Genomic DNA, 336,770 nt, shown 5'->3' with positions numbered 1-336,770 from the left:
ACGCCCGGTTACATTCCGAACCCGGAAGCTAAGCCTCACAGCGCCGATGGTACTGCAGGGGGGACCCTGTGGGAGAGTAGGACGCCGCCGAACAAATTTTGAAAGGGTTGGACCCCGAACTTCGGTTCGGGGTCCAACCCTTTTTTGGTATGCGTAACTTCAAGTTCACGTTGCGCACCCAGCATCGCTGGCATGGGTACTGCTGCAATGCTCAGGGCCGCCGGCGTCGGAGTCGGTGACGAGGTCGTCGTACCGGCCTTCGGGAACGTCGAAGTGGCCGAGGCCGTGAGCCTGGCCGGTGCGCTCCCGGTGTTCGCCGACATAGATCCGGTCACGTACTGCCTGGCCGCGTCCGCTGTGGACGCGGCCATAACTGCTCGTACGGCGGCCGTCGTTGTCGTGCACCGCTTCGGACGGCGCGCCGACATCGCGCGGTTGCACGAGGTGGGCCGGCGGCACGAGCTGCTCGTCCTGGAACAGGGCGAGTCCGAGGCGCCGTACGACGAGATGGCGCAGCGCAGGGAGCGGGCCGCCTACCTCGACGCCAAGCTGAAGGGCGTACGCACTCCGGACGGGGGCGACGGGCACACCTACCAGCAGTACGTGGTGCGGGTGCCGGGCAATGGCCGGCCGGACCGCGACGCCTTCGCGCGGGCTCTGCGGGCCAAGGGAGTTGAGTGCCGGGTGCCCGTGAAGACGCCCGTGCACCGGCTGCCCGAGTTCCGGCGCTGTGTGGCGCTGCCGGAGACCGAGCGGGCCGCGGACGAGACGCTCGCGCTGCCCGTGGACGCCTCGCTGACGAAGCGGGAGATGCAGCGGATCGTGTCCGCCTGCAACGCTCTCGGGGGACTGCTCCAGCCTGCTTTCTGAACGGCGACCGAACGCGTTTGGGGAAACGGGCCTGTTCAGGGTATGGTTTTCTTGTTGCCGCGAGGGAAACCTCGAAAGTGACAGGCCCCTATAGCTCAGTCGGCAGAGCGTCTCCATGGTAAGGAGAAGGTCAACGGTTCGATTCCGTTTGGGGGCTCGGGAAAAGAGGCCTCGCCCTACAGGGCGAGGCCTTCTTCGTGTGCCCGGACGGGCCCGAGAGCCTCAGTCGTTCTGAAGTCCCGGGACCCGCATCGCCAGAATGGCCATGTCGTCGGATGGGGCGTCGGACGCGAAGCGCTCCACGGCCCGCATGATGCGTGCCGCGACCGCGCCCGCCGTGAGACCGGTGCAGGTGGTGAGGACGTCGGCGAGGCCGTCGTCGCCCAGCATGCGGGTGCCCTCACGGCGTTCGGTGACGCCGTCCGTGACGCACAGCAGGACGTCACCCGGGTCGAGGGTGACCGTCTCCTCGTACAGCTCCAGGTCCTCGATCACGCCCAGCAGCGGCTGGGGCTCGGCCGCGGCCACCACCGTGCCGTCCTGCCGGAGGCGCAGGGGGAGTGGGTGGCCGGCGCAGACCACCTTCAGCGCGGCGCTGCCGTCCTCCTGTGGCCGCAACTCGCCGTAGAGCAGCGTCAGGAAGCGGCTGCGGTCGCCCTCGTCGAGGATCGCGGAGTTCAGGCGCTCCAGGACCGCCGGGCCGGACAGGCCCTCGCGGGCCAGCAGGCGCAGCGCGTGCCGGGCCAGGCCCGTGACGGCCGCCGCGTTCGGGCCCGTACCGCAGACGTCGCCGATGGCGAAGCCGTAGGCGCCGTTGCCGATGGGGAAGAGGTCGTAGAAGTCGCCGCCGACCTCGTTGCCCTCACCGGCCGCGCGGTAGATGACCTCCACCTCGACGCCGCCGATCTGAGGCAGGCCGGGCGGGAGCAGGCTGCGCTGCAGGGACTGGCTGATCGCCGTGCGTTCCGAGTACAGGCGGGCGTTGTCCAGGGCGAGGGCGGCCCGGCGGGACAGGTCCTCGGCCAGTTCCAGGATCTCCTGCCGGAAGTGCTCGTCCGTCGGCTTGCCGAGAGTCAGCATGCCGATGACGCGGTTGCGGGCGACGAGCGGCAGGACGACCGTCTCGCCGCCGACCGCGGAGGCCGTGGCGAGCGTCGGGCCGATGCTGGAGGCGACCCGGTGGGTGGGGCCGCCGGACAGGCCGAGGCTGCGCATCGAGGTGCGCAGGGCCGCCTGGTGGGCGACCTCGCCGGGGGCGGTCCAGACGCGGGCGCCCGGCGTCGGTACCGGATCGGGCGGTGCGACCTTCGACAGCAACGACTTGATGCCGTCGATGAGTTCCTCGTCCTCGTGCAGGACGTACGAGAGGTAGGGCTCCGAGGCCTGGTCGGCGATGGTGTAGACGGCGCACCAGGTGGCCAGGGTGGGGACCGTCATCTGGGCCATCAGGGCCAGGGTCTGGTCGCGGTCCAGGGTGCCGGCCAGCAGGTCGGAGGCCTCGACCAGGAAGCTCAGGGAGCCGCGGCGCAGCCGCTCCAGCTCGCCCAGGCGGGCCGACTCGACGGCCAGGGCGATGCGGTCGGCGGCGAACTGCAGGCGCAGCGCCTCCTCGTTGGAGTACCGGCCGGGTGCCTCGGCCGCGACGCCGAGGGAGCCCGTGAGGCGGCCCTCGACCTTCAGCGGGACCGTGACGACCGAGCGCATGCCGGTGCCGGACAGCAGCGGTACGGCGCCGGGGACGGCGTTGAGGTCGTCGTGGACGGCCGGCATGCGGGCGGAGCCGTAGCGGCCGGGGCCCGCCTCCACGGGGACGCGGGCGAAGCGCTGGCGGGCGGAGGGCAGGCCGGTCGAGGCGCGGACCTCCAACTCGGTCTCGTCGTCGGTCGCGAGAAGGAGGAACGCGGAGTCGGCGTCGAGCATGTCGCGGGCCCGCTCCACCGTGCGCTGGAGCAGACCGTCGAGGTCGTCCGGGGCGGGGGAGCCGATGAACACCTCGAAGGGGTCGGTGCTCTGGCCGTCGGAGGTGGCTGCCTGGTCGGTGGCGGGGACGCGCAGCGGTGTCTGCAGGACGGCGCGTTCGTGGTCCCGTACCAGCAGGCACACGGTGGAGGGTTCGCCGCCGGTGTCGCGGACCCTGAGGTGGGAGGCGTAGACCGGGGCGACCCGGCCGTCGGCGCGGCGGATGCCGTAGCTGCCCTCCCAGCGTGAGAGCTGGAGTGCCTCGGCGATGCCGGTGCCGGTGCCGGGGGTGTGCGGCCAGGCGGCGAGGTCGGTGAGGGGTCTGCCGATGACCTCGTTCGCCGGGTAGCCGAAGAGTTCCTCCGCGTCCTCGTTCCAGGCGTTGACGGACCCCTTCCGGTCGATCTGCAGGACCGCGACGCGGACCCGGCCGTCGGCGAGCGGGAGCAGGTCGGCGGGCAGGGAGGGGCCGGCGGCGCGGGTGCCGACCGGACGTTCGGGCAGGTCGAGCTGGAACCAGACGTTCTTGTGCGTGGGGGTGTAGTCCACGCCCCAGCGGGCGGCCAGGGCCGCGCACAGCTGCAGGCCGCGGCCGCCCTCGCGGTCGGGGCTGCCCATGGCGGCAGGCGAGCCCTGGACGGGGACCTCGCGCTCCGGATAGCGGTCCGAGACCTCGATGCGGAGGCCGTCCTCGGCGCGCAGGCACAGCACGTCGGCGTGTGTGCCCGCGTGCACCACCGCGTTGGTCACCAGTTCGCTGGTGAGGACCACCGCGTCGTCGACGATGTCTGCGAAGCCCCAGCCCTGCAGGGTGTCGCGGACGAAGGACCGGGCGGTCGCGACCGATCGCCCGACGGGCTCGAAGCTGGCGGCCGCGCGCGCGGTGATCACAGAACTCCTTGACCGGTTGTCGACGTGCATGGCTGCGTGGCCGGCCGGCTCGCGCCGCTGCTGCGGCATCCGCTCGCCCGTCGGCCGTGGCTCCGGGGGAAGTCCCCCGGGGATCACTCCGGTGGTCATGGTCTGCGGCCGCCCCTCCGATGCCCGCTCGTTCTCGTGCCACCGCCCAGGCCGGTGGGACCGGTGCGGCTGGACAGCCGCATGCAAGGTTACTTACCTTCGCCGTCCGAGCGGATGCCGGTCGCCGGTGATTACGCCCCCAGGGTGTGCGGACGATGTGCGAAGCTGCCGAACTGTTATGGCCTGGTTCGGCCGGGGTGAAACACTGGGCAAGCTTCTGATGAAGGTCCGGTCATGCTGCGTGTGTTCCGTGTACGGAGGGCAGTAGCCCCTGGTGTGGCCGGATCTCGTCTGGCAGAAATACCCAGCAGTAACGAGTACGCGGAAGTAACCGGTATGCCGGGGGACCGGGCATCGGTTCGACGCGGACGAGCACAGCAGCAACGGTCTACCCCTTCGGGAGGGACACAGTGGAGTCTGGCGGAGCGACGCGGGGCACGAAGACGCGCGCGAAGGGCGGACCTTCCCTGGGCAGGAACGGCGGTACCACCGCCGTGGACACGGCTGCCCTGAACCGGCTGCTGACGGCCCTCGTGGCGATGCGTGACGGCAACTTCCGCAAGCGGCTCACGGTGTCCGGGGACGGCGTGATGTCGGAGATCGCGGCGGTCTTCAACGAGGTGGCCGACCGCAATCTGCATCTGACCGGTGAGCTGTCCCGGGTGCGACGCATGGTGGGGCGTGAGGGCAAACTCACGGAACGGCTGGAAACGGGCGCCTGTGAGGGGTCCTGGGCGACGGCCGTCGACAACTCCAACGCGCTGGTCGACGATCTCGTATGGCCCGTCTCGGAGGTCAGCCGGGTCCTGACGGCGGTCGCCGAGGGCGATCTCTCGCCACGCATGGACCTGCGCACCCAGGCGCCCGACGGGACCGGGCATCCGCTGCGGGGCGAGTTCCTGAAGGTCGGCCGTACCGTCAACAACCTGGTCGACCAGCTGTCGACCTTCACCGACGAGGTCACCCGGGTGGCCAGCGAGGTCGGTACCGAGGGCAAGCTCGGCGGGCAGGCCCGGGTGCGCGGGCTCTCCGGTTCGTGGAAGGACCTCACGGACTCCGTCAACACGATGGCGTCCCGGCTGACGGCCCAGGTGCGCGACATCGCCCTGGTGACCACGGCCGTCGCCAAGGGTGACCTGTCACGGAAGGTCACCGTACATGTCGCCGGCGAGATGCTGGAGCTGAAGAACACCGTCAACACGATGGTCGACCAGCTCTCCGCCTTCTCCTCGGAGGTGACGCGGGTCGCGCGCGAGGTCGGCACGGACGGCATCCTCGGCGGCCAGGCGCACGTTCCGGGTGTCGACGGCACCTGGAAGGAACTCACCGATTCGGTGAACCTGATGGCCGGCAACTTGACGGCGCAGGTGCGCGGCATCGCCCAGGTCACCACCGCGGTGGCCAACGGTGACCTGTCGCAGAAGGTGACCGTTCCGGCGCGCGGTGAGGTCGCGCAGCTCGCCGAGACGATCAACCAGATGACCGAGACGCTGCGGATCTTCGCGGACGAGGTCACGCGCGTGGCCAACGAGGTCGGCGCCGAGGGCCGGCTGGGCGGTCAGGCGACGGTGCCGGGTGTCGCGGGGACCTGGAAGGACCTGACGGACTCCGTCAACACGGTGTTCCGGAACCTGACCACGCAGGTGCGGGACATCGCCGCCGTGACGACCGCGGTGGCCAGCGGTGACCTGTCGCAGAAGGTCACCGTGGACGTGGCCGGCGAGATGCTGGAGCTGAAGAACACCGTCAACGGCATGGTGGACCAGCTGTCCGCGTTCGGTGCCGAGGTGACCCGGGTCGCGCGTGAGGTCGGTGTCGAGGGTGAGCTGGGCGGCCAGGCGCAGGTGCCGGGTGCGGCCGGTACGTGGAAGGACCTGACCGACTCCGTCAACACCGCGTTCCGCAACCTCACCGGGCAGGTGCGCAACATCGCCCAGGTGACGACGGCGGTGGCCAACGGCGACCTCTCCCAGAAGGTCACCGTCGACGTCTCCGGCGAGATGCTCCAGCTGAAGAACACCGTGAACACGATGGTGGACCAGCTGTCCTCGTTCGCCGACCAGGTCACGCGGATGGCCCGGGACGTGGGTACCGAGGGCCGGCTCGGCGGCCAGGCCAGGGTGGACGGCGTTTCGGGCACCTGGAAGGAGCTGACGGACTCCGTCAACTTCATGGCGGGCAACCTCACCTCCCAGGTGCGGCAGATCGCCCAGGTGACGACGGCCGTGGCGCGCGGTGACCTGTCCCAGAAGATCGACGTCGACGCGCGCGGGGAGATCCTCGAGCTGAAGAACACCATCAACACGATGGTGGACCAGCTCTCCGCCTTCGCCGACCAGGTGACCCGGGTCGCCCGGGACGTGGGCACCGAGGGCCGGCTCGGGGGCCAGGCGCAGGTGCCGGGCGTGGCCGGTGTGTGGCGGGACCTCACCGACTCGGTGAACGGCATGGCCGGCAACCTCACCGCCCAGGTGCGCAACATCGCCCAGGTCGCCACCGCGGTGGCCCGCGGTGACCTGTCCCAGAAGATCACCGTGGACGCGCGCGGGGAGATCCTGGAGCTGAAGAACACCCTGAACACGATGGTGGACCAGCTGTCGTCGTTCGCCCAGGAGGTCACGCGCGTGGCCCGCGAGGTGGGCACCGAGGGCATGCTGGGCGGCCAGGCGGAGGTGCAGGGAGTCTCCGGCACCTGGAAGGACCTCACGCAGTCCGTGAACTTCATGGCGAACAACCTGACGATCCAGGTACGCAACATCGCCGAGGTCACGACCGCGGTCGCCAAGGGTGACCTGTCCAAGAAGATCACCGTCGACGCGAAGGGCGAGATCCTCGAACTCGTCACGACGGTCAACACGATGGTCGACCAGCTGTCCAGCTTCGCCGAGCAGGTGACCCGGGTGGCCCGTGAGGTGGGCACCGAGGGCATCCTGGGCGGCCAGGCGCACGTTCCGGGTGTCACGGGCATCTGGAAGGACCTCAGCAACAACGTGAACCTGATGGCCAACAACCTGACCATGCAGGTGCGGAACATCTCCCAGGTGGCCGCGGCCGTGGCCAACGGTGACCTGACGCGGCAGGTCACCATCGAGGCGAGCGGTGAGGTGGCGCAGCTCGCCGACACCATCAACACGATGGTGAAGACGCTGAGTTCGTTCGCCGACCAGGTCACCAAGGTGGCCCGTGAGGTGGGCACGGACGGCATCCTGGGCGGTCAGGCGCACGTTCCGGGTGTGGCCGGTACGTGGAAGGACCTCACCGAGTCCGTGAACCAGATGGCGTCCAACCTGACCGGTCAGGTGCGCAACATCGCCATGGTCACCACGGCCATCGCCAAGGGTGACCTGACCAAGAAGATCGACATCGACGCCCGCGGCGAGATCCTCGAGCTGAAGACGACGATCAACACGATGGTCGACCAGCTGTCCAGCTTCGCCGAGGAGGTCACCCGCGTGGCCCGCGAGGTGGGTACCGAGGGGCAGCTCGGCGGTCAGGCACGCGTGCGTGACGTCGACGGCACCTGGCGGGACCTCACCGAGTCGGTGAACGAGATGGCCGGGAACCTGACCCGCCAGGTGCGCGCCATCGCGCGCGTGGCGACCGCGGTGACCCGGGGCGACCTGAACCTGAAGATCGACGTCGACGCGTCCGGCGAGATCCAGGAACTGCAGGACTACATCAACAAGATGATCGCCAACCTGCGCGACACCACGATCGCCAACAAGGAGCAGGACTGGCTCAAGGGCAACCTCGCGCGTATCTCCGCGCTGATGCAGGGGCGCCGGGACCTCGAGGACGTGGCCTCGCTGATCATGAGCGAGCTGACGCCGGTGGTCTCCGCGCAGCACGGGGCGTTCTTCGTGGCGATGCCGCTCATGGAGGGCCAGGACCGCGGCGGCGACGGCGAGGAACAGTACGAACTGCGGATGCTCGGCTCGTACGGCTACTCGATGGGCTCCATGCCGACGTCGTTCCGGCCGGGTGAGGCGCTCATCGGCACGGCCGCCGAGGAGCGGCGCGCGATCCTGGTGGAGAACGCGCCCAGCGGCTATCTGAAGATCTCCTCCGGGCTCGGGGAGGCGCCGCCCGCGCAGGTGATCGTGCTGCCGGTGCTCTTCGAGGGCACGGTGCTCGGGGTGATCGAGCTGGCATCGTTCACGCCGTTCACGCAGATCCAGAAGGACTTCCTCAACCAGATCGCCGAGATGATCGCGACCAGCGTCAACACCATCTCGGTCAACACCAAGACCGAGCTGCTGCTGAAGCAGTCGCAGGAGCTGACCGAGCAACTGCGTGAGCGGTCCGCGGAGTTGGAGAACCGGCAGAAGGCGCTGCAGGCCTCCAACGCCGAACTGGAGGAGAAGGCCGAGCTGCTGGCCCGGCAGAACCGGGACATCGAGGTGAAGAACACCGAGATCGAGGAGGCCCGGCAGGTCCTGGAGGAGCGCGCCGAGCAGCTCGCGGTGTCGATGCGCTACAAGAGCGAGTTCCTCGCGAACATGTCGCACGAGCTGCGCACACCGCTCAACTCCCTGCTGATCCTGGCCAAGCTGCTGGCCGACAACGCCGAGGGCAACCTGTCCCCGAAGCAGGTCGAGTTCGCCGAGACCATCCACGGCGCGGGCTCCGACCTGCTCCAGCTGATCAACGACATCCTCGACCTGTCGAAGGTCGAGGCGGGCAAGATGGACGTCTCCCCGACGCGTATCGCGCTCGTCCAGCTCGTGGACTACGTGGAGGCCACCTTCCGCCCGCTGACCGCGGAGAAGGGCCTCGATCTGTCCGTACGGGTCTCCCCGGAGCTGCCTGCGACCCTGCACACCGACGAGCAGCGGCTGCTGCAGGTGCTGCGCAACCTGCTGTCCAACGCGGTGAAGTTCACCGATTCCGGGTCGGTGGAGCTGGTGATCCGACCGGCCGGCGCGGATGTGCCGCAGAAGATCCGGGAGCAGTTGCTGGAGGCCGGTGCGCTCACCGACCCGACGGCCGACCTGATCGCGTTCTCGGTGACCGACACGGGCATCGGTATCGCGGCCAGCAAGATGCGGGTGATCTTCGAGGCGTTCAAGCAGGCGGACGGCACGACCAGCCGCAAGTACGGCGGCACCGGCCTGGGCCTGTCGATCTCGCGGGAGATCGCGCAGCTGCTCGGCGGTGAGATCCACGCGCAGAGCGAGCCGGGCCGCGGCTCGACGTTCACGCTGTACCTGCCGCTGCACCCGAGCGAACTCCCGCCGCAGGGCTACCAGCAGTCCGTGCCCCCGCTGGAGGCCGGTGAGCTGGTCGCCTCCGAGGCCCGGCTGTCCTCGGAGCTGTCCGCCGCGGAGATCGAGACGCCGGCCGAGGTGAAGTCGTACCAGGAGACGCAGAGCGGTGCCGCCGCGCTCTTCCGGCGCCGCCGGCGGAGCAGTCTGCCGCCGGCGGAGCAGCGGCCCGAGCAGTGGACGACGGTCGCCGAGCAGGACAGCACACCGCAGCTGTCCCACGCGGAGCGGTTCGGCGGTGAGAAGGTGCTGATCGTGGACGACGACATCCGCAACGTGTTCGCGCTCACCAGCGTCCTGGAGCAGCACGGGCTGTCGGTGCTGTACGCCGAGAACGGCCGCGAGGGCATCGAGGTGCTCGAGCAGCACGACGACGTGGCGGTCGTGCTGATGGACATCATGATGCCCGAGATGGATGGGTATGCGACGACGACGGCGATTCGCAGGATGCCGCAGTTCGCGGGACTGCCGATCATCGCGCTGACCGCGAAGGCCATGAAGGGCGACCGGGAGAAGGCGATCGAGTCGGGCGCCTCCGACTATGTGACGAAGCCGGTCGACCCCGACCATCTGCTGGCGGTGATGCGGCAGTGGATGCGGGCGGGGTGACGAGGTGACCTGGGCGGACGTGAACGCCGTGGGAACCTCGGGTGTGCACAGGGAGTTGCCGACTCGGGGTGGCCGGGGACGTGTGGGAATCCCGGATTCCGGGAACCTTCCCGTCGCCTGCGGCGTTTCCGTTACGTGCACAGTGACATCGCGGTGACAGGGTGTGGCGACGGGCGGGGTGCGGCTACGATGACCGGCACAAGGACGGGCGGCGAAAGGGAGTCGTCCCCTGGGGCGGCGCCCGGTGTACCGCCGGGGCGAGGAGGGCGGGCCATGGTGCAGAAGGCCAAGATCCTCCTGGTCGATGACCGGCCGGAGAATCTGCTGGCGCTGGAGGCCATCCTCTCGGCGCTCGATCAGACGCTGGTGCGGGCATCGTCCGGGGAGGAAGCGCTCAAGGCACTGCTCACGGACGATTTCGCGGTCATTCTGCTGGATGTCCAGATGCCGGGCATGGACGGATTCGAGACCGCCGCGCACATCAAGCGGCGCGAGCGGACCCGGGACATCCCGATCATCTTCCTGACCGCGATCAACCACGGCCCTCATCACACCTTCCGCGGTTACGCGGCGGGTGCGGTCGACTACATCTCCAAGCCGTTCGACCCGTGGGTGCTGCGCGCCAAGGTCTCGGTCTTCGTCGAGCTGTACATGAAGAACTGCCAGCTGCGGGAGCAGGCGGCGCTGCTGCGGCTCCAGTTGGAGGGCGGCGGCAAGAGCGCGGTCGGGGGCAAGGAGTCGGCGGGGCTGCTCGCCGAGCTGTCGGCGCGGCTCGCGGCCGTGGAGGAGCAGGCGGAGGCCCTGTCCAAGCAGCTGGACGACGAGTCGGCGGACGCGGCCGCGGTGGCCACGGCCGCCCATCTCGAACGCAAACTCACGGGGTTGCGCCGCGCCCTCGACGCCCTGGAGCCGGGCACGGGCGGCGGCGCTACGGTCTCGACGCAGAACTGAAGCCCGCCGGGAGGACAGTTGTCCATGAGCGTGCGTCAGTTCAGCGCCTCGACAAAGGCGACACGAACGGGTGAAGCAGTGGGCACACGTGTCCGCTGTCGTCTCCACCGGTAACCTCACACCCATGGCCCCACGTCCCTCCGCAGCCAAGAAGCCCGCGAAGAAGGCGGCCGCTCCCGCGAAGGCTCCGGCGCGGAAGGCCGCCGCGAAGAAGGCGCCCGCCAAGAAGGCTCCGGCGAAGAAGGCCGCGCCGCCCAAGCCGGCACCGAGCCCCACGGGGGGTGTGTACCGGCTGGTGCGCGCCCTCTGGCTCGGCCTGGCGCACGCCGTCGGCGCCGTCTTCCGGGGCATAGGGCAGGGCGCGAAGAACCTCGACCCGGCCCACCGCAAGGACGGCGTCGCCCTGCTGCTGTTCGGCGTCGCGCTGATCGTCGCCGCCGGCACCTGGGCCGATCTGCGCGGTCCGGTCGGCGACCTGGTGGAGATCCTGGTCACCGGCGCCTTCGGCCGGCTCGACCTGCTGGTCCCGATACTGCTCGCGGTGATCGCCGTACGGCTCATCAGGCACCCGGAGCAGCCGGAGGCCAACGGCCGGATCGTGATCGGCCTGTCCGCGCTCGTCATCGGCGTGCTCGGCCAGGTCCACATCGCCTGCGGCGCGCCCGCGCGCAGCGACGGCATGCAGGCCATAAGGGACGCCGGCGGCCTCATCGGCTGGGCGGCGGCGACCCCGCTGACGTACACCATGAGCGAGGTGCTCGCCGTACCGCTGCTGGTGCTGCTGACGATCTTCGGACTGCTGGTGGTGACCGCCACCCCCGTCAACGCCATCCCGCAGCGGCTGCGCGCTCTCGGCGTGCGCCTGGGCCTGCTGCCCGACCCGGAGGAGTACGCGGCCTCCGAGGACGACGAGCGGTACGACGAGCAGTGGCGCGAGGCGCTTCCCGCGCGCCCCCGCAGGCGCCGGAGCGACCCCCAGGCGTACGACCCCGAGAGCGCCGAGGAGGAGGCCCTCTCGCAGCGCCGTGGCCGCCCCAGGCGCTCCGCGGTGCCGCAGCCCGACCTGCAGCGGCAGATGGACGCCGTGGACGTCGCGGCGGCGGCCGCCGCCGCGCTCGACGGTGCCGTCCTGCACGGCATGCCGCCGTCCCCGCTCGTCGCCGACCTCACCCAGGGCGTGAGCGTCGGTGAGCGCGAGGACACCACACCGGTACCGGCACCTGCTCCGGCCCCGACGTCGGCACCGGTTCCGGCGCCGGCCTCCCGCCCCAAGCAGGAGAAGCTGACGGGCGGGAGCGTCCCGGACCTCACGAAGGCGGCCCCCGAGGCGCCTCGCGACCTGCCCGCGCGCGCGGAGCAGCTCCAGCTCTCCGGGGACGTCACCTACGCGCTGCCGTCGCTGGACCTCCTCACGCGCGGGGGGCCGGGGAAGGCGCGCAGCGCCGCCAACGACGCGGTCGTCGCCTCACTCACCCAGGTCTTCACCGAGTTCAAGGTCGACGCGGCCGTCACCGGCTTCACCCGTGGCCCGACGGTCACCCGCTACGAGGTCGAACTCGGCCCCGCCGTGAAGGTCGAGCGGATCACCGCGCTGACGAAGAACATCGCGTACGCGGTCGCCAGCCCCGACGTAAGGATCATCAGCCCCATCCCCGGCAAGTCCGCGGTCGGCATCGAGATCCCGAACACCGACCGGGAGATGGTCAACCTCGGCGACGTGCTGCGCCTCGCGGAGTCCGCCGAGGACGACGACCCGATGCTGGTGGCCTTCGGCAAGGACGTCGAGGGTGGGTACGTGATGCACTCGCTGGCGAAGATGCCGCACATGCTGGTCGCCGGCGCCACCGGCTCCGGCAAGTCGTCCTGCATCAACTGCCTGATCACCTCGGTCATGATGCGGGCGACCCCCGAGGACGTCCGGATGATCCTGGTCGACCCCAAGCGCGTCGAACTGACCGCTTACGAGGGCATTCCGCACCTGATCACGCCGATCATCACCAACCCCAAGCGGGCCGCCGAGGCCCTGCAGTGGGTCGTACGCGAGATGGACCTGCGCTACGACGACCTCGCGGCGTACGGCTACCGGCACATCGACGACTTCAACCGCGCGGTCCGCGAGGGCAAGGTCAAGCCGCCGGAGGGCAGCGAGCGGGAGCTGCAGCCGTACCCGTACCTGCTGGTGATCGTGGACGAGTTGGCCGACCTGATGATGGTCGCCCCGCGGGACGTCGAGGACTCGATCGTGCGCATCACGCAGCTCGCGCGCGCGGCCGGCATCCACCTGGTGCTCGCCACCCAGCGCCCGTCGGTCGACGTGGTCACCGGTCTCATCAAGGCCAACGTGCCCTCGCGGCTGGCGTTCGCCACCTCCTCGCTCGCCGACTCCCGGGTCATCCTCGACCAGCCCGGCGCCGAGAAGCTCATCGGCAAGGGCGACGGCCTGTTCCTGCCGATGGGAGCGAACAAGCCGACCCGTATGCAGGGCGCGTTCGTGACCGAGGAGGAGGTCGCGGTCGTCGTCCAGCACTGCAAGGACCAGATGGCGCCCGTCTTCCGGGACGACGTCACCGTGGGCACCAAGCAGAAGAAGGAGATCGACGAGGACATCGGCGACGACCTCGACCTGCTGTGCCAGGCGGCCGAGCTGGTGGTCTCCACCCAGTTCGGGTCGACGTCCATGCTCCAGCGCAAGCTGCGCGTCGGCTTCGCCAAGGCGGGGCGGCTGATGGACCTCATGGAGTCCCGGAACATCGTCGGCCCCAGTGAGGGTTCGAAGGCACGTGACGTTCTTGTGAAGCCTGACGAGCTGGACGGCGTGCTCGCGGTGATTCGCGGGGAGTCTGACGGGTAGGGAGCGCGCCATCCGGCGTGTCGGCTTACGCCGGGTGGCGGCATCGTCGTGATCCACCCGTTAGAGAGCGGCGAGCAACCGTTTCCCTTTGCCGTACGTCAAGTTGAGCGAAAGGACAGCTACAGACCCCATCCTGGGGTATGTGACTGTCCCGCCGTCGGGATGACCGGACCTTCCGATCGGCGTACAAGTCCCACCGCCCGGTTGCCCCACCCTTTCGCTCCCGCCCTAGACTGAACCTCCAGCACAGGTGGCTCAAACGCTCGAAAGGCGCCCCCGTGTCCATCGGCAACTCCCCTGAAGACGAGCGTCCGTTCCAAGACGTGTCCGAGGAAGCCCGTCCCTCCGTGGGCCGCGCCCTGCAGCAGGCGCGCATCGCGGCCGGGCTCACCGTCGGCGACGTCAGCAGTGCCACTCGTGTCCGTATCGCCATCGTGCACGCCATCGAGGCGGACGACTTCGCCCCCTGTGGCGGTGACGTGTACGCACGCGGGCACATCCGCACGCTGGCCAGGGCCGTACACCTCGACCCCGCACCGCTGATCGCGCAGTACGACGCCGAGCACGGCGGGCGGCCCGCGCCCACCCCCGCCGCGCCCCTGTTCGAGGCGGAACGTATCCGCCCCGAGCGCCGCGGGCCCAACTGGACCGCGGCCATGGTCGCCGCGATCGTCGCCGTCATCGGCTTCGTCGGGTTCACCGCGTTCAAGGGCGGCGACAGCGGAAACGACGCCAAGTCGCAGGTCGCCGAGGGCGCCACCAACACCCCCGCCAAGTCCGCCTCGCCCACCCCCAAGAAGGACAAGCCCGACCAGCCGACCTCGGAGGCGTCCGACAGCGCCATCGCGGCCGCGCCGCAGGACAAGGTCACCGTCCGGGTCAGCGCGGCCAACGGGCGCAGCTGGATCTCCGCCAAGGACCACAACGGCCGGATGCTCTTCGACGGGCTGCTGAAGCAGGGCGAGTCCAAGACCTTCCAGGACGGCTCCAAGATCAACCTGATCCTGGGCGACGCCGGCGCGATCCAGCTGTACGTCAACGGCAAGAAGATCGAGGACAACTTCCAGAAGGGCGCCGTGGAGCGCCTCACGTACACCAAGGGCGACCCCGAGGCCGGATGAGCGGCCCTTGGGGGAGCTGATGTGAAAGGGGTTGGCCAAGATCGGCCAACCCCTTCGACATGGGGTGTCTGACAGACAAAGTAGTCTTGAGCCCATGCCTGAACGCCGTACCGTCGCACTCGTCACTCTCGGCTGCGCCCGTAACGAGGTGGACTCGGAGGAGCTCGCAGGCCGTTTGGAGGCGGACGGCTGGCAGCTCGTCGAGGACGCCGCGGACGCCGATGTCGCCGTGGTCAACACCTGTGGTTTCGTCGAGGCCGCCAAGAAGGACTCCGTCGACGCCCTGCTCGAGGCCAACGACCTCAAGGACCAGGGCAGAACCCAGGCCGTCGTGGCGGTGGGCTGCATGGCCGAGCGGTACGGCAAGGAACTCGCCGAGGCGCTGCCCGAGGCCGACGGGGTGCTCGGCTTCGACGACTACGCTGACATCTCCGACCGTCTGCAGACCATCCTGTCCGGCGGCATCCACGCCTCCCACACCCCGCGCGACCGCCGCAAGCTGCTGCCGATCAGCCCGGCCGAGCGCCAGGACTCCGCCGCGTCCGTCGCGCTGCCCGGCCACGGCCCCGCCGACCTCCCGGAGGGGGTCGCGCCCGCCTCCGGCCCGCGCGCGCCCCTGCGCCGCCGTCTGGACGGCTCCGTGGTCGCCTCGGTCAAGCTCGCCTCCGGCTGCGACCGGCGCTGCTCCTTCTGCGCCATCCCGTCGTTCCGTGGCTCCTTCATCTCCCGCCGCCCGAGCGACGTGCTGAACGAGACCCGCTGGCTGGCCGAGCAGGGTGTGAAGGAGATCATGCTGGTCTCCGAGAACAACACCTCCTACGGCAAGGACCTGGGCGACATCCGCCTGCTGGAGTCCCTGCTGCCCGATCTGGCCGAGGTCGACGGCATCGAGCGGGTGCGCGTGAGCTACCTGCAGCCGGCCGAGATGCGCCCCGGCCTGATCGACGTGCTGACCTCCACCCCGAAGGTCGCCCCCTACTTCGACCTGTCCTTCCAGCACTCCGCGCCCGACGTGCTGCGCGCCATGCGCCGCTTCGGCGACACCGACCGGTTCCTCGAACTGCTGGACACCATCCGCTCCAAGGCCCCCGAGGCCGGCGTGCGCTCCAACTTCATCGTCGGCTTCCCCGGCGAGAGCGAGTCGGACCTGGCCGAACTGGAGCGCTTCCTGAACGGCGCCCGCCTGGACGCCATCGGTGTCTTCGGCTACTCCGACGAGGAGGGCACGGAGGCGGCGACGTACGACCACAAGCTCGACGAGGACGTCGTCGCCGAGCGCCTCGCCCACATCTCCCGGCTCGCCGAGGAACTCGTCTCCCAGCGGGCGGAGGAGCGCGCCGGTCAGAGCGTGCGCGTCCTCGTGGAGTCCGTGGACGAGGACGAGGGCGTGTACGGCCGTGCCGAGCACCAGGCGCCGGAGACGGACGGGCAGGTGCTGCTCACGAGCGGCGCGGGCCTGAGCGTCGGACGTATGGTCGAGGCGAAGGTGGTCGGTACGGAGGGTGTCGACCTGGTTGCCGAGCCGCTGGCGGGCTCGTTCGCGTGTAGTGAGGAGGCGGGCAGATGACCGGAGTCCCGGCATCCGCCGCGGGTGGCTCCTCCGGCGCGCAGAGCGCCCGGGGTTCCGCCGCCGCTGCCGACGGCGCTGCTCCCGAGGTCTCCGGTTCTGTCTCTGGTTCCGTCGGTCCCGCCGCCGACCTGGAGGGTGCGCGTTCCCCGCGCGGCGCGAAGCTGGCGGCCGCGGCCGTCAACCAGGCCAGTGTGTGGAATGTCGCCAATCTGCTGACGATGCTGCGGCTGCTGCTCGTGCCCGGCTTCGTGGCGCTGATGCTGGCGGGCGGGGGCTACGACCCGGCCTGGCGCTCGCTCGCCTGGGCGGCGTTCGCCATCGCCATGATCACCGACCTGTTCGACGGGCATCTGGCGCGCACGTACAACCTGGTCACCGACTTCGGGAAGATCGCCGACCCCATCGCCGACAAGGCGATCATGGGGGCGGCGCTCATCTGTCTGTCGGCCCTCGGCGATCTGCCGTGGTGGGTGACGGCCGTGATCCTCGGCCGGGAACTCGGCATCACGCTGCTGCGTTTTCTGGTCATTCGCTACGGCGTGATCCCCGCGAGCCGTGGCGGCAAGCTCAAGACGCTCACCCAGGGCGTGGCCGTCGGGATGTACGTCCTGGCACTGACGGGATGGCTGGCCACCGCGAGGTTCTGGGTGATGGCCGTCGCGGTCGTCCTGACGGTCGTGACCGGCCTCGACTACGTGAGACAGGCCGTTGTGCTGCGCCGGCGGGGAATCGCCGAGCGCGCGGCGGCGTTGGAGGAGAAGGACGCGTGAGTTCCCCGGCCACCGAACTGGTGCGACTACTGACCGTGAGGGGCGAGAGCCTCGCCGTCGCGGAGTCGCTCACCGGTGGTCTGGTCGCGGCGGAGATCACGGCGGTCCCCGGGGCGTCCAAGGTCTTCCGGGGTTCGGTCACCGCCTACGCCACCGAGCTGAAGCACGGGCTGCTGGCGGTCGACGCCACCCTCCTGGCGGAGCGGGGAGCGGTGGATCCGCAGGTCGCGGGTCAGATGGCGACCGGGGTGCGCAAGGCCCTGGGAGCCGACTGGGGCATCGCGACGACCGGTGTCGCGGGGCCCGATCCGCAGGACGGACAGCCCGTCGGAACGGTCTTCGTGGCCGTCGACGGGCCGCTCGCGCCCGGCTCCGGTTCTGCCAGTGGCGGAAAAGTCGAAGCCCTGCGGTTGAACGGCGACCGTGCGGAAATTCGTATGGAGAGTGTACGGAGCGTACTCGCACTGCTTCTGAGGGAGCTTGCGGGCGAACAGACTGGGAATGAGCGGGCACAGGATACGGAACGGAACGGGGGGTTTTGATGTTTGCAGCCCTGAGTGAACACGACATCGCTCCCCGCACGGCCGCGGCGCGAGGCGGTACGGTGGGGCGAGAAGGATGCGGCTACGCGGTCCGAGGAGGGAGCCACCGATGATTCTGCTCCGTCGCCTGCTTGGTGACGTGCTGCGTCGGCAGCGCCAACGCCAGGGCCGTACTCTGCGCGAAGTCTCCTCGTCCGCCCGAGTCTCACTCGGCTATCTCTCCGAGGTGGAGCGGGGGCAGAAGGAGGCTTCCTCCGAGCTGCTCTCCGCCATCTGCGACGCGCTGGACGTACGGATGTCGGAACTGATGCGAGAAGTGAGCGATGAGCTCGCGCTCGCCGAACTGGCCCAGTCCGCCCGGGCCACCGAGCCCGTGCCCACGCCGGTCCGTCCGATGCTGGGTTCCGTGTCGGTGACCGGTGTGCCACCGGAACGGGTGACCATCAAGGCGCCCGCGGAGGCAGTGGACGTGGTCGCCGCGTGACGTGCGCGTGCGCGGCTTAGCGACCCGATACGTGTGAAGCCCCGGCCGGGCTTGCCCAGGAAGACCTGGGGAAGCCCGGCCGGGGTTTCGCGTTGCCCGGGATTTCCCGTCTCCCACGTTCGAGTGATTCATGTCTCTTTACGTCCATTTGCCGGTATCTGGTGGGGCGGTCATGGTGGAGGGACGTGACGGCGCCGAACCACCGGAGGAACCGGATGTACGTCGTGAAGAGCCCGTTGCCCGACGCCGACCTGAAGACCGTCTCCGAGGCGCTGCAGGGCGCCCTGGTCGACCTGGTGGACCTCTCGCTGGTCGCCAAACAGGTCCACTGGAACGTCGTCGGACCCCGCTTCCGGTCCATCCACCTCCAGCTCGACGAGGTCGTCGACTCCGCGCGCACCCACTCCGACACCGTGGCCGAACGGGCCTCCGCGCTCGGCGTCCCGCCCGACGGACGCGCGGCCACCGTGTCCTCCGGCAGCGGCATCGGGACCACCCCGGCCGGCTGGATCAAGGACACGGACGCGGTCCGTGCGCTGGTGGACGCCCTCGGTGCGGTGATCACCCGGATGCGCGAGCGGGTGAACGCGACCGGCGCGGCGGACCCGGTGTCCCAGGACATCTTCATCGGGATCACGGCGGATCTCGAGAAGCATCACTGGATGTTCCAGGCGGAGAACGCGTAGGAGGCCGGCTCTCGGAACCGGTGCCCCCGGTGCCGGTTCGGGTGGCCTTGCGACAGTGAGCCCTCGGTGCGCCTCCCGCGCGGGTCTCGTGGCGTTCTGGCGTCCGGCTGGAGGTGGCGGCCATGGTGAGGCGGGTGGCGCGCTGGGGGGCTGTGCTCGGGCTGGGGGCGGTGTGGTGGTGGGCGGTGCTGCGGATAGCCCTGGAGGCGGGTTCCGGGGTGATCGAAGAGGCCCTCGTGCTCGGGGGTTGGGGCCTGAGTGTGCTCCCGGTGCACTGTGTGCCCAAGGGGCGGGCGGTCGGCGCCGTGGAAACGGGGCGGTGGACGGCCGCCTGGCGGACGGCGGACGTCACCAGGGCATCGCCACACCCCCGTTCGGGCGGAGAATCTGACCCGTCATGAACCCCGACGCGTCCGACGCCAGATACAGGACGGCGGACGCGACGTCGTCCGGCTCGCCGACCCGCCCCAGCGGGGACATCCGGGCCATCAGGGCCTCGGTGTGGGCCTGCGCGCCCCGGTCGTGGCGTTCGGTCATGGGAGTGCGGATCCAGCCCGGGGCGACCGCGTTGACCCGGATGCCGTGCCGGCCGACCTCGGTGGCCAGTGTCTTCGTCAACTGCACCACGGCCGCCTTGGCCGCGCCGTAGCAGAGCAGCCCCGGACCGCCGGTGTCGACCGCGCCGGAGGCCATGGTGACGATGCTGCCCCGGGTGTCGTGGGCGAGCATCGACCGGGCCGCCTCCTGGCAGGCGTACAGCACGCCCTTGAAGTTGACGTTCAGCACCCGGTCCAGGTCCTCGTCCCTGGTGTCGAGGACGGGACTGCTGTGCATGATCCCGGCGATCGCCGCCATCACGTCCAGGTGCCCGCAGGAGCGGACGGCCTCGGCGAGAGCCGTCCGGTCGGTGACGTCGAGGACGTGGGTACGGGCCGTGCCGCCACGGTCCTCGATCAGCTTGGCCGTGCCGTGCAGGCCGTCCGGATCCCGGTCGGCGCAGTGCACGGTGGCTCCCGCCTCGGCGAGCAGCACGGCGGAGGCCCGCCCGATGCCGCCGGCGGCTCCGGTGACGAACGCGGTGCGTCCGGTGAGGTCGTACGCCTTGAGGGGCATACACGGACCGTACGAGCGAATCTGACGGATCGTCAATTAGTTGGACGGGGACGGCCGGCGGGGATACCGCTCACGCCATCTCTGCGCCTCTCCGGGCGCGGGCGCGGGACCCGGCTGGCAGGCCGGGCACCAGTAGGTGGGCCGCTCCTGCGATCCATCGCCCTGGTCGGCCACGCGGACCCGGGTGCCGCAGCGCAGGCAGGGGCGGGGTGCGCGGCCGTACACGAACAGGTCCTGCCGGGGCAGGCCCGTGGTCTGGCGGACCGGACGGTCGCGGTTGGCCTCCAGGAGCTTCTTGGCGAGGGCGGGCAGCTTGGCGGCGCGGTCCGCGGGCAGGGCTCCGACGGGCAGCCAGGGGGTCACGCCGAGCAGGAAGCACAGCTCGCTCTTGTAGACGTTGCCGATCCCGGCGAGATTGCGCTGGTCCAGCAGGGCCTCGCCGAGGGCGCGGGCGGGGTCCGCGAGCAGGTTGGCGAGGGCGCGCTCGGGGCCCCAGTCCGGGCCGAGCAGATCGGGGCCGAGGTGGCCGACGACGCGCTCCTCCTCGCCGGTGCGCAGGAACTCCAGCACCTGGAGGCGGTAGCCGACGGCCGTGCGATCGGTGGTGCCTAGGATCGCGCGGATCTGGTGGGCCGGGCCGCCCCGCCAGCGCTCGCCCGCGCCGAACACCTTCCAGGAGCCCTCCATGCGCAGATGGGTGTGCAGGGTCAGGTCGCCCTCGAAGCGGGTGAGCAGGTGTTTGCCGCGGGGGATCGTGCTCAGGACCGCACGGCCCGTGAGGTCGACCGTCGCGTACTTCGGCACCCGGAAGTCGCTGCGGGTCAGCACCTTGCCCGCGAGGGCCTCGTGCAGCCGCCGCGCGGCCTGCCAGACCGTGTCACCTTCAGGCATGCGTCAAGGGTGCCACGGTGGGCTGAGCCACGGCGGTCCGCGCCAGAAGGCGCCGTGATCATGCCCTGAGCCGCAGGCCGCGCGGAGTCGCGATGAATCCCGCCGCCTCCAGAAGGGCGCCCATGGGGGAGGTCAGGGACTGGGTGCCGTTGACCCGCTCCACCGTGACCGTGCCGAGGGAACCGGCGCGGGCGGCCGCTGCCAGGGCCTCCGCGGCCATCCGCAGCCGCGGGTCGTCGCCGGCCTCGGCGTCCGGGGCGGAGGGCCAGGCCAGCAGCGTCTTGCCGCCGCGCTCCATGTACAGCGTCAGCTCGCCCTCCACCAGCACGACCAGCGAGCCCGCCTTGCGGCCCGGCTTGTGCCCGGCCCCGGTCGGCGGCTCGGGCCAGGGGAGGGCCGCGCCGTAGGCGTTGGCGGGATCGGCCGCGGCCAGGACCACGGCGCGGGGATCGGGTGACGACGAGCGCGTACGGCGGTCGCCGAAGCCGCGGGCCGCCGGTGAGCCGTACGGAGAGGCGGAGCCGCCGCCCCGGGGGCCGCCGTAGCCGGGGGAGTCGAAGGTGCCGGCGGCCGGAGCCAGGTCTCGGGGCGAGACGTAGTCGCTCGCGTGCTGCTTCGCCGGCCGGCCGAAGTCGCCGGAGGCCGCCGGGTGGTCCTCGGGCGGCCAGGCGAAGTCTCCGTCGAGGCCCGGGTGGCCGAAGCCGCCGTCGGCCTGGTCGAAGACGTTCGGGGTCGCGTGCCCGCCGTCGGGGAAGGGCGGGGGGTTTCCGCCGCCCAAGCCGGAGGCCGGGGCGGGCAGGCCCTCGCCCCGGTCGCGGGCGTTGGACACCGCGCGGAGGCGGTCGACCGCGCCGTCCATCGCGAACTGGGCGGCGCCCAGACCCTCGACCACGTAACCGCGCCGCGCCTGGCCGCTGTCCTCGAAGGCGGACAGCACGCGGTACACCGCGGAGAAGCCGCCCTCGACGCCCTCCGCGGCTACGGCACCCCGGGTGACCACGCCGTGCCGGTCGAGGAGAGTGCGCGCCAGCGCGTGCGCGCGCACGGTGGCGTCCGGTTCGGCCGCGGGCAGCAGGGACCAGCGGCCGGCCACCGTGGGCGGGCCGGTGCGGGAGACGGCGCGTGCCGCGGCGGTCAGGGAGCCGTAACGGCCGCGCGGGACGGTGCGCTTGGCGCGATGGGCCGTCGAACCCGCCGTGCGGCCGGAGCCCAGCAGGGAGCGCATCGGGGCGAGGGTGTCGTTGGTGAGCCGCCCCGACCACGCCAGGTCCCAGAGGGCGTCGGCCAGTTGGGGGTCGGTGGCGTCGGGGTGGGTGGTGGCGCGGACCTGGTCGGCGATCTGCCGGAAGAACAGGCCGTAACCGCCGGAGAGGGTGTCCAGGACGGACTGGTGGAGCGCGGTCAGCTCCAGGGGGTGCGCGGGCGGCAGGAGCAGCGGGGCCGCGTCCGCCAGGTACAGGGAGACCCAGCCGTCCTTGCCGGGCAGGGCGCCCGCTCCGGCCCACACAACGTCGCCGGCTGCGGTGAGTTCGTCGAGCATCGAGGGCGTGTAGTTCGCCACCCGGGAGGGCAGGACCAGCTTCTCCAGCGCCGAGGCGGGTACCGAGGCACCCTGCAACTGCTCGACGGCGCGCACCAGCCCGTCGATGCCGCGCAGTCCGTGCCCCGACCCGATGTGCTGCCACTGCGGCAGGAACTGTGCCAGCGCGGCCGGTGGCACCGGCTCCAGCTCGTGCCGCAGGGCGGCCAGGGAACGGCGGCGCAGCCGGCGCAGCACGGCCGTGTCGCACCACTCCTGGCCGATGCCGGCCGGGTGGAACTCGCCCTGTACGACACGGCCGTTCGCGGCCAGCCGCCGCAGGGCGCCCTCGGTGACCGCCACGCCCAGGCCGAAGCGGGCCGCCGCGGTGGCCGACGTGAAGGGGCCGTGGGTGCGGGCGTGGCGCGCGAGGAGGTCGCCGAGCGGGTCCTTCACCGGCTCGGTGAAGGCCTCGGGGACGCCGACGGGGAGCGCCGTGCCGAGCGCGTCGCGCAGGCGGCCCGCGTCCTCGACGGCCGCCCAGTGGTCGGCACCGGCGATGCGGACCCGGATGGCCCGGCGGGCGCCGGCCAGCTCCCGCGCCCACTGCCGGTCGGCGCCCCGCTCGGTCAGCTCGGCCTCGGTCAGCGGGCCGAGCAGCCGCAGCACGTCGGCCACGCCCTCCACGTCCTTGACCCGGCGGTCCTCCGTCAGCCGCTGGAGTTCGCGCTCCAGCTCGGTCAGCACCTCCGCGTCGAGCAGCTCGCGCAGCTCCGCCTGGCCCAGCAGCTCGGCCAGCAGCCGCGAGTCCAGGGACAGTGCCGCGGCGCGGCGCTCGGCGAGCGGGGAGTCGCCCTCGTACAGGAACTGGGCGACGTACCCGAACAGCAGGGAGCGGGCGAAGGGCGACGGCTCGGGGGTGGTGACCTCGACCAGGCGGACCTTGCGGGCCTCGATGTCGCCCATCAGCTCCACGAGGCCGGGAACGTCGAAGACGTCCTGGAGGCACTCGCGGACCGCCTCCAGGACGATCGGGAACGAGCCGAACTCGCTGGCCACCTGTAGCAGTTGGGCAGCCCGCTGGCGCTGCTGCCACAAAGGGGTGCGCTTCCCGGGGTTGCGGCGCGGCAGCAGCAGCGCGCGGGCGGCGCATTCACGGAACCGGGAGGCGAACAGGGCGGAGCTGCCCACCTGGTCGGTGACGATCTGGTCGACCTCGCCCTTGTCGAAGGTGACGTCCCCCGCGCCCACCGGCGCCTGCTCGCTGTCGTACTCCGTGCCGGCCCTCACGGGCTCCTGGTCGAGCAGGTCCAGGCCCATCAGGTCGGCGTCCGGCAGGCGCAGCACGATGCCGTCGTCGGCGTGCATGACCTGCGCGTCCATGCCGTACCGCTCGGAGAGGCGGGCACCGAGCGCGAGGGCCCAGGGGGCGTGCACCTGGGCGCCGAAGGGGGAGTGGACGACGACCCGCCAGTCGCCCAGCTCGTCGCGGAAGCGCTCGACCACGATCGTGCGGTCGTCCGGGACATGGCCACAGGCCTCACGCTGCTCGTCCAGGTAGGACAGCACGTTGTCCACGGCCCACGCGTCCAGGCCGGCGGCGAGCAGGCGCAGCCGGGCGTCGTCCTTGGGCAGCGAGCCCACCTCGCGCAGGAACGCGCCCACCGCGCGCCCCAGTTCCAGCGGGCGGCCCAGCTGGTCGCCCTTCCAGAAGGGCAGTCGGCCGGGCACGCCGGGCGCGGGGGAGACCAGGACCCGGTCGCGCGTGATGTCCTCGATGCGCCAGGAACTCGTGCCCAGTGTGAAGACGTCCCCGACCCGGGACTCGTACACCATCTCCTCGTCCAGCTCACCGACCCGGCCGCCACCCTTCTTGGGGTCGGAACCGGCGAGGAACACCCCGAAGAGGCCCCGGTCGGGGATCGTGCCGCCGGAGGTGACGGCGAGGCGCTGGGCTCCCGGGCGGCCGGTGATCGCGCCGGTCACGCGGTCCCACACCACGCGAGGGCGCAGCTCGGCGAACGCGTCGGACGGGTAACGGCCCGCGAGCATGTCCAGGGTCGCAGTGAACGCCGACTCGGGCAGTGAGGCGAAGGGAGCCGCGCGGCGAACGGCGGCGAGCAGGTCGTCGAACTGCCAGGTGTCCAGCGCGGTCATGGCCACGAGCTGCTGGGCGAGCACGTCCAGCGGGTTCGCGGGGACCTTCAGGGACTCGATGGCGCCCGAGCGCATCCGCTCGGTGACCACGGCCGCCTGGACCAGGTCGCCCCGGTACTTGGGGAACACCACGCCCGTGGAGACGGCGCCCACCTGGTGTCCCGCGCGGCCGACGCGCTGGAGTCCGGACGCCACCGAGGGCGGGGACTCGACCTGCACGACGAGGTCGACGGCGCCCATGTCGATGCCCAGCTCCAGGCTGGACGTCGCGACCACCGCGGGCAGCCGGCCCGCCTTGAGGTCCTCCTCCACGAGCGCGCGCTGCTCCTTGGAGACCGAGCCGTGATGCGCGCGGGCGATCACCTGGGGCGCGCCCTGGGCCGCGCCCGAGCCGCCCATCAGCTCGGCCGGTGAATGGTGTTCGTCCAGGGTCTCGCCGGTCGCCCGCTCGTAGGCGATCTCGTTGAGCCGGTTGCACAGCCGCTCCGCCAGGCGACGCGAGTTCGCGAACACGATCGTGGAACGGTGGGCCTGGACCAGGTCGGTGATCCGCTCCTCCACATGGGGCCAGATCGACGGCCGCTCCGCCCCCTCGTTGCCGTCGGCCGCGGGGGAGCCGCCCAGCTCGCCCATGTCCTCGACCGGGACGACGACGGAGAGGTCGAACTCCTTGCCGGACTCCGGCTGGACGATCTCCACCTTGCGGCGCGGCGAGAGATACCTGGCCACCTCGTCCACGGGGCGCACGGTCGCCGACAGGCCGATCCTGCGGGCCGGCCGAGGCAGCAGCTCGTCCAGGCGCTCCAGGGACAGCGCCAGGTGCGCGCCGCGCTTCGTGCCCGCGACCGCGTGCACCTCGTCCAGGATCACCGTCTCCACGCCCGTCAGCGCGTCGCGGGTGGCCGACGTCAGCATCAGGAACAGCGACTCGGGGGTGGTGATCAGGATGTCCGGCGGACGCGTGGACAGGGCGCGCCGCTCGGCGGCCGGAGTGTCCCCGGAGCGGATGCCCACCTTGACCTCGGGCTCGGGCAGGCACAGGCGCACGGACTCGTGGCGGATGCCGGTGAGGGGGCTGCGGAGGTTCCGCTCCACGTCGACCGCGAGGGCCTTCAGCGGGGAGACGTACAGCACCCGGCAGCGCTTCTTCGGGTCGGCAGGGGGAGGGGTCGAGGCCAGCTGGTCCAGGGCGGCGAGGAACGCGGCCAGCGTCTTGCCGGACCCGGTGGGGGCGACCACCAGCACGTCCGAGCCCTCCCGGATGGCCTGCCACGCGCCCGCCTGGGCCGCGGTGGGCGCGGAGAACGCCCCCGTGAACCAGCCGCGGGTCGCGGGCGAGAAGCCGTCGAGGGCTCGGTGTGCGGAGCTGACCATGCCTCCAATCCTGCACCCGGCCACTGACAATGGGGGTGACCTGCGGAAACAGGAGGGCGCGGGTGTGTGGGGAGCCGGGACTCGCCGGAGCGGCGTCGCGGAGGTCTCGGTAGCTGGTGGTGCCGGCCGCGGACCGCGGCGGCGGGTGGGACCGGCGGGGAGCCGTGGGCGCGATGGCGGCTGACGCTGCCGGGGACTGCTGGGGACTGGCCGGTGGGGCGGGCGGAGTCCGGGCCTCCGTACCTGTGGCCGTGTGCGGAATGCGCGTCGCGGAGAATGGATGTGTGGCGGGTTCAGTCGAGCGGGCACGGCACTGGCGGTACGAGGAGCTGCCCGGTGTCGACCTGCTGCGTGCCCGGTACATCCACAAGACCTTCGTCCGGCACACCCACCAGAACTTCGTGATTGCGGCCATCGCCGACGGCGTCGAGGTCTTCCAGCACCGTGGCTCGGACGTGTCGGCCGGTGCGGGAGCCCTCGCGCTGGTCAATCCGGACACCCCGCACACCGGCCGGGCGGGCGTGCCCGAGGGCTGGCGCTACGGCGCGGTCTATCCCTCGCCCGAGCTGGTGGCCGAGATCGCGGCCGAGACCACCAGCATCCGCGGAACGCCCGGCTTCGTCAGCCCCGTCCTCGACGACCCGTACACCGTCCGCCTGGTCCACCAGGTGCTCCGCGCCGCCGAGGAGGGCAACGCGCTGGCCGCCGACACCCTGCTGCGCGTGGCAGTGACCAGGCTGCTCAGGCTCAACGGCGGGCCGCTGCCGCAGCGGCCGACGCGGACGGCGGGAGCGCGGATCGCGGCACGCGCGCGTGCCGTGCTGGAGGAGCGGATCGCCGGGCCGCCGACCCTGGAGCGCCTCGCCACGGACCTGGGAACCAGCCCGTTCGCCCTGCTGCGGGCCTTCCGCGACGCGTACGGGATGCCGCCGCACACCTGGCTGACCGACGCCCGGGTCCGGCGCGCGCGGCTGCTGCTGGACACGGGGACGGCACCCGCCGAGGCGGCCCTCGCCGTCGGCTTCACCGACCAGCCGCACCTCAACCGGCACTTCACCCGGATCGTCGGCGTACCTCCGGGCGCCTACCAACGGGAGCGCAAGAACGTACAAGACCCGGACTGACGTCCGCCCGTACCGTCCGGGGCGTGGCACAACAGACAGCACTCGCGGACATGACCGCCGACGGCACGCACAAACCGGACGCCGCGGTCGTACGGGACGCCCTGGGCGTCGGCGTCGCGGTCGGGCTCTCCGGATTCGCCTTCGGGGTCACCTCGGCCGGCAGCGGACTCGGGCTCCTCCAGACCTGCGCGCTCAGCCTCCTGGTGTTCACCGGCGCCTCCCAGTTCGCCCTCGTGGGCGCGCTCGCCGCCGGCGGCAACCCGTTCACGGCCGCCGCCGGCGCCTTCTTCCTGGGCGTGCGCAACGCCTTCTACGGGCTGCGCCTGTCGCAGTTGCTGGCTCTCCCGCGCGCGGTGCGGCCGCTGGCCGCGCAGTGGGTGATCGACGAGACCACGGCGGTGACCCTGGCCCAGCCGACCCGGCGGGCCGCGCGGATCGGCTTCACCGTGACCGGGCTCAGCCTGTACCTGCTGTGGAACCTCACCACGCTGCTCGGCGCGCTGGGCGCGAAGGCCATCGGGGACACGGACGCATGGGGTCTGGACGCGGCCGGTCCCGCCGTCTTCCTGGCCCTGCTCGCCCCGATGCTCAAGACGCCCACCGAACGCGCGGTCGCGGGCCTCGCGATCCTGCTGGGCCTCGGCCTGCTGCCCGTCCTGCCGGCCGGCGTACCGGTCCTCGTGGCGGCACTGGCGGCGCCGGCCGCGCTGTTCGTCGAGGGCCGGCGCGGCCGTCGTACCGGACGGCAGGAAACGGACCTGCCGGGCATACAGGGCGGAGCGGACGGATCGGAGAAGGCTCGATGAACACCTGGATCGCGATCGGCGCGACCGCACTCGGCTGCTACGCCGTCAAGCTCGCCGGACTGCTCGTGCCCGCCGGTGCCGTGGAGCGGCCGCTGGTACGGCGGCTCGCCGCCCTGCTGCCCGTCGCCCTCCTCGCCGCGCTCACCGCCCAGCAGACGTTCGCCGACGGGCACGCGCTCGTGCTGGACGCCAGGGCCGCGGGGCTCGGCGCGGCCGCCGTGGCCCTGGCGCTGCGCGCACCGTTCCTGCTGGTCGTCGCGGCGGCCGTGGTGGTGACGGCGGGAGTGCGGGCGATCGGCGGGTGACCACGGCCGCTCGGCCCGGCGCGGTGGGGCTCAGCCCACGAAGCGGCCGTACGCCCTGAGGGTGTGCAGTGCCTGAATCGTCACCATGGGGCGTGCCTCCGACGCGGGAACCGGCGCCCACTGACGCCAGCGGATCGGCCAGCCGCCGTCCTCCCGCTGCTCGGCGGCGAGGAAGTCCAGGGAGCGCGCCATCTCCTCGTCCGTGAACCACGCGCGCGCGAGCGATTGCGGGTCCTTCGCGAAGTCGTGCGGGAAGTGGTGCTCGCCCGGCGCATAGCCGGGAGCGACGGGGAAGGCGTCGAGGCGCTCCGGGTCCAGTGCCGCCAGCCGCTGCTCGCGCACCAGGCGGCCGAGACGGTCGGCGGCCGCCTCCGCGCGCCGGCGGTCGGGGGCGGAGTCCAGGAAGGCCACGGCGGCCTCCACCTCATAGGGGTGGGACTTCCCCAGGGTCTCCACGGCCTGCCAGCAGAAGTCGGTGGCCCGGAACAGCCAGGCGTGCCACACCTCGTTGCGGTGCAGCAGGCCCACCACGGGTCCCGTGGCGAGCAACTCGCTGGGCGGGTCGTCCACGACCGGTACGAACGGTGCCGCCGGATAGCCGCGCTGGCTGGGATGGATCGCCGGAAGGGCACCGTCCGAGGTCGAGACGGAGGTCAGATAGCGGCACACACGTTCCACCCGCTGCCCACCGCAGCGCCCGACGGCGTCCAGCACCCGCAGCGCGTGTCCGGTATGCAGGGGCTGGCTCACGGGGCCGCGCAGATCGGGTTCCAGCGCGTGCCCGTACCCGCCGTCCTCGTTGCGGTAGGCGTCCAGCGCGGCCTCCACCGGATCGGCGGCGCCGTTCAGAAAGTGGTAGGCGAAGAGCCGCTGCTCCAGCACGCGCGCGGTGAGCCAGACGAACTGTTCGGCGCGGAAGAGCGGGGAGCGCGCCGGGGGCGTAAGGGGGAGTGGGGAAGCTCCTGTTTCGGCCATGCGAAAGACCGTAGGACGGAAAGCGGTCTCGGCATGCGGTCCCCGGCAGGGCCCACCCCAAGGGGCGGGATACTGGTGTCATGCGGTTGACGGTCTTCTGGCAGCGGATGGCGGAACACTTCGGTCCGGGGTACGCCGACACCTTCGCGCGCGATCACGTGATGTCGGAGCTCGGCGAGCGTACGGTGCACGAGGCGCTGGACGCCGGTTGGGAGGCCAAGGACGTCTGGCACGTGGTCTGCTCGGTCATGAACGTGCCCGGGGAGAAGCGCTGACCGGCCCCGAGGATCCCGGGTGGCAGCAGGCTGTCGGTGGCGTGGGCGAGACTTGGCCCGTGGCACCCACTGACGACAACGAGCCGGCCGCCCGGCACGCAGCATCCCCGACCGTTACGACGCCGCCCGCCCGGACCCCGGCCGACGACGCCGCCGCTCCGGCGGGCCGCATGCCGCGCTGGCTGCCGCGCGCCATGGTGCTCGCCCTCGCGCTCATCGCCGCGTTCCAGCTGGGCAGCTGGGCCTTCCACCAGCTGACCGGACTGCTGATCAACATTCTGATCGCGTTCTTCCTGGCCCTGGCCATCGAGCCCGCGGTGAGCCGGATGGCCGCTCGCGGCATGCGCAGGGGGCTCGCCACCTTCCTGGTCTTCCTCGGTCTGACGATCGTCGTCGCCGGCTTCGTCACGCTGCTCGGCTCCATGCTGGCCGGCCAGATCATCAAGATGGTCGAGGGCTTCCCGGACTACCTGGACTCGGTCATCAGCTGGATCAACCAGAGGTTCCACACGGACCTCAGAAGGGTGGACGTCCAGGAAGGCCTCCTGCACTCCGACTGGCTGCGCAAGTACGCGCAGAACAGCGCGGCCGGGGTCCTCGACGTGTCCGCCCAGGTGCTCGGCGGTCTCTTCCAGCTGCTCACCGTCGCGCTGTTCTCGTTCTACTTCGCCGCCGACGGCCCCCGGCTGCGCCGCGCGCTCTGCTCCGTCCTGCCGCCGGCCCGCCAGGCCGAGGTGCTGCGCGCCTGGGAGATCGCCGTCGACAAGACGGGCGGCTATCTCTACTCGCGCGGCCTGATGGCGCTCATCTCCGGGATAGCGCACTACATCCTGCTGCAGGCCCTGGGGGTGCCGTACGCGCCCGTGCTCGGTGTCTGGGTCGGCCTCGTCTCGCAGTTCATCCCGACCATCGGCACCTACCTCGCGGGCGCGCTGCCGATGCTGATCGCGTTCACCGTGAACCCCTGGTACGCGGTGTGGGTGCTGGTCTTCGTCGTGGTCTACCAGCAGTTCGAGAACTACATGCTGCAGCCCAAGCTGACCTCCAAGACCGTCGACATCCACCCGGCGGTCGCCTTCGGCTCGGTGATCGTGGGTACCGCGCTGCTGGGCGCGGTCGGCGCGCTGATCGCCATCCCGGCGGTCGCCACGCTGCAGGCGTTCCTGGGGGCGTACGTGAAGCGGTACGCCGTCACGGACGATCCCCGGGTGCAGGGGCACCGCGTGCGAGGGCGGAGCGGCCCCGGAGCGGCCACGCGCCTACGACGGCTGTGGGAACGGCGGCCCAGCACGGAGGAGTCCTCGTAGGAGGCCGCGCCTGGGTCAGTACGTGAGGGCCGCCCACACCCCGGCGCCCGCGACGGCCGCCGCGTAGCAGCCTGTCGCGGCGGCCACGATCCGCCACCGCGCCCGCTCGCTCCAGGAGCTGCGGGACAGCAGCCAGGCCAGCAGCGGCAGCACCACGACGGCGTGCAGGCTCACCCCGTGCAGCGGCTTGAGCGGGGCCGTCGAGTGAAAGGCGGCCTCCTGGTGGCCGGTCCGCGTCAGTACGACACCGCGCGCGATCATCGCCGCACCCGACGCCAGCGCCACGAGCAGGATCGCGAACCCCGCGCGCACCGCCAGCGGCATGCCGGCGGGGCCCGCCGGCCGGTGCCGGAAGGACGCGACGGCGAAGACGGTGAGCAGCGCCACCAGGACCCCGCCTCCCACCGCGAGCGTCATGGACACCGTCGTGTCGAAGGGCGTCTCCGTGTTCAGGTGCGAGGGCACCCGGCGCCATGCCTGAAGGGTGATGCCGCCGACCTCCACCACGCAGTCCACGGCGAACACGACGAGCAGGACGGTGCGCAGCCGCGGCCCCACCCGCAGGTACGACGTGACCCAGGTGATCGCGATCAGAGTCACCCCGAAGGAGAGCCCGAACGTGACGGGCTTGCGCCAGGAGACGGGGCCGTCCCAGGGGCCGCCGTCGACCGCGAACACCAGCAGGTGCGCGAGGCCGGAGAGAACGAGGAGCAGACCGGTCGCCTGGCACAGGCGCTCGGCGCGGGGTGGATTCTTCATGGCCCCCAGGCTCCCGGGAGCGCCCCGCGCGGTCGTCGTCCGGCCGAAGACACCCGCCCTACGACGGCGGGAGTAGCGGCGTGCCGGGGGAGCGTGGTGCGCTTGACACCAAAATCGAACATCCATTCTTATGGAGGTTCAGGCGAGGCACTCGACGGGGTATTTCGACGCGGTTTGGGCCGAGATGTTCCCTTGTTATCCACAGGCCGGGCCGACGTCGGGGCGCATTGTCAGTGGCAGGCGTTAGCGTCTTTGACGTGAAGCGATCGACTCAAGCAAACCGGGTGGAACCCATGGCAGGTACCGACCGCGAGAAGGCGCTCGACGCCGCGCTCGCACAGATTGAACGGCAATTCGGCAAGGGCGCGGTCATGCGCATGGGCGAGCGGTCGATGGAGCCCATCGAGGTCATCCCGACCGGGTCGACCGCACTCGACGTCGCCCTCGGCGTCGGCGGCCTGCCGCGCGGCCGTGTCGTGGAGATCTACGGGCCGGAGTCCTCCGGTAAGACGACCCTGACCCTGCACGCCGTGGCCAACGCGCAGAAGGCCGGCGGCCAGGTGGCGTTCGTGGACGCCGAGCACGCCCTCGACCCCGAGTACGCGCGCAAGCTGGGCGTCGACATCGACAACCTGATCCTCTCCCAGCCCGACAACGGCGAGCAGGCCCTGGAGATCGTGGACATGCTGGTCCGCTCCGGCGCCCTCGACCTGATCGTCATCGACTCCGTCGCCGCGCTCGTCCCGCGCGCGGAGATCGAGGGCGAGATGGGCGACAGCCACGTGGGTCTGCAGGCCCGTCTGATGAGCCAGGCGCTGCGGAAGATCACCAGCGCGCTCAACCAGTCCAAGACCACCGCGATCTTCATCAACCAGCTCCGCGAGAAGATCGGCGTGATGTTCGGTTCGCCGGAGACCACGACCGGTGGTCGTGCCCTGAAGTTCTACGCCTCGGTGCGTATTGACATCCGCCGCATCGAGACCCTGAAGGACGGCACGGAGGCGGTCGGCAACCGCACCCGTTGCAAGGTCGTCAAGAACAAGGTCGCTCCGCCCTTCAAGCAGGCCGAGTTCGACATCCTCTACGGCCAGGGCATCAGCCGCGAGGGCGGCCTGATCGACATGGGCGTGGAGCACGGCTTCGTCAGGAAGGCCGGCGCCTGGTACACGTACGAGGGCGACCAGCTCGGCCAGGGCAAGGAGAACGCTCGCAACTTCCTCAAGGACAACCCTGACCTGGCCAACGAGATCGAGAAGAAGATCAAGGAGAAGCTGGGTGTGGGTGTCCGGCCGGAGCCCGCGGCCGAGCCGGGCGCGGACGCGGCGGTGACCACCGCGACCGACGACGCCGCCAAGACGGCGGCCGCCCCTGCAGCCGCCAAGGCCACCAAGCCCAAGGCCGCCGCAGCCAAGAGCTGACCCGTGACACGACGAACCGACTGGGCCGAGTACGAGTACGCCACCCCCGGTGCCCCACGGGGGACGGGCGCCGGGGGTGACCCGGGCTCCGCCACGGCCGGTGACGACGGATACGGGGGCGGCGGTCAAGAAGGGCACGACGGACACGGAGACGGCCCGCACCCGGACGGCGAGCCCCACGGGGGAGGCTCGCCCGGCCGCCGCTCCCGCGGTGCCGCCGGATCGCGCGGCGGCCGGGGACGCGGACGTCGGCGGGGCGGCTTCGGGGAGCCGTCCGGTGAGGGCGAAGGCGCCCCTTCCTCGTCGAGGGCCGAGCGGGGGGCGTCTTCAGGGGACCCGGCTGAGCAGGCGCGGGCGATCTGTCTGCGCCTGCTCACCGGGACCCCGCGCACCCGCAAGCAGCTCGCGGACGCCTTGCGCAAGCGGGAGATCCCCGAGGACGTGGCCGAGGAGGTGCTGTCCCGGTTCGAGGAGGTCGGACTCATCGACGACGGCGCGTTCGCGGACGCCTGGGTGGAGTCCCGGCACCACGGCCGGGGGCTCGCCCGGCGCGCGCTCGCCCGGGAACTGCGCACCAAGGGTGTCGACTCCGTGCTGATCGACGAGGCCGTCGCCCAGCTCGACTCCGAGCAGGAGGAGGCGACCGCCCGCGAACTGGTCGCCCGCAAGCTGCGGGCCACCCGTGGCCTCGACCGCGACAAGCGGCTCCGGCGTCTGGCCGGCATGCTCGCCCGCAAGGGCTACCCCGAGGGCCTGGCCCTCCGCGTCGTCCGGCAGGCTCTGGAGGAAGAGGGCGAGGACACTGAGTTCCTCGAGGACGAGGGATTCTGACAGCCGGGCGCCCGGCCGACGGCGACCGCCCGGCCGGCGCTAACCTGTCGCCCGGGGCGGCGGCTCACCGTCATGCGATCGCCGGCTGGCCGGCGCCGCATGGGCTCATTATTGACATGGGCATGGCGGAAATCGGATGGAGGTGGGGTTAACCCCCGCTGAAGACGCCGGGCCACCGCAGTGCTCCCGGACCCCTGTCAGGGCGAGGGTGTACTCACGCTCCGGAACACGGCCCACGCCGAGGCCGGAAGGCGTACGGACTCCGAGACGCGCAACAGAAGAGAGCCCGCCCCCATGATGCTGCGTTACGCCCTTCAGACCCTCCGCGCCCGCAAGGCAGGCTTCCTCGGCGCGTTCCTCGCCCTGATGTGCGCGGCCGCCCTGATCACCGCCTGTGGCAGCCTCCTCGAGACCGGCCTGCGCGGCACGATCCGCACCGAGCGCTACGCCGCCGCTGCCGTCGTGGTCTCCGCCGACCAGAACGTCCACCACACCACGGTGAAGCACAAGCAGGGCAAGACCAAGGTCAAGCACAAGGCGAAGCCCATCGCCGAACGCGCCTGGCTCTCCGCGGACTTGGGGACAACCCTCGCCCGCACCCCCGGCGTTGCCCGGGTCGTCCCCGAACTGACCTTCCTCGCGCAGCCGCTGACCCCGGCCGGCACCGGCGGCCGTACCGCCTACGGGCACGCCTGGGACTCCGCCGCGCTGACGCCCTACCGGCTGACCGAGGGCAGCGCCCCCACGGCGGACGGCGACCTCGTCATCGACCACGACCTCGCCGCCCGCGCCCACCTCCGTCCCGGCGACCGCCTCACGGTGCAGTCGACACGGTCCCCGCGCAGCTACCGCGTCACCGGTGTCGCCGCACCGGCCACGCTCGTACGCCACCAGACGTCCCTGTTCTTCTCCACCGCCGAGGCCCGGCGGCTGGCCGCGCACCCGGGGCAGGTCACCGCGTTCGGTGTGCTCCCCGCCGAGGGAGCCGACCCGGAGACGGTGCGTCAGGGCGTGGCACGGGCGCTGCACGGCACCACCGCGCAGGTCAGCATCGGCGACGCCCGCGGTCCCGTCGAGTTCCTGGACGCGGCCGCCGCGCGCACCCGGCTGGTCAGCATGGGCGGCGCGATGGGCGGTACCTCGCTGCTGGTGGCCGTGCTCGTGGTCGTCGGCACCTTCGCGCTCACCGTCCAGCAGCGCCACCGCGAACTCGCCCTGCTCCGTGCCATCGCCGCCACGCCCGGTCAGATCCGCACCCTGCTGCGCCGCGAGGCACTGATCATCGGCGCGACGGCGGGCACCGCCGGTGCGCTGCTCGGGCTGCCGCTCGGCGGCTGGCTGCACTCCCGGTTCGTCGCCCTGGGCGCCGTACCCGTCACGCTCCAGCACACCACCAGCGTCTTCCCGCCGTTCGCCGCCCTCGCCGCCACCCTGCTGGGTGCCTGGACCGCGGCCCGGATCGCCTCCCGCAGGATCGCCGGCATCCGCCCGGCGGAAGCCCTGGCGGAGGCCGGGACCGAGCGCACCCGGCCCGCTTGGGGCCGTATCGTCGCCGGTCTGCTGCTGCTCGCCGGCGGAGTCGTTCTCGTGGCCGTCCTCACCTCCCTGCGCACGGAGCCCGCCTCGACTCCCGTGACCTTCCTCGCCGTCATCGTCCTGTCCACCGCCGTCGCCCTGCTCGGCCCGCTGCTGGTCAAGGCGGCCGCGCTGCTGCTCGCCCTGCCCCTGCGGCTCACCGGACACGGCGGGCGTCTCGCCACCGCCAACCTGCGCGGCAACGCGACCCGGATGGCCTCCGTCGTCACCCCCCTCACCCTGCTCATCGGCATGACCTGCACCGTGCTGTTCGTTCAGTCGACCCTCGGCGACGCCGCCCGGGCCCAGGCACGCGAGGGCGTCACCGCCGACTGGGTCGTCGCCGCCCAGGGGCCCGGCGTCCCCGGCGAGGCCGCAAGGCGGCTGCGCGAGCAGCACGACACCGTCACCGAGGTGGTCCGCACGAACGTCCGCGTGGGCCTCGACAAGTACTCCGCCCAGGGCGTGACACCGGCCGGCCTGACCCGCACCTGGGACCCGAAGGTCACCGCCGGCTCCCTCGACGGTCTCGCCCCGGGCACCGTCGCCGTCAGTGAACCGGCCGCGGACCAGCACCACCTGAAGCCCGGCAGCACCCTGAAACTCACGCTCGGCGACGGCACGCCCGCCACGCTCACCGTGGCCGCCGTCTATGCCCGGGGTCTCGGCTTCGGCGACCTCACCCTCGCCCACGACCTCGTCGCCCGCCACGTCGACAACCCGCTCGCCTCCTCCGTCCTCGTCGGCACGACCCGTACACAGACACAACTCGCGACTACACTGCGTGAGTTCCCGGGTCTGCGTGTTCTTTCGCCCGCCGCCGCGGACTCCCTCCAGGCCGATCGGCAGCAGGCGAACGCCGAGGTCAACCATCTGGCCATGGGGCTCGTCCTGGCCTTCACCGCGATCGCGGTCGTCAACACCCTCGCCATGTCGGTCGCGGAGCGTGTTCGGGAGTTCGCCCTGCTCCGTCTCGCCGGAGCGACCCGCCGCCAGGTGCTGCGTGTGCTGCGCACCGAGGTGCTGTCCGTGCTGCTGCTCGCCACCGCGCTCGGCAGTGGCATCACCCTCGCCGTACTCACCGCGTTCAGCCTGGGCATGACCGGCCGGGCCGCGCCCACGGTCACACCCCTGCTCCATGTCACGGTGGTGGCGGTCGCCGCCTTCCTCGCGCTCGTGTCCAGTGCCATTTCCGGGCGCGTCGCGCTTCGTGTCCCGGCGGTGACGGTGGCCACGGCGAAGGAGTAGGACCGGGACCGCCGGCGAACGACACCGCCCCGCCGCCGAGTTACCGGCAGTCGTTCACCGGCTCCACCGGCAGCCCCGCTGCCCGCCACGCCTGGAAGCCGCCCACCAGGTCGGTCGCTCGGCGCAGGCCGAGCTGGTGGAGGGAGGCCGCGGCCAGGCTGGAGGCGTAACCCTCGTTGCAGACGACGACGACGCGCAGATCGTGGCCGGTGGCCTCGGGGACCCGGTGGCTGCCCTGCGGGTCGAGGCGCCACTCCAGTTCGTTGCGCTCGATGACGAGGGCGCCCGGGATCAGCCCGTCCCGCTCGCGCAGGGCCGCGTACCGGATGTCGACCAGCAGGGCCTCACCACTGCGCGCCGCCTCGTGCGCCTGCTCCGCCTCGATGCGCCGGTAGCCCGAGCGGACCCGCTCCAGCAGGTCGTCGATGCCGACCGGCCGTGTGCCCGTGCCGCTCACTGCCAGTCCTCCGGACGCTCGACCTGCTCCAGGCGCAGCACCTGGCCCGTGCGACTGTAACGACGGATGCGCGGCAGCGGCGGGTAGTAGGCGTGGACGGAGACTGCGTGACGGTCGGGGGACTCGTTGAGGACCTCGTGCACATGGTGACGGCCGAAGGAGCGGGCCTGTCCGGCGGTCAGCCGGCGCTCGCGGTCCACGTCCTCGGCGAGTTCCAGGGTCTTCCAGCCGTCGGTGGGCAGCCGGGCGGCCAGGGAGTACTCCTTCAGCTCACCCGCCGCGGTGAGGAAGGCGCCGACCGAGTCGGCGTGGTCGTGCCAGCCGGTACCGCTGCCGGGCGGCCAGCCGATCAGCCAGGCCTCGCTGCCGCCGGGGCCCTCCAGCCGCACCCAGGTGCGGCCCTCGAGGTCCAGTGGAAGCGAGGCGATCAGCTCGGTGTCGGCGGCCGTGCGCCGCACGAAGTCGAGGAGGTCCGCCTGGGTCGGCGCCGAGTCGGCGGCACCGGTGGGGGCAGCGGGGGACGCAGGGTGGGAGACAGACACGTGCACCGTCCTGAAGGGTTCGCCGAACGGGCGCACGGCGGCGCCCGGAAGGGGAAAGAAGGGGAGCGAAATTCAGCAGGACGGTCGACACACGCAGCCCGCGTAGCGGACGAGGTCCATATGGACCCTCCGCCACAGGCGCACACAGGTGTCGGTCACGATCCGGAGTACAGCACGCTGCCGCACTCCGGTCAACTCACCGTCACCATGTGGACGGAGGGTGACGGGGCACACGGTCAGCGCGCGCCGGAGCCGGCCTCCGCCTCCTCCTTCACGGCGCCGCCCACGGTCGCCTCCGCCGCCGCGTACAGATCGGCCGGACGCACCCCGCTCAGCGAGGTGACCAGGTGGCCGTCGGGGCGCACGAGCAGCACGCTGTGCGCCGGCGCACCCGGGTACTCCTCGGCGACCAGCAGCTCGGCCGGGTGCGGAAGCGCCGCCACCGCGGCCGCGAGCCGGGGCATGACCCCGGCGGACACCCAGTGCTTGCGGTCCCACACGCCCGTGCCCGGCGCGATCAGTACGACGAGGAGCGCGCCGCGGCCCAGCCGGTCGCGCAGCTGTACGAAGGAACCGTCCTCCGCCGTGACCCGAACATCCGTGACCGGTGCGCCGGGCTGGGTCTCGACCGGGATCTCCCCCTCCAGGTGCCGGGGCGCGAGCGGTGAGTCAGCGTACGCCCCCGGCGCACCCACCGCGCCGCGCCCCAAGTGACCGTCCACCAGCAGCACGTCGTGGCCCCGGGCCGTGCCGGGGACGATGTGGCGCAGCCCGCCCGAGCCGCGGAGCACCGGCAGCACCTGGTCGGCGGCGCGCAGCCGGGCGGCGACCACCGCGCGCCGCTCGGCCTGGTAGCTGTCGAGCAGTGCCTCGTGGTGCCCGTGGTGCCAGGCCGGGGCCAGCTTCCAGGCCAGGTTCTCGGCGTCGCGGAGGCCCTCGTCGAGCCCCTGGGTGCCGAGCGCGCCGAGCAGGTGGGCCGCGTCCCCGGCGAGGAAGACCCGACCGGCGCGCCAGCGCCGGGCCAGCCGGTGGTGCACCATGTGGACACCGGTGTCGAGGAGGTCGTACGCCGGTGTGGAGCCCTCGGTCCAGCCCGTGAGGGTCTCGCGGATCCGGGACACCAGGATCTCGGGCGTGACCAGGTCCTTGCCCGGCGGCAGCAGCCAGTCCAGACGCCACACGCCGTCCGGGAGGGGGCGGGCGGTCACCTCCCCGGCCGAGGGCCCGGACTGGCGCCACGACGGTGTCCGATGGAGCAACGCGCGGCCCTCCCACGGAAGTTCCGTCCGCAGTGTGGCGACCGCGTGTCGCTCCACCGCCGTACGGCCCGGGAAGCGGATGTCCTGCAGTTTGCGCACGGTCGAGCGGGGACCGTCGCAGCCGACCAGGTAACTGCCACGCCACCAGGTGCCCTTGGGGCCTCGGGTGTGCGCGGTGATGCCGGAACGCTCCTGCTCGATCGAGTCCAGGCGGCTGTCCGCCACCAGCCTCACCAGCGGTTCGTCGGCGACGGCGGCGCGCAGGGCGCCCGTGAGGACGTGCTGGGCGATGTGCAGCGGGCCGGGATCGCCCTCGCCGAAGGTGACCTCGCTCATCACCTGCTTGCGCCGCACGGACCGCCATCCGGCCCATCTCAGGCCGTGGTCACCGAGCGCCACTTGGGTCAGCCGCTCCACCAGGGCGGCGGTGTCCTCGCGCAGCACGACGGTGCGTGCCGGGCGTGGCTCGTCCTTGCCGGGACCCTCGTCCAGTACGACGGTCGGCACCTCGTGACGGGCCAGCGCCAGGGCGAGCGTGAGCCCGACGGGCCCCGCTCCGACGATGATCACCGGGTCCATGACGCGGCGCCCCCTGCCCGTGACGATGCCCTGACGGTCACAAGTGAACAGGAAGGCGGAGCGGGGTGCACGATCACAGAACGTATGCAACCCATTGGCAGAGTTTGCGTCAAGCGAACGGAGGCAGTGGCGATCATGCCACTGCCTCCGGGTGGTGCATTCGGGTCTGATCGGGTGTCAGGCCGCGATTCCCGTCCCCGCCGCGCCGGCGATGCCCGCCGTGTCGTCGACGCCGAGCACCGCGCCGGTCGACTTCTTGCGCTGCCGCAGCCGGCGCTCCAGCCAGCTCGCGAACGAGGTCAGCGAGAAGTTGATGATCACGTAGATCAAGGCGATGACGGTGAAGGAGGCGATGGTGTTGGCGCCGTAGTAGCCGCTCATCGGATTGGCCGAGGCGAGCAGTTCCGGGAAGGTCAGGACCGCGCCGCCCAGTGCCGTGTCCTTCACGATCACGACGAGCTGGCTGACGATCGCCGGGAGCATCGCCGTGACCGACTGCGGCAGCAGGATGAGCCGCATCACCTGGTTCTTGCGCAGACCGATCGCCATGGCGGCCTCGGACTGGCCCTTCGGCAGGGCGAGGATGCCCGCGCGGACGATCTCCGCGAGCACCGACGCGTTGTACAGCACCAGGCCGGTGACGACTGCGTACAGCGGACGGTCGTCCGAACTGACGTCGGTGTACTTGGCGAACAGGGCGAGCCCGAAGATCATCAGGACCAGCACGGGGATCGCGCGGAAGAACTCGACGACCGTGGCGACCGGGATGCGTATCCACGCGTGGTCCGAGAGGCGGGCGATGCCGAGCACGGCGCCCAGCGGGAGGGCGATGACCATGGACAGGGCCGCGGCCTTCAGGGTGTTCTGCAGACCGGGCCAGATGTACGTCGTGTACGCCTCGGAGCTGAAGAACGGCTTCCAGAGCACCCACTCCAGCTGGCCCTTGTCATCAAGACCCTTGTACACCCACCACAGGACGGCCGCGAGCACGACGAGGAATCCCGCCGTGTACAGGATGTTGCGCCGCTTGGCCCGGGGGCCCTGGGCGTCGTACAGGACCGAACTCATCGCTTCACCGCCACCTTCTTGCCCACCCAGCCGAGGATCAGGCCGGTCGGGAGCGTCAGACAGCAGAATCCGAAGGCGATGATCGCGGAGATCAGCAGCAGCTGTGCCTCGTTCTCCACCATCTCCTTCATCAGGAGTGCCGCCTCCGCCACGCCGATCGCGGCCGCCACGGTCGTGTTCTTCGTCAACGCGATCAGCACGTTGGTCAGCGGCCCGACGGCCGCGCGGAAAGCCTGCGGCAGTACGACCAGGCCCAGGACCTGCGTGAAGCTCAGGCCGATGGCCCGGGCCGCCTCGGCCTGCCCGACCGGCACCGTGTTGATGCCGGAGCGGATCGCCTCACAGACGAAGGCCGACGTGTAGACGGTCAGACCCAGCACGGCCAGCCGGAAGCTGGTCGTGTCGACCTGGTCCGACCCCAGGGTGATGCGCAGCGTGTCCTTCAGGCCGAGCGAGGCGAACAGGATGATCACCGTGAGCGGGATGTTCCGCACGATGTTCACGTAGGCGGTGCCGAAACCGCGCATCAGCGGCACCGGGCCCACCCGCATGGCGGCCAGCAAGGTGCCCCAGACCAGGGAGCCCACGGCGGACAGCAGTGTCAGCTGCACCGTCGTCCAGAAGGCTCCCAGCACGTCGTACTTGTCAAGAAAGTCGAACACGATCTCCCGCGCTTCCGCGTGTAGGGATGCCCAGGCGCGCCGCCGCCGTCAGGAACGGCGGCGCGCCGGTGGGGCGTTGCCTCAGCTCTTGATGTCGCCGATCTTCGGGGCGGGCTCGTTCTTGTAGTCGGCCGGGCCGAAGTTCTTGGCGACGGCCTTCTGCCACGAACCGTCGGAGACCATCTCCTCAAGGGCCTTGTTGATCTTGGCCTTGAGGTCGCTGCCCTTCTTGACGCCGATGCCGTAGTTCTCGTTGGTCATCTTGAAGCCGCCGAGCTTGAACTTGCCCTTGAACTGGGACTGGGAGGCGTAGCCGGCGAGGATCGAGTCGTCCGTGGTCAGGGCGTCGATCGCCTTGCTCTGCAGACCGGTCAGGCAGGCCGAGTACGCCGGGTACTGCTGGAGCTGCGCCTTGGGGGCCAGCTTGTCCTTGACGTTCTGCGCCGACGTCGAGCCGGTCACCGAGCACAGCTTCTTGCTGTTCAGGTCCGACGGCGACTTGATCGTGTTGTCGTCCGCGCGGATCAGCACGTCCTGGTGGGCAAGCAGGTAGGGGCCGGCGAAGTCGACCTTCTGCTGGCGCTCCGGGGTGATCGAGTAGGAGGCGGCGATGAACTGGACGTCACCGCGCTGCAGCATCGTCTCGCGGTCGGCGCTCTTCGACTCCTTCCACTCGATCTGGTCCGGCTTGTAGCCGAGCTTCCCGGCGACGTAGGTGGCCACGTCGACGTCGAAGCCCGAGTAGCCCTGCGGGGTCTTCTGGCCGATGCCGGGCTGGTCGAACTTGATGCCGATGGTGATCTTCTTGCCGCCACCGGAGGAGCTGTTGTCGTCCTTCTTGTCGCCGCCGCACGCGGTCGCGGACACGGCAAGGGCGAGTACGACTGCCGAGGCGGCGGTGACCTTGCGGAGCTTCATGGTGAACATCCTTTGAGTGGTGAAGGAACGAGGTCCTGAGGGGCGGGTGACCCCGGCCGGTCCGGGCGCCGGGGCTCGGGTGCCGTCAGTGGTGCAGGATCTTCGACAGGAAGTCCTTGGCCCGGTCGCTGCGCGGATTGCTGAAGAACTGGTCGGGCGCAGCCTGTTCGACGATGCGGCCGTCCGCCATGAAGACGACTCGGTTTGCAGCCGAACGTGCGAAGCCCATCTCATGGGTGACGACGATCATCGTCATGCCCTCCCGGGCGAGCTGCTGCATGACCTCGAGGACCTCATTGATCATCTCGGGGTCCAGGGCCGAGGTCGGCTCGTCGAAGAGCATGACCTTCGGGCCCATCGCCAGCGCCCGGGCGATGGCGACACGCTGCTGCTGGCCGCCGGACAGCTGCGCCGGGTACTTGTCGGCCTGGGTGCCCACGCCGACCCGGTCGAGCAGGGCGCGGGCCTTCTCCTCGGCCTGCTTCTTGTCCGTCCTGCGGACCTTGAGCTGGCCCAGCATCACGTTCTCGAGCACGGTCTTGTGCGCGAAGAGGTTGAAGGACTGGAAGACCATCCCGACGTCGGCGCGCAGCCGGGCCAGCTCCTTGCCCTCGTGGGGCAGCGGCTTGCCGTCGATCGTGATGGTGCCCGAGTCGATCGTCTCCAGGCGGTTGATGGTGCGGCACAGGGTCGACTTTCCGGACCCGGAGGGCCCGATGACCACGACGACCTCGCCGCGGGCGATCGTCAGGTCGATGTCCTGGAGCACATGCAACGCGCCGAAGTGCTTGTTGACGCTCTTCAGGACGACCAGTTCGCCGGACGCGGCCACGTCTTCCTTGGCCACCGATACTTCGGTCATCGCTCTCAGGCTCCGTCCTCCTCGGTTTCGGTGGACAGTAGTGATGGCCGGTGACCAGCGTCATCACATCTGAGGGGAATCTGAGCATCACGATCCGATAGCAACCGGACACATGTCGTAGCACTTGGGGCCCGCGCGCGTATCGGCCGGGTAACGACAGGCCGCGGGCAACCGGAAGCCTCTTGACGCCGTCCTTATCCATCGGCGTGACTTCCATGGTGCACGCGCGCGTGCGCATGACCTACTAGCCGAACGAGAACCATGACCGTACGACCGCTGAACCGGAGGGGGCCGGGATGAGACTGCTCCTCGTCGAGGACGACAACCACGTCGCGGCCGCTCTGTCGGCGGTCCTCGCGCGGCACGGCTTCGACGTCACCCACGCGCGCAGCGGCGAGGAGGCCCTCCAGGCGCTCGTCCCCGAGGGCGCCGGTTTCGGGGTGGTCCTGCTCGACCTTGGCCTGCCCGACCAGGACGGCTACGAGGTCTGCGGCAAGATCCGCAAGCGCACCAGCACCCCGGTGATCATGGTCACCGCACGCTCCGACGTCCGCTCCCGCATCCACGGGCTGAACCTGGGCGCCGACGACTACGTCGTGAAGCCCTACGACACCGGGGAACTGCTCGCCCGGATCCACGCCGTCAGCCGGCGCGCCGTCCACGAGGAGGCCGCACCGGACGCCGAGAGCGCGCTGCGACTCGGGCCCGTGCGCATCGAGCTGCCCACGCGCCAGGTCAGCGTGGACGGTTCGGTGATCCAGCTGACCCGCAAGGAATTCGACCTGCTCGCACTGCTCGCCCAGCGCCCGGGAGTCGTCTTCCGCCGCGAGCAGATCATCAGTGAGGTCTGGCGCACCAGTTGGGAGGGCACGGGCCGTACCCTGGAGGTGCACGTGGCCTCCCTGCGCGCCAAGCTGCGCATGCCCGCCCTGATCGAGACCGTACGCGGCGTCGGCTACCGGCTCGTCGCCCCGGCCGCCTAGCGGGGCCGGGTGCGCACACGGCTCCTGCCGCTGCTCATCGTCCTGATGGCGGCCGTCCTGCTCGCCCTCGGGGTCCCGCTCGCCGTCAGCGTGGCCGCCGCCCAGCAGCAGCGGGTCGTCGTCGACCGGATCGACGACACCGCGCGCTTCGCCGCGCTCGCCCAGTACGTCACGGACGCGCCCCGCGGATCCCGGCGCACCACTCCGGACGAGCGCCAGGAGACGCTCCGCCGCGAACTGGACAGCTACTACGGCGTCTACGGCATCCGCGCCGGCGTCTTTTACCACAACGGCTCCGCCATGGCCAACGCCCCGGACGACTGGGTCGTCCCGCAGACGGGGGAGGTCCGGGAGGCGTTCGGCGAGGCGCTGCTGAGCCGCCGCAGCCATGACCCCCGGCAGGTGTGGCCATGGCAGCGCAGCCGGCTGGTCGTCGCCTCGCCGGTTATCCGGGACGGGGACGTGGTGGCGGTCGTGGTCACCGACTCGCCCACCGGGCAGATGCGGTCGCAGATCCTGCGCGGCTGGCTGTTCATCGGGGCGGGTGAGATCGCCGCGATGCTGCTCGCCGTCGGCGCCGCGCTGCGGCTGACCGGCTGGGTGCTCAGGCCGGTGCGGATCCTGGACGCCACCACCCACGACATCGCCACCGGGCGCCTGAAGTCCCGTGTCGCGGTCGGCGGCGGGCCGCCGGAACTCAGACGGCTGGCCCGGTCGTTCAACGAGATGGCGGACAACGTCGAGGACGTGCTGGAGCAGCAGCGGGCCTTCGTCGCGGACGCCTCGCACCAGCTGCGCAACCCGCTCTCGGCGCTGCTGCTGCGCATCGAACTGCTCGCCCTCGAGCTCCCGAAGGGCAACGAGGAGATCGCCTCGGTCCGCACCGAGGGCAAGCGCCTCGCACAGGTACTGGACGACCTGCTCGACCTGGCGCTGGCCGAGCACGCCGCGGCCGACCTCAGGCTGACCGACGTCGGGGCGCTGGCCGAGGAGCGGGTGGCCGCCTGGTCACCGGCCGCCGACGCCAAGGGTGTGCGGCTGGCCGGCGACTGCCCGCCCACGACCGCCTGGGCCGACCCGATCACCCTGTCCAGCGCCCTGGACGCGGTGATCGACAACGCCGTGAAGTTCACCCCGGAGGGTGGCACGGTCGAGGTCACCGTCGCCTCGAACGGCGACAGCTCGACGGTCGTGGTCACCGACACCGGCCCCGGCCTCACGGAGGAGGAACTCACGCGTGTGGGTGACCGCTTCTGGCGCAGCGGCCGACACCAGAACGTCAAGGGCTCGGGGCTCGGCCTGTCCATCACCCGTGCCCTGCTCGCGGCGGGCGGCGGCTCGATCGACTACGCGCACCACGAGCCGCGGGGACTTCAGGTCACCGTGTCGGTGCCGAGGCACTCGGACGACACACCCTAGCCAGGACCTCTCTTCCGGATCTTGCCGGGGTCGCGGGAAGGAAAGACCCTAGGGCTTGACCGATCGGTAGTAGCTGCGGGCGCCCTCCTGCAGGGGCAGCGGGTCGGTGTAGATCGCCGTGCGCAGGTCGACGAGCTGGGCGGAGTGGACATGGGCGCCGATCCCGTCCCGGCTCTTGAGCACCGTGCGGGTCAGCCACTCGGTCAGCCGGGGGTCCATGTCCTTGCGGGTCATCAGCAGGTTGGACACCGCGATCGTCGGCACCGCACTGCCGTGCTGCACCCACGGGTACGCCGACTCGGGCATGTTGGTGGCCCGGTAGTAACGGGCGGCGTCGCCGCCGGCGTGCAGCTTGGTGACGAGGTCGCCGTCGATCGGTACGAACTTGAAGGCGGACTTCTTGGCCAGCCCGACCAGCCCCTTCGTGGGGAGTCCGCCCGACCAGAAGAAGGCGTCGATCTCGCCCCGCCGCAGCCGGTCGGGCCCGGTGTCTATGCCCTCCGAGACCGGCGTGATGTCCTTCCGCGGATCGATGCCGGCGGCCCTGAGCACCCGGTTCGCGATCAGCCGCACCCCGGAGTCGGGCAGCCCCGTGGCCACCCGCTTGTGCCGCAGGTCCGCGACGCTGCTCACCTTCGAGTCGCGCGGCACGATGAGCTGCACGTAGTCGTCGTAGAGCCGGGCCACACCGCGCAGCCGGTCGGCGCCGCTGCGGTGCTGCAGCTCGTACGTCTCCACCGCGTCCGCCGCCGCGATCGTGAAGTCGGCCTGCCCGGTCGCCACCCGCTGGACGTTCTCCTGCGAACCGGCGCTGTTCAGCAGCTTCACCTTCAGCCCGGGCATGTCCCTGCCCAGCTCGGTGCGCAGCCGCTCGCCGTACTCCTGGTAGACCCCGCGCGGTGTACCCGTGCTGAAGACGATCGTCCCGCTCGGCGGCTTCTCGCCCAACGGCAGCAGCCACCACAGCAGCAGCCCGAGGGCCGCGACGCCGACGGCCGCGCTCCGCAGCGCCCGGCGCCTGCTGATACGGGTGAACCACATGGACATGCGGGCGATCCTGCCAGGCCGTGTGCGGGGCTGACCAGGGCCGGGGTCACCACCGGCGGCCGCGGGAACGCGGGGGCGGTGTCAGTGGCGGCCGTTAGAGTCGCCGTATGAGCTCTTCGCCCGCCCGCCTCGTCCGCGAATTTCACAACGCCTTCGGCCTGGACACCCGCACCTCGCCGACGGAGGTGGCGCCCGGGCTGGCCGCGCACCGCGGGGAACTGCTCGCCGAGGAGGCCGCCGAGGTCGCCGAGGTGTCGGTCGAGGGCCCGCTGGACCGGCTCGCGCACGAGCTGGCGGACGTGGTGTACGTGGCCTACGGCACCGCTCTGGTCCACGGGATCGACCTGGACGAGGTGATCGCCGAGATCCACCGCGCCAACATGAGCAAGCTGGGACCCGACGGCGAGGTCGCCCGCCGCGCCGACGGGAAGGTCCTCAAGGGCGAGCACTACCGGGCGCCGGACGTGTCGGCGATCCTGCGCCGCCAGGGCTGGAGACCTGACGGCGCCTGATAGACCGGCGCTCCTACGACGACAGTGAGCCGCCCGCCAGTTTCCACTCGCGGTGCAGGGACCCCAGCGGAACGCTTCGCTGCAGTACCGGTGTGCCGAAGATGGAGAGCTGGAGACGCAGGGTGCCCGACAGGTCGACGCCGCCGTACACGGCCCAGGTGCCCTCGGCCTTCGCGCCGGGTGTGTTGGAGGAGGCGGTGACCGTCCCGGAGGCCTCGCCACGCACGTAGGGCGCGAGATCGGCGGTGACACCGACGGTGCCGTAGAGGCCGACGGACGCCTCGGCGCCGAGGGCCGTCTTGGCGTTCCCGGCCGTGGTCAGGGAGGCCCGTACGGGTGTGCTCGTCATGTCGGCGGAGCTGACCGGCGTCCAGCCCTTGGCCGGGCCGAAGGTGCCGCCCGCCTTGAAGCCGCCCTTGAGGCTCTGCTCGACGTCGACGGTGACATGCCCGTCGCCGCTGATCTGGACGTAACAGGTCAGATCGAGGTTGACGACGACGGGGACCGGGCCGACCTGCAGGACGGGGTCGGCGTGCAGCTTGGCGAACGGGATCCGCAGGGGCGTGCCGGTGGCCGCGGCGGCTCTGCCCTTCACGGCCCACCCGGAGGTCCAGTCGCCGGACACACCGAGGTACGCGGAGCCGGGCGCCGCGTCGGTTCCGGTGCCGCCGTAGCTGAAGTCCACCTGCGGGGCCACCTGGACGAACCCGGACACCGAGGCGGTGGCCGAGGCCGGGGCGCCCTGGGCCGTCGGCACCTCGGCGCCGACGTCGAGCCGAAGGCTGCCGAGTGGCACGGTCGCGCCCTTGGGGCCGACGTGCACGTCACCTGCCTTGGACCAGGAGACCTTGACGTCGGGTAGCAGCTTGTCGACGGCGAAGGAGGACGGGTCGACCGGCACGGTGCCCTTCGCCGTGTCGTCCCCCAACAGAGCGTTCAGCGCCGCCGGTTCGGTCTGCACCTGCGTGCCCCGGTCGGTCTCGCCGAGCACCTTGGTGACCCGGGCGAGCAGGCCGTGCGGGGCACCGGGCGCCGGGGCGCTGGCGATGACGTCACCCACGGCGGCCTCGTGCGGGGCGGCGGAGGCGGAGGGAGAGGGGGATGAGGGGGAGGGGGGCGCCGGGTTGCGTGAAGTCCCGCTCCGCGCCGGCGCCTTGGAGATGACGGCGCGTCGGGTCCCGCTGTCGTACGAACTGACGGCGAGCGTGGTCCTGTGCGCCCGCCGGCCGGAGCCGGACGGTCCGGCGGTGGCGGTCGCGGTGGCGGCCGGGGCCGCGGCGACGGTGAGCGAGTGGTCGGTGCCGCCGGCGGGGGCGTCGGTGGCGCGGGCGCCCTGGCCGTGGCCCGTGGCCGGCCGTTCGGCGTGCGGCGCGGGCGAGGAGCAGCCGGCGGCGAGGAGGAGGGCGGTCACGGCGAAGGCGGGCAGGAGGGCATGCCTGTGCCTCGTGCGTCTGCGCAAGGTCGGTCCTGGGTGAAGTGGGGGGGTGGCGAGAAGGAAGCGCCGAGTGCCGGGCTACCAATGGGTAGAACCAGTCGGTAACTCGGTGGCGAGCCATGAGCATGCCATGGCGCTCGGCACCGACCCCTCACAATCCGGTCACATCTCAACGTGACCTGGCTTACGGCGAGTTCAGGCCTGATGATGGCTGATTCGCACCCGGGAGTCCGGTGCCGCCGAGTCGGGTCAGCAGGGCGGACAGCAGCCCGATCTCGTCCTCGTTCCACCCGGGACCGGTGAAGACCTCGGCGGCGGTCTCGTCGGCCGTGGCCAGCATCTCCTTCAGTCGCCGTCGGCCGGTCCCGGTCAGCGACGCGTAGGCCACGCGCGCGTCACGGGCGTCCGGCTCGCGGGTCACCAGCCCGATCCGCTCCAGGGGAGCCAGCCCCCGGGTCACCCCGGAGGCGGTCAGCCCCAGCGCCTCGGCCAGGTCGACCCGGCGCATCCGGCCGCCGGGCGCCTGTCCCAGCCGCAGCAGCATCGTGAAGTCGGCCAGGCTCACCCCGTGCAGCCCGCTCAGCCGGGCGTCGAACCGCCGTACGAGCGCTGCCTGGGCCCGCACCAGCCGCAGCGACGCGTCCAGGGCGCTGCTCATCACTCACTACCTTCCTGGTTGTTGCTGGATCCTTGACTGCTCAAGTTCATGGGCCGATCGAACGGGCTGCGCGTCGCTGCCGCTTCCCCAAGGGAGCCTGGGAGAGGTCCTCCGCGCCGGACCTGAGGTTCTTGAAGCCGTAGCCGCGTTCCGTCAGCCACGTCTTCGCGGCCTCCTCGGCCCGCTCGGCCGCCTCCAGGATGTCCTCCTCATCCTCCCCGGTGTCCGAGAAGCGGAAGACGAAGGCGGGTCGGGCGGCGATGTCGTAACTGAGGTGCCCCTCGGGCGTGTGGGCGGCGCGCAGTACGTCGTGCCGCTCGGCGTCGGCGAGCAGTTCGGCCCGCTGGGCCTCGCTGAGGCCGTCGAAGACGCCGCGCACGGTGATACGGAAGGTCCGGGTACTCATTGCGCGACCCTAGGCACACCGGGTGGCACGCCTCCACCGGGTTTCCGGCGGCGACCCGGCCGACTCGGACGGGTCGCCGCCACCCCGCGGAGGCCGAGGCCGGCGGACCGGGCGGGACCGTGGCGCGGCGGTCGACGTCCCTCGGATCCGCGCGCGGGTCGCCGGACGGCAGGGCTCGGCCGGCGGCGTTTGCGCCGCAGGTGATGACAGGTGACGACAGGTGTAGAACTGGAGGAAGGGTGGCACGCCCGGACCGAGGTCGACGGCCCGCGTGACCGCCCGTCAGCCCGGCCTCCGGCGGTGTGTCCGATGCGGTAAGGCAGGTGGCGTTCCATGCAGTACGTGGCGGTGACCGCGCTGAGCCATCCCGGGCTGATCCGCGAGCGGAACGAGGACAGCCTGGTCATCGGGCCGTGGACCCTGTGCGCCACGGTGACCGAGAATCCGCAGACGCTGGTCTTCCCGATCGGCACGCCCCTCGTCGTCGCCGTCGCCGACGGGCTCGGCGGGCACCCGGGCGGAGACGTGGCCAGCGCACTCGTCGCCCGCCGGATCGCGTCCCTCGGTCCCGGCCTGACCGACGAGAGCGCCGTCCACGACGCGCTCAACGCCTGCAACCGCGCCGTTTACCAGGCAGCGGGCGACGACCAGGGAAGCGAGCTCGCAGCCATGGGGACGACGGTCGCCGGTGCCGTCGTACAGCCCGGCTCGGTGCTGGTGTTCAACGTGGGCGACAGCCAGGTCTTCGCGGCTCCCCGCACCGGACTGCGCCAGGTGAGCCTCGACGACAGCCCCCCGCCCGAACCGGGGCGACGCACCACGTCCCTCGTCACCCAGTGCCTCGGCGGCACCCGCGCCTACCGCGCCATCCGCCCCCATGTGACGGCCGCGTCCCTGTCGCCGGGCGACCGCTACCTCATCTGCACCGACGGTCTGACCGATCCGGTGCCGCCGGACGTGCTCGACGACGTGATGCGGGCGCACGACGACAGCCGGGCGGCCTTCGAGCTGTGGAAGGCCGCCGTCGCGGCGGGCGGCCCGGACAACATCACGCTGGCGGTCGTACGGGTCTCGGACGAGTAGAGCCGTAGAGCCGTAGAGCCGAAGAGCCGTAGAGCGACGAGGCGACGAGGCGAGCGCCTCGTTCTCGAACGAGGTCCTCATTCCCAGGGCGGTTCTGACGGTCCCGTCGGTTCCGTTTCGTCCAGCGGGAAGCCGTGCCGGCCCCGCAGCCGTACGAAGCAGGCCGAGGTCAGCACCCGCGACCGTGCCAGCCCCGAAGCGGTGCGCTCGAAGCACACCACCCGCTCGTGCCCGCCGGGCCCGATCGGCTGCACCAGACGGCCGCCCGGCCGAACCTGGGCGACCAGCGGCGCGGGCACCTCCGGGAACGCGGCCGACACGAGGACCGCGTCGTACGGAGCGCGGTCGGAAACGCCCCCGCTGCCGTCGCCGACCCGCAGCTCCACGTTCGACACGCCCTGCCGCTCGAGATTCGCGCGCGCCCGCCGGGCGATGTCCGGCCGCATCTCGATGCTGACCACGTCGGCGGCGAGCAGGGCGAGCAGCGCGGTCTGGAATCCGAGACCGGTGCCGACCTCGAGCACGTGCTCGGTCCCGTCCAGACCGAGGCTGTCGATCATCAGGGCGGAGAGCGACGGCTGTGTGGTGACCTGTCCCTGCCCGATCGCAACAGGCACGTCCCGGTAGGCGGCGGCCTTTCCTTCGGCCGGGACGAATCCCGCCCGGGGCGTGGTCCGCACGGCATCGAGCAGGCGCTGGTTCCCGATCCCGGCGGCTCGCAGGGCCCGCACGAGATCCTCGGGCACCTCGGGCACAGGACTCACGGTCAGGTCACCACCACCAGGCTAGGGCCTGTCCTTCGGATCAGGCCGGCTCGGAGCGGCGGCGCCCTGTGCCCGGGCCGCGCGTGCCGGACCCCGCGACCCCGGCAAGATCCGAAAGGGAGGCCCTGGGCGGCCGCGCCCCTCACCGGCCGGGACAGGGCGGAGCGTAGGGGAGTTCCGGTATGTAGTCGGACCATTGAGCGGGCGTGAGAAGGCCGGCGGTGCTCGCGCAGATCCGCCGGATCGCCCGGTCGAGGCCGAGCGGGGTGAGCGAGATCGTGCCGTCCGGTCCCGCCGTGGCCAGCAGACCCCCGTCCGGGCGGTACGCGGCGGTCGCGATCGCGTCGGTGTGCCCGGCGGTGAGCCCCCTGCCCCACGGGACCGGACGAGCCGGGTGGCTCACGTCCCACATCAGGACGCGCCGGTCGTCGCCGGCGGCGGCCAGGGTGCGGCCGCCCCGGCCGAAACCCACCCAGGTCACCGCGCCGGTGTGACCGGTCAGCGCTCTGCCGAGCGCCGTGGGGTGCGCGGGGCGCGAGACGTCCCACACCCGCACGTCGTGGCCGACCCCCGCGGTGGCGAGCAGTCGCCCGTCGGGGCTGAACGCGCCCCACAGGGTGCCACCGGTGTCGCCCGTGCGGATGTCCGGCAGCGCCCGTGGACGTCCCGGATCGCCGATGTCCCACCGCCGGACCTTGTCGTCCTCGCTGGTGCTGGCCAGAACGCGGCCGTCCGGGCTGACGCCCGCCCAGTGGACGAAGCTGATGTGCCCGGTCAGCGGCCTGCCGAGCGAGGGGTGTGCGGGATCGGTGACGCTCCACAGCCGCAGGCTGTGCCGGGGCCCGCCCGTGACCAGTACGCGCCCGTCCGGGGTGAACGCCAGCACGTCCGCCTGGCCGGCGCCGCCGGTGCGGAGGAGACCGGCGGGCCGGGGACGCACGGGGTCGGACACGTTCCACAGCCGCACCGTGCCGTCACGGTCGGCGCTCGCCAGCAGGCGGCCCCGTGGGTGGAAGGCCACGCGCTCGGCGGAGTGCTCGGCCGGCAGCGTGCTCAACCACCTGCCCCGGGTCGGATCGTGGACGTCCCACAGCCGTACGGTCCCGTCGCCCGCGCCGGCCAGGCGGCGGCCGTCCGGGCTGAACGCGACGCTGGTGACGGCCCCGATGTGACCGGCCAGAACCGTGCGCGGGAGGTGCCACAGCCGTACGGTGTGGTCGTCGCTGACACTGGCCAGCGACCGTCCGTCGGGGCTGAACGCCACCCAGTTGACGAACCCGGCATGACCGGTGAGCGGCTGTCCGAGGGCCGCCGGGCGCAGCGGGTCGGAGACGTCCCACAGCCGGATGGTGTGGTCGGCGCCGCCGGTGGCCAGGATCCGGCCGTCCGGCGAGAACGCCACCGCGAGCAGGGTGCCGTCGTGCCCGGTCAGCGGCGTGCCCAGGGCTCTGGCGTGGGCACAGTCCGAGACGTCCCAGAGCCGCACCTTGCGGTCGTCGCCCACGCTGGCCATCAGCCGGCTGTCCCGGCGGAACGCGACCGCGTAGACGACGTCCGGGCCGCCCAACGGCTTCCCGCACAGCTTCGGACGGGTGCGGTCGGCGACGTTCCACAGCCGGATCCGGTGATCGTGGCCGGGGGCCGCGACCGTCCGGCCGTCCGGGCTGAAGGCGGCCGAGGCGACGGAGTCGCGCGCCCCGGTGAGCGGGCGGTCCAGCGCCTTGGCGTGCGCGGGGTCGGAGACGTCCCACAGCCGTACGGTGCGGTCGTGGCTCGCGGTGGCCAGGGTGCGCCCGTCGGGGCTGAAGGAGACGGAGAAGACGTAGTCGCGGTGGCCGGTCAGCGGTCGGCCGAGGGCCCGCGGGCGCAGCGGGTTCCGTACGTCCCACAGCCGTGCCGTACGGTCCCGGCTAGCGCTGGCCAGGGTGTGGCCGTCCGGCGAGAACTGCAGCCAGTACACCCAGTCGGTGTGCCCCTTCAGCGGCCTGCCGAGCGGGGCCGGGTGCGCGGGGTCGGCCAGGCTCCACAGCCGGATCGTGTCGTCTCCGGCACCCGTCGCGAGGGTGCGCCCGTCCGGTGAGAACGCCACGGCGTACACCGCCTGGGTGTGGCCGGACAGGACGGTGGACAGCGCGGTGTTCTGACTGTCCAGCAGGCCGGCGGTGGCCTCGGAGTCCGACCGCAGCCGGTGGGCCGCAACGTACATCCGCGCCGCCAGCGACGGATCGGTCGCGTTCAGCTGGCCCGCCTCGGCCACCACCTGCTCGGCCACCGCCCGGTCGCGGTCGGAGCGGGCCAGCGTGCGCTGCTGGAAGGCGATCCCCGCGGCCGTCGACGCGAGCAGCAGCAGGGCGGACACCGCGGACAGCAGGACCCGGAAGCGCCGGGCGGTGCGGGCGGCCGCGCGCCGCTCCTGCTCGCGGGCGCCGACACTGGCGTCCAGGAACGCGGCCTCGACCGGGGTGAGTTCCTCCCGGTGCCCGGTGAAGCACTCCTCGGCCGTGGCGAGGCGGGTGCCGCGGTACAGCGCCCCCGGGTCCCGGTCGAGCGCGTCCCAGGCGCGGGCGGCCTCGGTGATCTGGCGGTGGACACGGAGCCGGTCGCGGGCGGCGTCGATCCAGGAGCGCAGTCGAGGCCAGGCGGTGATCAGGGCTTCGTGGGCCAGGTGCACGGTGTCGCCGTCGAGCGTGATCAGCCGTGCGCGGGCCAGCCGCTCCAGTACCGGCGCCGCGTAGGTGGGCCGGCCGGTGGCGCTTCGTGCCCGCAACTCGGCGGGCTCGGCGGGACGGCTGGTGTCCTGGGCCCCTTCACCGGGGGTGATCAGTCGCAGCAGGATCCGCCGGGCGGCCTCGGCCTGCTCCGCGGGCAGCCGGGTGTACACCTCCTCGGCGGTACGGGTCAGGGCTCCGCGCACGCCTCCCGCGGCCTCGTACGCGGCGACCGTGAGGGTGCGGCCCTTGCGCCGGCGCCAGGTCTCCAGCAGGGCGTGGGACATCAGCGGCAGTCCGCCCGGCTCCTCCGCGACGTCCTCGACGATCCGTGCGGTCACCGCGCGCTCGACGATCAGGCCGGCGGCGGCCGCCGGCCTGACGATGGCTTCGCGCAGTTCCGCCGGACCCATGGGGCCGAGCAGCAGGGTGGCGTCCCGGAGGGCCGCGGCGAGCGGACGGTGCTCGGCGCAGCGGCCGAAGAAGTCCGCCCGGACCGCGATCACCACCCGCAGCCCGCTCTCCGGTTCCGCCGCGGCCGCCAGCAGCCCGAGGAAGGCGGCCCGCTCGGCCGGCTCCGGGCACAGGGTGAAGAGTTCCTCGAACTGGTCGACCACCACGACGGTGTCACCGGGTTCCCGACTCGGCGTCATGGCGTCGGCGTGGGTGGCCGACGGGTGCGGCCCGGGGGTGAGGATTCGTACGGCCGCCAGACGCGGCTGCGACGAGCCGTGCTCGCGGAGAGCGGGGATGAGCCCCGCGCGCAGCAGGGAGGACTTGCCGCTGCCGGACGCGCCCACCACCGCGACCACACGGCGGTTGCGGACCCGTTCGGCCAGTTCGGCGACGAGCTGGTCGCGCCCGAAGAACAGGTCCCGGTCGCGGGGTTCGAAGCGGGCCAGACCCCGGTAGGGGGCGTGCGCGTCCTCGGTGTCCGTCGGCTCGGCGGTCGCCTCCTGGGCCGCCGCGTGCCAGCGGCGCTCCCACTCCTCGGGGTCCGCACCGCACGCCCGCGCATAGGCCAGCACCACGGCCAGCGACGGCAGCTGTTCGCCCGCGGCCGCTCTCGACAACGTGGCGACCGAATACTCCGTGCGCTGCGCCATGACCCGGTAGGTCGGACCTCCCGCGTCCTGGCGCAGCTTGCGTAACTCGAACGCGAAGCGCTGGACCGGCCCGGCCGCCGGATCCAGCGGACGCTCACGACGCCCCATCCCGTCCCCCCTGGTCGCCCTGGTCGGCTCGACAGTGACGGCCAACCTTCGCACCGCGTGGTCCCCGGTCGCATCTGTGACCAGCGGGTTCCAGCCGACCGACGCCTACGGCCGACGGCCGGGAGTTTTGTTGCACGCCTGGGGCCCTGGGTGCGCAACAACGCGCAGGTCCAGAAGCCTTGTGGCGTGTTCGGCGGCGCAGCGCCCTGCGACGGTGCCGGCCGCGCTGCCGTACGGCGTGACGGACGTTGCGGGGTTCGCGCGCGGAACCGGGCGACGACGGGGCCGGCGGCGACGGGGGTGTCGCCGGCCCGCGTCCCGGGGGGGACGCGGGCGTGCCGTGCACGGGCCGTGATCCGTGCACCGGCCGTGATCCGCGGCGGCCGGACGGTGCCACGAAGCACCGAAACGGGCGGGACCGCCCGAGCGTCACGACCACCACGGAAGCGGGCGGACCACCGAGGCGTCACGACCACCACCACCGAAACGGGCGGACTACCGAAAGGACATGCACGGATGGCGCATGACCCGAGCACCTTCCGATCCCACGACGGGACTTCTTCCCGTGCCCTGCGCGGCCCGCGGGCAGCGCTGTTCGGCGCACTGACCGCGGTCACCACCGCGGCCGCGCTGCTCGCCGCCCCGGCTCAGGCGACGGCGACGGCGACGGCGACGGTGACGTCCGGCACGTCGTCAGCCGGAGCCGCAACGGCACGGCCGCGGCAGCTCACGGATGCCGTACGCGGGCTCGACGTGAGCGCGTACCAGGAGAGCGTGGACTGGAACTCGGTCGCCGCCGACGGAGCCTCCTTCGCCTACGTCAAGGCGACCGAGGGCACCTCCTACATCAGCTCCCGCTTCTCCCAGCAGTACGACGGAGCGGCGAGCGCCGGCCTGATCCGCGGGGCCTACCACTTCGCCAGGCCGGACAAGTCCTCCGGCGGCGCCCAGGCCGACTACTTCGTCGACAACGGAGGCGGCCGGCGGTCCGACGGCAGGACACTGCCCGGCGTCCTGGACGTCGAGCCCACCCCGGGCCTGCCCACCTGTTACGGAGTCGGCCCCGGCGACACGGTCCGCTGGATCGCCGCGTTCGACGACGAGTACCTGCGCCGCACCGGCCTCCACCCGGTGATCAACACCAACGCGACATGGTGGTCGCAGTGCACCGGCAACTCCTCCGCCTTCGCCGCCACCAACCTGCTCTGGATCGGGAGCTACACCGGCACCCCGCACCCGCTGCCCGGCGGCTGGTCCACCTACGCCGTCTGGCAGACCTCCGACTCCGGCACCTTCCCCGGTGACCAGGACGTGTTCAACGGAACGGAACGGGACCTGCGGAACCTCGCCGCCGACGGCACCTACACCCCGCCCACGCCGCCCCCGGCCACCGCATGGCCGGTCGTCCAGGAGGGCTACGGCGGCCGCCAGGTGACCACGGTCCAGTACCTGCTCGACGCCCACGGCGCGACGCTGTCCGTCGACGGCTCCTTCGGCACGGCCACCCGGGCCGCCGTGGTCGCCTTCCAGACCCGGAATCACCTCACCGCCGACGGCATCGTCGGGCCGAAGACCTGGCAGGCGCTGATCACCACCGTCGAGGAGGGCGACCGGGGACCGGCCGTCAGCGCGGTGCAGGCCGAACTGAACGCCCACGGCGCGACGCTGTCCGTCGACGGCTCCTTCGGTGCGGCCACCCGGGCCGCCGTGGTCGCCTTCCAGACCCGGAACCACCTCACCGCCGACGGCATCGTCGGCCCCAACACCTGGCTCGCACTGGCCAACTGAGTCGAGGAAGCGAACGATCTCCATACGCGCCGACCGGCGAGGCCGCATCCCTGAGGGCTGCGGCCAAGACCGGTGGCCTGGCCGGTCCGTCTGCTGACCGGCACGGGCGCCCCCGCCCCCGGAAGCACCTGGACAGGGCACGCCGAAGAGCACCTACCCTTGAGGAATGACCAGCAGCAGCGACCGGAGCCCGGCAGTGAGCGTTCAGAGCACCATGACGTACGAGATCCGGACCTACGGGTGCCAGATGAACGTCCACGACTCCGAGCGGTTGTCCGGGCTGCTCGAGGAGGCCGGCTACGTGCGGGCCCCCGAGGGGTCCGACGGGGACGCCGACGTCGTCGTCTTCAACACCTGTGCCGTGCGTGAGAACGCCGACAACCGGCTCTACGGCAACCTCGGCCGCCTCGCGCCCAGGAAGGCCTCCCGGCCCGGCATGCAGATCGCGGTCGGCGGCTGCCTGGCGCAGAAGGACCGGGACACCATCGTGAAGAAGGCGCCCTGGGTGGACGTCGTCTTCGGTACGCACAACATCGGCAAGCTGCCGGTCCTGCTGGAGCGAGCCCGCGTCCAGGAGGAGGCGCAGGTCGAGATCGCGGAGTCCCTCGAGGCGTTCCCGTCCACGCTGCCGACGCGGCGCGAGAGCGCCTACGCGGCCTGGGTCTCGATCTCCGTCGGCTGCAACAACACCTGCACCTTCTGCATCGTCCCGGCGCTGCGCGGCAAGGAGAAGGACCGCCGCACCGGCGACATCCTCGCCGAGATCGAGGCGCTGGTCGCCGAGGGCGTCTCCGAGATCACGCTGCTCGGACAGAACGTCAACGCGTACGGCTCCGACATCGGCGACCGCGAGGCGTTCAGCAAGCTGCTGCGCGCCTGCGGGACCATCGAGGGGCTGGAGCGCGTCCGCTTCACCTCCCCGCACCCGCGCGACTTCACCGACGACGTCATCGCCGCCATGGCCGAGACGCCGAACGTCATGCCGCAGCTGCACATGCCGCTCCAGTCCGGCTCGGACACCGTCCTGAAGGCGATGCGCCGCTCGTACCGTCGGGAGCGGTACCTGGGGATCATCGAGAAGGTGCGGGCCGCCATCCCGCACGCCGCGATCACCACCGACATCATCGTGGGCTTCCCCGGCGAGACCGAGGAGGACTTCGAGCAGACGCTGCACGTGGTGCGCGAGGCCCGCTTCGCCCAGGCGTTCACCTTCCAGTACTCCAAGCGCCCCGGCACCCCGGCCGCGACCATGGAGAACCAGATCCCCAAGGAGGTCGTCCAGGCGCGGTACGAGCGGCTCGTCGCCCTTCAGGAGGAGATCTCCTGGGAGGAGAACAAGAAGCAGGTCGGCCGCACCCTGGAGCTGATGGTCGCCGAGGGCGAGGGCCGCAAGGACGGCGCCACACACCGCCTCTCCGGCCGCGCCGCCGACAACCGCCTGGTCCACTTCACCAAGCCGGAGCAGGAGGTCCGCCCCGGCGACGTGGTCACCGTCGAGGTGACGTACGCCGCCCCGCACCACCTCCTCGCCGAGGGCGCCGTCCTCGACGTGCGCCGCACGCGCGCGGGCGACGCCTGGGAGAAGCGCAACACGGCGGAGGCCGCCAAGCCGGCGGGCGTGATGCTCGGCCTGCCGAAGGTCGGCGTCCCGGCCCCCCTCCCGGCCGCGACGACCGGCTGCGGCTGCGACTGATCCCGCCGGGGTCCGGCGGGGCAACCGCACCGCGGGCGCCGGCGGGTACGACGCCGCCCCCCGCCCGGCCCCGTTCGGCCCCGCCCGGACTCGATCAGCCGGTACGACCTGCTCGGCGCGGTAACGCTTGCCCGCCGGTCGGCGTTACCCTGCCGATCATGCTGGTCGCCGCCGCCGTCTGCCCCTGTCCGCCGCTGCTCGTGCCCGAGGTCGCCGCGGGTGCGGCGCCCGAGCTGGACTCCGCACGCGCGGCGTGCTCCGACGCGCTCGGTGTGCTCGCCGCCGCCCGGCCCGACACGCTGGTGGTCGTCGGGCCCGCCGCGGAGAGCGGGCGCGGCCGGCACCCGCAGGGCGCCCCCGGCTCCTTCCGCGGCTTCGGCGTCGACCTGGACGTACGGCTGGGCCCCGCCACGGACACCGTCTTCGAGCGCGAGCTGCCGTCGTCGCTGGCCGTCGGGGCCTGGCTGCTGGAGCGCACCGGCTGGGCGGACGCCCCGATCGAGGGGCTCGGCGTCGGGGAGACACTCGCGCCCGAACGGTGCGCCGAGGTCGGCAGGGACATCGGCGCCCGGGCCGGGCGGGTGGCACTGCTGGTGATGGGAGACGCCAGCGCCCGCCGCACCCTCAAGGCTCCGGGTTACCTCGACGAGCGGGCGGCGCCCTTCGACGCCGGGGCCGCGCGTGCGCTGGGCGCGGCGGACCTGGCGGCCATCAGGGCGCTGGACGCCGAGCTGGCGCACGAGCTGAAAGCCTCCGGCCGCGCGCCCTGGCAGATCCTCGCCGGTGCGGCCGAGGGCGCGGACCTGAGCGGGGCACTGCTGTACGACGACGCCCCGTACGGCGTGGGATACCTGGTCGCCACCTGGTCCTAGGCGACCGTGGACACCGTCCCCCGGTGACGCGGCGCCCCGTAGGACGGCACCGCGGGCGGCACGACACGGCGGACGGCCGGGAACCCTCGCGCTCCGCGGCCGTCCGCCGATCCGCGTGCCGTTCAGGAAGCCGGCGGCGGGCCCTCCGGCCGGGTGGGGGGCGTGGCCTCGCCGGCCTGACCGTTCTTGTGCGCGAGCCGGCCCATCGCCCCCTTCGCCTTGTCCGTACCGGTGTGGATCTTGTCGCTGTACTTGTGCTTGGTGTGGTCGTCCACGGCCTTCGCGGCCTTTTCGATGCCGTGCTGGACCTGTTCCTCGTGCCGGCGCGCGAAGTCCGTCATCTTGTCCCTGGCCGGGGCGAGCTTGGCCTTCACCGTGTCCAAAAGACCCATGGTCCACCTTCCCTCACGGGGACAGTCATGTGCGGGCGCCCTCGCCGGCCTCGCTGTCGGCGGCCTCGTCGGCGGACTGCTGCTTGGGGATCTCGGCGGCCTCGGCCGCCGAGGCCTCAGTGGTCTCCGGCTCCGCCGCCGCGCCCTCGCGCCCGTCCTCGGCCGACCCCTTCGCCTCCGCTGCCCGAGCCGCTTCCTCCGCCTCGGTCTCTCCCGGCTCGGCACCGACATGCGCCTCGACCGCCGGTGCCTCCTGTGCCGCCTTCGACCTGCCGAGGATTCGTGCAAAAACGCCCATATCCACTCCATACGGTACTCGTGCGGGCGAAATCCCGCGTCACTCGGTGCGTCCGTTTGCGCCACCCGGGTCACTGCCTCCGGAAGATCGACGGGACAACACCTCGGTGCAACGACCCGGCACACATGCCGTCACGTAACTCGTTCGAGGCGTGGCCGTGAGGTTTGCGAGACTGGTGCGGTGAGCAGCGCACCCCCCGCCCCCCGTGTCATCGCCGTCGTCGGACCCACCGCGGCCGGAAAGTCCGATCTCGGCGTGTTCCTGGCCCAGCGACTCGGTGGCGAGGTCGTCAACGCCGACTCCATGCAGCTCTACCGAGGGATGGACATCGGCACCGCCAAACTGACGCCCGAGGAGCGCGCCGGCATCCCGCACCACCTGCTGGACATCTGGGACGTGACGGTCACCGCCTCGGTCGCCGAGTACCAGAAACTGGCCCGCGCCCGGATCGACGCACTGCTCGCCGAGGGCCGCTGGCCGATCCTGGTCGGCGGCTCCGGTCTGTACGTACGCGGAGCCGTCGACAACCTGGAGTTCCCCGGCACCGACCCCGAGGTCAGGGCCCGCCTGGAGGAGGAGCTGGCGTTGCGCGGCTCCGGCGCCCTGCACGCGCGCCTGGCCGCCGCCGACCCCGAGGCCGCCCGCGCGATCCTGCCCAGCAACGGCCGCCGCATCGTCCGCGCCCTGGAAGTGATCGAGATCACCGGGCAGCCCTTCACCGCCAACCTCCCCGGCCACGACTCCGTCTACGACACCGTCCAGATCGGTGTCGACGTCGCCCGCCCCGAGCTCGACGAGCGCATCGCGCGCCGCGTCGACCTGATGTGGGAGGCGGGGCTCGTGGACGAGGTGCGGGCCCTGGAGGCGCGGGGTCTGCGCGAGGGGCGTACGGCGGCGCGCGCGCTGGGCTACCAGCAGGTACTCGCGGCGATCGCGGGGGAGTGCACGGAAGCGGAAGCGCGGGCCGAGACCGTCCGTGCCACCAAGCGCTTCGCGCGCCGCCAGGATTCGTGGTTCAGGCGCGATCCCCGGGTGCACTGGCTCAGTGGGGCCGCGGCGGACCGCGCGGAACTTCCGCGGCTCGCTCTGGCATTGGTCGAACGACCGGTCACAGCCTGATCACGTCATGGCATCGGGATGCGCCGCCGGTCATCGCGGCGTCTGACACCGTGCCATCATCGAGCTTCGATCGACCAAGTGGAGTCCTAGCTGGGAGGGCGCGTGGCGATGGAGGCCGGCCCTCGCGACACCGCACAAAGTGCCGAGCACGTCACGACCGACGGTGGCGAACCGGAACAGGGCGAGGACCGTCTGACCGACCTGACCGCCGACGGTCCCGACGAGACCCCGGGCGGGGTGACCGCCGACGGGCCGGCGCCGGAGGAGATGTACGCGGGCGGTCCGGAGGTCGAGGTCGAGCTGCGCCCGCAGCGGCGGCTGCGCATCTGGCAGCTCGCGCCCATCGTGGCCCTGGCCGCGGGCGGCTCCCTGATGTTCGCCTTCCCGCTCGCCTTCGACTTCGGCGACAGCGGCGCGGTCATCGCCATGCTGGGCCTGCTGATCTGCTCCTGTGCCGCGGGCTGGGGCATGATGGCCGCCCGCCGTGTGGGCTACACCTGGCCGGGCCTGCCCCCGCGCGGCTCGGGTCGCCGCCCGGACTGGCGGGTGGCCCTCGGGTATGTCCTGCTGGTGGCCGTGGTGGTGACTCTCGCCGTCTGGCGCGTGGCAAGGCTCCGCTGAAACACCCCTGAAAGGGGCGCGGGCCGGTGCTCGACGCGCGGAGCGTACCCTCGAGGAATGAGCACGCTGATCGCCTTCCTCAAGGGTCACGGCACCGAGAACGACTTCGTGATCGTCCCGGACCCGGAGAACGCCCTCGACCTGACGCCGGCCACCGTCGCCGCCCTGTGCGACCGCCGCGCCGGCATCGGTGGCGACGGGGTGCTGCACGTCGTGCTGTCCGCCGCGCATCCGGAGGCCCGGGAGATGGCCGGCGAGGCGGAGTGGTTCATGGACTACCGCAACGGCGACGGTTCGATCGCGGAGATGTGCGGCAACGGGGTGCGTGTGTTCGCGCGCTACCTCCAGCACGCGGGGCAGGTGGGCGAAGGTGACCTCGCGATCGCCACGCGCGGGGGTGTGAAGACGGTCCACATCGCCAAGAACGGTGACATCACCGTCGGCATGGGCCGGGCACGGCTCCCCGAGGGGGACGTCAGGGTGAGCGTCGGCGAGCGCAGCTGGCCCGCGCGGAACGTGAACATGGGCAACCCGCACGCCGTCGCCTTCGTCGACGACCTCGCGGACGCCGGCAACCTGTTCACTCCGCCGCCGTTCAGCCCGGACGCCGCCTACCCCGACGGGGTCAACGTCGAGTTCGTGGTCGACCGCGGACCCCGCCACGTGGCGATGCGCGTGCACGAGCGCGGCTCCGGCGAGACCCGCTCCTGCGGCACGGGCGCGTGCGCGGTCGCCGTGGCCGCCGCCCGGCGCGACGGCGCGGACCCGGCCGTCACCGGCACCCCGGCGACCTACACCGTGGACCTGCCCGGCGGGCGCCTGGTCATCACCGAGCGGCCCGACGGCGAGATCGAGATGACCGGACCCGCCGTGATCGTCGCCGAGGGCGAGATCGACGCCGAGTGGCTGGAAAACGCGCTCCGCTGAACCGGCGGAACGATGGGCCACACGGCTCCGGACGCCGGTACCGGTGGTTTCAGGCGGCCGGGACCGTTCGAAACCGCGGTCGAGCGCAGGGCAGGTGGCGCAAACTCTAAACCTCCTCTTCATCGCTCGATTGGGTGATCCGTTTCACGCTCGGCGAGAGGCGGTCAGTCGCACGTGGTGGGCTCGGTAGCATCAAGCACCGGCACGGACGGGGGAACGTCGCCTTCCCTGAGCCGCGTATGCCCTGGGGCCCCGTCCGCCGGTCCACGAGCCGGAGGTGCCCATGAGTGCGGAGGCCACGAATCCTGCGAGCCCTGGCCCGGTAGCGCCCACGGTGCCCACAGCGGCCCGCAGGAAGTCCCGGGCCCGGATCGACCTGCGCCGGCTCGGCCGGGCGGCGCTGCTCGGCCCCGCTGGCCGCGACAAGCTGCCCGACGCCATCGGCCACGTCGTCGAGGCCCACCGCGCCCACCACCCCGACGCGGACCTCGAACCCCTGCGCCGTGCCTACGTCCTGGCGGAGTCCTCGCACCGCGGCCAGACCCGCAAGAGCGGCGAGCCGTACATCACGCACCCGTTGGCCGTGACCCTGATCCTCGCCGAACTCGGCGGGGAGACGACCACTTTGACGGCCTCTCTGCTCCACGACACCGTCGAGGACACCGACGTGACGCTGGACCAGGTGCGGGAAGAGTTCGGCGAGGAGGTCCGCTACCTGGTCGACGGCGTCACGAAGCTGGAGAAGGTCGACTACGGGGCGGCCGCCGAGCCCGAGACCTTCCGCAAGATGCTCGTCGCCACGGGCAACGACGTGCGCGTGATGTCGATCAAACTCGCCGACCGCCTGCACAACATGCGCACCCTCGGCGTGATGCGCCCCGAGAAACAGGCGCGGATCGCGAAGGTCACCCGGGACGTCCTCATTCCGCTCGCCGAACGCCTCGGCGTGCAGGCCCTGAAGACCGAACTCGAGGACCTGGTCTTCGCCATCCTCCACCCCGAGGAGTATGAACACACCCGGGAACTCATCTCGCGGAACGCGGCCCGCTCCGACGACCCGCTGGCGGAGATCGCCGACGAGGTCCGCGGGGTGCTGCGCGAGGCCGACATCCAGGCCGAAGTCCTCATCCGGCCCCGCCACTTCGTCTCCGTCCACCGCGTCTCGCGCAAGCGAGGGGAACTGCGCGGCGCCGACTTCGGCCGCCTGCTCGTCCTCGTGGGCGAGGACGCGGACTGCTACGGCGTCCTCGGTGAACTCCACACCTGTATGACGCCGGTCGTCTCGGAGTTCAAGGACTTCATCGCCGTACCGAAGTTCAACCTCTACCAGTCACTGCACACCGCCGTGGCCCGCGCGGACGGCCAGGTCGCCGAAGTCCTCATCCGCACCCACCAGATGCACAAGGTCGCCGAGGCCGGCGTCATCGCACTCGGCAACCCGTACGCCCCCGTCTCCGACGCCCCTGCCTCCGACGCCCCCGCCTCCGACGCCCCCGCCGACGGCGAGCGCGCCGACCCCACCCGTCCCGGCTGGCTCTCCCGGCTGCTCGACTGGCAGCGGGCCGCGCCCGATCCCGACACCTTCTGGTCCACCCTGCGCGAGGACCTCGCCCAGGACCGCGAGATCACCGTCTTCCGGCCCGACGGCGGCACCCTGGGCCTGCCCGAGGGCGCCACCTGCGTGGACGCCGCCTACGCCCAGTACGGCGAGGACGCCCACGCCTGCATCGGCGCCCGCGTCAACGGCCGCCTGGCGACCCTCAGCACGGTCCTCAGGGACGGCGACACCGTTCAGCTCCTCATGGGCCAGGACCCGGCCTCCGAGCCCTCCAGAGAGTGGCTCGAGCACGCCCACACCCCGGCCGCCCGCATCGCCATCCAGCGGTGGCTGGCGACGCACCCGGGCGGCGGCGGGGAGAGCGAGGCCGACAACGCGGGCGGAAGCGGCCCGGCCGCGGAGAGCGGCGCGGCAGGCGGGGCGAGCGGCGCGGCCGGCCGGACCGCCGGGACCGACGGCGTCCCCGTCGCCCGCCCGCGCGGCGCCGAGGTCCTGGCGGACCGGCCCGGGGCCGCCGTACGCCTCGCCGGGTGCTGTACGCCCGTACCGCCCGACGAGATCACGGGCTTCCCCGTACGCGGGGGAGTGGTGACCGTGCACCGGGTGCAGTGCGCCGCGGTGGCGCACATGAAGAGCCGGGGGCGCGCCGAGATCGGCGTGCGCTGGGGGGACACCACCGAATGCCGGGTCACGCTGGTCGCTGAATCGTTCGGCCGCCCGCATCTGCTCGCCGACCTGACCGAGGCGATCGCCCTGGAGGGCGCCGAGATCGTCTCGGCGACCGTGGAACCGCCCAGCCAGCAGCGGGTGCGCCACACCTACACCCTCCAGCTCCCCGACGCGACGCACCTCCCGACCCTGATGCGCGCGATGCGCGACGTGCCCGGTGTGTACGACGTGAGCAGGTCCCAGCACCAGGCCCCGGCCTCCTGAGGACGAGCCGGGTTCCTGAAGAAGGCGTCCCCGGACCAACCCGTTCGAGTGGGACGGGCGCGCGTCGCCGCCGTCGCGCACGCACGCGCTGGTAGCGGTGATGCATGCCGCTCACCCCCCACCCGCGCCCGCAGCGCCGGCCCCTCGGCCGCCGCAAGGTGGCCCTGCTCGCCTCCGCCGTCTCCGTCTGCCTCCTCGCCGCCGCCGCGCCCGCCGAGCCGTTGGGCATCGGCGACCGCCTCTACCCGTACCTCGGCAACCCGGGATACGACGTGGCGGCGTACGACCTGTCGTTCACGTACCCCGGCACCAACGACAAGCCGCTACAGGCCGTCACCACCATCGACGCCTGGACCACCGCCGCCCTGGACCGGGTGAATCTCGACTTCGCGCACGGCAAGGTCGAGTCCGTCGAGGTCGACGGCCGGCCCGCCGGCTTCACCAGCGCGGGCGAGGACCTGGTCGTCACGCCGGACAGGCGGCTGCCCAGGGGCAGCTGGATGCGGATCACCGTGAAGCACACCAGCGACCCCGTCACCGCCAAGGACCAGAACGGCGGCTGGGTGCGCACCTCCGACGGCCTCGCCATGGCCAACCAGGCCGACGCCGCCCACCTGGTCTTCCCGTGCAACGACCACCCCTCCGACAAGGCCAGGTTCACCATCCGGATCACCGCCCCGAACGGCTACACAGCCGTCGCCAACGGGGTGCCGGTCGGAGCGGACCGGGTCGGCGGCTCCACCACCTGGACCTACCGCACCCTGCACCCCATGGCCACCGAGCTCGCCCAGGTGTCCATCGGCCGCTCCGCCGTCCTGCACCGCGAGGGGCCGCACGGGCTGCCCGTCCGGGACGTCGTGCCCAGCGCCGACCGCAAGGCGCTCGAACCCTGGCTGGCGAAGACGCCCGACCAGATCGCCTGGATGGAGAGCAAGGTCGGCGCGTTCCCGTTCGAGACGTACGGCGTGCTCATGGCCCAGGCCTCCACCGGGTTCGAACTGGAGACACAGACCCTCTCCCTGTTCGAGAAGAACCTGTTCACCGAGCCCGCGTATCCGCAGTGGTACCTCGAGTCGATCATGGTGCACGAGCTGTCCCACCAGTGGTTCGGCGACAGCGTCAGCCCTCGCACCTGGTCCGACGTGTGGCTGAACGAGGGGCACGCCACCTGGTACGAGGCGCTCTACAGCGAGGAGAAGGCGCACCGGCCCATGGAGGACCGCATGAAGGCCGCCTACAGCGACTCCGACCGCTGGCGCGCCGCCGGCGGCCCGCCGGCCCAGCCGAAGCCGCCCCAGCCGGGCCAGAAGATCGACATCTTCCGTCCCAACATCTACGACGGCGCCGCGCTGGTGCTCTACGCCCTGCGCCAGGAGATCGGCCGGCAGGCCTTCGAACGCCTGGAGAGGGTGTGGGTCGAGGAGCACCGGGACTCCACCGCCGACACCGCCGACTTCGTCCGCCTCGCCTCGGCCGTCGGCGGCCGCGACCTGAGCGGCTTCTTCCAGGCCTGGCTGTACGGCGAGAAGACCCCGCCGATGCCGGGCCACCCGGACTGGAAGAGCCAGGCGCCGGACAAGGCCGCCAAGGTCCCGGCCAGGAAGGTCCCGGCCAGGAACAAGGGGTGAAATAAGGCGGTGACGAGACGGGCCGTGCCGTGCGACCATCTTCAGGTCGGCGCGGCACGGGGCACGGGAATCTCCCGGGGTACTCGTGCGTTGTTCACTCAGACCGCCGATGTCGTCACCGCCGAATCGGCACTCCCATCGACGTAAGGATCCAATGACCTCCTCTTCTTCCCCTTCCCAGGACACCAAGCGCCTCGCGCACACCTATCCCGAAGGTCTTCGGGCCGATGCCCTGATGGAAGAGGACGTCGCCTGGAGCTCCGAGATCGACGGCGAGCGGGACGGCGACCAGTTCGACCGATCCGAGCGCGCGGCCCTGCGCCGTGTGGCGGGCCTCTCCACCGAGCTGGAGGACGTCACCGAGGTCGAGTACCGGCAGCTCCGCCTGGAGCGGGTCGTGCTCGTCGGGGTGTGGACCACGGGGACCGCGCAGGACGCGGACAACTCCCTCGCGGAGCTGGCCGCCCTCGCCGAGACCGCGGGCGCGCTCGTGCTCGACGGCGTGATCCAGCGCCGCGACAAGCCCGACGCGGCCACCTACATCGGCTCCGGCAAGGCCGCCGAGCTGCGAGACATCGTGATCGACACGGGCGCGGACACCGTCATCTGCGACGGTGAGCTGAGCCCCGGCCAGCTGATCCAGCTCGAGGACGTCGTCAAGGTCAAGGTCATCGACCGTACGGCCCTGATCCTCGACATCTTCGCCCAGCACGCCAAGTCCCGAGAGGGCAAGGCGCAGGTCGCCCTCGCCCAGATGCAGTACATGCTGCCGAGGCTGCGAGGCTGGGGTCAGTCGCTGTCCCGTCAGATGGGTGGCGGTCGCGGTGGCCTCGCCACCCGTGGCCCCGGTGAGACCAAGATCGAGACGGACCGGCGGCGGATCCGCGAGAAGATGGCGAAGATGCGCCGGGAGATCGCGGACATGAAGACCGGCCGCGAGATCAAGCGCCAGGAGCGCCGGCGCAACAAGGTGCCGTCCGTCGCCATCGCGGGCTACACCAACGCCGGAAAGTCCTCCCTGCTCAACCGCCTCACGGGCGCCGGTGTCCTGGTCGAGAACGCACTGTTCGCGACCCTGGACCCGACCGTCCGCCGGTCCGAGACCCCGAGCGGCCGCCTGTACACCCTGGCCGACACGGTCGGCTTCGTCCGGCACCTGCCGCACCACCTGGTCGAGGCGTTCCGCTCCACCATGGAGGAGGTCGGCGACTCCGACCTGATCCTGCACGTGGTGGACGGCTCGCACCCGGTACCGGAGGAGCAGCTCGCCGCCGTGCGCGAGGTGATCCGGGACGTCGGCGCCATCGACGTGCCCGAGATCGTCGTGATCAACAAGGCGGACGCGGCGGACCCGCTCGTCCTCCAGCGGCTGCTGCGGGTCGAGAAGCGCTCCATCGCGGTGTCGGCCCGTACCGGCCAGGGCATCGAGGAGCTGCGCGCCCTGATCGACAACGAGCTGCCCCGGCCCTCGGTCGAGATCGAGGCGCTCGTGCCGTACACGCACGGCAAGCTCGTCGCCCGCGCCCACGACGAGGGCGAGGTGCTCTCCGAGGAGCACACCGCGGAGGGCACCCTGATCAAGGTCCGGGTGCACGAGGAACTGGCGGCGGACCTGGCGCCGTACACGCCGGCTTCCGCGGTCTGAGACCTCGCAGCCCTACGGCAACGGCCCCACGACGACGGCGAAGGCCCGCCACCCGCTCGACGGGTGGCGGGCCTTCGCCGTGCGTGCGGCTACCGGCCGCCGTACGTCCTGCTCATGTTCTGGTACAGCGCCTCGGCCTCCTTGCCCAGCTGCGGGCCGGCCAGCCAGGTGTTGGTGACCGGGCCGATCGAGGTGTTCGACACCAGCGCGGTCTTCCCGTTCACCACCCGGAACCAGCCGCCGCCGGAGGAACCGCCGGTCATCGTGCAGCCGATCCGGTACATCGTCGGCAACGACGGGCTCAGCGAGAGCCGGCCGGGCCGGTCGAGGCACTTGAACATCCTCAGCCCGTTGTACGGCGGCGCGGCCGGGTAGCCCCAGGCGCCCATGCTCGCCACCTCCGTCGCGGAGGGCGCCGAGAAGTCGACGTCGAGGGCGGCCCCGACCGTCTCCTCCAGCGACTTCGCGCCGGACTCCGGCTTCACGTGCAGCACCGAGTAGTCGTACGCCGCGCCCGCACCGCCGCTCTCCGAGCCGCCCCGGATCCACTCGTTGGAGGTCGAGGCCCAGTCCGCCCACCAGGTACCGTACGGGGCGACCTGCGAGGTCGTCGCGTTCGCCAGCTCGGACCCGGACTTGCCGAGGTCGTTGTACGACGGCACGAAGGCGATGTTGCGGTACCAACCGCCGTTCTTGCCTGCGTGCACACAGTGGCCCGCCGTCCAGACCAGGTTGGACTTCCCCGGGTGGTTGACGTCCTTGATCACCGTGCCGGAGCAGACCATCGAACCCTCGGGCGAGTCGAAGAAGACCTTGCCCACGGGGGCCGCGTTGCGGTGGTACGGCGTCTTCTCCGCGACGGCCTGGACCGGTCGCGGCTCCGGATCGCTGACGCCCTGGTCCGCCGCGGCGTCCTTGGTGACCGTCTTGTTGGCCTCCTTGGCGGACCGCATCCGCTCGGGCTTCCACAGGCCCTCGATCACCGGGTTGACGAAGTCCTTGGCCTCACTGAGCCACTTGTCCTTGTCCCAGTTCTTCCAGCCGCCGTCCTTCCACTTGTCGACATCGACGCCGTGCTCCTTGAGCCTGCTCGCGATGTCGGCCGGGATGCGGACCCTGCCGCCGTCGTCGGCGGCCCGGGAAGCGTCGGCGCCGGCCCTGCCGTCAGCCTTGTCGTTCTTGTCGTCACCGGAGCCGTTGCACGCCGTGGCGGTGAGCGCCAGTGCGGCCACGAGACCGGTCGCGGCGAGGACGGTACGACGCCGGCGCGGCGAGGACCTACGTGCGGAACGCATGCTGCGATTACCCCCGTTGAGCATTGATGACACCCCACTGTGCCCGTGGAGCCGAGGACGGACGGCGGCGAGACGGTGAAGGTTCCCGTGAGACGCCCGGCCGCCGCCCGTGCCCGGGCTGCGCCGGCCGCTACTGCCCGGCGAACTTCTTGCTGACCGAGCCGTACACGCCCTTGGCCACCTCACCCAGCCGGGGACCCGCCAGCCAGCCCGAGGACACCGGACCGATGGACGTGTTGGAGACCAGCGCCGGCTTGCCGTCCGCGCCCGTCTCCACCCAGCCGCCGCCCGAGGAACCACCGGTCATCGTGCAACCGATCCGGTACATCGTCGGGTCAGACTTCTGGATCGACAGCCGTCCCGGCTTGTCCTGGCACTGGTACAGCGACTGACCGTCGTACGGAGCCGCCGCCGGGTAACCGGAAGCCGTGATGCTGCGCACCTGCGGCACGGCCGGTGCGTTGAAGTTCACCGGGAGCGCGCCACCGACCGTCTCCTCCAGCGACTTGCCGGCGTTGCCCTGCTCCGGTGTCACATGGATGACCGCGAAGTCGTACGACGCCCCGTTGCCGCCGGTCTCCCCGCCCTGGTCGATCCACTGCTGGGAGGTCTTCGCGGCATCGGCCCACCAGACTCCGTACGGTGCGACCTCGTCCCTGGTGGCGTTCTGCAGCTCGTCGGCCGACTTGCCCGCATTGTTGTACGACGGCACGAAGGCGATGTTGCGGTACCAGCCGCCGCTCTTGCCGGCGTGCACGCAGTGGCCCGCCGTCCAGATGAGGTTGGACTTGCCCGGGTGCGCCGGGTCCTCCACGACCGTCGCCGAGCAGACCATGGTGCCCTCGGGGGAGTCGAAGAACACCTTGCCCGAGGTGGCCGCGTTCGCGTGGTACGGCGGCCGGACCGCCTGCGCCCTCACCGGCGCCGGCGTCGGGTCGGTCACCCCCTGGTCACCGGAGATGTCGTTGTCGTCGACACCCTTGTCCGGGTCGTTGGCGTCCCGCATCCGGTCCGGGTCCCACAGGCCCTTGATGATCGGGTTGATGAAGTCGTTGGCCTCGCGCAGCCAGTCGTCCCTGTCCCAGTTCTTCCAGGCGCCGTGCTTCCACTTGTCGAGGTCGATCCCGTGCTCTTTGAGCCTCTGCTTGATGTCGTCAGGGATCTTTATCTTGCCGTCGCCGGTACCGGCGGCGGTCGCGGTGGCCGTCGGCTCGCCGTCGGCGTGGTCGTCACCGTCCCCGTTGCAGGCGGTGGCGGTCAGCGCCAGCGCCGAAACGAGGGCGACCGTCGCCAGCACGGGGGAGGTTCGGCGGGACGCGCCCCTCCCTCGGCGAACGGTGAACGACGGCCGTATGGATCGCATGGTCTTGACTCCCCCTGCTTGAAAGGAACTCGGCGCTCGGGTCCCACACCGGCCATGAACTCATGGGGAGTTCATGACGGCCTCACGGCCCTCTGGGAACGGGACCACACACTATGCGGTCGCTGTGGGGGACTTCCGACGGAAGCGCAACAGTTCCGTCACGGCAAGGATCTTGAGGCAACCCGTAACCCGCAGGCCGGTCCGCGGTTGGTAGCGGTGGGGGGACTGCTGCCTGTGCCCGGTCCCCGTGGATCAACTCGCCTCTGGACAGCGGGGAGGACAGCGAGCCGTGGCCGTGACCGAGTCGGTGGCTGGAGGTGCGTACGGGGGAGCGCGCGCCGTGCACGAGGGGATCCTGCGGCGCCAGTCGGCGCGCGAATCCGCGGCGCGCACCTACGCACGGGCCCTGCCCATCGTGCCCGTGCGGGCACGGGGTCTGACCATCGAGGGCGCCGACGGCCGCCGCTATCTGGACTGCCTCTCCGGCGCCGGAACCCTCGCCCTCGGTCACAACCACCCGGTCGTGCTGGAGGCCATCCGGCGCGTCCTCGACTCCGGCGCCCCGCTCTCCGTCCTCGACCTGGCGACCCCCGTCAAGGACGCCTTCATCACCGAGCTGTTCCGCACTCTGCCGCCGGGGCTCGCCGACCGCGCCCGCGTCCAGTTCTGCGGACCGGCCGGCACCGATGCGGTCGAGGCCGCCTTCAAACTGGTCAGCGCCGCGACCGGGCGCTCCGGCCTGCTCGCCTTCACCGGCGCCTACCACGGTATGACGGCCGCGGCCCTGGCCGCCTCCGGCGGCGCCGGTGACGTACGGGTCGCCCGCCTGCCCTACCCGCAGGACTACCGCTGTCCCTTCGGCGTCGGCGGCCCGCGCGGCGCCGGCCTCGCCGCCCGCTGGACCGAGTCCCTGCTCGACGACCCGAAGTCCGGCGTGCCGCTGCCCGCCGGGATGATCCTCGAACCCGTCCAGGGCGAGGGCGGAGTGATCCCGGCACCGGACGACTGGCTGCGCCGCATGCGGCAGATCACGGCCGACCGGTCCGTTCCGCTGATCGCCGACGAGATCCAGACCGGCGTCGGCCGGACCGGCGCTTTCTGGGGCGTCGGGCACAGCGGAGTCACGCCCGACGTCATGGTCCTGTCCAAGGCCATCGGCGGCAGCCTCCCGCTGGCCGTGGTCGTCTACCGCGACGACCTCGACGTCTGGCAACCCGGCGCCCACGCGGGCACCTTCCGCGGCAACCAGCTCGCCATGGCCGCGGGCACCGCCACCCTGGCCCACGTCCGCGAGAACGGCCTCGCCGAGCGGGCGGCCGCTCTCGGCTCCCGGATGCTGTCCCAACTGCGGCAGCTGCAGGCTCAGTTCCCCTGTGTGGGCGACGTACGCGGACGCGGCCTGATGATCGGGGTCGAACTGGTGGACCCGGAGGCCGAGGGGACCGGGCCGGGGGAATCCCCCGCCATCGGCGAGCCCCGCGTCGCGACGAACGGGGCGGAACCCACGCGCACCGCTCCGCCCGCCGACCCCGACCTCGCCGCCGCCGTCCAACGCGAATGCCTCCACCGCGGCCTCATCGTGGAACTCGGCGGCCGCCACGCCGGTGTCGTACGGCTCCTTCCTCCGCTCACCATCAGCGACGAGCAGGCGGCGGCCGTGCTGGACCGCCTGTCCGACGCGGTGGCAGCGGCGGCCCAGCAGCAGCAGGACCACGGCCGCCGACAGCGACAGCACGACGGCCCTGACCGGCGCACCGGCTAGCGGTCGCACGCAGGCGGCCCGGCCGCCGAAGCCGGAGCACGCACCCCGGTCCGCACCGCGCCGGAAGGGACGGTCGTGCCGCCCTCCCGACGACGGCACGACGACCGAGCGGACGACCGCACGAGAACGACCCCGCAAGACATGAGCCCAGCCCCGAGGAACCGTCATGAACGCCACCCCCGCACCCGACGGCCGTTCCGGAAGTCCCGACGAACAGGGAGACTCCGGCGCCCAGCCCTCTCCCGTGCCGCTCGCCGAGTCGGTTCCCCAGCAGAAGAGACGGACCCCGAACGCCGTACGGCCAGGAGCCCCCGGCACCGACCCGCTGGACGATCCCGATCCCCACATCGCCGCCCAGTCGGCCGCCGTGGAGAACCTCCTGCGCTGCTGGGTCCGGGAGACGAACCTCGCCACCCCCACCGCCGGCACCCTGCGCATCCCGCTGCCCGGCAGTGGCACCGCCCTGATCGCACCGGTCCACCACTGGTCCCCGACGGGCTGGCACCGCTTCGGGCCGCCCCGCCTCGCCGACGCACCCGAAGCGGCCCCACCCGTCGACGCGGTCACCCTCGCGGCACTGCTCGCCCGGGAGACACCCGGCGGCGCCGACGGCACCGGCAACGCCCCGAAACCCGCCTCCGCCCACGACGGCGCCGACCTCGTCGCCAGAGTGGCCGACTCCCAGCGCCGCACCGCGACCTTCATCCGCGACCGGCGTGCACAGCCGGCCGACGGGCCCGACCTCTTCCTCGGCGCCGAGCAGGCCCTGCTCCTCGGACACCCCCTGCACCCGACCCCGAAGAGCCGGGAAGGCCTGACCGAGGCCGAGGCCCGGCTGTACTCACCCGAGATGCGCGGCTCCTTCCCCCTGCACTGGATGGCTGTCGCCCCCTCTCTCCTCGCGACCGACTCGGCCTGGACCGAGCGCGGCCGCCCCGTACCCGCCTCCCACCTCACCCGGCGACTCGCCGGAACCGCCCTGCCGCTGCCCGACGGATACGCCGCCCTGCCCCTGCACCCCTGGCAGGCCCGCGAGGCCCGGCACCGCGAGGCGATCGCCGCCCTGCTCGACTCCGGAGCACTCCGCGACCTGGGCCCCCTCGGCTCTCCCTGGCACCCCACCTCCTCCGTACGCACCGTCCACCGATCCGGCGCCCCCGCGATGCTCAAACTGTCGCTGGGACTGCGCATCACCAACTCCCGGCGCGAGAACCTGCGCAAGGAACTCCATCGCGGAGTCGAGGTGCACCGGCTGCTGCGCAGCGGCCTGTTCAAGCAGTGGCAGGCCGTACACCCCGGCTTCGACATCGTGCGCGACCCGGCCTGGCTCGCCGTCGACGCCCCGGACGGACGGCCCGTGCCCGGCCTCGACGTCGTGATCAGGCACAACCCGTTCACCCCGGCCGACGACGTCAGCTGCGTCGCCGGCCTCGTCTCGCCCCGGCCCCTCGCCGAACCCGGGCCCCACGCCTCGCCGACGCAGGGCACGTGGCCCCACGGGTCCCGTCTCGCGCGACTCGTCGCACGGCTTGTCGCACACACCGGCAGGCCCGTCGGAGCCGTCGCCACGGAGTGGTTCCTGCGCTACCTCGAGCAGGTCGTCCGGCCCGTGCTGTGGCTGGACAGCGAGGCCGGGATCGCCCTCGAGGCCCACCAGCAGAACACCCTGCTCCTGCTCGACCAGCACGGCTGGCCCGTCGGCGGCCGCTACCGCGACAACCAGGGCTACTACTTCCGCGAGTCCCACCGTGCCGAACTCGACGCACGGCTGCCCGGCATCGGAGAGTTCAGCGACACGTTCGTCTCCGACGAGGTCACCGATGAACGCTTCGTGTACTACCTCGCCATCAACAACGTGCTCGGCCTGATCGGCGCCTTCGGCTCCCAGCACCTCGCCGACGAGCGGCTCCTCCTCGCCGCGTTCCGCCGTTTCCTCACCGACGTTGCCTCGGGACCCGTCCCACTGCGCACCCCGATGCCCGGCCTCCTGCTCGACTCACCCGTCCTGCGCTGCAAGGCCAACCTGCTGACCCGGCTGCACGGCCTCGACGAACTCGTCGGCCCGGTCGACACCCAGTCCGTCTACGTCACCATCGCCAACCCCCTTCACTCCTGAACGCACCGCACCGTCTTCCTTCGTCCACGAGGGCCATGACCCCCTTCGTCTCCTGAGAGGAGCGCACCGTGCCTCCCACCGACGCGAGCGCCGGCACCGGCCCCGTCCCCCTTCACCCGGGCCGCCCCCGCCCCGAGGGCACCGGTGGCATGGGGGACACCGGAGACCTCGGGGACGGCGCAGGCACCGCGTCCTTCGGGGACGGCGAGGACACGCTGGACCTGCGCCTGCCCGACGAGTTCGTCGCCCTCTTCGCCACCGGCAGGCTCGGCCGGGACAGGGAACGCCTCGCCGGGATCACGGAGGACCTGCTCGACCACGTCGTCACCTGGGGGCCGATCGTCACCCCCGTGGGCCGTTTCGAGCTGGTCCCGGTACGCGTCGAGCACGACCTGGCGCTCGTCCATCGCTGGATGGACGACCCCGCCGTCGCCGCGTTCTGGGAGCTGGCCGGGTCCCAGAACGCGACGGAGAGCCACCTGCGCGCCCAACTCGACGGCGACGGACGCAGCGTGCCCTGTCTGGGTGTGCTGGACGGCACCCCCATGAGCTACTGGGAGATCTACCGGGCCGACCTGGATCCGCTGGCCCGCCACTACCCGGCCCGTCCGCACGACACCGGGATCCACCTCCTCGTCGGTGATGCCGCCGACCGAGGGCGGGGGCTCGGATCCGCACTACTCAGAGCCGTAGCCGATCTCGTCCTTGATCGTCGCCCCGCCTGTGCCCGTGTCGTCGCGGAGCCCGATCTTCGCAACACCCCCTCCGTGGCCGCCTTCCTGAGCGCCGGCTTCCGGTTCGCGGCAGAGGTCGACCTGCCCGCCAAGCGGGCCGCCCTCATGGTCCGGGACCGGGTCCTGCGCGGTCTGATGTAGCGCTGCGTGATCGGGCACTCGCATGTTGTACGTTCGGCGGCCCGGTCCGGTTCCCGGTCCGCTCGGAAAGATCGAGGCGCGCCCAGAAACCGGCCACGGCCCTGCTCCGCCCCGCCTCCACCGGGTCGGTCGCCCCCGCCCCCCGTCCCAGGTCCCAGGAGCCCCCGCAGTGATCCCACCCCTCGTCCCCGCCTTGATCGCCCGTTTGTCAGTGCCGGGCCGTAGGGTGGTCGGGCTATGACGAAGCCCTCACTCCCCGAACTCCTGCATGCCGCTGTCGCAGCCGTCGGCGGCACGGAGCGCCCCGGCCAGGTGACCATGGCCGAAGCGGTCGCCGACGCGATCGACGACGGATCCCACCTGCTGGTCCAGGCAGGCACCGGCACCGGAAAGTCGCTGGGCTATCTCGTGCCCGCGCTCGCGCACGGGGAGCGTGTGGTCGTCGCGACGGCCACGCTCGCACTGCAACGCCAGCTCGTGGAGCGGGACCTGCCGCGCACCGTCGACGCCCTGCACCCGCTGCTGCGCCGTCGCCCGGAGTTCGCCATGCTCAAGGGCAGGTCGAACTACCTGTGTCTGCACCGCCTGCACGAGGGCATGCCGCAGGACGAGGAGGACGGGCTCTTCGACCAGTTCGAGGCAGCCGCGCCCACGAGCAAGCTGGGCCAGGATCTGCTGCGCCTGCGGGACTGGGCCGACGAGACCGAGACCGGTGACCGCGACGGCCTCACGCCGGGTGTCTCCGACCGCGCCTGGGCCCAGGTGTCGGTGTCCTCGCGGGAGTGCCTGGGGGCCTCGAAGTGCGCCTACGGCGCCGAGTGCTTCGCGGAGATGGCCCGCGAGCGGGCCAAGCTCGCCGAGGTCGTCGTCACGAACCACGCACTGCTCGCCATCGACGCCATCGAGGGCGCCCCGGTGCTGCCGCAGCACGAGGTGCTGATCGTGGACGAGGCGCACGAACTCGTCTCCCGCGTCACCGGTGTCGCCACCGGCGAACTCACGCCCGGCCAGGTCAACCGTGCCGTGCGCCGTGCCGCCAAGCTCGTCAACGAGAAGGCCGCCGACCAGCTCCAGACCGCCGCCGAGGGCTTCGAGCGAGTGATGGAGCTGGCGCTGCCGGGCCGCCTGGAGGAGATCCCGGAAGACCTCGGCTACGCCCTGGCGGCGCTGCGGGACGCCGCTCGTACGGTCATCACCGCGATCGGCTCGACCCGTGACAAGTCCGTGCAGGACGAGGACGCGGTCCGCAAGCAGGCACTGGCCTCGGTGGAATCCGTGCACGACGTGGCCGAGCGGGTCGTGAACGGCTCGGAGTGGGACGTCGTCTGGTACGAGCGCCACGACCGCTTCGGGGCCTCCCTGTGTGTCGCCCCCATGTCGGTCTCCGGGCTGCTCAGAGAGAAGCTCTTCGCGGACCGCAGCGTCGTCCTCACCTCCGCGACCCTCAAGCTGGGCGGTGATTTCAACGGTGTCGGAGCCTCGCTCGGGCTGGGGCCCGAGGGAGCGGAGGGCGAGGACCTGCCGCAGTGGAAGGGCGTCGACGTCGGCTCGCCCTTCGACTACCGCAAGCAGGGCATCCTGTACGTCGCCAAGCACCTCGCGCGCCCCGCTCGGGACGGCGAGCGCACCGACATGCTCGACGAGCTGACGGAGCTGATCCAGGCGGCGGGCGGCCGCACCCTGGGACTGTTCTCCTCCGTGCGGGCCGCCCAGCTCGCCGCCGAGGAGCTGCGCTCGCGGATCCCGGAGTTCCCGATCCTGCTCCAGGGCGAGGAGACCCTCGGTGAGCTGATCAAGAACTTCGCGGCCGACCCCCGGACCTGCCTCTTCGGCACGCTGTCCCTGTGGCAGGGCGTCGACGTCCCGGGTCCCAGCTGCCAGCTGGTCGTCATGGACAAGATCCCGTTCCCGCGCCCCGACGACCCGCTGATGAGTGCCCGCCAGAAGGCGGTGGAGGACGCCGGGGGCAACGGCTTCATGGCGGTGGCCGCGACCCACGCGGCCCTGCTGATGGCCCAGGGTGCCGGCCGTCTGGTGCGGGCCTCCGGCGACCGCGGTGTGGTCGCCGTACTGGACCAGCGGCTCGCGACCGCGCGGTACGGCGGGTACCTCAAGGCGTCGCTGCCCGACTTCTGGTACACCACGGACCGCAACCAGGTGCGCAGGTCGCTCGCGTCGATCGACGCCGCGGCGAAGGACACGGAGGCCCGCTGAGACCGGTCCCACCGGGGCAGACGCCACAGCTCCGGTGGGACGGACGGGCACGGTCGGGCCGGCGCCGAACGCACAGGGCCCCGGAACCGGCGCAGGGGTCCCGGGGCCCGGTCAGGGAGGAGGGCCGCTCGGCCCACCAGCCGCAGCCGTCACACGCGCCGCAGCACTGCGACGACCTTCCCCAGGATGGTCGCGTCGTCGCCCGGGATCGGCTCGTAGGCCGAGTTGTGCGGGAGGAGCCAGACATGGCCGTCCTCGCGCTTGAAGCGCTTGACGGTGGCCTCGCCGTCGAGCATCGCCGCCACGATGTCGCCGTTCTCGGCGACCGGCTGGCGCCGGACCGTGACCCAGTCGCCGTCACAGATCGCGGCCTCGATCATGGAGTCACCGACGACCTTCAGAACGAACAGTTCGCCGTCACCGACGAGCTGCCGGGGGAGCGGGAAGACGTCCTCGACGGACTCCTCCGCGAGGATCGGGCCACCGGCGGCGATACGGCCGACCAGCGGGACGTAGGACGCGGCAGGCTTGCCGGCGGTGTCCGTGGGCTGCACCGTCACGGCCTGGTCGGATCCGCGCACCTCGTACGCGCGTGGGCGGTGCGGGTCACGGCGCAGGAAGCCCTTGCGCTCCAGCGCCATCAGCTGGTGCGCGACCGAGGACGTGCTGGAGAGTCCGACGGCCTGGCCGATCTCGCGCATCGACGGCGGGTAGCCGCGCCGCTGCACGGAGTCCCTGATGACCTCGATCACCCGCCGCTGCCGGTCGGTGAGTCCCGAGCTGTCCGCCCGGATGCCTGGAGGTCGGCCAGGCAGGGAACGCTTGTGCCCCTCGGGATTCGTGGCTTCGTTCATCGCATGTACCGGCTCGACTCGGCCCTGGGAGCGGTCCTGGGCAGTGATGGTGGCACTGTCTGCGGTGGTGGTCACGTCGGCCCCTCTCGATGGTCTCCCTGCTGCACAACGGTAGTTGCTTTCGAAAGGTTGCGCCAAACACACGTTCGAGTGAAAAAGTGCGATTCACCTGACGTGGTCATGTGTCCGGGTGTATGGCTAACGCGACCCCTGGCGGGCAAAAGCGCCCATTGTTGTACTCTTCACCGCCGGGGTGGATCACCTCGTGGGTTGCTTCCCCAGTCTGCCATCCGGAACCCCGTCAATCGGGATGCGGGTCCCTTCTGTGCCGGAGTCCTACGCGTCCTCCGTGCGGCGCCCACGGTATCTCCGCAAGTGCCTCGGCGGTACGTCCTCGCGCGCGTGTTTCCACAGGTGGTGGCGCGATCGGGTCGTGCGGACGTCCGCGCGTGCGACACGCGAGAGCTGTCGATGTATCAGCCAATCCCCACATCTAGTGGTTGGATTGCTGCAGCAGCCCACAAGTTGTGGTCCCCCCGGTTCGAGACGGCTTCGCGATCGCCTATGCTTGGGGCTGCTTCGAGGGGCCCCTGAGGCCTCTGGGGGCCGTTCAGTCTGCTGTGAGGAGGGTTGGAGATCATGCACTGCCCCTTCTGCAGGCACCCCGACAGCCGTGTGGTCGACAGTCGTACGACCGACGACGGCACGTCGATCCGCAGGCGCCGCCAGTGCCCCGACTGCTCCCGTCGATTCACGACCGTGGAGACGTGCTCGCTGATGGTGGTGAAGCGGGCCGGAGTCACCGAGCCTTTCAGCCGTACCAAGGTCATCAACGGCGTGCGCAAGGCATGTCAGGGACGGCCTGTCACCGAGGACGCACTCGCCCAGCTCGGCCAGCGGGTCGAGGAGGCGGTGCGGGCCACCGGAAGCGCCGAGCTGACCACCCACGACGTGGGGCTGGCCATACTCGGCCCGTTGCAGGAGCTCGACCTCGTCGCCTACCTGCGATTCGCCTCCGTCTACCGGGCGTTCGACTCGCTCGAGGACTTCGAGGCCGCCATCGCGGAGCTGAGGGAGCCGACGCGAGGCCCCGCAGTGGACGACGAGGACGCGGGAGCGGGGAGCCAGGAAGACGATCGCGGGCCCGGAGGGACCACTCAGGTCCCCGTGCCCGCCCACGCCGCCGACTGACCGGCGGGCCGGAAACCGGACGGAGACCCGGGTTCCGGCCGGAGGCGGCGACCAGGACCTGTTGCGGGCGGCAGCGTGAGGGTGCCCGCAACACACGACAGAACACCGTGTCACGGGAACATCGTGGCACTTCAGGGCGTTTTTGCCCGTACAGGGAGGCGGCATGACAGAGACGGCGAGCGGTCCGGCACGAGGTTCCCGAGCCAAGGGTGCCAAGGCCAGCAAGGGGCTGCGTATCGAGCGTATCCACACCACCCCCGGCGTACACCCGTACGACGAGGTCGCGTGGGAGCGCCGTGACGTCGTCATGACCAACTGGCGCGACGGCTCGGTCAACTTCGAGCAGCGTGGCGTCGAGTTCCCCGACTTCTGGTCGGTGAACGCGGTCAACATCGTCACCAGCAAGTACTTCCGCGGTGCCGTCGGCACCCCGCAGCGCGAGGTCAGCCTCAAGCAGCTGATCGACCGCATCGTGAAGACGTACCGGAAGGCAGGCGAGGACCACAAGTACTTCGCCTCGCCCGCCGACGCCGAGATCTTCGAGCACGAGCTGGCGTACGCCCTCCTGCACCAGATCTTCAGCTTCAACAGCCCCGTCTGGTTCAACGTCGGAACCCCGCAGCCCCAGCAGGTCTCGGCCTGCTTCATCCTGTCCGTCGACGACTCCATGGAGTCGATCCTCGACTGGTACAAGGAAGAGGGCATGATCTTCAAGGGTGGCTCCGGCGCCGGCCTGAACCTCTCCCGCATCCGCTCCTCCAAGGAGTTGCTCTCCTCCGGCGGCAACGCCTCCGGTCCGGTCTCCTTCATGCGCGGTGCCGACGCCTCCGCCGGCACCATCAAGTCCGGTGGTGCCACCCGCCGCGCCGCCAAGATGGTCGTGCTCGACGTCGACCACCCCGACATCGAGGACTTCATCCAGACGAAGGTCAGCGAGGAGGAGAAGATCCGCGTTCTGCGCGACGCGGGCTTCGACATGGACCTGGGCGGGGACGACATCACCTCCGTCCAGTACCAGAACGCCAACAACTCGGTCCGCGTGAACGACGAGTTCATGAAGGCGGTCGAGAAGGGCGGCCAGTTCGGGCTGCGCGCCCGCATGACCGGTGAGGTCATCGAGGAGGTCGACGCCAAGGCGCTCTTCCGCAAGATCGCCGATGCCGCGTGGGCCTGCGCCGACCCGGGCATCCAGTACGACGACACCATCAACAACTGGCACACCTGCCCCGAGTCCGGCCGGATCACCGCGTCGAACCCGTGCAGCGAGTACATGCACCTGGACAACACGTCCTGCAACCTGGCCTCGCTGAACCTGATGAAGTTCCTCAAGGACAACGGCAAGGGCACCCAGTCCTTCGAGACCGAGCGCTTCCAGAAGGTCGTCGAGCTGGTCATCACCGCGATGGACATCTCGATCTGCTTCGCGGACTTCCCGACCCAGAAGATCGGCGAGAACACGCGCGCGTTCCGTCAGCTGGGCATCGGCTACGCCAACCTCGGCGCCCTGCTGATGGCCACCGGCCACGCGTACGACTCGGACGGCGGCCGCGCCCTGGCCGGCGCCATCACCTCCCTGATGACGGGTACGGCCTACCGCCGCTCCGCCGAGCTGGCCGCGGTCGTCGGCACGTACGACGGCTACGCCCGCAACGCCGACGCCCACAAGCGCGTCATGAAGCAGCACTCCGACGCCAACGGCACGGCCGTCCGCATGGACGACCTGGACACCCCGGTGTGGGCCGCCGCCACGGAGGCCTGGCAGGACGTGCTGCGCCTCGGTGAGCAGAACGGTTTCCGTAACTCCCAGGCGTCCGTCCTCGCCCCGACCGGCACCATCGGCCTGGCGATGTCCTGCGACACGACCGGTGTCGAGCCCGACCTCGCGCTGGTGAAGTTCAAGAAGCTGGTCGGCGGCGGCTCGATGCAGATCGTCAACGGCACCGTCCCGCAGGCCCTGCGCCGCCTGGGCTACCAGGAGGAGCAGATCGAGGCGATCGTCGCCCACATCGCCGAGAACGGCAACGTGATCGACGCCCCCGGTCTCAAGCACGAGCACTACGAGGTCTTCGACTGCGCCATGGGCGAGCGCGCCATCTCCCCGATGGGCCACGTCCGCATGATGGCCGCGATCCAGCCGTGGATCTCGGGCGCCATCTCCAAGACGGTCAACATGCCGGAGACGGCGACCGTCGAGGAGGTCGAGGAGATCTACTACGAGGCCTGGAAGCTCGGCGTCAAGGCGCTCGCGATCTACCGCGACAACTGCAAGGTCGGCCAGCCGCTCTCCGCCAAGAAGAAGGAGGAGGAGAAGGCCGAGATCACCGAGAAGGCCGAGGACACGATTCGTGCCGCGGTCGAGAAGGTGGTCGAGTACCGCCCGGTCCGCAAGCGTCTCCCGAAGGGCCGTCCCGGCATCACCACGTCCTTCACCGTCGGCGGCGCCGAGGGCTACATGACCGCCAACTCCTACCCGGACGACGGTCTCGGCGAGGTCTTCCTGAAGATGTCCAAGCAGGGCTCGACCCTCGCGGGCATGATGGACGCCTTCTCCATCGCGGTCTCCGTCGGCCTCCAGTACGGCGTGCCCCTGGAGACGTACGTCTCGAAGTTCACCAACATGCGCTTCGAGCCGGCCGGTATGACGGACGACCCGGACGTGCGGATGGCGCAGTCGATCGTCGACTACATCTTCCGCCGCCTGGCGCTGGACTTCCTGCCCTTCGAGACCCGTTCCGCCCTCGGCATCCACTCCGCCGAGGAGCGCCAGCGTCACCTGGAGACCGGCTCCTACGAGCAGTCCATCGACGATGACGACGTCGACGTCGAGGGTCTGGCCCAGTCGGCGCCGCGCGCCCAGGAGCTGAAGGCCGTCGCCGCCCCGAAGGCCGAGTCCGAGGTGGCCAAGCCCGCCCCGAAGCAGGCGCACACCAGCGCCGAACTGGTGGAGATGCAGCTGGGCATCCAGGCCGACGCCCCGCTGTGCTTCTCCTGCGGCACGAAGATGCAGCGGGCCGGTTCCTGCTACATCTGCGAGGGCTGCGGCTCGACCAGCGGCTGCAGCTGATGACACGCGGTTCCTGAAGTAAGGGGCGCCGGCCATTGCCGGCGCCCCTTACCCGTCCCCGGGGCGTCCGCGGAAGCGGCCCCGTGGCGCACGTGGTCGCCGTAGCCTCCGCTCATGACCATGACGCAGATCTACGACGCCGACATCCGTGACCTCCCGGAGGCGGACCGGACCGTGCTCCTCGACGCCCTGGCCGAGGACCTTCGCTCACCCGACCCCGTGGTGCGCGACGACGGCGCGTACCTCGCGGCCGTCCGCTGGATACCGGCGCTGCGCCCCGGCGAGCGCGACCGGCTCGGCGACCGCATGACCGTTCATCTCAGGGATCCTGCCGTGCAGGCCCGCAGCTTCGCGCCGCTCGTCCTCGCCCGGATCGTGGAGGCCGGCGACTGGCGGCAGCAGTGGTGGCAAGCCTTCGCCGAGTGGTACCCGGCGGAAACGGATCTGCGCGGCCATGACCCGGCCCTGGGCTGGGTACACGCCGTGGCCCATGGAGCGGACCTGCTGGCGGTGCTCGCCCGGCATCCCGGCCAGCCACCCCGGCCGCTCGCCGAGTTGGCCACGGCCCGGCTGCTGGCGCCCACCGATCACCTCTTCGACGCCCAGGAGGACGACCGCCTCGCCTACGCGCTCGCGCAGATCCTCGGTCACCCGGATGTCTCCGAGGCCGACTCGGTGGGTTGGCTGGCCCCGGTCGCGGCGGCCTTCCGGACCGGCCGGCCGGGTCCGGTGCCGGCCTGGGCCTCCAACGCCATGCGCACCCTGCGGATGCTCTACGTCCTCACCGACCGCGGACTGAGCAGGCGCAACACGGACGAGCCGCCGCGCTCGCCCACCCACCGCGAGGCCGTTCTGGAGGAACTGGCCCGAACCCTCGCGATCGTGGCCCCCTACACGGCCTGAGCGTCAGGACGGGTGCGCCCTGCCCATGACCTGGGTGAAGCCGGCCGGATCGTCGTCGAAGCCGTGGACACCGGCATGGAAGACCCAGCCGCCGGAGCCGTCCCGCGCGAACTCGGCGATCGTGGCCGCCGTCGCGCCGAGGACCGAACCGAATTCGTCCTCGGCGAGCACGGTGTAGCCCTCGCGGATGCGCATGGCCGGATTGAGCACATTGACGAACGTCTTGTGCGCGGGCCGCTGCTGGATGACGACACCGACCACCACGCGCGCGTAGCGGCCGTCGAGCCGGTCGAGTTCGAGCGTCATCACCTCGTCCCATCCGAAGCCCCTGCCGTCCGTGCTGTCCCGGTTGAGGAAGATCGTGCCGTCCGGAGAGCGGCTGTCGAAGTGCACCAGATAGGCCGGAGCCCCGTACGGGTCGCTGGACACGAAGGTCGCGGCGACGATGTCGAGATCGGTGGGTGGCTGACCCGCCGGACTGGGATCCCACTTGAGCGCGACCTCGACCTTGCGGATTCCCTTGCTGAAGCCAGTCACCGGGCTTCCCCTTCCCCCCTCGAAGATCCCTCTTCCCCAACTCCCCAGGAGCCGGGGCTCCTTGTTCATCGTGCCACGCGCGCGGGAGCGCATGCGCGGGTGATCTCCGCCGGAGCGTGACCGACGCCACGCCCGGTGGCCTTACGATGGCGCGGTGCTGGTCAAGTGGATTCGCTGCACCGTGGTGGACCGCCGCGGCTTCGAGCGGGGGCAGCGGAAATGGGCGGGGCTTCTGGGGGAGCCGGGATTTCGGGGACAGGGCGGAGGCTGGAGCCGGCACCGGCCCGGGGTGGCGCACATCTTCGCCTTCTGGGAAAGCCGTGCCTTCTACGACTCCTTCATGGCCCGCTCCCACGACCGTCTGGCGGCCGCCCAGTCCGGCACGTTCAAGGACGCCCAGGTCAAGCTGTTCGAGTACCGCTTCGACGTGAAGACCGGCTTCGAACCGAGGTTCACCGACACGGACCTGATCCGGGTGGCCCTCTGCCGGGTGCGCGAAGACCGCGTCGAGCACTTCACCCTCATGCAGGAGAAGGTCTGGAACCCCGCGATGGCCGGCTCGCCCGGCATGATCCGGGGCATGTTCGCGGAGGCACCCGAGCACGAGTTCCTGATCCTGTCCATGTGGCGGTCGGCCGCCGAGCACGGCAAGTACCGCACCGAGCGGGTCGAGCGCCTCGCCCTGCGCGCACAGACGGAGGCGGACATCGCGGCTCTCTCGGGTGACATCGTGGAGCTGGAGCCGTCCTGGACGGTCTGAGGACGGCACGGAGGGCACGGGCACCCGAGCGGGGACGGGCGCCCGTGTGGGTTGGAAAACCCAACGTTCTCTCGCGACCCTGAGAGCGCTTCACCACGCCGGATTCGTGTGACCTACGCCGTATGAGGCCCGTTGGAGTTGGTCGACCGTCCCCCGATCGAACTAGGGTTTTGGCATGGCACGACCACGGCGCATCGTCCTTGTCCGGCACGGCGAGTCAACGGGCAATGTTGATGACTCCGTGTACGAGCGTGAGCCCGACCATGCTCTCGCGCTGACCGAGCGCGGCTGGAGGCAGGCAGAGGAGACCGGCAAGAGGCTCCGCGAGGTCTTCGGCCGGGAACGCGTCAGCGTGTACGTCTCCCCGTATCGCCGCACGCACGAGACCCTGCGCGCCTTCCACCTCGACCCCGACCTGATACGGGTGCGGGAGGAGCCCAGGCTGCGCGAGCAGGACTGGGGCAACTGGCAGGACCGCGACGACGTGCGTCTGCAGAAGGCGTACCGGGACGCCTACGGCCACTTCTTCTTCCGCTTCCCGCAGGGGGAGTCCGGCGCCGACGTGTACGACCGGGTCGGAGGTTTCCTGGAGAGCCTGTTCCGCAGTTTCGAGGCCCCCGACCATCCGCCGAACGTGCTCCTCGTGACGCACGGGCTCGCGATGCGGCTGTTCTGCATGCGCTGGTTCCACTGGACGGTCGCGGAATTCGAGTCGCTGTCGAACCCCGGGAACGCCGAGATGCGGATGCTCGTTCTGGGGGAGGACGGCAAGTACACCCTCGACCGGCCCTTCGAGCGCTGGCGAGACCCGGTGCCCCACTGGGTCACCGGATAGAGTGGCAGGGCGATGACCGCTGACTCCTCTTCTCTCGGGCGCCTGGAGCGCGCGCTGGCCAGCCTGCGCGGACTGGCGGTGGGTGACGCGCTTGGCTCACAGTTCTTCGTTCCGGTGAACTACCCCCTGCTCAAGCGCCGTGAGCTGCCGACGGGCGCCTGGCAGTGGACGGACGACACGGAGATGGCCGCCTCCGTGGTGGCCGTCCTGGCCGCCCACCAGCGCCTGGACCAGGACGCCCTGGCCCGCTCCTTCGCCGAGCACCACGACTTCGACCGGGGCTACGGCCCCGCGGTCAACCGGCTGCTCCGCCTCGTCCGGGAGGGCGAGGACTGGCGGGAGCTGGCCGCGGCCCTGTTCAACGGGCAGGGCTCCTGGGGCAACGGCGCGGCGATGCGCATCGCGCCCCTCGGCGCCTGGTACGCGGACGATCCGGAGCAGGCGACCCACCAGGCGGAGATCTCGGCCTACCCCACGCACCAGCACCGCGAGGCCGTGGTGGGCGCGATGGCCGTCGCAGCGGCCGCCGCACTGGCCGCCGCGCCGGCCGGCCCGCCCAGCCCGGAGGCGCTGCTCGACGGCGTCATCGCCCTCGTGCCGAAGAGCGCCGTCGGCGCCGGACTGCGCCGTGCCCGGGACATGCTCGACTACGGCGACGCGGGCACGGTCGCGGCCGTCCTGGGCTGCGGACGCCGCACCAGCGCACATGACACCGTTCCCTTCGCCCTCTGGTCGGCGGCGCGCTCCCTCACCGACTTCGAGACGGCGTTCTGGACGACCGCGCAGGTGGGCGGGGACGTGGACACCAACTGCGCGATCGTGGGCGGTGTGCTTGCGTCCGCCAAGGTGGGGTTGCCGCCGACGGAGTGGGCGGAACGGACCGAGGCGCTGCCGGACTGGGTGCCCACAGGTTTCTGAAGACCTCCGGGCCGGGGGTGGTCTGGCATACGGCCGCCGTCGCCCGGTTCAGAACTCTGCGTGCTCGCCGGGAACTCTGCGTGACTGCCGCCCGTTGGCCGGGTGTGCGCTGTCCGTCTCGAGCCGAACCAGGGCCCGGCTGGGGCGGACGGCAGACGAGGTGTGCGGGGGTGTGGACGGTGTCGGTCGTTGTCGTTGCGCTGGTCGTGCTGCTCCTGCCGCTTCTTGCCGTGGTCGTGGCCGCGGCCACGACCGTGACGGCGGTGCGACCGGCCGGACCGCCGCGCGTTTCTTCCCCCTGGCAGCGATCCGGCCGGCCGCGGCTCTTCGCCGCCTCGGCCGGGTCAGCCGAGCCCCGGTCCCGCCGTGCCCGCGAGGGCCTCGAGGTCGCTCTTGCGGACCCGGATCACCAGCCAGGCGGTGAGGAACGCGAGTACGGCCATCGCGGCGGCCGGCACGAAGGCGACCGAGATGCCGTGGGCGAGCACCTCGTGCCCCCAGGGCGCGGGCAGCTGGTGTGTCTTGGCGAACTCCGCCTTCTGCTCCGGCGTGCCGTGCGCGAGGAACTTCGGCAGCTGCTTCTTCGCCTCGTCCGTGCTCGCGGAGCCGAAGACGGTGGTCAGGATGGACAGGCCCAGCGAACCGCCGACCTGCTGCGTGGCGTTGAGCAGCCCGGAGGCCGCACCCGCCTCGTGCTGGGCGACACCCGAGACCGCCGTGACGGTGACCGTCACGAAGTTCAGGCCCATGCCGAAGCCGAACACCAGCATCGGGCCCAGCACGCCGCCGACGTAGGAGCTGTCGGGCCTGATGAACGTCTGCCAGACCAGCCCGATCGCCACGAGCGTCGAGCCGGCCATCATGAACGGCTTGGGGCCGAACCGGGGCAGGAACCGCTGCGACAGACCCGCGCCGACCGCGATCACGACCGTCACCGGGAGGAAGGCCAGACCCGCCTTGATCGGGCTGTAGCCGAGCACGTTCTGCACGAACAGCACGATGTAGAAGAACATGCCGAACATCGCCGCTGCCAGGCTCAGCATGATCACGTACGTGCCGGAGCGGTTGCGGTCGGCGAACATCTTGAGCGGGGTGATCGGTTCCTTCGCCCGCAGCTCGGTGAAGACGAAGGCCAGCAGGAGCACCACCGCCGCGCCGAACGAGCCGAGGGTGAGCCCGTCCCGCCAGCCGTCCTCGGAGGCACGGATGAACCCGTAGACCAGGGAGGCCATGCCCGCCGTCGACGTCAACGCGCCCGCGATGTCGAAGCGCCCCGGGTGCCGCTCGGACTCGCTGATGTACAAGGGTGCGAGCGCGGCGATCAGCAGGCCGATGGGCGCGTTGACGAAGAGCACCCACCGCCAGTCGAGCCAGTCGGTGAGCATGCCGCCCGCGAGCAGTCCGATGGCGCCGCCGCCCGCCGACACCGCGGCGAACACACCGAACGCCCGGTTGCGTTCGGGGCCTTCGGGGAAGGTGGTGGTGATCAACGCGAGCGACGTGGGCGATGCGATCGCGCCTCCCACGCCCTGCAGGGCGCGTGCGGCCAGCAGCTGCCAGGGTTCCTGGGCGAGGCCGCCCAGCAGCGAGGCGAAGGTGAACAGCAGGATGCCGGTGATGAACACCCTGCGCCGGCCGAGGATGTCACCGGCCCGCGCGCCGAGGAGCAGCAGGCCGCCGAAGGTGAGCGTGTAGGCGCTGACCACCCAAGTGAGGTCCGTGGTGCTGAACTTGAGCGCATCTTGAATGTGCGGGAGTGCGATGTTCACAATCGTCGCGTCGAGCACCACCATGAGTTGGCAGGCCGCGATGACGGTGAGAGCGATGCCGGGATGCCCCTCCCGGCGGGCCGCACCCGGCTTTTGTTCGTGAAGCAACTGAGAGGTTGTCACCATGAGTCCCCCACAAAGGCGTTAGTGAACGCTCGCGTTCACTGTCGCGTCAACCGTAGTGAGTCCCCAACAGTGAACGCAAGCGTTCACTTAAACCCGTGCCACGTACCGCGTCCCCCTCTGCTGCGACGTGGCGCGATTCCGCCCCGGAACCCCCGCTTCCCTTGCATGCTGGAGAAACTCAGATGGTTACCTCGCGCTGGACGGCCGCTCCTGCTCGGGCGGCGTCCCCTCGTCGGCGCGGTGCGGTGCTCGAGCGCGCGATCCTGGACGCCGCTCTGGAGCAGCTCAGTACGGTCGGTTGGAAGGGTCTGACGATGGAGGGTGTCGCGGCCGGCGCCCAGACCGGAAAGGCCGCCGTCTATCGCCGCTGGCCCTCCAAGGAGGATCTGGTCGCCGACGCGCTCGAGGCCGGACTGCCGCGCGTCGACGAGGTGCCCGACTTCGGGAGTGTGCGCGAGGACCTGCTGGCTCTGTGCCGTCGCGCACGGGACGCCATGTTCTCGCGCCCCGGCTTCGCCTTGCGTGCCGTGATTCACGAATGCGATCCCGCACAGGCTGAGCGCTTCCATGGCGTGATCTTCGACGGTGTGGTGGAGCCGACCCTCAAACTGCTGCGCGAGGTCATCACTCGTGGAATACGGCGGGGAGAGGTGCGGTCCGACGCGGCCAACGGCTATGTCTTCGACGCCATCCCGGCGATGATGATGTACCGATCGAAGATGTGCGCCAGCGAATGGAGCGATCAGGATCTCGAGGAGATGATCGACCACCTGATGCTTCCGCTGTTGCGGCCGCAGGGGGCCTGATCCCGGCGGTCGGTGAACTCGCCGCCGACCGGGGAGCCGGGGTGTCGCACGAGGAGTCCGGCGGCGTACCCTAAGGGCGCCATGCTGTACGAACCACCCACTCATACCGTCGAGCGCTCCCTGCGCGCCACGACCGGAGCGAAGGTCATTGCCGGTGTCGACGAGGTGGGGCGGGGCGCCTGGGCCGGTCCCGTCACCGTCTGCGCGGCGGTCACCGGACTCCGCCGACCGCCCGAGGGGCTCACCGACTCCAAGCTGCTGACGGTCAAGCGTCGTACGGAACTGTCCGAGATACTGCGGTCGTGGGTGACCGCCTATGCCCTGGGGCATGCTTCTCCCGAGGAGATCGACGAACGGGGGATGACCGCCGCGCTGCGGCTCGCCGCCGTCCGTGCCCTGGACGCCCTGCCGGTGCACCCCGACGCAGTGATCCTCGACGGGAAGCACGACTACCTCGGTGCCCCGTGGCAGGTCCGCACGGTGATCAAGGGCGACCAGTCGTGCGTGGCCGTCGCGGCGGCGTCGGTGATCGCCAAGGTTCAGCGCGACAAAATGATGGCCGAACTGGGTATCGACCATGCAGACTTCGGGTTTGCGGACAACGCCGGGTATCCGTCGCCCGTGCACAAGGCCGCACTGGCGGAGCGGGGACCCACCCCGTTCCACCGCTTGTCGTGGGCGTATCTTGATGCGTTGCCCCAGTGGCGGCACCTCAAGAAGGTCCGCAGCTGGGTGGACGGAAGCGTTCCGGCGATCGAAGGTCAGCTCGGCTTCGATTTCTGACGGTTCCGCTCGCACTGATGTGCCACCCGGTCATCCGCGCCGCACCAACGTTTGATAAATATCAGCTCATGCCTCTCATTCCCGAGGAGCCTCAGATTCACGAGAGTGCCCAGGGTCCCCGCGTCACGCCGGCCAGCGGCCGTACCGCGCCGACCCCCCGCCCCGTACCCGGCCCCCGCCCCGCGGCTCCGTCCCGCCCCGGTCGTCCAGGCCCTCCGCGGCCCACACCGCCGGTGCAGCGCACGCCGCGTGACGTGGCTCCGGCCAAGCCAGGCCCGTCGGGCCCGGCCGCTCCCGCCGCCACGGTGGCGGCCCCGCAGATCCAGCTGATTCCGGCATCGGCCGAGGGTGCCCTCGACGCTGCCGAGGAAGCGGTGGATCTGCTCCTCGACTCGGGCCGAGCCCCCGGAGAAATGCTGGTGATCACCACCGGTGCCCAGCACCCGTGGGCCGAGCACGAGCTCTCCTTCGGCGAAGCCTCCTACTGGGCGCAGCACGACACCGGTGACGACGTCTTCTACGCGGACGCCGCCGTCGCCTCCCGTGCCGCGTCCCGCCCCGTGGTCGTCGTGGCCGTCAACGGAGGCCCCGCCGCCGCTGCCGCCACCGCGCTCCCGCTGGCCCACTCCCGGGCCGGTGCGTTGCTGATCGTCTGCGGTGACCCGCAGCAGATCAACTCGGTGCTGGGCGCGGGCGTCTGAGTCACGCCCGGCGCCTGGCGCCGAGGTGACCGACGAAAGGCGCCGAAGGCTTCCGCACGGTGCGGGTTTCGGCATGCCCGGACGACTGGCAGTGGCCGTTCCTCCGCTTGGGACGGCCGTCTGACCGAAGTCCGGAGCCCACGGCGCCGACGGGCAAGGGCAAGGGCGTCGTAGGCGCCAGGAGCGTTCCTGCGACTGCCTGCGCGGGCGGCGGACGCCGCGCCGGGCGGACGGTGTCAAGAGCCGGGTCCGGTGCCGTACCGGTTGTTCCCTGCCGAGTACGAGCGCTTGTCGCATGACCCGTACGCGGCTCCTGCCGGCAACCGGCGGATCCCCGCACAAGCGTCCCACCGGGTCACGGGCTTGCCGTCCGGCCCGTGCCGGTGGCCGTAGCCGGAGTGCCGGGCCGGCCCTTCAGCGAGCGGCCGCGCGGCGCAGGACCTCCGAGACCGGGCCGCCGGTACGAGGTGCCAGGGGCGGGGCTTCCGACAGGGCGAAGGGTTCCGGCTCCGAGTGGGCGCTCGGCCGGCGTCCCCCGCGGCCCTCGCCGAGCACCTGCCAGCCGTCCCCCGTCAGCGTGATGTACGCCCCGCAGCGCAGCCCGTGCAGGGTGCAGGCGTCCCGCAGTCCCCACATCCAGGCGCCGTCCTCCTCGGTCCAACGCGCGTCGCCCTCGCGGCAGTAGAGCAGCACGGCGGTGCGCACCGGAGTGCGGCGGCGCAGGTCGTGCGGAATGATCCGGCGCAGCTGGGCGAGCAGCGCGTTGCGGAACATCCAGCCGTCGGCGGGTGCCGGACGCCGTATGAACGAGGCGCTGGCGCACAGCCGTTCGTCGGGATCCAGGACAGCGACGACCGCCATGGACGGCCTGGGGCGGTGGCGGGCGTGCAGCCCGCTGACGATCTCGCGGGGGTTGCGCAGCAGGGGGATTCCGGCGGCTGCCCACTCCGCGGGCTCGAGCAGGCGACTGGCGGAAGCGGCGGACGCGGACGTCGACAAGGAGGCCGCCGAGGACGAGGCGAATCCGAAGGTCACGTTCCTCCCTTCGGCTACGCGCCCACACTGCGGGCGAGGTCGGATTCGGGGGACCGCGCACCGCAGCAAAGCCCAACCGGATCACGGCTGAGCCGTGCGGGGAGCGGACTTCAATTCTTCCTGTCGAACTGGGATGCGGCAACGAGCAATTGGGGCCACCGACTGTTATCTGGTGGTGCGTGGCTTATATCCCTACCCACAGGTGCCGCTGACGACGCCTGAGCCGTTCGACCACGGCACGTTTGTGCGCCATGGCTAACGCCCACGCACCGCGCTCGGCGGGCGGTCAGCCCTGGACCGCCAGGACCAGGGGCAGCACCGCCCCTGCGCCGGCCCTTCTGAGCATGCGCCCGGCAACCGCCAGGGTCCAGCCCGTCTCCGTGAAGTCGTCCACGAGCAGGACCGGGCCACGGGCCTCGGCGAGCGCCGAGGCGAGGGCGGGCGGCACCGTCAACGCGCCGTCGAGGGCCTTCAGACGCTGGGCGCTGTTGCTGCGCGGCACCCGTGACGCGTCACCGGCGTATTCCAGAGAGCCGAGCAGGGGCAGCCGGCCGATCTCCGCGATGCGGGCGCCCAGGGAGTGGATCAGCACGGGCCGGCTGCGCGAGGCGACGGTGACCACACCCACGGGCCTGGGCTGGGCGTCGGTCGCACCGGAGGCCCAGCCGCCGGGACCCTTGGCCCAGTCGGCGAGCACGTCCACCACGGCTCGTGCCACGTCGTCCGGTACGGGCGCGTCCGGAGCCTGCGGCGCGAACAGGGGCCGCAGCCGGTTGCCCCAGCCGATGTCCGACAACCGGCCCAGGGCTCGCCCGGGCGAGGCCAGTTCCCCGACCGGAATGCGTCCCTTGAGGTTGATGCCGATGGCCGGGAGGCCGGTCGGCCACATGCGGCGGGGCTCCACCTCGACCCCGGCACGACCCAGGTCGACTCGTGCGGCGTCCAGCGCCGCCGTGGTCGTGTCGGCGGTGAAGCGTGGCCCCGCACAGTTGTCGCAGCGGCCACAGGGCTTGGCGCCCTCGTCGTCCAACTGGCGCTGGAGGAACTCCATCCGGCAGTCCGTGGCGGACGCGTACTCGCGCATCGCCTGTTGCTCGGACTTGCGCTGGCGGGCCACCCAGGCGTAGCGATCGGCGTCGTACGACCATGGCTGTCCGGTCGCGATCCAACCGCCCTTGACGCGTTTGACCGCTCCGTCCACGTCGAGGACCTTCAGCATCGTCTCCAGCCGGGAGCGGCGCAGTTCCACCAGCGGCTCCAGCGCCGGCAGCGACAGCGGGCCGTCCGCCCGGGCGAGGACGTCCAGGGTGCGGCGCACCAGGTCCTCGGAGGGGAAGGCGAGCGAGGCGAAGTACTCCCAGATCGCCTCGTCCTCCTTGCCCGGCAGCAGCAGCACCTCGGCGTGCTCGACGCCACGGCCCGCGCGGCCGACCTGCTGGTAGTAGGCGATGGGCGAGGACGGCGAGCCGAGGTGCACGACGAAGCCGAGGTCCGGCTTGTCGAAGCCCATGCCGAGCGCGGAGGTGGCGACCAGAGCCTTGACCCGGTTGGCGAGCAGGTCGTCCTCGGCCTGCTGCCGGTCGGCGTTCTCCGTCTTGCCCGTGTACGAGGCCACGGCGTGCCCGCGCTGCCGGAGGAAGGCCGTGACCTCCTCGGCGGCGGCCACGGTGAGGGTGTAGATGATGCCGGAGCCCGGCAGATCGTCGAGGTGGTCGGCGAGCCAGGCCATCCGGTGAGCCGCGTCGGACAGCCGCAGCACGCCGAGGCTCAGGCTCTCCCGGTCCAGTGGGCCGCGCAGCACCAGGGCGTCCGAGGTGCCGCCGGTGCCGAGCTGCTCGGCGACATCGGCGGTCACGCGCGCGTTGGCCGTGGCGGTGGTCGCCAGCACCGGGACGCCGGGCGGAAGGTCGCTCAGCATGGTGCGCAGCCGGCGGTAGTCCGGGCGGAAGTCGTGGCCCCAGTCGGAGATGCAGTGCGCCTCGTCCACGACGAGCAGTCCGGTCGCCGCGGAAAGCTTGGGCAGGACCTGGTCGCGGAAGTCGGGGTTGTTCAGGCGCTCCGGACTGACGAGGAGCACGTCGACCTCGCCGGCCGCGATCTCGCTCTGGACGTCCTCCCACTCCTCGGTGTTGGAGGAGTTGATGGTCCGGGCGTGGATGCCGGCGCGGGCCGCGGCCTCCACCTGGTTGCGCATGAGCGCGAGCAGCGGGGAGACGATCACCGTGGGCCCACTGCCTCTGGCCCGCAGCAGCGAGGTCGCCACGAAGTACACCGCGGACTTGCCCCACCCCGTCCGCTGCACGACCAGGGCCCGGCGCCGGTCGGCGACCAGCGCCTCGATCGCCCGCCACTGGTCCTCGCGCAGCCGGGCCGCGCCCGTGGCGTCCCCGACGAGCCGGGCGAGGACGGTGTCGGCCTGCGCCCGGAGGTCCGCGTTGCTCGTGTGCTCCATGGGTCCCATACAACAGGACGGGACTGACAATCGGGTGAGCCGTGGCCGACGGCGGACGCTGGCGACCGTGTCGTGGTGGGCGACGGGCCGACCATGACACCGGCCTTGTCGTGTCCCTGATTCGAGTTGTCCACAGGCTCAAGCGGAATCTCAAGATCCGCGAGATCGTCTGCGCATGACGAATCACAGCGAAACGACCGGACCCTTCGAAAACGGGGACATCGCGGGACAAGAGCCGGTGAACGACCGCTCCGCACACGACACCCAAGTCACTCTGCGCACCCCGGCCGAGCTGGCCGACGCCCTGCCCTACCTGCTCGGCTACCGCCCCGAGGACAGCATCGTGCTGGTCGCCCTGAACGACCGGGAAGGCGGCGGCCGGTTCGGCGGGCGGGCCCGGCTGGGCATTCCCGCGGTCCAGGAGGACTGGGAGGCGGCCGCACGACAGCTCGCCCAGGGGCTGGTGACCGGCAGCGAGCGACGCGGCACCCGGCCCGAGCAGATGGTCGCCTACGTCTGCCAGGAACCCGGCCAGGGCGAGACGGGCCGGGACGTCATGCTCCGGCTCAAACCGCTCATCGGACTGCTGCGCACGGAGTGCGGCACCCTCGACGTGCCGGTGATCGAGGCACTGTGCGTCTCGGACGGCCGTTTCTGGTCCTACTGCTGCCCGATCGAGGGATGCTGCCCCGCCGACGGAACGCCGATGGGCCTGCCCGGCACCTCGGTGCTGGCCGCGGCGGCCACCTACGCGGGTATCCAGGTGCGCGGCACGCTGCGCGAACTGCGGGCCAGGCTGCTGCCTTGGGAGACCGGCGCGGCCCTGGCACAGGAGGTCGCCCTGGACGCGGCCGGCATGGCACTGGTGCCCCGCATCCTGGACGACGCGACCCGCGCGAGCGTGGCGGAGGAGACGCTCGACCTGGCCGAGCGGATCATCCGCCGGTTCGCCGCTGCGACGCCGGTGTCCGGCATGCACCCGGCGGACCTCCGCGACGACGAACTGCTGGGGCACGACGAGGCGGCGACCCTGATCCTCGGGCTCCAGGACCGCACGACCCGTGACCGTGCGGCCGCGTGGATGGAGGGCGACGAGGCCGGTCCGGCGCTGAGGCTCTGGCGCGCCCTGGCCCGCCGCTGCGTCGGTCCGTACGGCGAGCACGCCGCCGCCCCGCTGACCCTGGCGGGCTGGGTGGCCTGGTCCACCGGCGACGATCTCGAAGCGCGAGAGGCGCTGGCGATGGCACTGGGCGCCGACCCCGACTACCTCTTCGCCCGCCTCCTGCACCAGGCCTGCAACGAAGGGCTCGACCCCGAGTCGGTCCGCCGCTGCCTCCGTGCCGAACGCGCGGAGCGCCCGCAGGCGCAGAGCGGGGAGCAGGCGGACTCGGCAGCACAAGCCGCCTCTTGCACGCCGCCGGACGAGGACGTCGCCGACCCCGGAGCAGCCGCCAGGGCGGACGGCCATGGTGCTGAGCGGGCCTCGCGGACCGGTGGTCCTCGGCGCCGTCGCCGGACGCGGGCCGGGGAGGGCGGCGAGGGCGGTCCTCGTGCGCGGCGAGGGGAAACAACGCGGCGGCGGTCGGCCGGCACCCACCCCCAGGCACCGGCGACGGGGCCCGCGCGTCCGGGCAGCGCGAGGCCGAGCGCCACAAGCACACGTGCCGATGACGGCCCGAACCGTGGCACCGCGGCGGCGAGCGGACAGCGGGAGTCCGAGGGGGACGGATGAGCGCCGGGCGAGGAAGCGGCGCTCGACCCACCAGCGGCATCCTTCCGACCGTCCTCGGTCTCCTCAGTCGCCTGTGCCGCCTGAGGGCGCCGTCCCGCTCGAATGGGCCCCGCCACCGGCGTGCCCTGCCGGGCGGGCTGCTTCCGCCACGCCGCCATTCGGTCGGCTTCCGGGGTGCGAGGCGTGACCTGGGCGAGCTCCCCTCCGTTCACCTGAGTGGCGGAACGCCTGGACGGGCGGTGCCGCCGTACGACCCCTGTCCCTCCGGGCGGCCCACCGGGCGCCCAGCGCGTCCGAGGCACACCGAGCGGAGAAGAAACCATCCCATGCAGCAGCACCCGACTCGGCCCTTCCCCACCGACGACAACCACCCACCCCGGACCGGGCGCGAGCCCTTCCAGCAGGCCCGTGCGGGCATGACCGCACCGGACGTCGTCATCGTCCGCAAGCCGCCATCGCCCTCGCCTCGGGACTCCGCAGCCATCGACTGCGGGCCCCAGTCCTCGGCCCACTCCACGAACCGGCCGCGTCACTCCACCCCGGTGCCGCCCCCCGGCGCTCCCCCGCGCACCCAGCCCCCGTCGCCCCGGCCCGCCCCCGACCTGCCGCCCACGCACGCTGCCCTGATCTGTGTCGCCCTGCCGGGCCTGGCCATCTCGGGGGAGCAGGGACAACTGGCCGGCCGGGGCCTCGAGGGGTTCTACCGGGGTGGCCGACGCCTGCTCGCGCGGTGTCAGGTCCGCATCGCCGGGCGCGAACCCCTGGTGGTGCAGGCGAGGATGACAGGGGCCGACCGGGCCCGCTTCGTCGGAACGCTGCGTGCCTCCCCGGGAGCGGGTCCGGATCCCGACGTCGTCGTCGAGTGGATCCGCAACGCCGACGGAACCGAGCGCATCATGCTCCGCAACGCCACCCTGCGCCCGCTGCGCCTCCCGGTCGAGGTGGCGCTCGGCACGGACCTGGCCGACCTCGGCGCCATCGCCTCCGGCAGGGCAGGGCCCGAACTTCCGGCCACCGTCCACGACTCGGGCCTGCGCTGGTCCTCGGCAGCCGGCGGCGCCTGCGTCACCGCACATCCGCCGCCCGCCGACGCCCTGGCCTCCGCCGGACTGCTGCGCTGGGATCTGCAACTGCTGCCCGGCGGAACCGCGAGCGTGGAACTACGCGTCCGCCCGGACGGAGCAGGACCACTGCGCGCCGTGGGCCAAGCCGCCACTAGCCCTCTCGCGCCCGCCCGGGCGGGAGGCGACGACCCACGTGTGGCCGTCCTGCTGCAGAGGGCGATCGACGATCTCCAGGCCCTGCTGCTGCGCGATCCCGAACACCCCTCCGACACCTTCCTGGCAGCGGGAGCCCCCTGGCGTTGTGGAATGGCACCCGCCGAGGCGCTTGCCGCCGCCCGGATGGCTCTGCCCCTCGGTACCCGGCTCGCAGGGGGCACATTGCGCACCCTCGCCCGCACCCAGCTCGCCGGTCAGGGCACACAGGCGGGACTGATCCCTGGTCCACGGCGCGACGCCGGCGCGTTCCTCCCGCCGGCATGCACCGGCACGGAGGCCACGCTCCTCTTCCCGGTCCTGCTCGGCGAGGCCCGCCGCTGGGGGCTTTCCGAACAGGACACCCAGAAACTGCTGCCCACGGCCGAGCGCTGCCTGACCTGGCTGCGGACCACCGTCGGCGACCGCACCTACCTCCCCGACCCACAGCAAGGGGGCCCGGTCCGCTGTGAGACGCAGGCCCACGCCCACCGCGCCGCCGTCCTCGGCGCGGACCTGCTCGACACATACGGCAGACCCGGGGCCACGGAGTTACGGCAGTGGGCCGAGTCCGTGCGAAAGGCGTTCCGCACCGACTTCTGGATCGAGGACCGCCGTGGCGGACGCCCGGCCGTGGCCCTGGCGCCGGACGGCCGCCCCCTGCCGCACCTCGGCTCCACCGCCGTACACCTTCTCGACACCGGCCTGTCGGGCGCCGGGCGGTTCGCCCCCGGCCTGCTCGACAAGGTGCAGACCGAACAGCTCGCCCGGCTGCTCGGCAGTCCGGCGATGGACGCGGGCTGGGGGCTGCGCGGTCTCGGCGCCAAGGAGGCGGGACACAACCCCTTCGGCCACCGGACCGGAGCCGTACGGGTGCAGGAGACGGCGCTCGCCGTCGCCGGACTGGCCGTCGCCGGTTACGAGAAGGAGGCAGGTGGCCTGCTGCGTGGGCTGCTGGACGCGGCGGAGCACTTCGGGCACCGGCTGCCGGAGATGTACGCGGGGGAGCAACGCTCCGCCGGGAGCGCCCCCCTGCCGCACCCGGCGGCCTGCCGCCCGGCTGCCACCGCCGCTGCCGCGGCGGTCCTGCTCCTCACCGTGCTCGCCGGCATTCGTCCCGACGCACCTGCACGCACCGTCACCCTGCGCCCCCTGCGGAGCGCCCCTCTGGGAGAGATCGGACTGACCGGCCTGCGCGTCGCGGGCGCTCCGTTCGCCGTGCGGGTCAGCCGGCTCGGACTCGCCATGGTCGAGGAGGCGGCGGAAGACCTGCAACTGGGAGTGTGACCTCGAACGACGCCACTGACAGGACGAACGAGACCCGCCCTGCGCCCCATACCGGAATGAAGCGGATCCGCCGCCTGCGCGGCCGACGAAGGGAGTGTTTATCGTCAGGCAGACGACTATGATCGCCGCATGCCCTACGACCCGTCAGCCTTTCCGCCCTTCGCCGTCACCGTGGACCTGGTCGTGCTGACCGTGCGTCGCCATGCCCTGTGCGCGCTGGCGGTACGCAGGGGCGAACCGCCGTTCCAGGGACGCTGGGCGCTGCCCGGTGGCTTCGTGCGGGCCGACGAGGACCTCACCCAGGCGGCGGCGCGTGAGCTGGCCGAGGAGACCGGGCTGCGCGCACACGACCCCTCCGCTCCGGCCCAGGACCACGGCGCCCACCTGGAACAGCTCGCCACCTACGGCGACCCGAAGCGGGACCCCCGGATGCGGGTGGTCAGCGTCGCGCACCTCGCCCTCGCCCCGGACCTGCCCGCACCCCGGGCCGGCGGCGACGCGAGCAACGCCCGTTGGGCCCCGGTCGAGGAACTGCTTCAGCAGGGCGGATACGGACGCGACGGCGAACCCGTGGCGCCGCTCGCCTTCGACCACGCCCAGATCCTCGCCGACGGAGTCGAGCGGGCCCGCTCCAAGATCGAGTACTCGTCGCTGGCCACCGCGTTCTGCCCGCCCGAGTTCACCGTCGGCGAGCTGCGCCGGGTCTACGAGGCGGTGTGGGGCGTGGCCCTCGACCCACGCAACTTCCACCGCAAGGTGACGGGGACGCCGGGGTTCCTGGTGCCGACGGGGGGTACGACCACCCGCCAGGGCGGCCGGCCGGCCCAGCTCTTCCGGGCCGGCGGCGCCACCCTGCTCAACCCTCCGATGCTCCGTCCCGAGGTCTGACGCCCGTATCGCCCGGCCGCTGGGGGAACGGGCCTGGCCGCGGGGTACGCGAGGCCTGATCCCTCGAACGGCGGATGAAAGCCCCCTTCGAGTTGCGCGCCACCGAAGAACGGATCAGGTGATACCCGAAAAAACGGTCACTCCGCGCTATCTTGCTGCAGGTGATCCAGGCCTCCGGACTGACCAGCAACCCCCGCAAGGCGCACCGGCCTGCCGTCGACGACGTCTCCTTCGAGGCGCGCGCCGGTCGGGTCACCGCGCTCCTCGGACCTGCGGGCGCCGGCAAGACGACGGCGATCCGGCTGATGCTCGAACTGCAACAGGGCCGCGGCATCACCTACTTCGGGGACCGGCCCATGCACCGGATCGCCCACCCGTCGTGGGAAGTCGGCGTACTCCTCGGTGACGTGCCCGGTCACCCGGCCCGCTCGATCCGCGGGCACCTGCGCATGCTGTGCGCGGCGACGGGAGTTCCCGTCCGCCGTGCCGACGAGGTCCTCGAAGTGGTCGGCCTCGTCAGCCTCCGCGAAGAACGCCTCGGCACCCTCTCTCGCGGCATGGACCGCAGGCTCGGACTGGCCTGTGCCCTCCTGCCCGACCCGCACACACTCGTCCTGGACGACCCCACCCAGGACTTGTCCGTCCGTGAGGCGCGCTGGCTGCACGGCATGCTGCGCGCACATGCGGCTCAGGGCGGCACGGTGCTGTTCACGACGGCCGACTCCAAGGAGGCCGCGCGCACGGCAGACCGCGTCGTCACCCTCGACGGCGGCAGACTCGTCGCCGATCAGGAGGCCAGGGAGTTCGCGCGTACCCGGCTGCGTCCACGCGTGGCCGTCCGAAGCCCCCACGCCGCCCGGCTCGCGGCTCTGCTCACCAAGGAGGCCCGAACCGACAAGCGCTCCCTGGAGGTCGTACGGGAGGGCGGCAATCGGCTCTCCGTGTACGGCAGTACGACCGCCGAGGTCGGTGAGACAGCGTTCCGGCACGGCATCCTCATCCACCAACTCGCCGATGAGGTGGGCGACATGGGATCCGGCGCGAAAGCAGGGCACGCAGGCGAAGTGAGCCCGGCCGACGAGGCGGTGGCGGCCGGGCGGGAACAGGCCCGGCCGAAGCGCTCGCCGGAGGAGCGGGCGCGGACCGCATCCGGCTCGTCCACGGAAGCGGCCGCTCGGCGTGCGCAGGCGGTGTCCGGCCTGCTGCCCGCGGGCCAGGAGCCTGCGGTCTCCAGCGTCTCGGCACCCGAGTCGGAGGCTGAGCAGGGCGCCGGCGGCGAGCGGCCGTCACCCGGAGGAGCCCACGGTCACAGTTCCCCGCCGCGCGTCACGAGGCTCGCCGACGACACTCCGGCCGAGAGGGGCGGCGCCGACCGTGCGTCCGCTCGCGCCACGGACGAAGCGGCCGGTGAGGCCGACGTCACTCCGTCCGGCGCGCCTGCGATCGCCGGCGACACCCGTTCCCAAGCCCCCGCGCCGGAGACCGGCCCCTCGGAGATCTCCGCGGATCCGGATGTGACCGCCGTCAGCACGCCGGCCGCGGGTTCGACGGCCGCCGGCGCGGCCGCACAGGGTGCGACCGTCCCGAGCGCGCGGAATCCGGATGCCCGGAATTCCGGCAGCCGCCAACCCCCGGCCGGGAGCCCCTCACGCGCGCGTGCCGACGCACCCCGCGCCCCTGACGTCCCGTCCCCCCTCCCGCCCCCCATCTCCGTCCGCCCCGCCCCCAGCCCCCTGCGCCCCGTGCGCTACGAACTGCGCCGCGCCGCCGGAATCGGCACCGGTTTCCTCACCTGTGGAGCCGTGCTGGTGGTCTCCGCGCTCACCGCCGTCTTGTTGGCGCGGCTAGGACACACCCCGCAGGCGCGGCTGTTCGCCGCCTGGCCGCGGGAGCTGCCGCTGCCGCCCGCGGCGCTCGCGGCGGGACTGCTGGGTGCGCTGGCCTTCGGAGACGAGTTCCGCCACCCCGCCCTGGCGGCGGACCGCGGGACCGTGCCCCGGCGGCTGGGGCTGCTCACCGCGAAACTCTTCGTCTCCGGAGTCACCGCCCTGATGCTGGCCTTCCTCACCGTGGGCTGCGACGCCGAAGTGCTCTACCTCGTCTACGGACGGGAGCTGACACAAGTTCCCTCGGACTGGCTTTCGCTCACCGCGAGTTGGTTCGGGCTGATGATCGGCTGCGCGTGGGCCGGTGTCCTGGCGGCCGGTGTCTTCCGGTCCACCACGGCAGGCCTCGCCGCCGTTCTCGCCGTACCCGTCCTCGTCGTTCCCGTCGTGCACAAGGCACTGCACGGCCCCGCCGTGCCGATGGCGGCCGGTCTGCCGCTGCGGACGAGGGAGGTCTTCCTGCTGCAGTGGCCCTTCGGAGGGGAGCGTTATCTGCTCGCCATGGCTCGTGTCGTCGCCCAACCGGTCGGCGGAGCGCTGACGTTGTCGCTGACCGCTCTGCTGTGTGCGTACCTGGTCACCACGCTGCGCACCAGGGTCCGATGACGACCTTGCGTGCGCTTCCGGTCCAGTCGTGCGCACAACTCCCCGGAGAAAGCTCGTTTCTTTCCGATAAGGCGTCAATTGCGATGCGGTGAGCGATCACCCTTTCGTGTGCTTTTCACCAAAGACCTCAAGGGAGTTGGAGACGACGCCGACAAAGGATCCGTGAGTACCCTTGCGCACACCATGATGACCGCCGCCCGCTCCTCAGACTCTGGTCTGGTCGGCCCGGGCGAACTCGACCGCTACCCCTACGCCGAGGCCCCGGTGACCGACCGCGTCGGAGCGCCCGCCTGGGACGGAGCGGCTGACCCCGAGCTGGGCCGCGTGGGCAGGCGCGCCGCGGGCAGCCGCGGGCGCGGACTGCACGGCCAACTCGTACAGCAGCTGGGTCAGATGATCGTCTCCGGCGACCTCGGGGCGGACCGCCCGCTGGTGCCCGAGGAGATCGGCCAGCGCTTCGAGGTCTCCCGCACCGTCGTCCGCGAGTCCCTCCGCGTCCTGGAGGCCAAGGGCCTCGTCAGCGCCCGCCCGAACGTCGGCACGCGCGTACGTCCCGTCAGCGACTGGAACCTCCTGGACCCGGACATCATCGAGTGGCGGGCCTTCGGGCCGCAGCGCGACGACCAGCGCCGGGAGCTGAGCGAGCTGCGCTGGACGATCGAGCCACTCGCCGCCCGCCTTGCCGCCGGGCACGGGCGCGAGGAGGTGCAGCAGCGCCTGTCCGACATGGTGGAGATCATGAGCCACGCCATGGCGCAGGGCGACGCGCTGACCTTCTCGCGGGCCGACACCGAGTTCCACGCGCTGCTCATCCAGATCGCGGGCAACCGCATGCTGGAGCACCTCTCGGGGATCGTCTCGGCGGCCCTCCAGGTCTCCGGCGGTCCGGTGACGGGCTGTGACCGGCCGAACGAGGCCTCCGTCGCCCTGCACGCACGGATCGTCGACGCGCTCGGCACCGGCGACGGCACGGCGGCGGAGGCGGCCATGCGCCAACTTCTGACCGTCCACCCCGAGGTGGAGCGCGTGGTGCCCGCCCCGCGCGAGCACTGACCCGCGCCGGAGGCGGTGGGGTCGCCGGTGTGCCGTGTTCTCGCCGTTCTCGCCGTTCTCGCCGTTCTCGTGGCGACGCCGGCCCGGGAACCGGCCGCCGCCGGACCCCGTCGGATTCTTGTGAGTCCGGCGGGGCCCGGCGGCGCGACGGGGCGCCCCTGTCGGCCGAGGCGTCGCGATCGGCTCATCGGAGACCTTCTTTGTCCGCATCTGAATGCTTTTGACCGCTTACGGGGTGTGACTCGGGCCACGCAGATTGGCCGTAACGCTCGTGGGAGCAGCGCGATGACCTAAGAGGTGACAGCCGCGGAGGGAATACGGACGCCATCACAGGCGCTGTGCATCTTCCCGGCCCCCGCCCGCTCCGTCGGCCCATCCCCAGGCCGGTGGTCGGCTCCTGTCCGCTGTGGACGGGGCCGGAAGCCGTTTTCCAACGTTCCGAGAGGTTGTTCGTGTCGGCCAGCACATCCCGTACGCTCCCGCCGGAGATCGCCGAGTCCGTCTCTGTCATGGCGCTCATTGAGCGGGGAAAGGCTGAGGGGCAGATCGCCGGCGACGATGTGCGTCGGGCCTTCGAAGCTGACCAGATTCCGGCCACTCAGTGGAAGAACGTACTGCGCAGCCTCAACCAGATCCTTGAGGAAGAGGGTGTGACGCTGATGGTCAGTGCAGCAGAGCCCAAGCGCACCCGAAAGAGCGTCGCAGCGAAGAGCCCGGCGAAGCGCACCGCCACCAAGACGGTCGCGGCGAAGACGGTGACCACCAGGAAGGCCACCGCCACCACGGATGCGCCGGCCGTGCCCGCCGCCCCGGCAGCCGACGATCCCGCCGAGGAAGCCGCACCCGCGAAGAAGGCAGCAGCCAAGAAGACGACCGCCAAGAAGGCGGCCGTGAAGAAGACCGTCGCCAAGAAGACGGTCGCCAAGAAGACCACGGCCAAGAAGGACGACGCCGAGGTTCCCGAGGAAGAGGTCCTCGAGGACACCAAGGTCGCCGACGAGCCCGAGGGCGCCGAGAGCGCGGGCTTCGTCCTCTCCGACGAGGACGAGGACGACGCTCCCGCCCAGCAGGTCGCCGCGGCCGGTGCCACCGCCGACCCGGTCAAGGACTACCTCAAGCAGATCGGCAAGGTCCCCCTGCTCAACGCCGAGCAGGAGGTCGAGCTCGCCAAGCGCATCGAGGCGGGCCTGTTCGCCGAGGACAAGCTGGCGAACTCCGACAAGCTCGCCCCCAAGCTCAAGCGTGAGCTGGAGATCATCGCCGAGGACGGCCGCCGCGCCAAGAACCACCTCCTGGAGGCCAACCTCCGTCTGGTGGTCTCCCTGGCCAAGCGCTACACCGGCCGCGGCATGCTCTTCCTGGACCTCATCCAGGAGGGCAACCTCGGTCTGATCCGCGCGGTGGAGAAGTTCGACTACACCAAGGGCTACAAGTTCTCCACGTACGCCACCTGGTGGATCCGGCAGGCGATCACCCGAGCGATGGCCGACCAGGCCCGCACCATCCGTATCCCGGTGCACATGGTCGAGGTCATCAACAAGCTCGCGCGCGTGCAGCGCCAGATGCTCCAGGACCTGGGCCGAGAGCCCACCCCGGAGGAGCTGGCCAAGGAACTCGACATGACCCCGGAGAAGGTCATCGAGGTCCAGAAGTACGGCCGCGAGCCCATCTCGCTGCACACCCCGCTGGGTGAGGACGGCGACAGCGAGTTCGGTGACCTCATCGAGGACTCCGAGGCCGTCGTCCCCGCCGACGCCGTCAGCTTCACGCTTCTGCAGGAGCAGCTGCACTCCGTTCTGGACACCCTGTCCGAGCGCGAGGCCGGCGTGGTCTCCATGCGGTTCGGTCTCACCGACGGTCAGCCGAAGACCCTCGACGAGATCGGCAAGGTGTACGGCGTGACGCGTGAGCGCATCCGTCAGATCGAGTCCAAGACCATGTCGAAGCTGCGCCACCCGTCGCGTTCGCAGGTGCTGCGCGACTACCTCGACTAGGCCCCGGTCCACGACGACGAAGGCCCGGCTCCCCTCGCGGGAGCCGGGCCTTCGTGCTGCGCGCAGCCCCGCCCTGGATGACTCTGGGTGTCCCAGTACCAGCCCAGAGTGAGGTGCTTGCATGCGCCGTACTGTTGTCCGTGCACTGATCCGGCCGCTGGTCATCGCGGCCACGATGACTGTCATACCCCTGCTCGGAGCGGCCCCGGTGGCCGCCGACAGCGTGGTCGTCGGGGGGTTTCCGATCGATGTCTCACAGGCGCCGTGGACCGTGGCACTGTCCAGCCGTGACCGGTTCGGGGGTACGCGCGCCGGGCAGTTCTGCGGCGGCGTCGCGGTCACCCGGACCACCGTGCTCACCGCGGCCCACTGTCTGGGCGAGGACGTCCTGGGGACGCCTCCGCACCGGGTGAGCGACCTCAAGGTCATCGCGGGTCGTACGGACCTGCTGTCCTCGGAGGGGGAGGAGATCGCCGTACGGGACGTCCGCGTCAATCCGCGGTACGACCCCGCCACCAACTCCGGCGACTTCGGCGTGCTCACGCTGGCCAGACCTCTGCCGCAGAGCGCCGTCGTGGCCATGGCACCTAAGGGCGACCCCGCGTACAAGGCGGGGACCAAGGCGCTGGTCTCCGGATGGGGTGACACGTCCGGCCACGGCGCCTACACGCGCCGGCTGCACGCCGCACGCGTACATGTGCTGCCGGACACCCTCTGTGCCCGTGCCTATCCGGGCGGTCCGGAAGGCGCCTACCGGGCCGACTCCATGCTCTGCGCGGGCGAGGTCAAGGGCGGGCCGGACGGCTGCCAGGGGGACAGTGGAGGTCCTCTGGTGGCCGGGGGGCGGCTGATCGGACTCGTGTCGTGGGGGGACGGCTGTGGGCGGCCGGGGAGCCCCGGTGTCTACACGCGTGTGTCCGACATTCTGCGCTCGCTGGGAGCCATCGCAGCGGGGCCTCAAGGCTCCCGTGGAGGTATCTGAGGGTTGCAGGGGGGTATGAGCACGGGCGGCCGCTCCTCTTCGGGAGTGGCCGCCCGTTCACCGGCCTGTGCCGGGGCTGGCTCGTCGTGTGTGCGAGATTCAGCGCTCTTCTTCGGCAGAGTTGCCGGGAACGGACGTAAGCCGCTCCGTCTCGTCCTGTATCTCAGCGGCGATCTTCTTGAGTTCCGGCTCGAACTTGCGACCGTGGTGGGCGCAGAAGAGCAGTTCTCCGCCGCTGAGCAGGACGACGCGCAGGTATGCCTGGGCGCCGCAGCGGTCGCAGCGATCGGCGGCCGTCAACGGGCTCGCGGGGGTCAGAACAGTAGTCACGTCGCCTCTTCTCTAGCTCGACGAGCTGTCGTACCAGGGTCAACATCCAACCAGCCCGAAAACGTTCCCGCTCGTGGCTTTTCCTCGAAAAAATCTTTCCGGGGCGGCTGTTTGCTGCCGGTTGGCGGCGAATGTGCCGTATTGCGTGTCTTAGGTGCTTACGGGTTCGCGCTGTCTTCGATGTCAGTCCTCCCGGCTGGGTTGCCGGTTGTTCATGAGGACGTGCCCGGAGCCTAAATGGTTCATGCCTCCAAGGGAACGTGATGTGCACTTCACTCCATCGAGGGATCGAACAGGTATGCGAGTCTGGACTAGGCTGAGTTCCCGACGAGGGTGGCGTTGCACCGGCTCTACCAGGCCTCGGTACCCTCTGAGCGGCGACCGAAGCCGCCCCCTTACCCAAAAGGGGGTCACCTGAAATTCAGCGAGGAGCGAACCGCGTGACCGCCGATACGTCCGTGCCGTCCACAGCGCTGCTGGCAGGAGCAGACCGGGACGGTTCCAACTACACCGCGCGGCACCTGCTCGTCCTCGAGGGTCTCGAGGCCGTGCGCAAGCGCCCTGGCATGTACATCGGCTCGACCGACAGCCGCGGTCTGATGCACTGCCTGTGGGAGATCATCGACAACTCCGTGGACGAGGCCCTCGGCGGCCACTGCGACCACATCGAGGTGATCCTCCACGACGACGCCTCCGTGGAGGTGCGGGACAACGGCCGCGGCATCCCCGTGGACGTCGAGCCCAAGACCGGCCTGTCCGGCGTCGAGGTCGTCATGACCAAGCTCCACGCCGGCGGCAAGTTCGGAGGCGGCTCCTACGCCGCCTCCGGCGGTCTGCACGGCGTCGGCGCCTCCGTGGTCAACGCGCTCTCGGCGCGCCTCGACGTCGAGGTGGACCGCGGCGGCCACACTCACGCCATCAGCTTCCGGCGCGGTGTGCCGGGTGCCTTCCGCGGGGACGGTCCGGACGCTAAGTTCGAGGCCAGGAGCGGTCTGGCCAAGGCCAGGAAGATCCCCAAGACCCGTACCGGCACGCGCGTGCGGTACTGGGCCGACCGGCAGATCTTCCTGAAGGACGCCAAGCTCTCCCTGGACACGCTGCACCAGCGCGCCCGGCAGACCGCATTCCTGGTGCCGGGCCTGACCATCGTCGTCCGCGACGAGTTCGGCCTCGGCGAGGGCGGCAGCAAGGGTGAGGAGTCCTTCCGCTTCGACGGCGGCATCAGCGAGTTCTGCGAGTACCTGGCGAATGACAAGCCGGTCTGCGACGTGCTCCGCTTCTCGGGACACGGCACCTTCAAGGAGACCGTCCCGGTCCTGGACGAGCACGGGCAGATGACCCCCACCGAGGTCACGCGCGAGCTGGCCGTGGATGTGGCGATGCGCTGGGGCACGGGCTACGACACCAACCTGCGCTCCTTCGTCAACATCATCGCCACCCCCAAGGGCGGCACCCATGTGGCCGGTTTCGAGCAGGCCGTCACCAAGACGATGAACGAGATGCTGCGCGCCAAGAAGCTGCTGCGCGTGGCCGAGGACGACGTCGTCAAGGACGACGCGCTGGAGGGCCTGACCGCCGTCGTCACCGTGCGGCTGGCCGAGCCGCAGTTCGAGGGGCAGACCAAGGAGGTGCTCGGCACCTCGGCGGCCCGCCGCATCGTGTTCAACGTGATCTCCAAGGAACTCAAGGCGTTCCTGACCAGCACCAAGCGGGACGCCGCCGCTCAGGCCAGGGTCGTCATGGAGAAGGTGGTCGCCGCCGCCCGTACGCGCGTCGCGGCCCGCCAGCACAAGGACGCCCAGCGGCGCAAGACCGCTCTGGAGTCCTCGTCCCTGCCGGCCAAGCTCGCCGACTGCCGCAGCGACGACGTCGACCGCAGCGAGCTGTTCATCGTCGAGGGCGACTCCGCTCTCGGTACGGCGAAGCTGGCCAGGAACTCCGAGTTCCAGGCGCTGCTGCCGATCCGGGGCAAGATCCTCAACGTGCAGCGGTCGTCGGTGACCGACATGCTCAAGAACGCCGAGTGCGGCGCGATCATCCAGGTCATAGGAGCGGGGTCGGGCCGTACCTTCGACATCGACGCGGCCCGCTACGGCAAGATCATCATGATGACCGACGCCGATGTGGACGGCTCCCACATCCGCTGCCTGCTGCTGACGCTGTTCCAGCGCTACATGCGGCCCATGGTCGAGGCGGGACGGGTCTTCGCCGCGGTGCCGCCGCTGCACCGCATCGAGATCGTCCAGCCGAAGAAGGGCCAGGACAAGTACGTCTACACGTACTCCGACCGTGAGCTGCGGGACAAGCTCATGGAGTTCCAGAGCAAGGGCATCCGGTACAAGGACTCCATCCAGCGCTACAAGGGTCTGGGCGAGATGGACGCCGACCAGCTGGCCGAGACCACGATGGACCCGCGTCACCGCACCCTGCGGCGGATCAACCTCTCCGACCTGGAGGCCGCCGAACAGGTCTTCGACCTGCTCATGGGCAACGACGTGGCGCCGCGCAAGGAGTTCATCTCCAACTCGGCGGCGACCCTGGACCGGTCACGCATCGACGCGTAGCCGCCGCACCGGGCTTCGGACGACCTGGCCGCTCCTCGGGAGCGGTCGGGTCGTCCGAGCGCGTGAGTCGGATGCGTGCGGGGTACTGAGCCTCGGCTTCCCGGCGGGCGGCTCAGCCCGGCACGCATGGCTCACCGCAGGTTTCTCCACCCGTGGGTGGAGGCGGACCGCCCGCGGCATTCCACCCGCGATCCACCCCCGCTCCGATCTCCCGACCTGCGAATTTCCGTAACTTCGAAGGCGTCGGCAGCGCTCGCTCCCGACACCACCTTCTGGCTACGGAGGCAGCGATGTCCGGGCTCGTCAACGCGTTGGTGATCGTGGCGGTCGTCGCCATAGTGATCGTCCGCCAGTTCCGCGCCCGCGCACTCGACACCGACCGGCGCTGGTGGCTGCTGCCCGTGATCCTCGCGGTCGTGGCGCTGCGCGAGCCCGGCATACTCGACGCCCACCACCGCACTGCATCCGGCGTGCTGCTCGCCGTGGAGGTGCTCATCGGCATGGCCACGGGTGCCGGCTGGGCGTGGACCACCCGCATCTGGAGGGCACCGGACGGTGTCGTGTGGACCAAGAGCACCAGGGCCAGCATCGCCGTATGGCTCGTCGGCATAGGCCTGCGCGTCGGCGTCTACGCCCTCGGTGCCGTGTCCGGCGTGCACCAGGACAGCTCGGCCCTGATGCTCGGCCTCGCAGGCACCCTGCTGGTCCGTGGCGGGATCCTGACCTGGCGGGCCCAGTCCTTCGGCTCCGCGAGCCGCACGGCCCCGGCGTACGGTGACGACATGCGGTCGGCGTGGAAGGAGCGCGTGTGACGGAGAACGCCTGGACACGCTGGCCGTCGCGGGAGGCCCTCGGCCGCAAGGGAACCCCCCGGCCCCGGCGCATCCTCGCCTGGGTCATCAGGCTCCTCGTGCTCGCTCTGCTCCTGTGGAGTGCGTTCAGCCAGAAGCACGTCGGCATCTGGGGCGCGCTGGCCGCCGTGGCGGCGGTCGTGCTGGCAGCTGTCGTCTCCTGGGCCTTCTTCCGCACCACCTACGAGCACAGGCTCCTGTCCTCCCTGGCACTCATGGGCGTGCTCCTGGGCATCGCGGTCGCGGCCGAGGCCACGGGGTTCAGCGGACCGGCTCTGGTGATCTGGTGCGGTTGCGGGATCTCCGCCCTGGAACGAATGCCCCTCGGCGCGGCTCTGCCTGTGACGTCGGTGGCCCTGGCCTCGTACTCGGCGTTCAACAACGACGTGTGGCTGACCACGGCCGCCACGGTGGCGGGCATGGCCCTCGCCGGATACGTCCTGCGGCTGGACGCCGAGGCCCGGGGCAGCGCGCAGCGACTGCTCACTCAGGAGCGGGCCGCGAGGGCCGCCGAGGCGGAGTCGGCGGCGCTGGCCGAGCGGGCAAGAATCGCCCGGGAGATCCACGACGTGCTGGCCCACAGCCTCTCGGCACAGTTGGTGCACCTCGAGGCGGCCCGGCTGCTGATCGAGCGCGATGCCGACCGGGAGCAGATCCTGGAGAGGGTGGTCGCCGCCAGGGGCATGGCACGCGACGGCCTCGCCGAGACCCGGCAGGCACTGTCCGCGCTGCGGGGCGAACTCACCCCGCTGGAGGACTTCCTGAGTGAACTCGTCGGCGCCGCCGACGGCGCCGAGGTCAGCGTCACGGGTGAGCGCAGGCCCCTGTCGGCCGAGGCGTCCCAGGCCGTGCGACGGGTGGCGCAGGAGGCGCTGACCAACGTCCGCAAGCACGCCCACGGCGCCAAGGTGCAGCTGAGTCTCGACTACGGCGATCACGAAGTGACGCTTGACGTGCGGGACTCGGGCGGTCGGCCGGGCGAACTCGCCGGGGCCGGCGGCGGGTACGGTCTGCTGGGGATGCGGGAGCGCGCCGAACTGCTGGGCGGCTCGCTCGACGCGGGGCCGGACGAGGAAGGGTTCGTGGTGACGCTGAAGGTGCCCGTATGACGGAGACGGAGGCGGGGAAGAAGCCCGCGCGGGTGGTGGTCGCCGATGACCAGACCGTGGTCAGGGAAGGCATCGTGATGCTGCTCGGGCTGCTGCCCGGTGTGGAGGTCGTGGGTGCCGCCGGGGACGGCGAGGAGGCCGTACGGCTGGTCGGCGAACTCGCGCCCGACGTGGTCCTGATGGACCTGCGGATGCCCCGCTGCGACGGCGTGGAGGCCACGCGGCGGATCCGGGCCGAATACCCGGGAACCCAGGTCGTGGTGCTCACCACGTACGCGGACGACGAATCGCTGTTCCCCGCGCTGCGCGCCGGAGCACGGGGGTATCTCACCAAGGACGCGGGCGGCGAGGAGATCGTACGGGCCGTGGAGAGCGTGCTGTCGGGGGACGCGGGTCTGTCGCCGAGCGTCCAGCGCAGGCTGCTGGAAAGACTGTCGGAGCCCGAGCCCCGGCCCGAACCCGCCGAGGCGGAGGCGCCCGACGGGCTGACCGCGCGGGAGACCGAGGTCCTGGTGCTCATCGCCGAGGGGCTCAACAACCACGAGATCGCCCGCAAGTTGCATGTCTCCACCGCGACCGTGAAGACGCACATCAACAACCTCTTCGCCAAGACAGGCCTCAAGGACCGGGCTCAGGCGGTGCGGTACGCCTACGGGAAGGGACTGGTGAGGCCACCCGTGAAGTGAGTCACCTTTTGGGGTGAAGAGCCGGGGGAAGAAGAGTCAGGGATCTTCCCGGTCTGTCCATCCTTGGGCATGCAGTCAAGCAATGGTCGCGCCCATGGAGCCGGGGACGGTTCCGGGAGTTCCGCCGAGGGCCAGGAAGAGCCCGCAGCGGCTTCCCGCGACGTGAGGTACGAGGACCCTTGGTACGACGCGCTGGCCTCCGGATGGGGCGAGTTGGACGGCGCCGGCATACCGGCACGGGCCGTACCGGCTGCGCGCGGGGAGCGGGACGGAGTGGATGTCCGCGCGCGTGATGTGTACCTCGAGGTTCAGCGCAGCGAGGCCTTCCAGGAGGTGCGCAGCAGGTACCGGAGGTTCGTCCTTCCTGGGGTCGCGGCCTTCCTCGTCTGGTACGTGGGGTACGTGGTCGCCGCGACGACCGTGCCCGGCCTGATGGCCCGTCCCGTGGCGGGAGCGGTGAACGTGGGCATGCTGGCGGGGCTCGGGCAGTTCCTCACCACGTTCCTGCTCACCTGGGCCTATTCCCGGCATGCGCGGCTGCGCCGGGACCGGGCGGCGCTGGAACTGCGCTGGGACACCCAGGAACTGACGCGCGAAGCCCGGGGAGGCGCCTCGTGACCGGTGAGCACCAGACGCTGGCGTTGTTGCTCTTCAGCACGTTCGTGGCCGTCACCCTCGGGATCACGACCTGGGTGAGTCGCAGGCGCCAGGGTTCGGCCGAGGAGTTCTACGCAGGCGGGCGGCTCTTCTCCCCGATGGAAAACGGTTTTGCCATCGCGGGCGACTACATGTCCGCCGCATCCTTCCTCGGAGTCACCGGGCTGATCGCCCTGTTCGGCTACGACGGGATGCTGTATGTGGTGGGCTTCCTCGTGGCGTGGCTGGTCGTGCTGTTCCTGGTGGCGGAACTGGTGCGCAACTGTGGGCGGTTCACCCTGGCCGACGTGGTGGCCGCGCGCATGAGCGAGCGGCCGGTGCGGATCGCGGCGGGAACGTCCTCGGTCACCGTTTCCGTTCTGTACCTGGTGGCACAAATGGTGGGCGCGGGCAGCCTGGTGGCGCTGCTGCTCGGGCGAACGAGCGGGGCGGCCCAGGCCTGGACGGTCATCGGGGTGGGCGCCCTGATGGTGATCTACGTGTCGTTGGGGGGCATGCGGGCCACCACCTGGATCCAGATCGTGAAGGCGGTACTGCTGCTCAGCGGGACGGTGGTGCTGACCGTGCTGGTGCTGGTGCGGTTTCACGGCGACTTCGACCGGCTGCTGCTGACCGCCGCGGAACGCAGCGGACACGGAAACGCGTTCCTGGCACCGGGGCTGAGGTACGGCGGGAACTGGACCGCCCGCCTCGACTTCATCAGCCTGGGGCTCGCACTGGTGCTGGGCACGGCTGGACTGCCGCACATCCTGTCCCGCTTCTACACCGTGCCGACGGCGCGGGCGGCCCGCCGCTCGACGGTGTGGTCCATCGGGCTGATCGGCGGCTTCTACCTGATGACGATCGTCCTCGGCTTCGGGGCCGCCGCCGTGGTGGGACCGGATGCCGTGCGCCGTTCGAACGCGGCCGGGAACACGGCCGTACCGCTGCTCGCTCTCGACCTCGGCGGTGGCGCCGGTTCGACGGGGGGGACTGTTCTGTTCGCAGTCGTCGCCGCCGTCGCCTTCGCCACGATCCTCGCGGTCGTCGCGGGGATCACGCTCGCCTCCTCGGTGTCCGTGGCGCATGACCTCTACGCGTCGCTGCGACGCACGCGTGCCAGGGCGCACAGTGAGGTGGCGGTGGCGCGCATCGCTGCGGCCGGTATCGGCGTGGTCGCGATCGCCCTGGGCCTGCTGGCCCGAGACCTCAACGTCGCCTTCCTGGTCGGCCTCGCCTTCGCCGTGGCCGCGTCGGCGAACCTGCCGGTGCTGCTGTACTCACTGTTCTGGCGCTCGTTCACGACGCGCGGCGCGGTGTGGGCCGTATACGGCGGTCTGGTTCCCGCGCTCGGACTGGTGCTGCTCTCGCCGGTGGTGTCCGGCAGCCCTGGCTCGCTCTTCCCGGACGTCGACTTCCAGTACTTCCCGCTGCAGAACCCGGGCATCGTCTCCATCCCGCTCGGCTTCCTCGCCGGCTGGCTGGGGACGGTCACCTCGGACGAGGTGGCGGACGAGGCCAAGTACGCGGAAACCGAGGTGCGGTCACTGACCGGGGCGGGAGCCGTCTAGTCACCACCGTCCGACGGCCCGTGCGGCCGCCCTACGGCGCCACCCAGGCGTACCGGTGTTCGGGGCGGCCGGTGTCGCCGTACTTCAGGGAGAGGCGGAGACGGCCGGCCTGTTCCAGGTGGCGCAGGTAACGCTGGGCCGTGGAGCGGCTCAGGCCGGTTCGGGTGGCGACCTCGTGGGCCGACAGCGGGTGGTCCGCACGGTGCAGGACGCCGCAGATGAGGTCCGTCGTGGGTTCCGAGTGCCCGCTGGGCAGGCCCGGCGCGGACGGTGCCGGGGAGGTGCGCAGGGCGCCGAAGATGCGGTCGACCTGCTCCTGGCCCGTAAGGCCGTGGCCGCCCACCCGGTCGACGGTGCGGCGCAGGGCCGCGTAGGAGTCCAGGCGGGTGCGCAGGGCGGCGAAGGTGAAGGGTTTGACCAGATAGTGCAGGGCGCCCAGGCGCATCGCCTGCTGCACCGTCGTCACGTCGCTGGCCGCCGTGATCATGATGACGTCGGTGCCATGGCCCTGCTCGCGCATGCGGTGGACGAGTTCGAGACCGGTCTGGTCCGGCAGGTAGTGGTCGAGCAGGACCAGGTCGACGGCGCCGCGTTCGACGGCGGCCAGGGCCTGGGCAGCGCTGTGCGCGCGGGCGGTCACCCGGAAGCCGGGAACCTTTCCCACGTACTTGGCGTTTATCTCGGCGATGCGGAAGTCGTCGTCCACGACCAGGACGTCAATCATCAGGCCTCTCCTTCAAGGCCGGCGAGCGTTAAGCCCGTGTTTCGGCTCCGCAGTTCTAGCGCGAGCAAAATGAGCACAACAGGCTCTTGCGAGCAAAAGAACGGCTTGTGCTCACAAGACTGCTGCTGTGGCAGGGGCCACACCTACCGTCCCGGCCCATGAGCGCAGACACCAGCCCCGCCATCGAGCTACGGGGCGCGAGCAAAACCTTCAGGACCCCGTCGGGGGGTCTGCACACGGCCGTGCGCGGCCTGGACCTCACCGTGCGGCGCGGCGAGTTCGTGGCCGTCGTGGGCCCGACCGGCTGCGGGAAGTCCACCACGCTGACCCTGGTCAGCGGCCTGGAGGAGCCCACTGAGGGCGAGGTGCTGGTGGCCGGGGAGCCGGTCGACGGCGTCGGCGACAAGGTCGGCTTCGTCTTCCAGCAGGACGCCACCTTCCCCTGGCGGACGGTCCTGTCCAACGTCATGGCGGGCCCCCGCTTCCGGGGTGTTCCCAAGGCGGAGGCCAAGGAGAAGGCCCGCGAGTGGCTGGCCCGCGTCGGGCTCGCCGCCTTCGAGGACCGCTATCCGCACCAGCTCTCCGGCGGCCAGCGCAAGCGCGTCGCCCTCGCCGCCACCTTCGTCAACGACCCCGAGATCCTGCTGATGGACGAGCCCTTCTCGGCGCTCGACGTGCAGACCCGGGCGCTGATGTCGGACGAGCTGCTGGAGCTGTGGGAGGGCACCGGCGCCTCCGTCGTCTTCGTCACCCACGACCTGGAGGAGTCCATCGCGCTGGCCGACAAGGTCGTCGTGATGACGGCCGGGCCCGCGACCGTCAAGCAGGTCTTCGACATCGATCTGCCGCGGCCGCGCAAGGTCGAACAGGTACGTCTGGAGCCGCGGTTCATCGAGATCTACCGCGAGATCTGGGAGTCCCTCGGCGAAGAGGTCCGCATCACCCGCGAGAGGGGTGCCGCCAATGTCGCCTGAGGTCATCAGCACGCCGGTCGTCGACACGGTGAAGACTCCGGGCCGCGCCCAGTCGCGGGCCGCGGCCGCCCGCAGACGCAAGGTGGTCGTCGCCGCCGCGCGGGTGCTGCTCCTGGTGGCCGTGCTCGGTCTGTGGGAGGGGCTCTCCCGGGCCAAGATCATCGATCCGTTCAACTTCTCGATGCCCTCGCAGATCTGGGATCAGATCGGCACCTGGGTGATGCACGGAACGGCACAGGGCTCGTTGGGCGAGCAGATCTGGGCCACGCTCCAGGAGGCGCTGCTCGGCTGGGTCATCGGTGTCGTCGCCGGTGTGGTCTTCGGTATCGCTCTGGGGCGGATCGCCTTTCTCGCCGATGTCCTTGGTCCATACATCAAGGTGCTCAACTCCATCCCCAGGATCGTCCTGGCCCCGATCTTCGTGATCTGGTTCGGGCTGGGCCCCGCCTCCAAGGTCGCCTCGGCCGTGGTGCTGGTCTTCTTCCCGGTGTTCTTCAACGCCTTTCAGGGCGCCCGCGAGGTCGACCGCAACCTGGTGTCCAACGCCCGCATCCTGGGCGCGAGCGACCGTCGGGTCACCCTCCAGGTGGTCATCCCGTCGGCGACCTCCTGGATCTTCACCAGCCTCCACGTCAGCTTCGGCTTCGCCCTCATCGGCGCCATCGTCGGCGAGTACATCGGCGCCACCAAGGGCATCGGCCTGCTCGTCGCTCAGTCCCAGGGCACCTTCAACGCCGCCGGCGTCTATGCCGCGATGGTCATCCTCGCGGCCGTCGCACTCGTCGCCGAGGGCCTGCTGACCTTCGCCGAGCACCGCATCTTCCGGTGGAAGCCGTCGAACTCCGGCCACTGAGTCCGGTCCGCCCGGCGCCGCCCCGAGGCCAAGGGCTCCAAGACACCCCCCTTACCCCGTACCTCCCTCTCACAAGGACGTGAACCGCCATGCGCAAGACCGCCAGATACGCCTCGCTGGCCGCCTCCGGCCTGCTCGCCCTCTCCTCGCTCACTGCCTGCGCCAATGACGCGGCGAGCAGCACCTCCGCCGACGCCGGAAGCAAGGGCGACGGCAAGGGCACGAAGGTCAAGATCATGGTCGGCGGCCTGGACAAGGTCATCTATCTGCCGGCGATGCTCACCCAGCGGCTCGGCTACTTCGACTCCGAGGGCCTCGACGTGGAACTCCTCAGTGAGCCCGCCGGTGTCCAGGCCGAGACCGCGCTCGTCTCCGGCCAGGTCCAGGGCGCCGTCGGCTTCTACGACCACACCCTCGACCTCCAGACGAAGGGCAAGGCCGTGGAGTCCGTCGTGCAGTTCTCGCACGCCCCCGGCGAGGTGGAGGTCGTCTCCACCAAGAAGGCGGGCGACATCACCTCGCCGAAGGACTTCAAGGGCAAGAAGCTCGGTATCACCGGTCTCGGCTCCTCGACCGACTTCCTCACCAAGTACCTCGCCGTCAAGAACGGCGTGAAGATCAGCGAGTTCAGTCCGGTCGCCGTCGGTGCGGGGCCGACCTTCATCTCGGCGCTGCAGCAGGGCTCGATCGACGCCGGTATGACGACCGATCCGACCGTCGCCACGATCCTGGACAAGAAGGCGGGCAAGGTCCTGCTCGACATGCGGACGCCCGAGGGCTCGCAGAAGGCGCTCGGCGGCCCCTACCCGTCGTCCAGTCTGTACATGCAGACGGACTGGGTGAACGGGCACAAGGACACCGTCCAGAAGTTGGTCAACGCGTTCGTCAAGACGCTCACGTGGATGTCCACCCACAGCGCCGACGAGATCGCGGCCAAGATGCCCGCCGACTACTCCCAGGGCAACAAGGCGCTCTACGCCGAGGCCATCAAGAGCACGCTGCCGATGTTCACCAAGGACGGCGTGATGCCCGCGAACGGTCCCGAGACCGTCGAGAAGGTCCTCAAGGCGTTCAACCCCAACATCAAGAACGCCAAGGTGGACCTGAGCAAGACGTACACGACCGAGTTCGTCGAGAAGGCCGCCAAGTAGCGGCTCGCCGAACCCCGCTCAGACGCGGGTCGCCCACACGTAACGGTGTTCCGGGCGGCCCGCGTCGCCGTACTTGAGGGTCAGCCGGGCCCGTCCGGTGCGCTCCAGGAGCTTGAGGTAGCGCTGGGCGGTCTGACGGCTCACGCCGGTCCGCTCGGCGATCTCCTGGGCCGACAGCGGCCCTTCGGCGCCCATCAGGGACTGGCGCACCAGCTCGGCGGTGGTGGGGGAGTGCCCCTTGGGCAGCCCCGGCTCCGACGGCGCGGACAGAGCGCCGAAGATGCGGTCCACCTCGGCCTGTTCGGCCTCGCCGCCGCCGTCCAGCTTGCGGCGCAGCTCGGCGTACGCCTCCAGCTTGGCCCGCAGCCCGGCGAAGGCGAACGGCTTCACCAGGTACTGCAGGGCCCCGTGCCGCATGGCCGCCTGGACGGTCGCCACGTCCCGCGCGGCCGTCACCATGATCACATCGGTCTGGTGGCCGCGCCGGCGCATCTCGCGGACGACCGCGAGCCCGGTCTCGTCCGGCAGGTAGTGGTCCATGAGGACCAGGTCGAGCCGTGGCAGCGCCTCCAGCCGGCGCAGCGCCTCGGCCGCGTTGTGCGCCTCGCCGGCCACGTGGAAGCCGGGCACCTTCTCGACGTAGGCGGCGTTGACCCGCGCCACCCGTACGTCGTCGTCCACGACCAGGACCTCGATCATCGCGCCTCCTCCTCGGCAGCGGCGGGAACATCCCCGAAGCCGGGCTCCGCGGACCCCGTGAGGGCCGGCTCCGGTTCCGGCTCGGACAGCGCGTCGGGCAGTACGACGGTGAACTCCGCGCCCCCGCCGTCCGCCGTGACCACCGACGCGCTCCCGCCCTGTCGTTCGGCGAGCCGGCGCACCAGGGAGAGCCCCAGGCCGCGTTTTCCGTGCGCCGGCGGCTCCTTGGTGGACCACCCCTCCGTGAAGATCAGCTCCCGCTGGTCCGCCGGGATGCCGGGCCCGGTGTCGCGCACGCGGAGGACGACCGTACGTCCCTCGGTGTGCAACCCGACCTCCACGCGCGCGTGCGGGGTGCCCGCGACCGCGTCGAGCGCGTTGTCCACGAGGTTGCCCACGACCGTGACCAGGCCCCGGGGGTCGATCAGCCGGTCAGGGAGCCGGGTGCGTTCGGACACCCACAGCGCGACGCCGCGTTCGGCCGCCACGGTCGCCTTGCCGACCAGCAGGGCGGCGATCAGCGGGTCCTGGATCTTCTCGGTGACCTGCTCGGCGGTGACCCGGTGGTCGCCGACGACCTCGCCGACGAATTCCACGGCGTCGTCGTACATCTCCAGTTCAAGCAGGCCGAGCAGGGTGTGCATGCGGTTGGCGTGCTCGTGGTCCTGGGCGCGCAGGGCGTCGATCAGGCCGCGTGTGGAGTCGAGTTCGCGACCCAGCTGTTCGAGTTCGGTGCGGTCGCGCAGGGTGGCCACGGCACCGCCGTCGTCCGTGGGCATGCGGTTGGCGACCAGCACGCGCTGGCCGCGCACGGTCAGCAGGTCCGTGCCGGTCACCCGCCCGGCCAGGACGTCGGTCGTGCGTCCCTCGCCCAGTGCCTCGTCGGGGGACTTGCCGACGGCCTCGTCGCCGATGCCCAGCAGCCGCCGTGCCTCGTCGTTGAGCAGGCGGATGCGGCCGCCGCGATCGAGGGCGACCACGCCCTCCCGGATGCCGTGCAGCATCGCCTCGCGCTCCGCGAGCAGCGCCGAGATGTCGGAGAAGGCCAGGTCGCGGGTCTGCCGCTGGACCCGGCGGGAGATAAGCCAGGCGGCCAGAGCGCCCACCGCGAGCGCACCGCCGGCGTAGGCGAACAGACCCGGGATCGCGCTGATCAGCCGGGCGCGCACGCTGTCGTAGGCGATACCGACCGAGACCGCCCCGATGATCCGGTGGTCGGCGTCGTACAGGGGCACCTTGCCTCGGGCCGAGCGGCCCAGGGTGCCCTTGTCGATCTCCATGACCTCCTGGCCGGCCAGGGCTTCGCGGGGGCTGGTGGACACCTGGTGGCCGATCTCGCTCGGGGTGGGGTGCGACCACCGGATCCAGCTGCGGTCCAGTACCACGATGTACTCGGCGTGGGTGGCGTGCCGGATCCGCTCGGCCTCCTTCTGCACCGGTCCGTTCCTGGTTGGCGGGGTGGTCCGGACGCCTTCGGCGATCTGGGGGTCCTGTGCCGTGGTCTGCGCGATGGCCAGTGCCCGGCGCATCGCCTCCTGGTCCAGCTGCTTGCTCAGCGGCGCCAGGAAGAGCCCGGTCGCGAGCACCGCGACCCCCGCCGCGATCGCCACCTGCATCAGCAGCACCTGCGAGAACACCCGCCGGGGCAGACCGAGGCGCAGACGGCGTGCGGGGGGAGTGGGGCTCATACCCCCCGACGTTACGTGGACGCAGGGCGGCGGCCGAAGGGGGTGTGGCGTGGATCTCTTGACCAGTCCTTGAAGGAACCGGTGCGGGAGGGGCGGGCTCAGCTCGCGAGGGCGGTCGTCCTCAGCTCGCGCACCGACACCACGTCCATCCGCGCCGGCGTGCCGAGCACCGCCGCGCCACAGCTCTCCGGGCGCGGCGGCACGGACGCGCCTTGGGCCACCGTGACGCGCCAGCGTCGGCCGTCGGTGTGGGCGACGGTGATCTCCCAGCGCGGAGCCCTGCCCCCGGTCCCCACGACGCTCAGCGCGCCCGCCCGGTACTCGCCGGCCACCGTGCGCACGGCCAGCTCGGCCGCCTGGCCGGGCCGTTCCCAGGCGGAGCGCCCGCGGCACGCCTCGACCACCACACGGCCCTGCCGGACGCCGTGCAGGGCCTGCTTGACGGTGTGGGCCTCCGCGCGGCCGTACGCGTAGCCGTACGGCAGGACGAGCACCGTGGGCGAGAAGCGATGACCACCCAGATGGGTGACCTCCCACACGCCCCGCACACCGGACGCGGTCAGCTCGGCGGCGAGGGGGCGGCCCAGGAGGGCGCAGCAGCGGTCCCGCTTGCCGTTGGTGCACACGAGCGCGAGCGGGTCGCCCGTGTGCGGCCGCCCGCCGAGCTGCGTGCCGAAGGAACGGTCGTCGCCCGCGCCGAGAGCCGCGAAGTCGAGGTCCAGCAGCCTGCGCGGGTCGCGGGTGGTGGAGCTGTGCAGCCACACGTTGCCGGGGACGGTGTGGGCCGCGTACACCTGCCGGGGCGCGGGCGTGCCGGGGTCTGCGTGGCGGCCTGGCCGGCGGATGAGCGCGACGCGGACTCCGGTCCCCTCCGCGGCGGCCTCCAGGGCGCGGCCCAGCGCGGGATCGAGATGGCTCGAAGTGAGCGCCTTGGCACCCCATGGGCCGGGCTGTTCCAGCAGCAGCCACGTCGTCGCCGTGGCAGCCGTACCGGAAACGGGCTCGTCGAGGCTCCGGGAGACGGTCGCGCACCTACTCACAGAGGTGAGCCTAACCTGACTCCCCCCAGGGCGACTTCCGGCCGTGCCCGTGTCCTACTCCGGGAGGGGTTGCGGAGGGCGCGGACCGACGTAGTGGCCGACAGGGCGCATGCGCAGGGGACGCTCGCCGTACTCCTCCAGAGCGTGGGCGATCCAGCCCGCCGTCCTGGCGACGGCGAAGATGGTCTCGCCGGCCGTGGCGGGCATGCCGCAGGAGGCGGTGAACACGGCGAGGGCCAGGTCGACGTTGGCGTGCAGCGGGGTGTGGCGCGCGGTCGTGGCGACGATGTCGCGGGCCGCGAGCAGGGCGGGTTCGGCGCGTGGGACCCGCTCCAGGAGGCCGAACAGCATCCGCGCGCGCGGGTCTTCGCCGGGGTAGAGCCGGTGGCCGAGTCCGGGGATACGGCGCCCCGCACGCAGCTCGTCCGCGATCACGGGGACCGCGGTGCCCTGGTCGAGGACGTCGAGCAGCATCCGGTGGGCCAGGCCGCTGGCGGCGCCGTGCAGCGGGCCCTCCAGCACCCCGAGTCCGGCCGAGACGGCCGCGTAGGCGTGGGCGCGTGCCGAGGCGGCGACCCGGACGGCGAGCGTGGAGGCGGCCAGGTCGTGGTCGATGAGCAGGGCGAGGGCGGTGTCCAGGACGCGCAGCGATTCCGCGTCGGCGGGCCCGGCGGTCAGCCGGCCCCACAGGCGGTGGGCCAGCGGGCCGTCGTCCTCGGGGGCGTGCAGGACCGGCGGCAGCGCGGCGACCAGCGTCGGGATGAGGATGCGCGCCGTGCTGAGCACTGCCTCCTCGGACAGGTCGAAGCGCATCGGGTCCTCGGCCGCCGCCGCGATCGCGGCCACCCGCAGCCGGTCGGTGGGCGAGGTGTGCTCGGGCAGGGCGTTCACGGCGTGGCGGGCGACCTCGACGGTGGCCTCGGGCGCGGTGAAGGTGACGCCCGGGGTCAGCCGGCCCGTCCACAGCCATTCCGCGACCTCCTCGTAGGAGTGGCGGGCGGCCAGCTCCGTGGCGTCGACGCCACGGAAGTAGTACCGGTCCGTGTCGATCAGGGTGACACGCGTCCGGACGGACAGGTCGCCGCCGGAGCCCGGACGCCCCGCGGCCTCACGCCGGTTGCGCCGGGCGAGGACCTCGACCTCCTTCGCGTCGAAGGTGCTGGCGCGGCTGCCGGGTTCACGCCTGCTGCTGAGCAGGCCGCGGCTCACGTAGGCGTACACCGTCTCGGGCTTCACGCCGAGCACCTCGGCGGTCTCCCTGGTGCTCAGCCTTCGCCCGGGACGGCCGGGGGCGGGTTCGTGATCGCGCATGGGGGTCACCGTAGTCGCCTCTGTACTGCTTGACGGCCATACGTTGATTAATCAATGTTGACAGAATTTGAGTCAAGCATGGACAGTCGGATCAAGTTCAGGGAGGAACAGCATGTCGATCAACAGAACCGCACCGCGCATCGACGTACCGCGCGGCCTCGCGGGGGTCGTCGTCACCGACACCCGGATCGGAGACGTACGGGGGCTCGAGGGCTTCTACCACTACCGCCAGTACTCGGCCGTCGAACTCGCGCGGACCCGCGGTTTCGAGGACGTGTGGCATCTCCTCGTCCACGGCGCACTCCCGGACGCGGAGCGCCGCACCGCCTTCGCCGCCGAGACCGCCGAACTGCGCCGGCTGCCCGACGAGGTCCGTGCGGCCCTGCCGGCCATCGCGGCGGCGAGCCGCCTCTCCGGGCCCCTGGCCGGGATGCGTACGGCACTCTCCCTGCTCGGCGCCGCCAAGGGGTTCCGGCCGGTCTACGACATCGACGCCGCCCGGCGCCGCGCCGACACCGTCGCCGCCTGCGCGGCCGTGCCGACCCTGCTCACCGCGCTGTACCGGCTGGGGCAGGGCCTCGAGCCGGTGGAGCCGCGCGCCGACCTGTCGTACGCGGCCAACTACCTCCACATGCTCACCGGTGAGGAGCCCGACCCGCGGCGGGCCCGCGCGGTCGAGCAGTACTTGATCTCAACCATTGATCACGGATTCAACGCGTCAACCTTCACCGCGCGGGTCGTCGCGTCGACGGGGGCCGACGTGGCCGCCTGCCTGGTCGGGGCCGTGGGCGCACTGTCCGGTCCGCTGCACGGCGGGGCGCCCAGCCGCGCGCTCGACACCCTGGACGCGATCGGGACGCCGGACCGCATCGACTCCTGGATCCGGGAGCGGGTGCTCGCCGGTGACCGGATCATGGGCTTCGGGCACGCCATCTACCGCACGGAGGACCCCCGTTCGCGGATGCTGCGCGAGATCGCCCTGGACTTCGGGGGCCCGCGCGTCGCCTTTGCCGTCGAGGTCGAGCGGCAGGTCGAGGCGATCCTCGCCGAGCTCAAGCCCGGTCGCGAACTGCACACGAACGTCGAGTTCTACGCGGGCGTGGTCATGGAACTGTGCGGCCTGCCCCGCGAGATGTTCACCCCCACCTTCGCGGCGGGCCGGGCGGTGGGCTGGAGCGCCAACGTCCTGGAGCAGTCGGAGGACTCGAAGATCATCAGGCCGGTCGCGCGATATGTGGGCCCGGAGCCGCCGGCGGCGGTGCCCGCGGTCGCCTGAGACCAAGGCGGGCATCCAGGCAGGTGCGCCGGGAGCCCCCGCCCGGAACCCGTCGCCCGGTCGTCCGGGACCGCCGTGCGCGAGGGGCCCCAGGCCTGAACCGCGAGGAGTGCGAACGATCGTTCACCACGTCGCGATTCTCCCCGCTCGTATCCTGTTCGCGCAGTCATTCCTCGTCCGTGCGCCGGGCCGCGAGCCGGTGCGCGCGTCCGCGTGAGAGAGGTCGCCCGTTGGGGAACAGCTTGAGGGACAGCGTGGGAGACGGCCGCGGTTCGCGGCAGATCCCGGTCGTCGTGCTCGCCGGGTTCCTGGGCTCCGGCAAGACCACGCTCCTCAACCACCTGCTGCACCACAGCGGAGGCAGCCGCATCGGGGCGATCGTCAACGACTTCGGAGCCATCGAGATCGACGCGATGGCCGTCGCGGGCGCCCTCGGCGACTCGACCGTCTCGCTCGGCAACGGCTGCCTGTGCTGCGCGGTCGACGCGAGCGAACTCGACGAGTACCTCGACCGGCTCGCCGCGCCCACCACCGGCGTCGATGTCATCGTCATCGAGGCCAGCGGACTCGCCGAGCCGCAGGAACTGGTCCGCATGGTGCTCGCCAGCGAGCATCCCGGCATCGTGTACGGCGGCCTCGTCGAGGTCGTCGACGCCTCGGAGTTCGAGGGCACCCGTGCCCAGCACCCCGAGATCGACCGGCACCTCGCCCTCGCCGACCTCGTGGTGGTCAACAAGCTCGACCGGGCGCCGGAAACCGACCGCGTCCTCGGCCTCGTCCGCTCGCTCACCGACCGCGCGGCCGTCGTCCCGGCGACCTACGGCCGCATCGACCCGGAGTTCCTCTTCGACTGCCGGCCGAGCGAGGAGCGCATCGGACAGCTGTCCTTCGACGACCTGCACGAACACGGCGACGACGACCACGGCGGCCATCTGCACACGGGCTACGACAGCCTGTCCTTCGTCTCCGACGTGCCGATGGAGCCGCGCCGGCTCATGTGGTTCCTGGACAGCCGTCCCGAGGGGCTGTACCGCATCAAGGGACACGTCGACTTCGGGCCGCACGACACGGGCAACCGGTACGCCGTGCACGTCGTCGGACGCTTCCTGCGGTTCCACCCCGAGCCCTGGACCCCCGCCGGCGCCCGCCTCACCCAGCTCGTCCTCATCGGCAGCGGCATCGACACGGGCGCCCTCGGCAAGGAACTGGAGGCGTGCAAGAACGACGCCCCACACGCCGACGAGCACGGCATGTGGGGCGTCCTGCGCTTCGTCCGGGGCTCCGAGGAGGAGCCGCGCGACGAGGCCCACGAGGCCTGGACACCCGGAGCCGAGGCAAACAAGGCCTAGACCCCGACGAGGCCTGGACACCCGGAGCCGTGGCTTACGAGGCCCGGAGCAAGGGCTTGGGAGGCCTAGAACACCGGTCCCGCGACCACCGCCACCGTCTTCGGCAGCGACGTGCCCGAGCCGTCGCGGCGCGGGTCCAGTTCCGGCAGCTCGGCCGGGGTGCCGTTCTTCTGCGCGGTCCGGGCCGGGACGGGGCCCGCCCAGGCCAGGGACAGGCAGTCCTCGCCCTTCAGGAACCGCTGGCAGCGCACACCGCCGGTGGCCCGGCCCTTGCGCGGGTACTGGTCGAACGGGGTCAGCTTGGCGGTCGTCTGCACGGAGTCGTCCAGCGTGCCGCGGGAGCCCGCCACCGTGAAGACCACGGCGTCGACCGCCGGGTCGACGGCCGTGAAGGAGATGACCTTGGCGCCGTCGATGAGCTTGATACCCGCCATACCGCCGGCCGGGCGGCCCTGCGGACGGACGATGGAGGCCTGGAAGCGCAGCAGCTGAGCGTCGTCCGTGATGAACACCAGGTCCTCGTCGCCGGTACGCAGCTCCACCGCGCCGACGATCCGGTCGCCCTCCTTGAGCGTGATGACCTCCAGCTCGTCCTTGTTGGACGGGTAGTCGGGCACGACACGCTTGACGACGCCCTGCTCGGTGCCCAGCGCCAGACCCGGGGACGACTCGTCCAGCGTGGTCAGGCACACCACCGTCTCGTCGTCCTCCAGGGACACGAACTCCGCGAGCGGCGCCCCTCCGGAGAGGTTCGGCGCGGTCATCTCGGGCAGCTGCGGCAGGTCGACCACGTTGATCCGCAGCAGACGGCCGGCCGAGGTCACCGCGCCGATCTCACCGCGCGCGGTCGCCGGCACCGCCGAGACGATCACGTCGTGCTTCACGCGCTTGGCGCCCGCGTCCCGCGGGAACGGCTCGTTGTCCGCCGTACGGGCCAGCAGACCCGTCGAGGACAGCAGCACCCGGCACGGGTCGTCGGCGACCTGCAGCGGGACGGCGGCCGCCGGGGCGGCCCCGGACTCCAGCAGGACGGTGCGCCGGTCGGTGCCGAACTTCTTCGCCACGGCGGCCAGTTCGTTCGAGACCAGCTTGCGCAGCTCCGCGTCCGACTCCAGGATCCGGGTCAGCTCCTCGATCTCCGCGGTGAGCCTCTCCTTCTCCGCCTCCAGCTCGATGCGGTCGTACTTGGTGAGCCGGCGCAGCGGAGTGTCGAGGATGTACTGCGTCTGCACGTCGCTCAGCGAGAAACGCTCCATCAGGCGCTGCTTGGCCTGCGCGGAGTTCTCGCTGGAGCGGATCAGCCGGATGACCTCGTCGATGTCGACCAGGGCGGTCAGCAGGCCCTCGACCAGGTGCAGCCGGTCGCGGCGCTTGCCGCGGCGGAACTCGCTGCGACGGCGCACCACGTCGAAGCGGTGGTCGAGGTAGACCTCCAGCAGCTCCTTCAGGCCCAGGGTGAGCGGCTGACCGTCCACCAGGGCCACGTTGTTGATGCCGAAGGACTCCTCCATCGGGGTCAGCTTGTACAGCTGCTCCAGGATCGCCTCCGGCACGAAGCCGTTCTTGATCTCGATGACCAGGCGCAGGCCGTGCTCGCGGTCGGTGAGGTCCTTGACGTCCGCGATGCCCTGGACCTTCTTGGCGTTGACCAGGTCCTTGATCTTGGCGATCACCTTCTCCGGACCGACCGTGAAGGGCAGCTCGGTGACGACCAGGCCCATGCGGCGGGCGGTCACCGTCTCGATCGTGACCGTCGCGCGCATCTTGAAGGTGCCCCGACCCGTCGCGTACGCGTCCCGGATGCCGTCCAGGCCGACGATCCGGCCGCCCGTGGGCAGGTCGGGGCCCGGGACGTGCTTCATCAGCGCGTCCAGGTCCGCGTTCGGGTGCCTGATCAGGTGGCGGGCGGCCGCGATGACCTCGCGCAGGTTGTGCGGCGCCATGTTCGTCGCCATGCCGACCGCGATGCCGGAGGAGCCGTTGACCAGCAGGTTCGGGAAGGCGGCGGGCAGCGCCACCGGCTCCTGCTCCTGGCCGTCGTAGTTGGGCGTGAAGTCGACCGTGTCCTCGTCGATCGACTCGGTCATCAGGCTCGTCGCCTCGGCCTGACGGCACTCCGTGTACCGCATGGCGGCCGGCGGGTCGTCGTTGCCCAGCGAGCCGAAGTTGCCGTGGCCGTCGACCAGCGGGACGCGCATCGAGAACGGCTGGGCCATGCGCACCAGGGCGTCGTAGATCGACGCGTCGCCGTGCGGGTGCAGCTTGCCCATGACCTCCCCGACGACACGCGCGCACTTCACATAGCCGCGGTCGGGGCGCAGGCCCATCTCGTTCATCTGGTAGACGATCCGCCGGTGCACCGGCTTGAGGCCGTCGCGGGCGTCCGGCAGGGCACGCGAGTAGATGACCGAGTACGCGTACTCGAGGTAGGAGCCACGCATCTCGTCCACGACGTCGATGTCGAGGATGTTCTCCTCGAACGAATCGTCGGGCGGCGGGGTCTTCGTGCTGCGGCGGGCCATCGCTGCCTGGCTCCTTCTGATCTGGTCGCTCGCCTACGGGGCGCTCGCGTCGGTGTCGAGAGGGCGAGCGTGCTCACCCCTCCGGGCCTCCGCGCGCTCGCCCTGTCGACACCGACGCGCCCCTCCGGCTCGCTCTTGCTGAAGCGTATGACGGATCTGACGCGGACCATTGTGGACCGAGGTACTGACAACCCGTGCCACGACCCGGTTCAGGCGGCCCGGCCGGGCGCCGGACAACCGTCCCGGAGCGGGTCCGAGGCAGGCTACGCGATCCGCTGTGGGCGTACGTCCCGCGGGAACTTCGCCGAGGCCCCGCACGCTTTGCATACAGTGGCAGGAACGGCAGGAAAACCGCGGTTTCGACGACCGCCTCCGCTCGCGAAGGGACGTACATGCCCATGGGTCACACGACCACAGCCGAGGCAGGCTCCGGGGGCCTGACAGCGACCGAGCACCGCCTGGCCAACGGTCTGCGCGTGGTGCTCTCCGAGGACCACCTGACCCCGGTGGCGGCGGTCTGCCTCTGGTACGACGTCGGCTCCCGCCACGAGGTCAAGGGACGTACCGGCCTGGCTCACCTTTTCGAGCACCTGATGTTCCAGGGGTCGGCGCAGGTCAGCGGCAACGGCCACTTCGAGCTGATTCAGGGCGCCGGCGGTTCGCTGAACGGCACCACCAGCTTCGAGCGCACCAACTACTTCGAGACCATGCCCACCCACCAGCTGGAGCTCGCCCTCTGGCTGGAGGCCGACCGCATGGGTTCCCTGCTCGCCGCCCTGGACGACGAGTCCATGGAGAACCAGCGGGACGTCGTCAAGAACGAGCGCCGGCAGCGCTACGACAACGTGCCCTACGGCACCGCCTTCGAGAAGCTGACCGCCCTCGCCTACCCGGCGGGCCACCCCTACCACCACACGCCGATCGGCTCGATGGCGGACCTGGACGCGGCCACCCTGGAGGACGCGCGCCAGTTCTTCCGCACCTACTACGCGCCGAACAATGCGGTGCTCTCCGTGGTCGGCGACATCGACCCGCAGCAGACCCTCGCCTGGATCGAGAAGTACTTCGGCTCGATCCAGGCGCACGACGGCAAGCCCCAGCCCCGCGACGGCTCCCTGCCGGTGACCATCGGCGAGCAGCTGCGCGAGGTCGTCGTCGAGGAGGTCCCGGCGCGCGCCCTGATGGCCGCCTACCGGCTGCCGCACGACGGGACCCGCGACGCGGACGCCGCCGACCTGGCGCTGACCGTCCTGGGCGGCGGCGAGTCCTCCCGCCTGTACAACCGGCTCGTGCGCCGCGACCGTACGGCCGTCGCGGCCGGCTTCGGCCTGCTGCGCCTGGCCGGCGCGCCCTCGCTGGGCTGGCTGGACGTGAAGACCTCCGGCGACGTCGAGGTGCCGGTGATCGAGACCGCGATCGACGAGGAGCTGGCCCGGTTCGCCGAGGAGGGCCCCACGCCCGAGGAAATGGAGCGCGCCCAGGCCCAGTTGGAGCGCGAGTGGCTGGACCGGCTCGGCACAGTCGCAGGCCGTGCCGACGAACTGTGCCGGTTCGCCGTCCTGTTCGGTGACCCGCAGCTCGCCCTGACGGCCGTCAAGCGCGTCCTGGAGGTGACCCCCGAGGAGGTGCAGGAGGTCGCCAAGGCCCGTCTGCGCCCCGACAACCGCGCGGTCCTCGTCTACGAGCCGAAGTCCCCCGAGTCCGTCGAGGACGCCGACGTCCCCGAGGACCCGGAGCAGGAAGCGACCGTAGAGGCCGGCAACAACGACGAGGAGACGGCCAAGTGACCGAGCTCGCCACGATGGACTTCCACCCCCAGCCGCAGCCGGGCGAGGCTCGGCCCTGGGGGTTCCCGGCGCCCGAGCGCGGCACGCTGGACAACGGCCTGACCGTCCTGCGCTGTCACCGCCCCGGCCAGCAGGTCGTCGCCGTCGAGGTGCTGCTGGACGCGCCCCTGGAGACCGAACCGTCCGGCCTGGACGGCGTCGCCACGATCATGGCCCGGGCCTTCTCGGAGGGCACCGACAAGCACTCGGCCGAGGAGTTCGCCGCCGAGCTGGAGCGGGCCGGCGCCACGCTCGACGCGCACGCCGACCACCCCGGAGTCCGGCTCAGCCTGGAGGTCCCGGCCTCCCGTCTGGCCAAGGGCCTCGGCCTGCTCGCCGACGCCCTGCGCGCGCCCGCCTTCGCCGAGAGCGAGGTCGAGCGGCTGGTCCGCAACCGCCTGGACGAGATCCCGCACGAGCTGGCCAACCCCTCCCGCCGGGCCGCCAAGGAGCTCTCCAAGGAGCTGTTCCCGGCGACCTCGCGCATGTCGCGCCCGCGCCAGGGCACGGAGGAGACCGTCGAGAAGATCGACGCGGCGGCCGTACGCGCCTTCTACGACCGTCATGTGCGACCCGGCACGGCGACCGTGGTCGTGGTCGGCGACCTCACCGGAACCGACCTGGACGCGCTGCTCACCGACACCCTCGGCGCCTGGTCCGGCACGCCGGGGCAGCCGCGGCCCGTGCCGCCGGTGACCGCCGACGACACCGGCCGTGTCGTCATCGTCGACCGGCCGGGCGCCGTCCAGACGCAGCTGCTGATCGGCCGGATCGGTCCCGACCGGCACGACCGCGTGTGGCCCGCCCAGGTGCTCGGCACCTACTGCCTCGGCGGCACCCTCACCTCCCGCCTGGACCGCGTCCTGCGCGAGGAGAAGGGCTACACCTACGGCGTGCGGGCCTTCGGGCAGGTCCTCAGGTCCGCCCCGGAGGGCACCGGGGCCGCGATGCTCGCCATCAGCGGCTCCGTGGACACCCCGAACACCGGTCCCGCCCTGCAGGACCTGTGGACGGTGCTGCGCACGCTCGCGGCGGAGGGCCTGACCGACTCCGAGCGCGACGTCGCCGTGCAGAACCTCGTCGGGGTGGCGCCGCTGAAGTACGAGACCGCGGCGGCCGTCGCGAGCACGCTCGCCGACCAGGTCGAGCAGCACCTGCCGGACGACTTCCAGGCGACGCTGTATCAGCAGCTCGCCGCCACCGGCACCGTGGAGGCCACCGCCGCGGTCATCAACGCCTTCCCGGTGGACCGCCTGGTGACCGTGCTCGTCGGCGACGCGGCCGAGATCAAGGCACCGGTCGAGGCGCTCGGCATCGGCGAAGTCACCGTCGTGGCGGCCGAGTAGCGACGAGGCCGCGCCACGCGCGCGTGGGGCCCTGGTGACCGACGGGTCGTCAGGGCCCCTTGCTGTGCAAACCCCTCTGTGGGGACCCCTGCCCCAATGTCCGAATTGGGGCAGAGGTTACCCGTCTGACCTGTGGGATGCGCTACAAAAGCCCGGATCCGTTTGGGGATCGAAAGTCGCTCGCTTTAGCGTCTTCCGGGCTGTTCGTCAGGCAGTGCGCCGCGCCCGCGGCACCGGACAGTCATCGCCGAGTCCCCGTACGGCGCGAGCCAGGGGAGCCGGGGACCCAACCGCAGTCCCTGGGGTGAATCGGACGCCCGCGCGTGAGCGAGGGGGTCCGTAGGAGACCTTCCTGCTCCGAACCCGTCAGCTAACCCGGTAGGCGAGAGGGAAGGAAAGGACCAGCCACTACATGGCGTTCATGTGCGCCACCGGGAAGCACCGCAAGCCCGGCCGGGTCAAGCGCACCACGGCTCAGGCGGCCGGTATCGCGGCCCTCACCACCACCGGTGTCATCGGCACCCTCGCTGCCACCCCGGCGCTCGCCGCCGAGAACTCCGTCGAGCAGACCGGTCTCACCCCGGTGATCACCGTGAGCGACGACGTCGCCGAGCAGATCGACGAGCAGGCCACCGCGCAGAAGCAGGCCGCCGACCAGAAGGCGGCCGAGGAGGCCGCGGCCAAGGCGGCCGCCGAGCGGGCGAAGAAGGAGCGCGAGGCCAAGGCGCGCGCCGCCCGCGAGGCCGAGCGCCGGCGCCTGAACGCCTTCGTCGCCCCGGTCGCGAACTCGTACGTCTCCACGGGCTACAAGACCGGCGGCTCCCTGTGGTCCTCCGGGTCCCACACCGGCATTGACTTCCACGCGGCCAGCGGCACCCCCGTCCACGCGGTCGGCTCCGGCACGGTCGTCTCGACCGGCTGGGGCGGCGCGTACGGCAACCAGATCGTGATCCGGATGGCCGACGGCATGTACACCCAGTACGGCCACCTGTCGTCCATCGGCGTCACGGTGGGCCAGAAGGTCGTCCCGGGCGGGCAGATCGGCCTGTCCGGCGCGACCGGCAACGTCACCGGGCCGCACCTGCACTTCGAGGCCCGCACGACCCCCGAGTACGGCTCGGACGTCGACCCGGTCGCCTATCTCCGCAAGCACGGCGTGAACGTCTGACGCCCCACCGCACGGCATCGTCGAAGCCCCGGCTCACAAGCCGGGGCTTTCGTCGTTTTCCGCAGGTCCGCCGTCTCCGCTGTCCAAAAAATATCCATGGATTCCGGCCTGCCGTCGGAAATTCCGGCTCATTGCAATAGAGTCACGGGACACACGTCCATCGTCGACGTTTCACGGGGATTAAGACGGAGGTCGGTCATGCGTATTCCGGCGCACTCGGTGTGCACGGCGATCCGGGACGACATCGTGGCCGGTGTCTACGAGCGCGGCAGCCGCCTCACCGAGGAAGTCCTGGCCCGCCGCTACGGCGTCTCGCGCGTTCCCGTCCGCGAGGCCCTGCGCACGCTGGAGGCGGAGGGGTTCGTGGTGACCCGGCGGCACGCGGGCGCGTGCGTGGCCGAGCCGACCGAGCAGGAGGCCGCCGACCTGCTGGAGATGCGCATGCTCCTGGAACCGCTCGGCGCCGCCCGGGCCGCCCAGCGGCGCACCGAGGCCCATCTGAAGGTGCTGCGCGGCCTGGTCCGGCTGGGCCAGGAGCGGGCCAGGCGCGGCAACAGCGAGGACCTGCGCTCGCTCGGCGGCTGGTTCCACGAGACGCTCGCGCAGGCCTCCGGCAGCCACTCGCTGACCTCGGTGCTGACCCAGTTGCGGCACAAGATCGCCTGGATGTACGCGGTCGAGGCATCGCCGAGTCCGGTCGAGGCCTGGGCCGAGCACGGCGCGATCGTGGACGCGGTGGCGCGCGGCGACGGCGAACGCGCCCGGGCGATCACGGCGCTGCACACCGAGCGGGCGACGGCCGCGCACCGGCCGCGCTTCACCGCGGCCGGCGACCGCACGGAGCGTGTGAGGAACTCGCAACACGCCGTAAACATGCCGAGCCTGCGGCATTAACACGGGGGCCGTATACAAAGAAGGGATATTCGGTGGACGTGTATTTCCGCTGCCCTTTTCCGGCACGCCGTGAATTCGCGGTCGCGCGCGGTTCCGCTGCCCGCCGTGAATTCCCCTGCCGGTCGCCGAAAACGCGGAAGCCGCGTCATCCGCAGGGGATGACGCGGCTTCCTGAAACGGACTCAGACGGTCTCGGGAAGTTCCTCGAGGCCCTCGGAGACCAGCTTGGCCAGACGGTCCAGGGCGGCGTCGGCGCCCTCGGCGTCGGAGGCGAGGACGATCTCCTCGCCGCCCTGGGCGCCCAGGCCCAGGACAGCCAGCATGGAGGCCGCGTTCACGGGGTTGCCCCCGGCCTTGGCGATCGTCACCGGGACGCCTGCGGCCGTGGCGGCTCGGACGAAGATGGAAGCGGGGCGGGCGTGGAGGCCCTCGGCCCAGCCGACGTTGACGCGGCGCTCAGCCATGTGTTGCTGCCCTTCGGTGTTCAGGGTTGTCTAGACCAGTTTCCCATATCGCGAGGCATGCCCGCAGCGGTCCTTCGTCCCGCTCCGGTGTGTCGTCGGAACCGCGGCCTCGGTCCGACTTCCGTCCTCCACAGACTGCCTCGCGCCGTTGTCGGACGCGAGCCGTACTCTGGGGCCCATGCAGAGCTCGGCGGACCGGCAGGACCGGCACGAGTACCCCGCCCACTGGGAGGCGGACGTCGTGCTGCGCGACGGGGGCACCGCGCGCATCCGGCCCATCACCGTTGACGACGCCAACCGCCTGGTCAGCTTCTACGAGCAGGTCTCGGACGAGTCGAAGTACTACCGCTTCTTCGCGCCGTACCCGCGCCTGTCCGCCAAGGACGTCCACCGCTTCACGCACCACGACTTTGTGGACCGGGTGGGACTCGCGGCCACCATCGGCGGCGAGTTCATCGCCACCGTACGCTACGACCGCATCGGCGCCGACGGCATGCCCGCCTCCTCGCCGGCCGACGAGGCCGAGGTCGCCTTCCTGGTGCAGGACGCCCACCAGGGCCGCGGTGTCGCCTCCGCCCTCCTGGAGCACATCGCGGCGGTCGCCCGTGAGCGCGGCATCCGCCGCTTCGCCGCCGAGGTGCTGCCCGCCAACACCAAGATGATCAAGGTGTTCACGGACGCCGGTTACACCCAGAAGCGCAGCTTCGAAGACGGCGTCGTGCGCCTGGAGTTCGACCTCGAGCCCACCGACCGCTCCCTCGCCGTGCAGCGCGCGCGGGAGCAGCGCGCCGAGGCCCGCTCGGTACGGCGGCTGCTGGCCCCCGGCTCCGTGGCGGTCGTCGGCGTCGGCCGTACTCCCGGCGGAGTCGGCCGCAGCGTCCTCGGCAACATCCGGGACGCCGGCCACCCCGGCCGCCTGTACGCGGTGAACAAGGCCTTCCCCGAGGACCTCGAGGAGGTCGACGGAGTGCCCGCCCGCCGCTCGGTGCGGGACATCGGGGGCCCGGTGGACCTCGCCGTCGTCGCCGTTCCGGCCGACGCGGTGCCCGCTGTGGTCGCCGAGTGCGGCGAGCACGGGGTGCAGGGGCTTGTGGTGTTGTCCGCCGGGTACGCGGAGAGCGGGCCCGAGGGGCGTGAGCGGCAGCGGGCCCTGGTCCGGCTCGCGCGCGCGTACGGCATGCGGATCATCGGACCCAACGCCTTCGGCGTCATCAACACCGCGCCCGACGTGCGGCTGAACGCCTCGCTCGCCCCCGAGATGCCCCGGCCGGGCCGGATCGGCCTGTTCGCGCAGTCCGGTGCCATCGGCATCGCACTGCTGTCCCGGCTGCATCGGCGCGGCGGAGGGGTCACGGGGGTCACCGGCGTCTCCACCTTCGTGTCCGCCGGGAACCGTGCCGACGTCTCCGGCAATGACGTCCTCCAGTACTGGTACGACGACCCGGAGACCGACGTCGTCCTGATGTACCTGGAGTCCATCGGCAACCCGCGCAAGTTCACCCGGCTCGCCCGGCGCACGGCGGCGGCGAAGCCGCTGGTCGTGGTGCAAGGGGTCGGCTCCGCGCCGCAGGGGCACGCGGTGCGGGCCACCCAGCTGCAGCCCGCCACCGTCTCCGCGCTGCTGCGGCAGGCCGGGGTGATCCGGGTGGACACGATCACCGAACTGGTCGACGCGGGCCTGTTGCTCGCCCGGCAGCCGCTGCCGGCGGGGCCGCGCGTGACGATCCTCGGCAACTCCGAGTCGCTGGGAGTGCTGACGTACGACCGCTGTCTCGCGGAGGGGCTGCGGCCGTCGCGGCCGCGGGACCTGACGACCGGGGCGACGGCGGAGGACTTCCACCGGGCGCTGTCGCGGGCGCTGGCGGACGAGACGTGTGACGCCGTCGTCGTCACGGCGATTCCGGCGATCGGGGAGGGGTCGCCGGGGGACGCGGAGCTGGCGGAGGCGCTGCGGTCGGCCGCGACCGCGGTTCCGGGCAAGCCGGTGCTCGTGGTGCACGTGGAGCTCGGGGGGCTCGCGGAAGCGTTGTCGGCTGCGGCGAGTACGGCACCCCAGGCCGTCGAGAAGGCACCCGGCACCGAGGGCGGTGCCCCCTGGTTCCGCCCAGCGGAACGACTGCCCACCGCGGGCGCGGGTGCCGGGAAGGCGCCGACCGCGGGAGTGGGTGCGGGTGGCGCGGCGTCCGGCGCGGGCCCCGGGGCCGTCGAGGTGGGCGGGCCGCGGAGCACCGCCCCCGAAGGAACCCGGCTCATCCCCGCCTTCCCTGCCGCCGAACGAGCCGTGCGTGCCCTCGCCGAAGCCGTGAAGTACGCGCAGTGGCGGCGGGAGGCCGCCGACCCGGGGAAGGTGCCGGAGTACGAGGACATCGACGAGAAGGAGGCCGCCGAGCTGATCGGCGGGCTGCTCGAGCGCGGGCAGGGGCTCACGATCGGGCCGGAGGAGACCTGCGAGCTGCTGGACAAGTACGGCGTCCACGTCCGCCGCGCGCTCCCCGCGCCCACCGCGGACGCCGCCGCCGAGGCCGCCCGCACCCTCGGCTACCCCGTGGCGCTCAAGGCCACCGCCCCCCACCTGCGGCACCGGGCCGACCTGGGCGGCGTACGGCTGGACCTGGCGAACGAGGAGCAACTGCGCAGGAACTACGCCGAATTGACCGAGCTGTTCGGGAAGCCCGAGGAGCTGCGGCCGGTGGTGCAGGGCATGGCGCCGCGGGGCGTCGACACCGTCGTACGGGCGGTGATCGATCCGGCGGCCGGGGCCGTGCTGTCCTTCGGTCTCGCCGGGGCCGCCTCGCAGCTGCTCGGGGACATGGCGCACCGGCTGGTCCCGGTCACCGACCGGGAGGCGACCTCGCTGGTGCGTTCCATCCGGACGGCACCGCTGCTGTTCGGCTGGCGCGGCTCCACGCCGGTGGACACCCCCGCGCTGGAGGAGCTGCTGCTGCGTGTGTCCCGGCTGGTCGACGATCACCCCGAGGTCGTCGCCGTCACCCTGGAGCCGGTCGTCGTCGCCCAGCGGGGCGTGAGCGTCCTCGGCGCCACCGTACGGCTCGCGCCCCCGCCCGCCCGCGGCGACCTCGGCCCGCGCACGCTGCCGGCGTATTGAGCGGGGGGAGGGGGGAGCGCATGGAGATGGCCGGGCGCCGACTGCCCGAGGGCAGCTGGTGGGACTGGGAAGTGATCGTCTGGGACGGCGGGCAGCTGCGCCTGGCGGCCGGGTACGACCTCACGTACCACCACGGCCTGGAGGCGGTCTTCGCCGCTCCCGCCTTCGTCTCCTGTCCGCCGAGCTTCCAGGACCCCGTCTTCCGCGCGCCCACGGCCAAGGAGACGGCGCGTCTGGCGCGGGCACTGGGCGAAGAACCGCCCGTCGTGGTCGCGTTCGAAGCGGACGCCGGTGGCCGGGAACCGGTCTCCTGCCTGATCGCCGCCGAGCGGCTGGACATCCTGCCAGGACTCGTTCCGAGGAGTCCGCACGCGGGCGCGCGAGCCGTCCCCGGTGCCCGCGACTGGCCCGGACCCCCCTTGCCCACGGATTAGGATGGACGCCATGGCCAAGACCAGTACGACGACCCAGGGGCTGCGCGTGGCGATCGAGCGCAGCGGCTACTACCCGGCCCTCGTGGCCGAGGCGGTGGAGGCCGCTGTGGGCGGCGAGCCCATCCGGTCGTACCTGGTCCACCAGGAGACCACGTTCGACCAGAACGAGGTGCGCCGGCACGTGACCGTCCTGGTCCTCACCGGCAACCGCTTCATCGTCAGCCACACCGACGAGCAGGCCGCCGACAGCACCTCCCCGACGCCGTACGCCACGACGTCCACCGAGTCCGTGAAGCTCGGCCGGATCTCGTCGGTCGTGGTCAGCCGGGTCGTCGCGAACCCGGAGCAGTACACGCCGGGCACGCTGCCCCGCGAGGTCGTGCTGACCATCGGCTGGGGCGCGGTCAGCCGTATCGACCTGGAGCCCGCCGCCTGCGGCGACCCCAACTGCGAGGCCGACCACGGCTACACGGGCAGCTCCACGGCGGACGACCTCAGCCTGCGCGTCAGCGAGGCCGGGGACGGCCCGGAGACGGTGCGCCAGGCGCTCGCCTTCGCGCAGTCCATCTCCGAGGCGACCGCGGACGTCACGCGCTGATGGTGCAGCCTTCCCCCTGGGACCACCCCGAACCGCTCGCCCTGGACACGGCTCCGCTGCCCGAGTACGGCAGCGGCTCGCTCGCCGACCTGCTGCCGACCCTGGCCGCAGGCCTCGGCGTCCCCGGCACGACCGCCACCATCACGGAACTGACCCCGGCCGACCGGGTCTGTGTCTTCCTGATCGACGGGCTCGGCTGGGAGCAGCTCAGGGCGCACCCCGACGAGGCGCCCTTCCTGACCTCGCTCCTCGGCAGCTCCCGCGGCGGCACCGGACGCCCGCTCACCACCGGCTACCCGGCGACCACCGCGACCTCCCTGGCCTCCGTCGGCACCGGCCTGCCGCCGGGCGCCCACGGCCTGCCCGGCTACACCGTCCGCAACCCGGCCACCGGCGAGCTGATGAACCAGCTCCGCTGGCAGCCCTGGACCTCCCCGCGCCCCTGGCAGCCGTACCCCACGGTCTTCCAGCTGGCCCACGACGCGGGCGTGCACGCCGCCCAGGTGTCCTCGCCCGCCTTCGAGCACACCCCGCTCACCAAGATCGCGCTCAGCGGCGGCTCCTTCCACGGACGGCTGACCGGCGAGGACCGCATGGACCTCGCGGCCGAGCAACTGGCGGCCGGTGACCGCTCCCTGGTGTACACGTACTACGCCGAGCTGGACGGCTCCGGGCATCGCTACGGTGTCGCCTCCGACACCTGGCGCGGACAGCTCATGTACGTCGACCGGCTCGCCCAGCGCCTCGCCGAGCAGTTGCCGCCGCGCAGCGCGCTGTACGTCACCGCCGACCACGGCATGGTCGACGTCCCGTTCGACGAGCAGCACCGCATCGACTTCGACGAGGACTGGGAGCTGCGCGCCGGCGTCGCCCTCCTCGGCGGGGAGGGGCGGGCGCGGCACGTGTACGCGGTGCCGGGCGCCGAGAACGACGTACTGACCGTCTGGCGCGAGGTGCTCGGCGAGCAGTTCTGGGTGGCCTCGCGGGACGAGGCGATCGCGGCGGGCTGGTTCGGGCGGCCCGGTGAGTGCGACGAGCGCGTGTACGCGCGGCTCGGGGACGTGATCGCGGCCGCGTACGACGACGTCCTGATCATCGCCTCCGAGCGGGAGCCGAAGGAGTCGGCGCTGGTCGGCAACCACGGCTCGATGACTCCGGCGGAGCAGCTGGTACCGCTGCTCGAAGTACGCTCCTGAAGCCTCCTGTCCCTGACGACTCACCGAAAGGTGCTCAACTTCTCATGCCCGAGCTGGTGTTCTTCTCCGGAACGATGGACTGCGGGAAGTCCACGCTGGCTCTGCAGATAGAGCACAACCGCTCCGCGCGCGGCCTGGCCGGAATGATCTTCACCCGGGACGACCGGGCGGGCGAGGGGAAGCTGTCCTCCCGGCTGGGCCTGGTCACCGACGCGGTGGAGGTCGAGGACGGCCAGGACCTGTACGCCTACATCGTCGAGCACCTCTCCCAGGGCGGCCGCGCCGACTATGTGATCGCCGACGAGGCGCAGTTCCTCGCGCCCGGGCAGATCGACCAGCTCGCGCGCGTGGTGGACGACCTCGGCATGGACGTGTACGCCTTCGGGATCACCACGGACTTCCGCTCCAAGCTCTTCCCGGGCTCCCAGCGGCTGGTGGAACTGGCCGACCGCATCGAGGTGCTGCAGGTCGAGGCGCTGTGCTGGTGCGGCGCCCGGGCCACGCACAACGCCCGCACGATAGGCGGCGAGATGGTGGTCGAGGGCGCCCAGGTGGTCGTCGGCGACGTCAACCAGTCCGCGGGCGAGGTCGGCTACGAGGTGCTGTGCCGCCGCCACCACCGTCGCAGGATGACCGCCGCGTCGGCCCGCGCGGCGGCCCTGTCCCCGGACGTGCTGCCGGTGTCCTCGGTCTGATCCGGCCGAAGGCGGCTCAGCGCGGGTTCTCGATCACCGAGAACACGGCCCCCTCCGGGTCCGCCACCGTGGCGACCCGCCCGTGCGCGCTGTCATGCGCCGGCCTGAGCACTCGGCCACCCAGCTCGGTGACCTGCCGCAGCGTCGCGTCGGCGTCGGCGACCTCGAAGTAGGTCAGCCAGTGTGAACCCCGGTCGCGAGGCAGCGCGTGGCCCACGCCGTGCAGGCCGGCCACCGGACGGCCCCCGAGGCGCAGGGTCAGGTAGTCGGAGTCGGCCGACACCACCGGCTCCTCCTCGTACCCGAACACGGTCTCGTAGAACTTGGCGACGCTCTCGGTCTCGAAGGTGAGCAGTTCGTTCCAGGCGGGGGTGCCGGGGACGCCGCTGATCGTCGTGCCGAGGTGGGCCGCCCCCTGCCAGATCCCGAACACCGCGCCGGAGGTGTCGGAGGCGATGACCATCCGTCCGGCCTCCGCAGCGTCCAGTGGTCCGACGGCCACCGTGCCGCCGCACAGCCGCACCTGGTCGGCCGTGCGGTCCACGTCGTCCGAGGCGAAATAGGGCGTCCAGGCGACCGGCAGCCGGCGGTCCGGCGGCAGATGGCCGATGCCCGCCACCTCCTGCCCGTCCAGCAGGGCCCGGACATACGGGCCGAGCTGCTGCGGGCCCGGCCGGAACTCCCAGCCGAACAGCGCCCCGTAGAACTCCTCGGTCGCGGCCACCCCGTGCACCATCAGGCTCACCCAGCAGGGCGTGCCGGGCGCGCGACGCGCGTGTGGGCCGGCCGACTCCCGTGCCTCGGTCATCGATCACTCTCTCCCCGGCCCCTCGCGGTGGCCGTGTCGCTTCCGCTCACCGGAAGGGGTGTGCCGCTGCGCGTGCACGCCCGTGCCGGTACCCGCATCCCCCGAGGTGCCGTTCACCGTGTGTCGCCGACTGATCGGCGTGCCGTCGGAAGGATGCCTGATCTGCCGTCTCTCGCCGCTTCCTGACGATGGCCGACGGGTGTCCGGCAGCTGTACAGCGGGTGCCCGATCCCGTACACCGTGTGATCGAGCCTGTCCGGCCGAGCAGAGTAGCCGGACCTGGACGCCGCGGCCACCCCTGGCGTAAGGATGGACGTCATGACAGCCATCATCACCGCAACCGAACTCGCCCAGGACCTGGCCGGACAGGCCCCGCCGGTCCTGCTGGACGTCCGCTGGCAGCTGAGCGTGGCGAAGGCGGCGGGCGCCCCGGCCTTCGACGGCCGGGCCGAGTACGCGGCCGGGCACATCCCCGGCGCGGTCTTCGTCGACCTGGACCGGGAGCTGGCCTCGGCGCCCGGCGAACACGGCCGGCATCCGCTGCCCGACCTCGCGGAGTTCGGCGCGGCCGTGCGTCGCGCGGGCGTGTCGGCCACCCGTCCGGTCGTCGTCCACGACGGCGGCCAGGGCTGGGCGGCCGCGCGCGCGTGGTGGCTGCTGAGCTGGACGGGTCACCCGGACGTGCGGGTCCTCGACGGCGGATTGCCGTCCTGGCAGGGCACGCTGTCGACGGAGGTGCCCGCCGTGGCCGAGGGGGACTTCGAACCGGCGCCCGGCGCGGCCGGATTGCTCGACGCGGACGGGGCCGCCGCCCTGGCCCGTTCGGGCGTGCTGCTCGACGCGCGCGCGGGGGAGCGGTACCGCGGTGAGGTGGAGCCGATCGACCGGGTCGGCGGCCACATCCCGGGCGCGGTGTCGGCGCCGACGACCGAGAACGTGGGCCCGGACGGCCGTTTCCTGCCCGCCGCGGACCTGCGGGACCGCTTCAAGGCCCTGGGCGTGTCCGAGGAGGCGCCGGTGGGCGTCTACTGCGGCTCGGGCGTCTCCGGCGCCCACGAGGTGCTGGCTCTGGCGGTCGCGGGCATCCCGGCGGCGCTGTACGTCGGCTCCTGGTCGGAGTGGTCGGCGGATCCGTCCCGTCCGGTCGCTGTGGGACCGGACCCGCAGTAGAAAGCCGGAAAAGTGGGGGGCACGCACGCGTGCCCCCCACTTCATACGGCCGTACGACCGGTTTACTCCTGCTTCTTGCGCCGGGTGCCGAACACGATCTCGTCCCAGCTCGGAACCGCGGCTCGGCGGCCGGGGCGGACACCGTCGGCCTCCGCCTGGCGGTCGGTGGCGCCGATGAGCCGGTCGCGGTGGCTGCCCACCGAGCGGGGCATGAGGACGTCCGCGTAGGCGGACCCGGCCGAGGCCGCGGGCGCCGGAGGCTCCTCCGTCTCGGGTTCCTCGGCGGGCTCCTCCGGGACCTCCGACGGCCGTTCCGGCACGACCATGTCGCCCCGGAAACTCGGCACGGCCTCCAACAGGCTGGTGAGCGAGTCGCGTTCGCCCGTGCTCTCCTCGGCGGGCTCGGACGCCTGTGCCGGCAGGCTCGGCCGCTCGCGGTCGCCCCGGTCCAGGGCGCGGTCCATCGAACGGTCGCGCGGCAGCCGGGCGATGCGCGGGACGAACGGGAAACTCGGCTCCGGAACGGCGAGGTCGTCGGACTCGCCGATCAGCGAGCGCGCCTCGTCGTCCACGGCCTGGACGAGCCGCCGGGGCGGGTCGTAGGTCCAGCTCGCCGAGTGCGGTTCGCCCGCGACCCGGTAGACGAGGAGGACCTCCCAGGTGCCGTCGTCGCGGCGCCAGGAGTCCCACTGCACGGTGTCCTTCTCGGCCCCGCGCAGCAACAGCCGTTCCTGGACGGCCTCGCCGAGCAGCGGGCCGGAGTTCTCGCCGGGGCGCCGCACCGGGGTCTTGCGGGCGCGCTCGGCCATGAAGGCGCGCTCGGCGAGCACCGGACCCTCGAAGCGCCGTACCCGGTCGACGGGGATGCCGGCGAGCTGGGCGACCTCTTCCGCGGTCGCACCCGCACGTATACGGGCCTGGATGTCGCGGGGGCGGAGATGGCTCTCCACCTCGATCTCGATCTGGCCGAGGCGGGGCCGGTCGCCGCGGACGGCGGCGCGCAGGCGTTCGTCGATCGGAAGCGTGTACTCCGTAGAGTCGGCAGCCTTGAGCACCAGCCGTGTGCCGTCATTCGAGACGGCCACGACACGCAGTTCGGGCATGGGGACCTCCCGGGTGGTGCCTGCCGACGTCACGTGCGTCGCTGCTTCCGCTAGTCGAGTGTGGCCTGCCCGGGTGCAGCCTGCCACAACCTTGCCGAGTTGCCCGGCGTGTCGGGCACGGGCCCTGGATCGCCGTTATGGCACGGTTACCTGTTCGCAACGCTAAGTGACGAACTCTGTCACCCTGTGCAACTAGCCCCCTCCCGGCGGTCCTGCGAGGCCGCGGACACCCTGGTGGGAGACCGGACCCAGGGCTCGCAACAGTACTCCATTTGGACCACGTGCGTGGATTGGCGCGCCGTCCAACTTCTGGCAAGGAATGCGACTTGGCCGTTCGCAACCGGCTTTGGCGATCATGAAGGAGGCGAACTTCACGCAATCCACAGAAACGGAACCAATGGTTTCGTCCTTACGTCCCTTTTCGCCGGGTTCGACGAGTGCGTCGGGCGCGCGGTCACCGCGACGCCTACGCCCCCAGAACCCTCCGCAAGTAGTCGTTCTGGAACAGCCGTTCCGGGTCGAGGCGGTCCCGCAGCGCCGTGAACTCGCCGAAGCGCGGGTACACCTCGGCGAAGTACTCCGCTTCCCGGGTGTGCACCTTGCCCCAGTGCGGCCGGCCCTCGTGCGCCGTGAAGATGCGCTCGGCGGCGGTGAAGTAGGCCTGGTACGGCGTGCCCCGAAACATGTGGACGGCGATGTAGGCGCTGTCCCGGCCGGAGGCGGTGGACAGCGTGATGTCATCGGCCGGGGCGGTGCGCACCTCGACCGGGAAGCTGACGCGCAGACCGGAGCGGTCGACCATGGCCTTCAGCTCGCGCAGCGTGTCCGCCAGGGCCGCGCGCGGCACGGCGTACTCCATCTCCACGAAGCGCACCCGGCGCGGCGAGGTGAAGACCTTGTAGGGAATGTCCGTGTACGTCCGCGCGGACAGGGCCTTGCTGGAGATCTGCGCGATCGCCGGAATGGTCGCCGGCGCGGCGCGTCCGACCCACTGGGCCACCTGGAAGACGCCGTTGGAGAGGAACTCGTCCTCGAACCAGCCGGCCAGCTGCCCCACCGGCTGCTCGGGGCCCGCACTGCGGTTGTTGCGCTTGGTGTTGGTGCTCCCGGTGTGCGGGAACCAGTAGAACTCGAAGTGCTCGTTCTCGGCCCACAGTTGATCGAACTCGGCGAGTACCCGGTCGAAGGCCATCGGCTCCTCGCGGGCGGCGAGCAGGAACAGCGGCTCCACGGCGAAGGTGAGCGCGGTGACGACGCCGAGCGCGCCGAGACCTATGCGCGCGGCCGCGAATATCTCGGGGTTCTCCTTCTCGGAGCAGGTGAGCACCGAGCCGTCCGCCGTCACGAGTTCGAGCGCCTTGATCTGCGCGGCGATCGAGCCGGACTCGCGGCCGGTGCCGTGCGTGCCGGTGCTGGTGGCGCCGGAGACGGTCTGCTCCATGATGTCGCCCATGTTGGTGAGCGACAGGCCCTCGCGTGCCAGGGCCGTGTTGAGGCGCTTGAGCGGGGTTCCGGCCTCGACCGTGACGGTCATGGCGTCCCGGTCGATGCCGCGGATGCCGGCCAGCAGTTGAGGGCGTATCAACACACCGTCGGTGGCCGCGATGGAGGTGAAGGAGTGCCCGGTGCCGACCGCCTTCACCTTCAGACCGTCCTCGGCGGCCCTGCGCACGGCCGCGGCCAGTTCCTCCACCGAGGCCGGCGCGACCTGCCGGGCGGGGCGGGCGGCCACATTGCCGCCCCAGTTACGCCAGGTGCCGTTCTTCGCGCTCGCTGTGGTGCTCAACGGTTCCTCCCCGACCCGCGGCCGGCCTGCGCAGCCGGCGGTACCCGAGGAAACCGACCGCGACCGCGACGGCACCGGACACGGCCGGAACCCCGTACCCGGCGCGCGCGCCGGCTGCGTCGATGACCCAGCCGGCCGCGGAGGAGCCGAGCGCGACACCGACCGCGAGGCCGGTGCTCACCCAGGTCATGCCTTCGGTGAGCTTCGCGCGAGGTACGTGCTCTTCGATGAGGGACATCGTCGTGATCATCGTCGGCGCGATGGACAGCCCCGCAACGAACAGCGCCACGGCCAGAAGCGGCAGGTTTCCGACCAGTAGGAGGGGGATCATACTCACGGCCGTCGTCGCCACGCCCAGCAGCCAGCGACGTTCCGGCGGCCCTGAGAAGCGCAGCAGTCCGAAGACCACGCCGGCCGCACAGGAACCGGCCGCGTACAGCGCCAGCACGACGCTCGCCGCGCCCTTGTGGCCGCGCTCGTCGGCGAAGGCGACGGTGACCACGTCGACCGCTCCGAAGATCGTCCCCGTGGCCACGAAGGTGGCCACCAGCACCTGGAGCCCGGCCGAACGCAGTGCGCTGCCGCCCCCGTGGTGCTCGCGCGGGTGGGGCTCCGGCTCGGTGGCGTGCTGAGCGGTCAGCCAGAAGACGCCGGCGGCCAGGAAGCAGGCGGCCAGCAGGGGGCCTGCCTCCGGGAACCAGGCCGTGGACAGGCCGATGGAGATGATCGGCCCGAAGATGAAGCAGACCTCGTCGACCACGGATTCGAACGAGTAGGCGGTGTGCAGCTTCGGCGTGCCCCGGTACAGAGCCGCCCAGCGGGCCCGGATCATCGCGCCGAGGCTCGGCACCGAGCCGATGCCGGCGGCGCAGACGAACAGCACCCAGTCCGGCCACCGCCGGTGCGCGGCGAGCAGCAGCCCGGCCGCCGCCGTGAGCGCCACCAGGGTCGCGGGGCGCAGCACCCGGCGCTGCCCGTGCCGGTCCACCAGCCGGGATATCTGGGGCCCGATCGCGGCGGCGGACAGGGCGATGGTGGCCGAGAGCGCGCCCGCGAGGCCGTAGCGCCCGGTGAGCTGGGAGACCATCGTGACCACGCCGATGCCCATCATCGACAGCGGCATCCGGCCGAGGAAGCCCGCGGCGGAGAAGCCCTTGGTGCCGGGCTCGGCGAACAGGGCGCGGTAGGGGCTTGGCACGTGGTCTCCGGGGCGGCTCGGTAAGGCGCGAATGCGGCTGATACAGCTTACGAGTTAGGCGACCCTAATCGCACCGGAAATAGCAGCGGGAAAAACCGGACTAAACCATCTGTAACTCGACTCTTCACCCCGCTGTTTCCCGGCCGTCAGCGCCGGGTGGCAGGATCGAGACATGCCAGACGCGCTCGATGCCACCCCCTACGACGCCCTGCTCCTGCTCTCGTTCGGCGGCCCCGAAGGCCCCGACGACGTGGTCCCGTTCCTGGAGAACGTCACGCGCGGGCGTGGCATCCCGAAGGAACGCCTCAAGGAAGTCGGACGGCACTACTTCCTGTTCGGCGGGGTCAGCCCCATCAACGACCAGAACCGCGCCCTGCTGGACGCCCTGCACAAGGACTTCGCCGAACACGGCCTGGACCTGCCGGTCTACTGGGGCAACCGCAACTGGGCGCCGTACCTGACGGACACCCTGCGCGAGATGGTCACCGACGGCCGCCGCCGCATCCTGGTCCTCGCCACCAGCGCCTACGCCTCCTACTCGGGCTGCCGCCAGTACCGCGAGAACCTGGCCGACGCACTGGCCACCCTGGAGACCGAGGGCCTCGAGCTGCCCAGGATCGACAAGCTGCGGCACTACTTCAACCACCCCGGCTTCGTCGAGCCCATGACCGACGGCGTGCTGCGCTCACTCGCCGAACTCCCCGAGGACGTCCGCGACCGGGCCCACATCGCCTTCACCACCCACTCCGTCCCGACCTCCGCGGCCGACACCTCGGGCCCCGTCGAGGCGCACGGCGAGGGCGGTGCGTACGTCGAGCAGCACCTGGACGTTGCCCAGCTGATCGCCGACGCCGTCCGCGAGCGCACCGGCGTCGACCACCCCTGGCGGCTGGTCTACCAGTCCCGCTCCGGTGCCCCGCACATCCCGTGGCTGGAGCCGGACATCTGCGACCACCTCGAAGAGCGGCACGCCGCCGGCGCACCGGCCGTCGTCATGGCCCCCATCGGCTTCGTCTCCGACCACATGGAGGTCCTCTACGACCTCGACACGGAGGCCACGGCCAAGGCGGAGGAACTCGGCCTGCCGGTGCGCCGCTCGGCCACCGTCGGCGCCGACCCGCGGTTCGCCGCCGCCGTCCGTGACCTGATCCTGGAGCGGGCCGCCGTGGAACGCGGGCAGCGGGTCACCCCCTGCGCCCTCGGCACCCTGGGCCCGAGCCACGACGTCTGCCCGGTCGGCTGCTGCCCGGCGCGTGCCCCCCGCCCGGCCGCCGCGGGCGCCGACAGTTCCTACGCCTGAGGAGACCCGTGACCGACGCCCTGCACCGGGAACTGCTCGACCTGGCCCAGGAGGCCGCCCGCCGCGCCGGCGAGCTGCTGCGGGACGGCCGCCCGGCCGACCTGGCCGTTGCGCGGACCAAGTCCAGCCCGATCGACGTCGTCACCGAGATGGACATCGCGGCGGAGAAGCTGATCACCGATCTGATCTCCGGGGAGCGCCCCGACGACGGCTTCCTCGGCGAGGAGGGCGCCTCCGTGGCGGGCACGAGCGGTGTCCGCTGGGTGATCGACCCGCTCGACGGCACCGTCAACTACCTCTACGGGCTGCCGACCTGGGCGGTGTCCATCGCGGCCGAGCGGGACGGCGAGACCGTCGTCGGGGTCGTCGCGGCCCCGATGCGCGGCGAGACGTACCACGCGGTACGCGGTGGCGGTGCCCGGGCCACCGGCGCGTGGGAGGGCGAGCGCGCGCTGTCCTGCCGCCCCGCGCCCCCGCTGGACCAGGCGCTGGTCTCCACCGGCTTCAACTACGTCGCCGGGGTCCGCGCCCACCAGGCCGAGGTGGCCGGCCGGCTCATCCCGCTGCTGCGCGACATCCGGCGCAGCGGCTCGGCCGCGGTCGACCTGTGCGACGTGGCCTGCGGGCGGCTGGACGGGTACTACGAGCGGGGGCTCAACGCGTGGGACTTCGCGGCGGGTGACCTGATCGCCCGGGAGGCGGGCGCCCTGACCGGTGGACGGCCCGGAGAGCGCCCGTCACGCGATCTGACGGTGGCGGGTACCGCGGGCGTCTTCGAGCCCCTCCAGCGGCTGCTGGAGGACTTCGGCGCCTGGCACGACTGAGGCCGCACGTCAGCGGGCAGTCGCACGCAAAGGGACCCCGGCGCTGGATTCGCCGGGGTCCCCTCTTGCGCTCTCGGGCCGATCAGACGCGTGACGCGCCGACTTCCACACCGTGTTCGGCGGCGAGGCGGCGCAGGTCGTCGAGCTCTGCCTGCTCCACCTCGACGAGGAAGTCGTCGCCCTCGTCACGAGCCCGCGACAGGTCGGACTCGGTCGCCCTTATGCGCTGCAGAAGTCCTGCGGTGAATGCGTCCATGCTGCGCCCCCTCGTCCTGGGTCGTGGGTCGGTGGCACGGGGGTGTGCCGGTTGGGAAGGGGCGATCACGTCTTACGCGGGTGCCCAGCGCTGCCGTGCCGGGCGGCGACGGTGCCGGACACCCACGCCCGCTCTGCGGAAGCGGACCGCGATGTACCGCATGGTGCTGCGGCACGTGCAGAGCGTGATCGCGGGGTGTAAAGCCGTCCTCCCCCCGCTCCCTTCCACGGAAACCTCAACCCTTCGAAAAAATCCCGCATTCCCCGGCCCTCAGCCGGATTCCTGCGGCCCGGACACCGCCTTACAGCCGACTTATGGCCGAAAAGGGCAGGATGGAGTCACATCCCACGGACACCCCTGCCCGCGCGCGCTCACGTAGCGCTACGCGGGTGGATACAGGAAGGACAAGCGACGTGCGCGTACTCGTCGTCGAGGACGAGCAGCTGCTCGCCGATGCGGTGGCCACCGGACTGCGCCGGGAGGCCATGGCCGTCGACGTCGTGTACGACGGTGCGGCCGCCCTGGAGCGCATCGGCGTCAACGACTACGACGTGGTCGTCCTCGACCGCGACCTCCCGCTCGTGCACGGCGACGACGTGTGCCGCAAGGTCGTGGAGCTGGGCATGCCCACGCGCGTGCTCATGCTCACCGCCTCCGGTGACGTCAGCGACCGCGTCGAGGGCCTGGAGATCGGCGCCGACGACTACCTGCCCAAGCCTTTCGCGTTCAGCGAGCTGATCGCGCGCGTGCGGGCCCTCGGACGCCGTACGAGCGTGCCCCTGCCGCCGGTCCTGGAGCGCGCCGGCATCAAGCTCGACCCCAACCGCCGCGAGGTCTTCCGCGACGGCAAGGAGGTCCAGCTCGCGCCCAAGGAGTTCGCCGTCCTGGAGGTGCTGATGCGCAGCGAGGGCGCGGTCGTCTCGGCCGAGCAGCTGCTGGAGAAGGCCTGGGACGAGAACACGGACCCGTTCACCAACGTCGTGCGCGTGACCGTCATGACGCTGCGCCGCAAGCTCGGCGAACCGCCCGTGATCGTCACCGTGCCCGGCTCCGGCTACCGGATCTGATCCGCCGTGGCCACGACTCCCGCGCCGCCCCAGGCGCCTCCGAAGCCCACCTGGGACCCCAGGAAGCCGCAGCCCCCCTTCCCGTGGCTGCGCCCGACCATCCGCATACGGCTCACGCTGCTGTACGGCGGCATGTTCCTGATCGCCGGCATCCTGCTGCTGTCGATCATCTACCTGCTGGCCGCGCAGGCGATCAACACCGGCAACCAGCCGCTGTTCAAGATCGTCAGCTTCCAGGAGCTGAAGATCTCCAGCGACAGCTGCCCCGCGATCAACACCACCAAGCTGCCGCTGTCGGACTTCAAGGACGCCATCGCCCACTGCATGGACCAGCAGCGCCAGGCGGCCCTGGACAACCTGCTCAGCCGCTCGCTGCTGGCCCTGCTTGGCCTCGCGATCATCGCCTTCGCGTTCGGCTACGCGATGGCCGGCCGCGTGCTGTCCCCGCTCGGCCGGATCACCCGCACCGCCCGCCAGGTCGCCGGCTCGGACCTGTCCCGCCGGATCGAGCTGGACGGCCCGGACGACGAGCTGAAGGAGCTGGCGGACACCTTCGACGACATGCTGGAGCGCCTCCAGCGGGCCTTCACCGCCCAGCAGCGCTTCGTCGGCAACGCCTCCCACGAGCTGCGCACACCGCTCGCGATCAACCGCACGCTCCTGGAAGTGCACCTGTCCGACCCGAACGCGCCGGTGGAGCTGCAGCAGCTCGGCAAGACGCTGCTGGCCACCAACGAGCGCAGCGAGCAGCTGGTGGAGGGCCTGCTGCTGCTCGCCCGCAGCGACAACCAGATCGTCGAGCGCAAGCCGGTCGACCTGGCCGAGGTCGCCACGCAGGCCATCGACCAGGTGCACGGCGAGGCCGAGGGGAAGGGCGTGAAGATCCGCGGTGAGCGCAAGCCCGCCGTGGTGCAGGGCAACGGCGTGCTGCTGGAGCGGATCGCGCTGAACCTCGTACAGAACGCGGTGCGCTACAACGTCCCGGAGGCCGGCTGGGTCGAGGTCACCACCGACATCGAGCACGGGCAGGCGGTGCTGACCGTGTCGAACACCGGGCCGGTGGTTCCCGCCTATGAGATCGACAATCTCTTCGAGCCCTTCAGACGGCTCCGCACGGAGCGCACGGGCAGCGACAAGGGCGTCGGCCTGGGGCTGTCCATCGCCCGGTCCGTGGCCCGCGCGCACGGCGGCCACATCGTGGCGCAGCCCCGTGAGGGCGGCGGTCTGGTGATGCGCGTCACCCTGCCGGTGTGACCAGACGTGACACACGCGGGGGATGTTCGCTTTGCGCGGAATTTTCTGACCGCTGATCGAGGTTGTCCCTGTGTGATCAATCACATGGGCGGATTTCCGGCCATGTACTCTCCGTGATCATGACAGGGTCCGCAAAGACGGGAAAATCCTTGTTTTCAGGGCTCTTGATCACGGGAAGTACACGGTGAGGCGCCTTTGAGGTGCGACATTCGAACCGTGTACGGTCCTCACCGCCATCCAAGCCGATCACTCTTGAGGGGTCGGGTTGGGTGTCGATTGAGTAACAGACCTTGATGTGAGGCAAAATCTCCGCCTCAGGTCGGGCACAAGTCCGGCCTCTCACGCGTTACGTGCGCTGGAGACACCGCAGACACCCAGAGGGGGAGAGCGACATGGCAACCGATTACGACACTCCACGCAAGACCGACGACGACGTCGACTCGGACAGCCTTGAAGAGCTGAAGGCCCGCCGGAACGACAAGTCCACCTCCGCGGTGGACGTCGACGAGTTCGAGGCCGCCGAGGGCCTCGAACTCCCGGGCGCCGACCTCTCGAACGAGGAGCTGGCCGTCCGTGTTCTGCCGAAGCAGCAGGACGAGTTCACCTGCATGAGCTGCTTCCTGGTGCATCACCGCAGCCAGCTGGCCCGGGAGAAGAACGGTCAGCCGATCTGCCGCGACTGCGACTGAGGACGGGTCGGCCGTGACTGGCTCGACCCCTCCACGGAAGCGCCGCTTCCCCCTGCGGGGAGCGGACAAGGGGCCGCACGGCGGTCCGCACGGCGCGCGTGACGACGAGCGGGGCTCATCCGATGCGGGAGCCTCGCTCGAGCCGGCGTCCGGCGTGGAAGACCTGCCGGCGCCGGGGCGGCAGCCCGCGCCCGTCGCCCGGCGACGGGCCGTTGTGGTCCGGGACAAGGCCCGGCAGCTGGCCCGGGAAGGCGCCCGTAGGGGCGGCAGCCGGGCCCGGGCGGGGCTGGCGTACCTCACCGACCGAATCATCGAGATCGCCCCGCGTATCCCCGTACGCGACCTCGCCACGCTGCGCAGGCAGTTCCCGGGCCTCGGGCCCGAGCAGCTCGCGGACAAGCTCGTGGCCGGGGCGGCGGCAGGCACCTCGACGGTCGGGGCCGGGATCGGCGCGGCGGCAATGCTGCCGGTGCCGCCGGCCATGCCGACCGAACTGGCCACGGAGATCACCGGGGTCGCGGCGATCGAGCTGAAGCTGATCGCCGAGCTGCACGAGGTGTACGGCGTACGCCCGCCCGGAAGTCTGAGAGCCCGCAGTACCGCGTATCTGTCCTCCTGGTCGGGGGAGCGCGGGATCAACGTGATGAAGCCGGCGACCATCGACGCGGCACTCGGCGGCCGGATGAAGCGCGAACTGCGTCAGCAGATCATGAAGCGGATGGTCCGCGACCTGCCCAACCTCATGCCGTTCATGGTGGGCGCCGTGGTGGGAGCGGTGATGAACCGCCGGGACACCAGGAAGCTCGCCGCGCGGATCCGCGCGGATCTGCGCAAGGTCCAGGTGCCCTGGGACGAGCTGCCGGAGCTGCCGCCGCTGGAGAAGCCGGAGCACCCGCTGAAGCTGAGCGACCTCCCCGAGGAACTGGGGGACCTCCCCGAGGAGCTGGGGGACCTCCCCGAGGAACCGGGGGACTGAGACGCCCCTGGTGGAGGAGGCGGGGAACTACTTCCGTGCCGCCTCGATCGCCGCCGCCAGCTTCTCCGGCTCCCGCGTCGACAGGTACAGGTACGGCGTCGGGTCCTCCGGGTCCGTGACCTCCACGCGCAGGGCCGTGGGGATGTAGGAGCGCAGCAGCAGGAAGGCGCGGGTGTCGGCCTTGTACGTGCGCCAGGCGCGCGCCTCCTGCGGGTCCAGCACCTCTGACGCGCCGAGCGCCGACACCGGGATCTTCGCCTCGCCGGCGATCAGGGAGTCGCCCACCACACGGATGCGCTGGGAGCCGTAGGCGCTGGCCACCACCGCCGACGCGGCCGTACCGCCGACCAGGCCACCGAGCAGCGGCAGGGTGCCGAAGGGGAGCAGGATCAGGGCGAACGAGACGCCCACGAGAAAGCTGATCAGCCACCACGAGCGCGGGGTGGTGAGGCGTTCTTCGTAGGGGGTGGCGGAGAGCTGCATGGAGCCAAGCTTGGCACGGTGTCCGGATATCCCCGACGCGCGGGTAAGGTCTGCGGCTGTGAGTGGTAGTTCCGCAGCTCTTCAGCCTCCCGCCGACGCGGTGAAACCGGTACGGCACCCCGATGCTCCCGCGCCCGGCGAGCTTCTCGGCGCCCACTACGAGCACTGTTTCGGTTGTGGGCACGAGCAGCCGCACGGGCTGCACCTGGAGGCACGTGCCGGCGAGGGTGTCTCGCTGACCGCCGAGTTCACCGTCCAGCCCGCCCACCAGGGCGCTCCGGGCCTCGCGCACGGGGGAGTGCTGGCCACCGCCCTCGACGAGACCCTCGGCTCGCTGAACTGGCTGTTGCGGACCATCGCCGTCACCGGCCGGCTGGAGACGGACTTCGTGCGGCCGGTCCCGGTGGGCACCACGCTGCACCTGGAGGCGGAGGTCACCGCCGTGGCCGGGCGGAAGATCTACTCCCGCGCCACCGGGCGGATCGGCGGCCCCGAGGGGCCCGTCGCCGTCCGCGCCGACGCCCTCTTCATCGAGGTGAAGGTCGACCACTTCATCGACCACGGCCGCGAGGAGGAGATCCAGGCCGCCATGAGCGACCCGGACCGGATCCGGCGTGCCCGCGCCTTCGAGGTGAACCCGTGACCTCCGACAGCCCCGCGAGCCCCGTCGGCCGGGGTCCCCTGAACGTGCTGATCCGCCGCGTCGACGCGGACGTACCGCTTCCGGCGTACGAGCACCCGGGGGACGCCGGGGCCGATCTGCGCACCACGCAGGCCTGTGAACTGAAGCCCGGCGAGCGGGCCGTGCTGCCCACGGGAGTGTCGATCGCCCTCCCGGAGGGGTACGCGGCCTTCGTGCACCCCCGATCGGGGCTCGCCGCCCGCTGCGGTGTCGCCCTCGTGAATGCCCCAGGGACGGTGGATGCCGGGTACCGTGGGGAGATCAAGGTGATCGTGGTGAATCTCGACCCGCGCGAGGGCGTGCGGTTCGAGCGCTTCGACCGGATTGCCCAACTGGTCGTCCAGCAGGTCGAGAGGGTCCGCTTCCAGGAGGTCGCGGAACTTCCCGGCTCGGCGCGGGCCGAAGGGGGCTTCGGGTCCACCGGTGGCCATGCCGCGGTGGGCGACGAGAGCGGCACAAGCGGTCGGGCCGCCGATGGCGGACCGACGGGTGGGAATCGATACGCTTCGGTCGTATCCGACCGGGAAGGACAGTGACGTGTTCGGACGTCGCAACAAGAAGGGTGCCGCCGAGGACGCGGCCGGCGAGGCCGAGCAGGTCGTCGACAGCGTCGACACCGAGGCGGACGAGGAAGAGGCCGAGCGCGAGCGCGTCCGGCTGGAGCCCGGGCCCCGGCCCGACGGGCCGTGGGACAGCAGCGAAGTGCGTGAGCCGGGCGAGGGGCGCGTGGACCTCGGCGGTCTGTTCGTGCCGGGCGTCGACGGCATGGAGCTGCGGGTGGAGGTCGCCGGTGACGCGATCGTCGCGGCGACCGTCGTGCTGCGCGACAGCGCCATCCAGCTCCAGGCCTTCGCCGCGCCCAAGCGCGAGGGCATCTGGGGCGAGGTCCGCGAGGAGATCGGCGGCGGCATCACCCAGCAGGGCGGCATCGTCGACGAGGTCGAGGGTCCGCTGGGCTGGGAGCTGCGCGCCCAGGTGCCGGTGCAGCTGCCGGACGGCACGGGCGGCTTCCAGGTCGTGCGGTTCGTCGGCGTGGACGGCCCGCGCTGGTTCCTGCGCGGTGTGATCTCCGGCCAGGGCGCCGTGCAGCCGCAGGCCGCCGGCCTGCTGGAGCAGATCTTCCGGGACACGGTCGTGGTCCGCGGCGAGGGCCCGATGGCGCCCCGCGACCCGATCGTCCTCAAGCTGCCGAACGACGCCCAGATGGTTCCCGAGGGCGTCCAGCAGGAGGAGGGCTCGCGCTTCTCCGGCGGCATGGGCCAGCTGCAGCGCGGACCGGAGATCACCGAGGTTCGCTGACAACGGGACGAGGAAAGGGCCGCACCCCCCGGGGTGCGGCCCTTTCCCATGCACGCGTGCGGGACCCCTTGACGGCGAAATGGTCTGTACCTACGGTCTCGGCTCAACGCCTGCGTTCACAGAGGCGCTCCATGTTCACATACAAGAACGGAGTCGCTGGATGCGCCGTACCGGCCCGCTCGCCACGGTCGCCGCCCTCGTCCTCACCGTCCTCGCCACGCCCGCCGCTCCCCGCGCCGAAGCCGCCCCCACCGCCTTCGTCCACCCCGGAGTCACCGTCTCCCAGGGGCAGTTGGACTTCGCCCGGGCCAAGGTGCTGGCCGGCGCCCAGCCCTGGAAGGGCGCCTACGACCGGATGACGGCGAGTCCCTACGCAGACCTGAACCGCACGCCCGCCCCGCGGGCCACCGTGGAGTGCGGCTCCTACTCCAACCCCGACTACGGCTGCACCGACGAGCGCGGGGACGCGATCGCCGCCTACACCGACGCCCTCGCCTGGTACATCACCCGGGACGCGCGCTACGCCCAGAAGGCCATCCAGATCATGGACGCCTGGTCGGCCACCATCACCAGCCACACCAACAGCAACGCGCCGCTGCAGACCGGCTGGGCGGGCTCCTCCTGGCCCAAGGCCGCCGAGATCATCAAGTACACGTACACCGGTGGCTGGCCCGACTCCGGCCGCTTCGCGACCATGCTCCGCAACGTCTACCTGCCGGTCGTCATCAAGGGTTCCAACTCCAACGGCAACTGGGAGCTGTCGATGACGGAGGCCGCCGTCGGCATCTCGGTCTTCCTGGAGGACAAGGCGTCGTACGACAGCGCGATGGCCAGGTTCCGCACCCGTGCGGCGGCGTACGTCTACCTCGCCTCGGACGGCGACCTGCCGAAGACCGTGCCGAGCCAGAACCTGAACACCCGGGACAAGATCGTCTCCTACTGGCAGGGACAGTCCACCTTCGTCACCGGCCTCACCCAGGAGACCTGCCGCGACTTCGTGCACACCGGGTACGGCATCTCCGCAATCTCGCACGTCGCCGAGACCAGCCGGATCCAGGGGCAGGACCTGTACGGCACGGACGTCGGCGAACGGCTGCGGCAGGCGCTCGGCTTCCAGTCCAAGTACCAGCTCGGAGCGGCCGTGCCGAGCTGGCTGTGCGGCGGCTCCCTCAAGCTCGGACTCGGCCCCGTCACCGAGGTCGGCTACAACGCCCTGCACACCCGGCTCGGCATCGCCATGACCAACACCCAGGCGCTCACCCTCGACAACCGCCCGGCCGGCAGCAACAACCTCTTCGTCGCCTGGGAGACCCTCACCCACGGCGACAACCCGAACTGAACCGTTGAACGGCCGGGCGCCCCACGGCGATACTGGCGCCCGGTCCACGGGGGACCACGGGGGAGGCGGAATGAGTCAGGTGCTCACCGAGACCATGGTGCGCGTCGAGGACGTCCACAAGTCCTACGGGCACGGCGCCGCCGCCGTGCACGCCCTGCGCGGGGTCTCCTTCGAGATCCCGCGCGGCGAACTCGTCGCCCTGAAGGGACGCTCGGGCTCCGGCAAGACCACCCTGCTGAACATCGTCGGCGGACTCGACACCCCCGACCGCGGGCGCGTCGAGGTCGAGGGGCAGGACCTCGCCGGTCTCGGCGAGAGCGGGCTGCTGGAACTGCGCCGGGACCGGATCGGGTTCGTCTTCCAGTCCTTCGGGCTCATCCCGATCCTCACGGCCGCCGAGAACGTCGGCGTACCGCTGCGGCTGCGCCGGGCCGACCCGCGCGAGCGGGAGGAGCGCGTCGAACTGCTGCTCTCCCTCGTCGGGCTCGCCGACCACGCGGCCCAGCGCCCGGGCGAGTTGTCCGGTGGCCAGCAGCAGCGGGTCGCGATCGCCCGGGCGCTCGCCAACCGCCCCGCCCTGATCGTCGCCGACGAGCCCACGGGCCAGCTGGACGCCGAGACCGGTCACGCGGTGATGGAGCTGCTGCGGGCCGTCGTCCGCAGCGAACGAGCCACCGCGCTGGTCGCCACGCACGACGCGACCCTGCTCGACCTCGCCGACCGCGTGCTGGAACTGCGCGACGGGGAGATCGTGGGCCACTGAGGACCGTCCGACCACGCGGTTCGGCGGCCCGCAGCGGAGTGTGAGACCGGTCATGCGGGGGACGGAGCCGCTGCGGACCGTGTCCGCGGTCGGGGCACGTCCCAGGCCCTGCCCGACCCGTCAGGGTTGTGTCAAAGACCCCCGTTGGCCGGCCCCTCGTCCGTTTTGCCCGGGTGGCGGGACGTAGGGTCGACGCTGCGTATGCGGCAGTCACCGGAAGACAATGGGGCCATGGCACGCGGCAAGCTTCGGATCTACCTCGGCGCGGCACCCGGCGTCGGCAAGACGTACGCCATGCTGTCCGAGGCCCACCGCCGCGTCGAGCGGGGCACCGACTGCGTCGTGGCCTTCGTCGAACACCACGACCGGCCCCGCACCGAAGTGATGCTGCACGGCCTGGAGCAGGTGCCGCGCAAGGAGCTGGAGTACCGGGGCGCCGACTTCGGCGAGATGGACGTCGACGCGGTGCTGCGCCGCGCTCCCGCCGTCGCCCTGGTGGACGAACTCGCGCACACCAACATCCCCGGCTCCCGCAACGCCAAGCGCTGGCAGGACGTCGAGGAACTGCTCGCCGCCGGGATCGACGTCGTCTCGACCGTCAACATCCAGCACCTGGAGTCGCTCGGCGACGTCGTGGAGTCGATCACCGGGGTACGGCAGCGGGAGACCGTGCCCGACGAGGTCGTACGCCGGGCCGACCAGATCGAACTGGTCGACATGTCCCCGCAGGCCCTGCGCCGCCGCATGGCGCACGGCAACATCTACCAGCCGGACAAGGTCGACGCGGCCCTGTCCAACTACTTCCGCCCCGGCAACCTCACCGCCCTGCGCGAGCTGGCGCTGCTGTGGGTGGCCGACCGGGTCGACGAGTACCTGAACCAGTACCGAAGCGAGCACCGGGTCTCCAAGATCTGGGGCTCCCGCGAGCGGATCGTGGTGGGGCTGACCGGCGGACCCGAGGGGCGCACCCTGATCCGGCGCGCGGCGCGGCTCGCCGAGAAGGGCGCCGGAGGCGAGGTGCTCGCCGTCTACATAGCCCGCAGCGACGGCCTGACCTCGGCCTCCCCGAAGGAACTGGCCGTGCAGCGGACCCTAGTGGAGGACCTGGGCGGCACCTTCCACCACGTGGTCGGCGACGACATACCGGCCTCCCTGCTCGACTTCGCGCGCGGCGTCAACGCCACCCAGATCGTGCTCGGCTCCTCGCGCCGCAAGGCCTGGCAGTACGTCTTCGGGCCCGGCGTCGGCGTCACGGTCGCCCGGGAATCCGGCCCCGACCTGGACGTCCACATCGTCACCCACGAGGAGGTCGCCAAGGGGCGCGGGCTGCCCGTCGCCCGGGGCGCCCGGCTCGGCCGGACCCGGATCATCTCGGGCTGGGTGGTGGGCCTCGTCGGACCGGCGGTCCTCGCGGTACTGCTGAACAGCGTCGACCTCGGCCTCGCCAACGACATGCTGCTGTTCCTGGCCGTGACGGTCGCCGCGGCCCTGCTCGGCGGTCTGCTGCCCGCCCTTGCCTCGGCGGCCTTCGGCTCCCTGCTGCTGAACTACTTCTACACACCGCCCCTGCACCGGCTGACCATCGCCGACCCCAAGAACATCGTGGCCATCGCGATCTTCTTCGGCGTCGGCATGTCGGTGGCCTCGGTCGTGGACCTCGCCGCCCGGCGCACCCACCAGGCCGCCCGGCTGCGCGCCGAGTCCGAGATCCTCTCCTTCCTGGCCGGCAACGTGCTGCGCGGCGAGACCGGCCTTGAGGAGCTGCTGGAGCGGGTCCGGGAGACCTTCGGCATGGAGTCGGCGGCCCTGCTGGAGCGGGCGGGCGACGTCGAGCCGTGGACCTGCGCCGGCCGGGCCGGATTCGGGCCGCCGCTGGAGCGCCCCGAGGACGCCGACGTCGACATGCCGGTCGGCGACCACATGGCCCTCGCGCTGACCGGCCGGGTGCTGCCCGCCGAGGACCGCCGGGTGCTCGCCGCCTTCGCCGCCCAGGCCGCCGTCGTCGTGGACCGCAGGCGCCTGCAGGAGGAGGCGGACCAGGCCAAGGAGCTGGCCGAGGGCAACCGGATCCGCACCGCCCTGCTCGCCGCCGTCAGCCACGACCTGCGCACCCCGCTCGCCGGGATCAAGGCCGCCGTGACCTCCCTGCGCTCGGACGACGTGGCCTGGTCGGAGGAGGACCAGGCGGAGCTGCTGAAGGGCATCGAGGAGGGCGCCGACCGGCTCGACCACCTCGTGGGCAACCTCCTCGACATGTCCCGGCTGCAGACCGGCACCGTCACCCCGCTCATCCGCGAGATCGACGTGGACGAGGTGGTCCCGATGGCGTTGGGCGGCGTGCCCGAGGACAGCGTCGATCTGGACGTCCCCGAGACGCTGCCCATGGTCGCCGTCGACCCCGGGCTGCTGGAGCGGTCGGTGGCCAACCTGGTGGAGAACGCCGTCAAGTACAGCCCGCGCGGCCAGCGCGTCCTGGTGTCCGCCAGCGCCATAGTGAACCGGGTCGAGGTGCGGGTCGTGGATCGCGGGCCCGGCGTGCCGGACGAGGCGAAGGACCGGATATTCGAACCCTTCCAGCGGTACGGGGACGCCCCGCGGGGCGCCGGGGTCGGCCTCGGCCTCGCCGTCGCCCGCGGCTTCGCCGAGGCCATGGGCGGCACCCTGAACGCCGAGGACACGCCGGGCGGTGGGCTCACCATGGTGCTGAGCCTGCGCGCGGCAGGATCGCGTCCCGAGCCCGTCCCTGTCGGGGAGCCCGGCGCAGAAGCAGAAAGGCAGGCCTCATGCTGAGCACCACTGGGGGGACCCCCCAGACCCCCACGAGGGTGCTCGTGGTCGACGACGAGCCGCAGATCGTGCGCGCCCTCGTGATCAACCTCAGGGCACGGAAGTACGAGGTCGACGCGGCCGCCGACGGCAGGACCGCCCTCGATCTCGCCGCCTCCCGTCACCCCGACGTGGTCGTGCTCGACCTGGGCCTGCCGGACATGGACGGCGTCGAGGTGATCAAGGGGCTGCGCGGCTGGACGCGGGTGCCGATCCTGGTGCTGTCCGCCCGCCACTCCTCGGACGAGAAGGTCGAGGCGCTGGACGCGGGCGCCGACGACTACGTCACCAAGCCCTTCGGCATGGACGAGCTGCTGGCCCGGCTGCGGGCGGCCGTGCGCCGGGCCGAGCCGGTCGGGCCCGGCGAGGACGACGTGACGACCGTGGAGACCGAGGGCTTCACCGTCGACCTAGCCGCGAAGAAGGTCAACCGCGGCGGCAAGGACGTGCGGCTCACCCCGACCGAGTGGCACCTGCTGGAGGTACTGGTCCGCAGCACCGGCCGCCTGGTCAGCCAGAAGCAGCTGCTGCAGGAGGTCTGGGGGCCGTCGTACGGCACGGAGACCAACTACCTGCGCGTGTACATGGCCCAGCTGCGAAGGAAGCTGGAGGCGGACCCGTCGCACCCGAAGCACTTCATCACGGAGCCGGGGATGGGGTACCGGTTCGAGAAGTGAGCCGCCGGCCCGGCCGGGGGTCCGGGGGTCGCCCCCCGGGGGATGCAGCATCACGGAGCCGGGGATGGGGTACCGGTTCGAGAAGTGAGCTGGCCTACGGCCCTGTCGGTGGGTCCCGGTACGCTTCAGATATGACTGCTGTTCCTCGTTCCGAAAAGCCGGCCGGCCGGTTCCGGCGCATGCTCGGCCGGCTCTCCTCCTCCCAGGAGGACCTGGAGTCGGAGGAGCTGCGCGAGGACACCGAGACCGCGGGGTGCACCCGTATCGGTGACTGCCGTGACCGGCAGATCGTTACCGTAACTGGTACCTTGCGCACGGTCACCCTGCGGCCGCGTGCCGGAGTCCCGGCCCTGGAGGCCGAGCTGTTCGACGGCTCGGCCGCGCTCGACGTGGTGTGGCTCGGCAGGCGTTCCATCGTGGGCATAGAACCGGGGCGCAAGCTGATCGCATCGGGCCGGATCTCGATGAGCCGGGGCCGCCGGGTGCTGTTCAACCCGAAATACGAACTGCGACCCCTCGGACGGGAGTAGCCGGTGACGTCCCTCGACAAGCCGACCCAAGACGCCGGAGAGGCTCAGACCGACGACGCCCGGGCGGTGACCGAGGCCGCGCTGTTCGAGGCGTTCGGCGGTGTCCGCGGCATGGTCGAGACGGTCCTGCCCGGTCTCCTCTTCGTCGCGATCTTCACGATCAACAAGGACCTGCACATCTCGGCGATCGCCGCGCTGGCCGTGTCCCTGGTGCTGGTGGTGGTCCGGCTGGCCAGGAAGGACACCGTCAAGCACGCCTTCAGCGGCGTGTTCGGCGTGGCCTTCGGCGTCGTCTTCGCGATGTTCACGGGCAACGCCAAGGACTTCTACCTCCCCGGCATGCTCTACACGCTGGGCCTGGCGCTGGCCTACATCGTCACGACTCTCGCCGGGGTCCCCCTGATCGGCCTCATCCTCGGCCCGGTCTTCAAGGAGAACCTCTCCTGGCGCACCCGCAACCCGGGCCGCAAGAAGGCCTACGCGAAGGCCAGTTGGGCCTGGGGCCTGATCCTGCTCGCCAAGTGCGCGATCCTCTTCCCGCTGTACTGGTGGTCCGACACCACCAAGCTCGGCTGGGTGCTGGTCGCCCTGAAGATCCCGCCGTTCCTGCTGGCCGTGTGGCTCACCTGGGTCTTCCTCGCGAAGGCGCCCGCGCCGATCGACGTCTTCGCCGAGATGGAGGCGGAGGAGAAGGCCGAGAAGGAACGGGAAGCCGCCGGGAAGCACCGGCGCGAGGCGTAAGCAGCCGTGAACGGGTGAAGGGCGCCCTTGTTGCCAAGGGCGCCCTTCACCGTCGTACCGCCGAAGAAGACCTCAGGCCTCTTCCCGCCGTACCGACAGAAGTTCCTCCAGCTGTTCCTCACGGGCCTGGGCGGCCACGAAGAGGAGTTCGTCGCCCGGCTCCAGGGAGTCCTCCTTGGAGGGGGTCAGCACCCGGGTGCCGCGGATGATCGTGACCAGGGAGGTGTCCTGCGGCCACTCCACGTCGCCCACCTGGGTGCCGGCCAGGGCCGACTCCTCGGGCAGCGTCAGCTCGACGAGGTTGGCGTCGCCGTGGCTGAAGCGCAGCAGACGGACCAGGTCGCCGACGCTCACCGCCTCCTCGACCAGGGCGGACATCAGGCGCGGGGTGGAGACGGCGACGTCCACGCCCCAGGACTCGTTGAACAGCCACTCGTTCTTCGGGTTGTTCACCCGGGCGACGACGCGCGGGACGCCGTACTCCGTCTTGGCGAGCAGCGAGACGACCAGGTTGACCTTGTCGTCGCCGGTCGCGGCGATCACCACGTTGCAGCGCTGCAGCGCCGCCTCGTCCAGGGACGTGATCTCACAGGCGTCGGCCAGCAGCCACTCCGCCTGCGGCACCCGCTCCACCGAGATGGCGGTCGGGGCCTTGTCGATGAGCAGGACCTCGTGGCCGTTCTCCAGCAGCTCGCCCGCGATCGAGCGGCCGACGGCGCCGGCTCCGGCAATGGCGACCCTCATCAGTGACCGCCCTCCTCTTCAGGGCCCCCGGCGAACGCCGCCTCGACCTTCTCGACGTCGTCCGGCCGCATCATCACGTGCACGAGGTCGCCCTCCTGCAGCACCGTCTGCGAGGTGGGCAGGATGGCCTCGCCCAGGCGGGTCAGGAACGCCACGCGGACGCCCGTCTCCTCCTGCAGCTTGCTGATCTTGTGCCCGACCCACTTCGGGGAGGCGTGCACCTCGGCGAGCTGGACGCCCCCGGTGGGGTCGCGCCACAGCGGCTCGGCGCCCGAGGGCAGCAGGCGGCGCAGCATCTGGTCGGCGGTCCAGCGGACCGTGGCCACGGTGGGAATGCCCAGGCGCTGGTAGACCTCGGCGCGGCGCGGGTCGTAGATACGGGCGGCCACGTTCTCCACGCCGAACATCTCGCGGGCCACGCGCGCGGAGATGATGTTGGAGTTGTCACCGCTGGAGACGGCGGCGAAGGCGCCGGCCTCCTCGATGCCCGCCTCGCGCAGGGTGTCCTGGTCGAAGCCGACCCCGGTGACCCGGCGGCCGCCGAATCCCGGGCCCAGCCGGCGGAAGGCGGTGGGGTCCTGGTCGATCACGGCGACCGTGTGTCCCTGTTGCTCCAGGGTCTGGGCGAGAGCGGATCCCACTCTTCCGCAGCCCATGATGACGATGTGCACGACCGTCCTTCCGGTGTCCAAAAGTTACTGCTCAGCATCAGGGTCTCAGACCGACGCCCAAAGCTACACACACGAGATCGGGCCGGGCACCCCCGTGCCGGGGTTTCCCGCGGTCACGCCCGTCGACCCGCGGCGACGGGCCCCGGCGCCGCTCAGCGGCGGGTGGCCGACGGCGCCGAACGGCGAGTGATGCTGCGCACGCTGAACAGGGTCAGGATTCCGAGGCCGACGAGGGCGACCACGGCCCCGATCAGCTCCGCGGTCGCGGGCATGGGACCTCCGAAGTGCCGTGACAGGCGGGGTTTGCCATCTAGGCACGGAGGGCGCGCGGAGCACGGAATCCGCAGTTCAGTGCGCCCGCGATTTCACTCGTGAGGCAGAACCCGGATGCCGGGTGGGCGGCTGCCTGTTCGAAGGCATACGATCCTCTGTCGTGTCCAAACTGACCGACGTGCCCAAGCGGATTCTGATCGGGCGCGCACTGCGCAGTGACCGGCTGGGCGAAACGCTCCTGCCGAAGCGCATCGCACTCCCCGTCTTCGCATCCGACCCGCTGTCCTCCGTCGCCTACGCGCCGGGAGAGGTCCTGCTGGTCCTGTCCATCGCGGGCGTGTCGGCGTACCACTTCAGCCCCTGGATCGCCGTCGCGGTCGTCGTGCTGATGTTCACCGTCGTCGCCTCCTACCGGCAGAACGTGCACGCCTACCCGAGCGGTGGCGGCGACTACGAGGTCGCCACCACCAACCTCGGCCCCAAGGCCGGCCTGACCGTGGCCAGTGCACTCCTCGTCGACTACGTCCTGACCGTCGCGGTCTCCATCGCCTCCGGCATCGAGAACCTCGGCTCCGCGGTCCCCTTCGTGGTCGAGCACAAGGTGCTGTGCGCGACAGCCGTGATCATCCTGCTCACGCTGATGAACCTGCGCGGCGTGAAGGAGTCGGGCAAGCTCTTCGCCATTCCGACGTACGTGTTCGTCGGCGGCGTCTTCGTCATGATCGCGTGGGGCGCGTTCCGGGGCCTGGTCCTGGGCGACACCATGCACGCGCCAACGGCCGACTACCAGATCAAGGCCGAGCACCAGGGTCTGGCGGGCTTCGCGCTCGTCTTCCTGCTCCTGCGCGCCTTCTCCTCCGGCTGTGCCGCCCTGACGGGCGTGGAGGCCATCTCCAACGGCGTCCCGGCGTTCCGAAAGCCCAAGTCCAAGAACGCGGCGACCACGCTCGCGATGATGGGCCTGCTGGCCGTCACCATGTTCTGCGGCATCATCGCCCTCGCGATGGCGACGAACGTCCGCATGGCCGAGCACCCGGCCACCGACCTGATCCACAACGGCAGCCCGGTCGGCTCCGGCTACGTCCAGAACCCGGTGATCTCCCAGGTCGCCGAGGCGGTGTTCGGCAAGGGCAGCTTCCTGTTCGTGCTGCTGGCCGCCGCCACCGCCCTGGTGCTGTTCCTCGCGGCGAACACGGCGTACAACGGCTTCCCGCTGCTCGGCTCGATCCTCGCCCAGGACCGCTACCTGCCGCGCCAGCTGCACACCCGCGGCGACCGTCTCGCCTTCTCCAACGGCATCGTGCTGCTCGCCGGCGCGGCGGCCCTGCTCGTGGTCATCTACGGCGCGGACTCCACGCGGCTGATCCAGCTCTACATCGTCGGCGTGTTCGTGTCCTTCACCCTCAGCCAGACCGGCATGGTCCGGCACTGGAACCGCCACCTGGCGGTCGAGAAGGACCCGGCGAAGCGCAGCCACATGGTCCGCTCCCGCGCCATCAACGCGTTCGGCGCCTTCTTCACCGGCCTGGTGCTGGTCGTCGTCCTGGTCACCAAGTTCACGCACGGCGCCTGGGTCGCCCTGCTCGGCATGTGCATCTTCTACGCGACCATGACCGCCATCCGGAAGCACTACGACCGCGTCGCCGAGGAGATCGCGGCCCCCGAGGGCCCGAGCGACGACAGCGTCCGCCCGTCCAGGGTGCACTCGGTGGTGCTGATCTCGAAGATCCACCGGCCCACGCTGCGCGCCCTGGCCTACGCCAAGCTGATGCGCTCGGACACCCTGGAGGCGCTCACGGTCAACGTCGACCCGGCGGAGACCAAGGCGCTGCGCGAGGAGTGGGAGCGGCGCGGGATCGACGTACCGCTGAAGGTCCTCGACTCGCCGTACCGCGAGATCACGCGGCCGATCATCGAGTACGTCAAGAGCCTGCGCAAGGAGTCTCCGCGCGACGCGGTCTCCGTGATCATTCCCGAGTACGTGGTCGGCCACTGGTACGAGCACCTGCTGCACAACCAGAGCGCCCTGCGTCTGAAGGGGCGCCTGCTGTTCACGCCGGGCGTCATGGTGACCTCGGTGCCCTACCAGCTGGAGTCCTCCGAGGCGGCCAAGCTCCGCGCTCGCAGGCGGCAGGAGTGGAACGCGCCGGGCGCGGTCCGGCGTGGTCCGGCGGTGGAGCGGCCCAAGGAGTCGACCACCAAGGACTGAGGCACGCGGGAGAGGCCGTAGACTGGTGGGCTGTTGTCAGGCCCACCGGTTTGCGGCCTTTCCCGTTGCCGAGACCCCTTCCGATCTGGAGTCACCCCACCATGCAGGCAGAACCGACCAAGTCTCTGGTGGGCGAGGAGTACGAGGTCGAGATCGGCCCCGTCGCCCACGGCGGCCATTGCATCGCCCGTACCTCCGAGGGCCAGGTGCTGTTCGTCCGGCACACGCTGCCCGGCGAGCGGGTGGTGGCCCGGGTGACCGAGGGCGAGGAGGGCGCCCGCTTCCTGCGCGCGGACGCGGTGGAGATCCTCGAACCCTCCAAGGACCGCATCGAGGCCCCCTGCCCCTTCGCCGGGCCCGGCCGCTGCGGCGGCTGCGACTGGCAGCACGCCAAGCCGGGCGCCCAGCGGCGGCTGAAGGGCGAGGTGATCGCCGAGCAGCTCCAGCGGCTCGCGGGTCTCACGCCCGAGGAGGCGGGCTGGGACGGCACGGTCATGCCCGCGGAGGGTGACAAGCTGCCCGCCGGCCAGGTTCCGCAGTGGCGCACACGCGTCCAGTACGCCGTCGACGCCGAGGGGCACGCGGGCCTGCGCCGCCACCGCTCGCACGTGGTCGAGCGCATCGACCACTGCATGATCGCCGCGGCGGGCGTGTCCGAGCTGGGCATCGAGAAGCGCGACTGGACCGGCATGGAGTCGGTGGACGCGATCGCGGCGACGGGTTCGCAGGACCGTCAGGTGATCCTGACGCCGAGGCCGGGCGCGCGCCTGCCGATCGTGGAGCTGGACCGGCCGGTGTCGGTGATGCGCGTCGGCGAGAAGGACGGCGGCGTCCACCGGGTCCACGGCCGCCCCTTCGTCCGCGAGCGCGCGGACGACCACACCTACCGCGTCGGAAGCGGTGGCTTCTGGCAGGTCCACCCGAAGGCGGCGGACACCCTGGTGACGGCTGTCATGCAGGGCCTGCTGCCCCGCAAGGGCGAGATGGCCCTGGACCTCTACTGCGGTGTGGGCCTCTTCGCCGGCGCCCTCGCCGACCGCCTCGGCGAGAAGGGCGCGGTCCTCGGCATCGAGTCCGGCAAGCGGGCGGTGGAGGACGCCCGGCACAACCTGGCCGACTTCCCGCGGGTCCGCATCGAGCAGGGCAAGGTGGAGTCGGTCCTGCCGCGCACCGGCATCACGGAGGTCGACCTGATCGTCCTCGACCCGCCCCGCGCGGGCGCCGGCCGCGGGACGGTCGCCCACCTCGCCTCCCTGGGCGCCCGCCGCATCGCGTACGTCGCCTGCGATCCCGCTGCGCTGGCCCGGGACCTGGGGTACTTCCGCGAGGGCGGCTACCGGGTACGGACGCTTCGGGCGTTCGACCTGTTTCCGATGACGCATCATGTGGAGTGCGTGGCTATTCTTGAGCCTGCCGAGAAGGGCCTCTGACCTGCTGCTTTGTATTCCAGGTGGTCAGTTCGACTTGTTTTCGCTCGCGGAATGCGTCGGCTGAGGTTCGCTTGTGCAGAACGGTCTGAGCTGCAGTTTCAAGGGCTGGCGCGGGTCTCGCGGGCGACGTGGCGATGCGGAATGCAGAATTTTGACGCCCGGATGACGCTCGAATATCGGAAGTCTCAACCTCGCGGACCTCTCCGGCCCCGGGCCGCGCGGACCGGGGCCGTCGGCACGGGGCAAGCACCTCGCCAGCGGCGGCGCGTGCTGCTACCTCGTCGCACGCACCTTGGAACTGAGAGCGCGGCCCGACCGGGCCACAAAGGACGGCGCCGTGGTCCGAGGTCTCGAGTGGCTGGTATCACCTCGCCACCTAGATACCAGTCCGGTATCATCGCTGTATGGCGATGACACTCCGACTCCCCGACGACCTTGACGCGAAGCTCACCGAGCGGGCTCGTCGGGAGCGCCGCAGCAAGCAGGAACTTGCCATCGAGGCCATTCGTGACGCCCAGAACCGGGCCGAGCTGAAGGTCGGTGACGTCCTGGCCGAGCTCATGGACAGCGATGCGGAGATCCTGGACTACCTGAAGTGACCGAAGTGCGCTACATCCAGATCGACGAGATCCTGGCCGTCGCCCGCACGGTCAACGGTACCGAGCACAGTGTGCGTGACATGGGACTTCTGGTGTCAGCGATCGAACGGCCCCGGACGAACGTGTTCGGAGCCGAGTTGTATCCCACGCTGCACGAGAAGGCGGCTGCGCTCCTGCACTCCGTTGCCCGTAATCACGCGCTGATCGACGGCAACAAGCGCACCGCCTGGCTCGCCATGCGTGTCTTCCTGCGGTTCAACGGCGTCAGCGCCAGTACCGTTCCGCCGCCCGTCTCCATTGCCGGCCCGTTCGTCGAGGAAGTCGCGCAGGACAACATCGACGTACCGGTCATTGCCAAGCGCCTGTCGGCCTGGTTCCCCGTTTCCTGACGTTCGACGTCGTGAGGTACGGGACGGAATGAGGTTCCGTGAGCGCTGCTGGCTCCTGGCAGTCCGCCGGGCGGACTGATCCCGTTCTTGTGGGACCCGCTCGTTCAGCAGGATTGATTTGTATGCTTTCGCGAGACGGGGCAGCGGGTCCGCTCGGCGCGGAAATGGCGTCCCGAGAGCGCCTTCCCGTTTGGGCGGCAGGCAAGGTCCACATCGGCTACGGCGGTCTCTTCCCAACCAATACCCGCCCCTGTTTTCCCAGCGGTCACGGAACGCGCCGTCCGCGCCCCTCGCGCGCCCCTCGTGCGCACTGAGCCGGTCCTTTCGCCTCCAACAAGCTGTTTCTGCGGTGATCCGCCGTCCGCGTCCACAGCCACTCGCCCCTGAATGTCAGCGCCGCCCTCTACGGTGGAGATCCGGATGCCGTCGAGGCAGCGGGGGAGGGGCGACAGGCGTGCGCAGGGTGCCACCGGAGATGTTCCGGTTCACGACGGTGGAGAGGTCCGATCTGTACGGGGCGGTGCTGGACGTCTTCGGCATGGCCGGCGAGCACCTGGAGACGGCGCTCGGGCTCGACGCGGTGCGAGAGCGGCTGCGCGGGGTCGGCTGGGTGGCGGCGGTCGAGAATGAGGATCTGCATGAGGCGCTCAGGAGACTCGTGCAGTGGGAGCTCCTGGATGTGGTGCACAACCATGCGGAGAACTACCGCACGGCCGAGGAATATGAACGGCGCAACCTGCAGTATTCGCTGACCCGCCGGGGCGAGGCCGCTCTTGCCGGAGTGCGGCACGCGCTTGAGGTTCTCGCCTCCACGGGCGCGCTGCAGACGGCCGTGTTGGAGGCGATCGCCGACCGGCTCGACGAGCTGTGCATGCTCTCCGGTGAACCCGCGTCGGCTGATCGACGAATCTTCAGCACGCTGCGGGAGCTGGAGGGGCATCTGGACGCTCTGGTGGAGAACACCAAGGCGTTCAACGGCGAACTGCAGCGCCTCTTGCGTGCCGAGGGCGCGGATCTGGAGGTGTTCCGCGAGGTCAAGGCTGCCACGGTCGCGTATCTGCAGGAGTTCCTGGTCAACCTCGACCGGCGCGGGCAGGCGGTCGCCGCTGCCGTGGCTCGGGTGGAGGAGCGGGGGACCGCCGTACTGCACGAGCGGGCCCTGCGCGGGGCAGAGCTCCCGCCGGTGGCCGGTGAAAATCCCGCGGCCGGCTGGCTGGAGAGCAGGCGGGCGCGCTGGGCGGGCCTGCGTGCGTGGTTCCTGGCGGACGACGGTGCCCGGCCTCGGATCGAGCAGCTGCACGACATAGCCCGGCGGGCCATCGTCTCGCTCTTACAGGTTCTGGAGCGGATCAATGAGTCGAGGCGCCGCTCCTCCAGCGCCGTGCAGGATTTTCGGGAGCTGGCACGCTGGTTCGCGGCGGCCCCCGCGGAAGAGGACCTGCACCGGCTGTGGTCGGCGGCCTTCGGGCTCGGTTCGGCCCGCCATGCTCATCTCGCCCACTCCGACCCCGAGCTGATCCCATCGTCCCGTTCCTGGTCCGAGGCCCCACCGGTGGAGGTGTCGGCGTTGCTGCGGACCAGTGGGCGGACGGAGCGGTTCACTCGCACGGCCAAGGTGCGGGACGTTGCCGCTGTCAGGGCGGAGCGTGCCGAGCGGGCTCGCGCGGAGCGAGCGGAACTCGCACTCGCCTGGCAGGTGCTGGAGACAGAGGGAGCTGTTCGTCTGTCCACCTTCGGCGCGTTGGATCCCGCTGTCTTCGACCGTTTGCTCGACCTGTTTGGCCGTGCCCTGGCCGCCCGGCCGGACGCGAGCGGCTTGAGGCGCGCCACGACGGGAGACGGCCGGGTGGAGATCGCCCTGGCACCGCCTTGCGATGAGCGCACCGCCGTACTGCACACCGCGAAGGGCTCACTGACCGGACCGGACTACGTCGTCCACATCACCGCGGCGGGTGGAGCGAGCGTCTCCTCGGCCCTCCGCGCCACGTCGCAGGAGGCCGCAGGATGAGCACCCTCGCCAACCAGCTGGCCGCCGCGGAACGGGAGGAGGTCGCCCGCGCCATCCGTCTCCTCCTGGGCCGTCCCCTGCTTACCGAGACAGCCGACCCGACTGGCTTCGAACTGGTACGACGCCGTCGCGAGTCGCTTGCCCAGTGGTTCGACTACACCTGCGGCTGGAGCCTGGTGGTGGAGCCCCGCCGAGGTTACGCCCGCCTCACCAAGGTGCGCGCCAACCCGGACGGCTCCCGCCCGGCTCGTAGGGCGCGTTCCGGCCGGGCCCCGTTCGACCGTCTGCGATACGTGCTGCTGTGCGTGACCGCGGCCGAGTTGCTGTCGATGCCGATGACGACTATTGGCATGCTCGCCGACCGCGTCGTCCAGGCCACGGCGGCCGACCGGGCACTGGCCGCGTTCGACCCGGTCCACAAGCCGGAGCGGATGGCATTCGTCGATGTCCTGAAGCTGCTGGAGTCGTACGACGTGCTGCGCGCGATGGATGGTACGACCGAGGCGTACGTCGAGTCCGCGGAAGCCAAGGTCCTCTACCGCGTGGACACCACACTGCTGATGCGGTTGCCCGCCGCGCCCGTCGGCGCCTCCCGACTCGCCGTGCCCCCGGACGAGGTGCCCGCGCGGTTCGAGGAACTCCTCACCGGCCTGGTGCGGGAGCGCCGCTACGGCGGCGCGGTCGTCGACGGGACGGCCGACGAGACGCACAGCGGGAGCGCCGCCACTGATGTACAACGCAATTTGAGGCTGCGCCACTCGGTGTTGCGTCGCCTCTTCGACGACCCGGTGCTGCACCGGGCCGACCTCGCCGAGGACGAGCTGGCCTACATCTCGTCTCTGACTGGACGTCAGATCCTGCGTCGAGCGGTCGAACAGGCCGGCTTCCTCTTGGAGGAACGTGCGCAGGGCTTCCTGCTCGTGGACCCGGATGGGATCGCCACCGATGTCCGCTTCCCCGACGACACCTCCACTGCCAGGGTTGCCGCACTGCTCCTTCTGGAGCCGCTCTGCGCCACGCCCGCCGGAATGCTGCCCGAACAGCTTGCCGAGGCCGGAGCGGGTCTGCTGCGCCGCTTCCCGCGCTGGGCCAAGGCGTATCAGTCCGAGGACGGCGCGGTCCGGCTTTCCGACGACGCGGTACGCGTCCTGCGTGATGTCGGGCTCGTCCGCGCGGCCGGGGGCCGTGTCGTCGCATGCCCGGCCGCGTACCGCTATCGCCTGACGGAGACGACGAGTCCGGATCCTGATGACGAGCTGAGGGTGGGCGCCGTGGTTTCCGGTGGTGTTGCGGCAGAAGGGGACCAGCAGTGAGTGTGACAGAGCTTCCGGTTCCGCGGAGTCCGGAGTCCGCCGAGTCGCCTGCGACAACGGCGACGGCGGTGGATGCGGTCCGCAGCCGCTGGCAGCCGCACCGCGCGGGCATCCTCAACGTCTGGCGCTATTACGACGAGACCTTCACCTTCCATCAGGGCCGCCTGCTGCTCCGCGGCCAGAACGGTTCGGGCAAATCCAAGGCGCTTGAGCTTCTACTGCCCTTCCTCTTCGACGCCAGCCTGCGTCCCAACCGCCTGTCCACGTTCGGTGGTTCGGAACGCACCATGCACTGGAACCTGCTTGGCGAAGGCGCCGCCGGCAAGACCCGTGTCGGGTATGTGTGGATGGAGTTCCGTCGCGTCGGCGACGATGGCGCCGAGCGGTGGTTCGGCTGTGGTGCGCGTCTGCAGGCGAGCGTGCACACCAGCGGGGTCCACGCCGACTACTTCACCACCGGCTCCAGGATCGCCCACCCCGCCGGCGTGTTTCTCGTCAACGAGGCGGGACAGCCGCTGACACGCGCAGCGCTGGGCGAGGCCCTGCGCGACCGCGGCGACGTCCATGCCTCGGCCACCGACTACCGCACGGCCGTACGACGTGAATTGTTCGCCGGCATGGGGGAGCAGCGTTATGAGTCGCTGTTGTCCGCCCTGCTCCAGTTGCGCCAGCCCAAACTGTCCGAACGGCTCGATCCGTCCCTGCTCTCCACCCTGTTGTCCCGCGCCCTTCCCCCTCTGGGCGAAGGCGAGATCGCTGAACTCGCCGAAGGCTTCGAACGGCTGGACCGCCAGCGCGAACACCTCAAACGGCTCGACGACGAGGTGACAGCGGCAGAGACCGTCGCATCCCGGCAGCGCGCCTACGCACGACGGGTCCTGCGTGCCGGCTCGGCCGCGCTGATCTCGGCGACCACGGAGATGGACGACCTCACCCGTGCCGCCCGCCAGAGCGCCGAGGAACTCGAACAGGCGCTGACGGAACGGGAGTCCGCTCAGGCCCGGCGCGAGGAACAGGAACTGCGCGCGCACGCCCTGGAGGAGACCGTCGAGGGGCTGCGTGAGAGCGACGCGTACAAGCAGGGCGAGGAACTCGACCGGCTCCGCAGGCGTACGGAAGAAGCGGCAGCCGTCGCCGGGCGACAGCGTGCCACTGCGCAGGCCACTCGGATCAGCGCGGAGCAGGACCAGAGCTACGCCGACGAGGCGGCGGCTCAAGCCCGTACCTTCGACGAGCACGCGCGCGAAGCCGCCGAGGAAGCACGCCGGTCGGCACGGGCGGCGGGTATGGAGTCGATCCATCATGAGGTGAAGACGCTTCTCGACACGGATTCCGTACGAAACCTCGCAGACAGCCCGGGGCACGAAGCCGGTGGCCGTCGGCCCTTGGGTTCGGCCGGTACACACACGGCGGGCGAGAACGGGGCACGACAGGCCCGCAGGCTGCTGCGAGGTGCGGTCACCGCCCGACGCCAGCAGGTCGCCCTCATCACCGAGGCGATGGACGAGCACGATCGCGCGGTACGCGACCGAGGTGTCGCCGAGAGTCTGCTGGAGGACGCCCGTAGCCGGCTCGCGGAGGCGATCGCGCGGCGGGACGAGGCGTCCGAAGCCTGGGACGGTGCCCTTGCCGTGCAGGCAGAACGGCTGCTCGCCTGGGTCGGCGACTGCGCGGAACTGCGCATTGCCGACGCCGGGGAACTGGCGGCCAGAGCCGCGACCGAGGCCGAGGTGACGGCGTTGGTCGACGCCGCCGCACGCCCACTGGAACAAGAGATCGCCATAGCGGAGGCCACGGCGCGAGCGGCACGTCTGAAGCTGCGGGACGAGCGGAGCCGACTTGAGGAGGAAGTCCGACGGCTGAGCGACGAGACCGACCTTCCGCCTTCGCCCCCTCCCACCCGCACCACCGTCCGCACGGTGACGGTGGGCGCACCCCTGTGGCGACTGGTCGCCTTCCACGAAGATGTTCCGCTCTCCGTGCAGGCCGCAGTGGAGGCGGCGCTGGAGGCATCCGGCCTCCTGGATGCCTGGGTCAGCCCCTACGACGGGATCGTCCTGCCAGGGCACGACACCAGGGCCGAGGCGGCCCTGGCCGTGACCGCCTCGGGGCCCAGTCTGCTGGACGTGCTGAAACCCGAGGAGGACATCCCCGTCGCGGTCGACAGCGTGACCCGCATCCTCGCCGGTGTCGCGTACGGCACCTCACTGCCCGGCGGTCACCCCGCGGCCGTCTCCGCCGACGGCGCCTGGCGTCTCGCGCTCGCCACCGGAACGTGGAGCAAGCCGGAACCCGCTTACATCGGTGCCCTCGCGCGACAACGTGCCCGGCAGCGCAGGATCGGTGAACTGACCGAGCGCATCAGCGAGACGAACGCCTCCCTGGCTGCGCTCGACGACCAACTGGGTGGTCTCGGGGCTCGCCGCGCCCGACTGGACGCAGACCGCGCGGCTCGACCCGACCACCGGGAACTCGACGCCCGTCGCCGTGACTGGGACGGAGCCGAGGAGAAGGTGGCTGCCCGGGACGATGCCGTGCGCGACGCGGCTGCCCACCTGGCCCGGTGCGAGACCAAAGTGGCAGGCGCTCTGCGCACGCTCAGCCGTCGGGCGGCTGAACATGGACTGCCCACCGATCGCGACCGGTTGCATGAGCTCTCCTCCGACGGCGACAGGTTCAGGGACGCCGCCGACAGTTGGGTGGACGCCCGTCTCACCGCGACTGCCGCCGTCGACAGGGCTCGTCAGATCACCGCGCAGGCAGAGCGCTCGCGCCGAGCTGCCGAGGAGCAGTCCGAGAACGCCGCTGCCGCCGAAGCCGAGGCGGCGGGACTGAAGGCGCGCCTGGAGGCGGTGGAGTCCACCGTCGGCGAGGACTACCGGCAGATCGTCGCGCGCGTCGCCGAGGCGCGCGCCGAACTGCGACGCTTTCGTGAGGAGGCCGGCCGGGCGGCCGATCTCCTCCTGCGCCTGGAAGGCCGTATCGGAGGTCTGCGAGCAACCAGTGGTCAAGATGCCGAACGACGGGAGCGAGCCGTCGCCATCCGCGACTGCGCGGCGCACCGGTTCCGGCATCTGTGCTTGGTGGGGCTCGCGGAAGATGCGGGTATCACACCGGAACTCGACGCCGGAGACGGCGCGAAGGCCACTCTGGAGGCCGCCCGTGCCACAGCGGCGAAGTGGCCCGGCATCCCGCACGCCCCACGCAATCTGGGCGATGCCGCGACCCGCCTTTCCGAAGCGGTCCACGAAGCCCGCCAGCGCCTCGGTGCCCGTGCCGACCTGGATCTGGAGCCCGACGACGACATCCATCTGTTCACCGCCACCCTGGACGGCATGCGGGTGGGGGCGACGGGCCTGCTCACCACGCTCACGCAGGAGCGCGACCGCAGTAGTGACGACATCACCACCGCCGAGCGGAGCCTCTTCGACCAGATCCTCACCGGCGACATCCGCCGTCACCTCGCCGCACGCATCCGCCAGGCCGGCGAACTCGTCCACCGTATGAATGGGCATCTGGAGCGGGTTCGTACCGCCTCCAACGTCGCCGTCCAGCTCGTCTGGGACGTCCGTCCGGATCTCCCGGAAGGTACCCGCACCGCCCGTCAGCTGCTGCTCAAGGACCCCGGACGGGTCAACGAGACCGACCGGGAAGCTCTGCACGCTTTTTTCCGCGCTCGTATCGATGAGGCCAAGGGCAGCGACACGGCCGCGAGCTGGGAGGAGCAGCTCGGCGAGGTGCTCGACTACACGGCCTGGCACCGCTTCACCGTTCGCCTCGATCGGGCGAACGGGACCGGCTGGCAGCCGCTGACCAAGAAGCTGCACGGCGCACTCTCCGGCGGAGAGAAGGCAATCGTCCTGCACCTGCCACTGTTTGCGGCCGTTGCCGCCCACTACGAGGCCGTGCCGCTGGCACCCCGCCCCATCCTGCTCGACGAGGTCTTCGTCGGCGTGGACGCGGTCAACCGTGGACAGGTCTTCGCCCTGCTCACCGCACTCGACCTTGATCTCATGGTCACCTCCGACCACGAGTGGTGCACCTACGGCGAACTACCTGGCATCGCTGTCCACCAACTCCTCACCGACGGGGACGATGACGCTGTCACCAGCGCTCGCTTCGTCTGGAACGGCACCGATCTGGAGGCTGGATGACCCACTCCGACCCGGCCCCGGGTGAATGCACCCTGCGCCGTCCCGAGCTCCGCCCGCTCTGGCACACGGTCCACAGCCGACTGTCCTCCGGCCGCCCCGTCACACGGGTGCGCCTCGGACCGCTTGACGAAGCTCAGCGCGAGGCTCTCGCCGACCTTCTGGGTCTGGACCGTCTGCCGGATCCGCACCCCTCCGTCTCACTGGCCCGCCTGGAAGAGGCCGTCACCGAGCTGTCCGGCTTTTCGGTTCGTGAAACCGTCACCGAACTCGTAGGCCCCCTCGACGATCGCGCGACAGAACGACGCCGAAAGGAAGACGAACGTGCCGACCTGTGGGCATGGTTGGACGGCCATGCGACCGTGCGGGCCCAGCCCGCGCTTGCCGGCTGGGCCGCGTCGTGCCGAGCCAGCGGCCTGGTCGGTGGCTCACCGGAACTGACCCGAAACCTGCTCGCAGACGCGTTGACAGTGCTCGCGGAACTCCCGGCCCAGGCCGAGCCCCTGCCCGTCTTCGCTGCCCGGGTCCTGAAGGGTGACTCCCACGCACTCGACGACGGTACCCGCCTGTCCACACTCGTCCTTCGTGCTCTGGCGACTCTTCACGACACCGCCGCGCCGGAGTCCGCGGCGGACCGGCGCGCCCTGTGGACTCGCGCGGGCGTCGCCGACGACGACCTGTCGGCCACCGTTCTCGTCGGTGGACTACGTCCGGCCGGTGAAGGCCCGCTCGCCCGCGTGGCCCGTGTTTGTGCCGAGGTTGGTCAGGCCGCCAGTCTGACCCTCGCCCAGCTGCGGGCCCCGGGCGAGTTCACCCTCGCCTCCGATCCGGCACCCGTCGTCCACGCCGTGGAGAACCCCAGCATCCTGGCTCTGGCCGTACGTCGCTTCGGCCCGGACTGTCCTCCGCTGGTGTGCACGTCCGGCTGGCCCAACAGTGCGGCCATCCACCTCCTCCGCCTTCTCGCGGATCAGGGTGCCATCCTCCGTTACCACGGCGACTTCGACGGCGAAGGCATCCGCATCGCCGCCTATCTTCTGGACAAGACGCCGGCTCGACCCTGGCGCATGACGGCGGCGGACTACCGGGCCGTGGTCGCCCGCACACCGCACGGACCTGAGCCCGGCCGACTCACCGAGGCTCCCTGGGACCCAGAGCTGACCCGTGCCATGGCCGAACACGGTACCGCCGTGGTCGAGGAACTGGTGGCTAGCGTCCTGTTGGCGGACCTGACCGAAGCGACTGGTTGAGGAAGCTGGTCCGACCAGCCGTGACGCTCATTTGACGCTCTGGGCGCCCTCACGCTGCTCGGCGAGCTGAGAAAGCTCCTTCGACCTGGTCTTTTCCACGTCTTAGTCAGGCCGACATCTTTCCGATGACGTCGCACGTGGAGTGCGTGGCTATTTTGGAGCCTGCTGCAAAGGGGCTCTGACCTGCGAGTTCTCCTGGATTGCCGAGGTGTGGCGGGGGTGCTCGACCTGTTTTCCGAAGTCCACCGCGTGGTGGTTTCCGCAGGCGCGCCCCACGTGTCTCACCTGCGGTTTCGCGCAGCGGGGCGCGTGTGAGGAGCGCTCCGCCTCGACCCCGTGAGGGTGGTTGGGGAAGCGTTCTGACGCTCGTCCGACGCTGAATCTGGCAGAACCTCATGATGTTCGATCGGCCGGCCGCCGAGGCCCGAGGCGAAGGTCCCGGCCGACGCCCGCGGTCTCCATCTCGGCGGCGCGCTGATGGCGTAGAGGGCGTCGCACTCCGGGCAGACGTGGTCGAGGGCGCCCTGGCGGACCAGGGAGACCGTGGTTCGGTGATCGGCGAGGTGGCCGGCTACTCGGGCGTGGGCCCCTGGTGCTTCGGCACAATGACCGGTCGTACCGTCCGCGGCTACCGCGCGTGCTCCGCCCAGGGCGCCCGCCGCGTCTTCCACGTGCACAGCCTGCCGTCCCTCGGGCTTTCGCTCAAGCTGTTGGGCGCAGGTTCGAGGACCCGGTCTCCGCGCCGTCCGCCTGGTCAGCGACCTCATCCGGTGGCCGGAAGAACGCTTGGGGCGGGAACAGGAGCTGCGTCGCACGAAGCCTCATCGCCGCCTGGCCCCCAGGCGCAGCGGAAGCAGGCGTTGGTTACCCCGCTGCCACGTCCGTAAGACGTGCCCTCAGGCTGGGCGGACCCGATCAGCGGGAGCTTGCTCGGCTGGCGGGTGCTGCATCAGCTGCTCGTGCCGCCGTCGCCGTCGCCGTCGTCATCGGAAGAATGCCGCTGTCTCCTGCCGCCAGAAGCGGAGTCGTCTCCTTGTTCTTCCAACAGCTCAAGGAGCGCGGCATCCGCCCTTTTCTGATCTTCCTTCGTCAGCTCGACCGGCGCGTTGTTGTAGACGGTGTAGCGATCCGGATCGGTGATGTTGGCGGCCCGCAGGGTGAACGTCAGCAGGCGGCGCCACCCCTTGCGGTGGCCGACCCTTGCCTGCAGCTGGACCTTGTAGTCACGGGCTTCCGGTAGGAACCCGGAGAAGGGTGCCTCGAACTCGATGAAGAGTTGCTGCGCCTCTCTGCCGGGCACGACGAAGCCGGCCGGCAGCTTCGCATCCTCGTCCGGCCCCGGCTGGAGGCGAGACGGTGAGGACACCCACAGAAGCGGCAGGTGAGAAGCGGGCTCGTCGGGGAAGGTCAGGATGAGGTCCTGTACGACTATCGGCTTGGCGCCGGTGTTGTGAAGGACAAGCGGGAGCCGCAGGCGGGCGGTGGACGAGTGGATGATCGCTGCGAAGGCATGAGGCTCCCACGTCTTGAGGCGCCCCTGTCTGGCGTTGAGCCACCAGAACGACGCGACGGTGAAGAGCAATGCGCAGACCGACACCACACCGGCGCCTGTGAGCGATGAGGACGCGGCCTGATCGGTCGCGGCCACCAGCGGAACCACAGATTCAGTGTGTCAGCGCCAGCGTGGCTTCGCTAACAGGACTCAGGGGCCTCCGCCGCCGGCGCGCGGCAGCCGATGAGCACGACGGTCCTGCGTATCACTGGTGGCCGCGCTACACCGCTCGGCCCACGTCACGAGCCGACACCGGCAAGGAGCACGAGATACCAGGCGACCAGTGCGGCGCACACCATCGCTGGGACGAGTTTGGGCAGCTGGTCTCCCTTGCGCACGTGCGTGGTCACAGCACCGGCGAGCAGCATCAGCAGGCCGAGGCCGGCCAGCTCTCCGAACAGCGGCAGGACCGGGCCGAGGGCCACGCCGATGGCGCCTGCCAGCTCCAGCGCACCGATCACCCGGTAGGAGGCGGTGGTGAAGCCGGCGTGGGCGGCCAGCTTGGGCATCGGGCCCAGCGCCATGATCTTGGCCACGCCCAGCAAGGTGAAGATCAGCACGATCAGGCAGGCCAGGGCGGCGGAAATGCTCATGAGGCGTCCTTGACGGGGTGCGGGTGACGGGCCTGGCGGCGTTCGGCTCCCAGGTCGGCGAAGTAGGCGATGAGGTCCGGGTTGTCGACCGCCGAGGGATTGAGGACCTGTACGGCGGGCGCGCCCTGCAGGAGGCGCTTGACCGGGACCTCGAGTTTCTTGCCGGTCCTGGTGTGGGGGATGGCCGGCACGGCGAGGATCTCGTCAGGCACGTGGCGGGGCGAGGCGCTGGTGCGGACGGCGTCGCAGATCTTCTCGCGCAGGGCGTCGTCCAGCGTGACACCGGGTGCGGGGACGACGAACAGGGGCATCCAGTAGCCGCCGTCGGGTTCCTCCGCGCCGATGACGAGGGCCTCGGTGATCTCGGGGAGGCGTTCGACGATGTCGTGGATGTCGGCACTGCCCAGGCGTACGCCGTTGCGGTTGAGAGTGGCGTCGGAGCGGCCGTGGACGATCACCGAGCCGTGGGAGGTGTGGGTGATCCAGTCGCCGTGCCGCCACACGCCCGGATAGGCGCCGAAGTAGGCGTCGCGGTAGCGGCCGCCGTCGGGGTCGTTCCAGAAGTACAGCGGCATGGACGGCATCGGGCGGGTGACGACGATTTCGCCGACCTGGTCGACGACCGGCCGTCCCGCCTCGTCGTACGCCGCGAGCGCCACGCCGAGGTTGGGGGCGGACACCTCGCCCGCCCAGACGGGGGTCGTGGGTGCGCTGCCGGCGAAGGCGGAGACGACGTCGGTGCCGCCGCTGGTGGAGGCCAGCTGGATACCGGCGCCCACGTGGTCGCGGACCCAGGGATAGGCGGAGGCGGGCAGGGTGGAGCCGGTGCTGCCGATGGCCCGGATGGCCGAGAGGTCGTGCACGGCGGGTTCGATGCCCAGCTTGGCCATGGCCAGGAGGTACTGGGGGCTGGTGCCGAGGACGGTCACCTTGTGGCGGGCCGCCAGCTCCCACAGGATGTCCGGGCGTGCCACCGGCGCGGGGCTGCCGTCGTAGGTGCAGGTGGTGGCGCCGGTCAGCAGGGTGGAGACGACCAGGTTCCACATCATCCAGTGTGTGGTGGTGTACCACAGCAGGCGGTCCCCGACGCCAAGGTCGCAGTGCAGGGCGAGGATCTTGAGGTGTTCGAGCAGGACGCCGCCGTGGCCGTGGACGATGCCCTTGGGCAGGCCGGTGGTGCCGGAGGAGAAGACGATCCACAGGGGGTGGTCGAACGGCACGGGCGTGATGGTGAGGTATTCGGTGCGGGTTGCGGCGTCTTCCCAGGGCACCGTCAGGCTGGTGTGCTGGGTCTCGGGCCAGGTGAGGCCCAGGTGGTCCACGAGCACCGTGGCTTTCAGGGTGGGAAGGGCGTCGGCCAGTTCGAGGGAGGCTGCGCGGCGGTCGTGGCGGGTGTCATTGAAGAGGTAGCCGTCCGCCGTGATGAGCACCGTGGGTTCGAGCTGGGCGAAGCGGTCGGCGGCGGCCTTGGGCGCGTAGTCCTGGCCGCACACCGACCACACCGCGCCCAGGCTGGCTGTGGCGAGGAAGGCGATGACGGCGTGGGGGGTATTGGGCAGGTAGCCGACCACCCGGTCGTCTTGTCCGACGCCCAGGTCGCGCAGGGTGGCTGCGACGGAGGCGACCTGGGCGCGCAGCTGCCGGCCCGTGATCTCGTAGCCGGCTCCGGTCTCGTCCAGTGCAGTGATCGCGGGTGCGTCCGGGTGCAGGTTGCGCAGCGCGTGGTGGGTGTAGTTGAGGGTGGCGCCCGGGAACCAGCGGGCGCCGGGCATGGTCTCCTCGGCCAGTACCCGCTCGTACGGAGTGGCAGCGTCGATGCCGAAGTACTCCCACACTGCCGCCCAAAATCCCTCCAGGTCGGTGACGGACCAGTGGTGCAGGGCGGGGTAGTCGGTGGGGTCCTGGATCCCTTCGGCGCCGTGGTGTCGGGCGGCCCAGCGGGCGAAGTCCGCGATGCGGCTGCCGGCGGCCGTCTGCGGGTCGGGCGGCAGGAAGGGTTGCGGACGCGGCGTGGGGTGCTGGGTGGTCACGGTGCGGTGCTCCTCGGCAGGGGGGCGGGCCGGGCCTCGGTGGTACGGCGGGCTGTGTGGAGCAGGGAGGCCCAGGCGGTGGGGTCCGGGAAGTGGCCGGTCCCGGCGGGGACGGTGTCCATCACGACGCGGTCGGGGCGTAGCAGGGCGGCGTCCGCCCGGCCGCGCGCCAGCCAGGCGGCCAGCGTGCCGTCGTCCTCCAGGTCGTCGACGTGGATCGTGGGTGCGTCGAGTGCCGTGGCCACGGCCGTCATCTGCGGGGTGGGCGGCACAGCGGTCAGGAGGGCGAAGGAGTCTCCGAGGACGTCGTCCAGGCGTATTCGCCCGCCGTCGACGATCAGCCAGGGCTGCGGGCAGAAGGTGCCGGTCAGTCGACGGCTGATGAGCCCGGGGCGGCGCCGTACCAGGGGGCCGGCGGTCAGCGCGGGGCTGAGGTCGCGGCTCACCGCCGCGGTCACGCCTGGGACGCGGCATGCCGCGCCGACGACGGCCCGGCGCAGTGCCGCGCCGCGGTCCTGTCCACCGGTCATGGCCCAGCCCATGGCCACCGCGAGCCGGATCACATAGCGGGCGTGCGGTTTGCGCTCACGCTCGTAGGTGTCCAAAAGCCCTTCGTTTGCGCCCTGTTGGAGAACGCGGGCAAGCTTCCAGGTGAGGTTTCGGGCATCGCGCAGGCCCGCGCACAGGCCCTGGCCGATGAAGGGAGGCGTGAGGTGGGCCGCGTCGCCCAGCAGGAAGACGCGTCCTTGGCGCCACCGGTCGGCGAGGCGGGCCCTGAAGGTGTACTGCGCCTGCCGGATCACCTCGAAGTCGTCGGCCCCCGCGGCGCCGGACGGCACGTCCACCCAGGGGGCGACCAGCTCGCGCAGACGATGCCGGCCCTCCGGGCCGTCCAGGTGTACGTCGGCGGGCAGCCGGAACTCCCAGCGGTAGCGGTCCTCGCCGAGGCGCATGAAGGTCGCGGGCTGGGTCGGGCAGCAGATCTGCTCGACGCCCTCCCAGGTCCGCACCGGGCGGCTGGTGCGCACGTCGATGACCCGCCAGCTCTCCTCGAAGTGCAGGTCCTCCCATACGGCGCCGATGGCGTCCCGGGTGAGGCTGCCGGCGCCGTCGCAGCCGAGGACGGCATCGGCCCAGACGTGCTCGTCCTCGTCGCTGCCGTCGCGGCGGAAGGTGACCCGGACCGGAGCCGTCCCGTCGGTGTCCGGCGTGATCGACACGACCTCCACCCCGCCCCACAGCTCACACTCCCGGCGGCGCGCCAGGGCGGCGCGCAGCAGGCGCTCCAAGTCGGGCTGGTCGAACATGCTGGTCTGGGGGAAGCCGTGATGCCCGTCCTGGGATCGCGCGAATTCGGCGATCACGCGGTGCCGGGCGTCCAGCAGCCGCAGCCCGCGCGCCGGGCGGGCTAGGGCGGCGAATTCCTCGTGGACGCCGACGCTCTGCAAGATCCGGCGGACCTCGTCGTCCACGACGACAGCGCGCGGCAGGGGATAGACGTCCCGGTGGCGTTCCAGGACGAGGCTGGGCACTCCGTGCCGGGCCAGCAGGAGCGCGGCCGTGACGCCCACGGGCCCCGCGCCGATGATGACCACCGGTGTCCGGGATGCGGCGCTCACCTCGCGTCCGCCACAGCGGTCCGCTGCTCGCCCAGGTCGATGTGCCCGTCGGGGGTGGCGATCGTGGCGGTGACGAGGTCGCCGTCGCGCAGGTAGAGGGGATTCTTGGCCTGGCCGTTGAAGAACGCCTTCCACTTCAGCGCGGGCGGCAGCAGTGCGGCGATCTTCTCGACCGGCTTGGGCGGGGCCTTCAGGGCGGTGCCGCCGGGCGTGCCGGTGAGCAGCAGGTCGCCCGGGTCGAGGGTCTGGAAGCGGGCGAGCAGGGTGAGCGCCTGCGCCGGTCGCACGATCATGTCGGCGAGGGTGCGGTCCTGGCGCGGTACGCCGTTGACGTTCAGCCGCAGCCGCAGGTCGATCAGCCGGGCGAAGTCCTCAGGCTCCAGCAGGGCCAGGTACGGTCCCGTCGGTGTGAACGTCGGGTAGGACTTGCTCTCGTAGAACTGCGTCTTGGTCAGCTGGACGTCGCGGGCACTGACGTCGTTGGTGAGGACGAGTCCGGCGACATACGAAGGCAGGTCCCGCTCCTCCACGACAGTGCCCACGGGCAGCGGCGCGCCCATGACGAGGCCGAGTTCCACCTCGTAGTCGAGGAAGTTCACGTGCGCGGGACGGACGATCGTGTCGTGTGGCCCGCTGACCGAGCCGGACGCCTTGCGGAAGAAGGTGGGCGGTATGTCACCGGTGAAGCCCGAATCCTTGGCGTGGCTGCGGTAGTTGACCATCTGGGCCACCACCCGGCACGGGGTGGTGACCGGGGGCAGCGCCACCAGGTCGGCGACGGGCGTGCCCCTCTCGCCGGAGGCGGCGGCCTCCCGCACGGCGGCCCGGTCGGCGAGCAGTTCGGCGGTGGTGACCGCCTTGGTCTCGATGCGGACGGCGCGCTCGTCCCGGACGGCCCACCAGCCGTCGGGGGTGCGCAGAACGTTGGTGCTCATGAGCTCATCGCTTTCATCAGGCCCAGCAGGCGTGCGGGGTCGAGTTCGTTGTCGCCGCGCAGGGCCGTCATGACCTCGCGGAGCTTGGCGGGGGACGGGCTGGTGCCCAGGAAGTCACGGGTGACGGGCGGGCCCCACTGGGCCAGGCCGCTCGCCGACATCGGTGCCCATCCGGGTTCGAGGTCGCAGGAGAACAGGTCGCCGTCGGCGAAGTGCTCCAGCATGAAGCGGTCGGGGTCGCGCCAGTAGTCGAAGAGCTGGCTGCCCTGGATGTGCCGGCCGATCCCCCAGCTGCGCTGGTAGCCGCGCTCGGCCAGGTACTCCCCGCCAGCGGCGATCGCGTCGAGGTCGGTGACCTGGTAGGCGGAGTGGACGTAGCCGGTACCGGGACCCAGGTGCAGGGCGAGGGTGTGGTGGTCCACGGGCAGGCTGCCCTGGTCGCAGCGGATGAACGCCATGGTCGGCCCGCGCCCGCGCTGCCCGTCCAGGAACAGGAAGTCGGACACGATCATCCCGAGAGTGTCCAGGTACCAGTCCAGGGTGCGGGCGAACGTCCGTGTCTCCAGCACCACGTGGCCCAGGCGCTGGATGCGGGACGGCTCGCGGGGCGGGCGCTGGGTGGCGTTCGTACGGCGGGGTTCGGTGCCGGTGTTGAGGGTCAGCGGCGGCTGTTCGGGCAGCGCGGGCAGCGGTTCGGCGCAGTGCACCACCCGGACCGGGAGTCCCGAGGGATCGAACAGGGCGACCGACCGACCGCCGCCGGGGACGTCGACGTCCCGGACGGTGTGTCCGACGGCGGCGGCCAGCCGGTCCACATCGGCCCGCTCGGCCGCGCGGAACGCCGGCCCGAGGAAGCGGGAGGCGCGCCCACGCCGGATGACCATGCAGGGAGAGCCCGCGAACGTGCCGCGCAGCCAGAGTTCGTCCCGGGTGCGTGCGGCAACGGCGAAGCCGAAGTCGCGGGCGAACACCTCGGCCCGGTCCAGGTCGGGCTTCTCGAACTCCAGCCAGGCCAGGTCCGCCACCTTGATCACGGGGTTCCGGGAACGTCCGGGATGCTCGCCGCGCAGGGCGCCCTGCTCACTGTGCAGGTCTTGGTGGGGCGTCAGAGGACCGCCCTTGTTAACGGGGATGTGGGACATGGTGTCCTCCAGGCAACACTGCTGTAATGAGGAAATCATCAACTCTGCCGTTTCTCGTCGTCAATAGAGACGGCGCAAATATTTGAGGATCTCATCAGTAATGGCAGAGTCATCGTGGCGGCGGTTACACTGGGCTGCATGTCGACGTCAGCCCCGCCCAAGAACCGCTTCGAGCGGCGCCGCGCCGAAACCCGTCAGGCCCTCGTCCGCGCGGCCCGGCAGATCCTCGCGGAGACCGGGGACACCAGCGCCAGCATCCAGGCCATCGCCGAGCGCGCGGACGTCGGTTTCGGGTCCTTCTACAACCACTTCGAGTCCAAGACGGAGCTGTTCGACGCCGCGGTGACGGACGCCCTGGAGGAGTTCGGGCAGGTCATCGACGGGCGCGTGGAAGGCATCGACGACCCGGCCGAGCTGGTCGCGGCCGGCTTCCGGCTGACCGCCCGGATGGCCGACTCCCACCCGGAACTCATGCGGATCCTGCGTGACCGCGGCCTGTCCCACATCCACTCCGACCGCGGCCTCTCCCCGCGCGCCCTGCGCGACCTGGAGGTCGGTATCGCCTCGGGCCGCTTCACCTGCGGCAACGCGACGACCGCGCTGTCCGCCCTGGGCGGCACCCTGCTGTCCCTCGTGGCTCTCCGGCTGGACCGCCCGGACCTCGACGGCGACGAGGCCGCCTCCGACCTGGCCGAGATGGTCCTGCGCATGCTCGGCGTCCCCCCGGACGACGCCCATGAGGTCACCCGGCGCCGGCTGCCCGAATCCGCCTGACCACGTCCTGCACCTGGAGCGCAGCCGCCTGTGGTGCCACGCCGGCGGCTACGAGGAACGCAGTCGATGCAGCCTCACCCGTGGGGTCCGCCCACGGGCACACGGCGTCCTCCTCGGCGAGCGCCAGCACCAGTGCCTCCAGTGCCTGAGCGAGTACGGGTGCTGGAAGATGGTCCGCGAAGACGCCTTCGCGCTGACCACGTCGTAGCGTCGCGACGGCCTCTTCGCGGGACGGCGCCAGGGTGGCGCGGAACGCCTCCTCGCCCGGATGACGCCGCCCCAAGGCGATGAGCATGCGGTAGTGATCGCCCACCGCCCATGCCGCCGGCACCATCCGCGTCATCCCCTCGATCGGGTCGGCATCCGTGGTACAGGCTGTGGCGAACGCCTGCCGGAGTTCATCGCCTGCTTCCTGAGTCAGGTCGGCGATCAGCGCATGTCGGCTGGGGAAGTGTCCGTAGAAGGTACGCCGGGCGACGCCGGCCGCCTCGGCGATGCCGTCGAGACTCGCGTCGGGGTCCTCCCGCAGTCTCTGCCTTGCGGCCGCGAGGATGCCTCTGCGGTTGGAATGAGTATCCCTGCGCTGCGGAGTACGGCCCAGAGTGTCGGTCGTCTGCATGGCTTCTGTCTCTCCACGGTTGCCGGAAAGCCGTGGGCGCCGGTGCTCCCTCACGCACCGGCGCCCACTCACCCCTGCCCAGGGTGGCTTGATGTCCTGCTGACAGGCGTCAGGGGACGAGGATGAGGCGGATCGGGTCGCCGATCTTGTTCTCCAGACGGCTGACCGCGTTTGCCGCGTCCACCAGCGAGATGTGGTCCGTGATGGACGGAGCCAGGTCGAGGCGACCCGCCGCGGTCAGCCGCACCAGCTCGGAGACCGACTCGGGGCTGCCGCCGTAGTGGCCACGGACCTGCTTGCACATGTAGTTGAAGGTCAGGCCCTCGGTGATGGTGAGCGGCCTGGGCGTGATGCCCACCAGGATCAGGGAGCCGCCCAGGCCGAGCACGGAGGCGGCCTGCTCGCGGACGGCGGGTACGCCGGCGCAGTCGAAGGCGAAGTCCAGGCCCCGTCCGTCGGTGGCCGCGCGTACCTGGTCGGCGAAGTCGGGGGCGGCCGGGTCCAGGGCGTAGTCGGCGCCGAAGGCCAGGGCGCGTTCGCGGGCGCTGGGCAGCGGGTCGACGGCGATGATCGGGGCGGCGCCGACCAGGCGGGCGAGGCGTACGTTGTGGGCGCCGACTCCGCCTACGCCCCAGATGCCGACGGACTGGGCGGGACGGACACCTGCGGTGGTGACGACGGCGGCGTAGGGGGTGGAGACCGCGTCGGGGATGATCGCCGCCTGGTCGAAGGGGAGGTTGTCGGGGATGGGGATGAGGGTGTCCTCGCGGGCGATCACGTACTCGGCCCAGCCGCCGTCGTAGTCGATGCCGGCGGTGAGCATCTGGGTGCAGGGGCGGCGGCGCACGCATCCGGCGCACTTGCCGCAGGTCTTGCCGGCTTCCAGGGTGACGCGGGTGCCGACGGGCAGGCCCCGCTTGAGGTCGGGGCCGAGTGTGTGGACCACACCGGAGACCTCGTGGCCGACGGTGACCGTGTCGGAGGTGGCGAACAGCGGGACGAGGGAGCCGTCGATCAGGTGGACGTCCGAGAGACAGACGCCCGCGGCCTTCACCTCGACGAGGACCTCGCCCGGGCCCGGCACGGGGATGGGGACCTCCTCCACGGCGAACTTCTTGCTGTCCAGGTGGAAGCGTCCGGCGAGCATGGTGTCCATGAAGATCTGCTTTCTGTGACCGGCACCGCCCGGTGGTCCGGGACTTGGGTGCCATGGGGTGTCCGAATGGCCTGTGGTGGCCGGGAGGCGTGCGGGGAGTGGCAGGACGGGGCGCCGCACGCCTCCCGGCGTCTGGGGGGATCAGGCGAAGACGTCCTGCTGGTAGCGCTCGTCGGCCTCGAGCTGGGCGAGCCACTGCTGGGCGGTCTCGTCGTCGCAGCCGGTCTTCTGGCGGTGGATGGCGGCCAGGGCCTCGCGGACGGCGGGTGCCATACGGCGGCCGTCTCCGCAGACGTAGATGTACGCGCCGTCCTCGATGGTCTGCCACACCGTGTCGGCGGCATGGGCGATGGCGTTCTGCACGAACCGGGCGGGGTGGCCGGTCACCGCGGAGAAGGCGGTGTGGATCTGTGCGATCCCGGCCTGCTCCCAGTCCTGCATCTGCTGGCGGTAGAAGTAGTCGTGCTCCGGGTGGCGGCAGCCGACGAAGACCTGTGACAGGCCGACCTCGGTGCCGTTCGCGTGCTGCCAGGCCCGCTCCTCCAGGAAGCCGCGCAGCGGCGCGATGCCGGTGCCGGGGCCGATGAGGATCAGCGGAGTGGCGGGGTCGGCGGGCGGGGCGAACGTCGGGGAGGGCACGCGGACGTAGCCGTAGACGACGTCTCCGGGCTCCAGGCCCGCGATGTAGGAGGAGCAGGTGCCGCGGTACTGGCCGTCGCCGGACAGGGCCGGGCCCTCCAGCAGGCCGACGGTCAGGCGCACATGGCGCGGGTTGGCCGACGGGGCGGAGGAGATGGAGTAGAAGCGGGGACGGATCGGGCCCATCATCTCCAGGAACACCGCCAGCGGCAGCTCGACCGCGGGGAAGCGCTCCAGCAGGCCCAGCACCGAGACCCGCTTGCCGAGGATCTCCTTGCTGTAGCGCTCCTCGGCCTCCTCCGTGTCGGCGGTGTACGCCTGGAGCTGCGGCCGGGTCCACGGGCACTGGGTGTACTCGGCCAGGGTCTGGATCTGGGAGCGGGTGGCCACGTCCTGCAGTTCCAGGAACTCGGTGAGCAGGATGCCGGCAGTGACCGGGGTGCCTACCGGCAGGTGGGTGCGGCCACCGGCCGGCTGGTCGAGCCGGAGCACCTGGTCGTAGTCGACACCGAGCCGCCTGAGTGCGCGCTCCACCAGGGCGAGTTCGTTCTTGGCGAAGACGGCCAGGTGGTTGCCGGTGTCGTAGGTGACGTCGTCGGGCAGCTCGAAGGTGATGGACTTCGCGGACGGGCGCGGCGGCTCGATGCTGAAGTCCCACAGGCCGGTCGCGTCGGCCACGAGCTCCTCGTTGGCCACCACCGTGAGCGGGTACGCCTGCTCGGAGACGATGGCGGGACGCACGTCGGACTCGGTGAGCAGCTGGACCTCGTAGCGGGGGCCGCTCGCCTGGGAGGTGTCGGCGGCGTACTCCTCGGCCAGGGTGGCCCACAGGTTGTCCATCCACCGCGTGGCCATGCCGTCGAAGTCACCGGCGGCGTCCGCGATGCCGCGCTCGACGACCGGGGTGGCGCCGGCGGCCAGCAGACCTTCCTCGATCCGCCTGGGGAATGCCTGGTAGGTGGCCACCCACTGGGTGTTGCCGGCGCCCAGCAGCGCGAACCGCACGTTCGCCAGCGCGCCCTCCGGCAGTCCGTCCGCGAGCAGGTCGTCGAAGCGCTGGGCGTTGTCGGGGGCCTTGCCGTTGTAGCTGGCGGCGACGACGGCGAGCAGGCCCTCGGTGGGCAGGTTGTCGCCCAGATCGTCCAGGCTCACCAGGGTGGTGCCGAAGCCGGAACGCTCGCTGCGGTCGGCGATGGTGCGCGCCAGGTCCTCGCAGGAGCCGAGGCTGGAGCCGTAGGCGACGGTCAGGTTGACCCCGACGCCGCTGACCGAGGCCGGCGCCTGCGTGTCGCCGGTCTGCAGGTCCGCGGCGCCGAAGACGGTCCGCTCGTGCTCCTGACGGCGACGGACGATCAGCTCGAAGTTGCCGGGCTTGCGCGTCAGCGCCTCCCGCACGTCCATCTTGTAGTCGCTGGTGTCCGAAAGCTTGAACTTCTGCAGCACCAGCGCAAGGGCGAGGCGGGCCTCGGTGAGCGCGAACTGCCGGCCGATGCAGGCACGCACGCCGTTGCCGAACGGCTTGTAGGCGTGCGGGTGCTGCTGAGCCCGCTTTTCCGGCAGCCACCGGTCGATGTCGAACTCGTCCGGACGCTCCCACGCGTTGGGGTGGGTGTGCAGCGGGGCCTCGAGGATGTTGACCCGCGTGCCCTTCTTGAGCATGTAGCGGCCACCGATGACGGTGTCCTCCAGCGGGGCCTTGCCGAACGCCGGGATCGGAGCCCACAGGCGCAGGGTCTCGTCCAGGACCCGCGGGATCACGTCCAGCTGCATGATCGTGTCGTAGTCCGGCACGGTGTTGCCGGGCATCAGGCGGTCCACCTCGGCGTACGCCTGGGCCAGGACGTGCGGGTTGCGCATCAGCGAGTACGTGGCGAACGACAGCAGGCCGCTGGTGGTCTCGTGACCGGCGATCAGGAACGTCAGCACCTGGTCGCGGACGTTGTCGTCTGCCAGCAGCTTGCCGGTCTCCGGGTCGGTGGCCTCCAGCATCAGGCCCAGCAGGTCGTCCTCACCGGTGCCCTTCCCGTCGCGGCGCTCCTTGATCACGCTCTCGACCAGGTCCTGCATCAGCCGGATGTTGTCGCGGTACTTCCGGTCGTCCGCCTTGCGGAGCTTGGTCATCATCGGCAGCTCCTGGGAGCGCCGCAGCGACTCCACCAGCGCGCCCAGCAGTGCGTTGAGGAAGGGGTGCAGCTCCTCCTTGTCGAACGACTGGAATCGGTAGCCGAATCCCGACAGAGCGATCGTGTCGAGCGTCAGGCGGGTGTAGTCGTCGGTGATGTTGACCGGCTGCCCTTCCCTGCGCTCCCACTTGCCCGCCAGGTTCTGGGCGATTTCCAGCATCTGCCCGAAGTACGCCTTCATGGCCCGCTGGCTGAACGCCGGCAGCAGGACACGGTGGGCCATGCCCCATTCCTCTTCGTACTGGTGGGCGGTGAACAGGCCCGCCCCCGCGAAGTCCCGGACGTGCTGCAGCGGCGTCTTGTCGATCTGCTTGAAGAACCGCGTCTCGTCGCAGACCTCGGCCACCAGGTCGGGGTCGTAGACGAAGACCTGCTCGATGCCGGCGATGTCCATGCCGTAGATGCCCTCGGGGAACTGCTTGGACAGCTCACCGAAGTACTCCACCGGATTGGTGTCGGGGATCTGCGGCGTGTTGCCGAGGAGGGGGATCCCACGAGGGGACCGGATGGGGCGAAGGTCGTTCGCGGAGTGCGTTGTCATGGCTTGCTCCTCTGCGTGGAGGGGGATGGGCAAGGGCGCGCTGCGCAGGTCGGTGCCGTGGCGCCGCACGGAAACATACGCCGTATGGAATTAGTACCGTACGGCGTATGGAAACTTGAGGCAAGCCCGGTCGCGTCGACGGGTGCTGTGATTCAGGTCATTTCCGTACGGCGTATGGAACTGGTACCGTACGTGGTATGGAAAAGCAGGTGAAGCGTCCCCCGCGGGGAACGAGGAAGAGAGACGTGCCTCTGACCGAGGCCGGGATCTATGCCGCCGCCCTGCGGCTCATCGACGATGACGGGGTCGAGGCGCTCACCATGCGCAAACTCGCCACCGTGCTCGATGCGAACCCGATGTCGCTGTACCACCACGTGTCGAACAAGGAAGCCGTACTGCGCGGCGTGGCGAGAATGGTCGGAGCCCAGTTCCGCACCGTGACGCTGCAGGACGCGCCCTGGCAGGAGCGCATCCGCCTGCTCGCGATGGACTTCCGGACCCTGGCGCACCGTCACCCCGAGCTGATGGCCTACTCGTTCAGCCACCAGCCGGACTTCATCCAGCCCGACGACCCGTTCTGGACCGCGCTCACCGCGATCGTGGCCGCCGCAGGGGTGTCGCAGCCGGAGGTCCCGGAGACCGCCGCTCTCATGGTCGCCGTCGTCATCGGTGTCCTCAGCGCCGAACTCAACGGCTCGCTCCAGCAGTGGGCAAGCCTCAAGCCCCCCGGTACCACTGCCGGCGCGGACGAGGCCACGGACGCAGACCAGGCAGGCCCTGATCAGGACCACATGTTCCGGCTGGTGATCGACACGCTCATCACGGGCCTGGAGGGCCGGCTCGCCGCCGGTCGTAACGGCCGGGGCGCCGGCCGCTGAGTCCGTGGTCCCAAGGCGTTGCGGCCTGGGCGCGTCCGTGGTCGGGCGAGTTCGGGTCGCGATGCGACGCTGCGACGGCCAGGGAGCAGCCGATCCCCTCCGGAAAGACCATCCCGATGCGGCCGCTGCCGGTGCGCGGTGTGTTGCGGCTGGGCCGGGCGACCGATCTGTGGCCCAAGACAGCGCTCAGCGTCCTCGTGGCGACGTCCGTGCCGAGGCTAACCCTGCTGGCCGCGGGCCGAGCCGACCTGGTGGTGTACACCGTCGGCGGAATCAGCCCCTGCTCATGCCTCTGCCCTGCCTTCGTCCGCGCGACCGCATCGCCACCCACCGGCGGATCCTGCTCGACTGTCTGCGGCGCATCATGCGCGAGCGGGAGTCGGTCCTGTGCTGTCCGCGGGAGTCCGTCCTCACCTACCAGCACATGAAGGCCCCCGTGCTTCCCTTCGAACTGCACCCCGCCTGGCAGGACAGCCGGTGTCCCTGACCGCCGCCGCAGGCTCTACTCCGCGCACCGGGCAACCGGGTTCAGGCAAAGCATCCCTATCAGCACCGCAGCTGCCACCGTGAGCACCGCGACCGGCAGTATGACCACACGCGGCCAGCCCATCGACCGCTGAGGGCGGCGGCCCTGTCTGCCGGCGGTGGTGTTCGGCTCGCCTTAGGTGTCCTGATCAGGTCGAGGTCTTCGGCTGCGACTCGCGGCTTTGTGTGCGCAGTTTCTCGTTGATGCGCTGCGCTTCTTCGAGTTGGTCTTCGAGGACGACGATGCGGCAGGCGGCTTCGATGGGGGTGCCCTGGTCGACGAGTTCGCGGGCGCGGGCGGCGATGCGCAGCTGGTAGCGGGAGTAGCGGCGGTGGCCGCCTTCGGAGCGCAGGGGGGTGATCAGGCGGTGTTCGCCGAGGGTGCGGAGGAAGGCGGGGGTGGTGCCGAGCATGTCGGCGGCCCGGCCCATGGTGTAGGCGGGGTAGTCGTCGTCGTCGAGGTTGTCGGCGGGACGGGGACTGGCAGGGGGCATAGACCTCTTCTTTCGGGGGACGCGTCGGGGGGGGGGGGGGGGGGGGGGGGGGGGGGGGGGGGGGGGGTGTCTTCTTTTTTGGGGGGGGCGGGTGGTGGGGCCCCCGCCCCCCCCCCCCCCCCCCGGGCCCCGAGCTTGCAACACCATCTACCGGCAAACTGCGCCGGCCTTCTGTGTCCGCAGGTATCGCCTGGGAGGGCTGGGCTGCGGGGATCGCGAATGCGTGACCGGGGACCACCTTCCAATCCGGGGCCTGCGGTACCCGGGCGGACTGCTTCCTCGCCCGGGCGATCCTGATGGCGTTCTGCTCCTTACCTTCGGTTACTCGGCTGTACTGCTTGGATACCGCGGATACTGCTCACGGCCACTCTGGGCCGCGTCCCGCTTGGCCTGCTTGCACGGCAGTTCGTGTCTGCCGTGCCCACTTCGACTTCCTGGGTACGACAAGACGGTAACCCCGTGACGCGCCAATGTCTACTGTCGCCATGGCAGGTTTTCTTCATGACCTGCGAGTGGAGTTCTGCCATGAATGCACACGAAAGAGTGATGTCCCGAGTTGCCGCCGCCCGGCTCGGCGGGCACACGTTGAGCCGGACGGCCCAACCGATCCAGGCGAGGTCGCGGCGCATGACCGACATGGAGGCGACGCGCACGGATGCCCGCGAGGCTCCTGTTGTGCTTGAGGGCGACAGGCATCGGCCAGCGCCTGCAGTTGGCCGGCAAGGTCCGCAGTGACGGTCAGCAGGGCAATCCGGTCGTGCTGTTCCTGACCTGCGGGACGGTGTGTGGTGTCGCATCTCCGGTGGACTTCCGCGATGAGATCGCCCAGATCCGGAAGAGCCATGAGGGCGCTTGCTCTTCTGGTCACGTCACCTGCAGGTGGGTCGATCGTCATCGCAAGGGCGAGTCGGCGGTGGGCGTCAGTACAGACTCGTCGACATCGATGATCTGGCTGATGTCGAAGCCCTCCATGTCCGCGCGGAATTCTGGACTCGACAGGTACGCCTCCAGCCGCTCCTGCACGTCGTCGGCGTCCCTGTAGGAAACGAGGGCGTAGAGCCGGCGAGTCTCGCTTCCGGGCGCCGCGGGCACCGTCCAGACGCCGTGTGTGGTGATCCGGTGCTTGGCCATACCGGGAATATGCCGGGCCCAGATCTTCTCGTAGGCGGAGAGCGCGTCGGGGCTGCGCAGGGTGTAGACGCGAAGCTGGTACTGAGGCATGACAAAGGTTCCTTTTCTTCTGAGCTCTGAGCATGGATGGCCGGCGGTCAGCCTTGGGGGAGTAGGTGCGCCAGTTCGACGTCCCAGTCGATGTGGCCGGACTCGGTACCCCGTGGCACCAGAGCCTCCGTGTCCTGAAGGAAGGACGTGATGTCCTGCACGGGGACCTCGAGCAAGGCGGTGCCTGCGGAAGACCCGAGGGCGATGTACATCGACTGGTCACCCCGCCCCGCGGCCCACCAGACCCGGACGTCCGCGTAGCCTGCGGAACCCTTCAGGCCATCAGCCAGAAGATCCCGCCCCAGGACCCATTCGACCGGCTCGTCACAGTCGGCGAAGAAGACGGCATGGACGACATAGGGATCGGTGGGCTCATACCGCAGGCGTGTGCACAGTGGCAGTGAGTGGGTGTGCGAGACGACCAGCTGTACGGCTATCCGCCGCTCCACCGTCTTCGTGGGGCTCGGCTGCGCCTCTCGCACGGTCTGTGGCAAAGAGGCAGCGCGGGCGGGACGGTGCAGCAGGGCGCGAGCGCCGGACGGCACCGGCGCACCGCACGATGAGTGCGCTGCACTCACTCGGACGGTGGTCGGCGACGCCGACCCACGACCGCCGGGCGCGTCCCTGTCGCCGGCAGGGATCAGACCGAGGGGAACTGCTTGGGCTCACGGCCTCGGTAGCCGTCTCACCGGTCGTCGCGGCTCAGGCCGTGGTGCCTGCCCCAGCCGTCGTAGTCGCAGCGGTTCGCGTCGTGCTGATAGGCCCTGTCGGACGTCCAGTCGTGCCCTCGCCCTCCCCGCGGTAGAAGTGACCATCGCGGTAGTAGAGGCCCTCGCAGTCGTGCCGGGTCGGGTCGCTGCCGTGGTGGTCCTGGTGCCAGCCACGGGTCTCGTCGCAGGAGTAGCCCTTTTCGAGCAGGTAGCCGACCCCGTGGTCCCAGCTGTAGTCAGCGGCCTCACCCCTGTCGGACGGTCGCTGGGCGTGTGCGGGCGCAAGGGGTGCGGCCGATGCGGTGCCCCCAGCGCCGAGGACGGCGACACCCGCGACCGCAACGGAGGAGACAGTGAGGGCGATGCGCTTCGTGAGCTTCTTCATGATCTTTCCTTCCCGGTGGCGTGGTCTGCGCCGACGGTGGTTCGGTCAGGCGATGTGTGGCGCCTGGTGTGGTACGAACGAGCACTTCCATACGTCGTATGGAAGCACCCTTCCAGTATTACCATACGTCGTATGGAAATGTCGAAGTGATGAAGGCGACCAAAGCGAGCCGGGGCAGGAGTCTGCTCCGCCGACGACTTCATTGCCTGCAGAGCAGACGACGACCACCGTGCCGTCGATCCCTGCCTACGAGCACTCGGGCACTTGCCGGCCTACGTCAATCACAAGGAGCCTTCTGGGGCCGAGGAAGCGGCCCTTCACCTGACGGCGAAGGCGGAGTCTTTGACCCGGGCGCCCCACTCGCTGCGCTTGGGCCGGCCTCGTTCCTTGTGGCGGTCACTCGGGGGTGTCGGACCGGTCGGCCTTCTCGGGGCCGTTGTCTGCCCGCATCGGCAATCTCAGCGGCCGCCCCTCGCGGTGAGCCCAGATGTCACCGAGGACGACTTGGATGATGCCGGTGACAGGAATGGCCAACAGGGCGCCGAGGATCCCGGCGACTTCGGCCGCGATCAGGATGGCCAGCAGCACAGTGAGGGGGTTGAGTTTCACCGTCCGAGAGAGGATGACCGGTTGCAGGAGGTGGTTTTCCGCCTGCTGATAGACGATGAAGAAGATGATGGCGCCGACGCCGGCCGGCACGGAGTGGACGAACGCCACTGCGGATGCGACGACAGCCCCTATGGTGGCCCCCACCAGGGGAATGAGGTCGGTCAGGCCGACGAAGAGGGCCAGCAGGCCGGCGAACGGCACCCCGGAAACCAGCAGCACGACGTAGGTCAGGACCCCGCAGATGGCGCTGATCAGCAGGTTTCCGGTCAGGTAGCCGTTGACGGTACGGGCGCACGCGGCTCCGACGCGGCGTATGCGGGCCGCAGGCGCCTCGTCCACGAGGGCCAGGGACCGATCGATGGCCTTGGGGCCCTCCAGCACCATCAGATAAGCCAGCACGAAAATGGTGAGTGCGCCTGCGGCGGTGCTCGCGGCACCGCGGACGAAGTTCAAGGCGGGTGTGCTCAGTCCGGTGGCGAACGCGCGGACCTGCGCCTGATGCCGTTGGGCGTACCGCAGAGCGTGTGTCCGCTGCAGCAGGTCGCCGACCGGCCCGTGGCCGGCCCGAGCCTCCCTGATCATCGCCGGCAGACGACCGGCGAACCGGCTTCCCTCCTGAGCCAGGGGAATGACGAACAGGGCGACCACCGCGCCGACGACCGCGGCCGCTGCCATGAAGACGAGCAAGGTGGCCACTGACCGTCGGCACCGCGGGACCCGTCGCTGCAGTGCCTCGACCGCCGGATGAAGGGAGACGGCCAAGAACAAGGCGATGACCGCCCAGACCAGAACCCGACGGGCTTGCACCACCAGTTCGAGTACGGCATAGGTGGCGAGCACCAGACCGATGGTGACGAGGATGGTTCGCACCGGAACCGGACGCGTCGCCATGGGCACTGGGTGCCCAGCCCGCGTCACGGGAAACGAGGAGCCCTCCTTCCCGGTGAGCCGTGGTCTCCCCGCGCTGTCGCACTTGCCGGTCCTGACAGGGCTGCGACAACCGGTCCGGCGCGCTGGACCTCCACGGAGTTGGCGGGACGCCCACGTACGTTTGAGGTGCGGGCGCTCAGGCCGGGCTGCAAGGTGGTGCCGTGGTCCGTAACTGTCGAAGGAAGCGTCATGGTGACGGTGGCCGCAGGTGCGGTCGCCGGATTGCGGGCCCGGCGGGGGATGTCGCCGTCAGCTGCGACGTGGTGGCGGCAGTCCTGCTTCGTGGCGTCTGGGGTAGTGCGCGAGCAAGCTCCTCCGGGCTGCTCACCGGTACGTGCCCTCGGTCGAGGTCGGGATCAGGCGTCTCCGGGCCGCCCGACACCAGCGGCCGTGGCACATGGTGCCCGGTTCTTGGTGACCAGGTCGGCACTCACACCCGAGGGGTGACGACGGCGCGACCTTGGATCCTGCCGTCGTGCAGGAGCTGATAGGCGGCGTCGGCGCGTTCCAGGGGGAAGTGCTCGACCAGCATCTTGATCTTTCCCTGCTGGGCGAGGGTGATCACTTCCGTCAGTTCGGAAAGGGAGCCCCAGTAGGGCGAGGCGACCGAGCACTCGTGCGGCGGGCTGGAGAAGTTGACGGGCAGGGCTGCGCCGCCGAGGCCGACGATGGTCAGGTGACCGAGCATCCTGGCCACCTCAGCAGCCATCCGCAGAGTCGGGGCTAGGCCGACCATGTCCAGGACGAGCTGAGCGCCCTGTTGCCCCGTGATCTCCTTGATGCGCTTGATCGCCTCGTCACCCGAGAGCAGTGCTTCGTCGGCACCCATGCGCTTGGCGGTTTCCAGCTTGCCGGCGTCGGTGTCGACGGCGACGACGGTGGTCGCCGCGCTGAGCGCGCGCAGAATCTGGATGGTCATCTGGCCCAGGCCGCCGGCCCCGATCACGACCGCGGTCGAGCCCGGCCCCAGCAGGTGCAGCGACCGTTTGACGGCGTGGTAGCTGGTCAGTCCGGCGTCGCTGAGCGGAGCGGCCTCGCGGGGGTCGAGGGTGCCCAGCGGAATCAGGTATCGCGCTGCCGGGACCAGCAAATACTCGGCCATGCCACCGTCGTGACCACCTCCCAGGCCCGGGCCCTGACCACCCAGGGTCTGGCAGTAATTCTCGCGACTCTCCCGGCAGTTGGCGCACAATCCACAGCCCCAGGAACCATAGACGATCACAGGGTCCCCGGGTACGAACCCGGTGACACCCGGTCCCAGCCGTTCCACCCATCCCGCGTTCTCATGGCCGAGCGTTAAGGGCGGACTCGTGAAACCGGGTGGCGGTGCGGGTGCCTCCATGACGTGCAGATCGGAGTGGCACGCACCGGCACCCCCGACCTTCACCAGGACCTGCCCCGGCCCGGGATCGGGTACCGGCACCTCGCGCAGCTCGGGCGGTTGCCGCCATCCGACGAGTTGAAAAGCCCGCATCGTGATCCTTCACGCACGCCGAGTCAGTCGCGGATGCCGTCGATGTCGACCAGGACGTGCCGCGGCCCGCGGAAGATCTGGTTGTGCCGGTACGGCGGTGGGTCCTCGACGAGCCGGGGGTTCTGCACCCGGCGGATGAACTCGCCGACGGCGATCTGTACCTCGAGCCGCGCGAGCGGAGCGCCGAAGCAGAAGTGGATGCCCTGGCTGAACCCGAGGTGCTGGTTGTCGCGGCGTTCGAGGTCGAGTTCGTCGGGGTCGGTGAACCGTTCGGGGTCGCGGTTCGCCGAGCCGTACGCCAGGAAGATCGGCGCGCCCTTGGGGATGGTGGTGCCGGCGATGTCGATGTCTTCCAGGGCGGAGCGGGTGTGCCAGAACTGGACCGACGACTCGAAGCGCAGCAGCTCCTCCACCGCGGGCACGATCAGCTCGGGCCGGCGGCGCAGTTTCTCGAGCGCGTCGGGATGGCGCAGCAGGGTGAGCACGCTGTGGGCGATGAGGTTGACCGTGGTTTCGTGTCCCGCGAAGATCAGGAGCAGGGTGTTGCTCGCGAGCACGCCCTTGGACATCCGTCCCTCCGGGCCGTCCTCGTTCACCATCGCCGAGAGCATGCCCGGGCCGGGCTGCCGGGCGTACCTGTCGAGCAGCTCGGCTGCGAACTGCCCGAACTCCTGCACGGCCTGCCGCCCCCCGGCCTGCCGGCTCTGAATCTCTTCGGAGGCGGCCTCGGGGCCGAAGTCCAAAGCGTCCAGGGCGGTTTCTATCCACTGGTGGAAGCGCGGCTCGTCCTCCAGCGGCACGCCCAGAACCTTGCAGATCACCGTCACCGGCAGGGGATAGGCGAACTCGTCGACGGCATCGATCCGGTTCTTGCCCTTCATGTCGTCCAGGAGGTCGTCGACGATGCGGCGGATGTCGGGCTCCAGGTCGGAGATCAGGTGAGGTGAAGGGGGCGGGCCGACGAAATGCGGCATCATCATCCGGCGATCCCGATCGTGCTCGGGTGGATCGCAGGTGATGATGTTCGGCTCGGTCAGTGCCTCCCTGATCGGCTCGGCCACCGGCTCCGCCGAGCCTTCTGCCTGGGCCGCGACCGGGGCGGGACACTTTCGTGGATCCGAACTGACCCGGGGGTCGTGGAGCAGCGCGACGATCTCCCGGTAGGTGCTGACGACGTAGGTGCCGTCCGGCTGCCGCGCGACCGGTGTCTTACGGAGTTCCTCGTAGAACGGGTAGGGATTGGCGCGGTTGGCGTAGCGGAGCGCCTGCTGCCAGGGGGTTTCCTCGACCACGAGGCTCCCCTCCTTCTTCCTGTCGGTCTGTCCGCTGACACGGCTCGACCCGGCGGGCGTATCAGTGACGCCGAGGCCGGAACTCGGCCGTCCGCTCGCCCGGGTCGTGGCCGGTCAGCACGACGTCGGGTACCGCCCCAGGGGCGCCGCGTTCCGGGAACTCGGCCGGCATCGGCTTCATGTCGGCCGGCTGGTCCCAGCCCGGCGGCGGAGGCGGGAACGGACCGGATCGCTCGATCAGCTTTCCGTAGTACTCCAGCCACTTGCCGTGGTCGAAGGTGACGGCGGCGACGATGCGGCCCCGGTGACCGTAGGCGGCGGCGAAACGGCGCTCCGCGACGGATCCCTGCGTGAAGACGATCTCGTCACCGAAAGGCGGCACGCCGACGGACTTGACATTGACGCCGAACTGACCGGACCAGAAGCCGGGAAGCAGCAGATGCGGGCGATAGTGGGGCTCGAGGTTCACCATGTTGTGGGCCGCGACCTCGGCACCGAACACGGCGTTGTCCCAGTGCTCCATCGCGAGGAACTGGTACTCGTACAGCACATGCGGCGCACGCGCCACGTCCCCCGCCACGTAGATGCTGTCGGTGACCACGCCGTTGATGTCGAAGGCACGACCACCGGCGTCGCACCCCACGCCCCAGAAACCGGCCGCCAGCCCCGAGCCCTCCAGCCATTCCACGTTGCGGATCGACCCCAGCGAGGCCACCACCACGTCGGCGTCCACGGTGGCACCGTCCGAGAGCTGAGCACGCCGCACGTGTCCGCCGGAGTCGCCCTCCAGCGACGACACGCCCAGCCCGCAGCGCAGGTCCACGCCGTGATCGCGCTGCATCTGCGCGGCGATCTCCCCGATCACCCCGCCGAGCGCGCCGGCCAGCGGCGCCGAACCCCGCTCGACGACGGTCACCGGGATGTCCAGTTCGCGGCAGACAGAGGCCACTTCCGAGCCGATGAACCCGGCGCCGATGACCAGGACCCGCGACGGCGACTCGGCCAGCGCCTTCTGCAGCTGAGCGGCATCATCACGCGAGCGGATCGTGTGGACGCCGTGCAGGGCGGCCTCGGCCGGATTCGGCCACTGCCGCGCGCGGGTGCCCGTGGCGATCAGCAACCGGTCGTACGGGACCTGCTCACCGTCGGCCAGGCGCACCTGCTTGGTCGCACGGTCCAGCCCGGTGGCGGCCACCCCGAGCCGCCAGTGCGCATCCACTTCCCGTATGCGCGGCAGCTTGGTGTGGTCGGCCGGCACCCAGCCCTTGAGTACCTGCTTGGACAGCGGGGGACGGTCGTAGGGCTCGTACGGCTCGTCCCCGATGATGGTCAGAGAACCGGTGAAGCCCTCCTCGCGCAGGGCTTCCGCGGCCCGCAGACCGGCCAGAGATGCACCTACGATGACAATCCGGCCACTGGCTCTGAACTCGCGCACCAGCTCTGCGACCGTTGCCGGCAACGTCATGACGTCGCGCTCCCCTCAGCCCCGTCCAAGCGGTCGATCACGATCGCCTGCACGGGGCATGCCGCAGCGGCTCGCTCGACCTGCAGGCGCCGCTCGTCATCAGGGTTCGGCTCGTAGGTGAGCGCCTCCTGACCACTCAGCCTGAAGACCTCGTGAGCCAGATACACGCATTGTGCGTATCCCTGGCATCGATTCAGGTCCACGACGATGCGCATGAGCCGACTCCTTCCGCTCTGCCTCCCGCCCCACGGCTACCAGCGGCACGTTCCTGCAGCTACGGAGCGGTTCTCAAGCCTCCTGCACCCGCCACCGTCGCGTGCCACGTACATGGGCTGTGAGCGTCACGTACGGCATCTGATGGCGTCGGCATCAAGGCCCTGTGAGGGCCGTGGCCCTAAAAAAATGCTCGTCCCGCCTCACCACGAACGCAAACCCGAGGAAGCGACCGGACCGGTGGAAACGATTATCAACGGCTCGTCAGTGCGCCAGTAGTCGCACCGGACTGCGAATCTGACCATCTCATCATATTTGAGGTACTTGACTTAAAAGCCAATACATCTGACTATTTCATCAGAAGTGGTCATATCATCCACTATCTACCGTGTGCCGCTCATCCGGACAGCGTCGTTCACCACGGCCGCACACACTGGCAGATACCGGCCGATCCGGCTGCTGTCGCGGATGCACGGGCATGGGCGACCAGCCAACTCACCGCATGGGGGTTGGACGACCTCCTCTTCACCACCGAACTCATCGTCAGCGAACTGGTCACCAACGCGATCCGCTACGGTCGTCCGCCGGCGGAGCTGCGACTGATCCGCCACGATGCACTGGTCTGTGAGGTCACCGACGCCAACACCGCCCAACCCCGTCTGCGCCGCGCTCGCACCACCGACGAGGGCGGACGCGGCCTGTTCCTCGTCGCCCAACTCGCCGAGCGCTGGGGCTGCCGCCATGGCCGGAACCACAAGACCATCTGGTCCGAACAGCCCATCACGTGCGCTCCCTGATCCCGCCCCGAGCTCCCTGCACCTCGCGACCATCCAGGTCCTGACTGGGACGTTCCACGAAGTGGTGCGTCCACACGGTCGGCCACGTACGGCATACCCTCGTGGCCCCGCAGCCGTGACGCTCGTTTGACGCTCTGGGCACCCGCAAGCAGGACAGCGGGCCGAAAAACCGGGCCTGACCTGGGCTTTTGTGTACCCTGCTCAAGTCAACATCATTCCGATGACGCATCATGTGGAGTGCGTGGCGATCCTCGAACCGGCCGCGAAAACTTCCTGACCTGCCGTTTTGTGCGTGCACAGTATGTGCGGTGCGCGGCGGTGCGGGCGATGCCTTGACGCTGAATTGACGCCCGTGACGCTCACTCGACGCTCGTTGTCATGGGGGTGTTCGTCGACCTGAATGACCGAAGCCCCGGCCCGGTCAAGGTCGTTGACCTCGTTGCGCAGGGCGAGTGCGACCTGTCGGGCGGTGTCCGCCGGTGGCTGGTCGTCAGGCGAGGCCTCGGCCACGCCCTTTCGGCTCCGAGCGCGGGCAGGGCATCCACCCGCTGCGCCACGACCTGGCCTCGCCCAGCCGGTCGGCAAGGCTGCGCGTCGTTCGGCAGGACACTCCGCGGCGACTGATCGCCGGTTGGCCCGCATCCTTATCCCTTTTGGGTTCGTTGGGGAACGGGGAAGGGTTCGCAGCCCTCCTTCTGAATGAAGGAGACCGTACAGGCGAGCAAACCGGGGATCGAGTGGTATGGGTTTGACCAGCGAGACGACCGTGTACGTGATGGCGGTCCTGGCCGCCGTCTGTGTGGCGTTGCTGGTGTGGCTGTGGCCACGGTTCGCCGAGCGCGGGCTGCGGCAGGTGCTCGGGCGGCTGGCGGCCATCGGGGTGACCCAGGTGGCGATCGTCGCGGCCTTCGCCTGCTGGCTGAACTCCTCGTACCAGTTCTTCGGATCGTGGGGCGAACTCTTCGGACACGTCGAGACGGCTCCCGTCGGCGTCACCCAGGCGGGGGGCAACGGCGTCGGCACGGTGAACGGCGTCGCCGTGAAGGGGGCACTGGTGCAGCCCGCCTCCGACGGGCAGTTGAGCCGGGTCGGCGGACTGCCCTCCGGCCGCGCCGCGGTGAACGGGCGAGTGGAGTCCGTGAAGGTCATCGGCCGGCGCACCGGTGTGGTCGACCCGGCGTTCGTCTATCTGCCGCCGCAGTACTTCCAGAAGGCGTACCACCGCCAGCGTTTCCCGGTGATCGTCACGCTCAGCGGCTACCCGGGCAGCATCTTCAACCTCGCGCAGCATCTGCGGGTGTCACAGACCGCCGGTGAGCTGCAGAAGAGCGGCCAGATGCAGCCGACCATCATGGTGATGATCCGTCCGACGATCGCCCCGCCCCGCGACACCGAGTGCGTGAACGTGCCCGGCGGTCCGCAGGCCGAGACCTTCCTGGCCAGGGATCTCCCGGACGCCCTGAAGTCCGCCTACCGGGTGGGCCACGACGCCAGTGCCTGGGGTGTCATGGGCTACTCCTCGGGCGGCAGCTGTGCCCTGCAGCTGACGATGCGCAATCCGCATGTGTACACGGCGGCCGGCGCTCTGTCGCCCGACTACCGGGTCAAGGACGATCCGACGACCGGCAATCTCTTCGGCAGCGGGCTGGGCCGCGTGAACCGGGTGAACGGCCATGACCTGATGTGGCGGCTCAAGCACCTGCCCGTCCCCCAGGTGTCCGTCCTCGTCGCCGACAGCAAGCACGGTGAGCCCGGCTACCCGCAGACACTGGCGTTCATCAAGGCCGTCAGGCCGCCCATGCGTGTCGCGTCGATCCTGCCCGAGCAGGGCAGCCACAACTTCCCGACCTGGGTACGGGAGATGCCGGCCGCCTTGAAGTGGATGAACCAGCAGCTGACGTTCCCCCAGGACATCGTGCCCCGCCACCCGAAGAAGGGCACGGTGGTCGCCGCCCGTCCCAAGGCCGACCACGGCGGTCTGCGCGCGGATGGCACGGAGCCCACGCCCACCACCACGACGCACAAGTGACGGTTGTCGCCTGAACCAGGCTCCCCTTCCCCCGTAGCCGCTGGGCCCTTCTCGCCCGGAGGTTCCTCGTCCCGACCCTGGTGCGCAGGCACCGGTTGCGGTCCTTCAGCGTTCCACCGCGGGGTCAGATACCCCACGGGGTATTTGACCGAACCCTGGAAGGCGTCGTACTGTCGGCCGTGTGCTAAACCCCCGGGGGTATTTTTCCCCGGGGGTGTTTCTTCAAGGGGTCATCGTGGAGCTGGAGCTGGAGCTCGAGGGCGCGGATCTGAAGTCCGTACTGAATCGGCTGCGCCGTGCGCAGGGGCAGATCTCCGGCGTGATCAGGATGATCGAGGAAGGCCGTGACTGCGAGGACGTCGTCACGCAGCTCGCCGCCGCTTCCCGCGCCCTGGACCGTGCCGGTTTCGCCATCATCTCCACGGGTCTGCAGCGGTGCGTGATGGACATCGACGCCGACCGGAAGAACGGTGAGGGTGCCGAGCGGATCCGCTCCCGCCTGGAAAGGCTCTTCCTGTCGCTGGCGTGAGAAGCGGCGTGGCCCCGCCGTCCGTCGGGCTCGGGGCGGGGCACTCGTGGGGCCGCTGCCTCCTTCGCGGACCTCCCGTCGCGACATTCGCGGACCGCTCGTCGCAACAGACGCAGGAAATACCCCCAGGGGTATATGTGCTACAGTCGTACACATACCCCGGGGGGTAATTTCGAGGAAGGGAACATCTCCGTGTTCTTCATCGACACCATTGAGCTCGAGGGCCTGGGCAACCGCCACTACCTGGCCGGGGGCAAGGAGGCGGCCGTGGCGGTGGACCCGCCGCGTGACTTCGACCAGGTTCTGGCCGTCGCCGCCCGGCGCGGGGTGCGGATCACCCATGTGGTGGAGACCCACATCCACAACGACTACGTCACCGGTGGTCTGGAGCTGGCCCGGGTGACGGGCGCCGCCTACCTGGTGCCGGCCGGAGCGAACGTGGCCTTCGAGCGGGTACCGGTGGCCGACGGCGATGCGGTCACGGTCGATGACGCACTGGAGCTGTCGGCGGTGGCCACCCCCGGGCACACCCCGCACCACACCGCCTACGTGCTGCGCGAGCACGGCGTGCCGGTGGCCGCGTTCACCGGCGGTTCGCTGCTGCTCGGCACGGTGGGCCGCCCGGATCTGGTGGAGCCCCGCCTGACCGAGGAGCTGGCCCGCGCCCAGCACGCCTCCGCGCATCGCCTGGCGGCCGAGCTGCCGGACGAGACGTCCGTGCTGCCCACGCACGGCTTCGGCAGCTTCTGCTCCTCCGCGCAGGCCGAGGGGGACGCCACCACCATCGGCAAGGAGAAGGCCGTCAACACGGCTCTCACCACGGACGTGGACTCCTTCGTCGCCCGGCTCCTCGCCGAGCTCGACGACATACCCGCCTACTACACGCACATGGCCCCGGTCAACGCGGGCGGCCCCGCCCCGGTGGACCTGACGCCCCCCGCCGTCGCGGACGCCGCCGGGATCGCCGCCCGGCTCGCGGCCGGTGAGTGGGTCGTGGACCTGCGCAACCGGGTCGCGTTCGCCGAGGGCCACGTCGCCGGGTCGTTCAACTTCGAGGCCGACGGCAAGATCGCCACCTACCTGGCGTGGATGATCCCCTGGGGCAAGCCGGTGACCCTGCTCGCCGAGTCCCCCGAGCAGCTGGCCGCCGCCCAGCGCGAGCTGGTCCGGGTCGGCATCGACCGGCCCGCGGCCGCCGCGACCGGCACACCCCGGGAGTGGGTGACCGAGGGCGGCTCCCTGGCATCCTTCTCCCGTTCCACGTTCGCCGGGCTGGCCGAGCGCGGCACGGACGGGATCGTCGTCCTGGACGTGCGCCGCGCCTCGGAGCGGGCCGCCGGACACATCGAGGGCTCCGTGCACATCCCGGTCCACGAGCTGCACAAGCGGCTCGGCGAGGTCCCGGCAGGCACGGTGTGGGTGCACTGCGCCGGTGGCATGCGTGCCGGCATCGCCGCCTCGCTGCTCGACGCCGCGGGCCGTGACGTGGTGGCGGTGGACGACGGGTTCGACTCCGCCACAGGCGCCGGCCTGACCGTCGTCACCCGCTGACCGCCCTTCGACCCCCCACCCTTAGTACGAGAGGTCGTGTGATGCCCCTCTTCCATCACGGTCCGGACCGTGTCACCGTCGACGAGGCCCACCGGCGCACCCAGGGCGCCGACGCCCCGGCCGTGCTGCTGGACGTGCGCGAGCAGGGCGAGTGGGACACCGGGCACGCGCCCGGCGCCGTGTTCGCACCGCTGTCCGGGCTGACCCTGGGAGCGGCCCTGCCGGGCGCGGCCCAGGGCCGGCCGCTGGTGGTGATCTGCCGCAGCGGGAAGCGCTCCCAGAGGGCCGCCCGTCTGCTGGCCGAGCGCGGCGAGAACGCGGTGGACGTCAAGGGCGGCATGCAGGCGTGGGCCGCCGTCGGTCACCCGGTGGTCGACAACCGCGGGAACAACGGCTCCATAGCATGACCGCACTGATCCTCGCGCTCGTCGCCGGTGCCGTCGTCGGCCTGGCCCTGGGCGGCCTCGGCGGAGGCGGCAGCGTCCTGGCGGTGCCCGCCCTGATCTACCTGCTCGGCTTCACCCCCGCGCAGGCGACCACGGCCAGCCTGGTCATCGTCACTCTGACCTCCGTCACGGCGCTTGCCGCGCACGCCCGGGACGGCAATGTGGCCGGGCGGACAGGGCTGCTGTTCGCGGCGGCGGGCATCGTGCCCGCGATGCTCGCCGGGGCCGCCGCAGGGCATCTGCCGCAGCGCGTGCTGACCGTCGCCTTTGCCGTCGTCGCCGCGGTCGCCGCCCTGCGCATGCTGCGGCCCGCATGCGCCGAGACCACCGGCACGGTGCACCCCGGCAGGGCCGGAGCCGCCGGCGCCGGGCTCGGCGCGGTCACCGGGTTCCTGGGCGTGGGCGGTGGCTTCCTCGCCGTCCCCGCCCTGGTCGGAGTGCTGAGCCTGCCCATGCGCCGGGCCGTCGGCACCAGCCTGCTGGTCATCACGATCAACTCGCTGGCCGCGCTCGGCGCCCGGGCCGGTACCGGTACGCACCTGGACTGGGCGGTCGTCGCACCGTTCACCGGGGCGGCCGTCCTGGGCGCCTGGGACGGCAAACGCCAGGCGAAGAAACTCAAGGGCACCACCCTGCAGCGCGTCTTCGCCTACGTGCTGCTCGCGGTCGCCGCCTTCATGCTCCTCGACGCACTCACCTGACCAGGCCGGTACGGACGAGGCAGCCGGACGGGCAGGGCAGAGCACGGTGCGCAGGGCAGGGCGTCAGGCCAGCGAGAGGAAGAGCTTCTCCAGCCGGCCACGCATCTGCTCGCGGTCCTCACCCGCCGCACCGCCGTCCCCGTCCGCGAGGCACTGCTGGAGGCCGGTGGCGATGATCGCGAATCCCGCGCGGTCCAACGCCCGGGAAGCGGCGGCGAGCTGGGTGACGACCTCCTCGCAGTCACGGCCTTCCTCGATCATCCGGATCACCCCGGATATCTGCCCCTCGGCCCGGCGCAGCCTGTTCAGCACCGACCGCAGTTCCCCACCCGCGAGATCAAGCTCCACGACCACTCCTCACAGCCACCCCCACGGGGGACGAGAACGCCCCCGACCGGGGCAGTACCGACACACAAGGATGACACCCGGCATGACCACTCCCACCTCCCTCGACCCCTGTCAGGCCCGCACCCGCCTGCACGAGCTGACCGTCATCGACGTCCGCACCCCCGGCGAGTACGCCGGCGGCCACATCCCCGGCGCCCTCAACATCCCGCTCGACCAGCTCGGCCGTGCGCTGCCCGACATCCGCACCGCCGCCGCACGCGGCGAGGTCCTCGTCGTCTGCGCCTCCGGCGCCCGCTCCGAGAACGCCTGCCGGCAGCTCGCCGACAAGGGCATCCACACCGCCACCCTCGCCGGCGGCACCGGCGCCTGGGCCGCCCAGGGCCACGACCTCGACCGTCCCCAGGGCAGCAGCAGGGCCACGTGGGCCATGGAGCGTCAGGTCCGCCTCACCGCCGGCCTCGTCGTCCTGCTCGGCCTGCTGCTCGGCCTGGTGGTCCACCCGGCTTTCCAGCTGCTCTCCGCAGGCATCGCCGCCGGCCTGGTCTTCTCCGCCGTGACCAACACCTGCGGCATGGCCGCCCTGCTCGCCAAGCTCCCCTGGAACCGGCCCTGCCGGGCCGACCTGGACGCCACGCTCGTCCGCCTGCGCAACAGCTGACCCGGAGACCGTGGATGCGCGCGACGCCGGGCCGCCTCCGGGCGCTTCCCTCACGCGGGCCGAGGAGCCGGATCTCCCCGGCCTCGACCGGTGAGGTGCGGCGCACGGCCCGCGACCCGGCCGAGCCGGGCTTCGTCCCGTGTTCCGGCGGGGCTCCGGTGAGGTGGAAGGGGCGCCGCCCGCCGGCCTTCCCGGCAAACGACCCCACGCCACCCTCACCGTCCGGAGGGGCTGACCAGCACGTCGCGGGCAGCGGGCCGTACCAGGCGGGCGGCGGCCAGGACGCGGGCGGTGGTGAGGACGGTGGCGGTGGTCGTGGTCATCCGCTGTCGTCCTTGCGAGTACGAGCCTGCCGAAAAGGACGCCTGACCCGAGCGGGTTCTCGAAGGCGCGGACCCCGGCGGTGGCCGCCGGCGAACCGGGGTTCAGAGCCGGGCGAGTGCGCGCTGTGCGGCGTTGTAGCCGCACATTCCGTGGGCGCCTGCGCCGGGCGGGGTCGCGGCGGAGCAGAGGTAGAGCCCGGGCACGCCGGTGGCGTACGGGTCGAGGGCCAAGCGCGGCCGGAAGAGCAGCTGCCAGGGGTCGTTGGCGCCGGTCACGACGTCGCCGGCGACGTAGTTCTCGTTGTGCCGGCTCAGCTCCGTGGTGGAGCGCAGGTGCGTCGCCCGGATCCGGTCGCGGAAGCCGGGGGCGTACTGCTCGATCCGTGCGGTGATCGCCTCGGTGGCGTCGCCGGTGAAGCCGGCCGGTACGTGGGCGTAGGCGTAGAGCGGGTGCACGTCGCCGGCCGAGCGGGTCCTGTCGGCGAGGTACTGCTGGCCGACGAGTACGAACGGCCGCTCCGGCATCCGTCCGGCGGCCACGTCCTTCTCGGCCGCCGCCATCTCCGCAACGGTGCCGCCGAGGTGGACCGTGCCGGCCGAGCGCGAACCCTCGTGCGCCCACGGCACGCCGCCCTCGACGGCGAAGTCGACCTTGAACGCGCCGGGCCCGTGGCGGTACCTGGTGTACGCGCGGCGCACGTGGCTCGGCAACCGGTCGCCCGCGATCCGGGCGGCCGCGGCCGGTGAGGTGTCCAGCATGACCAGGTCCGGGCCGCCCAGCTCGTCGAGCGAGGTCACCCGGCGGCCGGTCTCGAACTCGACGCCGTGCTCGGCCGCGCGGACCAGGATCGCGTCCCGGATCGCGGCCGAACCGCCCTCGGCGACCGGCCAGCCGAAGGCGTGCGCGGCTGTGGTCAGCGCGACCCCGATCGCCGAGGAGGCGAATGTGTCCAGGGGGCGGAAGGTGTGCGCGGCGGCGCCGGTGAAGAGCGCCTGGGCCTCCGGCGTACGGAAGCGGCGCGCCAGCAGGGTGGCCGGCAGGCCGGCGTAGGCACCGAAGCGGGCCAGCTGGAGCGGGTGCCGCGGAACGTGCAGCACCGGCTGCAGGAACTCCTGGCTGATCGTGCCGAACCGCTCCGTGAGCGGCCCGAACGTGCGCTGCCACGCGGGGCCGCCCTCCCCGAGCCCGGCGGCGGTCCCGCTCACCGACCGGACCGCTACCGCGCCGCGGCCGTCGTCGAGCGGATGCGCGAACTCGGCCGGTGTCCAGCGCCAGTTCAGGCCCGCGCCGGCCAGGTCGAACCGCTTCGCGAAGGCCGAGCCGGGCGTCAGGGGGTGCATGCCGGAGCACTCGTCGTGGATCAGCCCCGGCAGGGTCAGCTCGCTCGACCGGGTGCCGCCGCCGAGGACGTCCGCCGCCTCGATGACACGGACCCGCACGCCCGCGGCGGCGAGGGTGAGGGCGGCGGCGAGCCCGTTGGGTCCGCTGCCGACCACGACCGCTGTCGTCATACGAGCGCCTCCTCGCCGTTCCCGTCACGGTACGCCGGATGGTGCTCCGGGCGCCGCCAGGTGACCTGGAGCGGGAGCGGCCCGTTCGGCCGTCGTCCGAACCGCCCTGGCCGGCCTCCGTGTTCCGTGTGTCAGGCGAGGGTCACCTCCACGGGCAGCCTCTTGATGCCGTTGACGAAGTTGGATCGGACGCGCGGTACGTCGCCGGCCAGGCGGATGTCCGCCAGACGCGGGATCAGCTCCTCGAACATGATGCGGATCTCGGTGCGGGCCAGCAGGTTGCCCAGGCACAGGTGCGGGCTGCCCTTGCCGAAGGTGATGTGGTCGTTGTTCCGCCGCGTGACGTCGAAGTCGTAGGGGTTGCCGAAGACCTCCTCGTCGCGGTTGCCGGAGGCGAACCACATGACGACCTTGTCCCCCTCCTTGACCTGCTTGCCGCCGAGTTCGACGTCGCGGGTGGCGGTGCGGCGGAAGTGGTAGACGGGGGACGCCCAGCGCAGGAACTCCTCCACCGCCGTGGGGATCAGGGAGGGGTCGTCCCGGAGCCGGGCGAGCTGCGCGGGGTGCTGGAGCAGGGCCAGCATGGAGTGGGTGATGGTGTGGCGGGTCGTCTCGTTGCCGGCCACCACCAGCAGCAGGAAGTAGTTGTCGAAGTCCTGCGCGGACAGCGGCACGCCGTCGCGCGGGGTCTCGTTGACCAGCCGGGAGATCAGGTCGGTGCCGGTGCCGCCCTTGCGCTGCCGGGCCAGTTCACGGCCGTAGGCGAAGACCTCCAGCGAGGCGGGGGAGCGGAACGGCAGGTCGCGGTACTTCTCGCTCTCCTCGCTGTGCAGGAGCACGTCCGCGTAGTCGGGGTCGGTGTTGCCGATGATGCGGTTGCCCCAGTCGATGAGCTGCTGGTTGTCCTCCGGCGGCACGTCCAGGAGGCGGGCCAGCACGTTGATGGGGAAGTCGGCCGAGACCTCCTTGACGAAGTCGAAGGAGCCCTTGGCCAGGGCCGCGTCCAGGGTGGAGGCGGTGAGACCGCGCAGGAAGTCGGCGTAGCTGTTGATGACGCTCGCGCCGAACTGCCGCTGGAGCAGGCTGCGCATGGCGCGGTGGCGTACGCCGTCCAGCTCCAGGATCGAGGCCCGCTTCTTGATCTGGTCGTCGTCGACCTCTTCCAGGTTGACGAACCTGGTCGAGGTGAAGGTCTCCGCGTCGCGGTCGACGCGGGCGATGTCGGCGTGCCGGGTCAGGGCCCAGAAGCCGGAGTTGGGCGCCTCCTCGGGCTGCCAGTGGACGGGGTCCTGGTGGCGCAGGGTGTGGAACATCCGCCAGGGGGTGACGCCGTCGGTGAAGTTGTCGAGGTTCGCGAGGTCGACGTCGGCCAGGGGCAGCGGTTCGCGCACGGCCTCGGTCACGGAGTGGGTGGTGGTGGTCATGAGGTGTGGGCTCCTCGGCGTCACAGGTGGTAGGCGTACTCGGTGAACTCCCAGTCGGTGACGTGCCGTTGGAAGCGCGCGACCTCGTCGCGCTTGTACGTGAGGTAGGAAGCGGTGAAGTCCTTGCCGAGCACCTCGCCCAGCGCCGTGTCCGCCTCCAGCGCGTCGAGGGCGGCGGGCAGGCTCATGGGCAGCAGGGCGGACCTCGCGGTGTCGTAGCCGTAGCCCTCCAGCGGTGTGGGGGGCTCCTCGCCGCGGAGCACGCCGAGCAGGGCCGCCGCGAGCGTGCCCGCGATCAGGAGATAGGGATTGGCGCTCGCGTCGCCGAGCCGCAGTTCGAGGCGGGAGCCCGAACCGCGCTCCGGCGGGATGCGGACCATGGCGCTGCGGTTGTCGAGACCCCAGTCGATCAGCCAGGGCGCGAGCGTGTCGGGACCGAAGCGCTTGTAGGAGTTGACCGTCGGGTTGGCCAGCGCGGCCAGCGCGGGCGCGTGGGCGAGGATGCCGGCCACGGCGTGCCGTGCGGTGGCGGAGAGGCCGTGCGGGGCGGCCGGGTCGTCGAAGACGTTGTCGTCCCGGTCGTCCACGCAGGACATGTGGAGGTGGAAGCCCGAGCCCCCCGCGCCGTTGAAGGGCTTGGCCATGAAGGTGGCGAGGCGGCCCTCCTTGCGGGCCAGTTCCTTGACCGCAGCCTTGAAGCGGAAGGCACGGTCGGCGGCTGTCATGGCGTCGGAGTGGGTCAGGTTGATCTCGAACTGCGAGCCGTCGAACTCGTGGTTGCCGCTGCTGACGCCGATGTTCATGTCGCGCAGCAGGCGCAGGGTGCGCAGCAGGTGGTTGTCGCCGTCCGCGCGCAGGCCCGCGGTGTAGACGACGCCCTGGGTGTCGCTGTAGCGGCGCCAGCCCTGGGGCGTCCCGGGGTCCGCGTCGCACAGGAAGTACTCGAGTTCCGGTCCCACCACCGGGCGCAGGCCGTGTTCGTGACAACGGGCGACGACGGAGCGCAGCAGGTCCCGGGGGGACTCCGGCGCGGGCATCCCGGTGGCCGGGTCGGTGACGTCGCCGAGGCAGCCGGCGACTCCGGGCTCCCACGGCAGGGCGGTCAGGGTGTCCAGGTCGGGGCGTACGCAGATGTCGGGCAGACCGGCGTCCAGCCCCCCGGACACCGGGACGACGTCGCCCTGGGGGGTGGTGTGGTAGACGGCCCGGCAGAAGGCGAGGCCGTGGTCGCAGGCGGCCGGCAGATGGTCCAGCAGGACGTCCCGGGCCCGCTCGGTGCCGATGAGGTCGGGATAGGTCACCCGGACCACGTCGATGCCCTCGGCGGCCAGCCGCTCGATGTGGCGGTGGACGGGTGAGGTGTCGGATGCGCTCACCGGTGTCTCCTCTTGGGAAGGGGCGCCTCCCGGAGCTCAGGGCGCTGGGGGAGGGGGAGAGGGCGGCGTCGCACTGCGCAGAGGTGCAGCGGGCCGCCGATTTGTTTGGTGCCAAACGGTAGGGACGGCCGTCGCCTTCTCGCAAGGGTTCCGTCCCAGAAATTTATCCACCTGGATAGCTATTGACCAGAGGGCCGGCCGTTCCTATGTTGTTTGAAGCCAAACGAGTTGGGGGTGTGGTGATCCGCACCCCTTTGGCCGGGGCCCGGACCCCTGTTGTCCGGGCCCCTTCCCCCCTCTCCCCGACGCCCCCTCAGTACCAGGAGGACCGGCCATGAAGGTCGTCGTCGACATGAACAAGTGCCAGGACCACGGCCAGTGCGTCTTCGCAGCCCCCGACGTCTTCGGCTTCGACGACGCCGGGCACCTGGCCTACGTCCCCGACCCGGACGACGCGCTGCGCGAGGAGGTCGAGGAGGCCGCCGACGTGTGCCCCCTGCAGGCCATCCGGATCGAGGACTGAGCGATGAGCGCGACCGTCGTCGTGGCCGGCGCCTCCATGGCCGGCCTGCGCGCCGCCGAGCAGCTGCGCGCCGCCGGCTGGGACGGGCCGATCACCCTCGTCGGGGACGAGCCCCACATGCCCTACAACCGGCCTCCGCTGTCCAAGGAGGTGCTGGCGGGCAAGGCACCCTTCGAGTCCCTCGCCTTCCAGCTCCGCGCCGGCGTCGGCGACGCGCAATGGCGCCTGGGCACCAAGGTGGTCCGGGCCGACCTCGGCCGGCGCGTCGTCGAACTCGACGACGGTGAGGCCCTGCCGTACGCCGGTCTGGTCGTCGCCACCGGCATGCGCCCCCGGCGGCTGCGCTGCCCAGGCCCCCTCGCCGGACGGCACACCGTCCGCACCCTGGCCGACGCCCAGGGGCTGCGGGAGGAACTGATCCGGCCGGGCGCACGCGTGGTCGTGGTCGGCGCCGGCTTCATCGGCTGCGAGGTGGCCGCAACCGCCGTGGGCCTCGGCGCCGCCGAGGTCACCGTGGTCGACCCGCTGCCGCTGCCGATGGCCGGCCCCCTGGGCGACCTGCTCGCCAAGGCCCTGCTCAGGCGCCACGAAGAGCGCGGCGTCCGGTTCGCCCTCGGCACCGGGATCACCGGCTTCGAAGGGGACGACCGGGTCACCGGGGTGGTCCTGACCGACGGCACGGTCCTCGCCGCCGACGTCGTGGTGGAGTCGGTCGGCTCCATGGCCAACACCGAGTGGCTCGACGGCAACGGCCTCGACCTCACGGACGGCGTCCTCACCGACGAACAGCTGCGCGTCGGCGGACGGCCCGACGTGGTCGCCGTCGGTGACGTCGCCCGCTTCCCGAACGCCCGCTACGACGGCGTGCCCCGCCGCGTCGAGCACTGGTCGATCCCCACGGACACCGCCAAGCACGCCGCCCGGGTGCTCGCCGCCCACCTCACCGGCACCGACGCCGGCCTCGCGCCGTTCGCGCCGCTGCCCACCTTCTGGAGCGACCAGCACGACTTCCGGCTCCAGTCCTTCGGCGCCCCCGCCCTCGGCAAGGACGACGTACGCGTCCTGGACGGCGACCTCGACGGCGACGTCCTGGCCGGCTACCACGTCGACGGCCGCCTGGTCGGTGTCGTCGCCCTCGGCGGCCGGGCCGCCGCTGCCGCCGCCGCCCGCCACCGCGCCGAACTGCTCAAGCAGCCCGCCCTCACCGCCTAAGGAACCCCAGTGACCCGTGTCCGTGGATACTTCCACCCCAAGACGGCGACGGGTGCCTCGTCGCTGATTCCCTCCCCGCCCTGGCGCTACTCCGGCGACCTGCTCACCGTCGAGTACCGGACCGACCCGGCCCGCGTGCGCGAGCTGCTGCCCGAGCCGCTGGAGCTCGCCGACGAGGACCCCGGCGCGGTCGCGCTGATCTGGGCCGACTGGCAGTCCTGCTCCGCCTCGGGCGAAGAACTGCTCGAACCGGTGCTCGCCCAGTACAAGGAGGCGTTCGCGGTCGTCCGCTGCAAGTACAAGGGGCAGACCTACACGCGCTGCGTCCACATCTGGGTGGACAAGGACTTCGCGATCGCCCGCGGACTGCACCAGGGCTACCCGAAGAAGCTCGGCTCCATCCACCAGACCCGCCCGCACCCCTACGGGCCCGCCCCGCGCATCGAGGCAGGCGCCCGCTTCGGCGCCACCCTCGCGGCGGCCGACCGGCGCCTCGCCCAGGCCGTCGTCACCCTGCGCGAGCCCTCCGGGACCAACGGATTCGTCAACGGCCACCCGATGGCCCACCACCGCTGGCTGCCCTCCATCGAGAAGGGCAAGGGGCTCGCCCTCGACGAGCTGATCGAGTCGGGCGCCGCGTCCTTCGAGGGCGGACAGGCCTGGGTCGGCGACGCCGAGCTGGAGCTGTTCGAGGCGCCCACCGAGGAACTGGCACGCCTGGAGATCCACGAGCCGATCGCCGCGTACTACCGCCAGGTCGGCGTGGTCTGGGACGGCGGCCGGCTGCTGGAGTCGAACACCTCGGGCGCGTCCGCCGAGTGAGACCGGCGGCCGCCCGCGGGTCGCCCGCGGCCGGTCGCGCAGTTCCCCGTACGCCCCGGGCCGTGGCCCGCCGCCCCTGTTCGATTGGAGCCCTTCTCATGCCCGACAAGATCACCGTCGCCGGTGTCGCCGTCGACACCCGGCACTGGATCGGCGGCGAACGCGTCGCCTCCACCGAGACCTTCACCGACGTCTCACCCATCGACGGAAGCACGCTCGGCGAGATCGCCCGCGGCACCGCGACGGAGGCCGCCGCGGCCGTCGCCGCCGCCAAGGCCGCCTTCCCCGGCTGGGCCGCCACCCCCCGCGCCGAACGTGCCCGCATCCTGCACGCCGTCGCCGACGGCGTCGAGAAGCGGCTCGAGGACCTGGCCGTCGTCGAGACCACCGACAACGGCGCCCTGCTGCGCTCCCACCGCCGCGGTGTCATGCCCCGTGTCGCGCACAACTTCCGCTTCTTCGCCGACTGGCTGCTCAGGCTGGACCACGAGGACTTCGAGACCCGCGGCCACACCAACCACGTCAGCTGGGACCCCGCCGGCCCCTCGGTGCTGATCACGCCGTGGAACGCGCCCCTGATGCTCGCCACGTGGAAGGTCGCCCCGGCGCTGGCGGCCGGCAACACCGTCGTCCTCAAGCCCGCCGAGTGGTCTCCGCTGACCGCCTCGCTGCTCGCCGACATCGCCGCCGGGGCCGGCCTCCCGGCCGGTGTCCTGAACGTGGTGCAGGGCTACGGCTCCGAGATCGGCGACGCCCTCACCTCGCACCCCGACGTGCGCCGGATCAGCTTCACCGGATCCGTGCCGACCGCGAAGCACATCGCCCAGTCGGCCGCCGCCAACCTGACCCCGCTCAGCCTGGAGCTCGGCGGCAAGTCACCCCTGCTGGTCTTCGCCGACGCCGATCTCGACCTCGCCGTCGACCTGGCGGTGGAGCAGTACGACAACGCCGGTCAGGTGTGCCTCGCGGCCACCCGCATCCTGGTCGAGGAGCCGCTCGCCGAGGAGTTCACCCGCCGCTTCGCCGCCAAGGCGGCCGGGCTCAGGCAGGGCGACCCGCGCGACGAGTCCACCGACATAGGCCCCAACATCCACCCCCGCCAGCTGGAGAAGATCGACGGCTTCGTGCGGCGGGCGCTCGAGGCCGGTGCCCGCGCCGTCATCGGCGGTCACCGGGGCGAGGGGCAGTACTACGCGCCGACGCTCCTCACCGATGTGGCCCAGGACTCCGAGATCGTGCAGGAGGAGGTCTTCGGCCCCGTCCTGACGCTGCAGACCTTCGCCACCGAGGACGAGGCGATCCGGCTCGCCAACGACACCCGCTTCGGCCTGGCCGCCACCGTCGCCACCGGCGACCCCGACCGCGCCGACCGCGTCACCGCACAGCTGGTCGCGGGCACCGTCTGGGTCAACTGCTTCTTCGTCCGCGACCTCCAGGCACCCTTCGGCGGCAGCCGGCACTCGGGTGTGGGCCGTGAGGGCGGCACCTGGAGCTTCGACTTCTACTGCGACGTGAAGAACACCGTCACCGCCCCGAAGGGATGGAAGGACCATGGGTGAGATCGTCGGGGCGGGCCTGCTGGCCCACGTCCCCACCATCGTGCTCCCCGAGGAGACCCGGCTGGAGCTGAACGAGGGCAAGGAGATCACCCTCGTCACCGGCCTCCAGCAGCTCCGCAGGGAGGTCTTCGAGCGCGACGACTACGACACCGTCGTCGTCCTCGACTCGCACTGGGCGACCACCGTCGAGTTCGTCGTCACCGCACAGGCCCGCCGGGCCGGCCTGTTCACCTCCGAGGAACTGCCGCGCGGGATGTGCCGGATGCCGTACGACTTCCCCGGCGACCCCGAACTCGCCCACAACATCGCCTCGTTCGCCGACAAGCACGGCACCTGGATCAGCGCGATCGACGACGAGTACCTGCCGATCTACTACGCCACGATCAACCTGTGGAAGTTCCTCGGCGAGGGGCTGCCCGACAAACGGTGGGTGACCATCGGCGTCTGCCAGACCGGCGACATGGAGGACCACCTGCGCCTCGGGCGTGCGCTGGCCGATGGCATCGCCGCCACCCCCGGCCGCCGGGTGCTGCTGATCGCCTCCGGTGCCCTCTCGCACACCTTCTGGCCGCTGCGCGAGCTGCGCGACCACGAGGCCAGCGACCCGGTGCACATCTTCACGCCCGAGGCCCGCGAGGCTGACCAGGAGCGCATCGCCTGGTTCAGGGAGGGCCGCCACGACAAGGTCCTCGACACCATGGACGAGTTCTGGAGGTACAAGCCCGAGGCCAAGTTCTTCCACTACCTGATGATGGCCGGCGCCCTGGGCGAGCAGGCGTGCGCCGCCAGGGCCCGGCAGTACGGAGAGTACGAGAACTCCGTCGGCACCGGTCAGGTCCATCTCTGGTTCGACCGTCCCGCCGACGGCTGGACCGGCACCGGTCTCACGAAGTCCCCGCGCACCCCGCACAGCCGAATCTAGGAGCTCTGCCATGCCCGAGTACCGCCGCATCCTCCTCGACGGCGCCGCCGTCCAGGTCACCGTCGACGGGGACGAGCTCGTCGCCGGCGACGGCCGCCGCGTCAAGACGGAGGACGCCCACCACCTGCCCCCGGTCGTCCCCTCCAAGGTGATCGCCGTCCACCTCAACCACCGCAGCCGGGTCGACGAGTTCCAGATCGGCCTGCCCGGCACCCCGACCTACTTCCACAAGCCGACGTCCGCGCTGAACAGCCACAAGGGCGCGATCGTCCGCCCCGAGGGCTGCAAGTGGCTCAACTACGAGGGCGAGGTCGCCATCGTGATCGGGAGGACGGCCCGCAACATCGCCCCGGCCGAGGCGGGGGAGTACATCGCCGGCTACACGATCGCCAACGACTACGGCCTGCACGACTTCCGCGACACCGACGCCGGTTCCATGCTCCGGGTCAAGGGTTCCGACACCCTGTGCCCGCTCGGCCCCGGTCTGGTCACCGACTGGGACTTCCACGGCAAGCGGCTGCGCACCTACGTCAACGGCGAGGTCGTCCAGGACGGCTCCACCGACGAGATGACCTGGGACATGCACTACCTCGTCGCCGACATCGCCCGCACCATCACCCTGTACCCCGGTGACGTCCTGCTGTCCGGCACCCCGGCCAACTCCCGGCCCGTCCAGCCGGGCGACGTCGTCGAGGTCGAGGTCGAGGGCCTGGGCCGGCTCACCAACCACATCGTCACCGGTCCCACCGCCGTCCGGACCGACGTCGGCGCGCAGCCGACCGAGTCCGAGGAGGTGCTGTCCACCGCCCTCGGCGGCGACTGGGAGTTCCGCGGCATCAGGCCGCCGAAGCGATGACCGGGGCGGCGCCGGTAGGGTCGGCGGCATGACCGAGTCCGTCGAGCCCACCGGCGAGCGCCGTACCCGCAAGCGGGTGAGCCACTACGGGACGGGCCGGGTCGCCCTGCTGGACGCCGCCATCCGCGTGGTGGCCCGCGGCGGGCTGCGCAAGCTCACCTACCGGGCCGTCGCGGAGGAGGCGGGCGTCACCCACGGGCTCGTCGTGCACCACTTCGGATCGCGCGACGCGCTGATCGAAGAGGCCGTCACCCACGCCATCCGCACCTCGCTGAACAGCAGCGCGCTCGACATCGGCACCGGCAGCCCGGCCGACTTCGCCACCGGCATCGCGACCATGGTGGAGACCGGTCCCGATCTGCAGGCGTTCCAGTACGAGCTGCTCCTGGAGGCACGGCGCAGGCCGGAGCTGCTGCGGCACCTGCGGAACCTGTACGAGGAGTACTTCGAGGCCACGCGGCGTGAGCTGTCCCGCATTCTGCCCGGCGAGGTGAGCCGCGGCAGGTACCGGCTCGTCTTCGCGGCCCTGGAGGGCCTGGTACTGCACCAGCTGGTCTTCGGTGAGCGCGAGGTCACCGAAGAGGCGCTGAGCGAGCTGAGGAACCTGCTGGAAGGGCTGGCCGGGGACTCGTCCGGGAGCTGACCGCGCTTCTCGTCGAGCCGTCCGCGCAGGTGGGCGGAGGGTGAGCGGAGGCGGTGCCGGGTCACGCCATCGCATGGATTTGCCGCGCAATGGAATTTCCTGCCCCCCAGCCCTTGTCAAACGGATAATTCCGCCCCACGATGAGGCAACTCGTTTGGCCTGAAACGATCCTTCCCTTCTCTGGCAGGTGATCCGAGTGGACAGTCAGACGGCCTCCGCCGAGCGGACCGTGCGGGACGCCCCCACTGCAGCCACACTCAAACCCAACGCCCTGGGTGTTCTGGGCATCCTCTTCTTCGTACTGTCCGGTCAGGCCCCGCTGACGGGTATCGCCGGCGCGGCCCCGATCTCGGTGGCCATCGGCAACGGATCGGGCACCCCGGCCGCCTATGTGCTGGCCGGCGCCGTGATCCTCCTCTTCTCCGTCGGTTTCGTCGCCATGGGGCGGCATGTCGTGGACGCCGGCGCCTTCTACACGTACATCGGTAAGGGCCTGGGCCGGACCGCGGGCGCGGGCAGCGCGAGCGTCGCCCTGTTCGCCTACTGCGTGATCCAGGCGGCGATGTACGGCCTGTACGGCTCCATCGTCAGCGCACTCGTCGCCGACCACACCGGTGTCCACCTGCCGTGGTGGCTGTACACGCTGGTCACCATGGCAGTGGTGCAGGCGCTGGGGGCCGCGGGGATCGAGATGGGCGCCCGGGTCCTGGCCGTGTTCGTGCTCGCCGAGTTCAGCATCCTGCTGATCTTCGGCCTGGTGACCCTGTTCAAGGGGGGCGGTCCCGAGGGGCTGGGCGTGGCCGACAGCTTCTCCCCGTCGGCTGCCCTGCAGGGCGCGCCGGGTGTCGCCGTAATGTTCGCCGTGGCGTCGATGTTCGGCTTCGAGGCCACCGCCATCTACGGCGAGGAGGCCAGGGAGCCGAAGAAGACCGTGCCGCGGGCCACCTATCTGTCGGTGGTCGTGGTGACCGCGTTCTTCGCCCTCACCTCCTGGATGCTGATCTCGGCCTACGGCGCCTCGAAGGCGCCGGGAGCCGCCGGCAAGGCCCTGGCGAGCGGCGACTCCGCCGGCTTCGTCTTCGCGCCCATAGCGGCCCTGTTCGGCGGCTGGGTCGGGGACGTCCTGCCGATCCTCCTGGCCACCTCCCTGTTCGCCGGCATCCTCACCTTCCACAACTCCGCCAACCGCTACCTGTTCTCCCTCGGCCGTGACGGTCAGCTGCCCACCCGGCTGTGCCGGCTCAACGACCGGCACGCCCCGTGGATCGCGGGCTGCGCGCAGACCGTGATCGCCGTCCTGCTGATCGTGCCGTTCGCGCTGGCCGGCAAGGACCCGGTGCTCACGCTGTTCTCGTGGTTCAGCGGTCTCGCCGTCCTGGCGATGATGCTGCTGTATCTGCTGACCTCGGTCTCGGTCGTCGTCTTCTTCCGCCGCCGGCGCGTGGACGCCCGGCTGTGGAACACCCTGATCGCCCCTGTGCTGGGCGCGCTGGGTCTGGCGGCCGCCATCTGGGTCATCCTGGCCAACTTCACCACTCTCATCGGCGGCGAGGTGAGCACGGCCGTGTGGCTCGTCCTCTCCGTACCCGTCGTACTGGCCCTTGGCGTGGCCAACGAACGCATCCGCCGACGGCGCGTGCAGTCCGGGACCGGGTGACGGGACCCTCCGGGGGCGGCGGACGGGCTCGGTTCGCCGGAGCCGCAGCCGGCGCTCGGTCGGCCGGTCGGGTTCGCCGGGCGGCGCCTGGGGTCCGGTCGGCCGGCCCGGTTGCCCGGTCGGCTGGTCCGGGTCTGCCGGAGTCGTGCTGGGTGCGGGGCCTGGTGTGGTTCGGCGAAGCGGCACCTTGGGGAGAGTCCGGCCGGCCCGGTTGTCCGGAGTGGCGCCCGGGTCCGGTCGGCTGGGCGGGTTCGCCGGGCGGTGCCTGGGCCCCGTCGGCTGGCCCGGTTGTCCGGAGTGGCGCCGGGTCCGGTCGGCTGGTCCGGGTTCGCCGGAGTCGTGCTGGGTGCGGGGCTTGCTGTGGCTCGGCGGAGCCGCACCCTGGGGCGGGTCCCCCAGTCCGGTTTGCCGGAGTCGCACCCGGGGTCCGGTCGGCTGGTCGGTTCGCTGGGTGGTGCCTGGAGGTTCGGTCGGCTGCTCCCGGTTTGCGCCGGAGCGGCGCCTGGAGCCCGGTCGGCTGGTCCGGGTTCGCCGGAGTCGTGCTGGGTGCGGGGCCTGGCTCGGCGAAGCCGCACCGTGGGCCGGACCGGCCGGTCCGGTTCGCCGAAAGTGCTCCCCGGGGGGCGAGGTCGACCGGCCGGGTTCGCCGAAGCCGCACCCGGGGCGAGAAGGACGGGCCGGGTTCGCCGAAGCCGCACCCGGGGCGAGGTGGACCGGCCCCGTTCGCCGGACGGCACCCGTGGTCGGCGCACGGCGCCAGGGACCGCCTGCTCGGTCCTGATCGCCGAACCGCCCCGGGGAGGTTCGGCACCGTCTGATCGGCCCCGTCCGCCGGAGCACGCCCGGCAGGGCGGGCCCGAGCGGGCACACCGCATTTCATTCCGCTGATTCACCGACGTGGTCTGGAGGACCGCATGACCGCTGCCACCGCTGCCACCGCTGCGACCCACGACGAGTGGCTCCGCCGGGCCAAGGCGCTCGAACCGCCCCGCACCCACCTCATCGACGGCGCCGAGGAAGCCGGCGGCGGCAGCACGTTCTCCGTGGTCGCGCCCCGCGACGGCCAGGTGCTGACGGAGGTCGCCGACGCCGGCGCCGCCGAGATCGACGCCGCCGTGGCGGCCGCGCGCCGCGCCTTCGACCACGGCCCCTGGCCACGGCTGGCACCCGCCGACCGCGGCCGGGTCCTGCTCCGTCTCGCCGAACTCCTCGACGAACACAGGTCCGAGCTGGCGCTCACCGTCAGCCTGGAGATGGGCAAGCCCATCACCGACGCCCACGACATCGAACTCCGGGCCGTCATCAACACCTTCCGCTGGTACGGCCAGCTCGCCGACAAGCTCACCGACGAGTCCCCGCACACCGCACCCGACGCACTCGCCCTGGTCACCCGGGAACCGGCCGGCGTCGTGGGCGCCGTCGTGCCCTGGAACTTCCCCCTGACACTCGCCGGCTGGAAGATCGCCCCCGCCCTGGCCGCCGGCTGCACGGTCGTCCTCAAGCCCTCGGAGAACTCGCCGCTGTCGGCGCTGCTCCTCGGCCGCCTCGCCCTGGAGGCCGGCCTGCCCCCGGGCGTGCTCAACGTCGTCAACGGCAACGGCCCGGTGGCCGGCCGGGCCCTCGGCCTGCACCCCGACGTCGACGTCCTGGCCTTCACCGGCTCCACCGCCGTCGGCCGCCACTTCCTGCGCTACTCCGCCGACTCCAACCTCAAACGCGTCTGGCTGGAGCTGGGCGGCAAGTCGCCCAACATCGTCCTGCCCGACGCCCCCGACCTGGACAAGGCCGCGGCGACCGCCGCCTGGGGCATCTTCTTCAACCAGGGGGAGATGTGCACCGCGCCCTCCCGGCTGCTGGTGCACTCCTCCATCGCCGAACAGGTCACCGCGGCCGTCGTGGAACGCGCCCGCGCCCTGCGCGTGGGCGACCCGCTCGACCCCGCGACCGAGATGGGCGCCCTGGTCGGCGAGCAGCACCTCGACCGGGTGCTGGACCACGTCCGCACCGGAACGGACGACGGCGCCCGCCTGCGCACCGGAGGAAGCCGCACCCGCACCGAGACCGGCGGCGTCTACCTCGAACCCACCGTCTTCGACCGGGTCGCCCCGGACAGCGGACTGGCGCGCGAGGAGATCTTCGGACCCGTCCTCTCGGTCCTCACCTTCGACGACCTCGACGAGGCCGTCGCCCTCGCCAACGCCACCGAGTACGGTCTCGCGGCCGCGCTGTGGACGTCCGACCTGTCCACCGCGCACCGGGTCTCCCGAGCCCTCAGGGCCGGCACGGTGTGGGTCAACTGCTACGAGGAGGGCGACCTCACCGTGCCCTTCGGCGGCATGAAGCAGTCCGGCAACGGACGCGACAAGTCCGTGCACGCCCTGGAGAAGTACACCGAACTGAAGACCACCTGGATCCAGCTGTGACCCACCGCCCGCTGATCGCCGTACCCGCCCGCTTCTCCGCCACCACCTCGGCCCTGCGCTATGCGGCGGAGGTCAACGCCCGCGCCCTGATCGAGGCCGTGTGGCGGGCCGGCGGCGAGCCCGTCACCCTCCACCCGCACGCTCCCGGCGGCACGGCCGACCCCGCCGAGGTCGCCGGCCGCCTCGCCCGCTTCGACGGCCTCCTGCTCCCGGGCGGCGGCGACCTCGCCCCCCACCGCTACGGGGCGGCCCACACCCATGCGGCCGTCTACGACGTCGACGACGAGCAGGACGCCTTCGACCTGGAACTCGCCCGCCAGGCACTCGACAGCGGACTGCCGCTGCTGGCGGTCTGCCGTGGTCTGCAGGTGGTCAACACGGTCCTGGGCGGGACGCTGCACCAGGACATGGGCGGACCCGAGCGCGAGCACCGCCACGTCCGGCACCCCGTCTCCTTCGCCCCCGGCTCGGCTCTGTCCCGGATCACCGGCGCCGACAAGGCGGAGGCGTCCTGCTACCACCACCAGCACGTGGACCGGCTGGGGGAGGGGCTGACGGTCACCGCCCGGGCCGCGGACGGGACCGTGGAGGGCGTCGAACGCACCGGCGACGGCGGCCGGCTGCTGGCCGTGCAGTGGCATCCGGAGGACACGGCGCACGAGGACCCGGCCCAGCAGAGCCTCTTCGGCGCCCTGGTGCTGGCCGCGCGCGAGCCTGTGTGAGACGAGGCGCCGCCGCACGCGGCGGCCGCCGCTCCGGGGGCCCGGCCGCCCGGGCTACTTCCTGGCGCGGCGGCCGCTGCGGCGGGGTGTCGGGTCCTCGCCGTTCAGCAGCGACCTGCGCCGGTCCTCGCCCTCCTCCTCGACCTGGAGCACCACGCGGCGCAGCCCGTCGGCGAGGCTGCGGCACTCCGCGTCGCTCAGCCGGGCGGTGACGAAGGCCTCCTCCTCGTTGAAGGCCGGGAACACCCGGCACATGAACTCCTCGCCCTCCTCGGTGAGGGCCAGCAGCACGAGCCGCCCGTCGGTGGGATGGCCGGTGCGCCGCAGCAGACCGCGCGACTCCAGCGTGCGGGAGACCCCGGTCAGCGTGCCCTTGGATATCCCCGCCTCCTCGGCCACGTGCCGGGTCTCGGTCTCGCCCCACACCCATACGACCCACAGCACCACGAAGGCGGTCCAGGTCAGGTCCGAGCCGCGCAGCACGGAGTTCTCCAGGTGCTGGCGCACCGCGGACGCGGCCCGGTAGATGTTGGCCACCGCGGCCATCTGCTCCCGGCGCAGCGAGATGCCACCGAGCTTCGCCTCGGCGAGCTTCTCCGCCTCGCTGATGGACCGCTGGTTCGGCACGGTCTCCCCTCCCGTCGTCGCCGGACCGCGGGCTCGGACTCCGCGATCGTTCGGAGTCAAATTGTACGGGCGGCACCCTGGAGCCGGTCGGCGACCACCTCGGCGTCGACGATGCCGACCTGTTCGTGGGCCATGGGGTGAGGGGCGCCGACGGGGGTCCGGGCCGCGGTGGGGCATGGCGACGGGCGGGGCTGTCCCTTCCGGCTCGCGGGCGGGAACACGAACAGCCTTCGCCTCGACGCGGTGGTGGGGATATGTTGGTTCCTCGCTCAACAGGCCATGGGCTGGAGCGATTTGGCCGTAGGATCCTCCCGACGCAGTGAGGAAACAATGCCCGACGCAGACCCCTTCCACGAAGCGTACGAGGACGACGAACTGCCGCCCGGGGTGCCCCCGCGGCCGACCCGGCTGTCCGACGACCGGTCCCAGGACCACTACGGCGTCGTGCGTGCGGAAGCCACCACGGACGACCCGCAGCACGACGAGGCCTCGCCGCGGTTCGAGCTCGGAGCGCCGGCCCCCGCCGCGGCCACGCCCGCTCCGCAGCCGGCGCAGCAGCCCGGCGACTCCGCGGGGTGACCTCGGACTTGCCCACGTCCTTCACGGCGGTCCTGGTCTTCATGGTCTTCGTGGTGCCGGGACTCGCCTTCGAGCTGAGCCTGCGCCGGCGGACCCCCACGCGCGTCGAGAGCCCGTTCGTGGAGACCGCCCGGGTGGTGCTGGTGGGTGCGCTGACCACGGCCACCGCGACCGCGTTCCTGGTCGCCCTGCGTGAACTGCGGCCGCGAAGCCTGCCGAGCCCCACCGGACTGCTGGCCCACTCGGCCCGCTACGTCACGGCCCATCCCGAACTCACCGCGATCGGCCTCGCGGCGGAACTCTTCACCGCCACCGCGCTGGCGCTCCTCGCCGTCGGGCTGATCCGCCCCCCGACGAGCGGCGGCATCCAGGGCTTCGACGACATCTGGTACGAACTGCTGTACAACGAAGTCCCAGCGGGCAAACGCCTCAAACTGGTGGTCGCGCTGAAGAGTGGTGGATACCGTGTGTCGGGGTTCTTCCACACCATGAACACCCATCCCGAGGTGGACCGGCGGGAACTGGTCCTCAAGAACGTCGAGATGTTGCGCGAGTCGGAGACGACGGCCGACCAACCCTGGCCGACCCTCTTCGTCCGTCTCGCGATCCCCGCACGCGAGATCGCGTGGCTGGCCGTGGCGCACGCCTCCCAGCCCGCGGACGCGGCGCCCACGGGCGGCACCCCGGCCACGCGGCCGCCGGTCCTCCTGAGGGATCGGCTGCGCAGGCTCCAGTGGCAGCTTGCCGCCGCCGTGCTGGCCGTGGAAGCAGTGGTGTTGCTCCTCGCGGGGTGAGGGAGTGCGGTACGAACACGGGGGTATCACGCAGTGGCTGAAGCGCACGTCGTCGATCTGACGCTCAGTGACACCAGAGTGACGAACGACGCGAAGGGAACCGAGCACTGGACCGCGACGGTCACGTTGAGTGGACGTCAGGGACCGGCCTCGGGGGACGGCGAGGGCACGAACATCGGCAGGCTGACGGCCGACTTCAGGGAGGACGTCGGCAGCCAGAAGATCGGTCGGGCCCTGCGCACGCTGCTGTTGCCTCCGGACGTCGAGAAGGCGCTCCAACAGGCCTACCTCGACGCCTTGCAGGCCGAAGTCCTCTTGCACGTGCGGATTCACTGCGTCGACCCGAGGTTCGCCGCCCTGCCCTGGGAACTGACCCGGACGAAGTTACCCGAGTCGGTCTCGGCTCCCGTGGGTTCCGGCAGACAGGCCCAGCTGGTCGGCAACCCGGAACGGTGCGTCCTCTCCCGAGTGTCGGAGCACGACGTCACCCCCGCGAAGAAGGCACCGCTGCGCTCGCTCGTGGCCTCGGCGGCGAACGCCCTGGAGGGTCCCGGTGCCGTACGGCCGAGGCCCGAGGAACAGGCCGGTCCCCACGCGGACGACGAGATCGACTGGTCCCTGGAAGCCGCGACGGTGGCCGAGGCACTGCTGAAGCGGGTCGGTCAGACAGATCTGCTGGCGGTGGCCACCCGCGAGCAGCTCATGGAGCAGTTGGAGACGACCGCCCACGTCGTGTGCGTCATCGCCCACGGGTGGCATGATCCAGCCGCGGAACACGGTCGCGACTGCGGCATCGTGCTGCACGGATCCCCGGAGCCGGACTACCTCCGGGCTGCTGACCTGGCCAAGCTGCTGACGGGTACCCAGCTCGTCGTTCTGGTGTCCTGTGACACCGCCGGGCTCGGCGACGGCTTCCAGGGCTGGGGCAGCACCGCGGACCACCTCGTGGCCTCGGGAATCCCCGCGGTCGTCGCCATGCAGGCACCGGTCGAGCAGGAGATCGGGCAGGAGTTCCTGGTCGGCCTCGTCACCGGGCTGACACGAGACGGCGAGATCCACGCCGCGATGTCCGAAGGGCTGCGCGCGATCACCCGGACCTCCGACATCGTCGGGCATCTGGGCGTCCCCGCCCTGTACACCGCACGCAACGGACTGCGCCTGCGCGACGCCCCGGCCGCCCCGGTGCTCGGTCCGCTGCGGGCCTATCCGGTCGTCCCGGCCCGCGGGACCACCGAGCACACGTGGGGAACCGAAGGCCGGCGGGTGCAGCTCGACACCGTCTGGGTGCTGGAGCGACGGCCGTTCGCCGGTGTCCTGCTCGACGGTCCCGGCCACGACCTCGCGCAGGACCTGAACCGCGCGGAGCGGGCGCTCGACCTGTCACTGAAGCAGGCCGAGCTGCCCGCTCGCCAGTGGTTCGCCACCGACCTGCGAGAACCGCCGAGGCAGATAGCCTCATGGGAGCTGGGCGCGACCCGTACCGAGAACGAGTGGAAGGACTTCCGCCGCAAGTTCGACTGGCTCGCCCCCAAGTCCCGGACTGCAAGAGAAGACGACGCAAAGGACGCGTCGTCCAAGCGTCAGGCCGTCGACGGCTGGGTCCTGCGCACCCACCTGCGCATGCCAAGCGATCCCGCCTGGAGCCGCACGCTCGACTCGTGGCTGGAGCGCCTCACCGACGAGCACGGACTCCTGGCCCGGCCGTTCGTCGTCGTGCTCGAAGGACCCGAGTCGGACCTGGAGGCCGACGGCCTCACCACCCTGTCCGCCGTCCGGAAGGACCTGGAAGCCCGCCTCAAAACCCCGGTCACCGCACTGAGCCGCCACCGCCCGGGCGCGCGGTACCGGGCCCGGGGCCCGGAGGCGGATGCCGCTGACGACGACGGCGAGCGCCCCACCACCGAACGGGAGTTGCGCGCGCTGCGCCGCCAGGACCCGGCGCGGTTCGTGCGCGAACTGGAGCGCCTGGCGGCCGGCGAGGGGCTGCCCGGCCGTCCCGCGTCCCTCACGGTCGCCGCCGACTACGACGCGGACATCCGCGCCTGGATCCAGGCGCTCGGCCCGGCCCGGCCGGTGCCCCGCCCCGGCGACCTGCCCCTCGGCGTCGACTCGGAGCGGGCCGACACGATCGCCCTGGCGATCCTGAAGGTGCGGCTGCCGCTCCTCGACGCCGACCTGCGCGCCTGGGACGACCCGCTCCTGTCCCCTCCGGTCCGGCGCCTGGTGCGCCAGTACCGGGACGTGTGGGCCGACGAGCGACCCGACGAGGACCGCCTCGCGGGCTGGCTGTCCGATCACCCCGACAGCGCTCCGGCCGCGGTCCGCGCGGGACTTCCCGTGAAGATCGGCAAGGTGCTGGGCCGGCTGCGGGCCACCACGGCTCCGTGGCCGCTTCTGCGGGCCGCCGACCTGGACCGCCCGGCCGTGCACTGGCTCCTCCAGACGCCGGAGACGGAACGCCACGCACTCGGGCTGGTCCGGACGGAGCCGCCACCGGCCGGCTTCGAGGCCGCCCGGCAGGCCGAACACATCAGGGAAGCGGTGGGCCGCGCGCCGACCACGCTCCAACAATCCGCTGCGATGGACAGGGCAACACGATGATCGAGGACTGGTACTTCTGCTCCGCGATGCGCGACACGCCGCACGCGGCCCACGCCTACCTGGCCGTGCTGGACGTGCTGGACGCGCCCGCCGACCTGGACGACGCGGTTCCGGACGCCCTGGACGCCCTGGAGGACTGCGAGCCCTGGACCGCCCTGCACGTCGCGCCCCGGCTGCTGCGGCTGGCCACCGGCAGGGGTGAGAGCGCGGACCTCTGCATGGAGCACCTGCTCAGGACGGCGGCCCACACGGCGGGCAGCCGCGAGGTCGCCGAGGCCCTCACCACCGTGTTCCGGACCTGCGCGGAGGAGAGCCCGTCCCGGGCGAGCGCGCGGTTGCGCCACGCCGCGAAGACCTGGAGCAGCCACGCCACCCCCCGGACCACCGACGAGCCGTTCCGCGAGCTCACCCACTATCCGCAGGAGACCCTCCTGCTGGCCGCGACCGCTCACCTGGCCGAGCACCCCGACGCGGCCGAGAACATCAACGCGGAGCTGCGCAGCGAGGGTTCGCCGCTCGAGGAGCTCACCCGCCGGGCCCTGGACCACGAGTACGGACGCCTGCCGTTCCTGCTCGCCCTGCGCGCCCTCGGTGACGTCGCCTCCGGCCGGACCGAACGGAACCGGCTGCTGAAGGCACTGTGCGGACCCGCTGTCGGCTGGGTCGACCTGGAGCCGGACCTGATGGCGGCCGCGGCACGCCTGCTGCACCTCGGCACCGGGCGGGACGCCGAAGCCGCCGTGACCGATCTGGACAGCGACGCCGTCACCCTCAACGGGCTGCGCCGGCTGCACAAGCTGCGCGGCGACGTCCGGCCCAGGACACCGGCGGAGCGCGTCCTGGACCGGCTCGGCCTGCCTGGCGACAGGCCCCCGCCCGCCCTGTCCGTGGTCCTGTGGCAGCAGGCGCTCTGGGACCTCGCGGCCCGGGTGCACCCGACCGCGGCCGCCGCCGTCCTGGCCAACCGGTGGGGCGCGCCCGGCGGTCAGCCCCGCTACCCGGTGTGGTTCAGCGGTCCGGTCGAGGACAAGGAACGCGGCGCCTGGGCGCGTCAGCTCACGGACCTGTGGCAGCTGCGGACCGGTCCGGTGAAGCCCGCGCAGGAGAAGGGCGGGGCCGCCGCGCAGGTGATCAGGACGGGCCACTCCGCCGCTCCCAAGCTCCCGGGTCTGTCCGCCTGGGCCTTCTCGCCCTGGGTGGACCGGGCACGGATCGGCCGGGACGCCGCACGCGGCGCCGACCGCTTCCCCGCGGTGCACGACCAGGTGGTGCTGCTGCGGTTGCTGTCGTCGCTGCGCACGGCGGTCAGGCTGATGCGGCACGGCGGCGAGGAGGCCCGTTTCCTGGCCGATCTGGTGATGCACGGCACCGAGGTCCTCACCGAGGGGAAGCTCGGGCAGCACATGCGGGACGTCACCCACGGCGACGAACAGCACAAGGACTCCCCGGTCCCGCCCGCGCTCGTACCACTCGCCTTCTCCGCCTACCGGACGGGGATGTACGCCCTGCGCGGGGTGTATCCGGAGCTGCATCCCGAGGTGTTCGCCCAGCGCGCCGTCGCCGGCGCGGACCCCGAGGCGCTGCGGGACCCCGCCCAGCGCTTCTACCGCCAGTCCCAACTGCTCCACCAGGACGGGGGAGCCCTCAACGTGCTGGTGCGGGCCGTGCTGGACGCGCTCTCGGGGGCCAGCGGGCCGCAGGACCGCACCCCGCAGAGCCGCTGGTTCGACGGCGAACCAGCGATCGTCGAGCAGGTGCTCAGCCAGGCCGCGCGCCGGCTCCACCCCTGGGCCCATCGCCAGAACCTGGGCAACGCGCTGTTGCTGCTGCGGCTGCTCCTCGAGCGGGACGTGACGGGCGACCGCATGGCGCACAACCGTGACATGGGGCGCAGACCGCAGACCTTCCACGAGATCCTGCTCATGGACCCGAGCGACCTGGAGACCCCCCAGGACCTGAACAGCTTCGACGAGTGGGTCCGCAAGGCCCGGATCAACGGCGCCGCGCACGCGCTCGCGGGAGCCTCGGTCCGGCTGCTGCGGGCGTTGGAGCAGCCCCGGGACAGCCTGCCGGACGGGGCGCTCGGCGACCTCGTCGACAAGTGGGTGGACCGGATGGACCAGGTCCGCGCGACCAAGGAATTCGCGCGGCTGACCCGCTGGTACATGCTGCAGATCTTCGACGTGATCCGGGACGACAGCGAGCACGACGTCCGGGTACTGCGCAAACTGCTGGACGTCTTCACGGAGTTCGGTCTGCGCACCCCCACCGACCAGCGACTGCTCTTCAACCGGCTGGTCGGGCCGCGGCTGCCGTCCCGGGTCGCCACCACCCTGCGCACCCGCCTGCTCAGCCTGTCCTACGACGGCCGGCTGGGCCAGGCCGGGGTGGACCGGGGCACGCAGGACGTGTGGGAGCGGGCCATGTACCGGGAGACCGAGCAGTCGCTCGGGCGTCAGCTCGACTGGCTGGTCAGGACCCTGACGCGGGACGCCACCGGGGACAGCCGGGAGAACCGCGAGTTCGTCGAGCGGTCCTGGGAGAATTCGGTCCTCACCTCCGCCCTCCGGTCGCAGACGGTGCCGCTGGGCACCTCCGAGCGGCACCTGGCCGGAGCCGCGCGCAAGGGCAGGGCCCCGGACCTCCGCACGGTCGTGGCCCAGTTCGCCTACCAGAGCCGGGACGAGGCGGTGTTCCACCACCTGCCGGTCGAACTGGACCAGCCGGAGACCTTCGACCTGTACCGGGAGCCCGGCCGGCGCGACGAAGTCGTCAAGAGGGCGCGCGGCGGGCTGTACCCGAGTGTCGTCGGAGTGGTGAGCGGGCGGACCGGGGACGAGGGCCGGCTGCTGGTCAACTGCGGTCTCGGGGAGCCGCTGGAGGCCTACCCCTACGAAGGTGCCGAGGTCGGCGACCCGGTCCGGTTCCAGCTCGGATATGACCGGTACGACGGCATCGAGGCCAAGGGAGTGCCCCAGAAGCTCCCCGTGACGCAGCGGGTGGGTGACGTACGGCGGGTACGGGTCACCCTGCGGCCGGGGAAGGGGATGGCGGGCGTGGTCCTCGCGGACGCGCCTGCCGGCACCGAGGAGGACTCCGGACCGCTGTCCGCCTGGGACCCGGACCTCACCAGGGGATTCGCCGCGACCGGCGCGAGGCCCGACCGCGTCGTCGAGACCGTGGCCCGGTACGAGGAGCACGGCTGGCACCCGGTCGACCGCGGCTTCACCGAGTTCCTGGCCGCCGAACTCCCCTACGGGGACAAGACGGTGGCGGTCCTGACCCTGATGGAGCAGACCGACGCGGAACCCGGGGCCTGGCGGTTCGGCCTGCGACCGGGACACACCTACCTCCTTCCGGACCGCTGCTGGGATCCGGAGTCCGCGGCACGGCTGCACGACGAGATCGCCGAGGCACAGGATCCCGCCGGACTCCGCTGCTGGGTGCGCGTCACCGAGGCGGACGACGACCACCCGCCCTGTCTGACCCTGATCACCGAGCCACCGGCCGATCTGCCGGAGACCGAGTGCTTCGAGGCGGTGGGCGGCCTCGACACCCGGAACCTGCGGTGGCGCGACCTGTGCCTCGCGGACACCGTCCAGGTGGTCAGGAAGGACGGGGGATGGCGTGTGGAGCACGGCATCCCCGGGTTCCCGGACGTCGTCGTCACCGACATGCCGCCGCATCTGGCGGACTCCGTCGAGCAGGCGGTGACCGGCTGGGACGAGAGCGGACTGCGCACGGCACAGGTCAAGGCACAGGACAACCCCCACCTCAACGCGCAGCAGGCCACACTGGAGGCGTTCCAGCGGCTGCACGACCTGAGGAACGGTGACGTCGTCCGGCTGCGCGGCGGGGTCAAGACACCGCCGCGCAACGGTACGTACAACGCCTGGACCCTCGACGGGAACGTGCTGGTGGCCGTAGAGGCGGAGTCCGTGATGCTGCGGCCCGCCCGGGACACGGACGACTGGCAGCGCGCGGTCAGGGGCCGGACCGCGATCGTCACCAGGGTCACCTGGGCCGACCGCCACACCCCGGCGGTCCACCCCCGCGACGTCGGACAGCCGGTCTCCACCGACGACCTGCTGGCTCAGCTGCCCGACCGGACGGCCACCGAGGTCGGCGCGCTGCTCGCGGGCGCGCACCACCTCGACGGTGTGCTGCTGACGGCCCCGCCGTCGCACTCGGGCCAGACGCCGCAGGTGTGGCTGAGGGTGGGTGACCACGTCCTCGACGTCCACATCCCCTGGGAGGCCTTCCCCGAGCCCGGACGTTCCAGCGGGGACCAGGTCATGGCGTACCGCACGGGCCGGTACTGGGCCTTCACCGTGCGCCGCCGCCGGGTCTTCGCCCGTTGCCTGTGGGAGCTGAACAAGAAGCGGGAACGCAACCACACCTTTCTGGGAACCGCCGAGAACGCGTCGGGGGTTCGATTTCCGCTCGGGCAGGTGCAGGGCAGACCCGGGGTGCTGGCCGACGTGCACGAGGTGCGCAGAAGGGGCCAGGACGAGTTCGAGTCCGCCCCGGTGTCCCTGGGGCCCTCCTTCCTCGACCGCAGCAGGCAGGTGGGGCGGCCCACGAAGGACGCCGTCAATCGGCACCGCGCCCAGGTGTCGCTGGGCCGCGGCCGTTCGGCCTGGGGCTACACCGACAGAGGCTACGAAACCGACCAGGCGTTGCAGGTCGGCTCCGTCGAGCTGCGGCTCGGTCCGGTGGGGCGCACCGGGCTCTACGACGTGCGCCGGTACTTCGTCCTCACCGAGGTGCGCAGCGCGCAGACGGACGGTGATCACGACAAGGCGTGGCCGGTGGTCATGAAGGCAGCCGGCTGGAACGCCGAACTGGGCGACCGGGAGGCTGTGCTCCTGCCGGTCCCGGTCGACGGCACGGGGCGCCGCGTCAGCCTGCCTCCGGTGCCCCTGGACCCGGACGAGCGGCCCCACGTCGAGGGCGCCGGGTACTCCCGGAAGAACGCTCGTGTCGTGGTGCGGCCGACCCCCGCGCCGGCCGAGGGCTCCGTTCCCTACACAGCCTCGTTCCGCCGGGTCCCGCCCCTGCGCCTGGGCACCTTCATGGAGGTCCAGAACATCGTGGAGGGCCGGGAGACGGAGACGTCCCTGTACTTCGTCGGCCTGGAACCGCAGGACCGTTCACGGGGCGGGCGACCCCAGCCGGACCGGCTGCTCTTCGAGTGGGGGTACGGGCGTACCCTCCGGGTCCACCTGAGCGACGTGAAGCTGGACGGCCGTCCGCTGCGGGGAGCCAAGGAACTCCCGGTCTTCCACGGTGACGAGATCACCCGCCTCACCATCACCCAAAAGGAGCGGCGGGGTGACGAACCGAAGGGCCAGGACCGGTTCTGGCTGCACCTGCACGGGCACGCGATCCGCTGGTCGGCGGAGCGCCGGCTGCGCCGGGAGGCCGGTCTCGGCATCGTGTCCCGGCTGACCGTGCGCCTCGACCGGGACGCCGACGACGTCCAGATCCTCGGCGTCGAGACCCGGAGCGGGGCGTTCGGCGCCGACGAGCGCAGGGGCGAGAGCCCGGAGGACGTCTGGACCTCCCGGCTCCGGCTGAGCCGGCAGAGCATCGCGTCGGTACTGCGTCACTACCCCTCGGGCCCCGACGTCGTCCGGGTGCTCGGAAGGCTGGACACCGACAGGTGGGACCGCAGCAACGGCCGGGAGGTGCAGTTCCGCCACGTCCGGCCGGTCATCGACGCCAAGGCTTCGGACGGCGTCCGTCCCGGACAGCACGTCTTCATGTGGGCCGAGCGGATCCAGCAGCACCGCAACGACGTCACTCTCGACCTGGCGCTGGAACTCGGCGCGGCGGAGGCGCCGGAGCGGCTTGTCGCCAGGGTCACCCGCCGTACCTTCGCGCACCGGGAGGACCTGCTGCGCCGCATCTACGAGGAGGGCGGACAGGACGCCCTCAAGGGGACGCCCTATCTGGTCGAGCTGCGCCGCTGGCGTCAGGACGACGGCAACTTCGAAGGACGCATGACCAAGGCGCCCGCCCGGCGCGCCAAGGCGCTGCTCAGCCATCTCACCGCGCGCAACCCCTCCTGCTTCGCCACGGTCACCCAGCACGAGCCGGAACTGCGGCTGGAGCTGCGGGCGGGCATCCACGTGTCCCTGAGCCCCGCGGACATCGCCGAGTCGGACATGGAGAACGCGGAGAACGCGGAGAACATGGAGCAGGGCACCGTGGTGCGCGTGACCCGCACCGAGGACGACCGCTTCCGGCTCCGGGCGGCGCTGCCCAGCGACTCCGCCTACGCCGTCGACGGCCGTGAGGCCGTGGTCTTCCCCAAGAATCCCCTGCTGAGCGGGCATCGGCCGGCCGCCCACCACCTGAACCAGCCGCTGTTCATCGTCTCCGGGCTGCCCAACGCGGAACTCTTCCCCAGCCAGGCGGGGACCGAGGACGCCACGCTCGCCGGGATCGGCCGGGTGATGCGGCACCCGCACCCCAAGACCGGCCGGCTGCGCACCGGGCCGCAGGACCTCGTCCTGGAGGCCACGGAACCCGAGGAGAGCACGGTCGCCTGGCTCTCCGTCGACCCCGGCACCCTCGAGGCACGCCTGACCCCGGTGACCTCCGGCGAACAGCCGGCGGTGCAGCCGAAGGAGCGCCCGGGGACCCCGATCGACCCGGCGCAGCTCTCCTTCGCCGACCGCGGCGCCCGCTGGATCGCCCGGCGCCACGCCGCCGCCCGTGACGTGCCGCACGACAGCCGTACCGGACACTGGCCCGACGGCACACCGGAGTCGGTGGTCCGGGAGGAACTGGACCGCCAGGGCAGCGCGGCGCCGGTGATCCCGGCCGACGGACCGACCCTGCGCTTTCCGCTCGGGCAGGGCCGCCGCTTCGGCTTCCCCGCCGGCCACCTCACCGCCCTTCGCACCGTCACCGACCGCCGAACCGGCAACGGCGACGCGGCCGGCCGGCGGGGCACGGCCGAGGACGCGCACCGGTATCCCGTCGCGGGCCCGGTACGGCACGCCGAGGGCACGGGCGAGGCCGACGGTCTGTGGCTGGAGCTGTCGCCGGGCCGGCTCACCGAGGTGCCCGGCGGCCTGGTGCACACGCTGCAGAGCGGCGCCCTGGAGTCCCTGGAGGGACTGTGCTGGGACCTGTTCCGGGCCGGTGACACGGTGCGGGTCACCACCCATCAGCGGGGTCTGACGGAGCCCGCCTGCGTCGTCCTGCGGGACTGGCAGCCGGGGCTGCGCGGCGCCCTCGGCGACGCACCCGCGGTGCTGACGGTGCGCTCGGCGGATCCGGAGTCCGGCACGCTGCGTCTGGGCGGCGGCGGCCGGGAGCTGCAGTACCCGGTCACCCATGAGGCGGCGACCCGCCACGCCGAGGGCAGCACGGTCCGGCTCACCCCGGACAACCGCCTCGCCCCCTGGTCCGGCGCCCCAGAGCCCAACGACGCCGTGCTGCTGGGCTGCGGCCCGGACGGGGTCCTCCTCGTGCACGGAGTGCCCGGGGCCGCCGTCGCCCTCGCCGAGGAGGGCTGGGCGGGCGACGACTGGCTCCGCCGGGAGCTGTCGGCGGCACCGGAACGGGTCCTGGCCCTGCTGGCCATGATCGAGGGGGCGCTCCCCGTGACCGTCGAGGAGGTGGGGGCGGACGGCACCCTGACGGTGTCCCGTTCGGCCCAGCCGCGGCTGCCCTCGGAGCTCGAGGCACGGTGGCAGGTACCGGCACGGCCGGTGGGGCGGCTGGCGGACGGCCGGCTCGTCCTGCGCGCGGGCGGTGCCCTGCTCGCGGTCCACCTCGACGAGCTCGTACCCGGCCTGCCCGCCGAGGCCGCCGACACGGTGGCCGCGACGCTGACCGAACCGGAGCGGCCCGGGGCCGGCGGCCGGGTGCTGTGGCTGCACCGCAGGGCCGACGGGACGCCGGCCAGCGGACTGCGCGTCCGGCAGGAGGCCGAGCGGCCGGTCCTGCCGGTCGCCGTGGTCGACGGGCACGGCGGCGACGCGAATCCGGCGGGCCTGCTGTGCCAGGAGAAGGAGTCGGGGGCGCTGCGCTGGCTGCCCGCGGCGCACGCGGCCTGGGCGGAACTGACGGGCAGGCAGCTGCACGAGCACCTGGTCGAGCCGAAGCGGCACGTCTGGGCCCAGGTCGTCGCGGGCGGGCATGTCTCCTGCACGTCCTCGGCGTCGGCGCTCAGCCACTTCCGCCGTCTGCGGATCGGCCAGCCGGTCCGTCTCGTCGTCCTCGGCGGCGAGATCCGCAAGGCGCCCCACGGCCGACACCAGTATCTGGCCCGGCTGGAGAGCAACGACCTGCTCGTGTCCTTCGTCAGCAAGTCGTCGAAGCACACCGAGAACCAGCGGCTCGTCGGCGAGGTGGAGGCGCTGACCGATCACGCCGAGGACGGCTCGGCGCAGGTGCGCACCGTGCCGCGCAACCAGCGCGGTACCGTGCCCGATCTGCCCGGAGTCATCGTCTCGGCGAACAATCCGCCGTCCCGCTTCGACGACTACCTGAAGCTGTGCCTCGACCCGGACCTCTTGATCGAGGACGACGGCGGGGAGGTGGCCGCCGGCCATCGTGTGGTGCGGGCGGCGTGGGACCACCTCGACGCCGGCGGCTCCGGGGACCTGTCCGCCGAGGCGGCCGACGCGCTGGACCACTGGGCCGACCTCTGCATGAAGGAGCACTGGGAGGAGAAGGAGGTGGACCTCCTGCCGCTGGTCGCGGCGACGTTGCTGACCGCGGCGAGGGGCGCCACCGACCCGGACGAGGCAAGGCTCGCCGTCGATCTCGCGTACCACCTGGGCGCACGGGCGCTGCGGGCCGTCCACATCGATCCCATGCTGGTGCCCTGGCTGGCCGGCGGACAGAGCATGACGGGCCTGTGGAGCAGGCTCCCCGCCCTGAGCGTCAGGTCGCTGCTGGAACCGGCCGACCTGGAGCGGCTGGTGTCCTTCGGGCGGGCCCGGCTCTACCGGGCGGCGGTGGAGAAGGAACCGGAACTGGAGCTGATCGCACGGGGACTCCTCCTCTCGGTGGGGGAGCCGGTCCACCTCGACCCACTGCTGGACCCGCCGGGGATCGTCGCGGAGCTGTCCCGCATCCGTCGTGCCCTGGTGCCCCCGGGGACCGAGCCGCGGGCACAGGACAGGCTCCATCCGGCACAAGTCGGTTATCTCGCCTCGCTGTTCCGGGCCGCCCTGCGGAACGCGCGGCACGCGGTGCTGCCGGGCGTGCTGTTCACCCCGCCGACCTGGTCGGGCGAGGCGAGCGGGGGGTGAGCGCGAGCCGGGGACGGGCAGCCGGTCAGACGCCGCGGACCGCCGAGCCGGGGCGGTCCCCGGCGCCCTGCGCGCGGCGGAAGGCCCAGTCCGTCCTCGGCTCCACCGCGTACCGGAAGATCCGCCGCACCGGTGGCGTGCAGAGCACGGTCACCGCCGCGGCCGCCGCGACGGCGACGGTGATCCAGCCGAGGGGCTGGTGCACCCAGCGGGGGTCGTACCAGCCCCAGAACCTGGAGCCCTGGGCGAGGAAGCCGTGCAGCAGGTAACCGTAGAGGGTGCCGGCGCCCAGTACGGTGAACCACGTCCTCCGCCCGGGCACCCAGGCCAGGAAGCAGGCGACCAGGAGCAGCGAGCAGCCGAAGGTCGCCAGGGTCATGACCGGGCCGTACCAGAAGGGCGCGCCGAGCTCCTGGGCGCTGTCGCGGTGGAGGAACCAGGCGGAGCGCGGTTGCGCCCAGTACGCCACCGCGAGCGCACCCGCGAACACCGGTACCGCGAGCACCCGCACCGACCAGCGGCGTATCCGGCGGAAGTGCTCCGGTTCCAGGCACAGCCCCAGGACGAAGTAGGGCAGGAACTGCAGGACGCGCTGCAGGTCGAGGTCGTTGCCTATGGACGGTGAGAGGGAGGCCAGCATCGCGACGGCGAGTGCGAGCGGCAGCGGCCACCGGACGAGCCGCCACATCGGGGTGGTCAGCCGCCAGATGAACAGTGCCGCCAGGAACCACGTCAGATAGAGCGGGTCCAGCAGGCTGACCGGGCGGTCCGGGGCGTCGTCGGTCCACCGGGTGAAGAGCGTGTACGCCGTCTCGAAGACGACGTAGGGCACGGCGACCGAGGTGACCAGGCGCCCGATCCGTGCCGGAGTCGCCTCGAAACCGCGCGAGAAGTGGCCCGCCAGCACGATGAACGCGGGCATGTGGAAGGCGTAGACGAGCGTGTAGAGAGCCGTGACGGTCCGGCTGCCGTCGCGCAGCGGCTCCCACGCATGACCGACCGCGACCAGCACGATCGCCAGATACTTGGCGTTGTCGAAGAACGCGTCCCGCTGCTTCGCCCGCTGGGCACCGGAGGGGGCACCCGATGTCGTCCGTGCCGCATGCGAGGGCGCGGATGCTGGTCTGGGGTACGGCATCCCAGCCGTCTCACCGCATGCCCGCACCGCAAACCGGCGACCGCCACCGTGTTACGCAGCTCACACGCCTCGGATCCGAACCGGCCGGAGGGGGTGAGCGGTCTCGGGGCGGAGTGCCGGGCCGGTCCTCCCCGGCACCCGCCCGGCACCCCACCCCACCCTCCGGCGGGCCCCCGATCAGAGGTCGAACTCGTGCGGCGGCAGGTCGAGGGTGAAGCAGGCCTCGCGGACGACGGCCTGCTCGGTCTTGTCGAAGTCGCCGTCCGCCCCGCCGATGACGATGCCGATCTGGATGACGGCACGCGCCTCGGCGGGCTTCTTCTTCGCCTTGGCGATCTCCTGCAGGACGCTGACCTTGCCGAAGGCGAAGTCGGCGGTCAGCTTGTTCAGGTTGTCCTCGAAGCGGCGGCGCAGGTCGTCGGCGGGGAAGTTCTGCAGGACCTCGTTGGTGGCGATCAGCTGGGCCACGCGCTGCCGCTCGGCCGGGTCGATGGTGCCGTCGGCGGCCGCCACGAGGGCGCACATCGCCATGCTCGCGTCGCGGAAGGCACCGCTCTTGAGGTCGTTCTTCTTCGCCACGAGCTGGGTCTGCATCGTCGACGCGGATTCCTTGATGCGGTCCCACAGGGCCATGAGAACTCCAGAAGTTCGCATAGAAGGCTCGACGCGCCCGGGCGGCGACGCGATGCCTCATCGATATCTACAGCAACGTAGAAACTTGCGACGTGGCGGATAAGTTCCGGCTCTTTCCCCGATGTTCGGCAGCCGACGAGCGCACTGGCGCGAAGTCGTCGGCGGCTCGCCCGCCCGGCTCTAGGCTCGGACGCGCTGTGTGATCTCGACGGAGGGGGCTGAACTGCGGTGACGGGCACGCGGGTTGTCGTGGTGACCGGGGGTGGTACGGGCATCGGGGAGGCCACTGCCCGGCTGCTGCGCGAGGGTGGGCACCATGTGGTCGTCTCCGGCCGGCGGACCGAACCGCTGCGGCGGATCGAGCGGGAGACGGGGGCGCTCGCGCATCCCTCCGACGTCGGGGACCCCGACGCGGCCGAGGGCCTCGTCCGGGCGGCGCTGGCGGCCCACGGGCGGCTCGACGGGCTGGTGCTCAACGCGGGCATCGGGCGCGGGGGAGCCGTCGGCGACCTGTCGCTCGCGGACTGGGACGAGGTGATGCGCACCAACGTCACCGGGCCGCTGCTGCTCCTGCGCGCGGCGATCCCGCACCTGTTGGAGAGCCGGGGCTCGGTGGTCGGCGTGGCGTCGGTGTCGGCCCTGCGCAACGGCACGAGCAACGCCCCGTACGCCACGTCGAAGGCGGCCCTGCTCCAGCTGTGCCGCTCGGTCGCCGTCGACTACGGGCGCCGGGGTGTGCGGGCCAACGTCGTGTGCCCCGGCTGGGTCCGGAGCGAGATGGCCGACCGGCGCATGGCCCGCTTCGTCGAGGAGGCGGACCTGCGGGACGGGAGCGTGGAGGCCGGCTACGAGGAGGCGACCAGGCTCCTGCCCATGGGACGGCCCGGCGAGCCCCGTGAGATCGCCGAGACGATCGACTGGCTGCTGTCGCCGGCGGCGTCCTACGTCAACGGCGCGGTCCTCACCGTCGACGGCGGCGCCACCGCCCTCGATCCCGGCACGCTCGCCTTCGACTTCCACATCGCGCCACGCCACGACGGCGGCTCCGGCACTCCGTGAGCCGTACGGCGCCCTCGAAGACCTATTCGGTGCCCTCGAACGCCAGAAGGATCTGTTCCGCCGCCAGCGTCGCCGTCAACGAGCCCTCCCTGACCCGCCGTTCCAGAGCGGGCGCGCTCTCGCGTACCGCGGGGTGCCTGCGCAGGCGGTCCAGGAGTTCGTCGCGGACCATCGACCAGGTCCAGTCGACCTGCTGGTCCCGCCGCTTGGCGGTGAGCCGTCCGGTGGAGTCGAGCAGGGTGCGGTGCTGTTCCAGCCGGTCCCACACCACGTCCAGGCCCATCGACTCACGGGCGCTGCAACTCAGCACCGGCGGGGTCCAGAACGCGTCCTTGCCGTGCATCAGGCGCAGCGCGCCCGCCAGTTCACGGGCGGCGGCCTTCGCGTCACGCTCGTGCGGGCCGTCCGCCTTGTTGACGGCGATCACGTCGGCCAGCTCCAGGACGCCCTTCTTGATGCCCTGCAACTGGTCGCCGGTGCGGGCCAGGGTCAGCAGCAGGAAGGAGTCGACCATGTTCGCGACGGTGGTCTCGGACTGACCCACGCCGACGGTCTCGACCAGGATCACGTCGTAGCCGGCCGCCTCCATGACCACCATCGACTCCCGGGTGGCCTTCGCGACCCCGCCCAGCGTGCCCGCGCTGGGGGAGGGCCGCACGAAGGCCGCCGGGTCCACCGCCAGCCGCTCCATCCTCGTCTTGTCGCCGAGGATCGAACCGCCGGTGCGGGTCGAGGAGGGGTCGACCGCGAGGACGGCCACCCGGTGGCCCAGCGAGGTCAGCATCGTGCCGAACGCGTCGATGAAGGTCGACTTGCCCACGCCCGGCACACCGCTGATGCCGATCCGCCGCGCCCGGCCGCTGTGCGGAAGCAGCTCCGTGAGCAACTGCTGCGCCAGCGCCCGGTGCTGGGGGCGGGTGGACTCGACGAGCGTGATGGCGCGTGCCACCAGGGCCCGCTTCCCGTCGAGCACACCCTTCACATACGTGTCGAGATCGATCGCTGCCATCGGGCTCTACAGGTCGTGGCCGAGGTCGGCCGACAGCCGCTTCACCAGGTCGTACGCCGCGTCCGGGATCACCGTCCCGGGCAGGAACACGGCCACCGCGCCCATCTCGAGCAGCACCGGCACGTCCTGCGGCGGGATGACCCCGCCGACCACGACGGTGATGTCCTCCCGGCCCTCCTCGGCGAGCTTCTCGCGCAGCGCCGGGACCAGCGTGAGGTGACCGGCGGCCAGCGAGGACACCCCGACCACGTGCACGTCCGCCTCGACCGCCTGACGGGCGACCTCCTCCGGCGTCTGGAACAGCGGGCCGACGTCGACGTCGAAGCCGAGGTCGGCGAAGGCGGTGGCGATCACCTTCTGGCCGCGGTCGTGGCCGTCCTGGCCCATCTTGGCGACCAGGATGCGCGGGCGGCGCCCCTCGGCCTCCTCGAAGGCGTCCACCAGAGCACGGGTGCGGTCCACGGACGGGGACTCCCCTGCTTCGTTGCGGTACACGCCGGAGATCGTACGGATCTGGCTCGCGTGCCGGCCGTACACCTTCTCCAGGGCGTCGGAGATCTCGCCGACGGTCGCCTTGGCGCGGGCCGCGCGCACGGCCAGCTCGAGCAGGTTGCCGTCGCCGTCGGCCGCCCGGGTCAGCGCGTCCAGCGCGTCCCGGCAGGCCTGCTCGTCGCGCTCCGCCCGCAGCCGCCGCAGCTTCTCGATCTGCTGGGCGCGCACGGAGGAGTTGTCGACCTTGAGGACCTCGATCGCCTCGTCGTTCTCCACCCGGTACTTGTTCACGCCGATCACCGGCTGACGACCGGAGTCGATGCGGGCCTGCGTGCGCGCTGCAGCCTCCTCCACGCGCAGCTTCGGGATGCCGGCGTCGATGGCCTGCGCCATGCCGCCCGCCTGCTCGACCTCCTGGATGTGCGCCCACGCCTTGCGGGCGAGGTCGTACGTCAGCCGCTCCACGTACGCGCTGCCGCCCCACGGGTCGATGACCCGGGTGGTGCCGGACTCCTGCTGGATGAGCAGCTGGGTGTTGCGGGCGATGCGCGCCGAGAAGTCGGTGGGCAGCGCCAGCGCCTCGTCGAGGGCGTTGGTGTGCAGCGACTGGGTGTGGCCCTGGGTCGCCGCCATCGCCTCCACGCACGTACGCGTGACGTTGTTGAAGACGTCCTGCGCGGTCAGCGACCAGCCCGAGGTCTGCGAATGGGTGCGCAGGGACAGGGACTTGGAGTTCTTCGGCTCGAACTGCGAGACCAGCTTGGCCCACAGCAGGCGCGCGGCCCGCAGCTTGGCGACCTCCATGAAGAAGTTCATGCCGATCGCCCAGAAGAACGACAGCCGGGGCGCGAACGCGTCCACGTCCAGGCCGGCCTCCCGCCCGGCGCGGATGTACTCGACACCGTCCGCGAGCGTGTACGCCAGCTCCAGGTCGGCCGTGGCTCCGGCTTCCTGGATGTGGTAGCCGGAGATGGAGATGGAGTTGTAGCGGGGCATCCGCTGCGAGGTGTACGCGAAGATGTCGGAGATGATCCGCATCGACGGCTTCGGCGGATAGATGTAGGTGTTGCGGACCATGAACTCCTTCAGAATGTCGTTCTGAATGGTTCCGGCCAGCTTCTCGGGCGGTACGCCCTGTTCCTCCGCCGCCACGATGTACAGCGCCAGGATCGGCAGCACGGCGCCGTTCATCGTCATCGACACGGTCATCTTGTCCAGCGGGATCCCGTCGAACAGCTGCCGCATGTCGTAGATCGAGTCGATGGCCACGCCCGCCATGCCGACGTCGCCGGTCACCCGCGGGTGGTCGCTGTCGTAACCCCGGTGCGTGGGCAGGTCGAAGGCGACCGACAGACCCTTCTGGCCCGCCGCCAGGTTGCGCCGGTAGAACGCGTTGGACTCCTCGGCGGTGGAGAAGCCCGCGTACTGGCGGATCGTCCAGGGCTGGTTGACGTACATCGTCGGGTACGGACCGCGCAGGTACGGCGCCATGCCCGGGTACGTGTCCAGGAAGTCCAGGCCCTCCAGGTCACGCCCGGTGTACAGCGGCTTGACCCCGATGCCCTCCGGGGTCTCCCACAGCGGCTCTTCACTGCCGGTGGCGCGCTTGACGGCCGTACGCCACTCCTCGGCGCTGCCGCCGGCGACCGGCGTCCCCAGCTCGATGCCGGAGAAGTCGGGGATTCCCATCAGGACACTCCCATGCGGTCGAGGGTCGCGGAGAGTACGGCGACGGCGTCGCAGCCCGCGAAGACGTAGGCGTCGATGCCGGGGCGGTCGGCCGGGCGGCCCGCGAGGAACACGTGCCGTGCACCTGCCGCGCGCAGCGACTCGGCGGCCTGCTCGGCCTGTTCGGCGTACAGGGCGTCGCTGGAGCAGAGCACGGCCTCGGTGGCGCCGCTGTCCTCGAAGCGGCCCTCGGTGACCGGCTCGATGCCGCCCGCCTGGAAGAGGTTGGCCGCGAAGGTCGCGCGCGCGGTGTGCTCGGCGGCCGAGCCCAGCGTGGCCAGGAAGATCCGGGGACGGGAGCCGGTCGCCGCGAGGTGGGCGTCGGAGCGGGCGCGCAGTTCCTCGAAAGCCTCGTCGCGGCGCACCCGGGGCAGACCGCCGGAGGGCTGCCCGGGGGCGGGCTCGCGCTCCACCGGCTTCTCGGACAGGAGCGGGAACTCGCTGACGCCCGTGATGGGTTCGCGCCGCTTGGCGAGCTTCTTGGAGCGGTCGGCCCACGTGGTCGCCAGGTCCGTGCGGATCCGGCCGGAGCGCAGCACCGCCGCCTGACCGCCGTCCCGTTCGACGGAGCGGAAGAACTCCCAGGCGGCGCGGGCGAGTTCGTCGGTGAGCCGCTCGACGTACCAGGAGCCGCCCGCCGGGTCGATGACCCGGGCCAGGTGGGACTCCTCCACCAGGATCGTGGAGGTGTTGCGGGCGATACGGCGGGCGAACGCGTCCGGCAGGCCCAGGGCGTGGTCGAACGGCAGCACGGTGACGGAGTCGGCGCCGCCCACCCCGGCGGCCAGCGTCGCGACCGTCGTGCGGAGCATGTTCACCCACGGGTCCCGGCGCGACATCATCACCGGCGAGGTCACCACGTGCTGCACCTGGGCGCCCGCGCCCGGCGCGCCGGACACCTCGGCGACCCGGGCCCACAGCCGGCGCGCCGCACGCAGCTTGGCGATGGTCAGGAACTGGTCGGCGGTGGCCGCGTAGCGGAACTCCAGCTGCGCGCAGGCCGCTTCGACCGTGAGGCCGGCCTCGGTCAGCTCCCGCAGATAGGCCACGCCGGTGGCGAGGGAGGCGCCCAGTTCCTGTGCGGCCGAGCCGCCCGCCTCGTGGTAGGGCAGCGCGTCCACGGTCAGCGCGCGCAGGTTCGGGTACCGCTCGGCGCAGCGCGCGGCGAGGGCGGCGACGGGCGCGAAGTCCTGCGCGGTGCCCGTGCGGGCCTCGTACCCGAGCGGGTCGGCGCCCAGGTTGCCGCGCACGGCCTTCGGGTCGACGCCCTTCTCCTCGTACAGCCGCAGCAGCCCGGCCGCGGCGGCCTCGACGTCACGGCCGGCGTCCAGGACCACCGGGGCCAGGTCGAGGAAGACGCCGTCGAGGGCGCGCGGCAGGTCGGACACCGGGATGCCGCCCTGGCCCACCAGGAGCCAGAGCGAGGTGACGCCGTTCTCCAGGTCCGCCAGGACCGCGCCGTCGACGAGCGCCGCGTGCCGCTGTCGTACGTCCCAGCCGCCCGCGGTGTTGCCCTCGGGGCGGCCGCCGCGCAGATACGGGGCGAAGCCGGGCAGGCCGGGGTCGGGCGCGTCGTCGCGCGCGGTGTAGAGGGGCCGGGTGCGCAGCCCGTCCTCGAGCGTCGTGGACAGGGCGTCCTCAGCTGCCTCGCCCGAGACTTCCTTGCCCGACTTGCGCAGCACACCCTCGACCAGGCGTTGCCACTGCTCGTGTGTCGCGGCAGGGAACTCGGCGGCCAGTGAGAGCCCGTCGTCAGGCAGGACCGTCATGGCTCGGATGCTAGGGCAGTGCGCTCAATCGAGTGCAGGGCGAGGCTTGTGACGTTTCCCTCCTTGCGGCTGTGACCTGGCCCTCCCCCATGCCCAAGAGCCCGATTTCCTACCGTTGGTACGGCTCGTCGGCGAGCTCGGGCACCAGGGCGCTCAGCGCCTCGCGCTGTTCGGGGCCGACGAAGCGGGCGAGGGCCTCCCTGACCGTCTCCGCCAGGGTGCCCGAGGCCTTGCGCAGCCGCCGCCGGGCCTTGTCGGTGAGCGCCACCTCGATGCCCCGCTTGTCGCCGCAGACGGACTCGCGGGTGACCAGACCGGCCCGCTGCAGGCAGGCGATCTGGTAGGTGAGCCGGGTCTTGGGGCGGCCGAGGAGTTCGGCGATCCGGGTCATGCGCAGGCCGCCCCGCGGCTGCTCGGCCAGCAGGCACAGGATGAGGAACTCGTCGTGCGAGACGTCCAGGGAGTCCTTCACGACCGACCGCAGCCGCTGCTCCACCGCGCCCGTCGCGGCCAGCAGCAGCATCCAGGCCCGCAGTTCGCCCGGGAGTAGTCCGCTGCCCGCGGCGGAGGGGCAAGGGGGCTGGTCGGCGGGGTGTTCGTCGGGGGCGGCCATGGCTTCGAGTCTACCTGTTGTCCAAATTTGGATATTGGGTTAGCGTGAGTCCCCGAAGTCATCCAAATTTGAACCACTGAATCAGGAGGACGGCCATGACCGTCGCCGTGGAAACAGGCCTGTGGCAGCTCGACCCGACCGCGTCCGCCGTGGGCCTGCGGCACAAGACCTTCTGGGGTCTGGTCACCGTCAAGGGCACGTTCGCCGCCGTCACCGGTCAGGGCGAGGTACGGCCCGACGGCTCGGCCACCGGCACCGTGACGCTGGACGTGGCCTCCCTGGACACCGGGAACGCCAAGCGGGACACCCACCTGCGCTCGGCCGACCTCCTGGACGCCGACAGCCACCCGGAGATCACCTTCGCCGTCGGCGGCGCCGACCGCCTCGACGGCGACGACGTCCGGGTCACCGGCCGGCTGACCGTGCGGGGCGTCAGCAGGCCGCTGTCCCTCACCGCGCGGCTGACCTCGGCGACGGCCGAGGCGCTCGGCCTGGAGGCCGAGTTCACGGTGGACCGCGACCAGTTCGGCGTGAGCTGGAACCAGCTGGGCATGATGCGCGGCCTGACCACGGTGACCGCCGCGCTCCGGTTCACGCGCGCGGCCGCCTGAGGTCAGCCCCGCCGGTCCAGTTCGGCCGGACGCACGTCCCGGGTGGACAGCGTCTGCGGACTCGCCGTGAAGGCACGCAGCCGGATGCGGGCGCTCTTCTTGAGGGGCAGCGGGAACCGGCCGGAGGGCGCCCGCAGTTCGACGGTCGCCGCGGAGTGCGCGGGGATCGTGGCCGGGCCGCGCACGAGGGACCAGTACCTGCTCATGCCCTGGCCCGTCGTGAGCATGTAGTGCGGGGTGAGCGGGCCGCTCCCGGTGTTGGTCACCCGCAGCGTCAGCGTGGACAGCGACCGCGCCGTGGCCCGCCGCGCCGCCGCGACGTCCATCCGCAGCGGGGGCCGTCCCGACACCGCCAGGGTCGCGCTCACCAGCGCGGGCAGCACCAGGAGCAGCACCGCCCCCACCAGTGCGGGGCGTCGGCGCGGGCCGGTCAGCCACCGTGGGCGCGGCTGCCAGGCGCGCCCGAACTCCGAGAGGGGCACAGTGATCGCCGCCGCGAGCCACAGCGGGGTCATCATCAGGTAGTAGCCGTCCTGGGAACGGGTCGCCAGGTAGAAGGCGCACCAGGGCAGCACGGTCGCCGCCGGCCCCAGCCGCCGGACGAACAGCACGAACAACGCCAGCAGGGCCGCGGCCAGCAGCACGCTCGCGTGGCCGTACCAGTCGAGCCGGTCGCTGCCGTGCGTGAAGTACAGGGAGATGTCCACCAGACCCTGGCCGTGCAGCACCGCCCCCTGCGTCAGCGGCAGGGCGATCCCACCGAGCCAGGGGCCCGGTTCGTGCGCGATGAAGTACGTGTTGATGAGCAGCCACGTCGTCGCGGCGATGCCCAGGATCCGCAGCACCACCAGGCCGGCCGCACGCCCGCCCAGTTCGCCACGGCGTACGGCGTAGATGCCGGCCAGCAGGAACGGCGTCACGAACCACGGCAGTTGCTGGGCCGCGCACGCGGCCCCGAGGCACGCGGCCCGCGCGATCCCCGACGCGCCGAGCCGGCCGCCGCCGCCGATGCGCGGCCAGCCCACCACCACCGGGATCAGCAGGACCATCGCCGGAATGGCGGGGTAGCCCTGGCGCGCGTACGTCGGCAGGAAACTGAAGCCCAGACAGAGCATCGTCGCCGCCGAGCGCCACGGCACCGGCAGCAGCCGCCACAGCACCACGGCGCCGGCGATCAGCGCGAGCGTCGCCGCCGCGGTCGCCGGGGCGCCGCCGTGGCCCAGCCACAGCAGGGGTGCCGTCAGCAGCGGGGTGAGCGGGGGATAGCCGTAGGTGAAGTCGTAACCGCCCTCTATGGTCGGCGTCAGGGCGACGCCCCTGCCGTGGAACAGCCAGGGCCAGGGCTGCCCGTACATCGGGTGCCCGGCGACCAGTTCGCGGGTGGCCTGCGTGGTCAGGACGGCCTCGTCGCCGCCGGCGTGGTTCAGCGCCCAGGTGCACAGCGTGAGCGTGATCGCGGTGAGCAGCACGACGAGGTCGAGGCGGGCCAGTGAGCGCGCCCGGCGGACCGTCAGCGCGAGTACGCCGCTGACCAGGATCGAGGCGTAGCAGACGGAGATGACCCCGGCGAGGACGAGACGGTGCGAGGCCGCCTGGGTCCACACCGCGCGTGTGCCGATGAACAGGCTCACGTCGGCCAGCAGGGTCAGGACGCGGTGCCACTGCGCGGGGCTCCGGGGGTCCTCGGTGTGGCCTCCCGGAGCGGCGGACACCGCCGACTGTGTCCGCCGGCCGGGTGTCACCTGTTGTTTTTCTGCCAAGTGCACGGCACCGGACGGTAGCGGCGGCCGGTGAGCGGGGCACGGCGGCAGGTGAAGAGTCCGGTGTGAGGGCGGTAAGAAGCGGGCGTATTCGTACATGTGCCGCAGGGGGAGCGGATGCCGGGCGGTCGCGCAGTGTGTCGCTGTTGGGCCGAACGGGTGACTTGGCGTAAGAATTGGCTGGTGCAGGCATGGAGTACGAGTCAGGTCAGGTGGAGCCGGTGAGCCGTTACGACGTCACCGATGAACAGTGGGAAGGGCTCGCCCAGGTCGTGCCGCTGCGGGGCCGGGACGCCTGGCCGTCCGCGGTGAGCCACCGCTCGCTGCCCGACGCGGAGACCGAGACCCGGCGCCGGTTCGTCGTCCTGCGGGTCAATGTCTTCGCGGACGCCCGCGAGGTCGCCGAGACGCTGATGGCCGGGATCCCGGTGCTGCTCGACCTGACCGGCGCGGAGGGCGAGGTCGCCAAGCGCGTCCTCGACTTCAGCACCGGTGTCGTCTTCGGCCTGGGCAGCGGAATGCACCGGGTCGACCGCAACGTCTTCCTCCTCACCCCGCCCGGCACGGAGGTCAGCGGGTTGATGGAGGGAGCGGGGGTCTCCGGGGGCTGAGGCGGAGGCGTCCGGCGGCGACATCGCGGGTGTCCTGCTGCCGGCGGTCCGGTGCCCCGCGACCGCCCGCCCGGCGAGTCGGGGCCGTCCTCCGGTCCGGTGGTCCCACGGCCGCCCGCCGGGCTCGCGTGTTCCCTGTCGGGAGGCATGCCCGCCCGTCCCTCGATCGTAGGAAGGTCCGCCGGGCAAAACGGTTCACCGGGGCCGCGGAGGCCTACCGTCCGCATATGGCCGTGTCCTCCGCGTCCGCCGAGCCCGCCGTTTCGTCCGGGGCCTCCGCGGCTCCCGACCGTTCGGCGTTCACCGCGCCCGCCGTGCCGGCGCGGCCTGCCCCGAGCGCGCACGGCGCCACCCCGGGGTCCGACCCGCCGGACCCGGCCTCCCCGGCCTGCGTCGACGTACGCGCCCGGATCACCGAGTTGCGGCTGTCCGCCTTCGCCGGGCACCGGCGGGCCGCGTTCCCGCTCGGGGCGGTCACCCTGTTCGCCGGGGGCAGCGGGGCGGGGAAGTCGACCGCGCTGCGGGCGTACGAGGCGCTGGCCCGGCTCGGGGGAGGTGCGCCGCTCGCCGAGGTCTTCCCGGAACCGGCCGCCTGCGTCCCCGAGCGGGCGCGCCCCGACGCCGAGGGGCGGCGGGGATTCCGGATCGGGTGTACGGCCGACGGTGCCGAGGGACCGGTACGGCTCGACGTCGCCGTACAGGCCGAGCCCGAACTGCGGATCGTGGGCGAGCGGCTGACGGCGCGGGGAGTGGTCCTGCTGGAGACCGCCCTGCGCGACCCCGGCCGCCGTTCCGTGCAGGCCGCCTGGCACACCGCGGGCGCCTCCCCGGTGACCCGAGCACCGCTGCCCGACGACCGGCTCGGCACCCCCCTGCTGCCGCTGCGGGTGGCCGGCAAGACCGACGGGCAGCGGCACGTTCTCGCCGCCGCCGAGCAGATGGTCGTCGCACTGCGCTCCGTCTTCTCCTGCGATCCGTGCCCCGAGTACATGCGCGCCCCCGTCCCCTCCGGTACCGGACGGCTCATGCCCGGTTGCGACAACCTCGCCGACGTCCTGTGGCGCACCCGGTTCGAGTGCGGCCGACGGCACTCCCTGCTGGTCGAGGCGGTGCGGGCCGGCTGCGCGGGCCCGGTGGCCGACCTGGTCGCCGAGCCGCTGCCCGACGGCACCGTCCGGGCGCTGCTCGACCGGGGCGACGGCTGGTGCACCGAGCTGGCCCGGCTCGGCGACGGCGAGCTGCGCTACCTCGCGCTGGCACTGGTGCTGCTGACCGGGCCCGGAGTCCTGGACGTGGACACCCCGGGCGAGGTGCCCGACGCCCTGCGGACCCTGACCGTGCTCGCCGACGGCTTCGACCGCGGCCTCGACCCGGGCCAGCGCCGGGCGCTGCTGCGGACGGCGGCCCGGATGGGCGAGCGGGGGCACATCCGCTGCGTGGGCGCGGTGAGCGACGCCTCGTGGGCCGCGGGGGCCGAGGGCGTCACAGTGGTACACCTGAACCCGTGACGGAACACCCTGACCTGGCCGGACTCCAGCGCAGGCTGGCCGAGTTCGCCGCCGCGCGCAACTGGCAGCCCTACCACACCCCCAAGAACCTGGTGGCCGCCCTCAGTGTGGAGGCCTCGGAGCTGGTCGAGATCTTTCAGTGGCTGACGCCGGAGGAGTCGGCCCGCGTGATGGACGACCCCGGTACCGCGCACCGCGTCACGGACGAGGTCGCCGACGTCCTCGCCTATCTCCTCCAGCTCTGCGAGGTCCTCGGCATCGACCCGCTGACCGCCCTGTCCGCCAAGATCGACCGCAATGAACACCGCTTCCCGGCCCCGGGCGCACAGGACACGCCCTGACCCGGATGGGGGGTCCAATCTCCGGACCGCCGCGCTCCGTTATCACTCTCCGGAGTTGAAATCGCCCTCGAATCCGAATTGTTGTCCACAGATTTCGGGCTTCCTCTGGCTTTTCGTCCCATGGACCCTCACTCTGGGTAGTGAACAAGGGAGTTCAGGCGAACGTGCGGGAACGCACGGCGGACGGGACGGGGGCAGCGCATGGATGCGGTGCGGCTCATTGCGACGAGCAGGCGTGCCCTGGCGGGAGGCGCCGACATACCCGAGATGATGGCGGAGGTGTGGCAGGCGCAGGCCCTGGCCCAGGCGATCGGCAGCCGCCTCGCGGTGTCCGGACCGCCCGAGCTGCGGGGCGAGGCACTGGGTCTGACCGAGCTCGCGGGCCGGGGCTGCGGCGTCCTGGACCCTCCGGAACTCGACCCGGGGGACCTGCGCGCCGCCCAGCTCACCGAGCTGGACGACGCCCGGCAGACCCTGCTCTGCCTCGGCGGGCTGCTCGGTGAGGTCGGCATAGCGCTGGTCGGCATGGCCAGCGCCGCGGCCGACGAGACGACGTACTGGCAGTGCATGGAGGCCATCGACGCGGCGGACGAGTCCCGGGACCGCGTCCTGGAGATGCTGCGCAAGCTGGCGGCGCGGGAGGAGGCGTTACCCGAGAGCGCGGAGGACAGCCCGTCGGGCGTGTGAGGCGAGTGGCCGACGGGCAGGCCGGTCCGGCGCGGCGAGCCTTCGGGGGCGACGGCGGCTCACCTCACGTCACCCTCTTCGGCCGGCCACCGCCCGTACCCCGAGGCCGACCGGAACTGCGCGTCCAGGGCCGACGGATCCGCGTTCAGTGCCGCCATCAGCTCCTCCATCTGCTCCGCCGGCCCCTTCGGCTGCCCGGTGGACCCCCCGGCCGGCGTACGGACTCTTCGGTCATGGCGGCCGTCCCGACCCGTGGCTGCCGGACCGTCCGGCTCCGACGGGCCAACGATCACCGCCGGGGCCGGTCACGGGTCCGCGCGGCCTCCAGCGCGCGGGGTGGACGACTTTCACCCGACCGTGGAAGGCCGTGCCCGGCGGTACCAGTGAGGTCGAAGGGGTCCGGTCCGTGCAGGATGGATGTATGGACCTTCGAATCTTCACCGAGCCCCAGCAGGGGGCCACGTACGACACCTTGCTCACCGTGGCCAAGGCCACCGAGGACCTCGGGTTCGACGCCTTCTTCCGCTCCGACCACTACCTGCGGATGGGCAGCGCGGACGGCCTGCCCGGGCCCACGGACGCCTGGATCACCCTGGCCGGACTGGCCCGCGAGACCAAGCGCATCCGCCTCGGCACCCTGATGACGGCCGGCACCTTCCGGCTGCCCGGCGTGCTCGCCATCCAGGTGGCCCAGGTGGACCAGATGTCCGGCGGCCGGGTCGAACTCGGCCTGGGCGCGGGCTGGTTCGAGGAGGAGCACAAGGCGTACGGCATCCCGTTCCCGAAGGAGAAGTTCGCGCGCCTGGAGGAGCAGCTGGAGATCGTCACCGGGCTGTGGGCGACGAAGCTCGGTGAGAGCTTCGACTTCCACGGCACGTACTACGACCTCACCGACTCGCCCGCGCTGCCCAAGCCGGCCCAGGAGAAGATCCCGGTGCTCATCGGCGGTCACGGCGCGACCCGCACCCCGCGGCTCGCGGCCCGGTACGCCGACGAGTTCAACATCCCCTTCGCCTCCGTCGAGGACAGCGAGCGGCAGTTCGGCCGGGTGCGCGCGGCGGCCGAGGCGGCGGGCCGCAAGGCGGACGACCTGACCTGCTCCAACGCGCTCGTGGTGTGCGTCGGCAAGGACGACCGGGAGGTGGCCCGGCGGGCCGCCGCGATCGGCCGCGAGGTGGACGAGCTGAAGGCCAACGGCCTGGCCGGTTCCCCGGCCGAGGTCGTCGACAAGATCGGCCGGTACGCCGCGATCGGTTCCCGGCGGATCTACGTCCAGATCCTCGACCTCGACGACCTCGACCACCTGGAACTGATCTCCGGCCAGGTCCAGACGCAGTTGTCGTAACTCCGCTCCACACGCACCGCACGGCCCCTCGGCCCTTCCGGCGGGTTGGAGGGCCGTGCGGTGCGGGCTGTTGATTCGTCTTTGTGTTCGAGTGTGGGTAGGGTCCCGGAATCCTACGGGGGGTGCTGATGGGTTCCGGTGTCTGCGTGTACAGGTTCCGCGACGGCGACGTCGTCCCGATGGACGACTCGGTGGTTCGGGAGGTGCTGGAGGCGTATGCGCCGTACGAGGTGCCCGAGGGGGAGCCGGTCGCACGGGTCCGGGCCGCCGACGGCAGTGACGCCGAGGTGTGCGTCGACCACGGGGTGTCCTTCGACCGTCCGGGACCGGGCGTCCTGGACATCGTCGCCGAACTGGCCCGGCGTACCGGAGCGGCCGTGCTGCTGATGATCGCGGACGGCGCGACGATCGTGACGAGCGAGAGCGAACGGCGGCACCTGCCCAAGGGCTTGCGGACGGGCGCGGTCGTGGTCCCGCCCCGGGCCCTGACGGGCCGGGCGATCGAACGGCTCGTCGATCCACGGCCCGAGCCACGCCGTCGGCCGGTGCTGCCGCCCTTCCCGTACCACCCGGACCCCGTGGGCACCGGCTCGGTGATCCCCGCCGACGAGACGTGCGCGTGCTGCGGGCACGACCAGGGCTGGATCTACACCGGCCCCGTGTACGGGGAGGACGTGCCGCCCGGGCGGTTCTGCCCGTACTGCATCGCGTACGGAACGGCGGCCAGGCGTCACGGCGCGTTCTTCAACGACATCCGGGCGAACCGGGTGCCGGACGAGGTGGCCAGGAGGATCTGCGAGCGCACACCCGGCTTCTCCACCTGGCAGGACGGAGACTGGCTGACGCACTGCGACGACGGGGCGGAGTTCCTCGGCGCGGTCGGTGCCGCGGAACTGGCGCCCTACCCGGACGCGATCGACCACCTGCGCGGTGAGTTCGCCGAGTGGGGCCTGTCGCCCGCGCGGACCGAGACCTTCCTCGAGGCGCTCGACAGGACGGGGCAACCCACCGCGTACCTGTTCCGCTGCCGGGTGTGCGGCACCCACCTCGCCCACGCGGACTTCACCTGATGCCCGAACAACGGCGGCCGGCCGGGAGCATGCCCCGGCCGGCCCCTTGGTCCTTCGTCCGGTCCTCCGTCAGCCGAGGCGGGCGAAGCCGTAGTCGAGGATCTTCTTCGCGTCCTTGAAACGCTCGTCCGCCGACGTGTCCGCGAGAATGGTTCCGACGACCGTCCTGCCGTTCCGGGTCGCCGCGAACACCAGGCAGAACTTCGCCTCCGGGCCCGAGCCGGTCTTCACGCCGATCGCACCCCGGTAGGAGCCGAGCAGCTTGTTGGAGTTCTTCCACGGGGCCATCGCGTGCGTCCCGCCGCCGGGCCGGTACGACGTCATGTCGGCGTACTGCCTGGTGCCGACCACCTTCTTGAACGTCTTGCTCTTCAACGCGGCCGCCGCCAGCTTGGTCAGGTCACGGGAAGACGCGTGGTTGTCGCCGTTGGACACCCCGTCGAACGAGTCGAAGTGGGTTTTCGTCAGCCCCAGCTCGCGCGCCTTGCCGTTCATCTTCCCGATGAACGACTTCGTCCGCTGCGCCGTCGTCGACCCCGACCCGTAGGTGTCCGCGAGCGCGTACGCCGCATCGCACCCGGACGGCAGCAGCAGGCCGTACAGCAGGTCCCGGACCTTCATCGAGTCGCCCAGGATCAGGTTGGCGCTGGAGTACCGCAGATTGCTGGGGTCGTTCGGATCGATGACGTAGTCCGTGTACTCCTTCTTGATCTTCACCTTCTTGTCGAGGTTCAGGTGGGGCTGCGACAGCACCACGAGCGCCGTCATGATCTTCGTCGTGGAACCGGTCCGCAGCTGTACGTCCGGCGCCTTGCCGAAGAGCTGCTCGGCCGTGGCCGCGTTCATCGCGTACGCGCCCTGAGCCGACACCTGCGGCGCCGCCGGGGCTGCCGGGGCCGCCTGGGTTGCCGGGGCCGCCTGGGCCGGAGCGGCCGCGAGGACCCCCGCGCCCAGGACGACACCGGCCGCCACCGCGACGACGCCTCTTCCGCGTACGCCTCCTCGGCTGATGGTCATGGTTCCCCCTTCTGTCAGTGGTCAGTTGACGAGGGGTCACTTCATCAGGTCCCGGAGCCGCAGGCCATGGTGGAGATCACAGGAACCGGGGCCATGTCCGCGACCCGTGGACTTCTTGTGCCGGAACTGTGGGCTCCATCACGGCGTACAAGATCCAGGCCTGATCGGATGATCGGGTGCGCAAAGTGCTCCCTCTCGCTCTCACCGGCCTGTTGGCCCTGTCGGCATGCCAGTTCGCGGGCGACGACGCCGCCGCCGACAGCGCCCGCCGCCTCAACACCATGAAGGCGCTCCCGCTGTACGCCTACATACCGGACCCGTCGTCGGCCGGGGGGAAGTCCATCGGCAAGGCGCAGTGGATCCTCGCCAAGCGGTGCATGGTCCGGCTCGGCTTCCCGGGCTTCGCGACGCTCGACACCGAGGCCGTCGACTCGACGTACCCGGTCCGGCGGGGAGCCCTGACGGGTCGCGGCACGACCGGGGACGACAGCCCCTACGGGGTCGCGGATCCCGACCTGGCGGCCGAGCACGGTTACCGCGACCGGAACCAGGACCGGTCCTCCCAGCCCCAGGAATGGCCCGCCGACCAGTACGTCGCCCTCACCGGCGCGTACGGCTCCGGCGACAGCCACCGCGCCCACGGGCACCCCGTTCCCGAGGGCGGTTGCCTCGGAGAGGCGACGCGGAAGATCTACGGTCCCGCGCCCAAGGCGGCGAAGGTCAACGGCGTGAAGCTCACCGGCTACTACTCGCTGGCCCTCGAACTGTGGTACGAGTCCCACAAGGAGGCGCGGAAGGACCCGGCCTGGAGGAAGGCCGACCGCACCTGGTCGGCCTGCATGAAGGACGAGGGCTTCCACTACCCCGACCCGGACAAGGCATCGCTCGACACCGACTGGTTCCGCACCGACGAGCCGTCCGGCAAGGAGAAGAGGACGGCAGCCGCGGACGCCCGGTGCAAGCTCGACACCGACTACATCGGCACCGTCCACGCCGTCGAGGCCCGCGCTCAGAAGACGGTCATCGGCAAGCGAGGCAAGGATCTGGACGAGATGCGCGCGGCCGACGAGCGGGCCGTCGAGCACGCCCGGAGCATTGTCGACAAGGAGTCCTGAGGCGGCGGACACCGGAAAACCGGTGGTCACCGGGGAGTGAGACCGGGAGACTCGGACATGTGTTCCTGACGATCTCCACGAGCGGCACCGCCGCCCTCCCGGCCACCGACCTCGGGTTCCTGCTGCACAAGCACCCCGACAAGGCGCAGACGTTCTCCACCTCCTACGGCACCGCCCACGTCTTCTACCCACAGGCGGACGCCGAGCGCTGCACGGCCGCGCTCCTGCTGGAGGTCGACACCGTCGCGCTGGTCCGCCGGGGCAAGGGCAAGGGCCGCGGCGGAGCACCCGACGCGGCACTCGCGCAGTACGTCAACGACCGCCCGTACGCGGCCTCCTCGCTGCTCGCGGTCGCCCTGAGCGCGGTGTTCTCCAGCGCCCTGCGCGGTGTGTGCAACGCCCTCCCGGAGCGGGCCGCCGCGCCCCTGCCGCTGCGCATCGAGGTGCCCGCGCTCCCCGCACGCGGCGGACCGGAACTCGTACGACGGCTCTTCGAACCCCTCGGCTGGGCGGTGACCGCCGAGCCGGTCGCCCTCGACACCGAGTTCCCCGAGTGGGGCGACTCGCGGTACGTCCGGCTCGTCCTGGAGTCGCAGACCCTGACCCTCGGCGAGGCGCTGCGCCATCTGTACGTCCTGCTGCCGGTCCTCGACGACGCCAAGCACTACTGGGTCTCCTCCGACGAGGTCGACAAGCTGCTGCGCGCCGGTGAGGGCTGGCTGCCCACACACCCGGAACAGAAGCTGATCACCAGCCGCTACCTCTCCCGCCGCTGGTCGCTGACCCGGCAGGCGATGGAGCGGCTGGAGCTGGTGCGGCTGGCCGAGGCGGACGACAGCGAGGTCGACGCGATCGACAACGCGGTCCCGGAGGACACCGGCACGGATGCGGAGGAGAAGCCGACGCCGCTCGCCGTGCAGCGCCGGGAGGCCATCCTCGCCGCCCTGCGCGCGTCCGGCGCCACCCGGGTCCTCGACCTCGGCTGCGGACAGGGCCAACTGGTGCACGAGCTGCTCAGGGACGTGCGGTTCACCGAGGTCGTGGGCGTCGACGTCTCCGTGCGGGCCCTCACCATCGCCTCGCGGCGGCTGAAGCTGGACCGCATGGGGGAACGGCAGGCGTCCCGCGTTCAGCTCTTCCAGGGCTCGCTCGCCTACACGGACAACCGGCTCAAGGGCTACGACGCGGCCGTGCTCAGCGAGGTGATCGAGCACCTCGACCTGCCGCGGCTGCCCGCCCTGGAGTACTCGGTGTTCGGGCACGCGCGCCCGCGCACCGTCCTCGTGACCACCCCGAACGTCGAGTACAACGTCCGCTGGGAGACCCTGCCCGCCGGACACGTCCGGCACGGCGACCACCGCTTCGAGTGGACCCGCGAGGAGTTCCGCACCTGGGCGGCGACCGTCGCCGAACGGCACGGCTACCGGGTCGGGTTCACTCCGGTCGGGCCGGACGACCCCGAGGTGGGCCCGCCCACCCAGATGGCCGTGTTCCACCGCGACGAGAACCAGAACCAGAGCCAGAACGAGAACAAGAACGAGATCAGGAAGGAGGCGAAGGCAGCATGACCGAGACACGCACGGGACGGGTCCTCCCCGTCACCGACCTCTCCCTCGTCGTCCTCGTCGGCGCCTCCGGCTCCGGCAAGTCCACCTTCGCCCGCAGGCACTTCAAGCCGACCGAGGTCATCTCCTCGGACTTCTGCCGGGGCCTCGTCTCCGACGACGAGAACGACCAGAGCGCGAGCGGCGACGCCTTCGACGTCCTGCACTACATCGCCGGCAAGCGGCTGGCCGCGGGACGCCGTACCGTCGTCGACGCCACCAGCGTGCAGCAGGACAGCCGGCGTCAGCTCGTCGAGCTGGCCAAGAAGTACGACGTGCTGCCCATCGCCATCGTGCTCGACGTGCCCGAGGAGGTGTGCGCCGAACGCAACGCGGCCCGCACCGACCGCGCCGACATGCCCCGCCGGGTGATCCAGCGGCACACCCGCGAACTGCGCCGCTCCCTGCGGCACCTGGAGCGCGAGGGCTTCCGCAAGGTGCACGTCCTGCGCGGGGTCGAGGAGGTCGAGAGCGCCACCGTCGTCACCGAGAGGCGATTCAACGACCTGACCCATCTCACCGGCCCCTTCGACATCGTCGGCGACATCCACGGATGCGCGTCCGAACTCGAGTCCCTGCTCGCCGAGCTGGGCTACGCCGACGGCGTGCACCCCGAGGGCCGTACCGCCGTGTTCGTCGGTGACCTGGTCGACCGCGGCCCGGACACCCCGGGCGTGCTGCGCCGCGTGATGTCCATGGTGGCGTCGGGCAACGCGCTGTGCGTGCCCGGCAACCACGAGAACAAGTACGGCCGGTATCTCAAGGGCCGCAAGGTGCAGCACACCCACGGACTCGCCGAGACCATCGAGCAGATGGAGGGCGAGAGCGAGGAGTTCAGGAAGCAGGTCGGGCAGTTCCTCGACGGGCTGGTCAGCCACTACGTCCTCGACGGCGGCAGGCTGGTCGTCTGCCACGCCGGTCTGCCCGAGAAGTACCACGGCCGCACCTCCGGCCGGGTGCGCTCGCACGCCCTGTACGGCGACACCACCGGCGAGACCGACGAGTTCGGGCTGCCGGTGCGCTACCCGTGGGCGGAGGACTACCGGGGCCGCGCGGCGGTCGTCTACGGCCACACCCCGGTGCCGGAGGCCACCTGGCTGAACAACACCATCTGCCTGGACACCGGAGCCGTCTTCGGCGGCAAGCTCACCGCGCTGCGCTGGCCCGAGCGCGAGCTGGTCGACGTACCGGCCGAGCGGGTCTGGTACGAGCCGGCCAAGCCGCTGCGCAGCGAGGCGCCCGGCGGACGGGAAGGGCGGCCGCTGGACCTCGCGGACGTGTACGGCCGCAGGGCGGTGGAGACCCGGCACGCCGGGCGGGTCGCGGTGCGCGAGGAGAACGCGGCGGCGGCCCTGGAGGTCATGAGCCGCTTCGCGGTGGACCCGCGCCTGCTGCCCTACCTGCCGCCGACCATGGCGCCGACGGCCACGAGTCACATCGAGGGCTACCTGGAGCACCCGGTGGAGGCCTTCGCGCAGTACGCGGAGGACGGGGTCGCGCGGGTCGTGTGCGAGGAGAAGCACATGGGCTCGCGGGCCGTGGCCCTGGTGTGCCGGGACGCGGACGCGGCACGCGAGCGGTTCGGCGTGGAGGGGCCCACGGGGGCGCTGTACACCCGTACCGGGCGGCCGTTCTTCGGCGACGAGAAGGTGACCGAGGAGATCCTCGGCCGCCTGCGCACGGCCGTCGGGGACGCGGGCCTGTGGGACGAACTCGCCACCGACTGGCTGCTGCTGGACGCCGAGCTGATGCCGTGGTCGCTGAAGGCCTCGGGCCTGCTGCGCAGCCAGTACGCGGCCGTGGGCGCCGCCTCGGGCGCGGTGTTCCCCGGTGCGCTCGCCGCGCTGGAGTCCGCCGCCGCCCGCGGCACCGACGTGGGCGGCCTGCTGGAGCGGCAGCGCGGCCGAGCCGCGGACGCGGCGGCGTTCACCGACGCCTACCGCCGGTACTGCTGGACGACCGACGGCCTGGACGGGGTGCGCCTGGCCCCCTTCCAGATCCTGGCCGCCCGCGGGCGCAGCCTGGCCGCGCTGCCGCACGACGAGCAGCTGGCCCTGATCGACCGGCTGGTGGAGCACGACGGCACCGGACTGCTGCAGACCACCCGGCGGCTGTACGTCGACACGGGCGACCCCGAGTCGGTCCGCGCCGGTGTCGACTGGTGGCTGGAGATGACCGGCCGGGGCGGCGAGGGCATGGTCGTCAAGCCGCTCGGCGCGCTCGTGCGCACCGAGCAGGGACGGCTGGTGCAGCCCGGCATCAAGTGCCGGGGCCGCGAGTACCTGCGGATCATCTACGGTCCCGAGTACACCCGGCCGGACAACCTGGCCAAGCTGCGGCAGCGGTTCCTGAACCACAAGCGGTCGCTGGCGATCCGTGAGTACGCCCTCGGCCTGGAGGCCCTGGACCGGCTCGCGGACGGGGAGCCGCTGTGGCGGGTGCACGAGGCGGTGTTCGGAGTGCTGGCCCTGGAGTCGGAGCCGGTGGACCCGCGCCTGTAGACCGGCACAGAACGCCCTTGTGTCGCACACACGTTTGTCCATATGGTGGACGACCGTGCGGCGCAAGGGCGTTCGCGTGCACGGAGGGGGTCTGCGCATGGAGCGCGAGAAGCCGCAGGGGCCGGCGGGCATGGAGATCAAGAAGGTCGTGATCCGCGAGGAGCGGAGCACCAGCCGCCGGCCGGCGATCCTGGAGAAGCGGCCGACCCGCTGAGCATGCGCGTTCACCTGGTCACGATGCCCTGGCATCCCCTCGACCTCCCCTCGCTGCAGCTGGGCCTGCTGAACCGGCTGGTCCGGCAGGCCCGCCCCGATGCCGAGGTGACCGAGTTCCACGGCTCGCTGCGCTGGGCCGAGTTCCTGCTGGAGCGCTCCGGGGGCCGGCTGCGGCCGGGGGACTGCGTGGCGGTCGGCAGCGACGCGATCTTCCACGGTCTCGGCGACTGGGTCTTCTCCGGCGTCCTCTACGACGACCCCGGCTGGGGGCTCACCCGGCTGCGGGACTACGCGGCCGCACGGGACGTCTCCATCGACACCGCCGTGGCGATGCGCCCGTACGCCGCCGAGTTCGTCGCCGTCTGCGCGACGGAGATCCTGGCGGCCGAGCCGGACGTGGTCGGGTTCACCACCACGTTCATGCAGAACGTCTCCTCCCTCGCCCTCGCCCGCGAACTCAAGCGTCTGAGACCCGGCTTGACGGTGGTGTTCGGCGGCAGCAACTGCGACGGCCCGATGGGCCACGCCCTGCACCGCAACCACTCCTTCGTGGACCACGTGGTGCGCGGTGAGGCCGAGTACGCCTTTCCCGCCCTGTTACGGCACCTGGCGGACGGCACCGCGCCGACGGATGTGCCCGGCGTGTGCTGGTGGGACGGCCACATATCGCGGGCCAACACCGAGACGCGGCGGACCGTGGCGCCCGCCGACATTCCCTCGCCCGACTACGACCAGTGGCAGGCCGCCCTGGACGCCTCACCCGTACAGGAGTACCTCCACCCGAAGCTGGTGGTGGAAGGCGCCCGCGGCTGCTGGTGGGGAGAGAAGCACCACTGCACCTTCTGCGGGCTCAACGGGTCGGCCATGGCCTTCCGCGCCAAGCCGGGCGAGCGGCTGTGGGCGGAGCTCGACCGGCTGGTCCGCCGCCATCGCATCCTCGACGTGGTCACCGTCGACAACATCATCGACATGGCCTACTTCCGCGACTTCCTGCCCCGCGTCGCCGGCAGCGGCTGGGATCTCAGACTGCACTACGAGGTCAAGTCCAACCTCACTCCCGGCCAGCTCCGGCTCCTCGGGGAGTCGGGCACGGTGCACATCCAGCCCGGCATCGAGAGCCTGGGCAGCAGGGTCCTGGACCTCATGGACAAGGGCGTCACCGGCGCCCGCAACGTGCGCACCCTGCGCGAGTGCGAGAACCACGCGCTGACCTGCTCCTGGAACCTGCTCTACGGCTTCCCCGGCGAGACGGCCGACGACTACACGCACGTCATCGAGCAGCTGCCCGCCCTGGTCCACCTCCAGCCGCCGAGCGGCGCCCACCGCATCCAGCTGGAGCGGTTCAGCCCGCACTTCACCGACCCCGCCCTGGGCTTCGGCAAGCGCCGCCCGGCCGAGATGTACCAGCACGTCTACGACCTGCCCGAGGACGAACTCGCCGAGCTGGTCTATCTCTTCGACACCGAGGACGCGGGCATCGCGGGCCCCGTGGAGCGGCGGCTCGAGGAGGCCGTCGCCGCATGGCGGGCCGGGCACGCCAACTCCCGGCTGCTGTTCGAGGCGGACGGCGAGGACCTGCTGGTGCACGACCGCCGGCACGGGTGGCCGCCGGCCACCCACCGCTTCACCGGCTGGCAGGGACAGGCCCTGCGCCGCCTCGAGGACGGTCGTACGGCGGCCGCGCTGCACCGCCTGCTCACCGGCGAGGGGTACGAGGTGACGGCGGACGCCCTGGACGGGTTCATCCAGCAGGCTTTCGCCAAGGGCCTGTTGTTCCAGGACGGGCGTACCTACGTGTCCCTGCCCTCCTGGGGCGAGCCGGTTCGCCTGGCCGAGGGTGACGCACACGGCACCCTCTACCACCGGCGCGGCCCCGGGTTCGTCACCGTCATGGACCGCAGGGAGCCCGGCACCACGGTCCGGCTCACCCTCGACCACCCCGATCTCCTCGCCGCGTTCGACCTGCTCCTGGAGCCCACGCCTCTCGCCGCCCTGGACCCCGTCCAGCGCGAGGCCGTCGACCTGCTCGCCGCAGAGCGGCTGGTGCGGATCAGCGAGGACCACGCGGTGGCGCTGCCCCCGCGCATCCGGCGCTGGCCCGTCCCCTGCACCGCGATCTGAGGTCAGCCCACCAGCCGAAGCCTTTGACCGCACACCCCGACCCGGACCGTCTGTCCCCAGGTGAGCTGCAGCGCGTCGCTCTCGATGCCGTCGCCGAACGCGATCAGCCGGTCGGACTCCACGGTGACCGACAGCGAGGCCGAGGCCCCGAGTGCGCCCGCCACCAGGGACGTACCCGTGGCCGGTGAGGGCCAGGCCTCCCGGACGAACCACACCAGCCGTTCCTCGGTGGGGGAGGGCAGCGGGAGCCGGCCGCCCCGCTCCTGCCACACCGAGCGCAGCCACCCGGTCGCTCCGGTGCCGGTTCCGACCAGCACCCCGGAGGAGGCCTGGGCCTCGACGGCACCCCCGTCGTCGTCGAGGCCCAGGCGGTAGCGGGCGGTCTGGTGGCCCGGTGTGCCGAGATAGATCTCGTTCAGCGCCACCAGCCGCTGGGTGTCGTCGGCGACGGCCTCGACCATGGTGAGTTCGTCCACCGCGGTGCCCGCCGCCGGCAGCAGCTCCACCGCGTCCCGCGGACGGTGCCGTACCAGCACTCCGGGGTTGCGGCCCGGGTCGGTGTCGATGCCGATCACCGGCTGGCCCGTCAGGTACTTGGCGACGTTGGCCACCAGTCCGTCCTGGCCGACGACCACGACGACGTCCTCCGGCGCGAACAGGAAACGGTCCAGGTCGGCGCGCTCCACCCGCGCCTGGCGCCAGGTCGGGGGCACCGCGGAGGTGACCTCCGCGAGGGCGTCACGGGCCCGGCGGTGGCGTTCGGCGACCTCCTCGATGTCCCGGTCCCGGGAGGCGAGGAAGAAGGCGGCCTGGCCATGGGTGCCGTGCCGGGCCACCAACTCCTCGTACTCGGTGGTGCGATGGACCACGACGGCGCGCGGCGCGAGGCTCACCGCGACGCCTCGGTCGGCTCGCCGCCCAGCTTCGCGAGCAGCCCGGTCAGCACGTCGGGCGAGACGGTCACGCTGTCGATCCGCGGCAGGTTCTCCGCCAGCCGGGTCGCGGTGAGGGCCCGCAGCGTCGTCGTGCCGTCGACCCCGGCCTCCGTGTGCACCCGCAGCCAGGCCGCCTGGGCCTGCGCCCGTGCCTCCCCGACCTCGCGCGCGCCCTCGGCCTCCGCGCGGGCGAGCCGGGCCGTCCGCGCGGCCTCCGCGTCGGCGAGCTTCAGGGAGCGGGCCGCTTCCGCCTCCGCCAGCCGCACGGAACGGGCCGCCTCCGCCTCGGCGAGCCGCACCGACCGCGTGGCCTCCGCCTCCGCCAGCTTCACCGACCGCGCCCCCTCCGCCTCGGCGCGCACCGCGTCGGCCGCCGCCTGCTCCTCGGCCTCGCGGCGCGCGTTGGTGCCGCGCTGCTCGACCAACCGCTCCTCCCGCCGGGCCAGTTCGATCCGGCTGGCCAGCTCGTTCTCGGCGATGGTCCGCTCCCGCTCGACGGCGACGGCCCGCCGCTCGTAGGTGGCGCGGTCGGCCTCCTGCTGGATCTGCTCCCGGGCCGGAGTGCGCAGCGCCCGCTCCACCTCCGGTTCCGGCCGCAGTGCCATCACGCGGACGGCGACCACCTCGATGCCGGTGGCCGGCAGCCGCGGCTCGGCGCCCAGGCCGGCGGAGACCCGCTCGCGAACCGCCGTCACCCCGTCCACCAGCGCCGCGGACAGGGTCGTGCGCGCCAGCACGTCCAGCGCGTGCTGCTGGGCGGTCTCGGTGAGCAGGGTGCCGAGCTGGTCCAGCGGGGTGCCCCGCCAGGCGCCCGTGTCCGGGTCGATCGAGAAGTCCAGGCGGGCGGCGGCGAGTGCCGGGTCGGCGATCCGGTAGGTGACCGTCGCCTGCACCGACACGTCCTGGAAGTCGGACGTGCGGGCGTGGAAGGTCATCGCCAGCTCCCGGTCGTCCACCGGCACCTCGGACAGCGCGTCCGTCAGCGGGCGGAACCAGAAGCTGAGCCCGGGCCCGTCGTGGACGAGCCTGCCGGAACGGTGGTGCCTGATGTGCGCCGTGGGCGCCCCGCGCAGATGGCGCAGGCCCAGGCGCCGAGTGATGTCGGCCATGGAATCCCTCCCGTTTTTCGTCAATAAGACGATAATAGGGAAGCCGCTTCTCGTCAATAGGACGAAAACAGGAGGCGACGGAAACGGCCGAGAAGAGCGTGAAGGCGGGCGGTGACGGCCAGGATGGAGCCATGGCATACCACGTCGACTCCGAGGCCGGGCGGCTGCGCCGCGTGATACTGCACCGGCCCGACCTCGAGCTCAAAAGGCTCACCCCCAGCAACAAGGACGCCCTCCTCTTCGACGACGTGCTGTGGGTGCGCCGGGCGCGCGCCGAGCACGACGGGTTCGCCGACGTCCTGCGCGACCGCGGGGTCGCCGTCCACCTCTTCGGTGATCTGCTCACCGAGACCCTGGCCATCCCGGAAGCCCGGTCCCTCGTCCTCGACCGGGTCTTCGACGAGAAGGAGTACGGCCCCCTCGCCACCGACCATCTGCGTGCCGCCTTCGAGACGCTGTCCGCGCGCGAGCTGGCCGAGGCCCTGGTCGGCGGCATGACCAAGCGGGAGTTCCTCGAGGCGCACGCGGAGCCGACCTCCGTCCGGTTCCATGTGATGGACCTCGACGACTTCCTCCTCGGTCCCCTCCCCAACCACCTCTTCACCCGCGACACCTCGGCCTGGATCTACGACGGGGTCGCCATCAACGCCATGCGGCTGCCCGCCCGGCAGCGGGAGGCCGTGCACTTCGAGGCGATCTACCGGCACCACCCGCTGTTCCGTGAGGAAACGTTCCGCGTCTGGTCCCGGGGGCAGACGGACTACCCCTCCACCATCGAGGGCGGCGACGTCCTGGTGATCGGCAACGGCGCGGTCCTGATCGGCATGAGCGAGCGCACCACGCCGCAGGCCGTGGAGATGCTGGCGCACAAGCTGTTCGCGGCGGGCTCCGCGCGCACGATCGTCGCGCTCGACATGCCCAAGCGGCGGGCCTTCATGCACCTCGACACGGTGATGACCATGGTCGACGGCGACACCTTCACCCAGTACGCCGGGCTCGGCATGCTGCGCTCGTACACCATCGAACCGGGTGTCGGGGAGCGGGAGCTGAAGGTCACCGACCATCCGCCCGAGCACATGCACCGCGCGATCGCCGCCGCCCTGGGCCTAGGCGAGATCCGGGTGCTCACCGCCACCCAGGACGTGCACGCGGCCGAGCGCGAGCAGTGGGACGACGGCTGCAACGTGCTCGCCGTCGAACCGGGCGTGGTGGTCGCCTACGAGCGCAACTCCACCACCAACACCCATCTGCGCAAGCAGGGCATCGAGGTGATCGAGATCCCGGGCAGCGAGCTGGGCAGGGGCAGGGGCGGCCCGCGCTGCATGAGCTGTCCGGTCGAGCGCGAGGCGGTGTGACCGATCGGACGCGCGGAGTCCGCATAGAAATGCTGACCGTCGTATAGAATTCCAAGGTCCCTGCACTCGCACCCCTGGAGCGCCCCCCATGGCGACAGTCCCGACCGCCCTCGCCGGCCGCCACTTCCTCAAGGAGCTGGACTTCACCGAGGAGGAGTTCCGTGGTCTGGTCGAGCTGGCCGCCGAGCTGAAGGCCGCCAAGAAGGCCGGGGCCGAGACCCAGTACCTGCGCGGCAGGAACATCGCGCTGATCTTCGAGAAGACCTCGACGCGTACCCGCTGTGCGTTCGAGGTCGCCGCCGCCGACCAGGGCGCCCACACCACCTACCTCGACCCCTCCGGCTCGCAGATCGGGCACAAGGAGTCCGTGAAGGACACCGCACGGGTGCTCGGCCGCATGTTCGACGCCATCGAGTACCGGGGCGACAGCCAGGCGGGCGTCGAGGAGCTGGCCGCCCACGCCGGCGTGCCCGTCTACAACGGGCTCACGGACGACTGGCACCCCACCCAGATGCTCGCCGACGTGCTCACCATGACCGAGCACAGCGCCAAGCCGCTGAAGGAGACCGCCTTCGCCTACCTCGGCGACGCCCGCTTCAACATGGGCAACTCCTACCTGGTCACCGGCGCCCTGCTCGGGATGGACGTGCGGATCGTCGCGCCGAAGTCCTACTGGCCCGCCCAGGAGATCGTCGACCGCGCCCGTGCGCTCGCCGAGTCCAGCGGGGCCCGCATCACGCTCACCGAGGAGATCGGCGAGGGCGTCGCGGGCGCCGACTTCGTCGCCACCGACGTCTGGGTCTCCATGGGCGAGCCCAAGGAGGTCTGGGACGAGCGGATCGCCGCCCTCGGCGCGTACGGCGTGACCATGGACGTCCTGCGCGCCACCGGCAACCCGGACGTGAAGTTCCTGCACTGCCTGCCGGCCTTCCACGACCTCGGCACCAAGGTCGGGCAGGAGATCCACGAGACCCACGGCCTGACCTCGCTGGAAGTGACGGACGAGGTCTTCGAGTCGGCCCACTCCGTCGTCTTCGACGAGGCCGAGAACCGGCTGCACACCATCAAGGCGGTGCTGGTCGCCACTCTCGCCTGACGAGCCCTGTCCTGACCGGCGGCCCGGCACCACCCCAGCCCTGGCCGCCGCCGCGACCGCATCCGGTCGCCCGCACCACCAGAAACGAGCACCACCCGCATGCCCGCTCCCCGCATCAAGTCCCCGCATCTGCTCGTCGCCGAGTCCGGCGCCGACCGCGAGGGCCACGGCCTCAAGCGCACGATGGGCCTCTTCCAGCTCATCTGCTTCGGTGTCGGCGCCATCGTCGGCACCGGCATCTTCGTCGGCCTCTCCGACTCCGTCGCCCAGGCCGGGCCCGCCGTGGTCGTCTCCTTCATCCTCGCCGCGATCACCTGCGTCTTCACCGCCCTCTCCTTCGCCGAGCTGGGCGGCGCGATCCCGGTGTCCGGCTCCTCGTACTCCTTCGCCTACGCGGGCCTCGGCGAGTCCACCGCCTTCCTGGTCGGCTGGTGCCTGCTGCTGGAGTACGGCATCTCGATCTCGGCGGTCGCGGTCGGCTGGAGCCAGTACGTCAACGAACTGCTGCACGGCGTCATCGGCCTGCGGCTGCCCGCCGCGCTGTCCGCCGGCCCCGGCGACGGCGGGATCGTGAACCTCCCGGCCGTGATCGTCATCGCCATGGCGACCGTGCTGCTGATGGGCGGGGTGCGCGAGAGCGCCCGGGCGACCGCCGCCATGGCCGCCGTGAAGCTCGTCATCCTGCTGGCCTTCTGCGCCATCGGCTACAGCGCCTTCAAGGACGGCAACCTCACCCCGTTCTCCCCGGCCGGCCTCGGCGGCATCGGCGCGGGCACCACCGCCGCGTTCTTCTCCTACATCGGCTTCGACGCGATCACCACGGCCAGTGAGGAGGCGAAGAACCCGCGCCGGGACGTCCCGATCGCCATCCTCGTCTGCATGGGCCTGGTGACCCTCCTGTACTGCGCGGTCGCGCTCGCCGCGATCGGCGCCATCGGCGGCAAGGAGGTCGCCGACCGGCCCGCCGCGCTGTCGTACGTCGTCAACGAGGTCACCGGCTCCGCTCTGGGCGGCGGGGTCATCGCCTTCGGCGCGGTCGTCGCCATCGCCTCCGTCGTCCTCGCGGTGATGTACGGCCAGACCCGCATCCTGATGTCGATGTCCCGGGACGGCCTCATCCCCCGCGTCTTCGAGAAGGTGTCGCCGAAGACCTCCACCCCGGTGGCCGGCACGCTGATCGTCGGCGTCGTCTTCGCGGTCCCGGCGGCCTTCGCCTCCCTGGGCGCGGTGATGAACCTGTGCACCATCGGCACGCTCGCCGTCATGGCCGTCGTCAACATCGCCGTGATCGCCCTGCGCCGCCGCGAGCCGGGCCTGGCCCGCAGCTTCCGGGTGCCGCTCCACCCCGTCGGCCCGCTGCTGGGCGTCGGTTTCTGCCTGTACCTGATGTACGAGACCGGCTGGCGGACCTGGATCCAGTTCGCGGTGTTCCTCGTGGTCGGCCTGCTGGTGTACGCCGCCTACGGACGCCGGCACTCCACGCTGGCGCCGCGGCCGGTCCCCGAGATCACGCCGGCCGCCGCTGAGCGGGAACCACAGGCAGTCTGAACCACACCGCCTTGCCCGACGGGGTCGGGCGGTGACCGCAGGACGAGCTGAGGGCGCGGATCAGCAGCAGACCGCGTCCTCCCTCCTGCCAGACGTCCGGTGCCTCGATCACGGGACGCGTGAGATGGCCGGGCGGCGCCGGGTCCGGGTCGTGCACCTCGACCTGGCAGCCGGTCGGCAGCAGCTCCACCACCAGCTCGATCGGCCCGCGGCCGGCCGTGTGCTCCACCGCGTTGGCCACCAGCTCCGCCGTCAGCAGCTCGGCGGTGTCGCTGTCGGCCGCGTGCTCCACCTCGGCGAGGGCCGTCCGGACCAGAGCGCGCGCCACGGGCACCGCCGCGGTGGTGTGCGGCAGCGCGATGCGCCAGGAAGCCGGTTCGGTGGGGCGTTCGTGCAAGGCGAGTCCGTTCATGAGCAGGCTGTCCTGCTTTCGACTGAAGGAATGGTACGGGCCCGGCCACTGATGACCGTCGTCGGGCGCCGCGCGAACCCCTGGGGCCCGGTACCGGGCGGCTTACCCGGGAGAACGCCCGGCCTCGCCCGGCCGAGCCCACTGTTACGACGCTGTGGACGATCGGTGACGCGCGTGACGGGATCCGGCCATACCTCCATGTTGTCGCGCTCTCATGACGACAGTCACAAATAAGTGATAGCTTTTTGGGGTAGCGCAACGTGAGGCACCGCCCCCCTAGGAGGCCGCACGTCATGAGTCCCTTCACCGGCTCCGCCATCCGCACCGCCGACTGGGAGCACCTGCGGGTCCAGTACGCCGACGGGGTCGCCACCGTCACCCTCGCCCGCCCCGACAAGCTCAACGCCCTCACCTTCGGCGCCTACGCCGACCTGCGCGACCTCCTCGCCGAGCTGTCCCGGGAGCGGTCGGTCCGCGCCCTGGTACTCGCCGGCGAGGGGCGCGGCTTCTGCTCCGGCGGGGACGTGGACGAGATCATCGGCGCCACGCTGTCCATGGACACCGCCCAGCTGCTCGACTTCAACCGGATGACCGGACAGGTCGTGCGGGCGATCCGGGAGTGCCCGTTCCCGGTGGTCGCCGCCGTCCACGGCGTGGCGGCCGGCGCGGGCGCCGTACTGGCCCTCGCGGCCGACTTCCGGGTCGCGGACCCCTCGGCCCGCTTCGCCTTCCTCTTCACCCGGGTCGGCCTGTCCGGCGGCGACATGGGCGCGGCCTACCTGCTGCCCCGGGTCGTCGGCCTCGGCCACGCCACCCGCCTGCTGATGCTGGGCGAGCCCGTACGGGCGCCGGAGGCGGAGCGCATCGGGCTGATCAGCGAGCTGACGGAGGAGGGCCGCGCCGACGGGGCCGCCGCCGAACTGGCCCGCCGCCTGGCCGACGGCCCGGCCCTGGCGTACGCCCAGACGAAGGCGCTGCTGACGGCGGAACTGGACATGCCCCTGGCGGCATCGGTGGAACTGGACGCCTCGACGCAGGCACTGCTGATGAACGGTGAGGACTACGCCGAGTTCCACGCGGCGTTCACGGAGAAGCGACCTCCCAAATGGAGGGGGCGGTAACGGTGCCCACCCAAGGGGCGCGGGGAACCGCGCGACGAGCCACGACGAACCCGCGGCCGCGAACGACGCCCGACCACCCCCTCCGGGTGGCGATCATCGGCGGCGGCCCCGGCGGCCTCTACGCGGCCGCCCTGCTCAAACGGCTGGACCCGGCCAGGGACGTCACCGTCTGGGAACGCAACGCCCCGGACGAGACCTTCGGCTTCGGCGTGGTCCTCTCCGACGAGACCCTCGGCGGCATCGAACACGCCGACCCGGTCGTCTACGCGGCCCTCCAGAAGGACTTCACCCGCTGGGACGACATCGACATCGTCCACCGCGGCATCACGCAGACCTCCGGGGGCCACGGCTTCGCCGCACTCGGCAGGAAACGGCTCCTGGAGATCCTGCACGAGCGCTGCCACGACCTCGGCGTGGACATCCGCTTCCGCACCGGGGCACCGCACGTCGACCGCCTCTCGGCGACCCACGACCTCGTCGTCGCCGCCGACGGAGTCAACAGTGCCACCCGCCAGACCTACGCCCAGGTGTTCCGCCCCCAGGTGGCCGCCCACCGCTGCCGCTACATCTGGCTCGCCGCCGACTTCGCCCTCGACGCGTTCCGCTTCGAGATCGCCGAGACCGAGCACGGCGTGATGCAGCTGCACGGCTACCCGTACGCGGCCGACGCCTCCACCGTGATCGTGGAGATGCGGGAGGAGGTGTGGCGGGCGGCCGGCTTCGGGGAACTGGACGAGACCGAGTCCGTCGAGCGCTGCGCCAAGATCTTCGCGGAAGCGCTGCGCGGACGGCCGCTGCGCTCCAACAAGTCGGCCTGGACCACCTTCCGTACGGTGGTCAACGAACGCTGGTCGCACGGCAACGTGGTCCTCCTCGGCGACGCGGCCCACACCGCCCACTTCTCCATCGGCTCCGGCACCAAGCTCGCCGTCGAGGACGCGCTGGCCCTGGCCGCCTGTCTCGAGGAACAGCCCGACGTGCCCGCGGCACTGGTCGCCTACGAGGAGGAGCGCAAGCCCGTCGTCGCCTCCACCCAGCGGGCCGCCCGGGCGAGCCTGGAGTGGTTCGAGGACCTGCGGCTCCACCTCGACCAGCCGCCCCGCCAGTTCGCCTTCAACCTGCTCACCCGTAGCCGCCGGGTCACCCACGACAACCTCCGGCTGCGTGACGCCCACTTCACCGAGGCCGTCGAGCGCGAGTTCGGCTGCCGGCCCGGCACGCCCCCGATGTTCACCCCGTTCCGGCTGCGCGGTCTGACCCTGCGCAACCGGGTCGTCGTGTCGCCCATGGACATGTACTCGGCGGCCGACGGCGTACCCGGCGACTTCCACCTGGTCCACCTCGGCGCCCGCGCCCTCGGCGGGGCCGGTCTGGTGATGACCGAGATGGTGTGCGTGAGCGAGGAGGGCCGGATCACCCCCGGCTGCACGGGTCTCTACACCGGCCGCCAGGCCGAGGCCTGGCGGCGGATCACCGACTTCGTGCACGCCCAGGCGCCGGGCACGGCGGTCGGCGTGCAGCTCGGCCACTCCGGCCGCAAGGGCTCCACGAGGCTGATGTGGGAGGGGATGGACGAGCCGCTGCCCGACGGCAACTGGCCGCTGGTGGCCGCCTCCCCGCTGCCGTACAAGGTGGGCGGGCAGACCCCGCGCCAGCTCTCCCGGGCCCAACTGACCGACGTCCGGGAGCAGTTCGCGGCCGCCGCCTGGCGGGCCGCGCGCGCCGGCTTCGACCTGCTCGAACTGCACTGCGCGCACGGGTACCTGCTCTCCGGCTTCCTCTCCCCGCTCACCAACCGGCGCACCGACGCCTACGGCGGCTCGCTGGAGAAACGGCTGAAGTTCCCGCTGGAGGTGTTCGACGCCGTACGCGCGGTGTGGCCGGACGAGCGGCCCATGACCGTGCGCATCTCCGCCACCGACTGGGCCGAGGGCGGTACCACCGCCGGGGACGCGGTCGAGATCGCCCGGGCCTTCGCCGCGCACGGCGCCGACGCGATCGACGTCTCGACCGGCCAGGTGGTGTCCGAGGAGCGGCCGGAGTTCGGGCGGTCGTACCAGACGCCGTTCGCCGACCGTATCCGGCACGAGGTCCACGTCCCGGTGATCGCGGTCGGCGCGATCTCGTCCTGGGACGACGTCAACTCCCTGATCCTGGCGGGGCGTACGGACCTGTGCGCGCTCGCCCGGCCGCACCTGTACGACCCGCACTGGACGCTGCACGCGGCGGCCGAGCAGGGCTACGAGGGGCCCGGAGCCGTCTGGCCCGCGCCCTACCGGGCGGGCAGCCGCCGCCCGCAGACCGGCCGCACGGACGCCCCGAAGCCGCGGCTCTCACTCTCGGTCACACCTCCTCCACGCGATCCGCACCGTTCCTGACCCGACCTGTTATCAGCGGTTGTCTAGGTTCTTTCGAGCCATACGACATACCCACAGGGATCGAGACTGAGATGAGCGACACCAGGCCGCTGCCCGAGCACCCCGAGTACGGCTACGGCCATTCCCCGGCCCCCGGCCCGCAGTACCCGGCGCCGGCGGTGCAGCCCGCCGCGCCCGCTCGGCAGCGCCGGCACGACGGCTCGGGCACCCGCCGTGCCGGGCTGGTCATCCACACGGTCGCCGACGTCGCCGCGGCGTTCCTGGGACTGTGGATCGTGCTCTACCTGCTGGAGGCAAATCACGCGAACGTCTTCGTGGGGTTCGTGCAGGACGTGGCGGATTCGCTGTCCTGGTGGTCACAGGACATCTTCACGATGGACACGGAAGGCCTTCGGGTGCTCCTCAACTACGGCCTGCCCGCGGTGATCTACCTCGCGGTCGGGCACGGCATCGCGATGCGACTGCGGCGTTTCTGAGACGCACCGGACGCTCACACCCCTACGAACTCCGCCCCCGCGTCCCGCAGTCGCCGGTGCAGCTCCCGGAACACCTCCGCCGAGCGGACACCGGGCCAGCCGGGAGGCAGGAGGTGGGTGGGCAGGCCGGGGTCCGTGTAGGGGAGGTGCCGCCAGGTGTCGAGGGCGAGGAGGTAATGGCGGTAGGCCTCCTCGGGTGGGGTGTCCACGCGGTGCTCCCAGGCGTGCAGCACCGGGGCGTGCGCGTCGAGGAAGCGCTCGTGCTCCTTGGCGATCGCCGCCAGGTCCCACCAGCGGGTGACGGCCTCCGGGGTGGGGGCGAAGCCGAGGTGCTCGCCGCGGAAGAAGTCGACGTACGGGTCGAGGCGTAGCCGGCGCAGGGTGTGCCGGGTCTCCTCGTACAGGCGGGCCGGGGCGATCCACACCCCGGGTGCCGCCGTGCCGAAGCCCAGGCCGGACAGCCGGGAACGCAGCACATGCCGCTTCTGCCGCTCCGACTCGGGGACGGAGAAGACCGCCAGGACCCAGCCCTCGTCCTCGGGGGGCGTCGTCGCGTAGATGCGGCGGTCGCCGTCCTCCAGCAACTGGCGTGCCTCGGCCGAGAGTTCGTACCCGGCCGCGCCGGACTCCGTGCGGGCCGGGAACAGTAGACCGCGGCGTTTGAGCCGGGACACCGAGGAGCGCACGGAGGGCGCGTCCACGCCGACCGCGGCCAGCAGCCGGATCAGCTCGGCGACGGGCACCGGGCCCGACATGAAGCGGCCGTACGCGCCGTAGAGCGTGACGATGAGGGACCTGGGGGCGTGCTGCTCGGACACGTTGATCATTTTAGGTCGTCGGCATCACTGCCGGTCACTTCCGGTACGCAAGCGGAACCGTTGCAGCTTGCCGGTGGCCGTGCGGGGCAGTGCGTCGAGGAAGACGAACTCGCGCGGGCACTTGAACGGGGCCAGTTCGGACTTGAGGAAGACGCGCAGCGCCTCAGGGTCGCGCGGGGCCCCGTCCCGCAGCACCGTGTACGCCACCACCACCTGGCCGCGCGCCTCGTCGGGCCGGCCGACGACCGCCGTCTCGACCACGTCCGGGTGGCGCAGCAGCGCGTCCTCCACCTCCGGCCCGGCGATGTTGTACCCGGCGGAGATGATCATGTCGTCGGCGCGGGCCACGTAGCGGAAGTAACCGTCGCTCTCGCGGACGTAGGTGTCGCCGGTGACGTTCCAGCCGCCGCGCACGTACTCCCGCTGCCGCGGGTCGGCGAGATAGCGGCAGCCGACCGGGCCGCGGACCGCGAGCAGGCCGGGCTCGCCGTCGGGCACCGGGTCGCCGCCCGCGTCCTGGACGCGCGCCTGCCAGCCCGGAACCGGGACGCCCGTGGTGCCGGGCCTGATGTTCTCGTCGGCAGCGGAGATGAAGATGTGCAGCAGCTCGGTGGCGCCGATGCCGTTGATGACGCGCAGCCCGGTGCGCTCCTGCCAGGCCCGCCAGGTGGCGGCGGGCAGGTTCTCGCCGGCGGAGACGCAGCGCCGCAGGGACGAGATGTCATGGCCGTTCAGGGCGTCGAGCATCGCACGGTAGGCGGTCGGCGCGGTGAACAGGACAGAGACCCGGTGCTCGGCGATGGCGGGCAGCAGCTGCCGGGGACCGGCCTGTTCGAGGAGCAGGGCGCTGGCGCCGGCCCGCAGCGGGAAGACCACCAGTCCGCCGAGTCCGAAGGTGAAGCCGAGCGGGGGGCTCCCGGCGAAGACGTCGTCCGCGCGGGGGCGCAGCACATGTCGGGAGAAGGTGTCGGCTATGGCCAGCACATCCCGGTGGAAGTGCATGCACCCCTTCGGGCGGCCTGTGGTGCCGGAGGTGAAGGCGATGAGGGCCACGTCGTCGTCGGCGGTGCCGACCGCCGGGTACGGCGCGTCCGACGCCGGACGGCGCAGCAGGTCGTCGGGCGCGTCCCCGCCGTACGTGGTGATGCGCAGGCCCGGGACCTCGGCCTTCGCGAGGTCGTCCACGGCCCGGATGTCGCACAGCGCGTGCCGGACCCGGGCGATCTCGCACATCGTGGCCAGCTCGTGCGGACGCTGCTGGGCCAGGACGGTGACCGCGACCGCGCCCGCCTTCAGCACGGCCAGCCAGCAGGCGGCGAGCCACGGGGTGGTGGGGCCGCGCAGCAGGACGCGGTTGCCGGGCACGACCCCCAGGTCCCCGGTGAGGACGTGGGCGATGCGGTCGACGCGGGCACGCAGCTCGCCGTACGTCCAGGTCGGGCCGGACGGGGTGTGGAAGACCGGGCGGGCGGGGTCGGCGTGGTCGAGCAGCTCGACCGCGCAGTTCAGCCGTTCGGGGTAGCGCAGCTCCGGGAGGTCGAAGCGCAGCTCGGGCCACTCGTCCGGCGGCGGGAGGTGGTCGCGCGCGAAGGTGTCGACGTGGGCCGAGACGTGCATGGCGCCCCCTTGCCTGCTTGGCTCGTGGTGGGCTCGCACAAGGAGCGTATCGTGTTGGTGACGACAGTCAACGGTGCGCGATACGGTCGGGTGACTGCACGGGAGAGGGGACCGGCGATGCCTGCATTCTCACTCGAACCGGAACGAGCGGCCTGGTGTGCCGAACTGCGCTCCCTGGCCGCCGAACGGCTGCGCCCGCTAGCCGAGAAGGCCGAGCCGGGCCGGGTCAACCGGCCGTTGGTCGCGGAACTGGGCCGGCTGGGTCTGCTCTCCCGCCTCTTCGCCGCCGGCGCCCTCGACCTCTGCCTGATGCGGGAGTCCCTGGCCTACGCCTGCACGGAGGCCGAGACCGCCCTCGCCCTGCAGGGCCTGGGCGCCCATCCCGTCCACGCCCACGGCACCCCGGCCCAGCGGGACCACTGGCTGCCCGGCGTGACCGACGGCAGCGCGGTGGCCGCGTTCGCGCTCAGCGAGCCGGGAGCGGGGTCGGACGCGGCCGCGCTGGAACTGCGGGCGGATCCGCAGGGGCCGGGGCGCTGGCTGCTCACCGGGCAGAAGTGCTGGATCTCCAACGCCCCCGAGGCGGACTTCTACACGGTCTTCGCGCGGACCACCCCCGAGGCCGGCGCCCGCGGGGTGACCGCCTTCCTCGTGCCCGCCGACCGGCCCGGCCTCACCGGATCACCCCTGGAGATGCTCTCCCCCCACCCCATCGGCAGCCTCGACTTCGACGCCGTACCCGTGACCGGGCAGGACGTGCTCGGGGAGGTCGACCGAGGGTTCAGGGTCGCGATGGGCACGCTCAACCTCTTCCGGCCCAGTGTCGGCGCCTTCGCCGTCGGCATGGCCCAGGCGGCACTCGACGCGACCGTCGACCACACCGCGGGGCGGGACGCCTTCGGCGGCAAGCTGATGAACCTTCAGTCCGTCGCCCACCAGGTGGCCGAGATGGCCCTGCGCACGGAGGCGGCCCGCCTGATGGTGTACGCGGCGGCGACCGCGTACGACGAGACGGCACCGGACGTGCCCGGACGGGCCGCGATGGCGAAGCTGCTGGCCACCGAGACCGCGCAGTACGTCGTCGACGCGGCCGTACAGTTGCACGGAGCCCGGGCGCTGGAGCGGGGACACCTGCTCGAACACCTCTATCGGGAGGTGCGCGCCCCGCGGATCTACGAGGGCGCGAGCGAGGTCCAACGGAGCATCATCGCCAAGGAGTTGTACGCCACCGTCGCCCGGGAGGGCCGCCCGTGACGACCGAGCGCGTCAACCCGCCCGAGCTGTCCCCGCCCACGGGCTTCTCGCACGCCGTCGTCGCCTCCGGCTCCCGCGTGGTGTTCCTCGCGGGCCAGACCGCCCTCGACTCCGACGGCAAGGTCACCGGCGCCACGCTCCCCGAGCAGTTCGAGAAGGCGCTCGGCAACCTCCTCACCGCCCTCGCCGCGGCCGGCGGCACCCCCGCCGACCTCGCCCGCGTCACCGTCTACGCCACCGACGTCGCCGCCTACCGCACCCACGCGCGCCGACTGGGCCGCATCTGGCGGGACCTGGCCGGCCGGGACTATCCGGCGATGGCGGTCGTGCAGGTCGTACGGCTGTGGGACGAACAGGCGCTGGTGGAGCTGGACGGGTTCGCCGTACTGCCGTAGCGCCTCAGGCCGCCACGGCGAGCCGCTCGGCGGGGACCCGGCGCGGCGGGACCACGCTGCCGTCCGGGTGCAGTTCGCCGGTGTCGTCGAAGACGATCGAGCCGTCGCACAGCAGGGCCCAGCCCTGTTCCGGGTGGGCGGCCACGGTGTGCGGGGCGCCGGACTCGGAAGCCGTGCACGAGATCTGGTAGGAGCACATGGCGCACCTCCACAGCGGATGTGAGGGGCCGGCGGGTCGGTCGCCGCCCGGCATGCTTAGACCATGCTCCCGTCGTGAACGCCCCGGAACCGCCCGTCGTGAAGCGTGACAACACGCGGACAACTCCTGGACGGTTCCATGACGCGCCACCAATGGGGTGACGATCACGGCCGCCGGCCCGGGCGCCCGGTACCAGTTGAGGTCCCCCACCACATGGAACCGGGAGGCATCCCATGCCCGTACGCCCTGTCCTCGCCGCCGGCCTCGGAGCCGCCGCGCTGCTGTGTGCCGTCGCCGGACCCGCCGCCGCCGACGCCGGCGAGAGCATCACCGTCGACCCGGTCGGCGTCATCGCCCCCGACGGCACCGTCACCCTCTCCGGCACCTACCGCTGCACCCCCGGCACCGGGCCGGTCCTCATCAGCGCCTCGGTCGCCCAGGCCGACCCCCGGAGCAAGTACCCCATCGGCGGCAGCAGAGCCCTGTGCGACGGCGCCGAGCACGGCTGGGAGAACTCCGGCAGGCTCTTCGCCGACTCCCTCGAGGCCGGCCCGGCCCGGGTCGAGGTCACCCTCATGGAACTGCGCCCCTCCGGCATCGTGCCGCTGCCCTTCTTCCACGCGGAGCAGGAGCAGGACATCATCCTCACCCAGGGCTGACCGCCCCCGACCAGGGGGGGGGGGCCCCCGGGCGCGGGGGGGGGCCGCGGTGTGGGGGGGGGGTGTGGGGGGAGGGCTCAGCCGGGGGGGGTGGGAGAAGACCCCCCCCCCCCCCCCCCCCCCCCCCCCCCCCCACCCCCCCCCCCCCCCCTCCCCCCCCCCCCCCCCCCCTCGGCGTGGGCGGCGGTCGTCAGGAGCGCTGCCAGCTGTGGGGTGCGTGGAAGCCGTGGGGGCGCCAGGAGGTGGTGCCGGGGGAGGACGGCTCGGTGCCGTGTCCGGCCAGGGCGCTGCGGCTGAGCAGCAGCACCGCGAGGGCGGCCAGCTCCTCCTCGGTGGCCTCGCCCTTCTCGACGCGGATCGGGGGAGTCGGGGATGTGGGGGACATGCGGGCCTCCGTCACTGAGGGGGATTGCCGTGCTTGCGGGCGGGGCGCTCGGCGTGCTTGGTGCGTAGCATCGCCAGCGCGCCGATGAGCACGCGACGGGTGTCGGCCGGGTCGATCACGTCGTCCACCAGGCCGCGCTCGGCCGCGTAGTACGGGTGCATCAGCTCGGCCTTGTACTCCTTGACCAGCTCGGCGCGCCTGGCCTCGGGGTCGTCGGCCTCGGCGATCTGCCGCCGGAAGATGACGTTGGCCGCGCCCTCCGCGCCCATCACCGCGATCTCGTTGGTGGGCCAGGCGTAGGTCAGGTCGGCGCCGATCGTCTGGGAGTCCATGACGATGTAGGCGCCGCCGTAGGCCTTGCGCAGGATCAGGGAGATACGGGGCACGGTCGCGTCGCAGTAGGCGTAGAGGAGTTTCGCACCGTGGCGGATGATGCCGCCGTGCTCCTGGCCGACGCCCGGCAGGAAGCCGGGCACGTCGAGCAGGGTGACGATCGGGATGCTGAACGCGTCGCACATCTGCACGAAGCGGGCCGCCTTCTCGGACGCCTCGATGTCCAGGACGCCCGCCAGGGTCTGCGGCTGGTTGGCGACGATCCCGACGACCTGGCCGTCCAGCCGGGCCAGTGCGCAGATGATGTTCCGCGCCCAGCGCTGGTGCACCTCCAGGTACTCGCCGTCGTCGACGATCTCCTCGATCACCCGGGTCATGTCGTACGGCCGGTTGCCGTCGGCCGGCACCAGGTCGGCCAGTGTCTCGCAGCGCCGGCCGGCCGGGTCGTCGCACGGCACCGGGGGCGGGTTCTCGCGGTTGTTGCGGGGCAGCAGGGAGAGCAGGTAGCGCACCTCCTCCAGGCAGGTCTCCTCGTCGTCGTACGCGAAGTGACACACGCCGGAGGTCTCCGCGTGCACGTCGGCCCCGCCCAGGCCGTTCTGCGTGATCTCCTCGCCGGTGACCGCCTTGACCACGTCCGGGCCGGTGATGAACATCTGCGAGGTCTCACGGACCATGAAGACGAAGTCGGTGAGCGCGGGGCTGTAGGCGGCACCTCCGGCGCAGGGTCCGAGCATCACGCTGATCTGCGGGATGACGCCGGACGCGGCCGTGTTGCGCCGGAAGATGCCGCCGTAGCCCGCGAGGGCGGTGACGCCCTCCTGGATGCGGGCGCCCGCGCCGTCGTTCAGGGAGACCAGGGGCGCACCGGCCGCGATGGCCATGTCCATGATCTTGTGGATCTTCGCGGCGTGGGCCTCGCCGAGCGCCCCGCCGAAGATGCGGAAGTCATGGGCGTAGAGGAAGACGGTACGGCCCTCCACCGTGCCCCAGCCGGTGACCACTCCGTCGGTGTACGGCTTCTTCGCCTCCAGGCCGAAGCCGGTCGCCCGGTGCCGGCGCAGCGGCTCGACCTCCTGGAAGGAGCCCTCGTCGAGGAGCAGGCCGATCCGTTCGCGCACGGTGAGCTTGCCCTTGTCCTTCTGGGCGGCGGTCGCCTTCTCGCTGGGGCCGGCGAGCACGCGTGCGCGTATGCCGGCCAGTTCCTCGACCTGGGACCTCATGTCTCCCCCTGGTTACCTGATGTGACGGAACGTCAGTCGGACAGTCGGCGCAGGCCGCTCGCCTGGAGCGCGGCGAAGGCCGCGACGACGGCCGCCTGCAGCACGGTCCACACCGTGCCGACGGTGTTCGGGCCGAACCAGCCGAAGACCGCGGTGGCGACGGACGCGACCGCCCACAGCGCGTTGGCCTCGATCACGGCCTTGGTGGCAGCCGTGTTCGGTACCGGGCGGCTCGCCAGCAGCGCCACCAGGCCGCCGTACACCGTGAGGAACACGCCGATGCCGTGCAGCAGTCCGGTGCCGAGGCCGAGCAGGTCGCCGACGGGGCCGGCGGCGAGCAGATAGATCAGGCCGTTGCCGGCGGTCACGGCCGCGTCCAGCGCGAGGAAGGTCCGTAACGGGCGGGCCGCGACGGCACGGGCGGGCGGATGCGTCGCCGCGTGCGCCGGGGTCTGGCTCGTGGTCATGGGGCCTCCGGAGATAGGGGGGTCTGATTCCACTTGCCCGTCGAGCGTGACAAGGCGGGCTGACCGGTGGCTGACGGGGCGCTTACGCGGCCCTCGGGCGGCTGCCCGTCAGACCGGCTGGAGGCGGGCGTCGCCGGTCAGGGCGGGGTCGTGGGAGAGGATCGCGTGCTCGACCCGGCGCAGGGCGGGGGAGGGCTGGATCCCCAGTTCGTCGTCGAGGTGGCGGCGCATCCGGCGGAAGACGTCGAGGGCGTCGGCCTGCCGTCCCGAGCCGTACAGGGCGATCATCAGCTGCTCGCAGAACCGTTCCCGCAAGGGGTGGTTGGTGTGTGCCTCGGCCAGCTCCGCGAGCACCGCGGCATGGCGGCCGAGGCGCAGCTCGGCGTCGAAGCGCAACTCCATGGCCCGCATCCGGTACTCCTCGTAGCGGGCGCCCGCCAGCTGGCACATGGTCCCGCCGGCGAACCCGCCGAAGACGGGGCCGCGCCACATCCCGAGCGCGTCGCCGAGCAGCCGCGCGGTGCGGGCCGCGTCGTCCGGCGCGGCGGACTCGGCCAGCCGCACCGCCCTGATGAACTCGGCCGCGTCCAGCTCGCCCTCCCCGATCCCGAGCCGGTATCCGGAGGGGTGGATGGTCACCCGCGAGGCCGGCCGGTCCGGCTCCAGCTCCCGGAGTCTGCGGCGCAGCCTGCTGACATGGGCCTGGAGCGCGTTGGCCTGGTTGTCGGGGACGGAGTCCCCCCACATCTCCTCGGCCAGGCTCTCCCCGGACACCGGCTGACCCTCGCTGACCAGCAGCGTCTGCACCAGGGTGCGCTGCAGATCGCCCGAGACGTCCGCCGGGCCGGCGACGGTGAGTATCTGCAGGGCGCCGAGAACGGAGAACCTCAGCATGTCTTCCCCCCTTTGATGACAATTCCTGGCGTAGGTGCTTCTTTCCGGGGTCGTGCTGCGGTGAAGGGACAGGGCGGCCGAACGCGCCGCGCCCCGGCGGGCGTCTGCTTCCTGGACGGCCCGCCGGGGCGGTTGCTCCGCCGGGACGGGGGGCGGCCGGCGGCTCCTGGGGCATCCGGTGCCGCATCGCCTTCGACGCGACACCGGGGTGGGAAAAGTTCGTTCCGCGCGCCGGGTCGGTGAATTCGATTTCACCCGCGTACGGAATTTCCGGTCCGACTATGGTTTTCGACGGTGACTCCAACAGTGGCGGAGAGGGCAGGATTTGAACCTGCGTGGGCCGTCGCCGGCCCGACCTAGAGGCGTGCTCATGGTCCCCGATCAGCCACTCCGGGCACCTCTCCCTGCTTCCGGCCCGGTTTCCCGTGCCGTTCACGTGAACCACAATGGCAGTGCCCGCTGACGGAATGCTGACACGCTTCTGACGCAGGCAATGAATTCCTTGTGGCCCTTTTCCCGGACAACCTCTCGGTGCTGTACTCCCTTCGATGGAAAACGCTCCCGAAAGGGGTACGGGAATGACCGCGACCACCACCAAAACCATCACGGACAACCCGGTTCTCGACGCCGTGCGCGCCCACACGGCCGCCGAGAACCCGAGTTCTTTCCTGGCGCTCAACAGCGGAAACAGCACCTTCACCGTTCCGGGCACGGACGGTGTCGTCGTCTACCGCCGCACCGGCCGCTGGGCCGTGCAGTTCGGCGGCCCCTTCGCCGCCGAGCAGGACTACGGCACGCTCCTGGAGGCCTTCCGGCAGTACGTGCGCGACGAGGGCCTGAACCTCGTCGGCGTCCAGCTCCAGCGCACCGACGCCGAGCGCTACGCCCGGCTCGGCTTCACCGTCAACCAGGTCGGCGCCTCCTGGGCGGTCGGCCTGGCCGAGTTCACGCTGCGCGGCACCAAGTTCATGCAACTGCGCAACAAGATCTCCCGCGCCCACCGCAACGGCCTGACGATCCAGGAGGTCGACGCGGCCGACGTGCAGGACGCCATCGCCACCATCGACCAGGCCTGGCTCGGCTCCAAGGGCGGCGCCCAGCAACTGGAGTTCCTCGTCGGCCAGATCGGCGGCGAGGCCCAGGCGCACCGCCGGCTCTTCACCGGCACCATCGACGGCGCCCCGGTCGCCTACATCTCCTACTCGCCGGTCTACGGCAGCCGGGCCGGCTGGATGCACGACCTCAGCCGCCGCATCCCCGAGGGCTCCCCGGGCCTGATGGAGGCCATCAACGCGCACGCCATCGAGACGTTCCGGGCCGAGGGCGTCGAGTGGCTGCACTTCGGCTTCACGCCGTTCACCGGACTGGACGCCGGCCACGAACTCGACGGCCACAGCCCCGGGTTCCAGTGGCTGATGCACGCCCTGTGGGCCGAGGGCGCGGCCCTGTACCCGGCGCAGACTCAGCTGTCGTACAAGCAGAAGTGGGCCCCCGACGTGGTGATTCCCGAGTACGTCGCCTTCGACGGACCGCAGGCCTCGCTGCCGGGGTTCGCCCACATCTTCCGTGCCTGCAAAGCCTTCTGACCCGCACTCACCGAAGGAGACCGACATGAGCCAGTCCACCGAGGAACTCCAGCACGCCATGGTCGAACAGCTGATGGCCGTCATCGGGGCCCCCGACGACGAGACGGTCGCAGAGGCCGCCGACTCGGTCGTCCGCGCCCTCGACGAGCGGCTGCGCGGCGGGGCGGCCGCCTGAGCCGCCGTGGGCCGGCCGCCGGGGCGCGCCGGAGGCGAACGGGCCGGGGGCAGCGGCACCGCACACCCGGTCAGACCGGTATCAGTGCCACATCAGCGCTCCACGGAACGCTGGACGCACGTTCGCCCGGCGGTCCGGGCCCGGGAGCACCGCACTGTGCTCCCGTCGCCCGGGTCCGCCGGGCGGGCACCGGGCCCTGTCGTCGAACTCCCGCCTGCCGCGCGACAGGACCCGACCCGCGACGGTGACCGCGCGCGGGAGCTGAAGTCGACTCGCGGCGCCCGCAGGTCCGCGGGGCAGCGGCGCCGCCGCCCGATCCGGGCACTTCTCCCAAGGAGAGCAACGCATGCAGCGTCCGCACATACAAGAGGCCGGGGCCGCACTGGCCGCCGGCGGAGGCGCCGGCGCAGGGCAGCGCACCGGTGCCTCGGCGACCTTCGCCGAACTGCTCAAACGGGTCAAGGCCGAGGGTCTGCTCGACCTCGATCCCCGGTACTACGTGGGCAAGCTGGCCCTCAACACCACCCTGCTGCTGATCGGGTTCGCCGCCTTCTTCGAGCTGGGCGACTCCTGGTGGCAGCTCCTGACCGCCCTGTGGATGGGGCTGTGCGGCGGCCAGTCGGCGTTCATGTGGCACGACGCCGGCCACAAGGCCATGTTCCGCAGCAAGAAGGCCGCCTCCGCGGTCGGCTACTTCCACGCCAACCTGGTCAACGGGGTCAGCTACGGCTGGTGGGTCAACCACCACAACAGGCACCACAGCAACCCCAACCACCTGGACATGGACCCGGACATCGGCCGGCGCACCGCCATCTTCGACATCAAGCAGTACCCGAGCCGCAAGGGCACCCAGAAGCTCGTCGTGCGCTACCAGAGCGTGCTGTTCTTCGTGCTGCTGGTGCTCGAGGGCTTCAAGATGCTGAAGACGGCCGTCCTGTCGATCGTCCAGGGCAAGACCAAGCGACCCGCCCTGGAGACGTTCCTCATCCTGCTGCGCGCGGCCGTCTACCTCACCCTCGTCTTCACCGTGCTCTCCCCGCCCCTCGCGGTCGCCTTCATCCTGGTCCAGAACGCCTCGCTGGGCGTCTACTTCGGGATGATCTTCGCCCCGAACCACAAGGGCATGGAGGTCCGCGACGGCGCGGAGGAGACCTTGGACTGGCTGGAGCGCCAGGTCCTCACCTCCCGCAACATCCGGCCCAGCAAGCTGATCGACTTCCTCTACGGCGGCCTCAACTACCAGGTGGAGCACCACCTGTTCCCGGCCATGCCGCAGAAGAGCCTGCCGCGGGCGCGGGAACTCACCATGGAGTACTGCGCCGAGCGCGGGGTGCCGTACCACGAGGTCGGGTTCTGGGCCTCGTACCGCGAGGTCGCGTCCTTCCTGCACGAGGTCAGCGCGCCCGTGCGGCGCGGTGACGTGGAGGAGCAGATCCGGCGCCGGGCCGTGGAAGCGGCCTGACGCGCAACCCGCCCGTCCGTACCACCACTTCCCCCACACCCCCCACATCCCGGCCCCCGGGCCGCACGCCCGGGCCCGCCGGCGGCCCGGGCGGTTCCTTCCCGGGAGCGAAAGAGTTCGCAAGGAGTCCCCAAAGGAGCCAGCCCCATGTCCCAGACCACCGCGGCGGCGGGCGGAGTCACCGCTCCCGCCCCGATCGGGGTCCGCCTGGACCGCATGCCGATCACTCCCCTGCACCGCAGACTCACCGCGGTCATCGGCGTCGGCCTGTTCTTCGACACCTTCGAGAACAACCTGTCGGGCACCATCGGCAAGGTGCTGCAGAGCGACTTCGGCTTCGGCGCCACCTCGCTCAAACTCGTCCTGGCCTCCGTGTTCGTCGGCCAGTTCATCGGTTCCCTGACGCTCGGCCGGATCGCCGACCGGTTCGGCCGGCGCCGGGCCTTCCTGGTCAACCTCGCCATCTACTCGGTCTTCTCGCTGCTCGGGGCCTTCTCCCCGAACGCCACCTGGCTGATCGCCACCCGCTTCCTCGCCGGTGTCGGGATCGGTGCGGAGCAGGCCCTTTCCGACTGCTACCTGGCCGACGTGCTGCCCGCGAGCAAGCGCGGCCGGTTCATCGCCCGGGCCTACACCCTCGCCTTCTGCGGAGTGCCCGCGGTGGGCTTCGCCGCCCTGTGGCTGGTGCCGCTGACCCCGCTCGGCGTGGCCGGCTGGCGCTGGCTGTTCGTGCTCGGCGCCCTCGGCTCGGCGGTGGTGTGGTTCCTGCGCCGGCAGCTGATCGAGTCCCCGCGCTGGCTGGCCGCGACCGGCCGCACCGAGGAGGCCGAGCGGCTGGTGTCCCGGATGGAGGCGGAGGCGGCGGGCCTCGGACTGCCCCTGCGGACGCCCGAGCCGGCGGCCCGGGACGCCGTGGAACCCTCCCGCCTGCGGGACGTCCTGCGGCCCGGCATGCTCCGCCGCACGCTCGTCCTCTGGCTGTTCTGCGTGCTGTCGGTCGTCGGCTACTACGGCTTCGGCACGCTCGCCCCGCAGATCGTCGCGGCCAAGGGCTACGGCGTCGTCGCCGGCCTCGGCTTCACCGCGCTGTCCTTCCTCGGCTACCCGGTGGGCTCCGCGCTCGTCCTGCCCGTCGTGGACCGCGTCGAGCGGCGCACCCTGGTGGCGCTCTCGGCGACCGCCATGGTGCTGGCCGGACTCGGCTTCGGCTACGCGGACTCGGCCGCGCTGATCGTCACCTGCGGTTTCGCCTACACGCTGTTCAGCAACGTCTTCTCCAGCGTCTCGCACGTGTACCTGTCCGAGCAGTACCCCACCGCGATCCGGGCCACCGCCTCCGGCGCCGCCTACTCGCTGTCCAAACTCAGCGCCGCCGCCCTGCCGTTCGTGCTGCTCCCGGTGCTGGACACACACGGCGCCGGTGCGCTGTTCGGCGTCATCGCCGCCGCCATGGCCGTCCTGGCCGTCACCGTGCTGACCCTGGGCGAGCGCACCACCGGCACCCCGGTCAAGTGAACCACCCTGCCCTTACAAGGAGTTGAGCATGGCCTACGTCATCGGACTGCCCTGCGTCGACGTCAAGGACCGTTCCTGCATCGACGAGTGCCCCGTGGACTGCATCTACGAGGGACAACGCGCCCTGTACATCCATCCGGAGGAATGCGTGGACTGCGGCGCCTGTGAACCGGTGTGCCCGGTCGACGCCATCTACTTCCAGGACGACCTGCCCGAGGAGTGGGGCGACGACCACGCGGCCTCCAACGCCGCTTTCTTCGAAGGCCTCGGCGAACCCGGCGGCGGCAGCGCCCTCGGCCCGCAGGACCATGACTCCCCGCTGGTCAGCGCGCTGCCCAAGGGGGTGTCGGTGGCATGAGCGGCATCCTCGCCGGCAAGCGGATCCTGGTGACCGGGGTCGTCACGGACGCCTCCATCGCCTTCCATGCGGCCCGGATCGCGCAGGAGGAGGGCGCCGAGGTCCTGCTGACCGGTTTCGGCCGGCTCACCCTCATCGAGCGCTTCGCGGCCCGCCTGCCCAAGCCCGCTCCGGTGATCGAGCTGGACGTCACCGACCAGGGCCACCTGGACAGTCTCGCCGAGCGGATCGGCGAGCACGTCGACTCCCTCGACGGAGTCGTGCACTCCATCGCCTACGGCCCCCAGGGCGCCTTCTCGTTCCTGGACGGCACCTGGGACGACGTGTCGACGGCCGTGCACGTCTCGGCGTACTCCCTGAAGTCCCTCACCACGGCCTGCCTGCCCCTGCTGGAGCGGCGCGGCGGCTCGGTCGTCGGGCTCACCTTCGACGCGGCCGTCGCCTGGCCGCACTACGACTGGATGGGCGTCGCCAAGGCCGCCCTGGAGTCCACCAGCCGCTACCTCGCCCGCGACCTGGGCGCCCGCGGCATCCGCAGCAACCTCGTCGCGGCCGGCCCGCTGCGCTCCATGGCCGCCAAGTCCATCCCGGGCTTCTCGCAGCTGGCCGACGTCTGGGAGACCGAGCGGGCCCCGGCCGGCTGGGACCTCGCCGACCCGGACCCGGCGGCCCGCGCGGTCGTCGCCCTCCTGTCGGACTTCTTCCCGCGCACCACGGGCGAGATCGTCCACGTGGACGGTGGGGTGCACATGATGGGGGCGTGAACGACCGAAAAGGGGCGGGAGCCGAGGTCCGATCCTCGGCTCCCGCCCCTTTTCCGTGTTCGTGCCCGGCTACTCGGTCCGGCCGCCCGGCAGGATGCGCCGGAACCCGGTGTACGGCAGCAGGGCCTCGGGCAGGAGGACCGAGCCGTCGTCCTGGACGCCCTGCTCCAGCAGGGCGGCCACCGTGCGGCCGATCGGCAGGGCCGAGCCGTTCAGTGTGGCCGCCGGCGTCTTGCGGCCGTCGGCCCGCTTGACCCGGATGTCGGCACGGCGGGCCTGGAAGGTGCCGCAGTCGGACACCGAGGAGATTTCCCGGTAGGAGTCTCCGCCGGGCAGCCACACCTCGATGTCGTACGTCATCCGTGCCGAGAAGCCCATGTCGCCGGCGGGCAGCAGGACGGTGCGGAAGGACAGTTCGAGCCTGCGCAGGCACTCCTCGGCGTGCGCGACCATCAGCTCCAGCTGCTCCTGCGCCACCTCCGGCGCGCAGATCCGCACCAGCTCCACCTTCTCGAACTGGTGCAGCCGCAGCACGCCCCGGGTGTCCCGGCCGTAGGCCCCCGCCTCAGCGCGGAAGCAGGGCGTGCGGGCGGTGAACGCGTACGGCAGCGTCCGCGCGTCCAGGAGCTGTCCGGCCACCAGGTTGGTCAGGGGCACCTCGGCGGTAGGGATCAGAAACAGCTCCCGGTCGCCGACCTGGGTGCGGAACAGGTCCTCCTCGAACTTGGGCAGTTGCCCGGTGCCGGTCATCGTGTCGCGGCCGACCAGGAACGGCACCGACTGCTCGGTGTAGCCGTGCTCGCGGGTGTGCAGATCGAGGAAGAAGTCGCCGAGGGCCCGCTCGAGGCGCGCCCCCGCACCGTGGGAGACGCTGAACCGGGCCCCGGAGAGCCTGGCCGCGGCGGGGGAGTCCAGGATGCCGAGCGCCTCGCCGATCTCGGCGTGGTGCCGGGCACCGTCCGCCGGACGAGGGGCGGGACCCCCGCGCCGTATCTCGACGGCCTCCTTCTCCGAGTCGCCGTCCGGTACGGCGTCCAGCGGCACGTTGGGGATACCGAGCAGCAGGCCGGTCAGCTCACCGGCGGCCGTGCGGGCGGCACCCTCCGCCCGCTGCACCTCGGCGCGCAGCGCGCGGGCCGCCTCCTTCTCCGCCTCGGTGGGCGGGCCGGAGCGGCGGGCCTTGGCGGTGCGGTTCAGCTCGGTGCGCAGCCGGGTCACTTCGGCCTGCGTGGCCGAGCGGGCCCGCAGCGCGCCGCTCAGGGCGTCCAGGTCGAGGTCGTGACGGCGGCGGGCCAGGCGCCGCACGGCGTCCGGACCGGCCTCGATCAGCTCGTTCGGATCATGCATGACGGTCTCCTGACAGGGCGGGGGAGGCGGGGGCGAGGTCGGGGGCGGCGGCCGCGGTGTGCCGGGTGCCGAGCAGGCGGTAGCGCAGCGGGTGGGCCGAGCGCAGCCGGGCGGCGTACAGCAGCCCGCCCAGGGCGACCAGCGGCAGCAGCCAGGGCAGGGCGGCGATCACCTCGGACGGGGAGCCGGTGAGCATGTCGAAGTTGCCCACCACCAGCCACACCGAGGCGGCGAGGCCGAGGAAGCCCAGCAGCGGGGCGAGGGTCTCCCGCCACCAGTGCCCGCCGCCGCGCAGCCGCAGCCCGAGCACGGACAGCGCGGCCAGCGCCTGCAGGGCGACGATGCCGAGGGTGCCGAGGCCGAGCATGCTGGTGGTCAGGTCGGCGTACGGGTCCAGACCGGCGACGGCGAAACCGGCCACGACCACCGCCGTCAGCGCGCTCTGCGCGAGGCTCGCCCGGTGCGGGGAGCGGTGCCTGGGGTGTTCGGCGGCCAGTCCGCCCGGCAGCAGGCCGTCCTCGGCGAGGACCTGGGCATAGCGGTTGGCGGCGCTGTGCAGGGCCAGCGTCGCCGCGAACAGGCTGGTGCACAGCAGGATCTGGAGCCCGGTGCTGCCCGCCTTGCCGAGGAAGTCGTCGCCGAGGACGAAGAACAGGTCGCCCATCTGCTTGCCCGCGACCTCGCGCACCCGGTCGCTGCCGACGGCGCCGACCGCCAGCCAGCTGGTGAGGGCGTAGAAACCGGCGATCAGGGTGACGGCCGCGTAGGTGGCGCGGGGCACGCTGCGCCGCGGGTCCCTCGCCTCCTTGCCGTACAGGGCGGCCGACTCGAAGCCGATGAAGGAGACGAACGCGAACATCAGCGAGACACCGGCGCCCTGCCCGGCCGCGGTGTGCGGGGAGAAGGACGCGGCCGGCAGGGCGTGCAGGCCGTGCCGCGCCAGGATCGCCACGTCCAGGGCGGCCAGGACGCCGATCTCGCCGAGCATCAGCAGGGCCAGCACCCGGGCGCTGAGCGCGATCTCCCGGTACCCGAGCACGGCCGTCAGCAGCAGACCGACGGCCGCGCACCACTCCCAGGACACCGTCAGACCGTGGGCGGCCAGCACGAGCTGGGTGAAGTAGCCGAGCGCGCCCGCCAGTCCGATGGTCGCGCAGTTGTAGGAGAGCAGCGCGACATAGCCGGCGGCGACCGCGGGCGGGCGCCCGAGTCCGTCGGCGACGGAGGCGTAGAAGCCACCGGAACCCCCGGTGCGGCGGGCGCTGACCGCGTAGCCGACCGAGAAGCACAGCAGGGTGACGCCGGCGAACAGGAAGGCCGCGGGTACGCCCGCGCCGTCACCGAAGGCGAAGGCGAGCGGAACGGTGCCGACCATGGCGGACAGCGGAGCCGCGGCGGCGACGATCAGGAAGAGGATGTGCCCGGTACCGAGCCGGCCGGACCGGGGCGGGGAACCGCTGGTGGACATGGAGACTCCAGAGCAGGGGAGAGGAGGGGGACGGGGAACAGCCGCCCGCGGAGCTTGCTCAGCGGACGGCTGTGGAAGCCGGCGAACGACCGGACTAGGCAGGCGCGATCGCGAGCGAGGTGTTCTGCCCACCGAACCCCAGCGAGTTGCTCAGGGCGAGGTCGATCGGCATCTCTGTGAGGCTCTGGGCCAACTTGATCTCGATCCGGGGATCGGGCATGACCAGGTTGGCGACGGGCGGAATCAACTCGTGCTCCACGCTGAGCACGGCGAACGCGGCCTCGACCGCGCCGGCGGCGCCCAGCAGATGACCGGTGACTCCCTTCGTGGAAGTGACCAGCGGATCCCCGCGCAGGGTCCGCCGGATCATGCGGGCCTCCGACAGATCGTTCAACGGGGTCGAAGTCCCATGGGCGTTGACGTGCTGCACATCGTCCGGATCGGCCCCCGCGTCGGCGAGAGCCGCCCGCACGGCGGCTTCGATCCCCGCACCCTCGGGATGCGGTGACGTCATGTGATGCGCGTCGGCGGTCGCCCCGTACCCGATGATCCGGCCGTGGACGTGCGCGCCCCGGGCGCGGGCGTCCGCGACGCGTTCCATCACGAGGATCCCGGCGCCCTCCCCGGCGACGAAGCCGTCCCGGTCCACGTCGAACGGACGGGAGGCGGCCGCCGGGTCGTCGTGCCGCTTGGACAGCGCGCCCATCTGCGCGAACCCGGCCATGACCAGCGGAGTGACCATGGCCTCGCTGCCACCCGCGAGGACGATGTCGCAGCGGCCGAGGGCGAGCAGGTCCCGGGCCGTGCCGATGGCGGTCGCACCCGAGGCGCAGGCGGTCGCCACCACCAGGTTGGGCCCGGTCGCCCCGAACTCGATGGCCGTCTGACCGGCCAGCATGTTCGGCAGCTGCATGGGCAGCAGCAGCGGCGACACCCGGTCGGCGCCCTGCTCGCGCAGCACATGGTGCTGTTCCTCGACGGTGCCCGGTCCGCCGTCGGCGCAGCCCAGCACCACACCCACCCGCGCGCCGTCCCAGGTCTGCGGGTCGAGGCCCGCGTCGGCCACCGCCTCGTGCGCGGCGACCAGCGCGAACTGGACGAACCGGTCCAGGCGGTGCGCGCGGCGCGCGCTCAGCAGGGTCTCGGGGTCGAAGTCGGGCACCCGGCAGGAAATCTGTACGGGGTTGTTCGCCAGTACCGGATCCAGGGCGGCGGCCGGCCTGCCGTCGCAGACCGCCGCCCAGCTCGGCCCGACCCCGATACCACCCGGGGTGACCAGGCCGAGCCCGGTGACGGCGATGTCCATGCCGGCCATCAGACCGTCGCGCTCCGCTCCTCCATGAGCCGGACCATGTCGGCCACGGTCTCGGCCTCCAGGAGGTCGTCGTCGCTGATGTCCAGGTCCAGCTCGGACTTCAGCAGCAGCGACAGCTCCACCACGGCCAGCGAGTCCAGCTCGATGTCCTCCCTGGTGGCCTCTGGAGTGATCGACTCGGGCGACACCTTGAGCTTGTTGGACAGGATTTCCTTGAGCTGCTCCAGCATGTCGGTTCCTTTCGAGGGTGTACGCGCCGCGCGTACCGCTGAATCGATATGAGTGACTGACGGTCGGTCAGGTTGTCTGCAGCTCCGGCCAGACGACGGTCGTGGCGCCCCAGGACAGGCCGCCGCCGAACGCGGTCAGCAGCACCCGGTGGCCCGCCGCGAGCCGGCCCTCGGCGGTGGCCTCGGCGAGCAGCAGCGGAATCGAGGCGGCGCCGGTGTTGCCGACCCGCGCGATGTTGCTCAACTGCCGCTCGGCGGGGATGCCGAGCCGGTCCGAGACGGCCTCCAGGATCCGGGCGTTGGCCTGGTGCGCCGCGAACCGGTCGACGTCGTCGAGGCACCATCCGGCCCGCTCGGCGGCCTCGGTGGACGCGGCGGTCATGCGCTCCACCGCGTGCCGGTAGGTGTCCCGGCCGAGCATCCGGAAGTAGTGGTCCTCCGGGTCGACCGGGCGGTCGCTGGAACGCTGCCGGGAGCCGCCCGCCGGTACCTCGATCAGATGGCTCAGCTCGCCGTCGCTGCCGAGCACCAGCGGGCCGATCGCCCCCGGTTCCTCGGCCGTGCCGGCCCGCAGCACCACCGCGCCCGCGCCGTCCGCGAAGATCACCGCGGTGGTGCGGTCGGCGGGGTTGATGATCGTGGTGAAGGCGTCCGCGGCGATCAGCAGCACCCGGTCGGTGATCCCGGCCGCGATGAGCCCCGCGGCCGAGGCCAGGCCGTACGGGAACCCGGAGCAGACGGCCGCCACGTCGAAGGCGGGCACCTGCCCGAGCCCGAGCCGCGCGGCCACCTGCGGTGCGGTCGCCGGGCAGGGCTGGTCGGGGGTGGTGGTGGCCAGCACCACCGCCCCGACCCGCTCGTCGCCCGCCGACTTCAGCGCCCTCAGGCCCGCCTCCACCGCGAGGTCGCCGGTGGAGGTGCCCGGGGTGATGAAGTTCCGCTCGGCGATTCCGGTGCGCGACCTGATCCAGGCGTCGGAGGTGTCGAGCCGCCCGGCCAGGTCGTCGTTGGTCACCACGTTGGGCGGGACGTACGCCCCGATGCCGGTGACGACCGCGGCCCGGCCGGTGCTCATGCGCCGGCCTCCGAGGAGAGGACCTCGACCGGCAGGCCCATGTACTTCATGCGGACCTCGGCCATCTCGTCGGTCCACCGCTCGGCCATGTCGTAGCGCTGCTCGGCGGTGGTGTCGAGCAGCCGCACGCCCTGCCAGACCTCGTAGTCGCCGATCTTGTCGGCGTGTTCGAACATGCCCTGCTGGAACAGCTCCTCGCGGTGTATGACGAACTCCCGGTCCGGGATCTCGTCCCACAGCTTCACGCCAGAGCGCAGGATCTCCAGCAGCCGCGGCCTGTACTCCGGGTGCTCGATCACGTGGTCGCGCAGGATGGTGCTGGCGACGGTGAGGTGGCGGATCTCGTCGATCGCGGTACCGCGCGAGATCTCGCCGGTCGCCGGGGACAGCGGGGTCCACTTGCGCTCGCTCAGCTCGGCCGCCGGGGCGAGCACGCCCTCGATGATGATGGCGAACACGGCGACCCCGCCGGGGAAGTCGGCCTGGTCGCGGACGATGTCCAGGGTGAAGTCCACCACCGGGTCCAGGACCCGCTTGCGGTAGTCCCGGGCCATCTCCTCGATGTCCTTCAGCAGGGTGTCCGCCGGGATGCCCAGCTCCACCAGGTGCCGGCGGAAGACCCGCGCGTGCCGGGCCTCGTCGATCAGCTGGGTGGCGTAGAACTCCATCTGGGGAATGCCGGGCGCGATCGACACGTAGTGGCCGAGCAGCCGGGTGGCCAGCTCCTCCGCCAGCGCCCGGAAGCCGAACTCCAGCACCAGCGCCTCGCGCAGCGGGCCCGGCGCCTTCAGGAAGTCGGGCGTGAGCGCGTCCTCGTGGTGACCGGTCACCCCGCGGCCGCGCAGCGTGCCCTGGGCCACCGAGGTGATCCAGTAGGCGAGGTCGCACTCCTCGGGGCCGAGGGTGAGTTCCTTCGCGCCGTCCAGCAGACCGGGCGCCTTGTCCCAGTCCGCCTCGGGAGCCACGAGTACCGGATAGTCAGTCATGATGCGGCGGCCTCCTTCGCCGGGCGCAGGGAGCCGGCGTACAGCCCGCCGGCGTAACTGAACAGGGGGAGCCCGTCGTCGGCGGTGGCCCGCACCACGTGGCCGAGCAGCAGTTCGCTGTCGCCCGCCGCGTGCGCGGAGTGGAACCGGCAGACGTAGTGGGCGAGCGCGCCCGCGATCAGCGGGGCGTGCGCGTACCGGTCCGCCGTCCAGGCCAGGCCCGCGAAGGCCTCGTCGCCGTCGGGCCGGCCGCTGTCGGCGAACCGCCGGGCCACGTCGGCCTGGTCGCCGCCGAGCACGTTGATGGCGAACCGGCCTTCAGCCGCGGCCAGCCGGGCGAAGGACGAACCCGCCCGCAGGACGACCCCGACCAGCAGGGGCGAGCGCGAGACCAGGGTCACCGTGCTCGCGGTGGTGCCGTGCGTCCGGTCCTCGGGGCCGGTGGTCAGCACCGACACCGGCGAGGCCAGGTGGTACAGCGCGCGCCGGCGCTCGGCCGGGTCCTGCCGTACCGCACGGCGTACATCTGTCGCGGTGGTCATCGCACGGCCTCCGTCTCCCGTACGACCGCCCGCGCCGGGACGTGCCCGACCGGCACCGGGTCCATCGCGTGCCCGACCGGCTTCGGGTGGGGCAGGCCCAGGTCGTCCAGCAGTCGCAGATAGCCCTCCTGGCGCACCGGCTCGAAGGGCAGCGCGAAGGACTTCATGAAGTTGCCGAACAGGCCGCGGTCTCCGAACAGATGGAACGGCAGCACCAGCAGCGCCCACTCCGGCTTGACGAGCCAGCACCACAGCGCGGCCACCGCGCCCTGCGTGATCAGGCTGTGCATGACGTTGTAGAGGACGTAGTACGCCTTGTGGATCGGCCGGCCGCCGCTCTTCTTGAACGCGATGGCGCCGGGGATGTAGCCGATCAGGTCGATGTAGAGGAACAGTCCGATCGCCGGCAGCCAGCGGATGTCGCCGAAGTGGTAGACGATCAGGCCGGTGGTGACGGCGAGGCCCACCAGGTACTCGGCGCGGTGCAGCGAGTACGTGCGCGGTGTCTCGAAGGGGTTCGCCTGGTCCATGGGTCAGCTCCTCGGCGGATTCCTAGGCGCCGACCGCGGCGGGCTCGGTCAGTTCGATGCCGCCCTGGATGCGCACGGCCGGGTACAGGCCGGTCAGCGCCCAGGCGACGGTCTCCTTGATCACCCGCTCGGCGATCGGGTCGAGAATGCCCTCCAGGCTCGGGATCCCGAAGTCGAAGTCGGCGTCGAAGCGGACGGTGACGTCCGCGCCGGACTGCTGGACCGACCAGGTTCCGGAGAAGGAGTCGAAGTCGCCGTCGGACTGCTCGAAGCGGATCTCGCCGCTCTCCGGCAGCACGGTGTCGTCCTCGGTCCAGCGCAGCAGGCCGCTGCGGAAGTGCAGCTCCCAGCTGGAGGAGGCCTTCGGGTCGGGGTAGGAGGCGTGCACGGTGGTCGCGTTGACATGGGGCGCGAGGTCCGGGTACCGCTCCCAGCGCCGTACGGCGTGCAGGACCGTTTCGGCCTGCTCCGCGGGTATCAGGGCATCGAGTTCGACGTGCCGCACGATCAGTTACCTGCCTTCCGGCATCTTGGCCGCGCCCTGGATCAGGTCGCGGGTGGCCAGGTCGAAGGAGTTGACGAGGAAGTCCACGTCGGTGTCGTCCAGCACGGCGGGCGGGGTGAACCGCACCACCGAGCTGCCGTTCATGGAGTGGTTGGCGACCACGCCGTGGTTGAACAGCTCGATCAGCAGCTCGCCGGCCAGTCCGGCCTCCACGAGCTCCACGCCGATGAGCAGGCCGCGGCCGCGCACGTCCACGACCAGTTCGGGGATGTTGCGGTGGGCGACCTCCGCGATCCGCGGCAGCAGCCGGGCGCCGAGGTCCATGGCCCGGGTGACCAGGCGCTCCTCCTTGACGGCCCGGATCGCGCCCTGCACCGCGGCCATCAGCACCGGCTGACCGGAGAAGGTGGCGGTGTGGACGTAGGGGTCCTTGTCGAAGGGACGGAACGCCTTGCGGGTGGCGACGGCGGCCGACACCGGCATCACGCCGCCGCCGAGCGCCTTTCCGGTGAGCAGTACGTCCGGGACGACGCCCTCGATGTCGGAGCCCCACCACTCGCCGAGCCGTCCGAAGCCGGACTGCACCTCGTCGAGGATCAGGAAGCCCTCGTACTCGCGGACCAGCTCCTCGACCCGCTTCAGGTAGCCCTTGGGCGGGATGACGACCCCGCCCTCGCCCTGGACCGGCTCCAGGATCACGCACACCTCGCCCGGGTGGGCGCGCAGTTCGGCCTCCAGGGCGTCGGCGTCGCCGAACGGCAGGTGCTGGAAGTCGGGGACGAGCGGACGGAACGGCGCCTGGTAGACGTCCTTCGCGGTCGCCGACAGGGCGCCCAGGGTCTTGCCGTGGTAGCCGCCGCGCATCGAGATCGTCCGCTTGAAGCCGCCCGCGCGGGCCAGCTTCAGACCCGTCTCCACCGCTTCCGCGCCGGACAGCGCGAAGTGCACCCGGTCGAGACCGGCCGGCAGCACGGAGACCAGGGCCTCGGCGGCGCGGGCCACCGTCGGCTCCAGCAGGATCCGGGTCGCGGTGGGGTGGGTGCGCAGCTGCCGCTCCACCTCCTCGATCACGATCGGGTGGCGGGCGCCCATGATGAACACGCCGTAGCCACCGGCGTTCAGGAAGCGCTCACCATCACTGGTGGTGAGCCAGGCGCCCTCGGACGCCACCTCCATGTGACTGCCGAACAGCTCGGCGAGCGTGGCCCGGCCCTTGCTGAGATGGGCCCGGTACAGATCGAGAATCTCCGCCTCGTCCTCGACGGCGGTCGCCGGCGCCGGCGAATCCTGGATGACGGTCACGTGTCGCTCACTCCAAAAGGTCGGGTGGGGAAAGCGCCCGAAGGGGCGCGGGGCTGCGTCGACATGCGGCTTCGCCGCGCGGGCGCGACCAGCCACAACGGACCCGCAGTCGCCCACTCGGCTGGTCCTGCCGAGCTCTACGCCAGGACCAGTGGCCCTCCGCCGAAATACGTGAGAAGAGGCTCCGCGGCGGCGATACGGGACGGCGGATGAAAGGCCAGGGCTCGAGTAGCGGCAGCGACCTGCGCGCTCGCGGAGTTGCTGATGAACTCCAGGCCGCCGAGCAGCTCCAGCGCCCGGGCCACGATGCCCGGCAGCGCGTTCTGCACGGCGTACCGGGCGACCAGCACCCGGGCCACCGACTCCTCGTCACCGGGCTCCGGGCCGGTACCGCGGGCCACGCCCTCCAGCAGGGCGAGCGCGGCCTCCATGTCGACGGCGAGCGCGGCCCGCTCCTCGGCGCTGCCCCTCTGCCGCTCCAGCACCTGCTCCACCAGAGCGGCGGCACTGCCCGCGTAACCGGCGGAGATCAGCATCTCGAACCAGACGAACCCGGCCGACTGCAGGTCGTCGAGGCGGGTGGGGTCGTCGGCACCGGCCCGGACCACCATCCCGGCCGGGACGAACACGTCCTCCAGGCGCACCTCGTCGCTCTCCGCGCCGGCCAGCAGGTCGTTGCCCCAGAAGGCGTGCACGGACATGCCCGGCGCGTCGGCGGGCACCACCGCGAGCGCCAGCTCGGGCTCGCCGCCCTCCTCGCCGTGGATGGCGATGGACGCGGTGAGCAGGCTCATCGAACGGGACAGGCTGCAGGGCTTCTTCGAGCCCGACAGCAGGAACCCGTCCTCGACCGGACGCGCGGTCACGGCCGGCTTCAGGATGTTCTGCGCGGTACGGCCCTCGGCCCAGCCGGAGGCCATCACCTGCTGCTCCGGGACGATCCGGTGCAGCAGCTCGGTCTGCGCGTCGGTGAGCCTGCCCGCCTTGACCGCCAGCGCGTACAGCATGGCGGCGGTGAAGTGGTGCATGGACACGGCCGCGACCAGAGAGGGCGACACGGCACCCAGGGCCAGCTGGACCCGCAGCGCCTCGAGCGGGGCGGCGCCGTGGCCGCCGTAGGCCTCGGGTATGAGCAGACCGACCCCGCCGTGGATGCGGAACAGGTCGATCACCGGGCTGCCGGGCCGCTCCCGCTCGGTGTAGGGGATCTGCTCCAGCTCCTTGAGCAGTCCGGGGTGGAACCGCTCGCAGACGGTCCGGGCAGCATCGAGGGAACGCACGGGAAACCTCCGGAAGACTTCGGGACGGGCGGTCAGGCGCCGAAGACCGCGTCGTACGGGCTCACGTCGCGGGCGATGCTGACTCCCTGGACGTGGGAGGTCTTGAGCATCGGGTAGTTGGCCTCGCCGAAGGCGCCGCCGGTGCGGCCGGTGCCGCCGTGGCTCGGCAGGTACGGCAGGAAGCCGATGTGGGAGTCGTTGACCTTCAGCAGACCGCCGTTGACCACCCGGCGCACGAAGGTCTCGATGACGTGGTCCGAGCGCGACCACAGCGAGTTGCGCAGCCCGTAGGCGTTGCTGTTGACGAACTGCAGGAAGGCCTCGAGGAGGGCGTCGTCGTTGTCACGGTCGGCGACCACGATCGGGATCAGCGGGAAGAAGGTCTCCTCCCGGACCACGTCGTAGGTCCGCGCCCGGTCCAGGCCGTCCACCCGCACCACCGTCGGCTGCAGGAACACGCCCGTCTCGGACACCGTGCCGTCGACCTCGGTGCGGTTGCCGCCGGTGACCAGCTCGGCGCCGTTGTCCAGCGCCTGGCGCAGCAGCCGGAAGAACCGCTCGCTGCGCCTGACCGGCGACAGCAGCACGTCCTCCTCCTCGGGCAGGCCCGGCCTGATGCCCTTGACCTGCTCCTTCACCTCGGCGATCAGTGCCTCGGCGACCTCCGGGTGCACCAGCACGTAGTTGGGCACCATGCAGATCTGACCCGAGCCGTAGAAGGACTCCGTGATGGCCTCGGCCGCCCACTTCACGTCGGCGTCCTTCCACACCACGATGCCGTCGTTGCCGGCGAGTTCGAGGATCGGCTTCTTGCCGTGCGCCACGCACTGCTGCTCGAAGCGCAGGCCCTCCTGGCTGCCGCCGATGTAGAAGATGTCGTTGATCAGCGGATCGGCGATCCAGCGGTCCATGGTCTGCTTCGGGTTGGAGCACACCGCGTTGAGCACACCGGCCGGCGCGTCGATCTCCTCCAGCAGCGGGGCGACGATGTCGCGCAGCAGCCACATGGTGGACAGCGCGATGCTGCGGGGCGCCCGCACGACGACGGCGTTGCCGGCCATCAGCGCCAGCACGCACAGGGCGGCGCTCGGCAGCGGGGCGTTCTGCGGCGGGTTGAAGGCGACCACGCCGTCCGGCTGGCGGTGCAGGATCAGCTTGCGGCCGTTGTACTCCTTCTCGACCCGCATCTGCTTCAGGTACCAGCGCAGGGAGCCCGGGGCGTAGATCTGCAGCAGGCAGCTCAGCTCCCAGCGGGCCAGCTTCACGGGATGGGACTCGGCGACCAGCATGCGCAGGAACTCGTCCTGGTGCTTGATCAGTTCCTCGCGGAACCGGGTGCCCAGCCGCATCCGCCGCTCCAGCGGTACGGCGGCCCAGTCGGGGGCGGCCGCGGCGGCCGCCTGGGTGGCCAGGTCGATGGCGGAGTCGTCCGCGATCGCGCAGCGCCCCACGACGTAGGGGTGCTTGGCCGCCTCGGACTCCGGGTCCTGTTCGAGGGAGCGCTTCAGGCTCACGCTGGTGAACACGTCTTCCAGCAGCGAACGCCCGCTGACGGTGTAGACCCATCCGTCCCCGGCGACGTCCTTGCCCGCGATGTAGAGGTCGTAACTCTTCAATCCGGAAGGTGCCTCAGCACTCTCCTCCTGCGCGGCTTCGCGAAGCATCTTCAGCCTTTCGGATATGGCGTGTGGATTTCTTGAAGCAATGCGAGCGTGACAGCGGAATCTGACCCCGCGCTGACACCCGACTGACCGCGCCGATCCGGCCAAGGGAGCGCTCTCGGTCTGTCAGCGGGGCGTCAGCCGGCGCTGCTTGCATGACCGCATGCCACCTGTCGACAGCACGATCCAGCGGTTGCGCGACCTGCCGCGCAGTGAACTCGCCGAAGAAATCGAGTCAATCGTCCTGGAGAAATTCAAGGTCGTACTTCTCATGGACGACTCGGAGGATCTTCCCCTCGACGTCAGCTATTTCGATCTCGGCCTCACCTCGCTGCGGCTGACCGAGATACGGCAGAGCCTGGAGCAGCTCCTGGACCTGTCGATCAACGTCAACGTGCTCTTCAACGAGCCGACGATCGCCCACCTCGTGGACCACCTGACCCAGGCCATCCAGGAAGCTTGAGGAGTCGTTCCATGCCGCGTACGGAATCAGAGCAGGCGCCCGAGCCGGTCGCGATCGTCGGAATCGGTCTGCGGTTCCCCGGCGGCAGCGGCTCGCCCGACGAGTTCGACGCCTTCCTGAGGGAGGGCCGCAGCGGAATCGGCCCGATCCCCCGGGACCGCTGGGACGTCGACGCGTTCACCCCCGAGGGCCCCGACGACAAGGGCAAGATCCGCGCCTCGGGCGGCGGGTTCCTCGACCGCATCGACCTGTTCGACGCCGCCTTCTTCAACATCTCCCCGAAGGAGGCCCGCTACATGGACCCCCAGCAGCGGCTGCTGCTGGAGACCGCCTGGCAGGCCCTGGAGCACGCCGGCATCGACCCGGCCCCGCTGCGCCGCGGCAACGGCGGCGTGTACATCGGCGCCAGCTCCATCGACTACGCCCTCGAGCTGGACTCGCTGCCGTACGAGGAGCTCGACGGCCATCTCGCCTCCGGCATCACCATGTTCCCGCTGTCCGGGCGCCTGTCCTACTTCCTCGGCTGGCGCGGCCCGAGCATGAGCGTCGACACGGCCTGCTCGTCCTCCCTGGTCGCGCTGCACCTGGCCGCGAACGCCCTGCGGGCCGGCGAGACCGACATCGCGCTGTGCGGCGGGGTCAACGCTCTGCACCACCCGCGCATCCCGGTGATGTTCTCCAACGCCCAGATGCTCTCCCCGGACGGGCAGTGCAAGACCTTCGACGAGGCCGCCGACGGCTACGCGCGCGCCGAGGGCTGCGGGATCGTCGTCCTCAAGCGGCTCTCCGACGCCGAGCGCGACGGCGACCGGATCCTCGCCCTGGTACGCGGCACCGCCGTCGGTCAGGACGGCGACAGCGCCGGCCTGACCGTGCCCAACGGGCCCGCCCAGGAGAAGGTGATCCGCAGCGCCCTGGCCGCGGCGCGGCTGACGCCCGGGGACATCCAGTACGTCGAGGCGCACGGCACCGGCACCCCGCTCGGCGACCCCATCGAGTTCGGCGCCATCGGCGACGTGTTCGTCGACTCCCACACCAAGGACCGCCCGGTGCTGGTCGGTTCGGTGAAGACCAACCTCGGTCACATGGAGCCCGCCTCCGGCATCGTCGGCGTCATCAAGACGGTGCTCCAGCTGCGCGCCGGCACGATCTACCCCCACATCAACCTCAACACCCCCTCGGGGCGCATCCCCTGGGACCTGTATCCGGTCCGCGTCCCCACGGCCTGCGAGCCGTGGGAGGCCGAGGTCAGGCGTGCGGTCGTCAACAGCTTCGGGTTCGCCGGGACCATCGGAGCGGTGGTGCTGGAACAGGCGCCCGCGCCGGCCGAGCGGCCGGAGGCGGAGGACGGTGCCGCCCCGCTGTTCACCCTGTCCGCGAAGAACGCCACCGCCCTGCGCGAACTCGCCGCGGACTACCGGAGCCTGCTGGACGAGAGGCCGGACCTCTCCGTGCCGGCGCTCTGCCACAGCGCCAACACCAGCCGCACCCACCACCCCTACCGCGTCGCCGCCCCCGTCGCCGACCGCGCCGCGCTGGTCCGGCTGCTGGACCGGGCCGCCGAGACCGAGCACGAGGGGCCCTCCGGCATCCGCAAGACCGCGTTCATGTTCACCGGCCAGGGCTCCCAGTACGCCGGCATGGGCGCCGCCCTGTACGAGGCGCTGCCCGTCTTCCGCGCCCAGGTGGACGCGTGCGACCTGCTCTTCGCCCAGCACCTCGACCGCTCCGTGCGCGAACTGCTGCTCGGCACCGCGGACGACCCCGAGGCGATCGACCGCACCGAGTACACCCAGCCCGCCCTGTTCACCCTGGAGTTCGCGCTCGCCCAGCAGTGGATGGCCTGGGGCGTGCGCCCGAACGTGCTCCTCGGGCACAGCATCGGCGAGGTCGTCGCCGCCGCAGTGGCCGGCCTGTTCAGCCTCCCCGACGCGGTCAGGCTGGTCGCCGCCCGCGGCCGGCTGATGCAGGCCGTGCGCACCGAAGGCGGCATGGCCGCCGTCGCCGCGCCCGTCGAGGAGGTCGCGCCCCTGCTGGAGGGCCACGCCTACCTGGCCCTGGCCGGGATCAACGCCCCCGACCAGACGGTGATCTCGGGTGCGACGGCCGCGCTGGACGAGGTCGTCGGCATCCTGGAGGGCCAGGGCGTCCGGGTGGACCGCCTCACGGTCTCGCACGCCTTCCACTCCCCGCTGATGGCCGAGGTCTACGACGACTTCCGCGCCGCTCTCGACGGCATCACCTTCCACGAGCCGAAGATCAGCCTCATCTCCAACGTCACCGGACGCCTGGCCCGGTTCCGCGAGATCGGCGACCCCGACTACTGGGTGCGGCACATCGGCGAACCCGTCCGCTTCCTCGACGGCATCCGGGCCGTCGCCAAACGCGGCCGGCACGCCCTGATCGAGGTCGGCCCGCAGGCCGGGCTCACCGCGCTCGCCGGGCGCGGCGTCACCGTCGAGGACCACCTGTGGCTGGCCAGCCTGCGCCGCCGCGACACCACCACCGCGACCACCCTCACCGCGCTCGCCGACTACTACGCGGCCGGGCTCGGCGTCTCCTGGGCCGACTACCACGCCGGCCGTACCCTGCCCGCCCGCGTGGACCTGCCGACGTACGCCTTCCAGCGCAAGCGCTACTGGCTGCCCTCCGCCACCCCCCGCAAGTCCGCCGCGAGCGGCACCGCACGGCACCTGCTGCTCGGCGTCGAGGAGCGGTTCGCCAGCGGAGTGCGGGAGTTCAACGCGGAGTTCACCACCGAGGAACTCGGCGCGCTCGCCGACCTCGCCGACGGCGGCCGTACCGTCCTGCCGGCCGGAGCCTATGTCGACCTGCTGCTCGCCGCGCAGGACGCGGTCCAGGGCCACGCCCGCTCCGCCGTCCGCGACCTGCGGCTGCTCGCCCCGCTGGAGCTGCCCGCCGAGACCCAGACCGCGCTGACCACCCGCTGGCGGCCGCGCCCCGGCGGCGGCGCCGAGGTCGAGGTGTTCACGGTCGTCGGCGGCGAGGAGAACCTGCACGCCACCGCCGTCGTCGCCGCCGAACCCGAACCGCTCGTCCCCGTCTCGGAGCTGGCCGAGCTGGACGCCACGCTGGCGCCCGCCGGACAGCAGATCGACGACGAGGACATCTACACCGACCTCGCCTCCGTCGGCCGCCCCCAGGGCCCCCGCATGCGGCTGCTGCTGCGCGCCGCCCGGCACGGCGACGGCCTGGTGACGGGGGAGTTGACCGGCCGCGACGCCACCGCCGTCGAGCACGTCCCGGCGGAGCTGCTGGAGGCCGCCGTCCAGGCCCTGGTCGTCCTCGACCCCGAGGGCCCGGTGTTCGTGCCGCGCGAGATCGCCTCCGTACGGCACTTCCGCAAGCCGCGCGGCGAGAACCTGCGGGTCCTCGCCCGGGTACGCGGAGAGCAGGACCGGCGGCTGGCCGACGTGCTGCTGCTGGAGAACGGCGACCCGGTCGCCGAGCTGCTCGGTGTCCGCATGGCCCGGCCCGAGGGTCGCGGCGGCCGCCGCCAGTTCCTGCACCGCCCCGACTGGGTGCGCCGGGCGCTGCCCGCCGACGAGCACGCGCCGGCCCGGCACGTGGTCCTGCTCGACCCGTCCGCGGTCCGCGCCGCCGAACTCGCCGCCGAACCCGGTCTGAAGGTCACCTGGCTGTCCGACCTCACCGACCTCAAGGCCGCGCTGGAGGACCCCACCGTCACCGACGTCTGCCGGGTCTGGCGGCAGCTCCCGGCCCCGATGTCGGTGGGCCGCCTGCGCGCCGAGTGCGAGGACAACTACCGCGACCTCCTCACCCTGATCGGCACGCTGGACGCCGCCGGCACACCCCGGCCACCCCGGCTCTGGCTGGTCACCGAGGGAGCCCAGTGGCTGCCCGGCGACCCGGCCGGCGACGGCGGCCACCTCGGCGCGGCCACCCTGTGGGGCTTCGGCCGGGTGCTGCTGACCGAGTACCCGCAGTACCGGGCCACCCTCGTGGACCTCGCCCCGGGCAGCGGCCTCGCCCCGCTCGCCGACGAGTGGCGGGCCGAGCCGGCCGGCGAGTACCAGGTCGCCCACCGCCCCGGCCGCCGTTACGTCCGCCGGCTGCTCGCCGGTGACTCGACCCTCACCTGGCAGGGCGGCTTCGAACTGCGCGCCCCCGACTCCGGGGACCTGTCCGACCTGGCGCTCGCCGCGGCCCCGGACCGGACGCCCGGAGCCGAGGAGGTCCAGGTCCGCGTGCACACCGTCGGCCTGACCGCCGAGGACGCCCGCACCGCCCTGGACACCGGTCGTGCCGAGCGCGCCGAGGAGGAGGCGGCCGAGGAGGAACCGCCGCCGGTGCTCGGCCAGTTGGCACGCGGCACGGTCCTCGCCGCCGCCGACGGCACCGGCTTCGCCCCCGACGACGAGGTCCTCGTCCGCCACGACGGCACGTTCCGCTCCACGCTCACCGTCCCCGCCGTGGCCGTCGTGCACGCCACCGGCTCCGACGACACCGCGCCCCGCTTCCGGCTGGACGAGACCGGCGAGGCCCTGCGCACCGCCCTGTCCGACCCCGCCGGGCGCACCTGGGTCACGCTCCCGCAGCACCCGGCCGAGGAGCGGACCGACCCCGTCGACGAGGGCCCCACCGGTCTCCGGGCCGACCGCACCTACCTGGTCACCGGCGGTCTCGGCGGCCTCGGCCTGGTCACCGCCCGCAAGCTGGTCGCCCTCGGCGCGCGGCACCTGACCCTGGTCAGCCGCAGCGGCCGGGCCACCGACGAGGCCTCACCGGTCCTCGCGGACCTCGCCGCCGACGCCGAACTCGACGTCGTACGCGCCGACATCTCCCGCGAGCAGGACGTGGAGCGGCTGGTACGGCACCTCGCGGCCGAGCCGTATCCGCTCGGCGGGATCGTGCACGCCGCCGGCTCCTACGACAAGAAGCTGGTCTCCGAGCTGACCTGGGAGTCCATCGACGCCCAGCTGGCGGCCAAGGCGTACGGCGGCTGGTTGCTGCACGAGGCCGCCGAGGCGTCCTTCCCCGAGCTGGAGTTCTTCGTCACCTACTCCTCCATCGCCTCCGTCCTCGGCGGCGCCACGCAGGGCCACTACGCCGCCGCCAGCGCCGGACTCGACGCACTCGCCGAGTGGCGCAGCCGGCGCGGGGTGCCGGGGCTCTCGGTGAACTGGGGCGCCTGGGCCCGGGTGGGCATGTCGGCCCGGCTGGAGGAACACCTGAGCCAGGAGATCGAACGCAGCGGCGTCCGCTTCTTCTCCCCGACCCGGGCCCTGGACACCCTGGCCCGGCTCTGGGGACGCCCCCGCACCCAGCGGATCGTCGGCGAGTTCGACTGGGACCGCTACGTCTCGGGGAGCGTCACCGGCGACCTGTTCTACGACCGGCTGGCCCGGCAGGCCTCCGACGACGACGGCACCGGCCTCGACCTCAAGGCGCTGGCCGCGCTGCCCCCGGCGGAACGCCTGGCCGCCGTCACCGGCGTGGTCCGCGAGAAGGTCGCCGCCGCCCTGCACCTGGAGGAGGGCGACGAGCTGGACCTGTCCACCGAGTTCGTGTCGCTGGGCCTGGACTCCCTGATGGCCCAGCAGGTCAAGGCCGCCCTGGAGCAGACCTTCCGGCTGCCCCTGCCGGCCTCCCTCACCCATGACCACCCCACGGTCCGCGCGCTGGCCCAGTTCGTCGACGGGCAGCTCGCCCCGGCAGCGTGAACAGACAAGGGACGGGACACCACGATGACCGACATACCGAGGGAGCGCTGGACGCTCCACCACTCCTCCCGGGCCCACGCCGGAAGCCGCCCGGACCATCCGGCGATCATCTGCGAGGGCCGGGTCACCACCTACGACAAGCTGCACCGCGACAGCAACCGCGCCGCGCACGCCCTGCACACCAGCGGGGTCAGGCGCGGCGACCGGGTCGCCTACCTCGGCCGTGAGTCGGCGAACTACTACCTGGTGATGATCGCCTGTGCCAAGGCGGGCGCCGTCCTGGTGCCGGTCAACTGGCGGCTCACCCCCAGCGAGGTCGACCACATCCTGCGCGACTCCGGCGCCGCCCTGATCTTCGTCGACGACGAGTTCTGGGACACCGTCGCCACCGTCCGGCACCAGCTGCGGGGGCTGCGCCGGGTGATCCGGGTCGACGGCACCGACGCCGAGGGCGAACCCGCCCGCGGTGCGGGCCTGCTCGCCTGGGCCGCCGACCAGCCCGAGACCGACCCGGCGCCCGGCACCGGCCCGGACGACGCGGTCATCCAGATCTACACCAGCGGCACCACCGGCCTGCCCAAGGGCGCGGTCCTCGCCCACCGCAGCTTCTTCACGCTGCCGCACGCCGGCCGCGAGCAGGGCGTGGACTGGATCGACTGGCTGCCCGAGGACGTGGCCCTGATCTCCCTGCCGGGCTTCGGCGTGGCCGGCATCGGCTGGTTCCTGCACACCTTCAACGCCGGCGGCACGAACGTGATCATGCCGCAGTTCGACCCGCAGGAGGCCGTACGCCTCATCCGCACCCACCGGGTCACCACCACCTTCGCCGCGCCGGCCATGCTGCAGGCGATGGCGGCCGAACGCGGCGCGGGCCCCGAGGCGTTCGCCTCCCTGCGCAAGATCGCCTACGGCGCCGCCCCCATGTCCGAGACACTGCTCAAGCAGTGCCTGGAGACCTACCGCTGCGAGTTCGCCCAGATCTACGCGAGCACCGAGACCGGCAGTGTGGCGGTCTGCCTGCCGCCCGAGGCGCACCACCCCGGCAGCACGGTGCTCACCTCCGTCGGCAGGCCCTGCCCCGGCAACGAGGTCAAGGTGATCGGGCCCGACGGCGAGACGCTGCCGCCCGGCGCAATCGGCCAGATCTGCGTCCGCGCCCCCTCCCGGATGCTCGGGTACTGGAACCTGCCCGAGGCCACCGCCCGCACCCTGGTGGGGGAGTGGCTGCACATGGGCGACGCCGGCTACCTCGACGAGGACGGCTACCTCCACCTGTGCGACCGCATCAACGACACGATCATCGTCGCGGGCCAGAACATCTACCCGGCCGAGGTCGAGAAGGCACTGGCCGCGCATCCGGCGGTCGCCGACGCGGCGGTGGTGGGCCTGCCGGACGAGCGCTGGGGCGAGAGCGTGCACGCGGTGGTGGTGCTCAGGCCCGGCGCGAGCGCCACGCCCCGCGAACTCCTGCTGTCCCTGCGCGGCCGGATCGCCGACTACAAGATCCCCGGCACCTACCACTTCGCCGAGTCCCTGCCCCGCAACCCGTCGGGCAAGATCCTGCGCCGCGCGGTCAGGGAGCGGCTGACGGCACCGTCCAGGGACGCCCTGAAGGCAACGGTCCTCTGACAACACCGATCACACGAGAAGGGAAATTGGCCCATGCCTTCCAGCTCCGCCGGCGGCGAGTCCCCAGGGGCGCGGGGAACTGCGCGACAGGCCCCCACCGGCCCGCAGACCGCAGACGACCGTCAGCCCCCTTTGCGGATCGGCATCCTCCTGCCCACCCGAGAACAGGCCATCAACGGCGCCTACGCCGCAGCGCCCTTGCTCCAGTTCACCAAAAGCGCGGAAGCGCTGGGCTTCGACTCGCTGTGGGCCGGAGACTCGCTCACCGCCCGCCCCCGCCTGGACCCCCTCGTCGTCCTCTCGGCGGCTGCGGCTGCGACCACGCGCATCACGGTCGGCACCGCGGCCCTCACCCCCGCCCTGCGCCACCCCCTGATCGGCGCCAACATGGTCGCGAGCCTCAGCCATGTCGCCGCCGACCGGCTGATCGTCGGCCTCGGTTCGGGCTTCCCGATGGCCGAGACCGAGGAGGAGTTCGCCTCCGTCGGCGCCTCCTTCCAGGGCCGGGTCGGCCGCCTGGACGAGATCACCGCGCTGTGGCGCACCGCGTGGCGCTCCGGCGAGGAGGGCGAACCCGCCGATTTCCAGGGGAAGTTCTGGCAGTCGGAGAACCTGGACCGGCTTCCCGCGCCCGCGGTCCCCGGCGGACCGCCGCTGTGGCTGGCCGGCAGCGACACCCCCAAGGTGCTCGCCCGCGCGGCGACCCGCTACGACGGCTGGCTGCCCTTCCTGCCGGACGTCGACGCCTACGCCCGGGCCCGCCGCCGCATCGCCGAACTCGCCGATGAGGCGGGCCGTACGGTCACCCCCGCGCTGTACGCCACGGTGACGGTCAACAGCGACGAGCGCGCGGCCAGGGCCGAACTGGAGCACTACATCAGCCACTACTACGGCCGCTCCCTGGAACAGATGAGCAGCATCCAGGCCTACGCCTGGGGCAGCGCCGAGAAGTGCGCCGCGTGGCTCGGTGGTTACGTCCGCGCCGGTGCCCGGCACCTGGTCCTGCGGATCGGATCGCTCGACCCCGAGCCGCAGTTGAAGGAGATCGCCGAGGTGCTGCTGCCCGCGGTACGCGCCCTCGGCCCCACCACCACCGTTGGGAGTACGCAGTCGTGACCACCGCCATCGGCACCATCGGCAGCCAGATGTCCAGCGAGGGGCACTGGTTCCAACCCGTGGAGCCCTCGCCCGACGCCTCGATCCGGCTGTTCCTGCTGCCCCACGCGGGCAGCGGCGCCATCATCTACCGCGACTGGGAACGCCTGCTCCCGCCGGACATCTCCCCGCAGGCCGTCACCCTGCCCGGCCGCCACAACCGCCGGGAGGAGCAGACGTACGAGAACTTCTGGCCGCTGCTCGAGGCCCTGCACGAGGCCGTGCTGAACGACCTGGACGACAGGCCGTTCGCCTTCTTCGGCCACTGCCTCGGCGCCCAGCTGGCGTTCCGGCTCGCCATCCGGATGGAGGAGGAGGGCGGCCCGACGCCGGTGATGGTCGGCATGTCCGGCTGGTCGCCCGTGGGCTTCTTCCAGCCCACGGAGGAGCAGAGCCGCATGCCGGAGCCCGAACTGGTCGAGTGGATCAAGAAGTTGGGTTCGTTCCCGGCCGAGATCTACGACAACCCCGAGATGCTCGCCCTGGTCGTGCCGGCGCTCCGCGCCGACCTGAGGGTCGCCGGCGACTACGAGGACGACGGCGCCGGCGTCAGTTGCCCGCTCGCCTCCTACGGCGGCCGCAGCGACCCGCTCCAGGAGACCCCGGACGCCATGACCCACTGGGCGGGGCGCACCCCCACGTACCTGGGCCACAACGAGTACGAGGGCGGCCACTTCTACATCGACACACACGCCCAGGCCGTCACCGCGCACTTCGCGCACCGTCTGCAGCGGGTCGCCGGCAGCGCCGTGAGCTGAGCGAACCAGGCCGTGTCAGCGCCGTGTCAGCAGGGCGCGGGACAGTGACCCGATGACCGCCGTACCGGGTGCCGTCCCGTGCCCTGCCGTGCGTCGCGGCGCCCGTCGGCCCGAATCCCACCAGCACGAAACGACCTAGGAGGGTCGTCCATGACCACCGAAGCGGAACTGACCGGCAGCGCGGCCTCGGCCGCACCGCCACCGGACATCGAGGAGGCCCCCGGCGCACCCGCCTGGGGCGCGCTCCTGGTCGTGCTGGCCGGCCTGTTCATCACCAACCTCGACTTCTTCATCGTCAACGTGGCCATCCCGTCGCTGCAGCAGGGGATGCACGCCACCAGCGCCGAGATCCAGCTGGTCGCCGCCACCTTCAACATCGGCCTGTCCGCCATGCTGATCACCGGCGGACGGCTCGGCGACCTCTACGGCCGCCGGCGGGTCTTCTCCATCGGCCTCGCCCTGTTCACGCTCGCCTCGCTGGCCTGCGGCATCGCGCCGAACATGGGCGAGCTGATCGCGGCGCGCGCGGTGCAGGGCGCCGCGGCCGCGCTGGTCATCCCGCAGGTCCTCGGCATCCTGACCACGACCTACTCGGGCAAGGCCCGGGTCGCCGCGTTCAACGCCTACGGGCTGACCCTCGGCGCCTCCGCCGTCTTCGGCCAGCTGATCGGCGGCCTGCTGATCAAGGCGGACGTGTTCGGCTGGGACTGGCGGACCATCTTCCTGATCAACGTGCCGATCGGCGCCCTGGTCCTGCTGCTCACCCCCAAGGCGGTGCCCGAGTCCCGGGCCGACGGCCGCACCGGACTCGACCTGACCGGTGTGGTCCTGGTGACCGCCGGACTCACCGCCGTCGTGCTGCCGCTGGTCGAGGGCCGCGAGCAGGGCTGGCCCACCTGGACCTGGGAGTGCCTGGTCGCCGCCGTGCCGCTGCTGGCCGCGTTCTGGTACACCCAGCGCCGCAAGGCCGCCCGCGGCAGGTCGCCGCTGGTCAACCCGAGCCTCTTCGAGGACCGCGCGTTCGGTGTGGGCGTGGTCTCGCTGCTGGTGTTCTTCGCCGCGATGGCCTCCTTCTTCCTGGTCCTCGCGCTGTACCTGCAGGAGGGACGCGGCCAGTCCGCGCTGCAGTCCGGGCTGTTGTTCATCCCGCTCGGCCTCGGCTTCTTCATCGGGTCGGTGCAGGCGCCGAAGGCCGCGGCCAAGCTGGGCAAGCAGGTCCTCGCTCTCGGCGCCCTCCTGCTGGCGGCGGGCGACGTGGCACTGGCCGAGACCGTGTGGCATCTGAACACCAGCGGCTCCGTCGCCTGGTGCATTCCGGCCATGGTGCTCGGCGGGCTGGGTATGGGCTTCGTCGTCGCCCCGCTCACCTCGCTGGTCCTGGAGGGCGTGGCCCCGCACCACGCGGCCGCCGCGTCCGGTGTCTTCTCCACCGCCCAGGAGATGGGCAACGCCATCGGCATCGCGGTGATCGGCGTGGTCTTCTTCAGCGTGGCCGGCCACCGTGTCGACGCCCACTCCTACGCCCACGCCTTCGGCGCGAGCCTGCTGGTGCAGGCGGGGATCTGTGTGCTGGTGGCCGTGCTGGTACAGGCGCTTCCGCGCAGGGCGGAGGCTGCTGCCTGAGCCCTTGACCGAGGCCGGCGGACACCCCTCGGGGGGCGCGGTCGGCCCCCCGATCGGGCCGCGACGGACGCGCAGCCGCCCACCGTCCTCACGCACACGGCGAACAATTCAGAGCTCAACCGGCGGGCACGCGGAAGCAAAGACTCCCCGTGCCCGTCAGCCATGCGTCAGAAACAGGTCAGCCCCCTCCTCCACGATGGCCGAAACAACCCGCCCCATTTCAGCCTGATCAACGGAGGGAACCATGACCGACTCCTGCGAGCCCCTTCCAGCCTGGCCCATGCCGCGCTCCTGCCCGTACGCACCACCGGACGCCTACGCCGGCCTGCGCAAGGAGCCCCCGCTGAAGGTACGCATACGCGGCGGCGAGGCCTGGCTGGTCACCCGGCACGCGGACGTCCGCCAGGTGCTCAACGACAACCGCTTCAGCGCCGACGACCAGAAGCCCGGCTTCCCGATCCGGATCCAGCTGCCGCCGGAGCCCGGCGTGATGTCGTTCAACCGCATGGACGACCCCGAGCACGGCCGGCTGCGCCGCATGGCGATGACCGAGTTCACCGCCCGCCGCACCCGCGCCCTGCGCCCCGAGGTCGAACTCCTCGTCGGGCAGCTGCTGGACGAGCTGGAGCAGGGCCCGAACCCGGTCGACCTGGTGGAGAACTTCGCGGTGCGGCTGCCCTCGCTGGTGATCGCCCGGATGCTCGGCGTCCCGGAGGAGGACGAGGCGACGTTCACCGAGCAGAGCCGGGTCATCCTCTCCCAGGACGCGACGCCCGAGGAGACGTACGGCGCCTTCGTGGAGATGACCCGGTTCCTGGACCGGCTGGCCGCCCAGCGCACCGCCGAGCCGCGGGACGACCTCATCAGCCGACTGGTCACCCGCTACGTGGCGACCGGCGAGCTGAGCCACCAGGAACTCGTCGCCATGGCCCGGTTCTTCCTGGTCGCCGGGCACGAGACCTCCGCGCACCAGATCAGCCTGAGCGTCCTCAGCCTGCTGCGCGATCCGGCCCAGCTGGCCGAACTGCGCGCCGACCCGGCCCTGTTCAAGCCGGCCGTAGAGGAACTCCTGCGCTACTGGTCCATCTCGCAGGACAACCAGGTGCGGGCCGCGGTGGCCGACGTGGAGCTGGGCGGGGCGCGGATCCGCGAGGGCGAGGGTGTGATCGTGGCGATCCCCGGCGCCAACCACGACGAGTCGGTCTACCCCGACCCGGGGCGCCTGGACATCCACCGCAACGCCTCCGGCCATCTCGCCTTCGGCTTCGGCGCGCACCTGTGCCCCGGCGCCTCGCTGGCGCGCATGGAACTGGAGGTGTGCCTGAGCCTGCTCTTCGCCCGCTTCCCCACGCTCAGCCTGGCCGTACCGGCCGACGACGTGCGCTTCCGCGAGAACACCCTCGTCTACGGTCTGGAGGAACTCCCCGTCACCTGGTGACGGCCGCTCCCCCCGGGTGACAGGAGGGCCGTGCCCCACCACGGCCCCGCCCCCCACCGTCGCCTCCCGGCCCCGCCCCCCACCCTCGCCTCCCGACACGCAGCTCCCGGCCTCCCGCCCCGGTTTTTCGGCCCTCGCTTCTCGGTCCCTGGTGGGGATGGCCTGCCCGTCGCGTTCGCTCCCGTGTCTTCGCCCGCCACGCCGTTCGGGCCTCGCTTCAGCCACGTACGGAGCGGGCCCGCCCGAGATCGAGGCCCCGCTCGACGCGGGACATCGCCCCCCGGCTCTCGGCCTTCCGGTCTCTGGGCCCCCGGTCTCTCGGTTTTTCGGCCCCCGGTTTCTCGGTCTTTCGGCCCGCGCCTCTGGGTCCCTGGTGGGGATGGCCCGCCCGTCGCGTTCGCTCCCGTGTCTTCGCCCACCACGCCGTTCGGGCCTCGCCTCAGCCACGTACGGAGCGGGCCCGCCCGAGGCCGAGGCCCCGCTCGACGCGGGAGCCCCCCCGGTCTCTCGGCCTTCCAGCCGCTCACCCCCCCCGTCTCTCGGCCCCGTCTGTCGGCCCTCGCCTCCCAACCTCTCCGCCCTCGACTTCTCGGCCCCCGCCCTCGACTTCTCGGCCCCCGCCCCCGACTTCTCGGCCCCTACCTCCCGGCCCCGACCTCCCGGCCCCCGGCCTCAACCCGCCGCCCCCGCCTCCCGGCACGTCCCTGGCCTGCTCGTGTCAGCCCGAGGTCAGCTGCGGGTCAGTTCTCCTTGGCAAAGTCATTACCACCGCACGCACCAGCGCGCGCTCCGGTTCACCGCCGGTGCGCCACGTCCGACGTGAGGAGAACGCCCCGTCATGGCCCACACCCCCGCCTCGGGCCCGCACCACGGCCGACCCGGCCGCCGCACCGCACAGCTCCCGACTCGCGAACCGAGACACGGAGTTGTCCGCACAGAGCCGCCGCTTTCCCGCTCGCTCCAGCAGGCCCCGGCCGCCGTGTCACGGCGGACCGCCGCCCTCGCCACGCGCTAGCAGCTTCCCCCCACCGACTCGCACGGGTCCCGGCAGGGACCTGTGTCAGCGCTGCGTCAGCGCGGTGTCAGGGCACTGCGCGAAGGTGGCGTACGACGTTCGCGCGTGGCCCGGAGGGAGGCATTCCTCTTTCCCCGCCCGCCCGGGCCCCCTTCACCTCGTCCAGCGCAGAAAGAGAGTCGGTGCCGAGGATCACCTTTGCCCCCCGAACATGGAGGACGAACATGTCACTCGCGGACCACACCGACATTCTGGACTGGCCCTTCGCCCGGACCGAGGACGGCACCCCACCGCCGATCCTGGCCGAGCTGCGCAAGGCGCCCCCCTGCGCGGTGCGGATCCCGGCAGGAGCCGCGGAGTCCCGGCTCGCCTGGCTGGTGACCCGCTACGCCGACGTACGACAGGCCCTCGCCGACCCGCGCCTGAGCGCCGACGAGACCTTACCCGGCGCCCCCGTGCGCATCCAGGTGCCGCCCGGGGGCAACCCCAGTTCGTTCCTCCGCCTGGACGACCCCGAGCACGCGCGGCTGCGCGGCATGATCCAGACCGAGTTCACCGCCCGCCGCGTCAAGCGGCTGCGCGAGCCGGTCCAGCGGCTGGTGGACGAGCTGCTGGACGAACTGGCCGCCCAGCCACAACCGGCCGACCTGCACGCCGTCTTCTCCCGGGCCCTGCCCACCCTCGTCATCGCGCGATTATTGGGCGTCCCCGAGGAGGACTCCCCGTTCTTCATCGAGAAGACCCGCGTCACCATCTCCCAGGAGGACCCGGCCGTCTCCCGGGCCGCCTTCGTGGAGATGTCCGAGTACCTCGCCAAGCTGGCACTGCGCAAGCTCGCCGACCCCGGCGACGACCTGATGAGCCGGCTCGCCGTCAACCACCACGCGACCGGCGCCATCACCCTCGACGAACTCGTCGGCATCGCCCGCCTCGTGCTGGTCGCGGGCCACGAGACCACCACCAACCAGATCGCCCTGAACGTCCTCGCCCTGCTCCGCGACGACGAGCTGCGGGCGCAGGTCGCCGCCGCCGACGACGCGCTGATCGGCAATTTCATCGAGGAATCGATGCGCTACTGGTCGATCTCCCAGGACGCCATGGTCCGCCTCGCGATCGAGGACCTGGAACTCGGCGGTGTGACCATCGAGAAGGGCGACGCCGTCGTCATCTCGGTGCCCGCCGGCAACCACGACGAGTCCGCCTTCGCCTGCCCGCACCGCGTCGACCCGCACCGCGACACCAGCGGCCATCTGCAGTGGGGCTTCGGCCCGCACTACTGCCAGGGCGCACCGCTCGCCCGGCTCGAGATGGAGGTGTCCCTGCGCTCCCTGCTGCGCCGCTTCCCGAACCTCCGCCTCGCGGCCGACCCGCGCACGCTGTTCCGCCGCGGGACCGTCTTCCACGGGGTGACCCGTCTTCCCGTGACCTGGTGACCGGAGGAATCCGTGCACCCCAACCCCCAACGAAAGATCAAGGAAACGGAGTCGTCATGACTTCTGAAGCAAGCCCGGAAGTCGCGGTGCAGGGGCGTGACAGGACGATCCCGGCCGACGCACCGGCTGCCGCCCCCTCGGCCGGTGCCCTGCTGGTGGTGCTCGTCGGGACGTTCATCACGGTGCTGGACTTCTTCATCGCCAACGTGGCCGTCCCAGCCATCAAGGCCGACCTCCACGCCACCGCCGCCCAGGCCCAGATGATCGTCGTCGGCTACGGCGTGGCCTTCACCTCCGGTCTGATCACCGGCGGCCGCCTCGGCGACCTCTACGGCCGCCGGCGGATGTTCGCCCTCGGCATGGCGCTGTTCATGGTGGCCTCGGCCGCGTGCAGCTTCGCACCCTCGGTGACCGTCCTGGCCGTGGCCCGGATCGCCCAGGGCGCCGCCGCGGCGCTGATGGTGCCCCAGGTGCTGGGGATCATCGGCACGGTCTACACGGGCGAGGCCCGCGACCGCGCCTTCAACGTCTACGGCCTGGTCATCGGACTCGCCGGTGTCTTCGGCCAGTTCATCGGCGGTGCGCTGATCTCCGTCGACGTGGCCGGCCTGAGCTGGCGCACGATCTTCCTGATCAACGTGCCGCTGTGCCTGCTCTCCCTCGCCTTCACCCGCCGCACCATCCCCGAGTCCCGCGGCCAGGGCGGCACCCGGCTCGACCTGGCCGGCGCCCTGCTGGTCACGGTGACCCTGGGCCTGGTGGTGTTCGCGCTGCTCGAAGGACAGGAGCGCGACTGGCCGGTGTGGGTGTGGGAGTCGCTGGCCGGGGCGGCCGTCCTGCTCGCGGTGACCGTGTGGCACCTGCGCCGCAGGTCGGCCGCCGGACGCGGTCCGCTGATCGAGCCGGGGATGTTCCGCTCCCGGCTGTTCTCGGTGGGTCTGGTCGCCACGGTCGTCTACTTCCTCGCCATGGGCTCGTTCTTCTTCACCCTCGCCCTCTATCTGCAGCTGGGCCGGGGCCTGAGCCCGCTGGAGTCCGGACTGCTCTTCCTGGCGCTGGGCGCGGGCTACTTCGGGGCCTCCATCGTCTCGGCGCGGTTCGCCGCCTCGGTGAACGCCCGCCGGGTGGCCGTCGGTCCGCTGATCCTCGCCGTCGGCTACACCGCGATCGCCCTGACCGCGCGGGACCTGGGCATGAGCGGTCATGTGCTGTGGCTGCTGCCGGCCCTGCTGGTCGCCGGGCTCGGCATGGGCCTGACCACCGGCCCGCTGACCAACCTGGTGCTGGGCGGCGCGGTCCCCGAGCACGCGGCCGCCGCATCGGGGCTGCTGAACACCGCTCAGGAGGGCGGGGCCGCCGTCGGCGTGGCGATCGCCGGCACGGTCTTCTTCCCCGCGCTCGCGGACGCCGGCGGCAAGGCAGGCGCCTACCCGCACGCGTTCACCGTCACCCTGATCCCGCTCGTCTGCCTGGGTGTCCTCGCCTCCCTGCTGGTGCTGGCGGCCCCGGGCCGCGCCGCCCGGAAGTGAGCGCCCCGGGACCGCCCCGACCACCGGAAAGGAGGCAGGACAGATGCCGTACCTCACCACCCGGGACGGCACCCGGCTGCACTACAGCGACTGGGGCGACGGACGCCCCGTCGTGCTGCTCGGCGCGGCCATGGCGGACTCGCGCATGTGGGAGTTCCAGGCGCCGTTCCTCGCCGGCAGCGGCCTGCGCTGCGTCACCTACGACCGGCGCGGCAGCGGCCGCTCGGACATCCCCTGGAACGGATACGACTATGACACCCTGGCCGGCGACCTGGCCGACCTGCTCGACCACCTCGACCTGAGGGACGCCGTGCTGGTCGGCTACGCGGTGGGCGGCGGTGAGTGCGTGCGCTACCTGTCCCGGTACGGCACCGCCCGGGTGGCGAAGCTGGCCCTGGTCGCCTCGACGACACCGTTCCTGCTGCGTGCCCCGGACAACCCCGACGGACTGGAACCCGGGCTCTTCGAGCAGGTCGAGCGGGCCATCCGCACCGACCGGGCCGCCTGGCTGAACGCCCTCACCTGGCCGTTCTTCGCAGGCCCGGACCCGGACCCGGACGACCTGCCGATCTCGGAGCAGCTCGCCGGCTGGCTGATCGGCATGTGCCTGAACACCTCGCCCAGAGCCGGGGGCGAGATCTACCGCACGCTGTTCACCACCGACCAGCGCGCGGAGACGGCCGCGGTCCGGGTGCCCACCCTGGTGGTCCACGGAACCGCCGACCTGGCGGCGCCGTACCCGCTGTGCGGCCCGCGCACCGCCCGGCTGATACCCGGCAGCAGGTTCCTCACCTACGAGGGCGCCGCCCACGGGCTCTTCGCGACCCACGCGGAGCGGCTCAACGCCGACCTGCTGGCGTTCGTGAAGGAGTGAAACCCGCCCCACCCCCGGGGACACCCGCCCCACCCCCGGGGACACCCGCCCCACCCCCGGGGACACCCGCCCCACCCCCGGGACACACGTCCGGCCCCCGTCGAGGGGGCCGGACGTTCGCGTCTGCGCCGCCCCGGCCCCGCGTCAGCGCCACGTCAGCCCGGTGACAGCACCCCCCTGCACAGTGGAGATCGCCGCGACGCCGGGGCGCACATCCAGCCCGGTCCGCCGGTGCCGTCCGACGAAGGAGTACGCCCGACATGGCAGACACCGCAGCCCCGGCGCCCAGCCGGGCACTCGTCCTTGGCAACCCCGCATCCGGCAGTCACTCGCCCGAACTGTTCGAGGAAGTACGGCAGTTGTGCGCCTCCTACCTGGAGCGCGCCGAGGTGCACCTCACCACCGGACCGGGTGACGCCACCGTCGCCGTGCGCCGGGCCCTGCAGCGGCCGGCCGGGGCCCCCGACCTGATCGTCGTCATCGGGGGCGACGGGACCGTTCGCGAGGCCGTACAGGGTCTGGTGCCCGTCACCGGGAACGCCACCCTCGCGGTGGTGCCCGGCGGCACCGGCAACTCCGGCTACAAGATGCTCTGGGGCGACCGTCCCTGGAGCGAGTCCCTGAAGGCGGTCCTGACCGACCACGGCATCGGCGGCAGCGCCCGGCTGCGCCGCCTGGACCTGGCCCGGCTCACCGAGACCCGCAACTACGTCTACCTGGGCGCCTGCTCGGGCGTGATCGCCGACGCGCTGATCACCGCCCGGGACCTGCCGCTGACCGGACGCGAGCGCTACGCCCGTGCCTTCGCCGACACGGCCGCCGGCTACGAGCCGTACCCGGGCCGGGTCACCGTGGACGGCCGGGTCGTGCACGAGGGCCCCACGGTCCTCGCCAACGTCGGCGGCGGCCGCTACCGCGGCGGCCGGTTCCTGGTGCTGCCGGACTCGCTGCTCGACGACGGACTGCTCGACGTCTGCGTCATCGGCGGCGACGTCGCCGCGGCCGACGTACCCGAACTCACCCTGACCGCCGCGCACATGGAGCACCGGGCGACCGTGTACGCGCGGGGCCGCAGGATCACCGTCGAGCGCACCGACGGCCACCGGCTGCCGCTGGAGCACGACGGCGAGTACCAGCACGGCATCGGCGCCTCGGCCACCTTCGAGGTGCTCCCGGGCGCCCTCCCGGTCTGGGCGCCGGCCAACCCCTGAGCCCGTACGAAGCCACCTGTCCGAAGAACAAGCAAGCACGTCACAGAGGAGAACGCCCGCATGAGCGACCTGACCACCACCGTCTCCCGTTACCTCGACATCTGGAACGAGGCGGACGCCGAGAAGCGCGCCGCGGCCATCGCCGAGCTGTTCACCGCCGACGCCCCGTACATCGACCCGCTCGCGGCGGTCGAGGGTCCCGAGGGCTTCGGGGCCGTGGTGGCCGGTGCCCGCGACCAGTTCAAGGGCCTCAGCTTCGAACTGCACGGCACCGTCGACGCCCACCACAACCAGGCCCGCTTCCAGTGGGGCCTGGTGACCGAGCCGGGCGCCGAGCCGATCGCCATCGGCTTCGACGTCCTGGTCACCGACAACGAGGGGAAGATCAAGGCCGTCTACGGCTTCCTGGACAAGGTCCCGGCGGCCTAGAACCGGCACCCAGCGCGGGAGCACCGGGCACCGGTGCTCCCGCCGTCGTGTTCCCACCGCTCGACGCACACACGGCAAGGAAGGTAGCCGCCTCATGACCGCTGTCCTCGGGGAGAGCGTCGCCCGGGCCCTGTGCGCCGACTGGGCCGAGCAGGCACGGACCCTGCCCCGGGCCGCCCGCGGCCGCGCGCCCGCCGACACCCCGCTGCGCGAACTCTCGCACTGGGCCGCCACCCTGCGCCCGCAGCACATCCCGTGCCGGGTGCTGAAGCTCGGCGCGAGCCAGGTGCTGTCGCAGATCGCCTCCATCCGGGCCGGTCTCCAGCACCCCCTCGGCCGCAAGCTGGTGGCCGCCTTCGGGCACCCCATGCAGCGCGACCCGCGGCAGGCCGCCGGTGTCTTCGCGGCCCTCGGCTCCTGGCTCAACCTCGACGACACGGCCTACGCCGGACACCTGTCCAACTCCACGGTCGCCGTCCCCCTCGCCTTCGCGTACGCCCGCGGGCTGGACGGGCTGTCGCTGCTCACCGCGGTGGTCGTGGCCAACGAGTGCGCGGCCCGCATCACCGCCTCCGCGACGCTCGGCCCGCTGCGCGGCCAGAGCGCCGTGCACACCCACCTGGCCGGCGCGGTCGCGGGGCGCCTGCACTGCGACCGGGCCACCGCCTCCCTCTTCGAGAACGCCTTCGGGCTGGCCTTCGCCATGCCCAACTGGCCGCTGATGCGCGCCTTCCTGGCCAGCGACGCCCGGCTGTTCAACACCTTCACCCCGGTGCGCACCGCGATGGACGCCTGCGACGCGGCGTACGCGGGGCTGCGCGGGGCGCCGGACATCATGGAGCACAGCGACGGCTTCCTGGCCCGGTTCGCCACCGTGCCGCTGCCGCAGGCGGTGGCGAAGGGACTGGGCCGCCGCTGGCACACGGACACCCTCTCCTTCAAGATGCACCCCGGAGGCCCCGGCATCGACGCGGCCGTGGACTGCGCCGCCGAGATCCACAAGGAACTCGGCGCGGTCAGGCCGCTGGACGTGGCCGAAGTGGTCGTGGAGGCCTCCCTGTACACGCTGTTCGCGGGGGAGCGGGCCGCCCAGTACGTCACCGGCCCCGGCTCCCCGCTCGGCGCGCTGGTCCTGGACGTGCCCTACCCCGTGGCCACCACGCTGCTCACCGGCGAGTTCTCGGTGGACGACTTCTCCTCGCCGCGTCTGGACGACCCGGACCGCTGGGCGCTGGCGAAGCGGATACGGCTGGAGCACGACACCGAGATGACCCGCGAACTGTTCCTGTCCGACGCGCCGTTCGGCGAGGCCGTGCGCGAGGCCGGTGATCTGGCCGTGCCCTGGCTGCGTGGTTTCGGCGGGGACGAACTCGTGGACCTGATCGGGGCGCTGCAGGCCGACGACCGGGACTTCTCCCGGTCCACCAAGGCCACCGGCGCCCGGGTCACCGTACGGCTGACGGACGGCCGTACCGTCTCTCGCACCCGGCTGATCCCGGTGGGCGCCGCCGGTCCGGAGACCCGGGCGGGCCACGCCGACCTGGTGCGGGAGAAGTTCCTGTCGGTCGGCGGCTCGCAGGCGGTGGCCGACACCGTCGACCGTCTGCATCGGATGCGGCCGCGGGCGGTGCGCCGCTGGATCGAGACGGCGTTCCTGGACTGAGCGGGTTCCGTCACACGCCGTGCGCCAGGTACAGGCGCACGGCGTCGTGCAGCCGGTAGCGGACCTCCCCGGCCGGATCCGGCCGGCCGGACCGGATCAGCTGGCGGTGCAGCAGTTCCTCCAGCAGGTCCACGGCGAGCCGCCGGGACGGCGTCACCCGGGCGAGCATCTCCTCGACACCGAAGTCTCCTGTCACATGCCGGAGTTGGTGCAGGGACGTCCGGAGCGGGGGCGGCAGGGGCCGGTAGTACGCGGCCACGCTCGCCCGCAGGGACAGATCCCCGACGGACAGCGTCTCCAGCCGGTCCCGCTCGTCGGTCAGCCGGTCCGCCAGGTCGCGCAGCGACCGGTGCGGGCGCGCCGTGAGCCACAGTCCGGCGAGGTGCAGGGCGAGCGGCAGGCGGCCGCAGCAGCGCACGATGTCCAGCGCGGCCGGACACTGCGCCCGGGCCCGTGCGGTACCCACCAGGTCCTCCAATACCCGGGTGGCCTCCCGTCGGCCGAGCGTGCCGATCCGGTGGCACACCTGCCCCGGCAGCGCGGGCAGTTCGCGGCGCGCGGCGACCAGGACGGTGCTGCGCCCGCCGTCCACGAGCAGCGGGCGGACCTGCGCCTCGGTGACCACGTTGTCGAGGACCACCAGCACCCGCCGTCTGCTCAGCGCGTCCCGCAGCCGGGCGCGCGCCTCCTCCGGGTTCTGGGCGCCGGGAGCACCGAGGGACCGCAGCACGCGGCTGACCAGCAGGTCGGCGGTGAAGGGGAGGCCGGCCGCGGGATGCAGGTCGACGAAGACCTGCCCGTCCGGGAACCGGTCGCGCACGGCGTGGGCGGTGTCGAGCACCAGCGCGGTCTTCCCGGCGCCCGGGGGTCCGACGACGACGGCGGGTCCACGCCGGCCGGGCAGGTGGGCCGTCAGCTCCGCCGCGAGCGCTTCCCGGCCGACGAGGCGGTGCCGGGGCGCCGGAGGCAGTTCGGCCGGTACGGCGCAGCCGCCCGGGGCGGGCTGTTCGCCCCGGGGCAGCCGTAACAGCCGCCGTATCTCACCGGGCGCCAGCCCGAGCGCCTCGGCGAGCAGGACGAGCGACTGCCTGCGGGGCCGGGCGGTGTGCCCGGTCTCCAGATTGCGTATGGCCCGCACGCTCAGCCCCGACCGCACCGCGAGCTCGTCCTGGGTGAGGCAGGCCGCCTCCCGTGCCCGCACCAGCGCGGTGGCGAGGCTCGGCTCGGGCCCGGCGGTGTGCGGGAAGCTCACCCGGTCTCCCGGGCGCGCCCGAGGGACGGGCCGGCCACCGGCCGGCGCAGCGCGGCGACGAACTTGTACCGGGAGCCGCGGTAGACCGATCGCACCCACTCCACCGGTGTGCCCTCGGCGTCCCGCGAGTGCCGGGACAGCAGCAGCATCGGCAGGCCCACGTCGGTGGCGAGCAGGTGGGCCTCGCGCGGGGTCGACAGCGAGGTCTCGATGGTCTCGTCCGCCTCCGCGAGATGGACGCCGTAGACCTCGGCGAGCGCCGTGTACAGCGACGGGTACGTCGCCAGCGACCGGCGCAGCCCGGGGAAGCGCCGTGCGGAGAGGTGGGTCGTCTCGATCGCCATGGGGTCGCCGCTGGCCAGCCGCAGTCGTTCGATGCGCAGGACGCGCTCGCCGACGTCGATGCCGAGCAGGCCGGAGAGCTTCGCGTCCGCCGCGACCTCGCCGATGTCCAGTACCTGCGAGGCGGGCTCCAGGCCCTGGGCGCGCATGTCCTCGGTGTGCGAGGTGAGTTGGAGGGTCCGGTAGAGCTTGGGCTGGGCGACGAAGGTGCCCTTGCCCTGGATGCGGTCGAGCCGTCCCTCCCCGACCAGCTCCTGCAGCGCCTGCCGGATGGTGGTGCGGGAGGTGCCGAACCGGACGGCGAGCAGTCGTTCCGCGGGCATGGCCGAGCCGGGCTCGAGCGCCTGCGTGATCTCCAGCACCTGCTGCTTGATCCGGTAGTACTTCGGCACGCGCGCGGCGCGGCGGGGCGCCCCCCTGGGGTGCTGGGCGCTGCTGACGTCGGTGGCCATGCCTGCCTTCCCGGCCGAGTGTGTGGGGGCTCCCGTTATAGCGACCAACTGCCCTATGGTCTAGTCCAACTGGCATCGGAGGTCTAGTCCAGTAGGCGCGCCGCCCAAAAGGGGACGGATGCGCTCCGGTGACTTTCTCGTAACGGCCGGGACCGCCTTCCGGAACCACCCTTGACACTCCAAAAGGTCTAGGCCAAGCTCCACGGTACTGGTCTACACCATTAGTGGCCAGGTCCCGAGCCCTACGTGCAACAGCGTCGTACGCAGGTCACCGCCGAGGGCGTGGGGGGATAAATGGCATCCCTGAGGAGGGTGGCGTGAAGCGCAAGCTTGCTGCCGCGATCGTGATCGCGGGCATGATGGTTTCCGTCTCGGCGTGCGGCGGCGACGACGGCAAGGACACGGGCAAGAACGCGGGACCGGACAGTTTCAAGGGCCAGACGCTGACCGTCTGGACGATGGACGGCTCGGCGCCGCCCCAGTGGTCGAAGGACGTGCAGGCCGCCTTCGAGAAGAAGACCGGCGCCAAGCTGAAGTTCGAGATCCAGAAGTGGGACGGGATCCAGCAGAAGATCACCACCGCCCTCTCCGAGTCCAACCCGCCGGACGTCATCGAGGTCGGCAACACCCAGACCCCGGCCTACGCCGCCACCGGCGGCCTCGCCGAGCTGAGCGACCTGAAGCAGCAGATCGGTTCGGACTGGACCCCGTCGGTCTCGCAGTCCTCCGTCTACGACGGCAAGCAGTACGCCGCACCCTGGTACTTCGCCAACCGCGTGGTCATCTACAACAAGAAGATCTGGGCCAAGGCCGGCATCAAGGACACCCCGAAGACCCGGGACGAGTTCTTCAAGGACCTGCAGGCCATCGGCAAGAAGACCGACGCCGAGCCACTCTACCTGCCCGGCCAGAACTGGTACTTCTTCGACGGCCTGACCATCGGCCAGGGTGCCGACCTGGTGAAGAAGGACGGGGACAAGTACGTCTCCAACCTCGGTGACCCCAAGGTCGCCGCCGCCATGGCGATCTACAAGAAGTACGCCGCCTTCTCCAAGGCCCCCAAGGACAAGGACGAGGCCACCCCGCAGCAGGCCCAGGTCTTCGCCAAGGGCAAGACCGGCGCCTTCATCGGCATGGGCTGGGAGGCCGGCACGGCGATCCAGGCGAACAAGGCCATCGAGAAGGACCTCGGCTACTTCACCGTCCCGGGTGTGACGGCCGACAAGCCCGAGGGCGTCTTCCTCGGCGGCTCCAACCTCGCGGTCGCCCAGGGCAGCAAGAAGCAGGCGCTCGCCAAGGAGTTCCTGAAGATCGCCCTCTCCGACCAGTACGAGGGCGAGCTGGCCAAGCTCAACGGCGTCATCCCGAACAAGCAGTCCCTGGAGACCAACCTCAAGGGCAACGCCGTCGCCGAGGCCGCCGCTCCCGGTGCCGCGGTCGGTGGCACCACCCCGCTGATCCCCGAGTGGGCCGCGGTGGAGAACACTCCGAACCCGATCAAGTCCTACATGACCGCGGTGCTGAACGGTAAGTCCCCGGCGGACGCCGCCAAGCAGGTCGAGGGCGAGATCAACAAGCGCCTGGCCCAGCAGAACTGATGACCCGCGCCGGGGGGCGTCGGCGGACGCCCCCCGGTTCAGTCGTTCGTACGGCCGGTTCGGCCGGTACCGCCACGGAAGAGATGGCAACTCATGTCAGTGCAGACCGAAGGCACGGACACGGCCGGGGAGCCCGCTGTCCGCAAGGCCCGGACACCGGGGCCGCCGAGGGACGACGACCGCGGCTCGGGGTCCCCGTCCGGACGCCGCGGTGCCGCCGCCCCCTATCTGCTCCTGCTGCCCGCGCTGCTGGCCACACTGATCCTGCTCGGCTGGCCCCTGGTGAAGAACGGCATGCTGTCGTTCCAGAACCTCAACCCCCGGCAGCTCATCCAGCACCTCACCGAGTGGAACGGCGTCGACAACTACAAAGAGGTCCTTACGGGCGCGGACTTCTGGCACGTCGTCGAGCGGTCGGTGATCTTCACCGCGGCCAACGTCGTCCTGATCATGCTGGCCGGCACCCTGGTCGGGCTGCTGCTCGCCCGCCTCGGCAGGAAGATGCGGCTGGTGCTCCTGCTGGGCCTCGTCCTGGCCTGGGCCATGCCCGTCATCGCGGCCACCACCGTCTATCAGTGGCTGTTCGCCCAGCGCTTCGGCGTGGTCAACTGGGTCCTGGACAAGCTCGGCTGGCACTCCATGGCCGACTACAACTGGTTCGGCTCCCAGTTCTCCACCTTCTCCGTGATCACGCTGCTGATCGTGTGGCAGTCGATCCCGTTCGTGGCGATCAACCTCTACGCCGCCACCACCACGATACCCAGGGAGCTGTACGAGGCCGCGTCCCTGGACGGCGCCGGCGCCTGGAAGAGCTTCACCTCGGTGACCTTCCCGTTCCTTCGGCCCTTCCTGTACGCCACCACGTTCCTCGAGGTCATCTGGGTCTTCAAGGCGTTCCCGCAGATCTTCGCGATCAACGAGGGCGGTCCCGACCACCTCACCGAGACCCTGCCGATCTACGCCTTCGTCGAGGGCGTCGGCAACCAGCACTTCGGCGTCGGCGCGGCGATCTCCTTCCTGACCATCGCGGTGCTGCTCGTCATCACCTCGTACTACCTGCGCATGGTGCTCAAGCAAGAGGAGGACGAGCTGTGAAGCGCTCCGTCATCGGCCGACTCTGGCCCAACGCGACCGCCCTCATCCTCTTCGTCGGCTTCGCGTTCCCCGTCTACTGGATGTTCGCCACGGCCTTCAAGCCGACCGGCGACATCATCTCCGAGAACCCGGTGTGGCTCCCGACGAACGTCACCTTCGGCCACTTCGCCAAGGCCGTGGACGCCGACCACTTCTGGACCCTGGTCGCCAACTCCGTGACCGTCACGGTCAGCGCGGTGCTGATGTCGCTCGTCATCGCCCTGTTCGCCGCCTTCGCGCTCGCCCGGATGCGGTTCAAGGGCCGGCGGGGCTTCATCGTGACCTTCATGCTGGCGCAGATGGCGCCCTGGGAGGTCATGGTCATCGCCATCTACATGCTGGTGCGCGACAACGACATGCTCGACAGCCTGGTCCCGCTCACCGTCTTCTACGCGATCATGGTGCTGCCCCTGACCATCCTGACGCTGCGCGGCTATGTGGCCGCGGTGCCGAAGGAGCTGGAGGAGTCCGCGATGGTCGACGGCTGCACCCGGACCCAGGCCTTCGTCAAGGTGATCTTCCCGCTTCTCGCACCCGGTCTGATGGCCACCTCGCTGTTCGGCTTCATCACCGCCTGGAACGAGTTCCCGCTGGTCCTGATCCTCAACAAGGACATCGAGAAGCAGACCCTGCCGCTGTGGCTGTCCCAGTTCCAGACCGCCTTCGGCGACGACTGGGGCGCCACGATGGCCGCCTCGTCCCTGTTCGCGCTGCCCATCCTGATCCTCTTCATCTTCCTGCAACGCAAGGCTGTCAGCGGTCTGACCGACGGCGCCGTGAAGGGATGACCCCGCCGATGACCACACTCGCCACCGGCACAGACACCCTCACCCGGGACGCCCTCGCCGTGCTGCAGCCGGGGTTCGCCGGCACCACCGCGCCCGACTGGGTGCGCCGCCGCCTGGGCGAGGGACTCGCCTCCGTCGCCCTGTTCGGCCGCAACGTCGTCTCCGAGGAGCAGGTCACCGCCCTCACCGCCCAACTGCGCGCCGAACGGGACGACCTGCTGGTCGCCATCGACGAGGAGAGCGGCGACGTCACCCGCCTCGACGTGCGTACCGGCTCCTCCTTCCCCGGCAACCACGCCCTCGGCGCCGTCGACGACCCCGGTCTCACCCGGGGCGTCGCCCGCGAGCTGGGTCGCCGCCTCGCCGCCTGCGGTGTGAACTTCGACTGGGCGCCGTCCGCCGACGTCAACGCCAACCCCGACAACCCGGTCATCGGGGTCCGTTCCTTCGGCGCCGACACCGGCCTGGTCGCCCGGCACACCGCCGCCTGGGTCGAGGGGCTGCAGTCCACCGGCGTCGCCGCGTGCACCAAGCACTTCCCCGGACACGGCGACACCAACGTCGACTCCCACCACGCCGTCCCGCGCATCGACGTGGACGCGGACACCCTGTACGAGCGCGAGCTGCCCCCCTTCCGCGCGGCCATCGCGGCCGGCACCCGGGCCGTCATGAGCGCGCACATCCTGGTCCCCGCCCTCGACCCGGACCGACCCGGCACCCTCTCCCGCCGGGTCCTCACCGACCTGCTGCGCGGTGAACTCGGCTACCGGGGCCTGATCGTCACGGACGGCATGGAGATGCGCGCCATCTCCGGGACGTACGGCCTGGAGCACGGCGTGGTCCTCGCGATAGCGGCGGGCGCGGACGCGATCTGCGTCGGCGGCGGTCTGAGCGACGAGGCCACCGTGCTCAAGCTGCGGGACGCGCTCGTCGCCGCCGTACGCTCCGGCGAGCTGCCCGAGGAGCGCCTCGCCGACGCGGCCGCCCGGGTGCGGGAGCTGGCGCGCTGGACCGCCGGGACCAGGAAGGAGGCCGAAACCGTCGTACCCGAACCGGAGATCGGCCTCGTAGCGGCCCGCCGCGCCCTGACGGTGACCCGGGCCGGCGCCGCCGCGCCGGTCACCGGGCCGGTGTACGTGGCCCGGTTCAACCCGGCCCCGAACATCGCCGTCGGCGACGAGACCCCCTGGGGCGTGGCCGCCGAGCTGGGGCGGCTGCTGCCGGGCAGCACGGCCGGGACCTTCACCGGGCCCGACGCGGGCCGGCAGGCCCTCGCGGCGGCGAGCGGCCACCGGGTCGTCGCCGTGGTCCGCGACGAGCACCGGCACGTCTGGATGGGCTCCGCGCTGGACGCGCTGCTCGCCGTACGCCCGGACACCGTGGTGGTCGAGATGGGCGTACCGCAGGCCCCGCCGCGCGGCGCCCTGCACATCGCCACCCACGGCGCCGCCCGCGTCTGCGGTGCGGCGGCGGCGGAGGCCGTCGTCGCGGGCTGAACCGCACGGCCCCCTTCCACGGCCGGTACCGAGCGCCTCATCGAGGCCCGGTGCCGGCCGTTGCCGTTGCCGCTGTTGCTGGTGTCCGTCAACAGGCGGCAGTTCGGCGGCAGTTGGGCGGCACTTTGACGGGGGTACCGGCCGGTAATCGTTGACACCCTCAATTGGTCTAGTCCAGCTTGAGAGGGCGCTTCTGTTCGATCACCACGGAGTGACGGCATGCACCAGCCCTCCCCTTACCTCCACCGAGCGGCCTCCGGCCGCCCCTACTTCAGTGCGGACGGCGAGACCTACCTCGCCCCGACACCGCTGCGCGACCTCGAGAAGTCCCGGCCCCTGCGGGTGCTGTCCGAGGAGGACTTCGCCTTCTGGCAGACGTACGGCTACGTCGTCGTCCCGGAGGTCATCACCCCCGGCGAGGCCAAGGGCCTGCTCGAATTCGCCTGGGACTTCCAGGGACTCGACCCCGACCGCCCGGAAACCTGGTACACGGAGCCCGAGTTCCGCTCCGAACTCGACCAGCACCTGTTCATCTACGGCTTCGTGGAGGCGTACCACCACCAGCTCGTCTGGGACAGCCGCCAGACACAGCGGGTGTACGACGCCTTCGCGGACGTGTGGGACTGCGCGGAACTGTGGGTCACCCTGGACCGGCTGAACCTCAACCCGCCCAATGTCCGCACCCGTTCCCGGTCCCTGATCGAACCCACCGACGAGGGCTTCGACATCGAGCTGCACTGGGACGTCGACACCACCCTCGCCGTGCTGCCGCAGCGGGTCCAGGGCATCATCGCCCTCACCGACACCCGGCCCGAACTCGGCGGATTCCAGTGCGCCCCGGAGCTGTTCCGCCGGATGGAGGAGTGGCGCGTCGCCCAGCCGGCCGGCCGCGACCCGATACGGCCCGCGATCGACCGCGCCGAGTTCCCCGTGGTCCGGCCCGACCTCCAGGCCGGCGACCTGCTGATCTTCAACGGGCTGCTGGCGCACGGCGTCGCACCGAACCTCTCTGACAACGCTGTCCGGGCCGTGCAGTATTTGTCGATGATGCCCGCCCTGGAGGGGCACACCGAGCTGCGGACCTCGCGGGTCGACTCCTGGCGCACGCGCGCCACCCCCGACTGGAACGCCACCCTGCTCGGCGACGCACGCCGGCCGGAGGCCCTGCGGTACGGCCCCGCCGAACTGACCGGCCTGGGCCGGAAGCTGCTGGGCCTGGACTCCTGGGCCGCCGCGGAAGGGGCACAGTGAACCGGATCTGCCTGTGCCTGCCCACGAACCGGGCCTGCTCCGCCACCATCACCGCGATCCACCGGGAAGCGGCCTACGCGGCACGGCACTTCGGCGCCGACGTGCGGCTGCTGATCCTCGACTCCTCGGACGACCGCACACGGGCCGAGCACACGAGGGTGATCGGCCGGCTTCCCCCGACGGCCCAGGTGACCGTGCACCACCTCGGCGAGGACCCCCAGCGCGACTTCCTGCGCCGCGTGATCCGGCGGGCCGGCCTGCCCGGCCCGGAGCGGATGCTGGGCCTGCTGCTCCCGTCCGGGGTCTCCTACGGCTCCTGCACCGACCGCGCCTTCCTGCTGGCCACGGCGCTCGGCTGCCACTCCGTGCACCGCAGGGACTCCGACAGCGCCTACCAGCTCCTGCACGGGGAACCGGTCTTCCCCGTCCACCAGGAGTTGCCGTGGCTGGGCAGGCCCGCCGCCGAGGCGTCGGCCACGGTCCGCACGGACCTCGAACCGGCCCACTCGGACCGCCCGGTGTCGCTGGCCGGTGCCTCGTTCATCGGCGAACTCTCCGTCGACATCGCCGAGATACGGCGCCTGGACGAGGCCGTCTACCACGACGTGGTGGGCCTGTGGGCGCCCGCCGACGCGACACCGGAGCAGCGGCGCGCACTGGTCGAGGCGTCCTTCACCGGAGCCGGCACGGCCCCCTTCACCGCCGACCGGTCCACGCTGAGTCTGGTGGACCCGATGCGGGTCGACATGTGCAACATCGCCTTCCACCACGACGTGTACGAACGCGTCCCGCTGCCCCCGGCCACCGACACCATCGGCAGCGACTACTTCCTCATCCACCTCGTCCACGACGCCGGGCTCCCGGGCATCCTGCACAACCGGCACATCGAGAACTTCCACACCCCGGAACGCCGCACCGACACGGGCTTCCCGGCCTACCAGATCCGCTTCGTGAAGTTCCTGTTCTCGATGCTCTACTTCCACCACGTCTACGACCGGATGGCCGCCGAGGGCGCCCGGCTCCTGGACGACCGGCAGCACGTACGGGCCGGCAGGATCGTGGAGTTCCTGCGCGAGAGCACCGCCCTGGACCGCACCGAGAACGAGTGGCGCCTGGACCGCGTCGACACCGCCTACCGCAAACTGGGCGGCCGCTACGCGGAGTTCGCCGAGCGGCTCACCGCGCGCCGGGCGCGGCTGCTGGACGAGGCCCGCCGGGACATCGAGGACTTCGCCCTGCTGACCGAGGCCTGGCCCGCGCTGGTCGACGCGGCCCGGCACACCGCGCCCGGGCACGAGGGCCGGTGACCGTGGAGATCAGCCCGCGGCTGGCCGCCGCCCTGACCGCCGCCCCGGCGGACCGCATCGTCTACGACCTCGACGGCATCGGCGCCCAGTACGACCGCCTGGTCGCCGAGTTGCCCGGTGTCCGGGTCCGCTTCGCCCTGAAGGCCTGCCCCGTGGACGAGGTGCTCGGCCGCCTCGCGGACCGCGGCGCCGGCTTCGACGCGGCGAGCCCCACCGAGATCGCCCAGGCCCTGCGCACCGGTGTGCCCGCGGACCGGATCCACTACGGCAACACCGTCAAGTCCGACGCGGACATCGCCGAGGCCCACCGGCTCGGCGTCCGCACCTTCGCCACCGACAGCGTGCAGGACGTTGCGGCCATCGCCGAACGCGCGCCCGGCGCCCGGGTGTTCTGCCGCCTCGCCACCAGCGGGGAGGGGGCCCTGTGGGGCCTGAACCGCAAGTTCGGCTGCTCGGCCGAGGACGCCGTCCACGTCCTGACCACGGCCGCCGCGTCCGGACTCGTCCCGGCGGGTCTGTCCGTGCACGTCGGCTCCCAGCAGATGACCGGCGAGGCCTGGCAGCAGGCCCTCGACTCCCTCGCCGAGGTGCTCGGCACGCTGACCGGGCTGGGGATCGTACCGGACCACGTCAACCTCGGCGGCGGTCTGCCCGCGCTCGGCTGCCTCGACCGGCACGGCAACCCCCTGGACCCGCCCCTGGACAAGATCTTCACCGTGATCCGGGAGGGCATGGAACGCCTGAGCGGCCTCACCGCGGCTCCGCTCGCGTTCGTCGTGGAACCCGGCCGCCACCTGGTCGCCGACCACGGCGCCGTCCGCGCCCATGTGTACCGGCTCACCGAGCGGGCGCAGCCGGACGGGACATCCACCCGCTGGCTGTACCTCAGCGTGGGCAGGTTCAACGGCCTCTACGAGACGGACCAGTTGAGCTACCGGCTGGTCTTCCCCACCCACGCGGGCGGGGAGGACGTCTCCGCCGTCGTCGCGGGCCCGACCTGCGACAGCGACGACGCCTTCGGCGGCGGCCGGTACCCGGTGCGCGTCCCCGGCGCCGTCGCCTCGGGCGACCCGGTCTGGATCCTGTCCGCCGGCGCCTACGCCACCAGCTACACGACACAGGGCTTCAACGGCATCCGCCCACTGCCGTGCGTGTGCGCACGCGGACCGGAAGGACAACGCTGACATGACAGACCTCATACGGGGCATCACCGAGGCCGACTGGCCCGAGGTCGCGGCCCTGGAGGCCGGGGCGTACGCGGACACCTCGCTGACGGAGGGCGAGGCCGCGCTGCGGTCCCGGGCCGCGGCGGGCACCTGCTTCGTCCTGGACCTCGGCGGCCGGATCGCGGGCTACGTCCTCGCCCTGCCGTACCCGATGTACCGCTACCCGGACCTGTCCCGCCCGGAGCGGGCGGTCCGCCGCTCGGCCAACCTCCACCTGCACGACCTGGTCGTCAGCGCACCGCTGCGGCGCAGGGGACTGGGCAGCGGGCTGGTGCGCCATCTGACGGGCGCGGCCGGCGCACGCGGCTTCCGGACGATCTCGCTGATCGCCGTCGCCGGCAAGGAGCCCTTCTGGCGAACCCACGGCTACCGGGCCCACCGCGAGGTCCGGCTGCCCGCCGGATACGGCCGCGACGCGGTGTACATGTCGGCCCCCGTGGCCGCCGCGCACCGGGAGGCGAGCTGATGACCACGACACCGGACCCCGCGGATTTCCGCCGCGCCAAATGGGCGATCGCGGCGCTGTTCTGCTTCCTCGGCTTCCAGTACGCCACCTGGGCCGCCCGGCTGCCCGCGCTGAAAGCCAGGCTGGACCTGGGCACCGGCGAACTGGGACTGCTGCTGATGGCCTGCGGCGCGGGCGCGGCGGCCTCCTTCCCGCTCGTCGCCCATCTGATGCGCAGGCTCGGCTCCCGGCGTCTGTCCCTCGCCTCCGCGCTGTGCCTCACGGCGCTGCTCGCGGCCCTCTCCGTGGTGCCCGACTACCCGCTCGCCCTGCTGGTCATCTGCGCTGACGGGGTCGCCGTCGGCTGCCTGAACGTCGCCATGAACGCCCAGGGCGCCGCCCTGGAGACGGCGTACGGCCGCACCGCCATGTCCCAACTGCACGCGACGTTCAGCGCCGGCCTGCTCGGCGCCGCACTCCTGGCATCCGGCATCACCACCGTCACCTCGTCCGTCCCGGCCCACTTCGCGGTGGCCGCGGCCCTGTCGCTGCTCCTGCTCGCCTACGCCCGCCCCGGCCTCCTCGCGCACACCGAACACGGCGCGGCGAAGAAGCGGGCCCGGCTGACACGTCCGTCCGGGAAGACCCTGCTGATGGGCTGCGCCATGGCGTTCGGCACCATCACCGAGGGCGCCATGAACGACTGGTCCACGCTCTACATGAAGGACGTCGTCAAGGCCTCCTCGACGGTGGCGCCGATGGGCATCGCGGTCGTCTCGGTCATGATGCTGCTGGCCCGGGCGCGCGCGGACCGCTGGCGCAGCCGCTGGGGCGACGGACGCGTCGTGCGCACCGGCAGTGCCGTGGCCGGCCTCGGCCTGGCCCTCGCCCTGCCGGCCGGCGGAGTGGTCCCCACCCTGCTCGGGTTCGCCTGCGTCGGGCTGGGAGCGGCCGCCGTGACGCCGTGCGTGTACGTGGCCGCCGCCGAACGCGGCCCGGACGCGCTGTCCCTGGTCGCCGCGATGGGTACGACGGGACTGCTGGCCGGCCCCGCCGTGATCGGGTTCGTCGCCGGCGTCGGCGGCCTGACCCTGGGCATGGCCACGGTCGCGGCCTCGGCACTGATCGTCACCCTGGCCGCCACCCGTATCCCGTGGCGCAACCGGGTCCCGGCCCCGGCCGGCTGAGCCGGACCGGCCCTGGGGTCCTTCTTCCGGGTCGGGCCGGCTCGGAGCGACGGCGACTTCTGCGCGGCCCCGGCAAGATCCGAAAGAGAGGCCCTGGACGGAGTGCCGGAACCGGTTCCGGTACTCCGTGGATGTCGTGCCGAGCCTGATCCGGCCGAGTCGCCGAAGCCGGGCGGATTCGCCGTACTCGGCGCGTGGGACGGCAGACGCCGGCCGCGACGGTGTCCGGGAGCGCGCTTCGGCGCGTCTTCTCCCTCGTGCTCCTGGCCGTGGCCGTGTTGATGATCGACGCGGTGCTGTGACGGGGGCGACGCCCGCCGGCCCGCGCCTGCCCCCTCACGCCAGGGACAGGAAGAGCCGCTCCAGCCGGGCCCGCATCTGCTCGGGATCCTCGCCGTTCCTGCGGCCGGACTCCATGTCGGTGATGCACTGCTGCAGACCCGTCGCGATGATCGCGAAACCGGCGCGGTCGAGCGCCCGTGACGCGGCTGCGAGCTGCGTGACCACGTCCTCGCAGTCGCGGCCCTCCTCGATCATCCGGATCACGCCGGAAATCTGGCCCTGCGCGCGGCGCAGACGGTTCAGGACGGACTTCAGCTCCGCACCCGCGAGTTCCATTTCCACAATCGCTCCTCGACGCATACCCCTAGGGGTACTGTACGTCCCGGTTCGGGACGGCGTCGACCACGAAGGATCACCCTGTCATGAACGCCCCCCTTGCCCCCGTCACCCTCCGCACCGACCGGGTCGGCAACCGGCTGCACGAGCCGACCGTCGTCGACATGCGCACCTGGGGCGTCCCCGCCGCCACCTGGCCGGAGGCACCGGCGCCCGGGCCGGCGCCGGCGCATGGAGCGGCATGGCGGCCGTGCTCGGCAGGCTGCCGTGCAACCGTCCCCGCGCGGCCGATCTGGTCTCCGCCCTGGCGGCGCTGCGCGGTCGGCCTGAGCCACGCCCCGCGAAGCACTCCGCGCGCACCCCCGCGGGACAATAGCCGCAGGGGTATGTGTTCAGCCGGCCGCCAGGCGGGTCCCTCCCAGGCAGACGGGCGGCAGCGGGAACCAGCGCATGCGCTCGAAGTCGGCGGGCAGCCCGGTGGGGCCCTCGTCCAGCCGGCCGGGGCGGGAGCCGAGCAGCTCGCGAGCGCGCCCGAGCTGATCGGCCAGCGCCTCCTCGCCCAGCCGGCGCCGAGGGGAGGGCGGTGCCGTGATCCGTCCGTCCGCGGTGAACCGCACATCGGTCAGCCGCAGCAGATGGTCCTCGCCACCGGAATGGTGCTGCCACTGGCCCGTGCTCGGGTCGAAGCGGTAGTCGGGCAGCAGTCGGTGGCCGTGCGTGGCGATCAGGTCGACGGCGTCCACGAGGTAGTCACGGACGGTGTCGCTGATGAAGTAGTTGAAGTTGAGGCGGATCCAGCCGAGTTTGATGCCGTCGCAGCCGCGCGCGACCTCGTCGAGCAGGGCGTGCGACGTGGCGGCGTCGATGGCCAGCAGGCGGTGGCCGTACGGCCCCGCGCAGGAGCAGCCGCCGCGGGCCTGGATGCCGAACAGGTCGTTGAGCAGGGCGACGACGTAGTTGTGGTGCAGATGGGCGCCGTCGCCGTGGCGGATGCGGAAGGAGACGATGGACAGCCGCCGGGCATGCCGGTTGCCGAGGATCTCCAGTCGGGGGTTGGCGTCCCAGCGTGCCAGCGCATGACGCCAGTGGCGTTCCTCGGCGGCCTGGATGGTGTCGGTGCCGACCGCCTGCTTGAGGGCGAGGACCAGCCCGGCCCGTACGGATTCCACGATCGCCGGGGTGCCGCCCTCCTCGCGGGCCACGGGGTCGTCGAGGTAGCGATGGCCGAGGGGGTCGACGAAGGTGACCGTGCCGCCGCCGGGCGCGGTGGGGACGGGGTTGCGGACCAGGTCCCGGCGCACGACGAGGACACCCGGCGTCTGCGGGCCGCCGACGAACTTGTGCGGGGACAGGAAGACCGCGTCCTTCCGGTCACCCGCGCCCGGCGCGCTCGCCGCGACCCGGATCGGAACGTAGGGAGCGGCGGCCGCGAAGTCCCAGAACGACAGGGCACCGTGCGCGTGCAGCAGACGGGCGACGCGGTCGGTGTCGGTCAGGATGCCGGTGACGTTGGAGGCGGCCGAGAAGCTGCCGATGCGCAGCGGACGGCCCGCGTACCGGCGCAGACCCGCCTCCAGCGCGCCGAGATCGATGTGGCCGTCGGGATCCTCGTCGATCACCACGACGTCGGCGACGGACTCGCGCCAGGGCAGTTCGTTGGAGTGGTGCTCGTAGGGTCCCACGAACACCACGGGCCGCTCGGCCGGGGGCGGCGGGTCGGGGCGGCGCAGCTCCAGGATGCCGACCAGCTTGTTGACGGCGGCGGTGGCTCCCGAGCCACAGAAGATCACGAGGTCGTCCTCGGTGCCGCCGACCGCGTCCCGCACGATCCGGCGGGCGTCCTCGCGCAGCCGGGTGGTCTGCAGTCCGGTACGGGAACTCTCGGTGTGCGTGTTGCCGTAGACGGGCAGCACCCGCTCACGGAGGAAGTCCTCGACGAAGTCGAGCGAGCGGCCGGAGGCGGTGTAGTCGGCGTAGACGATCCGCTTCGGACCGTACGGGCCGTCCAGCACCTCGTCGTCACCGATGAGCCCACGCCGTATGCGTTCCAGCAACGGCGGCACGGCGGGTAACGGCGAGGCGCTCACGACTCCGACCCGAGGGGACAGGAGGGCGTTTGGAGGTGCACTGCGGTGCCGGTCATGGCCGGGCCTTTCACATCGGTGCCACTCACTGCCGACGTCCAGGTCGACCGCGAACGGCGCGGCGGATCGAGAGGTCGACGGCCACCGCCAAGCGCCTGAAGCCCTCGCGCGAGCCGCCGCGACACATACCCTACCGGGTATTTTTCCAGCGGCGGGGCACGCCGGCGCATCGCCGCATGGAATGACCGAGAGTCGACGCACGGCACGTCCGAGATGGACAACGAGCCGTCGATCAACGTGAATACATCACCGCCTGACCCTGAAAGGAACTGCCCGGTGCCCGATGCCACATCCCCCTGGGAACCGGACCCCGTGCTGAGGGAGCTCCTGTTCACGGACTTCGAGGGCCTGCCGGCCGAACCGGACGACGTCATCGCCGATGCCCTCGACGGCGGCTACGCGGAACGAACCCAGGGCCTCGTGACCCTCCTGCGCGACGAGAACGCCGATCCGGCCGCGCGCTTCCTGGCCTGCTGCGCCCTCGCCTCCTGGGCGGATCCGATCGGCTACGCGACGGTGGCCGAGGCGGCCGCCGCGCCCGACGATCTGGCGTGGCGGGGGCAGACGTACGACCGCTTCAACAGGCAGGACGACACGTTCGAAACGCAGCGGCTTTCCGGAGGAATTGACGACTTCGGTGAGGTTGCCTTCGCGGCCGGGTTGCTCGGCTCCCTTGCCGCCGCACCGAGCGCTGCGTCGCGACTGGCAGGACGACAGCATCGAGTTCGGCCAGGTCGCCGTGGAGTTCGCCCCCGACAGCACTTCGGAGACCGGGCTCGGCGGGAGCTACGACGTGCCGTCGTTTGAGCTCGCCGCCCGATTCGACCTGCGCCAACTGCCCGGCACTGTGGACCTCGTGGGCCTGGACGGCCGGCGCGCCTCCGCAGTCTTCCGCGTGGACAAGCCCTGGCGAGGCCACCTGCTCTTCCTGCGCCGCGATCTCGTCGAGGGCTTCGCCGCTGATCGCCGGATCATGCAGGTGGCCTGGGGCGAGCGCGAGGTAGCCATCGACTGGCACTCTGTTCCTTCCTGGGTACGCGCGGTGCAGCGCAGCCACGCGAACGTGTGGCGTCGCATCCGGCTGCTCGGGGCGGATCAGAACAGCGTCGAGAACCAACGGGCCGTACGCTGCCAGAGCGCCTGGCTGGGCGGCGACCTCCGGCAGAAGCAGACCGATGCCTGCCCGGCGGGCTCGTCGTCGGACAAGCCCGCGACCGACTGCTTTCCCGCGTACTCATTCCATGCGCTCTTGCTCTGACCGCTGATAGATGGGGTCTCATCCGGATTTTCAGTCGATGTCCGGATCGGCCTCGTCGAGGAGACGGGCCGCGAGGTCGTCGGCCCACTCCACGGCCCAGGTGCGGAGTGCGGTGATGGTGGCGTCATCGAGTCCATAGGCGGCGAAGGCGTCGTCGTCGGTCCACTCGGCGCCCGTGAGGTTTGATTGCAGATCCTCTCGCTCGAAGCGACCGCGGGCGTGGCGGCGGCCGAATTCCTCGAGCTCGGCATTGGTCCAGCGGCGGGAGGCTGCGAACACGTCGATCAGGTCGCGAGGCGCCGTTATCTAGGGCCACCGAACCTTTCCTCCGCTGTGACCAGTGTGTCTGTGTCGTGGACCTTGTCTGAGTCGGGGCGCGGAGTCAGCTTCATGTGGC

At 71.6% G+C, this 336,770-nt stretch carries 271 protein-coding genes, 2 tRNA genes, 1 rRNA gene, 3 pseudogenes and 1 riboswitch; of the genes and pseudogenes, 172 read left to right on the top strand and 105 right to left on the bottom strand.

Translation table 11 applies throughout. The features are described from left to right. The 3 genes from rrf to AC07CM_RS16070 form a co-directional block, all read left to right on the top strand. Positions 1-93: ribosomal RNA gene (rrf, locus tag AC07CM_RS16080) — 5S ribosomal RNA — on the top strand; the annotation flags it as partial. A 114-nt stretch (positions 94-207) separates the two neighbouring features. Then, positions 208-870, top strand: a complete 663-nt coding sequence (locus AC07CM_RS16075; RefSeq protein ID WP_478877006.1) for a DegT/DnrJ/EryC1/StrS family aminotransferase — start codon at positions 208-210, stop codon at positions 868-870. Between the two features lie 84 nt (positions 871-954). Next, positions 955-1,027, top strand: a tRNA-Thr gene (locus AC07CM_RS16070). A 65-nt stretch (positions 1,028-1,092) separates the two neighbouring features. Here the strand turns inward: AC07CM_RS16070 and AC07CM_RS16065 are convergent. Beyond that, positions 1,093-3,849: a SpoIIE family protein phosphatase gene (locus AC07CM_RS16065; RefSeq protein WP_478877000.1), complete on the bottom strand. Its 2,757-nt coding sequence runs from the start codon at positions 3,847-3,849 to the stop codon at positions 1,093-1,095. 410 nt (positions 3,850-4,259) lie between these two features. Here AC07CM_RS16065 and AC07CM_RS16060 point away from each other — a divergent pair, with 410 nt between their 5' ends. The 9 genes from AC07CM_RS16060 to AC07CM_RS16020 all read left to right on the top strand — a co-directional run bounded on the left by AC07CM_RS16060 (position 4,260) and on the right by AC07CM_RS16020 (position 18,697). Continuing rightward, a complete protein-coding gene (locus AC07CM_RS16060; RefSeq protein WP_478876999.1) occupies positions 4,260-9,722 on the top strand; it encodes a HAMP domain-containing protein in 5,463 nt (1,820 codons plus the stop codon). A 273-nt stretch (positions 9,723-9,995) separates the two neighbouring features. After that, the gene (locus tag AC07CM_RS16055) at positions 9,996-10,673 is read left to right on the top strand and encodes a response regulator (protein WP_478876998.1); all 678 of its coding nucleotides are present in this window, start codon (positions 9,996-9,998) and stop codon (positions 10,671-10,673) included. A gap of 124 nt (positions 10,674-10,797) precedes the next feature. Next, entirely contained in the window at positions 10,798-13,524 is a 2,727-nt protein-coding gene (locus AC07CM_RS16050) for a DNA translocase FtsK (protein WP_478876997.1), read from the top strand. A gap of 278 nt (positions 13,525-13,802) precedes the next feature. Continuing rightward, positions 13,803-14,645, top strand: coding sequence for a helix-turn-helix domain-containing protein (locus tag AC07CM_RS16045; RefSeq protein WP_478876996.1), 843 nt, complete (start codon positions 13,803-13,805; stop codon positions 14,643-14,645). Positions 14,646-14,739: 94 nt separating this feature from the next. Continuing rightward, the gene (rimO, locus tag AC07CM_RS16040) at positions 14,740-16,212 is read left to right on the top strand and encodes a 30S ribosomal protein S12 methylthiotransferase RimO (RefSeq protein ID WP_478876995.1); all 1,473 of its coding nucleotides are present in this window, start codon (positions 14,740-14,742) and stop codon (positions 16,210-16,212) included. After that, positions 16,209-16,985: a CDP-diacylglycerol--glycerol-3-phosphate 3-phosphatidyltransferase gene (pgsA, locus tag AC07CM_RS16035; protein ID WP_478876994.1), complete on the top strand. Its 777-nt coding sequence runs from the start codon at positions 16,209-16,211 to the stop codon at positions 16,983-16,985. Before rimO ends, pgsA begins: the two co-directional genes overlap by 4 nt. Further along, entirely contained in the window at positions 16,982-17,527 is a 546-nt protein-coding gene (locus tag AC07CM_RS16030) for a CinA family protein (RefSeq protein ID WP_478876993.1), read from the top strand. The genes pgsA and AC07CM_RS16030 overlap by 4 nt, the downstream gene beginning before the upstream one ends. 109 nt (positions 17,528-17,636) lie before the next feature. Next, positions 17,637-18,011 (top strand): helix-turn-helix domain-containing protein, encoded by a 375-nt coding sequence (locus tag AC07CM_RS16025; protein ID WP_030655977.1) that lies wholly within the window; start codon positions 17,637-17,639, stop codon positions 18,009-18,011. A 215-nt stretch (positions 18,012-18,226) separates the two neighbouring features. Continuing rightward, entirely contained in the window at positions 18,227-18,697 is a 471-nt protein-coding gene (locus AC07CM_RS16020) for a Dps family protein (protein ID WP_478877005.1), read from the top strand. A 348-nt stretch (positions 18,698-19,045) separates the two neighbouring features. Here the strand turns inward: AC07CM_RS16020 and AC07CM_RS16015 are convergent, their stop codons facing one another. From AC07CM_RS16015 to AC07CM_RS16005, 3 genes are read right to left on the bottom strand one after another with little or no spacing between them, the layout of a single operon-like run. Continuing rightward, positions 19,046-19,810, bottom strand: coding sequence for an SDR family NAD(P)-dependent oxidoreductase (locus tag AC07CM_RS16015; RefSeq protein WP_478876992.1), 765 nt, complete (start codon positions 19,808-19,810; stop codon positions 19,046-19,048). A 36-nt stretch (positions 19,811-19,846) separates the two neighbouring features. Continuing rightward, positions 19,847-20,701, bottom strand: coding sequence for an Fpg/Nei family DNA glycosylase (locus AC07CM_RS16010; protein WP_478876991.1), 855 nt, complete (start codon positions 20,699-20,701; stop codon positions 19,847-19,849). A gap of 58 nt (positions 20,702-20,759) precedes the next feature. Beyond that, positions 20,760-25,751, bottom strand: a complete 4,992-nt coding sequence (locus tag AC07CM_RS16005) for an ATP-dependent helicase (RefSeq protein ID WP_478876990.1) — start codon at positions 25,749-25,751, stop codon at positions 20,760-20,762. Positions 25,752-26,035: 284 nt separating this feature from the next. Here AC07CM_RS16005 and AC07CM_RS16000 point away from each other — a divergent pair, with 284 nt between their 5' ends. The 3 genes from AC07CM_RS16000 to AC07CM_RS15990 are packed head-to-tail and all read left to right on the top strand — an operon-like array spanning position 26,036 to position 27,986. Next, a complete protein-coding gene (locus AC07CM_RS16000) occupies positions 26,036-26,875 on the top strand; it encodes an AraC family transcriptional regulator (protein ID WP_478876989.1) in 840 nt (279 codons plus the stop codon). 23 nt (positions 26,876-26,898) lie between these two features. Then, positions 26,899-27,681, top strand: a complete 783-nt coding sequence (locus AC07CM_RS15995) for an AzlC family ABC transporter permease (protein ID WP_478876988.1) — start codon at positions 26,899-26,901, stop codon at positions 27,679-27,681. Beyond that, a complete protein-coding gene (locus AC07CM_RS15990; protein WP_478876987.1) occupies positions 27,678-27,986 on the top strand; it encodes an AzlD domain-containing protein in 309 nt (102 codons plus the stop codon). The genes AC07CM_RS15995 and AC07CM_RS15990 overlap by 4 nt, the downstream gene beginning before the upstream one ends. 30 nt (positions 27,987-28,016) lie before the next feature. Here AC07CM_RS15990 and AC07CM_RS15985 read toward each other — a convergent pair whose 3' ends face one another. Next, positions 28,017-28,961, bottom strand: a complete 945-nt coding sequence (locus AC07CM_RS15985; RefSeq protein ID WP_478876986.1) for a hypothetical protein — start codon at positions 28,959-28,961, stop codon at positions 28,017-28,019. Positions 28,962-29,041: 80 nt separating this feature from the next. On the opposite strand from AC07CM_RS15985, the gene AC07CM_RS15980 reads away from it, so the two are divergent. Beyond that, entirely contained in the window at positions 29,042-29,236 is a 195-nt protein-coding gene (locus tag AC07CM_RS15980; RefSeq protein ID WP_478876985.1) for a DUF3046 domain-containing protein, read from the top strand. Positions 29,237-29,295: 59 nt separating this feature from the next. Continuing rightward, positions 29,296-30,543, top strand: coding sequence for an AI-2E family transporter (locus AC07CM_RS15975; protein ID WP_478876984.1), 1,248 nt, complete (start codon positions 29,296-29,298; stop codon positions 30,541-30,543). A gap of 15 nt (positions 30,544-30,558) precedes the next feature. On the opposite strand, the gene AC07CM_RS15970 is transcribed toward AC07CM_RS15975, so the two are convergent. Beyond that, a complete protein-coding gene (locus tag AC07CM_RS15970; protein WP_478876983.1) occupies positions 30,559-31,302 on the bottom strand; it encodes a hypothetical protein in 744 nt (247 codons plus the stop codon). Positions 31,303-31,595: 293 nt separating this feature from the next. Here AC07CM_RS15970 and recA point away from each other — a divergent pair, with 293 nt between their 5' ends. The 3 genes from recA (at position 31,596) to AC07CM_RS15955 (ending at position 36,374) form a co-directional block, all read left to right on the top strand. Further along, positions 31,596-32,720, top strand: coding sequence for a recombinase RecA (gene recA / locus AC07CM_RS15965; RefSeq protein ID WP_478876982.1), 1,125 nt, complete (start codon positions 31,596-31,598; stop codon positions 32,718-32,720). 3 nt (positions 32,721-32,723) lie between these two features. Next, complete coding sequence (gene recX, locus AC07CM_RS15960) at positions 32,724-33,551, top strand: recombination regulator RecX (protein WP_478876981.1); 828 nt, start codon at positions 32,724-32,726, stop codon at positions 33,549-33,551. Between the two features lie 294 nt (positions 33,552-33,845). Then, a complete protein-coding gene (locus AC07CM_RS15955) occupies positions 33,846-36,374 on the top strand; it encodes an ABC transporter permease (RefSeq protein ID WP_478876980.1) in 2,529 nt (842 codons plus the stop codon). Between the two features lie 40 nt (positions 36,375-36,414). Here the strand turns inward: AC07CM_RS15955 and AC07CM_RS15950 are convergent, their stop codons facing one another. The 8 genes from AC07CM_RS15950 to AC07CM_RS15915 form a co-directional block, all read right to left on the bottom strand. After that, a complete protein-coding gene (locus tag AC07CM_RS15950; protein ID WP_478876979.1) occupies positions 36,415-36,831 on the bottom strand; it encodes a rhodanese-like domain-containing protein in 417 nt (138 codons plus the stop codon). Continuing rightward, positions 36,828-37,373: a cupin domain-containing protein gene (locus AC07CM_RS15945; protein WP_478876978.1), complete on the bottom strand. Its 546-nt coding sequence runs from the start codon at positions 37,371-37,373 to the stop codon at positions 36,828-36,830. Before AC07CM_RS15945 ends, AC07CM_RS15950 begins: the two co-directional genes overlap by 4 nt. A gap of 72 nt (positions 37,374-37,445) precedes the next feature. Beyond that, positions 37,446-37,493 carry a hypothetical protein gene (locus AC07CM_RS15940; protein ID WP_309506048.1) on the bottom strand — a complete coding sequence of 16 codons (48 nt, stop codon included), beginning with the start codon at positions 37,491-37,493 and terminating at the stop codon, positions 37,446-37,448. A gap of 116 nt (positions 37,494-37,609) precedes the next feature. Then, entirely contained in the window at positions 37,610-39,211 is a 1,602-nt protein-coding gene (locus tag AC07CM_RS15935) for an FAD-dependent monooxygenase (protein ID WP_478876977.1), read from the bottom strand. Positions 39,212-39,388: 177 nt separating this feature from the next. Continuing rightward, on the bottom strand, positions 39,389-40,279 hold the full coding sequence (locus tag AC07CM_RS15930) for an amino acid ABC transporter permease (RefSeq protein WP_478876976.1): 891 nt from the start codon (positions 40,277-40,279) through the stop codon (positions 39,389-39,391). Then, the gene (locus AC07CM_RS15925) at positions 40,276-40,941 is read right to left on the bottom strand and encodes an amino acid ABC transporter permease (RefSeq protein ID WP_478876975.1); all 666 of its coding nucleotides are present in this window, start codon (positions 40,939-40,941) and stop codon (positions 40,276-40,278) included. The genes AC07CM_RS15930 and AC07CM_RS15925 overlap by 4 nt, the downstream gene beginning before the upstream one ends. 81 nt (positions 40,942-41,022) lie before the next feature. Then, positions 41,023-41,859, bottom strand: a complete 837-nt coding sequence (locus AC07CM_RS15920; protein WP_478876974.1) for a glutamate ABC transporter substrate-binding protein — start codon at positions 41,857-41,859, stop codon at positions 41,023-41,025. 85 nt (positions 41,860-41,944) lie between these two features. Then, on the bottom strand, positions 41,945-42,721 hold the full coding sequence (locus AC07CM_RS15915) for an amino acid ABC transporter ATP-binding protein (RefSeq protein ID WP_478876973.1): 777 nt from the start codon (positions 42,719-42,721) through the stop codon (positions 41,945-41,947). Between the two features lie 296 nt (positions 42,722-43,017). Between AC07CM_RS15915 and AC07CM_RS15910 the strand changes: the two genes are divergently transcribed. Together AC07CM_RS15910 and AC07CM_RS15905 are read left to right on the top strand one after the other, a co-directional pair. Beyond that, positions 43,018-43,704, top strand: a complete 687-nt coding sequence (locus AC07CM_RS15910; protein WP_478876972.1) for a response regulator transcription factor — start codon at positions 43,018-43,020, stop codon at positions 43,702-43,704. Between the two features lie 9 nt (positions 43,705-43,713). Continuing rightward, entirely contained in the window at positions 43,714-45,123 is a 1,410-nt protein-coding gene (locus AC07CM_RS15905; RefSeq protein WP_478876971.1) for a sensor histidine kinase, read from the top strand. Positions 45,124-45,171: 48 nt separating this feature from the next. Here AC07CM_RS15905 and AC07CM_RS15900 read toward each other — a convergent pair whose 3' ends face one another. After that, positions 45,172-46,170: a TAXI family TRAP transporter solute-binding subunit gene (locus AC07CM_RS15900; protein ID WP_478876970.1), complete on the bottom strand. Its 999-nt coding sequence runs from the start codon at positions 46,168-46,170 to the stop codon at positions 45,172-45,174. A 107-nt stretch (positions 46,171-46,277) separates the two neighbouring features. Between AC07CM_RS15900 and AC07CM_RS15895 the strand changes: the two genes are divergently transcribed. After that, positions 46,278-46,682 (top strand): pyrophosphohydrolase domain-containing protein, encoded by a 405-nt coding sequence (locus AC07CM_RS15895; RefSeq protein WP_478876969.1) that lies wholly within the window; start codon positions 46,278-46,280, stop codon positions 46,680-46,682. Between the two features lie 13 nt (positions 46,683-46,695). Here AC07CM_RS15895 and AC07CM_RS15890 read toward each other — a convergent pair whose 3' ends face one another. From AC07CM_RS15890 to AC07CM_RS15880, 3 genes are all read right to left on the bottom strand, one after another. After that, positions 46,696-48,141, bottom strand: a complete 1,446-nt coding sequence (locus tag AC07CM_RS15890) for a hypothetical protein (RefSeq protein WP_478876968.1) — start codon at positions 48,139-48,141, stop codon at positions 46,696-46,698. A gap of 160 nt (positions 48,142-48,301) precedes the next feature. Continuing rightward, on the bottom strand, positions 48,302-48,775 hold the full coding sequence (locus AC07CM_RS15885; RefSeq protein ID WP_478876967.1) for a MarR family winged helix-turn-helix transcriptional regulator: 474 nt from the start codon (positions 48,773-48,775) through the stop codon (positions 48,302-48,304). A gap of 46 nt (positions 48,776-48,821) precedes the next feature. Beyond that, positions 48,822-49,181, bottom strand: coding sequence for a DUF6204 family protein (locus tag AC07CM_RS15880; protein ID WP_478876966.1), 360 nt, complete (start codon positions 49,179-49,181; stop codon positions 48,822-48,824). A 333-nt stretch (positions 49,182-49,514) separates the two neighbouring features. Between AC07CM_RS15880 and AC07CM_RS15875 the strand changes: the two genes are divergently transcribed. Next, positions 49,515-50,264, top strand: a complete 750-nt coding sequence (locus AC07CM_RS15875; protein WP_478876965.1) for a PP2C family protein-serine/threonine phosphatase — start codon at positions 49,515-49,517, stop codon at positions 50,262-50,264. A gap of 77 nt (positions 50,265-50,341) precedes the next feature. Here the strand turns inward: AC07CM_RS15875 and AC07CM_RS15870 are convergent, their stop codons facing one another. Next, positions 50,342-51,028, bottom strand: coding sequence for a protein-L-isoaspartate O-methyltransferase family protein (locus tag AC07CM_RS15870; protein WP_478876964.1), 687 nt, complete (start codon positions 51,026-51,028; stop codon positions 50,342-50,344). 142 nt (positions 51,029-51,170) lie between these two features. After that, positions 51,171-54,950 carry an nSTAND1 domain-containing NTPase gene (locus AC07CM_RS15865; protein WP_478876963.1) on the bottom strand — a complete coding sequence of 1,260 codons (3,780 nt, stop codon included), beginning with the start codon at positions 54,948-54,950 and terminating at the stop codon, positions 51,171-51,173. Positions 54,951-55,466: 516 nt separating this feature from the next. On the opposite strand from AC07CM_RS15865, the gene AC07CM_RS15860 reads away from it, so the two are divergent. The 3 genes from AC07CM_RS15860 to AC07CM_RS15850 all read left to right on the top strand — a co-directional run bounded on the left by AC07CM_RS15860 (position 55,467) and on the right by AC07CM_RS15850 (position 59,303). Continuing rightward, positions 55,467-56,738, top strand: a complete 1,272-nt coding sequence (locus AC07CM_RS15860; protein ID WP_478876962.1) for a GH25 family lysozyme — start codon at positions 55,467-55,469, stop codon at positions 56,736-56,738. Positions 56,739-56,904: 166 nt separating this feature from the next. Next, positions 56,905-58,431: a tRNA (N6-isopentenyl adenosine(37)-C2)-methylthiotransferase MiaB gene (miaB, locus tag AC07CM_RS15855; RefSeq protein ID WP_478876961.1), complete on the top strand. Its 1,527-nt coding sequence runs from the start codon at positions 56,905-56,907 to the stop codon at positions 58,429-58,431. Between the two features lie 158 nt (positions 58,432-58,589). Continuing rightward, positions 58,590-59,303, top strand: a complete 714-nt coding sequence (locus AC07CM_RS15850; protein ID WP_478876960.1) for a class III extradiol dioxygenase subunit B-like domain-containing protein — start codon at positions 58,590-58,592, stop codon at positions 59,301-59,303. Between the two features lie 122 nt (positions 59,304-59,425). Here AC07CM_RS15850 and AC07CM_RS15845 read toward each other — a convergent pair whose 3' ends face one another. Further along, a complete protein-coding gene (locus AC07CM_RS15845; RefSeq protein WP_478876959.1) occupies positions 59,426-59,695 on the bottom strand; it encodes an antitoxin in 270 nt (89 codons plus the stop codon). Positions 59,696-59,720: 25 nt separating this feature from the next. Next, on the bottom strand, positions 59,721-59,993 hold the full coding sequence (locus AC07CM_RS15840) for a hypothetical protein (RefSeq protein WP_478876958.1): 273 nt from the start codon (positions 59,991-59,993) through the stop codon (positions 59,721-59,723). Positions 59,994-60,173: 180 nt separating this feature from the next. On the opposite strand from AC07CM_RS15840, the gene miaA reads away from it, so the two are divergent. The 6 genes from miaA (at position 60,174) to hflX (ending at position 68,424) form a co-directional block, all read left to right on the top strand. Then, positions 60,174-61,112, top strand: coding sequence for a tRNA (adenosine(37)-N6)-dimethylallyltransferase MiaA (miaA, locus tag AC07CM_RS15835; RefSeq protein WP_478876957.1), 939 nt, complete (start codon positions 60,174-60,176; stop codon positions 61,110-61,112). Positions 61,113-61,220: 108 nt separating this feature from the next. Further along, positions 61,221-61,733 carry a hypothetical protein gene (locus AC07CM_RS15830; protein WP_478877004.1) on the top strand — a complete coding sequence of 171 codons (513 nt, stop codon included), beginning with the start codon at positions 61,221-61,223 and terminating at the stop codon, positions 61,731-61,733. 57 nt (positions 61,734-61,790) lie between these two features. Beyond that, positions 61,791-62,660 (top strand): diaminopimelate epimerase, encoded by an 870-nt coding sequence (gene dapF, locus AC07CM_RS15825; RefSeq protein ID WP_478876956.1) that lies wholly within the window; start codon positions 61,791-61,793, stop codon positions 62,658-62,660. Between the two features lie 283 nt (positions 62,661-62,943). Beyond that, positions 62,944-65,151 (top strand): RelA/SpoT family protein, encoded by a 2,208-nt coding sequence (locus AC07CM_RS15820; RefSeq protein ID WP_478876955.1) that lies wholly within the window; start codon positions 62,944-62,946, stop codon positions 65,149-65,151. Positions 65,152-65,255: 104 nt separating this feature from the next. Beyond that, positions 65,256-66,779 carry a M1 family metallopeptidase gene (locus AC07CM_RS15815; protein ID WP_478876954.1) on the top strand — a complete coding sequence of 508 codons (1,524 nt, stop codon included), beginning with the start codon at positions 65,256-65,258 and terminating at the stop codon, positions 66,777-66,779. 154 nt (positions 66,780-66,933) lie between these two features. Continuing rightward, complete coding sequence (gene hflX / locus AC07CM_RS15810) at positions 66,934-68,424, top strand: GTPase HflX (protein ID WP_478876953.1); 1,491 nt, start codon at positions 66,934-66,936, stop codon at positions 68,422-68,424. 89 nt (positions 68,425-68,513) lie between these two features. On the opposite strand, the gene AC07CM_RS15805 is transcribed toward hflX, so the two are convergent. Beyond that, positions 68,514-69,719 (bottom strand): trypsin-like serine peptidase, encoded by a 1,206-nt coding sequence (locus AC07CM_RS15805; protein WP_478876952.1) that lies wholly within the window; start codon positions 69,717-69,719, stop codon positions 68,514-68,516. Between the two features lie 130 nt (positions 69,720-69,849). Further along, complete coding sequence (locus AC07CM_RS15800) at positions 69,850-71,082, bottom strand: trypsin-like serine peptidase (protein WP_478876951.1); 1,233 nt, start codon at positions 71,080-71,082, stop codon at positions 69,850-69,852. A gap of 289 nt (positions 71,083-71,371) precedes the next feature. Here AC07CM_RS15800 and AC07CM_RS15795 point away from each other — a divergent pair, with 289 nt between their 5' ends. From AC07CM_RS15795 to AC07CM_RS15780, 4 genes are all read left to right on the top strand, one after another. Further along, complete coding sequence (locus AC07CM_RS15795) at positions 71,372-72,844, top strand: diaminobutyrate--2-oxoglutarate transaminase family protein (protein WP_478876950.1); 1,473 nt, start codon at positions 71,372-71,374, stop codon at positions 72,842-72,844. 166 nt (positions 72,845-73,010) lie between these two features. Further along, positions 73,011-74,960 carry an IucA/IucC family protein gene (locus AC07CM_RS15790; RefSeq protein ID WP_478876949.1) on the top strand — a complete coding sequence of 650 codons (1,950 nt, stop codon included), beginning with the start codon at positions 73,011-73,013 and terminating at the stop codon, positions 74,958-74,960. Positions 74,961-75,028: 68 nt separating this feature from the next. Then, positions 75,029-75,835: a GNAT family N-acetyltransferase gene (locus AC07CM_RS15785; protein ID WP_478876948.1), complete on the top strand. Its 807-nt coding sequence runs from the start codon at positions 75,029-75,031 to the stop codon at positions 75,833-75,835. A gap of 237 nt (positions 75,836-76,072) precedes the next feature. Further along, positions 76,073-78,049: an ATP-dependent DNA helicase gene (locus AC07CM_RS15780; RefSeq protein WP_478876947.1), complete on the top strand. Its 1,977-nt coding sequence runs from the start codon at positions 76,073-76,075 to the stop codon at positions 78,047-78,049. Positions 78,050-78,198: 149 nt separating this feature from the next. On the opposite strand, the gene lexA is transcribed toward AC07CM_RS15780, so the two are convergent. Further along, positions 78,199-78,978: a transcriptional repressor LexA gene (lexA, locus tag AC07CM_RS15775; protein ID WP_333772146.1), complete on the bottom strand. Its 780-nt coding sequence runs from the start codon at positions 78,976-78,978 to the stop codon at positions 78,199-78,201. Positions 78,979-79,542: 564 nt separating this feature from the next. Here lexA and nrdR point away from each other — a divergent pair. The 3 genes from nrdR (at position 79,543) to AC07CM_RS15760 (ending at position 84,061) form a co-directional block, all read left to right on the top strand. Continuing rightward, complete coding sequence (gene nrdR / locus AC07CM_RS15770) at positions 79,543-80,094, top strand: transcriptional regulator NrdR (protein WP_478876946.1); 552 nt, start codon at positions 79,543-79,545, stop codon at positions 80,092-80,094. A 163-nt stretch (positions 80,095-80,257) separates the two neighbouring features. Further along, positions 80,258-83,158 carry a vitamin B12-dependent ribonucleotide reductase gene (locus AC07CM_RS15765; RefSeq protein WP_478876945.1) on the top strand — a complete coding sequence of 967 codons (2,901 nt, stop codon included), beginning with the start codon at positions 80,258-80,260 and terminating at the stop codon, positions 83,156-83,158. A 114-nt stretch (positions 83,159-83,272) separates the two neighbouring features. Further along, a complete protein-coding gene (locus tag AC07CM_RS15760) occupies positions 83,273-84,061 on the top strand; it encodes a DUF2785 domain-containing protein (protein WP_478876944.1) in 789 nt (262 codons plus the stop codon). Between the two features lie 3 nt (positions 84,062-84,064). On the opposite strand, the gene AC07CM_RS15755 is transcribed toward AC07CM_RS15760, so the two are convergent. Then, positions 84,065-84,598 (bottom strand): TerD family protein, encoded by a 534-nt coding sequence (locus tag AC07CM_RS15755; RefSeq protein ID WP_478876943.1) that lies wholly within the window; start codon positions 84,596-84,598, stop codon positions 84,065-84,067. 154 nt (positions 84,599-84,752) lie between these two features. On the opposite strand from AC07CM_RS15755, the gene AC07CM_RS15750 reads away from it, so the two are divergent. From AC07CM_RS15750 to AC07CM_RS15740, 3 genes are all read left to right on the top strand, one after another. Next, complete coding sequence (locus AC07CM_RS15750; protein WP_478876942.1) at positions 84,753-85,358, top strand: YdbC family protein; 606 nt, start codon at positions 84,753-84,755, stop codon at positions 85,356-85,358. Between the two features lie 175 nt (positions 85,359-85,533). Next, entirely contained in the window at positions 85,534-86,193 is a 660-nt protein-coding gene (locus AC07CM_RS15745) for a histidine phosphatase family protein (protein ID WP_478876941.1), read from the top strand. A gap of 12 nt (positions 86,194-86,205) precedes the next feature. Continuing rightward, positions 86,206-87,111, top strand: a complete 906-nt coding sequence (locus AC07CM_RS15740; RefSeq protein ID WP_478876940.1) for an ADP-ribosylglycohydrolase family protein — start codon at positions 86,206-86,208, stop codon at positions 87,109-87,111. A 344-nt stretch (positions 87,112-87,455) separates the two neighbouring features. Here the strand turns inward: AC07CM_RS15740 and AC07CM_RS15735 are convergent, their stop codons facing one another. Next, positions 87,456-89,003, bottom strand: coding sequence for an MFS transporter (locus AC07CM_RS15735; RefSeq protein ID WP_478877003.1), 1,548 nt, complete (start codon positions 89,001-89,003; stop codon positions 87,456-87,458). Between the two features lie 185 nt (positions 89,004-89,188). On the opposite strand from AC07CM_RS15735, the gene AC07CM_RS15730 reads away from it, so the two are divergent. The 3 genes from AC07CM_RS15730 to AC07CM_RS15720 all read left to right on the top strand — a co-directional run bounded on the left by AC07CM_RS15730 (position 89,189) and on the right by AC07CM_RS15720 (position 91,296). Continuing rightward, complete coding sequence (locus AC07CM_RS15730; protein WP_478876939.1) at positions 89,189-89,812, top strand: TetR/AcrR family transcriptional regulator; 624 nt, start codon at positions 89,189-89,191, stop codon at positions 89,810-89,812. 81 nt (positions 89,813-89,893) lie between these two features. After that, on the top strand, positions 89,894-90,595 hold the full coding sequence (locus tag AC07CM_RS15725; protein ID WP_478876938.1) for a ribonuclease HII: 702 nt from the start codon (positions 89,894-89,896) through the stop codon (positions 90,593-90,595). 68 nt (positions 90,596-90,663) lie between these two features. Beyond that, entirely contained in the window at positions 90,664-91,296 is a 633-nt protein-coding gene (locus tag AC07CM_RS15720; RefSeq protein ID WP_478876937.1) for a hypothetical protein, read from the top strand. Positions 91,297-91,710: 414 nt separating this feature from the next. Here the strand turns inward: AC07CM_RS15720 and AC07CM_RS15715 are convergent, their stop codons facing one another. Continuing rightward, the gene (locus AC07CM_RS15715; RefSeq protein WP_478876936.1) at positions 91,711-92,331 is read right to left on the bottom strand and encodes a hypothetical protein; all 621 of its coding nucleotides are present in this window, start codon (positions 92,329-92,331) and stop codon (positions 91,711-91,713) included. Between the two features lie 286 nt (positions 92,332-92,617). Further along, entirely contained in the window at positions 92,618-94,783 is a 2,166-nt protein-coding gene (locus AC07CM_RS15710; protein WP_478876935.1) for a RecQ family ATP-dependent DNA helicase, read from the bottom strand. A 175-nt stretch (positions 94,784-94,958) separates the two neighbouring features. Here AC07CM_RS15710 and AC07CM_RS15705 point away from each other — a divergent pair, with 175 nt between their 5' ends. The 7 genes from AC07CM_RS15705 (at position 94,959) to AC07CM_RS15675 (ending at position 106,467) form a co-directional block, all read left to right on the top strand. After that, positions 94,959-96,515, top strand: a complete 1,557-nt coding sequence (locus AC07CM_RS15705; RefSeq protein ID WP_478876934.1) for a DUF4192 domain-containing protein — start codon at positions 94,959-94,961, stop codon at positions 96,513-96,515. A gap of 326 nt (positions 96,516-96,841) precedes the next feature. After that, a complete protein-coding gene (locus AC07CM_RS15700) occupies positions 96,842-99,058 on the top strand; it encodes a glycogen debranching N-terminal domain-containing protein (protein WP_478876933.1) in 2,217 nt (738 codons plus the stop codon). A gap of 129 nt (positions 99,059-99,187) precedes the next feature. After that, positions 99,188-99,946 (top strand): NUDIX hydrolase, encoded by a 759-nt coding sequence (locus AC07CM_RS15695; protein WP_478876932.1) that lies wholly within the window; start codon positions 99,188-99,190, stop codon positions 99,944-99,946. Positions 99,947-100,107: 161 nt separating this feature from the next. Further along, positions 100,108-102,438, top strand: coding sequence for an ABC transporter ATP-binding protein (locus tag AC07CM_RS15690; RefSeq protein ID WP_478876931.1), 2,331 nt, complete (start codon positions 100,108-100,110; stop codon positions 102,436-102,438). Positions 102,439-102,600: 162 nt separating this feature from the next. Next, the gene (locus AC07CM_RS15685; protein ID WP_478876930.1) at positions 102,601-103,491 is read left to right on the top strand and encodes a FadR/GntR family transcriptional regulator; all 891 of its coding nucleotides are present in this window, start codon (positions 102,601-102,603) and stop codon (positions 103,489-103,491) included. Positions 103,492-103,943: 452 nt separating this feature from the next. After that, positions 103,944-105,485: an RNA polymerase sigma factor gene (locus AC07CM_RS15680; protein ID WP_478876929.1), complete on the top strand. Its 1,542-nt coding sequence runs from the start codon at positions 103,944-103,946 to the stop codon at positions 105,483-105,485. Positions 105,486-105,606: 121 nt separating this feature from the next. After that, positions 105,607-106,467: a serine protease gene (locus tag AC07CM_RS15675; RefSeq protein WP_478876928.1), complete on the top strand. Its 861-nt coding sequence runs from the start codon at positions 105,607-105,609 to the stop codon at positions 106,465-106,467. A gap of 99 nt (positions 106,468-106,566) precedes the next feature. Here the strand turns inward: AC07CM_RS15675 and AC07CM_RS15670 are convergent, their stop codons facing one another. Next, the gene (locus AC07CM_RS15670) at positions 106,567-106,797 is read right to left on the bottom strand and encodes a DUF7455 domain-containing protein (RefSeq protein ID WP_478876927.1); all 231 of its coding nucleotides are present in this window, start codon (positions 106,795-106,797) and stop codon (positions 106,567-106,569) included. A gap of 440 nt (positions 106,798-107,237) precedes the next feature. On the opposite strand from AC07CM_RS15670, the gene AC07CM_RS15665 reads away from it, so the two are divergent. The 6 genes from AC07CM_RS15665 (at position 107,238) to AC07CM_RS15640 (ending at position 114,214) form a co-directional block, all read left to right on the top strand. Continuing rightward, positions 107,238-109,361, top strand: a complete 2,124-nt coding sequence (locus AC07CM_RS15665) for a DNA gyrase/topoisomerase IV subunit B (RefSeq protein WP_478876926.1) — start codon at positions 107,238-107,240, stop codon at positions 109,359-109,361. A 290-nt stretch (positions 109,362-109,651) separates the two neighbouring features. Next, positions 109,652-110,173 (top strand): DUF1453 domain-containing protein, encoded by a 522-nt coding sequence (locus AC07CM_RS15660; RefSeq protein ID WP_478876925.1) that lies wholly within the window; start codon positions 109,652-109,654, stop codon positions 110,171-110,173. Further along, on the top strand, positions 110,170-111,321 hold the full coding sequence (locus AC07CM_RS15655) for a sensor histidine kinase (RefSeq protein WP_478876924.1): 1,152 nt from the start codon (positions 110,170-110,172) through the stop codon (positions 111,319-111,321). The genes AC07CM_RS15660 and AC07CM_RS15655 overlap by 4 nt, the downstream gene beginning before the upstream one ends. After that, positions 111,318-112,007, top strand: coding sequence for a response regulator transcription factor (locus AC07CM_RS15650; protein WP_478876923.1), 690 nt, complete (start codon positions 111,318-111,320; stop codon positions 112,005-112,007). Before AC07CM_RS15655 ends, AC07CM_RS15650 begins: the two co-directional genes overlap by 4 nt. Positions 112,008-112,076: 69 nt before the next feature. After that, positions 112,077-112,625 (top strand): DUF485 domain-containing protein, encoded by a 549-nt coding sequence (locus AC07CM_RS15645; protein WP_478876922.1) that lies wholly within the window; start codon positions 112,077-112,079, stop codon positions 112,623-112,625. Continuing rightward, entirely contained in the window at positions 112,622-114,214 is a 1,593-nt protein-coding gene (locus AC07CM_RS15640) for a solute symporter family protein (RefSeq protein ID WP_478876921.1), read from the top strand. The genes AC07CM_RS15645 and AC07CM_RS15640 overlap by 4 nt, the downstream gene beginning before the upstream one ends. Before the next feature lie 31 nt (positions 114,215-114,245). Here the strand turns inward: AC07CM_RS15640 and AC07CM_RS15635 are convergent, their stop codons facing one another. Then, the gene (locus AC07CM_RS15635) at positions 114,246-114,938 is read right to left on the bottom strand and encodes a response regulator (protein ID WP_478876920.1); all 693 of its coding nucleotides are present in this window, start codon (positions 114,936-114,938) and stop codon (positions 114,246-114,248) included. A gap of 158 nt (positions 114,939-115,096) precedes the next feature. Here AC07CM_RS15635 and AC07CM_RS15630 point away from each other — a divergent pair, with 158 nt between their 5' ends. From AC07CM_RS15630 to AC07CM_RS15620, 3 genes are all read left to right on the top strand, one after another. Continuing rightward, the gene (locus AC07CM_RS15630; protein ID WP_478876919.1) at positions 115,097-115,912 is read left to right on the top strand and encodes an ABC transporter ATP-binding protein; all 816 of its coding nucleotides are present in this window, start codon (positions 115,097-115,099) and stop codon (positions 115,910-115,912) included. Continuing rightward, the gene (locus tag AC07CM_RS15625; protein ID WP_478876918.1) at positions 115,902-116,765 is read left to right on the top strand and encodes an ABC transporter permease; all 864 of its coding nucleotides are present in this window, start codon (positions 115,902-115,904) and stop codon (positions 116,763-116,765) included. The genes AC07CM_RS15630 and AC07CM_RS15625 overlap by 11 nt, the downstream gene beginning before the upstream one ends. An 89-nt stretch (positions 116,766-116,854) precedes the next feature. Continuing rightward, positions 116,855-117,916, top strand: coding sequence for an ABC transporter substrate-binding protein (locus AC07CM_RS15620; protein WP_478876917.1), 1,062 nt, complete (start codon positions 116,855-116,857; stop codon positions 117,914-117,916). 18 nt (positions 117,917-117,934) lie between these two features. On the opposite strand, the gene AC07CM_RS15615 is transcribed toward AC07CM_RS15620, so the two are convergent. The 4 genes from AC07CM_RS15615 to AC07CM_RS15600 all read right to left on the bottom strand — a co-directional run bounded on the left by AC07CM_RS15615 (position 117,935) and on the right by AC07CM_RS15600 (position 122,654). Then, the gene (locus AC07CM_RS15615; protein ID WP_478876916.1) at positions 117,935-118,615 is read right to left on the bottom strand and encodes a response regulator; all 681 of its coding nucleotides are present in this window, start codon (positions 118,613-118,615) and stop codon (positions 117,935-117,937) included. Continuing rightward, positions 118,612-120,303: an ATP-binding protein gene (locus AC07CM_RS15610; RefSeq protein ID WP_478876915.1), complete on the bottom strand. Its 1,692-nt coding sequence runs from the start codon at positions 120,301-120,303 to the stop codon at positions 118,612-118,614. The genes AC07CM_RS15615 and AC07CM_RS15610 overlap by 4 nt, the downstream gene beginning before the upstream one ends. 98 nt (positions 120,304-120,401) lie before the next feature. Then, a complete protein-coding gene (locus tag AC07CM_RS15605) occupies positions 120,402-121,343 on the bottom strand; it encodes a sucrase ferredoxin (RefSeq protein ID WP_478876914.1) in 942 nt (313 codons plus the stop codon). Between the two features lie 54 nt (positions 121,344-121,397). Next, a complete protein-coding gene (locus tag AC07CM_RS15600) occupies positions 121,398-122,654 on the bottom strand; it encodes a citrate synthase (RefSeq protein WP_478876913.1) in 1,257 nt (418 codons plus the stop codon). A gap of 112 nt (positions 122,655-122,766) precedes the next feature. Here AC07CM_RS15600 and AC07CM_RS15595 point away from each other — a divergent pair, with 112 nt between their 5' ends. Together AC07CM_RS15595 and AC07CM_RS15590 are read left to right on the top strand one after the other, a co-directional pair. After that, positions 122,767-123,930 (top strand): citrate synthase/methylcitrate synthase, encoded by a 1,164-nt coding sequence (locus AC07CM_RS15595; RefSeq protein WP_478876912.1) that lies wholly within the window; start codon positions 122,767-122,769, stop codon positions 123,928-123,930. 242 nt (positions 123,931-124,172) lie between these two features. After that, positions 124,173-125,279 (top strand): CobW family GTP-binding protein, encoded by a 1,107-nt coding sequence (locus AC07CM_RS15590; protein WP_478876911.1) that lies wholly within the window; start codon positions 124,173-124,175, stop codon positions 125,277-125,279. 65 nt (positions 125,280-125,344) lie between these two features. Here the strand turns inward: AC07CM_RS15590 and AC07CM_RS15585 are convergent, their stop codons facing one another. Continuing rightward, positions 125,345-127,801 carry a DNA gyrase/topoisomerase IV subunit A gene (locus AC07CM_RS15585; RefSeq protein ID WP_478876910.1) on the bottom strand — a complete coding sequence of 819 codons (2,457 nt, stop codon included), beginning with the start codon at positions 127,799-127,801 and terminating at the stop codon, positions 125,345-125,347. Between the two features lie 392 nt (positions 127,802-128,193). On the opposite strand from AC07CM_RS15585, the gene AC07CM_RS15580 reads away from it, so the two are divergent. From AC07CM_RS15580 to AC07CM_RS15565, 4 genes are all read left to right on the top strand, one after another. Further along, the gene (locus tag AC07CM_RS15580) at positions 128,194-129,588 is read left to right on the top strand and encodes a M16 family metallopeptidase (protein WP_478876909.1); all 1,395 of its coding nucleotides are present in this window, start codon (positions 128,194-128,196) and stop codon (positions 129,586-129,588) included. Beyond that, complete coding sequence (locus AC07CM_RS15575) at positions 129,585-130,973, top strand: M16 family metallopeptidase (protein ID WP_478876908.1); 1,389 nt, start codon at positions 129,585-129,587, stop codon at positions 130,971-130,973. Before AC07CM_RS15580 ends, AC07CM_RS15575 begins: the two co-directional genes overlap by 4 nt. Positions 130,974-131,208: 235 nt before the next feature. Beyond that, a riboswitch (cyclic di-AMP (ydaO/yuaA leader) is annotated at positions 131,209-131,373 on the top strand. 12 nt (positions 131,374-131,385) lie between these two features. Continuing rightward, positions 131,386-132,141 carry a M23 family metallopeptidase gene (locus AC07CM_RS15570; protein ID WP_478876907.1) on the top strand — a complete coding sequence of 252 codons (756 nt, stop codon included), beginning with the start codon at positions 131,386-131,388 and terminating at the stop codon, positions 132,139-132,141. 198 nt (positions 132,142-132,339) lie between these two features. Next, a complete protein-coding gene (locus AC07CM_RS15565; RefSeq protein ID WP_478876906.1) occupies positions 132,340-133,035 on the top strand; it encodes a GntR family transcriptional regulator in 696 nt (231 codons plus the stop codon). Between the two features lie 182 nt (positions 133,036-133,217). Here the strand turns inward: AC07CM_RS15565 and AC07CM_RS15560 are convergent, their stop codons facing one another. Further along, positions 133,218-133,499 (bottom strand): HPr family phosphocarrier protein, encoded by a 282-nt coding sequence (locus AC07CM_RS15560; protein ID WP_014675499.1) that lies wholly within the window; start codon positions 133,497-133,499, stop codon positions 133,218-133,220. A gap of 178 nt (positions 133,500-133,677) precedes the next feature. Between AC07CM_RS15560 and AC07CM_RS15555 the strand changes: the two genes are divergently transcribed. The 5 genes from AC07CM_RS15555 to AC07CM_RS15535 are packed head-to-tail and all read left to right on the top strand — an operon-like array spanning position 133,678 to position 139,528. After that, positions 133,678-136,605: a bifunctional acetate--CoA ligase family protein/GNAT family N-acetyltransferase gene (locus AC07CM_RS15555; RefSeq protein ID WP_478876905.1), complete on the top strand. Its 2,928-nt coding sequence runs from the start codon at positions 133,678-133,680 to the stop codon at positions 136,603-136,605. A gap of 20 nt (positions 136,606-136,625) precedes the next feature. Further along, the gene (locus AC07CM_RS15550) at positions 136,626-137,039 is read left to right on the top strand and encodes a hypothetical protein (RefSeq protein WP_478876904.1); all 414 of its coding nucleotides are present in this window, start codon (positions 136,626-136,628) and stop codon (positions 137,037-137,039) included. A gap of 10 nt (positions 137,040-137,049) precedes the next feature. Continuing rightward, positions 137,050-137,637: a DUF5998 family protein gene (locus tag AC07CM_RS15545; RefSeq protein WP_478876903.1), complete on the top strand. Its 588-nt coding sequence runs from the start codon at positions 137,050-137,052 to the stop codon at positions 137,635-137,637. Further along, entirely contained in the window at positions 137,637-138,833 is a 1,197-nt protein-coding gene (locus AC07CM_RS15540) for an alkaline phosphatase family protein (RefSeq protein WP_478876902.1), read from the top strand. Before AC07CM_RS15545 ends, AC07CM_RS15540 begins: the two co-directional genes overlap by 1 nt. 44 nt (positions 138,834-138,877) lie before the next feature. After that, complete coding sequence (locus AC07CM_RS15535) at positions 138,878-139,528, top strand: thymidine kinase (protein WP_478876901.1); 651 nt, start codon at positions 138,878-138,880, stop codon at positions 139,526-139,528. 16 nt (positions 139,529-139,544) lie between these two features. Here the strand turns inward: AC07CM_RS15535 and AC07CM_RS15530 are convergent, their stop codons facing one another. Beyond that, complete coding sequence (locus tag AC07CM_RS15530; protein WP_478876900.1) at positions 139,545-140,336, bottom strand: VOC family protein; 792 nt, start codon at positions 140,334-140,336, stop codon at positions 139,545-139,547. A gap of 318 nt (positions 140,337-140,654) precedes the next feature. On the opposite strand from AC07CM_RS15530, the gene AC07CM_RS15525 reads away from it, so the two are divergent. Then, on the top strand, positions 140,655-141,506 hold the full coding sequence (locus tag AC07CM_RS15525; protein ID WP_478876899.1) for a sulfurtransferase: 852 nt from the start codon (positions 140,655-140,657) through the stop codon (positions 141,504-141,506). A gap of 62 nt (positions 141,507-141,568) precedes the next feature. Here the strand turns inward: AC07CM_RS15525 and sepH are convergent, their stop codons facing one another. From sepH to AC07CM_RS15510, 3 genes are all read right to left on the bottom strand, one after another. Then, entirely contained in the window at positions 141,569-142,609 is a 1,041-nt protein-coding gene (gene sepH, locus AC07CM_RS15520; RefSeq protein ID WP_478876898.1) for a septation protein SepH, read from the bottom strand. Between the two features lie 466 nt (positions 142,610-143,075). Beyond that, on the bottom strand, positions 143,076-144,395 hold the full coding sequence (locus tag AC07CM_RS15515) for a D-arabinono-1,4-lactone oxidase (protein WP_478876897.1): 1,320 nt from the start codon (positions 144,393-144,395) through the stop codon (positions 143,076-143,078). Next, positions 144,355-145,593, bottom strand: coding sequence for an MFS transporter (locus AC07CM_RS15510; protein ID WP_478876896.1), 1,239 nt, complete (start codon positions 145,591-145,593; stop codon positions 144,355-144,357). The genes AC07CM_RS15515 and AC07CM_RS15510 overlap by 41 nt, the downstream gene beginning before the upstream one ends. 172 nt (positions 145,594-145,765) lie before the next feature. On the opposite strand from AC07CM_RS15510, the gene AC07CM_RS15505 reads away from it, so the two are divergent. Together AC07CM_RS15505 and AC07CM_RS15500 are read left to right on the top strand one after the other, a co-directional pair. Next, the gene (locus tag AC07CM_RS15505) at positions 145,766-146,893 is read left to right on the top strand and encodes a ferrochelatase (protein ID WP_478876895.1); all 1,128 of its coding nucleotides are present in this window, start codon (positions 145,766-145,768) and stop codon (positions 146,891-146,893) included. An 8-nt stretch (positions 146,894-146,901) separates the two neighbouring features. Further along, positions 146,902-147,717, top strand: a complete 816-nt coding sequence (locus tag AC07CM_RS15500; RefSeq protein WP_478876894.1) for an inositol monophosphatase family protein — start codon at positions 146,902-146,904, stop codon at positions 147,715-147,717. Between the two features lie 82 nt (positions 147,718-147,799). Here the strand turns inward: AC07CM_RS15500 and AC07CM_RS15495 are convergent, their stop codons facing one another. Further along, positions 147,800-147,973, bottom strand: coding sequence for a hypothetical protein (locus tag AC07CM_RS15495; RefSeq protein WP_023546087.1), 174 nt, complete (start codon positions 147,971-147,973; stop codon positions 147,800-147,802). 413 nt (positions 147,974-148,386) lie between these two features. On the opposite strand from AC07CM_RS15495, the gene AC07CM_RS15490 reads away from it, so the two are divergent. The 4 genes from AC07CM_RS15490 to AC07CM_RS15475 all read left to right on the top strand — a co-directional run bounded on the left by AC07CM_RS15490 (position 148,387) and on the right by AC07CM_RS15475 (position 151,959). Continuing rightward, positions 148,387-149,040, top strand: coding sequence for a response regulator transcription factor (locus AC07CM_RS15490; protein ID WP_004924460.1), 654 nt, complete (start codon positions 148,387-148,389; stop codon positions 149,038-149,040). 6 nt (positions 149,041-149,046) lie between these two features. Then, on the top strand, positions 149,047-150,294 hold the full coding sequence (locus AC07CM_RS15485; protein WP_478876893.1) for a sensor histidine kinase: 1,248 nt from the start codon (positions 149,047-149,049) through the stop codon (positions 150,292-150,294). A gap of 392 nt (positions 150,295-150,686) precedes the next feature. Beyond that, a complete protein-coding gene (locus AC07CM_RS15480; protein ID WP_005481602.1) occupies positions 150,687-150,983 on the top strand; it encodes a DUF4193 domain-containing protein in 297 nt (98 codons plus the stop codon). Between the two features lie 13 nt (positions 150,984-150,996). Beyond that, the gene (locus AC07CM_RS15475; protein WP_478876892.1) at positions 150,997-151,959 is read left to right on the top strand and encodes a hypothetical protein; all 963 of its coding nucleotides are present in this window, start codon (positions 150,997-150,999) and stop codon (positions 151,957-151,959) included. A 27-nt stretch (positions 151,960-151,986) separates the two neighbouring features. Here the strand turns inward: AC07CM_RS15475 and AC07CM_RS15470 are convergent, their stop codons facing one another. Then, positions 151,987-152,442 (bottom strand): DUF3093 domain-containing protein, encoded by a 456-nt coding sequence (locus AC07CM_RS15470; RefSeq protein WP_478876891.1) that lies wholly within the window; start codon positions 152,440-152,442, stop codon positions 151,987-151,989. 58 nt (positions 152,443-152,500) lie between these two features. On the opposite strand from AC07CM_RS15470, the gene AC07CM_RS15465 reads away from it, so the two are divergent. From AC07CM_RS15465 to AC07CM_RS15425, 9 genes are all read left to right on the top strand, one after another. Further along, the gene (locus AC07CM_RS15465) at positions 152,501-153,085 is read left to right on the top strand and encodes a PaaI family thioesterase (RefSeq protein ID WP_478876890.1); all 585 of its coding nucleotides are present in this window, start codon (positions 152,501-152,503) and stop codon (positions 153,083-153,085) included. Further along, positions 153,082-153,660 carry a dUTP diphosphatase gene (gene dut, locus AC07CM_RS15460; RefSeq protein WP_478876889.1) on the top strand — a complete coding sequence of 193 codons (579 nt, stop codon included), beginning with the start codon at positions 153,082-153,084 and terminating at the stop codon, positions 153,658-153,660. Before AC07CM_RS15465 ends, dut begins: the two co-directional genes overlap by 4 nt. A 1-nt stretch (position 153,661) precedes the next feature. After that, entirely contained in the window at positions 153,662-154,423 is a 762-nt protein-coding gene (locus tag AC07CM_RS15455) for a DUF3710 domain-containing protein (RefSeq protein ID WP_478876888.1), read from the top strand. A gap of 160 nt (positions 154,424-154,583) precedes the next feature. After that, positions 154,584-155,762, top strand: a complete 1,179-nt coding sequence (locus AC07CM_RS15450; RefSeq protein ID WP_478876887.1) for an alginate lyase family protein — start codon at positions 154,584-154,586, stop codon at positions 155,760-155,762. Between the two features lie 70 nt (positions 155,763-155,832). Continuing rightward, a complete protein-coding gene (locus tag AC07CM_RS15445; RefSeq protein WP_478876886.1) occupies positions 155,833-156,525 on the top strand; it encodes an ABC transporter ATP-binding protein in 693 nt (230 codons plus the stop codon). Positions 156,526-156,756: 231 nt separating this feature from the next. After that, a complete protein-coding gene (locus AC07CM_RS15440) occupies positions 156,757-159,315 on the top strand; it encodes a sensor histidine kinase (RefSeq protein ID WP_478876885.1) in 2,559 nt (852 codons plus the stop codon). Continuing rightward, entirely contained in the window at positions 159,309-160,028 is a 720-nt protein-coding gene (locus AC07CM_RS15435; protein WP_478876884.1) for a response regulator, read from the top strand. The genes AC07CM_RS15440 and AC07CM_RS15435 overlap by 7 nt, the downstream gene beginning before the upstream one ends. A gap of 131 nt (positions 160,029-160,159) precedes the next feature. Further along, complete coding sequence (locus tag AC07CM_RS15430; protein WP_478876883.1) at positions 160,160-160,558, top strand: OB-fold nucleic acid binding domain-containing protein; 399 nt, start codon at positions 160,160-160,162, stop codon at positions 160,556-160,558. Positions 160,559-160,561: 3 nt separating this feature from the next. Further along, the gene (locus AC07CM_RS15425) at positions 160,562-161,299 is read left to right on the top strand and encodes a DUF3159 domain-containing protein (RefSeq protein ID WP_478876882.1); all 738 of its coding nucleotides are present in this window, start codon (positions 160,562-160,564) and stop codon (positions 161,297-161,299) included. 72 nt (positions 161,300-161,371) lie between these two features. On the opposite strand, the gene AC07CM_RS15420 is transcribed toward AC07CM_RS15425, so the two are convergent. Next, a complete protein-coding gene (locus AC07CM_RS15420) occupies positions 161,372-162,043 on the bottom strand; it encodes a potassium channel family protein (protein ID WP_478876881.1) in 672 nt (223 codons plus the stop codon). Then, the gene (locus tag AC07CM_RS15415; RefSeq protein ID WP_478876880.1) at positions 162,043-162,714 is read right to left on the bottom strand and encodes a potassium channel family protein; all 672 of its coding nucleotides are present in this window, start codon (positions 162,712-162,714) and stop codon (positions 162,043-162,045) included. Before AC07CM_RS15415 ends, AC07CM_RS15420 begins: the two co-directional genes overlap by 1 nt. 433 nt (positions 162,715-163,147) lie before the next feature. On the opposite strand from AC07CM_RS15415, the gene AC07CM_RS15410 reads away from it, so the two are divergent. From AC07CM_RS15410 to AC07CM_RS15375, 8 genes are all read left to right on the top strand, one after another. After that, complete coding sequence (locus AC07CM_RS15410) at positions 163,148-165,196, top strand: APC family permease (RefSeq protein ID WP_478876879.1); 2,049 nt, start codon at positions 163,148-163,150, stop codon at positions 165,194-165,196. A 101-nt stretch (positions 165,197-165,297) separates the two neighbouring features. Then, complete coding sequence (locus tag AC07CM_RS15405) at positions 165,298-166,626, top strand: class I SAM-dependent RNA methyltransferase (protein WP_478876878.1); 1,329 nt, start codon at positions 165,298-165,300, stop codon at positions 166,624-166,626. A gap of 404 nt (positions 166,627-167,030) precedes the next feature. Continuing rightward, the gene (locus tag AC07CM_RS15400) at positions 167,031-167,225 is read left to right on the top strand and encodes a ribbon-helix-helix protein, CopG family (protein WP_478876877.1); all 195 of its coding nucleotides are present in this window, start codon (positions 167,031-167,033) and stop codon (positions 167,223-167,225) included. Further along, positions 167,222-167,614, top strand: coding sequence for a type II toxin-antitoxin system death-on-curing family toxin (locus AC07CM_RS15395; RefSeq protein ID WP_478876876.1), 393 nt, complete (start codon positions 167,222-167,224; stop codon positions 167,612-167,614). The genes AC07CM_RS15400 and AC07CM_RS15395 overlap by 4 nt, the downstream gene beginning before the upstream one ends. Before the next feature lie 454 nt (positions 167,615-168,068). Then, positions 168,069-169,622 carry a TIGR02677 family protein gene (locus AC07CM_RS15390; protein ID WP_478876875.1) on the top strand — a complete coding sequence of 518 codons (1,554 nt, stop codon included), beginning with the start codon at positions 168,069-168,071 and terminating at the stop codon, positions 169,620-169,622. After that, positions 169,619-170,935, top strand: a complete 1,317-nt coding sequence (locus AC07CM_RS15385) for a TIGR02678 family protein (RefSeq protein ID WP_478876874.1) — start codon at positions 169,619-169,621, stop codon at positions 170,933-170,935. The genes AC07CM_RS15390 and AC07CM_RS15385 overlap by 4 nt, the downstream gene beginning before the upstream one ends. After that, on the top strand, positions 170,932-175,089 hold the full coding sequence (locus AC07CM_RS15380; RefSeq protein WP_478876873.1) for a TIGR02680 family protein: 4,158 nt from the start codon (positions 170,932-170,934) through the stop codon (positions 175,087-175,089). Before AC07CM_RS15385 ends, AC07CM_RS15380 begins: the two co-directional genes overlap by 4 nt. After that, entirely contained in the window at positions 175,086-176,336 is a 1,251-nt protein-coding gene (locus AC07CM_RS15375) for a TIGR02679 family protein (protein ID WP_478876872.1), read from the top strand. The genes AC07CM_RS15380 and AC07CM_RS15375 overlap by 4 nt, the downstream gene beginning before the upstream one ends. Positions 176,337-177,285: 949 nt before the next feature. On the opposite strand, the gene AC07CM_RS15370 is transcribed toward AC07CM_RS15375, so the two are convergent. The 6 genes from AC07CM_RS15370 to AC07CM_RS15345 form a co-directional block, all read right to left on the bottom strand. Continuing rightward, positions 177,286-177,996 carry a hypothetical protein gene (locus AC07CM_RS15370; protein WP_478876871.1) on the bottom strand — a complete coding sequence of 237 codons (711 nt, stop codon included), beginning with the start codon at positions 177,994-177,996 and terminating at the stop codon, positions 177,286-177,288. Positions 177,997-178,127: 131 nt separating this feature from the next. Then, complete coding sequence (locus tag AC07CM_RS15365) at positions 178,128-178,481, bottom strand: DoxX family protein (RefSeq protein WP_478876870.1); 354 nt, start codon at positions 178,479-178,481, stop codon at positions 178,128-178,130. Beyond that, positions 178,478-180,511: an acetoacetate--CoA ligase gene (locus AC07CM_RS15360; protein WP_478876869.1), complete on the bottom strand. Its 2,034-nt coding sequence runs from the start codon at positions 180,509-180,511 to the stop codon at positions 178,478-178,480. The genes AC07CM_RS15365 and AC07CM_RS15360 overlap by 4 nt, the downstream gene beginning before the upstream one ends. Next, complete coding sequence (gene mhpA / locus AC07CM_RS15355) at positions 180,508-182,130, bottom strand: bifunctional 3-(3-hydroxy-phenyl)propionate/3-hydroxycinnamic acid hydroxylase MhpA (RefSeq protein WP_478876868.1); 1,623 nt, start codon at positions 182,128-182,130, stop codon at positions 180,508-180,510. The genes AC07CM_RS15360 and mhpA overlap by 4 nt, the downstream gene beginning before the upstream one ends. Further along, positions 182,127-183,065, bottom strand: a complete 939-nt coding sequence (locus tag AC07CM_RS15350; RefSeq protein WP_478876867.1) for a fumarylacetoacetate hydrolase family protein — start codon at positions 183,063-183,065, stop codon at positions 182,127-182,129. Before AC07CM_RS15350 ends, mhpA begins: the two co-directional genes overlap by 4 nt. Beyond that, the gene (locus AC07CM_RS15345; protein ID WP_478876866.1) at positions 183,062-184,207 is read right to left on the bottom strand and encodes a VOC family protein; all 1,146 of its coding nucleotides are present in this window, start codon (positions 184,205-184,207) and stop codon (positions 183,062-183,064) included. Before AC07CM_RS15345 ends, AC07CM_RS15350 begins: the two co-directional genes overlap by 4 nt. 138 nt (positions 184,208-184,345) lie before the next feature. Between AC07CM_RS15345 and AC07CM_RS15340 the strand changes: the two genes are divergently transcribed. Beyond that, positions 184,346-184,981 (top strand): TetR/AcrR family transcriptional regulator, encoded by a 636-nt coding sequence (locus AC07CM_RS15340; RefSeq protein WP_478876865.1) that lies wholly within the window; start codon positions 184,346-184,348, stop codon positions 184,979-184,981. Here AC07CM_RS15340 and AC07CM_RS15335 read toward each other — a convergent pair. From AC07CM_RS15335 to AC07CM_RS15325, 3 genes are all read right to left on the bottom strand, one after another. Continuing rightward, on the bottom strand, positions 184,950-185,600 hold the full coding sequence (locus AC07CM_RS15335) for a TetR/AcrR family transcriptional regulator (RefSeq protein WP_478876864.1): 651 nt from the start codon (positions 185,598-185,600) through the stop codon (positions 184,950-184,952). The genes AC07CM_RS15340 and AC07CM_RS15335 overlap by 32 nt on opposite strands. Before the next feature lie 109 nt (positions 185,601-185,709). Next, positions 185,710-186,756 (bottom strand): zinc-binding dehydrogenase, encoded by a 1,047-nt coding sequence (locus tag AC07CM_RS15330; protein WP_478876863.1) that lies wholly within the window; start codon positions 186,754-186,756, stop codon positions 185,710-185,712. 141 nt (positions 186,757-186,897) lie between these two features. Then, positions 186,898-190,119: a bifunctional cytochrome P450/NADPH--P450 reductase gene (locus tag AC07CM_RS15325; RefSeq protein ID WP_478876862.1), complete on the bottom strand. Its 3,222-nt coding sequence runs from the start codon at positions 190,117-190,119 to the stop codon at positions 186,898-186,900. A gap of 245 nt (positions 190,120-190,364) precedes the next feature. On the opposite strand from AC07CM_RS15325, the gene AC07CM_RS15320 reads away from it, so the two are divergent. Both AC07CM_RS15320 and AC07CM_RS15315 read left to right on the top strand, forming a co-directional pair. Then, the gene (locus AC07CM_RS15320) at positions 190,365-190,997 is read left to right on the top strand and encodes a TetR/AcrR family transcriptional regulator (RefSeq protein ID WP_478876861.1); all 633 of its coding nucleotides are present in this window, start codon (positions 190,365-190,367) and stop codon (positions 190,995-190,997) included. 286 nt (positions 190,998-191,283) lie between these two features. Continuing rightward, positions 191,284-191,484, top strand: coding sequence for a hypothetical protein (locus AC07CM_RS15315; protein WP_478876860.1), 201 nt, complete (start codon positions 191,284-191,286; stop codon positions 191,482-191,484). Positions 191,485-191,671: 187 nt separating this feature from the next. Here AC07CM_RS15315 and AC07CM_RS15310 read toward each other — a convergent pair whose 3' ends face one another. The 9 genes from AC07CM_RS15310 to AC07CM_RS15270 all read right to left on the bottom strand — a co-directional run bounded on the left by AC07CM_RS15310 (position 191,672) and on the right by AC07CM_RS15270 (position 200,317). After that, the gene (locus AC07CM_RS15310; protein WP_478876859.1) at positions 191,672-192,016 is read right to left on the bottom strand and encodes a MerR family transcriptional regulator; all 345 of its coding nucleotides are present in this window, start codon (positions 192,014-192,016) and stop codon (positions 191,672-191,674) included. 891 nt (positions 192,017-192,907) lie between these two features. After that, positions 192,908-193,237 (bottom strand): NIPSNAP family protein, encoded by a 330-nt coding sequence (locus AC07CM_RS15305; protein WP_478876858.1) that lies wholly within the window; start codon positions 193,235-193,237, stop codon positions 192,908-192,910. A gap of 47 nt (positions 193,238-193,284) precedes the next feature. Then, positions 193,285-193,782, bottom strand: a complete 498-nt coding sequence (locus AC07CM_RS15300; protein WP_478876857.1) for an SsgA family sporulation/cell division regulator — start codon at positions 193,780-193,782, stop codon at positions 193,285-193,287. Between the two features lie 157 nt (positions 193,783-193,939). Continuing rightward, positions 193,940-194,332 carry a hypothetical protein gene (locus AC07CM_RS15295; protein WP_478876856.1) on the bottom strand — a complete coding sequence of 131 codons (393 nt, stop codon included), beginning with the start codon at positions 194,330-194,332 and terminating at the stop codon, positions 193,940-193,942. Between the two features lie 396 nt (positions 194,333-194,728). After that, positions 194,729-195,832, bottom strand: coding sequence for an AI-2E family transporter (locus AC07CM_RS15290; protein WP_478876855.1), 1,104 nt, complete (start codon positions 195,830-195,832; stop codon positions 194,729-194,731). Between the two features lie 469 nt (positions 195,833-196,301). Beyond that, a complete protein-coding gene (locus AC07CM_RS15285) occupies positions 196,302-197,345 on the bottom strand; it encodes an NAD(P)-dependent alcohol dehydrogenase (RefSeq protein WP_478876854.1) in 1,044 nt (347 codons plus the stop codon). 23 nt (positions 197,346-197,368) lie between these two features. Continuing rightward, the gene (locus tag AC07CM_RS15280; protein WP_478876853.1) at positions 197,369-198,637 is read right to left on the bottom strand and encodes a cytochrome P450; all 1,269 of its coding nucleotides are present in this window, start codon (positions 198,635-198,637) and stop codon (positions 197,369-197,371) included. A 61-nt stretch (positions 198,638-198,698) separates the two neighbouring features. After that, positions 198,699-200,102: an NAD(P)/FAD-dependent oxidoreductase gene (locus tag AC07CM_RS15275; RefSeq protein ID WP_478876852.1), complete on the bottom strand. Its 1,404-nt coding sequence runs from the start codon at positions 200,100-200,102 to the stop codon at positions 198,699-198,701. After that, complete coding sequence (locus AC07CM_RS15270) at positions 200,099-200,317, bottom strand: ferredoxin (protein ID WP_478876851.1); 219 nt, start codon at positions 200,315-200,317, stop codon at positions 200,099-200,101. The genes AC07CM_RS15275 and AC07CM_RS15270 overlap by 4 nt, the downstream gene beginning before the upstream one ends. A gap of 432 nt (positions 200,318-200,749) precedes the next feature. Between AC07CM_RS15270 and AC07CM_RS15265 the strand changes: the two are divergent. Then, a pseudogene (locus AC07CM_RS15265) lies at positions 200,750-201,112 on the top strand (ATP-binding protein); the annotation flags it as partial. Between the two features lie 387 nt (positions 201,113-201,499). Here AC07CM_RS15265 and AC07CM_RS15260 read toward each other — a convergent pair. Continuing rightward, positions 201,500-201,604 (bottom strand): annotated as a pseudogene (locus tag AC07CM_RS15260) (hypothetical protein); the annotation flags it as partial. Positions 201,605-201,854: 250 nt separating this feature from the next. Here AC07CM_RS15260 and AC07CM_RS15255 point away from each other — a divergent pair. The 5 genes from AC07CM_RS15255 to AC07CM_RS15235 all read left to right on the top strand — a co-directional run bounded on the left by AC07CM_RS15255 (position 201,855) and on the right by AC07CM_RS15235 (position 206,368). After that, complete coding sequence (locus AC07CM_RS15255; RefSeq protein WP_478876850.1) at positions 201,855-203,141, top strand: alpha/beta hydrolase; 1,287 nt, start codon at positions 201,855-201,857, stop codon at positions 203,139-203,141. A 241-nt stretch (positions 203,142-203,382) separates the two neighbouring features. Beyond that, positions 203,383-203,670: a metal-sensitive transcriptional regulator gene (locus AC07CM_RS15250; RefSeq protein ID WP_478877002.1), complete on the top strand. Its 288-nt coding sequence runs from the start codon at positions 203,383-203,385 to the stop codon at positions 203,668-203,670. A gap of 192 nt (positions 203,671-203,862) precedes the next feature. Continuing rightward, positions 203,863-205,221 carry a rhodanese-like domain-containing protein gene (locus AC07CM_RS15245; protein ID WP_478876849.1) on the top strand — a complete coding sequence of 453 codons (1,359 nt, stop codon included), beginning with the start codon at positions 203,863-203,865 and terminating at the stop codon, positions 205,219-205,221. Between the two features lie 41 nt (positions 205,222-205,262). Continuing rightward, complete coding sequence (locus AC07CM_RS15240) at positions 205,263-205,628, top strand: rhodanese-like domain-containing protein (RefSeq protein WP_478876848.1); 366 nt, start codon at positions 205,263-205,265, stop codon at positions 205,626-205,628. Next, on the top strand, positions 205,625-206,368 hold the full coding sequence (locus tag AC07CM_RS15235) for a sulfite exporter TauE/SafE family protein (RefSeq protein ID WP_478876847.1): 744 nt from the start codon (positions 205,625-205,627) through the stop codon (positions 206,366-206,368). The genes AC07CM_RS15240 and AC07CM_RS15235 overlap by 4 nt, the downstream gene beginning before the upstream one ends. Before the next feature lie 63 nt (positions 206,369-206,431). On the opposite strand, the gene AC07CM_RS15230 is transcribed toward AC07CM_RS15235, so the two are convergent. Further along, the gene (locus AC07CM_RS15230; protein WP_478876846.1) at positions 206,432-206,716 is read right to left on the bottom strand and encodes a metal-sensitive transcriptional regulator; all 285 of its coding nucleotides are present in this window, start codon (positions 206,714-206,716) and stop codon (positions 206,432-206,434) included. Positions 206,717-206,798: 82 nt separating this feature from the next. Between AC07CM_RS15230 and AC07CM_RS15225 the strand changes: the two genes are divergently transcribed. Further along, the gene (locus AC07CM_RS15225) at positions 206,799-207,374 is read left to right on the top strand and encodes a rhodanese-like domain-containing protein (RefSeq protein WP_478876845.1); all 576 of its coding nucleotides are present in this window, start codon (positions 206,799-206,801) and stop codon (positions 207,372-207,374) included. A 425-nt stretch (positions 207,375-207,799) separates the two neighbouring features. Here AC07CM_RS15225 and AC07CM_RS15220 read toward each other — a convergent pair whose 3' ends face one another. From AC07CM_RS15220 to AC07CM_RS15210, 3 genes are all read right to left on the bottom strand, one after another. Beyond that, positions 207,800-209,209, bottom strand: coding sequence for a phytoene desaturase family protein (locus AC07CM_RS15220; RefSeq protein ID WP_478876844.1), 1,410 nt, complete (start codon positions 209,207-209,209; stop codon positions 207,800-207,802). Between the two features lie 131 nt (positions 209,210-209,340). Further along, positions 209,341-210,633: a cytochrome P450 gene (locus AC07CM_RS15215; RefSeq protein WP_478876843.1), complete on the bottom strand. Its 1,293-nt coding sequence runs from the start codon at positions 210,631-210,633 to the stop codon at positions 209,341-209,343. A 20-nt stretch (positions 210,634-210,653) separates the two neighbouring features. Beyond that, entirely contained in the window at positions 210,654-212,009 is a 1,356-nt protein-coding gene (locus tag AC07CM_RS15210) for a glutamine synthetase family protein (RefSeq protein ID WP_478876842.1), read from the bottom strand. A 334-nt stretch (positions 212,010-212,343) separates the two neighbouring features. On the opposite strand from AC07CM_RS15210, the gene AC07CM_RS15205 reads away from it, so the two are divergent. The 10 genes from AC07CM_RS15205 (at position 212,344) to AC07CM_RS15160 (ending at position 223,348) form a co-directional block, all read left to right on the top strand. Continuing rightward, positions 212,344-212,532, top strand: a complete 189-nt coding sequence (locus AC07CM_RS15205) for a ferredoxin (protein WP_478876841.1) — start codon at positions 212,344-212,346, stop codon at positions 212,530-212,532. Between the two features lie 3 nt (positions 212,533-212,535). Further along, entirely contained in the window at positions 212,536-213,744 is a 1,209-nt protein-coding gene (locus AC07CM_RS15200; RefSeq protein ID WP_478876840.1) for an NAD(P)/FAD-dependent oxidoreductase, read from the top strand. Between the two features lie 9 nt (positions 213,745-213,753). Further along, positions 213,754-214,566 (top strand): acetoacetate decarboxylase family protein, encoded by an 813-nt coding sequence (locus AC07CM_RS15195; protein ID WP_478876839.1) that lies wholly within the window; start codon positions 213,754-213,756, stop codon positions 214,564-214,566. 98 nt (positions 214,567-214,664) lie between these two features. Continuing rightward, complete coding sequence (locus AC07CM_RS15190; RefSeq protein WP_478876838.1) at positions 214,665-216,125, top strand: aldehyde dehydrogenase; 1,461 nt, start codon at positions 214,665-214,667, stop codon at positions 216,123-216,125. Beyond that, positions 216,118-217,047 carry a 3,4-dihydroxyphenylacetate 2,3-dioxygenase gene (locus AC07CM_RS15185; protein WP_478876837.1) on the top strand — a complete coding sequence of 310 codons (930 nt, stop codon included), beginning with the start codon at positions 216,118-216,120 and terminating at the stop codon, positions 217,045-217,047. The genes AC07CM_RS15190 and AC07CM_RS15185 overlap by 8 nt, the downstream gene beginning before the upstream one ends. 10 nt (positions 217,048-217,057) lie before the next feature. Then, positions 217,058-217,903, top strand: a complete 846-nt coding sequence (locus AC07CM_RS15180) for a fumarylacetoacetate hydrolase family protein (RefSeq protein WP_478876836.1) — start codon at positions 217,058-217,060, stop codon at positions 217,901-217,903. A 28-nt stretch (positions 217,904-217,931) separates the two neighbouring features. Beyond that, positions 217,932-218,546, top strand: a complete 615-nt coding sequence (locus tag AC07CM_RS15175; protein ID WP_478876835.1) for a TetR/AcrR family transcriptional regulator — start codon at positions 217,932-217,934, stop codon at positions 218,544-218,546. A gap of 196 nt (positions 218,547-218,742) precedes the next feature. After that, entirely contained in the window at positions 218,743-220,203 is a 1,461-nt protein-coding gene (locus tag AC07CM_RS15170; protein WP_478876834.1) for an APC family permease, read from the top strand. A 914-nt stretch (positions 220,204-221,117) separates the two neighbouring features. Next, a complete protein-coding gene (locus AC07CM_RS15165; protein ID WP_478876833.1) occupies positions 221,118-222,626 on the top strand; it encodes an aldehyde dehydrogenase in 1,509 nt (502 codons plus the stop codon). Continuing rightward, on the top strand, positions 222,623-223,348 hold the full coding sequence (locus AC07CM_RS15160; protein ID WP_478876832.1) for a gamma-glutamyl-gamma-aminobutyrate hydrolase family protein: 726 nt from the start codon (positions 222,623-222,625) through the stop codon (positions 223,346-223,348). Before AC07CM_RS15165 ends, AC07CM_RS15160 begins: the two co-directional genes overlap by 4 nt. Positions 223,349-223,402: 54 nt before the next feature. Here the strand turns inward: AC07CM_RS15160 and AC07CM_RS15155 are convergent, their stop codons facing one another. Next, complete coding sequence (locus AC07CM_RS15155) at positions 223,403-223,975, bottom strand: MarR family winged helix-turn-helix transcriptional regulator (protein ID WP_478876831.1); 573 nt, start codon at positions 223,973-223,975, stop codon at positions 223,403-223,405. A gap of 330 nt (positions 223,976-224,305) precedes the next feature. On the opposite strand from AC07CM_RS15155, the gene AC07CM_RS15150 reads away from it, so the two are divergent. Genes AC07CM_RS15150 through AC07CM_RS15135 form a run of 4 tightly spaced genes read left to right on the top strand, consistent with a single transcriptional unit; the run spans position 224,306 to position 237,227 of the window. Beyond that, positions 224,306-224,554: a hypothetical protein gene (locus tag AC07CM_RS15150; protein ID WP_478876830.1), complete on the top strand. Its 249-nt coding sequence runs from the start codon at positions 224,306-224,308 to the stop codon at positions 224,552-224,554. Then, positions 224,551-225,348, top strand: a complete 798-nt coding sequence (locus AC07CM_RS15145; RefSeq protein ID WP_478876829.1) for a DUF6338 family protein — start codon at positions 224,551-224,553, stop codon at positions 225,346-225,348. The genes AC07CM_RS15150 and AC07CM_RS15145 overlap by 4 nt, the downstream gene beginning before the upstream one ends. A gap of 33 nt (positions 225,349-225,381) precedes the next feature. Then, positions 225,382-227,949, top strand: coding sequence for a CHAT domain-containing protein (locus AC07CM_RS15140; protein WP_478876828.1), 2,568 nt, complete (start codon positions 225,382-225,384; stop codon positions 227,947-227,949). Beyond that, entirely contained in the window at positions 227,946-237,227 is a 9,282-nt protein-coding gene (locus AC07CM_RS15135) for a hypothetical protein (protein ID WP_478876827.1), read from the top strand. Before AC07CM_RS15140 ends, AC07CM_RS15135 begins: the two co-directional genes overlap by 4 nt. Positions 237,228-237,252: 25 nt before the next feature. On the opposite strand, the gene AC07CM_RS15130 is transcribed toward AC07CM_RS15135, so the two are convergent. Both AC07CM_RS15130 and AC07CM_RS15125 read right to left on the bottom strand, forming a co-directional pair. Further along, the gene (locus tag AC07CM_RS15130) at positions 237,253-238,365 is read right to left on the bottom strand and encodes an acyltransferase family protein (protein ID WP_478876826.1); all 1,113 of its coding nucleotides are present in this window, start codon (positions 238,363-238,365) and stop codon (positions 237,253-237,255) included. A 177-nt stretch (positions 238,366-238,542) separates the two neighbouring features. Continuing rightward, a complete protein-coding gene (locus tag AC07CM_RS15125; RefSeq protein ID WP_478876825.1) occupies positions 238,543-238,998 on the bottom strand; it encodes a tellurite resistance TerB family protein in 456 nt (151 codons plus the stop codon). Positions 238,999-239,226: 228 nt separating this feature from the next. On the opposite strand from AC07CM_RS15125, the gene AC07CM_RS15120 reads away from it, so the two are divergent. After that, positions 239,227-240,057, top strand: a complete 831-nt coding sequence (locus tag AC07CM_RS15120) for an SDR family NAD(P)-dependent oxidoreductase (RefSeq protein ID WP_478876824.1) — start codon at positions 239,227-239,229, stop codon at positions 240,055-240,057. A 22-nt stretch (positions 240,058-240,079) separates the two neighbouring features. Here the strand turns inward: AC07CM_RS15120 and meaB are convergent, their stop codons facing one another. The 4 genes from meaB to AC07CM_RS15100 all read right to left on the bottom strand — a co-directional run bounded on the left by meaB (position 240,080) and on the right by AC07CM_RS15100 (position 245,668). Then, positions 240,080-241,066: a methylmalonyl Co-A mutase-associated GTPase MeaB gene (gene meaB, locus AC07CM_RS15115; RefSeq protein WP_478876823.1), complete on the bottom strand. Its 987-nt coding sequence runs from the start codon at positions 241,064-241,066 to the stop codon at positions 240,080-240,082. 6 nt (positions 241,067-241,072) lie between these two features. Beyond that, a complete protein-coding gene (scpA, locus tag AC07CM_RS15110; protein WP_478876822.1) occupies positions 241,073-243,247 on the bottom strand; it encodes a methylmalonyl-CoA mutase in 2,175 nt (724 codons plus the stop codon). Next, positions 243,247-245,055: a methylmalonyl-CoA mutase family protein gene (locus tag AC07CM_RS15105; protein ID WP_478876821.1), complete on the bottom strand. Its 1,809-nt coding sequence runs from the start codon at positions 245,053-245,055 to the stop codon at positions 243,247-243,249. Before AC07CM_RS15105 ends, scpA begins: the two co-directional genes overlap by 1 nt. Positions 245,056-245,164: 109 nt before the next feature. Continuing rightward, complete coding sequence (locus tag AC07CM_RS15100) at positions 245,165-245,668, bottom strand: MarR family winged helix-turn-helix transcriptional regulator (protein ID WP_478876820.1); 504 nt, start codon at positions 245,666-245,668, stop codon at positions 245,165-245,167. A 95-nt stretch (positions 245,669-245,763) separates the two neighbouring features. On the opposite strand from AC07CM_RS15100, the gene AC07CM_RS15095 reads away from it, so the two are divergent. After that, positions 245,764-246,279 carry a YceI family protein gene (locus AC07CM_RS15095; protein WP_478876819.1) on the top strand — a complete coding sequence of 172 codons (516 nt, stop codon included), beginning with the start codon at positions 245,764-245,766 and terminating at the stop codon, positions 246,277-246,279. Positions 246,280-246,281: 2 nt separating this feature from the next. Here the strand turns inward: AC07CM_RS15095 and AC07CM_RS15090 are convergent, their stop codons facing one another. Beyond that, entirely contained in the window at positions 246,282-248,045 is a 1,764-nt protein-coding gene (locus AC07CM_RS15090) for a hypothetical protein (RefSeq protein ID WP_478876818.1), read from the bottom strand. Between the two features lie 185 nt (positions 248,046-248,230). Between AC07CM_RS15090 and AC07CM_RS15085 the strand changes: the two genes are divergently transcribed. From AC07CM_RS15085 to AC07CM_RS15060, 6 genes are all read left to right on the top strand, one after another. After that, positions 248,231-248,650, top strand: a complete 420-nt coding sequence (locus AC07CM_RS15085) for a cell division protein SepF (RefSeq protein WP_478876817.1) — start codon at positions 248,231-248,233, stop codon at positions 248,648-248,650. Positions 248,651-248,877: 227 nt separating this feature from the next. Then, entirely contained in the window at positions 248,878-250,158 is a 1,281-nt protein-coding gene (locus tag AC07CM_RS15080) for an AAA family ATPase (protein ID WP_478876816.1), read from the top strand. Beyond that, entirely contained in the window at positions 250,155-250,499 is a 345-nt protein-coding gene (locus AC07CM_RS15075) for a nucleotide pyrophosphohydrolase (protein WP_478876815.1), read from the top strand. The genes AC07CM_RS15080 and AC07CM_RS15075 overlap by 4 nt, the downstream gene beginning before the upstream one ends. A 201-nt stretch (positions 250,500-250,700) precedes the next feature. Continuing rightward, positions 250,701-251,186, top strand: a complete 486-nt coding sequence (locus AC07CM_RS15070) for a DUF6099 family protein (protein WP_478876814.1) — start codon at positions 250,701-250,703, stop codon at positions 251,184-251,186. 421 nt (positions 251,187-251,607) lie between these two features. Then, positions 251,608-252,531, top strand: a complete 924-nt coding sequence (locus tag AC07CM_RS15065; RefSeq protein ID WP_478876813.1) for an LLM class F420-dependent oxidoreductase — start codon at positions 251,608-251,610, stop codon at positions 252,529-252,531. Positions 252,532-252,677: 146 nt separating this feature from the next. Then, on the top strand, positions 252,678-253,601 hold the full coding sequence (locus tag AC07CM_RS15060) for a CbrC family protein (RefSeq protein ID WP_478876812.1): 924 nt from the start codon (positions 252,678-252,680) through the stop codon (positions 253,599-253,601). Between the two features lie 69 nt (positions 253,602-253,670). Here the strand turns inward: AC07CM_RS15060 and AC07CM_RS15055 are convergent, their stop codons facing one another. Then, on the bottom strand, positions 253,671-254,618 hold the full coding sequence (locus AC07CM_RS15055) for a D-alanyl-D-alanine carboxypeptidase family protein (RefSeq protein WP_478876811.1): 948 nt from the start codon (positions 254,616-254,618) through the stop codon (positions 253,671-253,673). A 185-nt stretch (positions 254,619-254,803) separates the two neighbouring features. On the opposite strand from AC07CM_RS15055, the gene AC07CM_RS15050 reads away from it, so the two are divergent. The 4 genes from AC07CM_RS15050 to AC07CM_RS15035 all read left to right on the top strand — a co-directional run bounded on the left by AC07CM_RS15050 (position 254,804) and on the right by AC07CM_RS15035 (position 262,175). Continuing rightward, complete coding sequence (locus AC07CM_RS15050) at positions 254,804-255,733, top strand: hypothetical protein (protein WP_478876810.1); 930 nt, start codon at positions 254,804-254,806, stop codon at positions 255,731-255,733. A gap of 59 nt (positions 255,734-255,792) precedes the next feature. Next, positions 255,793-257,301, top strand: coding sequence for a 3' terminal RNA ribose 2'-O-methyltransferase Hen1 (locus AC07CM_RS15045; protein WP_478876809.1), 1,509 nt, complete (start codon positions 255,793-255,795; stop codon positions 257,299-257,301). Beyond that, positions 257,298-259,838, top strand: a complete 2,541-nt coding sequence (locus tag AC07CM_RS15040; RefSeq protein WP_478876808.1) for a polynucleotide kinase-phosphatase — start codon at positions 257,298-257,300, stop codon at positions 259,836-259,838. Before AC07CM_RS15045 ends, AC07CM_RS15040 begins: the two co-directional genes overlap by 4 nt. 216 nt (positions 259,839-260,054) lie before the next feature. Next, positions 260,055-262,175, top strand: coding sequence for a RiPP maturation radical SAM C-methyltransferase (locus AC07CM_RS15035; protein ID WP_478876807.1), 2,121 nt, complete (start codon positions 260,055-260,057; stop codon positions 262,173-262,175). Positions 262,176-262,177: 2 nt separating this feature from the next. Here the strand turns inward: AC07CM_RS15035 and AC07CM_RS15030 are convergent, their stop codons facing one another. After that, positions 262,178-263,068: an NAD(+)/NADH kinase gene (locus AC07CM_RS15030; RefSeq protein WP_478876806.1), complete on the bottom strand. Its 891-nt coding sequence runs from the start codon at positions 263,066-263,068 to the stop codon at positions 262,178-262,180. Further along, positions 263,065-264,219, bottom strand: a complete 1,155-nt coding sequence (locus tag AC07CM_RS15025; protein WP_478876805.1) for an SPFH domain-containing protein — start codon at positions 264,217-264,219, stop codon at positions 263,065-263,067. Before AC07CM_RS15025 ends, AC07CM_RS15030 begins: the two co-directional genes overlap by 4 nt. 131 nt (positions 264,220-264,350) lie before the next feature. Here AC07CM_RS15025 and AC07CM_RS15020 point away from each other — a divergent pair, with 131 nt between their 5' ends. The 3 genes from AC07CM_RS15020 (at position 264,351) to AC07CM_RS15010 (ending at position 268,218) form a co-directional block, all read left to right on the top strand. Further along, a complete protein-coding gene (locus tag AC07CM_RS15020) occupies positions 264,351-265,574 on the top strand; it encodes an arginine deiminase (RefSeq protein WP_478876804.1) in 1,224 nt (407 codons plus the stop codon). An 88-nt stretch (positions 265,575-265,662) separates the two neighbouring features. After that, positions 265,663-266,670 (top strand): ornithine carbamoyltransferase, encoded by a 1,008-nt coding sequence (argF, locus tag AC07CM_RS15015; protein WP_478876803.1) that lies wholly within the window; start codon positions 265,663-265,665, stop codon positions 266,668-266,670. Positions 266,671-266,769: 99 nt separating this feature from the next. Further along, the gene (locus tag AC07CM_RS15010) at positions 266,770-268,218 is read left to right on the top strand and encodes an amino acid permease (RefSeq protein WP_478876802.1); all 1,449 of its coding nucleotides are present in this window, start codon (positions 266,770-266,772) and stop codon (positions 268,216-268,218) included. Here the strand turns inward: AC07CM_RS15010 and AC07CM_RS15005 are convergent. Continuing rightward, the gene (locus AC07CM_RS15005; protein ID WP_478876801.1) at positions 268,178-268,630 is read right to left on the bottom strand and encodes an ATP-binding protein; all 453 of its coding nucleotides are present in this window, start codon (positions 268,628-268,630) and stop codon (positions 268,178-268,180) included. The two genes, AC07CM_RS15010 and AC07CM_RS15005, sit on opposite strands and share 41 nt — an antisense overlap. A 293-nt stretch (positions 268,631-268,923) precedes the next feature. Between AC07CM_RS15005 and AC07CM_RS15000 the strand changes: the two genes are divergently transcribed. From AC07CM_RS15000 to AC07CM_RS14990, 3 genes are all read left to right on the top strand, one after another. Then, a complete protein-coding gene (locus AC07CM_RS15000; RefSeq protein ID WP_478876800.1) occupies positions 268,924-269,751 on the top strand; it encodes an enoyl-CoA hydratase family protein in 828 nt (275 codons plus the stop codon). Next, entirely contained in the window at positions 269,736-272,129 is a 2,394-nt protein-coding gene (locus tag AC07CM_RS14995; RefSeq protein WP_478876799.1) for a bifunctional salicylyl-CoA 5-hydroxylase/oxidoreductase, read from the top strand. Before AC07CM_RS15000 ends, AC07CM_RS14995 begins: the two co-directional genes overlap by 16 nt. A 71-nt stretch (positions 272,130-272,200) precedes the next feature. After that, positions 272,201-272,605 carry a hypothetical protein gene (locus AC07CM_RS14990; protein WP_478876798.1) on the top strand — a complete coding sequence of 135 codons (405 nt, stop codon included), beginning with the start codon at positions 272,201-272,203 and terminating at the stop codon, positions 272,603-272,605. A gap of 14 nt (positions 272,606-272,619) precedes the next feature. Here AC07CM_RS14990 and AC07CM_RS14985 read toward each other — a convergent pair whose 3' ends face one another. Next, positions 272,620-273,432 (bottom strand): PaaX family transcriptional regulator, encoded by an 813-nt coding sequence (locus tag AC07CM_RS14985; RefSeq protein ID WP_478876797.1) that lies wholly within the window; start codon positions 273,430-273,432, stop codon positions 272,620-272,622. 15 nt (positions 273,433-273,447) lie between these two features. Beyond that, a complete protein-coding gene (locus AC07CM_RS14980) occupies positions 273,448-275,040 on the bottom strand; it encodes an AMP-binding protein (RefSeq protein WP_478876796.1) in 1,593 nt (530 codons plus the stop codon). A gap of 117 nt (positions 275,041-275,157) precedes the next feature. Here AC07CM_RS14980 and AC07CM_RS14975 point away from each other — a divergent pair, with 117 nt between their 5' ends. Both AC07CM_RS14975 and AC07CM_RS14970 read left to right on the top strand, forming a co-directional pair. Then, the gene (locus AC07CM_RS14975) at positions 275,158-276,294 is read left to right on the top strand and encodes an acyl-CoA dehydrogenase family protein (protein ID WP_478876795.1); all 1,137 of its coding nucleotides are present in this window, start codon (positions 275,158-275,160) and stop codon (positions 276,292-276,294) included. Beyond that, positions 276,291-276,689, top strand: coding sequence for a RidA family protein (locus tag AC07CM_RS14970; protein ID WP_478876794.1), 399 nt, complete (start codon positions 276,291-276,293; stop codon positions 276,687-276,689). Before AC07CM_RS14975 ends, AC07CM_RS14970 begins: the two co-directional genes overlap by 4 nt. 4 nt (positions 276,690-276,693) lie before the next feature. Here AC07CM_RS14970 and AC07CM_RS14965 read toward each other — a convergent pair whose 3' ends face one another. Continuing rightward, a complete protein-coding gene (locus AC07CM_RS14965) occupies positions 276,694-276,888 on the bottom strand; it encodes a DUF5999 family protein (RefSeq protein ID WP_478876793.1) in 195 nt (64 codons plus the stop codon). A gap of 233 nt (positions 276,889-277,121) precedes the next feature. Here AC07CM_RS14965 and AC07CM_RS14960 point away from each other — a divergent pair, with 233 nt between their 5' ends. Next, the gene (locus AC07CM_RS14960) at positions 277,122-277,547 is read left to right on the top strand and encodes a DUF6299 family protein (RefSeq protein WP_478876792.1); all 426 of its coding nucleotides are present in this window, start codon (positions 277,122-277,124) and stop codon (positions 277,545-277,547) included. A 190-nt stretch (positions 277,548-277,737) separates the two neighbouring features. Here the strand turns inward: AC07CM_RS14960 and AC07CM_RS14955 are convergent, their stop codons facing one another. The 5 genes from AC07CM_RS14955 to AC07CM_RS14935 all read right to left on the bottom strand — a co-directional run bounded on the left by AC07CM_RS14955 (position 277,738) and on the right by AC07CM_RS14935 (position 281,253). After that, positions 277,738-277,932: an acyl-CoA carboxylase epsilon subunit gene (locus AC07CM_RS14955; RefSeq protein WP_478876791.1), complete on the bottom strand. Its 195-nt coding sequence runs from the start codon at positions 277,930-277,932 to the stop codon at positions 277,738-277,740. A gap of 11 nt (positions 277,933-277,943) precedes the next feature. After that, positions 277,944-279,488, bottom strand: a complete 1,545-nt coding sequence (locus AC07CM_RS14950; protein ID WP_478876790.1) for an acyl-CoA carboxylase subunit beta — start codon at positions 279,486-279,488, stop codon at positions 277,944-277,946. Positions 279,489-279,520: 32 nt separating this feature from the next. Beyond that, entirely contained in the window at positions 279,521-279,955 is a 435-nt protein-coding gene (locus AC07CM_RS14945) for a hypothetical protein (protein ID WP_478876789.1), read from the bottom strand. A 108-nt stretch (positions 279,956-280,063) separates the two neighbouring features. After that, complete coding sequence (locus AC07CM_RS14940) at positions 280,064-280,849, bottom strand: AfsR/SARP family transcriptional regulator (protein ID WP_478876788.1); 786 nt, start codon at positions 280,847-280,849, stop codon at positions 280,064-280,066. Between the two features lie 307 nt (positions 280,850-281,156). After that, positions 281,157-281,253 (bottom strand) — tRNA-OTHER (locus AC07CM_RS14935). Positions 281,254-281,427: 174 nt separating this feature from the next. Between AC07CM_RS14935 and AC07CM_RS14930 the strand changes: the two genes are divergently transcribed. The 6 genes from AC07CM_RS14930 (at position 281,428) to fabI (ending at position 286,709) form a co-directional block, all read left to right on the top strand. After that, positions 281,428-282,435 (top strand): DUF2156 domain-containing protein, encoded by a 1,008-nt coding sequence (locus tag AC07CM_RS14930; protein ID WP_478876787.1) that lies wholly within the window; start codon positions 281,428-281,430, stop codon positions 282,433-282,435. A 25-nt stretch (positions 282,436-282,460) separates the two neighbouring features. Continuing rightward, positions 282,461-282,610: a hypothetical protein gene (locus AC07CM_RS14925; RefSeq protein ID WP_478876786.1), complete on the top strand. Its 150-nt coding sequence runs from the start codon at positions 282,461-282,463 to the stop codon at positions 282,608-282,610. A gap of 346 nt (positions 282,611-282,956) precedes the next feature. Next, entirely contained in the window at positions 282,957-284,072 is a 1,116-nt protein-coding gene (locus AC07CM_RS14920; RefSeq protein ID WP_478876785.1) for a fatty acid desaturase family protein, read from the top strand. Positions 284,073-284,219: 147 nt separating this feature from the next. After that, positions 284,220-285,587 carry an MFS transporter gene (locus AC07CM_RS14915; protein ID WP_478876784.1) on the top strand — a complete coding sequence of 456 codons (1,368 nt, stop codon included), beginning with the start codon at positions 284,220-284,222 and terminating at the stop codon, positions 285,585-285,587. 28 nt (positions 285,588-285,615) lie between these two features. Next, on the top strand, positions 285,616-285,945 hold the full coding sequence (gene fdxA, locus AC07CM_RS14910) for a ferredoxin (protein WP_478876783.1): 330 nt from the start codon (positions 285,616-285,618) through the stop codon (positions 285,943-285,945). Beyond that, positions 285,942-286,709: an enoyl-ACP reductase FabI gene (gene fabI / locus AC07CM_RS14905; protein WP_478876782.1), complete on the top strand. Its 768-nt coding sequence runs from the start codon at positions 285,942-285,944 to the stop codon at positions 286,707-286,709. Before fdxA ends, fabI begins: the two co-directional genes overlap by 4 nt. A 69-nt stretch (positions 286,710-286,778) precedes the next feature. Here fabI and serS read toward each other — a convergent pair whose 3' ends face one another. The 12 genes from serS to AC07CM_RS14845 form a co-directional block, all read right to left on the bottom strand. Beyond that, entirely contained in the window at positions 286,779-288,056 is a 1,278-nt protein-coding gene (serS, locus tag AC07CM_RS14900; RefSeq protein WP_478876781.1) for a serine--tRNA ligase, read from the bottom strand. Further along, entirely contained in the window at positions 288,049-289,524 is a 1,476-nt protein-coding gene (locus tag AC07CM_RS14895) for an APC family permease (protein WP_478876780.1), read from the bottom strand. Before AC07CM_RS14895 ends, serS begins: the two co-directional genes overlap by 8 nt. Positions 289,525-289,618: 94 nt before the next feature. Beyond that, entirely contained in the window at positions 289,619-290,839 is a 1,221-nt protein-coding gene (locus AC07CM_RS14890; RefSeq protein WP_478876779.1) for a beta-ketoacyl-[acyl-carrier-protein] synthase family protein, read from the bottom strand. Further along, positions 290,839-291,069 carry a phosphopantetheine-binding protein gene (locus tag AC07CM_RS14885; protein ID WP_067003941.1) on the bottom strand — a complete coding sequence of 77 codons (231 nt, stop codon included), beginning with the start codon at positions 291,067-291,069 and terminating at the stop codon, positions 290,839-290,841. The genes AC07CM_RS14890 and AC07CM_RS14885 overlap by 1 nt, the downstream gene beginning before the upstream one ends. A 67-nt stretch (positions 291,070-291,136) precedes the next feature. Further along, entirely contained in the window at positions 291,137-292,144 is a 1,008-nt protein-coding gene (locus tag AC07CM_RS14880; protein WP_478876778.1) for a beta-ketoacyl-ACP synthase III, read from the bottom strand. Continuing rightward, positions 292,141-293,130: a ferritin family protein gene (locus tag AC07CM_RS14875; RefSeq protein WP_478876777.1), complete on the bottom strand. Its 990-nt coding sequence runs from the start codon at positions 293,128-293,130 to the stop codon at positions 292,141-292,143. The genes AC07CM_RS14880 and AC07CM_RS14875 overlap by 4 nt, the downstream gene beginning before the upstream one ends. Next, a complete protein-coding gene (locus tag AC07CM_RS14870) occupies positions 293,127-293,672 on the bottom strand; it encodes a flavin reductase family protein (RefSeq protein WP_478876776.1) in 546 nt (181 codons plus the stop codon). Before AC07CM_RS14870 ends, AC07CM_RS14875 begins: the two co-directional genes overlap by 4 nt. After that, the gene (locus tag AC07CM_RS14865; RefSeq protein ID WP_478876775.1) at positions 293,669-294,202 is read right to left on the bottom strand and encodes a hypothetical protein; all 534 of its coding nucleotides are present in this window, start codon (positions 294,200-294,202) and stop codon (positions 293,669-293,671) included. Before AC07CM_RS14865 ends, AC07CM_RS14870 begins: the two co-directional genes overlap by 4 nt. 22 nt (positions 294,203-294,224) lie before the next feature. Beyond that, entirely contained in the window at positions 294,225-294,707 is a 483-nt protein-coding gene (locus AC07CM_RS14860) for a type II toxin-antitoxin system RatA family toxin (protein ID WP_478876774.1), read from the bottom strand. Positions 294,708-294,713: 6 nt separating this feature from the next. After that, on the bottom strand, positions 294,714-296,009 hold the full coding sequence (locus AC07CM_RS14855; protein ID WP_478876773.1) for an aspartate aminotransferase family protein: 1,296 nt from the start codon (positions 296,007-296,009) through the stop codon (positions 294,714-294,716). Positions 296,010-296,146: 137 nt separating this feature from the next. Beyond that, entirely contained in the window at positions 296,147-297,289 is a 1,143-nt protein-coding gene (locus tag AC07CM_RS14850; protein ID WP_478876772.1) for an acyl-CoA dehydrogenase family protein, read from the bottom strand. 32 nt (positions 297,290-297,321) lie between these two features. Then, positions 297,322-298,953, bottom strand: a complete 1,632-nt coding sequence (locus tag AC07CM_RS14845; RefSeq protein ID WP_478876771.1) for an aldehyde dehydrogenase family protein — start codon at positions 298,951-298,953, stop codon at positions 297,322-297,324. A gap of 160 nt (positions 298,954-299,113) precedes the next feature. Between AC07CM_RS14845 and AC07CM_RS14840 the strand changes: the two genes are divergently transcribed. From AC07CM_RS14840 to AC07CM_RS14780, 13 genes are all read left to right on the top strand, one after another. Continuing rightward, positions 299,114-299,413, top strand: a complete 300-nt coding sequence (locus AC07CM_RS14840) for an acyl carrier protein (RefSeq protein WP_478876770.1) — start codon at positions 299,114-299,116, stop codon at positions 299,411-299,413. A gap of 11 nt (positions 299,414-299,424) precedes the next feature. Continuing rightward, the gene (locus AC07CM_RS14835; protein ID WP_478876769.1) at positions 299,425-305,118 is read left to right on the top strand and encodes a type I polyketide synthase; all 5,694 of its coding nucleotides are present in this window, start codon (positions 299,425-299,427) and stop codon (positions 305,116-305,118) included. Between the two features lie 24 nt (positions 305,119-305,142). Then, entirely contained in the window at positions 305,143-306,747 is a 1,605-nt protein-coding gene (locus AC07CM_RS14830) for a fatty acid--CoA ligase (protein WP_478876768.1), read from the top strand. 33 nt (positions 306,748-306,780) lie between these two features. Beyond that, entirely contained in the window at positions 306,781-307,863 is a 1,083-nt protein-coding gene (locus AC07CM_RS14825; protein WP_478876767.1) for an LLM class flavin-dependent oxidoreductase, read from the top strand. Positions 307,864-307,892: 29 nt separating this feature from the next. Then, positions 307,893-308,660 carry a thioesterase II family protein gene (locus AC07CM_RS14820; protein WP_478877001.1) on the top strand — a complete coding sequence of 256 codons (768 nt, stop codon included), beginning with the start codon at positions 307,893-307,895 and terminating at the stop codon, positions 308,658-308,660. Positions 308,661-308,810: 150 nt separating this feature from the next. Continuing rightward, positions 308,811-310,283 carry an MFS transporter gene (locus AC07CM_RS14815; protein ID WP_478876766.1) on the top strand — a complete coding sequence of 491 codons (1,473 nt, stop codon included), beginning with the start codon at positions 308,811-308,813 and terminating at the stop codon, positions 310,281-310,283. A gap of 244 nt (positions 310,284-310,527) precedes the next feature. Then, on the top strand, positions 310,528-311,721 hold the full coding sequence (locus AC07CM_RS14810) for a cytochrome P450 (RefSeq protein ID WP_478876765.1): 1,194 nt from the start codon (positions 310,528-310,530) through the stop codon (positions 311,719-311,721). Positions 311,722-312,960: 1,239 nt separating this feature from the next. Next, positions 312,961-314,169 (top strand): cytochrome P450, encoded by a 1,209-nt coding sequence (locus AC07CM_RS14805; RefSeq protein ID WP_478876764.1) that lies wholly within the window; start codon positions 312,961-312,963, stop codon positions 314,167-314,169. A gap of 56 nt (positions 314,170-314,225) precedes the next feature. Further along, a complete protein-coding gene (locus tag AC07CM_RS14800) occupies positions 314,226-315,698 on the top strand; it encodes an MFS transporter (protein WP_478876763.1) in 1,473 nt (490 codons plus the stop codon). A 43-nt stretch (positions 315,699-315,741) separates the two neighbouring features. After that, on the top strand, positions 315,742-316,572 hold the full coding sequence (locus AC07CM_RS14795; protein WP_478876762.1) for an alpha/beta fold hydrolase: 831 nt from the start codon (positions 315,742-315,744) through the stop codon (positions 316,570-316,572). A 260-nt stretch (positions 316,573-316,832) separates the two neighbouring features. Then, positions 316,833-317,783: a diacylglycerol/lipid kinase family protein gene (locus AC07CM_RS14790; RefSeq protein ID WP_478876761.1), complete on the top strand. Its 951-nt coding sequence runs from the start codon at positions 316,833-316,835 to the stop codon at positions 317,781-317,783. 60 nt (positions 317,784-317,843) lie between these two features. Beyond that, on the top strand, positions 317,844-318,212 hold the full coding sequence (locus AC07CM_RS14785; RefSeq protein ID WP_478876760.1) for a nuclear transport factor 2 family protein: 369 nt from the start codon (positions 317,844-317,846) through the stop codon (positions 318,210-318,212). Between the two features lie 94 nt (positions 318,213-318,306). After that, positions 318,307-319,875, top strand: a complete 1,569-nt coding sequence (locus AC07CM_RS14780) for an MmgE/PrpD family protein (protein WP_478876759.1) — start codon at positions 318,307-318,309, stop codon at positions 319,873-319,875. Positions 319,876-319,885: 10 nt separating this feature from the next. Here AC07CM_RS14780 and AC07CM_RS14775 read toward each other — a convergent pair whose 3' ends face one another. After that, entirely contained in the window at positions 319,886-321,127 is a 1,242-nt protein-coding gene (locus AC07CM_RS14775; RefSeq protein ID WP_478876758.1) for an AAA family ATPase, read from the bottom strand. Further along, the gene (locus AC07CM_RS14770; RefSeq protein WP_478876757.1) at positions 321,124-321,921 is read right to left on the bottom strand and encodes a GntR family transcriptional regulator; all 798 of its coding nucleotides are present in this window, start codon (positions 321,919-321,921) and stop codon (positions 321,124-321,126) included. The genes AC07CM_RS14775 and AC07CM_RS14770 overlap by 4 nt, the downstream gene beginning before the upstream one ends. Positions 321,922-322,238: 317 nt before the next feature. Between AC07CM_RS14770 and AC07CM_RS14765 the strand changes: the two genes are divergently transcribed. The 9 genes from AC07CM_RS14765 (at position 322,239) to AC07CM_RS14725 (ending at position 332,353) form a co-directional block, all read left to right on the top strand. Next, positions 322,239-323,519, top strand: coding sequence for an extracellular solute-binding protein (locus AC07CM_RS14765; RefSeq protein WP_478876756.1), 1,281 nt, complete (start codon positions 322,239-322,241; stop codon positions 323,517-323,519). Positions 323,520-323,612: 93 nt separating this feature from the next. Next, the gene (locus AC07CM_RS14760; protein WP_478876755.1) at positions 323,613-324,614 is read left to right on the top strand and encodes a carbohydrate ABC transporter permease; all 1,002 of its coding nucleotides are present in this window, start codon (positions 323,613-323,615) and stop codon (positions 324,612-324,614) included. Further along, positions 324,611-325,441, top strand: coding sequence for a carbohydrate ABC transporter permease (locus AC07CM_RS14755; RefSeq protein WP_478876754.1), 831 nt, complete (start codon positions 324,611-324,613; stop codon positions 325,439-325,441). The genes AC07CM_RS14760 and AC07CM_RS14755 overlap by 4 nt, the downstream gene beginning before the upstream one ends. Positions 325,442-325,449: 8 nt before the next feature. Continuing rightward, positions 325,450-326,937, top strand: coding sequence for a glycoside hydrolase family 3 protein (locus AC07CM_RS14750; RefSeq protein ID WP_478876753.1), 1,488 nt, complete (start codon positions 325,450-325,452; stop codon positions 326,935-326,937). A 219-nt stretch (positions 326,938-327,156) separates the two neighbouring features. Beyond that, the gene (locus tag AC07CM_RS14745; RefSeq protein ID WP_478876752.1) at positions 327,157-328,188 is read left to right on the top strand and encodes a phytanoyl-CoA dioxygenase family protein; all 1,032 of its coding nucleotides are present in this window, start codon (positions 327,157-327,159) and stop codon (positions 328,186-328,188) included. After that, the gene (locus tag AC07CM_RS14740) at positions 328,185-329,495 is read left to right on the top strand and encodes a DUF6271 family protein (RefSeq protein WP_478876751.1); all 1,311 of its coding nucleotides are present in this window, start codon (positions 328,185-328,187) and stop codon (positions 329,493-329,495) included. Before AC07CM_RS14745 ends, AC07CM_RS14740 begins: the two co-directional genes overlap by 4 nt. Next, positions 329,492-330,679 (top strand): type III PLP-dependent enzyme, encoded by a 1,188-nt coding sequence (locus AC07CM_RS14735; RefSeq protein WP_478876750.1) that lies wholly within the window; start codon positions 329,492-329,494, stop codon positions 330,677-330,679. The genes AC07CM_RS14740 and AC07CM_RS14735 overlap by 4 nt, the downstream gene beginning before the upstream one ends. 1 nt (position 330,680) lies before the next feature. Next, complete coding sequence (locus tag AC07CM_RS14730; RefSeq protein ID WP_478876749.1) at positions 330,681-331,187, top strand: GNAT family N-acetyltransferase; 507 nt, start codon at positions 330,681-330,683, stop codon at positions 331,185-331,187. Then, the gene (locus tag AC07CM_RS14725; RefSeq protein WP_478876748.1) at positions 331,187-332,353 is read left to right on the top strand and encodes an MFS transporter; all 1,167 of its coding nucleotides are present in this window, start codon (positions 331,187-331,189) and stop codon (positions 332,351-332,353) included. The genes AC07CM_RS14730 and AC07CM_RS14725 overlap by 1 nt, the downstream gene beginning before the upstream one ends. Positions 332,354-332,689: 336 nt before the next feature. Here AC07CM_RS14725 and AC07CM_RS14720 read toward each other — a convergent pair whose 3' ends face one another. Together AC07CM_RS14720 and AC07CM_RS14715 are read right to left on the bottom strand one after the other, a co-directional pair. Then, positions 332,690-332,977: a metal-sensitive transcriptional regulator gene (locus tag AC07CM_RS14720; RefSeq protein ID WP_478876747.1), complete on the bottom strand. Its 288-nt coding sequence runs from the start codon at positions 332,975-332,977 to the stop codon at positions 332,690-332,692. 386 nt (positions 332,978-333,363) lie between these two features. Beyond that, positions 333,364-335,058 (bottom strand): aminotransferase class V-fold PLP-dependent enzyme, encoded by a 1,695-nt coding sequence (locus AC07CM_RS14715; protein ID WP_478876746.1) that lies wholly within the window; start codon positions 335,056-335,058, stop codon positions 333,364-333,366. 270 nt (positions 335,059-335,328) lie between these two features. Between AC07CM_RS14715 and AC07CM_RS14710 the strand changes: the two genes are divergently transcribed. Further along, positions 335,329-335,922, top strand: a complete 594-nt coding sequence (locus AC07CM_RS14710) for a hypothetical protein (protein ID WP_478876745.1) — start codon at positions 335,329-335,331, stop codon at positions 335,920-335,922. Further along, entirely contained in the window at positions 335,909-336,373 is a 465-nt protein-coding gene (locus AC07CM_RS14705; RefSeq protein ID WP_478876744.1) for a hypothetical protein, read from the top strand. Before AC07CM_RS14710 ends, AC07CM_RS14705 begins: the two co-directional genes overlap by 14 nt. Positions 336,374-336,403: 30 nt before the next feature. Here the strand turns inward: AC07CM_RS14705 and AC07CM_RS14700 are convergent. Beyond that, positions 336,404-336,673, bottom strand: a pseudogene (locus AC07CM_RS14700) (hypothetical protein); the annotation flags it as partial. Positions 336,674-336,770: the final 97 nt, after the last annotated feature.

Source organism: Streptomyces sp. NPDC044061 (assembly GCF_056434305.1).
This window is presented reverse-complemented; position numbering and strand designations above follow the sequence as displayed.

Excerpts from the sequence above, each read along its gene's own strand:
- AC07CM_RS14865 (WP_478876775.1), bottom strand. The coding sequence starts at position 294,202 with ATGGACCAGGCGAACCCCTTCGAGACACCGCGCACGTACTCGCTGCAC.
- AC07CM_RS15535 (WP_478876901.1), top strand. The coding sequence starts at position 138,878 with ATGCCCGAGCTGGTGTTCTTCTCCGGAACGATGGACTGCGGGAAGTCC.
- AC07CM_RS15025 (WP_478876805.1), bottom strand. The coding sequence starts at position 264,219 with ATGGCCGACATCACTCGGCGCCTGGGCCTGCGCCATCTGCGCGGGGCG.
- AC07CM_RS15805 (WP_478876952.1), bottom strand. The coding sequence starts at position 69,719 with ATGCGTTCCGCACGTAGGTCCTCGCCGCGCCGGCGTCGTACCGTCCTC.
- AC07CM_RS15720 (WP_478876937.1), top strand. The coding sequence starts at position 90,664 with ATGCCTCTCATTCCCGAGGAGCCTCAGATTCACGAGAGTGCCCAGGGT.
- AC07CM_RS15860 (WP_478876962.1), top strand. The coding sequence starts at position 55,467 with ATGGCGCATGACCCGAGCACCTTCCGATCCCACGACGGGACTTCTTCC.
- AC07CM_RS16020 (WP_478877005.1), top strand. The coding sequence starts at position 18,227 with ATGTACGTCGTGAAGAGCCCGTTGCCCGACGCCGACCTGAAGACCGTC.
- argF (WP_478876803.1), top strand. The coding sequence starts at position 265,663 with ATGGCGACAGTCCCGACCGCCCTCGCCGGCCGCCACTTCCTCAAGGAG.
- AC07CM_RS15275 (WP_478876852.1), bottom strand. The coding sequence starts at position 200,102 with ATGACGTTGCCGGCAACGGTCGCAGAGCTGGTGCGCGAGTTCAGAGCC.
- AC07CM_RS14810 (WP_478876765.1), top strand. The coding sequence starts at position 310,528 with ATGACCGACTCCTGCGAGCCCCTTCCAGCCTGGCCCATGCCGCGCTCC.
- AC07CM_RS14830 (WP_478876768.1), top strand. The coding sequence starts at position 305,143 with ATGACCGACATACCGAGGGAGCGCTGGACGCTCCACCACTCCTCCCGG.
- AC07CM_RS15565 (WP_478876906.1), top strand. The coding sequence starts at position 132,340 with ATGCGTATTCCGGCGCACTCGGTGTGCACGGCGATCCGGGACGACATC.
- AC07CM_RS15175 (WP_478876835.1), top strand. The coding sequence starts at position 217,932 with ATGACCGAGTCCGTCGAGCCCACCGGCGAGCGCCGTACCCGCAAGCGG.
- AC07CM_RS15930 (WP_478876976.1), bottom strand. The coding sequence starts at position 40,279 with ATGAGTTCGGTCCTGTACGACGCCCAGGGCCCCCGGGCCAAGCGGCGC.
- AC07CM_RS15285 (WP_478876854.1), bottom strand. The coding sequence starts at position 197,345 with ATGCGGGCTTTTCAACTCGTCGGATGGCGGCAACCGCCCGAGCTGCGC.
- AC07CM_RS16055 (WP_478876998.1), top strand. The coding sequence starts at position 9,996 with ATGGTGCAGAAGGCCAAGATCCTCCTGGTCGATGACCGGCCGGAGAAT.
- AC07CM_RS15740 (WP_478876940.1), top strand. The coding sequence starts at position 86,206 with ATGACCGCTGACTCCTCTTCTCTCGGGCGCCTGGAGCGCGCGCTGGCC.
- AC07CM_RS15480 (WP_005481602.1), top strand. The coding sequence starts at position 150,687 with ATGGCAACCGATTACGACACTCCACGCAAGACCGACGACGACGTCGAC.
- AC07CM_RS15800 (WP_478876951.1), bottom strand. The coding sequence starts at position 71,082 with ATGCGATCCATACGGCCGTCGTTCACCGTTCGCCGAGGGAGGGGCGCG.
- AC07CM_RS15205 (WP_478876841.1), top strand. The coding sequence starts at position 212,344 with ATGAAGGTCGTCGTCGACATGAACAAGTGCCAGGACCACGGCCAGTGC.
- AC07CM_RS15850 (WP_478876960.1), top strand. The coding sequence starts at position 58,590 with ATGCTGGTCGCCGCCGCCGTCTGCCCCTGTCCGCCGCTGCTCGTGCCC.
- dapF (WP_478876956.1), top strand. The coding sequence starts at position 61,791 with ATGAGCACGCTGATCGCCTTCCTCAAGGGTCACGGCACCGAGAACGAC.
- sepH (WP_478876898.1), bottom strand. The coding sequence starts at position 142,609 with ATGCCCGAACTGCGTGTCGTGGCCGTCTCGAATGACGGCACACGGCTG.
- AC07CM_RS14945 (WP_478876789.1), bottom strand. The coding sequence starts at position 279,955 with ATGACCACGAGCCAGACCCCGGCGCACGCGGCGACGCATCCGCCCGCC.
- AC07CM_RS16075 (WP_478877006.1), top strand. The coding sequence starts at position 208 with ATGCTCAGGGCCGCCGGCGTCGGAGTCGGTGACGAGGTCGTCGTACCG.
- AC07CM_RS15705 (WP_478876934.1), top strand. The coding sequence starts at position 94,959 with ATGACGAATCACAGCGAAACGACCGGACCCTTCGAAAACGGGGACATC.
- AC07CM_RS14890 (WP_478876779.1), bottom strand. The coding sequence starts at position 290,839 with ATGGCCGGCATGGACATCGCCGTCACCGGGCTCGGCCTGGTCACCCCG.
- AC07CM_RS15530 (WP_478876900.1), bottom strand. The coding sequence starts at position 140,336 with ATGACCGAGGCACGGGAGTCGGCCGGCCCACACGCGCGTCGCGCGCCC.
- AC07CM_RS15815 (WP_478876954.1), top strand. The coding sequence starts at position 65,256 with ATGCCGCTCACCCCCCACCCGCGCCCGCAGCGCCGGCCCCTCGGCCGC.
- AC07CM_RS15555 (WP_478876905.1), top strand. The coding sequence starts at position 133,678 with ATGCAGAGCTCGGCGGACCGGCAGGACCGGCACGAGTACCCCGCCCAC.
- AC07CM_RS14960 (WP_478876792.1), top strand. The coding sequence starts at position 277,122 with ATGCCCGTACGCCCTGTCCTCGCCGCCGGCCTCGGAGCCGCCGCGCTG.
- AC07CM_RS15695 (WP_478876932.1), top strand. The coding sequence starts at position 99,188 with ATGCCCTACGACCCGTCAGCCTTTCCGCCCTTCGCCGTCACCGTGGAC.
- AC07CM_RS15900 (WP_478876970.1), bottom strand. The coding sequence starts at position 46,170 with ATGTCCATGTGGTTCACCCGTATCAGCAGGCGCCGGGCGCTGCGGAGC.
- AC07CM_RS15935 (WP_478876977.1), bottom strand. The coding sequence starts at position 39,211 with ATGGACCCGGTGATCATCGTCGGAGCGGGGCCCGTCGGGCTCACGCTC.
- AC07CM_RS15700 (WP_478876933.1), top strand. The coding sequence starts at position 96,842 with ATGCAGCAGCACCCGACTCGGCCCTTCCCCACCGACGACAACCACCCA.
- AC07CM_RS15585 (WP_478876910.1), bottom strand. The coding sequence starts at position 127,801 with ATGGCCCGCCGCAGCACGAAGACCCCGCCGCCCGACGATTCGTTCGAG.
- AC07CM_RS15240 (WP_478876848.1), top strand. The coding sequence starts at position 205,263 with ATGCCCCTCTTCCATCACGGTCCGGACCGTGTCACCGTCGACGAGGCC.
- AC07CM_RS14835 (WP_478876769.1), top strand. The coding sequence starts at position 299,425 with ATGCCGCGTACGGAATCAGAGCAGGCGCCCGAGCCGGTCGCGATCGTC.
- AC07CM_RS14780 (WP_478876759.1), top strand. The coding sequence starts at position 318,307 with ATGACCGCTGTCCTCGGGGAGAGCGTCGCCCGGGCCCTGTGCGCCGAC.
- AC07CM_RS16050 (WP_478876997.1), top strand. The coding sequence starts at position 10,798 with ATGGCCCCACGTCCCTCCGCAGCCAAGAAGCCCGCGAAGAAGGCGGCC.
- AC07CM_RS15980 (WP_478876985.1), top strand. The coding sequence starts at position 29,042 with ATGCGGTTGACGGTCTTCTGGCAGCGGATGGCGGAACACTTCGGTCCG.
- AC07CM_RS15055 (WP_478876811.1), bottom strand. The coding sequence starts at position 254,618 with ATGACCATCAGCCGAGGAGGCGTACGCGGAAGAGGCGTCGTCGCGGTG.
- hflX (WP_478876953.1), top strand. The coding sequence starts at position 66,934 with ATGACCTCCTCTTCTTCCCCTTCCCAGGACACCAAGCGCCTCGCGCAC.
- AC07CM_RS14840 (WP_478876770.1), top strand. The coding sequence starts at position 299,114 with ATGCCACCTGTCGACAGCACGATCCAGCGGTTGCGCGACCTGCCGCGC.
- AC07CM_RS15365 (WP_478876870.1), bottom strand. The coding sequence starts at position 178,481 with ATGAGCATTTCCGCCGCCCTGGCCTGCCTGATCGTGCTGATCTTCACC.
- AC07CM_RS15130 (WP_478876826.1), bottom strand. The coding sequence starts at position 238,365 with ATGCCGTACCCCAGACCAGCATCCGCGCCCTCGCATGCGGCACGGACG.
- AC07CM_RS15335 (WP_478876864.1), bottom strand. The coding sequence starts at position 185,600 with ATGCAGACGACCGACACTCTGGGCCGTACTCCGCAGCGCAGGGATACT.
- AC07CM_RS15350 (WP_478876867.1), bottom strand. The coding sequence starts at position 183,065 with ATGAGCACCAACGTTCTGCGCACCCCCGACGGCTGGTGGGCCGTCCGG.
- meaB (WP_478876823.1), bottom strand. The coding sequence starts at position 241,066 with ATGGCAGCGATCGATCTCGACACGTATGTGAAGGGTGTGCTCGACGGG.
- AC07CM_RS16005 (WP_478876990.1), bottom strand. The coding sequence starts at position 25,751 with ATGGTCAGCTCCGCACACCGAGCCCTCGACGGCTTCTCGCCCGCGACC.
- AC07CM_RS15615 (WP_478876916.1), bottom strand. The coding sequence starts at position 118,615 with ATGATCGAGGTCCTGGTCGTGGACGACGACGTACGGGTGGCGCGGGTC.
- serS (WP_478876781.1), bottom strand. The coding sequence starts at position 288,056 with ATGCATGATCCGAACGAGCTGATCGAGGCCGGTCCGGACGCCGTGCGG.
- AC07CM_RS15435 (WP_478876884.1), top strand. The coding sequence starts at position 159,309 with ATGCTGAGCACCACTGGGGGGACCCCCCAGACCCCCACGAGGGTGCTC.
- AC07CM_RS15505 (WP_478876895.1), top strand. The coding sequence starts at position 145,766 with ATGCCAGACGCGCTCGATGCCACCCCCTACGACGCCCTGCTCCTGCTC.
- AC07CM_RS14770 (WP_478876757.1), bottom strand. The coding sequence starts at position 321,921 with ATGGCCACCGACGTCAGCAGCGCCCAGCACCCCAGGGGGGCGCCCCGC.
- AC07CM_RS15600 (WP_478876913.1), bottom strand. The coding sequence starts at position 122,654 with ATGCGCGATCACGAACCCGCCCCCGGCCGTCCCGGGCGAAGGCTGAGC.
- AC07CM_RS15625 (WP_478876918.1), top strand. The coding sequence starts at position 115,902 with ATGTCGCCTGAGGTCATCAGCACGCCGGTCGTCGACACGGTGAAGACT.
- AC07CM_RS15445 (WP_478876886.1), top strand. The coding sequence starts at position 155,833 with ATGAGTCAGGTGCTCACCGAGACCATGGTGCGCGTCGAGGACGTCCAC.
- AC07CM_RS15085 (WP_478876817.1), top strand. The coding sequence starts at position 248,231 with ATGGAGTACGAGTCAGGTCAGGTGGAGCCGGTGAGCCGTTACGACGTC.
- AC07CM_RS15840 (WP_478876958.1), bottom strand. The coding sequence starts at position 59,993 with ATGGGCGTTTTTGCACGAATCCTCGGCAGGTCGAAGGCGGCACAGGAG.
- recA (WP_478876982.1), top strand. The coding sequence starts at position 31,596 with ATGGCAGGTACCGACCGCGAGAAGGCGCTCGACGCCGCGCTCGCACAG.
- AC07CM_RS15660 (WP_478876925.1), top strand. The coding sequence starts at position 109,652 with ATGTCCGGGCTCGTCAACGCGTTGGTGATCGTGGCGGTCGTCGCCATA.
- AC07CM_RS15235 (WP_478876847.1), top strand. The coding sequence starts at position 205,625 with ATGACCGCACTGATCCTCGCGCTCGTCGCCGGTGCCGTCGTCGGCCTG.
- AC07CM_RS15830 (WP_478877004.1), top strand. The coding sequence starts at position 61,221 with ATGGAGGCCGGCCCTCGCGACACCGCACAAAGTGCCGAGCACGTCACG.
- AC07CM_RS15100 (WP_478876820.1), bottom strand. The coding sequence starts at position 245,668 with ATGGCCGCCCCCGACGAACACCCCGCCGACCAGCCCCCTTGCCCCTCC.
- AC07CM_RS15255 (WP_478876850.1), top strand. The coding sequence starts at position 201,855 with ATGGGTTTGACCAGCGAGACGACCGTGTACGTGATGGCGGTCCTGGCC.
- AC07CM_RS14870 (WP_478876776.1), bottom strand. The coding sequence starts at position 293,672 with ATGACCACCGCGACAGATGTACGCCGTGCGGTACGGCAGGACCCGGCC.
- AC07CM_RS15760 (WP_478876944.1), top strand. The coding sequence starts at position 83,273 with ATGACCATGACGCAGATCTACGACGCCGACATCCGTGACCTCCCGGAG.
- AC07CM_RS14955 (WP_478876791.1), bottom strand. The coding sequence starts at position 277,932 with ATGTCCCCCACATCCCCGACTCCCCCGATCCGCGTCGAGAAGGGCGAG.
- AC07CM_RS16010 (WP_478876991.1), bottom strand. The coding sequence starts at position 20,701 with ATGCCTGAAGGTGACACGGTCTGGCAGGCCGCGCGGCGGCTGCACGAG.
- AC07CM_RS15895 (WP_478876969.1), top strand. The coding sequence starts at position 46,278 with ATGAGCTCTTCGCCCGCCCGCCTCGTCCGCGAATTTCACAACGCCTTC.
- AC07CM_RS15440 (WP_478876885.1), top strand. The coding sequence starts at position 156,757 with ATGGCACGCGGCAAGCTTCGGATCTACCTCGGCGCGGCACCCGGCGTC.
- AC07CM_RS15985 (WP_478876986.1), bottom strand. The coding sequence starts at position 28,961 with ATGGCCGAAACAGGAGCTTCCCCACTCCCCCTTACGCCCCCGGCGCGC.
- fdxA (WP_478876783.1), top strand. The coding sequence starts at position 285,616 with ATGGCCTACGTCATCGGACTGCCCTGCGTCGACGTCAAGGACCGTTCC.
- AC07CM_RS16015 (WP_478876992.1), bottom strand. The coding sequence starts at position 19,810 with ATGCCCCTCAAGGCGTACGACCTCACCGGACGCACCGCGTTCGTCACC.
- AC07CM_RS15865 (WP_478876963.1), bottom strand. The coding sequence starts at position 54,950 with ATGGGGCGTCGTGAGCGTCCGCTGGATCCGGCGGCCGGGCCGGTCCAG.
- AC07CM_RS14725 (WP_478876748.1), top strand. The coding sequence starts at position 331,187 with ATGACCACGACACCGGACCCCGCGGATTTCCGCCGCGCCAAATGGGCG.
- AC07CM_RS14785 (WP_478876760.1), top strand. The coding sequence starts at position 317,844 with ATGAGCGACCTGACCACCACCGTCTCCCGTTACCTCGACATCTGGAAC.
- AC07CM_RS15875 (WP_478876965.1), top strand. The coding sequence starts at position 49,515 with ATGCAGTACGTGGCGGTGACCGCGCTGAGCCATCCCGGGCTGATCCGC.
- AC07CM_RS15200 (WP_478876840.1), top strand. The coding sequence starts at position 212,536 with ATGAGCGCGACCGTCGTCGTGGCCGGCGCCTCCATGGCCGGCCTGCGC.
- AC07CM_RS15305 (WP_478876858.1), bottom strand. The coding sequence starts at position 193,237 with ATGCCTCAGTACCAGCTTCGCGTCTACACCCTGCGCAGCCCCGACGCG.
- AC07CM_RS15650 (WP_478876923.1), top strand. The coding sequence starts at position 111,318 with ATGACGGAGACGGAGGCGGGGAAGAAGCCCGCGCGGGTGGTGGTCGCC.
- AC07CM_RS15180 (WP_478876836.1), top strand. The coding sequence starts at position 217,058 with ATGCCCGAGTACCGCCGCATCCTCCTCGACGGCGCCGCCGTCCAGGTC.
- AC07CM_RS14950 (WP_478876790.1), bottom strand. The coding sequence starts at position 279,488 with ATGAGGTCCCAGGTCGAGGAACTGGCCGGCATACGCGCACGCGTGCTC.
- AC07CM_RS15020 (WP_478876804.1), top strand. The coding sequence starts at position 264,351 with ATGGCATACCACGTCGACTCCGAGGCCGGGCGGCTGCGCCGCGTGATA.
- AC07CM_RS14745 (WP_478876752.1), top strand. The coding sequence starts at position 327,157 with ATGCACCAGCCCTCCCCTTACCTCCACCGAGCGGCCTCCGGCCGCCCC.
- AC07CM_RS15105 (WP_478876821.1), bottom strand. The coding sequence starts at position 245,055 with ATGACGGTCCTGCCTGACGACGGGCTCTCACTGGCCGCCGAGTTCCCT.
- AC07CM_RS14820 (WP_478877001.1), top strand. The coding sequence starts at position 307,893 with ATGTCCAGCGAGGGGCACTGGTTCCAACCCGTGGAGCCCTCGCCCGAC.
- AC07CM_RS14995 (WP_478876799.1), top strand. The coding sequence starts at position 269,736 with ATGGAGGGGGCGGTAACGGTGCCCACCCAAGGGGCGCGGGGAACCGCG.
- AC07CM_RS14760 (WP_478876755.1), top strand. The coding sequence starts at position 323,613 with ATGTCAGTGCAGACCGAAGGCACGGACACGGCCGGGGAGCCCGCTGTC.
- AC07CM_RS15430 (WP_478876883.1), top strand. The coding sequence starts at position 160,160 with ATGACTGCTGTTCCTCGTTCCGAAAAGCCGGCCGGCCGGTTCCGGCGC.
- AC07CM_RS14895 (WP_478876780.1), bottom strand. The coding sequence starts at position 289,524 with ATGTCCACCAGCGGTTCCCCGCCCCGGTCCGGCCGGCTCGGTACCGGG.
- AC07CM_RS15450 (WP_478876887.1), top strand. The coding sequence starts at position 154,584 with ATGCGCCGTACCGGCCCGCTCGCCACGGTCGCCGCCCTCGTCCTCACC.
- AC07CM_RS15920 (WP_478876974.1), bottom strand. The coding sequence starts at position 41,859 with ATGAAGCTCCGCAAGGTCACCGCCGCCTCGGCAGTCGTACTCGCCCTT.
- AC07CM_RS15330 (WP_478876863.1), bottom strand. The coding sequence starts at position 186,756 with ATGGACACCATGCTCGCCGGACGCTTCCACCTGGACAGCAAGAAGTTC.
- AC07CM_RS15375 (WP_478876872.1), top strand. The coding sequence starts at position 175,086 with ATGACCCACTCCGACCCGGCCCCGGGTGAATGCACCCTGCGCCGTCCC.
- AC07CM_RS14885 (WP_067003941.1), bottom strand. The coding sequence starts at position 291,069 with ATGCTGGAGCAGCTCAAGGAAATCCTGTCCAACAAGCTCAAGGTGTCG.
- AC07CM_RS15340 (WP_478876865.1), top strand. The coding sequence starts at position 184,346 with ATGTCGACGTCAGCCCCGCCCAAGAACCGCTTCGAGCGGCGCCGCGCC.
- AC07CM_RS15955 (WP_478876980.1), top strand. The coding sequence starts at position 33,846 with ATGATGCTGCGTTACGCCCTTCAGACCCTCCGCGCCCGCAAGGCAGGC.
- AC07CM_RS15570 (WP_478876907.1), top strand. The coding sequence starts at position 131,386 with ATGGCGTTCATGTGCGCCACCGGGAAGCACCGCAAGCCCGGCCGGGTC.
- rimO (WP_478876995.1), top strand. The coding sequence starts at position 14,740 with ATGCCTGAACGCCGTACCGTCGCACTCGTCACTCTCGGCTGCGCCCGT.
- AC07CM_RS14845 (WP_478876771.1), bottom strand. The coding sequence starts at position 298,953 with ATGCTTCGCGAAGCCGCGCAGGAGGAGAGTGCTGAGGCACCTTCCGGA.
- AC07CM_RS15470 (WP_478876891.1), bottom strand. The coding sequence starts at position 152,442 with ATGCAGCTCTCCGCCACCCCCTACGAAGAACGCCTCACCACCCCGCGC.
- AC07CM_RS15495 (WP_023546087.1), bottom strand. The coding sequence starts at position 147,973 with ATGGACGCATTCACCGCAGGACTTCTGCAGCGCATAAGGGCGACCGAG.
- AC07CM_RS14940 (WP_478876788.1), bottom strand. The coding sequence starts at position 280,849 with ATGCTGAGGTTCTCCGTTCTCGGCGCCCTGCAGATACTCACCGTCGCC.
- AC07CM_RS15420 (WP_478876881.1), bottom strand. The coding sequence starts at position 162,043 with ATGAGGGTCGCCATTGCCGGAGCCGGCGCCGTCGGCCGCTCGATCGCG.
- AC07CM_RS15595 (WP_478876912.1), top strand. The coding sequence starts at position 122,767 with ATGTCGATCAACAGAACCGCACCGCGCATCGACGTACCGCGCGGCCTC.
- AC07CM_RS15635 (WP_478876920.1), bottom strand. The coding sequence starts at position 114,938 with ATGATTGACGTCCTGGTCGTGGACGACGACTTCCGCATCGCCGAGATA.
- AC07CM_RS14990 (WP_478876798.1), top strand. The coding sequence starts at position 272,201 with ATGAGCGACACCAGGCCGCTGCCCGAGCACCCCGAGTACGGCTACGGC.
- fabI (WP_478876782.1), top strand. The coding sequence starts at position 285,942 with ATGAGCGGCATCCTCGCCGGCAAGCGGATCCTGGTGACCGGGGTCGTC.
- AC07CM_RS15675 (WP_478876928.1), top strand. The coding sequence starts at position 105,607 with ATGCGCCGTACTGTTGTCCGTGCACTGATCCGGCCGCTGGTCATCGCG.
- AC07CM_RS14710 (WP_478876745.1), top strand. The coding sequence starts at position 335,329 with ATGGACAACGAGCCGTCGATCAACGTGAATACATCACCGCCTGACCCT.
- AC07CM_RS15620 (WP_478876917.1), top strand. The coding sequence starts at position 116,855 with ATGCGCAAGACCGCCAGATACGCCTCGCTGGCCGCCTCCGGCCTGCTC.
- AC07CM_RS15220 (WP_478876844.1), bottom strand. The coding sequence starts at position 209,209 with ATGACGACAGCGGTCGTGGTCGGCAGCGGACCCAACGGGCTCGCCGCC.
- AC07CM_RS15405 (WP_478876878.1), top strand. The coding sequence starts at position 165,298 with ATGCAGGCAGAACCGACCAAGTCTCTGGTGGGCGAGGAGTACGAGGTC.
- AC07CM_RS14795 (WP_478876762.1), top strand. The coding sequence starts at position 315,742 with ATGCCGTACCTCACCACCCGGGACGGCACCCGGCTGCACTACAGCGAC.
- AC07CM_RS14920 (WP_478876785.1), top strand. The coding sequence starts at position 282,957 with ATGCAGCGTCCGCACATACAAGAGGCCGGGGCCGCACTGGCCGCCGGC.
- AC07CM_RS15315 (WP_478876860.1), top strand. The coding sequence starts at position 191,284 with ATGCCTCTGCCCTGCCTTCGTCCGCGCGACCGCATCGCCACCCACCGG.
- AC07CM_RS15630 (WP_478876919.1), top strand. The coding sequence starts at position 115,097 with ATGAGCGCAGACACCAGCCCCGCCATCGAGCTACGGGGCGCGAGCAAA.
- AC07CM_RS15035 (WP_478876807.1), top strand. The coding sequence starts at position 260,055 with ATGCGCGTTCACCTGGTCACGATGCCCTGGCATCCCCTCGACCTCCCC.
- AC07CM_RS15915 (WP_478876973.1), bottom strand. The coding sequence starts at position 42,721 with ATGACCGAAGTATCGGTGGCCAAGGAAGACGTGGCCGCGTCCGGCGAA.
- AC07CM_RS15290 (WP_478876855.1), bottom strand. The coding sequence starts at position 195,832 with ATGGCGACGCGTCCGGTTCCGGTGCGAACCATCCTCGTCACCATCGGT.
- AC07CM_RS15610 (WP_478876915.1), bottom strand. The coding sequence starts at position 120,303 with ATGAGCCCCACTCCCCCCGCACGCCGTCTGCGCCTCGGTCTGCCCCGG.
- AC07CM_RS14980 (WP_478876796.1), bottom strand. The coding sequence starts at position 275,040 with ATGCACGTCTCGGCCCACGTCGACACCTTCGCGCGCGACCACCTCCCG.
- scpA (WP_478876822.1), bottom strand. The coding sequence starts at position 243,247 with ATGGGAATCCCCGACTTCTCCGGCATCGAGCTGGGGACGCCGGTCGCC.
- AC07CM_RS15080 (WP_478876816.1), top strand. The coding sequence starts at position 248,878 with ATGGCCGTGTCCTCCGCGTCCGCCGAGCCCGCCGTTTCGTCCGGGGCC.
- AC07CM_RS15135 (WP_478876827.1), top strand. The coding sequence starts at position 227,946 with ATGATCGAGGACTGGTACTTCTGCTCCGCGATGCGCGACACGCCGCAC.
- AC07CM_RS14750 (WP_478876753.1), top strand. The coding sequence starts at position 325,450 with ATGACCACACTCGCCACCGGCACAGACACCCTCACCCGGGACGCCCTC.
- AC07CM_RS15270 (WP_478876851.1), bottom strand. The coding sequence starts at position 200,317 with ATGCGCATCGTCGTGGACCTGAATCGATGCCAGGGATACGCACAATGC.
- AC07CM_RS15065 (WP_478876813.1), top strand. The coding sequence starts at position 251,608 with ATGGACCTTCGAATCTTCACCGAGCCCCAGCAGGGGGCCACGTACGAC.
- AC07CM_RS15095 (WP_478876819.1), top strand. The coding sequence starts at position 245,764 with ATGACCGTCGCCGTGGAAACAGGCCTGTGGCAGCTCGACCCGACCGCG.
- AC07CM_RS14815 (WP_478876766.1), top strand. The coding sequence starts at position 308,811 with ATGACCACCGAAGCGGAACTGACCGGCAGCGCGGCCTCGGCCGCACCG.
- AC07CM_RS15885 (WP_478876967.1), bottom strand. The coding sequence starts at position 48,775 with ATGAGCAGCGCCCTGGACGCGTCGCTGCGGCTGGTGCGGGCCCAGGCA.
- AC07CM_RS15880 (WP_478876966.1), bottom strand. The coding sequence starts at position 49,181 with ATGAGTACCCGGACCTTCCGTATCACCGTGCGCGGCGTCTTCGACGGC.
- AC07CM_RS15400 (WP_478876877.1), top strand. The coding sequence starts at position 167,031 with ATGGCGATGACACTCCGACTCCCCGACGACCTTGACGCGAAGCTCACC.
- AC07CM_RS15580 (WP_478876909.1), top strand. The coding sequence starts at position 128,194 with ATGCCCATGGGTCACACGACCACAGCCGAGGCAGGCTCCGGGGGCCTG.
- AC07CM_RS14805 (WP_478876764.1), top strand. The coding sequence starts at position 312,961 with ATGTCACTCGCGGACCACACCGACATTCTGGACTGGCCCTTCGCCCGG.
- AC07CM_RS15560 (WP_014675499.1), bottom strand. The coding sequence starts at position 133,499 with ATGGCTGAGCGCCGCGTCAACGTCGGCTGGGCCGAGGGCCTCCACGCC.
- AC07CM_RS15385 (WP_478876874.1), top strand. The coding sequence starts at position 169,619 with ATGAGCACCCTCGCCAACCAGCTGGCCGCCGCGGAACGGGAGGAGGTC.
- AC07CM_RS15710 (WP_478876935.1), bottom strand. The coding sequence starts at position 94,783 with ATGGAGCACACGAGCAACGCGGACCTCCGGGCGCAGGCCGACACCGTC.
- AC07CM_RS15040 (WP_478876808.1), top strand. The coding sequence starts at position 257,298 with ATGACCGAGACACGCACGGGACGGGTCCTCCCCGTCACCGACCTCTCC.
- AC07CM_RS16025 (WP_030655977.1), top strand. The coding sequence starts at position 17,637 with ATGATTCTGCTCCGTCGCCTGCTTGGTGACGTGCTGCGTCGGCAGCGC.
- AC07CM_RS15765 (WP_478876945.1), top strand. The coding sequence starts at position 80,258 with ATGACAGAGACGGCGAGCGGTCCGGCACGAGGTTCCCGAGCCAAGGGT.
- AC07CM_RS15325 (WP_478876862.1), bottom strand. The coding sequence starts at position 190,119 with ATGACAACGCACTCCGCGAACGACCTTCGCCCCATCCGGTCCCCTCGT.
- AC07CM_RS15845 (WP_478876959.1), bottom strand. The coding sequence starts at position 59,695 with ATGGGTCTTTTGGACACGGTGAAGGCCAAGCTCGCCCCGGCCAGGGAC.
- AC07CM_RS15185 (WP_478876837.1), top strand. The coding sequence starts at position 216,118 with ATGGGTGAGATCGTCGGGGCGGGCCTGCTGGCCCACGTCCCCACCATC.
- miaB (WP_478876961.1), top strand. The coding sequence starts at position 56,905 with ATGACCAGCAGCAGCGACCGGAGCCCGGCAGTGAGCGTTCAGAGCACC.
- AC07CM_RS15725 (WP_478876938.1), top strand. The coding sequence starts at position 89,894 with ATGCTGTACGAACCACCCACTCATACCGTCGAGCGCTCCCTGCGCGCC.
- AC07CM_RS15550 (WP_478876904.1), top strand. The coding sequence starts at position 136,626 with ATGGAGATGGCCGGGCGCCGACTGCCCGAGGGCAGCTGGTGGGACTGG.
- AC07CM_RS15540 (WP_478876902.1), top strand. The coding sequence starts at position 137,637 with ATGGTGCAGCCTTCCCCCTGGGACCACCCCGAACCGCTCGCCCTGGAC.
- AC07CM_RS14915 (WP_478876784.1), top strand. The coding sequence starts at position 284,220 with ATGTCCCAGACCACCGCGGCGGCGGGCGGAGTCACCGCTCCCGCCCCG.
- AC07CM_RS15295 (WP_478876856.1), bottom strand. The coding sequence starts at position 194,332 with ATGAAGAAGCTCACGAAGCGCATCGCCCTCACTGTCTCCTCCGTTGCG.
- AC07CM_RS15820 (WP_478876955.1), top strand. The coding sequence starts at position 62,944 with ATGAGTGCGGAGGCCACGAATCCTGCGAGCCCTGGCCCGGTAGCGCCC.
- AC07CM_RS14880 (WP_478876778.1), bottom strand. The coding sequence starts at position 292,144 with ATGAGCACCGGCCGGGCCGCGGTCGTCACCGGCATCGGGGCGTACGTC.
- AC07CM_RS16065 (WP_478877000.1), bottom strand. The coding sequence starts at position 3,849 with ATGACCACCGGAGTGATCCCCGGGGGACTTCCCCCGGAGCCACGGCCG.
- AC07CM_RS15000 (WP_478876800.1), top strand. The coding sequence starts at position 268,924 with ATGAGTCCCTTCACCGGCTCCGCCATCCGCACCGCCGACTGGGAGCAC.
- AC07CM_RS15150 (WP_478876830.1), top strand. The coding sequence starts at position 224,306 with ATGCCCGACGCAGACCCCTTCCACGAAGCGTACGAGGACGACGAACTG.
- AC07CM_RS15070 (WP_478876814.1), top strand. The coding sequence starts at position 250,701 with ATGGATGCGGTGCGGCTCATTGCGACGAGCAGGCGTGCCCTGGCGGGA.
- AC07CM_RS15005 (WP_478876801.1), bottom strand. The coding sequence starts at position 268,630 with ATGAACGGACTCGCCTTGCACGAACGCCCCACCGAACCGGCTTCCTGG.
- AC07CM_RS15310 (WP_478876859.1), bottom strand. The coding sequence starts at position 192,016 with ATGCCCCCTGCCAGTCCCCGTCCCGCCGACAACCTCGACGACGACGAC.
- AC07CM_RS14790 (WP_478876761.1), top strand. The coding sequence starts at position 316,833 with ATGGCAGACACCGCAGCCCCGGCGCCCAGCCGGGCACTCGTCCTTGGC.
- AC07CM_RS15525 (WP_478876899.1), top strand. The coding sequence starts at position 140,655 with ATGACAGCCATCATCACCGCAACCGAACTCGCCCAGGACCTGGCCGGA.
- AC07CM_RS14975 (WP_478876795.1), top strand. The coding sequence starts at position 275,158 with ATGCCTGCATTCTCACTCGAACCGGAACGAGCGGCCTGGTGTGCCGAA.
- AC07CM_RS15165 (WP_478876833.1), top strand. The coding sequence starts at position 221,118 with ATGACCGCTGCCACCGCTGCCACCGCTGCGACCCACGACGAGTGGCTC.
- AC07CM_RS15990 (WP_478876987.1), top strand. The coding sequence starts at position 27,678 with ATGAACACCTGGATCGCGATCGGCGCGACCGCACTCGGCTGCTACGCC.
- AC07CM_RS15970 (WP_478876983.1), bottom strand. The coding sequence starts at position 31,302 with ATGAAGAATCCACCCCGCGCCGAGCGCCTGTGCCAGGCGACCGGTCTG.
- AC07CM_RS14925 (WP_478876786.1), top strand. The coding sequence starts at position 282,461 with ATGAGCCAGTCCACCGAGGAACTCCAGCACGCCATGGTCGAACAGCTG.
- AC07CM_RS14800 (WP_478876763.1), top strand. The coding sequence starts at position 314,226 with ATGACTTCTGAAGCAAGCCCGGAAGTCGCGGTGCAGGGGCGTGACAGG.
- nrdR (WP_478876946.1), top strand. The coding sequence starts at position 79,543 with ATGCACTGCCCCTTCTGCAGGCACCCCGACAGCCGTGTGGTCGACAGT.
- AC07CM_RS15780 (WP_478876947.1), top strand. The coding sequence starts at position 76,073 with ATGACGAAGCCCTCACTCCCCGAACTCCTGCATGCCGCTGTCGCAGCC.
- AC07CM_RS15225 (WP_478876845.1), top strand. The coding sequence starts at position 206,799 with ATGACCACTCCCACCTCCCTCGACCCCTGTCAGGCCCGCACCCGCCTG.
- AC07CM_RS14930 (WP_478876787.1), top strand. The coding sequence starts at position 281,428 with ATGACCGCGACCACCACCAAAACCATCACGGACAACCCGGTTCTCGAC.
- AC07CM_RS15910 (WP_478876972.1), top strand. The coding sequence starts at position 43,018 with ATGAGACTGCTCCTCGTCGAGGACGACAACCACGTCGCGGCCGCTCTG.
- AC07CM_RS15645 (WP_478876922.1), top strand. The coding sequence starts at position 112,077 with ATGCAGTCAAGCAATGGTCGCGCCCATGGAGCCGGGGACGGTTCCGGG.
- AC07CM_RS15730 (WP_478876939.1), top strand. The coding sequence starts at position 89,189 with ATGGTTACCTCGCGCTGGACGGCCGCTCCTGCTCGGGCGGCGTCCCCT.
- AC07CM_RS15125 (WP_478876825.1), bottom strand. The coding sequence starts at position 238,998 with ATGGCCCTGTGGGACCGCATCAAGGAATCCGCGTCGACGATGCAGACC.
- AC07CM_RS15190 (WP_478876838.1), top strand. The coding sequence starts at position 214,665 with ATGCCCGACAAGATCACCGTCGCCGGTGTCGCCGTCGACACCCGGCAC.
- AC07CM_RS14985 (WP_478876797.1), bottom strand. The coding sequence starts at position 273,432 with ATGATCAACGTGTCCGAGCAGCACGCCCCCAGGTCCCTCATCGTCACG.
- AC07CM_RS15545 (WP_478876903.1), top strand. The coding sequence starts at position 137,050 with ATGGCCAAGACCAGTACGACGACCCAGGGGCTGCGCGTGGCGATCGAG.
- AC07CM_RS15345 (WP_478876866.1), bottom strand. The coding sequence starts at position 184,207 with ATGTCCCACATCCCCGTTAACAAGGGCGGTCCTCTGACGCCCCACCAA.
- AC07CM_RS14875 (WP_478876777.1), bottom strand. The coding sequence starts at position 293,130 with ATGACTGACTATCCGGTACTCGTGGCTCCCGAGGCGGACTGGGACAAG.
- AC07CM_RS14825 (WP_478876767.1), top strand. The coding sequence starts at position 306,781 with ATGCCTTCCAGCTCCGCCGGCGGCGAGTCCCCAGGGGCGCGGGGAACT.
- AC07CM_RS15790 (WP_478876949.1), top strand. The coding sequence starts at position 73,011 with ATGAACGCCACCCCCGCACCCGACGGCCGTTCCGGAAGTCCCGACGAA.
- AC07CM_RS15745 (WP_478876941.1), top strand. The coding sequence starts at position 85,534 with ATGGCACGACCACGGCGCATCGTCCTTGTCCGGCACGGCGAGTCAACG.
- AC07CM_RS15010 (WP_478876802.1), top strand. The coding sequence starts at position 266,770 with ATGCCCGCTCCCCGCATCAAGTCCCCGCATCTGCTCGTCGCCGAGTCC.
- pgsA (WP_478876994.1), top strand. The coding sequence starts at position 16,209 with ATGACCGGAGTCCCGGCATCCGCCGCGGGTGGCTCCTCCGGCGCGCAG.
- AC07CM_RS14730 (WP_478876749.1), top strand. The coding sequence starts at position 330,681 with ATGACAGACCTCATACGGGGCATCACCGAGGCCGACTGGCCCGAGGTC.
- AC07CM_RS15215 (WP_478876843.1), bottom strand. The coding sequence starts at position 210,633 with ATGACCACCACCACCCACTCCGTGACCGAGGCCGTGCGCGAACCGCTG.
- AC07CM_RS14965 (WP_478876793.1), bottom strand. The coding sequence starts at position 276,888 with ATGTGCTCCTACCAGATCTCGTGCACGGCTTCCGAGTCCGGCGCCCCG.